Annotated in this window: 422 protein-coding genes, 1 tRNA gene, 1 other RNA gene, 3 pseudogenes and 6 riboswitches (2 of these 433 only partly in view); of the genes and pseudogenes, 103 read left to right on the top strand and 324 right to left on the bottom strand. The window is 37.9% G+C overall.

Annotated elements, in window-relative coordinates; all coding sequences use genetic code 11:
* From NSQ77_RS18070 to NSQ77_RS18055, 4 genes are all read left to right on the top strand, one after another.
* On the top strand, positions 1-192 hold the 3' portion of the coding sequence (locus NSQ77_RS18070) for an ABC transporter ATP-binding protein (RefSeq protein ID WP_339227459.1). The gene continues 729 nt to the left of window position 1, outside the view; only the last 192 of its 921 coding nucleotides appear in the window; its start codon lies off the left edge, out of view; the stop codon is at positions 190-192.
* Positions 185-1,138 carry an ABC transporter permease gene (locus NSQ77_RS18065; RefSeq protein WP_339227458.1) on the top strand — a complete coding sequence of 318 codons (954 nt, stop codon included), beginning with the start codon at positions 185-187 and terminating at the stop codon, positions 1,136-1,138. The genes NSQ77_RS18070 and NSQ77_RS18065 overlap by 8 nt, the downstream gene beginning before the upstream one ends.
* Before the next feature lie 362 nt (positions 1,139-1,500).
* Positions 1,501-2,046, top strand: a complete 546-nt coding sequence (locus NSQ77_RS18060; RefSeq protein ID WP_339227457.1) for a hypothetical protein — start codon at positions 1,501-1,503, stop codon at positions 2,044-2,046.
* Positions 2,047-2,190: 144 nt separating this feature from the next.
* Positions 2,191-3,753, top strand: a complete 1,563-nt coding sequence (locus NSQ77_RS18055) for a flotillin family protein (RefSeq protein ID WP_339227456.1) — start codon at positions 2,191-2,193, stop codon at positions 3,751-3,753.
* A gap of 40 nt (positions 3,754-3,793) precedes the next feature.
* On the opposite strand, the gene NSQ77_RS18050 is transcribed toward NSQ77_RS18055, so the two are convergent.
* The 8 genes from NSQ77_RS18050 to NSQ77_RS18015 form a co-directional block, all read right to left on the bottom strand.
* Positions 3,794-4,207 (bottom strand): OsmC family protein, encoded by a 414-nt coding sequence (locus NSQ77_RS18050; RefSeq protein WP_339227455.1) that lies wholly within the window; start codon positions 4,205-4,207, stop codon positions 3,794-3,796.
* A gap of 18 nt (positions 4,208-4,225) precedes the next feature.
* Positions 4,226-5,764: an AbgT family transporter gene (locus tag NSQ77_RS18045; protein ID WP_339227454.1), complete on the bottom strand. Its 1,539-nt coding sequence runs from the start codon at positions 5,762-5,764 to the stop codon at positions 4,226-4,228.
* Positions 5,765-5,908: 144 nt separating this feature from the next.
* Positions 5,909-6,331 (bottom strand): VOC family protein, encoded by a 423-nt coding sequence (locus NSQ77_RS18040; protein ID WP_339227453.1) that lies wholly within the window; start codon positions 6,329-6,331, stop codon positions 5,909-5,911.
* Between the two features lie 313 nt (positions 6,332-6,644).
* Positions 6,645-7,325: a DUF3889 domain-containing protein gene (locus tag NSQ77_RS18035; protein WP_339227451.1), complete on the bottom strand. Its 681-nt coding sequence runs from the start codon at positions 7,323-7,325 to the stop codon at positions 6,645-6,647.
* A gap of 176 nt (positions 7,326-7,501) precedes the next feature.
* Positions 7,502-8,707 (bottom strand): D-alanyl-D-alanine carboxypeptidase family protein, encoded by a 1,206-nt coding sequence (locus NSQ77_RS18030; protein ID WP_339227450.1) that lies wholly within the window; start codon positions 8,705-8,707, stop codon positions 7,502-7,504.
* A 246-nt stretch (positions 8,708-8,953) separates the two neighbouring features.
* Entirely contained in the window at positions 8,954-9,532 is a 579-nt protein-coding gene (locus tag NSQ77_RS18025; RefSeq protein ID WP_339227449.1) for an XRE family transcriptional regulator, read from the bottom strand.
* 113 nt (positions 9,533-9,645) lie between these two features.
* Complete coding sequence (locus tag NSQ77_RS18020) at positions 9,646-10,551, bottom strand: hydroxymethylglutaryl-CoA lyase (RefSeq protein ID WP_339227448.1); 906 nt, start codon at positions 10,549-10,551, stop codon at positions 9,646-9,648.
* Between the two features lie 304 nt (positions 10,552-10,855).
* On the bottom strand, positions 10,856-12,106 hold the full coding sequence (locus NSQ77_RS18015; RefSeq protein WP_339227447.1) for a serpin family protein: 1,251 nt from the start codon (positions 12,104-12,106) through the stop codon (positions 10,856-10,858).
* Between the two features lie 233 nt (positions 12,107-12,339).
* Here NSQ77_RS18015 and NSQ77_RS18010 point away from each other — a divergent pair, with 233 nt between their 5' ends.
* Complete coding sequence (locus NSQ77_RS18010; RefSeq protein ID WP_339227446.1) at positions 12,340-14,577, top strand: YhgE/Pip domain-containing protein; 2,238 nt, start codon at positions 12,340-12,342, stop codon at positions 14,575-14,577.
* A 338-nt stretch (positions 14,578-14,915) separates the two neighbouring features.
* Here NSQ77_RS18010 and NSQ77_RS18005 read toward each other — a convergent pair whose 3' ends face one another.
* From NSQ77_RS18005 to NSQ77_RS17990, 4 genes are all read right to left on the bottom strand, one after another.
* Positions 14,916-15,368, bottom strand: a complete 453-nt coding sequence (locus tag NSQ77_RS18005) for a GNAT family N-acetyltransferase (protein ID WP_339227445.1) — start codon at positions 15,366-15,368, stop codon at positions 14,916-14,918.
* A 1-nt stretch (position 15,369) separates the two neighbouring features.
* Positions 15,370-15,942, bottom strand: a complete 573-nt coding sequence (locus NSQ77_RS18000; protein WP_339227444.1) for a GNAT family N-acetyltransferase — start codon at positions 15,940-15,942, stop codon at positions 15,370-15,372.
* A 75-nt stretch (positions 15,943-16,017) separates the two neighbouring features.
* Positions 16,018-16,578 (bottom strand): GNAT family N-acetyltransferase, encoded by a 561-nt coding sequence (locus tag NSQ77_RS17995; RefSeq protein WP_339227443.1) that lies wholly within the window; start codon positions 16,576-16,578, stop codon positions 16,018-16,020.
* Between the two features lie 144 nt (positions 16,579-16,722).
* Positions 16,723-18,234 (bottom strand): BCCT family transporter, encoded by a 1,512-nt coding sequence (locus tag NSQ77_RS17990; protein ID WP_339227442.1) that lies wholly within the window; start codon positions 18,232-18,234, stop codon positions 16,723-16,725.
* A 526-nt stretch (positions 18,235-18,760) separates the two neighbouring features.
* Here NSQ77_RS17990 and NSQ77_RS17985 point away from each other — a divergent pair.
* Positions 18,761-19,807: an enoyl-CoA hydratase/isomerase family protein gene (locus tag NSQ77_RS17985; protein ID WP_339227441.1), complete on the top strand. Its 1,047-nt coding sequence runs from the start codon at positions 18,761-18,763 to the stop codon at positions 19,805-19,807.
* Between the two features lie 155 nt (positions 19,808-19,962).
* Here the strand turns inward: NSQ77_RS17985 and NSQ77_RS17980 are convergent, their stop codons facing one another.
* From NSQ77_RS17980 to NSQ77_RS17970, 3 genes are read right to left on the bottom strand one after another with little or no spacing between them, the layout of a single operon-like run.
* Entirely contained in the window at positions 19,963-21,423 is a 1,461-nt protein-coding gene (locus NSQ77_RS17980; RefSeq protein ID WP_339227440.1) for a CoA-acylating methylmalonate-semialdehyde dehydrogenase, read from the bottom strand.
* A gap of 26 nt (positions 21,424-21,449) precedes the next feature.
* The gene (locus NSQ77_RS17975) at positions 21,450-22,316 is read right to left on the bottom strand and encodes an NAD(P)-dependent oxidoreductase (RefSeq protein ID WP_339227439.1); all 867 of its coding nucleotides are present in this window, start codon (positions 22,314-22,316) and stop codon (positions 21,450-21,452) included.
* 8 nt (positions 22,317-22,324) lie between these two features.
* Positions 22,325-24,007 carry an acyl-CoA dehydrogenase family protein gene (locus NSQ77_RS17970; protein ID WP_339227438.1) on the bottom strand — a complete coding sequence of 561 codons (1,683 nt, stop codon included), beginning with the start codon at positions 24,005-24,007 and terminating at the stop codon, positions 22,325-22,327.
* 210 nt (positions 24,008-24,217) lie between these two features.
* Positions 24,218-24,412: riboswitch (cobalamin riboswitch) on the bottom strand.
* A gap of 206 nt (positions 24,413-24,618) precedes the next feature.
* Between NSQ77_RS17970 and NSQ77_RS17965 the strand changes: the two genes are divergently transcribed.
* On the top strand, positions 24,619-25,083 hold the full coding sequence (locus tag NSQ77_RS17965; RefSeq protein WP_339227437.1) for a hypothetical protein: 465 nt from the start codon (positions 24,619-24,621) through the stop codon (positions 25,081-25,083).
* 73 nt (positions 25,084-25,156) lie between these two features.
* Here the strand turns inward: NSQ77_RS17965 and NSQ77_RS17960 are convergent, their stop codons facing one another.
* The 9 genes and pseudogenes from NSQ77_RS17960 to NSQ77_RS17920 all read right to left on the bottom strand — a co-directional run bounded on the left by NSQ77_RS17960 (position 25,157) and on the right by NSQ77_RS17920 (position 35,243).
* On the bottom strand, positions 25,157-26,095 hold the full coding sequence (locus NSQ77_RS17960) for a hypothetical protein (protein WP_339227436.1): 939 nt from the start codon (positions 26,093-26,095) through the stop codon (positions 25,157-25,159).
* Between the two features lie 257 nt (positions 26,096-26,352).
* On the bottom strand, positions 26,353-27,645 hold the full coding sequence (locus NSQ77_RS17955) for a 3D domain-containing protein (RefSeq protein ID WP_339227435.1): 1,293 nt from the start codon (positions 27,643-27,645) through the stop codon (positions 26,353-26,355).
* A 411-nt stretch (positions 27,646-28,056) separates the two neighbouring features.
* Positions 28,057-29,280: a dicarboxylate/amino acid:cation symporter gene (locus tag NSQ77_RS17950; RefSeq protein WP_339227434.1), complete on the bottom strand. Its 1,224-nt coding sequence runs from the start codon at positions 29,278-29,280 to the stop codon at positions 28,057-28,059.
* Positions 29,281-29,768: 488 nt separating this feature from the next.
* Positions 29,769-30,188 carry an arsenate reductase (thioredoxin) gene (gene arsC, locus NSQ77_RS17945; protein ID WP_339227433.1) on the bottom strand — a complete coding sequence of 140 codons (420 nt, stop codon included), beginning with the start codon at positions 30,186-30,188 and terminating at the stop codon, positions 29,769-29,771.
* 37 nt (positions 30,189-30,225) lie between these two features.
* On the bottom strand, positions 30,226-31,515 hold the full coding sequence (locus tag NSQ77_RS17940; protein ID WP_339231080.1) for an arsenic transporter: 1,290 nt from the start codon (positions 31,513-31,515) through the stop codon (positions 30,226-30,228).
* A gap of 24 nt (positions 31,516-31,539) precedes the next feature.
* Positions 31,540-31,884, bottom strand: coding sequence for a metalloregulator ArsR/SmtB family transcription factor (locus tag NSQ77_RS17935; RefSeq protein WP_339227432.1), 345 nt, complete (start codon positions 31,882-31,884; stop codon positions 31,540-31,542).
* Between the two features lie 189 nt (positions 31,885-32,073).
* The gene (locus NSQ77_RS17930; protein ID WP_339227431.1) at positions 32,074-33,342 is read right to left on the bottom strand and encodes a cytochrome P450; all 1,269 of its coding nucleotides are present in this window, start codon (positions 33,340-33,342) and stop codon (positions 32,074-32,076) included.
* Positions 33,343-33,710: 368 nt separating this feature from the next.
* Positions 33,711-34,337 carry a DUF998 domain-containing protein gene (locus tag NSQ77_RS17925; protein WP_339227430.1) on the bottom strand — a complete coding sequence of 209 codons (627 nt, stop codon included), beginning with the start codon at positions 34,335-34,337 and terminating at the stop codon, positions 33,711-33,713.
* Positions 34,338-34,601: 264 nt separating this feature from the next.
* Positions 34,602-35,243, bottom strand: a pseudogene (locus tag NSQ77_RS17920) (hypothetical protein).
* A 647-nt stretch (positions 35,244-35,890) separates the two neighbouring features.
* Between NSQ77_RS17920 and NSQ77_RS17915 the strand changes: the two are divergent.
* Positions 35,891-36,826: a patatin-like phospholipase family protein gene (locus NSQ77_RS17915; protein WP_339231078.1), complete on the top strand. Its 936-nt coding sequence runs from the start codon at positions 35,891-35,893 to the stop codon at positions 36,824-36,826.
* Positions 36,827-37,059: 233 nt separating this feature from the next.
* Here NSQ77_RS17915 and copZ (NSQ77_RS17910) read toward each other — a convergent pair whose 3' ends face one another.
* From copZ (NSQ77_RS17910) to NSQ77_RS17880, 7 genes are all read right to left on the bottom strand, one after another.
* Positions 37,060-37,266, bottom strand: coding sequence for a copper chaperone CopZ (copZ, locus tag NSQ77_RS17910; protein WP_339227429.1), 207 nt, complete (start codon positions 37,264-37,266; stop codon positions 37,060-37,062).
* Between the two features lie 27 nt (positions 37,267-37,293).
* On the bottom strand, positions 37,294-39,678 hold the full coding sequence (locus NSQ77_RS17905; protein WP_339227428.1) for a heavy metal translocating P-type ATPase: 2,385 nt from the start codon (positions 39,676-39,678) through the stop codon (positions 37,294-37,296).
* Between the two features lie 12 nt (positions 39,679-39,690).
* On the bottom strand, positions 39,691-39,993 hold the full coding sequence (locus NSQ77_RS17900) for a metal-sensing transcriptional repressor (RefSeq protein WP_339227427.1): 303 nt from the start codon (positions 39,991-39,993) through the stop codon (positions 39,691-39,693).
* Between the two features lie 356 nt (positions 39,994-40,349).
* Positions 40,350-40,976, bottom strand: coding sequence for a nitrite reductase (locus tag NSQ77_RS17895; protein WP_339227426.1), 627 nt, complete (start codon positions 40,974-40,976; stop codon positions 40,350-40,352).
* Between the two features lie 109 nt (positions 40,977-41,085).
* Positions 41,086-41,364 carry a glutaredoxin family protein gene (locus NSQ77_RS17890; protein ID WP_339227424.1) on the bottom strand — a complete coding sequence of 93 codons (279 nt, stop codon included), beginning with the start codon at positions 41,362-41,364 and terminating at the stop codon, positions 41,086-41,088.
* A gap of 430 nt (positions 41,365-41,794) precedes the next feature.
* Complete coding sequence (gene copZ / locus NSQ77_RS17885; RefSeq protein ID WP_339227422.1) at positions 41,795-42,001, bottom strand: copper chaperone CopZ; 207 nt, start codon at positions 41,999-42,001, stop codon at positions 41,795-41,797.
* A gap of 359 nt (positions 42,002-42,360) precedes the next feature.
* Positions 42,361-42,489: a hypothetical protein gene (locus NSQ77_RS17880; RefSeq protein WP_339227421.1), complete on the bottom strand. Its 129-nt coding sequence runs from the start codon at positions 42,487-42,489 to the stop codon at positions 42,361-42,363.
* 223 nt (positions 42,490-42,712) lie between these two features.
* Here NSQ77_RS17880 and NSQ77_RS17875 point away from each other — a divergent pair, with 223 nt between their 5' ends.
* Positions 42,713-43,039: a four-helix bundle copper-binding protein gene (locus tag NSQ77_RS17875; protein WP_339227420.1), complete on the top strand. Its 327-nt coding sequence runs from the start codon at positions 42,713-42,715 to the stop codon at positions 43,037-43,039.
* Positions 43,040-43,185: 146 nt separating this feature from the next.
* Here NSQ77_RS17875 and NSQ77_RS17870 read toward each other — a convergent pair.
* The 3 genes and pseudogenes from NSQ77_RS17870 to NSQ77_RS17860 form a co-directional block, all read right to left on the bottom strand.
* A pseudogene (locus NSQ77_RS17870) lies at positions 43,186-43,320 on the bottom strand (Lrp/AsnC family transcriptional regulator); the annotation flags it as partial.
* A gap of 522 nt (positions 43,321-43,842) precedes the next feature.
* The gene (locus NSQ77_RS17865) at positions 43,843-44,277 is read right to left on the bottom strand and encodes an OsmC family protein (protein ID WP_339227419.1); all 435 of its coding nucleotides are present in this window, start codon (positions 44,275-44,277) and stop codon (positions 43,843-43,845) included.
* A gap of 353 nt (positions 44,278-44,630) precedes the next feature.
* Positions 44,631-44,891, bottom strand: a complete 261-nt coding sequence (locus tag NSQ77_RS17860) for a metal-sensitive transcriptional regulator (RefSeq protein ID WP_339227418.1) — start codon at positions 44,889-44,891, stop codon at positions 44,631-44,633.
* Between the two features lie 271 nt (positions 44,892-45,162).
* Positions 45,163-45,264: riboswitch (purine riboswitch) on the top strand.
* Between the two features lie 129 nt (positions 45,265-45,393).
* Here NSQ77_RS17860 and NSQ77_RS17855 point away from each other — a divergent pair.
* Positions 45,394-46,587 carry a nucleoside transporter C-terminal domain-containing protein gene (locus NSQ77_RS17855; protein WP_339227417.1) on the top strand — a complete coding sequence of 398 codons (1,194 nt, stop codon included), beginning with the start codon at positions 45,394-45,396 and terminating at the stop codon, positions 46,585-46,587.
* 428 nt (positions 46,588-47,015) lie between these two features.
* On the opposite strand, the gene NSQ77_RS17850 is transcribed toward NSQ77_RS17855, so the two are convergent.
* From NSQ77_RS17850 to NSQ77_RS17810, 9 genes are all read right to left on the bottom strand, one after another.
* Positions 47,016-47,261 (bottom strand): glutaredoxin domain-containing protein, encoded by a 246-nt coding sequence (locus NSQ77_RS17850; RefSeq protein WP_339227416.1) that lies wholly within the window; start codon positions 47,259-47,261, stop codon positions 47,016-47,018.
* 210 nt (positions 47,262-47,471) lie between these two features.
* Positions 47,472-47,768, bottom strand: coding sequence for a rhodanese-like domain-containing protein (locus tag NSQ77_RS17845; protein ID WP_339227415.1), 297 nt, complete (start codon positions 47,766-47,768; stop codon positions 47,472-47,474).
* Positions 47,769-47,847: 79 nt separating this feature from the next.
* Positions 47,848-47,997 (bottom strand): hypothetical protein, encoded by a 150-nt coding sequence (locus NSQ77_RS17840; protein ID WP_339227414.1) that lies wholly within the window; start codon positions 47,995-47,997, stop codon positions 47,848-47,850.
* 369 nt (positions 47,998-48,366) lie between these two features.
* On the bottom strand, positions 48,367-48,966 hold the full coding sequence (locus NSQ77_RS17835; RefSeq protein ID WP_339227413.1) for a class I SAM-dependent methyltransferase: 600 nt from the start codon (positions 48,964-48,966) through the stop codon (positions 48,367-48,369).
* A gap of 331 nt (positions 48,967-49,297) precedes the next feature.
* A complete protein-coding gene (locus NSQ77_RS17830; RefSeq protein ID WP_339231076.1) occupies positions 49,298-49,519 on the bottom strand; it encodes a glutaredoxin domain-containing protein in 222 nt (73 codons plus the stop codon).
* 142 nt (positions 49,520-49,661) lie between these two features.
* Positions 49,662-50,972 carry an MFS transporter gene (locus tag NSQ77_RS17825; protein ID WP_339227412.1) on the bottom strand — a complete coding sequence of 437 codons (1,311 nt, stop codon included), beginning with the start codon at positions 50,970-50,972 and terminating at the stop codon, positions 49,662-49,664.
* 86 nt (positions 50,973-51,058) lie between these two features.
* Positions 51,059-51,715, bottom strand: coding sequence for a metalloregulator ArsR/SmtB family transcription factor (locus NSQ77_RS17820; RefSeq protein ID WP_339231073.1), 657 nt, complete (start codon positions 51,713-51,715; stop codon positions 51,059-51,061).
* A 378-nt stretch (positions 51,716-52,093) separates the two neighbouring features.
* Positions 52,094-54,262: a heavy metal translocating P-type ATPase gene (locus tag NSQ77_RS17815; protein ID WP_339227411.1), complete on the bottom strand. Its 2,169-nt coding sequence runs from the start codon at positions 54,260-54,262 to the stop codon at positions 52,094-52,096.
* Positions 54,255-54,620, bottom strand: coding sequence for a metalloregulator ArsR/SmtB family transcription factor (locus NSQ77_RS17810; protein WP_339227410.1), 366 nt, complete (start codon positions 54,618-54,620; stop codon positions 54,255-54,257). The genes NSQ77_RS17815 and NSQ77_RS17810 overlap by 8 nt, the downstream gene beginning before the upstream one ends.
* 736 nt (positions 54,621-55,356) lie before the next feature.
* On the opposite strand from NSQ77_RS17810, the gene NSQ77_RS17805 reads away from it, so the two are divergent.
* Positions 55,357-55,602 (top strand): hypothetical protein, encoded by a 246-nt coding sequence (locus NSQ77_RS17805; protein WP_339227409.1) that lies wholly within the window; start codon positions 55,357-55,359, stop codon positions 55,600-55,602.
* 420 nt (positions 55,603-56,022) lie between these two features.
* On the opposite strand, the gene ssrA is transcribed toward NSQ77_RS17805, so the two are convergent.
* The 6 genes from ssrA to secG all read right to left on the bottom strand — a co-directional run bounded on the left by ssrA (position 56,023) and on the right by secG (position 61,599).
* Positions 56,023-56,363: a transfer-messenger RNA gene (gene ssrA, locus NSQ77_RS17800) on the bottom strand.
* Between the two features lie 125 nt (positions 56,364-56,488).
* Positions 56,489-56,953, bottom strand: coding sequence for an SsrA-binding protein SmpB (gene smpB, locus NSQ77_RS17795; protein ID WP_339227408.1), 465 nt, complete (start codon positions 56,951-56,953; stop codon positions 56,489-56,491).
* 99 nt (positions 56,954-57,052) lie between these two features.
* Positions 57,053-57,859, bottom strand: a complete 807-nt coding sequence (gene zupT / locus NSQ77_RS17790) for a zinc transporter ZupT (RefSeq protein WP_095311325.1) — start codon at positions 57,857-57,859, stop codon at positions 57,053-57,055.
* Positions 57,860-58,239: 380 nt separating this feature from the next.
* Positions 58,240-60,456 carry a ribonuclease R gene (rnr, locus tag NSQ77_RS17785; RefSeq protein WP_339227407.1) on the bottom strand — a complete coding sequence of 739 codons (2,217 nt, stop codon included), beginning with the start codon at positions 60,454-60,456 and terminating at the stop codon, positions 58,240-58,242.
* 48 nt (positions 60,457-60,504) lie between these two features.
* The gene (locus NSQ77_RS17780) at positions 60,505-61,251 is read right to left on the bottom strand and encodes an alpha/beta fold hydrolase (protein WP_339227406.1); all 747 of its coding nucleotides are present in this window, start codon (positions 61,249-61,251) and stop codon (positions 60,505-60,507) included.
* Between the two features lie 114 nt (positions 61,252-61,365).
* Positions 61,366-61,599 carry a preprotein translocase subunit SecG gene (secG, locus tag NSQ77_RS17775; RefSeq protein WP_339227405.1) on the bottom strand — a complete coding sequence of 78 codons (234 nt, stop codon included), beginning with the start codon at positions 61,597-61,599 and terminating at the stop codon, positions 61,366-61,368.
* A 163-nt stretch (positions 61,600-61,762) separates the two neighbouring features.
* Here secG and NSQ77_RS17770 point away from each other — a divergent pair, with 163 nt between their 5' ends.
* Both NSQ77_RS17770 and ptsP read left to right on the top strand, forming a co-directional pair.
* The gene (locus tag NSQ77_RS17770) at positions 61,763-62,674 is read left to right on the top strand and encodes an alpha/beta hydrolase (protein ID WP_339227404.1); all 912 of its coding nucleotides are present in this window, start codon (positions 61,763-61,765) and stop codon (positions 62,672-62,674) included.
* Between the two features lie 175 nt (positions 62,675-62,849).
* Positions 62,850-64,562, top strand: coding sequence for a phosphoenolpyruvate--protein phosphotransferase (gene ptsP, locus NSQ77_RS17765; RefSeq protein ID WP_339227403.1), 1,713 nt, complete (start codon positions 62,850-62,852; stop codon positions 64,560-64,562).
* A 228-nt stretch (positions 64,563-64,790) separates the two neighbouring features.
* Here ptsP and NSQ77_RS17760 read toward each other — a convergent pair whose 3' ends face one another.
* The 10 genes from NSQ77_RS17760 to rpoN all read right to left on the bottom strand — a co-directional run bounded on the left by NSQ77_RS17760 (position 64,791) and on the right by rpoN (position 75,459).
* Complete coding sequence (locus NSQ77_RS17760) at positions 64,791-65,351, bottom strand: nitroreductase (protein WP_339231070.1); 561 nt, start codon at positions 65,349-65,351, stop codon at positions 64,791-64,793.
* A 102-nt stretch (positions 65,352-65,453) separates the two neighbouring features.
* The gene (locus NSQ77_RS17755; RefSeq protein WP_339227402.1) at positions 65,454-66,428 is read right to left on the bottom strand and encodes a nucleoside hydrolase; all 975 of its coding nucleotides are present in this window, start codon (positions 66,426-66,428) and stop codon (positions 65,454-65,456) included.
* A 122-nt stretch (positions 66,429-66,550) separates the two neighbouring features.
* The gene (gene eno, locus NSQ77_RS17750) at positions 66,551-67,837 is read right to left on the bottom strand and encodes a phosphopyruvate hydratase (protein ID WP_339227401.1); all 1,287 of its coding nucleotides are present in this window, start codon (positions 67,835-67,837) and stop codon (positions 66,551-66,553) included.
* A 50-nt stretch (positions 67,838-67,887) separates the two neighbouring features.
* Entirely contained in the window at positions 67,888-69,426 is a 1,539-nt protein-coding gene (gpmI, locus tag NSQ77_RS17745) for a 2,3-bisphosphoglycerate-independent phosphoglycerate mutase (protein ID WP_339227400.1), read from the bottom strand.
* Positions 69,423-70,181, bottom strand: a complete 759-nt coding sequence (tpiA, locus tag NSQ77_RS17740) for a triose-phosphate isomerase (RefSeq protein WP_339227399.1) — start codon at positions 70,179-70,181, stop codon at positions 69,423-69,425. Before tpiA ends, gpmI begins: the two co-directional genes overlap by 4 nt.
* A gap of 24 nt (positions 70,182-70,205) precedes the next feature.
* Positions 70,206-71,390, bottom strand: a complete 1,185-nt coding sequence (locus tag NSQ77_RS17735) for a phosphoglycerate kinase (protein ID WP_339227398.1) — start codon at positions 71,388-71,390, stop codon at positions 70,206-70,208.
* Positions 71,391-71,588: 198 nt separating this feature from the next.
* Positions 71,589-72,596, bottom strand: a complete 1,008-nt coding sequence (gene gap / locus NSQ77_RS17730; RefSeq protein ID WP_339227397.1) for a type I glyceraldehyde-3-phosphate dehydrogenase — start codon at positions 72,594-72,596, stop codon at positions 71,589-71,591.
* Positions 72,597-72,634: 38 nt separating this feature from the next.
* Positions 72,635-73,663, bottom strand: a complete 1,029-nt coding sequence (locus tag NSQ77_RS17725) for a sugar-binding domain-containing protein (RefSeq protein ID WP_339227396.1) — start codon at positions 73,661-73,663, stop codon at positions 72,635-72,637.
* 261 nt (positions 73,664-73,924) lie between these two features.
* Positions 73,925-74,164: a glutaredoxin family protein gene (locus tag NSQ77_RS17720; RefSeq protein ID WP_339227395.1), complete on the bottom strand. Its 240-nt coding sequence runs from the start codon at positions 74,162-74,164 to the stop codon at positions 73,925-73,927.
* A gap of 2 nt (positions 74,165-74,166) precedes the next feature.
* Positions 74,167-75,459, bottom strand: coding sequence for an RNA polymerase factor sigma-54 (gene rpoN / locus NSQ77_RS17715; RefSeq protein ID WP_339227394.1), 1,293 nt, complete (start codon positions 75,457-75,459; stop codon positions 74,167-74,169).
* A 175-nt stretch (positions 75,460-75,634) separates the two neighbouring features.
* On the opposite strand from rpoN, the gene NSQ77_RS17710 reads away from it, so the two are divergent.
* Both NSQ77_RS17710 and NSQ77_RS17705 read left to right on the top strand, forming a co-directional pair.
* The gene (locus NSQ77_RS17710; protein ID WP_339227392.1) at positions 75,635-76,501 is read left to right on the top strand and encodes a YitT family protein; all 867 of its coding nucleotides are present in this window, start codon (positions 75,635-75,637) and stop codon (positions 76,499-76,501) included.
* A 146-nt stretch (positions 76,502-76,647) separates the two neighbouring features.
* Complete coding sequence (locus NSQ77_RS17705; protein ID WP_339231067.1) at positions 76,648-77,448, top strand: alpha/beta hydrolase; 801 nt, start codon at positions 76,648-76,650, stop codon at positions 77,446-77,448.
* Between the two features lie 113 nt (positions 77,449-77,561).
* On the opposite strand, the gene NSQ77_RS17700 is transcribed toward NSQ77_RS17705, so the two are convergent.
* The 9 genes from NSQ77_RS17700 to NSQ77_RS17660 form a co-directional block, all read right to left on the bottom strand.
* Positions 77,562-77,897 carry a n-acetylglutamate synthase gene (locus NSQ77_RS17700; RefSeq protein WP_339227391.1) on the bottom strand — a complete coding sequence of 112 codons (336 nt, stop codon included), beginning with the start codon at positions 77,895-77,897 and terminating at the stop codon, positions 77,562-77,564.
* A 108-nt stretch (positions 77,898-78,005) separates the two neighbouring features.
* The gene (locus NSQ77_RS17695; RefSeq protein WP_339227390.1) at positions 78,006-78,917 is read right to left on the bottom strand and encodes a chemotaxis protein; all 912 of its coding nucleotides are present in this window, start codon (positions 78,915-78,917) and stop codon (positions 78,006-78,008) included.
* A gap of 215 nt (positions 78,918-79,132) precedes the next feature.
* Complete coding sequence (locus NSQ77_RS17690) at positions 79,133-80,065, bottom strand: fumarylacetoacetate hydrolase family protein (protein WP_339227389.1); 933 nt, start codon at positions 80,063-80,065, stop codon at positions 79,133-79,135.
* Positions 80,066-80,216: 151 nt separating this feature from the next.
* Entirely contained in the window at positions 80,217-82,091 is a 1,875-nt protein-coding gene (locus NSQ77_RS17685) for a DUF2207 domain-containing protein (protein WP_339227388.1), read from the bottom strand.
* A gap of 82 nt (positions 82,092-82,173) precedes the next feature.
* Complete coding sequence (gene nikC / locus NSQ77_RS17680) at positions 82,174-83,100, bottom strand: nickel transporter permease (RefSeq protein ID WP_339231064.1); 927 nt, start codon at positions 83,098-83,100, stop codon at positions 82,174-82,176.
* An 18-nt stretch (positions 83,101-83,118) separates the two neighbouring features.
* A complete protein-coding gene (locus NSQ77_RS17675) occupies positions 83,119-84,120 on the bottom strand; it encodes an ABC transporter permease (RefSeq protein ID WP_339227387.1) in 1,002 nt (333 codons plus the stop codon).
* Between the two features lie 178 nt (positions 84,121-84,298).
* Positions 84,299-85,987 (bottom strand): ABC transporter substrate-binding protein, encoded by a 1,689-nt coding sequence (locus NSQ77_RS17670; RefSeq protein WP_339227386.1) that lies wholly within the window; start codon positions 85,985-85,987, stop codon positions 84,299-84,301.
* A 159-nt stretch (positions 85,988-86,146) separates the two neighbouring features.
* A complete protein-coding gene (locus NSQ77_RS17665; protein WP_339227385.1) occupies positions 86,147-87,163 on the bottom strand; it encodes a dipeptide ABC transporter ATP-binding protein in 1,017 nt (338 codons plus the stop codon).
* Entirely contained in the window at positions 87,126-88,154 is a 1,029-nt protein-coding gene (locus NSQ77_RS17660; RefSeq protein ID WP_339227384.1) for an ABC transporter ATP-binding protein, read from the bottom strand. Before NSQ77_RS17660 ends, NSQ77_RS17665 begins: the two co-directional genes overlap by 38 nt.
* A gap of 209 nt (positions 88,155-88,363) precedes the next feature.
* Between NSQ77_RS17660 and NSQ77_RS17655 the strand changes: the two genes are divergently transcribed.
* Together NSQ77_RS17655 and NSQ77_RS17650 are read left to right on the top strand one after the other, a co-directional pair.
* The gene (locus tag NSQ77_RS17655; protein ID WP_339227383.1) at positions 88,364-88,762 is read left to right on the top strand and encodes a reverse transcriptase-like protein; all 399 of its coding nucleotides are present in this window, start codon (positions 88,364-88,366) and stop codon (positions 88,760-88,762) included.
* Positions 88,763-88,834: 72 nt separating this feature from the next.
* The gene (locus tag NSQ77_RS17650) at positions 88,835-89,383 is read left to right on the top strand and encodes a shikimate kinase (RefSeq protein ID WP_339227382.1); all 549 of its coding nucleotides are present in this window, start codon (positions 88,835-88,837) and stop codon (positions 89,381-89,383) included.
* 58 nt (positions 89,384-89,441) lie between these two features.
* On the opposite strand, the gene NSQ77_RS17645 is transcribed toward NSQ77_RS17650, so the two are convergent.
* From NSQ77_RS17645 to NSQ77_RS17625, 5 genes are all read right to left on the bottom strand, one after another.
* On the bottom strand, positions 89,442-90,725 hold the full coding sequence (locus NSQ77_RS17645) for a GntP family permease (RefSeq protein WP_339227381.1): 1,284 nt from the start codon (positions 90,723-90,725) through the stop codon (positions 89,442-89,444).
* 353 nt (positions 90,726-91,078) lie between these two features.
* Positions 91,079-91,855: a 3-hydroxybutyrate dehydrogenase gene (locus NSQ77_RS17640; RefSeq protein ID WP_339227379.1), complete on the bottom strand. Its 777-nt coding sequence runs from the start codon at positions 91,853-91,855 to the stop codon at positions 91,079-91,081.
* A gap of 18 nt (positions 91,856-91,873) precedes the next feature.
* A complete protein-coding gene (locus tag NSQ77_RS17635) occupies positions 91,874-92,548 on the bottom strand; it encodes a 3-oxoacid CoA-transferase subunit B (protein WP_339227377.1) in 675 nt (224 codons plus the stop codon).
* A 24-nt stretch (positions 92,549-92,572) separates the two neighbouring features.
* Positions 92,573-93,268 (bottom strand): CoA transferase subunit A, encoded by a 696-nt coding sequence (locus NSQ77_RS17630; RefSeq protein WP_339227376.1) that lies wholly within the window; start codon positions 93,266-93,268, stop codon positions 92,573-92,575.
* A gap of 191 nt (positions 93,269-93,459) precedes the next feature.
* Positions 93,460-94,854: a sigma 54-interacting transcriptional regulator gene (locus NSQ77_RS17625; protein WP_339227375.1), complete on the bottom strand. Its 1,395-nt coding sequence runs from the start codon at positions 94,852-94,854 to the stop codon at positions 93,460-93,462.
* Positions 94,855-95,175: 321 nt separating this feature from the next.
* On the opposite strand from NSQ77_RS17625, the gene NSQ77_RS17620 reads away from it, so the two are divergent.
* Positions 95,176-95,433, top strand: a complete 258-nt coding sequence (locus NSQ77_RS17620) for a hypothetical protein (protein ID WP_339227374.1) — start codon at positions 95,176-95,178, stop codon at positions 95,431-95,433.
* Positions 95,434-95,550: 117 nt separating this feature from the next.
* Here NSQ77_RS17620 and NSQ77_RS17615 read toward each other — a convergent pair.
* The 4 genes from NSQ77_RS17615 to NSQ77_RS17600 form a co-directional block, all read right to left on the bottom strand.
* A tRNA-Arg gene (locus NSQ77_RS17615) sits at positions 95,551-95,626 on the bottom strand.
* Between the two features lie 130 nt (positions 95,627-95,756).
* Positions 95,757-96,644: a glycine betaine ABC transporter substrate-binding protein gene (locus tag NSQ77_RS17610; RefSeq protein WP_339227373.1), complete on the bottom strand. Its 888-nt coding sequence runs from the start codon at positions 96,642-96,644 to the stop codon at positions 95,757-95,759.
* A 65-nt stretch (positions 96,645-96,709) separates the two neighbouring features.
* Positions 96,710-97,567: a proline/glycine betaine ABC transporter permease gene (locus NSQ77_RS17605; RefSeq protein ID WP_339227372.1), complete on the bottom strand. Its 858-nt coding sequence runs from the start codon at positions 97,565-97,567 to the stop codon at positions 96,710-96,712.
* Positions 97,560-98,756, bottom strand: a complete 1,197-nt coding sequence (locus NSQ77_RS17600; RefSeq protein WP_339227371.1) for a glycine betaine/L-proline ABC transporter ATP-binding protein — start codon at positions 98,754-98,756, stop codon at positions 97,560-97,562. Before NSQ77_RS17600 ends, NSQ77_RS17605 begins: the two co-directional genes overlap by 8 nt.
* Positions 98,757-99,190: 434 nt before the next feature.
* Between NSQ77_RS17600 and NSQ77_RS17595 the strand changes: the two genes are divergently transcribed.
* Together NSQ77_RS17595 and clpP are read left to right on the top strand one after the other, a co-directional pair.
* Entirely contained in the window at positions 99,191-99,682 is a 492-nt protein-coding gene (locus NSQ77_RS17595; protein WP_339227370.1) for a MarR family transcriptional regulator, read from the top strand.
* A gap of 285 nt (positions 99,683-99,967) precedes the next feature.
* Positions 99,968-100,558 carry an ATP-dependent Clp endopeptidase proteolytic subunit ClpP gene (gene clpP / locus NSQ77_RS17590; protein ID WP_095311210.1) on the top strand — a complete coding sequence of 197 codons (591 nt, stop codon included), beginning with the start codon at positions 99,968-99,970 and terminating at the stop codon, positions 100,556-100,558.
* A gap of 82 nt (positions 100,559-100,640) precedes the next feature.
* Here clpP and NSQ77_RS17585 read toward each other — a convergent pair whose 3' ends face one another.
* From NSQ77_RS17585 to NSQ77_RS17335, 51 genes are all read right to left on the bottom strand, one after another.
* On the bottom strand, positions 100,641-100,895 hold the full coding sequence (locus NSQ77_RS17585; protein ID WP_339227368.1) for an HPr family phosphocarrier protein: 255 nt from the start codon (positions 100,893-100,895) through the stop codon (positions 100,641-100,643).
* A 201-nt stretch (positions 100,896-101,096) separates the two neighbouring features.
* Positions 101,097-102,047, bottom strand: coding sequence for a DNA-binding protein WhiA (whiA, locus tag NSQ77_RS17580; protein ID WP_339227367.1), 951 nt, complete (start codon positions 102,045-102,047; stop codon positions 101,097-101,099).
* Positions 102,048-102,133: 86 nt separating this feature from the next.
* The gene (locus tag NSQ77_RS17575) at positions 102,134-103,087 is read right to left on the bottom strand and encodes a YvcK family protein (RefSeq protein WP_339227366.1); all 954 of its coding nucleotides are present in this window, start codon (positions 103,085-103,087) and stop codon (positions 102,134-102,136) included.
* A gap of 2 nt (positions 103,088-103,089) precedes the next feature.
* Complete coding sequence (rapZ, locus tag NSQ77_RS17570) at positions 103,090-103,971, bottom strand: RNase adapter RapZ (protein WP_339227365.1); 882 nt, start codon at positions 103,969-103,971, stop codon at positions 103,090-103,092.
* A gap of 470 nt (positions 103,972-104,441) precedes the next feature.
* Positions 104,442-105,392, bottom strand: coding sequence for a thioredoxin-disulfide reductase (trxB, locus tag NSQ77_RS17565; RefSeq protein ID WP_339227364.1), 951 nt, complete (start codon positions 105,390-105,392; stop codon positions 104,442-104,444).
* 95 nt (positions 105,393-105,487) lie between these two features.
* Positions 105,488-106,477, bottom strand: a complete 990-nt coding sequence (locus NSQ77_RS17560) for a hypothetical protein (RefSeq protein ID WP_339227363.1) — start codon at positions 106,475-106,477, stop codon at positions 105,488-105,490.
* A 234-nt stretch (positions 106,478-106,711) separates the two neighbouring features.
* Positions 106,712-108,373: a glycerol-3-phosphate dehydrogenase/oxidase gene (locus NSQ77_RS17555; RefSeq protein WP_339227361.1), complete on the bottom strand. Its 1,662-nt coding sequence runs from the start codon at positions 108,371-108,373 to the stop codon at positions 106,712-106,714.
* 388 nt (positions 108,374-108,761) lie between these two features.
* Entirely contained in the window at positions 108,762-109,133 is a 372-nt protein-coding gene (gene dhaM, locus NSQ77_RS17550) for a dihydroxyacetone kinase phosphoryl donor subunit DhaM (RefSeq protein WP_339227360.1), read from the bottom strand.
* 1 nt (position 109,134) lies between these two features.
* A complete protein-coding gene (gene dhaL / locus NSQ77_RS17545) occupies positions 109,135-109,755 on the bottom strand; it encodes a dihydroxyacetone kinase subunit DhaL (RefSeq protein WP_339227359.1) in 621 nt (206 codons plus the stop codon).
* A gap of 11 nt (positions 109,756-109,766) precedes the next feature.
* A complete protein-coding gene (gene dhaK, locus NSQ77_RS17540; RefSeq protein ID WP_339227358.1) occupies positions 109,767-110,762 on the bottom strand; it encodes a dihydroxyacetone kinase subunit DhaK in 996 nt (331 codons plus the stop codon).
* 85 nt (positions 110,763-110,847) lie between these two features.
* Positions 110,848-112,341: a glycerol kinase GlpK gene (gene glpK / locus NSQ77_RS17535; protein WP_339227357.1), complete on the bottom strand. Its 1,494-nt coding sequence runs from the start codon at positions 112,339-112,341 to the stop codon at positions 110,848-110,850.
* Positions 112,342-112,352: 11 nt separating this feature from the next.
* Entirely contained in the window at positions 112,353-113,183 is an 831-nt protein-coding gene (locus tag NSQ77_RS17530; RefSeq protein WP_339227356.1) for an MIP/aquaporin family protein, read from the bottom strand.
* Between the two features lie 445 nt (positions 113,184-113,628).
* Positions 113,629-114,174, bottom strand: coding sequence for a glycerol-3-phosphate responsive antiterminator (locus NSQ77_RS17525; RefSeq protein ID WP_339227355.1), 546 nt, complete (start codon positions 114,172-114,174; stop codon positions 113,629-113,631).
* A gap of 14 nt (positions 114,175-114,188) precedes the next feature.
* Positions 114,189-114,704: an acyltransferase gene (locus tag NSQ77_RS17520; protein WP_339227354.1), complete on the bottom strand. Its 516-nt coding sequence runs from the start codon at positions 114,702-114,704 to the stop codon at positions 114,189-114,191.
* 3 nt (positions 114,705-114,707) lie between these two features.
* A complete protein-coding gene (gene ppaX / locus NSQ77_RS17515) occupies positions 114,708-115,343 on the bottom strand; it encodes a pyrophosphatase PpaX (RefSeq protein ID WP_339227353.1) in 636 nt (211 codons plus the stop codon).
* Positions 115,318-116,277 (bottom strand): nucleoside recognition domain-containing protein, encoded by a 960-nt coding sequence (locus NSQ77_RS17510; protein WP_339227352.1) that lies wholly within the window; start codon positions 116,275-116,277, stop codon positions 115,318-115,320. The genes ppaX and NSQ77_RS17510 overlap by 26 nt, the downstream gene beginning before the upstream one ends.
* 32 nt (positions 116,278-116,309) lie before the next feature.
* Positions 116,310-117,188 (bottom strand): prolipoprotein diacylglyceryl transferase, encoded by an 879-nt coding sequence (lgt, locus tag NSQ77_RS17505; RefSeq protein WP_339227351.1) that lies wholly within the window; start codon positions 117,186-117,188, stop codon positions 116,310-116,312.
* Between the two features lie 12 nt (positions 117,189-117,200).
* Positions 117,201-118,139, bottom strand: coding sequence for an HPr(Ser) kinase/phosphatase (gene hprK, locus NSQ77_RS17500; RefSeq protein WP_339227350.1), 939 nt, complete (start codon positions 118,137-118,139; stop codon positions 117,201-117,203).
* An 88-nt stretch (positions 118,140-118,227) separates the two neighbouring features.
* Complete coding sequence (locus tag NSQ77_RS17495; RefSeq protein WP_339227349.1) at positions 118,228-118,587, bottom strand: phage holin family protein; 360 nt, start codon at positions 118,585-118,587, stop codon at positions 118,228-118,230.
* Positions 118,587-118,781, bottom strand: a complete 195-nt coding sequence (locus NSQ77_RS17490) for a PspC domain-containing protein (protein WP_339227348.1) — start codon at positions 118,779-118,781, stop codon at positions 118,587-118,589. The genes NSQ77_RS17495 and NSQ77_RS17490 overlap by 1 nt, the downstream gene beginning before the upstream one ends.
* 221 nt (positions 118,782-119,002) lie before the next feature.
* Entirely contained in the window at positions 119,003-119,674 is a 672-nt protein-coding gene (gene bshB2 / locus NSQ77_RS17485) for a bacillithiol biosynthesis deacetylase BshB2 (protein WP_339227347.1), read from the bottom strand.
* A 493-nt stretch (positions 119,675-120,167) separates the two neighbouring features.
* Entirely contained in the window at positions 120,168-120,521 is a 354-nt protein-coding gene (locus NSQ77_RS17480) for a YojF family protein (protein WP_339227346.1), read from the bottom strand.
* 246 nt (positions 120,522-120,767) lie between these two features.
* The gene (uvrA, locus tag NSQ77_RS17475; protein ID WP_339227345.1) at positions 120,768-123,650 is read right to left on the bottom strand and encodes an excinuclease ABC subunit UvrA; all 2,883 of its coding nucleotides are present in this window, start codon (positions 123,648-123,650) and stop codon (positions 120,768-120,770) included.
* Positions 123,651-123,657: 7 nt separating this feature from the next.
* On the bottom strand, positions 123,658-125,640 hold the full coding sequence (gene uvrB / locus NSQ77_RS17470) for an excinuclease ABC subunit UvrB (protein ID WP_339227344.1): 1,983 nt from the start codon (positions 125,638-125,640) through the stop codon (positions 123,658-123,660).
* 235 nt (positions 125,641-125,875) lie between these two features.
* Positions 125,876-127,072 (bottom strand): PDZ domain-containing protein, encoded by a 1,197-nt coding sequence (locus tag NSQ77_RS17465; protein WP_339227342.1) that lies wholly within the window; start codon positions 127,070-127,072, stop codon positions 125,876-125,878.
* Positions 127,073-127,264: 192 nt separating this feature from the next.
* Positions 127,265-128,737, bottom strand: coding sequence for a S41 family peptidase (locus NSQ77_RS17460; RefSeq protein ID WP_339227341.1), 1,473 nt, complete (start codon positions 128,735-128,737; stop codon positions 127,265-127,267).
* 181 nt (positions 128,738-128,918) lie between these two features.
* Complete coding sequence (locus NSQ77_RS17455) at positions 128,919-130,355, bottom strand: peptidoglycan DD-metalloendopeptidase family protein (protein WP_339227340.1); 1,437 nt, start codon at positions 130,353-130,355, stop codon at positions 128,919-128,921.
* A 245-nt stretch (positions 130,356-130,600) separates the two neighbouring features.
* Complete coding sequence (gene ftsX, locus NSQ77_RS17450) at positions 130,601-131,494, bottom strand: permease-like cell division protein FtsX (protein ID WP_339227339.1); 894 nt, start codon at positions 131,492-131,494, stop codon at positions 130,601-130,603.
* Complete coding sequence (ftsE, locus tag NSQ77_RS17445; RefSeq protein WP_339227338.1) at positions 131,484-132,170, bottom strand: cell division ATP-binding protein FtsE; 687 nt, start codon at positions 132,168-132,170, stop codon at positions 131,484-131,486. Before ftsE ends, ftsX begins: the two co-directional genes overlap by 11 nt.
* 247 nt (positions 132,171-132,417) lie before the next feature.
* Positions 132,418-132,756: a cytochrome c551 gene (cccB, locus tag NSQ77_RS17440; RefSeq protein WP_339227337.1), complete on the bottom strand. Its 339-nt coding sequence runs from the start codon at positions 132,754-132,756 to the stop codon at positions 132,418-132,420.
* Positions 132,757-132,976: 220 nt separating this feature from the next.
* A protein-coding gene (gene prfB, locus NSQ77_RS17435) for a peptide chain release factor 2 (protein WP_339227336.1) occupies positions 132,977-134,078 on the bottom strand; the annotation gives its coding sequence in 2 pieces (ribosomal slippage) (positions 132,977-134,005 and positions 134,007-134,078; 1,101 coding nt in all).
* A gap of 299 nt (positions 134,079-134,377) precedes the next feature.
* Positions 134,378-136,891: a preprotein translocase subunit SecA gene (gene secA, locus NSQ77_RS17430; protein WP_339227335.1), complete on the bottom strand. Its 2,514-nt coding sequence runs from the start codon at positions 136,889-136,891 to the stop codon at positions 134,378-134,380.
* A 330-nt stretch (positions 136,892-137,221) separates the two neighbouring features.
* Positions 137,222-137,362 (bottom strand): hypothetical protein, encoded by a 141-nt coding sequence (locus tag NSQ77_RS17425; protein WP_339227334.1) that lies wholly within the window; start codon positions 137,360-137,362, stop codon positions 137,222-137,224.
* A gap of 282 nt (positions 137,363-137,644) precedes the next feature.
* Positions 137,645-138,199 (bottom strand): ribosome-associated translation inhibitor RaiA, encoded by a 555-nt coding sequence (raiA, locus tag NSQ77_RS17420; RefSeq protein ID WP_339227333.1) that lies wholly within the window; start codon positions 138,197-138,199, stop codon positions 137,645-137,647.
* Between the two features lie 222 nt (positions 138,200-138,421).
* The gene (locus tag NSQ77_RS17415) at positions 138,422-138,775 is read right to left on the bottom strand and encodes a flagellar protein FliT (RefSeq protein ID WP_339227332.1); all 354 of its coding nucleotides are present in this window, start codon (positions 138,773-138,775) and stop codon (positions 138,422-138,424) included.
* Positions 138,775-139,176 carry a flagellar export chaperone FliS gene (gene fliS, locus NSQ77_RS17410; RefSeq protein ID WP_339227331.1) on the bottom strand — a complete coding sequence of 134 codons (402 nt, stop codon included), beginning with the start codon at positions 139,174-139,176 and terminating at the stop codon, positions 138,775-138,777. The genes NSQ77_RS17415 and fliS overlap by 1 nt, the downstream gene beginning before the upstream one ends.
* A gap of 27 nt (positions 139,177-139,203) precedes the next feature.
* The gene (locus NSQ77_RS17405) at positions 139,204-140,763 is read right to left on the bottom strand and encodes a flagellar hook-associated protein 2 (RefSeq protein ID WP_339231061.1); all 1,560 of its coding nucleotides are present in this window, start codon (positions 140,761-140,763) and stop codon (positions 139,204-139,206) included.
* Positions 140,764-140,783: 20 nt separating this feature from the next.
* Positions 140,784-141,137 (bottom strand): flagellar protein FlaG, encoded by a 354-nt coding sequence (gene flaG / locus NSQ77_RS17400; RefSeq protein ID WP_339227330.1) that lies wholly within the window; start codon positions 141,135-141,137, stop codon positions 140,784-140,786.
* A gap of 79 nt (positions 141,138-141,216) precedes the next feature.
* Positions 141,217-141,441: a carbon storage regulator CsrA gene (gene csrA / locus NSQ77_RS17395; RefSeq protein WP_339227329.1), complete on the bottom strand. Its 225-nt coding sequence runs from the start codon at positions 141,439-141,441 to the stop codon at positions 141,217-141,219.
* A 4-nt stretch (positions 141,442-141,445) separates the two neighbouring features.
* On the bottom strand, positions 141,446-141,889 hold the full coding sequence (fliW, locus tag NSQ77_RS17390; RefSeq protein ID WP_339227328.1) for a flagellar assembly protein FliW: 444 nt from the start codon (positions 141,887-141,889) through the stop codon (positions 141,446-141,448).
* 15 nt (positions 141,890-141,904) lie between these two features.
* Entirely contained in the window at positions 141,905-142,468 is a 564-nt protein-coding gene (locus NSQ77_RS17385) for a DUF6470 family protein (RefSeq protein ID WP_339227327.1), read from the bottom strand.
* 179 nt (positions 142,469-142,647) lie between these two features.
* Positions 142,648-143,538 (bottom strand): flagellar hook-associated protein FlgL, encoded by an 891-nt coding sequence (gene flgL, locus NSQ77_RS17380; RefSeq protein ID WP_339227326.1) that lies wholly within the window; start codon positions 143,536-143,538, stop codon positions 142,648-142,650.
* A 9-nt stretch (positions 143,539-143,547) separates the two neighbouring features.
* Complete coding sequence (gene flgK / locus NSQ77_RS17375; protein ID WP_339227325.1) at positions 143,548-145,059, bottom strand: flagellar hook-associated protein FlgK; 1,512 nt, start codon at positions 145,057-145,059, stop codon at positions 143,548-143,550.
* A gap of 13 nt (positions 145,060-145,072) precedes the next feature.
* Positions 145,073-145,561, bottom strand: a complete 489-nt coding sequence (locus NSQ77_RS17370) for a flagellar protein FlgN (RefSeq protein ID WP_339227324.1) — start codon at positions 145,559-145,561, stop codon at positions 145,073-145,075.
* A 21-nt stretch (positions 145,562-145,582) separates the two neighbouring features.
* The gene (gene flgM, locus NSQ77_RS17365) at positions 145,583-145,843 is read right to left on the bottom strand and encodes a flagellar biosynthesis anti-sigma factor FlgM (RefSeq protein WP_339227323.1); all 261 of its coding nucleotides are present in this window, start codon (positions 145,841-145,843) and stop codon (positions 145,583-145,585) included.
* Positions 145,844-145,983: 140 nt separating this feature from the next.
* Positions 145,984-146,409 (bottom strand): TIGR03826 family flagellar region protein, encoded by a 426-nt coding sequence (locus tag NSQ77_RS17360; RefSeq protein ID WP_339227322.1) that lies wholly within the window; start codon positions 146,407-146,409, stop codon positions 145,984-145,986.
* Between the two features lie 39 nt (positions 146,410-146,448).
* Positions 146,449-147,129, bottom strand: a complete 681-nt coding sequence (locus NSQ77_RS17355; protein WP_339227320.1) for a ComF family protein — start codon at positions 147,127-147,129, stop codon at positions 146,449-146,451.
* 2 nt (positions 147,130-147,131) lie between these two features.
* Positions 147,132-148,538 (bottom strand): DEAD/DEAH box helicase, encoded by a 1,407-nt coding sequence (locus NSQ77_RS17350; RefSeq protein ID WP_339227319.1) that lies wholly within the window; start codon positions 148,536-148,538, stop codon positions 147,132-147,134.
* 80 nt (positions 148,539-148,618) lie between these two features.
* The gene (locus NSQ77_RS17345; RefSeq protein ID WP_339227318.1) at positions 148,619-149,461 is read right to left on the bottom strand and encodes a DegV family protein; all 843 of its coding nucleotides are present in this window, start codon (positions 149,459-149,461) and stop codon (positions 148,619-148,621) included.
* A gap of 271 nt (positions 149,462-149,732) precedes the next feature.
* Positions 149,733-150,425: a response regulator transcription factor gene (locus NSQ77_RS17340; protein WP_095311127.1), complete on the bottom strand. Its 693-nt coding sequence runs from the start codon at positions 150,423-150,425 to the stop codon at positions 149,733-149,735.
* 168 nt (positions 150,426-150,593) lie between these two features.
* Positions 150,594-151,724, bottom strand: coding sequence for a histidine kinase (locus NSQ77_RS17335; protein WP_339227317.1), 1,131 nt, complete (start codon positions 151,722-151,724; stop codon positions 150,594-150,596).
* A 169-nt stretch (positions 151,725-151,893) separates the two neighbouring features.
* Between NSQ77_RS17335 and NSQ77_RS17330 the strand changes: the two genes are divergently transcribed.
* On the top strand, positions 151,894-152,550 hold the full coding sequence (locus tag NSQ77_RS17330; protein ID WP_339227316.1) for a YigZ family protein: 657 nt from the start codon (positions 151,894-151,896) through the stop codon (positions 152,548-152,550).
* Between the two features lie 39 nt (positions 152,551-152,589).
* Here NSQ77_RS17330 and NSQ77_RS17325 read toward each other — a convergent pair whose 3' ends face one another.
* Together NSQ77_RS17325 and NSQ77_RS17320 are read right to left on the bottom strand one after the other, a co-directional pair.
* Entirely contained in the window at positions 152,590-152,754 is a 165-nt protein-coding gene (locus NSQ77_RS17325) for a hypothetical protein (protein WP_339227314.1), read from the bottom strand.
* 142 nt (positions 152,755-152,896) lie between these two features.
* A complete protein-coding gene (locus tag NSQ77_RS17320; RefSeq protein WP_339227313.1) occupies positions 152,897-153,400 on the bottom strand; it encodes a VanZ family protein in 504 nt (167 codons plus the stop codon).
* A gap of 304 nt (positions 153,401-153,704) precedes the next feature.
* Between NSQ77_RS17320 and NSQ77_RS17315 the strand changes: the two genes are divergently transcribed.
* Positions 153,705-153,947 (top strand): hypothetical protein, encoded by a 243-nt coding sequence (locus NSQ77_RS17315; protein WP_339227312.1) that lies wholly within the window; start codon positions 153,705-153,707, stop codon positions 153,945-153,947.
* 94 nt (positions 153,948-154,041) lie between these two features.
* On the opposite strand, the gene motS is transcribed toward NSQ77_RS17315, so the two are convergent.
* From motS to NSQ77_RS17275, 8 genes are all read right to left on the bottom strand, one after another.
* Positions 154,042-154,803 carry a flagellar motor protein MotS gene (gene motS / locus NSQ77_RS17310; protein WP_339227311.1) on the bottom strand — a complete coding sequence of 254 codons (762 nt, stop codon included), beginning with the start codon at positions 154,801-154,803 and terminating at the stop codon, positions 154,042-154,044.
* 258 nt (positions 154,804-155,061) lie between these two features.
* The gene (locus tag NSQ77_RS17305; protein WP_339231060.1) at positions 155,062-155,391 is read right to left on the bottom strand and encodes a helix-turn-helix domain-containing protein; all 330 of its coding nucleotides are present in this window, start codon (positions 155,389-155,391) and stop codon (positions 155,062-155,064) included.
* A gap of 78 nt (positions 155,392-155,469) precedes the next feature.
* On the bottom strand, positions 155,470-155,598 hold the full coding sequence (locus NSQ77_RS17300) for an anti-repressor SinI family protein (RefSeq protein WP_339227310.1): 129 nt from the start codon (positions 155,596-155,598) through the stop codon (positions 155,470-155,472).
* Between the two features lie 249 nt (positions 155,599-155,847).
* Positions 155,848-156,486: a TasA family protein gene (locus NSQ77_RS17295; protein WP_339227309.1), complete on the bottom strand. Its 639-nt coding sequence runs from the start codon at positions 156,484-156,486 to the stop codon at positions 155,848-155,850.
* Between the two features lie 32 nt (positions 156,487-156,518).
* Positions 156,519-157,091, bottom strand: coding sequence for a signal peptidase I (locus tag NSQ77_RS17290; RefSeq protein ID WP_339227308.1), 573 nt, complete (start codon positions 157,089-157,091; stop codon positions 156,519-156,521).
* Entirely contained in the window at positions 157,088-157,948 is an 861-nt protein-coding gene (gene tapA / locus NSQ77_RS17285; RefSeq protein ID WP_339227307.1) for an amyloid fiber anchoring/assembly protein TapA, read from the bottom strand. Before tapA ends, NSQ77_RS17290 begins: the two co-directional genes overlap by 4 nt.
* A gap of 144 nt (positions 157,949-158,092) precedes the next feature.
* Entirely contained in the window at positions 158,093-158,659 is a 567-nt protein-coding gene (locus NSQ77_RS17280; RefSeq protein WP_339227306.1) for a TasA family protein, read from the bottom strand.
* Positions 158,660-158,756: 97 nt separating this feature from the next.
* Positions 158,757-159,389 carry a TasA family protein gene (locus NSQ77_RS17275; protein WP_339227305.1) on the bottom strand — a complete coding sequence of 211 codons (633 nt, stop codon included), beginning with the start codon at positions 159,387-159,389 and terminating at the stop codon, positions 158,757-158,759.
* Positions 159,390-159,960: 571 nt separating this feature from the next.
* On the opposite strand from NSQ77_RS17275, the gene NSQ77_RS17270 reads away from it, so the two are divergent.
* The 3 genes from NSQ77_RS17270 to NSQ77_RS17260 all read left to right on the top strand — a co-directional run bounded on the left by NSQ77_RS17270 (position 159,961) and on the right by NSQ77_RS17260 (position 163,790).
* Positions 159,961-160,557: a class D sortase gene (locus NSQ77_RS17270; RefSeq protein ID WP_339227304.1), complete on the top strand. Its 597-nt coding sequence runs from the start codon at positions 159,961-159,963 to the stop codon at positions 160,555-160,557.
* Positions 160,558-160,689: 132 nt separating this feature from the next.
* The gene (locus tag NSQ77_RS17265) at positions 160,690-161,634 is read left to right on the top strand and encodes an LCP family protein (RefSeq protein WP_339227303.1); all 945 of its coding nucleotides are present in this window, start codon (positions 160,690-160,692) and stop codon (positions 161,632-161,634) included.
* A 137-nt stretch (positions 161,635-161,771) separates the two neighbouring features.
* Positions 161,772-163,790, top strand: a complete 2,019-nt coding sequence (locus NSQ77_RS17260) for a penicillin-binding transpeptidase domain-containing protein (RefSeq protein WP_339227302.1) — start codon at positions 161,772-161,774, stop codon at positions 163,788-163,790.
* A gap of 105 nt (positions 163,791-163,895) precedes the next feature.
* Here NSQ77_RS17260 and NSQ77_RS17255 read toward each other — a convergent pair whose 3' ends face one another.
* From NSQ77_RS17255 to NSQ77_RS17245, 3 genes are all read right to left on the bottom strand, one after another.
* Positions 163,896-164,342, bottom strand: a complete 447-nt coding sequence (locus tag NSQ77_RS17255; RefSeq protein ID WP_339227301.1) for an IDEAL domain-containing protein — start codon at positions 164,340-164,342, stop codon at positions 163,896-163,898.
* Between the two features lie 214 nt (positions 164,343-164,556).
* Positions 164,557-164,739, bottom strand: coding sequence for a cold-shock protein (locus tag NSQ77_RS17250; protein ID WP_339227300.1), 183 nt, complete (start codon positions 164,737-164,739; stop codon positions 164,557-164,559).
* 79 nt (positions 164,740-164,818) lie between these two features.
* On the bottom strand, positions 164,819-165,703 hold the full coding sequence (locus tag NSQ77_RS17245) for a LysR family transcriptional regulator (RefSeq protein ID WP_339227299.1): 885 nt from the start codon (positions 165,701-165,703) through the stop codon (positions 164,819-164,821).
* A 561-nt stretch (positions 165,704-166,264) separates the two neighbouring features.
* Here NSQ77_RS17245 and NSQ77_RS17240 point away from each other — a divergent pair.
* Positions 166,265-167,284 carry a putative sulfate exporter family transporter gene (locus NSQ77_RS17240; RefSeq protein ID WP_339227298.1) on the top strand — a complete coding sequence of 340 codons (1,020 nt, stop codon included), beginning with the start codon at positions 166,265-166,267 and terminating at the stop codon, positions 167,282-167,284.
* A 64-nt stretch (positions 167,285-167,348) separates the two neighbouring features.
* Here the strand turns inward: NSQ77_RS17240 and NSQ77_RS17235 are convergent, their stop codons facing one another.
* The 4 genes from NSQ77_RS17235 to NSQ77_RS17220 all read right to left on the bottom strand — a co-directional run bounded on the left by NSQ77_RS17235 (position 167,349) and on the right by NSQ77_RS17220 (position 171,525).
* Positions 167,349-168,098, bottom strand: a complete 750-nt coding sequence (locus NSQ77_RS17235) for a Cof-type HAD-IIB family hydrolase (protein ID WP_339227297.1) — start codon at positions 168,096-168,098, stop codon at positions 167,349-167,351.
* 17 nt (positions 168,099-168,115) lie between these two features.
* A complete protein-coding gene (locus tag NSQ77_RS17230) occupies positions 168,116-169,294 on the bottom strand; it encodes an MFS transporter (RefSeq protein WP_339227296.1) in 1,179 nt (392 codons plus the stop codon).
* 193 nt (positions 169,295-169,487) lie between these two features.
* Positions 169,488-170,081, bottom strand: coding sequence for a pyroglutamyl-peptidase I (locus NSQ77_RS17225; protein ID WP_339227295.1), 594 nt, complete (start codon positions 170,079-170,081; stop codon positions 169,488-169,490).
* Positions 170,082-170,304: 223 nt separating this feature from the next.
* Positions 170,305-171,525, bottom strand: a complete 1,221-nt coding sequence (locus NSQ77_RS17220; RefSeq protein ID WP_339227294.1) for an MFS transporter — start codon at positions 171,523-171,525, stop codon at positions 170,305-170,307.
* Between the two features lie 236 nt (positions 171,526-171,761).
* Here NSQ77_RS17220 and NSQ77_RS17215 point away from each other — a divergent pair, with 236 nt between their 5' ends.
* The 3 genes from NSQ77_RS17215 to NSQ77_RS17205 all read left to right on the top strand — a co-directional run bounded on the left by NSQ77_RS17215 (position 171,762) and on the right by NSQ77_RS17205 (position 174,115).
* The gene (locus NSQ77_RS17215; protein WP_339227293.1) at positions 171,762-172,181 is read left to right on the top strand and encodes an SRPBCC domain-containing protein; all 420 of its coding nucleotides are present in this window, start codon (positions 171,762-171,764) and stop codon (positions 172,179-172,181) included.
* On the top strand, positions 172,182-172,514 hold the full coding sequence (locus NSQ77_RS17210; protein WP_339227292.1) for a metalloregulator ArsR/SmtB family transcription factor: 333 nt from the start codon (positions 172,182-172,184) through the stop codon (positions 172,512-172,514).
* Positions 172,515-172,774: 260 nt separating this feature from the next.
* Positions 172,775-174,115: a gluconate:H+ symporter gene (locus NSQ77_RS17205; protein ID WP_339227291.1), complete on the top strand. Its 1,341-nt coding sequence runs from the start codon at positions 172,775-172,777 to the stop codon at positions 174,113-174,115.
* Between the two features lie 48 nt (positions 174,116-174,163).
* Here NSQ77_RS17205 and NSQ77_RS17200 read toward each other — a convergent pair whose 3' ends face one another.
* The 10 genes from NSQ77_RS17200 to NSQ77_RS17155 all read right to left on the bottom strand — a co-directional run bounded on the left by NSQ77_RS17200 (position 174,164) and on the right by NSQ77_RS17155 (position 185,966).
* On the bottom strand, positions 174,164-174,631 hold the full coding sequence (locus tag NSQ77_RS17200) for a chemotaxis protein CheW (protein WP_339227290.1): 468 nt from the start codon (positions 174,629-174,631) through the stop codon (positions 174,164-174,166).
* Between the two features lie 15 nt (positions 174,632-174,646).
* Complete coding sequence (locus NSQ77_RS17195) at positions 174,647-176,665, bottom strand: chemotaxis protein CheA (protein ID WP_339227288.1); 2,019 nt, start codon at positions 176,663-176,665, stop codon at positions 174,647-174,649.
* A 217-nt stretch (positions 176,666-176,882) separates the two neighbouring features.
* Positions 176,883-177,344 (bottom strand): chemotaxis protein CheX, encoded by a 462-nt coding sequence (locus NSQ77_RS17190; protein WP_339227287.1) that lies wholly within the window; start codon positions 177,342-177,344, stop codon positions 176,883-176,885.
* 214 nt (positions 177,345-177,558) lie between these two features.
* Positions 177,559-178,344: a flagellar motor protein MotB gene (gene motB, locus NSQ77_RS17185; RefSeq protein ID WP_339227286.1), complete on the bottom strand. Its 786-nt coding sequence runs from the start codon at positions 178,342-178,344 to the stop codon at positions 177,559-177,561.
* Positions 178,337-179,122 carry a flagellar motor stator protein MotA gene (gene motA / locus NSQ77_RS17180; RefSeq protein WP_339227285.1) on the bottom strand — a complete coding sequence of 262 codons (786 nt, stop codon included), beginning with the start codon at positions 179,120-179,122 and terminating at the stop codon, positions 178,337-178,339. The genes motB and motA overlap by 8 nt, the downstream gene beginning before the upstream one ends.
* Positions 179,123-179,337: 215 nt before the next feature.
* The gene (locus NSQ77_RS17175; protein ID WP_339227284.1) at positions 179,338-180,585 is read right to left on the bottom strand and encodes an amidohydrolase family protein; all 1,248 of its coding nucleotides are present in this window, start codon (positions 180,583-180,585) and stop codon (positions 179,338-179,340) included.
* Positions 180,586-180,606: 21 nt separating this feature from the next.
* A complete protein-coding gene (locus NSQ77_RS17170; RefSeq protein ID WP_339227283.1) occupies positions 180,607-181,770 on the bottom strand; it encodes a hypothetical protein in 1,164 nt (387 codons plus the stop codon).
* A gap of 280 nt (positions 181,771-182,050) precedes the next feature.
* Positions 182,051-184,009 (bottom strand): TRAP transporter permease, encoded by a 1,959-nt coding sequence (locus NSQ77_RS17165; RefSeq protein ID WP_339227282.1) that lies wholly within the window; start codon positions 184,007-184,009, stop codon positions 182,051-182,053.
* 113 nt (positions 184,010-184,122) lie between these two features.
* Positions 184,123-185,115, bottom strand: a complete 993-nt coding sequence (locus NSQ77_RS17160; protein ID WP_339227281.1) for a TAXI family TRAP transporter solute-binding subunit — start codon at positions 185,113-185,115, stop codon at positions 184,123-184,125.
* Positions 185,116-185,339: 224 nt separating this feature from the next.
* The gene (locus NSQ77_RS17155; protein ID WP_339227280.1) at positions 185,340-185,966 is read right to left on the bottom strand and encodes a metal-dependent hydrolase; all 627 of its coding nucleotides are present in this window, start codon (positions 185,964-185,966) and stop codon (positions 185,340-185,342) included.
* A gap of 346 nt (positions 185,967-186,312) precedes the next feature.
* On the opposite strand from NSQ77_RS17155, the gene NSQ77_RS17150 reads away from it, so the two are divergent.
* The gene (locus NSQ77_RS17150; RefSeq protein ID WP_339227279.1) at positions 186,313-187,650 is read left to right on the top strand and encodes a short-chain fatty acid transporter; all 1,338 of its coding nucleotides are present in this window, start codon (positions 186,313-186,315) and stop codon (positions 187,648-187,650) included.
* A gap of 109 nt (positions 187,651-187,759) precedes the next feature.
* A pseudogene (locus NSQ77_RS17145) lies at positions 187,760-188,921 on the top strand (IS3 family transposase).
* Between the two features lie 37 nt (positions 188,922-188,958).
* Here NSQ77_RS17145 and NSQ77_RS17140 read toward each other — a convergent pair.
* The 15 genes from NSQ77_RS17140 to NSQ77_RS17070 all read right to left on the bottom strand — a co-directional run bounded on the left by NSQ77_RS17140 (position 188,959) and on the right by NSQ77_RS17070 (position 204,488).
* Positions 188,959-189,867 (bottom strand): DMT family transporter, encoded by a 909-nt coding sequence (locus tag NSQ77_RS17140; RefSeq protein WP_339227278.1) that lies wholly within the window; start codon positions 189,865-189,867, stop codon positions 188,959-188,961.
* 117 nt (positions 189,868-189,984) lie between these two features.
* Complete coding sequence (locus tag NSQ77_RS17135) at positions 189,985-190,236, bottom strand: hypothetical protein (RefSeq protein WP_339227277.1); 252 nt, start codon at positions 190,234-190,236, stop codon at positions 189,985-189,987.
* 180 nt (positions 190,237-190,416) lie between these two features.
* A complete protein-coding gene (locus NSQ77_RS17130) occupies positions 190,417-191,718 on the bottom strand; it encodes a globin-coupled sensor protein (protein ID WP_339227276.1) in 1,302 nt (433 codons plus the stop codon).
* Between the two features lie 132 nt (positions 191,719-191,850).
* A complete protein-coding gene (locus NSQ77_RS17125; RefSeq protein WP_339227275.1) occupies positions 191,851-192,810 on the bottom strand; it encodes an agmatinase family protein in 960 nt (319 codons plus the stop codon).
* Positions 192,811-193,119: 309 nt separating this feature from the next.
* Positions 193,120-193,578, bottom strand: a complete 459-nt coding sequence (locus NSQ77_RS17120; protein WP_339227274.1) for a flavodoxin domain-containing protein — start codon at positions 193,576-193,578, stop codon at positions 193,120-193,122.
* Between the two features lie 191 nt (positions 193,579-193,769).
* On the bottom strand, positions 193,770-194,786 hold the full coding sequence (locus tag NSQ77_RS17115) for a LacI family DNA-binding transcriptional regulator (RefSeq protein ID WP_339227273.1): 1,017 nt from the start codon (positions 194,784-194,786) through the stop codon (positions 193,770-193,772).
* Between the two features lie 40 nt (positions 194,787-194,826).
* Positions 194,827-195,669 (bottom strand): sugar ABC transporter permease, encoded by an 843-nt coding sequence (locus NSQ77_RS17110; protein WP_339231057.1) that lies wholly within the window; start codon positions 195,667-195,669, stop codon positions 194,827-194,829.
* A 5-nt stretch (positions 195,670-195,674) separates the two neighbouring features.
* Positions 195,675-196,958 (bottom strand): ABC transporter permease subunit, encoded by a 1,284-nt coding sequence (locus NSQ77_RS17105; RefSeq protein ID WP_339227272.1) that lies wholly within the window; start codon positions 196,956-196,958, stop codon positions 195,675-195,677.
* Between the two features lie 72 nt (positions 196,959-197,030).
* The gene (locus NSQ77_RS17100; protein ID WP_339227271.1) at positions 197,031-198,317 is read right to left on the bottom strand and encodes an extracellular solute-binding protein; all 1,287 of its coding nucleotides are present in this window, start codon (positions 198,315-198,317) and stop codon (positions 197,031-197,033) included.
* 273 nt (positions 198,318-198,590) lie between these two features.
* Positions 198,591-200,243: an alpha-glucosidase gene (locus NSQ77_RS17095; protein WP_339227270.1), complete on the bottom strand. Its 1,653-nt coding sequence runs from the start codon at positions 200,241-200,243 to the stop codon at positions 198,591-198,593.
* 540 nt (positions 200,244-200,783) lie between these two features.
* Positions 200,784-201,803 (bottom strand): ThiF family adenylyltransferase, encoded by a 1,020-nt coding sequence (locus tag NSQ77_RS17090; protein ID WP_339227269.1) that lies wholly within the window; start codon positions 201,801-201,803, stop codon positions 200,784-200,786.
* Complete coding sequence (locus NSQ77_RS17085) at positions 201,800-202,573, bottom strand: thiazole synthase (protein ID WP_339227268.1); 774 nt, start codon at positions 202,571-202,573, stop codon at positions 201,800-201,802. The genes NSQ77_RS17090 and NSQ77_RS17085 overlap by 4 nt, the downstream gene beginning before the upstream one ends.
* Positions 202,570-202,773: a sulfur carrier protein ThiS gene (gene thiS / locus NSQ77_RS17080; RefSeq protein ID WP_339227267.1), complete on the bottom strand. Its 204-nt coding sequence runs from the start codon at positions 202,771-202,773 to the stop codon at positions 202,570-202,572. The genes NSQ77_RS17085 and thiS overlap by 4 nt, the downstream gene beginning before the upstream one ends.
* Before the next feature lie 12 nt (positions 202,774-202,785).
* Positions 202,786-203,895, bottom strand: a complete 1,110-nt coding sequence (gene thiO, locus NSQ77_RS17075; protein WP_339227265.1) for a glycine oxidase ThiO — start codon at positions 203,893-203,895, stop codon at positions 202,786-202,788.
* Complete coding sequence (locus NSQ77_RS17070; RefSeq protein ID WP_339227264.1) at positions 203,892-204,488, bottom strand: thiamine phosphate synthase; 597 nt, start codon at positions 204,486-204,488, stop codon at positions 203,892-203,894. Before NSQ77_RS17070 ends, thiO begins: the two co-directional genes overlap by 4 nt.
* Positions 204,489-204,622: 134 nt before the next feature.
* A riboswitch (TPP riboswitch) is annotated at positions 204,623-204,732 on the bottom strand.
* Positions 204,733-204,927: 195 nt separating this feature from the next.
* Here NSQ77_RS17070 and NSQ77_RS17065 point away from each other — a divergent pair.
* The gene (locus tag NSQ77_RS17065; protein ID WP_339227263.1) at positions 204,928-205,071 is read left to right on the top strand and encodes a hypothetical protein; all 144 of its coding nucleotides are present in this window, start codon (positions 204,928-204,930) and stop codon (positions 205,069-205,071) included.
* Positions 205,072-205,108: 37 nt separating this feature from the next.
* Entirely contained in the window at positions 205,109-205,372 is a 264-nt protein-coding gene (locus NSQ77_RS17060; protein WP_339227262.1) for a hypothetical protein, read from the top strand.
* Between the two features lie 205 nt (positions 205,373-205,577).
* Here the strand turns inward: NSQ77_RS17060 and NSQ77_RS17055 are convergent, their stop codons facing one another.
* The 5 genes from NSQ77_RS17055 to NSQ77_RS17035 all read right to left on the bottom strand — a co-directional run bounded on the left by NSQ77_RS17055 (position 205,578) and on the right by NSQ77_RS17035 (position 209,923).
* The gene (locus tag NSQ77_RS17055) at positions 205,578-205,817 is read right to left on the bottom strand and encodes a 4Fe-4S binding protein (protein ID WP_095310664.1); all 240 of its coding nucleotides are present in this window, start codon (positions 205,815-205,817) and stop codon (positions 205,578-205,580) included.
* A gap of 162 nt (positions 205,818-205,979) precedes the next feature.
* Positions 205,980-206,711: a GntR family transcriptional regulator gene (locus tag NSQ77_RS17050; protein ID WP_339227259.1), complete on the bottom strand. Its 732-nt coding sequence runs from the start codon at positions 206,709-206,711 to the stop codon at positions 205,980-205,982.
* Positions 206,712-206,895: 184 nt separating this feature from the next.
* Positions 206,896-207,333 (bottom strand): RidA family protein, encoded by a 438-nt coding sequence (locus NSQ77_RS17045; RefSeq protein WP_339227258.1) that lies wholly within the window; start codon positions 207,331-207,333, stop codon positions 206,896-206,898.
* Positions 207,330-208,544 carry a pyridoxal phosphate-dependent aminotransferase gene (locus NSQ77_RS17040; RefSeq protein ID WP_339227256.1) on the bottom strand — a complete coding sequence of 405 codons (1,215 nt, stop codon included), beginning with the start codon at positions 208,542-208,544 and terminating at the stop codon, positions 207,330-207,332. Before NSQ77_RS17040 ends, NSQ77_RS17045 begins: the two co-directional genes overlap by 4 nt.
* A 74-nt stretch (positions 208,545-208,618) precedes the next feature.
* Positions 208,619-209,923 (bottom strand): aminotransferase class V-fold PLP-dependent enzyme, encoded by a 1,305-nt coding sequence (locus NSQ77_RS17035; protein WP_339227254.1) that lies wholly within the window; start codon positions 209,921-209,923, stop codon positions 208,619-208,621.
* Positions 209,924-210,329: 406 nt separating this feature from the next.
* On the opposite strand from NSQ77_RS17035, the gene NSQ77_RS17030 reads away from it, so the two are divergent.
* The gene (locus NSQ77_RS17030; protein ID WP_339227252.1) at positions 210,330-210,527 is read left to right on the top strand and encodes a DUF2188 domain-containing protein; all 198 of its coding nucleotides are present in this window, start codon (positions 210,330-210,332) and stop codon (positions 210,525-210,527) included.
* A 53-nt stretch (positions 210,528-210,580) separates the two neighbouring features.
* Here NSQ77_RS17030 and NSQ77_RS17025 read toward each other — a convergent pair whose 3' ends face one another.
* Positions 210,581-212,752, bottom strand: coding sequence for a DNA topoisomerase III (locus NSQ77_RS17025; protein ID WP_339227250.1), 2,172 nt, complete (start codon positions 212,750-212,752; stop codon positions 210,581-210,583).
* A 184-nt stretch (positions 212,753-212,936) separates the two neighbouring features.
* On the opposite strand from NSQ77_RS17025, the gene ytaF reads away from it, so the two are divergent.
* The gene (gene ytaF, locus NSQ77_RS17020) at positions 212,937-213,560 is read left to right on the top strand and encodes a sporulation membrane protein YtaF (protein ID WP_339227248.1); all 624 of its coding nucleotides are present in this window, start codon (positions 212,937-212,939) and stop codon (positions 213,558-213,560) included.
* A gap of 79 nt (positions 213,561-213,639) precedes the next feature.
* Here the strand turns inward: ytaF and NSQ77_RS17015 are convergent, their stop codons facing one another.
* Both NSQ77_RS17015 and NSQ77_RS17010 read right to left on the bottom strand, forming a co-directional pair.
* The gene (locus NSQ77_RS17015) at positions 213,640-214,431 is read right to left on the bottom strand and encodes an SDR family oxidoreductase (protein WP_339227246.1); all 792 of its coding nucleotides are present in this window, start codon (positions 214,429-214,431) and stop codon (positions 213,640-213,642) included.
* A gap of 281 nt (positions 214,432-214,712) precedes the next feature.
* On the bottom strand, positions 214,713-215,609 hold the full coding sequence (locus tag NSQ77_RS17010) for an AEC family transporter (RefSeq protein ID WP_339227244.1): 897 nt from the start codon (positions 215,607-215,609) through the stop codon (positions 214,713-214,715).
* A gap of 665 nt (positions 215,610-216,274) precedes the next feature.
* On the opposite strand from NSQ77_RS17010, the gene NSQ77_RS17005 reads away from it, so the two are divergent.
* Complete coding sequence (locus NSQ77_RS17005) at positions 216,275-217,129, top strand: S1-like domain-containing RNA-binding protein (RefSeq protein WP_339231054.1); 855 nt, start codon at positions 216,275-216,277, stop codon at positions 217,127-217,129.
* A gap of 33 nt (positions 217,130-217,162) precedes the next feature.
* On the opposite strand, the gene NSQ77_RS17000 is transcribed toward NSQ77_RS17005, so the two are convergent.
* Positions 217,163-217,447 (bottom strand): hypothetical protein, encoded by a 285-nt coding sequence (locus tag NSQ77_RS17000; RefSeq protein WP_339227242.1) that lies wholly within the window; start codon positions 217,445-217,447, stop codon positions 217,163-217,165.
* 124 nt (positions 217,448-217,571) lie between these two features.
* Complete coding sequence (locus tag NSQ77_RS16995) at positions 217,572-217,766, bottom strand: YwbE family protein (protein WP_339227241.1); 195 nt, start codon at positions 217,764-217,766, stop codon at positions 217,572-217,574.
* A 205-nt stretch (positions 217,767-217,971) separates the two neighbouring features.
* On the opposite strand from NSQ77_RS16995, the gene NSQ77_RS16990 reads away from it, so the two are divergent.
* Positions 217,972-218,841, top strand: coding sequence for a LysR family transcriptional regulator (locus NSQ77_RS16990; RefSeq protein WP_339227240.1), 870 nt, complete (start codon positions 217,972-217,974; stop codon positions 218,839-218,841).
* Between the two features lie 120 nt (positions 218,842-218,961).
* Here the strand turns inward: NSQ77_RS16990 and NSQ77_RS16985 are convergent, their stop codons facing one another.
* Complete coding sequence (locus tag NSQ77_RS16985) at positions 218,962-219,528, bottom strand: TetR-like C-terminal domain-containing protein (protein ID WP_339227239.1); 567 nt, start codon at positions 219,526-219,528, stop codon at positions 218,962-218,964.
* Positions 219,529-219,678: 150 nt separating this feature from the next.
* On the opposite strand from NSQ77_RS16985, the gene NSQ77_RS16980 reads away from it, so the two are divergent.
* Positions 219,679-220,440 (top strand): SDR family oxidoreductase, encoded by a 762-nt coding sequence (locus tag NSQ77_RS16980; protein WP_339227238.1) that lies wholly within the window; start codon positions 219,679-219,681, stop codon positions 220,438-220,440.
* Positions 220,441-220,572: 132 nt separating this feature from the next.
* Here NSQ77_RS16980 and NSQ77_RS16975 read toward each other — a convergent pair whose 3' ends face one another.
* Positions 220,573-222,291, bottom strand: a complete 1,719-nt coding sequence (locus tag NSQ77_RS16975; protein WP_339227237.1) for a GMC family oxidoreductase — start codon at positions 222,289-222,291, stop codon at positions 220,573-220,575.
* Positions 222,292-222,325: 34 nt separating this feature from the next.
* Positions 222,326-223,093: a gluconate 2-dehydrogenase subunit 3 family protein gene (locus tag NSQ77_RS16970; RefSeq protein ID WP_339227236.1), complete on the bottom strand. Its 768-nt coding sequence runs from the start codon at positions 223,091-223,093 to the stop codon at positions 222,326-222,328.
* 364 nt (positions 223,094-223,457) lie between these two features.
* On the opposite strand from NSQ77_RS16970, the gene NSQ77_RS16965 reads away from it, so the two are divergent.
* Both NSQ77_RS16965 and NSQ77_RS16960 read left to right on the top strand, forming a co-directional pair.
* A complete protein-coding gene (locus NSQ77_RS16965; protein WP_339227235.1) occupies positions 223,458-225,155 on the top strand; it encodes a M3 family oligoendopeptidase in 1,698 nt (565 codons plus the stop codon).
* A 141-nt stretch (positions 225,156-225,296) separates the two neighbouring features.
* Positions 225,297-226,109 carry an HAD family hydrolase gene (locus NSQ77_RS16960; RefSeq protein ID WP_339227234.1) on the top strand — a complete coding sequence of 271 codons (813 nt, stop codon included), beginning with the start codon at positions 225,297-225,299 and terminating at the stop codon, positions 226,107-226,109.
* Positions 226,110-226,155: 46 nt separating this feature from the next.
* Here NSQ77_RS16960 and NSQ77_RS16955 read toward each other — a convergent pair whose 3' ends face one another.
* Together NSQ77_RS16955 and NSQ77_RS16950 are read right to left on the bottom strand one after the other, a co-directional pair.
* Positions 226,156-226,683, bottom strand: coding sequence for a chromate transporter (locus NSQ77_RS16955; RefSeq protein WP_339227233.1), 528 nt, complete (start codon positions 226,681-226,683; stop codon positions 226,156-226,158).
* Positions 226,680-227,252 carry a chromate transporter gene (locus NSQ77_RS16950; RefSeq protein ID WP_339227231.1) on the bottom strand — a complete coding sequence of 191 codons (573 nt, stop codon included), beginning with the start codon at positions 227,250-227,252 and terminating at the stop codon, positions 226,680-226,682. Before NSQ77_RS16950 ends, NSQ77_RS16955 begins: the two co-directional genes overlap by 4 nt.
* A gap of 495 nt (positions 227,253-227,747) precedes the next feature.
* Between NSQ77_RS16950 and pflB the strand changes: the two genes are divergently transcribed.
* Both pflB and pflA read left to right on the top strand, forming a co-directional pair.
* On the top strand, positions 227,748-229,991 hold the full coding sequence (gene pflB / locus NSQ77_RS16945; protein WP_339227229.1) for a formate C-acetyltransferase: 2,244 nt from the start codon (positions 227,748-227,750) through the stop codon (positions 229,989-229,991).
* A 105-nt stretch (positions 229,992-230,096) separates the two neighbouring features.
* A complete protein-coding gene (gene pflA / locus NSQ77_RS16940) occupies positions 230,097-230,822 on the top strand; it encodes a pyruvate formate-lyase-activating protein (protein WP_339227227.1) in 726 nt (241 codons plus the stop codon).
* A gap of 53 nt (positions 230,823-230,875) precedes the next feature.
* On the opposite strand, the gene NSQ77_RS16935 is transcribed toward pflA, so the two are convergent.
* The 17 genes from NSQ77_RS16935 to ilvD form a co-directional block, all read right to left on the bottom strand.
* Entirely contained in the window at positions 230,876-231,157 is a 282-nt protein-coding gene (locus NSQ77_RS16935) for a YciI family protein (protein ID WP_339227225.1), read from the bottom strand.
* Positions 231,158-231,270: 113 nt separating this feature from the next.
* Positions 231,271-233,115 (bottom strand): asparagine synthase (glutamine-hydrolyzing), encoded by a 1,845-nt coding sequence (asnB, locus tag NSQ77_RS16930; protein ID WP_339227223.1) that lies wholly within the window; start codon positions 233,113-233,115, stop codon positions 231,271-231,273.
* Positions 233,116-233,297: 182 nt separating this feature from the next.
* Positions 233,298-233,978, bottom strand: coding sequence for a ribose-5-phosphate isomerase RpiA (gene rpiA / locus NSQ77_RS16925; RefSeq protein ID WP_339227222.1), 681 nt, complete (start codon positions 233,976-233,978; stop codon positions 233,298-233,300).
* 196 nt (positions 233,979-234,174) lie between these two features.
* Positions 234,175-236,022, bottom strand: a complete 1,848-nt coding sequence (gene opp4A, locus NSQ77_RS16920) for an oligopeptide ABC transporter substrate-binding protein (RefSeq protein WP_339227221.1) — start codon at positions 236,020-236,022, stop codon at positions 234,175-234,177.
* Positions 236,023-236,142: 120 nt separating this feature from the next.
* The gene (locus NSQ77_RS16915) at positions 236,143-237,045 is read right to left on the bottom strand and encodes an ABC transporter permease (protein WP_339231052.1); all 903 of its coding nucleotides are present in this window, start codon (positions 237,043-237,045) and stop codon (positions 236,143-236,145) included.
* Between the two features lie 34 nt (positions 237,046-237,079).
* Entirely contained in the window at positions 237,080-238,042 is a 963-nt protein-coding gene (gene opp4B / locus NSQ77_RS16910) for an oligopeptide ABC transporter permease (protein WP_339227219.1), read from the bottom strand.
* 4 nt (positions 238,043-238,046) lie between these two features.
* Complete coding sequence (locus NSQ77_RS16905) at positions 238,047-238,979, bottom strand: ATP-binding cassette domain-containing protein (protein ID WP_339227218.1); 933 nt, start codon at positions 238,977-238,979, stop codon at positions 238,047-238,049.
* Entirely contained in the window at positions 238,966-239,976 is a 1,011-nt protein-coding gene (locus tag NSQ77_RS16900) for an ABC transporter ATP-binding protein (protein ID WP_339227217.1), read from the bottom strand. The genes NSQ77_RS16905 and NSQ77_RS16900 overlap by 14 nt, the downstream gene beginning before the upstream one ends.
* A 665-nt stretch (positions 239,977-240,641) precedes the next feature.
* Entirely contained in the window at positions 240,642-241,658 is a 1,017-nt protein-coding gene (ilvA, locus tag NSQ77_RS16895; protein ID WP_339227216.1) for a threonine ammonia-lyase, read from the bottom strand.
* Between the two features lie 23 nt (positions 241,659-241,681).
* Positions 241,682-242,266, bottom strand: coding sequence for a 3-isopropylmalate dehydratase small subunit (leuD, locus tag NSQ77_RS16890; RefSeq protein ID WP_339227215.1), 585 nt, complete (start codon positions 242,264-242,266; stop codon positions 241,682-241,684).
* Between the two features lie 13 nt (positions 242,267-242,279).
* Complete coding sequence (gene leuC / locus NSQ77_RS16885; RefSeq protein WP_339227214.1) at positions 242,280-243,686, bottom strand: 3-isopropylmalate dehydratase large subunit; 1,407 nt, start codon at positions 243,684-243,686, stop codon at positions 242,280-242,282.
* Positions 243,687-243,722: 36 nt separating this feature from the next.
* Positions 243,723-244,829, bottom strand: coding sequence for a 3-isopropylmalate dehydrogenase (gene leuB / locus NSQ77_RS16880; protein ID WP_339227213.1), 1,107 nt, complete (start codon positions 244,827-244,829; stop codon positions 243,723-243,725).
* An 89-nt stretch (positions 244,830-244,918) separates the two neighbouring features.
* Complete coding sequence (locus NSQ77_RS16875; RefSeq protein ID WP_339227212.1) at positions 244,919-246,463, bottom strand: 2-isopropylmalate synthase; 1,545 nt, start codon at positions 246,461-246,463, stop codon at positions 244,919-244,921.
* Complete coding sequence (ilvC, locus tag NSQ77_RS16870) at positions 246,450-247,484, bottom strand: ketol-acid reductoisomerase (protein ID WP_339227211.1); 1,035 nt, start codon at positions 247,482-247,484, stop codon at positions 246,450-246,452. The genes NSQ77_RS16875 and ilvC overlap by 14 nt, the downstream gene beginning before the upstream one ends.
* Positions 247,485-247,599: 115 nt before the next feature.
* Positions 247,600-248,118, bottom strand: a complete 519-nt coding sequence (ilvN, locus tag NSQ77_RS16865) for an acetolactate synthase small subunit (RefSeq protein ID WP_339227210.1) — start codon at positions 248,116-248,118, stop codon at positions 247,600-247,602.
* Complete coding sequence (gene ilvB, locus NSQ77_RS16860; protein ID WP_339227209.1) at positions 248,115-249,836, bottom strand: biosynthetic-type acetolactate synthase large subunit; 1,722 nt, start codon at positions 249,834-249,836, stop codon at positions 248,115-248,117. Before ilvB ends, ilvN begins: the two co-directional genes overlap by 4 nt.
* Before the next feature lie 770 nt (positions 249,837-250,606).
* Entirely contained in the window at positions 250,607-252,289 is a 1,683-nt protein-coding gene (gene ilvD, locus NSQ77_RS16855) for a dihydroxy-acid dehydratase (protein ID WP_339227208.1), read from the bottom strand.
* 339 nt (positions 252,290-252,628) lie between these two features.
* Here ilvD and NSQ77_RS16850 point away from each other — a divergent pair, with 339 nt between their 5' ends.
* Positions 252,629-253,789 carry an alanine--glyoxylate aminotransferase family protein gene (locus NSQ77_RS16850; RefSeq protein ID WP_339227207.1) on the top strand — a complete coding sequence of 387 codons (1,161 nt, stop codon included), beginning with the start codon at positions 252,629-252,631 and terminating at the stop codon, positions 253,787-253,789.
* On the top strand, positions 253,789-255,372 hold the full coding sequence (serA, locus tag NSQ77_RS16845; protein WP_339227206.1) for a phosphoglycerate dehydrogenase: 1,584 nt from the start codon (positions 253,789-253,791) through the stop codon (positions 255,370-255,372). The genes NSQ77_RS16850 and serA overlap by 1 nt, the downstream gene beginning before the upstream one ends.
* 51 nt (positions 255,373-255,423) lie before the next feature.
* Here serA and NSQ77_RS16840 read toward each other — a convergent pair whose 3' ends face one another.
* Positions 255,424-256,203 carry an HAD family hydrolase gene (locus NSQ77_RS16840; protein WP_339227205.1) on the bottom strand — a complete coding sequence of 260 codons (780 nt, stop codon included), beginning with the start codon at positions 256,201-256,203 and terminating at the stop codon, positions 255,424-255,426.
* 145 nt (positions 256,204-256,348) lie between these two features.
* On the opposite strand from NSQ77_RS16840, the gene NSQ77_RS16835 reads away from it, so the two are divergent.
* Positions 256,349-257,443 carry a branched-chain amino acid aminotransferase gene (locus tag NSQ77_RS16835; protein ID WP_339227204.1) on the top strand — a complete coding sequence of 365 codons (1,095 nt, stop codon included), beginning with the start codon at positions 256,349-256,351 and terminating at the stop codon, positions 257,441-257,443.
* 323 nt (positions 257,444-257,766) lie between these two features.
* Here the strand turns inward: NSQ77_RS16835 and NSQ77_RS16830 are convergent, their stop codons facing one another.
* Positions 257,767-257,967, bottom strand: a complete 201-nt coding sequence (locus tag NSQ77_RS16830; protein WP_339227203.1) for an alpha/beta-type small acid-soluble spore protein — start codon at positions 257,965-257,967, stop codon at positions 257,767-257,769.
* 157 nt (positions 257,968-258,124) lie between these two features.
* Between NSQ77_RS16830 and NSQ77_RS16825 the strand changes: the two genes are divergently transcribed.
* From NSQ77_RS16825 to fetB, 4 genes are all read left to right on the top strand, one after another.
* A complete protein-coding gene (locus NSQ77_RS16825) occupies positions 258,125-258,586 on the top strand; it encodes an SRPBCC family protein (RefSeq protein WP_339227202.1) in 462 nt (153 codons plus the stop codon).
* A 145-nt stretch (positions 258,587-258,731) separates the two neighbouring features.
* Positions 258,732-259,598: a YitT family protein gene (locus NSQ77_RS16820; protein WP_339227201.1), complete on the top strand. Its 867-nt coding sequence runs from the start codon at positions 258,732-258,734 to the stop codon at positions 259,596-259,598.
* A gap of 160 nt (positions 259,599-259,758) precedes the next feature.
* A complete protein-coding gene (locus tag NSQ77_RS16815; RefSeq protein WP_339227200.1) occupies positions 259,759-260,490 on the top strand; it encodes a phosphate ABC transporter ATP-binding protein in 732 nt (243 codons plus the stop codon).
* Entirely contained in the window at positions 260,487-261,248 is a 762-nt protein-coding gene (fetB, locus tag NSQ77_RS16810) for an iron export ABC transporter permease subunit FetB (RefSeq protein ID WP_339227199.1), read from the top strand. The genes NSQ77_RS16815 and fetB overlap by 4 nt, the downstream gene beginning before the upstream one ends.
* Positions 261,249-261,579: 331 nt before the next feature.
* Here fetB and NSQ77_RS16805 read toward each other — a convergent pair whose 3' ends face one another.
* The 3 genes from NSQ77_RS16805 to NSQ77_RS16795 form a co-directional block, all read right to left on the bottom strand.
* Entirely contained in the window at positions 261,580-262,896 is a 1,317-nt protein-coding gene (locus tag NSQ77_RS16805; protein ID WP_339227198.1) for an O-acetylhomoserine aminocarboxypropyltransferase/cysteine synthase family protein, read from the bottom strand.
* A gap of 284 nt (positions 262,897-263,180) precedes the next feature.
* On the bottom strand, positions 263,181-264,134 hold the full coding sequence (locus tag NSQ77_RS16800; RefSeq protein ID WP_339227197.1) for an alpha-L-glutamate ligase: 954 nt from the start codon (positions 264,132-264,134) through the stop codon (positions 263,181-263,183).
* 17 nt (positions 264,135-264,151) lie between these two features.
* Positions 264,152-265,207, bottom strand: a complete 1,056-nt coding sequence (locus NSQ77_RS16795) for an LLM class flavin-dependent oxidoreductase (RefSeq protein ID WP_339227195.1) — start codon at positions 265,205-265,207, stop codon at positions 264,152-264,154.
* Positions 265,208-265,296: 89 nt separating this feature from the next.
* Positions 265,297-265,403, bottom strand: a riboswitch (SAM riboswitch).
* 127 nt (positions 265,404-265,530) lie between these two features.
* Positions 265,531-265,638: riboswitch (SAM riboswitch) on the top strand.
* A gap of 241 nt (positions 265,639-265,879) precedes the next feature.
* On the opposite strand from NSQ77_RS16795, the gene ssuE reads away from it, so the two are divergent.
* Positions 265,880-266,431, top strand: coding sequence for an NADPH-dependent FMN reductase (gene ssuE / locus NSQ77_RS16790; RefSeq protein WP_339227194.1), 552 nt, complete (start codon positions 265,880-265,882; stop codon positions 266,429-266,431).
* Between the two features lie 32 nt (positions 266,432-266,463).
* On the top strand, positions 266,464-267,840 hold the full coding sequence (locus NSQ77_RS16785) for an LLM class flavin-dependent oxidoreductase (protein WP_339227193.1): 1,377 nt from the start codon (positions 266,464-266,466) through the stop codon (positions 267,838-267,840).
* A 60-nt stretch (positions 267,841-267,900) separates the two neighbouring features.
* On the opposite strand, the gene NSQ77_RS16780 is transcribed toward NSQ77_RS16785, so the two are convergent.
* From NSQ77_RS16780 to larE, 8 genes are all read right to left on the bottom strand, one after another.
* Positions 267,901-268,224, bottom strand: coding sequence for a hypothetical protein (locus NSQ77_RS16780; protein WP_339227192.1), 324 nt, complete (start codon positions 268,222-268,224; stop codon positions 267,901-267,903).
* Between the two features lie 201 nt (positions 268,225-268,425).
* Positions 268,426-270,099, bottom strand: a complete 1,674-nt coding sequence (locus NSQ77_RS16775) for an SLC13 family permease (protein WP_339227191.1) — start codon at positions 270,097-270,099, stop codon at positions 268,426-268,428.
* A 79-nt stretch (positions 270,100-270,178) separates the two neighbouring features.
* Complete coding sequence (locus NSQ77_RS16770; protein WP_339227190.1) at positions 270,179-270,886, bottom strand: response regulator; 708 nt, start codon at positions 270,884-270,886, stop codon at positions 270,179-270,181.
* Entirely contained in the window at positions 270,870-272,477 is a 1,608-nt protein-coding gene (locus NSQ77_RS16765; protein WP_339227189.1) for an ATP-binding protein, read from the bottom strand. Before NSQ77_RS16765 ends, NSQ77_RS16770 begins: the two co-directional genes overlap by 17 nt.
* Before the next feature lie 216 nt (positions 272,478-272,693).
* Positions 272,694-274,295 (bottom strand): glutathione ABC transporter substrate-binding protein, encoded by a 1,602-nt coding sequence (locus NSQ77_RS16760; RefSeq protein ID WP_339227188.1) that lies wholly within the window; start codon positions 274,293-274,295, stop codon positions 272,694-272,696.
* Positions 274,296-274,379: 84 nt separating this feature from the next.
* Entirely contained in the window at positions 274,380-275,342 is a 963-nt protein-coding gene (locus NSQ77_RS16755; protein WP_339227187.1) for a dipeptidase, read from the bottom strand.
* A gap of 89 nt (positions 275,343-275,431) precedes the next feature.
* A complete protein-coding gene (locus NSQ77_RS16750; RefSeq protein ID WP_339227186.1) occupies positions 275,432-277,009 on the bottom strand; it encodes an AMP-binding protein in 1,578 nt (525 codons plus the stop codon).
* Between the two features lie 158 nt (positions 277,010-277,167).
* Positions 277,168-278,001, bottom strand: coding sequence for an ATP-dependent sacrificial sulfur transferase LarE (gene larE / locus NSQ77_RS16745; protein WP_339227185.1), 834 nt, complete (start codon positions 277,999-278,001; stop codon positions 277,168-277,170).
* A 391-nt stretch (positions 278,002-278,392) separates the two neighbouring features.
* On the opposite strand from larE, the gene NSQ77_RS16740 reads away from it, so the two are divergent.
* From NSQ77_RS16740 to NSQ77_RS16720, 5 genes are all read left to right on the top strand, one after another.
* Positions 278,393-279,235 (top strand): ABC transporter ATP-binding protein, encoded by an 843-nt coding sequence (locus tag NSQ77_RS16740; protein WP_339227184.1) that lies wholly within the window; start codon positions 278,393-278,395, stop codon positions 279,233-279,235.
* Positions 279,168-279,923, top strand: a complete 756-nt coding sequence (locus NSQ77_RS16735) for an ABC transporter permease (RefSeq protein WP_339227183.1) — start codon at positions 279,168-279,170, stop codon at positions 279,921-279,923. Before NSQ77_RS16740 ends, NSQ77_RS16735 begins: the two co-directional genes overlap by 68 nt.
* 47 nt (positions 279,924-279,970) lie before the next feature.
* Positions 279,971-280,966 (top strand): ABC transporter substrate-binding protein, encoded by a 996-nt coding sequence (locus NSQ77_RS16730; protein WP_339227182.1) that lies wholly within the window; start codon positions 279,971-279,973, stop codon positions 280,964-280,966.
* Between the two features lie 594 nt (positions 280,967-281,560).
* On the top strand, positions 281,561-282,559 hold the full coding sequence (locus NSQ77_RS16725) for a GTPase (RefSeq protein ID WP_339227181.1): 999 nt from the start codon (positions 281,561-281,563) through the stop codon (positions 282,557-282,559).
* A 342-nt stretch (positions 282,560-282,901) separates the two neighbouring features.
* Entirely contained in the window at positions 282,902-283,540 is a 639-nt protein-coding gene (locus tag NSQ77_RS16720) for a 2OG-Fe(II) oxygenase (protein ID WP_339227180.1), read from the top strand.
* A 104-nt stretch (positions 283,541-283,644) separates the two neighbouring features.
* On the opposite strand, the gene NSQ77_RS16715 is transcribed toward NSQ77_RS16720, so the two are convergent.
* The 18 genes from NSQ77_RS16715 to NSQ77_RS16630 all read right to left on the bottom strand — a co-directional run bounded on the left by NSQ77_RS16715 (position 283,645) and on the right by NSQ77_RS16630 (position 302,876).
* Positions 283,645-285,048 carry a SpoVR family protein gene (locus tag NSQ77_RS16715; protein WP_339231050.1) on the bottom strand — a complete coding sequence of 468 codons (1,404 nt, stop codon included), beginning with the start codon at positions 285,046-285,048 and terminating at the stop codon, positions 283,645-283,647.
* 221 nt (positions 285,049-285,269) lie between these two features.
* On the bottom strand, positions 285,270-286,442 hold the full coding sequence (yhbH, locus tag NSQ77_RS16710) for a sporulation protein YhbH (RefSeq protein WP_339227179.1): 1,173 nt from the start codon (positions 286,440-286,442) through the stop codon (positions 285,270-285,272).
* A gap of 212 nt (positions 286,443-286,654) precedes the next feature.
* Positions 286,655-288,550, bottom strand: coding sequence for a PrkA family serine protein kinase (locus tag NSQ77_RS16705; RefSeq protein WP_339227178.1), 1,896 nt, complete (start codon positions 288,548-288,550; stop codon positions 286,655-286,657).
* A gap of 167 nt (positions 288,551-288,717) precedes the next feature.
* Positions 288,718-289,758 carry an AAA family ATPase gene (locus NSQ77_RS16700; protein ID WP_339227177.1) on the bottom strand — a complete coding sequence of 347 codons (1,041 nt, stop codon included), beginning with the start codon at positions 289,756-289,758 and terminating at the stop codon, positions 288,718-288,720.
* A 150-nt stretch (positions 289,759-289,908) separates the two neighbouring features.
* Positions 289,909-290,268: a DUF779 domain-containing protein gene (locus NSQ77_RS16695; protein WP_339227176.1), complete on the bottom strand. Its 360-nt coding sequence runs from the start codon at positions 290,266-290,268 to the stop codon at positions 289,909-289,911.
* A gap of 113 nt (positions 290,269-290,381) precedes the next feature.
* Positions 290,382-291,902, bottom strand: a complete 1,521-nt coding sequence (locus NSQ77_RS16690) for an aldehyde dehydrogenase family protein (protein WP_339227175.1) — start codon at positions 291,900-291,902, stop codon at positions 290,382-290,384.
* Positions 291,903-292,270: 368 nt separating this feature from the next.
* Positions 292,271-292,573, bottom strand: coding sequence for an iron-sulfur cluster assembly accessory protein (locus NSQ77_RS16685; RefSeq protein ID WP_339227174.1), 303 nt, complete (start codon positions 292,571-292,573; stop codon positions 292,271-292,273).
* A gap of 94 nt (positions 292,574-292,667) precedes the next feature.
* Positions 292,668-293,111: a hypothetical protein gene (locus tag NSQ77_RS16680; RefSeq protein ID WP_339227173.1), complete on the bottom strand. Its 444-nt coding sequence runs from the start codon at positions 293,109-293,111 to the stop codon at positions 292,668-292,670.
* 133 nt (positions 293,112-293,244) lie between these two features.
* Complete coding sequence (locus tag NSQ77_RS16675; RefSeq protein WP_339227172.1) at positions 293,245-293,397, bottom strand: hypothetical protein; 153 nt, start codon at positions 293,395-293,397, stop codon at positions 293,245-293,247.
* Positions 293,398-293,533: 136 nt separating this feature from the next.
* A complete protein-coding gene (locus NSQ77_RS16670) occupies positions 293,534-294,364 on the bottom strand; it encodes an aldo/keto reductase (RefSeq protein ID WP_339227171.1) in 831 nt (276 codons plus the stop codon).
* 221 nt (positions 294,365-294,585) lie between these two features.
* On the bottom strand, positions 294,586-295,524 hold the full coding sequence (locus tag NSQ77_RS16665) for an MBL fold metallo-hydrolase (RefSeq protein WP_339227170.1): 939 nt from the start codon (positions 295,522-295,524) through the stop codon (positions 294,586-294,588).
* 180 nt (positions 295,525-295,704) lie between these two features.
* Positions 295,705-296,481: an enoyl-CoA hydratase/isomerase family protein gene (locus NSQ77_RS16660; protein ID WP_339227169.1), complete on the bottom strand. Its 777-nt coding sequence runs from the start codon at positions 296,479-296,481 to the stop codon at positions 295,705-295,707.
* Positions 296,482-296,492: 11 nt separating this feature from the next.
* Complete coding sequence (locus NSQ77_RS16655; protein WP_339227168.1) at positions 296,493-297,470, bottom strand: nitronate monooxygenase; 978 nt, start codon at positions 297,468-297,470, stop codon at positions 296,493-296,495.
* Positions 297,471-297,517: 47 nt separating this feature from the next.
* Positions 297,518-299,134, bottom strand: coding sequence for a long-chain fatty acid--CoA ligase (locus NSQ77_RS16650; RefSeq protein ID WP_339227167.1), 1,617 nt, complete (start codon positions 299,132-299,134; stop codon positions 297,518-297,520).
* A gap of 39 nt (positions 299,135-299,173) precedes the next feature.
* Complete coding sequence (locus tag NSQ77_RS16645) at positions 299,174-300,307, bottom strand: CoA transferase (RefSeq protein ID WP_339227166.1); 1,134 nt, start codon at positions 300,305-300,307, stop codon at positions 299,174-299,176.
* Positions 300,308-300,327: 20 nt separating this feature from the next.
* Complete coding sequence (locus NSQ77_RS16640; protein WP_339227165.1) at positions 300,328-301,479, bottom strand: thiolase family protein; 1,152 nt, start codon at positions 301,477-301,479, stop codon at positions 300,328-300,330.
* 18 nt (positions 301,480-301,497) lie between these two features.
* The gene (locus NSQ77_RS16635) at positions 301,498-302,265 is read right to left on the bottom strand and encodes a 3-hydroxyacyl-CoA dehydrogenase (protein ID WP_339227164.1); all 768 of its coding nucleotides are present in this window, start codon (positions 302,263-302,265) and stop codon (positions 301,498-301,500) included.
* A gap of 17 nt (positions 302,266-302,282) precedes the next feature.
* Positions 302,283-302,876: a TetR/AcrR family transcriptional regulator gene (locus NSQ77_RS16630; protein ID WP_339227162.1), complete on the bottom strand. Its 594-nt coding sequence runs from the start codon at positions 302,874-302,876 to the stop codon at positions 302,283-302,285.
* Positions 302,877-303,162: 286 nt separating this feature from the next.
* On the opposite strand from NSQ77_RS16630, the gene NSQ77_RS16625 reads away from it, so the two are divergent.
* Positions 303,163-304,104, top strand: a complete 942-nt coding sequence (locus NSQ77_RS16625; RefSeq protein WP_339227161.1) for a 2-dehydropantoate 2-reductase — start codon at positions 303,163-303,165, stop codon at positions 304,102-304,104.
* Positions 304,105-304,143: 39 nt separating this feature from the next.
* On the opposite strand, the gene panD is transcribed toward NSQ77_RS16625, so the two are convergent.
* The 9 genes from panD to NSQ77_RS16580 all read right to left on the bottom strand — a co-directional run bounded on the left by panD (position 304,144) and on the right by NSQ77_RS16580 (position 312,718).
* A complete protein-coding gene (gene panD, locus NSQ77_RS16620; protein ID WP_339227160.1) occupies positions 304,144-304,533 on the bottom strand; it encodes an aspartate 1-decarboxylase in 390 nt (129 codons plus the stop codon).
* Positions 304,534-304,544: 11 nt separating this feature from the next.
* On the bottom strand, positions 304,545-305,414 hold the full coding sequence (gene panC / locus NSQ77_RS16615; RefSeq protein ID WP_339227159.1) for a pantoate--beta-alanine ligase: 870 nt from the start codon (positions 305,412-305,414) through the stop codon (positions 304,545-304,547).
* Positions 305,415-305,426: 12 nt separating this feature from the next.
* Entirely contained in the window at positions 305,427-306,257 is an 831-nt protein-coding gene (gene panB, locus NSQ77_RS16610) for a 3-methyl-2-oxobutanoate hydroxymethyltransferase (protein WP_339227157.1), read from the bottom strand.
* A 137-nt stretch (positions 306,258-306,394) separates the two neighbouring features.
* Positions 306,395-307,813, bottom strand: coding sequence for a hypothetical protein (locus NSQ77_RS16605; RefSeq protein WP_339227156.1), 1,419 nt, complete (start codon positions 307,811-307,813; stop codon positions 306,395-306,397).
* Positions 307,814-307,988: 175 nt separating this feature from the next.
* The gene (locus NSQ77_RS16600) at positions 307,989-308,780 is read right to left on the bottom strand and encodes a putative hydro-lyase (protein ID WP_339227155.1); all 792 of its coding nucleotides are present in this window, start codon (positions 308,778-308,780) and stop codon (positions 307,989-307,991) included.
* 167 nt (positions 308,781-308,947) lie between these two features.
* Positions 308,948-309,913, bottom strand: coding sequence for a biotin-dependent carboxyltransferase family protein (locus NSQ77_RS16595; RefSeq protein ID WP_339227154.1), 966 nt, complete (start codon positions 309,911-309,913; stop codon positions 308,948-308,950).
* Positions 309,914-310,678 (bottom strand): 5-oxoprolinase subunit PxpA, encoded by a 765-nt coding sequence (locus NSQ77_RS16590; protein WP_339227153.1) that lies wholly within the window; start codon positions 310,676-310,678, stop codon positions 309,914-309,916. It abuts the gene before it with no gap.
* 14 nt (positions 310,679-310,692) lie between these two features.
* Positions 310,693-311,415, bottom strand: coding sequence for a 5-oxoprolinase subunit PxpB (pxpB, locus tag NSQ77_RS16585; RefSeq protein ID WP_339227152.1), 723 nt, complete (start codon positions 311,413-311,415; stop codon positions 310,693-310,695).
* Between the two features lie 76 nt (positions 311,416-311,491).
* Positions 311,492-312,718, bottom strand: a complete 1,227-nt coding sequence (locus NSQ77_RS16580) for an NRAMP family divalent metal transporter (protein ID WP_339227151.1) — start codon at positions 312,716-312,718, stop codon at positions 311,492-311,494.
* A 439-nt stretch (positions 312,719-313,157) separates the two neighbouring features.
* Here NSQ77_RS16580 and NSQ77_RS16575 point away from each other — a divergent pair, with 439 nt between their 5' ends.
* Positions 313,158-313,670, top strand: coding sequence for a GbsR/MarR family transcriptional regulator (locus tag NSQ77_RS16575; protein ID WP_339231049.1), 513 nt, complete (start codon positions 313,158-313,160; stop codon positions 313,668-313,670).
* Between the two features lie 106 nt (positions 313,671-313,776).
* On the opposite strand, the gene NSQ77_RS16570 is transcribed toward NSQ77_RS16575, so the two are convergent.
* Entirely contained in the window at positions 313,777-314,943 is a 1,167-nt protein-coding gene (locus NSQ77_RS16570) for a toxic anion resistance protein (protein WP_339227150.1), read from the bottom strand.
* On the bottom strand, positions 314,940-315,584 hold the full coding sequence (locus tag NSQ77_RS16565; RefSeq protein WP_339227149.1) for a 5-bromo-4-chloroindolyl phosphate hydrolysis family protein: 645 nt from the start codon (positions 315,582-315,584) through the stop codon (positions 314,940-314,942). The genes NSQ77_RS16570 and NSQ77_RS16565 overlap by 4 nt, the downstream gene beginning before the upstream one ends.
* Positions 315,585-316,099: 515 nt before the next feature.
* Between NSQ77_RS16565 and coaW the strand changes: the two genes are divergently transcribed.
* Positions 316,100-316,900 carry a type II pantothenate kinase gene (gene coaW, locus NSQ77_RS16560; protein ID WP_339227148.1) on the top strand — a complete coding sequence of 267 codons (801 nt, stop codon included), beginning with the start codon at positions 316,100-316,102 and terminating at the stop codon, positions 316,898-316,900.
* Positions 316,901-316,920: 20 nt separating this feature from the next.
* Here coaW and NSQ77_RS16555 read toward each other — a convergent pair whose 3' ends face one another.
* A complete protein-coding gene (locus NSQ77_RS16555) occupies positions 316,921-317,193 on the bottom strand; it encodes a DUF3006 domain-containing protein (RefSeq protein WP_339227147.1) in 273 nt (90 codons plus the stop codon).
* A 133-nt stretch (positions 317,194-317,326) separates the two neighbouring features.
* Here NSQ77_RS16555 and NSQ77_RS16550 point away from each other — a divergent pair, with 133 nt between their 5' ends.
* The 3 genes from NSQ77_RS16550 to NSQ77_RS16540 all read left to right on the top strand — a co-directional run bounded on the left by NSQ77_RS16550 (position 317,327) and on the right by NSQ77_RS16540 (position 320,616).
* The gene (locus NSQ77_RS16550) at positions 317,327-318,535 is read left to right on the top strand and encodes an MBL fold metallo-hydrolase (RefSeq protein ID WP_339227146.1); all 1,209 of its coding nucleotides are present in this window, start codon (positions 317,327-317,329) and stop codon (positions 318,533-318,535) included.
* A 15-nt stretch (positions 318,536-318,550) separates the two neighbouring features.
* Positions 318,551-318,808 carry a DUF3006 domain-containing protein gene (locus NSQ77_RS16545; protein WP_339227145.1) on the top strand — a complete coding sequence of 86 codons (258 nt, stop codon included), beginning with the start codon at positions 318,551-318,553 and terminating at the stop codon, positions 318,806-318,808.
* 371 nt (positions 318,809-319,179) lie between these two features.
* On the top strand, positions 319,180-320,616 hold the full coding sequence (locus tag NSQ77_RS16540; protein WP_339227144.1) for a dipeptidase: 1,437 nt from the start codon (positions 319,180-319,182) through the stop codon (positions 320,614-320,616).
* 71 nt (positions 320,617-320,687) lie between these two features.
* Here the strand turns inward: NSQ77_RS16540 and NSQ77_RS16535 are convergent, their stop codons facing one another.
* From NSQ77_RS16535 to mmgD, 11 genes are all read right to left on the bottom strand, one after another.
* Positions 320,688-321,563: a superoxide dismutase gene (locus NSQ77_RS16535; protein ID WP_339227143.1), complete on the bottom strand. Its 876-nt coding sequence runs from the start codon at positions 321,561-321,563 to the stop codon at positions 320,688-320,690.
* An 81-nt stretch (positions 321,564-321,644) separates the two neighbouring features.
* Positions 321,645-322,760 (bottom strand): M20 family metallopeptidase, encoded by a 1,116-nt coding sequence (locus NSQ77_RS16530; protein ID WP_339227142.1) that lies wholly within the window; start codon positions 322,758-322,760, stop codon positions 321,645-321,647.
* A complete protein-coding gene (locus NSQ77_RS16525; RefSeq protein WP_339227141.1) occupies positions 322,726-323,799 on the bottom strand; it encodes a dipeptide ABC transporter ATP-binding protein in 1,074 nt (357 codons plus the stop codon). The genes NSQ77_RS16530 and NSQ77_RS16525 overlap by 35 nt, the downstream gene beginning before the upstream one ends.
* Complete coding sequence (locus tag NSQ77_RS16520) at positions 323,796-324,779, bottom strand: ABC transporter ATP-binding protein (protein WP_339227140.1); 984 nt, start codon at positions 324,777-324,779, stop codon at positions 323,796-323,798. Before NSQ77_RS16520 ends, NSQ77_RS16525 begins: the two co-directional genes overlap by 4 nt.
* A 22-nt stretch (positions 324,780-324,801) precedes the next feature.
* Positions 324,802-325,668, bottom strand: a complete 867-nt coding sequence (locus NSQ77_RS16515) for an ABC transporter permease (protein WP_339231047.1) — start codon at positions 325,666-325,668, stop codon at positions 324,802-324,804.
* A gap of 59 nt (positions 325,669-325,727) precedes the next feature.
* The gene (gene nikB / locus NSQ77_RS16510; RefSeq protein WP_339227139.1) at positions 325,728-326,642 is read right to left on the bottom strand and encodes a nickel ABC transporter permease; all 915 of its coding nucleotides are present in this window, start codon (positions 326,640-326,642) and stop codon (positions 325,728-325,730) included.
* Positions 326,643-326,710: 68 nt separating this feature from the next.
* Positions 326,711-328,261, bottom strand: a complete 1,551-nt coding sequence (locus NSQ77_RS16505) for an ABC transporter substrate-binding protein (RefSeq protein WP_339227138.1) — start codon at positions 328,259-328,261, stop codon at positions 326,711-326,713.
* 340 nt (positions 328,262-328,601) lie between these two features.
* Positions 328,602-330,062 carry a CoA-acylating methylmalonate-semialdehyde dehydrogenase gene (locus NSQ77_RS16500; protein WP_339227136.1) on the bottom strand — a complete coding sequence of 487 codons (1,461 nt, stop codon included), beginning with the start codon at positions 330,060-330,062 and terminating at the stop codon, positions 328,602-328,604.
* Positions 330,063-330,592: 530 nt separating this feature from the next.
* Positions 330,593-331,495, bottom strand: coding sequence for a methylisocitrate lyase (prpB, locus tag NSQ77_RS16495; RefSeq protein WP_339227135.1), 903 nt, complete (start codon positions 331,493-331,495; stop codon positions 330,593-330,595).
* 106 nt (positions 331,496-331,601) lie between these two features.
* Entirely contained in the window at positions 331,602-333,041 is a 1,440-nt protein-coding gene (locus NSQ77_RS16490; RefSeq protein WP_339227134.1) for a bifunctional 2-methylcitrate dehydratase/aconitate hydratase, read from the bottom strand.
* 41 nt (positions 333,042-333,082) lie between these two features.
* Positions 333,083-334,192, bottom strand: a complete 1,110-nt coding sequence (mmgD, locus tag NSQ77_RS16485) for a citrate synthase (RefSeq protein WP_339227133.1) — start codon at positions 334,190-334,192, stop codon at positions 333,083-333,085.
* Between the two features lie 191 nt (positions 334,193-334,383).
* Between mmgD and NSQ77_RS16480 the strand changes: the two genes are divergently transcribed.
* From NSQ77_RS16480 to NSQ77_RS16470, 3 genes are all read left to right on the top strand, one after another.
* Positions 334,384-335,253, top strand: a complete 870-nt coding sequence (locus tag NSQ77_RS16480) for a LysR family transcriptional regulator (protein WP_339227132.1) — start codon at positions 334,384-334,386, stop codon at positions 335,251-335,253.
* A 111-nt stretch (positions 335,254-335,364) separates the two neighbouring features.
* Positions 335,365-336,369, top strand: coding sequence for a DUF3231 family protein (locus NSQ77_RS16475; RefSeq protein ID WP_339227131.1), 1,005 nt, complete (start codon positions 335,365-335,367; stop codon positions 336,367-336,369).
* Between the two features lie 7 nt (positions 336,370-336,376).
* A complete protein-coding gene (locus NSQ77_RS16470) occupies positions 336,377-336,865 on the top strand; it encodes a hypothetical protein (RefSeq protein ID WP_339227130.1) in 489 nt (162 codons plus the stop codon).
* 104 nt (positions 336,866-336,969) lie between these two features.
* Here the strand turns inward: NSQ77_RS16470 and NSQ77_RS16465 are convergent, their stop codons facing one another.
* Positions 336,970-338,061: a sugar diacid recognition domain-containing protein gene (locus NSQ77_RS16465; RefSeq protein ID WP_339227129.1), complete on the bottom strand. Its 1,092-nt coding sequence runs from the start codon at positions 338,059-338,061 to the stop codon at positions 336,970-336,972.
* 148 nt (positions 338,062-338,209) lie between these two features.
* Between NSQ77_RS16465 and NSQ77_RS16460 the strand changes: the two genes are divergently transcribed.
* From NSQ77_RS16460 to NSQ77_RS16440, 5 genes are all read left to right on the top strand, one after another.
* A complete protein-coding gene (locus tag NSQ77_RS16460; RefSeq protein WP_339227128.1) occupies positions 338,210-339,397 on the top strand; it encodes a glycerate kinase in 1,188 nt (395 codons plus the stop codon).
* An 89-nt stretch (positions 339,398-339,486) separates the two neighbouring features.
* Positions 339,487-340,623 (top strand): 2-keto-3-deoxygluconate permease, encoded by a 1,137-nt coding sequence (locus NSQ77_RS16455; RefSeq protein ID WP_339227127.1) that lies wholly within the window; start codon positions 339,487-339,489, stop codon positions 340,621-340,623.
* Between the two features lie 122 nt (positions 340,624-340,745).
* The gene (larA, locus tag NSQ77_RS16450; RefSeq protein WP_339227126.1) at positions 340,746-342,023 is read left to right on the top strand and encodes a nickel-dependent lactate racemase; all 1,278 of its coding nucleotides are present in this window, start codon (positions 340,746-340,748) and stop codon (positions 342,021-342,023) included.
* Positions 342,024-342,352: 329 nt separating this feature from the next.
* Entirely contained in the window at positions 342,353-342,985 is a 633-nt protein-coding gene (locus NSQ77_RS16445) for a transposase (RefSeq protein ID WP_339227125.1), read from the top strand.
* A 179-nt stretch (positions 342,986-343,164) separates the two neighbouring features.
* Positions 343,165-344,544 carry an OmpA family protein gene (locus tag NSQ77_RS16440; protein WP_339227123.1) on the top strand — a complete coding sequence of 460 codons (1,380 nt, stop codon included), beginning with the start codon at positions 343,165-343,167 and terminating at the stop codon, positions 344,542-344,544.
* Between the two features lie 136 nt (positions 344,545-344,680).
* On the opposite strand, the gene NSQ77_RS16435 is transcribed toward NSQ77_RS16440, so the two are convergent.
* Positions 344,681-345,733 carry a C45 family autoproteolytic acyltransferase/hydolase gene (locus tag NSQ77_RS16435; protein WP_339227122.1) on the bottom strand — a complete coding sequence of 351 codons (1,053 nt, stop codon included), beginning with the start codon at positions 345,731-345,733 and terminating at the stop codon, positions 344,681-344,683.
* A 362-nt stretch (positions 345,734-346,095) separates the two neighbouring features.
* On the opposite strand from NSQ77_RS16435, the gene NSQ77_RS16430 reads away from it, so the two are divergent.
* On the top strand, positions 346,096-347,586 hold the full coding sequence (locus tag NSQ77_RS16430; RefSeq protein ID WP_339227121.1) for an APC family permease: 1,491 nt from the start codon (positions 346,096-346,098) through the stop codon (positions 347,584-347,586).
* A 139-nt stretch (positions 347,587-347,725) separates the two neighbouring features.
* Here the strand turns inward: NSQ77_RS16430 and NSQ77_RS16425 are convergent, their stop codons facing one another.
* Entirely contained in the window at positions 347,726-349,387 is a 1,662-nt protein-coding gene (locus NSQ77_RS16425; RefSeq protein ID WP_339227120.1) for an amidohydrolase, read from the bottom strand.
* A gap of 33 nt (positions 349,388-349,420) precedes the next feature.
* Complete coding sequence (locus NSQ77_RS16420) at positions 349,421-350,878, bottom strand: sodium:solute symporter family protein (RefSeq protein WP_339227119.1); 1,458 nt, start codon at positions 350,876-350,878, stop codon at positions 349,421-349,423.
* Positions 350,879-351,194: 316 nt separating this feature from the next.
* Between NSQ77_RS16420 and NSQ77_RS16415 the strand changes: the two genes are divergently transcribed.
* Complete coding sequence (locus NSQ77_RS16415; RefSeq protein WP_339227118.1) at positions 351,195-352,181, top strand: D-glycerate dehydrogenase; 987 nt, start codon at positions 351,195-351,197, stop codon at positions 352,179-352,181.
* 74 nt (positions 352,182-352,255) lie between these two features.
* On the opposite strand, the gene xsc is transcribed toward NSQ77_RS16415, so the two are convergent.
* The 4 genes from xsc to NSQ77_RS16395 all read right to left on the bottom strand — a co-directional run bounded on the left by xsc (position 352,256) and on the right by NSQ77_RS16395 (position 357,606).
* Complete coding sequence (gene xsc, locus NSQ77_RS16410; RefSeq protein ID WP_339227117.1) at positions 352,256-354,040, bottom strand: sulfoacetaldehyde acetyltransferase; 1,785 nt, start codon at positions 354,038-354,040, stop codon at positions 352,256-352,258.
* A 16-nt stretch (positions 354,041-354,056) separates the two neighbouring features.
* Positions 354,057-354,986, bottom strand: a complete 930-nt coding sequence (locus tag NSQ77_RS16405) for a selenium metabolism-associated LysR family transcriptional regulator (protein ID WP_339227116.1) — start codon at positions 354,984-354,986, stop codon at positions 354,057-354,059.
* Positions 354,987-355,036: 50 nt separating this feature from the next.
* Positions 355,037-356,392: an aminotransferase gene (locus NSQ77_RS16400; protein WP_339227115.1), complete on the bottom strand. Its 1,356-nt coding sequence runs from the start codon at positions 356,390-356,392 to the stop codon at positions 355,037-355,039.
* Positions 356,393-356,886: 494 nt separating this feature from the next.
* Positions 356,887-357,606 carry a GntR family transcriptional regulator gene (locus tag NSQ77_RS16395; protein WP_339227114.1) on the bottom strand — a complete coding sequence of 240 codons (720 nt, stop codon included), beginning with the start codon at positions 357,604-357,606 and terminating at the stop codon, positions 356,887-356,889.
* A gap of 514 nt (positions 357,607-358,120) precedes the next feature.
* Here NSQ77_RS16395 and NSQ77_RS16390 point away from each other — a divergent pair.
* From NSQ77_RS16390 to NSQ77_RS16380, 3 genes are all read left to right on the top strand, one after another.
* Complete coding sequence (locus tag NSQ77_RS16390) at positions 358,121-359,293, top strand: MFS transporter (RefSeq protein WP_339227113.1); 1,173 nt, start codon at positions 358,121-358,123, stop codon at positions 359,291-359,293.
* Between the two features lie 16 nt (positions 359,294-359,309).
* Positions 359,310-359,645 carry a hypothetical protein gene (locus tag NSQ77_RS16385; protein WP_339227112.1) on the top strand — a complete coding sequence of 112 codons (336 nt, stop codon included), beginning with the start codon at positions 359,310-359,312 and terminating at the stop codon, positions 359,643-359,645.
* Positions 359,646-360,075: 430 nt separating this feature from the next.
* The gene (locus NSQ77_RS16380; RefSeq protein ID WP_339227111.1) at positions 360,076-360,981 is read left to right on the top strand and encodes an endonuclease; all 906 of its coding nucleotides are present in this window, start codon (positions 360,076-360,078) and stop codon (positions 360,979-360,981) included.
* Between the two features lie 111 nt (positions 360,982-361,092).
* On the opposite strand, the gene NSQ77_RS16375 is transcribed toward NSQ77_RS16380, so the two are convergent.
* The 13 genes from NSQ77_RS16375 to NSQ77_RS16315 all read right to left on the bottom strand — a co-directional run bounded on the left by NSQ77_RS16375 (position 361,093) and on the right by NSQ77_RS16315 (position 374,135).
* On the bottom strand, positions 361,093-362,325 hold the full coding sequence (locus NSQ77_RS16375) for a M20 family metallopeptidase (RefSeq protein WP_339227110.1): 1,233 nt from the start codon (positions 362,323-362,325) through the stop codon (positions 361,093-361,095).
* 20 nt (positions 362,326-362,345) lie between these two features.
* Positions 362,346-363,941, bottom strand: a complete 1,596-nt coding sequence (locus NSQ77_RS16370) for a glutathione ABC transporter substrate-binding protein (RefSeq protein ID WP_339227109.1) — start codon at positions 363,939-363,941, stop codon at positions 362,346-362,348.
* A gap of 587 nt (positions 363,942-364,528) precedes the next feature.
* A complete protein-coding gene (locus NSQ77_RS16365) occupies positions 364,529-365,266 on the bottom strand; it encodes an energy-coupling factor transporter transmembrane component T (RefSeq protein ID WP_339227107.1) in 738 nt (245 codons plus the stop codon).
* Entirely contained in the window at positions 365,247-366,917 is a 1,671-nt protein-coding gene (locus tag NSQ77_RS16360; RefSeq protein ID WP_339227106.1) for an ABC transporter ATP-binding protein, read from the bottom strand. Before NSQ77_RS16360 ends, NSQ77_RS16365 begins: the two co-directional genes overlap by 20 nt.
* The gene (locus tag NSQ77_RS16355; protein WP_339227105.1) at positions 366,914-367,492 is read right to left on the bottom strand and encodes an ECF transporter S component; all 579 of its coding nucleotides are present in this window, start codon (positions 367,490-367,492) and stop codon (positions 366,914-366,916) included. Before NSQ77_RS16355 ends, NSQ77_RS16360 begins: the two co-directional genes overlap by 4 nt.
* Entirely contained in the window at positions 367,485-368,090 is a 606-nt protein-coding gene (locus NSQ77_RS16350) for a YkoF family thiamine/hydroxymethylpyrimidine-binding protein (protein ID WP_339227104.1), read from the bottom strand. The genes NSQ77_RS16355 and NSQ77_RS16350 overlap by 8 nt, the downstream gene beginning before the upstream one ends.
* 177 nt (positions 368,091-368,267) lie before the next feature.
* Positions 368,268-368,374: riboswitch (TPP riboswitch) on the bottom strand.
* Between the two features lie 444 nt (positions 368,375-368,818).
* Positions 368,819-369,718: a formyltetrahydrofolate deformylase gene (gene purU / locus NSQ77_RS16345; RefSeq protein ID WP_339227103.1), complete on the bottom strand. Its 900-nt coding sequence runs from the start codon at positions 369,716-369,718 to the stop codon at positions 368,819-368,821.
* A 105-nt stretch (positions 369,719-369,823) separates the two neighbouring features.
* Positions 369,824-370,807: a Gfo/Idh/MocA family oxidoreductase gene (locus NSQ77_RS16340; protein ID WP_339227102.1), complete on the bottom strand. Its 984-nt coding sequence runs from the start codon at positions 370,805-370,807 to the stop codon at positions 369,824-369,826.
* A gap of 159 nt (positions 370,808-370,966) precedes the next feature.
* Positions 370,967-371,092 carry a hypothetical protein gene (locus NSQ77_RS16335; RefSeq protein WP_339227101.1) on the bottom strand — a complete coding sequence of 42 codons (126 nt, stop codon included), beginning with the start codon at positions 371,090-371,092 and terminating at the stop codon, positions 370,967-370,969.
* Positions 371,093-371,120: 28 nt separating this feature from the next.
* Positions 371,121-371,438, bottom strand: coding sequence for a hypothetical protein (locus NSQ77_RS16330; protein ID WP_339227100.1), 318 nt, complete (start codon positions 371,436-371,438; stop codon positions 371,121-371,123).
* A 134-nt stretch (positions 371,439-371,572) separates the two neighbouring features.
* On the bottom strand, positions 371,573-372,061 hold the full coding sequence (locus NSQ77_RS16325) for a hypothetical protein (RefSeq protein ID WP_339227099.1): 489 nt from the start codon (positions 372,059-372,061) through the stop codon (positions 371,573-371,575).
* A complete protein-coding gene (locus tag NSQ77_RS16320) occupies positions 372,061-372,852 on the bottom strand; it encodes a DUF3100 domain-containing protein (RefSeq protein ID WP_339227098.1) in 792 nt (263 codons plus the stop codon). Before NSQ77_RS16320 ends, NSQ77_RS16325 begins: the two co-directional genes overlap by 1 nt.
* A 23-nt stretch (positions 372,853-372,875) precedes the next feature.
* A complete protein-coding gene (locus NSQ77_RS16315) occupies positions 372,876-374,135 on the bottom strand; it encodes a M20/M25/M40 family metallo-hydrolase (RefSeq protein ID WP_339227097.1) in 1,260 nt (419 codons plus the stop codon).
* A gap of 270 nt (positions 374,136-374,405) precedes the next feature.
* Here NSQ77_RS16315 and NSQ77_RS16310 point away from each other — a divergent pair, with 270 nt between their 5' ends.
* Positions 374,406-375,101: a processed acidic surface protein gene (locus tag NSQ77_RS16310; RefSeq protein ID WP_339227096.1), complete on the top strand. Its 696-nt coding sequence runs from the start codon at positions 374,406-374,408 to the stop codon at positions 375,099-375,101.
* Positions 375,102-375,246: 145 nt separating this feature from the next.
* Here NSQ77_RS16310 and NSQ77_RS16305 read toward each other — a convergent pair whose 3' ends face one another.
* The gene (locus NSQ77_RS16305; RefSeq protein ID WP_339227095.1) at positions 375,247-376,029 is read right to left on the bottom strand and encodes an ABC transporter ATP-binding protein; all 783 of its coding nucleotides are present in this window, start codon (positions 376,027-376,029) and stop codon (positions 375,247-375,249) included.
* 197 nt (positions 376,030-376,226) lie between these two features.
* Positions 376,227-376,805, bottom strand: a complete 579-nt coding sequence (locus tag NSQ77_RS16300; protein WP_339227094.1) for a hypothetical protein — start codon at positions 376,803-376,805, stop codon at positions 376,227-376,229.
* 209 nt (positions 376,806-377,014) lie between these two features.
* On the opposite strand from NSQ77_RS16300, the gene NSQ77_RS16295 reads away from it, so the two are divergent.
* Complete coding sequence (locus NSQ77_RS16295; protein ID WP_339227092.1) at positions 377,015-378,367, top strand: D-serine ammonia-lyase; 1,353 nt, start codon at positions 377,015-377,017, stop codon at positions 378,365-378,367.
* A gap of 98 nt (positions 378,368-378,465) precedes the next feature.
* Here the strand turns inward: NSQ77_RS16295 and NSQ77_RS16290 are convergent, their stop codons facing one another.
* From NSQ77_RS16290 to NSQ77_RS16280, 3 genes are all read right to left on the bottom strand, one after another.
* The gene (locus tag NSQ77_RS16290; protein WP_339227090.1) at positions 378,466-379,860 is read right to left on the bottom strand and encodes an NCS1 family transporter; all 1,395 of its coding nucleotides are present in this window, start codon (positions 379,858-379,860) and stop codon (positions 378,466-378,468) included.
* A gap of 397 nt (positions 379,861-380,257) precedes the next feature.
* Positions 380,258-381,559: a uracil/xanthine transporter gene (locus NSQ77_RS16285; protein WP_339227089.1), complete on the bottom strand. Its 1,302-nt coding sequence runs from the start codon at positions 381,557-381,559 to the stop codon at positions 380,258-380,260.
* A gap of 114 nt (positions 381,560-381,673) precedes the next feature.
* On the bottom strand, positions 381,674-382,624 hold the full coding sequence (locus NSQ77_RS16280) for a DUF2877 domain-containing protein (RefSeq protein WP_339227088.1): 951 nt from the start codon (positions 382,622-382,624) through the stop codon (positions 381,674-381,676).
* Positions 382,625-383,159: 535 nt separating this feature from the next.
* Here NSQ77_RS16280 and NSQ77_RS16275 point away from each other — a divergent pair.
* The gene (locus NSQ77_RS16275) at positions 383,160-384,806 is read left to right on the top strand and encodes a PucR family transcriptional regulator ligand-binding domain-containing protein (RefSeq protein ID WP_339227087.1); all 1,647 of its coding nucleotides are present in this window, start codon (positions 383,160-383,162) and stop codon (positions 384,804-384,806) included.
* 118 nt (positions 384,807-384,924) lie between these two features.
* Here the strand turns inward: NSQ77_RS16275 and allC are convergent, their stop codons facing one another.
* The 11 genes from allC to fdrA all read right to left on the bottom strand — a co-directional run bounded on the left by allC (position 384,925) and on the right by fdrA (position 400,733).
* On the bottom strand, positions 384,925-386,157 hold the full coding sequence (gene allC / locus NSQ77_RS16270) for an allantoate deiminase (RefSeq protein ID WP_339227086.1): 1,233 nt from the start codon (positions 386,155-386,157) through the stop codon (positions 384,925-384,927).
* Positions 386,158-386,521: 364 nt separating this feature from the next.
* Positions 386,522-387,931, bottom strand: coding sequence for a YfcC family protein (locus tag NSQ77_RS16265; protein ID WP_339227085.1), 1,410 nt, complete (start codon positions 387,929-387,931; stop codon positions 386,522-386,524).
* Between the two features lie 550 nt (positions 387,932-388,481).
* The gene (gene allB / locus NSQ77_RS16260) at positions 388,482-389,840 is read right to left on the bottom strand and encodes an allantoinase AllB (protein WP_339227084.1); all 1,359 of its coding nucleotides are present in this window, start codon (positions 389,838-389,840) and stop codon (positions 388,482-388,484) included.
* 163 nt (positions 389,841-390,003) lie between these two features.
* Positions 390,004-391,335 (bottom strand): allantoinase, encoded by a 1,332-nt coding sequence (locus tag NSQ77_RS16255; protein ID WP_339227083.1) that lies wholly within the window; start codon positions 391,333-391,335, stop codon positions 390,004-390,006.
* A gap of 173 nt (positions 391,336-391,508) precedes the next feature.
* Entirely contained in the window at positions 391,509-392,951 is a 1,443-nt protein-coding gene (gene ncs1 / locus NSQ77_RS16250) for an NCS1 family nucleobase:cation symporter (RefSeq protein ID WP_339227082.1), read from the bottom strand.
* Between the two features lie 466 nt (positions 392,952-393,417).
* Positions 393,418-394,464 carry an ureidoglycolate dehydrogenase gene (allD, locus tag NSQ77_RS16245; protein WP_339227081.1) on the bottom strand — a complete coding sequence of 349 codons (1,047 nt, stop codon included), beginning with the start codon at positions 394,462-394,464 and terminating at the stop codon, positions 393,418-393,420.
* A 168-nt stretch (positions 394,465-394,632) separates the two neighbouring features.
* Positions 394,633-395,682, bottom strand: coding sequence for an ureidoglycolate dehydrogenase (gene allD, locus NSQ77_RS16240; protein ID WP_339227080.1), 1,050 nt, complete (start codon positions 395,680-395,682; stop codon positions 394,633-394,635).
* A 130-nt stretch (positions 395,683-395,812) separates the two neighbouring features.
* Entirely contained in the window at positions 395,813-396,577 is a 765-nt protein-coding gene (gene allE / locus NSQ77_RS16235) for a (S)-ureidoglycine aminohydrolase (RefSeq protein ID WP_339227079.1), read from the bottom strand.
* Between the two features lie 72 nt (positions 396,578-396,649).
* Positions 396,650-397,588: a carbamate kinase gene (gene arcC, locus NSQ77_RS16230; protein ID WP_339227078.1), complete on the bottom strand. Its 939-nt coding sequence runs from the start codon at positions 397,586-397,588 to the stop codon at positions 396,650-396,652.
* 132 nt (positions 397,589-397,720) lie between these two features.
* Positions 397,721-398,983 (bottom strand): DUF1116 domain-containing protein, encoded by a 1,263-nt coding sequence (locus NSQ77_RS16225; protein WP_339227077.1) that lies wholly within the window; start codon positions 398,981-398,983, stop codon positions 397,721-397,723.
* Positions 398,984-398,999: 16 nt separating this feature from the next.
* Positions 399,000-400,733, bottom strand: a complete 1,734-nt coding sequence (gene fdrA / locus NSQ77_RS16220; RefSeq protein WP_339227076.1) for an acyl-CoA synthetase FdrA — start codon at positions 400,731-400,733, stop codon at positions 399,000-399,002.
* Between the two features lie 783 nt (positions 400,734-401,516).
* On the opposite strand from fdrA, the gene NSQ77_RS16215 reads away from it, so the two are divergent.
* Positions 401,517-402,386, top strand: a complete 870-nt coding sequence (locus NSQ77_RS16215; RefSeq protein WP_339227075.1) for an alpha/beta hydrolase — start codon at positions 401,517-401,519, stop codon at positions 402,384-402,386.
* A gap of 495 nt (positions 402,387-402,881) precedes the next feature.
* Here the strand turns inward: NSQ77_RS16215 and NSQ77_RS16210 are convergent, their stop codons facing one another.
* The 7 genes from NSQ77_RS16210 to NSQ77_RS16180 all read right to left on the bottom strand — a co-directional run bounded on the left by NSQ77_RS16210 (position 402,882) and on the right by NSQ77_RS16180 (position 409,135).
* A complete protein-coding gene (locus NSQ77_RS16210; RefSeq protein WP_339227074.1) occupies positions 402,882-403,268 on the bottom strand; it encodes a Rid family detoxifying hydrolase in 387 nt (128 codons plus the stop codon).
* A gap of 64 nt (positions 403,269-403,332) precedes the next feature.
* Positions 403,333-404,688, bottom strand: coding sequence for a tripartite tricarboxylate transporter permease (locus NSQ77_RS16205; protein ID WP_339227073.1), 1,356 nt, complete (start codon positions 404,686-404,688; stop codon positions 403,333-403,335).
* Positions 404,685-405,116, bottom strand: a complete 432-nt coding sequence (locus NSQ77_RS16200) for a hypothetical protein (RefSeq protein WP_339227072.1) — start codon at positions 405,114-405,116, stop codon at positions 404,685-404,687. The genes NSQ77_RS16205 and NSQ77_RS16200 overlap by 4 nt, the downstream gene beginning before the upstream one ends.
* Positions 405,117-405,292: 176 nt before the next feature.
* Complete coding sequence (locus NSQ77_RS16195) at positions 405,293-406,066, bottom strand: TatD family hydrolase (RefSeq protein WP_339227071.1); 774 nt, start codon at positions 406,064-406,066, stop codon at positions 405,293-405,295.
* 269 nt (positions 406,067-406,335) lie between these two features.
* Positions 406,336-407,112 (bottom strand): acetoin reductase, encoded by a 777-nt coding sequence (locus tag NSQ77_RS16190; protein WP_339227070.1) that lies wholly within the window; start codon positions 407,110-407,112, stop codon positions 406,336-406,338.
* Between the two features lie 316 nt (positions 407,113-407,428).
* A complete protein-coding gene (locus NSQ77_RS16185; protein WP_339227069.1) occupies positions 407,429-407,557 on the bottom strand; it encodes a hypothetical protein in 129 nt (42 codons plus the stop codon).
* A gap of 105 nt (positions 407,558-407,662) precedes the next feature.
* Positions 407,663-409,135 carry a YdiU family protein gene (locus NSQ77_RS16180; protein WP_339227068.1) on the bottom strand — a complete coding sequence of 491 codons (1,473 nt, stop codon included), beginning with the start codon at positions 409,133-409,135 and terminating at the stop codon, positions 407,663-407,665.
* A 326-nt stretch (positions 409,136-409,461) separates the two neighbouring features.
* Here NSQ77_RS16180 and NSQ77_RS16175 point away from each other — a divergent pair, with 326 nt between their 5' ends.
* Together NSQ77_RS16175 and NSQ77_RS16170 are read left to right on the top strand one after the other, a co-directional pair.
* The gene (locus tag NSQ77_RS16175; protein WP_339227067.1) at positions 409,462-410,034 is read left to right on the top strand and encodes a MerR family transcriptional regulator; all 573 of its coding nucleotides are present in this window, start codon (positions 409,462-409,464) and stop codon (positions 410,032-410,034) included.
* A 362-nt stretch (positions 410,035-410,396) separates the two neighbouring features.
* Entirely contained in the window at positions 410,397-411,620 is a 1,224-nt protein-coding gene (locus NSQ77_RS16170; protein WP_339227066.1) for an alanine--glyoxylate aminotransferase family protein, read from the top strand.
* A 130-nt stretch (positions 411,621-411,750) separates the two neighbouring features.
* Here NSQ77_RS16170 and NSQ77_RS16165 read toward each other — a convergent pair whose 3' ends face one another.
* The 4 genes from NSQ77_RS16165 to NSQ77_RS16150 form a co-directional block, all read right to left on the bottom strand.
* On the bottom strand, positions 411,751-413,283 hold the full coding sequence (locus NSQ77_RS16165; protein ID WP_339227065.1) for an AbgT family transporter: 1,533 nt from the start codon (positions 413,281-413,283) through the stop codon (positions 411,751-411,753).
* A 420-nt stretch (positions 413,284-413,703) separates the two neighbouring features.
* The gene (gene fdhD, locus NSQ77_RS16160) at positions 413,704-414,507 is read right to left on the bottom strand and encodes a formate dehydrogenase accessory sulfurtransferase FdhD (RefSeq protein ID WP_339227064.1); all 804 of its coding nucleotides are present in this window, start codon (positions 414,505-414,507) and stop codon (positions 413,704-413,706) included.
* A gap of 10 nt (positions 414,508-414,517) precedes the next feature.
* Positions 414,518-416,869 (bottom strand): FdhF/YdeP family oxidoreductase, encoded by a 2,352-nt coding sequence (locus tag NSQ77_RS16155; RefSeq protein ID WP_339227063.1) that lies wholly within the window; start codon positions 416,867-416,869, stop codon positions 414,518-414,520.
* A 53-nt stretch (positions 416,870-416,922) separates the two neighbouring features.
* A complete protein-coding gene (locus NSQ77_RS16150; RefSeq protein ID WP_339227062.1) occupies positions 416,923-418,200 on the bottom strand; it encodes an OFA family MFS transporter in 1,278 nt (425 codons plus the stop codon).
* Positions 418,201-418,788: 588 nt separating this feature from the next.
* Between NSQ77_RS16150 and fdhA the strand changes: the two genes are divergently transcribed.
* Positions 418,789-420,039 (top strand): formaldehyde dehydrogenase, glutathione-independent, encoded by a 1,251-nt coding sequence (gene fdhA, locus NSQ77_RS16145; protein ID WP_339227061.1) that lies wholly within the window; start codon positions 418,789-418,791, stop codon positions 420,037-420,039.
* Between the two features lie 306 nt (positions 420,040-420,345).
* Here the strand turns inward: fdhA and sulP are convergent, their stop codons facing one another.
* Positions 420,346-422,061: a sulfate permease gene (gene sulP, locus NSQ77_RS16140; RefSeq protein WP_339227060.1), complete on the bottom strand. Its 1,716-nt coding sequence runs from the start codon at positions 422,059-422,061 to the stop codon at positions 420,346-420,348.
* Positions 422,062-422,619: 558 nt separating this feature from the next.
* Between sulP and NSQ77_RS16135 the strand changes: the two genes are divergently transcribed.
* Positions 422,620-423,399, top strand: a complete 780-nt coding sequence (locus tag NSQ77_RS16135) for a hypothetical protein (RefSeq protein WP_339227059.1) — start codon at positions 422,620-422,622, stop codon at positions 423,397-423,399.
* A gap of 109 nt (positions 423,400-423,508) precedes the next feature.
* Here NSQ77_RS16135 and NSQ77_RS16130 read toward each other — a convergent pair whose 3' ends face one another.
* A complete protein-coding gene (locus NSQ77_RS16130) occupies positions 423,509-424,942 on the bottom strand; it encodes a YfcC family protein (RefSeq protein WP_339227058.1) in 1,434 nt (477 codons plus the stop codon).
* Positions 424,943-425,061: 119 nt separating this feature from the next.
* Complete coding sequence (locus tag NSQ77_RS16125) at positions 425,062-426,213, bottom strand: M20 family metallopeptidase (RefSeq protein ID WP_339227057.1); 1,152 nt, start codon at positions 426,211-426,213, stop codon at positions 425,062-425,064.
* A 207-nt stretch (positions 426,214-426,420) separates the two neighbouring features.
* Between NSQ77_RS16125 and solA the strand changes: the two genes are divergently transcribed.
* Positions 426,421-427,545 (top strand): N-methyl-L-tryptophan oxidase, encoded by a 1,125-nt coding sequence (solA, locus tag NSQ77_RS16120; RefSeq protein WP_339227056.1) that lies wholly within the window; start codon positions 426,421-426,423, stop codon positions 427,543-427,545.
* 103 nt (positions 427,546-427,648) lie between these two features.
* Here the strand turns inward: solA and tcuA are convergent, their stop codons facing one another.
* The 3 genes from tcuA to NSQ77_RS16105 form a co-directional block, all read right to left on the bottom strand.
* On the bottom strand, positions 427,649-429,163 hold the full coding sequence (gene tcuA / locus NSQ77_RS16115; RefSeq protein WP_339227055.1) for an FAD-dependent tricarballylate dehydrogenase TcuA: 1,515 nt from the start codon (positions 429,161-429,163) through the stop codon (positions 427,649-427,651).
* Between the two features lie 106 nt (positions 429,164-429,269).
* A complete protein-coding gene (locus NSQ77_RS16110; RefSeq protein WP_339227054.1) occupies positions 429,270-430,334 on the bottom strand; it encodes an isocitrate/isopropylmalate dehydrogenase family protein in 1,065 nt (354 codons plus the stop codon).
* 99 nt (positions 430,335-430,433) lie between these two features.
* Positions 430,434-431,300 (bottom strand): LysR family transcriptional regulator, encoded by an 867-nt coding sequence (locus NSQ77_RS16105; protein WP_339227053.1) that lies wholly within the window; start codon positions 431,298-431,300, stop codon positions 430,434-430,436.
* Positions 431,301-431,458: 158 nt separating this feature from the next.
* Between NSQ77_RS16105 and NSQ77_RS16100 the strand changes: the two genes are divergently transcribed.
* Genes NSQ77_RS16100 through NSQ77_RS16085 form a run of 4 tightly spaced genes read left to right on the top strand, consistent with a single transcriptional unit; the run spans position 431,459 to position 435,699 of the window.
* The gene (locus NSQ77_RS16100; RefSeq protein WP_339227052.1) at positions 431,459-432,574 is read left to right on the top strand and encodes a hypothetical protein; all 1,116 of its coding nucleotides are present in this window, start codon (positions 431,459-431,461) and stop codon (positions 432,572-432,574) included.
* 11 nt (positions 432,575-432,585) lie between these two features.
* The gene (locus NSQ77_RS16095; protein ID WP_339227051.1) at positions 432,586-434,070 is read left to right on the top strand and encodes a tripartite tricarboxylate transporter permease; all 1,485 of its coding nucleotides are present in this window, start codon (positions 432,586-432,588) and stop codon (positions 434,068-434,070) included.
* Between the two features lies 1 nt (position 434,071).
* Positions 434,072-434,515 carry a hypothetical protein gene (locus NSQ77_RS16090; RefSeq protein WP_339227050.1) on the top strand — a complete coding sequence of 148 codons (444 nt, stop codon included), beginning with the start codon at positions 434,072-434,074 and terminating at the stop codon, positions 434,513-434,515.
* Positions 434,516-434,532: 17 nt separating this feature from the next.
* On the top strand, positions 434,533-435,699 hold the full coding sequence (locus tag NSQ77_RS16085; RefSeq protein WP_339227049.1) for a PrpF domain-containing protein: 1,167 nt from the start codon (positions 434,533-434,535) through the stop codon (positions 435,697-435,699).
* Between the two features lie 347 nt (positions 435,700-436,046).
* Here NSQ77_RS16085 and NSQ77_RS16080 read toward each other — a convergent pair whose 3' ends face one another.
* The 3 genes from NSQ77_RS16080 to NSQ77_RS16070 all read right to left on the bottom strand — a co-directional run bounded on the left by NSQ77_RS16080 (position 436,047) and on the right by NSQ77_RS16070 (position 437,617).
* The gene (locus NSQ77_RS16080) at positions 436,047-436,466 is read right to left on the bottom strand and encodes a DUF3139 domain-containing protein (protein WP_339227048.1); all 420 of its coding nucleotides are present in this window, start codon (positions 436,464-436,466) and stop codon (positions 436,047-436,049) included.
* A 618-nt stretch (positions 436,467-437,084) separates the two neighbouring features.
* Complete coding sequence (locus NSQ77_RS16075) at positions 437,085-437,405, bottom strand: YolD-like family protein (protein WP_339227047.1); 321 nt, start codon at positions 437,403-437,405, stop codon at positions 437,085-437,087.
* Positions 437,402-437,617 carry a hypothetical protein gene (locus NSQ77_RS16070; RefSeq protein WP_339227046.1) on the bottom strand — a complete coding sequence of 72 codons (216 nt, stop codon included), beginning with the start codon at positions 437,615-437,617 and terminating at the stop codon, positions 437,402-437,404. Before NSQ77_RS16070 ends, NSQ77_RS16075 begins: the two co-directional genes overlap by 4 nt.
* Before the next feature lie 137 nt (positions 437,618-437,754).
* Between NSQ77_RS16070 and NSQ77_RS16065 the strand changes: the two genes are divergently transcribed.
* The 3 genes from NSQ77_RS16065 (at position 437,755) to NSQ77_RS16055 (ending at position 439,724) form a co-directional block, all read left to right on the top strand.
* Entirely contained in the window at positions 437,755-439,005 is a 1,251-nt protein-coding gene (locus NSQ77_RS16065) for a DNA polymerase IV (RefSeq protein ID WP_339227045.1), read from the top strand.
* Between the two features lie 265 nt (positions 439,006-439,270).
* Positions 439,271-439,456 (top strand): hypothetical protein, encoded by a 186-nt coding sequence (locus NSQ77_RS16060; protein ID WP_339227044.1) that lies wholly within the window; start codon positions 439,271-439,273, stop codon positions 439,454-439,456.
* Positions 439,457-439,472: 16 nt separating this feature from the next.
* On the top strand, positions 439,473-439,724 hold the full coding sequence (locus NSQ77_RS16055) for a spore coat protein (RefSeq protein WP_339231044.1): 252 nt from the start codon (positions 439,473-439,475) through the stop codon (positions 439,722-439,724).
* Positions 439,725-439,870: 146 nt separating this feature from the next.
* Here NSQ77_RS16055 and NSQ77_RS16050 read toward each other — a convergent pair whose 3' ends face one another.
* From NSQ77_RS16050 to aldA, 4 genes are all read right to left on the bottom strand, one after another.
* On the bottom strand, positions 439,871-440,515 hold the full coding sequence (locus NSQ77_RS16050; protein WP_339227043.1) for an SDR family oxidoreductase: 645 nt from the start codon (positions 440,513-440,515) through the stop codon (positions 439,871-439,873).
* Positions 440,516-440,743: 228 nt separating this feature from the next.
* Positions 440,744-442,171, bottom strand: a complete 1,428-nt coding sequence (locus NSQ77_RS16045; protein WP_339227042.1) for an MDR family MFS transporter — start codon at positions 442,169-442,171, stop codon at positions 440,744-440,746.
* 216 nt (positions 442,172-442,387) lie between these two features.
* Positions 442,388-443,272: a TetR/AcrR family transcriptional regulator gene (locus tag NSQ77_RS16040; RefSeq protein WP_339227041.1), complete on the bottom strand. Its 885-nt coding sequence runs from the start codon at positions 443,270-443,272 to the stop codon at positions 442,388-442,390.
* A 442-nt stretch (positions 443,273-443,714) separates the two neighbouring features.
* Positions 443,715-445,166, bottom strand: coding sequence for an aldehyde dehydrogenase (gene aldA / locus NSQ77_RS16035; RefSeq protein ID WP_339227040.1), 1,452 nt, complete (start codon positions 445,164-445,166; stop codon positions 443,715-443,717).
* Positions 445,167-445,495: 329 nt separating this feature from the next.
* On the opposite strand from aldA, the gene NSQ77_RS16030 reads away from it, so the two are divergent.
* Positions 445,496-446,575, top strand: a complete 1,080-nt coding sequence (locus NSQ77_RS16030) for a dicarboxylate/amino acid:cation symporter (protein ID WP_339227039.1) — start codon at positions 445,496-445,498, stop codon at positions 446,573-446,575.
* Entirely contained in the window at positions 446,535-446,714 is a 180-nt protein-coding gene (locus NSQ77_RS16025) for a cation:dicarboxylase symporter family transporter (RefSeq protein ID WP_339227038.1), read from the top strand. Before NSQ77_RS16030 ends, NSQ77_RS16025 begins: the two co-directional genes overlap by 41 nt.
* A 96-nt stretch (positions 446,715-446,810) precedes the next feature.
* Here NSQ77_RS16025 and NSQ77_RS16020 read toward each other — a convergent pair whose 3' ends face one another.
* The 3 genes from NSQ77_RS16020 to NSQ77_RS16010 form a co-directional block, all read right to left on the bottom strand.
* Complete coding sequence (locus NSQ77_RS16020; protein ID WP_339227037.1) at positions 446,811-447,074, bottom strand: hypothetical protein; 264 nt, start codon at positions 447,072-447,074, stop codon at positions 446,811-446,813.
* 243 nt (positions 447,075-447,317) lie between these two features.
* Positions 447,318-449,033 carry a GMC family oxidoreductase gene (locus NSQ77_RS16015; protein WP_339227036.1) on the bottom strand — a complete coding sequence of 572 codons (1,716 nt, stop codon included), beginning with the start codon at positions 449,031-449,033 and terminating at the stop codon, positions 447,318-447,320.
* Positions 449,034-449,069: 36 nt separating this feature from the next.
* Positions 449,070-449,837: a gluconate 2-dehydrogenase subunit 3 family protein gene (locus NSQ77_RS16010; protein ID WP_339227035.1), complete on the bottom strand. Its 768-nt coding sequence runs from the start codon at positions 449,835-449,837 to the stop codon at positions 449,070-449,072.
* A 327-nt stretch (positions 449,838-450,164) separates the two neighbouring features.
* On the opposite strand from NSQ77_RS16010, the gene NSQ77_RS16005 reads away from it, so the two are divergent.
* Entirely contained in the window at positions 450,165-450,908 is a 744-nt protein-coding gene (locus NSQ77_RS16005; protein ID WP_339227034.1) for a GntR family transcriptional regulator, read from the top strand.
* 42 nt (positions 450,909-450,950) lie between these two features.
* Here the strand turns inward: NSQ77_RS16005 and NSQ77_RS16000 are convergent, their stop codons facing one another.
* Positions 450,951-452,591: an SLC13 family permease gene (locus NSQ77_RS16000; RefSeq protein WP_339227033.1), complete on the bottom strand. Its 1,641-nt coding sequence runs from the start codon at positions 452,589-452,591 to the stop codon at positions 450,951-450,953.
* Positions 452,592-452,840: 249 nt separating this feature from the next.
* On the opposite strand from NSQ77_RS16000, the gene NSQ77_RS15995 reads away from it, so the two are divergent.
* Positions 452,841-453,938 (top strand): tartrate dehydrogenase, encoded by a 1,098-nt coding sequence (locus tag NSQ77_RS15995; RefSeq protein WP_339227032.1) that lies wholly within the window; start codon positions 452,841-452,843, stop codon positions 453,936-453,938.
* 93 nt (positions 453,939-454,031) lie between these two features.
* Here the strand turns inward: NSQ77_RS15995 and NSQ77_RS15990 are convergent, their stop codons facing one another.
* From NSQ77_RS15990 to NSQ77_RS15980, 3 genes are all read right to left on the bottom strand, one after another.
* Positions 454,032-454,721 carry an RluA family pseudouridine synthase gene (locus tag NSQ77_RS15990; RefSeq protein ID WP_339227031.1) on the bottom strand — a complete coding sequence of 230 codons (690 nt, stop codon included), beginning with the start codon at positions 454,719-454,721 and terminating at the stop codon, positions 454,032-454,034.
* A gap of 246 nt (positions 454,722-454,967) precedes the next feature.
* Positions 454,968-456,110: a glycosyltransferase family 1 protein gene (locus tag NSQ77_RS15985; protein ID WP_339227030.1), complete on the bottom strand. Its 1,143-nt coding sequence runs from the start codon at positions 456,108-456,110 to the stop codon at positions 454,968-454,970.
* A gap of 60 nt (positions 456,111-456,170) precedes the next feature.
* Positions 456,171-456,713, bottom strand: coding sequence for a phosphatase PAP2 family protein (locus NSQ77_RS15980; protein ID WP_339227029.1), 543 nt, complete (start codon positions 456,711-456,713; stop codon positions 456,171-456,173).
* A 316-nt stretch (positions 456,714-457,029) separates the two neighbouring features.
* Here NSQ77_RS15980 and gvpQ point away from each other — a divergent pair, with 316 nt between their 5' ends.
* The 8 genes from gvpQ to NSQ77_RS15940 all read left to right on the top strand — a co-directional run.
* Positions 457,030-457,596: a gas vesicle protein GvpQ gene (gvpQ, locus tag NSQ77_RS15975; protein ID WP_339227027.1), complete on the top strand. Its 567-nt coding sequence runs from the start codon at positions 457,030-457,032 to the stop codon at positions 457,594-457,596.
* A gap of 104 nt (positions 457,597-457,700) precedes the next feature.
* Positions 457,701-457,976 (top strand): gas vesicle structural protein GvpA, encoded by a 276-nt coding sequence (gene gvpA, locus NSQ77_RS15970; protein ID WP_339227026.1) that lies wholly within the window; start codon positions 457,701-457,703, stop codon positions 457,974-457,976.
* Positions 457,977-458,115: 139 nt separating this feature from the next.
* A complete protein-coding gene (gene gvpO / locus NSQ77_RS15965; protein ID WP_339227025.1) occupies positions 458,116-458,391 on the top strand; it encodes a gas vesicle protein GvpO in 276 nt (91 codons plus the stop codon).
* 18 nt (positions 458,392-458,409) lie between these two features.
* Positions 458,410-459,324, top strand: coding sequence for a gas vesicle protein GvpN (gene gvpN / locus NSQ77_RS15960; RefSeq protein ID WP_339227024.1), 915 nt, complete (start codon positions 458,410-458,412; stop codon positions 459,322-459,324).
* 5 nt (positions 459,325-459,329) lie between these two features.
* Complete coding sequence (locus NSQ77_RS15955) at positions 459,330-460,097, top strand: GvpL/GvpF family gas vesicle protein (RefSeq protein ID WP_339227023.1); 768 nt, start codon at positions 459,330-459,332, stop codon at positions 460,095-460,097.
* Positions 460,094-460,351 carry a gas vesicle protein GvpG gene (locus tag NSQ77_RS15950; RefSeq protein ID WP_339227022.1) on the top strand — a complete coding sequence of 86 codons (258 nt, stop codon included), beginning with the start codon at positions 460,094-460,096 and terminating at the stop codon, positions 460,349-460,351. The genes NSQ77_RS15955 and NSQ77_RS15950 overlap by 4 nt, the downstream gene beginning before the upstream one ends.
* 9 nt (positions 460,352-460,360) lie before the next feature.
* On the top strand, positions 460,361-461,164 hold the full coding sequence (locus tag NSQ77_RS15945) for a GvpL/GvpF family gas vesicle protein (RefSeq protein ID WP_339227021.1): 804 nt from the start codon (positions 460,361-460,363) through the stop codon (positions 461,162-461,164).
* Between the two features lie 14 nt (positions 461,165-461,178).
* Positions 461,179-461,373: the 5' portion of a gas vesicle protein gene (locus NSQ77_RS15940; protein ID WP_339227020.1), read on the top strand. 54 nt of this gene lie beyond the right edge of the window; only the first 195 of its 249 coding nucleotides appear in the window; it begins with the start codon at positions 461,179-461,181; the stop codon falls past the right edge of the window.

Below are 461,373 nucleotides of genomic sequence, written 5' to 3'. Positions count from 1 at the left end.
TTAAAAACAGAGATTGAAATTCAAGCAGTCCTGGAAGGCAAAAATATTCACTTCCAACTTGAAAAGGAGAAAATTCCGGAAGCTATTAAAATGTTTGTAAAGCATGATATATCTGTGTATCAAGTAAGCATTACAAAAGCATCGCTAGAGGATAAATTCTTTGATTTGATTGGAGAGAATACAATTGAGTAACTTTTTTAACCTTATTTCTAATGAACTAAAAAAAATCTACGTTGTTAAATCAACATGGATTATGTATATACTGTTAGCTGTGATTATAGTCGGCACTGGAATTTTAAATAATACTGTTGGGGATATCCAAAAAAGCTATGAATCAGATTCATGGCGAACACAACTAGAAGAAGAAAACGCAAGCTTAACGCAAGAAATGGAAGATGAATCTTATTTAGAAACCTATAACTCTATATTGATCGAGCAAAATAATTACTACTTAGAAAATGATATTCAGCCTTCAGGATATGGTGCGTGGCATTTTATTATGGAAAACAAAATGCTATTGTCCTTAGTAAGTTTATTAACGATTATAGTTGCAGCAGGAATTATTGCGAATGAATTTAGATGGGGAACAATTAAACTTCTTCTTATTCGTCCTATTTCCCGCACCAAAATATTAATTTCCAAATACGTATCTGTACTTTTATTCGCTTTATTTACCCTATTATTTGTCTTAATTTTCTCTGGGATTGCAGGTGCTATTCTCTTTGGTATCGAGGGTATGAATCCATATACTCTGTTGGAAAAGAACGGCAGCTTGGAGTACGTGTCTGTTATTGGCGAGATTATTTCAGGATATGGTTACCAGCTCATTATTTTACTCATGATGGCAACCTTCGCATTTATGATTTCAAGTGTATTCCGTAATAGTGCACTTGCAATCGGACTGGCGATCTTTCTCATGTTTGTCGGAAACCAAATTGTCTTCTTTTTTGCAGAACGCTCATGGGCCAAATATATCCTGTTTGCGAACACAGACTTAAGTCAGTATGCGGATGGAAATACGCCATTCATCGAGGGCATGACATTAGGTTTTTCGATTATAATGCTTTTAATCTATTATATTGTGTTTATGCTGCTTGCATGGATTTTCTTTACGAAGCGAGATGTAGCAGGAAACTAATTTTTTCATCATTTAAATCGTAAATTGAAGTTTATACATGGGACGATGATCAAATCCTCATTGGGTCATCTTCCTCTCTCCTTTTCTTTTAAATGCTTTCTAGGTTCACATTTATGAATATCAACTGCATTCTCCTTTGCAATTTACCCAAATACCAATTGTAACCTAATTTCACAAAATCATTGATAATAAGCATTGTTTCGAATATATTTAATATGTATGATTTTTCCTGTTCATTTAATTTCATTACATACATAACGAATTTTTCATGATTTTTATTACTTTTTTCTAATTTTACGAAACCTTTATTATCGTTAATTTGTATATAAAGTAAAGCAACTACAATTAAGGGATGGATGCATATGATGCTATTTGATACACCGATTGAAACGATTTACTTAATAACACTAATTACAGCAGGAATATTAACCATTCTTTACCTCTTATTTGGTGATATTTTAGAAGTCATCACAGAGGCAATCAGCTTTATTCATCCTGTTCTTATTTTATCCTTTATAACTTTTTTCTCTGCTTCAGGATATATATTTGAAGTTCTCACATCCATTAACAGCCTTCTCATTATCGGTATCTCAATTGTCTTTTCTTTCTTATTAAGTACATTGCTTAATGTATTTGTTTTGATTCCAATTTCCTCAGCAGAAGAATCACTAAGCTATACGGAGGATTCGTTAAAAGGAAGAGTTGGCAAAATTATCATTCCAATTCCGGAGAATGGCTATGGCGAAATTATTATCGATAGTAAAAGCGGGATGATTTCAAAACCTGCCGCGGCTTATGAACATAAACCGATCGAATCTGGGAAGCAAGTACTTGTTATTGAAGTAACAAATGGCGTTCTTTATGTAGTTCCTTATGAAACGGATTTAGATGCTAATTTTTCTGTTTAATCTACTCATCCATCTGGATTAGTATTTTAATAAATTTCTTTTGCAAACTTGGCATTTACCAAACTTTAGGTGATTGTCTAACTTGCAATTATGCAGATAGAAAGTTATATACATATCTGCCAACTACAAAAAGGAGGATAAATTATGTTAGAAAGTATTTCAGTAGGTATTTGGGTCGTAATTGCTATTGTTGTATTTTTATTAATTGCACTTATCGCTGTATTTATGACAAAGTACCGCACAGCAGGCCCTGATGAAGCACTTATTGTAACTGGTAGTTACTTAGGTGGAAAGAATGTACATACAGATGAATCTGGGAATAAAATTAAAATTATTCGCGGTGGAGGTACATTTGTATTACCTGTTTTCCAACAAGCAGAGCCACTCAGCTTACTATCTAGTAAACTGGAAGTATCAACTCCAGAGGTCTATACGGAGCAAGGTGTGCCTGTAATGGCCGATGGAACTGCAATAATTAAAATTGGCGGCTCGATTAATGAAATTGCTACAGCTGCTGAACAATTTTTAGGTAAGTCAAGATCGGACCGCGAGAATGAAGCAAAAGAAGTTCTTGAAGGACATCTACGTTCCATTCTAGGTTCTATGACTGTCGAAGAAATATATAAAAACCGGGATAAATTTTCCCAGGAAGTGCAGCGTGTTGCTTCACAGGATTTAGCAAAAATGGGATTAGTCATCGTATCTTTTACTATTAAAGATGTAAAAGATAAAAATGGTTATCTTGACTCATTAGGTAAACCTCGGATTGCCCAAGTGAAGCGTGATGCAGATATTGCTACTGCTGAGGCGGATAAAGAAACACGGATCAAACGTGCTGAAGCTGCTAAGGACGCACAAAAAGCAGAATTAGAACGCTCAACAGAAATTGCTGAAGCTGAGAAAGAAAATCAATTGAAGACAGCAGAATACCGCCGTGAACAGGATATTGCAAAAGCTCGTGCTGACCAAGCCTATGACTATGAAACTGCACGTGCGAAACAGCAGGTTACAGAGCAAGAGATGCAAATTAAAATTATTGAACGACAAAAACAAATTGAGTTGGAAGAAAAAGAAATTCTGCGTCGTGAACGACAATACGACTCTGAAGTTAAGAAGAAAGCAGATGCTGACCGCTATGCGGTTGAGCAATCAGCTGTTGCTGAAAAAGCTAGACAAATTGCTGAAGCAGATGCGAATCAATACCGTATTGAATCACAAGCAAAAGCAGAAGCAGAACAAGTCCGCGTAGATGGTCTTGCTAAAGCTGACTCACAACGGGCACAAGGGGAAGCAGAAGCAGAGATTATCCGTCTAAAAGGTATTGCGGAAGCGGAAGCAAAAGAAAAGATCGCCGAAGCATTCGAACAGTTCGGTCAAGCAGCTGTACTCGATATGGTTATGAAAATGCTTCCTGAATATGCGAAAGAAATTGCCAGTCCACTTGCGAACATCGATAAAATTACAGTTGTTGATACAGGAAGCAGTGGTGCAGATGGCGGAGCAAATAAGGTTACCGGCTATGCAACAAATCTCATGTCAACTCTACAAGAGTCCCTCAAGGCCTCTTCTGGTATTGATGTGAAAGATTTACTGGAGAATATTACAGGAAAAAACAATTTACCTGACGATATTGACTTTGACCAAATTCGCTATGCCAAGAACAAAGAGAATGAATTAGCTGCAAGTGAAGCTGATCATTCGAATTAAATTGAAAGGAACGGTCTGATTGCAGACCGTTCCTTCTTTATTAGCTCTCTTCTCCATTCAAAATTAGATTGAAATCAATCTTCGCTTTTAAAGAATCCGATACAGAGCAATATTTTTCTTCACCAAGGTTAATTGCACGCCAAACTTTCTTGCTATCAATATCTCCATCAACAATAAATGTTACTTGAATTGCTGTGAAACCCTTTGGCGCCTCCTCTTTACGCGTTCCATCTGTAATAATTTCAATTTTAGTTATTTTTTCTAAATGTGGTCTTAAAATCATCGTTACATCAATTCCAATACATCCAGCTAAAGAACCAAGCAGCATTTCAGTTGGCGTGGCCCCTTTACCTAAACCGCCATAGGCTTCTGTTGCATCCATATAGGTGGCGTATCCTGAATCACCAACTGATTCAAATGCTCGTCCACCTGTCCATGTTGTAGTTACTTTCATAATTAAAAACTTCCTTTCTTAATAAGTTAAACTAGTACCTGGACCAACCGGTATACCCAATACATACCAAATCACAAAGAATAAGCTCCAGCAAATAAGAATCGTTATGGAATAAGGCAGCATTAACGAAATAACAGTTCCTACTCCATTTTGTTTGCCGTATCGCTGTGCAAATGCCACAACTAACGGGAAAAATGGCATGAGTGGGGAAATGATATTTGTTGATGAGTCCCCAACCCTATATGCTACTTGTGTTACTTCAGGAGAAATCCCCATCTGCATAAACATCGGGACAAACACTGGAGCCATAATTGCCCATTTCGCCGAATCTGCAGCAATAAACAAATTAATAATCGCAGTAATAAAAATCAATGCAGCAAGCAATGGCACCCCATCAAAATTTATCGCCTGTAAAAACGCAGCGCCCTTTACTGCAATAATGGTTCCTAAATTCGTATAATTAAATAATGCGACAAACTGAGCAGCAAAGAAAATCAGGACAATAAATCCCGCCATCGTTTCTAAGGACCCTGTCATTAAATGCGCAACATCCTTATCATTTCTTACTGATTTTGTTACAATTCCATAAATGACACCAGGTACTAAAAAAATGACCATCATCAGAAAGATAATACTGCTCATAAACGGGGAAACAATAATGCTCCCCTCATCACCGCGTAATGGAGCATTTTCCGGAATGACGAGTGCAGCAATCACAGCTACTGTAACAAGAATAGAAATATTTGCCCATAATAATCCCCTTTTCTCGATACTTGTTACTTCATTTTTATTTTCAAGGGGTTCACTAGGTATATATTTTCCTAATTTCGGCTCAATAATCTTATCTGTAATAATCGTCCCGATAATTACAATTAAAAATGTAGAAGCAATCATAAAGAACCAGTTATCTGTTGCATTTACAACGTAATTTGCATCTAATATTCGTGCACCTTCTGTGGAAATGCCACTCAGCAGCGGATCATTCGTTCCTAACAATAAATTGGCAGAATAGCCGCCAGAAACACCTGCAAATGCTGCAGAAAGCCCCGCTAACGGATGACGTTTGAATCCTAAGAAGATAATCGCCCCTAATGGAACAAGCACGACATATCCAACAGACGCTGCTACATTGGACATAACGCCCATCAAGACCACGATTGGAGTGACAAGCTTCCTTGGAGCTTTGGTCACCGTATTTGTCATAATCGCACTGATATAACCGCTCTTCTCAGCTACACCCACACCAAGCATGGCAACAAGTACAGGACCCAATGCCACAAAGGATGTGAAATTCGTTACTACACTAGAGAACATATATGCAATGCCTTCAGGTACAAGCAAGCTAATAGCATCTACATTGAGTGTTTCAATTTGTCCTGTTTCATTATTCATGCCTTCAAAGCTGACACTTACTCCAAATATAGAGAGAACATGCGATAGTGCGATAACAATTAGCGTAAAAAGAATAAAGATGGTTATCGGATGCGGCAGCTTGTTCCCTTTTTCCTCAATAAAATTTAATAATCGAATTGATTTCGATGTCTTTTGTTGACTCATGTTGTAACCCCTTCTTAATTTCTTTCATACCTAGTATACAGATGTGACAATTAATTTCTAGAATTATGCTTCAACATACCTAACATAAATAAAAAATCACGTCATCGATCTTTTTTGAAAATAGAACGATGACGTATTCATCATTTACTTCATTTCAGCAGAAACTTGCCATGTAATTCCAAATTTATCTTTTACTTGTCCATAAGCTGGACTCCAATCCGTTTCTTGCAGCGGCATTATTACCTCTCCATCGTCTTGTAATTTTGCAAACAATTCATTCGCTTCAGCTGCAGTATCTGGTAATATAGCAATACATAACTGCGAACCTAACTGGTAAGGCTGTCCAGGAAAAGTATCTGTAATCATAAGTTCTGAATTACCTATCTTTAAACTAGCATGCATTACTCGATTCTTTGCTTCAGCAGACGGCTTAAATTCCGGATTATCAGGCATATCACCATACGTTTGAATCCCCAACACCTTTGCTCCTAATGTATCTTTATAAAAATCAACAGCTTCTATTCCCGTGCCATCCAAAATAATATATGGATTAATCCGTAATCCCATTTTATACACCTCATTTAACTTATTGGATATTAGTTTTATTATTCCCCGATAACTATTTCTAAATCCAATGGTGATTATGAAGAATTAGGTAATCACTATAATTGCCAAAGTGCTTTAATAATAAGGAAAGCAGTCTATCCATTTTCGAAAATTTATGGCTGTATACAATGCTTGAATCCATGCCATTCTAGTTAACTTTAAAGCTAGCATTCTAACTCAACGAATGCTAGCTTTACCAGGTCGGATACGTCCTTTATTAAGGTATTATTTATTCTCTTATAACTTTTCATTTACTCTGTTGCAAACCAAATTCTTACTGAACTTCCTGTAAATTAAATGAAACAATTCGATCTGTGTTCGGATTATAAACAACAATTCCTTGTACTCTCAACGTTTCTTGAGGTGACTGTAAAACAAATTCAAATGTTTCTCTAACTAAGGAATGGGAGAGCATTGTTTTTCCAATTGCATTATAGTCGGTAACATTAAAGTTTGGATACGCCGCTTCGGTAACTTCCAATAAATATTTCCCCCATTTTTCTTGCTCCAATTCAGGTGAAGGAATGATTTCAATATTAATGACTCCCACACTTGTGTTAACGCCCAATGCTTCAAATGCCCTTCGATGTAAATTGATCCGATTCGCCGGATAGCCCGAAACTTGATCGACGACTTTTACAATAATTTCTCTCCCATATGGAGCAGAAATATTTCTGATTTTAAGCATTTGTCCACATTCATAGGGGGAATTTTCTCCAACAGCTGCTGTCATATACTCATTTTCTGACCAAGCTATACCGCATTTTGTTACTTGTCCCCCATCTGTCCATGTAGCTTGACCTCTAACCGTTTGCTGACGATCAAAATAATCAGTATTGATTGGATAAGCATGCTGATTATCATAAGCAGCAGGCTGCTGTCCATATGGCATGTATTGATGAGGATCATGTACATTATAACTTCTATTCGGCCAGTAAGGATAATAAGGATTCATCTGGTTTTCCTCCCGTCATTATAGAAAACTTAGCATTGCAAAATATTCGATTGACTGACATTGTTGTGTAAAGTTAAACTTTCCAACCTAAAAAACCTTCCTGATAATATATGTATCAGGAAGGTTGACCTGTGACAGGCGTCTTGTATGAATCATTTTTTTCTAAGCTAACAGCGTTAAAAATAAAATTTGTCTCGATTTCTTCTAGTAATTCTTAACTTACGAACCTGGAAATAAAAGATGGTTATTACACCGATAAAAAACACAATTGAAAGATAGGTGCTAGAAAAAAATCTTTCCATAACAATAGATGCAGCACTTGGTTGATTTTCGGATGATCTTGCAGCTACTGCCGGCTTGTCCTTTTTAATTTCATCAAGTTGAAACGTATCAACTGCTTCGCCATCCTGGTTCATCATTTTTAAGACTCCATTTACTTCCACTTTTTCTACAAGTTTATCGTTCTGTGCATGTGTATAAACAATCTTTTCAGGTGTAGCATATTGCTGATCCTCAAACGTGAAAGTTGTTCCCTTTGGTATACTTGATGTCGTAAAGTTTTCAAATCCATAATCTAATAGTTTGATTGTATCATTATAGGCATCTTCTACAACATTACTTTTTAGCGTGACTGTGATTAATTTTAAATCATCTCTTTCCGCAGTAGTTGCTAATGTATAACCTGATTGAGAAACAAAACCATTTTTCCCGCCAGTAACTCCCTTATATGGAATTTCCTCTTTAACTAATTTATGATGTGTTTGAATCGTTGTATCCCATGTTTTTCCGTGCCAATCCATTTCCTTCGTGCTAAAGATATCCATAAATACATCATTTTTCATTGCGTATTGGGTTATTTTTGCTAAATCTTCTGCTGTTGTAACATGATTTTCATCAAATAAACCGTGTGGATTTTCAAAGTTTGTTTGTTCAGTTCCGATTACTTCTTTCAGATATATATTCAGATCTTTTGCGAACGACTTTACATCACCACTCAAATGCTCTGCAATTGCAATTCCAGCATCATTTCCAGAATTAATCAGCAATCCTTGAATAAGTTTTTTTAAACGTACTTTTTCTCCCTTTTCCAGGAAGACAGTTGTTCCATCTACCTTTCTAGCATTGCCGCTTACTGTTACAATATCATCAAGCTTTCCATTTTCAATTGCATAAATCGCAGTTGCAATTTTTGTTAAACTGGCAGGATACATCGGTTCTTTTGCATGCTTTTCATATAAAACTTTCCCTGTCGAAGCTTCCATTACGATTGCAGAATCACTCTTTATCTGCAGTGATTCTTCTCTCGAATCAGCCTGTGCTGTGGAAACGAGTACTGCATTCATGGTGACAATTAATGTCATCATCCAAGCTATTTTTCTCATACGAACACTTCCCCATTATTTGTTTTTCTATTTGTTGGTTTATCACAATGCGGAAAGATGCACTTAGAAAAACAAATCACGTCTTATACTAACCTAAACGTATGGTACAAATGTGTAAATACCTTTCTGGATTTGTAATTAACACGTAATGTTAAGTAATTAGGCTGTTATAATTCTCAAACTTCCGAAAAAAGAAAACAGTATACATTTCAGAATGTATACTGTTAAACACTAAGTGTTTGATTGTTATATGCGGTCAATAAAGCATGTCAGAACTTGTGCTTCTTCATCATTTACTGGTACAAACAGATGTGGCTTAGATCCTTGGAAATATGCACTATCTCCTTTTTCCATATAATGCTTTTCACCATCATAAAGCAAATAAATAGTTCCCTCTAAAATATAAATAAATTCATCCTGGGAATGTGTGTAGGTTTTTTCCTGTCGCAAGTTAATATTCTTTGGGGTGACATGTACAATTGTAGGTTCGATTCCACTGTATTTAGATCTGTTTGCTAAAAGCTCATATGAATACCCCATGCTCTCGTCACCTACTGTAGATTGCCGATTAGACTTCTGCTGGAGTACAAGATCCTGTTCCGTCTCATCATCCAAAACCCAGGAAAGCTGCACTCCCAATGCATCACTGATTTTAGATAGGGTTGCAATTGCAGATGCTGTTTGTCCATTTTCAATTTTCGATAAAAGACTTTTTGAAATACCGCATTCATCAGCTATTTGTTGCTGGGTCTTTTTATTTCGTAATCGTATTTGTTTTACTTTTTTTCCTATGCTCTGAAGATCGATCGAACTCAGTCCTTCCACCTAAAATCATATGTATATATTTTTTAATCATAGAATAGCCCCCCCAACTAGTCAAGACAAGAAAAACCATCACCGTAGCAAAATCATTTGCTAGAGTGATGGTATTACCAGGTTTACTGTGCATTAGCAAAGTATGCTAAAGACCGGCTCGGTAAGGTTTTACCAAGTTTGTTTTGAATAAATATACCAGCATTCTGTATTTTCATCTCATCGATTCCTGTTTTAATTCCTAATCCGTGCAAAAGGTAAAGTACATCATTTGTAGCAACATTTCCTGCCGCACCTGGCGCATATGGACAACCACCTAATCCGCCAACAGTGCTATCAAATCGGTGGATACCAAGATGCATCGCTGTCATAATATTTGCAATCGCCATTCCTCTTGTATCATGAAAATGAAGTATAAGCTTATCTTTTGGATAATGTTTCATCAGTACATCAAGCAGCTGCTCTACCTGGGTAGGAACCGCTGTACCAATCGTATCACCAAGTGAGAGATCATCTGCACCAGAAGCAAATAAATTCTCACAGACCCGCAATACTTGATCAGGAGTTATTTTCCCTTCATACGGGCAATCAAAAACAGTAGAAACATAACCTGTTATGCGCTTGCCAGCCTGTTTTGCTTCACGAATGACTTCGTCTAACACCGGATACGTTGCATCGATTGTTTTATTAATGTTCTTTTGATTATGTGATTCACTGGCCGACATGAATACAGAAGCAGCATCAATCCCTGCGTCCAGTGCAAATTCTAAACCCTTCATATTCGGAACAAGTGCTGAGTACACTACTTTCGGATTCCGTTTAATTTGTCTTCCTACTTCACGTGCATCGGATAAAGCCGGTATCATTTTCGGATTAACAAAAGAAGTGTATTCAATTTCTTCCACGCCTGAATCTGACAGCATATTAATCCATGCGATCTTGTCAGCTGTCGAAATCCATTTCTTCTCATTTTGTAATCCGTCACGTGGTCCTACTTCCTTTAATTGAACAAATTTAGGTAAGTGATTCATTCAACCCCTCCTCCATTCTGTGATAGGAAAAATTCATAAAAGAAATATTTATTTACAGTAAAAAAATGAATGAATACGCTTACAAATCGTATACCCCGAATTACCGCCACCAACATATACTAATGTAAAAAAGTCTTATACTCATTATATTCAACTGTGTTTATTTTGATTCAACATTGTTGAATATAGTATATAATAAATATTCTAACAAAGTCAATTTAAATAAACTTTTTAAAAACCAAAAAGCTGCATTCCTATTTGGACCACAGCTTTTTGGTTAGGTTCATTTAATAGCATTGATTAATTACTTTCCTTCTTGCGGATTAGCAATTAGCCCCATAAATAAAATTGTACCTGTCTCATCATCTGTAATAGCGATGAAAAATGGCCGGTTCACTTCCATATGAAATGGCTCATTTACCGGTGCCGATGTTGTTTCCATCTCAACCGAAGTCGCAGCAGCTGCTTCTGTTCCTTTTTCATTCACATCGATAAATGTTTTTTGCTTTATCTGGCTAATCCAGAGCGGATCATCTGTCTCTATCATTTTTGAGAAATTTGCCTTCTCTTCATTAAATGCATCAGCCATGCCAAGCTGATTTAATGTGTCATTTAATACTGCTTCATATTCGAGTTGAAATGTAGGAAGCAGAATCGTTCCTTCCTTTTTCTGAAATTCCGATTTCCATACGTTCCAGTTTTTATTTGTTAATTGACTCTGAAAATCTGCCAGACTCGTGTTTTCTTTTGGAAGAAACACATTCATACTCATTGATTCATCTTCCCCATATGGGAGAGAGACTGCTTGAAATTCTTCATTTTCCAGGTAAGCTAAATTTTCCTTTAATGACATAAGGGGAACATCTTTTTTTGTACCATCCGGAAGATTAAACGGTCGATTTTCAGTTTGCTGTTCATCAAATTCATATGTCCAATTTCCATCGAAATAAATGGCATTAATAAGCACCGCAACTAAATTCGGATCTAATGGAGCTTCGATGATATCCTCAATTTTATCATTTGTTGCTTGTTTTACCCAATTATTAATTTTCGCGGGACTTTTTGCATCAGTAATATCCATTTCTTCTAGTTCAGCATTAAAATAATCCTTATTATTTTCAGCAAATGCACCTTGAAATTGGTAATCATTATTTAACCAAATAGAATTTGCAATGTTTAACTCAATCTGCTCTGAATGCTTATGGAGTAAAGATATGTGTGAAGCATTCGCTTGATTTAGTTCTTGTTCATCTATCCCTTCTGCCTGCAAAACTTTTGCAATTTCTTCTTTCGTCTGACCTTCTGCACCATTGTAAATCATGGATAATGCCATGAATAGGCTTGTTGGTGATATGAAAAGATTGCCATCTTCATCAGAATCAACTTCTCCCAACAGATTAAATGCTAATTCATTATTAGGAGTAATAATTTGTTCGTAATCACTTTCTCCATACTCAACATCACTTGAGATATCCAATCCATTTGTTGTGCCACAGCTGCTCGCTGCAGCTACAAAACCCAGCAATAACATGGGATATCCAATTATTTTTTTCATTCCGCTCACCACCCTTTATTCATTAGTCTGTAAAAGTCAGAAAACGTTACAAAATATAAGAAATTAATAAAAGTATTGTATTAAATAAAGAGTAGCCTTAGGTGAGATTTTAAATCAATTAACTAATAAATTTCTAAATACTCGATCAACGCTTCCAATATGGCATTCTTGTTTAGTCATTGTTATAATTTGTAATATTATCGAAACAAAATTTAAGGTAAGGAAGCGAAACAATGAAGAATAGTTGGAAAATATTTTCAACCGATATGAAAAAAACGGGAACAAACTGGATTGCATTAGTGATTATTGGAGGGCTTATTCTTCTTCCATCCCTTTATGCCTGGTTTAATATAAAGGCTTCGTGGGATCCATATGGTCAGCTTGACCGAATGCCAATTGGTATTGTAAATGAAGATTCAGGAGCAACCATCCGTGATGAAGCTATAGATGTTGGAGACGAATTAATTGAGACCCTGAAAGAAGACGACTCGATGGACTGGAATTTCACAGACCGTCAGACTGCGATGGATCGCGTTGAATACGGCGATTATTTTGCCGTTATTATTATCCCAGAGGATTTTTCAGAAAAACTTGCCACTGTAATCAGTGACGAGCCGCAGAAAGCAAACGTTGAATATTATGTAAACGAAAAAATAAATGCTATTAGTCCGAAGATGACAGACAAAGGTGCAAGTGTCATCGTAGAAAATGTAAGCAGCCAATTCATTTCTACTGTTAACGGGGTTATTTTTGACTTATTTAACACGATTGGAATTGAATTAGAAAGTGACTTACCGGATATGGAACGTTTTAAAAATTATGTTTTTGAAATGGAAGAAAGATTGCCAGAAATCCATGAAGTGTTGACTAGTTCTTTGAAAGATGCTGATCATGCTACAGAAATCATTCACAATGCACAAGATTTAATGCCGTATGCAAAGCAAATTACAGCAAATGGACTTCAAACAATTGATGATACAGTGGCATTTCTAAATGAAGCTGAAAATCGTCTAAATGAATTGGCTCCCGAAGTAGAGGAAAAATTAGAGCACGCACAAGAAATCTCAGCAAACATTAATACATTCCTGCAAGATATTCAAACAGCTGATATTGATTTTAACAACAGCGAACAGTTGTCTGAACAAATCAATGCGCAAACTTCTCAAGCCATTGAGCAAATTAAAGCTATCGAGACAATTTTACAGCAGGTAGAAGCACAATCAAATGCTGAGAATGGAAATGAGGATGGAGTCGAGAATGGCAATGAGAGTGAAAATGAAAATGAGAATAAGAATGAAAGTGAAAGTAAGCCAAGCCAGCAAGAAATTGATTCAGCATTGGAACAGCTTGCTACATTAAGAACAGAGCTAGAAGATATTCAAGATCAAAGTTCAGACCTTCTGACATTTATTGGCGAATCAAGTGGAGAAGTGAACCAGATTCTCGATGAATTGAAAGAACGGGCAGCCACTACAAATGAATCTGTAGATGCCTTTGTAAAAGAATATAAAGAAAACATTGAACCTACTGTATTGGAGAATATAAATAATGCTCAATCAACCTTGAACGATGCTCGAGGAATATTGCTTGAAATACAAGAAACTATTCCAGAGATCGAAAACATTTTAGCCAACACCGATACCAATCTCGCTGAGGGAAAAGAATTATTGGAAAATATCCTTGGTGAGTATCCATATGTGAACGATAAAATTAATGAAATAGCGGATCGAATTCGACAAATCGAAGGAGAAACTGACCTAGAAGAAATAATACAGCTGCTGCAAAACGATCCAGATGCAGAAAAAAGCTTCTTCTCAGAGCCAATTGTATTGGATGCGAATAAAATTTTCCCAATTGCCAACTATGGTACAGGCATGACACCATTTTACACAGTGTTAGCGATATGGGTTGGCGGTTTACTGCTTATTTCGCTATTATCAACGGACGTTCACAATCCTGAAGGCTTTACAATACGAGAGCAGTATTTCGGAAAGCTGTTCACATTCATGACAATCGGCATCTTGCAGACATTGATTATCACTTCAGGTGATCTCTTGTTATTAAGGGTTGGAGCAGCTCATCCCGTCTGGTTAATTGTGTTTGGCCTGTTCATCAGTATCATATTCATGGTTATCATTTATACACTTGTTTCCGTATTTGGTGATGTCGGCAAAGCAACCGTAATTGTTCTATTAGTTCTGCAAATAGCAGGGTCTGGCGGAACTTATCCAGTTGTCTTGCTGCCAGATTTCTTTCAAATGATTAACCCATTCCTTCCGTTCACCTATGCGATTGACTTGATGCGCGAAGCGGTTGGTGGAATTGTTTGGAGCCGTGTATTACGTGATGTGACAGCCTTATTCTTATTCGGACTTGCTGCATTCCTGCTTGGAGTCTTTTTGAAACAACCGATTAATAAACAGACACGTAAATTAATCACTAAATCCAGGGAGTCTGGCATGTTTCATTGATTTAAATTAATACTTAACTTTATACGGTATAAACAATAACCCCCATTAAAAGCATGTTTAAATGCTTTAATGGGGTTTTTGTGAAATTTATATTTATCATATGCCTTTGTCAGCCAGCACACGTTAGCCTCTGCAATATAATGCGACCGGGACATGTGATACTTGGTGAGAAGCTAGAAATAGGAATACTTGCTCTAACCAAATCGTCTTCTCTGATCTCCTCGTCTGGTGCCTCTGTCCCCACTGTCGCTATAGTTTTGCTTAATAGAAGCTTTGAACTGTTCTTCTCCCCTATTATATACTACCAATGATAACTTTTGTTTATTGGCATTTCAGCTTTATAATTCTTGCGACAAACGAATCATATCTCGACACCATATTCCATTTTCATAAATAGGTGTATCATAATGCCTTATAAAAAAATTCCTATCAACATGTGTTATTCGAAATCCGCATTTTTGATAAAGGGCCAGCTGTCCAATACTCGAATTTCCTGTTCCTATCTCCATCATTTTATAGCCAACCATTTTAGCTCGCTCAATTGAATTTAATACTAACATTTTACCTATTCCATTTCCTTGCAGAGCTTTTTCCACAGCGAGGTTTGCCAATTCAATTTTATCTGTACTTGTCGGTACAAGAATATAAACACCGATTATTTGGTTATTATTCTCCATCACGTAGCATTCTCCACGCTCTAAATACTTGCTAACAAGCATTTGAGAAGGATCAGCCAGCAGCATTAAGCCCATTGGCGGAATTTCGTGTTGATCCAATTTTCTAATTTTCATTTCATTGATACTCCTCACGAAATTTATGCTGCTTATACCATGCCAAGAACCGCTTGTTTTCTATTACATTCAATGTACACGGAGCCTCAGCCTGTTCTTCCAGCTTTCGATGCTCCTCGGGAAATTCATTTTCAACATCTGTCCTTATGTATGGGAGCTTTTCCTGAGCTTTTTGTGAACGGATATTGACTCGCTTAGCACCTGCAAACACATAGTTTAGTTGAAACTTTGTAAAAGCAATATGCAGAATTTCTGCTTTTGCCAATGCATTATAGCCTTGTCCCCAAAAGGGGTAACCAATCCAAGTACCAATGTGACACGTATTATTTATACGATCAATATCCTTCAATGTAATCACGCCAATTGGTTCTCCAGTATCATTTAGTATAACTCTAGAGAACTGTTTTCCCAACTTTTCCTGTTCGAGAATATAAGTGATAAAATTTCTAGTCCCTTTAACAGAGGTTTGCTCATCATCTAAACCTAACGCGTCTTTAACTTGAGGTACTGAGGATAGACGAGATATTTTTTCTGCGTACTTTTTTTGGTGTGGGACTAAAAATAAAACCGTCATTTGTTATGCTCCCCCCTATAATGCTGTTTTTCATAAGCCGAACCTTTTTTCCTTATTATTATAACCAAAATTTGCTTATACAAGCTTTGCATAGACACATGTATCTCGCAGTTCATTCGTATCTGGAGAAAGATCATCATTTTTTAAAATACCTTCTAACACAAAACCTAACTTCTCCGGAATTGCCCGGCTCTTTTGGTTCCTTGTATCACAGCGAATTTCTAACCGCTTGGCATCTAATTCGGTAAATGCGAAATTGACAATTCCTCGTACCGCTTCTGACATATATCCTTTTCCACTAAAGCGAGTATCAATCCAATAACCAATCTCAAATTTAGGAATAGCCCAATTAACCCGATGCAGGCCTGAAGAAGCAATAAATGCACCAGTCTCTTTATGAAAAACGAGCAATCTAAGATCTTCTCTTTTCAAAAATGAAATATAAGCTGAGCGAATATTCAACTCGACATCTTGTGCCGTTTGCTCCTGCCGGGCAAAGGGCATCCAAGGTTTCAATTCATTTATTGATGCTTGAATAGCTTCATAAACAGCTTTTCCATCACCTGGTCTTGGTATGCGAATTATGAGTCTTTCTGTTAGGAATTCCTCTGGAAACACTTTCAAAATCGGATTCATCTTTGTCACCATCCAAATTTAAAATCATGTCTGAACAATAATTGTTAGAGTAATTATAACAAGGAAATTAATTCATGAATATTTTCATCCAATAAAAAATACCAATAGATAAAATCCATTGGCATTTTTTGAACAAATGATTCCTTATTCTTTATTTCTCAACTTAGCTTTTTGCTTTAACTTTTCCAGTCTTAGTGACTTCATAAGCGCAAACACCATCAACAGCAAAATAATTGAAAATGGAAAAGCGGCAATAATCATCATGTTTTGTACTCCTTGAAGCCCACCACTGTATAACAACGTGATCGCTGTTAAGGAAAGAACAATACCCCAAATAAACTTAATCCAATTTGGTGGATTTAATGATCCATTTGTAGAATGCATGCTCAAAACAAACGTCGCTGTATCAGCAGAGGTAATAAAAAATACAGCAATTAAAATGATCGTTAAAACTGATGCAATTGTGCTAAATGGCATTGTGCTTAACATACCAAATAACATCTCTTCCTCTGCAAGAGCCGAAATATTCATAATGCCTTCTGCTTCAAGATAGATTCCTGTCCCTCCAAGTAATGAGAACCATATAAACCCAACTATAGAAGGTACAATTAAAACCGCAATTGAAAATTCCCGAATTGTACGACCTCTTGATACTCTTGCGATAAAAGTACCTACAAATGGAGACCAAGCGATCCACCAAGCCCAATAAAACATTGTCCAATCACTAATCCACTGGCGATCTTCAGGACTGCCAGGTGCAGTACGTAAACTTATTTCAGGCAGGGTCTGAATATAGGAACCAAGAGTATTCGTGAAAAGATCCAACGAATATAGAGTAGCTCCACCAAATATCCCTATGAATAAAAGCAAGATAAAAGCTAACACCATGTTCAAATTACTGAGTAAACGAATCCCTTTATCTAAACCTGTCATAGCAGATGTTAAAAATATCATACTTACCACGATAATGATAATTACTTGAATAAAGAATGAAATTGGTAAGTCAATTAAATATGAAAGTCCCCCATTCATTTGTACTGCACCAAGACCAAGACTGGTTACAATACCTGTAACCGTTGCAACCAAAGCAAAGATATCGATTACTTTACCCGATAGACCTTCTGTATTCATAATCGGTGAAAGTGTAGCACTAATTAAACCAGACTTTCCTTTTCTAAAATTAAAGTACGCAATACAAAGGGCAATAAAGGCGTAAACTCCCCATGCATGTATTCCATAATGAAAAAAGACAAATCGCATGGCTTCTCTCGCTGCTTCATTTGTCCCTTCAGTAACGGTAGGAGACTGAATGGCAAAATGTGATAGCGGCTCTGCAACACCAAAAAAGACCAGACTAATTCCCATGCCAGCACTAAATAGCATCGCGAACCAAGTTAAATAGCCATATTCTGGCTTATCATCAGTTTTTCCAAGCTTAATATTTCCATAAGAACTTACAATAAAAAACAAGGATACAACCACAAAAAATGAAACGACTATTAAATAATACCATCCAAATGTTGTAGAAATAAAACGTTCAATACTTCCGGTTATGCTCTCAAGGGTGTTGGGAAATATGACACCAGAAAAAATAATTATGGCCAGTATCCCGATGGCCCAATAAAAAACAGGTTGTACTTTGTTTGTTGACTTCATTCTAAAACTCCTTTTAATATGCTTTACATCATTTAAGTTTCGCTACAATTTGTTCGATTTTGTTTAAATCGAGAGCTGATACTTTTCTGGATAAAGTTAAAGTATAACTAGAAAAAACGTTGATTACAATAGATAACTATTCTTAAATGATAAAGAAGCTGTATGGGTATTTAACTATTGTATTGATAATGGGCGAGCGATAACACGATCATTGATATATTTGCATCTAACAGGATGGTCCTGAATTTTATTATTTCTAAAAAGCTCCGTTTCATACTGTTTTATAAAAAGTTCTAGCTAACTAAAACCAGATGTGCAGAAGTGTGTATTCTTTCAATTTCATAACGTACAAATCATATTGATAGTAAAAACAGGATAATAATTGATATGATAGCAACATACATTTGCTTATCTTAAGAAGATAAAGGATGATAAGATTTTCCTTTTTATAAACAGCAGTTAAGCACTAAGCGAATGCACAAAGGACAACGCTCTCAAAATCAGCATGGATAAGGGGGAGAAACGAATGAATGAAGTTTTATTTTCAACCGCTAAAAATGGTGTTGCAACGATTACATTAAATCGTCCAAAGGCTATTAATTCATTAAACCATGAAATGATTACCTCGATTAAGAACATGCTTTTCCAGTGGGAAAGAGACCCAGCTGTACAGCTTATTATTCTTCAAGGTGCAGGCGAAAAAGGTTTTTGTGCTGGTGGAGATATTAAGAAGCTCTATCAATCCAAGGAGAATGAAACAGCATTTGAGGGGTCGATGCAATTCTTTCAAGATGAGTATGAAACAGATCAGCTCGTTGCCGACTTTTCAAAACCAATTCTTGCCTGCCTTGATGGAATTGTAATGGGCGGTGGAATCGGACTTTCTCAAGGGGCCAGCCACCGAATTGCTACAGAACGGACAAAGTGGTCCATGCCGGAAATGAATATTGGCTTCTTTCCGGATGTTGGCGCAGCTTACTTTTTAAATAAGGCTCCAGGTCATCTTGGGCGTTACTTAGCCCTGACTGCAAATGTGCTGAAAGCTTCCGATGTTCTTTATGCTAATGGAGCTGATGCTTTTATTCCAAGTGAGCATTTAACCCCATTGCTTGAGCAAATTAATACAATTGATTGGCATAAGGAACAGAACCAACCCGCTGCACTTGATGACGTTGTCCAAAAATTTAAATCAGATCCAGAAGAAGGAAAACTTGCTACTTTACAGAGAGATATTGATAAACATTTCGCTTATCCTACTATAGAAGAAATTATTAATTCATTAGAAGCGGATAATGATGATTTTTCCATACAGACAAGAGAAACATTATTATCTAAATCAGTCGTATCATTAAAGGTTACCTTGAGGCAACTAATCGAAGGAGAAACGAAATCACTAAGGGAATGCTTAGACACGGATTTAATCGTTGCTGCCAATTTCCTAAGATCAGAAGATTTTTATGAAGGTGTTCGGTCGGTAGTAATTGACAAAGACCATAACCCAAAATACATTTACAAACAACTATCCGAAGTGTCTTCATCAATGGTTGATTCTTTTTTCCAAAGCTCATACTGATTATAGCACTCATTAAAAACCCGAATCCCTTAGCTAGGGGGAATCGGGTTTTCTGCTTTCTTGTGGTTTTCAAATTGCCTGAATTTCCTCAGGTGTATTTTTAATGCTGAAGGTGCAGGAAGTCCTCCTTCAACTAACAGAATCATCACTTTTCACTAAAACCATCGCTCTGTTACTACTTTTTTCCGCGTGTAAAATTGAACGCCATCTTTTCCATTCGTACCTAAGTCTCCGTAGAAGGAAGCTTTATTTCCAGCAAATGCGAAAAATGCCATTGGTGCAGGAACATTGACATTGATGCCAACCATTCCAGCATCAATTTTTTCACGAAATTGCTGTGCACTCTTTCCGCTATCCGTATAAATGACAGCCCCATTAGCAAATTTCGATTGATTTGTTACCTTAATCCCTTCTTCTAAGTCTTTTACACGTAGCACACTCAGCACAGGTGCAAAAATTTCGTCTTGCCAAATTTTCATATCGGTTGTAACATGGTCAAAAATCGTAGCACCAACGTAATAACCTTCTGCTGTTTCCTCTTTAATATGTCTGCCATCAACTAATAAATCGGCGCCATCTGCAACACCAGAATCAATATAGCCAATGACTCTTTCTTTATGTGCTTCACGAATAAGTGGACCAACAAAGGTGTCCTCATTCATGCCATCTCCTACTTTAAGCCTTTTTGTTTCTGCCACAAGCTTCTCTAAGAATTCATCTGCAATATCATCTACAACTGCAACAACGGAACATGCCATACAGCGTTCTCCACTGCTGCCAAATGCAGCACCAATTACACCTTGAATTGTTTTTTCTAAATTACAATCCGGCATAACGATTGCATGGTTTTTAGCACCAGCAAGCGCCTGTACACGCTTTCCATTAGCTGTACCAGTTTGGTAGACATGTTTTGCAACTGGCTCTGAACCGACAAAGGAGATTGCTTCAATATCTGGATGCTCCAGGAACCGATTTACTACCTCTTTGCCTCCATTTACTAAATTTAATACACCTTTCGGAAATCCTGATTCATAAAACAGGTCAACCAATCGTTCTGCAAGTATTGGTGTTCGCTCCGATGTTTTTAACACAAATGTATTACCACAAGCGATGGCTAATGGGAACATCCAGAGCGGAACCATCATTGGAAAATTAAATGGTGTAATCCCTGCAACGACACCGATTGGATATCGCCAAATAGAACCATCAATTCCCTGTGCGATGCCTGACAATGCGTCACCCATCATCAGATTTGGCGTTGATGTTGCTAGTTCAACAACTTCAATTCCACGCTGCACCTCCCCTTGTGCATCCTTATAGGACTTTCCATTTTCCATTGTAATAATTTTTGCTAACGCTTCTTTTTGCTCTTTTAGTAAATGAAGATAGTTAAATAATAATCGCGTTCGGTTAGGAACAGGCACAGCTTCCCAATCGTCATAAGCCAATTTTGCTGCAGCTACTGCCTCGTCAACTTCTGCTTTACCTGAAATCGTAACCTGTGCGATTGTCTCTCCTGTAGCTGGATTTGGCACTGTCATCGTTTCTCCACTTCCAGCTTCCACCCAGCTGTCATCTATAAAATTTTTCATAACCTTTACATCTGAAGAAATCATTGTTTTGCCTCCTTTTTATTGGATTGTTATTTTACTTGTTCATAGAGCACTGCCATGTCCTGATCGCCGTAACCTTCTTGTTCAACTGACCGATATAAATGGAGTAACGATTTACTGATTGGTAAAGCAAGGTGACTTTCGTCTGCAAGCTCCATTGCAAATTCGAGATCCTTTCTCAGCAGTTTAAGAGAAAATCCCGGATTATAATCGTTCTCCGCAATAAAACTCTTATAGTTTCGTTCGTATATCCGACTCTGTCCATAGCTCACATTCAACATGGAAAACAATTCATCTAAATCAATATTCTTTTTGCTTGCTAGTTGTAATGCTTCACTGACTCCAGCAGTGTAAAAACCAATCAATAGATTATTAATCAACTTTACCGTCGTTCCACTATCGATTTGCTCATTAACATGGAATATATTCTCTCCAAGCACTTGAAAAACTGGAAGCACTTCATCATAGACATGCTGTGATCCTCCAACCATTACAGTTAATGTTTGGTTTACAGCGCCTATGACTCCCCCACTCACAGGGGATGCCAAAAAATCAAGGTTATGCTCTTTACAAACCTCTGAAATTTTTACATTTAACGCAGGAAAAACTGTACTTGTATCTACTAACGGCTGTCCTGGCTTGGCATTCGTAATTAATCCTTCTTTCCCTAAGTAGACCTCTTCCACTGCTTTTACCGACGGAAGACTCGTCAGGATGAGTTCACTTTTTTCTACGACCTGTGCCACAGATGAAGCAATTTCCCCACCTGCTTTTTTCAAAGAGAGTGACGCTTCTTCATTTAAATCGTAGCCCATAACATGATACCCTGAGTTAACCAACCCAGCTGACATTGGCAGCCCCATATTCCCTAAACCAATAAAACCGATATTCTTCATATACTCCCTCATTTCTTATATCCATTATTTGAAATTACTTCCATTGCTATCTTACGCTTCTTGTCAATCAAGTTGGAATACATCGGCAATGCAAAATTGTTTATTTCATCTAAGAACTCTCGCTTTTTAGCATCATCTGAAACAACCGAGGATATAATCGCAATGGTATTCCTTTCAACCTCGAAATACCCCTCTTCACAAATTACTTCTGCCATCGTTTCTTTTAAATCTTGATTTGATTTTGTTGTTCGAGCAGTTAACTGTACAGATTCCATTACGTAAATTTTTTTGATGATATCCGCAAGCATTCGTTGAATTTCTTGATCATCTTTAATGATATCACCTTCTTTGGTAACCGCTTTCAAAATCATGTTTAATAGCTTGCTGGAATAGCGGATAAATAAGTTTTGAGAATGGTTTTGTGTTTCTTCCAGTTCAATTATCGATTTATCATTACGATACAATTTCAAGAAAGATCTTACAATTGTAAGGCGATTAATCTCACTTGTTCCTTCAAATAATCGATTAATTCTTGCATCCCGGTATAAACGCTCTACTTCATATTCTTGCATATATCCGTAACCACCGTGAATTTGTAAGGCTTCGTCTACAACATAGTGCAAAGCTTCCGATGCATAGACTTTATTAATCGAACAATCAACTGCATAATTAGAAAGACGAGCAACAATGTCTTCTTGATTTGATAAGTTGGTTTGCAGATTATCTAACCTATTCGCTGTTACATACGCTGTACATTCAGCTGCAAAAGTTGCTAAAGTCATATTTGCCAGCTTCTCTTGAATCATTGTAAAATAGACAAGCTCCTGATTAAATTGCTTTCGTTCCTTTCCATAATTTACTGCAAACGACAGCGCTTGTTTTGCAGTGCCTACATTAGCAAAGGCAAGCTTTAGACGAGCAAGATTTAATATATTAAGTGCAATGAGATGTCCTTTCCCAACTTGACCAAGCACTTGATCAGCTGACAGCATAACATTATCCATAATCAAGGTTGCAGTTGATGAGCCTTTAATGCCCATCTTCTTTTCTTCTACCCCGATTGAAACACCGGACATTGATCGTTCTACAATAAATGCTGTAATACCATTTTTCGTTTTTGCGAACACCACGAAAACGCTGGCAATATGGGCATTTGTTATCCATTGCTTTTCACCATTTAATACCCATTCATCACTGTTTTCAGTTAAAACTGCAGTTGTTTCTGAAGCCAGTGCATCTGATCCAGCATTTGATTCTGTTAATGCATACGCACCAACCCATTCGCCAGATACAAGCTTCGGCAGATATTGTTTTTTCTGCGCCTGTGTACCAAAATATACATATGGAAGTGTTCCTACACCTGTATGAATATTGAAGGACACACTAAATGATGCACCATAACCTATTCGTTCAGCAATTAAACCTGCAGCTTTTTTGCCCAGATTCATACCCCCATATATTTGGGGAACTTCTGCACCTAATAATCCAAGATCTCCTGCGTTGCGAAATAGTTTTTTAGCAAGTTCATAATCATACGATTCAAGCTTTGTCATATTTGGTGTTACTTGTTTTTGAATAAATTTATCAATGGTTTTAGCAATTAGATTTTCTTCCTCATCGAGGTCGACAGACGTGACTGATTGCTCGCTCGGAAATAGCGTATGCTTTTTAGTTGTCTCAACCTTCTTCACATGCCCGCCTCCTTATTAAAAGAACATAGTCTTACTTTTAAATGTACTTGTTTTTCAGTCAACCCACTTCAATCCCTTGCAAAATCACATAAAAAATGCACACTAACATTCCATATGGAAGTTGTTAGTGCGCATGATAAAAAACAAGCAAACTTGTTTTAAAATTACAAGGCTTCATAATACACGTAACACCTCCTATCCTCGTAGGAATAAATGCCGCTAGATATAGGCAGGTCTCCTGGCTTTAGATCATCGCAATTCGAACCTTCCCATTTTACAACAATAAACAGTGGTATCCATCGAATTGCTCCCTATTACAGTTGCGGGACAGCGTCGGGTTTTCACCGAACTTCCCTTTTAAGCAATAAAATTAAATTTCATTGCACCTACATCTTCAAAACTATTCAGTTATTTTTAAATTATAGCACTCTTCTTTTAAATTAACAACATAATCACGCTTTGAATTAAAGAGCTCTCATCAACATCATTTACAATTTTCAAACCAGCCGCTGATTTTCTTATTGATTCACTACGATAAATTCTTTAATCTATGCATAGGAACTACTAATTATTTCCACACTACATTATGACACAAATAAAGGAGGGAACGCATGAAAAAAATAGGGTTTTTGTTTATACTATTTCTCGTATTTAATCTCCTAACGGGCTTTGAAAATCAAAACAAGCTTGAAATTACAGATACAGAAATAACGGTTATTCAATCGGAAGGTATATTACGTTACGATTTCAAAATCAAAAATAATGGCGAAATACCAATTGAAAGTGATTTTGATTATCCTGGACAGCATCCGTTCGGAATTGAATTCGTCATACAACCAAATCAGAAATTATCTGAAGTGATGGTGATGGAGAAGCATACAAATTATAATAAGATGTTATCTTTAGGCAGCGGATATTCCGAGTATTTCGAACCAAATACAGAAATGTCTGTTCACTTAGAATATAAAATAAAAGACGATGTGGAGCCTGAAAAAGTACAAGAATTTGCATATGATGCGACATTACTTATTCTAGACGGTGTTGATATTGCAGCAGAATTTTCATTGGAAAAATAGAATAAAAGCTATATTATTATTAAATACCTGACACCTTCCTTTTCTACATCTGGCAGTTAAGGAAGGTATCCATTTATAGTTGCTCTATTAGCGCTATTTTATCTGTTTGGATGGCAGACAGCTCTATTTCTTTTTCTGTCAAGGACGTTTCTAATTTCCGTATAATCGATACAACGCCAGCATGCTGGTCCCTTGCTTGTTGTAAAGAGTCCTGAATTCTCCCCTGAACCATCCAATCAACAATTAAACCATCAAAGAAAAAGTCAGCAAATTTCAGCATTCCTGAAATATCGATTTGCAAGTCTGTTACTTCATCGACATCTAATAATTCTTTTTGAAAGCTACGCATCCTCGTTTGTGCATGATGGATATGATCTGTCGCTTTATCAATATGGTCATGCTTAACCATACTCGAAGTCATCCCACCACCAAACATATCAAATGTCCCCCAACCTTCTGCACTTTCAAGGGAACCCATTGCATTATTCAGTGCATGTTCTACATCATAGCCTGCTTCAATCGCTTCATTTAACTCTGTGATGTATGCTCCTATATCGCCTTCATGATCATTTAATTCAAATAAACGATTTCCGAATGCAGCATCTTTTTCCTTAATAATTTGTTCCTTCGCAGACAAAAGAAACTCATAGTCCTTATCTGCAGCCACGACTCCTTGCAATTTATGATGCAATTCATTTATGGAATAGCTAATCTCATCTTTGGTTTTTTCTGCTTCTTCAAGCTGCAGCTGTACCGCAATAGCTTCCTGCTTTTCTTGTCTTAGCTTTTCATGCTTCGATCCAAAAAGTGTTTGTATTAAATTTGTTATTCCAATCCGTTCCAGCTTCTGAACGTCTTTTTTCTCTGCAATAAGCTGCTCTTCTAACCTGCTAATCTCATTTTCAACCACTACTAATTCTGTCTCATAATCTGCAAGCTGCTTCTCCCACTTTCGTTTTTTGCTCATTGCACTTCTTACTTGGATGAGCTGCTCATTTATCTCTTCATACATATAAATCGCCCCCTAGAATGGTATGTCCTAATTCTATCTACGTAAAAGCAGGGTGCTAAGTTTCATTATTAGCTGTGCTTAACTCCTTTTCAAGCATTCATTTACAATACAGTTATCCTCTGGGCTTTCTTAGAAGTCTTTAGCATAAACTTTAGATAGCTGACCTTTTGCAGTAATGTATGCAAAAATAAACTTATTCTTATTTGCAAAAAAAGAAAGCATCCGATTTAACGGATACTTTCCTTTAGTAAAATCGTTTATTTTACAATGGTAACTTTTACTGTACGAACTCCCCATTTATAAGCATCAGCTTGAGTTGGTACAAACACATCGATTTTTTTCCCTTTTATTGCACTGCCGATATCACCGGCAATAGCGTGACCATAGCCTTCTACATCAACAATACTGCCCAATGGAATAACACTTGGATCAACGGCAATTACTTTTGCATTTGGATTTTTACTAAGATTAATTCCAGTTGATGTAACACCGGAACCTCCAGCACTCTTAACCGTATATGCAGTCGATGTCACCGTAAAAGTTTTGCCATTAGAAGCGGATTCCTTCTTTTTAGATTCTTTTTTCGGTTCCTTTTCCGGCTCTTTCTTCTCTTCAACTTTCTTTTCTTCTTTCTTCTCTTCCTTAGCCAGCTGCACTATTTTACCCTCATCTGCAGGCTTATCTTGAGCAGAGGCAACTTGCGTTTTAGCAGGTTTTTCGGATTCTTTCTCCTTCGCTTTTGCTGCTTCTTTTTCTTGTTCAGCTTGTGCTAATTCAATTTCACGCTGTTCTTTTTCTTTTGCAATTTGCTGTTTCACTTCACCTTCCAATGAAGCAAGTGTACTATCTTCTATCTGTAATTCATCTGCCATCGCGGCTAATTGGTGTTGCTTTTGTTCCAATGATGATTTTTGTTCTTTATTTTGCTCTAATTGCTGAGCAATCATGGATTGTGTTTCTTCTTGTTCTGCTTTTAGCTCATTTAATTGATCTAGTTTATCGAATACAGCTGCTTGTTTTTCTGCTACTAATTGGATATCTGCCTCTTGCTGCTCAATTAATGCTGCATCCGAATTCGCAATTGTGTTCACTGCTGTCACTCTTGAAATAAAGTCACCAAAGCTTTGTGAACCGAAGATTACTTCTAAGTAACTGATTTTACCGCCTGATTGCTGTGTAGAAACGATTCGATTCTTCAAGATTTCATATCTTTCTTCAATCTTCTTCTCCAATTCTTTCATCTCTTCTTCTAGAATCGAGATTTCTTCTAATGTATCGTCAACCTTATTTTCTGTTTCACTCAACAATTTCTTATTTTCTTGTAAAGCTGTATCAACCCGCGCTATTTCATTTGTTAATGTCTCTAACTCTATGATAACATCTGCAATTTCACTTTCAGCTTCTGTCAAATTTTCATTAATAATTGAGCGTTGCTCACGAATTGTTTCTAATTCGCTTGTACTATCTGCAAAGGCCGGGATACTAAAAAACGAACAACTTAAACCAACAATCATCATAACTGCGATTAGTTTTGCTAAGGTTCTATTCAAATTGACTCCCCCGTTTTCTAATTCACGACTACGTCTCTCTATATAGACAAGAAGATAGAATCGGCTTGTCTGCAGTTATGTGAATTATGTATTTTATACTATTTTTTTCCTAATCTAGGCTTGTTGTAGTATAACATTATCAAATGTCATAGATATTATAGTTATATTACAATTATATTTCACAGGGGCTTATGATTGTTTTGTTACATTAGCAGATTTGCAGAACAAACAGAGGGTGAGAGCTGATTAACAGAATAACTGAGGGTTTCATTGATTTCATGAATAAACGAATATAATATCAGCTTATTTATTGCGATATTATGAAAAAAAATTGTAAACAAAAAAGCAACCTCCATGACAAACATCTGGAGATTGCTTTATTTCTTAATTAGCTACTATTTTTTTCAGTGCTTATTTTGCTTTTAAGCTGGATCGCTTTTCATTTTCCGAGATGATATAAGCACAAGTTGCATCCCCTGTAATATTAAGGGACGTTCGAAGCATATCCAGTAATCGATCGATACCAATTATAAGAGCAATTCCTTCAACAGGGAGACCAACCTGCTGTAATACCATGGCAAGCATGATTAAACCAACTCCTGGAACCCCTGCAGTCCCCACACTGGCCAAGGTGGCAGTTAAAATAATCATGATGATAGCAGTAAAATCTAAATGGATTGCATATACCTGGGCAATAAAAACTACAGCTACAGCTTGCATTATCGCAGTTCCATCCATATTAATGGTTGCACCTAATGGCTGTACAAAGCTGCTGATTTCTTTACTGACGCCTAAATTTTCTTGTGCCGCTTTCATGGAAACCGGAAGTGTTGCATTCGAGCTCGACGTACTAAAGGCAACAGACATTGCTGGAAAAAATCCTTTATAAAATGCAAATGGATTTCCTTTTCCAAGGAACCAGATGGCTATGCTGTAAATGACTAGCGCATGAATAAACAAGCCTAATATAACTGTTCCCATATATGCTCCCATTGAACCAATAGCATCTAAACCAGCACCTCCAATTGCAGAGGCTATTAAAGCAAAAGCACCATATGGAGCAGCTTTCATAATTAGGTTTACTAGAAACATTAGTATTTCGTTTGTTTGTTCAAACAAACGATTGATGCCTTGTGTTTTCTCACCTAAGAAGGCAAGAGCAACCCCAATAAAAATTGCAAATGCGATAATTTGCAGCATATCTCCTGCCGCCATTGAACTAATCGGATTATCCGGAATGATATTAATAATTGTATCCATTACAGGAGGTGCTTCGCTTGCTTCATAGCTTGCATTTCCTATATCAAATACACCTTCTGCACCTGGTTTTATAAAAAATGCCAATGCAAGACCGATACAAATAGCAATTGCAGTAGTAACAAGGAAAAATGAAATCGTCTGCAAACCTATTTTCCCTAATTTAGCAGGCTCTCCCAAACCCGCAGTTCCAAGTACAATCGATACAAATACAATTGGTACAACAATCATCATAATTAAGTTTATAAAAATCTGCCCTACTGGTGTCAGCACATAAATATCGATATTCGAAAACATGCTTTCTGGTACAAAGGTGAGTCCCATCCCTACTATGATACCAAGTATAAGAGCTATTAATATTTTTTTCGTTAAGCTCATATAGCTGTACCACCCTTCTTAATTTAAGTTAAGAATCAAATGGTTCCTTTGAATCTACTGTATGGCTAACGAATAACTATTATCTGATTAGATATACTCCTAAATAATTTTATCCCCTCCCAGCTTTTGTTTTTTGAGGTAAACGCTTACAATGATGTTGATTAATTTTGTTCTCTATTGCTTATCATCCAAGGATTTAGAGTTTTACAACTTATAAATTAATTTGCTTTTATCCAGCCATACAGTTTCTAATTTCTATGACCTTTTTTAAGATTTAAGAACCAAATCATTTCGAAAAATTTTATAATTCATGAAATTATTATTATCCCAATAACATAGCTAATATGAAAATTGAATAGTAGATTATTTCCTCATCTTGATTTGTTCAAATGCTTATTTAGAGAAATTTCAACTGTTTACTTCCGTATAGTAGTGATAACAAAAATTAACTTAAAAAGGCCCTGTTAATACTCAAGGCCTTTCACATTTTATTCACCTGCAGCTGCAAATCGTTTAATTCGCTCTCCTATCTCATCGCGAACACGCTGGAATACTTTCCATATTTCCTCCCCGCTGCCTTCTGCTTTTACAGGATCATCGAATCCCCAATGCGCACGCTTCACATGTGGTGGTGTCATTGGGCACTTATCAGCAGCATCCCCGCAGAGCGTAATTGCCAGTGTAGCATCGTTCAGGAATTCTGTATCAATAATCTCTGATTTTTGATTTGAAATATCAATATCAACTTCATTCATTGCTTTTATTGCGTTGGGATTTAATCCGTGTGATTCAATCCCAGCACTTCTGACTTCCCAATCATCTCCAAGATATTTCTTTGCCCAGCCTTCAGCCATTTGACTTCGGCAGGAATTTCCAGTGCATAAAAAGTAGATTGATTTTTTGGTCATTATGATGCTCCTTTTCTTTCCCAATTTTATTTTTAAGTTAAAAAATTAATAGTGTAACATATAAGCCGAATAATGTTATGAAGAGTATTGGCAACGTTAAGAAAATGCCTGTTTTAAAATAAGTTCCCCATGTTATTTTGATGCCTTTCTTTGATAACACATGAATCCATAATAACGTAGCAAGTGAACCAATCGGTGTAATTTTTGGACCTAGGTCCGATCCAATCACATTTGCATAAACTAATGCTTCTCGGATAACTCCACTCGTATTTGTATTCGCAATCGCAATAGCATCAATCATAACGGTTGGCATATTATTCATAACAGAAGATAGGACTGCTGCAATGAATCCCATTCCTATTGTTGCAATAAATAATCCCTGTTCTGCAGAATTCTGAATAAGATCAGCCAACAGATTTGTCAGTCCTGCATTGCGCAGACCAAAAACGACGACATACATGCCAATTGAAAAAAATACAATATTCCATGGTGCATCTTTGATGATTGCTGTTGTATTGACAATTTTACTTTTTCTTGCCATTTGCATAAAGAAAATAGCGATGACACCTGCAGCTAACGATACAGGGATTTTAATAAATTCACTCGTTAAGTAACCAATAAGCAGGATTCCAAGTATATACCAGGATAATTTAAACATTTTGGGATCTCGAATTGCTTCTTTCGGCTCCTTTAATTTAGATATATCATAGGTTTCAGGGATGCTTTTTCTAAAGTAGATTAATAACACAACAATCGTCGCAGCCAAAGAGAACAGATTTGGAATAATCATTCGTGATGCATACTCCGTAAACCCAATATTGAAAAAGTCTGCAGATACGATATTTACCAGGTTACTTACAATAAAAGGTAATGAAGTTGTATCGGCAATAAAGCCACTAGCCATAATAAAGGGAAAAACCATTTTCTCTGTGAAATTTAAATTTCGTACCATTGCAAGCACAATTGGAGTTAAAATTAATGCTGCTCCATCATTTGCAAAGAAAGCTGCAACGACAGCACCAAGCAGACTGATATAAACAAACATCTTTATGCCATGTCCCTTTGCAATTCGTGCCATGTGAAGGGAAGCCCATTCAAAGAATCCAATTTCATCTAGTATTAAAGAAATAAGTATAATTGCTACAAATGTTAAGGTTGCATTCCAGACAATACTGGTCACTTCAATAACATCGTCAAAATTGACTACACCCACTGCCAGTGCAAGTACTGCACCTCCGATTGCTGACCAACCAATGGATAATCCTTTTGGCTGCCAAATAACTAAAATCAGGGTGCCTAAGAAAATTAAAATTGCTAAAATAACCATAAACGACAAAACTTTTACCTCCAGTTAGCGACACATAATCCGCACACCTTTTTCTTTTAGTTCTATTAACTTCTCATCTTGATTTGGCAATTGTTTTAAAATCATTTTGACAAAAGAATAATATTCATTATTTTTATCTGTCGAATAAAAAATCCACTGACCACGACGTTCTTCCTTTACCAATCCAATATCCTTTAATTTACGTAAATGTTGACTAATTGCTGGCTGACTCATTTTAAAAATCTCCACAAATTCACAAACACAGCAATCATGAGTATCGAGTATTTTAACCATAATTAAACGAGTTTTATCACCTAATAATTTTAAAATCATTGCTGCTTTATCTATTTCAACAACAGTGTTTAACATGGATCTTCCCTCCCTCATAAGAGATTATTATATAATTATTTGCTTATATAGACAACATATTTTTTTAACTGTGCTGGATAGTATTAATATAGAACCATCCTTATATAGATAGAATGATTGTCAGGCTTTAATTGCAGTATTTATTAGCAAAGCCCGTTTTACTCCTTATTTGAGAAAACGAGCTTTGCTTTATTCATTGTTCATTATTTGTTTCACATGCTTTAATACTATTTCGCTATGAGGGATACTTGGAACGTTCACCATGCTGTAACTTAAATCTTGGTCCGGGATATCGTATTCCATCTGGTTAGCCAAATGAGCAAGGCTTACTTTCATTACTTCAATGGTGACCCACTCTCCAGCACAGCGATGACCCATAAAGTGGTCACCGCCTCCTTGCGGTATAAAGCTAAACGGACTTCCTCTCCAGTCGTCAAACCGTTCAGGATTAAAAATATCAGGATTCTCCCAAATTTCAGGGGCATGATTTGTGCCATAAAGATCCAGCAATGTCAGTGTACCTTCTTCAAATTTATAGTTGTTCCAGATGAAATCTTTTTTTACTAATGCTGCTGCAAATGGAAAAAACGGATAAAATCGGCGTACTTCCTGTACAAACATCAGAGCATATTTTTCATCGCACGTTTTTAGTTTCTCCATTTCCTCAGGATAATGATGCAATGCAAGTACCGTAAAATTAATGAATATAGAAATTGCCACTATAGGCCTCAAGATATTAATTACTTCCACAGAAGCCGTATTCGTATTCAAAAGGTTTCCTTCCAAGTCACGATGCCAGCTAAATTTATGTAAAGCTGTATCTGCTGGTGGATTTATTTCCCCATTGCGGACCCTTTCAATTAACTCACCCATCCATTTTTCGACTCTATTCCGCGCATGTCTTCCTGACCAATGGGCTGGACCAATAGCAGCTGGTGATTCGAACATCGCTGCCAAATCTTTTGTCACTTTCTTCACATCATCATCTTCCAGTGGAACACCTGCCCACTGGCAAGCTGTTCTGCAAAGAATTTCTTTCACTTCTTCATACAGAACAACCTCATTCATCTGTTGCCACTTACTTATTGCTAACTTCCACTGCTTATTCGTAATGTCTTTTAAGCTTTGAAGTCCCTCTGTGGACATAATGGACATAAACATTTCTTTTCGATGTTTGTGATTTTGGCCATCCAAAGCTTGAACACCATTCTTACCAAACAATGTTTGAATAACGCGATTTGGCGCAGCATCTTTTCGCTTGAATTTTTCCGTGTCATAAAAAATCTCAGCAGCTGCCTCACCTCCCATGCAGATAGCCTTCTTACCAAGTAATCTCGTTTCGAAAATCTCAGAATTAAAACTATGACGTCGGTTCAAAATGTACATATACCCCTCTCTCATAAGGCTTATGCTGTGATCTATACCTTCTTCACGAGGCATTTGATTTGTATCTGACATCGTACCCATCTCCATTCTGTGAATTCTCCTTTTATAACATTTCCCTATTTATGCTTTAAAAAACTTGAATCATTAAATGGGTTCACATGGAAGATTTGGGGCAATATTAGGAGAGGCGGCTGGGACATAACTAAAGTGTTTAATGTTAAACGTGAATGATGTACAAACTTAGTGTTGGAAACATACGTAGACTCCTGCGGAAGAGGTTAGACATCGTAGTCCGATACACAAGAGGGCTCACCAGCCGCCACTGGATGCGCGGAGAATATTTCCGGAGCCGATTATTTGCAACAATCATGTGCGATTTCTACTTCATAAAAATACTTTTGATCTAGTCTCATTTGTTCACAATTAGCTTGAGTTAAGCTTCAATCCGTAAGAATAAAAGTCAGCACTGTACCCCATAAGAAAATGACAGCGTAAAATAGTCTTTGCAATAATCCTGCCGGAAGTGGTATAAAAAGCAGAAGGATAATTAGGATAAATATTATAATCAGGACAAAAAAGCATAAACACGTCCACCGTTTACCACTATCTAATACCTTTGCATAAATCCATAGTCCAGGCAAAACAGTAATCATACCAATTTGTGCTACGATTGAATGCCAAAACAAATCAACATCAGCTGGTATAAATCCGGAGACAATATTTCCTAAAGCAAGGATAATTATAAAGATGGTTGCCAATTTAGTTATGAATTTTTTTTGTAAATATTGTGCCAGGTACAAAACACCAACTGTCATTGTGATTCCATTTATGATAAATAACACATTCATCCATAAATGATACGGCGAACAAATTTCATGTAGCGCGATTGCATATGTATAATTCCCACAAGATGTAACACCTAGATCGCTCATCGCGTGCTGCATCAGACTATATGGAGCCGTTGAAGTCATCATAAATAATGGCTCTATAACAAAATAAAAACACGTAGCTATCCAACTAATTATTCCGACTCTTTTAGGTATAGTTAACACCCCCCCTTTTTTCATCTATCCAGGATAATAGTAATCTTATTCCCTAATTTATAGGTGGAGCACAAGAACGTTATTTACTATTTTATGATAATACCACGTACCTCTTATTACAAAGTTCAATGACATTTTGTAAAAAATTCAGGTATGCCATAATAAGATTAAAATCCCTTGCTTTAATACAAGAGAGTTTTTTACCCTTTCATATTCTACGATGCGTATTCTTATGTAATACCTTCTAATTATTGACATTTCATCATTCATTAACTGCCCATCGCAAATTTACTTCCAGCCTCGTTCATATTGCTTTGGAGGTTTCAAATCATAACCAAGCTCATCGGCTGCTTCTTTAGCCCAATATGGATTTCTGAGTAAGGTCCTGCCAATAAACACAAGATCTGCATGCCCATTTTGTACAATTTCTTCAGCTTGAATGCCACTAGTAATTAAACCAACTGCTCCAGCAGCTATTTCTGAATTACTTCGAATTACAAATGCCCAATTGTCGCTTTCATACCTTCCACTGTCATTTCAATAGGTTTTATTGACTTCTCTCAAATGGCAAGGCAGTAGGTGCATAGATCGGGTGCTCCAATTCAGCTTTTCTTCCGGCATGTGCCAATTGAATCGCAGATTTCGCACCATAGCTATGAATTTCTTTGTTCAAATTTTTTAACTCAAGAATATGCTTATCATCCCATATTCCTAAATCCTGATCCGAGATTCGCCCTTCAGGTTGAACAGCTGTTGCTTCCAACATGATTAACCCTACTTGACCAACAGCACGAGAAATATAGTGTGATACATGAAAAGGTGTAATCATTCCGTTCTTATCCACTGCTGAATACATGCACATCGGAGACATAACAATTCGATTCTTCAATGTGACCCCTTAATATCAATCGGTGAAAAAAGTTTTGCCATGCATATCCATCCTCTCATTTCCAAAATACTCTTATAGGGCTATCTCTATTGTATAAAAAAACAATATTAAATCTAAACATGTGCATTTATGTTTTTTACGCTTACTATGAATACATGAACTACTGGTAAACTAGTTAACTGCCCCCAATCATATCTCTGCACTGTTACAATGAAAAAACAACAGTGAAGGGAAGTAAAGCCTTTGAAAAACAATCATATGCAAGTATGTTACAGTATACATATGTACAAAGGATACAAATCACAGTGTTTGATGGTTTCTTCCCATGCCAATCACATTTTTTCATAGTTCTACTAGCCTTACTAGATTGCCGTTATCATCTTGGACAGGAAATTTTTATTTTATATCAATATAACTGTTACATGTTTCTGTGGTTATTTTCAATTCCAATTTTCACATAACGATAAGATAAACAAACAATAAAACAATCATGTGCACAAACAACTTTTTATGCTAAAATCTCAATAAAGAAAATCATGTATCTGACTTTCTATCAATAAAGACAAAATCTTAATTTGGTTTTGGGCATCACAATTTTTATGAGCTCCTTTTTTTCGCTGTTTTTTTCTACTATCAAAATTATAACTCTAGTTAAAAATTAATTAACATTTCTTGTGGGGTGATGGAAATAAAAGCAGATGCTGTTTTTGAGGGTGGCGGGTCCAGAGGAGTTGCTTTTATTGGCGCAATTAAAGCAATGGAAGAAGCAAATGTAGAATGGATACGAATTGCTGGAACATCTGCAGGAGCTATTGTTGCAACCCTTCTTGCTAGCGGTTATAAAAGTGATGAAATTAAAGAACAAATGAGTGTACTAGACTTTTCAAAACTTCGAGGTAGGACAATTCTGAATAGAATCCCTCTTTTTGGTAACATTTTAGAATTACTCGTGCATCAAGGAATTTATAAAAATGATTATGTGGAGAAATGGATGGATTCCCTCCTTTTCAAACAAGGTATAAGGACTTTTGCGGATCTTCCAGATGGAAAATTAAAGATTATCGCCTCCGATGTCTCGAATGGTCAAATTCTTATTTTACCAGACGACTTAGAACGCTATATGTTGACACCTGCGGATTTAAAAATATCAACTGCCGTAATGATGAGTACTTGTCTACCATTTTTCTTTCGTCCGGTTATCTGGAAAACAAATAAGCGAAAAAAATCCTATATTTTAGATGGCGGACTTCTAAGTAATTTTCCGATATGGATTTTCGATACAGAAAACCCCCGTTTTCCGACTTTTGGTTTTCATTTTGTAAAAGATGAAATTAACATAGACCCAATCATACCAACACCAATCCATCTTTTCAGAAATATATTCACAACAATGCTTCAAGCGCATGATTTACGTCATTTGAATGACATGACGATAGATCGTACGATTCAAATTCCAACTGGAGATATTAGCACAACCAACTTTGATTTGACTGAGCAGCAAACCAGTTTACTCCTTCAGGCAGGTTATGATTCTGCAAAGGCTTTTTTGTCAACTTGGGATTTTAAGCAACATAAAGATAAACGCAGGCAAAATGATAAGAAACGCTATAATACCCGTACTTAATGTGACGATTTGTTTTAAATCAATAATTGCCTTAAGAGCGATTGATCTTGAAATCAAATAAATTACTTGCTAAAAAGTACCTATCCTAAACTTTGATTGAGCGAAGAACAGTTACTTTTTCTAGTTTCTTTGTCGATCTGCATGACAAGTGCTAATACATTTTAGTAGCAATGGTAATTGTTGTTGCAAAAAAGCTGGTTCCCTATTCAGGAAACCAGCTTCACCAAGTAATTTTAAGCTACATCGTAACCTTGGTCTTCAACAGTTTCTTTCATATTTTCCAAAGAAACTTTTGCTTCGTCATAAGTAACTTCAACTTTACCAGAGTCTAAATCAACTTCTGTGTCAGTTACACCATCTAATTTATTTAGTGCCCCTTCCACTGACATTTTGCAGTGGCCGCATGACATTCCTTTAACATCTAATATTCTTGTTTGCATCATATCACCTCCTCAAAAGCTGTCTTTTTATAATTTCACTCGTTTTAAGCGAAGTGCGTTCGAAACAACACTTACTGAACTTAATGCCATTGCCGCACCAGCAACCCATGGTGCAAGCAATCCAACTGCTGCGACTGGGATTCCCGCTGTATTATATCCGAAAGCCCAGAATAGGTTTTGACGAATATTTTTAATTGTCTCATGGCTAATTTTGATTGCTTTTGGAATAAGCAGTAATTCACCACCAAGAATCGTTACGTCGGCAGCTTCAATTGCTACCTCTGTTCCCGTACCAATTGCAATTCCAATATCAGCGATTGCGAGTGCCGGAGCATCATTTACACCATCTCCAACCATTGCAACCTTTTTACCATTATCTTGAATTTCTTTCACTTTATCCGCCTTTTCTTCAGGTAACACTTGGGCAATTACTTTATCAATGCCAACCTGTTTCGCAATGGCTTGTGCTGTTCGCTCGTTGTCACCTGTTAACATGATAACTTCCAAGCCTTGCGCTTTTAATTCTTGAATAGCTTGTGGTGCTGTTTCTTTAATGGTATCTGCAACAGCAACAATTCCCCGATACTGTCCATCAATAGCAATTAGCATTGCAGTTTTTCCATCAATCTCATAATCAACTAATTCTTGTTCCACGTCGCTAACATCAATTTGATGGTCTTGCATGAGTTTTCGATTTCCTACAAGGATATGATTATTTGAAATTCTGACTTCGATGCCATGGCCAGGTATTGCAGAGAAATCATCAACTTCCATTAAATTAATATTTCTTTCTGTTGCATAGGCGACAATTGCTTCTGCAAGTGGATGCTCTGAACCTTTTTCTGCACTTGCTAGCAGCTGTAACGTTTCTTCATCACCTGAGAAGTTTGTTACTTCAGGTTTTCCTTTTGTGATGGTTCCTGTTTTATCAAGAACGATTGCCTCTAATTGATGGGTTCTTTCTAAATGTTCCCCACCTTTAAAAAGGATTCCATTCTCTGCTGCTTTACCTGTTCCAACCATAATAGAAGTTGGTGTTGCAAGTCCTAACGCACAAGGACATGCGATAACAAGTACAGCAATTGCTGCAACTAAAGCTGGTTCAAACTGGCCAGGCTCAACAAGTATAATCCAGGCAGTAAATGTTAAAATAGCTATGACAACAACAATTGGTACGAAATAACCTGAAATAACATCGGCCAATCGTTGAATTGGCGCTTTTGATCCTTGTGCATCCTCGACTATTTTTACAATTGATGCAAGAGCGGTATCTTTTCCTACCTTTGTCGCTTCCATTTCGATGGAGCCATTCTTATTTATTGTTGATCCAATGATAGGAGCATCAACTTCCTTTTCAATAGGAATGGATTCCCCGGTAATCATCGATTCATCTACTGAAGTTCTTCCCTTAACAACGATACCATCAACAGGTATTTTCTCACCGGGTTTTACAACTAGCCGATCACCAACAACAACTTCGCTGGCAGGAATCATGATTTCCTCGTTATCCCTGATTACGCGAGCTTCTTTTGCCTGTAAATTGAGTAATGAGGATAGTGCATTCGTTGTCTGGCTTTTTGCCCGTGCTTCCAGATACTTTCCAAATAAAATCAATGTGATTAATACAGCACTCGTTTCAAAATATAGATGTGGCATATATGCAGGATTGCCAATAGTCTTAAATGCTTCATATAAACTATAAAAATAGGCAGCACTTGTACCTAATGCAACAAGCACATCCATGTTCGCTCCACCATTTCGAAGGTTTTTATACGCACCAACATAAAACTGCCATCCTATAATAAATTGAACTGGTGTCGCAAGAGCAAATTGGAACCATGGATTCATAAATATATCTGGTATCGCCATATTAAATAAATGAACCAACATGGTTACTAATAACGGTGCAGCTAACACAGCTGAAATGATTAATTTCGTCTGCATATTTTTAATTTCTTTTTCTTTATGCGTTTGTTTTTCTTCTGCTTCCGCCTTCGGTTTCGCATCGTAACCCACATTTTTGATTTTTTCAATTATTGCTTTTATATCAACTAAACCAGGATTATATTCTATGGACGCAGTTTCTGTTGTTAAGTTTACTGTTGCAAAATTAACCCCTTCCTGCTTATTCAATACCTTTTCAATACGTGTCGAACAAGCGGCACAGGTCATGCCAAAAACATCTAATTCTGCTTTTTCCATTAAAACTCCGTAGCCCACATTTTCAATTTTTTTCGTTATTTCTTCTATAGTTGTTTTTTCTGAATCGTAGTCTACGGTTGCCTTTTCCGTTGTTAAATTGACTTGGGCGTCGACACCGTCCATCTTATTTAACACTTTTTCAACCCGAGTGGAACAGGCGGCACAAGTCATTCCAGTTATTCCTAGTGTTGCATGATTTGTTTCGCTCACAATAATCCCCCCCTATTTTGAAAACTGTTTCAATACACTCATTAATTCCTCAATGGATTCTTTACCTTCGCCTTGTTTAATCGCATCACTGACACAATGGTTAATATGGCGTTCTGTGACAGAGAATCCTACTTGCTTTAACGCCGATTGTATTGCACTTATTTGCACTAATATATCAACGCAATAGCGATCTTCTTCCACCATTTTCTGTATTCCTCGAACTTGACCTTCTATACGTTTTAAACGATTAATGACTTTTTGCATTTCATCTTGTGTTCTAGGTTTACTTGGGTGATCATGTAAGAATTTATCCAAATGATTCACTTCCTTTTCTGTTATAACTATACTATACCCCCATATAGTATTTTTGTCAACAAAGAACACTTAAACCTGCACTTTTCATTTCAATACTCATCTATATCATGCTGCTGTCCGGATTATATCGCCGATACTTTCCTATTTCCATCAATATATATTCTCAAACTTTGACGAGATTTCCTTATAATATACAAAATAACTTAAGTCTCTTTTAACACTTGGAATTATTCTATTTTGCCATCTTTTGTTTATAGGTAAAGAAAAGTGCCAATAGAGCATTTGCTTCAGGTATTATGGAGAAGGGTAATTATTTTCTTTCACCTATTTATAAATCCACAACGGAATAATAAATTTTATATAACTTCTAAATTATCCTTACCCACCCTCTTCCAGAATTTAAAGAATGTCTCCCGCTTTTTGCCTTTCTGTGAATAGGTGTCAATGATCTGGTCTACGGTATCGTACAATTCCTCTGGTGTTAAATTTTCCTTCAGCAAGATGCCAACCTCTGCATCCTTTCCCTTTGCTTTTCCTCCGACATATAAATTATAATGATCTTTATATTTCATAACTCCGATGTCGCTTAACATTGGTTCACCGCAGCCAATAATACAGCCTGTATAAGCTACTTTTAAAGTGAAAGGCACTGGTTTTCCTGCAATACGCCGATTTAATTCTTTTGCTACTGGCATGCCTTCTCTTTCTTCCCCCTTACAAAAATTACATGTTCTTAAGCTCTTTACGTAATTTCCTACTGGATAACACGCCAGCCCTGTACGTTCAAATTCAGCTATAATTTCTTCTTTTCTATTCTCTGGAATCTCTATATACAATTGCTGGAAGGTTGTTAATTCTAACTCATCATCTTCATTCATATACTTTGAAAGTGTCATCAGTTGTTTAGAGTTTAGTTTTGCTCCAAACGCTATTCCACCATTTACTGCAATTTTTATTTTTTTACCATCGGTGTCCGGATTCATTGATCATTCCCCCTTTTTTAAACTAATTGCAATTACCGTACCCAAGGAGGGTATAGTCTGTTTACAAAAAGTCTATTAAACTAAATATCAGATTATCTAATCCAGACTACTAGCCTATCTTTAATAGCTTCTTTATTTCATCCTTGTTTCTCTCAAACCCTATCAAACTTTTCGGTTTTCTCATCAGCCCAAAAAAGGATGGTTTTGTAAAAACAAGTGTTGGCACGATTCTATTTCCAGTGATCTTTATAAGATCTTTTTCTTTCGATGGCTGTTTTGCTAAATTATATTCTTTAAAAGGAATATAATTACTTTGCAAGAATTTTTTCAAGTCTTGGCAATCCGAGCATGTAGGCCTTGTGTAGATTTCAAGATGGCTGACTTTCATCTTTTCTCTTACCCCCTTCTGCTAAATCAATAACTTTACTCACTCTTTTACTTCTATAAAAAACGGAAGACATTTTGTTCTTACCAAACCCTATATTCGGGCCAGGTTTTGTACATGACTAGTTTAGAAAATGTGTATAAATGCTTGTTGCATCGTCTGTTTCTGAATGTGTATGAGTATATTGTTCCTTCATCCTCATTTACAACTACAACATGGTTTTAGGCGGCACCAAACCGCCCTAACAGCTCCATCCGTGGCTTTTAAAGTGACTTTCTTTCCTTTAATAACTTTAGTCCAAATATTTTTTCTTTTAAGCAGGACGTAAATTTTTTTGAAGCGATGAATTCGCTTCTCGCTGAAAATTTATACTTTTCTAACGTCCAAAATGCTGTTAAAACATACTCTTGTTACACAAGAACGATTACTTTCACTAGGCAACATCGTAACCCTGTTCTTCAATGACTTCTGTAATATCTTTCAACTCCACTTTTTCCGGATCAAAGGTTACATCGACTTTTTCATCTTGCAAATAAACCTTTACCATTTCAACACCGTTTAATTTTCCAACACTTCCCTCTATAGAATTCACACAATGTCCGCAAGACATGCCCTGTACGTTAAGTGATTTATTTTCCATTTAAAATACCTCCTATTATTTTCTTCCTTTTCAATTTACCATACCCCTGTTAGGTATTGTCAAGTAAAAAATATTTTATTTCTTGGTCATCTAAATCTTCAGCACGATTTTCGATATGATTTGCCACTCTTTTACGCAACATTTAATTACGACTTCGCGTTATACCCTTTATCTTCATAGCAGTATTCTGCTACTACCGCTATGATCTTCCTAGTAATTGGATGATTAAATAGGAAATTGGAATAGTTAAGACTAAAAGAAATTCAAAAAGCTTCCCACATACCTCAGTCATGTATTCATGATGGAAATGTTCATGTGGAAGATCCATTTCACCGCGTTGTTTGCTGCCACTATGATGTTTATATTTTGCTATGTTTGTACAGTTTATGACTTCCAAGACTGCTGCGATGACCATGTGCATTAACTTTAACCATAAGTCCCTCATGTCCATTATAATAATTGTTCTTTTCTTTAACCTGCTTTCCCATAATTTTTCCTTCTTACTCCATCTAGTTTAGGAAAATTATATATATTTTATTCCGTAACCTTAACTTAACTAAATTATATGATACCCTCCCGCTGTATTTTATGAACTTTATAAAATTCCAGATTTCTGTACATTTATTTATCGATTTTTCGAAAATCAGTTTATTTAAAGTAACAAAGGGAAAAAGTATAACGAATCGATTTTCAATTAGGAGGTTTTACAAGATGTCACATGAACAACACCGTGAATTAATTAAGACGTTACACGAATGTGCGGCAGCATGTAATCATTGTTTTGATGCATGCTTGAAAGAAGATGATATTAAAATGATGGCTGAGTGTATACGTTTGGATAGAGAGTGTGCTGATATCTGTTCTTACTTAGAGCATGCTCTAGCAAGAAACACTCCATTTGTCTCTGAATTAGCTTCAGTTTGTGCTAAAATTTGTGAAGCATGTGGAAACGAATGTAAGAAACATGATCATGAGCATTGTCAAAAATGTGCAGATGCTTGTTTTAGATGTGCTGAAGCGTGTAAAAATGCTGCTTAAAACAATTGAAAATTAATTATAGAGGAAAAAAATGTCCTTGTTAAAAAAGTCGTTTTGACCTTATACGGTCAACGACTTTTTTAATAGCCAATTAAATTGAAAAGTTATTATTTACACATTGCTCTTATAGGCGTAATTACAAAATACTATTTATCAATTACAATCGATAATTTGTAATTTGCATCCTTGTTCAGACCATTCAAAAAATCATCTAATATAGCATTAGATGGAAATTTACATTCAAGGATGCAGCAACCTTCTCCGCTTATTTTATAGTTATTGTGTATAAACGACAGGTAAGGCTGCTGGTTCGTACCATGTGTATGTATCGTAATTCATCTATGATTTGCATATCTGTACTATCCAACATCAATCCTAGTCCTTTCAAAATTCAAGTCAGTCTGCTTAAATACTTAAAGACTTGATTTAATCTATGTATTAACTAACAGGTAACAGTATAAAATTTTTGCGTAAAATGGCGCGAATGCGTCAGAAATTCGAAGAGCTGGTTATCAAAATGCAGAGGTATTGCAAGAAGATACAGCTTTTGAAAGAAATCAATTAATTAAAATAAGTTATATAACTTTACTGCCTTGCTTGCTGTTATATTCCCTTAGTCGAACATTCAGAAGCCCTAAAACCCAATGCCATTTTTTCTCCTTTTGAAAAGGGAACCTGCAAGTGGTTCCCTTTTTACTCCCTTTAATTTAACTCCATTATTACATTGCGTCTATTGCAAATTCTATAAATGATTCAGCTAAAAGAAAGATTTATTTTGAGAAATTTTTACCTGTGCTGCTTTATTATTTCAAAGACACTTTTCCTTTTGCTTCAATAACAATACCTGCTTTTTTTAATAAGTTCCCTACTTCGCAAGCTCTGTCTGCGCCCTCTATTGCTCTTTCTGCAGATTTGACATCAGCTTCTGTTGCATCTGCAGATAAAACAATAACTGGATAGTGAGTAATCGAAAACTCTTGATCGGATTTTATTGCTTCCGAAGTTATAGTATGTTCCACGACAGGTAATTTTCTGTTTTCAAGTATAGAGGTAAGTGTTGCGATATAACAAGTTGTTGCCGATGATACTAATAGCTCTTTCGGGCCAGCCCCGTTTCCACTACCATTTAAAAATTTTGGGATAGCAATTTTTGTATCCAAATTCCCAGCTTTAAGCGTCCCATCTCCTGCTGTGCCACCATTCCAAACCGCTTTCACATTTGTTTTTAATTCTGCCATCGTCATCATTCCCCCATTTCAATTAATAACATGCAATTTATTGAATCCATTCTAAAGATAATCCAAATACGTATATAGGTATTTTGCGAATTATAAATCAGTCTTTTTTAACCGAAATTTTAACAATCATTTCTCTGTAAAATGAAGCCTATACTGGAAAACATTTTAGTCCTATTATATATTGCAGGAATCTCACCTGCTTGACCTGGTGCAAATTTGTAGTGTTTTTGTACAATTAGCATTAACCTTTTTGCATCTACATTCTCTAATCATTTTTATTCCTCTATTCAGCCATTCAATTTACCCATATGGGTATATTACAAACTAAAAAAAGAATGTCAACCGCAGATTATTTATCTGCTTTTTACAAGCAAGTTGACAGCCTCTTTAATTACTTCATCCTTATTTTCTCCGTTTTTTTCGGCTTCTAGAACACATTCAACTAAGTTTGAACTTACAATTACACCTACTGTTCGATCTACTGCTGAGCGGACAGCTGACAACTGCGTAATGACCTCTTTACAATCTTTGTTTTCTTCCATCATTTTTAAAATCCCGCGAAGTTGTCCTTCCATCCGTTTTACTCTATTTTTCATTTGATCATTATATTCCACAGGTATTCTCCTCATTATATTAATCACAAAATCATATACAAGCATTATAATATGCCCTTCTAGGTATATTGTCAACCATGACAACTTTACCTTGCCAACCATGAAAAATTAATGAACATATTATACTCCTCTGCTTTTTCGCTGTCTCATCTTAAAATCCAATTCAAATAGTCGACCTAATCAATATTTTTTATAAAACAATTAAAGATTTAGTATTTTATTATTTTTTATTCGCCTCTTGTATAATTGGAAAACCTCTGTTAAAATTCTAAAATCAACTACATATAATCCTTATATATATATGGAAATATGGTCCATAAGTTTCTACCTGGCAGCCGTAAAATGCCGGACTATAAGGAAGGGTAGAACGCCACATGTGACCTTGGTGCATTCTCTTCTTTCTTTATAGATGAAGAGAATGCATTTTTATTTCCGTTTGCAAGCTCAGACTTCTGACAACAATAAGGATATATGAAACTGAAACGATTATCAGGAGGTTATTATGGATATTATATTTGGTTTATTCTCCCTTATGGGATTACTGTTTATAGCTTGGCTCTTAAGCAAAAATAAAAAAGCAATCAAATGGCGTACGATTACAGTAGGTGTGGTATTGGAAGGTATTTTTGTTTACTTTATGCTTAATGTACCTCTTGGTCGCTGGATACTTCATCATGCTGCCCAAGGTGTTCAAAACGTTCTTGATTATAGTCAAGCAGGTATTGAATTTTTATTTGGAGGATTTTTTGCAGAAGGAACGAATGTAGGATTTGTTTTCGCGATTCAAGTTTTATCCGTTATTATATTTATTTCAGCATTAGTATCAGCTTTATATTATTTACGTATCATTCCTTTTGTTGTACGTGTGCTCGGATGGATTGTTGGTAAAGTATTTGGTACGACACGGGTAGAATCCTTTAATACAGTTGGCAATACAATGCTGGGTATTGTTGAATCTCCATTGCTGATTAAGCCCTACCTGGCAAAGCTTACACGTTCAGAATTGTTTACAGTAATGGTTGGAGGGACAGCTTCAGCCAGTGGCGCAATCCTTCTGTCTTATGCCCAAATGGGGATAGATATTAAGTATTTAATCATTTCTGTTTTCTCTGTACCTTTTGTTGCTATTGTAATGTCGAAAATCATGGAACCTGAAACGGAGGAGTCTGTGACAAATGAAGCTATCGAAATGGAAGAAGCAGGATATACAAACATTTTTGAAGCTATTTCCGAAGGGGCTGTGAGTGGAGTAAAGCTTGCCGCTAATATTGGTGGATTACTTATTGCATTCATCAGTCTATTAGCTCTTGTAAACGGCATGCTAGGACTCTTTGGCACAGATTTAGCTACCATTTTTGGTTATGTATTCTTTCCTTTCGCATTGCTAGTTGGGATTCCTTTTGAAGATGCTTTCCGTGCTGCATCCATAATCGGGACAAAGCTTACTGCAAATGAACTGATTGCATACCAGCAAGTGCTTAATATACAGGAAAATTTAAAACCACAAACGATTGCAATCTTAACTGTTGCATTGTGTAACTTTGCAAACCTTTCTTCTATTGGTCAATTAATTGTAGGACTTGGTTCCTTAGCGCCTTCTAAGAAAAAACAGATTGCATCGCTGAGCTTTAAAGCAATTATAGCTGGTACGTTAGCAAGCTTTATTACAGCTATATTTGTCAGTATGTTTGTGTAGATAAATGCAAATTGCAGTCTTATTAATCTTTATGGATTAAATAGTAAATATAAAACAAACTCAATAAAACTATCCTTCTTCCAAATTGTGAGATAATGGAGGATAGTTTTATCTAACGTATAAGTTATGGAGTTCTCCGTTATGCACTATCGGACCACGGTTCTTATAAGGGATTTGATATGAAAATAATCCCAGTCATCGAATGGTCAAAGACAGTAACTGATTTGCTCCCTCTGATTTCGTTTGGTCTACTAATTTTGTCTGGTTTCCTGCGACATATTCTTTTTTCTACAAGTTTCTTGTTTTCGCAGGGTCTCATCCTGCATCATCCTGCTGTAATTTTCTCATCTATCATAAAACTCCATTATATTTTTTGTTTCTTATTTAACTTCGCAGGTAATCTAAAGATTAATTTTTACTGTTTTAAGCTATTTTTCCTTAGCATTAAGCAGCTCCAGCATACGAACTGGGTCAAATCCCAAAACCCAATCACCATTAATATTAGTTTGAGGAACTGAAAATTTTCGCGTATTCTTAATAAGTTTTATCATTTCTATTGGCTTAATGTCTACATTAATTTCTTTATATTCTATATTCATATTAGTTAAAAAGTCTCTTACCATACTACATACCGGACACATCATGGTGCTATAAAGTGTTACATTTTGTTTCATACCAGAATGCCTCTATTTCTTATATTTTCTAGAATAAGCAGTCCAAAGTTAACGGAATTTTATTCATTATGTTGTTAAGCTAAAATTGAATTTTTACTCTTCTCGATATCGGCAGCAATTTATTGTAATACCACATCCTCAAATAAAGTCCATTCCACAATACCTTTTTTACACCTGTACCGTCATATTTTTTCATCAGAAAAGGATAAGTTAATCTATTTCTCCTTTCCAATCAAGCATGCCGCCTGCCATGTTTGTTACATTATAGCCATGTTGGATCAAGAACTGACATGCGTTTCCACTTCTGCCTCCTGATCGGCATACCATGTAATAATGTTCATTTTTATCTAATTCTGCTAAACGTTCTGGAATTTGTCCTAGCGGCAGATGTTTTGCACCTGGAATTTTTCCATTAACAACTTCTTCATCTTCTCTGACATCGACAATATTTATTTTCTCACCACTAACTAGTTTTTGTTGTAATTCTTTTGCAGTAATTTCTTTCATTATCTATACCTCCAATTCCCTCTTTATACCCCGATTGGTATATGTTTGTCAAAAAAGAAAGTTCATCAACTCTTATTTACTAACGAATTGTTGAACTTATATGCTTTTTGCTAATAAATCCACTGTTTCTTTCATTACTTTTTATTGTACTTTCATCCCCAGACACTACTGCTACCCAGCTTGCAACAATCATAATAGATGGTGCCATTGTTAACTCAAAAACACGCATAAATATACCTATGTTGGTATGTTTACAGACAATAAAATAGTCGTTTGTTTAACGACTTTTACGAATATCTTAGCTTAGTTTTTATTGATTTTGCCACATGGAACCTCAGCACATGTTTCATAATATACCTACAGGGGTAAAAAGTCAATTTCTATATCTATTCTTTTATTAACTTTTCTTTGCTTTTTTCAACAGGGACTTTTATCTTGAAACCATTATAAGCCTCCGAAAATTCAATAAAGGATCATCTCTCCTGCTTTTTCATCATATACATGCAGGGACTCATCCCTTTAATTGAGATATCCCATCAATCAAATCGAATATTATCCTTTAACGCTTGATACAGAGCAGCCCTTCTAAGCATTCTATTTATTTTTTTATTGCAACTTGGATGACATGTCCTAAGCCCACATGCCTTTTTCCTTCATGACGCATTGCTTCACCATAATAAAAATGAATACATTTGTAATTTTTAATCCAATCCAGAATTTCTACTGGATTATATAACATATCAAGAGATCGTGGACCACCTGTTTGATATTTAAGTTGAGCTTCTGAGTAGACTTCAAAAATAATATGGCCACCGGATTTCACTGAATCTATCATGTTTTTTATCAGGAACTTCTGATTTTCTTTTGGAACGTGACCAAATACCATAATGGCTGCATCAAATTGATTTGTTTTCACTTTTTCACTCGTCAAATCAATCGCAACAGTTTCTACGTCAACATTATTTTTGTTTGCCAATATTTTCGTTTTTTCAAGACCTATTGTCGATTGATCATATGTCGTCACATCATGACCAAGTCTAGCTAAGTAAACCGCATTGCGACCTTCACCTTCAGCAAAACAGCCAACTTTTGATTGATCTCGTATAATTTTGCTCATGTCGTGTATAAATGCATTTTCCCGCTCACCATAAACAAAATCCTCATCTGAAAAACTCTTATCCCAATGTTCTTTTGACATTATAATTTACCTCCTTAACCGGCTATCATCTCGATTAATTACAACCCTACTATAAACCCATATGGGTATACTGTAAAGTGGTTTGTTTATGTATGCTCCCAAAGAAAATAGGAAATTGCAATAAAGACTCCGCTGCTTAGATATAGAAAGCGAGCCATTCACTACATTACTATTGTCCTTGAGATAAGAGTAAGAGTATTTTAGATTATGACAATGATAATATTTCCATATACTCTAATTACCTTTTACTCCATTACCATGCTTCTGTCGCACATTTTTTCTATCTTTTTGTGCAATCCCATAATGTTTATAATATAATCGATGTAATTTTTCACTTAACTAATTGCATTACTTTTTCCGGATCAAATCCTAATACCCATTGACCATTTATTTCAGTTTGTGGAACACCCATTTCGCCTGTTGTTTTTACTAAACGGTCTGCAGCAATTGGATCATGTTGGACGTTTATTTCTTCAAAAGGAAGTCCCTTGTCCTTTAAGAAGTTTTTCATCACTACACAGTATGTACAAGTATTAGTTGTATAGACTTTAATTTAATTTATAAAAAATCCTCCTCTTTTATATGAATTTGTTTATGAACTAAAAATCAGATAAATACTTTAATTTATTAAAAAAATTAAAGTATTCTCTAACTTCCTTGCTAATTAGTACAATAATGGCATATTCGCAAATTCTTCATTTCTTTATTTTTACTATTTCATTCTCTAAAAATTGCTTCTGATTATTTCTACTGCCAACAAACAATATTACTACTGGAATAAGTATTAAAGATAAAATCCCTCCAGCAAGTGATAACATTTCGTAGCTTGTACCAGCTACAACCATTCCTGACATAGCACCTCCGGTCGATCCAGCTAGAGCAATAAAAACATCCACTGTACCTTGGGTTTTGGCGCGTGTTGAAGGCTCCGTTGAGTCAACGATTAAAGCTGTACCACTGATCAAGCCAAAATTCCATCCTATACCAAGTAAGGTGAGCGCAAGAATCATTAAAAATAAAGAATCACCTGGGGCTGTCGCTGCTACAATACCTGAGATGAGCAATGTAACTCCAGAAGCAATTGCCATGACAGGGCGCCCAACCTTATCAACCAGAATTCCTGTAAAGAGCGAAGGAAAGTACATGGCGCCAATATGAAAGCCGATAACAAGTCCGATAGCTCCTAAGCTGTGACCATGATGCCCCATATGAATTGGTGTCATCGTCATAATCGCTATCATCACAATTTGGCTTAATACCATAATGGTGGCTCCAACTGTTATTCCTTTTTTATTCACATGATTCTCTTCTCGAATCATGTTTGACTCTGTATTTTTTTTATTTGTATTTATTTTTAAAGCAATAATAAATGGATCAGGACGTAAAAAGGCAAATAACACAAGCCCCGCCAATATAAACGCTGCTGCGGATAATATAAATGGTCCTGCGAGTTCTGGAACACCTATAGAACGAGCTATATTTCCCATCACACCTACTAGGTTGGGACCCGCAACCGCCCCAAGTGTTGTGGAGACCATTGCTATACTTACAGCAGTACCTCGCTGTTTGTTCGTTGCTAAGTCTGTCCCTGCATATCTAGCTTGTAAATTAGTCGCAGTACCCGCACCATATACGAGCAGGGATATAAATAATAAAAACACACTATTTAAGACAGCGGCAAACACAACACCTACTGCTCCAAGTCCACCTGCTATAAACCCTGTTGCTAACCCCATACGTCTTCCATAACTATTCGAAAGCCTTCCAACTGCTAATGCAGCTCCTGCCGAGCCTAACGTAAATAAGGCCGCAGGAATACCCGCAAATGCATTCGTGCCAAGCATTTGCCCTGCAAGCAATGCTCCAACTGTTATTCCGGCGGCTAAACCTGCTCCACCAAACATTTGTGAGATAACGATAATGATTAATGTACGTTTATACAATTGTTTTTGTTTTTCTGGATTATCTATATAATCTTGTACTGAATCGTTTGTTTGCCTAACCATAGCCAATACCTTCTTTCTCTAATTTCCCCTTTAGCAAATAATAATAACTTTATCAGCCAAGGTTTTTATAAGCAAATAACTTCAAATTAATTTAAATGTTCTTGAAATTCACTCCAATCTTGAACGCTTTTTTCCAAACGGTAAGCATTAATACCTTGACTCCTTAAAAGTTCTACTGCTTCTGCTGACCATAAACAATATATTCCTCTACAATAAGCAACAACATCACGGTTAGCCGGTAAAGAGTCAAGCTTCTCTTTTAATTCTTCCATTGGTATCGAAACAGCTCCGGGTATATGTGCATTTTCATATTCCTCTTTTGGTCTGACATCCAACAGTAATACTTCTCCCTTTTCCATCCTTTCGTTAAGTTCTTCGAGCGAAACCTCTTCCAGTTCTTTATTAGCATTTAAAAATTTCTGTTTTATTTGTTGGACCTGCAGAAACTGTTTTTCTGATAATTTATGTAGAGAATTGATAAAGTCAGCAATGACCTTATCTGCCAGTTCATAAATCACATAGTTTCCTGCCTTGTTAAATTTAACCATTCTAGCATTATTAAGTGTTTGTAAATGCTGTGATACATTTGCTACAGACATACCGGTTGATTTCGATAATGTTTCGACCGATTTAGGACCTTGCGACAAAAGATCCAGAATTTCCAATCGTTTCGGACTGGAAAGACTTTTACCTATTCTTGCATACTCTTGATATAATAAATCCTTTAAATATCTTGCATCTATCATTTTAAGCCACCCTCTACTCAATAACATTATTGAATAGTTGAATTGTAACCATAGCTAACCGCCATTGTCAACAACTTCTTTTCAAAACCACATTACGTATAAAGAAGCACTATACTCTCCATGGCTCTATGTTAGGCTCCAAAAGGGAATCTACTTTTAGAATGTTACTTGGAACTTATCTGATATAACTTCTAAACCAAATAAAAATTAATTGTAAAGAAATTTAGTGAAATATAATTTGATACAAACAGAATCTCTTATTTTGAAGAATGCACATGCATTTAGTCTTTAATATACAAAATATTTCTTTGACTACTACTGAAAAGTTGTCTATTAAAAATAGAAAGCTCTCCAAAACCGGAGGGCTTCCTTTATTCATTCCTTAACTCGTATAAGTCGTAAACTATTTAACGCTACTAGAACGGTTGCTCCCATATCTGAAAGGATGGCAATCCAAAGCGTCAACCAGCCTGGGATAACCAGTAATAAGGCAATAAATTTAATCGCAATCGCAAAAGTAATATTAGCTTTAATTATATTTAGCGCTTTCCGGCTAAGTTTTACAGTGAATGGAAGCTTCCTTAAATCATCTGCCATTAAAGCGATGTCTGCCGTTTCCAGAGCTGTGTCTGTACCAGCTCCGCCCATTGCAATACCAACGGTTGAGGCCGCCAATGCAGGTGCGTCATTGACACCATCACCTACCATCGCTACATTGCCAAACTCTGATCTCAGTTGTTTCATATAATCCAATTTATCTTGCGGCAACAATTCTGATTGAATATCAGATACACCTACGGATGCACCAATTGCATCCGCAGTACCTTTATTATCACCGGTCAACATAATTGTCTTTTTGATGCCTAATTGATTTAATTTTTGAATCACTTCTTTACTTGTTTCACGTACTTCATCAGCAACTGCAATAATGCCAAGGATATGTTGTTCGGCTCCAATAATCATGACCGTTTTCCCTTGATTCTGAAGGTACTTAACCTTGTCTTCGAATGCTTGAGTGAAATCAGGAACAAATAATTCGCTGAAGAGTTGTGGACTTCCTATATAGTAAGTTGTTCCATTTACAGTACCTTCAATACCTCGACCGGTAATTGATGAAAAGTCTTCCACCCTTATATGTGCGTAAGCGATATTTTCTTCCTCTGCTTTTTTCATGATTGCTGAAGCAAGCGGATGTTGTGAACGGTATTCTAGAGCTGCAATTACAGAAAGTAGTTCCTTTCCTTCAATTTGTTGGTTCAGCAATTCAAAATTTGTTACAATTGGAACTCCTTTTGTTAACGTACCCGTCTTATCAAATGCAATCGCCTTTATGGAACCCATTTCTTCTAAATAGATTCCACCTTTGATGAGGACACCTTTTTTGGCAGCATTCCCAATCGCTGAAACAATAGAAATCGGAGTTGATATGACTAGAGCACAAGGACAACCAACAACAAGAACGGCTAAGCCTTGATATACCCATGTTTCCCAACTACCACCAAAGAGTAAAGGTGGAATGATCGCAACGAGTGCTGCGACGATCATGATGATTGGGGTGTAATATTTCGCAAATTTATCGATAAAAGCTTGTGCGGGAGCTCGTTCCCCTTGTGCTTCTTCTACAAGATGAATAATTTTAGAAATCGTTGTATCTTCTACAAGCTTTGTTATTTCAACTTCGAGTATTCCTTCTTCATTTAACGTACCTGCATATACATTATCATCAATTGATTTTTCAACAGGTACTGATTCACCTGTAATAGCTGCTTGATTGACAGCAGAATAGCCATTTACGACTAAACCGTCCATTGCAATTTTTTGACCAGGCTTTACAAGCATGATATCCCCAACAACAATATCATTTACATGAACTTTTAATTCTTGCCCATTCCGCCTAACGAGAGCCTCTTTAGGAGCGATATCCATTAAGGAACGAATCGATTGTCTTGCCCTATCCATTGAAAATCGCTCCAGTGCCTCACTGATTGCGAAAAGAATAACTACAACAGCAACCTCTGCCCATTCTCCAATAATGGCACCACCTATCACAGCAACTGTCATCAGCGTCTTCATGTCGAATTCCAGGCGAATTAAGTTTTGTAAACCGACTCTAAAAAGGGATAGACCTCCGATTAGCATCGATGCTAAAAATAATAATGTAGTAATAAGGTTTCCTTCACCGTTTACAAATAAAGAAAGGTAACCAAAAAATAGAAACATTATCGAAGTAAGTAAAGTACTATGTTTTTTATAAAAAGGGATTTTCTCTTCTATATAATCCTTTTGAACCGTTTGTGAAGTATGTTGTATAGGTTTTTCAGGAACTACTTTAAGATTTTCAAAAGCACCTGCTTTTTCCAGCTCTTCAATAGTTGTGTTTCCGAAAACATTAATTTTGGAAGCTCCAAAATTGACTTTCGCATCCTCTACGCCTGGAATTTGTTTTACATTTTTTTCGAACTTTCCTGCACAATTTGCACAGGAAAACCCTTCAACGCGATAGACATGTTTATGTTCTGTTACGGATTTTACTGTATCATTCAACCTTAATAGCCTCCTTCTGGTGCTGAAAGGCTATTTCGACAAGCTGTTTAACATGCTCGTCATCTAATGAATAAAAAACTAACTTCCCTTTTTTTCGGTATGTTGCTAACCCTAAGTTTTTCAATAATCTCAAATGATGGGATGCTGTAGCCATTGAAGAGTCTATAATATTTGCTACATCACAAACGCATAATTCGCCTTCTGATGATAAAGCATAAGCAATCTTGATCCTTGTATCATCAGACAATGCCTTGAATATTTTAGCTACTTCCATAGGGTTTTGTTCAGTAAGATGCTGTTTAGCTCTTGTCACTTTCTCTTCATTAATACAAGTAACTTCACAAATATCTTTCGCCATCATATCTCCCCCATTCAAATGTATATTTGAGTATATATTTACTTTTAATATATGCAACTTTATTCAAATAGTCAAATGATTATTTGAATAATAAACATATTTTTTAGCTCTTTACTTTTCATTGGAACCAATACAATAAAGTGAAACTTCATTGCGTAGCATCCACACTGAATGATATATAAAGCACATGAATCGGATTTCTGCACTTATTTTCGGGGATTGGCTGTTTATTTGGGAGCAAAGTTATTATAGCTGGAGAATAATTAGGTAGATACTAGTAATTAAAATTAAATTCCCGATAGCAGCCTTGCCAATTGAGGTAATTTCATTAATTAGGTAGAGTTTTAAGTAGACTTTTTTCAACCATCCCTTCCTATATTTTAATGTTAGTTTTTCAATTCAATATCCATATCTATGGAACGAACCATCTGATTCAAAACAGAAGCGTCAGAAGTAATTATACCAAGAACCATCATACCTTCAGGGTTATCAAGATATAATATACAGCAATCAAATCTTCAGGGGTCCAAAAAACTAAATGCCCTTTCTTACATGAAAAAATTGTTGACACAGGGGCGATATCAAATTTCTTATAAAGCCTATACTTATGATATAATGAATACAGAACAAACGTTCCAAATCAAATAATTATACGAGGAGCAACTCATATGGAAAATGGGAAGCAGCTTATATAGCGGGCATAATAGACGGGGAAGGTTCTATTACTCTCACAAGGATGCATCATCGTGAAAATCGAAGACCTTGTATTTCGATATCTTCGACTGATAAAGAACTACTACTCTATATTCAAGAAGTAGTCGGTGGTGGAGCGCTTAATGATAAAAAGAATTATAAACCCGATAAACATAAAGACTCCTATACTTTATATTTCAAAAAAAAGAAAGATGTATTTTCAATATTAGAAGAAATATATCCATTTCTAAGAGTTCAGCAGAAAAAAATCGAGCTTACTGGATATTAGATAAATATGACTCAGTAACTCCAAGAAACGGTAAATATAATGAATCTCTCTTAAAAAACAAATTAATATTTGAGGAACAATTTTTTAAACTATAGAATAACCAAACGCAAAAAAACCACCAACATTATGTATTGGTGGAGACGGTGGGACATGCTCTTCCATGCTTTCGTCATGGCACTGACTATATCTTAGACCTCAAATTATAAGGTCTCCCGGCGTATTATACGAAATGTAAATTTACCAAGTTTGGCAGGATTTCGTATCCTAGTACTACCATATTGGCAGCCTATAAGTCGATAGATGGCTGTTGGATCGCTCCACATACCACTCGGTATTGCCTTATTGCAATAAATGCAACTTAGGTTTCACCGATAAAGCCGAGTTATCACTTTTGCGTTACCACAAAAGGCGACTAATTACTAATCGAACCCACGTCCAGAGATATCGGCACTCAGGCTTCTACACGCGTAGTTGATATATTATCATTCGCTAATCCTGCAGCCTATCAACAGGCTTTCGGATAGCTAGTCTGATTCAGTTCACCTGGAGATCCTCAGACGGAGGATACCAGCATAGCCCGCTTAAGTTGAGACCCTTCAATCTGCACCACGGGCGAGTGACAGGAAGGATCCTTTAGTGCTACTTACGCAGCTGCTAAAGAGTAATTGTTTTCTTTGCCAGTTATATTTAGGCGAGTAACGGTTTACGAGTCGTAACCTCGACGTGCAACCTGAGCTCAAACTACCCCTGTCGAATCCGTAACGTCCCCGTAAAGAGAAACGCTCTATAGGATAATTGAGCATTATTAAATTGTGTTACATACTCTATTATAGCAGAATCTCAGCTAATTTCAAGGGCTGGCAGAATTTACAGGCTCTACTACGATTTATCTCATATGATCTTTTATTGCACGGTCTACATCCCGCTTCATTTGCTTCTGCTTCAAATCTTCACGCTTGTCGTATTTCTTTTTCCCTTTTCCTAATCCAATTAAAACCTTGGCATAGCCATTTTTAATATAAATTTTTAAAGGGACAAGCGCATAGCCCTGTTGCTGTGTTAGGCCGATTAATTTATCGATTTCCTTCCGATGCAGAAGTAATTTACGTGTTCGGGTTGGATCGTGGTTGAATCGATTTCCCTGCTCATATTCTGCAATATGCAAATTAATCAATTTAACTTCACCACGATCAATTCTTGCGTGGGAATCCTTTATATTTACTCGGCCATTACGAAGTGATTTGATTTCCGTTCCTTGTAATACAATCCCTGCTTCATACGTATCTTCAATAAAATAATCATGGGATGCTTTTCTATTTTGCGCGATTGTTTTTCCTTGTCCTTTTGGCATACGAGTGTTCCTCCTACTACTTGCATAGAACCTTATTTTATCAGAAATCTGCTGTGATTCCAATTAGAACACCTAACTATAATGAAACAAGCCCAAACATTAAGCCATCAAAACTAAACTCACCGCCATAATCGCCATTCCAGTCATCACACCGTAAATGGAAAGATGTGCCTCATCATACCGTTTTGCTGCAGGTAACAATTCATCTAAGGAAATAAACACCATAATACCTGCTACCATAGAAAAAATAATTCCAAATAGAATATCACTTAAGAACGGCATTAAAATCAAGATTGCGACAAGAGCTCCAATCGGTTCTGCAAGTCCTGATAAAAAGGAAAGCTTAAAAGCCTTTTTCCGATCACCGGTTGCGTAATAAATTGGTACGGATACAGCAATTCCCTCTGGTATATTGTGAATAGCAACAGCTACTGCAATAGCAATCCCAATCGTTGGATCTTGCAGTGTAGAAACAAATGTTGCAATTCCCTCAGGAAAGTTGTGAATAGCTAAAGCCAACGCTGTAAACATTCCCATCTTCATTAAAGCAGGATCATTAAGAGCTGCGCCTGGCTTTTCCATGTCTTCTACTTTTTTCACTTCATGGGGGTTGCTATGGTTAGGTATAAATTTATCAATAAGACCGATGAAAAGCATCCCAGCGAAAAATCCAATAATCGTAAACCAATATCCTTCTGTTTCGCCCAAAGATGCAGTTAAAGCGTCTTTTGCCTTAAAAAATATCTCAACCATCGATACATAAATCATAACCCCGGCTGATAATCCTAAAGCAAAAGATAGAAATTTAGTATTTGTTGTTTTAGCAAAGAAAGCAAGTACACTTCCTACTCCAGTTGCAAGTCCTGCAAATAATGTTAACAGGAAAGCAAGAAGTACATCATTCATCCAAAATCCTCCAAACTTCAATTATAAAGTGAGATATTACCCATGAGGTGCTTGTTTCTCTTGGGAACATTACTTCAAAAGGTTTAAGCAGAACACTCCATAAATAATGCTTTAAAACCATTTTTTATCCTGTAATCAAGATGTTTCACTTCGTTAACACATAAAATGCCTTCATAGCAAAGATGCAGTTGGTTACATTTCTGAATTTCCAGACTGTTGAGTCTAGATTATGCTGCACCTGTACGATTTGTGACAGTTTTATAAGTAGTTTATAAGACACCATGTAAGGTGTCAATAAAATATTTTAGGATTACTATACCGATTTGCAACTGACTCAAAGTTCAAATCTGCAGAAAAAATGAGCCAACCTAACGTTTAGCTCATTTTTTCTTTTTGTTTTTTTTCTGTGGCTTTGTCTTATTTGATTGGAGAGCTTTTTTTGGTGGTCTTGGTTTTCTGTTTTGCTTTTTACGCGCTCCCGTTCCTGCCAGTTCAAAATCGACAGTATGTTCATCTGTATTGACGCTAACTACTTTTACTTCAACCTCATCACCAATCCGGTAGATATTTGCAGTTCGTTCTCCAATTAAAGCGTGAGCCCGCTCATCAAAGTGGTAATAATCGTCGGTTAAATAGCTGACATGTACAAGACCTTCAATGGTATTTTCAAGCTCTACAAACATTCCAAAATTCATAACAGAACTAATGACACCCGTGAACTCTTCACCGATTTTGTCTTTCATGAATTCTGCCTTTTTCAAATCATCCGTATCACGTTCCGCATCCACAGCTCTTCGTTCTCGTTCAGATGTATGCCTTGCAATTTCCGGCAATTTTTCTTTCCAATGCTTTTGCGTACCCTTGTCCATCTGCTGATTAATCAAATAGGTACGAATTAAGCGATGAACAATCAAATCTGGGTACCTGCGAATCGGTGATGTGAAATGTGTGTAGAATTCAGTTGCCAACCCAAAGTGTCCAATTCCCTGTGGATCGTATTTTGCTTGTTTCATGGAACGAAGCATTAATTTAGAAACAATCATTTCCTCTGGCTCACCTTCCAATGATTCGAGCACCTTTTGTAATGCCTGTGGATGCACTTCATTGGCAGTCCCCTTAACGGAAACACCTAGACCTGCAAGAAAGTCAAAAAACTTTTCCAATTTCCCTTCGTCCGGATCCTCATGGATTCGGTGAATAAATGGAACATCCAGCCAATGGAAATGTTCCGCGACCGTTTCATTCGCCGCCAGCATAAATTCTTCAATGAGACGTTCTCCTACAGAACGCTCACGAATAACCACATCTGTCGGTCTTCCACTCTCGTCAACAAGCACCTTTGCTTCTTTAAAATCGAAGTCAATTGCACCACGTCCCATACGCTTCGAACGTAAAATTTTAGCAAGCTCTTCCATTTGCTCAAACATCGGTACAAGTGGTTCATATTTTGCACGAAGTTCAGGATCTTTATCTGCTAAAATCCGATTCACATCATGATACGTCATACGCTCTGTTGTGTTAATTACACTTTGGAAAATTTCATGGCTCACTACTTGTCCACTAGTGTTAATCTCCATCTCACACCCAAGCGTCAATCTGTCCACTTGCGGATTCAACGAACAAATCCCATTTGATAGGCGATGGGGAATCATTGGAATTACGCGATCAACTAAATAGACGCTAGTTCCGCGTTCATAGGCTTCTGCATCCATTGCTGAACCTTCTTTTATATAATAGCTTACATCCGCAATATAAACACCAAGCTTGTAGTTGCCATTCTCTAATTGCTTAACCGTTACCGCGTCATCCAAGTCCTTCGCATCAGCACCATCAATTGTAACAATCATTTCATCACGCAAATCACGTCTGCCTTCTAATTCCTCAGGCGCAATGGCGTCTGGCGTATTCGTTGCTTGCTCCAATACTTCTTCTGGAAAATCAATTGCAATCCCATGCTTATATATAATTGAAATGATATCAATTCCCGGATCGTTCTTGTGCCCTAGAATATGAATAATTTCTCCCTCAGCACTCATTCTTCCTTCTGGATATTTTGTAATTCGCGCAATAACTTTATGCCCGCTTACTGCTCCATGTGAACTGCCTTTTGGGATAAAAATATCGTTAGGAATCCGCTTATCATCGGCAATAACGAAACCAAATGCTCGATTGTCTTCAAATGTTCCAACAACTTGTATAACGGAACGCTCCAATATACGGATAACCTTTCCTTCTGGACGATTTCCCTCAGTACCTGTTTTTTCCAAACGAACGAGCACTTTATCATTATTCATTGCCGAGCCTAAATCATTTGCATGAATATAAACATCCTTAGATTCCTCATCTTCTGGGATTAAAAAAGCAAATCCCTTAGCATGCATTTGGATTTTCCCTTTAACGAGATTCATTTTGTCTGGTAGACCAAAGCGATTTTTGCGTGTTCGAACAAGGTCACCGTTTTCTTCCAGCACATTCAATGCTTTTACAAGCTCCTTAAAATCGACCGAATCATCAATCTCAAGCTCTCGTTCTATTTCATCTACCGCCAAAGGCTTCATATTATTTTCTTTAAAAAACTCAAGTATTCTTTCTTTCATCTGCTCACCCTCTTTCATTTTATTCTTCCTCTTTTTTCACTTATTTAATCATTGTTTCCAATCCAAGCTCTCTAAAAATTGATAAATATCCTCATGTAATTGATCCTTTTCTTTATCCAATGTAATTACATGACCAGAATCTTCATACCACGTTAGCTCTTTAACATCCGATTCAACATTTTCGTAAATGTAGGTCGCACTTTCCGTGTTAATCATTCTGTCCTGTCTCGCTTGTACGACAAATACCGGTGTATAGATGGTGTCAATATTATTTTTCACTTCAGTAATGGTTTTACCCAATCCAGCAAAAAGCTCCTTCGAATTTTCAACAAGTGAAGCTACTTCTTGTTCAATTGTTGCTTCATCTTTTCCTTCTAATTGCTTAAATTCCTTAGAAAAAGCCTTAAAACCCTGATTCAGCTGGGTTTCATTATCGAAGAACATTGGAGCGCACATCGGGATCATTGCTTTAATATTTGTTGAATAAGCAAGCTTCAGCCCTAAAACACCGCCAAGCGAAAGTCCGGCAACAGCAATCTCTTCATAGCCAAGATTCTTTAAATGCTGCAATGCTTGATTAACATCTTCCCACCATTCATTTGGATTAGATTTAATCAATTCTTCCGGCGGCAATCCGTGCCCCCTGTAAATAGGTGCATGACTTGTATAGCCTTTCTTTTCTAAGAATCTGCCGAGCATTCTTACATCTGCGGTATGTCCTGTAAATCCATGCAATAATAAAACAGCACGCGGTCCTGCTTCAAACGTAAAAGGTTGTGGTAGTTTGATTTTCATTATTCTGTGACAACTCCTTGCATATTCCTCTTATTACTCTATCCTTTATGGATAACTATACATCATTTAACATTAAAAAACCCTTATCACATATTCGTGACAAGGGATTATTATCTATTGTAATACATATGCACTTAAAAAAGCTAATATAAAGAACAATACGCCAGTAATCACCGTTCCACGATGGAGAATTAAATCAATCCCACGTGCCTTTTGCTTACCGAATAATTGCTCTGCACCACCTGAGATAGCTCCGGAAAGCCCAGCGCTTTTTCCAGATTGTAATAGTACTAAAGCTATCATCACAATTGCATCAATTACTAATAATATATTCACAACACTTGCCATGTTTCATGACCTCCTCCTGCACCGACAATACCTACATGTTACTTTATCATATTTCAATTAAAACTAGCAAGATAAATCATATTTAATTTACATTAAACTTAGACGAAATAATACTTTCCTTTTAATATAAATATAAAGAGCGATATATTGGGGAGGATTATATATGGAACATACCTTTTGGCTTACGATGAACGATGAAACTGCTGTTTATGTAAAGAAATGGTATACCGAGAATCAAACACCCAAAGCCATTATCCAGCTGGCACATGGGATGGTCGAACATATTGAACGATATAATGAATTTGCCACGTTTTTAGTTGAAAAGGGTTTTGCCGTGTATGGGAATGACCATAGGGGGCATGGTAAAACAGGTGAAAGACAAGGTTTGCAAGGTTATTTTGCAGATCATGATGGATTTCTAAAGACAGCAGATGACTTGTACGCGATAACACAGCATATTAGGCTCCAGTATCCTCACACTCCGATTTTTCTCTTCGGTCATAGTATGGGGTCCTTTCTAGCAAGAAACTATCTACAAAACTATAGTCATCTAATTGATGGAGTCATTCTATCAGGCACTGGTTATTTCTCAACTGGTGTATCTGCACTTGGCAAAATACTTGCGAAAGTATTGCCACCCAAAAAGCAATCTAATCTTATGAACCACCTGTCTTTTAGCAGGAATAACCAAAAAATAAACGATAAAAAGCATGGATACGAGTGGTTATCAAGGGATGAAGCAATTATTCAGGAATACGTTAAAGATCCTTTTTCCGGTTTTGTTCCCACAGGCAGATTTTTCTATGATTTGCTATCCGGTATTCTTTCTATGCAAAATAAAAAACGGAATCAATCGATACGTAAAGATCTTCCAATGCTAATCATTAGTGGTGATGCTGATCCAGTAGGAGATTATGGAAAAGGTGTTTGGAAAACCGCTGGCATATATGAAAAAACTGGACTAGAAAGCATAACGGTCATGCTCTATCCTGACGGTCGACATGAAATATTGAACGAAATCAATAGAATGGAAATATTTACTGATATTAATAGATGGATTGTGCTTCATTTGTAACAATCATTTGCTTGCAAGTGTATTTGCATGACGGTAAAATGAATATGGATTGTTTTTTGCTAAATGAGAAAGTATTAAACTTCCTATTTTCAAAGTGAAAGGCAACTGCTCAGGGACCTGGCAAGTGCCAAATTTTTCTAAACTCTTTTATATTGAAAGGATGGACTCTAGCATCATGAAGAAAGTAATGGGAATAGCTGCATCATCCGGCATTGCAATTGCAAAAGCTTATGAATTGAAAGCGCCGGATTTATCGTTTGAAAAGGTTATAATTGAAGATACAGATAAAGAGGTCGAACGCCTGGACCAAGCTTTAGCAATCTCAAAGCAAGAGCTAGAAAGAATTAAAGAGCATACAAGAAAAGAAATCGATGAAGAACACGCAGAAATTTTCTCTGCACATCTATTAGTGCTTAGTGACCCTGAGCTTGTCAATCCGATGAAAGACAAGATTACCACTGAAAAGGTAAATGCTGAGGCTGCACTGGATGAAGTTGCAACAATGTTTATTGATATGTTTAAAGCTATGGATAATGAATATATGCGGGAACGTGCTGCTGATATTCAAGATGTTACAAAACGCGTACTTGCACATTTGTTAGGAGCAAGCTTCCCTGATCCCGCTTTAATAAACGAACAAGTAATTGTGATTGCGAATGACCTTACCCCTTCAGATACTGCACAACTAAATCGCGAATTCGTGAAAGGGTTTGCTACTGATATAGGCGGTCGAACTTCTCATTCCGCTATTATGGCAAGATCACTTGAAATCCCTGCAGTAGTAGGAACAAAGAACATTACCTCTACTGTGGCAAAAGACGATTTAATAATCGTTGATGGACTTGAGGGTAATATTATTATCAACCCTACTGAGGAAGAACTGGAAACTTATCGCAATAAACAGGAAGCTTATGCGCAACAACAAGAGGAATGGGCAAAACTGAAGGACGAGCCTACATTCTCCAACGATGGTGAGCAAGTAGAATTAGCAGGTAATATTGGTACACCAGATGACGTAGCAGGTGTGTTAAACAATGGTGGAGAGGGTGTCGGTCTTTACCGCACAGAATTCCTGTACATGGGCAAATCAGAGCTCCCTTCTGAGGACGAGCAGTATGAAGCATATAAATCCGTCTTAGAGCAAATGGGTGATAAGCCTGTTGTAGTAAGAACATTGGATGTTGGCGGAGACAAAGAGCTTAGCTATTTAGATCTGCCAAAGGAAATGAACCCATTTTTAGGTTACCGTGCAATTCGTTTCTGTTTAGATAACGAGCATGTTTTCCGTCCACAGCTACGTGCACTGCTGCGTGCGAGTGCATATGGCAACTTAAAAATTATGTTCCCGATGATTGCAACATTAGAAGAATTCCGTCAAGCCAAAGCAATCCTGCTTGATGAAAAAGAATCTTTAAAAGCAGATGGCGTGAAAGTATCCGATGATATCGAAGTTGGAATCATGGTAGAAATTCCTTCAACTGCTGTAATTGCTAAACAATTTGCGAAGGAAGTAGATTTCTTCAGTATTGGAACGAACGATTTAATTCAATATACAATGGCAGCAGACCGAATGAATGAACAGGTTTCTTATCTGTATCAACCATACCATCCTGCAATCCTTAACCTCGTAAACACGGTTATCGAAGCAGCACATCAAGAAGGTAAATGGGTTGGTATGTGCGGAGAAATGGCTGGGGATTCTATTGCAATTCCGATTTTATTAGGTCTTGGATTAGACGAGTTTAGTATGAGTGCAACATCAATATTACCTGCTCGTACGCAAATCCGTAGCCTTTCCAAAGAGAAAATGGTTTCCTATAAAGAAGATATACTAGCTATGGGAACTGCTGAAGAAGTTGTAGAATTCATTAAAGAAAAAACAGAATAAGTTTTTGATATAGCGCTTGGACTTTTTTTGGTTCAAGCGCTTTTTTTAGCGATTTTATAAAATGGGATAAACAAGCATTTTTGAGTCTTTTGCAATAAACCAATTTGATTAAGCGTGCACGCTCCCAAGTTAAGATAATTATTTTGTTCGGCGGGTCGTACCTTTGCTCCTTAAGTAATTGATTTTCTTGGGTTGAGGATAGAGAATCAATTCTTACCCAATTGAGCGCTATGTCTCAATAAAAGTCAATTTTTCCTCAATCGGACTTCTTCCTTTATTGTGCGGAATTTTTTCTGGATAGCCAATTTGCATAACAGCTGCAATCTTTGTTTTGCTTTCCTTTAAACCTATGGCTTTCATAAATTCTTTATCGTGCATATAGGGTGTTATCGTCCAGAGCATGCCTACACCATATCCCCATGCTGCTAGCTGTACATTTTGAATAAATGCACACACTGCTGCAAAGTCTTCTTCATAGCGAATGGAGTCATCTTCAATTTCAAAATAAATCAGTGCATGATGAGGAATATCCAGAAGGAATTTTGTCATTGAAGCAATCATTTTCACTGTTTTTGGATCATTGCCCTGTTTGATCATTCCAATCCGTTGATAGCTTTGTATAATGGACCCAACAAAGTCCTGTTTTCCTTTTCCCTGGTATACTTTAATTTTCCATGGTTCCTTCATATAATGCGTCGGTGCCCAGGTTCCATATGTAAATATTTTTTTCAATAATGCTTTGTCCACTTCTTGCTGTTTAAAGGAATGAATGGTTCTGCGTTCTTGAATTGCTTTTAAAATATCAATTTTTCATCACCTCCTATTCCAATAGACTAGCATAAAAAAACATAAAAGCGATAGTTAAAGTCATATCACTTTTATGCTTAACATTTACTCGAAACGCTGGCCTGACATAACAGTCATAAAACGCGTATAAAACCTTGGATAATCAAGTCCGAAGGCAATACGATGTGTTCTTCGGGTCTCTTCTTCAGCATCCTCTTCAAGATTCGCATATGGACGAATGTCAGCGATGCTTTGTCCTCGCTCTGTACCCTCTCGAGCCTGAACAATTTGCACCGGTAAATCCTGGAAGGTGAACATGTCTTCGTTATTAATCGCCATTAATGTAAGAACATCGTGAAGCGGACTTCCTTGGATGTTCGGGTCCCTCTCCTTATAATATTCGTAGTAATAATCCAATAACGTTTTCACAATAGGAAGTCCGCCCACTTGATCAATATAATCTACCATTTCTGGTGTAGCGATCGCTTGCTGCGTTACATTCAATGGAATAATTGTAACGTTATCAGTATTCGCTAACACTAGCTGAGCAGCAACTGGATCACCATGAAAATTCGCTTCAGAGACGGCAGTTACATTTCCAGGTACCCAAAATGCGCCACCCATTACATAGTAGCTTCCTACCTTTTTCATTAGATCCTGATACAATAAGAACATCGTAGCAAGTGATGTTAAACGACCAATGTTCACAATGACTAATTCCTGTTGATATTGTTCAATTATTTCTACAATATCATGGAAGTTTTCACTGATTAAATTTTGTCCATCTGTCTCAGGTATAATTGGACCAAGTCCATATTCCCCATGGATTTCCGGTACATATACAGGAGGTTCCCCAGTCATTGGTATTTCAGCACCTGCAATGATTTTGACATCTTCAATTTCTTCCGTATCAAATAGACTTTTTACATATTGAATGTTTGCTAAAGCATTTTCCCTTGATATATTTCCATAATCCGCAACCAGCCCAACAATATCAATTTCATCATTCATATATGCGTAGAGAATAGCAATTGTATCATCAATACCGATATCGCCAAAAAGCAATACTTTTTTAGCCACGTAAGTCCCTCTCCCTGTAAGATAATTACATTTAGTTAACTGTATTACAGAAAGAGACTTTCTATACCTTTTTTCATCCAAAAGAAAAGAGGCGGATTTTCACCGCCTCTTATCCAAATTTATTATTTTTTCAAGTTATAGAATGCACTTAGACCTGCATATTCACCCATACCAGCTAATTCATCTTCAATGCGAAGTAATTGGTTGTATTTCGCTACACGGTCTGTACGTGACGGCGCACCTGTTTTGATTTGCCCTGCATTTGTTGCAACAGCGATATCAGCGATTGTAGCATCTTCTGTTTCACCAGAACGGTGAGAAATAACTGCTGTATATCCAGCACGTTTAGCCATTTCAATTGCTTCAAAAGTTTCTGTAAGTGTTCCAATTTGGTTCACTTTAATAAGGATTGAGTTTCCAATTCCTTGTTCAATTCCTTGAGAAAGCTTCGCAGTGTTTGTAACAAATAGGTCATCTCCTACTAACTGTACGCGATCACCAATACGCTCTGTCAATAATTTAAAGCCTTCCCAGTCATTTTCATCAAGACCATCTTCAATAGAAACGATTGGGTATTTATTGATCATTTCCTCATACCAGTCAACCATTTCTGCTGAAGTACGTACGACACCTTCACCTTTTAGGTTATATTTTCCATCCTCATAGATTTCAGATGCTGCAACATCCATTGCAAGCTTGATTTCTTCACCTGGTTTATAACCAGCTGCTTCAATTGCTTCCATGATTGTTTGTAATGCTTCTTCGTTAGAGCCCAAGTTTGGTGCGAAACCACCTTCATCACCTACTGCAGTGTTCAAGCCTTTATCGCTTAGCACTTTTTTCAATGCGTGGAAAATTTCTGCACCAGTACGCAATGCTTCTTTAAACGTAGGAGCTCCTACTGGCATAATCATAAATTCTTGAATATCAACATTATTATCTGCATGCTCTCCACCATTAACAATGTTCATCATTGGTGTAGGTAACACTTTGGCATTGAATCCACCTAGGTAGTTATATAATGGAACTTCAAGGAAGCTTGCTGCTGCATGAGCTGCTGCCATGGATACACCTAAGATAGCGTTAGCACCCAATTTACCTTTGTTTTCTGTACCGTCAAGGTCTATTAATAAAGCATCGATAATGTTTTGACGGGTAACATCAAGTCCAATTAACTCTGGTGCAATAATTTCATTTACATTTTCAACTGCTTTTAAGACACCTTTTCCTAAGTAACGGTCTTTGTCACCATCACGTAATTCAACTGCTTCATACTCACCAGTTGAAGCGCCACTTGGAACAAGCGCAGAACCAAATGCTCCGGATTCTGTAAAAATTTCTACCTCAACTGTTGGGTTCCCACGTGAGTCTAGTACTTCTCTAGCGTAAACGTCTGTAATGTATGGCATGAAAATCTCTCCTTTTTTTACCTATTGTTTGTAATTTTTATTTGTAGTTATCATTTAATAATTAGCGACTCTCCGGTCATTTCTTCTGGTTTTACAACATCTAATAAATCCAATAATGTTGGTGATAGATCTGCAAGGATACCACCATCGCGTAATTGAATATTATCTTTTGTTACAATTACTGGTACTGGATTGGTAGTGTGCGCAGTCATTGGATCTCCATCTAGCGTAACAACCTCATCAGAGTTACCATGGTCCGCAGTAATGATTGCATGTCCACCTAGTTCTATAATTTTGTCAACGATTTTACCTAAGCATTGATCAACCGCTTGAATCGCATCAATAGTTGGCTGCAGTTTACCTGAATGTCCGACCATATCAGGATTCGCAAAGTTTAGGATGATTGCATTCTGTTCGCCTTTATCAAGCTCAGTAAGCAGTGCATCAGTCACTTCATACGCACTCATTTCTGGTTTTAAATCATACGTTGCAACCTTAGGTGAATCAATCAAAATTCGTTTTTCACCTGGGAATTCCGCTTCACGTCCACCACTCATGAAAAAGGTTACGTGTGGGTATTTCTCCGTTTCGGCAATACGCAGCTGTTTCAGATTATTCTGGGCCAGCACTTCACCTACCGTATTATCCAGATTGATTGGTTCATAAGCAACAAAACCATCAACCGTTTCACTGAAATTCGTCAGCATCACAAAGTCCAAGTCTTTTGGCACATTTTCGCCGCGGTCAAAATCACGGAAATCTGCATTTGCAAATGTACGTGAAATTTGAATCGCTCTATCCGGGCGGAAATTATAGAAAATAATGGAATCATTATCTTGGATTTGTCCTACAGGCTTATCATTTTCATCAACGATAACGGACGGAATAACAAACTCGTCATAAATTCCATTTTCATAATTATCGTTAACAACATCCATTGCGTGTTTATACTTCGGCCCTTTCCCTTGAACCATTGCTTCATACGCCTTCTGAACACGATCCCAGCGTTTATCCCGGTCCATAGAATAATAACGTCCAGAAACGGTTGCAATTTCACCTATTCCAAGCTCACGGATCTTTTCTTCGGTCTCAGCAATATATTTACCTGCAGTTTGTGGGCCGACGTCTCGACCATCTAGAAATGCATGTATATATACTTTTTCCAGACCACTATCCTTCGCTAGTTTCAGCAATGCGAATAAATGACTGATGTGGCTATGCACACCACCATCAGATAATAATCCAAACAAGTGCAATGCCTTATCATTCGTTTTCGCATGGTGAATCGATCTGAGAAAAGCCTCGACCTTGAAAAAGTCTCCTTCCTCAATGGACATATTCACACGTGTCAAACTTTGATAAACAACGCGACCAGCACCAATATTCAAATGACCTACTTCCGAATTCCCCATTTGACCTTCAGGCAATCCTACGGCGTTTCCACTTGCGATCAATTGATTATGGGCATATTCCTCCCAATATCGATCAAAGTTAGGTGTACTTGCTTGTTTGACTGCATTTCCCATCACTTCATCACGAATCGCATATCCATCCAAAATGATTAATGCAGCTAATTTATTTTGAGTCATTTCGTACCTGCCTCCACAAGATGTAGAAAGGAATCTGCTTCTAGACTTGCCCCACCGACTAAGGCACCATCAATATCTGACTCCCCAAGAAGTTCCTCTATATTGGATGGTTTTACACTGCCACCATATTGAATGACAACCTTCTCCGCCGTATCTTCTGATGTCACTTCTTTAATTACCTGTCGGATATGGGCACAAACTTCATTTGCATCGGCACTAGATGCTGTCTTACCTGTTCCAATTGCCCAGATTGGCTCATATGCAATAATCGTGTTAGCTATTTGGTCATTCGAAAGACCTTCCAGCGCTTTTTTCACTTGTGATGCAACAAGATCCATCGTCTGGTTCGCTTCGCGCTGTTCCAATGTTTCACCAACACAAACAATTGGGGTTAACTCATGATTAAATGCTGCATGTGTTTTCTTATTTACTGTTTCATCTGTTTCTGCAAAATATTCACGGCGTTCAGAGTGACCTAGCACAACATGTGTTACACCAAGATCTTTAAGCATAACCGGACTTACTTCCCCAGTAAATGCACCACTTTCTTCAAAATGCATATTTTGTGCAGCGACACGCAATTTCGTTCCATTTGTTTTTTCAACTAATGCAGACAGATACGGAAATGGTGCACATACAATCGCTTCTACTTGATCATTATCTGGAACACTACCAACAACATCTTCTACAAAGGCGTTCGCTTCCGATAAATCTTTATTCATTTTCCAATTTCCAGCAATCACTTTTTTACGCATTTTATCACCTCTCCGAGTTAGTTCCTATTCCTTATCATTTAAAGCAGCAACACCTGGTAATACTTTACCTTCCATAAATTCCAAGGAAGCTCCTCCACCAGTAGATACATGATCCATTTTATCTGCAAGGCTGAATTTCTCAACAGCTGCTGCAGAATCTCCACCGCCAATAATAGAGTAACCATTAGTTTCGGCTAACGCTTCTGCTACTGCTTTCGTTCCACCTGCAAATGGGTTCAATTCAAATACACCCATTGGCCCATTCCAAAGAATAAGTTTTGATTCAGCTACAAGCTGACTATACAATTCTCTTGTCTTCGGACCAATATCTAATGCTTCCCAATCAGCAGGAATTTCATCGATAGCAACTACATTCGTATTTGCCGATTCAGAAAAATCATCCGCTACAACAACATCAACTGGGAGAACAAAATTAACGCCTTTCCCTTCGGCTTTCTTAATAAATTCCAGTGCAAGGTCAATTTTATCCGCTTCTAAAAGGGATTTCCCTATTTCATGGCCTTGTGCCTTGATAAATGTGTAGGCCAGTCCTCCGCCAATGATCAGATTATCTACTTTCTCTAATAGATTATCGATTACATTGATTTTGTCTTTTACCTTTGCCCCGCCAATAATAGCAGTAAACGGTCGCTCTGGAGTTTCAAGTGCATTTCCCAGCACTTTTATTTCCTTTTCCATCAGGTATCCTGCAGCTGCTGGAAGCTTTTCTGCAACACCAGTTGTTGAAGCATGTGCGCGGTGCGCTGCACCAAATGCATCGTTTACGTAAAGATCTGCCATATCAGCAAATGCTTGTACTAGTTCAGCATCATTTTTTTCCTCGCCAGCTTCAAATCGAACATTTTCAATTAATAGTACATCACCAGCTTGTAATCCAGCAATCGCTTCGTTTACTTCTTCACCGTATACGGAATCTGTTTTTACTACTTGTTTTTCAATTAAATTACTTAAATGCTTGGCAACAGGGTCCAAACGTAAATCTTCCACTACTTTGCCTTTTGGTCGTCCAAGATGACTTGCCAAAATAACAATAGCACCTTGCTCGGTTAAATAATTAATAGTCGGCAATGCCGCTCTAATCCTTGTATCATCCGTAATCTCCCCGTCTTTTAACGGAACATTAAAATCTACACGGCAAAATACTTTTTTCCCTTTTACGTCAAGGTCTTGAAGTGTCTTTTTATTCATGATTAAACCCTCCTTATTTTTGCCTATGTACCCATTCTTTAACATAGGTTCGCTTCATTACATGTTTCGTAATAATTATATACTAACAAGCCGATTAACGCTTGTTAAAGTATTTATAACTTGGCATTTGCACCTATGCAGATTGTTATCTGCGAAAAAACGGAGGAGGAATGGCATCCTCCTCCGTTACAATCTTTCTTATAGTCCTTGTTTTTTCATAAATGCAGCTAAGTCTACACAGCGTGAAGAATAACCCATTTCGTTATCGTACCAAGATACAACTTTAACGAAGTTATCTTCCATAACCATTGTAGAAAGCCCGTCAATAACTGAAGAATGCGGGTTGCCAATAATATCAGTCGATACTAATGGAGCCTCACTGTATTCTAGAACACCTTTCAATGGACCTTCTGCTGCTTCTCTTAATGCATTATTAATGTCTTCAGCAGTTACTGTTTTATCTAATTCTGCAACTAAGTCAACTAATGAACCGTCTGGAGTTGGTACACGAACAGCCATACCATTTAGTTTTCCACTGATTTCTGGTAATACTAGGCCAACAGCTTTTGCAGCACCAGTTGTTGTAGGGATAATGTTTTCAGCTGCAGCACGCGCGCGACGGTAATCTTTATGTGGCAAATCAAGAATTTGCTGATCGTTTGTATATGAATGAATTGTTGTCATTAATCCGCGCTTAATTCCAAATGTGTCATTCAATACTTTAGCGAATGGTGCTAAGCAGTTTGTTGTACAAGATGCATTTGAAACAATGTGGTGTTTCTCTGCATCATATTGATCATCGTTAACACCCATTACAATTGTTAAGTCCTCATTGTTTGCAGGTGCAGAAATAATAACTTTTTTCGCTCCAGCATCAATATGCTTATGTGCGTCTTCTGCATTTGTGAAACGTCCTGTAGACTCAATAACAACTTCTACTCCTAAATCGCCCCAGCCTAATTGTGCAGGATCACGTTCAGACAAAACTTTAATTTCTTTACCGTCCACAACAATATTGGAACCATTAACAGAAATCTCTTCTTTTAGTGAACCATGTACAGAGTCATATTTTAATAGATGTGCAAGCATGTTTGCATCTGTTAAGTCATTAACAGCAACTACCTCTACCTCATCATTTAGTAATGATTGACGAAATACGTTACGTCCAATTCTTCCAAACCCATTAATTCCTACTTTTACTGTCATGTATTTTTCCTCCTAGAATTCATTTTTGCTTGATATATTTAAAGAGGAGAACCTCTCAATATCTGTTCTGCTGCACCTTGATCTGTTATTAGCAATTCACCTCTACCTCGTTTGAAATAGGATGCAATTGCTACTCCCTTTGATTTACCTCCGGCCACAGTAATGACATTATCTACGTTGTCCAAATCTTCCAGCTGTATTCCTACTGTTTTTACTTTATGGACAACATTACCTGTTTGGTCAAAGTAATAACCGAATGCTTCACTTGCGGCACCCTTTTCCTTTAATAAGGTGATGATTTGGTCTGGCGTTCTCCTTTGTTCAGCCATTTTCAACGCATCCCCAACACCATGAATAACAATATCAGCACCTTTGATGCGCTGCACCACTTCCATAATAGTGGGTTCATTGATGATGGTTTCATACGTCGTATCACTGATCGGATCCGGAACATATAATTGCCGGTAATCTCCGCCGACCTTTTTGGCCATTTCTTCCACAATTCTGCTTGCTTGATTTTCAGCCTTTTCACCAATACCGCCACGGGCTGGGACAAACAGATATTCGCTTTCCTTATTCAAGGATGTCATTGCATCAGCAACAGCGGCCATAGTAGTTCCGCCAGTTACAGCAATTGTATTTTGTTTTCCAACAAGTTTCTTGAGCGAAGCGATACAGGCCTTTCCCATTTCTTTTTTAACCCATGCATCGTCATCACTGTCACCAGGTACAACAACTACACGGTCTACTTGTAATATTTCCTTGATTTGTTCTTCTAAAACATGTAACCCCGTTAGATCGCCTATAAACTTCGCAAGCTGCTCCAATATTACTTTTCCCTCATTTGTAATATACATTCCTCTAGCAGTTACTTCAATTAACCCTTGTTCATGAAGGAAATCGACTTCACCACGTACATGTCTTTCTGTGAGATTCGTGTTTTCTGCCAAACCTCTCCTGCCAATAGGCTGAAACAAATCCACACTATGCAATAATGCATATCGTTGCTGCATGATTTCTAATACATCAGGAACAAGCTTTTGCTGCAGACTAATCAATGCTTTCATTTTAAAGGCTCTCCTTTTTCGGGTCATATATCGTCCCGACAGGATATATTATGTCCCAGTTACAATTCATATTATATCATAATCAGAAAGTTATACAAATGAAAACACTAAAATCTTTACATATATTTTAAAAAGACTACATAGTTTACAATTCCCAAAGGTTAAAAACATAAACGAAAAACGTGATTTCTTTACTAAATGACGTTTTTAAGATACAAAAAAACACCATCCCATTAAACTGCTAATGAGATGGTGTTACTTTTAATCCCCTGCGAGTAATCTCTCTATCGCTTCAAAATTTATTCCTTCCCCATATAACCGCCTGCCATTTATTTCAATTACCGGGATTTCCAAATGATATTTTTCAAGCCACTCATCATTTGTATAAATATCTCTTCTTTCCAGCTCGAATGGATGCGCTTCCATAAACAATGATAATAATAGCTCTGCTTCATCACATAAAGTACAAGTTTCCTTTGTGTATAAAATAACATGCTGCATTATTAGTTCCTCCTGTTTTCTCTACGCTTAATCGATGAGGGAATACGTAGCTGATCCCGGTATTTCATTACAGTTCTTCTTGCTAGTTCAATTTGAAATTCATTCTTTAGTTTGCGTTTTATTGCTTCATCTGACAGTGGATTTTGTTTATCTTCATGGATAATCAGTTCTTTCATTAGCTGTTTTACAGCAAAGGAAGCAGTAGTCCCACTCTCGTTTTTAATTCCACGTTGCAGAAAAAATTTGAGTGGAATGACGCCATGTGTTGTTTGTACGTATTTCTGACTGATTGCCCTGCTTATTGTGGAGATATGAAGTTCCAGTTCTCCCGCAATCTCTCTTAATGTTAGTGGCTGAATCATATATGTCCCATGTTCAAAAAAAAGATACTGTTTCTCCATAATTTTTCGAATAACACGTTCGATTGTATTCCCTCGATAGCCAATTGCCTGTTTTAATTGTTCAATTTCTTTATGCTTCTCTTTTAAGTAATCAGTTGCTTCATGCATAGGATCATTTAAATGCTGGTATGTTGGGTTAATTGTTATTTTGGGTGTTGACCATCGATAAAAAGAAAGCCTCCATTCACCATCCTCTTTATAGATAGAAGCTTCCGGAATAATATAGTCAGGTTCAGGCGGTTCCAATAGTTTACCTGGCTTTGGATGACACAGCTTTATACTTTCAATAATTGATTCTGCTTCTTCTGCAGCTTTTCCATATAGTTCACTTATCGCCTCCACATCTGCATTCGCAATTAATTCTAAATGATTTTCAAGCAAATCTTCTATAAATGGCTGGAAGTTATCTGTTTGCTTTAGTTGTAATAAAATACATTCCTTTAGGTTTCTCGCACCAATTCCTGCTGGCTCCAAGGATTGGATTTTCTCCAATGCGTATTCGGCATTTTCAATTGTCGTTCCACATTTAGCTGCCCACTCATCCATAGCAATTTCAAGATACCCGTCTTCATTAAGTGAATCTATACCAAATTCAATAATTGGTTTTAAGGGTTCTGGGTAAGAAATGGTAAATAATTGCGATTTCAATTGATCGTACAATGACATTTCCGCCGTATTTATTTCCCCAATAGAAAGTGTATCTGGAGATGCTGGTCGATATTGAATCCAATCCATATCAGAATTAACTTCTTCAATTAATGGATTTTCTTTTGCCACCTCTTTTATATACTCCATCAGCTCTCCACTTGAAAATTGCAGGATATTAATCGACTGGACAAGCGACTGATTCATTTTCCATTGTAAAGACTGATTTAAGCTAAGTTTTTGTTTCATGCATAAACTCCCCTTTGTTGATGCACTCTCTTTCTATTTTGCCACGAAAAGCAAGTAAAGTCATCTCCATACATAAAATCATGCTATCCTGGTAAAAATAGCCATATTGCCAGATACATTTATGGGAAATCTAAAAACGTTAATTTGATTTGATTTCAAAAGGGTGTTTTTTATAATGACTCGAACGAAAAAAAAGGAAAGTCTAGCCCACCTTCTTCGCCGTTATTTTATGCTGGTTGCAGGTGCCTCTATTGCAGCAGTAGCTCTGGACCTCTTTCTTGTACCAAACGCTATCATTGATGGTGGGGTTATTGGTATTTCATTGCTGCTGAATTACCTCACTGGTATCAGCTTCGGAATACTGGTATTGATAATCAATATTCCCTTCCTGCTTTCCGGCTATCAGAGACTTGGCAAGGGCTTTTTAATTGCTTCCCTATTTAGTATTCTTACATTGGCAATCGCGGAGAAACTATTGCATCATATTGAGCCAATTACGGATGAACCGCTATTAGCAACCGTATTTGGCGGTTTGATTTTGGGTGCCGGGGTAGGGATTGTTATCCGGAATGCTGGTGCATTAGATGGGACAGAAATACTCGGAATAATCATCAGCAAAAGTTTTCCTTTTTCCGTTGGCGAGTTTGTCATGTTCATTAATATTTTTATATTTGTATGGGCTGGATTTATTCTCGGATGGGAGCAAGCAATGCTATCCATTCTTACCTATTACATCGCCTCGAAAACCATTGATATTGTAGGACAAGGTATTCTCAACGAAACAAAAGCAGCACTGATTGTCTCCGATGTATCAGGTGAAATTGCCAATCAAATTGAGGAGTCTCTAAAGCGCAAGGTAACGAAATTATATGGTCAGCATAATCATCAGGAAACAGATACCCAGGTTCTTTACGTTATTATTACTCGGCTTGAAGTTGCTAAGCTAAAACAAATTGTGTTTGATTCCGATCCAAGAGCCTTCACTACCATTATGGATACACAGGAGGTTCATGGAGGACGCTTTAAGATAACGGTACATTGACAACTAAAAATGGGAGGTTGACAACAGGTTAAATTACAGGACCTTCCATTATTTTATATTTACAACACTGACATTTGCCGAGATAAATGAACATACCTTTTAGATGAACAATCAAGTATTGATAAAAATTCGCAGGAGGGATTAATATTTCATTTGTAAAAATTGATTCCAAGACAAGATTATTCTATGAGGTTCAGGGCGAAGGACAAACCATTATTTTTATTCACGGGGTAATGATGAGCAGTAAATTTTTTCGGAAGCAGCTCGAACATTTCAGTAAAAATTACCGTACAATCGCTTTAGACCTTCGTGGTCACGGTCAATCATCTAAGGTAGACCATGGTCACACGGTCGCACAATATGCAAAGGACTTAAACGTTTTCATGGAGAAACTGGCATTAAAAAATGTAATTCTTGTTGGCTGGTCAATGGGAGCTTTTGTGATATGGGATTATATCAATCAATTTGGAACAGACAATGTTAAAGGAGTAGCGATTATTGATCAGTCGGCTTCCGATTACATCTGGCCAGACTGGGAGTTCGGCGCTTTTGATTTTCAGGCAATTGCCAATATCATCCAAACAATCCAAGAAGACCAAGAGGCGTTTAACAGTAATTTTATCTATGGAATGTATAAAGAAAAACCTGCCCAAGAAGAATTTACGTGGATTCTACAGGAAATGAACAAGCTTCCCGCTTCCATTGCAAGTACAATCGTCTTTAACCAAACCGCGGTCGACTATCGAAAGACGCTCTCCAATGTAACAGTTCCTGCTTTAATTTGCTTCGGTACCATTGGTTTCTTTCCGATTGAAGCTGGACAATTTATTAAGGATAGAACTCCACATGCTAAACTTGTTCCTTTTGAAAACAGCAGCCATCTGTTATTCCTCGAAGAAACGGAGAAGTTTAACCATGAACTCGAGGAATTTATTCGCAATCTATAATCTGTGGATTAGCATCGAGGGAACAGCATCACCACGATGGGCTCCCTCCCCTTTTTTCAATATTATTGCTGCATTGTTTGTACGTTATCCGGATTATCTCCTATCGATTGGTGTCATTCCATCTCCACTACAATAGATTTTCCTTCACTTTCGTCCGACCATTTCCAGCTTTCATGCAGCCTGATTCGTCCATCAGTTAAAATTTCAGGTGTGGAGTAACATTCACCACCTCTTATCAAGCCTTTTGTGTTTACATGATTATATTTAAAATGCAGGCAACCATCTTCTTTTACGATTCCGATCAATATACCTTTTATAATTTCTCCTCCGCGATAGGTTGCTGAAAGTATATTATCTTCTTGTTTATATTCAAAAATAGTTTTGGTGGATACTTCTCCGTTTACTGTGTTTTCGATTGATACAAATTGACGGCCATCATAATTTATCACCCATAACACTCCCAGTTTTCCAAATTCAAATAATATTGCTTTTCAATTCATACGTAAAATAGTTAAATTAATTATTATAACGTAATTTCAACTAGTTTTTATTGAAAATTACGATTTGTTATTGCTTGTTATCATTGCTTCATTTTTAATTTCATTATGCCTTTTATCCAAATTAATCGCTTTCCACGTTCTCACTAAACCATCAACGATTGGCTCAATTACGTCAGCTTCGCGATCATAATATAGATGTGACAATGGATTCCAGCTTGTTAACACGCCTCCAGCATTCACTGCAACATCTTCCGTTACCGCGTGTTGGTATGCTTCATTTACTTCTTTTAATGGAAAAGCTAATACATCATCTTTATCATAAAAGTTCAACCACTCACCAGGCATATTTGGATAAAATTTCGATATCAATGGGGACGGAACCGTAATTGGAGAACCAAAGTCAATATAGCGCAAAGACCATAAAGCCATAGGACTCCCCATTGTATAGAAGAGTGTTAGCGTTTCACACTGCTCGATTGGAGTGTTGCTTGTGCACTTTACTGTTTCGCACCCCATATTTTCCGGTTTAAATTGTAAATCATAAAAGTAATTGCTTGCTATAATCGAACCCAAACTATGACTGATAATACATAGGGGCGCATTTGCTCCTGCCTTTTCTTTAAGTTTATTAATAGATGTCGCAACAAGCGCATGAACTTTATCGTAATTCTGATTTCCTAATGCTGTTGGTTGATAGGCTATTGCATCTGCTAAAAACTCAATCACAAACTGTCTCAATCTTGAATAATTTAAGTCGCTGTTTTCCTGTAATCTTTTCCACAATTCCGTTTGCTCTGATTCGAAAATGGATGACCAGAATACCGGCTCAAACACTAATTCCTGTTCCGCATTGTTAATGGAAAGGTTTTTTGCAAAGACGTCAGTGATATGTTTAATCATTTCATCCGCAAAATTTTCTTTAGGAGTACCTGCACCATGAATAATTGCAATAGCAATTTTTTGTGTCATCGGAAAACCTCCTCTTAAATCATTATACTTATCGTACTTGAAACAAATCATAACGTTAAGATGAAAATTACCTATTTTACTTCTCATAGACAGGAAAGCATACACAAGACTAAAGCAAAGCAGAAAAGACCTTTCGATAGTTTCGTGAACGAATGAAAGGTCATCTTGAAAAAATCCTTAGATATACTTAGAGATTTTTTACTAATTATTTACAATCAATCTACCGCAACAACTTTATTTTCCATTCGACCAATTTTTTCGATTTCCAGCGTAACTACATCCCCATCGTTTAAAAATTGTGGGGGTTCCATCGCAAAGCCAACTCCATCAGGTGTGCCAGTCATGATGATATCGCCTGGTTTTAATGTAACTAAATTGGAAATAAATTCAATAAGAAACGGAATGGTAAAAATCAGGTTGCTTGTATTTGAAGACTGTCTCTCTTCACCGTTTACATAGGACTTAATCGTTAAGTTTGACGGATCGCTGATTTCTTCTGCTGGAACTACCCAAGGTCCGATTGGAGTCGTGCGATCCAGTGATTTCCCTTGCAGCCATTGTGGAGTTCTTTTCTGCAAATCTCGAGCACTGGTATCGTTTCCAATTGTATAGCCAGCAATATAATCCAGTGCATCCGCCTGACTTACTTTAGAAGCTTCTTTTCCGATAACAATCGTAAGCTCTACCTCATAATCAAGCTTTTCGGTTGCGTCTGATTTCTCAATCGCATCTTCGGGCCCAATTAACGCATTTGTAAACTTCGCAAATAGTACTGGATTCACTGGTAAATCGCCTTTCATTTCAGCAACATGCTCTGCATAGTTTCTGCCTACACAGATAATCTTGGATGGATTAGGTACGGGAGGGCCTAGAATAACTTCATCTCGTTGAAGTACTGTTTTGCCATTTTTATGTGACAATGCGAAATCAAAAGCGTCCTTCGCTTGTTTTATGATTCCGTTGCCAATTGAGTAAAATTGATTGGGGTCCGATGGAAAAATAGACTCCATTGCTACGTTTTCTTTTTCACCTCTAGCAATAAGTAGATTACGATATGCTTCTTGCAAGTCGATTACAGTATTTCCATCTAAGCTGCCAATTCTCCATCCATTATCTGAGTCTTTACGTTTATAACTAATTAATTTCATTTATCAGCACCTCTTTCAATTGCGTCATTATTTAGATAATACCATTTCCAGCCTAAACTCTCAAAAGCGAACTCCATAGATACGTTGAAACTAGTAATCAAATATAAATAAAGCTAGAAAGAACCTCTGCTCTTTCTAGCTTACTTAGCTGCTAAAATGCTCCTGCACCGCCGCCGCCAGTTGAAGATGGTGATGATGTGCTGTTCATGCTCGATGTACTAGAAAGAGCAGCAGTATACAGGATGAGATTGCTTGGGCTGAATGAAGTTGTTGCATGAACTGGATTATGAAGCAATGGATACGTATTATTCCATTTCATAGCTTGTTCAGCATTTCCGCACTGCTCACCATATTTTTCACCCGCACCTAAAACAATTGCATATTCTAATCTTCTTTCTAGTGTACTTGGATCAGGTCCAGTCGGGTAACGTTTTCGTATAAATAACCAATACCCTTTAAAAGTCGCATAATTAATTTCTTTTACTCCATTTTTCCAATAATAATCTGGAATAATCAGTAAGGACGCAAAAGTAATGAAATAGAAAACACTAGCTAAAATTACAGCTGATGTAAAACTAAATCCAATTAATGTCATCATTAAAATAATAAAATAATAGATAACATTTACCCACTTATTACGATTAAATATCAACGCAACCACTGTTAATAACCCTGCAATTAATGGCAGTACCCACTGTGCTGTTTGACTAACTGTATCAATCGTAACGAAATAATTATAAAGGATAAACGAAATAATCAACAGTGGTATCGATAGCAAGGAATACCCTTTCCATTTACGGTGCAATCCTTGATAATCTTCTCTTCCTTCCACCAAAACAGCCCACCTATTAAAATTCGCTTCAAACTGTTCTGCCTTTTCCTTTATAACTTTATCTGCCTCGTCTTTATTATCTAGCAAATCCTCCAGTAAAAAGTAATCCCCAGATGAATCACTTTTTGTAAATAGCCAGGATTGCAAAAATGCATCAGCCATGTCAACCGTCTTATTTTCTTTTATCCACGTAAAACGAAATGTCCGATCACCTTCTTTTACGGCTGAAGGCACCTCTGTCAGATTGACAATTCCACGCTGCTTTAATGAAAACAGTCCTGCAATGAAGCTGTCATGCGGCAAATGCAAACTATTTTGCAAATACTTTATAAACAAGGGATCTGTTTGTTCAAGAATTCGCATCAATGCATCTTCACTTTTATTCCCTCGATAGCGATATGGATGAATAAAAAATACAAGAAGTGTTGTTAAAATAAGCACTCCAATTAATCCCCAAATGATTGGTACAGCTTTCCCCATATTAGCATCGAGATTTTCCAACCGTTCGGTATAGTCTTTTTCTTCTGCTAAAATCTTATCTAGCATCGGTGAATCTTTTGTGAGCTCCATACCAGCTAACTGGCCAGCTGGAAAGATAAACCGAAGCATGGACGCTTCACCAGCTTCCAGCAGCGAATTTGTATACACTAAGCCATTGTCGGAATTGCTTAAATTTCCTGATTCATCCTCATGTAAAAATAAGTGCGTATCTTCCATCTTTTGATTTGGCGGGTGAATAACAATTTGTACATTGTTTAAATCTGTTTCATTGGAATTATCAAAAAAGGCATATTTAAACTCTGCAATGTCTGGATACTTGTTGACAGACCCTTTTATCGTATAGGTATACAGCACATGCTTTGTTTCATTCGATGATTCCGTAAAAATACGGTACGTGCTATCCTCTTCTTCTACTTTTAACGATTCTAAATTACTTGTCTTCTCCGGTAAAACGCCATCTTCAAATAAAAATGCTTGAAAATTCTGGTCACCAGAGTGAATCGACCGCGTAACCCCCTCAAAGGAACCATTAAATGTGTACGAAAATTGTTCCTGAACATCAATTGTTCCATCTTCATTGATTTGGGCATCTATATTTACTTCATCAATAGTAAAAGAGCGCTCTCCATCCTCCCAACCTGCTAAAACAAAAATAGAGAGCATTATAATTCCGATATAGGTTAATCGCTTCATTTCACACCCTCCTCGTTCTTATCTTACTAATACGATGGAGGACATGCAAAAGTTTCAAAAATTGATACTTCTGTGCAATGTATCAGTTCTTCATTTTCGGATCCAGCGCATCTCGTAATCCGTCTCCGATTAAGTTAAATCCAAGCACAACTAACATGATGGAAATACCGGGTGCTAGGAGTGTCCAAGGTGCGAGCTGAATGAAGTCTCGGGCGTCTGCCAGCATCTGGCCCCATTCGGGTGTTGGCGGCTGAACTCCAAGACCGAGAAATCCAAGTGCAGCGGCCTCAAGTATTGCGGTTCCGAATCCCAATGTCGCTTGAACAATAATAGGGGCGACACTGTTAGGCAAAATATGATGCATAATAATTCTGCCGTTTTTCATCCCCTGTGCTTTGGCAGCCATAATATATTCTTCTTCTCGCAAACTAATAACACGAGAACGAACAAGCCTGCCAAAAATCGGAATATTAATAACAGCTATTGCTATTAATGCGTTTTGTAAGGAAGCACCAAGAATAGCAACAATCGCAATCGCTAATAAGATACTTGGAAAGGCTAGTAAAATATCAAAAATCCGTGAAATAATCATATCAACCCACCGACCGAAATAACCAGCAATTATACCGAGGAGAGTTCCAAATATCAAAGCGCCTGTTACCGCGAAAAAGCCAACTTGCAGTGACACCCTGGCCCCATATGCGATACGGGTGAAAATATCTCTTCCTAAATGATCTGTGCCAAGCCAGTGTTCCCCTGATGGAGGTTGTAATCGATTGACCAGCTGCTGTTCCTCCACTGAATAGGAAGTTAATAACGGGGCGGCCAAACCAAGTACAATAAAAAATAAAATAACCACAAATCCGATAATCGCAAACCGATTTTTCTGTAATCGCTTAATTGTATCCTTCCATGGTGATATCGCTTCAATCTCTTCTGAGTCAATATGCTGCCCTGATTTAGCTGGATTAGGAATTTGCTGCTCTGAATAGTTCTTTTTTTCTTCCATGTTCATCTGCAGCCTCCTCTAATATTTAATCCGCGGATCAATTTTTTTATATAAAATGTCTACCGCTAAATTGATTAAGACGAATATAAATGCGATGACAAGTATTCCCGACTGAATAACTGGGTAATCCCGATAACTTATCGCCTCATATACATACCTGCCAATACCTGGCCAGCTAAAAATTGTCTCTGTTAAAATTGCACCCCCAAGCAATACACCAGTTTGTAAACCAATAACCGTTAAGACAGGAATAATTGCATTTTTTAATGCATGCTTATAAATCACTAAAAATTGCCCTGACCCTTTAGCGCGAACTGTCCGAATATAATCGGACTTCATCACCTCCAGCATGCTGGATCGTGTCATTCTTGCAATAATCGCCATTGGTATTGTGCCAAGCGCAATACTTGGCAAAATCAGATGCTTTAATATTGTTAATGCACGACTAAAATCTAAATGAATCAAGGAATCCAGCACATAAAAATGTGTTATCGCTGCGATTGGATCTCTGCTATTCTGCCTTCCATATGCAGGCAGCCAGCCTAGTTCTTGGGCAAATATCCACTGCTCCATTAATGCAAGCCAAAAAATCGGCATCGATACGCCAATTAATGCTACCATCATGGCCAGTAGATCAAACCAAGAGTTTTGTTTCCAGGCACTAATAATTCCTGCATTCACACCTACAACAACAGCAAAAATCATTGCAAAGATGGTCAGCTCGAAGGTAGCTGCTATGTATGGCCATATTTCCTTGGATATTTCTGCTTTTGATCGTAAAGAAGTTCCCAAATCCCCTTGTACGAGATCCATTAAGTAATGGCCATATTGAACAAAATAAGGCTCATTTAAGCCCATGCTTTTTTCTAATTCTGCAATTGCATTTGCAGTAGCAGTTTCCCCTAAAATAACCTGTGCAGGGTTTCCTGGAATGAGATGAACAATCGAAAAAGTAATCAATGTCATACCAATCAATACGGGAATAAGCATTAATAGACGTCGTAGAATATAGGAAAACATTTTTTCACTCCTATTCTAATCTCTTCAGTTCCATATTGCTAAAAAGAGGCCACAGCGTGATGCTGCTGCCTCTTTTTATTGGTGGTAAGTTATAAAGGTCCAAACCTGAATAGCTCTATCCTGGCGATAATTTCCTCAGCCCCGCAATTCGTTATCCAGGATATTCCACTTGTAATCTTTAGTTACTTAATTCAACTTCTTTCAGCGATTCACTTGTCGATGGATGCGGCACATAATTTACTACATTTTTTGTTGTTGCCATTACAGGTGTGGAGTGAACTAATGTTACCATTGGCGAATCTTCTGAAATCAATGCTTGCGCCTGTGCATATAGGTCTGCACGCTCATCCTGATCGATAGCACGTTTTGCACGATCCAGCAACTCATCTACTTCATCATTCTGATAGAAGTTTCGATTACTGCTTCCAACATTGGAACCGTGCAATAGACTACTTAAGAAGTAATCCGGGTCACCGTTTGTACCAGACCATCCAAGGATAAACAACTCATGTTCTCCCTGCAAAGTCTTCTCTAAATAGGGCGCCCATTCTTCACGCACAATGTTTGCCTTGATGCCAACATCGGCTAAATTATTTTGCACTATTTGTGATACCGTTTCTGGATCTGGCATATATGGTCTTGCTACCGGCATCGTCCAAAGTTCAATATCCAATCCATCTTCAAAACCTGCTTCTGCTAATAACTCTTTCGCCTTATCTGGATCATACGCATATGCTTCAACCTCATCGTTATACCCTAGATATCCTGGTGGCAAAGGATTCTTCGCAGTTGTTGCATAGCCTGCATATAAAGCATCAGCAATTGCCTGCTTATCAATTGCATAATTGATTGCCTGACGCACCTCCACTTGATCAAAAGGTTCCTTTTGTGTGTTGAATCCTACATATCCAAAGTTATTTTCAGAGCGTGTCAGCAGTTCTAATCCCTCATCAGCCTCTACACTAGCAGCATCATCTGGATTTAACCCATCCATAATGTCTATCTCACCAGACCGCAATGCAATTAATCGGGCTGCATTATCTGGAATAACTTCGAAAATAACACGATCAAGCTTTGGTAATCCATCAATTCGATAATCTTCAAATTTATCCAGAACGATAGAATCATCCTTGCTCCAGTTCACAAACTTAAACGGACCTGTTCCTACCGGATTTTCATTAATTGCTGCACCATGTTCCTCCAAAGCTGCAGGAGAAGTAATTGCAAAATAGCTCATCCCAAGATTCTGTAAGAAAAATCCTAATGGCTGATTTAAAATAAATTCAATTTCGTGATCATTTATAACATTTATCTCTTCAATTACATGACCTTCATCACCAGCAAATCCGCCAAACATCGTTCCATACATGGAATAGACATAGCCTTCATCTGCAAAAGCATATTCATGTTCCGGATTAGCCCAGCGCTCAAAGTTTATTTTTACAGCTTCAGCATTAAATTCCGAACCATCGTGGAAAGTAACCCCTTCTTCCAGATAAAATGTGTAGATCAGTCCATCATCAGAAACTTCCCAATCATGTGCTAAGCCTGGCGTAAGCTCAAAGGAATCTTTATCAAACTCTAATAACCCTTCTAACACTTGCTGTGTCACACGAGAAGATTCACCATCCGTGGTGCTGCCTGGATCAAGGCTTTCCGAATCTCCACCTCGAGCAAAAACTAATACCTGATCTCCTGCTGCTTCTGCGTCAGCCGCTGGATCCCCACCATCATTTGCTGCTTCATTTCCCGCATCACCTTCACCATCTGATGTATCGGTATTTGCACCGCCATCACCACTGCATGCTGCAATGACCAATAGAAATACCAGCAGCAGAAACAAAAGAACTCTGTTTTTCAACTTCATACATGTTCCCCCTCTTTATTTCGTTGATAATGTAATAAAGAAATACTTCATTCAGCGGGGTTCGCTTCGAACCACATCGAATATTAGATGAACAGAAACAGGATTTTCACTCCCCGCCCTTCACGTTTTTATATTTTCTTACGCTTAGAAGCGGTGATATTACAGCCCGTTAATGCGTGATAAATTTTGCTGCTGTCCATCATAAAGATGGCAAGCAACAAAATGATTATCCTCTACAGGTAAAAATGCTGGTCGTACAGATTTGCAAACATCCATTGCCATTGGGCATCTCGTATGAAATGCACATCCTGCTGGTGGATCAGCTGGACTTGGCACATCTCCCTTTAAAATCACCCGCTCTTTTTTTATATCGGGATCTGGATCAGGTACCGCAGATAAAAGAGCTTGTGTATACGGATGTTTTGCTTCATCATACAATTTATCTTTACTTGTCAGCTCTACCATTCTCCCTAAATACATCACGCCAACACGATCACTAATATGCTTAACAACGCTTAAATCATGAGCAATAAAAATATATGTGAGATTAAATTCTTCCCGTAAGGCTTCCATCAAGTTCAAAATCTGAGCTTGTACCGAAACATCTAAAGCTGATACTGGTTCATCACAAATGATTAATTTCGGATTATTTGCCAGTGCTCTAGCGATTCCAATCCGCTGTCTTTGTCCGCCACTAAATTGATGTGGGTATCTCGATGCATGATAAGCACTTAAACCAACAACCTCCAAAAGCTCCTTTACACGGCTTGTTCGCTCTTTGACATTTTTCATCCCATGAATTAATAAAGGTTCACCAATTATTTTTTCTACGGTATGTCTTGGATTCAGTGAGGCATACGGGTCCTGGAAAATAATTTGCATATCTCGCCGCAGCTTGCGCATTTCCTCGGCATGGATATGAGTAATGTCATGATCATCAAATTTTACTTCTCCAGCAGTCGGTTCGATTAAACGAAGGATCGCCTTACCCGTTGTTGACTTCCCACAGCCTGATTCTCCTACAATTCCTAATATCTCACCTTCAAATACGGTAAAGCTTACATCGTCTACTGCTTTTACCTCACCAACTGTTCGCCCGAGCGGACCTCCTTTAATTGGGAAATACTTCTTCAAACCATCAATCTCCAATAATGGCTTCCGTAATTGTTGAGACATCGTTTGCCATTCCTCCTTTTTGTTCGTCATAAAGGAAACAGCGGCTCTGTCTGCCCTCACCTACAATGTACAGATCAGGATTTTCATGAAAACAGCGATCAAATGCAAATTCACACCTTGGAGCAAAACGGCAGCCAGCCCGATCTAGCTTCGGCTTTGGTACAGTCCCAGGAATGGAATATAATTTTTGTTCCCGTTCATGTATTCTTGGCAAGGAACGAATCAGTCCTTGTGAATAAGGATGTTTTGGGTCTTTTAAAATCTCACGCTTTGATCCTTCTTCAACAACTTGTCCAGCGTACATTACGACGACCCGGTCACAAATATCTGCTACAACACCTAAGTCATGTGTAATCAATAGAATAGCAGTATCTTTTTCTTCATTTAATTTCCGCATTAAATCTAAAATTTGTGCTTGAATCGTTACATCGAGAGCTGTCGTTGGCTCATCTGCAATTAGAAGCTCCGGATTGCATGACATCGCCATGGCAATCATAACTCGTTGTCGCATTCCACCTGAAAGATGATGCGGATAATCATTAATAATTGATTCCGCTCGTGGAATACCAACTTGCTTTAACATAGAAATCGATTTTCCTCTTGCTTCTTTTTTACCTATTCTCTGATGAAATCGAAAGACTTCCCTCATTTGATTTCCAATGGTAAAGAGTGGATTTAATGAAGTCATTGGTTCTTGAAATATCATGGATATTTCATTGCCACGCAATTTCTTCATTCGTTTTTCGGAGGCAAACGTAAGGTTTTCACCTTTAAAATTAATTTCTCCGTTGACTATTTTCCCAGGAGGATTGGGAACGAGCTGCATGATGGATAAGGAGGTGACACTTTTTCCACAGCCTGACTCGCCTACAATTCCAACGACTTCTCCTTTATGTACATGCAAACTTACTTGATCAACTGCTGGTATTTCACCACTGTCTGTGAAAAAGTGGGTGCTTAAGTTCTTTATCTCCAATACAATTTCTGACAAACGGCATCCCCCTTCAGCTATCAGTTAAACGGACTCTATTATGTTCTTATAATATACTGAATATTTATTAATATTGCAAGAGATAAATAATAATAAATTTTTATATTTTTCGGAACAAAACAAATTAAGAAAAACAATTCACATAAATTATGAGATGTTTTATACTTAATGAAATAGATTGCAGCATTTAAAATAGGAGTGTTACATAGGTGATAGAAGTATATACAGATGGTGCAGCAAGTGGAAATCCTGGATTAAGTGGTGCTGGGATTTATATAAAATACGGCAGCAACGCTTATGAATATACATTTCCATTAGGGTATTTATCCAATCACGAGGCTGAATTCCACGCGATTATTAAAGCGCTAGAAATATGCCAGCAATCCTTTCCAAATGAAATTGTTTCCTTTCGATCTGATTCGAAAGTAGTTGTCGATGTAATTGAGAAGGACTTTACCAAAAATAAAACCTTTCTACCTCTGCTTGATAGAATAAGAGAGGCGTCACAAGGATTTCCTTACTTTTTTATCAAATGGATTCCAGAAAAACAGAACGGTCATGCAGATCGTTTAGCAAGAAAAGCAATTCGGTTGAACGAGCAAGCTTAAGCATCATTTTGAATTCTAATTTCCAAATGTTTATGTTACGAAGACTATATAGCTTATAATAGGGGGATACAAATGAAGGATGTGCCGCTGCGGGAACAGAGCATTGTGCTTATTGGTTTTATGGGAGTAGGAAAAACAACGATTGGCAAAGCTGTTGCAAAGAAATTATATCGTGATTTTATCGATATTGATGAAGAAATTGAAAAGAAATTTAATATGCCACCTTCTGATATTTTTAAAGAATATGGAGAGAGCATTTTTCGACAAACAGAAAAAGAATTAATTATCGATTCCTGTAAACAAAAGTTAAAAATCATCTCTGTCGGGGGCGGAGCTTTTTTACAAGATGAAGTACGAAAAGCGTGCTTATCCGAGTGTATTATCTTTTTCCTTGATTTATCATGGGAGTCATGGAAAGAGCGCATAAGTCTGCTGATTGATAGTAGACCTGTTCTACAAGGGAAAAACATCGAGCAAATCAAAGAATTATTTGAAAACAGACAACCGATTTATAAAGAACACCATTCAAGAGTTGTGACAGACGATTTACCGGTAGAGGAAGTTGCAGACTATATTACTGCGTCATTGAAAACTGCTTGGGATATTTATGAACCGAATTAATAATTAAAAGACAAGGAGCAAGAATTGCTTGCCTTGTCTTTTTTTCATTTTATTTTATTTAGTAGATACCAACTGATGCTAATAAAATCGCTACAACAATTGCTAGAATTGGAATAACGACAGCAACAATAAATATATCCTTATAACTATCTTTATGCGTCATCCCTGTAATCGTAAGCAATGTTAACACAGCACCATTATGTGGCATTGCATCAAGTCCACCAGATGATAGGGAAGCAATTCGATGAAATGCCTCTGGGTCAATTCCCGAATTGATTGCAATATCATAATATCTCGATCCTAATGCTTCTAAGGCAATTCCCATCCCCCCTGATGCCGATCCGGTGGCACCAGCAAGGATATTTACAGCAACCGCTTCTGAAATAAGTGGATTTCCCTTAATTCCCATCAATAGTGATGTAAGGCGTTCAAACCCCGGAACAGCCTGAACAACTGTACCGAATCCAACAGCAGCACTCGTGTTAATAATCGCAGTGACAGAACCTACCGCACCATTATTAATTGCTTTCACGAAGCCTTTGAATTTCGTGATATTTAAAATCAGTAGCAAAATAATTCCAGACAATAAGGCAACTACTATATCCCATTCCAAAATATTCAATGTAACAACTACGGTTATTAATGGCAAAATGGATAAAATAAAATGTGGTGTATCTCCCTCTACATTCACAATCTTATTATCTTTTGGTTCTGTATAAAATTCCCCTTTTGCATAAAGCTGTCTCTCTCTCCAACGCATATAGAAATAGCCGCCAACAGCCATAATAATCGCTGCAGTAATTCCCATGATTGGTGCTGCCATTGCATTCGTTTCAAAATATGGAGTTGGAATTAAGTTTTGAATTTGCGGAGTACCAGGGATTGCTGTCATCGTAAACGTAAAGGATCCTAAAGCAACTGTTCCCGGAATAAGCCGTCTGCTAATATTTGCTTCTTTGAACAATGTTAGTGCTAACGGGTAGACTGCAAACACAACAACAAATAAACTTACCCCTCCATAAGTTAAGACCGCGCAGGAGACGAGCACGCCTAATATAGCTCGTTTTGTACCAATTACTTTTGTTAATGCAATTGCCACAGACTTTGCCATTCCAGTATCTTCCATCAACTTCCCAAAAATCGCACCGAGCATGAATACAGGGAACCAGAGCTTTGCAAAGTTTACAAACCCACTCATATATGTGTTCGTGTATGCATCTAATAAATCCAATCCCCCTGTAATTGCAACTACCCCTGCTGCGATCGGTGCAATCCAAATAATTGACCAGCCCATGTATGCAAGCACCATTAAAACAACAAGCCCTAAAAGTATACCTAACATCATACCCCTCCTTTTATTTAATACATCTTTTACTGCATAGCTTCAATAATCAAGGTATTACCTTGACTCCCGCCAATACAAAGTGAATCAATTTCATGTTTTTCCTATTAAATTCTTTTGCAAGGGAGTGCGCCCCCGCCGTGCCGCTTGGCCCAATGCAATTGCTCCCCATTTTTATTTCCTTTAACACGAATTAATACCAACGTCTTTTTTACCGCTAATTATTGTGGTGCAAAAGCATCCTTTACTTCAATTAATTCTATTTCATCTAATGTTAAATCAGGTTTCTTAAACGCTTGCTGAATCGCTGGATCCTGTCCGATCCCATCCTTTTCTCTTCACCCTCTTTTTTATTACTGCGCTGTATAGCCTCCATCCAATACAATCGCTTGACCCGTAACTCCTTTTGCTTTATCACTAGCTAAAAATAATACATAATCTGCAATTTCCTGAACAGCTAAAAGGCGCTTCTGTGGTACCAATGGGTATAAAACCTCTTCCAATACTTTTTCAACCGGGATATTCCGATTTTTTGCTAAGTCCTCAAATTGCCCTCGAACAAGCGGGGTATCCACATAGCCAGGGCACATGGCGTTTACGGTAATCCCACTTGCTGCTCCTTCTAATGCCGCCACTTTTGTTAAACCAATAAGCCCATGCTTTGCACTGTTATATGCTGCCTTACCTGCAAAACCAATTACCCCATTAATTGAAGCCATATTAATGATCCGTCCGAATCCTTGCATTTTCATTAACGGAAAAATATGTTTTGTTGCCATAAATGGAGCAACAAGCATCACCTTTGTCATAAACTCAAACTTTTCAGTGGGAAAATCTTCAATGGATGCTACATACTGCAAACCAGCATTATTAATGAGCACATCTAGTCTGCCGTATTTTTCAACTGTTTGGTTCAGTGCTTGCTGCAGTTCTTCCTCATTGGTAACATCACATTTCAGTCCAATACAATCGTAGCCTTCCTTATTTAAGCTTTCCGAAACCTCTTCTACTTTTTCAGCATTTATATCCGATAAAGCAACTTTTGCACCATTCTTTGCAAACTCCACACCAATTTCATATCCAATTCCGCTTGCTGCCCCAGTTATAAAAACCACTTTGTTTTCAACCATGAAAAAAATCTCCCTTCATTAATACGTTCCTATTTGTAAAAACTTACTAATTCTAAGCTCTGCCTCTGTACATGCTGCGACTTCTTCAACTGTCCATCCTTCTGCTACCTCTAACAGTACAAGACCTGTTTCCTCCACTTCGATAACCGCACGATCTGTAATAATTCGATTTACAACTCGTTCTCCGGTTAAAGGCAGGCTGCATTTTTTTAAAATTTTCGATTCACCATGCTTATTCACATGATCCATAATTATAACGATTTTCTTGGCCCCGTGCACGATATCCATCGCCCCACCCATACCTTTAATCATCTTCCCTGGAATCATCCAATTTGCTAAATCACCAGTTTCAGATACTTCCATTCCACCAAGAATAGCCAGATCCAAATGTTCTCCTCGAATCATTGCAAAAGATTCCGCATTACTGAAATACGATGCACCTTCTTGAGCTGTTATGGTTTCTTTACCTGCATTAATTAAATCAGGATCAACCTCTTCTTTTAATGGTGATTTTCCAATTCCGAGCAATCCATTTTCTGACTGCAGAACAACCTGCTTTCCGTCTTGAATATAATTTGCGACCATTGTTGGCATCCCAATTCCTAAATTAACATAGGAACCGCTTACAATTTCTTTCTCAGCTCTTTTTGCTATTCGTTCTCGCACTAATGCCTTATTCAATTGGTTTAACATCTATTATTACCTCCTACTATTCCTTTAAGCTTCTTGCCGTGTAGTTAAACGCTCAATTCGTTTCTCTTGTGCTCCTTCAATTAGACCTTGCACATAGATTCCTGGAGTGTGAACATGATCTGGTTCAATTGCTCCTGTTTCCAGTAAATGCTCTACCTCTGCAATCGTTACATTCCCTGCAGCGGCCATCATTGGATTAAAGTTACGTGCTGTCTTATTGTAAATAAGATTGCCATAACGGTCCCCAACAGCTGCACGAACTAAACTGAAATCTGCCTTTAATGCCGTTTGCAGTAAATATTCTTTGTTATTAAATATGCGAACTTCTCCACCTTCTGCAATCGGAGTTCCAACCCCAGCTGGTGTGTAAAACGCTGGAATTCCTGCACCGCCTGCACGAATTCGCTCAGCGAGTGTACCTTGAGGTGTTAATTCCAACTCCAGAGAACCTTCTAGAACCTGCCTCTCAAATTCTTTGTTTTCACCTACATATGAACCTATCATCTTATCGATTTGCTTATTTTTTAACAGCAGTCCAAGTCCCCAATCATCAACACCACAGTTATTTGATATTACGGTCAAATGCTTCACCCCTGAATCTACTAACGCAAGAAGCAGATTCTCAGGTATTCCTGCCAACCCAAAGCCACCAACCATAATTGTTGATCCGTCTTTAATGGATTCTACTGCTGCTGCAAAAGATGTGTAAATGGTTTTCATCATGCTTACTCCCCTTTCCACAATCTCCTTGCAAATTTAGTGCCAACAATTAAAATAGATAAAAACGCGAGGTGTCGCCAAATCAAACAGACATCAAAAAACCTTGTTCCAGACTTTCGGAAAACAAGGTTTAAAACAGGTGGCCTTTTCAAGATAAGCCCTTTCTTTTGATTGTTTTAGATATCTTTCCATCATTTTGGATTATATTCCAGATTTCCGGAATGTTTATAATTGTATTTTTTTAGCTTTTCATAAAAACTAGATTTACCAATTCTTAATAATGCTGCAGCCTTAACTTTATCGCCGTTTGCTTTGTCTAAGGCTTGATCGATTGCTTGCTTTTCTGCTGCAGCCACAATCTCTTTTAAGCCGGTACCTTTCCCTGTTAAAAATATATCGGATTTTAATTGATCTGGTAAATCATCTAGTTTAATCATATCTGTATTTGTTAAATATACAGTAGATTCAATAACATTTTCTAACTGCCTAACATTTCCGGGCCAATCATACGCTTGAAAAAAGTCCATCACTTCCGTTTGAATTCCGTGTACCCTTTTACCTATGCGCTTTGTAATTTTATCAAGCATAAATTTAGCAAGAACGCGGATATCCTCCGGTCTTTCCCGCAATGGAGGTATTTCAATTGGAACGACATTGATACGGTAAAATAAATCCGCTCGAAAGCGATTTTCTTCAATTAACTGCTCTAAATTTTGATTTGTTGCTGCGATAATTCGCACATCCACTTTTTGTGTCGTTTCTGAACCAAGCACCTCCACTTCTCCTTCCTGCAGAACACGAAGAATTTTAACTTGTGCATTTAACGACATATCACCAATTTCATCCAAAAACAATGTCCCACCATCAGCCAATTGAAACTTGCCTAGTTTCCCATCTTTTTTTGCCCCTGTAAACGCACCACCAGCATAACCAAATAATTCGGATTCAAGCAATTCCTCGGGTATTGCTGCACAGTTTATTTTTATAAACGGTTTTGTACTACGCTCACTTAAATGATGGACACTATGCGCAAACATTTCCTTGCCCGTTCCGCTTTCTCCCTTTAATAGAACAGAAACATCCCTCGAAGAAACCTTTTTAATTTTTTCTTTAATTTTTTCCATTTTAATCGAACTGGCAACAATATCGTGCAATGCGTAAGCAGCACCATTTTGATTGCTTAATTTTTTCCGGTAGTTTTCAATCTGCAGCAGCAAATCTTTAATATGCGCATTCATTTTCATCCATTCCTTCGTATCTCTGTAAAGCACGGTTCCAACTGCGCCAACGATACGTCCTTCAGAGAAGATTGGTATCCGATTGGCAATCATATGATTTCCTTTAATATACTGCAGATCTGCAATTTCTTCCTTGCCTGTTTGCGCAACAATATGCATTCTTGTATTTTCAATTACCTCTGTAACATGCTTGCCAAGTACATCTTTTAATTGAACCTCGATAAATCTGCAATAGTTTTCATTAAGATAAGTTACTAATCCATGTTCGTCAACTACAACAAAGCAAAAATTCGTTTTCTCAAAAACAGCTTCGATGATTTCCTCTCTATATGCATTATGTAACAGCATCTGCTCTCCCCTATCCTATGACTCTTGCTGAATCTCATTTAGTGCAACGCTTTCATAAAGCTGGACTATCCATTTAAGCTTAACAATTGTTAAGGCTTAAAGGTTGTTACTCTCTTATCATACCAAATTCCACGCTGGATGTATCTGCCATGAATATAACCTTTAGTTTCATGTGGGCACGTTCCTTTAAAATTATACCCACGTCCAACGTTTGCTTTCGTTATATTGCTTCAGTAATTTAAACGCTTTTTGACCTCATTAAATTTTAAAAAATAACATATAGTTTATAGTACTCGGTTGATTATAATAGGAGGGGGTTAGATGAAAAATGACTCTAATACCGATAACCAGGACACATCCATAGATTCCAGTCTTCAACTGGCTTTAATTGCAGCAGCACTAACAACGTTAGCCGATTTAATTGGTACTTTTGCGGCTTTAGAAGCTATTGATGAAGCAAGAATTCAAGCAGAAGAAGAAAAGCAAGCTCAAGAAGAATTAGAAGCGAGGTTTAAAACAATAGAGACGGAAATTCAAAAGCTGCAAGACGAGCTGCAAGATTTAAAATCAGACGGCTAACTATATCACATATAATCAACAAAAGGCAAATTAATCTAATCCATCATCCTATAATCCTACGAAAAAAGGCAATGGATTAAGTGATTCTAAATCCATTGCCTTTGTTTATTCTCTTAGCGCGCCCAGAGGGATTCGAACCCCCGGCAAACCTGGTACCGGAAACCAGTGCTCTATCCAGCTGAGCTATGGGCGCATATACATTATAAATTTGACACATATTCTATTATAACGCCGCTTCGTCAGAGAAACAAGTCTTTTTTATTAAAAGATGATAATTTGGTAAAAACAGACTATCGAAAGTCGATAGTCTGTCAATACCAAACTTATTTTAAGCCTTCAGTCCATTCAGCTACTTTATCCGGATTTGCTTCCACCCAATCAGCCGCTGCGTCTTCAGGACTCGTACCTTCCTGAATTGCCAGCATAACTTCTTCCATGTCATCTAAATCCCAGTAGAAATTATCGAGAACTTGGTATGCTTCCGGAAGATCTTCTTCTAATCCCTCACGTACCATTGTTTTCAATACTTCAGCTTCCCCAAATGTACCTTCAGGGTCTTCTAAATATTTTAAATCATATGTTTGGAATTTCCAGTGTGGTGACCATCCAGTAACAATAATATCTTCTTCATTATTGTATGCCTCGCCTAAAGCTGTTGCCATTGCACCACTGGAAGAGGTTTGAACTTGCCAACCATCAAGATTATCATAATCTTCTAAAGCCTCTTCTGCATTTTGCACAACACCTGCACCAGCATCAATACCAGTGATTGTCTTTCCTGCTTCATCTGTTAAATCTGCGATTGAATCGACATCCATATAACTAGGAACTACTAAACCAATTGCCGCTCCTTCAAGATTCTCACCAAGATCAACAACTTGGTCGCCATATTCTTCATATTGAGCAGCCTGTGTTCCCGGCAACCATGCCGAAACCATTCCATCTGCTTCACCACTCGCAACTGCTTCCCACATTACTGCATTATCAAGCGGGGTTAAGCTAACGTCATATCCTAAATCCTCTAACACTTTACCAACAACATGAGTAGAGGCTACTTCTGAATCCCATTCCACATACGCTATTTCAATTTCATCACCATCTACAACTGCATCCTCTGAACCACTGCCTGATTCTGAATTACCGCAAGCAGCAAGTAATGCTAATAAAAGTACAGCAATGAGACTTAATATTTTTTTGTTAAGTTTTAACATCACTATTGACTCCCCTTCTTTTTAATATATATGGAAACTTTTCAATGAAAAGATGCCAACTTGTTTTAGTCTTTTTTCTTATTCATATTTTGTGTAATGCGATCAATAATAATTGCCAAAATTACAATGCCGATTCCAGCAACAAAACCTGGTCCTACTTGTGCACGTTGTAAGGAGGAAAGAACCTCTCGTCCTAATCCTGGTGCACCAATCATGGATGCAATAACAACCATTGATAAAGCAAGCATAACGGTCTGGTTAATTCCAGCCATAATGGTTGGTTTTGCCATAGGCAGCTCTACTTTAAACAATTTTTGTGCTCCAGTACTACCAAATGCATCTGCAGCCTCTACTAAGTCTTTTGAAACCTGACGAATACCTAGGTTCGTAAATCTCACCGTAGGAGGAGTAGCAAATATTAAAGATGCAAACACTCCCGGTACCATTCCAATACCAAAAAATGCAACAGCTGGAATTAAATAAACAAATGCAGGCATTGTCTGCATGAAATCCAGTATCGGCGTAATAATTGCATTTGCCGTTTTGCTTTTTGACATCAAAATGCCAATAGGTACTCCGATAATAACAGATAAGATACTTGCCAGTAACACAAGTGTTACTGTGTTCATCAGGTTATCCCAGTGTCCTTGATTATAAATTAGCCAAAGACCGACAATTGAGAAGACAGCTAAACCAAACTTTTTACCTGAAATAAAGAATGCCAGAATAGCAATAACGAGAATAAAAATTACTGGAGGAATATTCATTAGCACGTCTTCTGACATGAATTCCATGAAACTTCCAAAATGCTCTTTAACTGGATTAAATAAAAATGAAAATTTATCGGTTATAAAATCAGTTACATTTTTTGCTGCATCTGATAACGGTATTTCTGGTATAAAATCTAATGCATTATTAAGCATCTAAGTTCACCTCACTATCACTTGCCAGTGCGGCTATTACAGCCCCGCGCACAATGATTCCTTCTAACTTCTCATCTTTCACAACTGCTACAGGAGTTGGAGAATCATAAATAATATTGAAAATATCGTGCATCGCTGTATCACGATTTACTTTCGGAATATCCGTTCGAATAATCTCTGTTAAATCTTTAATGTCTTTCTTACGGGCTTCTGAGGCATCTTCTGCTGTAACGTACCCTTTTAAATTCCGTTTGCTGTCGATGACTAAAATACTAGATATTCCCTCTTCTCGCATGCGCTCTAAAGCAACTCTTGGACCATGCTTTTCAATATTTACTGTTTCAGGACGTTTCATAATATGCTGTGCTGTTAAGATTTTAGAGATATCTACATCTTCAACGAATTTTTCAACATAATCGTTAGCAGGACTAACTAATATTTCCTCTGGTGTACCTATTTGAACAATGACACCATCCTTCATTAATGCTATCCGGTCCCCAAGACGAAGCGCTTCATCTAAATCATGGGTAATAAATATAATAGTCTTTTTCATCGTAGACTGTAAATCTATCAATTCATCCTGCATTTCTTTACGAATAAGTGGATCCAATGCAGAGAATGCTTCATCCATTAACAGAACCTTCGGATCGTTCGCAAGTGCTCTTGCAAGACCAACCCGCTGCTGCATTCCTCCTGAAAGCTGGCCAGGCTTTTGATTGATATAGTCTCCCAATCCAACTAATTCTAAAGCTTTCTTTGCTCTCTCTTCTCTTTCTTCTTTAGGCACATTTTGAATTTCAAGTCCATATTCTGCATTTTTCAATATGGTTCGATGCGGAAACAGTGCAAATTGCTGGAAAACCATGCTTAATTTCTCTCTCCGCACCTGACGAAGTGAATTCTTATCCATTTTCGATAAATCTTCGCCATCAATTAAAATATTTCCTTCCGTTGGTTCAATTAATCGATTAAGCAAGCGGACTAATGTTGATTTACCACTCCCGGAAAGTCCCATAATGACAAAGATTTCACCGGCTTCAACCGAAAAAGATGCACGGTTTACACCAACCGTACTACCAGTTTCTTTTAAAATCTGTTCTTTTGTTAAACCTTTATCCAATAATTTTAATGCTTGTTTTTTATTTTTACCAAAAACCTTCGATAGATTTTTCGCCTCAATTATTGGCATGCTTTCTCACCTCTTTTTTAGTTTTGCATTTGCACTTAATGACGTACGTTAATAGTCTTAATACTTTTCTACCAGTCAGAAGCCATTAGAAAATTGGCTTTTCGCCAAAGCTTTCACTCCGTAAAGTGCGCAGTATTTTATTGATACCTATAACATTATTTGTAATTTAAAAGAAATATTTCTCAATAAAAGAAAAGCCACTTATACCCGAACAGCAATTAGTCACTTTATAACTATAAACCTTTCAATTTTTAACCACAAACTTTAAATTCGGTTGTTTTTGTATGTTTTATACGTACAATTTAAATTGCATGAACTTCACCTTGATTATTCGTTTATTTCCGCTTATTTGCTCCAAAATACTACCTAACAGCATATTTTTAATACTTGCTATTTTCATGTATGCTTTTATTGGGGATGTATAGGAGGATGCTATGGAGAAGCTTCACACGAACGATAATATAATAGTAAATATCATGATCGAATTCTCAAAGACAATTGAATTGTTTGGATTAACAACCTTAGAGGCAAGATTGTTTGCATATCTTTATTTATCAGAAGAGACCCTGACATTAGATGAGATGGCAGAAGCATTAGGAAAAAGCAAAGCATCTATTAGCACGAACATCCGAAGTCTGGCCGAATTAAACCTTGTTACACGTGTATGGAAAAAGGGTGTACGAAAAGACTTATACCAAGCTGATTCCCAACTATTTAAAACATTTATGACTTCCTTTCAGAGGAAATGGATCGACATAGCCCGCCGTCAAAAAAGTTCCCTGGAAGAAATAAACAACTACTATATAAAACAAAGCAGCCGTGAATTAACACTAGATGAGCAAACAAACCTAACAGAACGATTAAATGAAATCATCACCTTTCATGCTCAAATAGAAACGCTTTTTAAGAACATGAAATCAGATTAAGCAACATACTATTCTATATAGTTAGCTAATAATTAGCAGTGATATAATAAAAGCCGAGTAAGAAATGAAAATGCAAATTTCTTACTCGGCTTTTATTTATCAAACTCCCTATATTGATGCTTAACTTAATAAAAAGGTTTATAATGCAAAAATAAGGGTATCATGGAGTATAGATTTTTAAGAAATACATTTCTTTTTGTTTGACCTTTATTGACCATTCAGCTATTATGAAATTATATCCATAAAAGTGGGTGTACGATGTTACAGACTAAAGGAGGATTTACAATGAATTTAGTACCTACAGTTATTGAACAAACCAACCGTGGAGAGCGCGCATATGATATTTACTCACGTTTACTGAAAGACCGCATTATTTTACTAGGAAGTGGAATTGACGACAATGTGGCTAACTCGATTGTAGCCCAATTGCTTTTCCTTGAAGCAGAAGATCCAGACAAAGATATTTCATTATACATTAACTCACCGGGTGGATCCATTACAGCTGGTATGGCAATTTACGATACGATGAATTTCATCAAGCCAGATGTATCTACAATTTGTATCGGCATGGCAGCATCAATGGGTGCGTTCTTACTTACTGCTGGTGAAAAAGGAAAACGCTATGCATTGCCTAATAGTGAAATTATGATTCACCAGCCTTTAGGTGGAACTCAAGGACAGGCAACAGATATTGAAATTCATGCGAAGCGTATTATTGAAATTAAGCGCAGAATGAATGAAATTATGGCCGAAAAAACAGGTCAACCATTAGAAGTAATTGAGCGTGATACAGAGCGGGATAACTTTATGACTGCACAAGCATCTGTAGAATATGGTTTGATTGACAAAATTTTAGAGCGTAAAGAAGAAAAATAAGCAACAATAAACTTTTGAGCCTGCGAGAACATTATTTTGTTCCCGCAGGCTCTTTATATAGCATTTATCTCCAATCCTGCCTCTAAGGTTTTGCAACAAACGAAATGAGATGATCTACAGCGATCTGTTCATCAGCGCCATCACCAATTAATACAATATCTTCGCCCTTTGTAATTGCAAGACTCATTAGGCCCATTATACTTTTTGCATTTACTTTTTTTCCATCTTTCTCTAGAAATATATTTGCAGAATAGCGATTCGCTTCCTGTACAAATTGTGCTGCTGGTCTAGCCTGCAAACCTGTCTCCAATTCCACCTTAACCGACCTTTCAATCAAATCGTCCATCCTCCTCATTTTAGAAAACGCTATCATATAAAAACATGACAGAAATTTTCTTTCACTTTTTTATGCAGATAGAAAAGTAATATACTTTCCTATCTGCTTATAAAATTTCTGCCTTTATTTCAATTAAACGGTAATCCTTTGAATTATCAGTATTATAACACGAATAGCAAAACGAATGTACTAATTTACTTACTAATTCTTTAAGATTGTTTCCCCGCGTCGTATTTTATCTGCAAAGTCATCAATTTTTTTCAATCGATGATTCACTCCTGATTTGGAAATCTTGCCACTTGCTACTAATTCTCCTAACTCCTTTAAGGAGACATCCTCATGCTGGACACGAAGCTTGGCAATTTCCTGTAATTTCTCAGGCAGTTGATCTAAACCAACTGTTTTATCTATCAGCTTAATATTTTCAATTTGTCTGAATGCCGCTCCTATTGTTTTATTTAAATTGGCTGTTTCGCAATTAACTAATCGGTTGACAGAGTTCCGCATATCTCTTACGATTCGGACATCCTCAAATTTAAACAGTGCATTATGCGCACCAATAATGCTTAAAAACTCCGTGATTTTCTCAGCTTCCTTAATATAAACAATATATCCGTTCTTTCTTTCCAATGTACGGGCACGTAAGTCAAACGCATTCAATAATTCACATAATGCATCATTATGATCCTGATAGAAGTTAGATATTTCAAGATGGTAGGATGAGGTTTCTGGATTGTTAATTGAACCTCCTGCAAGAAACGCACCGCGTAAATAGGACCTTCGGCAGCATCCGCTTTCCAAATATTTTTTGGAAATTGTACGAACAACCTTATAGGGCTCATGGATAATATCCAAGTCCTCCAAAAAGGGCTCCACATCATCTTTCATCCGTACAATATATACATTATTCTTCTTCAATTTCATTTTTTTACGGACGAGCAGCTCTACTGGGAGCGAATAATTCGCTTTAATTAATGTATATATTCTTCTTGCGATTGCAGCATTTTCTGTTTGTACATCAAGTGAATAGCCATATCTTGATAATGAAACAGCACCATTCATTCTTATTAATGCTGCCAGTTCTGCAACTTGGCAGCATTCGTCAACTTCAATTGTTGTCAATTCCTTTTTAATTTCTGAAGCAAAGGACATGAGATCCCCCCTTTACCATTGCTCATAAATCTGAGTTATTCTTTTTGTAATGATTGTTCAAAAAGTCTGGTCCTTCTATTCAGCGTCTATAATATTGAATATAATAACTTTGCAATTTTAGTATTATCATGTCTGACAGTCGCTTGGGAATGATCGATAATATCCCCTTCAATAATTTCCAGTCCCATATCGATTAACCGTTCCGTATCATAGATAACTGGGGCTGCGTTTTCTTCTGCATAAACTGCTTGAATAGACTTTTCAATTGGTTCATTATGTACGACAATCGCGTCAATACAACCTTTACCAATATGATCCGTAATTGCCTGAACATGATCAGAAGCTGTATACCCTGTGGTCTCTCCAAATTGAGTCATGACATTACAAACATAAACAACCTTTGCTTTCGTAGTCTTGAGTGATTCTTTTACCTGGGGGATGATCAAGTTAGGCATAATACTTGTATATAAGCTCCCTGGTGAGATAACGACTAAATCAGCCGCCTCAATCGCCCTAACTGCATTTGGAAGTGGCTTAATTGGCTGCGGACTTAAAAAAACACGTTTGATGCGTTTATTCATAAGTGGAATTTTTGATTCCCCAGAGACAATTGTCCCATCCGTCATTTCAGCATGTAAAGACATGTTTTCATTTGATATTGGGTAGATCTTTCCTTTTACATTTAGAACACGTGATATTTCTTTAATGCCTGTATTAAAATTACCTGTAACAGACGTCATTGCCGCAAGCAGAAGATTGCCTAAAGAGTGACCAGAAAGGCCATTCCCCTCTGCAAATCGATGCTGGAATAATTCAAGAAGCATTGGCTCAGCATCTGAAAGGGCTGCAATTACATTTCGAATATCACCTGGTGCTGGTATTGCCATTTCATCTCGCAGCCTGCCGCTGCTGCCTCCATCATCAGCAACCGTTACTAATGCTGTAAGCTCGATTGGCAAATCTTTTAGTCCTCTTAATAATACCGGCATGCCGGTACCGCCACCGATGGCAACTACTCTTGGGAATTTTTGATTATTCATTTTTAATGTCCCTTTCTTTTATCAATATCCCGATGGCTGACATGCGTAATATAGCCTGCAGAGAGCTCTTTGGCAAAAAATTCAGCTAACGCTACAGAACGGTGCTGTCCGCCAGTACAACCAATTGCTACAACAAGCTGGGATTTCCCCTCTTTTTTATATTGTGGAAGCATAAATTTTAATAGGTCGAGTACTTTATCGTTAAATTTCTGTGTGTCCGACCATTTGAAAACATAGGAAGCCACATCCTGGTTCAATCCGGTTAACGGCTGCAGGTTAGCAACATAATGGGGATTCGGCAAAAATCGCACATCAAATACCAAGTCCGCATCGATTGGCAGACCATACTTAAAGCCAAAGGATAGAAAATGCACAGAAAAAATTTCCTGTTTTTCTTCCGAATAGATTTTCAGGATTTTTTCACGAAGGTCTCTTGGTTTCAAGCTCGTTGTATCAATAATCCGCTGTGCCCGCCCTCGAAGTTCATCCAAAATTTCGCGTTCCTTTGTGATTCCATTTAAAGGAAGTCCACCTGTTGCAAGCGGATGTGAACGTCTAGTTTCTTTATAGCGTGAAACAAGTGCTTCATCCTTTGCATCTAAAAATAGAATATGCTCGTTTAGCCAGTCCTCATGACCAAGAACGTCTAAAGCTTCAAATAAAGAATCAAAAAACTCACGACCTCTTAAATCCATTACTAATGCTACTTTGTGAATATTGTTTGTGGAATCCTTCATCAAATCTAAAAACTTAGGCAACAATGCAGGAGGAAGATTATCTACACAATAGTAACCTAAGTCTTCGAAGCTCTGTATTGCAACTGTTTTTCCAGCTCCAGACATACCAGTTATAATAACCAAGTTTGTTTCTTGTTCGATACCCATTAACAATCTCTCCTTCTTATACATAAAAGGATGTTTGGATCTGCTAGTACAATTCCTTTTGTATTCCATCTATACTAAGATATGCTCAGGCAAACATCTTCCATTCATGATTACTAATTTTTCTAGCTCTTAAAAAAGATTATACATTGGCTGAGCCGGATAATATATGATACCGAAGCAGTCTCATCCGTTCTCCATACATTTCCTCTTTTGTTTTTCAAGCCACTGCTTTCATTATACTATGAACGAAACATTTCCAACAAGGAAATGAAAAAAGAGTATTTTTGACAAATATGGACAAACTTACACTCAAAAAAAAACACAGGTGATATACACCTGTGCAATAAACTAATTTATCTATTAAAAGGGGGTCAATTAGTTATTTATAGTGTACCCCATTTATGTTGCGAACGTATTACAACACCATTAAGAAGCAATTACTATTAGTAAATTTTTTTACACATTTATTATTAATTTGTTGTTTTTAACTTTTCTGCAAGGTCTTCAACATACTTAATTGCGGCTTCTGCTGCAATGCTTCCATCACCAGTAGCTGTCACAATTTGTCGAAGTGTTTTTTCACGAATATCCCCTGCTGCAAAAATACCAGGGAGATTCGTCTCCATATTTTCATTCGTTGGAATGTAACCATCACTATTTGTAATACCAAGTGATTTAAATGGCTCACTAAGCGGGACCATGCCAATATATACAAACACACCATCAGCCGCAAATTCTGATACTTCACCAGTCTTTTTGTTTTCCAAGGTTACACTGCTTACTTTTCCTTCAGGACCATTGATTGTATTAACAACAGTATCCCAGATGAAATCAATTTTGTCATTGTCAAATGCACGTTCTTGGATGATTCTTTGTGCACGAAGCTCATCACGACGATGAATGATGGTTACTTTATCTGCAAATCGAGTCAAGTAAATTCCTTCTTCAACTGCTGAGTCTCCGCCACCAATCACGACTAGATTTTTCTGTTTAAAGAAAGCTCCGTCACATACAGCACAATAGGAGACACCGCGTCCCCCAAGTTCTTCTTCCCCTTGAATACCTAACTTCTTGTATTGTGCTCCTGTTGCAATAATTATTGATCGTGTTTGAAACTCCTTGCTACTTGTGACAATTGTTTTATAATCTCCATGATCAATAACTTCTTTAATATCGCCATAAGCATATTCAGCACCGAATTTTTTTGCGTGCTCAAACATTTTATTCGATAAATCCGGCCCTAAAATGTGATCGTAACCCGGATAGTTTTCTACATCTTCTGTGTTCGCCATTTGTCCACCCGGAATCCCACGCTCTAGCATTAACGTATCTAAGTTTGCACGAGAAGCATAAACCGCAGCAGTCATTCCAGCTGGTCCAGCTCCTGCGATAATCACATCATACATTCTTTCTTCGGACATTGAAATCGCCCCTTCAAATTATATATATTTTAATCATATTCAGTGTATAAAATCCCGCAGCATCCGTCTATCTTTCTGCTCAGCGAACCCCTTTTTCAGCTCCATGGCCCATCTTCTTGAGAAAGTGTGGGATGCTTCTTGCAGCCCTCTTCCCATAGTGCTAAAGCTTTACTTGGATCGCCGGTTTGATATGCTGATACACTGTACCATTTATAATAGGAAAGATGGTTTTTCACTTTTTCTTTCATTAACGTGCGAAAACGAGTGAAAGCTTCTTCGTGATTTCCTGTTCTTGAAAACGTCACTGCGATTCTCAGCTTCTGCTGTTCATGAATTGGATATATATTTTTTAACACATGTATATGTTTTTCATATTTTTGTTTCTCATTCATTTCATAATAAAATAAGGCAAGATTAATATGACTGTACAGTGCATTCGGATCTTCCTTTAACATGTCCATCTCCAGCTGTACGGCTTCCTGCTGTTTTCCAGTGAAAAACAATGCATGGGTATAATCATGCTGTGCCATTGTATATTCGGGAAAAAGGATTTTCATCTCTTCAAGGAGAGGCATTGCTTTATCCCACTCTTTATTTTCCATATGATAAAACACTGTTTCCTGTAAAATTAGCAGCTCATCTTCATCCTCAAAAAACCAATCTTCTTCATCATCTTCGTCGTCAATATCAAGAACTTCGATTAAGCTTTTTGCTTCTTCGCTGAATTCTCCATCCGGTTCTTTTTCCAGATAAGAATTAGCATATTTTTTGGCATCATTTAAGAGTCCAAGATGTGCATAATTATTTGCTATTAAATAATAGCAATCAATATAATCACTGGATTGCAATACATTTGTCAGCAGCTGATTCGCCGCGTGATATGCACCAGTTTCTGTATATATAATCGACATTTGACATTTATATAATGGTTCATTAGGATTCTGCTCGATTGCTTTTTTCAGCCATTTTATCGCTATATCGAACTTTCTTTTTTGAAAAGCCTCTACACCTTTCGTAAAGTAAAATTCACCTTCAGGAATAAAAGGGATGATCTTATTTGATTTCAATTCGTTATTCTTCTTCACTTGCATAGTATCCCCCTAAAATCGCAACATCCGACAAAATTATACCATAGATTTTGGGCTATTCCTATAAGATTGGAAGAAAACTGGAACTAACCTGTACAATTTAAGAAAAATGTCGAATCATGAGGCTGTTTTATATATTGCTAATGCGCCAGATAATAAAAAAACACTGCACTTCCAATTGTTGTAGTGTGTCTACAATTGGGGTGCAGTACAAGGTTAACCTTTTAAATGCTATTCCACTGCCGTTACAGCCTCATGAATTGCTACATCCAATTCTTCCGTGCAGGCCGCTTTTTGCTCTTTATTCCACGTAAAAACTTTTGCCATATAATCAATCACTGACTGTTTGTGTAATTGAACCCAGTCAATATTAAAAAATAAAGCTCCAGTTCTTCTTATAAAAAAGTCTATCGGTTTACATGCCATCTCATAATCAATCGCATAGCTCAATTCGGCAAACACAATTGGATCGATCTCCTCTTCCGCTGCTTGCTCCTTATTATTTTGATAAGCTTCAAACAGAATATCTACATTAGAGCCGTACCTTGCTATCAGTATTTTAGCTGCCTCTTCCTTTATCCCCAATTGTAATCCTTCTTTAAGCTTATCCTGTTTGAATTGCTGAAAACCACTTGAACCGCCTACATCTCCTCCAGAAATCGGAAGATGCTTTGTCTCACAAGCCGAGTAAAGCAATCCATCTTCATTTTTAAATTGTTCTGCAATTAGGTCAACAGCTTCTTTTGCCATTTTTCGATACCCTGTCAGCTTACCGCCTGCCATTGAAATTAATCCTGTTTCAGATATAAATATTTCATCTTTACGCGATATTTCACTTGGACTGCTCGCTCCTTCTTCAGCAATCAGTGGCCGGAGTCCTGCCCAGCTTGATTCAATATGTTCAGTCTTTAACTCCATAGATGGAAACATATATGCAATAGCTTTTAGCAAATAATCCCGATCTTCTGCTGTAATGAGCGGATGAGCAATGTTACCACTATATGTCGTATCTGTTGTACCAACATATGTCTTTTCGCCACGCGGGATTGCAAATATCATCCGGCCATCTGGCGTATCGAAATAAATAGCGTTTTGCAGTGGGAAGTCCTTCTGTGAAAATACAAGATGCACCCCTTTGGTTAAATGCAATGACTTCCCTTGCTTGGACCCATCCATTTCCCTGACTTCATCAACCCATGGACCAGCAGCGCTAATGATTTTTTTAGCGAATATCTTAAATGTCTTTCCATTTAACTGATCTTCAACAACAACCCCAACTACTTTTGATTGCTCATAAACAAAGTCAATGACTTTTGTATAATTTATTGCCTGCACGCCATGTTCGACAGCTTTTTTCATTACTTCCATTGTCAGTCTGGCATCATCTGTTTTATACTCCACATAATAGCCTGCCCCTTTTAATCCTTCCCTTTTTAAAAGCGGCTCCTTCTGTAATGCCTGCTCACGGCTTAGCATTTTCCGTCGCTCCGTTTTTTTAACACTTGCGAGAAAATCGTATACTCTCAATCCAATGTTACTAGTGAGCGGACCGAGCGTACTCCCTTTATGGAATGGGAGAAGCATCCACTCTGGGGTTGTCACATGCGGTCCATTTTCATACACTACTGCACGCTCTTTGCCTACGTCAGCAACCATTTTTATTTCAAACTGCTGTAAATAACGCAATCCACCATGGACAAGCTTTGTTGAACGGCTTGAAGTTCCAGCAGCAAAATCCTGCATTTCCACTAAACCTGTTTTCATTCCCCTTGTCACTGCATCCAGAGCAATTCCAGCTCCTGTAATTCCACCACCAATTACAAGTACATCTAACGCTTCATGTTCTAAGCTATTCATCGTAGTATCTCTTTTAAAACTTGAAAATAAAGTCATTTTTACACGCTCCTTTAAAACTCTGTTATTTAGCTAGCTATACCCTTTTATTACCTCATTCATGTGATAAAGTGAAATTTATTAAGTGGGGTTCCTTCCATCGCCACTTAATGTTAGTACCACAAGAGAGACACACAGGTCCTTGAACGGAATCAGAAATTTACAGGCTGTATATACCATAAGGGTACGAACAGGACTCTCTCCGCCTTTTACTAGATGAGGCTTGAGCGGTAATGCGATGAGAAAATAAAAAGAACCGCAAACATACTAATGCCTCTATGCACTAGTAGTCTGCGGTTCTCCATTTCTCCGTCCAATACGTATTAACTTAATTACATCATAGCATATTCAAACTGCTATGTACAGTAATTAGATGTGATTCTATAAATTAAAATGCTTTCTCAACAGCATTATTAACCTCTTGCAAACTCTTTGCCATCCCTGATTCTACCGCTCCCACGTAAGCTCCTTCCACTAATGGCGCTTCTGATATCATTACTTCAATTGATTCTGCCATTTCAATCGCTATTTCGGCATTCATTTTCGCACTTCCAATATCATAAAAAAGCATTACACCCTTTCCACAATCAGCACGATGTATGGACTCCAAAATCTTTTCAATGCTTGTTCCAATCTCATTTTCCTCCGTACCACCTGCAGCTTCAACTGGTACCTCCGTGATTACTTGTGAAATAAGTTCCTTCAAGCCTTCAGCAATTTTGGAACTATGGGAAATTAACACGATACCGACACGTTCCATCTTACTCTTCCTCCTTGATTACTTCCGACAATGCTTCAAAAACATAAAATGATGATGCGGCACCAGGATCAATATGTCCAATCGATTTCTCTTTGAAGTAAGAGGCTCTTCCTTTCGTAGCCATTATTTCTTTTGTTTGTTCCATTGCATTTTTTGCGGTATAAACAACATCTTCTGCCTGCACTTTTGCTGTTTCCTTAAAATAATCTGCAACCGGAGACCATACATCAACCATTGTTTTTTCTCCTATCGTTGCCTTGCCTCGCTGCATAATGCCAGCAACAGCATCTTCCAGTCCCTTTGCAAATGCCTCCTGATTAACTGCATCCATTCCTTTTATCCCCATTGAAAATCGCAGAAAAGCAGTGCCAAATAATGGCCCGGAAGCTCCTCCGACCTTTGACATTAAAGTCATGGCTGTATCCTTTAATACATCGGAGACCGTATTGTAATCCTTCGAGTTAACCTGTTTTACAACTTCTTGAAAACCACGTGACATATTAATGCCGTGATCACTATCTCCGATTGCTTGGTCTAAATCGGTTAAATAATCTTTGTTTTGCTGTATTTTCTCATTTATTTTTTCGAGCCACTGAATTGTATCTTTTACTTGAAGTTCCACCAAATACCTCCTCAATTACGAAATGCTGGTGCTTCAGATTTTGCATCTAGCAGCTCTTTTACTTTATCGTCCAATTTCAATAACGTAACAGAGCATCCTGTCATTTCCAATGCAGTCATATATTCCCCAACAAATGTTTTATAAACCTGTATACCCTTTTCAGCCAAAAGCTGGTGAACTTTTTTATTAACAATGTACAGTTCCATTTCAGGAGTAGCTCCCAATCCATTAATCATGACAGCTACTTCTTCATTGCCAATTAGATCCATATCCATTAGAACTTTTTCCGTTAATTCCGTGGCGATATCATCTGCTGTTGCTACTGGTTTTCTTTCAATTCCCGCTTCGCCATGGATGCCGATCCCGATTTCCATTTCATTTTCCGCAAGATGGAAGCTTGGTTTACCAGCAGCAGGCACGGTACAAGGACTTAAAGCCATCCCCATTGAACGAGTTTGGTTTACGACTTTTTCAGCCGTTGTTTTTACTTCTTCCAGTGAAGCCCCCTGTTCTGCAATAGCACCTGCAATTTTATGAACAAAAACCGTTCCTGCTATTCCTCTTCTGCCTGTCGTAAAGGAACTATCCTCCACAGCCACATCATCGTTGACAATTACCTTTTCCACTTGAATCCCGTCTGCTTCAGCTAATTCCATTGCCATTTCAAAATTAAGCACATCGCCTGTATAGTTCTTAATGATTAAAAATACACCTTTCCCACCATCGACAGCTTTAATTGCTTCATATATTTGATCAGGTGTAGGCGATGTAAATACTTCGCCAGCTACAGCGGCATCCAGCATTCCTTTACCTACATACCCAGCATGTGCTGGTTCATGCCCGCTTCCTCCACCACTCACTAAACCTACTTTGCCTGATACAGGTGCTTCACTTCTTGTAATCACGGTAGTTTCTGGAATTTGCTTTAAAGCATTCGGATATGCGGCAATCATTCCCGCAATCATGTCTTGAACAACCTGGTTTGGATCATTAATAATCTTTTTCATCTTAGCCTCGCCTCCTGTGTCAATTTATAGGTTTTATGAAAAGAGATCAAATAAAATACAGCTTATTGATCTCTTTTCAGCACTGTTATTTAAATGATCTCGTTGCTTCTACCGCCTTTTTCCAGCCAGTGTACAGCTCATTTCTATTTTCTTCAACCATGTTGTTTTCAAATGTTTTTTCATTTAACCATTGTTCTTTAATTTCATCCTTGTCTTTCCAGTACCCAACAGCCAAACCAGCAAGATAGGCTGCTCCTAAAGCAGTTGTTTCTTGAACAACCGGACGCTCTACAGAAACACCAAGCATATCACTCTGGAATTGCATTAAGAAATCATTTTTGACTGCACCGCCATCAACCCGTAATGTTTTTAAATCAATATCTGAATCTGCAATCATCGCATCGAGCACATCTTTAGTTTGATATGCAAGTGATTCCAATGTTGCTCGAATAAAATGCTCTTTTGTTGTACCACGTGTAAGACCGAAAACGGCACCTCTTGCATCACTATCCCAGTAAGGTGTACCTAGTCCTACAAATGCTGGAACCATATAAACACCATCTGTTGAGTCAACTCTTGTTGCGAATGCTTCACTATCCGGAGTTGATTCAATTAATTTCAAGCCATCTCGAAGCCATTGAATAGCAGAACCAGCAACAAAAATACTTCCTTCTAGCGCATACTCTACTTTTCCATCAACACCCCATGCTAAGGTTGTCAGTAACCCATGCTCAGACTTTACCGCTTTTTCTCCAGTATTCATTAGCATGAAACAACCAGTACCATACGTATTTTTCGCCATTCCTTTTTCAAAGCATGCCTGGCCAAACAATGCTGCTTGCTGATCGCCTGCAATTCCTGCAATCGGAACCTCTTCACCAAAGAAATGGTAGCCAACCGTTGTAGCATAGATTTCTGATGACTCGCGTACTTCAGGAAGCATTGACTTTGGTACTGTCAAAATACCAAGTAATTCATCATCCCATTTAAGATCATAAATATTGAATAATAAGGTTCTGGATGCATTGGAATAATCAGTAATATGTGCTTTCCCGCCTGAAAGCTTATACACTAGCCAACTGTCAATTGTTCCAAATAATAGATTGCCAGCCTCTGCTTGTTCTCTTGCACCTTCAACATTATCTAGAATCCATTTCACCTTTGTTCCAGAAAAATAAGGATCGATTAGCAAGCCTGTTTTTTCCCTTATTAAATCCTCATGTCCTTGTTCTTTAAGTTCTCTGCAAATGGCTTCCGTTTGACGTGATTGCCAGACAATCGCCTTATAGATAGGCTTGCCTGTCGTTTTATCCCATACAACCGCAGTCTCACGCTGGTTCGTAATCCCAATGCCCGCAACTTGGTCTGGGTTGATATCGGCTTTTCGCAACACATCAGCTATACACGCAAGCACTGACGTCCAGATCTCATTTGCATCATGCTCAACCCAGCCCGGCTTCGGAAAGAATTGCTCAAATTCCCGTTGGGCAGTTTCTACAATTTCGCCCTTTTGATTAAATAAAATTGCCCGTGAACTTGTTGTACCTTGATCTAATGATAAAATAAATTCTCCTGTCATGCTATATCCCCCTATACTATTTTATTATTTAATTCATCTTGATTTGAGTCATTTTTCTTCAATTCTATATTAGTTGCCCCAATTACAAGTATGACAATAAAACCACTCAATATCCAGAATAGTGCCGAAAAATTACCAAGAAATATCGCTTGATAAAATACTGCACCATATACACCGCCAATAATTGGTCCTGCAACAGGAATCCATGCGTAACTCCAGTCTGAGCCACCTTTTCCAGGTATCGGAAGAAGGGCATGTGCAATTCTCGGTCCCAGGTCACGAGCTGGATTAATCGCATAACCTGTTGTTCCGCCTAAAGACATTCCAATTGCGGCAATCAGTGCACCAACAATTAATGGATTTAACCCTTCCGTAAATTCATTTGCACCAATAAACATAAGACCAAGTAATAAAACAAATGTACCAATCATCTCACTAAGTAAATTAGAAAAAGGACTTCTGACTGCTGGATCTGTTGCAAATACAGCTAGCTTTGCACCTTGGTCTTTCGTTTCTCTCCAGTGTGGCAAGTAATTTAGAAACACGATTACTCCACCAATGAAGGCACCAATCATTTGAGCGCTTACATACATTGGTACCTTCGCCCAAGGGAATTCTCCAGCAGCAGCGAAACCGATTGTCACTGCAGGATTTATATGCGCTCCTGTAAAGTTTCCAACTGCATATACCCCCATTGCTACAGCTAACCCCCAACCAAGAGTGATCAGCACCCATCCAGTTCCTTCAGCTTTCGATTTTTTTAATACAACTCCGCCTACAACACCGCCACCAAAAATAATCAGGATCATGGTACCAATCAGTTCAGCGACAAACTCAGACATACAAACACCCCTTTTAACGTTATTAACCTTATAGACAAGTTAATTCAGCGCATTAAAAAGACCCACACTTCAATAAACATACTTTTCTTTTAGAAAGGTACGATTGAAATGCAGGTCTCCTAGTCTCCACCACATCATTAACTTGTCTTTTTATATTAACTGATGCTGAAAGCGTTGTCAACAGGGTTAACTTATTTTCATAAATTAATTTTATAACATCCAAGCTCAGCTATTATATAAATTAAATTCTTCAATCATTTGCAGGTTCTGCATAAGATTTACTAGTTTAAAGAAACTGCCGACAAATGTGCGTGCTTCGGAAAATACACTACGCTAATATAGCTCTCTACATGTAATTATCAGGATAAAACAGAACAATGTCATTGCACTAGTCTGGTTGGGCGTATGACGCTGACTTCTTAAAAATGATTTAAGAAGTACAGTTCTAAATATCCCAGAGGCTGGTTTTAGAGGTCGAGACCGCGACTGCTCCTGCGTCGAAAGCCGCTTGGACGTCCTCTTTTGTTGTAATCAAACCTCCAGCGATAACTGGTAGTTTTGTCTGATCATATACTTGTTGGATCACACTTGGCATTAATCCCGGTAATACTTCAATACAATCTGGCTGAAATCGTCCAATAAGCTTCAGGTTTTGATCCAGTGCCAGACTGTCCAATAAAAACATGCGCTGAATAGCTAGAAGCTTGTGTTTTTTTGCAAGCTGAATAATATTTCCCCTCGTTGATAAAATACCATCCGGCTTCACCTCTCGAATTAAAAACTCCATGCCAAATTCATCCTGTTTTAAACCTTGTATCAAATCAAAATGAACTAATACCTGTTTATTTGCACGCTTTGTATATGCAACGAGGCTCTTTAATTGAGCAAGACGTGATTCGAGAATAACGATTGAATCTTGGTTCGTTTCAAGTGCTTTATCAAAATCCTTCATTTTTCGAATTGCCGGTAATATTCCTGTGGGCACATCCAAAACTGTCACCTACTTTACCATTCATCTTGGTTTCGTTTTTCCATTTCTTCTTCTGTATAAATTAACTGCATCGGGTTTCCACCAACAAAAGCCCCTGATGGAACATCCTTATGTACAAGTGTTCCTGCTGAAATGATTGCATGATCACCGATCGTAACCCCAGGAAGAATTGTCGAATTGGCACCGATCATTACTTCATCACCAATCTTCACGTCACCAATTCGATATTCTTTTATTAGATATTCATGTGCTAAAATCGTTGTATTATAACCAATAATACTATTACGACCAACTGAAATTTTCTCAGGAAACATAATATCAGGCATCACCATTAATGCAAAGGAGGTCTGTTTCCCAACTTCCATTTTTAAAAACGTACGATAAAGCCAATTTTTCATGCTTAAAAATGGCGTGTATCTTGCAAGCTGAATAATAATGAAATTTTTAACAACCTTCCAAAATCGAACTGTCTTGTAGATTTGCCATAATGAATTTGAACTTTCTACTTTAAATCGTTCCGTTTTCCGCATCACTTACACTCCTACAATTTTTAGCAAATCGGTCATCTCGTCCAGCATATAGGTTGGTTCATATGTTAAAAGCCTTTCTTTCCCCTTAGCAGACCAAGCCACACCCGCTGTCATAACACCAGCATTTTTTCCTGATTCTATATCATGATGATTATCTCCAACCATCAATGTAGTGGCCGCATTAGCTCCTAAAGCTTCCATCGCTTTAAGCACTGGTTCAGCATGTGGCTTCGGGTTTGTAACATCGTCGAAAGTAATTACCGTTTTTAAAAAACGATCTAACCCCGTCAATTTTAATCCCATCTGCACGCTCTTGGACATTTTCGTCGATACAATACCAAGCTGGAACTTCTGCTTGTGTAATTGCTCTATCGTTTCTATTACCTGCGGAAATGCTGTTACATAATGATCATGTTCAGCCAAATTATGCTTTCTATAGGTTTCCAGCATACTGTTTGCTTTTATTGGATCGATCATTTGGAACGTTTCAATTAAGGGAGGTCCGTTAAATTCCAGTATCTCCTCGTGTGTAAATGTTAAATTATATTGCTCGAATGTATGCAGGAAGGATGCATTAATTAACGCATTCGTATCAATTAATGTACCATCCAAATCAAAGAGTATTGTATGAATGTTCATGTAGTGTTTCCTTTCTTCTCTTACTTTCTTTGCTGTTCCAAATAGAAGCAATAATCATTGTCAGGATAATTGCAGTTGTTAAACGTATGATAAGCAGTGGCCAAACAGGTATGCCAAGCGGGATAAATACAAGCGTATCCTCTACGACTGCATGACATGAAACAAGGAAGATGAGAGCCAAATACATATCTTTTTTCGATACCCCGTCCTCTTTTACAGCTTGGATCATTAATCCAGCACCAAAAGCTAATCCAACTGTTAAACCCGCAACCATTGTCATGGATGTGTTTTTGTCCATTCCGAGCAATTTCATAAATGGTGCAAGTTTGTTGGACATCACTGTAAGCAAGCCTTTCTCACGCATCACTTGAATAATCATCATTAATGGAATCACAATCAATGCTAATTGAACTATTGCTAGAAGTGCTGTTTGTATACCATGCAAGGCAATATCAACCCAACTATTCAATACCACTTCAGATGTTGAGACGAATCCATATTGTGCTAACTCTGATCCGCCATTCCATACAAAATTAATTACGAATGCCGATGCGAGTGCAAGACCTATACGCACACCAATAATGAGCCACCAATTGACACCAACTTTGGTTGCCACAGCAGATTCTACAAATAAGTTATGTGAAAATGAAAGCATCATCGCCATTATAAATACTTCTTTTACTGTAAAATCAAATGATATAATTGCTGCAATCCCTGCATATAAGTTTAATGTATTTCCAAGTACTAAGGGAACTGCAGCTTCCCCTGGAAGGCCGATCAATCCCATTGCCGGGGTCAATAATTGAATAATCCACGGCAATACAGGAGTATACTGCAGTATTGTAACAATCAAGGTAATTGGAAAAATTACCTTCCCCAAGGTCAAGGTTGTTTTCAAGCCCTGTTGTAATCCTCGGTTTAACATTCCGATCATTCCATAAACCTCTCTTTCAAAATGGTGGAACCTTATTGTTTTTTCTTCTTTTTACGCTGCTTTTTCTTATGAGTGCTCTTTTTATCTTTAATTGGAATATCAAGATAACGTGCCGTAGTTGTTTTACGACGATAGATGATTAAAATTATGGATACTGCGATAATGACAATTGATATAGCCTGGGCTGTACGCAGTTCACCGAAAACATATAAACTATCTGTCCGCATTCCTTCAATAAAGAACCTGCCAATCGAATAAAGAATTGCATAACCCAGGAAAATTTCTCCACGCAGCGGATTATATTTTCGCATTAAAATTAAGATCGTAAACACGACAATATTCCAAAAGGATTCGTATAAAAATGTCGGATGATATATTACACCATTAATCGTCATCTGATTCATAATAAAATCAGGTAAGTATTGATGAAAGCTTTCATATGTAGCTTGCGAAATTGGTCCTCCATGTGCTTCCTGATTCATAAAGTTTCCCCAACGACCAATCGCCTGCGCAAGAATTAAGCTTGGTGCAATGATGTCAGCTAACTGCCAGAAAGAAATATTCCTGACTCTTGAGAATACAATTGCTGTTAAAACACCGCCAATAATTGCCCCATGAATGGCGATACCACCTTCCCAGATGGCAAATACACCCCACCACGGTCCATCCGCATAGCGTTCCCATTCAAAAGTAACATAGTAGATTCTTGCAAAAATAATTGCGACTGGTACAGCAAACACGATGAAATCAATTAACAAATCCTTCTCTAATCCTAGACGGTTTGCTTCTTTTGTTGCTAGATAGACACCTAAAATTGCGCCAAAGGCGATAATAATCCCATACCAATATACTGTAAATGGTCCCAATTCCAGAAATACTCTATCCAAAGGAGCTGCTGTTGCTAAAATCATTTTTACCCACTCCTATTCACCCACATTTTTTTCATTTTCAATCATCGTTGTTAACCGCTCGGAAAATTCCTCAGCAGCATTAACCCCCATTCGTTTCAACCGAAAATTCATTGCCGCTACCTCTATGATTACTGCAAGGTTTCGTCCAGGGCGTACTGGTACTGTTGATTTTGGTAAATGAACATCCATAATTTTCATTGTGTCTTCATCGAGTCCGAGACGATCGTATTGTTTCTTTTCATCCCAGCTTTCTAAATTGATTACCATCGAAATTCTTTTTTTGCTTCTGACAGAACCAGCACCAAATAAGGTCATCACATTAATGATTCCTAATCCCCTTATCTCCAGTAAATGCTCAATAAGTGGTGGTGCGTTGCCAATTAAGCTTTCGTAGTCTTCTTGGTGAATCTCTACATTATCATCTGCAACGAGTCGATGTCCACGCTTGACAAGTTCCAATGCTGTTTCACTTTTACCTACTCCACTTTGTCCAATAATAAGAACTCCGACACCATAAATATCGATCAGTACACCATGTACTGCTGTAGAAGGAGCAAATTTTTCTTCTAAATAATTCGTAAGCCTGCTTATAACTCGAGTTGTTTTTCGCGGCGAGTGTAAAATCGGCACGCCTGCTTTATTTGCTTCTTCAATTAATACTTGCGGGACTGTCATCCCTCTTGTAACAACAATTCCAGGAGTAATATCTGTGCATAGATTTTCTGCCCTGTTTCTTTTTTCTTCATCCGTCAATTCAAGAAAATATGTCATCTCTGTTTTTCCAATCAACTGAAGACGTTCCTTTGGATAGTATCTGAAATAACCTGTCATCTCTATACCCGGCCGAGATATATCACTTGTAATAATTTCTCTATTGATTCCATCCTCACCTGCTACAAGTGTTAGGTTAAAGTTGTCTAATAAATCACTTGTACGTACAATTGCTGCCATAATCTTATGCTCCTCCAATCATTTGGACGCTAACTGATATACATTTTAGCATATGGAACGAAAAAAACGTAGGATGAGACCTACGTTTTTAACGATTTAATGAATCTTTTACTAAACTATTTAATAACATATTCAGCAATGAAATAACAATTGCGGCTATCAGTGCTGTCCCAAAGCCATCTATTATAAAGGATGGCCCCATTAATGCTTGCGTGAGCATTAATGTAATAGCATTAATGACAATTAAAAACAATCCAAATGTAAAGATTGTAATCGGCAATGTCAAAATGATTAATAACGGCTTTATGAACACATTTAAAATAGATAGAATAAAACTTGCTAATAAAGCTGTTCCAAATCCATCCAGTTGAAACGTTTGAAATAATTGGGCAACAGCAATTAATGCAATAGCATTAAGCACAAGTGATATAATCCAACGTTTAAACATTAGTGGAACCCTATATCTTTCGGTACAATAATCATAGCAATCAGGTAGACTACCGCAAATGTCATAAAGCTCGGAATTAATAGTAATATAAATGCTAACCGCAGAATTGTTGCATCAACATTAAAATAGTCACCGATGCCTCCAAGCACACCACCAACCATACGATTAGAAGTGGAGCGATATAATTTCTTCATAAACCATCATCCTTCCATATATAATCTTTACCCGTTCCCAATCACCATCTAACTTATATACGATGTTGCAAGGTAAAAGGTTTCTTTTTTCAAGTTTCTAATTGCTTTACATTTTTTACTGTTTCAATTTGAAAACACCCTGCTATATACATATGCAAGGGTGTTTATTTTCACGTTATTATTATTTACTTGTATCATCATTTTACACGTATTGCAATTATTTAGTCATTAAATTTCCAACGATAAAAATGTTCTTTGCTAAATCTTTGTTTAATATCCTCTTGGACATCAGTTTCTAATTTATCAACATCTTTAAACTGTCCAAGAACTCCCGCTGCTTGCGAATTATGGCAGAAAATAGCTTCCATTTTTTTATCAAAGTAATTCGTAATATCATTGATTATATCAGGATTGCCAAGTACGTCCATATAGTTATTCGAGATTGCCTGTGCCCACACCTCTGGTCGTTCAGCCGAATCCATTAACTCTACAGCTTCAATTGCAGCAGCACCCAGTGCGTTATGATCTGGATGTACTGCATAATCCGGATAATGGGTAATCACAAGTGTCGGCTTGAGATCCTCCAGCAGTTGTTTTAAATGTAATGCTACTTCTCTTCTGTCTTCAAATTCCAGAGTTTTATCACGGTATCCAAGCATTTTGACTTCCATATCCAGTACTCGGCAAGCATTTAGCAGCTCCACTTTTCGTATCTCTGGTAATGTTTCACGATTCGCAAATGGCGGATTGCCCATGTTTCTTCCCATTTCTCCTAATGTACCACAGAGATAGGTTACCGGCACTCCCTGTTCACGATATTTTAAAATCGTTCCTGCTGCTCCAAACGATTCATCATCTGGATGTGGATAAATAACAACCACATGCTTTTCCATATTTATTCACCTAATTCCAATTATTATTTTTCATGATTTAATGCAGTTGATTCTTGATCAAAAGATATAAACTGTTAACTAACCTATCTGTATTTTTCTTAAAATGTGTACAATAACCGCCGTCCGGGATCGCTTCGGGCGGATGCTTTCCGTGGGCACGGCTTCAGACACGAGCTGTTCCCACAAGACAAGGAATGCTTCGTCAGCATTTACATCATATTTTCAAGTAATCACCGCGCTACGCTCACCCGGACTTATAGGCGCAACGACATTGTTGTCCAGTGTATACCACTAATATTAGGTAGCAAGCTTATACTAGCGGAGGAAACACACGAAGACTCCTATGGGAAACGTGGTCAGAGTGAGACTTCGCAGAACGATAGTTCAAGAGGGCTCACGGGTCACCCTAAGATCCGCATAGTGTGCTTCCGTAGCGGGTATATTCACAATCCCGTAATTGCACATTCTTTCCGGTTTCCTTCAATCACAAAGATTAGTAGCTAAATGGAGTTTCGCTGATTTGTAAGGAGACCATTAATCTACCTTCCCTATCATGTCCGGCAAGTAGTAGTTTTGAGTTTTCATGGATGGTCCAATCGGTTAAACCTTCTGCATAGATCCAGCCTATTTCCATCTTTAACCCAGCACGGTATACATTACCATTGCCAACAATCTTTGCTTGTTCAAAGGTTACTTGGGCATTCCGCATATATACCCCAACATTATAAGCTGCTTTATTTATATGGTTTGCATACGCCCCATTCGTAGTTTCCAAATGGATATAAACTTTTTTATTTATAAACTGATTCAGAATTTGTTGTACATTATCAATCTCTATCGGCTTCATTTTACTATCCTCCAATTCTCTATTACTACTGTATCGAAACCTCGATATCGCGTCAAATAGGGAGCTTGCATCTCTTCATATTAAGAGGAAAAGAAGGCAATGAACATAATGCTCATTGCCTTCTTTTACATGTGGTTCCGTCTATTCTTTGCCGCAGTTCCGAAAGTCCAGTTCCAAATCTCTTGCAACCGAGGTTGGTAATTTTACCATCGTACATCGGGCATTCATTGCTTTTATTATAAGTGGTTATTTCGTACTTATTTTTTCTTTTTCCGCAAGCATGGATTTCATGCGTTCTCGGTCACGTTCAAGAACTGTCTTTAAATATTTTCCTGTATACGATACGTCTGCTTTTTCGGCAATTTGCTCTGGAGTTCCTGTTGCAATAATCTGTCCTCCACCGGCTCCTCCTTCTGGTCCAAGATCAATAATGTGATCAGCAGTTTTTATGACATCTAAGTTATGCTCGATAATTAAAACCGAATCACCATTTTCGACTAATCTTTGTAAAACAGCCAAAAGTCGCTTAATATCATCAACATGTAAACCTGTTGTTGGTTCATCAAGAATATACAATGATTTACCATTAGATCGTCTATGAAGCTCACTTGCCAACTTAACTCGCTGTGCTTCCCCACCTGATAAAGTTGTTGCAGGCTGTCCTAACGTCACATACCCTAATCCAACATCATAGATGGTTTGCAGCTTCCGTTTAATTTTTGGTATTGGAGCAAAAAATTCTAATGCTTCCTCAATGCGCATATTAAGTACGTCAGCAATACTTTTACCTTTATATTTCACTTCTAAGGTTTCTCGATTATATCGTTGTCCATGACATACCTCACATGGCACATAAACATCCGGCAAGAAATGCATTTCAATCTTAATAATTCCGTCCCCACGGCACGCCTCACAGCGTCCACCTTTTACATTAAAGCTAAAACGGCCTTTCTTATAACCTCGAACCTTTGCTTCATTTGTTTGTGCATAGACGTCCCGAATATCATCGAACACACCCGTATATGTTGCCGGATTTGAACGTGGTGTCCGTCCAATTGGCGATTGATCAATATCGATTACTTTATCGATATGCTCAATTCCTTTTATTTTACGGTGTTTCCCTGGCTTATGCTTTGCTGCTTTATAAAGTGACTTTGATAGTGATTTATAAATAATCTCGTTTACAAGTGTACTTTTCCCCGACCCAGACACCCCTGTTACAACTGTCATTAATCCAATTGGTACACTGGCTGAAACGTTCTTTAGGTTATTTTCGGTTGCTCCAATTACTTCAACCTTCCGTTTATCGGCTTTTCGTCGCTCCATTGGCAGGGGGATGAAGTCTTTTCCAGATAAATACCTGCCAGTTAAAGAATCCGGATTTTTCATAACATTTTCTGGTGTATTACTTGCGACAATCTTACCACCATGTTCCCCAGCTCCTGGTCCAATATCAATCAGCCAATCTGCTGCAAGCATTGTATCCTCATCATGCTCCACGACAATCAAGGTATTATCCATATCACGCATTCTTTGCAATGTTTCAATTAAACGATCATTATCTCGTTGATGCAAACCAATGGATGGTTCGTCCAGGACATAGAGGACCCCAGTTAGTGCTGAGCCAATCTGCGTAGCAAGCCGGATTCGTTGTGCTTCACCACCGGAAAGTGTGCCTGCTGTTCGAGAAAGTGTTAAATAATCTAACCCTACATTATTTAAAAATTCCAGTCTGTTATCAATCTCTTTCAAAATCATTTTAGCAATTTGCTGTTCCTTTTCGGTCAGCTCAAGTTTTTTAAAGAATTTTATCGCTTCTACTATAGAAAATTTAGTAACCTCGCTTACATGTAAACCATTAATCAAAACAGCTAATGCTTCTTGCTTTAATCGGTGTCCCTTACATTTTGGGCAGTTTTTTTGAGCCATGTATTTTTCAAGTGTTTCACGAATAAATTCAGAGGAGGTTTCCTTATAACGGCGTGCTACATTGTTTAAAACCCCTTCAAAAAGAATATCTGTATCTCGAATATTTCCAAACTCATTTTTATAATAAAAATGTATTTTCTCTTTTCCACTGCCATTTAAAATCTTATCCATTTTATCTTCTGGAATATCTTTAACAGGTATATCCATATCAATATCAAAATGGTTACATACACTCCTCAAAAGCTGAGGATAGTACTGGGAACTAATTGGCTCCCATGGTGCAATCGCGGCTTCATTTAAGGTTTTATCCCAATCCGGAATGACTAAATCCAGATCGACCTCTAATTTTGTTCCTAATCCATCACAGCTTGTACATGCACCAAACGGACTGTTAAAAGAGAACAAACGAGGCTCTAACTCCCCAATGGAAAAGCCACAGATCGGGCATGCATGGAGCTCACTGAAAACAAGTTCTTCCCCATCAATAATATCAACAATGATTCTTCCTTCACCTAATCGAAGTGCAGCTTCAATGGAATCACTTAATCGCCCAGTGATGCCTTCTTTTACAACAACACGATCAATGACGACCTCAATCGTATGCTTTTTGTTTTTTTCCAGTTTGATTTCGTCTGTTACTTCCCGCATCTCTTTATCGACGCGAATGCGAACATAACCTTCCTGCTTAAGCTTTTCTAATACTTTTACATGCTCTCCTTTTCGACCGGAAACGACTGGAGCTAAAATCTGCATCTTCGTTCGCTCTGGATATTCTAAAATGCGATCGACCATCTGCTGGACGGTTTGTGAACTAATTTCAATCCCATGCTTTGGACAGGTAGGCCTTCCAATTCTTGCATATAATAAACGCAGATAATCATATATCTCTGTGACTGTCCCTACGGTTGATCTTGGATTGTTGCTCGTTGTCTTCTGATCAATGGAAATTGCCGGTGACAGTCCTTCTATGGAATCCACATCGGGTTTATCCATCTGACCAAGAAACTGTCTGGCATATGCAGAAAGTGATTCAACATACCGCCTCTGACCTTCTGCATAAATCGTATCAAATGCTAAAGATGACTTTCCCGAACCAGATAAGCCCGTTAAGACAACAAGTTTATTTTTCGGAATTTCAATATTAACGTTTTTTAAATTATGTGCACGTGCACCTTGTATTTTAATTGTTTTATTAAGCATGAAATGCTCATCCTTCCGCTTTAAGTTCAAAGATCACATCACGAAGCTCTGCTGCTTTTTCGAAATCGAGTGCTTTGGCAGCTTCTCTCATTTCTTTTTCCATTTGCTCGAGCACCTTCGTTTTTTCTTTCTTCGTTAGTTTCGTTAAGCCTTTTGTCGTTGATTCATATTTCTCCTGATCTTCTGCAGCAATCGTCGCTTTAATAACATCACGAACTTCTTTACGAATCGTTTTAGGTACGATATTATGCTCCTTGTTGTATGCCATTTGAATACTGCGTCTTCGATTCGTTTCGTCAATTGCCACTTGCATCGAATTTGTAATCTTGTCGCCATACATAATAACTTGACCATTTTCATTACGCGCAGCTCTCCCCATCGTTTGGATTAAGGAACGTTCTGATCGCAAGAAGCCTTCTTTGTCAGCATCCAGGATTGCTACAAGTGAAACCTCTGGGATATCCAAACCTTCACGCAATAAATTGATACCAACAAGCACATCATATTTACCTACACGAAGATCACGAATAACCTCAATTCGTTCAAGTGTCTTAATCTCTGAATGTAAGTATGCCACTTTTATTCCAATTTCTTTCAGATAATCGGTAAGATCCTCCGACATTTTCTTAGTCAGTGTCGTAACGAGCACACGTTCATTCCGCTCTGTGCGTTTGTTAATTTCCTCTATTAAATCATCGATCTGACCTTCAATTGGCCGTACTTCAATTTCCGGATCAAGTAATCCAGTCGGTCGAATAATTTGTTCGGTCATCACAGGATTATGCTCCAATTCATATGGACCAGGTGTAGCAGATACATAAACAAGCTGTTTTGTTTTCCCTTCAAATTCTTCAAATTTCAGTGGACGGTTATCCAATGCTGATGGGAGCCTGAATCCATGATCAACAAGTACTTGTTTTCTTGCTTGGTCCCCATTATACATTCCTCGTATTTGGGGTAGCGTTACATGTGACTCATCGATAATAACAAGAAAGTCTTTCGGAAAGAAATCAATCAATGTATATGGTGTTGCACCTGCTTCTCGCAATGTTAAATGCCGGGAGTAATTTTCAATTCCGGAACAGAATCCCATCTCCCGCATCATTTCTAAATCATAATTTGTTCGTTGCTCTAAACGCTGTGCTTCAAGCAGCTTATTATTGTTTCGCAACTCTTTTAGACGGTCTTCTAATTCTTTTTCAATATTTTTAATCGCAACCTTCATTTTTTCCTCACCAGTAACGAAGTGGGAAGCCGGGAAAATTGCTACATGTTCTCGATCACCTATAATTTCACCAGTGAGTGCATCAACCTCACGGATCCGATCAATTTCATCTCCGAAAAATTCTACACGAATACAATGCTCTTCTCTGGAAGCAGGAATGATTTCAACAGAATCCCCTCGCACCCGGAAGGTTCCACGTTGAAAATCAATATCGTTACGCGCATATTGAATATCTACTAAATTGCGGAGCAGCTGGTCACGATCCTTCTCCATTCCCATTCGCAATGAAAGCACCTGGTTACGGTATTCTTCTGGATTACCCAGACCATATATACAAGACACGCTAGCAACAATCAGCACATCATTTCTTTCAAAAAGTGCAGAGGTTGCAGAGTGACGTAATTTATCAATTTCATCATTAATACTTGCATCTTTTTCAATGAATGTATCTGTTGAAGGCACATACGCTTCAGGCTGATAATAGTCATAATAGCTAACAAAATACTCAACCGCATTATTTGGAAAAAACTCTTTAAATTCACTGTACAATTGTCCAGCTAACGTTTTATTATGTGCAATTACAAGAGTCGGTCGATTAATCTCCTTGATAACATTCGACATCGTAAATGTTTTTCCAGTTCCTGTCGCACCTAGCAGTGTTTGATGTCGCTGCCCTGCCAGAACCTTTTCCGTTATCTCTTTAATTGCAGTTGGCTGATCTCCTGCTGGCTTATAGCTCGATACAAGTTCAAATTTTCCATCCACAGCTATTTCCTCCGATCCGTTCTATACCTAACTCTATCATACCTAATTATATATTTTAACACAAAAACGAACAAGTATTCGACTTTTGGTTTTTTTCATATATAGTATACTACCCGTTCATTGACCTAGAAAATCATTTGCACCAAGGGACTCGTATCAGTCCATTAATTTAGTCAGTGAAAAGCTAGAGAAAAAGTGTGAGATGTTTCATTGCGAACATCTCACACTTTTATAATTAAGAGCTCTTTTTAGACTTCTTTTGTCTATATGGAGCTGCAGCAAATAATAAACCAAGTTCATGGTGGTCGCCTTCATAAAATGCACCTTGAACAAAACGATTTTCTCCTTGATCATCAAGTATTTCCAGTTTAAAGAATGCCCCGGTTGATTGTAAAGCTTTATAGAATTGTTCCTCGGTTGCAACCCTCTTACCATTAACTTTTCTAATGGTTTCACCGATGAAAATATCTAATCGAGCTGCAGGAGTTCCTGGTATTATTCCAACAATGGTTAAACCATTTTGCAATTGCCCAAAAAACGGACGTCTTAATCGATCTCCAACACGGTATTTATAGTTCAGAAATTCCTTTCCTATTATCGCCAGAATCACCGCAACAATTGATAGGGGAGGAACAAATATACTTGCTGCAGCAATGAGTAAAATTCCAACTCCTAATAAAGCATTGAACTTCGATATTTTATGGACTGCATGTACTGGAAAGTGGCCCTTTGCCAAGTAATCGAAACCGATAAGAAAAGGAATCAAAATCAAACTATAGGTTTCTTCACCAATCGAAAAGTATGGCCACCATGGCGCAAACGGTGTAATCAATCCATTTGGTATAAACGCAAAAAACGGAATCAGGCTTAATTTCTTAATCCGATGCTGCCCCACCCAAGCTCCACGATCACTTAATGTAATGCTTGGAAATGTTTCATTACGCTGTACATTGCGTATTAATATCGATTCTACTAAAATCATGATTCCCAAAAGCAATGTAATACTTGTAAAGTTGGTACTAGAAAAAAGTCCCCTATTTGAAATAACTGTTTGATTTTCTACTACTAAAGGAAAAATAAACAGGATTAAAAAAGTCAGTCCAATCGTATAGCTGGGTGATAGCAATGAAAAACGCATTGTAATTGATAAAATTATTGTGACAATCGCTAGCAGTATCACTATCTCATTACTAAACACCATACCCGCACCTATTGTAATAACAGATATTGCAAATCCACAGATGAGTGATGTTCGTAATGTATTTCTCCACTCTGCAAACACATCAAATATTTTAACTCCGTAGTTCATTCTTTCTTGTTTAATTCGTGTATGCCCTGCAATAAAGAGCAATAAAATAGTCCAGTATACCACTGGGTTGATAAAAAACTTTCCGATTCCCTTTAATAACTCGATCAGCCATGCTTCTGCCACATCTGTTCACCTTCTTCTATGTATTGCCTTTCTTTACTTATTCGATAAATAACAACCAATCTCCTGCTTTACTTTTTAATTGAAAACGCAGCCTGAGCAGCAAACTACACGCTCAATCTTGCTGCTTATACAATACCCTATCTTTAATAGGAAAGTCCACGAGTGTCACTCGTGGACTTTCCATGCATTGTATTAATATAATGCTTTCAACGCCTCTTCCATTTGGTTATCGTCATCACGGTCTCTAATTTTTTCAATAACCTGTGCTTCAATTAACCCGGCTGTATCTTGATCAACTTCACCAGTTGTCTTTAAATCATTATCAGACTGAAATGAGAATACAGCTTCTTCTGTTTCTTCACTAAAATATCCATCTGTTCGTTCAGTATCATAACCTAATCCAGATAACATCACTTGCAGATTGGCAATTGTTTCATCGGTTTGGTCGAACTTCAAGGCTTTATCTTCTATTTGCACTGGATGTGTATAATAATATTCAGGTTGTTTTACCTCTATTGTTGGCTCAACTCCTTTTTCATTAATCCACTCTCCATTTGGTGATAACCACTTAAATGTCGTTAATTTAATCGAGCTTCCATCTCCTAATGGCACTGCCTGCTGAACAGTTCCTTTTCCATAACTCGTTTCTCCAACGACATCGTAATTTAATTCTTTTAATGCAACAGCTAATATTTCAGAAGCTGACGCACTGCCCTCATTTATCAAAATACTTATTGGATAATCCCTTTTCTCCGTTAATTGGGAATGGTAAGCCTCACGTTCTCCATCACCGTTTTCAATTTGAATATAAGGAATTTCTTTTGGAACAAATAATGAAAGTATATCCTCTGCTACATCGAGAAGCCCGCCTGGATTTCCTCTAACATCTATAACCAGACCTTCTATACCTTCCTTCTCCAAAGCTGTTAATTGTTCTTCAAATTCTTTAGCAGTATTCTCCGAGAAATTCGTTACTTCAATAACCCCAGTTAATTTTCCATCTACCATTTCTGTACTGCTATATACGGTTTCAACTGGTATTTCATCACGAATAATCGTAACCTGGAATGGATCGGAAACACCAGCACGCTGAATTTCCAATACAACCTCAGATCCCTTTTCTCCGCGAATCTTAGCAACTGCTTCATTCAAATTTAAACCTTCTAGACTTTCTCCATCTACTGTTAATACTTGATCATTCGGTCGCAATCCTACCTTTTCAGCAGGTGAATCCTTAATTGGTGCTACAATGGTAACAAGTCCGTTTACCATGCTCACTTCGGCACCAATCCCTTCAAAGGAAGATTCGATTTGATCGGTAAATTGATTTACTGTTTCAACATCCATATAAGACGTATGCGGATCTTCTAAGGTGGAAAGCATTCCTTCAATCGCACCTTCAATTAACTGCGTATCTTCCACTTCTTCCAGGTAGTTTTGTTTGATTAACGAATAGGCCTGGTTAATTTTACTTAAATCAGCCGAAGAATCTGGTGCTTCTTTATCCTTATCTGCAGAATCATTGTTGCTTGTAATTTGATTTGCACCTTGCTCCGTTCCTGAATCGCTTGATTGCGCAAATTCAACACCTGCATATGCACCCGCAAATCCAAGAATTAAGGCAGCGACGAAAATCAATGCAATTTGGGACTTTTTCAATTTCATATTTCCACCTCTAATTTTAAATTGATGCTGTATATTAGTATATGGATGTACCGAAAGATATACGAATAGTATTAGCATAACATTTTATTTTGTGATTGACTATGGATTTAATCTCCTTCCCTGTAGGCAATTAATCTAGTGATAATAAAAAAGTATACCGAATTGGTATACTTTTTTAAAACTAATTAATGTAATTCAATGGGTTAGCTGGATTTTTGTATCCACCTGGGTGTACTTCAAAGTGAAGATGCACGCCAGTAGATGAACCAGTTGTTCCCATCACACCAATCTGTTGTCCTTGGCTTACCGTTTGTCCTGAGGAAACAGAGATGCTGCTTAAGTGTGCATACAATGTTGTATATGTTTGACCATTAATAACATGTGTAATCATAACTGTGTTACCATAACCACCTAATGTGCCAGCAGTTGAAACAACACCATCTGCAGCAGCTACAATCCGACCATCAGCTGCACTTCTTTTCCCAAAGTCAGTACCGTTATGCGGCTTTACAACATTATGAATCGGATGCATTCGATTTGGGTTGAAGTGTGATGTTACCGGACCACTTGTCGGCTTGATGAACGTTCCATTTCCACTAGGTGCTGGCGTGGAAGCAACTGTTCCGGTATCATCTGATGAGCTTGAATTACTTTCGGAACTCTTGTCTTTAGCCGCCTGCTCTTGCGCTGCCTTTTGGCGAGCTGCTTCCTCTTTAGCAAGTTGTTCTAATTTTCCTTTTTCTTGTTCATACTGTTGTTTTGCTAGTGTAATAGCTTTTTGTTGATCGTTTAGCACTCGCTGTTCATCTTCAATGCTCATCTTATATTCTTCCAAATCCTGATGCTCTTCTTCGAGCTGTGCCATCAATGTTTCTTTTTCTTGCATTTGATCTTTTAATTGATTTTCTAAAGCTAGAAGCTCGTCTTTTTGACTTTCAAGTGAGTTTTTCTTTTCTTCAACTGCTACTTTCTTTACTTCTACTTCTTCTTTATTTGCTTCTACTTCTTTTTTATTTGCCTGAAGTTCTTTCTTGTCAGCTGCCTGTGCTTCCATAATCGTTTTATCAGAATCCATGATTGTGTTTACTGCTGATGATCTACTAATAAAATCTCCGAAACTACTTGCACCAAAAATAACCTCTATATATTTCATATCGCCACCATTTTGCTGAATGGTACGAAGACGCTGCTTTAATAATGCATCCCTTTTTTCAATTCGATCTTCTAATATTTCAATTTCTTCTTTTAAAGCTGCAATTCGATCAGTCAGCTCATTAATTTTATTTGACAAGGTTTCAATTTCATTATTGGTTTCCGTTATCTCATTTTCTTTTTGATTAATATCATTTTGTGTAGTAGATAACTCCTCATCGATTGAATTAATTTCTTGCTCGACATTGTTTTGATCTGATTTGTTCTTATTTAGTTTTTCTTCCGTATCTTTTCTGTTGCCTTCCAGATTGCTTTTTTCCTCATTCAATCCAGACTGTTCTTCTTCCAAATCATTAATCTTCTTCTCTATATCACCAATCGATTCTGCAGAGACATGCAACCCACTAATTGGTATTGCCATAAATGCTAAAGCTGTGATAAGTATACTAGATACTGCTTTTTTCACTCTATTTCCCCTCTTCACCTAATATATTGCAAGTGCCTTCTTGCTTTTCTGTTCACTCTAGTTGTCTAGGTATCCTATGACTTCCCAGGTAACAATTAAAATAGTTTAAGCTTCCAAACAAACTTTATGCTCTAAGAAAGCTTGTCCAAGAAGCTTATATGCTGTATGACCTGTTATGTAAAAACTCAGACCAGCTTTAGAAAATTGTTTTTCTTAAGCTGGTTCGAGCATATCTGCATTATCTGTTAGACCTTAAGGAATTTACGTACACTCATAACGCTTCCCCATATACCAATTACTGCACCTATAGCAAGTATCATTAGTGATAACTGCCATGCAAATGGGCTAAATGGCAACATTTCAACGAAGCTAAATGTAATTCGGTCATTAAAGTTTGTGTATAAGTAATAGTAGCCACCTAAAATTACTGCAATCGGTACGATAGATCCTAATATTCCAAGCAGCAGTCCTTCAATAAAGAATGGCCAGCGAATAAAACCATTAGTTGCTCCTACAAGCTTCTGAATGCTAATTTCTGTACTTCGTGCCATAATTGTAATTTTTATCGTGTTCGAAATTAAGAAAATTGCCGTGAATACAAGCGCAACCACTAAAACAAGTCCAATCGTTCTTGCATAGTTATTAAACTCAAATAATTGATCTACAACATCTCGTCCATAATTTACTTGATCAACGTGATCGAACGCAGCAATTTCTGAAGCAATGCGTTCTGTATCCTCCGGAACTAGCGCTCTTACGATATAAACATGGTTCAGCGGGTTATCCTGTTCAAATAAATGCCAAGCTTCCCCTTCTTCTCCCATACTTTGAATCAGTTTTTCCAGTTCATCATCGTTGGAAGAAAATGATACAGAATCAATTCCTTCAATCTGTTCAATTGCTTCACCAAGTTCAACAATGTCATCCTCTGTCGCTGTAAGGTCTATCATCGTATTAATCTGTACATCGTCTTCAATACTCTTCGCCATCTCATTCAAATTAAGTACTAATGCTAAGAAAACTGCCACTAAAATTAATGTTGTTGTAACGGCGCCAACAGAAGCAATTGTCATCCAGCCATTACGAAAAATATTTTTAAATCCTTCACGCACATGTCGCATTAAAGTTCTAAATCTCATAGCCGTATTCTCCTCTTTGCTCATCTCTAACGATCATACCGCCTTCAATGGCAATTACTCGTTTTTTAATTGTGTTAACAATTTCCTTGCTGTGAGTGGCCATGATAATTGTAGTACCTCTAGCATTAATTTCTTCAAAAGTTTTCATTATTTCCCATGATGTATCGGGATCCAGATTTCCAGTTGGCTCATCCGCAATCACAATCTGAGGATGGTTGACAATCGCACGTGCAATAGAAACACGCTGCTGCTCTCCACCCGATAATTCACTTGGAAGGGAACGTACTTTATTTTTTAATCCTACTACTTCTAATACATCCATTACTTGCTTGCGAATACTTTTTGGTGATTCTTCGATTACTTCAAGCGCAAATGCAACATTTTCATATACTGACATTTTGGGAAGCAGCTTAAAATCTTGGAATACGACACCAATATTTCGTCGTAAAAAAGGAACTTTTCGCTCTTTAATATCACCTAAATCTGTATCTGCGATAATAATTGAACCACTGGTTGGTCTTTCTTCTCTGTATATTAATTTAATAAATGTCGATTTTCCTGCACCACTGGGACCAACAATATATACAAATTCACCTTGCTCTATATCAACGTTGATACCATTTAATGCGGTGACACCATTGTCATAAGTCTTATATACATCTTTCATTAATATCATCTAAATATCACCTTTTTGTTTTTAGTTGTTGTTCCTGGCTGTCAAATCTTGTAATCAAATATAAGAATCTAGCACTCTTCCGAACAAGTCTCAAATATTTCCTACTCATTATAACATCTTTCTACAGCATTTTTAGACATAAAATTATTACAATTATATTTCAACATGTAAAGAATGAAATATATCTGCGAAGAAATATAAAAAGCCCTTGCAGCATTTGCCTGCAAGGGCTTTTTCCGTTTTGAGGTTATTTTTTTTCTGCTAACCAGCTTGTTAAAGCATCAAGGTCTTCACCAGCTACATTAACCGCTGGCATGCTGCCTTTTCCGTTTTTAACAATCTCAGCAATTTCTTCTTGCGAGTATTTAGATCCTACTTGCGCTAACGATGGTCCCGCGCCGCCTGAAAGATCAGCTCCATGGCATGAAGCACAATTAGCTTTGAATACTTCTTCACCATCAGTGGTTTCTACTGTACCATTGGAATCGTCCGTTCCCGCATCATCTGATGCATTGTCCTCGCCTGCACCACAAGCACCTAGAACAAGTAATGCACCAAACAAAACAGCTACTAACCATTTTTTCATTTCAATAGTCCCCTTTACACTTATATAAACCTTACATACCTATTATAACCCTTTTCATTTAGATTAAAACCATTGATATAACCGTTTACATTGCTGAAATCACCGTGTACTATTGCTAAATCAATGAATGCAGGGGATTATGGCAAATTTATGAAACAATAGCAAGTTATTCTATAAGACAAAATAAGTCTCATTCTGTTGGAATGAGACTTATTTTGTCTTATTTTATTTGTGATCTTAAGTAAGCATCGATGAAAACACTAAGATCCCCATCCATGACAGCTTGCGTGTTTCCGGTTTCCACATTTGTACGATGGTCTTTTACCATCGAATAAGGGTGGAATACATAGGAGCGGATTTGACTTCCCCAGCCAATTTCTTTCTGTTCGCCGCGAATGTCATCCAGTTCTTGCTGTTGTCGTTCAATTTCTAATTGGTAAAGCTTTGATTTTAACATTTTCATTGCTGCCTCACGATTTTTAATTTGAGAACGTTCATTTTGACATGTAACTATTGTATTTGTTGGTAAATGAGTTATCCGAACCGCTGAATCAGTTGTATTTACATGCTGACCTCCAGCACCACTTGCTCGGTACGTATCTACCTTAATGTCCTCTGATCGAATTTCGATATCTACATCATCTGTCATCTCTGGTGTGACATCGCAAGAAACAAATGAAGTATGCCGGCGGCCTGATGAATCAAATGGGGATATACGAACAAGACGGTGTACACCTTTTTCAGCTTTCAAGTAACCATAGGCATTATGTCCTTTTATCAGCAGGGTAACACTTTTTACACCTGCCTCATCACCAGGCTGATAATCCAATGTCTCTACCTTAAATTCTTTATCCTCGGCAAAGCGCTGATACATTCGCAATAGCATGCTGGCCCAGTCCTGTGATTCTGTTCCCCCAGCACCTGGATGCAGCTCAAGAATTGCGTTATTTGCATCATAGGATTCACTTAATAGCATTTGCAGTTCAAAATCATTAACATCTGAGATGAATCCAGCTAAATCTTCCTGTAACTCTTCAAATAACTCCTGATCATTTTCTTCTTTTACAAGCTCATAGGAAACCTCCATATTTTCCCATCGCTCTTCTATTTCTTCGAAGCTATTTACATAGCTCTTGAGACCATTTGCTTCATTAATCGTTTTTTGGGCACTGTCTTGATCATTCCAGAAATTAGGGTCAGCCATTTGCATCTCTAATTCTGCAATTCGAGCTTTCTTTGCCTCTAAGTCAAAGAGACCCCCTAAAGTCTTCGATTCGTTTAGCAATTTTGTCTAATTCATGCTTTATTTCTATTAATTCCATACTTCCACCTCATAAATAAAATTGACGTAAAGAGACCGAGAAAAGTGTATTCATCAATTAGCCAAACATAATTGGCGAAACTAATCCGCTCCGAATATACTTCGCAAATCCTATGGTTCTGGTGGACCACTTTGTGCTACGCATTTCGTTGCCTCACCTGTGTCTTTCCCCTCAAAGAAGACTGCGTATATTTTCTCCGCTTAAATTGCGCATCGTTCGTCTTTCAGTTGAATACTTTAGTTATGTTACAGCCTCTACATATAACAAATTAAATTCTATCTGTCAAGAGTATCTGGATATTAATTCCCATGACAGTTTTTATATTTCTTTCCACTTCCGCACGGGCATGGATCATTTCGACCAACGGATTGTTTTTTTACGTATGGTTTACGGACCTTCTTCTTTGCTTCCTGGCCCCCCGCTACTGCCTGTGTATTTTTCACCACTTCTTGACGTTGCAGGTTCTCACGAATTTGAGCCTTCATAATATATTTAGAAACCTCTTCTTCAATGCTTGCCACCATTGCTTCGAACATTGCGAAGCCTTCCATTTGGTATTCTCTTAATGGATCGTTTTGTCCATATGCACGTAAATGGATACCTTGACGTAGCTGATCCATTTGATCAATATGATCCATCCATTTAGAATCCACTGCTCGTAAAACGATAACCTTCTCAAATTCGCGGAATTGCTCAGGAGTAAGCTCCTCTTCTTTCTGATCATAGCGTTTACGCACTTTTTCCATAATCAATGCAGAAATTTCTTCAGCTTCTTTTTCTCTTAAATCTCCTTCAGAAAGATCTTCCGGATCCAGTAAATTACCGTGCACATACTCTACAATTGCTTTTAAATCCCAATTTTCTTCATCATCGTCCTGTGTATGTGTCCCTACAACTCGATCAATGGATGATTGCAGCATATTTTCAATAATTTCTCGAATATTTTCATCTGCATCAATCACTTCAAAACGTTGTTTATAAATAATTTCACGCTGTTCGCGGAGTACATCATCATAGGATAAGACCGTTTTACGAGCATCAAAGTTGTTTCCTTCCACTCGTTTTTGAGCCGATTCAACAGCTTTGGATACCATTTTACTTTCAATTGGCTGCGTATCATCCATACCCAGTTTTTCCATCATGTTTCTTAGGTTATCCGAACCAAAGCGACGCATTAGTTCATCTTCCATTGATAAGTAAAATTGCGTTACACCAGGGTCTCCTTGACGACCAGAACGACCTCGAAGCTGGTTGTCGATTCGTCGTGACTCATGACGCTCTGTACCTACAACAGCGAGTCCACCAAGTTCCTTCACACCTTCGCCAAGCTTAATATCAGTTCCACGTCCAGCCATATTTGTCGCAATTGTAACGGACCCTTTTTGTCCAGCAGTCTCAATGATTTCCGCTTCTCGATAATGGTTTTTCGCGTTTAATACTTCATGCTTTACGCCGGCTTTCTTCAATAGCTTGGAAATCAGCTCTGAAGTTTCCACGGCAACTGTACCAACCAATACAGGCTGACCTAATGTATGTCTTTCCTTAATATTTTCAACTACTGCACGAAACTTGCCTTCCATTGACTTATAAATCAAATCAGCACGATCTTCGCGGGCAATTGGCTTATTCGTAGGAATCGCAATTACATCCATATTATAAATATTTCTAAATTCTTCCTCTTCTGTTTTTGCTGTACCTGTCATACCTGATAGTTTATTGTACATTCGGAAGAAATTCTGGAATGTAATAGAAGCAAGTGTCATGCTTTCATTTTGAATTTGCAGGCCTTCTTTCGCTTCAATTGCCTGATGAAGTCCATCACTATAACGACGACCTTTCATTTTACGCCCAGTGAACTGGTCTATAATAACAACTTCTCCATCTTCCACCATATAATCATCGTCTCGATGCATGGATGCATGAGCCTTCAATGCTTGGTTAATGTGATGGGTCAGAGATACGTTATTCAGATCAAATAAATTTTCAATGGAAAAATATTTCTCTGCTTTATTAATTCCTTCTTCTGTTAATTGAACACCCTTTGTTTTTTCATCATAGGTATAGTCTGTCTCTTTCGATAAGGTTGATACAAATCCATCTGCTTGCTGATAAAGCGCAGCTGACTTCTTAGCCGACCCCGAGATAATAAGCGGTGTTCTTGCTTCATCAATTAAAATTGAGTCAACCTCATCAATAATAGCAAAATTCAAAGGACGCTGTACCATTTGGTTTTTATATAAAACCATATTATCCCGGAGATAGTCGAAACCAAATTCATTATTTGTTCCGTACGTAATATCACTTGCATAAGCTTCTCTTTTTTCTTCCTTTGACAGGCCGTTGCCGTTTAACCCCACGGTTAATCCAAGGAAGTTATACAGCTTGCCCATCTCAGTAGCATCACGTTCCGCCAAATATTCATTGACAGTAATTATATGAACACCTTTGTCGGACAATGCATTTAAGTATGCTGGCATTGTAGAAGCAAGTGTTTTACCTTCCCCCGTTTTCATTTCTGCAATATTGCCTTCATGCAAGGCAACTGCACCTATAAGCTGTGATGTAAATGGCCGCATTCCAAGAACACGTCGAGATGCCTCACGGACAACCGCATATGCTTCAGCAAGTAAATCATCAAGTGTTTCACCGTTTGCAATACGTTCTTTAAATACATTCGTTTTACCTTGTAATTCTGCATCGGAAAGTTTTTCTATCTCCGCTTCCAATGCTTCTATCTGATCTACCTTTTTTTGTATTCGATTCAATTGCTTTTGGTTACCATCACCAAAAATTTTTGTTAAAAATCCAGCCATATGTTAAACGCTCCTTTAGAAAACTCGACATTCATTAAAGGGATACTTACGAAAGTGTTCTGCTTTCTTAGAAGCCCTTATACTTTGGAGTGCAAGCCTCCTGAGAGAATGCTCTTCATTGCACTATATAAATAGGAAAGTTCTATACTTTCTATTTGCCAAAGAAATCAATACTATAATCCACTACTTATCATAACACTTTACAATAATGTATGACAACTGACTAGGCATTATATAGGCCTATATTATAAAAAAGAAAGCAGACTGGGGGTAGTCTGCTTTCTTTAAGGAAGGGGAAAATCGGGGAGAGTATTACTTAGGACTTTACACTTATTTATCTTGTCCTGAGAAAAACTCTGTAACTTTTCGGTTGGTAGCTGCAAGAATTTCAAGCAGCTGAGTAATCGCAGTTTCATGCTGTTGTACTTGTGCCACTAATGCCAAAAACCTTTGTTCATCTTCTTCATTCACACATAGATACCTCCTGGTTCATTTGACTCATTTATATCACATAATTAGACCTAAAGACTAATAGCCATTTTTAAATTTCTGACTTGTATTCGACAATTTTCTCTGGCAAAAACTGATTTATAACAAAAAAACGAGGTGAATTGCTGCATTTTTATATAAAAAGTAACAATGAAATACAAAAACAGCTTTTCGTTCTACATTTTTCGACACTAGTTCCAGTCATTTAAAAACATTATGTTTATAAAAAGGCGACCTCATAAGAGGACGCCTTTTAGGTAATATTTAAAATACATTCGGTTCAATTAATCCATATTTGCCGTCTCTTCGGCGATACACAACATTTGTATCACCAGATTGGTCATTTGTAAAAACAAAGAACTCATGACCAAGCATATCCATTTGCAGAATTGCTTCTTCTGAATCCATTGGTTTTAAATTAAATCGTTTAGTTCTTACAATTTCTATTTCATCGCTTTCTTCTTCAGCACTATTTGCGCTTTTTTCCATTTCAGCAAACGCATATTTAGGTGCGCCTTTTTGTCTGAACTTACGGTTTATTTTAGTTTTATGTTTACGAATCTGTCTTTCTAGTTTATCTACAACAAGATCCACAGCTGCATATAAATCAATATGTTGAACTTCACCACGTAATAATAGCTCTGTCATCGGAATAGTTACTTCTATTCGTTGTTCATCATTATAGACACTTAAATTCACATGTACATCTGACGTTGGAGCTTCATCAAAATATCTTTCTAACTTGCTGATTTTTTTTTCGACGTATTCCTTAATTGCCCCAGTCACCTCGAGATTTTCACCACGAATGTTAAACTTCATAAAAGTGTCCTCCTTTATTCTTTATAGTTTCATTATACTACGTTACCACAAACTTTTCCTGCTTAAACCTTCCGAAAAATTTGTTGTTTTTTGTAAAAACATCTACAAAGTGCTTGATACCAATAGTTTAAGGGTTTACATTTTATTAATATAATTTACAAAAATGTATCAATAGAAACAAAGAAGTACATTTATAATAAAATGATGTGTACAGCGTACACATCATTTTTTACTATCCATAAACATTCCGTCTATTGTTTGGACATTTTTATATGGATTGGTATAGGATTGGTTTGATTTTTTTTGCATTTTAACCTGCTTCATCTCTTTTTTTAAATCCGTGAACAGCGACTGCATTTTCAGTTGTATTTCATCGTTAACTTGCACGAGCACTTTTCCAAGTTGTTTTTCAGCCTCTGTATAGGGTGGATTTAATGCTTCCATGGAAATTCCGCGCTGTGTAATCAACGTTGTCAATTGTTCAATGATCGACTCTCTTGTTTTACTTGTAATCTCTCGATTTAGAAGCTGCTTCATTTGCATCGTCAACTCATAAACTGACTCTACTCTGTTCATTATACAGAGGCGCCTTTTGCAAATTGCTGTTGACGATTTTTCAGTATCACTTGTTTCCATGTATCGCGGAACTCTGTTACAAATTCCAATACCTCTTCCAGCTTTTTAACATCATTTTTAATGTTTGCTTCTTTTAACTGGAATTGCATAAATTCATATAATGGCAGGATTTGCTTTGAGATTTCAATTTTCCGATCTAATGTGATCATAAGTTCCTGAATAATATTTTGCGCTTTTTGGATATTTATATTTTTCGCTTCAAAGTTATTATCATTCATATCTTTTATTGCCTGCTTGATAAATTTCATGCACCCATTATATAGCATTAACGTTAACTCTCCACCAGAAGCCGTGTTTACAGCATTATTTTGGTATGCTTGATATGCTTTATTCACTCCCATTAACCTTTCTCTCCTTCCTAATCTGAGCTACATCATTCCTCCGCCAAAAGCATTCATTAACATGGCAGATTGATTATTCATTCTGGAAATTGCCTGTTCCATCGCACTAAATTGTCTCCAATACCGGTCTTCAATATTTTTCAGCTTGTCTTCAAATGCGTCGATTCGGTCATCTAAATCCTTCATTCGTTTGCCTATTGTGTAATTTTCTAATGTATCCGTTCCTTTACCTGCGCTTTGGTTAATACGGTTCATCGTGCTGTCAACAGCATCTTCCAAACGATTAACAAGACCACGATTTGCGCCTTCTTCACTATTAGAAAACAATTTCTGGACACCAGCAGGATCTTCCTGGAGAGCCGCTCTTAAATCCTCTTCATTTACAATAAGTTTTCCACCATCTAAATAATCTTTGGATGTAGTGATACCAATTTGGGTTAATGTTGTAAATTGACCATCTGTTTTTACAGAAGAATACCAGCTTTGCCTCATCGAAAACAGACCACTAGAAATAACGCCCTCGCCTTTCAGAAGACCGCTTTTCGCTTTTTCCTCCCAAAGCTCAATTTCCTTATCAGACATTTCTGCCCGCTGCTCATCTGTAAGTGGAGGGAAATCCCGATAACGTGTTTCCTGTTGCGAACCATTAAATAACTCTACAACCTCATTGTACTTATCTACAAATGCCATAATGTTATCGAAAGCTGCATCGGCATCATTATTGACGGTTAAATTAGCATTTGTGCCATTTGTAGTATCATTAAACTGAAAAGTGATGCCATTTAGTGTGTAGTTGTTATCTTTCGATTCAACTGTATAAGCATCATTATAGGTGAATTTGGCATTTCCTCCTCCCGTTTCTCCGCTTTGAGCCATTCCAAGAAAGCTTGTGAAGAAAGAATCAGAATTTTGATTAATACCAGTAGGTTCCTGCGTTTCTTCGTCGATTTCTACCTTGCCAAAAATAATCTCGCTGCCACCAGCAAAATCGGTATCATTATAGTTTCCTGTTCTAGTCGTTTCAAAAATTACTTTATTCGCTTTTTCATCATAAGTCATCCGCACATTATTTTCTGGATCATCATTAATTTTCTTTATTACGTCTTTTAATGTATCATTTTCACCTATTTCATAGGAATGTTGGTTCAACTCCCCATTATGATTATAAGTAGCAAATTCTATTGTACCTTCAATATTTTGAGCCTTTAATGACGTATTTAAATCAAATGGGGTCCCTGCTTCATCTATTGCCAACTCATTTTGACTGATATTAATCGCGGCAGAAGCTAACTTCTCGACATTAATTTTATATGTCCCGTTTGATGCACCTGAAGTAGCTGTGGCTGTTACAGCACCTTCCATCGTAGAAACTATAGTCTTTGAGTTATAGGTTTTGCTCAGTTTCATATCAAGCATCATGTTATCTAATTCCAATAGCTTCTTATTCAAATCACGAAATGCATCACGCTGCCATTCAAGTTTTGTTTTATCCTGTTCCATTTTATCCAGAGGCATTCGTTCAGCTTTCATCAGATCTTTAATAATCGAGTCTGTATCAATTCCACTGGCTAAGCCGCCAATTCGCATACTCAAGTTGATCCTCTCCCTTAAATCTTCCTATCTATCAAAATTCCCATGAAGTCTGCCATTTCTGCATACATATCAAGCATTTTTTTCGGTGGGATTTCTTTTATCACTTCATTTATATTCGAGTCAACTACTGTAACATAGTATTTATTCAGTTTGTCATGCAGTTCGAATTTAAGGTTTCTTCTAATTGGTTCCATAAATTCATTTAGCTTTTGAACAACCTTGTCGACTTCATTTTTATCTATCTTTTCCACATTCTCATAATTTGTGTCTGCCCCTGTTCCCTTACTCCCAGTAATTGTTGTTATATTCATGTTGAATTCTTTATTTAGCAGAGATTGAGGTGCTGACATTACTTTATCGACCGCCATGTCAATGCACTCCTAAACCTTTTTCTTTTATATCGGATATACTGCTTGTTTTCTAAAGCTTTTCAAGAAAATATCCCAATTATTCTTTCGTACCTTTTAACATTTCCAATAAATTCAGTGGTACGTTTGCAGCTTCGTTATTTTGCTGTTTTATATCAACATAAATTTCTTTCCGATAGATATCAATAGATTGGGGTGCAGTAATACCGAGCTTAATTTGATCTCCTTCAATTGCTAGTATTTTAATTTCGATATCTTCGCCTATTTGGATTGCTTCATTGCGTTTCCTCGTTAAAACTAACATTTATTTACCCCTTTCTCTCAACTGGCTGAGGTGTAATGGGTGCTTGTGATGAATAAGTCTCCATACTTAAAATATATTGTTTTCCATATTTATGATTTGTGTTGATAACAATCGGCGCCTTTAAGTTTAACGTGCTTTTTTGAAAAGGCTGCTTCAGCGTTACGATAGATAATACAGCGACTTCTTCTTCATTTTTTATTTGCAAGCTCTCAATAAGATTATTATCTAGTTCGATGGAATAATCTGGATATATCTGATGCGGATTTGAAACAATAAATGCTACTGTTGATGTTTGAACAGATTGTAAAACCTGAAAAATTGGTGTTTCAGGCAAGTCCATTAATACAAAATCCCTTTCGGTTGGAAACCCTGGAATACCAGCTGGAAAATGGATGATTTTACGTTCATCTATTGGAACTTCTCCTAAATATTTTGTTTGTATGTTCATTCGAAACGTCCTTTCCTATATATATAAATTAATAAAACTGATTTCTAATTGCTGCCTTTGTTTCAGACTTGTTGTGACATTACCAGGTTCATAGGTAAATTCAGGGCTTCGCGGAGTTGCCTTGATGACCGGTTTCTTTGATTGAACATCAATATGAAGTTCGGATGGCTGATAGCTCGTTACCACCGAGAATTGTGAAGGTATAAATTTAATTCCAAGTGACTTCATTGGTTCAAAGCTATTTTGAACTGCTTGACTCATTAATGGATTACCGTTATTTTCAATTTGCATTAATTCATCACCCTGTTTTGCTCGTCTTGCTATCCCTTGCATCAGTGCATTTTTCCCTTCACTTGCAAAAACTTTGTTTCGCTTTGTAATATGCATTAAATTTAAGTCTGCCCATGCCTCAGATTGATCAATACGAAGTTTGCCCGGGATGGTATGCATTGTTAATTCTGCTTGTGGTTGCTTGATGCTTAGTTCTGCTTGCGGTTGAGAAATCCCTAGTTTTGCATCTGTTTTTTGAATTTCAATTTGTGCTGGTTGTGAGTGCACCCTAATTTGCGGAATTTGCATCTATGACTCACTCCTTCTTAATGTGAAAAATATTAAGTGAAAATAACTTAAACATATAATAAACCCTGAACCCTTATAGGGGCTCAGGGTTTATTTTTGGCATCCACAAAACGCTAAAGCAATAATGAGATTTTACCAATCTTCCTACGATATTATTTAGGATGTTTGCGATTTAGCGATCATCTTAAGAAATCTACTAAAGATGGCTGAATAATTCGTGATCCTGCTGATAACGCCGCACGGTGCAGGCTTTCTTGGGTAATTAATTCTGTAATTGCTTTTGCATAATCAATGTCTTCATTTTGTGACATGGTCCGCGTTGCAATAACTTCCTGTTCGCTTAAACGATTTTCGACCAGCTCTAAGCGATTCATCCGTGCTCCAAGCTCAGCACGAGCATTGACAATATTATTAATGCCAATATCTAAATCAGCAATACTTGCATCAATAGCCTCATTATCTAAACCGTTATTTTCAGTGGCTTCAAGCTTGTTAATAAAATTATCAATCGTATCAAAGATACTTGGTTCACCGCCAAAGACATCATTTCCCTCAACATTTGCCTGTAAAGTTGTTCCGCTGGATACTTCAATTAATACAGCCGAACCATCAAAGTCAATTGCGCCATCCGGATTTACCGGAGCTGTATTTGTTTTTGTACCATTAAAAATATATTTATCATTCACATTCGTATTTGCAATCTCAACCATATGTTCTTTTAATTGTTTTACTTCTTCACTGATGTTTTTAAGCTCTTCCTTATCGTACGTTCCGTTACTCGCTTGAACAGCAAGATCCCGTATGCGCTGCATTGCAGAAGTAGCTTTATCAAGTGCTGCATCCGTATTATCCATCCAATTATGCACTTCATTTGTATTACGAATATATTGTTCCACTCTTACAAGCTCTGTGCGATACCCCATCCCTTTCATTGCAATAACTGGGTCATCGGAAGGGCGGTTAATCTTTTTGCCTGTGCTTAACTGATGTAAATATGTATCCATTTTTCCATAGCTGTTCGTTAAGTTACGGAGCATATTATTTGAAATCATTCCTTGTGTCACACGCATTTAAATCGCCTACCTCCCTACTAATCCCATACTATTTATAATTCGATCCAGCATTTCATCCATTGCTGTCATGCTCCTTGCAGCAGCACTGTATGCATGCTGAAATTTAATCATATTCGACATTTCTTCATCTAATGAGACAGAACTTACAGCAAGACGCTGGTTCTGCACTTGTCCTAACAGTGTGTTTGTATTCTCTGTCATTCGGTTTGCATGCTCGGCTGTTACACCCAAGTCGCCAATTACTGACTCATAGAATTTTTTAATACTGGAACCATCTAATGCAGAGTTACTTGTATTAAAAACTTCCGCTAACATCAATGCGTTATCCCCATTACCAGAATCGCCCGTTGTACTTGTCGCTATTTGACTTCCGTCTTCAAGCAATACTGATATTGCTCCAGCTGCACCAATATAAGCATTTTCTCCCGTACCAAACTCCGTAAAAAATGCAGCGCCATTTTCGTCGCCAATTTTACCTGCTTGATGCTGTGCATTAAATGCAGTGGCAAATGCGTACGCCATTTGATCCAGTTTACGCAGCATATCAGGATAGTCCCCAACAACTTCATCAGTTTCATCAACATAGCCAAAAGTATCTATTAGCCCTTTGAGTGAACCTTCTGTTGCTAATATGTCCACTTCTGTACCATTAATTGCAAGATTAGTAACAGCAATTAATCCTTCCGCTGTATCATAGTCAGGTTCGTCAAAAGCTTGAGAAATTCCAGATACTCCATCAATTAAAGGCTTCTGCATAATTGACGTTCCTGCTTCATTTACAATATTAATCGTTGCAACACCATCACCTTGTTTATTCGGCGGAAGATGACTTTTATCATAAGAAACATCGATGCTGACAATTTCAGAAAGGTTGTCTATTAGCGTATCTCTTCGGTCATATAAATCATTTGCACTATAGCCATGTGTTTCTAAATGTTTTATCTGCTTATTTAACTCATTAATTCCATCAATCAAAGTGTTCGCATCTTTAACCGTTACATCAATCTGCTTTTGCAAGTCTGTACGTATATTGGTCAGCGACTCAGACATATAGTTGAATGTATCTGTTAATGCATGAGCACGTTGAAGAACAACAGATCTTGCACCTGAATTTTCTGGATTAACCGCAAGATCTTGTAAAGATTGCCAAAACTGATCCATTGTTTTAGATAAACCTGCATCAGATGGCTCATTTAACAGAGACTCCATGCGGCTTAACGCATCAGCTCTCGTTGACCAGTATCCTGCAGTACTATTATCACCACGGAATTGGTTATCTAAAAACTGGTTGCGAATACGCTGAACCGATCCGGCTTCAACCCCTGTTCCCATTTGTCCTGGAATTTGCGGGCGATTCCGTGATGCAGCAGGAAAAGCAGATAGTGTTTCAAAATTCACACGCTGTCTTGAATATCCCTCTGTATTTGCATTTGCGATATTATGACCGGTTGTATATAGTGCTGCTTGCTGTGTGGCCAAGGCTTGCCTTGCCATCTCCAAGCCATGAAATGTACTCATAAGCTTTACTCCTTTATGCCTTCGAATCAAAAACGGATCGATTCATTACCTCGGTTTCATTTTTTACTCCGTAATTCATGCTCGTTAATGTTGGACTCATCAAATCCAATGACAATTGAACAAACTGCATCGATTGACTGATTAAAACTTGGTTTAATTGTTCTTGCTGCTTCAGATTTGTAATCATTTCTGTAAGCTTTGTTGCCGCAACTTCAAGTTGAACTCGTTCTGTTTCAAGCGTAATATGCTTTAACATATTTGTTATCGTAGCAGCTTCTTCCTGGATACGATTCATCTCACACCAGTCATGGACAGCTTGCTGTCTCTTCTTCTCAGCCTGTTCCAATAGCCGTAATAGTTTCCGCTCCTTCACTAATAGCTTCTGCAGATTTTCAATGGATCCTTCCTTTACGATATGGGTCTTGTCTTTAGAAATTGCTAATAAATCCATATGAATTTGAACCAGCTCTTCCAACGACTCTCTTATTGTGTCTGCGGACAACTTAAAGTCCTCCTTAAAAAATTATTTCGACCAGAATTGCATCATCTTTTGTGCTGCTTTTTCCGGATCCACTTTATATTCTCCAGAATCAACTGCCTGTTTAATCTCTTGGACATAGGCTGCACGTTTTTCATTTGTTTTTCCACTTTCCTGCAGCTGCTTTGCTTCATTTGAAATTTCGATGCAATCCTTTTGCTTTGTCTCTTTTGTTAGTTCAGATTGTTTCTGTATCTGCTGCTTATATGGATTAAAATTTGTTTGATTTGGACCATTAATTTTCATCCTGAACTTCACCCCGTTTTGTTCTAAATATTTATATCAGCGATCAACTTTTCTCTCTATGTTATTTATCGGCAGTCAAGTCAAATTATTGAATAACTTTTCGTATGATTCATAGCCTATGATGAATAAGTAAAACATCGTTACTTTTTATGCTTATCAATTGCATAATACGTACCAGCGTTTGATCGATTCTTTTTGCGTGCATCTTCCATAACCTTTTCCGCTTCTTCATATGCAGTTAAATCATTTTTTAATTCTTCCGTGCATGAAATGCATAGCTTCCCTGAAGTAATTTCATTTCCGCATTTTTCACATGGGTAAGCAAGCTTTGGAAATTCAGATGGAAGAAGACGTTTCTCTTTTATAAATTTGATAATCAACGATTCCCCCACTCCAGTAGCTTCGATGATTTCAATTAAGGTTGCTTCTCTATTTTTTCTTTCCCTTAAAAAACGATAGACTGTTTGAAATGCGTCCTCTTCTTCCTGATAACAGTTTCGGCAAATATCACACAACCCTTTTACAAAAACTGCATTGCATCGGACACAATTAGCTAATTCAGCCATGTTTATTCCCTCTTTCCATAATTATAGCACATCCAAAAGCTATCCTCGAATAAGTGTAAAAGCATACACATTCGGACATCCATGCTGCTTTAATAATTGTGCAGCATGACGTAACGTTGTACCTGTTGTATATATATCATCGACAAGTACGACGGCTTTATTAATAGATTTTCGTATAAAAAATGGGTTTTCTGTAGCAATTCGTTCCATGCGTGATTTCTTTGACTGCTTTTCTCCATGTTTACGGGAGAGCACATTACTAGAAGCTATCGGTAAAAAATCCGCCAACTGATAAGCTTGATTAAACCCGCGTTCCATGGCTCGTTCTGTGCTTAGTGGAATTGGAACAGCAAGTGATTCTTTATTTAAAAATGAGAACCTTTTCCGAAAAGCCCTGCTAACATAATCCCGAAATACTTCCCCCAATGCATAATCCCCTCGATACTTCCACTTTGCAACAATATCCTGTATTTTTTCATTGTAGACAAAAACAGAGTAATTAAATTCTATGGTGTTCATTTCTGCTTGCCGCTCCCAAAAAAGACAATCCGAGCAAATTACTTCTTCTGTGGTACGACTGCATTTTTTACACCGCCCTCCTTCCAGCAGTTTTAATCCAGCAGCACATTCTTCACAAATAGCAGTAGGCTGTGATAACTGAAATAGGTTTGCCCACGTTATCTGAATAATAATCTCATCTTGACAAGCTAGACAATACATTCTTAAAAGCCCCCTCTTTTATTCATATCTTTTATGGAAGTGATGGCATCGCTCATAGCCTCCGTCTTACCTTGATGGAAAAAGATGACTTCCCCGGTAGGATCATCTGGACTCCTGCCTGCTCTCCCGGCAATTTGTACAAGTGCAGCTTCATCAAAGACATCATGACCCGCATCCAATATTAAAACGTCGACAGAAGGAAATGTTACCCCACGTTCTAAAATAGTTGTCGTAATCAAAGCTAATATTTCCTTATCTCTGAAAGCTTGAACTTTTAGTCCTCTATCGGGATCTTGTGCATGGACAGATTGCAGCTGCTTATCTGAAGCTAGTAATCCAATTTGCTGCAGGATAAGTTCAAAGGGTTTTTGCAATTTTTCAGCAAGCATAATTGTCGGTGTGAATATCAGCAGTTGTCTGCCAGGATTTTTTCGGCTTCTCAGCCAGCTTATAATTGGTTTTGGAATCGTTAAATTTTGAAGGTCGCGTTTTAAACTAAAACACATTTTAGCTTTTGGAACAGGTAGGGGTTTGCCATGAAAGCGAAGCGGAACAAATACGTGTGGTAATTGTTTACGTTGAATTTGTTTACGTTGTTTGCTGCGCGGGGTTGCCGTTAAATATATCGTTGCGCTTTCGGGCTTTCTGGCACGATTTGCAGCATATAGCAAAGATGGATCTGCATGAAATGGGAACGCATCGATTTCATCAATAATCATGACATCAAATGCCTCCTGATAACGGAGCAATTGGTGTGTCGTGGTGATAATCAGCTGAGCTGTGCCAGCTTTGTCTGTACTCCCGCCGTATAATGCCTGAATTGTTGCTCTATGAAACGCCTGTTGCAGTCTGGGATATAATTCTTTCACCACATCAGCTCTCGGCGTAGCTAAGCAAACGCGTTTTCCACATATTAAAGCTTCTGTAATGCCAGGAAATAGCATTTCTGTTTTACCAGCGCCACATACAGCCCAAATTAGTGTTTCCTTATCGTTAAATCGGACAGCATGTACGATTCGATCCGCAGCTTTTTGCTGGGCTGCTGTAAGGGTTCCCTCCCATGTACATGGATTTTTATGCTGAGGCCAAAGCGGTTTTTCTCCTGTCCATTGATACAGTGCTTCACATTCACTGACTCTCCCCATTTCAATACAACTGCGACAGTATAAATGAGTAGATTTACATTGGTTACACGGAATTTTTCCGAAAAGAGAGGATTTTTCATTGCCACATCGTTTACAGTGCAGATAGAAGTTTTTTTGTATGATGGGTTTTAATGGAGTAAATTGCTTTGTTGCAAGTAGCTGCTGGAATACTGCATCATCCAGGGGAATTTCTTTTCTTAATAAAAGTTTCCCTGCAAAAAACATAGGATATTCATCCTGTAGTATCGTTATTTCGTTTGCCATGGATTCACTCTCCTTCTCATTATCTCGCCATTCCCAGGTTTACGGCTAGGAATGACGATTATTTTTATTTTGTCAGCTTACTATTTTACATACCAACCGACACCGATTGCCCCCTCACCCAGGTGGGTACCGATAACAGGTCCAAAATAGCCAATTGTTGCTTCCATCGTTGGATACTTCTGTAAAAATGCATCACGCAGTTCCACCGCAGACGCTTCATTATTTCCATGGATGAAAACAACAGAAAGGTCCTTCCCTTTATTGGCATCCTCCTCAAGCATACCGATAATTCGACTGATTGCCTTTTTACGAGTACGGATTTTTTCAAATGGTACAATAAGTTTTTCAAAGAAATGGAGGATTGGTTTTACTTGCAAGAGACTTCCTACCAATGCCTGAGCACCTGAAAGACGGCCGCCACGTTGAAGATTAGTAAGATCATCTACCATAAAATAGGCAGTCATAGTTTCTTTCATCTGATCCAGCCGCCGAACGATTTCCTCGGCTGTTTTCCCTTGCTCAGCCATTTTTGCTGCTTCCAATGCATAGAAACCTTGTACCATACAGCTCATCTCAGAATCATATGCATAAACATCAATCCCATCTACCATTTCTCCAGCACTGATAACCGTTTGATATGTTCCGCTAATGCCACTGGACAGGTGGACAGATATAACTGCATCATAATTCTCTGCAAGCTCTTCTAATTTGGTCGTTACATATCCGATGGAAGGCTGTGAGGTTTTAGGTAATTGCTTTGTTTCTCTTACTTTTTGATAGAATTCTTCTGTAGTAATATCTATTTCTTCCTCATAGGATTTATCTCCGAAGACAACGCTAAGCGGAACCATATGAATCTTGGCCTTTTTCCTTACTTCAGCAGGTATATATGCTGTGCTGTCTGTCATTACAGCAACTTTCATAACCTATCTTCTCCTCTACTACGTTTTATGACATTTTTTATTTTACATCAACTAATGCTAAAAAGCACTTGTTATATAGGGGAATGCTTGCGTATGTGACAGCATTGCTGTGAACTCTATCCGGGAGCTTAAATTTTGTAATTCTTGCGAAAAGAGGCATTGACTTTGAACGGAAGTTTGTGGATTGGCAGTCCATTAAATTATTGCTGTAGGCACGCACGAAAAAATACCCTGATGACTCCGAGTCATCAGGGTATTTTTAATGCTGCGGTTAGATGACCTCAACCCAACCTTTGCGGATAGCTGAGACTACTGCCTGTGTACGGTCATTTACGTTCATTTTTTGCAAAATATTACTTACATGGTTTTTTACTGTTTTTTCGCTGATATATAAGGTTTCAGCTACTGCGCGGTTACTTTTCCCATCAGCCAGCAATTGCAATACCTGACATTCACGCTTTGTAAGCAGATGCAGTGGCTTGCGGTATTCAATACCTTTATCTGCGATACTTGAACTATTTTCTCTAGCTAGACGACGATATTCTTTCACTAGATTATGTGTAATTTTTGGATGCAGGTAAGAACCACCATCACTGACAACTTTAATCGCTTCAATTAATGAATCAGAATCCATTTCTTTCAATAAATAGCCTTGTGCTCCAGTTTTCAATGCATGTGTCACATAGCTTTCATCATCATGAATAGATAGGATAATTACTTTCGTATTTGGAAAGTATCTTACTAAATCAGCAGTTGCCTGCACTCCATTTATTTCCGGCATATTTATATCCATTAAGACAACATCCGGATTGTTCTCTTTAACCAGTTTAGATGCTACTGCACCATTATCACCTTCAGCTACTACTTCAAAAGATGGCTCAAAATCTAGTATTCTTTTTACACCTTCACGAAATAATTTGTGATCATCTATTAATACAATGCTAATTTTTTTCTCTGTATTCATTGCCTTTATTCCTCCCACATACTAAATACTAGTTCTTTTACGCCCTATTATGATTATGACAGATCATTTTTCTTTTTCTATATATGAATTCTCTATTATGAGATTAACGATGCAATCTTTATTCTATGCATCCTTAAATCTATATAACCTATTATATACGTAACCTGATTAATAGGGAACCTTTATGATAATTGCTGTCCCCATACCTTGGGAGGACTGAATATGTAATTCCCCTTCCAGCATTTCCACCCTTTCTCTCATCCCGATTAAACCGAAAGATTTATCCTTTTTCTTGCTGACATCAAAGCCTTTTCCATTATCTTTAATCACCATCGTTAAGCTGTTTCTGCGTATTTCTAACTTCACATGAATGTGGCTCGCTTCGCTATGCTTAATCGCATTTTGTATAGATTCTTGCATTAATCGAAAAAACGCAACCTCATATTTTGAGTTAAGCCGCTTCTCTTCACCAAGGACTGAAAATTCTATCGGTATTTTACTATAGTCTGAAATACTATCAACATATTTTTTCATGGTAGGTACAAGTCCAAGATCATCTAATGCCATTGGTCTTAGGTCATAAATGATTCTTCTTACCTCATATAATGAGGAACGCACCATTTTTCGAACGTTTTTAATCTCTTCTATTGCATCATCCATCGAACCATTGCGAATTGTTCGTTCTACAATCTCAGAGCGAAGTAAAATGTTCGCAAGCATTTGTGCTGGCCCATCATGAATTTCTCTTGATATTTTTCGTCTCTCATCTTCCTGAGCTTCAATAATCTTAAGACCAAATTCCTGTTTTTCCTTTGCGTTTTCAATCATTTCATTTACTTGTCTAAAGTCATCCTGCAAATAATTAAGTATTACAGAAATCTTTCCAGCCAAACCCTCAGCTCTATTGATTGTATGTGATAACGTAATTAATCTTCTCTCTAGTTCATCTCGTTTATCTCGTAATGCTTTTTCTTCCTGACGTAAAATAGCCAGATTGGTTTGCATGAGATGGGTATTTTCATACACTTCACGAATATCTTCTTCAGAATAGCGTTCGAAGTATTTACTTACCTCGGCTAATCGTTTTCTTGAAAAACGCACTCGTTCTTCAAGCTTATCTCCATTTTCAATATGCTGAAGCACTTTTTCCTTCGTTTCTTTCAGTTCCAGAATAAGGTTATCATGCTCCCTGCGTGCTTCCTCACTAATATTAAAAATCTCATCTTTACTATTTTCGACAACATCGACCATATCATCAATCACATGATCTAATGCCTTCTCACTTATTTTAACACTCATCATTCCCCACCAACCTGTGTTATAATTATACGTACATCGTTTTATTTTTTAAAGGGTCTTTTCCCTTTTAACCGTAATTTTCATCCAGAAATTGATAATTTTTTTATTTTTTATTGTATACAAAGGCTATACATCTACTATCATGTTCGTTTGAGGTGAGAAAATCAAGATGCTAAAAAGCTATTTAACAGTTAAAAAGAATGGAAATGATGAAATCATCATTCAAAAGTCACGGTTTATCGGTTATATTCGCAGAGTAGAAACAGAAGAAGCCGCCCAAGAATTTATACAGGAAATTAAGAAAAGACATGCAGATGCTCCACATAATTGTTCAGCATACATTATTGGCGAGCATGATCAGATTCAAAAGGCAAATGATGACGGCGAACCGAGCGGGACAGCTGGCGTACCGATGCTGGAGGTTCTGAAAAAACAACATCTTAAAGATACTGCTGTTGTCGTTACAAGATACTTTGGGGGTATTAAGTTAGGTGCAGGAGGGTTAATCCGTGCTTATGGGGGTACAACCTCTCAAGCTATTAAAGCAACCGGAGTTGTTAGAAGAGAATTGATGCAAGGCTTTTCGATTATGGTCGACTACACCTTGCTTGGCAAAGTAGAAAATGAACTTCGAAATTCTCCACACCAGCTTGAAAATATAAATTATATGGAAAATGTTGAATTCATCGTGTTCGTAAAAAAAGATGAGGCAGAAGCATTCCAAAAATGGATCATTGATTTGACAAATGACCAAGCAAAAATAAAAACAGTTGATCAAAAATACATCGAAATCGATGTTACATCAGCTGAAACAGAAAATGGATGAAAAAAACTGCGTTCTCAAACATGAGGATGCAGTTTTTTATTATTTGGCAATTACTTGTGAATGGGTATATTTAGCTAAACGTTCACTATTCGATAGCTCACTTATTAGTTTTTTAATCAGATCTTCTGAACTATGAATTTTTTTCTTTTCTGTTTCAGCAATCATTTTGCTAAGCATTTCTTTATATTGTTCCTGCTCTTTCATCAAATTCCCGCCTTTTGCCTATTTTCTAAATTATATTTTACATTTAATGAAAATTTTAGCATAATTTCTCAAAGAATGGTGACGAATTATGTCGAAATCAAAAATAAAATAAGTATACTTTTGATTTTCATTATATCGTTCGTCATATATTAACATTTTTGTCGGTTCTTTTATTCTTTTGCCAAGTGATAACGATAACGAGTACTGCAAGCAATGCACCGAGACTGTCTAAACCAACATCTCCTATATAAGGAGTTCGGTTAGGCGTCATACCTTGATGCTTCTCATCTGCCATCGCATATAAAACCGTCAGCAGGAAGGCGTAAACAAGACAATGATACTGCTTCATATTTGTTGTTTTTCGAAAAGCAAGATAAAAAAACAGCGCTAATAGAAAGAATACTGTAATATGGGTAGCCTTACGTATGAAAAACTCAACAAAGCCGTTGACACCAAGTGTATTCACACTTATAACTGATTGATTATAGGTAAAAGAAATGGGCCGGGAAATACTTTCTAAAAAACTCAAATCTACCATGGTGCCTAGCAATGGTTTAATGTCTTGATTCTCATACGGTGTTGCCGAAGAATAAAATATAACACTCATCCAACTAATAGGGATTAACCAATATAAATACTTCATCATCAATCTACCAAACCTTCTAAAAAATACAATTCTCGTCAAATACTTTTAAGAAAATTATAACGCAAAATATATCCGAAATATACTAGTTACACTTATGCTGCGTATATTTGCAGAAAACATGGGGATAATAATAAAATTCGCAAATATACTACAATTGCACCGGCAGCTATATGAAAGATAGAGCTGGAGTTTTCAACTATCTCTATCACATTATTTAATCAGTAAAAATGAAAGTACTTTGTTAAACCGCATTTTAAACATTAATCAGCTTCTCATCATTATTAATTAAAGGAGGAAAAAAATTTTGCTGAAACTAACCCAAAACGAAATGTTTGAAGCTTTCATTCGAAATTCTTTTATCAATGGCAGGTACCTTAGAGAGCTAAGATTAGCTGCAAGTGAAGTTGAATATGTAAGAAAGATTTTTCCTAATGCTTACATTAAAGCCATATCTGAAACGGATTTATCGGACAAGACATGGTATGAAGTTAATCTGAAGAACGTCCATATTAATTCTTCTTCAAAATCACCTGCCATCCAGAAATAAAGGCTATGGTAATTATTATCATAGCTTACTCCATTTATATAATCCGTCTATTTAATTTGCAAAAATGTTTCATAGCCCAATTGACTGAAGACTATTAATCTTTATTCATAATAATTATTTCTACCCTTCTATTTTCCCGCATATTCGATTCTGTATCATTAGGCATTATCGGTCTTGTGTCACCATATCCTGCTATTGAAAAACGAGATTCATCAATATTAAATTGCTTAATCAGGTAACGAACAACACTGCTTGCCCGTCCACCAGATAGCTCCCAGTTTGATGGATAACGAAAACTGCTCACCGGTCTGCTGTCAGTATGTCCTTCAACCTTTACTTCATTGGGGATTTCCATAAGTAAATAACCAATTTCTTGCAGAAAAGGTTCTCCCTCTTCTAAAATATCCGCTTCACCAGTTTCGAAAAAAATGCTGTCCTGCAATACTAAAACAACGCCTCGTTCTGTTCGATTAGCTGTAATTACCTCATTCAGATCATTTTCATTCAAATAGGCTTCTACATCTTCTAACAAGCTATTTAATGGATCTTCTTCATATCCCTGTTCCAAAGCGTCATCCGTAATTGAAGGTAATTCATGTTCAGTTAGCTGCTCCCCAATTTCTTCGTGATTAATTTGCTCCGCTGGATTATCCATCGGTATAGCCGATGAAGAGAAGTCAAGTATCATCCTATTTTGAAAGGATTCTGAGATTGCTTTAAATTTATTTAAATCAATTTGTGACATGGAGAATAATAAAATAAAGAAAACAAGAATAAGGGTAACCATATCTGAGTATGTAACCATCCATTTTGGTGTACCTCTACTATCTCGTTTCCTGGTTTCTCTACGTTTCATTAAAGCTTTCCTCCATAAAAAGTCTAGATTATTTGTTTATCCGGCGGTTAAAAATTTAAATTCTATACCTGCCGTACACTTTTTCTATATAATTTATATCGGCATGAATCTTGGGATGTTAAAATGAATAATCAATTCATTATTCTTCTATCTCCATTTTGTTTAATTCGTCGTGAACATTTCCTTTTCTATAGTAGAAAGCAAATTTAATTGCACAGCAAAAAACCGCAAAGCACATTTGCTTAACGGTTAGGTTTTTTATTTATCCTGTTCTTGACGCCATTTATTAAATTCAAGATATTCCTTAAATTGTTCTTTTGAAACTCCAGACTCCATTGCTTCTTTTACAATTTTCATCCATTCGCTATCTAACTCTGTTTCAACTATGGAATTATTATCATTTATTAAATCGTTCACAGAAACTCCTAACACTTGGCTGATTTTCTCGATAAACTGGATCGATGGATTTGACTGAAGGTTTCGCTCAATCGAGCTTAAATAAGACTTCGCTACTCCCACCTTTTCAGCAAGCTCTGAAATCGACATTCGTTTTTCTTTTCTTAATTGTTTGATTTTTTCACCGATCAAGTTCTTCACCTACTTTCTCTGCGAATTATATCATAATTTTGGTGAAGAGTTCTATTATTAGTAAAAATTAAATCAAACTTATGTCTTTGTACTTGCGCTATTTAGAAAATGCCGAATTTCTTCCAACGATATGCCTAGCTTTTTTGCGCTTTTAATTAATGAAATCCATTCTTGATCAAATGCAACAATTTCAATTACCTTCTCCACGACTCCGCCTCCATCAAAATCCAGATAATTTTGCTGTTCCCAGCAGGGCATTTAATTAATTTTCCATTCCTTCTTAACCTACTGGATTATCCTATAACTATAATTGCATAAGCATATTTTACTATATATTTAGCAACTATTGGGTGACTTGTTTTGTCGTATGAACACTAGTTTTGTAGTATAAGCCATCAAAATTGTTACTTATTTCGCAGGTTAATCTATTTATGTTTATCCCCTGGTGAAGAAGTACTACATCGCTCTTTTTCTATTGTAAACATAGATTATTGCACCTGCTATCAAAAGAATAAGTCCTATAAGAAGCAAGTTAAACATGTCGGTTGCTGTAGTTGGAAGTGGAGAACCGTCGGAAGTTGAGCTCCCCCCACTGCTAACAGCGCCGGCAACAGATTGTTCATCTCGGTCATCGCCTTTCCCCTCCGCTGTAAACAACAAGGTGAAATTGGCATTCAACCCTTGAAACTCGTTACCCAAATGTTCTGGAAAGCGTACCGTGAATTCCAATGTCTCTTCACTGGAGCTTACTAAATTACGGGCAGGCAGCTCTTTAAAATCCTGCAATCTTCCGTTATATAGAAATCCTTTTGTATCACTGACTTCCAGGAGTAATTCATTATAAAGTTTCATCGACTCACTATTAGATCTAACGGAAACATGATATTCAAAATCCATTGTACCGTTATTTTGAATAACAACAGACCGTGGTGCCCAATCCCCTGGCTTCATATTATCAATGTTAAACAGCACTTCTTCAGGCAATAGATCAATAGTTATTTCATTATCAGCAGAAACTGACGATGGGTTGGTTATATTCATAGAGAAAGCACTTAGCACAATTAATAGTAAGGGAATGATTTTTTCGTGTTTCATAAGCACCTTCCTCGTATCATTGAAATGTATGACTATTTTGCATCTGCAATATTCTCTTTTTCATCGATTTGTCTTAATGCTCTCCATATCGTGAACCCAGAGTAACCCAGCATTAATATACCTGGTAAAATCATAAATACAATACTTCCATTAGGTGATTGCGCAAAACTTCCAATGTATCCAATGTAAGGGATCGTGAATCCCTCATATGCGCCTACAACATTGTCTGCCAGAACTGGATTTCTGTCTGCTGCATTGTTATTATCACCTTTTGTTGTATAGAGAACACCGCTTCCTGTTTCTTTTACATCTGTAATTCTATGTGTAATCAGCTTGCTGTCTTCTTCCATAAATGTAATGACATCGCCTTTTACAAAACCACCTTTTTCTTCTTCTGTAATCGAACGTACGGCAATTATGGACCCTGTTTGAATACCCGGTTCCATTGACCCGGAAAGCACTGTCTTTAATTGATATCCAAACACTTCCGGTTCTCCGCCAGCCAATTTAGTTGATAATACAAGAGCTGCTACACTAATCAACAAAAGCACAAGAACATTTGTAACAATTCGATTTGCCCATTTTAAAACCTTCCTTGCTTTCATTCCTTTTCACCTTCCTGTTCGTTTACTATTTCTTCCTCTTGACTCTCTGTTTCTTCAAGATTTTGTTCCTTGCTTTTCACTGAAGCCTTTGGTTCTTCTTTAACTTCTTCAACTTCTGTTTTGACTTCTTCAGTTACTTTTTCTTCTTTAGATTTTTCTTCCTTTTTTTCCTCTGTATTTTCAGTTTCCTCTACAGTTGATTTGGATTCAGCTTGCTTCTCACCATTTTCTTTCGTTTCATTCGTTTGTGGTGTTGCCTTTTCTTCTTCCTTGCTTTCAGAATTTTTTTCTTGTGTGTTTTCCTCCATATCAGCCGGTTTTGAGGAAGGACAATTTACTTTTATCCATTTACTCCAAATCGTTTTACTGCTGCTATCTCCTGCTATCTCCTTTGTCGTAAACACATAAACTCCAGGAGAACTTGCTTTAAAAGTGAGTTTGGTTGATTCCTCTATATCTAGTTGAGGAATAACTCCTTCACCTTTACTCAAATCCAGTTTCTTTCCATGTTTTTCCGGATTTCCATTCTCAATAAAATATACTTCATAAGAACTGCTTTCTTTCATATCAGCAGGCCCATCGTTTTTTAATTTTGTATAAATTTTTACATCCTTACAAGCTTTGATGTTGTCATTTCCTTTAGAGGTAAAACGCAAAAAACTATCGATTTCCGGTTCTTCCCACGTACCAATAGTTACATCACCTGATGCCCCATTGGCATTTGTAAAATATGCAGCTGTATCTGATGTTAAGTAATTAACAGAAAAAATTAAAACATACCAAATGAACGATGCTTTTAATAGTAGAAGTAACAATCGATTTTTTTGTTTGAATTTGCTTAAACGGCTCCTTCGCAAACCTATCTCCGCCTTTCAATACATCTGTGTTTTATACCTATTCATTAGCATCAAACGTAAAATTCCATGCTAATGAATAGGTATAAGTCAGAAGGAGAATGTGATTACAGACTCCTTCTGATACTTTCATTATTTCGTTATTATTTATTGAAAATTAGGTTTCCCATCTCTTTGAATCGCCTCAAACTCCCATTTCAATTTTAGGGAATCTTGCTGGAAGTGGTTCTGATTTTTATCATTATCTACAAAACTAAAACGCACAGTGAATTTCTGAGGATTACTATCAACCTTAAAATCTTCTAAGATTTTTGTGGGATTATTTGTTAAATTCGATAGTTTTTCTTTAAACAACACATTTTCTTTTCCGTTCACATCATGCAAATATTCAACAACTATGTGATCCCCCAGATCGTCTTTTTCATTATTCTTACCTTGATCGATAACCTCGTAGGAAGAGTTAAAGATAACTTCCTTCATGTCTACTGTCCCATTATTTGAAAGCTCGAAATTTCCGTTGATTGTATCTCCAGGGACAATATCCTCTATCGTTATGATTGATTCTTTATTTATCCCTAAGTCCAATAATCCTGCTGCAAACGTATTTCCACTGTCTTCTGTATCTTTAAAGTACGCAAAGGTCCCACCAGTAACTAAACCAATTCCTAGTGCAGCAGTAATGAAGCTAACGGTTAAACTTTTTTTCAGATTCAAATCAATTCTCCCCCTTCAAATGTTTTAAAAATTTCTTTGATTATGGTATTTTTTATGGAGCTTATGTAGGAGGAGATATGCTCTCCTCCGTTTATTGTTATCTAAGTTCGCCTTCTGTTTGGTGAGCAGTGAATGTCCATTCTAGTTTTAATGCATCCCCTTGGAATTCGTTTTGATCTGCATCATTATCAACAAATTCGAATGCTACGTACATTTGATCTGAAGTTCCTGCCTCTAAACCATCACCTTCTCCATTTAATCCAAATAAATGTGTGAAGAAACCTTGTACGTTTTCAACTGCGTCTGGATTTTGAGATTGAAGGTCAAATAATGTGGTTTCATAAACTACATCATTATAATCCCCAATTACCCAACCATCACCAGTTTTATCTGCATTTTCTAGAAAGAGTACTTTAATATGTTTTGCAAACTCATCAGTATTGTCACCTTTTGCATCAATAACGTTAGTTACTGTAGATAGATCAACTGAAGAAATATCTAATGATCCATTGTTTTCTAATAAAAATTCACGAACCATTATATCTCCAGGTTTAATGTTCTCTACATCAATAATAGTAGTAGGGTTAGCAGCTAAATCCAACGTACCAGCTGCAAATGTATTATTCGTAGTTTCGGTATCACTAAAATAAGCAAATACGCCTCCACCGATTAAACCTAATCCTAAAACTGCTGTTGCTACACCTGCACCTAACTTTTTCTTTAAACTCATCTTAAAATTCCTCCTTCAATTTTATAAAATGATTTCCAGAAACTTGGCATGCATAAAATTTCTTGGGCAGTTACTCCGCTGCATGCATTTGGGAAGTATTGTTATACTCCCATGTGCTAACAAAAATTGTCGCTGTTCGCTGAATGGCTGCTACTTCTTCTGTAAAAAAATATTAGTGCTATTTAACGAACGGAGCTAGATACAGCAACAACCCTCCTTTCATATGTAACCCGACAGGTCATAATCGTTCTTTTTACCATTAAGTTTCTTAATAACGAACGATTTAATTGGAGTATAATTTATTTTCTTCAAATAGGAAACACTCAAATTCAGCTATTTATACGTTATAAAGAACGATTATCTTTTAAATCCTTAAATTTACTTTATTTTACTTCTATTTTAAATATTTTAATTACCTATTTATTTTATAAAGAACAAAGGGTATCTTCTATTTAGAATAAGATCTGCATGACAATAGTTTGCTATTAATTTTATTTTAAATATTTAATCTTTAAAGTATCCTTTAAATTAGCTATACTGAGTGTAAGCATAATCATAAGGGGTATGTTGCATGAAAAAAATTTCATTGTTCATAATTGTTACCGGGTTAGCCTTCCTTGCTTATGGTGGATTTCAGTGGTATCAAACAGAAATGGCGCAAAAAGAAAGCATGGCTGAAGCTCAGGCATTGCTTGGTGAAAAAGAGTCTATTGACCCATCAAAAAGTCAAACCGAACTTGTTAAGGAATTCTCACCAGATACTGGAGAGACAGTAGGTATGTTACATATTCCAAGGCTTGAGGCTGATTTGCCTATTGTTGAAGGGACTCATGAAGATGAGCTCGCTAAAGGTGTCGGACATTATCGCGGGACTGCTTACCCACTTCAAAATGATCAAATTGTTTTATCTGGTCACCGCGACACAGTATTCCGTCGTATGGGGGAACTGGAGATTGGAGATATATTGACAATTGAACTGCCTCACGGTGAATTTTCCTATAAAATTATAGAAACTAAAATAGTCGATGCAGATGATCGTACAATTATAGTTCCACATGATGAAGAGGTTTTGACATTAACAACCTGTTATCCTTTTTCATTTGTTGGCAGTGCTCCGGATCGTTATATTATTACTGCATTGCCGATTTCTGACGATGCAAGCGAATAAAATCTTTATACATTTTTCATAGACTATATTCACTATTTCGTATATAATTTATCCAAGATTTGATAATTTTTTACATCGTTTGTCGTTAAGAAGTCCTATATTTTTAACATTTTAATACAGAGGAGAATACACGTGGTATCAAGATCTGACAAAAAACATAATAAGAAAAAACGGAAATGGGTTCGATGGGTCGTAGGAATCGTACTTGGATTATTTTTGCTAATTGGGGGTTATGTATTTTATTTATGGAACGAAGTGGGTGCAACAATTGAAACAATGCACAATCCATTAGCAAGAGATGATGATCCGGATCGTCAAAAACAAATTCAATCGATTTTTTCAGATAATGACTCGCTAAATGCTTTACTTCTGGGGGTAGATGAACGCTCAGGAGATAAAGGGCGTTCTGATACAATGATTCTAATGTCTATTAACCCAAAAACAAATGAAATTATTATGCTGAGCATTCCAAGGGATACATATGTAAATATCCCAGGACGTGGTATGGACAAAATTAACCATGCATATGCTTTTGGCGGGGTTGATTTATCTGTTCAGACAGTAGAAGAAACGTTTAATTTGCCTGTACATGTTTATGCCAGAGTGAATATGGAAGGTTTTAAGCAAGGAATTGACGCTTTAGGCGGTGTTACAATTAACAACAGCATGGCTTTTTCAAGTGGTGGAAATACGTTTCCTGAAGGTCAAATCAGTTTGAATGGTGATCAGGCACTCGACTATATTCGAATGCGCTATGAAGACCCCCGTGGAGATATGGGAAGAAACGAACGCCAACGTAATGTCATCGCCGCAGCGATGAATGAAGCAGCAAGTTTTTCAAGCATTACAAAAGTCGGAGAGATTCTTACTATTTTAGGGGATAATGTACAAACAGATTTAGATATGAAAAAAATCCAAACATTATTTACAGACTACGCTGGTGCTCGAAGAAACATCACTACAATGGAAATTAACGGATCTGGTGAGACTATTGGCGGTGTTTGGTATTATATCGTTCCTGACGAAGAGTTCAGCAGAATAACATCAGATATAACAGCACATATGGAAGCAAAATAACGTTCTCCGTAATCATTAGAAAAGTCACCTGTACATCGAAATTAACAGCGTGGCTTTTCTTCTCTGTACAGATTTAAAATACAATTTTAATAAAATAGATCTTTTTATTGGTAAAAATAAAGTTTGGAGGAATTAGTATGAAACGAATTATCATGTTATTTGTTTTTTTACTCATTCTTGGTGCATGCTCAGAAAAAGATCAGGCTACACCGAATGATCGTTTTCAGGACTATGTAGATCATTGGAATGAACTTGAGTTTGACCAAATGTATGAAATGTTTTCTAAAAATGCAGCAAACACGTATTCTGAAGATCAATCTGTTTTACGCACACAATCTATTTATAATGACATAGGTGTTTCTGACTTGCAAGTAAGCTTTGAAGAATTAAATGAAGAACAACTGGATATAGCAATGAAAGAAGGTACTGCAACTATTCCATTTAATGTTCAATTAGAAACAACTGCAGGGCCAATTAGTTTTGAACACGAAGCAACCCTTATCCAACAAGAAGAGAAAGATGAAGATGAAGATTCAAAAAATTGGTATATTGAATGGGAATCCGGATTTATATTCCCTGCTTTAAAAGAAAATGGCCAAATACAGATAAAAACAACTGCTCCAAAACGCGGGGAAATTCTGGACCGCAATCAAATGCCACTGGCTATTAATGATACGATTTATGAAATTGGTATTGTACCAGGCAATCTCGGTGAAAATCCTGAACAATCGAAGCAGAAGGTTGCAGACTTACTTGGAATGAGCGAAGATGCAATTGATACAGCTTTGAATGCAGCATGGGTAGAAGATAATCTATTCGTGCCACTAAAAAGCGTGCAGCCTAAGGAAGCACTTCTTTCTGAATTGTTAGCGATTGATGGCGTCCAATCAAGGGAAATGACTGGTCGTGTTTATCCTGCCGGTGAAGCAGCAGCACATCTTGTCGGTTATATTCGCAATGTAACCGCCGACGACTTGGAAAAGCTTGATTCTAGTCAGTACAGTGCAAACGATAAAATCGGGTCACGTGGGTTGGAACAATTATATGAAGAGCAGCTTAAAGGGAAGAAAGGTATACGTATCGTGATTGCAAATGAGGGTGAAGAGGATATTGTACTCGCGGAAACTCCTGTTGAAGACGGGGAGACGATTACAACTACCATTGATATTAATATACAAGAAAAGATATTTAATACATTCAAGGATGATGCTGGTACAGCAGCTGCAGTTGATCCAAAAACAGGCGAAGCGTTAGCACTAGTCAGCAGTCCTTCCTTTGATCCAAACGAAGTGTTATATGGTACATCAGGAAACTTCTGGGAAAAATTAGAGGAAGACGAGCGTAACCCTGTACTAAACAGATTTTCTGCTACCTTTGCACCTGGTTCTGTCATTAAACCAATCACAGGCGCAATCGGGTTAACAAATGGTTCCATTAAACTTGGTGATGGTATCGAGATTAACGGTCTGACATGGAGTAATGGTGAAGGCTGGGGAGATTATGAGGTTCGTCGCGTTTCAACCTCTAATGGCCCTGTAGATTTAGCTGATGCATTAATTCGCTCGGATAATATTTTCTTTGCTAGGAAAGCTGTTGAAATGGGAGCTAAAAGTTATACAGATGGCTTAAAAGAGTTTGGTTTTGAAGAAGAATTTCCTTTTGAATATCCGGTGACATCATCCACGATTTCATCCAGCGGCAAGTTAGATGATGAGGTCCTGCTAGCAAACTCCAGCTATGGACAAGGTGAACTCGAAATGAATGTACTTCACCTCGCATTGACTTATGCTCCTTTCTTAAATGATGGAAATATGGTGAAGCCAACCTTGCTTACAAGTGAAGAGACTGGCCAAGTATGGAAGGAAGGCCTGGTTACTGCTGAACAAGCCAACGCCATAAAGGATGCTTTACGAAAGGTTGTTACAGATGGTACTGGCCGACATGCACAGGCTTCTGATTTTCCGATTTCGGGAAAAACCGGTACTGCTGAGCTAAAATTAAGCAACGATTCGTCTGGTGACGAAAATGGCTGGTTTGTTGGCTATCCTACAGACGGTCAGGATATAATCATTGCGATGATGGTGGAAAAAGTGCAAGATAAAGAAAGTGGACTTGCAACGAAAAAAGTTACAGATGCGTTTAATAAAATCAAATAAACCAATAATAAAAAATCTACTTCTCACATAATGGAGGAGTAGATTTTTTTGCAGGATGCTTTATAAAATCAAGCTGTTTAGAAAGCGCTTACTTTTTTATTTGTTTTATAATAACTTTGCTAGTTTATAAAATGCAGCTTTATCCTGCTTATCCAAGGAAATATCAATTAGCCTTTTAATATTTTCCCTTTCCATTTCACGTATAAAAAGGTGTGCTTCTTTTTCTTGTTCCGTTTTACTTACGTGAGATTCATCATTATGATAATATGATTCTGCGATTGAGTGTAGCTGCTGAAGGAAATCAGGGATGGAGATGAGCTTGGACATTGTAACATTTACAACGTTTTTTCCGTTTTGAAAAGCAAAGACCGCATCCAGATTCTCCACCTCTTTAGTTTTTCGGTTAATTCGAATCTCATTAGCTTCTACGGGAATAAATTGATAAACCTTTTTATTAATTACTACAGAAAAATATTGATATGCAAGTATAACTCGGACATATTCTTCTTCCGTTTTAATGTAATACGGCTTTAGCATTTTAACAGTGACCATTGTTTCCACCTCCTAATTTAATAAACACACTCCCAATCTAAATTTTCAGTTAATTTATTTTACACGAAATCTTTTAAAAATACAAGGAAAATATTTTGAATGGGAAAGCTTTCGGACACTTATCTCATCTAAACATTATTTTTAAAAGAAAAATCCAATCAATGTGACTGGATTTTTCTATACTGAAACTTATAACTACCTGAGATACTATTCCTTATTTCATTTCCGGTATTACTCGAACTTCCCGATTCATTTTCGAGTTACATAATGGACATGTTGGTTCTTCAGCAAAGCTAAATGACTCTCTCATCCAACCCTGACAGTCGTCACTAGTACATGACCATACGTTCGTTTCCACCTCTGGAACCGGTTCTCTTGGTCCACGAGAAAATGACATGATAGCATCCCCTTTCCTTCTACAATACTTATTATACTCCTTTTTCAGTCTCAATGTAAGGGTATCTAGAACAAATCGACTATGTTGACTGCTTTACGAGCTTTTCAAATGCCTGTAAAGCTTTCGGCTGAAACTCATGGTAATTTTTAATGATTGAAAACTTTCGCTTTATCGGTGTACCTTCAATAAATATTTTTTGGATTTTATTTAGCTGCTGTTCTTTCGAAAATGTGAGGTTGGAAAGTAAGCTTATACCAAGACCAGCCTCCACACCCTCCTTAATCGTTTGAGTGCTTCCGAAGGTCAATATTCTCTTTGGCTCTAAGTTACCTCGTTGAAAAAAATCTTCTAGCATCTTTCTCGTGCCGGAACCCTCCTCACGAATAATCCAAGTTTCATTTTCTAAATCTTTTATAGAAATACACGCTTCCTTTTTAAAGGATTGGTCTGATCCAGTAATTATATACATTTCGTCTGTGGCAAATTGTTCGATGGAAATCTGGTTATGTGTAAAATTTCCTTCAATTAGTCCAATATCAATTTCATGCTGTACAAGTTTTGCTCCAACTTCTTCTGTATTTCCTATTGTCACAGCTGGAAGAATATTCGGGAATTCCTCTTGTAATTCAGCCAAAAGTTTCGGAAGGACATATTCGCCAATAGTGTAACTAGCTCCTATTTTCAATTCACCACTTGGTTCATTTTTTAAATCAGAAACGAGCATTCGCATTTGTTCGTAATTACGTAATATTTCCTGGGCGTATTTATAAACCATCTTGCCTGCTTTATTCAGTTCTACAAATTTATTGCTCCTCTCAAGCAATCGTACACCAAGGTCTTTTTCTAATGCTGCAATATATTGACTAACTGCAGGTTGTGACATGTGTAATTCTTTAGCCGCCCGTGAAAAATTTTTCCTCTCAACTACTTCTTTAAAAACAATCAAATGCTGATCCACTATCATGTCCTCCTTTTTATTGTATGAATAAACACTAGATTAAAGAACAATTACTCTAATTTCTTATACATTAGCAACCTATTTCGGCTTCAAGTTTATTTTTATTATCATAGAAGAACTGTGCGACTTAGTGTGCAATTAAGGGTGGAAGCACTGCCAATTGAAATCCCATAGATAGAGTTATCAACTTAATTTCCACCTCTGTCAAAATTATTTTCTCGGTTGACTTTTCACCTTTTTGTTTCTAATCAGCCTTGATAGCTTTTCTCTCGGTCGGTTCTTCTTATTCTTTTTCTATTTGCCAGAAGGAAAAACCAAAGAACGGAATTCAAAGTAACTCACTGGTCGCGGAAACCATCTGAACGTTGCAATCCCTGAGGTAATAATTACTCATTCCATTGCAGGTAATTCGGATTTTAAATGTTATAAATCGCGAGAGGTATTCTATCTAACTCTATTCGGTTTTGATAATAAGGATAACTTATTATCATCATTGTAATAATTTATTTCCCTTATTATATAACTGAATCTATAATGTTGTATAGAATAATGAAAAGAGGAATAATAATGAGCACATTAACGAATAATTCCAATCATTGGAAAAAGCTTCTGTCAGGTATCGGATTTACATTTATTTTTGCTTTGTTTGGCTATTTATTATCTTTAATTCCTGGATTAAACCGGGTCGGCCCATTGGCTTGTGCAATTCTTTTAGCAATTATCTATCGCCAGGTTTTTGGTTATCCTGAATTTTTCAGAAAAGGGATTGAGTTTTCTTCCAAGTATTTATTACGTTTAGCAATTATTTTGTATGGTTTAAAATTAAATATCGATGTTATTTTTCAAGACGGGATTGGGCTTCTAGTGAAGGGAGCAATAACCATCGCGTTCGCTATTTTAATCACTGTATATTTAGCAAAGCTTTTTAAAGGTAACACTCAAATTGCATTGCTGCTCGGTGTTGGAACTGGAATTTGTGGTGCTGCCGCAATTGCGGCAGTCGCGCCTATTGTGAAGGCAAAGTCAGAGGATACTGCAATCAGTATTGGAATTATCGCATTAGTTGGGACTGTTTTTTCGATTATATACGCATTATTATTACCGATTCTTCCAATCAGTGAGGTGCAATACGGCATTTGGTCAGGTCTTAGCTTACATGAGCTTGCACATGTTGCATTGGCTGCAGATCCTGCTGGTGAAGAAGCACTCGCTTTTGGCTTATTAGCAAAGCTTGGACGTGTATTCTTATTAGTTCCTTTATGCTTTATCATGATTCTTTGGATAAGAAGCCGTAAGTCTGGAGACGGGACTGACCATACAAATGTTAAATTTCCTATGTTTTTATTAGGCTTTATCGCAATGAGCATAATCGGAAGCTATGTTCTTGGAAATGCGATTCCAGTAACAGATGGTTTCATGAGTGGTATTAGTATTGCTACTACCTTCATCTTAACCTCCGCAATGGTTGGACTGGGGCTAAACGTCAGCTTAAAAGATGTAAAAAGTAAAGCACTCCGCCCGTTCTATGCGATGCTGATTACTTCTGTGCTTGTATCGGTATTGATGTATTGGATTGCAGGTATATAAGATAACTTACTATGATAGAGCCAGAAAAAATGAGCTGCATAAAACGCAGCTCATTTTGACTAGCTTATTTCGATAACACAAATTTCTCAATCGCTTTAGCAACACCGTCATTATCATTCGTATCTGTCTCGTGATTTGCTACTTTTTTAATCGCCTCTTGTGCATTTCCCATTGCTACACCAATACCAGCTTCCTGTATCATTTTAATATCATTCAGGCTGTCCCCTACAGCCATTACTTCATCCATTGTTATGCCTATCTTATTACAAAGAAATTGTAATGCTTTCGCTTTACTTACACCTTTTGGATTTACTTCCACATTAATTGGCAGTGAGTTCGTTAACTCAAGTTCTTCATACTTAGAAAGCTCTGAAATCATAATATCTAATTTTTGCTTTTCTTTAGATTGACAGCCAAATTTTAACCATTCATACTCATCGAGGTTATCTGGCACTTCTCCTCGAAACACACCATTTGTGGAAATCATCCACATCTCTACCCCAACTTGTGTACCAAGATTATACATTTTCTCAATTAACGCTGTATCCAGGAGATGCTGATCCAATAGTTCCTTTTCCACTGTCCATATTTGTCCACCATTGGCAGTTACTAAATAGGATTGCAGCTGCAACTGTTCCGCATATGGGTAGCACGTTTGAAACCCGCGACCTGTGCTCAAGACTACATGAATTCCTTGCTCTAAAGCCTGCTTTATCGCCTTCTGTGTCCGGGAGGATACTTCGAGATCACTTGTTAATAACGTTCCATCCATATCCAGTGCAATTAACTGAATAGCTTTCTTTTCTACTGTCATTTAAATGCCCCTTTTCTTTACATGGTTTGTCTTTTCTCCTGATTATCCCTTTCAAAAAACTTCGTTGTAATAAAAGGAATAAACAGTAATACCATTACAATGATAAATAGTAATTGTATATTGTAGAAATCAACTATAAATCCACCAAGCACAGGTCCAATCATTCTTCCTAATGCCGCAATACTATTAACGATTCCTTGATAAAATCCACTTCGTCCTTTTGGTGCAAGTTTATTTGCAAGTGTTGGAATTGCTGGCCACACAAGAACTTCACCTACTGTTAAGATAACCATTGCAACTGCGAACATTGTAAAGTTCTCAGCAAACATAGCAATAGTAAAGGATATTATCAAGATAGAAGTACCAATATGAATATGCTGCTTTGGTGAAGTTATTCTATCTGTAAACCATTTTACCAGAGGTTGCGCCAGAACGATAAGGAAACCATTTATTGCCCAGAGGGAACTGTATTGTTCAAGCGGGATACCTATCGTTTGTGTATGGGAGGCAATTGTTGACTGCCATTGACTGTACGCAATCCATACAACCAAAAATCCACTGCATAAAATTAGTAATGAGATAAAAGCTGATTTATTTTGAATTTTAGCCCGTTGCTCAATAATAGATGTATGCATTTGACGATCTTTTGACTGATCCATTCCTTTGAACGTGAAAAGTACTATCAGGAAAAAGAGAATGAACACCAGTGCATTAGCAATAAAAATATAATCAAATGAAAAGCTTGCCACATAACCACCCAATGTCGCCCCCAATGCTACCCCAAGGTTTTGTGCTACATACACAGCGTTAAAAGCCCTACGACCACCGTCTGGCCATAGGGATCCAGCCATGGCAAACATAATTGGCCAAGTAATACCATTTCCAAATCCAATAATAATTAATAAAATGGAATAAGCCACAATACCGTGATTAAACGCTAAAATAACGGAAGCAATCATTGCTAGAAATGTTCCTGCAAGGATTGACTTATATGCACTATATTTATCATATAGTGCTCCGCCAAGCAGGTTTCCCACAATGGATGCCCCTTGATTGAACATTAAAATGAACCCAGCAAAAGCAAGACTTTTACCAAGCTCATTATGCATATATATCGTATTTAAAGGCCATAGAAAAGAGCCACCAGTTACGTTGATTACTGTTGCAATCACTAGCAGCCAAATATACCTAGGCATATTTATCATCTTCCTTCATTCTTGATTAACTAGACCAGTTTAATCCATTTCCGGACGCAAATCAATACTTCCAAGAAGTTTATTTCATCCGAAACAAGTTAAACAAATTAATTATCAAAAAGGCAGATCATAAATTGAATAATTCCCAGGAAAACTCAGCTGTTTATAATATATGGACCCACATAAATTCCTATCATAAACAAGCAATTGCGATTTGGATTCCTTTTATTAAATCAGCATCAGACCAGCTTGGTATATCTCTTTCCACCGCTAACTGATGAGATGCTGGTATATGAATAAAGCCAGAAGGCACTTTTCGTCCATTCTCCTCAAAATAATGTAAACCATGATACATGATATTATTACAAAGATAAGCACCTGCTGTATTTGATATTTTTGCTGGTAATCCATGTTTTTTTAATGATTCTACTATTTCATAGATTGGCAGCTTACTAAAATAACCATCTGGACCATGCTCAAAGATTCTTTCTCCATTCGGCTTATATCCAAGATTATCAACAGGGCCATCATTACAATTAATTGCAATCCGCTCTGGAGTAATTCGATCGCGTCCGGCTGCCAATCCAAGTGAAATAATTGCATCTGGCTCATGCTTTTTTAACAGCTTAATGAATTGTTTTCCAGATATATTAAATTCAACTCGTAAAATTTCTCCAATAATTTGGTAATCATTGATGAATTGACCATGTAATTCATTTACGATCATTTCTGTAGGGTTGGTTTTGTTATTTAAAAAAGGTTCAAATCCTGTCAATAATAATTTCATCCTATAACTGCAACTCCTTCATAACATCTAAATCTTATTATATGATAACTATCAAAAACATTTGATAAACTAGCTTTTTATTTTATTTTAAAAATATATTCTCGATTTCTATGTGTTTACTTCTTGTTCATTCATTTTATAATTTATGGAATATATTTCGGAAATATTTTTTCATAACCATGTTCTTACTTTATATGATTAAAATACTTTTGCTTCAGCCTTTTTAAGTTTCATTCCGCTTTATATGCAACTCTGTTTTTCTTACTTTTTTCTGTATGAGAGTTATTAAAATTAAATAGGCAACTGGCAGCATTCCAGCTATCCATACAATTGCATTCCATCCTGCTATATTCCAAAGTGGTCCGACTGCAGAACTTCCAAACGTAACACCAACATAATATGCCACTAAATACAGGCTCGATGCACCACCTTTATGATGTGCAGCCTCTTCCGCGACAAAGGTAGCTGTTAACGAATGCGCAGTAAAAAAACCCAGACAGGATACGCATAAGCCAATTACGATCATTGGCAAGGATAAACTGAATGTCATTAAAATACCAGCGGACAGGACAAGAATTCCTGTGATACGAACGATATTAAACCCCATCCCTCCCGCCAGCCAGCCCGCAATCGGTGCTCCTACTACTCCAAATCCATAGGCAAAAAAGGTGTAAGAAATTGCTTTTGTTGAAAGCGAGAAAGGTTCTGATTCCAGATGAAACGGCAAATACGTCCATATAGATGTAAATGAAAGCTGAAGTATAACCCCCATACCTATAATCATAATAATTGTTGGATTTTTCAAATGAAAAATCATTCCTTCAATGTCTTTTCGAAATGATAGATTGCTCGGTTTAAAGAATCGTGACTTTGGCAAAAAAATAAAAACGAGTGCTACTATCAATAACCCCCCGCCTGCAAATATATAAAATACAGTTTCCCAAGCATATTTATCTGTTAAATAACCAGCCAAAACCCTTCCAGCCATCCCGCCAAGCGCATTGCTGGCTATGTACAATGCCGTTGCAATTCCGACACTGGAACGCTCTATTTCCTCGTTTAAATAAGCAAGTGATGCTGCAGGTAATCCAGCTAGTGCAAAGCCTTGAATAAATCGTAATAGCACAAAAAGATAAAATGAATCCAACATGGGAATTAAAAGGAAAGGAAAAACTGATCCGATTAATGAATACTTAATAATAGCCACTCTTCCAATTCGGTCGGAGAAAAAACCAAGGATGATTAAACCAATTATCAAACCAACAATCGTCATTGATAAGGTTAGCGTCACTTCTGATACGGATACATTGAACTCCCTGACATACAACGGTAAAAGCGGCTGTACAATATAAATGCTGGCAAAAACAAAAAAAGATGCAAACGCTAAGCTTAAAGATATTTTCCAAAAATAGTAATCTTTCATATGGTATTTTTGTGTATTCATTACACTACACTTCCTATGTATTTAATTATGCTAGCAGTTTTAACTATTACTATAGCACAATTTATGCAAAAATTAAAAAATATATTTCGATTATCATGTATGCCATACACAGTATTTCCTAGGAAATAACAGTTTTGATAGTGCAAAAGATTTATATATAATGACTTGACATGAAAACTATTGGTGCTATATAGTTCAAATGAAACCAAAAGGTGTTATTTGAAGGAGCAATTAAAATGGAAAACTTACAAGATATTAAACAAACCGTCATTATAAATGCTTCGATACAAAAAGTATGGGATACTGTATCAACATCAGAAAGTATTGCGTCATGGTTTATGCCGAATGATTTTGAACCTGTTGCCGGTCATGAATTTCACTTACAATCTCCATTTGGTCCATCCCCATGTAAAGTTCTGGAAGTGGATAAGCCAAACAAAATAATTTTTTCATGGGACACAGAAGGCTGGACTATTTCCTTTTTATTAAAAGACTTAGGCGGAAAAACGGAATTTATACTTATACATAGTGGTTGGAAAACGGAAGATACCATTATTTCTAAAGCAAACGAGAAAAGCTCTATCATTCGTGAAAGGATGAATAATGGCTGGTCGAATATTATTCATAACAAGCTTCGAAAGGTTACTGAAGCATAAGTGGCAACACTAAAATATGATGTATTTCAAGCCATTTCCGACCCAACAAGAAGAGAAATTCTTCGTTTGCTCTCAACCAAAAAGCTAGCAATCTCAGAAATAGCATCACAATTTCCCGTTAGTCGCACGGCTATTGCCAAACACCTTCACGTACTCTCTGAGGCCCGTTTAGTAACTGGTGAAAAGATAGGCAGAGAAAAGATTTATCAATTGCGGTCAGAACCGCTTACAGAAGTAAAACAATGGTTAGCATATTATGAACAATTTTGGACAAACAAATTATCAATTCTTAAGCATGTAGTTGAAAATGATGATGAAAGCAGCAAAAAATAAGGTCTTATTACCCGTATATGTAATAAGCCTTTCATCATCGGCTTCAAAAAGGTCTAGTAATTGTTCATCCTCTTATTCTATGAATTCTGAACTATACTTCTTCTTCATATTACATTGACTATTAGCAGAAAGTTTTATACTATAACATCATTAGTTGGTTTAGTAAACAAATTAATGAGAGCGTTATTATTTTGAAAAATAGCATATCTATATCTAATCTGCTAATTGTAAGCGGATTAATAAACTTAGGAGGAAATAGCATGGATTGGATAATGAATAACTTGCCGATTATCTCACTTGTGCTCGGCGTTGCTTTACTATTATTTTTAAATATGAAAGTAAAGCTAAATAGTGTACTAGCTTTAATTATTTCAGCAATATTAGTTGGACTTTTAAATGGCATGCAGCTTACTTCGATTATCGATACCATCAAAGCTGGTTTAGGAAGTACGCTTGGAAGCTTGGCATTAATCATTGGGTTCGGTGCTGTTCTCGGTAAGCTAATGGTTGATTCTGGTGCAGCACAACGTATTGCATCTACTCTATTAAATAAATTTGGCGTAAAAAATGTTCAATGGGCTCTTATTATTGTTGGTGCTATCTTTGGTATATCTGTATTCTATGAGGTTGCATTTATTATACTTGCCCCTCTCGTAATCAGCATCGCAATCGAAGCTAAGGTGCCATATATGAAACTTGGTATTACAATGGTAGCGGCTACAACGTTATCTCATAGTCTATTTCCTCCACAGCCAGGGCCAACAGCATTGGTTGAAGCTTATGGTGCTGATATGGGAATGGTCTATATGCTTGGAATTGTCGTGTTTATTCCAGCAGTTATTGCAGCCGGGATTATTCTGCCAAGACTCATGAAAAATTTGGATCGTCCTGTTCCACCACTATTAGAAAAACCTAAGGAATTTACTGACGATGAAATGCCAGGATTTGCAACAAGTGTCATCATCCCATTAATTCCAGCGATTATGATTTCTGCTGCCACCATTATTAATATGTTTATTAATGAAGGTACATTTTTTCATGATCTAATTAACTTCCTGGGCAGCGCGGAAACAAGTCTGCTGCTTGCCGTATTAATTGCGATTTATGTTTTTGGTCTGCGCAGAGGACGTACAATGAATGAAGTAATGGATTCCTTCTCCGGTGCTATTAAAGGGATTGCTATGATTATCTTTATTGTTGGGGCTGGTGGGGCATTTAAAGAGATTATACTTGACTCAGGTGTAGGCGATTACATTGCTGGGATGATGGAAAACACGGTTGTGTCTCCATTAATTATGGCATGGTTTATCACAGCATTAATTCGTATTGCAACAGGTACTGGTGTTGTGTCGGCAATCACGGCTGCTGGAATTGTAGGACCTTTGATTACAACCTTTGATGTAAACCCTGTCTTAATGGTATTAGCAACTGCAGCCGGCAGTAATACGATTACACATGTGAATGATGCATCCTTCTGGTTATTTAAAGAGTACTTTAACTTATCTATTAAAGATACATTCAAAACATGGGGTTTATTACTTTTCACAACATCCATTGTTGGGTTAGCTGTCGTATTACTATTAGACCTATTATTCTTCTAAAGTAATAGAGGACTGCATTCAAATCAAGCGCAGTCCTCTTAATTATGTTTAGTTTTCTTCCTTTATCGCTTCTTCTAGCTCATTGGTTTCATTGAGATCAACAATACGGTCGAGATCCAGTAAAATAAGCAGATGCTTATCAACCTTTGCAACACCCTTTAAAAACGTTTCCTGAATTCCAGCTATCAGTTTTGGTGCTGCTTGAATCTGATTCTCGTCAATGTCCACTACTTCTGTTGCAGCATCAACAATTAATCCGATTTGCATTCCTTGAATCGAAACAACTAAAATACGGGTATCATTTGTGGTATCAGACTCTGCAAGCATTAATCGTTCCTTTAAATCAATGATCGGAGTTGTTTCACCACGCAATTCGGTAACTCCTTTAATAAATTCCGAGGTTCGCGGAATCGCTGTTATTTCCTGTAGTCTTTCAATAGAAATAATCTGCTGCACTGCAACACCAAAGGATTGATCGTTTAGTTTAAATACAATATACTTAGTTACTTCAGCCATTTAATTTCCTCCACTCTACTTAGGCATCAATTCATTCGGATCAATAATTAGAGCAACTTCACCGTTTCCTAGAATTGTTGCACCAGATATAGCGAATACATCTCTTAAATAATTACCTAGAGATTTTAATACAACCTCTTGTTGACCAATAAAGGAATCAACAATAAGCCCGGTTAGCTTTTCTCCTTTTTTCACAATAACAACCGAGTGCTCCTTCGTTTCTGCCTGCTCTTGTTGTGGAACATCAAAAACGGTCGCTAATGAAACAAGTGGAACTACTTTTCCACGGAAATCCATAACCTTTTTTCCGTGTGCAAACATCATTTGATCTTTTTCCAAGATAACTGTTTCTATGATCGAAGAAAGCGGAATTGCATAGATTTCCTTTTGGACATCTACAAGCAGCGTTGAAATAATTGATAGTGTAAGCGGTAATTGAATTGAAAATATACTTCCTTTACCAGGCTGTGATTCAATTGCAATTTGACCACCTAATGATTCAATTTTATTTTTCACTACATCTAAACCAACACCACGACCAGAAATATCAGATACTTTATCAGCTGTGCTAAAACCAGATGAAAGAATCAAATTAGCAACTTCATCTTTTGTCAGCATATCTGCTTCAGCCCGTGTAATAATCCCATTTTCAATTGCCTTATTCTTAACTTTTTCATGATTAATACCAGCACCATCATCTTCAATTTCAATGAAAACATGGTTGCCACTATGGAAAGCTCTGAGTGTCAGCTTCCCTTCTTCTGATTTTCCTGCTTGCTTTCGCACTTCCGGCAGTTCAATACCATGATCGACTGAATTACGGATTAAATGAACTAAGGGATCACCAATCTCATCTATTACCGTACGATCAAGCTCTGTATCGGCTCCAATAATCTCCAAATCAATATGCTTCCCTAAATCCTTTGCAAGCCCGCGAATCATTCGAGGGAAACGATTAAATACTTGGTCAATCGGCACCATTCGCATCGCTAGAATAAGGCTTTGCATATCACTTGATACCCGACTAATATGCTCAACTGTGTCCGTTAGCTGCTGGTTATTCATATCTTCAGCAATTACCTCTAATCTGCTTCGATCGATGACAACCTCTTCAAATAAATTCAATAGATTATCTATTTTTTCCAAGTTTACACGAATCGTTTTAGAAGCATGGTTCGCTGCAGCTGGAGCACTCTTCTCAGCAGTTGCCGCCTCTTGTTTCGCTTCGGGAGCTTGTCCTTCTGGAACTGATTCTTCCCGATGCTCTTCAGAAACAGTTGTAATCAAGCTCTCCATTTCTACGTGCTTCACTTCTGATACGTCGCTAATAATTTCTTTTACCATTTCTGGATCCACGGTTGATAAAAATATCATCGAAAAGCTTTGTCCAAAATTTCCTTCCTCAATCTCTTCAACAGTTGGATCGGTATGAATAATTTCACCATGGTCTTCTAATGATTCAAAAACCATATAGGCACGTGCGCCTTTTAAAATACACTCATTTGTTAATTCAACTGTTATCTGATATGGAGAAAACCCTTGGTCTTTTGCTTGTTCAACAATTGTAACTTGGAATTCATCAAGTCCAACCATGTCTGTTTGAACTGTGTTTACTTCTACTGCTGTTGCATATTGCTCTGTTTGCATAGCTTGTTTGCCGTTCTCTATTTGATCCAAACGCTGAACTAATTCGGAAACATCTTTCTTTCCATCGTTCCCCTCTTGGATGGAACCAACCATATCCTCGAGAGCATCAATTGCTAAAAAGATGACATCAATTATATCCGTCGTCACATTCAATTCATGGTTGCGAATCATATCTAATACATTTTCCATTTTATGGGTAAGCGATGCAATATCTTCATATCCCATTGTTGCAGCCATACCTTTTAATGTATGTGCAGATCGGAAAATTTCATTTACCAGATTCAAATCATCAGGTTGCTTTTCTAATTGAAGAATACTATCATTCACAGCCTGTAAATGCTCTCGGCTTTCTTCCAAAAATACTTCTAAATATTGATCCGTATCCATAAAGCATTTCCTTTCCATTTGCATTTTGTCCATTTAATGTTGTCAATCCTAACATAATTATAAGAATCATTAATTGCTGTACATTTATCATTTCTATGTAGGTTAAAGTTCCTATCTTTTATATCGACAAAAATCACGATTTATAAAGAAGTATTTTTGGAATCTCGCAATTTACCAAGGAATGGTCTTTTATTAAGAAAGATTGAAGCTAAAAACCTCAATCCAGTAACAAGTAAATATCTAATTTCCCTGTTTTTCCAAAGTCTGCAGATAGCTGCAATGCTTTTTCATAGCCTGATAAAGTAGTGGATCCCTGCATAATAGTTGGTGCAGTAATATCTGTTTTGATTCCATCCTGAACAATCGTTGTAGATAGATTACCAGCTAACATATTTCCCAGCTCGCCACTAAAAGAAGCTAGCATTTCTCCCTCAACAGCCATTCCAAACATTGTCTCACCTATTGCTGCAAAAACAGATGGGTCACCTGAAAGAATTAACTTTCCTTTTGCATCCCCTGTAAATCCAATCAGAACACCAAATTGAAGAGATAAACTTGCTCCTGCCAAAGTTGGCTTTGCTATTTCACTTGGAATAGGAATAATTGATTTCAGGGATGAATTCATTCCATTTAATAAAAATACGACTGAACGATTGCGTTCTTCTTTTGTTGTTACCATTGTGAACCCCCTGTTATTTCATTTTTAACAAGTTATTTAAACTAGTCAAAAAGAACTATTTAAGATTAATACCTTATCTATATCGGATAATACGAAAGAAATTGTAGGTTATTTACAATATTTTTTAATCAATATGAAAAAGGAGCCGAATAAAATTCTGCTCCTACGATAGCCATTTAATCATTCTTGGCATACCATATAATCCTATTAGCACTTAGTTATCCACATTGATCTCATAGTTAGGTAATATCAAAACTTCGACCCTTCTGTTTTTGGCTCTATTTTCTTTGCTTGTATTCGGAACAATTGGTTTATACTCCCCAAAACCTTTTGCACTGAAAAGTGTTGGATCCAGTGCTTCATTTTCCAGCACTAAGCGCATGAAGTTGAGTGCACGAGTAACACTTAACTCCCAATTCGATTCGAATAAGGAATCTCCAATTGGTACATCGTCTGCATGTCCACTAATAACAATTTGATGTGGGGGTTCTGTGTGAAGCAAATCAGAAACCTCTCGCGCTACAGTTACTCCTCCATCTTTTACCACAGCACTGCCTGAATCAAAAAATACATCATTAACGATTGTTACTAATAGCCCCTCATCTGTCAGCTCTGTTCCAAACGCATCAGTTAAGTCATTTTCATATATATAATTTTGTATCGCAGAATTTAGCTCCTCAAGGTGCAGAAGTTCTCCTTCCCCCTCTGAAACACTTTCATCAATCTCTTCTTCACTCGCATTTTCTTGATTTTCTTTTTCGATCTCGCCCGAATCTACTGGTGTTTTAACCGGTGTTTCTTGATTCTCAAGAATACCATTGCCCCCACCAGAAAACTGATCACGAAATACACCTGAAAGCTGTTCATATTTTTGCACATTTATATCACTCATCGCAAATAACACGATAAATAGAGCAACTAGAAGTGTTAATAAATCAGAATAAGGTAAAAGCCATGATTCATCTATATGTGATTGCTTGCGTTTCTTTCTTCTACTCATTTACATCCACCTGCTTCATAGCAGTTAATTCTTTTGTTGAAAGCAAGGAACCCAGCTTTTCACGTACAATCAATTGTGAATCACCAGTAGTTATAGAGAGAATGCCTTCCACCATAATTTCCTTTTGCACTACTTCTTTTTTGGATTTTTCCCTTAGCTTATTTGCAAACGGATGCCATAATACATAGCCAGTAAAAATTCCTAATAATGTCGCAATAAAAGCGGCAGAAATTGCGGCGCCTAATGCTTCAATATTTGACATATCACCTAGTGCTGCGATCAATCCTATAACTGCACCAAGCACACCAAGTGTTGGTGCATAGGTTCCAGCTTGTGAAAATACAGCTGCCCCCTCCTCATGCCGTTGCTCCATCGCATTAATTTTTTCCAGCATAATATCTTTAATAAAATCCGGTGATTGCCCATCAATCGCTAGCTGTAATCCAGATGCCAGGAATGGGTCTTCTACTTCATTTACCTGCTGTTCCAATGATAAGATACCTTCCTTGCGTGTCTGATCTGCCCAGTTACTGAACATCTCAACTATTTCCTTTGTATCTGTTTTATTGGTTTCTGTAAATAAAATTCTAATTAAAGCAGGTATCTTTTTAAGTGTACTCGCTGGAAATGCAATTGTTACAGCAGCAACTGTCCCTAATAAAATGATTAATATTGCAGCAGGATTTATTAGTGCTGCAACACTTACTCCTTTAAGGACCATCCCAACTCCTACTGCAATTAATCCTAACATAATCCCAATAATTGATGTTTTATCCATAGTTGACCTCCTGAAAAACCTAATGACTCTATTTTAATATCGTAAGGTTCGTATAAGTTTCTTTCTTTATTTATCGGCAAATTTATAGAGTATTGAAGGAGTTAATTGAATGTAAAATATTAAATTTATTGTGAAGGGTTAAAATGAAATTCCCTTTTGAAGAGATATAAAATAAAAAATAGCTTTCCTTAAAATTTTAAGGAAAGCTATTTTTATTAGTAGTTGAGTAAGTTCTTCTCTACTTTTCCATCTTTCATTACAATCTGAATCGCATCATTGTCAGCAAGCGAGTAAATATCCTCCAGCGGGTTACCTTTCACGATAATAATATCTGCGAGTTTTCCAGCTTCAATTGTTCCAACTTTGTCTTCCCATCCGAGACATTCTGCAGCTGTTTTCGTAGATGCCACGATGGATTCCATTGGGGACATCCCGATTTCTGTCATTAGACCAAGCTCACGCAGGTTGATTCCATGTTTCACAACACCTGCATCAGTTCCCATAGCAATTTTCACACCAGCTTGATAAGCTTTTGCAATACTTGCTTTATGAATTTCAATAACTTCCTTTGATTTTTCTACAGCAGTATCAGGCATACCTGCCTCCTCTGCTGTTTCTAAAACACCAACAGGAGCAAGTAATGTTGGTACGAGATATGTACCTTTTTCGAGCATCAACTCAATTGCCTCATCATCCAGAAAGATTCCATGCTCAATCGAATGTACTCCAGCCCTTACTGCATTTTTAATACCTTCTGCACCTTGTGCATGTGCCATTACCTTAACACCTTTTCTAAATTTACCTTCCTCAACAATTGCTTCTAATTCTGCTTGAGAAAATTGCGTGAATTCCGGGTGGTCTGTTGCACTTGTTACACCACCAGTTGCGTGCACCTTTATAACTTCTGCACCTGCACGCAGCATTTCACGTGCCTTTTTGCGAACCTCTTCTACCCCATCACATTTTCCACTTGGCATTCCTGGGTAACCCGATGGTAAAAGATCCATTTCTATACCCGAGACTGTATAACCATCTCCATGCCCGCCAGTGATCGTCAGTGCGTTAATACTTAATTGCATTCTTGGTCCTGTAATAAGTCCCTCTTCAATTGCTTTTTTCACACCTAGATCTGCTCCAAGTGCATCACGAACAGAAGTAATGCCTGCGTGTAATGTTGCTTCCAGGTATTTTGCAGCTTGGTAATACATAAAAGAAAATGGAGTTGTCAGCCTTTTTGCAACCGGTGAAAACTCGAGCATCATATGAACATGTGTATCTATTAAACCTGGCATAATCGTTCCACCCTGCGCATCCAAAACTGCTTCATTACCGTCTGCAGTATACTCACTTTCGGGACCAACGTATTGAATACAATTATTTTCTACAACAACAATTGCACCTTGTTGGATTTCTCCACCATTTCCATCTATCAACAATCCATTTTTAATTATTGTTTTTCCCATTTTATTTCCCTCCAACGATTCCTATAATGTTTGAACTAATATTCCCGCGATGACTACTGATGCAATGGTAACGGTCGTAAACCCGCCAATTAGCATCGGTGTCAGCATTTCATTAAAAATGGTTTCCTCTTCCTCTTTATTCCTTGCAATACTTCTGCTTACTTCTTCACAAAGAATATAGTCAGCCGGAAACCCAAATAATGCTGTTAAAGCAACAGGCATTCCCTTATATGGGTGCCACTTCAGCAGCTTCGAAACGATAAATCCACCTAATGAAATACCGAGTGTACCAAGCAAAAGCAAAACAATGATACTAGGCAGGTTGTTTAATACATCCTGTGGACTAACATCAGCCATTGTTCCAATAACAACAAATATAATTGCAATCATCGTTAAGTTAAATGAATTCGCTTTTTCCAGTGATTTATGTTCAAAGATACCTAGCTTCAATCCTGTTACACCAAATGCAAGACACCAAAGACTGTAATGGATTGGTGTTACCTCACCTAGTGCCGTACCAATTGCTGCACCTACAAATACAAAGAATAATTTTAATGTCATACTCGATTTAATTGGACTCTTCACAGCTGTTTCCTTTGTAGCTGTATGCTTATTATCTTCCATCGGCTTAAATGTTCCATTATCTATCTGCTCTTGAATCGTAAACGCATATTTTCTTAGAAAATATTGCGCGAGCGGCATTCCCAATAATCCTTGAAACGCAACAATTAACGCTGGAATAACGATTAAGCTTGTCAGCCCAATCTCTGTTAACTTTTCAGAGGTGATAATTAGTGCTACAACTCCTCCACTGAGCGGACCAATTCCTGCTACCGCAGTTGGATAGTCAAAGAGAAATGTGACAATAATCAAAATGAGCACACCAGAAACTGTAATCCCTCCTAACGAAATTAATACAGCTTTATACTGCGTTTTCAAGAGTGAAAAAGGAATCATTGTGCCCATGTGTAAAATAGCAGGTCCAACTAACATCGCCCCTAATGCAGCGAATTGTGATGTTGCAAGAATATCTTTAGGGAATATTCCCGTCCAAATACAGATCAAATAACCTACCATCGCGGTAAGAAGCATTGGAATTCTTGCTTTGGAGATGATCGAAAGCCACTCTCCAAGTGCAATCAATGCAAAAATAAGCGTTGTAGCTATAAGTGGATTGCTTAGCATAAAAAGACCTCCGTGTCTAAGATGTAAAGTTTTATTATTATGAAAATTCACTCCATGCAAGCAGGTCCTTTATATAACAACCAATGTTTAGAGCAATTTTAGATATTATAAACCCATTTCCTCTAAAAAATCAATACAATATCTGAAATTTTTGTCGAATTTCGTCATGTGTGCGCTATCATTATTTGAAGTCGATTAACTAAATAGCAGCGCAACATAAAAATGGAGAGTTACATTCACGCTCAACTCTCCATTTTCATAGCTTATAAGGCTTCATATTTCATATAGATATACGTGCTTTCATTTCCCCAGAATCATCCTTGCGTTGTTTTTGAATATACCAAATCCCCATTAAAAGTGCCAGACCAATTATGCTGATTAAAATATCAGGTACAATCAGCATTATGCCTGAAAAAAAGAGAATCAGTCGTTCCCAGGAATAGGAGTTGCGTATAAAGAATCCTACTACAGCACTGCTGACTGCGGTCATCCCTATTATCGCTGTCAATATAGAGATAATGATACTTACTGGTGTTATATCCTGCATCAATAGGATTGGATTATAAATAAAAACATACGGAATAATAAAAGCCGCTATCGCTAGCTTTACAGCTGTCACCCCTGATTTAAATGGGTTTGCCCGAGCGATTCCAGCACCAGCATATGCCGCTAAGCAAACTGGTGGCGTAATATCTGCAACAATTCCAAAGTAAAAAACAAACATATGGGCAGCAATTGGTAAAACGCCAAAATCATTAATTAATACAGGTGCTGCAATGGTTGCTGTAACAACATAATTAGCAGTAGTCGGAAGTCCCATTCCTAAAATAATACAAGCAACCATCGTAAAAATTAAAGAGAAGAACAGTATACCACCTGATAACGCAATGATACTTGCGGCAAATTTAGCTCCTAATCCTGTAATACTGACAACTCCAGCAATAATTCCTGCCGTTCCAACTGCTGCAATTACCGGCAGTGCTACCCGGGCACCTTCCTCCAGAACAAGAAATACTTTTTTAAAGCTCATTCGTGTGTCTTTTCGAATTAAACTAACAATAAAAGCAGTGAAAATCCCCATTAATGCTGCTCGTTGTGGCGTAAACCCAACCATAATCGTTCCAATAATAATGAATAGTGGCAAAAGCATGTATCCATCTTTTAGCATTAACTGCTTGAAAACTGGCAGCTGAGCCTTCGGTAATCCGATAACACCGATTTTCTTTGCTTCAAAATGAGTTCCAATAAAAATACCTGTAAAATATAATGCAGCAGGAACAATTGCTGCTAACATAATTGTTCCATAGGATACACCTAAATATTCCATCATAATAAATGCCGCTGCCCCCATAATTGGTGGCATAATTTGTCCACCTGTAGACGTCGAAGCCTCTGTCGCTGCCGCAAATTCTGGCTTAAAGCCTGACTTTTTCATCATCGGAATTGTAAACGATCCAGAGGCAACTGTATTTCCAACTGAACTTCCGGATACCATTCCTTGCAGTGCACTTGCAACTACAGCAGTTTTAGCGGTACCACCAGTAAATCTTCCTGTTAAAGCAAGTGCAATATCATTAAAAAACTGACCAATTTTTGTGTGTACTAAAATAACCCCAAAGAAAAGAAACAAAAAAATAAATTTGGCCGATATTTGAATCGGTGTGCCAAACACACCATTTTCTTTATACCATAAATCAGTTGCAATTCGATCAACTGCAAATCCTGGATGTGATAGCAGCTGTGTTGGCATATGGTTGCCAAAAACAGCATAAAGAATCGCAACACTAGCTACAATAACAATAGGTATTCCTACTGTTCGACGGGTTGCTTCCAATAACAATAAAATTCCACAAATTGAGATAGCGGTATCGACCATGCCATACCCTGAAATACGGCTTTGGAGAATTGAATCGAAGAAAATAATCTTATGATACGTTACGTAAATAGCAGTAAATGCTAGTACCGCATCATACCAAGGAACCGATTTTTGTTTCTTTTGTAATCCTTTTTTTGCAGGAAAAAGCAAAAACATAATTCCAAGGGCGGTTCCTAAGTGGATCGCTCCTTGCTGCTGTGATGGAAGGGTGCCAAAATAACCTGTATATAAATGGAATAGCGTGAGTGCCACACCTAGGAACGAGACAACCCAAGCCCATTTGCCAATATTGATACGATAATTACTCTCTCGGTCATATTTTTCCAAAATTTGTTTAACATCAAGCTGGGAGTTTTCTTTCATTTAACCACACCCTTTATAAGGTAGTAAGAAAAGGATCTTTAGTTACGTTCAAGATCCTTTTCTCTTTTACATATAGTGCGTATGAAAAGCTAAGACAACGTTCTATTAGCAAGTTACTTCAACTCATCTAAGCTAGTAATTCCTGTATTTTCTCGTGTAACAATTTGAACGACTTCCGGATAAATATGTCCGATAAATGCTGCATTTGTAACTTCATTTCCTTCAAAATCACCTTCACCATGTACAGCATCAAGAGCAGGTACGTGAACGGTCATGCCTAGATCCATGTTGCCATCACGGATACTGGCTAGGTTTTCTATAGATGCTCCGGTCTCTGTATTCGTAACATTTAATCCTTCAATATTTTTATTCCAAATCGTGGCAATTTCTCCTCCTAATGGATAATAAGTTCCTCCTTGACTTCCCGTTCCCAAAACTAAATCATTCTTTCGTTCTGTTGAGCCAAGTTCAGCAACTTCATTTTCTACTGTCAACCCCTGTTCCTCGTAATAACGCTTGGCACCAGGATGAATTGGTAAGCCTTCTGCTCCTTGCAGTGCATTTTCCAGGGTCATATGAACAGATTGAGAATGTGTATTTTCACTAGCATTCTCTACCATACTTTTCGCTAGCTCATACCCTAGCTCCTCATCAATTGTATCTGTATTCGCTACTAATACAGCAAATGCTGTAACCGTTTCAATATCTTCATCCATAAACTCATACGTATCCTTTGGAATGGTGTAACGCATATATCCGCTGTTATCTTCCATATGTGCAATAGCTTCTTCTGTCAGGCCGATCATTTTCACATCACCAACAGATGCTTGTAAACTTTCAATATTACCAGCAGGCAACCCTAAAATACCAATGGAAACATCAATGTTTCCATCTTGAACCGCATCTGCTGCATCTCCAAAGCCTTCTTGATAAGCACTATAATCACTTTCTTCAATTCCATAGGCTTCTAAAATTAATTTAGATACTGCATTTGTTTCGCTCGCCGGCGGGCCAATTGCAATATTTGTACCCCCACCACCACACGACGCAAGAAAAAATACACTCACCCCTAATGTAAACGCTGTCAAAATTACTCTTTTTAACATCCTCTCAACCCCTTTTTTTTCTTTACTAGAACACTATGCTGTTTTTTTGATTTCCAATGTTAGCCAAATACTTAAACCAATTATATATTATTTCAGAAAAATTTCAATATTTATTCAATAGTCTGATTCGTAAAAAATTGTACAAGCAGCCAAATACATAGATTCGACTGCTCGTCAAAAAATGATTTACATCCATAAATGGATATCAAAATGCTATTTTGCCTTTAAAAATCCTTTGAGGAAAGCGGGAGAAACAATTTAATTCCCCGCTTGTTAAAAGGCAGGATTTTGCTGTCGGCAATTAAATGACTGATATAACCAGCCAGACAAGCGTAGAAAACACCTTCAATCGCAAGTGATTCCTGCAAGTTAGATGCAATAAACCCAAAAAATATTGCTCCTATAATGGAATGTGTATAGCTCCGGTGGGATACAAACGATGCTATTATGATGTAAATCCCAAGTAGCATCAGCCACTTTTCTTGCAATGCGATACTGCCAGCAAGTATGCCTGCTCCAGTAATAATCAGCATATGTCTTTGTTTAATTAAAGCCGATAATGTCATCATTGCTATACCGATACCGATACCAAAATAGCGATCTGCTGCTGTTCCCTCGTATAGACTATACAGAATCATCAATGCACCAATTAACTGAGCAGCAGATTGAATTACTTGATGGGAAAACGTGATTTTGCTCCGAAGCTTTCCATCAATATCCAAATCAGGCATTAATCCTGAGACACCCCCTAGTCCTACTAAAAGTAGTGTTGTAGCAGGAGTTGATGCAAATTGATTGGCAACGACAAAACCAGCTGCCGCTCCAATCGCTACATGTGCTGTACCATTCATATAATCTACCATCTCTTTCTATATTTATATAGTATTTCTTAGAAAACCAGACATTCTTCAGGGCTTTAGAAGAATGCTGTAGTTGACTTATGCAGCTAGTAAAGCTGTTATGCTTTCCTAACTGTCAAAACACCAAGCTCTATTTTACACAAAAATAACATGATGTGTGTGTTATACAAATAAAATCGACAAATTTAACTACATTGTTAATTATGCTTCATTCTACTTTTCTATCTTTCTGTTACTGCATCATACTATTTCCCTAAAAACTGCATATAATTTACCATGCTGCAGTTTTGATTTATGATACTATTATAAAAAAACGCTTGCAAAGGGAGGATTTCTATTGAAAGCTTTAACGTCGTTTTTTGACAGATTAGTACAGCGCTATTTACCAGATGCCTTTTTGTTTGCAATCATGTTAACTTTCATTGTGTATTTATTAGGAGTTTTCTTTACGGACAGTGGTCCAATGGAAATGGTTACCCATTGGGGGGATGGTTTTTGGGAACTCCTAGCTTTTGGCATGCAGATGTCCCTTGTAGTCGTAACTGGATATATTTTAGCAAACACACCGGTTGTGAAACGCTTTTTAGCTAAGCTGAGCAGTCTTGCAAATACCCCAGGTCAAGCGGTTATGCTTGTTACCTTTGTTGCTCTAGCTGCTTGTTTAATAAACTATGGTTTCGGACTCGTTGTTGGGGCTCTATTTGCTGTTCACGTTGCAAAGCGAGTTCCCGGAGTTGATTATCGAATCCTAATCGCAAGCGCCTACAGTGGAATGCTTATCTGGCATGGCGGTTTTTCCGGATCAGTACCACTTCTCATTGCTACCCCAGGACACTTTTTAGAAGAAACAATGGGATTGATTCCTGTCGCAGATACATTGTTCAGCCCATTTAATATCTTTATTGTTATGACACTATTGATAACACTGCCAATTTTTAACCGACACTTATTAAAAGGTGCTGATCCATTAAGTACAATAAATACATCACTATGGAAAGATGATTCAGAGGAAACAGAGAACAAAAATACCCCGGCTATACAGACACAGCCAGCAACACCGGCCGAACGATTGGAAAACAGCCAAGTACTTTCACTATCAATCGGGTTGATGGGACTGATATTTGTCGGCTATCATTTTATTACTAATGGATTTGACTTAAACATAAATATTGTCAATTTTATTTTCTTGTTTTTAGGAATTATTCTGCACAGAACACCACGGCGTTTTCTTGATACAGTAAGTGAGGCCGTTAAGAACGCCGGAGGCATTATTGTACAATTTCCATTCTATGCCGGAATCATGGGAATGATGGTTTCTTCCGGATTATCTGAACAAATTTCATTATGGTTTGTCAGCTTTTCAACAGAATATACTTTACCAATCTTCACATTTATTAGCGCAGGGGTTGTAAATGTTTTTGTACCATCTGGTGGAGGACAATGGGCAGTACAAGGTCCGATTATGATCCAGGCAGCACTTGAAATCGGTGCTGATACAGCAAAGACTGCTATGGCCGTTGCTTGGGGCGATGCATGGACAAATATGATCCAACCCTTCTGGGCTCTTCCAGTACTTGCTATCGCTGGACTAAAAATCCGCGATATTATGGGATTTTGTGTGATGATATTAATGTTCAGCTTTATTCCGATCGCGATTGGCTTATTGCTGTTTTAAATGAAGAAACCCCTATGTGCTGTTATAGAGTGACCCAATAATATGAGACAGGAAAAAACACCCCGAGAGTCGTATAAATTATTTATCGACATTTGGAGGTGTTTTTGTTATGGGGAAGAAGATGGTTTATCCTGAAGAAATCAAAAGAGAAGTGATACGCTTAAAACTTGCTGGGAAACTAACTAACAAAGAGATAATGGAGAAGTTTGGTATTAAAAATAAGACACAAATCAAAACATGGATGAGATGGTATAGGAACGGTGAAGAGCACAGGTTAGCTCAACCAATTATTGGAAAACAATATGCTTTCGGTAAAGGACCTGATGATGATAGTGAAATAAATCAGTTACGAAAAAAAGTGAAGTATTATGAAATGCGAGATGAATTGTTGGGAAAGTACCAAGAAATCGAAAGGAAGTGGTTCCAGAAGTATTCGTCGAAGTCGTAGAATCTTATAAAGAAAAATACACAATCACTACTATTTGTGAATGTTTCGAGATTCCAAAATCAACATATTATCGTTGGAAAAAGAGACTATCAGCTGAGCTGCCTTTTTTACATCAGTTGGTTATAAATATTTGTCAAAGCCTTTTATTTAGAGTAGGACATCGAAACGTAAGAGGTATTCTCAAAAATGACCATAAAATAAAGGTAAATCGAAAGACAGTACAAAAGATCATGCAAAAATATAACCTTCAGTGTCAAGTTAAAATGAAAAGAAAGGTTTATATTGCTGGGGAAAGCAAGTTCGTCGTCCCAAATCTTTTAAAACAGGATTTCAAGGCTGATCGTCCTAATCAATAGTGGGTTACTGATATTACTTACCTTATGGGGAGAAAATGCTTTATTTATCAACCATTATGGACTTATATAATAACGAAATCATAGCCTATAAAGTTAGTGAGACACAGGAGGTTAAGCTTGTTTTAGATACACTAGAGGCTGCATGTAAAGGCAGAGAGACACATGAAGTAATCTTACACAGTGATCAAGGAGCACAATATACCTCCTACTCCTTTCAAGAGTTAGCTAAAGAAAAAGGCATTACCACAAGCATGTCCCGAAAAGGAAATTGCTTTGATAATGCCGTAATCGAATCCTTCCACTCCTCGCTAAAGTCGGAAGAATTCAACACTCAAAATAGAGTGCACCTTACAAACACTATTGTACTAGAAAAAGTAGAATCTTACATGTATTATTACAACTATATACGACCGTTTAAAAAATTAAACTGCCACAGTCCTGTTGAATTTAGGACTATGGCAGCGTAGGTGTTTTTTCTTATCCCGTTTTACTGGGCCAGTTCAGTTATGCACGCAAGGGTTTCTTCATTTGTGCTACAGTAATTCCTGTAATAATTAAGAGAAATCCGATTATCATATTTACGCTCATCGTTTCATTTAATATAACACTGCTGAATAATAGTCCAAATAATGGGACAAGCAGAGTTGATAGTGTTGCAGTTACCATATCTACAATACTAATAATAAGAAACCATACTGAGAAACATAGTGCAGATGCCAGTATCCCAGTGAACAGGATATAATAAGCACTTGCAGCGTTTAAGTGAATAGGCTGTCCCCACTCCATGAAAAGCGTCACAAAGAAAATGACAATTACTCCAAATAGCATCTGAAATGCTGTCGCTTGTATTTTCGACAGGTGCTGTAGATGAAGACGATAATACACATTCGATATTCCCCAGGAGATAGCAGCGATAACGATTAATAATTCTCCAAATATAACACCTAGTTTCTGCCCCGTCCAAATATCTCCACTAAGAATAGCTAACAGCCCCAGCATCCCAATGAGCAACCCGGATAGCTTTACTGTTGTAATTTTTTCATATAAAAATTTAGCTGCAAGAATGCTGCTCCAAATTGGCATGGAATAAAGCAATACAGACGATTTTCCAGCATCAACAAATTTTAAGGCGAACATAACCAGCAAAAACACAATTGCCGTCTGTAACAAGCCTACCACAAGGAGATGCTTCCATGATTCTCTTGGAGGCAAGCCTATTTTTAGAAATACTATCATTAATATAAGGGTCACAGCTCCTATACCAAATCGAAAAGAAGAGAATGCAAATGGTCCCATAAAGTTAAGTGATTCCTTCATGAGTACCCATGTATATCCCCAGATAAGTGTTATTAGTAGTATCAAAATCCACAAAACGAATTTATTTTCCTGTATGATTTTAAATAACTTATCCATTATTTTTCCTCATTTCGAATAATTCTTACAGTTAATGCTAGCAGAAACAATTAAAAAGAACCAACTATTAGTCCCAAATTTTTATCAAAAAAAATAAGCCTGCCATCGCACGCTTTTTTAACTAATTGCTTTATAATTTGTGTTGTCTCTAGCTTTACTCATCATACATTGAAGTACTTGAGCAAGTCTTTCATCCAGATTCTGCGCATTTTGTTCCAAGCCAAGGATTGTTATCTCAACATCATTTATATCAGATTCTAATTGATTAAATAATTGATCCATATGATAGCTATTTTCTTGTATATCTTTCAAATCCTCTAATAATAATGTGATGGCCGCTAACAACTCATTAATCAATTCCTGGGTCAACACATCCCCTCCTATAATGCCATTTTAAGCTATTCGTGCATCATTTCACAAGTGTAATTAGTATGAATTTAAGATATTTATATAGGTATTATTATCTGTACAACTTTGAGACACTTAAGCTAAAATTTATACATTCTAAATATAAAAAGGATCCCTAAAAATATAGGATCCCAACACCTTCTAAACCAGCAACTCTTCCATCATTTTATTTAAGCTTTCTGCAGATCCCGAAATGGTAACTGCTGATTGCTCAATTCCTTCAATCCCTTGTTCAAATACTTCCAGATCAGTTTGAATTGTTTTATTACTTGTTTTCGTTTTATCCATCGTTCCATCAATTTTTTGAAATGCGGCTTCTGTACTTGCCATCTGCTCTTTTACGTTTGTTAAAAATTGCTGTACTTCCTGTAAAGAAGAAGCACTATTAAAAATTTGTTCATTTGTGACTGTAACAAGTTCCGTTACATTCGTTACAGATTTCCCAGTTTGCTCTGCAAGCTTTCTCACTTCTTCAGCAACAACAGCAAAGCCACGGCCATGCTCCCCAGCTCTCGCTGCTTCTATAGATGCATTTAATGCCAAAAGATTTGTTTGGTCTGCGATCGACTTTACAATTTCAATAATATCCTTAATCTGCGTGGATGTAATTTCTAAATTTGCCATGTCCTCATTGACCTTTGTTGTACTTTGCTGCATATTTTCCAAAGACTGATTCATAACAGTCAAACGAGATTTCCCTTTTGCCGCAGCTTCCTTAGCTTCCTCTGCATATGCTGTGCCCATTTTTGAATTTCCTGTAATAACATTTACCTGTGCAATCATTTCTTCAATTGATGCCATCGTCTCTTCGGCCAATGTTGCAAGCTCCGTTGAGTTTTCCTCTAACGTTTGAACGATGTTCATTTTTGTTTGTACATCTTGATCTTTGATCCGCATTACTTCCTCATCGTACGCCTCTAACACAATCTGCTGTTCCAAATTCAGCAATTTATTAATGACCTTAATTGCAAGGATTTGGTCTGACGCATTTTCAAAGTTATTCTGCACAATATCTGCAAGCCCTTCAAAGAGCTTTTGAAAGGATGCGATATACCATTTCTGTGTAAGCCCAATTTTTACATGAATATGTGCGATTATTTTTCTTCTCTCGATGAAGGAATCATTCATCACACCAGAAAACATTTCAACGATGTGGGTACGTAATGTTTTCTTTAGTCTTTCAATTGAGCTGTTCTTTTCAATAATTTCGATCAAACCTTGGTTGTATTCTAAATTTTTATAGAATTGATCAATAATCAATTGATTTTCTGCCTCTACATAAGGCTTCAGCACTTGTGCAATTGCGAAATCTTCCATTGAAAAATCAAGCATTTTAAGCTGTTTTTCTAGATCAGATCCTGTTTCTATTTCTAGCTTAGGATCCATTTGTTTACTCCATTCAGCTAAAACAGCATTATTTTTTTGCTTCCTTCTTACAAACATATTGGCCCCCTACTTTCTTCCCACACTTTTAAACTTAATCTTTATATCGGCCATTCAGTTCCTTATGTTTAGGCTAATAATTGGAAATAAAAATCGCTTCTCACATAGTAAGAAGCGATTTATCCTATCTATTTACTTTTTATTCTTTTCACCTAAAATTTTCCCTGCCAATGCATAAAGAACAGCATATGTTACAAAGTGGGAGGAATTATCGTTTGGATCTTGCTGGGGATAGACCTCTACGTAATCCATCCCTCTAATTCCAAGTCTTGCAAATTCATGAACGAGCTCCAGCAGTTCATAGGAGGTAAGGCCATTTCCATCAACTGGACCACCAGGGTTAAAGGCAAAGTCAAGTACATCACTGCAAATACTTAAATAAACTGCATCCGTTTCTTTACTTGCAATCGCATATGCTTGTTTTGCTAGATCGGATAAATGATTTCCTGCCTGCCGAATTTCTCTGACAGAAATTGTTGTTGCACCGACTTCTTTAGCATATTTCCCTGTCTCAGGCTGATTTCGCGGACCATGGATGCCCATATGAACAATACTTTCGTTTCGTACACTGTCACTCTCGTAAATACGATGAAATGGTGTGCTGCGAGCATATAAATCTCCATAATAATCCGGATAATTATCATAATGCGCATCCAAATGGATGATGCCAACCTTACCATCTGCTTCTTCACCAAGTGCTTTTACAATCGGATACGTAATTCCATGATCCCCACCAAATGCAACTGGAAATTTCCCAGATTTCCATACCTGTTTCGCAAAGCTTTCAATTCTGTCCATCGTTTCTGCTGTGTCTGCAGGCACAACATCTACATCGCCTAAATCACCAATTTTATAATGACTGAATACATCAATATGATTCAATTCAGGTAAGTAGCCAGAATAGCGGGCTGAATTTAATCGTATTGCCTTTGGTCCAAGCTCACATCCTGTATAATCTCCCCAAGTTACAGCACCTTCCCATGGCACTCCATAAATAAGAACATCTCTGTCTTTAAAACTATTATCCTTTAAATTGACTTTTTTTCCCCCTAAATAACAAGGAGTATTCCCATAGATCTTATCGGTTTCCACTCTATCTCTCCTAACCTATTCATATTGGTCATAGACCTTTACCATAACTTTTACCTAAAACTCTTCATATGAAACATAAATTTTCTTATCATGATAGGGTTATGTGTAAAAACAAATAATTATGAAGTTTATTTGCATCCTTTGATTAGCAGGAGGTCTTGACCGAACTTGTTACAGATTAATAAAGCAGATATGAAGAAAGAGATTATCTATTCAAAAAGGATATAACGGTTCACAATGGATATATTTTCAAGCGCGACCGTTATATAATTCATATTTGATAAATTGCTCTATAAGTTTAAATATAGATTACAGTACCTTATGAATCATAGCACATGCTTTTTCAGCAAATACTTCACAGCGAATTATATCCTCATTGTCTGGCTCCAGCTCAACTTTCAATCGTTCAGGAACAAGCTTTGCTCCTAGATGTTCCAGCTGATCTCCCATTATTTCAATCGATTCACAAAAGACATCATAAAAAGATTCTCCCGAACCAAATACACCCATTAAACGACCTTCCAAATCTACTTCACTCAATTCATCATAGAAATCCTCTGCTTCATATGGAATCTGACCGTCATCTGCAGAATGAGTTCCAATCAGAACCAAATCATAATCAAGCAGTTCCTCCACTTCAATCACATCAAATTCAAATGATTTGTATACAACGTGATGCTTTTGTTTCTGTATATAATAAACAATAGCTTTTGCCATCATTTCTGTATTACCGGTACAACTAGAACAAAGCACAAGAATTTTTCTCACATTACTCCCTCCAAGTAATTTCTTATTTCTACCTTATTATAATCTATAATGATAATGATAATCAATATCAATTGTGGTTAAGAAATATTATTCAATGTTCATATGTACTACATTTAAGCATCTTTTTCAATTAAATAGAGATAATCAGTCTATGCAGACTAATTATCTCTTTACTATATTGCTGGCCTATTTCATTTTTTACTTACTGAATCGCGATAAACAATCTGATGCTGAATACTGATTCGTTTCACTGGTTCTGACTTGTTAACGGTTTTTTCAATTAATGCCTTTGCCGATTGGACCCCGAGCTCATGTATTTGTATATCAACAGTTGTAAGCGCAGGGCGAATAATTTCAGATAAGTAAACATTATTAAAACTAACTAGTGAAATATCCTGAGGCACACGGACCCCTGATTCCTCTAATAAACTAAGTACACCAAGACTCATTAAATCATCTGTTACAACAATCCCTGTTGGTGGTACATCAAGTGATAGTAAAGTCTCTACGGCTTCTCGTCCCCCTGATTTGAGAAATTCAGTATGGATTTTATAATGATCACTAACTTCTAAACCCGCCTCCTGCAATGCCGCTTCATAACCTTCTTCTCGATCGATGGTAACGAATAATTCCCTTGAACCTCCAATAAATGCAATTTTCTTATGACCGTTTTCAATTAAATGCTGTGTTATTTCCTTTCCAGCAACAAAATTATCATTATCTACATGGGTAATTTCATTCATATTCTCATATGGCTTTCCCACAACGACAAATGGAAATTTCATTTCTTTTAGGAAGCTTGTTACACGATCTTCTAATCGGGAATAAAGTAAAATCAAACCGTCTACATAGCTGCCGTGTACCAATCGTTGTACTTCCTCAAAAATTTCTTCTTCTGTTTGTCCACTGGAAAGTGTCATGGAGTATTGCATACGATGGGTAACAGAACCAATCCCCCGTAAAATTTCGGGGAAAAACGGATTTTGCAATGCTTTGTCGGCAGAGGATGGCATGATTACCCCAATTGCTTTTGTCGATTTCGCCACTAAGTTCCGCGCATTTATATTCGGATGATATCCTAAATTTTTCATCGCTTTACGAACCTTTTTCTTTGTTTCTGCACTTATCCTCGGATTATCAGCAATTACTCTTGAGACAGTAGAGGGTGCTACACCAGTTGCCTTTGCTACATCTTTGATCGTTACCATTAATTCTCACACTCTCTTGTTGAATGAATTTATCTCATTATTAGCCTTTTGTAGCCCCTGATGTCAAGCCTGATATTAAATAACGCTGCAATAGTAAAAATACAAGCGCAATTGGAACTGCAATTAAAATGGAACCAGCCGCAAATCGAGTGAAGTTTGTTGAAAATTGATCATTAATAAAGTTGTACAATCCAAGTGCCAATGTAAAATTACTTGGACTTGTCAAAACAATTCGCGGCAGCAGAAAGTCCATAAATGGTGCCATAAAATTAAACAATGCGACAACTGCCAGTATTGGCTTAGCCAGCGGGAGCATAATTGTCCAGAAAATTTTCAAGTGCCCTGCACCATCCATCTTTGCTGCTTCATCCAGTTCTTTCGGAATAGTGTCAAAATACCCTTTTACCAGCCAAGCATTAAATGGAATCTGTCCTCCTAGATAAATCAGCATTAATCCATATAGTGAATCTGTTAAACCAATTGTATTTAATAGAATGTAGAGAGCTACCATTCCCATCAATGCCGGGAACATCTGCAGCAGCAAGAACATATATAATCCATATTTGCGACCAATAAATTTATAGCGCGAAAATGCATATGCAATTAACGATGTTATAATTACCGAACCGACAGAATTTACAACTGCTATATACAAACTATTTTTATACCAAAGTAAGTAGTTACTATTTGGGCTTGTAAATAACCATTTATAATGTTCCAATGTTGGATTACTTGGGAATAACTCTGTTACAAGCATATTCGACCCAGGGTTCACACTCATCATAAGTGCCCAGAATAATGGATAGCCAATAATAATAAACATTATTAGAATAAATAGATAGATGAACGCTACCTCAATTTTTGATTTTTTCTTGCTAGACATAGCCATTAGTAACGTCCCTCCTCTTTAAAGGATGCTGTTTTTCTAAATTGGAAAAAGGCAAATACCGATATAACTAACCCCATGATGATCGTTATCGCAGCAGCCATATTATAATTGTTCGTTACAAATGTAAGCTTATAAACCCATGAAATTAAAATATCCGTACCACCAGCATTTTGTCCACGAACTGCTGGATCTCCTTCATTAAACAAGTAAATAATATTGAAATTATTAAAGTTGCCCGCATATTGCATGATAAGAAGTGGTGCTGTTGCAAATAATAGATGTGGCCATGTAATATGTCGAAACTTTTGCATCCTCGTTCCCCCATCTACATCAGCGGCTTCATACATATCCTGTGGTACACTTTGTAAAACCCCAGTGAACAAGGCAAATACAAACGGAAACCCAAGCCACGTTTGAATCATAATTAACGCAACCTTTGCCCAAAATGGGTCAGACAGCCAGGGAATCATGATTTCAAATTGACTTAACAGATCCCGGTTAATCGCTCCAAATGTCGGATTAAATAAAGCAGAAAAAATTAAGATTGAGACAAATGCAGGTACTGCCCATGGCAAAATGAGCACCGTACGAATGGTACGTTTAAATTTAATCCGTTTATCATTAACTAACAGCGCTAAAAATAAGCCAAGAACAATTTGTAATGTCGTAGCAACAACAGTCCAAACAATTGTCCAAGTGAACACGCTTAAAAATGTGTCCTTCCATATATTCACACTTGCTAATGCAGCAAAATTATCAAACCCTACCCAATTTAGTAGATTTCGAGGTGGAGAATTGTATTGATTATAATCTGTAAATGCCAAACCAACCATAAATAATAATGGTAAAACAACAACAAATAAGAGCATCAATAATCCTGGTAAAATCATAAAGTATGGAAATCCATTATTATAAAAGCTGGAAATCCCTTTTAACAGGGTGGGATTGGGATTTCCATTATCACGGGCAATGGCATCTTTTCTTGCATCCATAATGTTATAGGCATAAATTCCAATGCCGAATAAAAGTACGATTAAAGCTATCAACCCTTGGATTAATAACTGGATGGAGTGATGCTCCCGTGGTACGGTCCCTAATGTAAACAAACCCCAGATTCCAATATCAATATAGTCCCATGTTGTGATTAAAAACGAGATTGTTACAATTAATAATAGTATCCCTTTTAGAAAGCGGCGATTATAGACTTGACCTAACCCTGGGATAACAACCGATAACAATGTAGCTATATTTCTACTTGTTTTTTTTGATCGATGATTTGCCATTTGGCTTCCCCCTCATGCAAATGCGCAAATAAATATATGGGAAGTAAATCTCCCCATATATTTATTTCAATATTAGTTGGCTCCAGAAACTGCAATTTGATCCTGAATCGTTTGTACCGCTTCTTCTAACACTTCATCAACAGGCTCACCTTTAGAAATAAAATTAAGCGCATTGTTAATTGGATCCCATACTTGTTGCATTGCTGGCACACTTGGCATCGGTTCTCCATATGTTGTTTGCTCAGCAAATGCGGAGAAAATTGGATCGTCTGCAATAATCGGGGCTTCCATCGCGTCGTCACGAGCAGGGATTTCCCCAGCAACATCATAATACGTCATAGAGTTTTCAAAGTTTGTAATATACGCCATCAAATCCTCAGCCCACTCTTTGTTCTCCGAGTAGTAGGATAGCATATAAGATTTCACACCAACAAATGACTTCGGATTCTCTCCATTATCCAGTATTGGTAGCGGCGCTGCTGCTAAGTCATCACCTAAAGCCTCTGTATAGTCACGAACCATCCATGGTCCATTAATAACAGCGGATACTTTTCCTTCTTGGAATAGTCCATTCATAATATCAGGTGTTAAATCTTGTGGAATATAGCTATTATCAAACCAAGATTGCACTAAGTTACCGCCTTCTATTGATCCTTCATTAGCTAGTCCGATATCAGTGATATCATAATTCCCCTCATCGTTTGCAAATACATATGCACCATTACCAGAGAAGAATGGATATATAAAATAGAAGTTTGCTGCTTCCATTAAGAAACCAAATTCATCATTACTTGCGTTTGTGTCGCGCTCAGCTATTGCCATCAGATCTTCCATCGTTTCAATTTCTTCATCAACCAATGATTTATTATAATACATTGCATACGTCTCAATTACTGCCGGATATCCCCAATATTCTCCATCATATTGAACAGCATCCAATGCTGTTTGTGTATACTCCGCTTCCTTATCACCCAGATTTATTGGGTCAACTAATCCTCTTAAAACGAGATCTCCAATCCTGTCATGTGGTTGAAAAATAATATCTGGTCCGTTCCCAGCAGGGCCTTCCACATCCAGTTTTTCTACTTGTTCGAGCATATCGACAGGAACCATATTAACTGCAATGCCTGTCTCCTCTGTATATTTATCTGTTATTTCTTTTACAGCTTCCTCTTGTTTTTCCTCTGCATTCACCCACAGCGTAAGCGCTTCCGGTTTTTCCGGCATTTCACCTTCAGCAGTCGCATTGGTATTCGTACCCTCATCTGTATTTGATGGTTCCGCATCATCTGGACCACAAGCTGCTAAAATCCCCATAGCAAGTAAAAATATAATACAAAAGCTCAACCACTTTTTCATCTAATTGTCCTCCCCGGATTAAATTTTGCAATGTTTCCCTATTAAAATAGGAAAACGTTTGCACAACTCTATGATATTTATTATACATTGTTCTCTTAGAATATCAATATCTAAATATAAATAATTATCGCACTTGATAGCGATTACAAATTTATTATCTATCCATCTTCATTACTAAATCATTTTCTATTTTTTATTAATTTGCGCAAACGTTATTCATTAAGTCTTATTAAAAGAGGACAAAACTATATATTCGCCCTCTTCTGGAACAAGCTAGCCCAATCGATAAACTCTAGCCTCATATGGTCTCATTACATTTGCTTTTGACTCATTATAATTACACAGCAATAATTTTTTCTTCTTAGACTTCAACTCTGCAGGAAGCTCTATCTCCACCTGTTTCGCAAACAAGTTGGTCATAATGATAACAGCCTCATCATTCAATGTTCTCGTATATGCATATACATAGTCATGCTTATCTAAAATTAAATCGTAGTTGCCATAAATAAAAACGCTATTCTCTTTTCTCAACTTAATTAGTTTTTTATAATAATGATAGATTGAATTCGGATTTTGCATATCTCTTTTTACATTTATTTCCGTATAGTTCGGATTCACTTTCATCCATGGTGTCCCATCCGTAAAACCGGCATGCTTTTCATTCGTCCATTGCATGGGTGTCCTTGAATTATCACGACCAGTTTTCCAAATCACCTCCATGATTTTTTCGACTGGCGTTCCTTTACTTAACTCTTCGTAATAATAATTTCTCATTCCAACGTCATCATAATCATCAATGGATGAAAACTGAACATTCGTCATCCCAATTTCCTGTCCCTGATAAATAAAGGGCGTTCCTTGCATAAGAAAAAACATTGTAGCTAAGCTTTTAGCTGATACCACACGATATTCCTCACTATTACCCCATGTTGAAAGGGAGCGGGGCTGGTCATGGTTTTCTAAAAATAACGCATTCCAGCCAGTTCCTTCTAAACCTTTTTGCCATTTGGTCAATGTCTTCTTTAAAGCATGTATATCCAAACCTGTACTGGTATGCTTCCCCCAAAGGTCTAAATGCTCAAATTGGAAAATCATATCGAATTTCCCTTTCTCTTCACCGACCCACTCTTCTGCTTCATCCAAAGCTACGCCATTGGCTTCCCCAACAGTCATAATGTCATAATTAGCAAAGGTTTTCTCTTTTAATTCCGCTAAAAACACTTGAATACCTTGACGATTCATATGACCCTTATAGGAAGGAACGTATTTCTTTTTTTCTGGGTTTGGCAAATCTGGGAATCCTGCAATCTTTTTAATATGGGAAATCGCATCCACTCGAAACCCATCAATACCTTTATCAAGCCACCAATTTACCATTGTATACAGCTCATTTCGAACAATTGGATTCTCCCAATTTAAATCTGGCTGTTTTTTGGAGAACACATGCAGATAATAATCCTTTGTTTCTTCATTGTATTCCCATGCCGATCCACCAAAGATTGACTCCCAGTTATTTGGCTCCTGCCCTTTTTTACCTGGATGCCAAATATAATAATCTCGATACGGATTATCTTTCGATGCACGTGACTCAATAAACCATGGATGCTCATCAGATGTATGGTTTATAACCAAATCCATAATTAGTTTCATTCCACGATGATGGGCAGCATCAAGTAGTTGGTCAAAGTCTGCCATCGTACCGAATTCACCCATGATTGCTTGATAATCACTAATATCATAGCCATTATCATCATTTGGAGATTGATAAATTGGACTTATCCAAATCACATCAATGCCAAGTTCCCTCAGGTAATCAAGCTTTGAAATAACTCCTTGGATATCTCCAATACCATCTCCGTTTGAGTCCATAAAGCTTCGCGGGTATACTTGATAAGCGGTTGCTTCTTTCCACCATATTTTTTTCATCATTATCCCCCTGTTTTTTGTTGCTAATTGGAATGAATTTTTAAGTTTACAGAATGCAAAAGGTGATAAACTTCTATTATATCCATAGATTATGCCTTCATTCCTTTAACAACCTTTACTTTTTTCATGATCCTGATCAATCTAGCCCGGCCCTTAACTTTTCATTTTATTTTCTGAACAGCACCCATGAATTTAGGCGATTTCCCATTCAATATTAAAGATTAAGTTTATCGTTATTTTTGCATAACACTTACGAAAACGTTTGCACTAATTGATTATTATAGTAGCATGGCAAATAAAAAAGAGCAATTATTTATTATTTGGAATCTAGATTTACTATTGGTGTATAACACAAATTGTTTATTAAATAAGGAATCATCGCGAGGAAAACGATTGCACATTGGTAATTTATATATTTTTGATTTATTTTAAAGGCAATAGTACGTGAATATTGAAGATCAGCGATGGATTTATGAACATACATTGAATAGCCTTGGTCTTTAACAACGTTAAAGTCCAGGGCTATAAGAAACGCTTATTTTACTCTGAATAATACTGCAAAAGGCGAGAATAAACGGAACGGGCTATTCTTTTATCATGTGTTCCATGTACAATTGCACGCCCGTCCCGAAAGAAAACAATCCGAAATTCCCCAAAACTACAGGAAAGTAAGAAAGGATTGATTATCAGGTTTGTGGCATTTCCTTTTAACCTATCCATGAAGACTTTTAATTCAAACACTCTTGCAGCAGGAGGTCGAATTTGGACCGCATCTCTTCCACATAACACATCAGATTTCATTTGATTCTCAAATTTCAAGTAAGGGTATGTTGGTTGCTCCCCACATGTTGGACAATGGCTATTTTTAAGACGTGTCACATCTATTTCTGCCTTTTCATCCTTCCAAATATCAAGCGACCTGAGCATTGGCGATATCTGGGCTCCAGTTAAAATCTTTAAAGCATAGGTTACTTGTGTTGCAGTAACCATTTGAACAATTGGACTGATTACGCCTACCGTCTCACACGTCATGCCATCCACCGGTAAATGATTTAGCAAACAATGCAAACAAGGTGTCACATTTGGAATAACCGGAAAAGTGGAACCGTAACTTGAAACACATGCCCCCATGATAAATGGAATACCATGTTTAACGGCTGCATCATTTACGATTAACCGTGTTTCAAAATTATCCGTAGCATCGAGAATAATATCATGATTCTTTATCATTTCTTCAATATTTAAACCATGGACATCCTCAATAAGGCTATTAATCTCTATCCCACTATTGATTTGCTCAAGTCTCTTCTTGGCCGCGAATGCTTTAGGCAGCTTATTCCGGACATCCGCTTCTCCATATAATTGCTGTCGTTGTAAATTACTCCATTCAACATAATCCCTATCAACAATTGTAAGTTTACCAACACCTGCTCGTACAAGCATTTCTGCACTGCTGGAGCCCAATGCACCTGCTCCGATGATAATAACACTTCCAGCTTCTACTTTCTTTTGTGATTCCTTTCCTAAAAATAATTCTTGGCGGGAGTAGCGGGTTTTCACGTTCCTACCATCCCTGTTGTCGGACTGCTTGCCACTGCATAGTCTTTTTCTTCTATTCTTCCCGCTTCATAACCCAGCCTGCCAGCTTCCAACGCATATTTTACAGCTTTCGCCATCTTGATTGGATTTTTTGCTCCAGAAACCGCAGTATTTAAAAGCACTCCATCTGCTCCAAGCTCCATTGCATATGCTACATCCTTAGGAGAACCAATTCCCGCATCAACAATTACGGGTACATTGGATTGTTCAATAATAAATGCTAGATTTAAAGGATTAATGATTCCCTTTCCCGAACCAATGGGACTTGCACCTGGCATAACAGCATGCACTCCCAAATCCTCCAGACGCTTCGCCAAGACAACATCATCTGACGTATATGGCAGAACGATAAAGCCTTCCTCAAGGAGCATTTCGGATGCTTTTAAGGTTTCTACTGGATCTGGCAAAAGCGTGCGCTGATCCCCAATTATCTCTACCTTAATCATGTCACATAAACCAGAGGCTTTTGCTAGTTTCGCTATACGGACAGCCTCCTCGGCCGTACTTGCTCCAGCTGTGTTCGGAAGTAATGTATACTTAGTTAAGTCCAATTGTTCCAGGAAATTAGGCTGACTTGCTTCAAAAATATTCATTCTTCTAACAGCAAACGTTAAAATTTCTGTTTCCGATACTGCTACTGCTTCTTTTTGAACCTCAAATGATGGGTACTTCCCTGTGCCTAATAATAGACGAGATTGGAATGTACGATTAGCAATGGTTAACATAATCATCCTCCTCCTACAAAATGAATAATTTCTACAACATCCCCATTGAAAAGCATTTTGGTTTCGTATTCTTCCTTCATAACAATTTCCTTATTTACCTCTACAACAGCAATTCTTGATTGCAGCTGATAGTGTGTCAAAAGTTTCCCCACTGAATCCACTAATTCTGGAAGCTCCACCTGTTTCCCATTCAGCTGAAATTTCATTTTTATCACCTCCTAAACTACTATGCTTTGACGACGATCTACACGAAATGTCTGCATCCATTCGTTATTTATGTCTTTTCCAATAATAAAATTACGAATCATTTCTCCTGTTGCTGGGGCAAGTAAAATTCCATTTCGGTAATGACCACATGCAATAAGTATCCTTTCTTCCTTTGGATGACTTCCGATAAATGGGTAACCATCAAACGTTCCTGGTCGTAAGCCTGCCTGAACGTGATCGATATTCCATTCGATTGCAGATGGAAGCATGGCTTTTGCCTTTTCAATTAAAAACTTGATTCCTTCAAGGCTTACAGTATCACTCCAATCCTTCCCGGTCATTGTTGCACCAATAACGAGCTTTCCATTATTTCTAGGAACGATATAACAGCTTTCATGAAACAGGGTGTGCTTTAATACATGCTGTTCACTGTGAACGATTAAACTTTCACCTTTAATTGGTATAAGCTCTTCATCTAATCCAATTTGCTTAAATAGCCCATTACCATATACACCTGTAGCAAAGACAACATAATTTGCTTCGACATCACCTTGCATTGTTCGGACAAGATAGTTGCCATCTTTCTTTTCCACTTGATAAACATCATTGCTTTCAATAATGGATGCACCAAGGGCTCGAGCACTTTTAGCAAAGCTTTCACAGGTTTTATCCGGCATTATACTCACATCATCCTTTATATATGCTGCTCCTAATATATTTGGAGCAATCATTGGCTCCCTTTTCTTTACTTCTTCCTCATTCAACCATTCTGCAGTTGGCTGCTTCAGAAGCGAAGTAAGCTGATGCTTATCTGTATCTGAAAATACAAGCTTTAATATTCCACCTTCTTTGTACCCAATATCAATGCCGCTTAATCGATAAAGCTCATCCTTCAACCTAAAGTATGCTTGTTGACTCGATCTGGCAAACGAAAACATCGCATCCTCGCCATTGCTTTCAGAATGAGCCCCGAGCATACCAGCCGCAGCGCTTGTAGTCATCGAACCAATTCTTCCTTTTTCAAATAACGCAACATCGACCTTTTCTTTTGCTAAATAGTAGGCTATTGAACACCCAATAATACCACCGCCTATTACAACTGCTTCATAATGCTGTTTCATTTTGAAATTGCCTCCCTATATTTTTTTGCCATCACGCTTGGTGCATCCGCATGGAAAATGCCGGACATAATTGCAATCCCATCTGCTTTTGACTGTTTCATTAATGACACCTCATTTAATGAAATTCCTCCAATGCCATAAACAGGGATGTGGAGTTTTCTTTTCATTTGTTCAATTGGCAAAATCCCATTCGGAGGTATTCCGCTTTTACTGCTTGTCTCAAAACAATGACCATATATTACATAATCCGCCCCATCCGCTTCAGCTTCTTTCGCTTTTTCGAATGAATGAACACTGCAGCCAACCCTTAGATGCGGATATTGTTCCTTGACTATTTTTACTGGTAATCCATGCTCTGGCAGATGAAGATTCGGAATATCTCTAAGGAGTGCAATATCAAGCCGATCATTTAGGATTATTTTTTCTTTATTGACACCATTCATTCGCAAATAGTCCAGCAGCTGAAAAATTTCACGAGCTGTTTTTGATTTTTCACGAATTTGAAGGAAATCGATCTTGTCCTTGATGGCTGCAATAGTATCGGCTAGCTTATCAACAGTCATGCTGTCTCCGGTTACAGCAATTAACTTCATCCAAATCACCCTTTCTTTCAGACATAGTACAGAAATCATTAACCGACCATGCAATTACAATTTTTATGTACACAAAAAAACCACTTTTCTGCATAGAAAGTGGTATCGTATTTGTATAATGAAATTAACAATACAATTCGCCCTTGCCACATTCCTACGCAGGTGCTAGCCTGTTCAGGTTTTGAGGGTTTCAAAGTAACTACTTTTTTCTCAGCCCTTATCAAGGGTTCCCCTAGTGAATAACGCTACGTATTTACTTATCATTACTTTACCACAAATAAAAAAATTTGCAAAGGGTGGATTTTTCAAATAATAAAGGTTAAAGTCGAATTGCAGGCTAGCTTTGACACAGCAATCTAACTTTTTTTATTTTTAAACCAAAAAAACACCATTTTCATGTATACTAAAACTAGAAAAAAATAGAAAGAGGTCCTAAATAATGAAGGTAAAAATGAATGTACAGACAGCCTATCATGGTGAATTGCTGCGAGCAGGCAAAGTATATGAAATTGATGAAACAACAGCAAAGCGTTGGATTGCCAGTAATTTAGCAGAAGAAGTTAAAAATGAAGATAAAATATAAATGTAAGTTATAATCTCGTCACAACGACGAGAATTAAATGGGTCAAGAACAGACAGATAAGTTAAGACTATTGGATCAGTCATTGGAAAAACACAATGAAATGATGGGCATATCGCTTCTGTCAAGTAAGATATCACTTCAATCGAAGAAAAGGAATGACACCCGGCAACATGAAGTTATGGATGCAATAAACTTAATTAGAGCAGATAATGGTCTTCTTTGCGATAGAAGCAGTGAACATGAAGTTGGTATGCTTCAAAAGCTGAATGAGAATCAATCTTTTAATGAAATGCATCTCTAACATTGTACATTACTTAACATATTGCTACATAATTTTCTCACTAAATACAAATAACATCCCCACTGGAACACTTCGCAATCTTGCTGCTGTAACTAGCGGGGATGATTAATTTAATACATCATATTTAGCTTTACCAATTTAACAGCACTGCTGGTCGGACAGATAGACAATTGTTCTGGAACTTTTCGTCTTCTGTCCAATAAATCTATCTATTTGCGAAAAATTCCTCCGCCTTTTCTAAAAATACTTCTTGATCAGGAGTCAAATCGTATTCTTCCTCGATCGCTGAAACTGGACAAACTGCTTTACATGCACCACAGTCAATGCAAATATCAGGGTCAATATAGAACTGATCTGGTCCTTCTTCTATACAATCAACCGGGCAGACACTTACGCATTCTGCTGCCTTTTCCGGTCCACATGGATCCAGTATTACAAAAGCCATTAATAGTTTACCTCCTTACTTTGCATACATCACTTTCTCTCTACTAAATGATAATGCTTAAACGGCTTGAAGTAAACCATTTGACTCGAAGTTTCGACAAATGATCTCAAGATATATTTTTTTCCTCATTTTAGTATTTAAATCTTGCTAGGTAGACCGTTATCACTGTATCCTTCGGTTAAATTCTATTGCATATTTCCATTTTTCTGATCTAAGATAAATAATTGTTACGTCTAAGGGAACAGATCTATTATCATAAGAAACCCTTGTACTTTTTAGAATAGACTGCCCTTTATCGACTTGCAGATGTTCTGCTAATTGAGAATCTGCTGAAATAGCCTCTATATACTCATTTATAGTTGTAAATATAATACCCTTTTCATCTTTTAATAGCTGATCAATCGAAATAAAAGAAGGGTCTTTTTGAAACATCTCAATTGATAAATCAGGATGCGAAAAGTGCTCCAAATAAATTACAGGTTCACCTTCATCTGTACGAATCCGTTTCAGGTGAATCATTTCTTCATTACTGTTAATCTCAAGTAAACTTGCATAATAAGGAGACATTTTTTTTGTAACCTCTATTGTTCGGGCTGATATCTTTTTCCAATCTTTCAGATAAATATGATTAAACCCTGTCATCGTTGTCCAATGGCCGATAGGCTTTCTATTTGCTACAAAGGAGCCCTTTCCCTGAGAACGATAAATTAATCCATCAGATTCCAGTTTATTTAATGCTTGCCTGACAGGGGTGCGACTGGCTTGAAACATTTTTTCCATTTCACTTTCTGATGGTAAGGCATCCCCTACTTTATAGGTGGAACTGTCAATCTTCTCTGCTATCGTGTCATAGATAACTCTGTATATGGGTTTTTTATTAAATGAGCTGTTCATTGTACTTTCACTTCCTCAGTGCATGAACCATCTTGATAAGGTGGATCGTTTATGATTGAAATAAGTGCTTAATAATTCTATTTTATTTTATAGGATAGTTAAGGTTTCATCAATCAAATCCGTTATAAACATATGCCCTGGTTTATGCGTAATCATATCAATTGGCTTTACTTGCACTGTTGCTTCATTTTGAAACACCAGCCATGATTTGAATTTCAACAGGCGCATTACCGGGCAAGGAAGCAACTCCAACCGCCGCTCGGCTGCCGATCCCTGTCTCACCCAATTTTTCGTGCAGGTATTCCGAAGCAAAATCTGCTAGACTTGAATGGGCTTGGTATGTGTCCTCCGCATTAATATAAATCGTAAGCCCAAGAATTTTCTCCAGCCGTTCACCTTTAGCAAGCATATTCGCAGCTGCCGTTAATGCATTTTCAACGGCTTGCCTTACTGCCTCTTTATACGTATCTATTGATAGCTCAGCACAGACTTTTCCGGTTTGTATCAAAACGCCGTTTTTTCTTGGGGTCATTCCGGCTGTATAAATAATATTTTCGAATCGGGATGCCGGAACGTAATTCCCCTGTGGAATAGGATTTCTTTTATTCTCAAAAATACTCATTTGCGATATACCTCCACAATTCTAATCAGTCGTTCAATGGCAGTAACAGCCGCTTGATGGTCCTGGGAAAAGTTGATGCGGAAACTATCCGTGAATTGTGGACCAAATTCTGAACCTGGTGTTACAGTAACATTTGCCTGTACGCGAAGTATTTTCACAAATTCTCCAATGGTAACATCCAATTTTGGAAGCTTCGGAAAGAGATAGCTGCCTGCTTCAGTAACTCTAACCTGAAAACCTTCTGAACCACGGAACTTCGCAATCAGATCATCGCGTATTGCTTGATGGTCGGAAATTCGTTTCTCCATCCATCCTGCTGGTTCATCAAACCAAGACTTCAACACCGCTTGACTATAACCAGCTGCCCGAAGAGATACGATAGCCTGAAGCTTTTCCATACGCTCAATAATTTGCGATGAACCGAATGCCACGCCTAATCTGTAACCACTTAGTGACTCTGTTTTTGATGGCCCCATGATTGTGATTACGTTTTCAGGATCCATTAAATTCTGTGCGGAAAGGTGTGTATAAGTTCTTCCTTCAAACAGCTGCCGTGAATATAGTTGATCCACGATAACAGTTGCTTCATACTGCTGTGCCAGCTCGGCAATGCTGCCAATTTCTTCAGGTGAATAAATCACCCCAGTTGGATTGTTAGGATTTGAGAATAAAAAGAGTTTTACTCCAGCTTTAAAAGCGGATTCTAATTGATTTAAATTTAAACCTGCATTAGTATTTGCAGTTAGGTAGTCCATCTCTATAGGAATAACTTCACCATCAAAAAACTCAACCAGTTTTCTATTAGCAAAATAATCTGGAACCACAATAGCGACTTTGTCACCTCTGGAAATTACAGACCCCATTGCCAGGAAAAGTGCTCCTTGTGTACCTGGAGTTATGATAAAATTTCGTTCCGCATTAATAGTTGTACCCGTAAATTTAGAAAGCTTTTCGGCTACATTTTCTCGGATCAATTTACTCCCCCGATACTCTGTATAAGCCTGCTTACCTCCAACATGTACTCCATCTATGAATCTATCAAGGGAACCAGGAATTGGTTCAAATGCGTCTACATCACCATGTGAGAAGTCAACCGGTGTACCCGGGATTTTTTCACCTCGCAATTTTATTTCACTCGTATCTTGTCGCACCTCTTGCCCAGGTGCAAATTCTGCACCCAGCTTTAAGAACTTTTCTTTTATCAAACTCATTCAAATTCTCCTCTCTAATTCTCTTATTTAAATTAAAATCTATTTAATTTCTATTGAAGAATCATCTTTTAAAATCATTCAGAACGAGAAACTGCAACACTTCTCTCAGCAATTTTTTGTGTTACCTCCAACAATTCTTCTACCTCTTCCACACTGTTGCAGTGTAAAGGAGAAATCCTTATTGAACCAGTCATTCCGAATGACTCTAACATCCTTTTCGAATAAATACTGGATGCTACTCGCTCATATACAATCACGTTTTCTTTTTCATATTGTCTAACAGCTTCTTTAAAATCTAAATTATCGATAGTTATAGCAACAATCAAATCTCTTTTGGATAAATCTTCATAGTCAAGATGGACAGTAACTCCCATAATATTCCTTAATCCTTTCACTCTTTCTGTTCCATTAAGCAATACTTCCAGAAGTGTTCTCTCATGGAGAGCAATCCGTCTCATTCCTTCCACATATAAAATTCTCTTATCTTTTTCATTGGAAAATTGACTTCCGATCCAGCAGACATAATTAACAATTTCACTTATTGCAGCAAAATGGGCTGGTGCAGGGCTGCCAAGCTGCCAATCACCTTCACTTTTCCCATTTAAACTGTGATGAGGAAGTTTCGCAGCTCTTTCGGAAAGATAGGCAATTCCGCAGCCCCTTATTCCAAAAAATTTATATGGTGCAAAATTCATAGCATCCACAGGAGTTTTTTCCATATCAATAATTCCGTGTGGGGCATGCTGTACAGAATCGACAATAATATACAGATTTGGTTTAATCTTTCTTGCCTCTCTCACAATCGTCTCAATGTCTAAAATAGCACCTGAAATGTTCGATGCATAAATTACAGTCAATAGACAAGTATTATCGTCAATGAGTTTTGTTATTTCTTCCACATCAACTCCACCTGTAATAGGGTTTGTCTTAGCTGTGCGTAATTCCTTTCCAAGCTTATTTGCATAAAACTTTGCCGAATCAAATGCAGAAGGATGTTCTAATTCAGTAGTCACAATATTTGTTCCATCAATATTTTCAGTAATGACACCAGTTATATCAAAAATGGCTTGGGAAGCAGTAAGATAAGGTGAAATACTTCCAGTTTTTCCATTAAAGATTATTCGTATGTCCTCGATTCCCCTTTCTTCAATTTCCGCCAGGTATCTAGCTGCTTCATGTTCACGCTGTGGATGATCAGGAAACATATCGAACTCCGAGAACTTTTCCACTGCACTTTTTAATCTGAAAGATCCTCCAGCATTGTCAAAAAATAAACGTTTTTTCTTGGTGATCGGATCCGAATCAATAAAAGCAAACTTCTCTCTGATTTCCTCCATTAATTTATTGCTGAATAGTCCTTCCTTTGTTAAATTAACCATTTTCAATAACCCTCCATTCTTTATTCAAAAGTTAAAATTTCAGTCCTGATGATATGCTCTTTATCAGCTAAATTGAATATACTTAGTATTATAAGTTAGTTGGTAGATCGTTTATTGATATACATTCAATGTTTACACATTACTTGCTTTGCATATTTGCAATTTTGTTATGCCGGCTCACTGGAATATTCTTTTTATAATTCCATTCAGCATACTTAGTATTACAAGTTATTATATATAGCTTACAACTGCACAATAAAGAATGTCAATAGTGAATTTTCAATATATTAAACCTTCCAATAAATAAGTCAGCCAAATGCTAGTTCTACTTTATTGCTGCAATGTTTTAGAAAGGATAGATATGGGAAAATAAATAACAACTTATGAAATAAAGGAGTTTTTTTAATTGAAAACGTACAGTGTCACACCGAATGTTGATGCAAGTGCTTGGTTTGTTAAATTGGAGGACGTTGCACCAGAGGAAGTCTACGACACAAAGTCAGAAGCTATTGAGGTAGCAGAACAGCTGGCACATGAAAATACACCAAGCATTGTCGAAATACAAGATGAGTATCATAATGTTTTGGAGGAAAAGAAGTATTAATAAGAACAACACAGAAAAAGGGATAGCTTAACATTATAAGCTATCCCTGACTTCTATTTCTTCATCTTCGCTAATGCATCAGCGAGTGCATTGTTCTTAAAGCCATCATCCTGTTTTTTCAAATACTTATTTACATCCTTTTTCGATACTTTATGCTTTTTCTCTTCTTGTTTACGCGCATTAAATGTGGATAGCTTTTCTCTGTGACCACATTTGCACATAAACATTTGCCCATCTCCTTCACCTCGAAGCTCCATGCGCTTATGGCAGTTTGGACAGCGTGCGTTTGTTTGTTTGGCAATATTTTTCTTATGACCACAAGAACGATCCTGGCAAACAAGCTTGCGACCTTGTTTATTCTTAATTTCCAGCATAAGTTTTCCACAACTTGGACATTTCGTTCCTGTCATATTATCGTGCTTAAACGTATCTCCACTGTTTTTGATCTCCTGAACAGCTTCTTTTGTATAGGTTTTAATCTCAGAAATAAACTTTTCCTTTGCAAGCTTACCCTCTGCAATTAAGGCAAGCTTCTGTTCCCATTCAGCTGTCAAGGCCGGAGAACGCAAATCCTCTGGTACAAGATCAAGCAGCTGACGACCAGTTGGAGTTAAATGAATATATTTTCCTTTCAGTTCCATGTACATATTATTAAATAATTTTTCAATAATATCTGCCCTTGTCGCCACCGTTCCAATGCCACCTGTTTGATTGATTGTTTTTGCCAAATGCTTTTCATCCGAGCTCATGTAACGCACCGGATTTTCCATCGCCTGCAACAAGGAACCTTCCGTAAATCGTTCGGGCGGCTTCGTTTCTCCTTCGGTCCGGGAAATACGAATATTCGTTAGTTCATTACCTTTATGCACAGCCGGCAAACGCTGGTCATCTTGATGATCATCGTCATCTTTGCGATTGCTGTATATTTCTTTCCAGCCTAATTTTTTAATCACTTTTCCTTTTGCAATAAATCGTTCTGAATCAATTTCAGCTGTAATGGTTGTTTGCTCAAATTCATAGGCATCTGAAAGCACGGCAAGAAAACGTTTCACAACAAGATCATAAATTTTAACTTCCCTATCATCCAGGTCTGCTAATAAGACCGGCTGTTCCGTTGGGATAATCGCGTGGTGATCCGATACCTTCGCATTATCGACGACAGCCTTGGAGAGCTTCAAATCCTTCTTTAGAATTTTCGCAGCTGATTTTGCGTATTCATCTACGCCACAAGCTTTTACACGAACCTTTAATGTAGGAACAATATCAGATGAAATCACTCGTGAATCGGTCCGTGGATATGTCAGAACCTTATGCTGTTCATAAAGCTTTTGCATAATCGACAACGTTTGTTTCCCGGAAAAATTAAAGATTCGGTTTGCGTCTCGCTGTAATTCCGTCAAGTCATAAAGCTGTGGCGCAAACTTCTTCTTATGCTGTTTATCAACTTGGACAACAGTTGCGGGCTTATTTTTCAACTGAATTTGTAGACGTTCTGCTTTATCTTCGGAAAAAATACGTGAATTATTTTTTTCATCCAGCCAAGTTAATTTAAATACTTTGTCTGTTCTGGCTTCAATACCGTAATATTTCCTTGGCTTAAACTCTTTGATTTCCTGCTCTCTTGCAGCAATCATCGCAAGTGTTGGCGTTTGAACTCGGCCACTGGACAATTGAGCATTATGCTTTGTCGTTAATGCACGTGTTGCATTCAGGCCAACATACCAATCAGCTTCAGACCTTGCTACTGCCGATTCATACAAATGCACATACTTTGCACCAGGCTTGAGATTTTTAAAACCATCACGTATCGCTTTATCGGTAACCGAAGAAATCCATAAACGTTTAATCGGCTTCTTAATTCGGGCCTTTTCCAAGATCCAGCGGGCAACCAGCTCCCCTTCACGTCCGGCATCGGTAGCAATAACGACTTCACTGACGTCCTTGCGTGTTAACTGGGATTTGACAACCTGAAATTGTTTGCCTGTCTTCTTAATAACGACTGGCTTTAATTTCGGCGGGAGCATCGGCAAATCTTCCATACGCCATGTTTTATATTTATCATCGTAGACTTCCGGATCTGCTAATGTAACCAGATGACCAAGTGCCCACGTTACAATATATTTCGAACCTTCAAGATAACCATTCCCCTTTTTCGTACATCCAAGCACCCTTGCAATGTCACGACCCACAGATGGTTTCTCTGCTAATACAACTATTTTACTCATCAAAAAATCCTCTCTATATGAACAATCCAATCGGGAGATCACTTTCTTCTTTTCTTTAAAAACCAAAAAACATCTACAGCTACTTTATCACAAATTAAGTGTTTCGTGCAGACTGATTACTGCAAGCACAACGTAACCATCCTTTCCATACTATAATCTAGAATCTTGTAAAGGATATGGTTAGATGCTTTATTATACTGGATTACTCTTATTAGTTACAGCAGTTAGTTTAGATGGTTTCGGCGTTGGAATCACTTATGGACTGCGAAAAATCAAAGTACCTGCTATTGCATTAGGCATCATTATGCTTTGTTCAGGTATTATCGTTTATACATCCATGCTGGTTGGCGATTTGCTTAGCTTTTTCATCTCAAAAGAAGTGGCAAAAATACTTGGAGGTATTATTTTAATTGCGATCGGTTTATTTTCATTTATAAATGTTATCCGGGCGAAATTAGTAAACGCGAATGCTACTAAGAAGGTTCACACAACAAGAATAGAAGATATTAAAACTGTAATGACAACTCCTGATAAAGCAGATTTAGATCAATCTGGTTCCATTTCAGCTGGTGAAGCATTTCTGCTTGGGTTAGCCCTCGCGCTGGATGCATTTGGTGCTGGAATAGGTGCATCAATGCTTGGGTATTCTCCTGCACTTACTGCCGTCCTTACAGCGTGTATGAGTGGTTTCTTTTTATTTTTCGGTATGAAGCTAGGAATTTTTTTATCACAGCAAGAAAAACTGCAGCGCCTAACCTTTCTGCCACCCGTTATTTTAATTGCAATCGGGATTTTTAATATTTTTTAAGGGTTATACCAAATATTCGATAAATGTGCACGTACAAAAATGGATCAGGCTTAATTGCCTGATCCGTTTTGCTGATCGGTTACAATGCTTTCACTTGTCCACCATCAATAATTAATGACTGTCCTGTAATGTATGTATTTGCTCCAGACGCTAAGAAGACAACTGCCTTCGCAAACTCCTCTGGCTGGCCAAATCGTTTCATCGGAATCTGATTCTCGGATTCTTCTATGATTGATTCAACACTTGCATGACGCTTTTCCGCTCTTACCTTATACAGCTCAAGTATCCGATCTGTTTCAACGGTTCCTGGACCAACTGTATTGACTAAAATATTATCAGCACTTAATTCCTGTGCCAATGTTTTAGCAAGTCCAACGATACCTGGACGCATCGTATTCGATAGTACCAATTGGTCGAGACTTTGTTTTATCGATGATGATGCAAGGTTTACAATATGACCACGGTTTTGTTTTTGCATGAATGGAACGACCGCTCTTATTGTCCGGACAAAGCTGAGCAGATTTAATTCAAATGCGTGATACCAATCTTCATCCGTCATTTCCATAAATGACCCAGCCGGTGGTCCTCCTGCATTATTAATGAGCACATCGATTGTGCCATTCCATGATAATGCTTTTTCAACAAGTCGATCAATCGCCTCTGAATCCTTCATATCGCAAACAGCATAATCAATCTGTTCATTTCCTGTTTCTTGTTTAATTTCCTTGACTGCAAGCTCTAATGAACCTTCATTCCTGCTGCTTAATAAAACATGAGCACCTTCCTTTGCAAATTCTTTTGCAATTGCCTTTCCAAGCCCTTTACTTGCTGCTGTTACTATCACTGACTTTCCTTTTAGCTCTAAATTCATCCCGAATACCCTCCTTATTTATCTTTTTTTCAATTATAGCAAAAATCACAATGAATACACGCATAAACCTAGTCATATTCACTTACAAGTACAAAAAAGCCCGAGACGGATTGTCTGTGGGCTTGTTACGAGTTCATTATTTAAAGCAATGAGATAATGAACCCAATTACTACGATTGCTCCAATTATCATTAGTATTGTTCGAATCATATTAATCTCCCTTTTTGGAATGTTTGAGTTTAATAACAAGTTTCCCCATATAACTCCAGATAAAACATTGGGTTAGATAATAATATTTAATAGAATACTAAGCGTGACAATACTAACTAGTGTTGCTATAAATGTAATACTCGAAACCAGGTCTGGCTCTGTATCAAATTCAATGGCATACATAGTTGTTGTAGCAGCTGTTGGCATTGCTGAAATAATAACAATAACAGCAGAAATTACCGGATCTACATTAAAAACAGAAACAAAAATTAGTCCAATAATGGGTGCAGCAATCATTTTTAAGGTTACAGCAGATATAACAACCTGCCAATTGAGTTTCAGTGCTGTTAGGGAAGCAAGCTGCATCCCAAGCATAATCATCATTACTGGAATAGCCGCACTTCCAACCATATCCAATGTTGAATGAACGGAATCGGGAATTTCAATCGAAAAAAACTGAAAAATAAATGCCAAAATCGCTGCATAAGTGGTAGGCATTTTCAATACATTTTCAAAAGCACGCCGAAAACCACTTTTACTTCTTGAAGCATAGTAAACACCAAAAAAGTTATTTTGCAATGCTTGAACCACCATGATGAAAATAGCATATGGCAATGCAGCATTACCTACCGTATACAATACAACAGGCAAGCCATAATTACCTGAATTCATAAAACCTGAAGCCAGAATTGATGCACTTTCTGTATTCGGCTCCCATTTAAAAACTTTGGCCAGTATCTTATTGATGCCTACCATTATGTAGAATAGTACAAGCATATAAATAACAATCACCATATAGCCACTATTAAACTCTGTATCATATAATGTTACAAATATAAGAGCTGGCGACAGTATGTAAAGTGATATAGCTGATATTGACTTTACATCCAGAATACGAATTCTTTGTAATATAAAGCCTGAAGCAAAAACTGCCATAATCGGTACAATAATATTCAGAAATAAACTCATCCATGACATCTCCATTTTATAAGAACTATTCACTAGTTTATCACAATTTCTGCCGCTTCTTGAAAGAAAGACTATTTTTCTCCTTTTCTTGTAATCATGGTTTCATAGACAACCTGCCACTATATTTTTACACAAAAAAACATTTGACATATACAAGTATATATGATATGTTAGTTAATCTAGTAACAAATAAGTATTTCTGGCATTCTACAATGTTTTTGAAGATGCTTATTCACACTGGCGCGACTTAGGGGTCGCAAGGACGTAAGAGCAGGTAGGGCTTACGTTGCTTAAGTTAGAGAACACCAGTGGAACATGTACCGCGGTTAAGCGAAATTCTTGGCAGATAGCTTATAAAAGATTTTATCTGCATAGATGTAACAAATTGAATGCTCGATAGAAGGCTTTGACTATAAAAGCTTTCTGATCATAACGTTATTGACTAAAAATAAGTGTTATTCCATGAAACACTTTCCTAACTATCAGCCAGATAGTTCTTGAACAAGAATTTCCCACCCGAAACAATCGGGATAATAAAATAAAAATGAAACTTATGTGTTACTTTTAAATCAAAGGGGTACTCTTAATGATGAGGGTACTCCTTTTCCAATACATATCAAGTGAACACCAAAAACATGAAAAGAACGAAAGTAGGTTTAAAATACATGCATACATTATCCATAGGGAAAGTACAAACAATGACCGTTTCGCGAAAAATTGATACAGGCTATGTTTTAGAAAAAAATGGACTAGAAGCGCTTTTACATCATAACGAAACCGAACAAGACTACGATGAAGGCAAAGAAATTGATGTTTTTCTTTATAATGATAAAAAAGGAAACATTGCAGCAACAGCGATATTGCCAACTGTTCAAACGGATGTTTACGATTGGGCTGAAGTTGTCGAGGTTATCCCTAAATTAGGAGCTTTTATAAATATCGGCATAGCAAAAGAGATGCTTGTATCGGTTGACGACCTTCCTCTATACACAGCTGTGTGGCCAAAGCCCGGTGATAAGCTGTTCGTTACTTTAGGCAAGGACCAAAAAGGAAGATTGCTCGCAATACCCGCTACAGAAGGAGTTATTGCCAGAGAATTCGAGTTAGCTCCTGAGGAGTTATATAATCAGCCAATATCCGGTACAGTTTACCATACAAGCAAAGAAGGTTCGGCTATTCTGACTGAAGAGGATTACCGTGGGTTCATCCATCATACTGAACGCAAAGAGGAGCCCCGACTTGGAGAATTCATCCATGGCCGAGTGATTGATGTAAAGGAAGATGGCACATTAAACATCTCCTTGCGACCACTTAAGCAAGATAGCATTGCAGAAGATGCGGAAAGTATTTTATTACATCTAGAAACAAATGGCGGCGTGATACCATTTAACGATAAAAGTGATCCAGAAGACATTCGTGGAACATTCCATATCAGCAAGGCTGCATTTAAACGTGCTTTAGGAAGACTCTTAAAAGAAGGTAAAGTGGAACAACGTGAAGGAATGACATACCTAAAATAAAAAACACAGCATCTTTTTATAGATGCTGTGTTTTTATGCAGTTACATTTTGATAAGCGTCAATAATTGATGTAATAATAAATCCGATTGCCGCTGAGAACAACGCTGCAATACCCCAGCCACCAAAGCCTGCTCCTAATAAGTCTACTTTTGGTGCGATTGATGCTACTCCTAATAACAATAATCCAACAAGGACTAAGAAGATATTTGGATAATAGCAAGACCTTGATTCTTTTGCGGTCATTTTAACAAGTAGAACGTTTGCAAGAAGTGTTGCTATTGTTAAAATTCCCCCGATTGTAAAAACTGCCAAAATCATAACTTTCACCCCATAAATATTAAATGACATTACCTATAGTCTACAATTGAAAGAAATCAAAGTCAATTAGAATAATGATTTTGAAGGAATGTTTCAACAGGCAATACTTCTAGTTAACCTCTTCCTATTTAGTTTGAATCCTCCCTACTTGACCATCCTCCAGCCTGACTTTGATTCCATGTGGATGAAATTCTGATTTTGTCAAAAGATCTTTCACAATTCCTGCCGTTGTTTTTCCTGTGCGTTGATCTTGCTTCAATACAATTTCTACTTTTTGCCCAGAATAAATATTTTTTCGATATCTTCCATCAACTATCATTTTGCTATTTCCTCCCCTAACTTCTTTTCTTTAATAAAACCTGATTTAAAGCATCTCATTTACTTCTATCGTTAGCCATAATATACTAAAATTAAGTAAAATGCACGGTAATCATTCATAGCGTGCACGACTATTTTTGTGAAACTTTCTGTTTTAGTATACGATATAATGCACTAGAAATTGATGAAGGGAATAAACATAAAGTATGGCAACTATTACACAGCTTCATATCTTTTCAAAAGTTATTGAAATCGGCAATTTTACGAAGGCTGGACAAGCCTTAAAAATGACACAGCCTGCTGTCAGTCAGGCTGTATCTAGTCTTGAAGCAGAACTCGGTGTTACACTATTAATCCGCGATAAATCCAAGGGACTCATGTTAACAGATATCGGCGAAAAGATTCTTCTGCAAATCCGCACGATTGAAAACAGCCTTAAAATAATTGATCAGGAAGTTGCCGCAGAAAAAGGCCTTGAAACTGGCACCATCAAAGTCGCTGGTTTTCCCGATGTATCCGCACGTTTTCTGCCTAAGATTATTCAGGCAGTCCAGCAAAAATATCCGAATATAGCCATCGAATTATTTGAAGGGTCTGTCGAAGAAGTTTTTAACTGGATCACATCACGTATGGTGGATATTGGATTTATTTACTCTCCACATAGTAGCCTGGATATTATTCCACTGGTGGAAGATAAATATATGGCAGTATTTCCTCCTGAACATCATTTACTTAAAAAGTCATTAATTACGTTGTCGGATCTATCAAATGAATCATTGATCGTTGGTAAGTGGGGAGATCCAAAAGCGATTGAACAATTATTTATTGATAAAGGACTTCCCTATCATCAAAAATATACTGTTTCAAACCTAAACACAATGCTCGGAATGATTCAGGAAAGGCTTGGTTTATCAATACTCCCGGAACTTGCTATAAAAGATACGGAAATGTGGAAATACGCTCGGCCAATCTTGACCGATTATCGGCGAAATATCGCATTAGCTGCTATTTCATTGCAGCAAGTTTCCAGAGCAACCAAGCTATTTATTGACATTGTGAAAGAACAGGTCAACTAAGAACAAATGCACGGTACTGAAAGAACAAGCTGTCCCCCTCTGGGGTCTTTTTTTATACCAGTACAATACGTTTATACTTTTTCTTGCCTCCTCAAAGCTATTAAAGGTTCAAGCTGCCCTTTATGACCTAGTGTTTGTGATGAGCTTGATCAGCTGCTCGTTCAGTATTTCTATTGACGTTGTATAGTTTTGTTTATGCCATTCGATGATAATTCCGATTATAGCATTGGCATGGTAGCTTATGAGGTAATCAAAGTCGACATCCATATACACTGCATTATTATCTATGCTCAAGGATTCCTCCATGAATTTACGTATTGTATCCAAGACGAGATAATAATAGGTCATTGGAGATTTTCCATCAAATATAATCTGATAAAATGATTGATATTTTTTTACATGATTAAAAATATCAATCATTTCCGGAGTCATATTATGAATCTTAAATTTTGTATTCAAATATGGTTTCTCATATGCCTCTCTAAAATCTTCTACAATCACTTCAAAGTAATGTCGAAACACATCATGAACATCACGATAATGCAGATAAAAGGTCCCACGGTTAATTTGTGCGATTCTGCATAGCTCTGAGATAGTTATGGATTCTAATGTCTTTGTATTTAATAATGTGAGCAGTGCCTTGCGTAAGCTTTCTTCAGTCTTTATAATCCGTAAATCTTTTTTCATCTTTTACCACCTTTAATCAACATATTTTCTGATAAACGTTTATTAATCACCATTTTCCGATTTTCTTTTGATTGCGCTTCCTTTAAAGTCCATATATAATTTTATTGTACAGATGTTCATTATCTTCATCAATATGAAGGAGGAAATTAAATGAAATTACAAGAAAAAGTTGCGATTGTAACTGGTGCTGCTTCAGGTATGGGAAAAGCAATTGCGAAGTTGTATGCTATGGAAGGTGCTAAAGTAGTTGTAGCTGACCTTAATTTTGAAGGTGCTGCAGAAGTTGTAAAAGAAATTATTGCAGATAATGGGGTTGCTGTGGCCGTTCAGGTAAATGTGGCAAACCAAGAAGATATTGATCACATGATTGATACGGCTGTTAATGAATACGGTAAATTAGATATTTTAGTAAATAATGCAGGAATTATGGATGGGTTTGAGCCAGTTGCTGACATTACGGACGAACGCTGGGATTTAATATTTGATGTAAATACGAAAGGTGTTATGCGTTCGATGCGTAAAGCAATTCCGTTATTTCTAAAGCAAGGCGCTGGTGTCATTGTGAATATCGCATCAACAGGTGGGTTAAATGGGGCACATGCGGGAGCAACCTATGGTGCTTCCAAGCATGCAGTTGTTGGTTTAACGAAGAACACAGGTTATATGTACGCACAAAAGGGTATCCGTTGCAATGCAATCGCTCCTGGTGCAGTAAATACAAATATTTCTGCTTCCATGAAAAATATTAATCCGTTTGGGATGGAGCGAACCAAAACAGTTCAAGGTGTTATTCCGAAAGTTGGGGAACCAGAAGAGATTGCAAATGCTGCACTTTTCCTTGCTACAGATGAAGCGAGCTTTGTAAATGGAACAGTTCTTACAGTTGATGGCGGATGGACTGCTGCATTCTAATATGGATAAGGCAAAAGCACTTTCTCTTTTCACAAAAAAGGGAAAGTGCTTTTGATTCCTAATATATTAATACTTGCACTTCAACAGCTGTCACACAGTGAAATATTTTTGGGAATATATTCCAATCAACAATTAAACGAGTGATCCGCCACCATCTTTAAGATATTTTATAATGCCTTCAGAAGCTCGGTAAGATAGCGCACCAATCGTCCCAGTCGGGTTAAATGAACTATTATGGGGGAATGCAGAAGCACCAATAACGAATACATTCTCAGCTTCCCACATTTGTAAATAGGAGTTTACTGCCGATGTTTTCGGATCAACCCCCATAATAACGCCGCCAGTGTTATGTGTATTTGTATCCACATTCACATTAAAGGCTGCTTGTTCTTCAGTAGTTTCATAATGATCTGCGCCAATTTCCTCCGCAATTTTACGGGTTACTTTTGACATATATTTTACTAATTCTTTATCTTGTTCGGTATAGTCATACGTCATGCGTAATAATGGCATGCCATATGCATCTTTATATTCGGGATCAAGATCAAGATAATTGTCTTTATGTGGCATGCTTGCACCTTGTGATTTCACCTGTAACGTACTATTTGCATATTTAATAGATTGCTTTTTAAACTCTGATCCCCATGACGATGTTCCGCTTGGTACTTGATTAATGGCAATTGGTCGGTTGCCATATTGTGTCATGCGAATCCCTGAACCATGAATAAAGTTTACATCTGAATGGTCAAAGTTATCTCCAGCGAAATCTGGAATTTCAATTCCTAATGCACCAGCCCCAGCATAGTTATTAAACTCCTTATCCTCATAGAATAACGTGGTAGCACCTGCACTTACTTGGTAACAATAATTTTTACCAATTGATCCTTCCCCAGTTTCTGGGTTATACGGTGTACCTAAGTTAGAGTTTAATAGTAAACGAACATTATTAAATACATAGCTTGTTACAATAACAACATCAGCTGGTTGTTCGAATTCTTCACCAGTAATTGTGTTAACATAAACTACTCCTGTTGCTTTTGTTCCATCATTTAAAATGCGCGTTACATTGGAATGTGTTCGAAGATCGAGGTTACCTGTTTCCTTAGCAACCGGGATAACCGTTACCACTGGATCTGCCTTCGCTCCGTACTCACATCCAAAGTTTTCACAGAATGCACAGTATTGACATGCTGATCGTGAGATTCCATCTGGATTCGTATAATTTTCCGAAAGGTTAGCTGACGGCAGCATATACGGATGATAGCCTAATTTTTTCGTTGCTTCCTCAAAAAGTTCAAATGTAGGTGTTTTAACCATCGGTCCCGTTGGATATGGGTTTGAACGGTGTCCATACATTTCTACCGTTTCACCAGAAATCCCCGCCATTTTTTCAAATGTATCATAATACGGTTCAATTTCATCATATGTAATTCCCCAGTCCTGTAATGTATACTCTGAACCTAGTTTATTTGCCCCATATTTCTCTTCTGTCAAAGATTTAATTTCAAAATCGTATGGAAGAAAACGATAGGTTTGTCCATTCCAATGACTTCCTGCACCACCAACTCCATCCCCAACAATAAATGTTCCGTAGCTGCGCATTGGAAGTGCACGCATGTTTGGATGATTACGATGTGTAATGGTTTCTTTCGATAAGTCTTGCATTAATTCTGTTCGATGTTGAAAGCGAAGCTCATCATGTCCCATTAAATAGTCATTTGTAGTTCGCTCTTTCCCACGCTCAATACCTACAACTTTAATTCCTGCTTTTGTCAGTTCAGAAGCAATAATACCTCCTGCCCATCCCATTCCAACAATAACTGCAGGCACCTTAGGTAGTTTTGTGCTCATGATTGTCAATTCCTTTCTTCAAGTCCCTCTTCAATTAGTGCCCCATATGGCTTTGTAAACTTTCAGGTTCCAATTCAATAAATTCTTTACTCACCACTTCATTGTTATAGTTCATTCGAGAACCTGGGAATTTACGCATTGCCCAGCCTTCCATGTTTTTATTTCCACCATACATTGGATCCGCGTATGCACCCTCGATTGTTAACATACGAAGCAATTCAAAGAAAATACTGCTTGATAGACCTGAAAGCTTGTAATCACCACTTTCAAAATCAGTTAAAACTTCATCCTGCTGCTCGGCATTTAATGAAGTAAATTTGCTGTCAAATTTTTTCGTACTGTAGTCATCTAATCCTTTTAATCCCAACAAAAATAAATCCTTCCGTAAAATACGTATTTGTTCCTGCTGAGTGGCTTCAGCTTTATAAAAAGCACCTAACATATAATCTTTTGCATTAATCCCCCAAGGACTAGCCAATTGATGATCAATATAAATAGCTACATTTAAATCAGCTGCACCTGGTCCGTTTTCATCTGCAGGGAATATCCGCTCTGTTGCAGCAACTGTAGTTTGGTACTGATCAGGTGTGAAGAACATTAGTGCTGCATTAGGATTTGCTGCAGGAGCGACATGTTCGGGTTCTGTAGCTGGTTCATGCTGCTGTTTTTCTCCGCCAAAGCCAATTAGACCTCCTAGCACACTACCTACTACAACTCCCCCAGCTGCCACTCCAGAATTTCTTAGGAACTTACGTCTTGATGACCCCTTTTCATCAAGTTGATATTTCTCTGATTCTTCCATCAAAAAACCCCCAGTAATAGAATAATATATTTGTCTTGACTGCTTATGAATGGAAATAGCTGTTTTCATTCATAAGCAATACAAAGAAACTCTCACCCACTTCGGATGAGAGAGCTTCCATTTTACTATGTAGTGGAAAGCCTTTTTCAAACTCAATTTAAAATAATTATAGCATAGGAATCCTTCTAAATAACAATGCTAATTTAGTTATATATCATAACTAATAGGTTATGAAAACGTTATATATCATAATTTTTTGGTTTTTATGAAATAATAATTTACAAAGAGTCTTAGCTAAAATAGAGGTTTTTTACACAGGAGGTCGAATTATTAAAAATGATATATATATTCGAGGGGGTTCACCATGCTAAAATTTGAAGACTATGCTTATGAAAGGCCGATACTTCATGAGGAACAGGAAACATTTAAAGAGCTAATAGTTAATTTCAAAAATGCACAGTCAGCAGAGCAAGCTATTAGTGCCGCAGAAAGCATCAATGCTTTTCGTAATAGATTATCAACTTTATATAACTTGGTCTATATACGTGCATCGATTGATACAAAAGATACATTTTATCAAAAAGAACGTGATTATTTTGATGAGATTCAGCCAAATCTCAAAGAAATGTACACTGAATTTTATAAAGAACTAGTTAACTCAACCTATCGCAAGAAATTAGAAAAGCAATTCGGTTCTCAGCTCTTTCAGCTTGTCGACAACGAAATTAAAACCTTTTCGCCAGAAATCATTGGCCTATTACAAAAGGAAAATAAGCTTGCTTCTGAATATTCAAAGCTTGTAGCCTCTGCAGAAGTAGCCTTTCAAGGTGAAACATATACATTGGCACAGCTTGCCCCGTTTGCCCAAAGTGAAGATAGAGAAGTTCGCAAGCAAGCTATCACTGCAAATGCTGGATTTTTCGAAAGCCATGCAAAACAATTTGACTCTATTTATGATCAGCTTGTAAAAGTTCGACACGAAATCGCTTTGAAGCTTGGTTTTAAAAACTTTGTGGAAGTTGGTTACTTGCGAATGCAGCGCATTGATTACAATGCCGAAATGGTTGCTGCATTTCGGAAGCAAGTTCGTGATTATATCGTGCCACTAGCTACGAAATTATATGAAAAACAAGCTGCACGCATTGATGTCGACTCCTTGAAGTTTTATGATGAAAGCTTTCAATTTAAAAGTGGAAACGCTAAACCAAAAGGTTCTCCGGAATGGATTATTGAAAACGGCCGAAAAATGTACAAGGAATTATCGAATGAAACAAATGAATTTTTTCAATTTATGCTTGATCGCAATCTGATGGATCTCGAAGCAAAAAAAGGAAAAGAAGCTGGTGGATACTGTACATTCATTGAGGATTACGAAGCTCCATTTATCTTCGCCAATTTTAATGGAACTTCTGGTGATATTGATGTGTTAACACATGAGGCAGGACATGCATTTCAAGTCTATAGTAGTCGGAATCTGAAAGTCCCTGAGTACATCTTCCCTACAAGTGAAGCTGCAGAAATACATTCCATGAGCATGGAATTTTTGACGTGGCCATGGATGGAGCTCTTCTTCAAGGAAGATACCGATAAATATAAGTACTCCCATTTAGCTGATGGCCTGCAATTTCTTCCTTACGGTGTTGCTGTAGATGAATTCCAGCACCTTGTATATGAAAATCCAGACTGGACACCAGATCAGCGTAAAGATGCATGGAAAAAACTCGAAGAAATCTATTTGCCGCATCGTGATTATGATGGCAATGCATACTTAGCTTCTGGTGGTTATTGGCAGCGACAAGGACATATTTATGATATACCTTTTTATTATATTGATTACACGCTTGCCCAAATTTGCGCATTCCAATTTTGGAAGAAATCGCGTGAAAGCCATGAAGCGGCATGGAAGGATTATTTAGATCTTTGTAAGCAAGGTGGGTCAAAACCCTTCTTAAGTCTTGTGAAAACAGCCAAACTAAATTCTCCATTTGAGGAGGGAACGTTCAAGGAAGTCATTCAGACCATTGAAGAATGGCTTGATTCAGTGGATGATCAAGCATTATAACGCTATTTAAAAGCAGTATCCTTAATTGGATATTGCTTTTTTGTATAAGTTTAATATTATGTAAACGTAATTGGTATTAGTACAATCCATAATTCCTTTATGCTAGAATAGACTACAAATGCGCACATAAAGGAGAACATTATGAGTTATAAAGTACTTTTTCTAGATATTGACGGAACCATCCTGAAACCAGATCATACATATACAGAATCAACAAAAACTGCAATTGAACTGGCAAAGCAGAATGGATTAGAGGTTTTTATTGCGACTGGCAGACCATATATCGAAATCCAGGATCTGGCTGAAGAATTAGCCATTGATTCATTTATTGCTTATAATGGCGGCTATGCAATCTATCAAGAACAAGAAGTGGTCAATGAACCAATGGACCGAGCGATTGTAAAAGAATTCATCGATATTGCAAAAGAACATAATCATGAAATTGTTCTTTATACAAAAGAAAAGAACTACTTCACCGCTATGGATCATCCATTTGTTAAGAAATTCAATGAAATTTTCCAATTGAGACAAAATGCGTTATTTACTGACGAAGTTGCTGATCAAATTATAGGGGCAACGGTATTAAATATTAAGCCAGAAGATGCATCACTTTATGAAGTAGAAGAAAATATACGTATGTCACAAGTGAATGTGGAAGGCGCAACAAAAGCTTTTGATATTATCCGAAAAAACGTCAATAAAGGAGAAGCCGTATCAAAAATACTTCACCGCATCGGTATCCCAAAAGAGCAGGCTATCGCTTTTGGAGATGGAATGAATGATTGTGAAATGCTGCAGGCTGTAGGTGAAGGATTTGCTATGGATAATGCACATCCAGAACTGTTCACTTACGCAAAACATCGTACAACATCCGTTAGTGATTCTGGAATCTATAACGGTTTAAAAAAACTTGGAGTCATCAATAAGCAGGAAAAAGCAAAACCCAACAGTTAATGGGTTTTGCTTTTTTCATTTGTTGAAGGAGAAGTATGACTAGTTCCTATAATAGGAATCCGCCATAAATTAGAGCTCCAGCAATAATAAGTGCTGGATGGATTTTAAATCGCTCAATTAAAAGAAAACTGACTCCAACGAGTAAAGCTGTCTGCCAAATACCAATTCCTTCATATGACTCGCTGAAAAAACGCCATGCCATAACACCAAGCAAAATAGCAATGACTGGCTGAACAAATAGTGTCAGCCGCTTCACTTTAGGAGAATCTTTATATTTTAATAACATTCCACCAAGGAATATTAATAAAATCAGAGATGGTGCAACAGTAGCAAAGACACCTACAACTGCCCCAGGAATCCCTCCTACTTCATAGCCGATATATCCTGCCATTTTCGTTGCTATGGGACCTGGCAAGGAGTTCCCAAGTGCCAGAATTTCACTGAATTCCTGGACGGACATCCAGCCGTATCGTATTACCACTTCATTTTCAATAAGTGGTATGGAAGCAGGTCCTCCCCCATATCCTAAAATCCCAGGAATAAAAAAGGCGATAAAAATATCAATATAAATCATATGTCTTCACCTTCTTTATTCTTTCTTTGCCGTTTACGTGCAGGCAGAGAGAGAGCAAGAATAAGCAGGACAGCAATTAAAATGCCTGGATGCACATTAAGTATTTGCAAAATAATAAAGAAAAGGACAAGAAAAATGCATGTTTTTACCCACCCCAAACCGATAGAGGCTTTTCGAGCAAACTGCCATGTCAGGACTGCCATCATCATTCCGACTACTGGAACAACTGCTGCCGTCATACCTTGAACCCAATTAAATTCTCGAAATTGTGAAAGTGTAGTAAGTAAAACAATCATTAACAGAATCGTCGGTACAATCGTAGCAAGAACTGCATTTATCATTCCCAGTGTCTGGCCAACCCGATAACCGATATAGCCTGGTAACTTCGTTGCAATTGGACCGGGCAATGTGTTTGCTAAAGCAAGAATATCACCAAATTCCTCATTATCCATCCATTTATAATGATCAACTACTTCCTTTTGAATAAGGGGAATCGAAGCAGGTCCTCCCCCGAACCCAAGTATACCAACCCGAAAAAAAGCAATAAACAAATTCCAGTGTGTTCTCATATGTCACAAACCTTTTTCTATTTTTAGTATGCTGCCAGCCTATGCAGCGATGAACTTTCAAGCAGGCCCGTGAATGAAAAAATAGGTACCAAATGGCGATGCTCTTTTAATGCTGAACTTCCTTTCGCTTACTTAGGTAATCAAAATCACTCATTGCGCCAAGAAGCTCATAGCCTTCATAACTTACTGCATGAACTTATCTTTCCTTTGATTGGTAGCTCATCTCCTCTATGTCTTACCAAATCAACAATCTTTCTTCCCATTATGGCATTCTTCCTTTTATGATTTCCTTTAATATGACGTTCAAATCATTTATACCATTATACGTGAATTGAACATATTTTTAAATATTTCATTCCTTCTTCATCGACATGATATAGTTACAATTCTGACACACTTCTTTAACATTTTAAATAACTTCATCTAAAAATATGTGATATGATAAACATATAAAGAATGCTCAATATTTCACAATTCTTTTTTAGGAGGGTTATTATGGTTGTAACTGCTCAAAACAAAATGGATTTTAAAAGTGGAAAATGGCAAGAAGAAATTAATGTTCGCGACTTTATTATGCAAAACATTACTGTCTATACTGGTGATGAAGGCTTTTTAGCAGAACCGACGAAGAACACGACAGTTTTATGGGAACAAGTGATGGATTTAACAAAGCAAGAACGAGAAAATGGTGGCGTTTTGGATATGGATACTTCAATTGTATCAACCATTACCTCACATGGAGCTGGCTATTTAAATAAAGGCATTGAAAAAATTGTTGGTGTCCAGACAGACCAACCGTTTAAGCGCTCTCTTCAACCATTTGGTGGTATCAGAATGGCTGAAGATGCTCTGGAATCATATGGATATGAGTTGGATGAAGAAGTTAAACATATATTCACCAACTACCGCAAAACACATAACCAGGGTGTTTTTGATGCGTACACACCAGAAATGCGGGCAGCAAGAAAAGCTGGAATTATTACAGGTCTGCCTGATGCATATGGACGTGGTCGGATCATTGGTGATTATCGACGAGTTGCTTTATATGGTGTTGACAAGTTAATCGCTGATAAGCAAGAGGAACATGCAGCAACGGGAGCAAATGGTATTATGTCCGAGAAAATCATTCGTGACCGCGAAGAGCTTACTGAACAAATTCGTGCCTTACAAGAGTTAAAACAGCTTGGTTCAGATTATGGATTTGATATTTCAAATCCCGCTACAAATGCAATGGAAGCATTTCAATGGTTATATTTTGGTTATCTAGCAGCCATTAAAGAACAAAACGGTGCTGCGATGAGTCTCGGCAGAGTTTCTACCTTCTTAGATATTTATATTGAACGTGATCTGCAAAATGGAGTCATTACAGAAGAAGCTGCCCAGGAGCTAGTCGACCATTTTGTAATGAAACTAAGGCTTGTAAAATTTGCAAGAACTCCAGATTACAATGAATTATTCAGCGGGGATCCAACTTGGGTAACAGAATCAATTGGTGGTATCGCCAAAGATGGTACACCGCTTGTGACAAAAAACTCATTCCGATTTTTACACTCATTAGACAATCTGGGACCTGCACCAGAACCAAACTTAACGGTTTTATGGTCTGATCAATTACCGCGGCCGTTTAAGGAATACTGTGCACATATGTCTATTAAAACAAGTTCAATTCAATATGAAAATGACGATTTAATGCGGGAGCAATTTGGAGATGATTACGGGATCGCTTGCTGTGTTTCTGCAATGGAAATTGGAAAGCAAATGCAGTTTTTCGGTGCACGGGCTAATCTGGCCAAAGCTTTGCTATATGCCATTAATGGAGGAGTAGATGAACAATCCTTCGCACAAGTAGGACCGAAATACGAACCAATTACTTCTGAATATCTCCACTACGAGGAAGTAATGGAAAAATACGACCAGATGCTGGAATGGCTTGCCGGACTATATATAAATACACTCAATGTAATTCATTACATGCATGATAAATATAGCTATGAACGAATTGAAATGGCATTGCATGATAGAAACATTCTCCGGACAATGGCAACGGGGATTGCAGGCTTATCGGTTGCAGCAGATTCATTAAGTGCCATTAAGCATGCAAATGTAAAAGTTATCCGTAATGAAGCCGGCTATGCTGTCGATTACAAAATTGAAGGGAATTTCCCGAAATACGGGAACAATGATGACCGCGTTGATGCCATCGCAGTCGAACTTGTCACAGCCTTCATGAATAAGATTAAAAAACACCAAACCTATCGAAATTCAGTTCCAACACTTTCTGTTTTAACGATTACCTCTAATGTTGTTTATGGGAAGAAAACTGGAAATACACCAGATGGCCGAAAAGCTGGGGAACCATTTGCGCCTGGCGCGAACCCATTGCATGGCCGCGATGAAAAAGGGGCATTAGCATCTCTTAGCTCGGTTGCAAAATTACCGTACAAGCACGCATTAGACGGAATAAGCAACACCTTTTCTATCGTACCAAAAGCACTCGGAAAAGAAGCTATGACACGAATCAAAAATCTGTCAGGAATGCTTGACGGCTATACAATAAAAGGCGGGCATCATTTAAACGTCAATGTGTTTGATCGTGAAACATTGCTTGATGCAATGGAGCATCCAGAACAATATCCACAGCTAACAATTCGTGTATCTGGATATGCAGTAAACTTTATTAAACTAACTCGGGAACAACAATTGGATGTTATCAATCGAACATTCCATCAAGGAATGTAAGCCAACCATGAGCGAAGTTAAAATTATTCAATAACTGGGTAGTCGCTCCTCCTCCAAGGGGGAGCACCCTATTATATATAATTTATTTATGGGGAGGTTTTTCAGGTGAAAGGTCGAATTCATTCTATCGAAACATGCGGAACCGTTGATGGTCCAGGTCTGCGTTATATCATTTTTATGCAAGGCTGCCCGCTCCGTTGCCAGTTTTGTCATAATCCAGATACATGGAAAATGGGTGATGGCAAGGAGATGACGGTGAATGAGCTCGTCACTGATATCAAAGACTATCTCCCCTTTTTTCAAGCATCCGGCGGGGGAGTTACCGTAAGTGGCGGCGAACCACTGCTGCACGTTAAGTTTCTAATAGCACTTTTTCGAGAACTAAGAGCTTTAGGCATCCATACTGCGATTGATACAGCTGGTGGCTGCTTTTCAAAATCCCCTGTCTTTTTGAAACAGCTTGATGAGCTGTTAGAACTAACTGAACTTATGCTTATGGACATAAAGCAAATCGATCCAATTAAACACAGGATTCTGACTGGTATGTCAAATGACCATATTCTCACACTTGCTCGCTATTTAGATAAAAAAGAAATTCCTGTCTGGATCCGCCATGTACTTGTTCCAGGGCATAGCGATAATGACGAGGACTTAAAGCAATTATCTGATTTCATTCATACATTAAATAATGTCGAGAAAATCGAGGTGCTGCCATATCATAAAATGGGCGTGTATAAGTGGGATGCACTCGGATTAGAATACCCGCTTGAGGGTATCGAACCGCCAACAGAAGCACGTGTTCAAAATGCGGTAGAAATTTTAAATATATAATAGAAAAAAGTCAGGTCCCTCCTTAGTAAAGAGCCCTGACTTTAACAACTAATCTATTTTTCAGGTAATACAGCATCCGTTGTCATCGTCCATTCATGTATCTCATATCCTCTTGCTCCTTGCACAACATATGGATCATTTTTTACAATTTCTTCAACTTCCTCGAAGCCCTCAGCAATGTAAATGACTAATCCGCCGGTTCCATCTGTAAAACGGCCTTTCGCAAAAACTTTCCCCTGTTCAGCTAACTTGCCTAGATAATCTAAATGATCTTGACGGTATTGCTGACTTTTCTCAGCATCCTTCATTGGTGATAATGCAGCATAATAGTTCATATGTATTCCCCTCCTCCTTTTTGGACTAGCATTATTATATCGTAATTTTCAAAGAGTTACATCATAAAAGGTTCTCTTAAAAGGGAGCCAATCCTTTTAAGAGAACCTTTCTATCATACTTTTATTTTGATATCGTATTTTCTCAGCCAATAATCAATTTGGCAAAGGTGTGCAATTAGCTGTGGGCCTCGCATCAGCTGACCATACCATGGATCCTTGAATTCCTTTCCTTCACTTTTGACAATTGCCTCCACCTTTTCACGTTTCATAAACTCAAATAATCGAGCATTTCGATCTGCTAAAATTGTCTCCATCCATGTCACAACTTGCTTTGTATATTCTGGCTGAAAGGTTCTTGGATATGGACTCTTTTTCCGATATAACACATCATCCGGGACAATGCCTTCTAGCGCCTTACGTAAAATTCCTTTTTCACGTCCGTCGAGATTTTTCATTTTCCACGGTATATTCCAGACATATTCCACAATCCGATGATCTGCATAAGGTACACGCACTTCCAAGCTGGCTCCCATACTCATGCGGTCCTTCCGATCCAGCAGCTGCGCCATAAACCACTGCATATTCAAATAAAAAAGTGCCCTGCGCATTGCATCCTCAGGTGCTTCACCATCCAATACTGGCGTTTCCAAAATGGTTTCCTGATAGCGAGACTGGACATAGCTTTTTAAGTCTAATTTTTTTTGCCATTCCGGATGGAGCAAATCGATTCGTGCATCTAAGGAACGCATCCAAGGAAAGCCATTTTCAGCGGTTGACAGATCATGGAACCACGGATAGCCGCCAAAGATTTCATCTGCACATTCACCCGATAACGCTACAGTTGTTTTTTCTTTGATCCGGCGACAAAACCAGAGTAAGGAAGAATCAATATCTGCTTGCCCTGGTTGATCTCGAACGTCTACCGCTTCCTTCAGTAAAGCTGCAAGCTCACGTCCAGAGATAATTTCATCGTGGTGATCTGTCGAGAATTCATTAACCATTCGATCTATCCATGGCTTATCACTCGAGGGCTGGAAGGAACTCGATTGGAAATGCTTATCATTTCCTTCATAATCTACTGAAAAAGTTGTTAATGTTCCCTTTCCTGTTTCTTTAAAATAATCTGCAGCAATTGCTGTAATTGCACTGGAGTCTAATCCACCAGATAAGAAGGTGGATACAGGAACATCTGCAACAAGCTGTCGCTGCACTGCATCAACAACTAACTCCCTTACTTTTTCTGCTGTAATTTCAAGTGAATCAATATGTGGTTTGCTAACCATGTTCCAATAACGCCATATCTTCAACCCATTTTTTGAAAAAATCAGCGAATGCGCCGCACGAAGTTCATGTATTCCTTTAAATAATCCGTGACCCGGCGTTCTTGATGGACCAAGTCCAAATATTTCCGAAATTCCTTCGCGATCAATTACTGATTCAACAGCATCATGAGCCAGAATTGCTTTCAATTCAGAACCAAAAATGAATTGTTCCTGCTTTTCACAAAAAAACAATGGTTTTACGCCCAAACGGTCCCTGGACATAAAAAGCTGTTCCTTTTTTTCATCCCATACACCGAATGCATAGATGCCATTGAGATAATGGACACAGTCTTCCTTCCATTCCAAGTAAGCCGTCAGCAATACCTCCGTATCGGATGCTGTCTGGAATACATAGCCTTTTTTAAGAAGTGTCTGACGTAATTCCTCCGTATTATACAGCTCTCCATTATAAACAATCGTATAAACAAAACCATTCTTTATTTTACTCATTGGCTGTTTCCCGCCTTCTAAATCAACAACCGACAGCCGCTTATGTCCAAAACCAGTATGTTTAAAGGTCCAATAATTTGTTTCATCGGGGCCTCGCAATGATAATGCAGCTGTCATTTTTTCCAAAACTGCCTGCCGTGTGTGCGCATGCCTCTTCCAGTCAACAAAGCCGGTTATTCCACACAAATGATGCCACCCTTTCCATTTACTTTTTTAAGTTTACTTCTCATCGTATGCGAAAAAGTTATTTATAATGATAATGAAGCTTCAAATAGTCCCTATCATGGATTAAGTTAAACTTAATGCCGAGTTAATGCATAATAAAAAACACCCAAAGAATTTAATCCTCGGGTGTTTCTTCACATGCATTATTCTACAACAGTAACGGTTTCTTTATTCCCTATAATTACTTTAGTCGTCATATCGATAAATAAGCCAGTTTCTATTACGCCTACAATTTGCTTCAATTGATTATTTAATTGGTCTGGATCCTGTATCTTTTTAAACGGACAATCCAATATGTAATTTCCGTTATCAGTAACTAATATTTCATCTTCAGCCATACGAAGCTTAGGTACACAGCCAAGTTTTGAAATTTCATTTGCTGTTCGTTCCCATGCAAATGGGAGCACTTCGATTGGCAATGGGTATTCTCCCAAATGTGCAACCATCTTTGATTCATCAACAATAATAATTAATTCCTTAGCAGCCTGCGCTATTATTTTTTCCCGAAATAATGCAGCACCGCCACCTTTGATAAGTTGATGATTTTCGTCTACTTCATCCGCACCATCAATCGTCAAATCCAGCTCCCTCACTTCTCGAAAGTCTGTGAGTGGAACGCCGAATTCATTTGCCCATGTTGCAGTCTGTTTGGAAGACGGAATTCCTTCAATAGATAAACCGGATTTCACCAGTTCTCCAAGCTTTCGTACCATCCAATACACAGTCGAACCAGAACCAAGACCTACATTCATGCCATCTTTTACAAATTCTGCTGCCTTTTCCCCTACTGCTTTTTTCATTTGCTCTTGTTCCGTTAGCCTCATTTAAACCCCTCCTTGATTATTTCTCTATTCATCATTATAGCTTATTCGACTTGTCAGGCAAAATTAGGAGAACACTTTTATAAATATTCAATTTGCAAACTTTTGTAGCCAGATTAATAGATTTATGCATGCTTTAGCCATCCAGATTACGACCGAGAAAAGAAGACTCACCACAAGATGAGTCTTCTTAAAATTCTTATTCAGCTACAATTGGTTTTTCTTGCGTAACTGCAATATCATAACGATACATGTTTGTTCCATCACCGATATAGTAATTATGAACTCGATTATTTACAGGTACAAGTGCTGAACGGTAAACAGTCGGGAACACAGGAACTTCATCAATCATGAATTGCTGCCACTCATTATATACTTTTTGACGATTCTCTAGTTCAAATGCATCCTCCGAAACACCAGCAGACATTAATTCATCATTTTTATCACTTGAATAACGTGAGAAGTTGAAGATCGCATCTCGACCATATAATCCCCTAGGATCTACATCGATTCCAACGCCCCAAGCTGCTGCATAAACGTCAACCTCTGGATCATCATCTCCATTTTGACCGATACGGTCATAAAATGAATTAAATTCTTGTAAACGACCATCTAAAAGCTGTACTTTTAATCCAACTTGTTCCCAAGCCTGAATGTAATATTGTGCTAATGGTTCTGCAACTTCATCACCTGACATCGATGCAAAATTAATAACAAGCTCTTCCCCATCAGGTGTCTCACGCAAGTTATCACCGTTTACGTCTACATAACCAGCCTCATCCAAAAGTTGTTTTGCTTTTTCTGGATCATATGGTACACCTGGGTTTGATTCATCATGGAATTCTGGATGTGACGGCGGAATAAGTGTTGTTGCATTCCAACGCAGACCATTATAGAATCGTTCGCCTACAGTAGTGTTATCTACTGCATGCCACATCGCTTTACGTAAATTAACATCAGCCATTTTGGCATCAGGATCTGTTACAACTTGACCTTTTTCTTTATCCCACGTACCTAATTTAAATCCGATATACGAATACGAACGGTCAATCATCCCTAAATATTCCACATTAGACATTTCTGCATTGTCTGGGAATTGATCCACCGGGAATGAGCTAACTGTATCAACACCGCCAGATTCAAGCTCCTGAACAATTACATTTGGATTAATTACTTTTACCGTAACACCATCCAGATTTGGCTCACCTCTCCAGTAATCTTCATTCTTAACCATCGTTACGGATTCACCAGGTACAATGCTTTCTACTTTAAATGGTCCAAATCCTATTGGATTTTCACGTACTTCTTTAGATGCAGACATTTCCGCAACTTCCATATCACCGAAAATATGCTTCGCTAACGGATATGTCCAGATGCTGCCAGTTACTAATGAAGGTGTTGCTTGGATATAGGTGATCTCCAATGTTTTATCGTCAATGACTTTAATACCTGAAATCGTATCTGCTTCACCAGCATGGTACTCTTCCATTCCCTCAATATTAGTAAAATCTGAACCATATCGTGGACCATCATAATCTGGATGTCCTATTACTTCATGTGCAAACAACCAATCCTCAGCAGTGACAGGCTCGCCATCATGCCAGTTTACATTATCACCTATCGTGAATGTGAAAACATGCCCATCCTCACTGATTTCATACGTTGCCGCACCATCATTTGTATATACATAGTTTTCATCCCAAGTTAATAAAGCCTCATCAAACCATTCTAAGATTTGAGCATCAGGATCTCCCGAGTAAAAATTCCAATTTAGTGTACCTTCAAAAGCAGTGTCAGTAACTAAACCGAAATTAAGTGTCCCTCCTTCAATTGCTTCCCCTTCATTTGTCTTAATTTTGCTGAAGTCTTCAATTGAGTAGAGTTCACCTTCTCCTCCCCCTTCAGTCTCTGCTGAACCTTCTGAATCAGAGCCACTATCAGTTCCCTCACTTTGTCCATCATCAGAGTCCCCGCTACAAGCAGCTAACGCAACTAAAAGAACCAGCATCAGCGCTAATAACGCCTTCATAAGATTTGACCTACCCATAACTCTAACCTCCCCTTTTTTAAAAAGCTTTTTTCTTTATTTCAGTAAAAAACTGAAATTATATATCTAACATTAATACGAATAAAACGCATTAATGTAGGTATCCAAATACAATTATTATTAGCCTCTTCGCTGTCTAGCGTCAGTAGCACGCTTTAATGCCTGACCGACATTATTTATAGCAAGCATCAATATCAAAATAAGTATTGCAGCTGGCAGCCAAATCCACCATCTGAATTCAAGTGTTTGAGGGTTTCTGGCATAACTAATAAGTGTGCCTAGACTGGGTGTGCTTTCGGGAAAACCAAATCCTAAGAATGAAAGCCCAGACTCAATTCCAATATTTGCTGCTAAATTTAATGTCATTGTAACGATAATGATGGAACTTAAGTTTGGCAAGACTTGTGTAAACATAATTTTAAAATTAGAAGATCCTAATGTTTTAGAAGCGTGAACATAATCCAGTTCTCTTTCCTGCAGTGCTTTCGACCGGATAAGTCTAGCGATTCCCATCCACAAAAAGGACGACATGATGAGTGAAAAAGACCAAATACTATAATCAGACACAATGGTTACAAAAACAATAACAATCATTAATGTAGGCAAAACCATAAAAAAGTCTACTAACCGCATTGCCGCATTATCAATATGACCACCAAAGTAACCTGAAACCAATCCTAGTAAAATCCCAATTGTTCCTGATATTAAGGTAACTAATATACCGATAGATAATGAGTTTCTCGTTCCAATAAGTAATTGACCAAAGACATCACGCCCGCCATAATCTGTACCTAATAAAAATTGCTCATTTGGAGGTTCATGTATTGCAAATAAATCAACCTTTACAATTTCTGACTGATTCAAAAACAATGAAATACCATAGACAAATATACAGGTAAGCACCAACAGGATTAATGATATTAACGCAACTTTATCTTTAACAATTTCCCTCCATAATATTGAAAAGCCAGAGGGACTTCTAACCTGATCAGACGCCTGAACGTCTGCGTTAACCTTATTCATTTCCATTTTAAATCACCTCAGTGTCTCTCGGATTCTACTTAATACGTATCCTCGGATCAACGATACTTAGAATAATATCAGAAAGTAAAGCACCTAATATGGCGGCAATACCAAAAATTAATACAACTGAAGTTACGACACTGTAATCTCGTAAAAGTACCGAATCAAGGAATAATTTCCCCATTCCTGGAAAAGAAAATATACTTTCAACAAATACAGATCCTCCGATTAACCCTGAAATTTCATACCCAAAAAATGCAGCAATCGGCAATAACGAATTCCTGAAAATATGGCGATTATATACCCTTGATTCAGGAGCACCCTTAGCTCTCGCAGTTACAATAAAGTCTTTCTGTTTCGTATCAATTATTTCACTTCGTAAATATTGAACAGTGGAAACTGTCGTAATGACCGCCATTGAAAATGCAGGCAGCAATAAATGTTGTAACTTACTTAAAAAATACTCAAATGTACCTGGAGTTAATCCAGGTGCAACACTTCCGCCTGTCGGAAACCAGCCAAAATGAAAACCGAACACCCAAACCATCAATAAGGCAGTAATAAAGAGCGGAGCTGCAAATCCGATATAGGTATAGCCTGTAATCGCACGATCCAGCCAGGTATCGTTCCAGCGTCCACTTATAATACCCAACGGAATCGCCATTGCATATGTAAAAATCAATGTAAGTAGAGACAGCCAGAATGTGTTGATCATCCGTTGTTCAATCAGTTCAGATACAGGCATCTTATATCGGAATGATTGTCCAAAGTCCCCTTGTACGACTCCTTTAACCCAGTCGGTGTACTGAACATACCATGGATCGTTAAGCCCTAATCGCTCGCGCTGCTCTTCTATTGCTACTGGATCGATATTTGGATCTATCAAGCCAGTAAGAGCGTCACCAGGCATCATTTGTGCTAAAATAAAAATAATGACACTTAAAATAACAATTTGAGGGAATGTTACAAATAGTCGTCTAACAATAAACTTCCACATAGAATCAACCTCTCTTTGGCAAAGCAACTTTATGGGTGTCAGATATCGATTGCAAGCTGTATGCTAGCCCTTCTTGATCAAAATAATCATTATAGGATTGGTTATATTCTTTTTGTACTTCCTGACGATATTGATATTGCTTTTCCCGCATTCTCGGATTTATATCTGGAATTGCAGCAACGAGACGTTTTGAATAAATATGATGAGGGTTGGTAAAGATTTCATCGTTTGTCCCTTCTTCCACATACCGTCCTTTATACATAATGCCAATATGATCACACATATGTTTAATGATTCCTAAATCATGACTAATCAGCAAATATGTCAAGTTAAGCTGGTCTTGAATTTCCCGCATAAAATTGAGTACCTGGGCTTGAACAGAAACATCCAATGCTGATACAGGCTCATCAGCAATGATCAATTTTGGTTTTAAAGCTAATGCCCTTGCAACTCCAATCCGTTGTCTTTGGCCACCAGAGAATTGATGCGGATATTTCAATATACTCTCTGGACTTAATCCAACAAGCTCAAGCAAGTCCTGTACTTGCTTTTTCTCTTCCTGTTTAGATAGGTTTTCGAAATTACGCAAAGGCTCTGCAATAATATCAAGGACACGCTTTTTGGGATTCAAAGACGAATAAGGATCTTGGAAAATCATTTGAATATCTCTTCGCAAATCCTTTGTTTTGCTTTTCATGGATGTAATATCTTTGCCTTCAAATAATATTTGACCAGAAGTTACATGTTCTAACCCGATGATCGCTCGTCCAGTTGTTGATTTTCCTGAACCCGATTCCCCTACAAGACCATATGTTTTACCTTGCTCCAGCGAAAATGAAACGCCATCAACCGCTTTTATATGGCCAATGGTACGATTGAAAATTCCACCTTTAATAGGAAAATATACCTTTAAATCGTTAACCTCAAGAAACCCCATTCTTCTCATCCTCCTTACTTTCATCAGAGAAGTAAAAATGCGCATGACATGTGCACCTTACAAAATGTCCTGGTTCAACCTCATGCAGTACAGGTTTTTCTTCATGGGCAGAGGCATCAATCCAAGGTATTCTTGCTGCAAAACGGCACCCTTCACGCGGTAAATTTTTTAACGACGGGACAATCCCTTGAATCACATGAAGCTTGTCTTGTCCTTCCGTTGGTACTGAATTCAGTAATGATTTTGTATAAGGATGTAATGGATTTTCAAACAATGTATGTACTTCAGCAATTTCAACAATTTGTCCTGCATACATAACAGCCACCCGATCGGCCATTTCTGCAACAACACCGAGATCATGTGTAATTAAAATAATCCCAGCATGCATTTCTTCTTTTAATTTGCGAATTAAATCCAGAATTTGGGCTTGAATCGTTACATCAAGTGCTGTAGTCGGCTCATCGGCAATTAGTAATTCTGGTTTATTCGAAATGGCAATCGCTATAACAACCCGCTGCCGCATTCCTCCGGATAATTCATGGGGGAATTGCTCATATACATATTCCGAACGTGGAATTCCTACTAAATTTAATAATTCTATAACTCTTATTTTACGTTGTTTCTGTGACATTCTTGGATTATGCAAAAGCAATGCTTCTCCAATCTGTTCGCCAATTTCCATTAGCGGATTTAATGCTGTCAGTGGGTCTTGGAAAATCATTGCCATGTCATCTCCGCGCAATTTATTTAAATTAGCGGTTGGCATATTTACAATGTCCTGGTCATTGAGCATAATACTTCCTTCTATTTTTGCACGATTGTGGAGTCTCATTATCGAGAATGCAAGTGCGCTCTTTCCTGATCCTGATTCTCCAACAATGCCTAATACTTCGTTTTTATTTAATGTTAATGTCACATCATCCACTGCAGCATAATAATCATCACCGATGCGGAATGAGGTTGATAGGTTTTTAATTTCCAATAATTTATTACTCAAATTAATCCCCCTAATGCATTAATTTACCTCAACTATGAAGTACGATCGTTATAAAGAAGCTACATGGTACGTAAAGAATTAATTAGTCTACCAACTTCTAAACTGAAGGTTCTGATAATTATTCACAAAATAAACAGTCCTCTTACACTGATACAGACTGTCTAACTATTTTGTAATTATTTTCAGCTTATTGTCTTCTATGATTTTTCTATTCTTAATAAATGGCTGGACAATTCATCTAAATTAGGAAAACTCAGAATTGGTTTTTCGGAAATTTTGTATTCTCCGAAATCAAATCGTAAATAATTCTTAATATATTAGAAAATTATAAGTGAATATTTTTATAAAAGCAATATCTTTTGATAAAAATTAACAGTTAAATTTTCTGATTATTTCCGTTATTAAAAATATAACTATAGTTAAAGCCTTTAGTAGCAAGAGTTTGTCAGTTATGAAATAAATTATTTTTCCTATTAATATTTTTCACGTTATATGAAAAATTATAGTATTTATAGCTAATTTTGACGATAAACCAAATTGACTAAATCGTTTATTTTTCCATATAATCTGACAAACTTCTGTAAATCAATAATTGTACTCGCTTACTATTTTTCACGGAAACGGAAAAAAAGCCTCTTGAAAAAATTATTCAAGAAGCTTTTTTCTTATAATGCCATGTAAGCTTTTTCTTTTTTTGGGGTTTTTTGTTCGGCAAGCTGCTGTATGTTGGACATTGCACCAATATCCAAATTCCCTCCACTTACAATCACACCGCAGTGCCTTGATTTTATTTTATCATTATGGGCGAATAAGGCTGCCAAAGCAGCTGCTCCCGCTCCTTCCATTAGTGTTTTATTTCGTTCGAGCATATACACAATGGCTGAAGCAATTTGCTCATCCGTTACTGTAACAATATCGTCTACATACTCCCTGATAATTGGCAAGGTTAAGCTCCCTGGCTCTTTGACAGCAATTCCCTCTGCAATTGTGGAAACCCTGCTCGACTTCTTCAGTTCATTAGAATGAAAGCTTTCATAAATTGCTGGCGCCCCTTCTGCTTGAACACCAATTATTCTCATATTCCGGTTCACATGTTTGGCTGCGACAGCAATACCGCTAATTAATCCTCCCCCACCAATAGGGACGAGGATCGTATCCATTCTATCTTCTTGTCTGAGCATTTCCATGGCAATGGTTCCCTGACCCGCCATAATATCGTAATCATCAAACGGATGGATATAAACAGCACCAGATACCGATTGATGTTCAATGGAAGCTTGATATGCTTCTTGGAAGCTCTCACCTATTAATACTACTTCAGCACCATAATTTCTAGTTGCATTCACTTTTGCCAATGGTGTTCCTTCTGCCATAAAAATGGTTGCCTTCACACCGAGTTTCGCCGCGGCATGTGCTACACCTTGGGCGTGATTTCCCGCAGATGCAGTGATTACACCTTTAGCAAGCTGTTCTTTTGACAGCTGCATCAGCTTAAAGCTTGCTCCACGAAATTTAAATGCCCCTGTTTTTTGCTGATTTTCCATTTTGCAATAGACGTGTTTTCCTACTATATTATCTGTCGTATGTGATGTTAATAATGGTGTACGATGAACAATGGGGGTCAGCCGCTTCATTGCATGGTAGACCTTATCACCGTTTAAGAAATCCCCAAGACCATTCACTCCTTCTTCTCATTCAAATTCAATTAATTTCTGCTAGCTTCATATTCTGCAATTTTATCTTCTTGAAGCAAGGTTAAGGCAATATCATCCCAGCCATTCAACAGCTTTTCCTTATGATATTCAGGGATATCAAAAGTTATGACATTCCCTTTATCATCTGAAATCTGTTGATTTCGTAAATCAACATGCAAAACAAATTGAGAATCTGCTGCTTCCTGCATCCATTCATGAAGTTGCTCTTCTTCCATTTTAATCGGAATAATTCCATTTTTCAATGCATTATTATAGAAGATATCAGCAAAACTTGGGGCAAGAATCACCTTGAAACCAAAGTCTGTCAGTGCCCATGGTGCGTGTTCTCTTGAAGACCCACAGCCAAAATTCTCACCCGCCAGCAAAATAGATGCGTTTTTGTATTGCTGCTGATTTAATGTAAAGTCTTCTCTTGGATTACCGTCATCATCAAATCGCCAGTTATAAAATAAAAACTTTCCAAAACCTGTACGCTCAATTCGTTTTAAAAATTGTTTTGGTATGATTTGGTCAGTATCCACATTTGATCTGTCTAACGGATATACTAATCCTTTATGCTCTTGAATTGCTTCCATTGTGCATCATCTCCTAGCTTGGTACTCCTGCAAAATTACGTACATCTACAAATCGTCCTTCAATTGCTGCGGCGGCTGCCATCTCAGGACTAACAAGATGTGTACGTGCGCCATTACCTTGTCTTCCTTCAAAATTACGGTTGGAAGTAGAAGCACAGCGCCCTCCAGCTGGAACAATATCATCATTCATTCCAAGACACATACTGCAACCGGAATCTCTCCATTCGAATCCTGCTTCTGTAAATACTTTGTCCAAGCCAGCTTTTTCAGCTTGTAATTTTACACTAAAGGAACCAGGAACGACGATCGCTTTAATATGATCCTTAACTTTTCTGCCTTTCACAATAGCTGCTGCTTTCTCTAAGTCACTTAATCTTGAATTTGTACATGATCCGATAAACACATGATCGATTTCAATAGTAGTAATTGGTTGATTTTCTTCCAGCCCCATATATTCAAGAGCTCGTTTCACATCTTCTTGATGATCCGATTCGGCAACAACCGGTGTACTCCCACCAACAGGTACACACATTCCTGGATTTGTCCCCCATGTAACCTGTGGTTCAATTTCATCAGCATGAATGGTTACTGTGTGATCATAAGCAGCACCTTCATCTGTTGCTAAAGCAAGCCATTCTTCTGCTGCTTTATCGAATGCATCTCCTTTAGGAACATATTCCCGCCCCTCTAGATAATCAATCGTTTTCTGGTCCGGGCTGATTAATCCAGCCCTTGCACCTGCTTCAATGGACATATTACAAATAGTCATTCTGCCTTCCATCGGCAAATTACGAATTGCCTCACCTGTATATTCCATGATATATCCTGTACCAAAGCGAACGCCGAATTTTCCGATAATAGCGAGAATTAAATCCTTTGCGGTTACACCTGGACCGAGATCACCAATTACTTTAACATTCAATGATTTTGGGCGCTCTTGCCAAATCGTCTGAGTTGCAAGTACATGCTCAACCTCACTCGTACCAATTCCAAAAGCTAATGCACCAAATGCACCGTGTGTAGAAGTATGACTATCCCCACATACGATTGTTTTCCCCGGCTGTGTCAACCCCAGCTGTGGCCCGATTACATGAACAATCCCTTGGTCTGGATGAAACATATCTGCAAGCTTGATTCCAAAATCGGCACAATTCTGCTTTAATGTCTCCATTTGCTTCTTTGAAATCTTATCTTTGACAACTTGTCGATTTATAGTTGGCACATTGTGGTCCATTGTCGCAAATGTCAAATCCGGTCGACGAACCTTTCGATTATTCATTCTTAAACCTTCAAAGGCCTGTGGTGAAGTTACTTCATGAACAAGGTGCTGGTCGATATATAGAAGGTCAGGCTTTCCTTCTTCATGGTGTACCACATGTTTCTTCCATATTTTGTCAATGATTGTTTCCGGTTTTCCCATTTCCTAACACCTCACCCTTTAATTGCATCCACTTCTTCAAACATACATATTGCAAATTGAATCTGAAATACTTTTCGTTGTTAAATTTTCTAGTACAATTTCAGTTATTTTCTTAGTTCCTACCTGTTTCCCGTTTTGAATCTGTAAATCTGCCGTATGGTATCCTTGTTCGAGACATTCATTTACCGCTCTTTCAATTTCTGCCGCTTCCTCTTCCAATCCAAAAGAGAAACGCAGCATTAATGCCGCAGATAAGATCATACCAAGTGGATTTGCAATTCCTTTTCCTGCAATATCAGGAGCAGATCCGTGAACTGGCTCATACATCCCAACACCATCTGTCCGAAGACTGGCGGATGGCAGCATGCCAAGTGATCCAGTTAATACAGAAGCCTCGTCACTTAAAATATCTCCAAATAGATTTTCTGTTACAATGACATCAAATTGATTTGGTTGTGTGATCAATTTCATTGCAGCTGCATCTACAAGTAAGTGCTCAACCGTAACATCTGGGTATTCCTGCTTTTTTTCCTCAACAATTTCGCGCCACATGCGACTGGATTCTAACACATTTGCTTTATCAACAGAAGTTAAGTGCCCCTTTCTGATTCTTGCACTTTGGAAGCCTTTTTCAATAATTCGTTCCATTTCTGTTCGCTTGTAATAGAGTGTATCGACGACCGCAGTGCCATTTTCACGTCGTTCGCTCGGTTCACCAAAGTATAGCCCGCCAGTTAATTCGCGAATAATTAATATATCACTATCTTTTATAATCTTTTCTTTTAATGGAGAAGCATGCAGCAAAGGTGAAAATCCTTTAACAGGACGAATATTTGCGAATAATCCAAGTGCTTTACGAATACCTAATAAACCTTTTTCTGGTCTTAGATGAACCGGGTTAGAATCCCATTTTGGACCTCCAACTGCACCAAGCAAAACCGCATCAGCGTTTTTACAAGCTTGTATTGTATTGTCTGGTAATGGCGTATTATGCGTATCAATCGCACTTCCGCCAATTGCATGTTCTTTAAACGTAAATTGATGGCTATATTCCGCAGCAATTGCCTGTAATACAGCTTTAGCAGAATCCATAATTTCTTTCCCAATACCATCACCAGGAAGTAAAATGATTTGCTTATTCATACACGAGGTCCTCCTTTTTCGAAGTATTTTCAATAAAGCTCACGCCCGATTTACTTTACCGAAGTAGCACCGGGCGCTTGCGCTTTTGGTTATTTTACAAGTTCTTTCTTTTCTATTGTTTTCACTTTAATAATATAACGGTTTACTGCGTTCAAGAATGCTGATGCAGATGCTTGCAGTACGTCCTGGGCTGAACCTCTTCCATTTACGGTTTCACCATTTACTATTAATTGAACATGTGATTCTGCTAATGCATCCTTCCCTCCACCAACTGAGTTCAATTGATAGTCAACTAGTTTTACATCCTCTGCAACTAAACTATCAATGGTTTGATACAACGCTTCAACACTGCCCGGGGCAGAGCAAGAATTCTCGATAGTCTCACCAGCCGGGGTTTGCAAAACGACAGTTGCTGTCGGTACATTCTCTGTTCCGTACTGTACTTGGAAGTTTTGTAACTGATACTTGCTCACTGCTGAAGAATCTGTTTTGACTTCCATTGCAATTGTGTATAGGTCATCATCTGTAACTTCTTTCTTATGATCTGTAAGCTTTTTAAATTGATCAAAGGCTTGCTTTAATTCATCCTCTGTAAATTCAATTCCAAAGTCTTTAACGCGATCTTTAAACGCATGGCGTCCAGAATGTTTACCTAAAAATAGATTGTTCGAGCTGACTCCAACCATTTCCGGGGTAATAATTTCATAAGTTTCCGCATTTTTCAGAACGCCATCCTGATGAATTCCAGATTCATGTGCAAATGCATTTCTTCCTACAATTGCTTTATTTGCCTGCACATACATACCAGTAAGCTTGGAAACAAGGTCACTCGTACGCTTAATTTCATTTAACTTCAACCCAGTTTCATACGGATAAAAGTCTGAACGAATTTTTAAAGCAACTGCAAGCTCCTCCAAGGAAACATTTCCAGCACGCTCACCAATTCCATTAATTGTACCCTCTACTTGGGTCGCGCCATTTTCCACAGCCGCTATGGAGTTTGCCACTGCCAATCCAAGATCATTATGACAATGACAGGATAATGCAACTTGATCAATGTTCGGCACTGTTTCGCGGATAAAACGGAATAATTCACCATATTCTTTAGGTGTTGTATAACCAACTGTATCTGGCAGATTGATGACCGTCGCACCCGCTTCAATAACCTTTTCAATGATTTGAGCAAGAAAGTTCCAGTCTGAACGCGTTGCATCTTCAGCAGACCATTCAACATCTGTAAATTTTTCCTTTGCATATCTGACCATCTCAACTGCTTTTTCCACAACTTCATCCGGAGACATTTTCAGTTTATAATTCATATGAATCGGTGATGTAGCAATGAAGACATGAATTGCAGGCTTCTCTGCATTCTTCAATGCGTCCCAGGCAATGTCAATATCGGATTTCACCGCTCTCGCCAGCGCAATAACCGATGTATTCTTAATTGTATCCGCGATTGCTTTTACAGCCTCAAAATCACCCTTGGAGGAAGCAGGGAATCCTGCTTCCATCCGGTCAACACCAAAGCGTTCAAGCTGTCTTGCGATTTCCATTTTTTCCTGTTTATTCAAGTTAACCCCTGGAGATTGCTCACCGTCTCTTAGTGTCGTGTCAAAAATCTTAATTTGTGACATGAACTTTCACGTCCTTCTGTTTTGATTTAACGGATTGTTTAACAAAAGGCATTAAGTCACGGAGCTCCCTTCCAACAGTCTCAATTTGATGTTTATTTTCTTGATTATTAATCGCATTAAATTGTGGGCGTCCAGCCTGGTTCTCAAGAATCCAGCCTTTAGCGAATTTACCATCTTGAATGTCTGTCAGAACGTCTTTCATACGTGCTTTTGTTTCTTCATTTACAACACGCGGTCCTGATACAAAGTCGCCCCATTGTGCTGTATCAGAGATAGAATAGCGCATGTTTTCCAATCCGCCTTCATATAGAAGATCAACAATCAGTTTCATTTCATGCATACATTCAAAATAAGCAACTTCCGGCTGATAACCAGCTTCTACCAATGTTTCGAAACCAGATTTAATCAGGCTTGTAACCCCACCGCAAAGTACTGCTTGCTCACCGAACAAATCTGTTTCAGTTTCTTCTTGGAAACTCGTTTCCAAAACTCCTGCTCTCGCTGCTCCAATTCCTTGTGCGTATGCTAATGCAAGATTTTTTGCATTACCTGTTACATCTTGATACACACCATATAGAGCTGGTACTCCTGCACCTTCTTCATATGTTCTTCTTACAAGGTGTCCAGGTCCTTTCGGAGCTACTAGAAATACATCTACATCAGATGGAGGTACAATTTGTGAAAAATGAATATTGAATCCATGTGCAAATACAAGCGCATTACCGGCCTTTAGATTCGGTTTAATGCTTTCTTCGTAAACCTTTTGCTGCATTTCATCTGGAAGTAGGATCATTACAACGTCCGCTTGTTCAACAGCTTCCGCTACTGAATATACATTAAAACCATCTTCTTCTGCTTTAGCTTGAGATTTTCCTGGTCTTAAACCAATAACAACATCATAACCACTTTCACGAAGATTCAATGCATGTGCATGCCCTTGTGAACCATATCCTACAACTGCAATTTTCTTTCCTTGTAATACCTCTTTTTGAATGTCTTTTTCATAAAGTACTTTAGCCATTAATATCTTCCTCTCATTATTAGAATTTTTATTAGTAAAGTATAAATACTTACCACACATTTTAATTATAGACTCCATTTTTTAAAGAATCAGTCTATTGTAGTTTGTTTTTAATTTAGATGGATAACGAATTAAGTTCTGTTACCTGTTCTGGCTGCTGCCCTCTTAAAAATGCAGTAACACCTGTTTTCGTTAATTCCTTTATGCCATATGGTCTGAGCAAGGCAATCAGTGCATCTACCTTATCTGGACGCCCCGTAACCTGTATGATTAAGCTATCCTTGCTTACATCAATGACAGATGCTCTAAACGGAGTGATAATTCCTTGAATTTCGGCACGTGTCTGCCCGCTGCTAACTACCTTTATGAGTGCTAACTCTCTGGCAACCATTGCTTTATCCGTTATGTCGGATACTTTTAATACATCGATTTGTTTGTTTAATTGCTTTGTCAGCTGTTCTAATTTTTGATCATCACTGACTTCCACCACAAATGTCATCTTTGAGATACCTTCCATTTCAGAAGCTCCAACAGATATACTTTCAATGTTAAATTGACGTTTGTTCAACATTCCGGTAATCCGGTTCAGAACCCCTCCACGGTCCTGAACCGTAGCAGTTATAATACGTTTCATTTTGTCACCCCAACCATCTCATGAATTCCTTTTCCTGGTGCAATCATCGGATAAACACAAGTTTGGCGAACAACACGGAAGTCTGCAACAACTGGACCATCATATTCGAAGATGTCTTGTAATGCCTGAATTACATCTGCTTCTCTATCAATTTTCATACCGCGGACTCCATAGCTTTCTGCCAATTTAACGAAGTCCGGGTTTTCTGAAAACAATGATTCTGAATAGCGTTCTTCGTAAAAGCTTTCTTGCCATTGTCGCACCATACCTAATGCCTCGTTATTAACGATGATAACCTTCACCGGAAGTTTTCTTTCTTTGATAACAGATAATTCCTGCAGCGTCATTTGGAATCCGCCGTCACCAACAATTGAAACTACTAAATCATCTGGTCTTCCCAACTGTGCGCCAACTGCTGCCGGAAAGCCGAAGCCCATCGTGCCGAGCCCACCTGATGTTACCCAATTATTTGGCTTATCGAATTTATAGAATTGCGCTGCCCACATTTGATGCTGACCTACATCGGTAGTAACAATCGCCTCACCATTGGACAGGTTGTAAATTTGTTCAATCAGCCATTGTGGTGAGATTAGTGCATCCTGACGTTCATACCACAGTGGATAATCGTGTTTATTTTGGGATAGTTTCTCAAACCACTCGAAGTTATTTTGCATTTCAATTTTGCTGTTTAGTAACGCAATCAAAGTTTTCTTCGCATCAGCTACTACTGGAATATCTGTTTTAATATTTTTTCCAATCTCTGCTGGATCAATATCAATATGTGCTACTTTTGCGTTTGGAGCAAAGTCAGCTATTTTTCCGGTTAATCGATCATCGAACCTTGCGCCGATATTAATCAATAAATCACATTCGTAAATTGCCATGTTCGCTGTATATGTTCCGTGCATCCCTGCCATGCCCAGTGAAAGTTCATTCGTACCAGGGAAAGTCCCTAAACCTAGCAATGTGGTTGTAACAGGAAGCTTATATTTTTCAGCAAATTGCTTTAGTTCTTCTGAAGCATCTGCAAACAATGTACCTGCACCTGCTAGCAGCAGTGGACGCTTTGCACGACTTAAGGCTTCTGCGAGTTTAACAATCTGTAATGGATTTGGGTTAATTGTCGGCTGATAACCTGGTAAATAAAAATCATCTTCAAAATCATTTATCGTTATATTGGCTGAAATATTCTTCGGTATATCGATTACGACTGGTCCCGGCCTTCCAGTTGTTGCGATATGAAATGCCTCTTTAACAATTCTTGGCAAATCTGAAACATCGTTAACCTGATAGTTATATTTGGTAATCGGAGTTGTTATCCCCATTACGTCTGCTTCCTGGAAAGCATCTGTCCCAATTACATTTTTAGCTACCTGACCAGTAAAGATTACGAGCGGTAGTGAATCCATCATCGCATCCGTAATACCAGTTATTAGATTTGTTGCACCTGGACCTGAAGTTGCTAACACAACACCAGGTTTGCCAGTAACCCGTGCATAGCCTTCAGCCGCATGAATTGAACCTTGCTCATGGCGGGACAATACATGTTTAAAAGGCGTGTCATTGCGATACAATGCATCATAAATCGGTAATACAGCCCCACCCGGATAACCAAAGATGGTGTCCACATTGGCATCAACTAACGTTTTAATTAATAAATCAGCACCTGTTATCAACTTTCCCTTCATTTCCACTTCTTGACTAGCCTCAACTTTCACTACTGCTACCTCCTCAATTTACCTTATTTTTTAGAAAACTCAGCCTTTGTTGCACTTATGCAGGAAGTGAATTTCCCTTCAAGTAAAAAAGACCCTTCTCTCCCCTATAATCTGCATAATATCAGAATTATTGGGGAGAAAAGAGTCCTCTTTTCACGGTACCACCCATGTTCATAGCATCCTCACGAATACTACCTCGGCAGGCTGATAATCAGCCCACTTGGATAACAGGTACAAGAAATTGCACCTGACCGAATCTAATAGAAGCATCGTTCTTACACTCCGTTCAAAACGGCACTCAGAGAAGATGTCAGAACAATATGTACTTCTGGGCTTCCAGCAACCCCAGCTCTCTGTGAATACATGTGGCATGTTCCTTTTTTCTCGTCATCGAGTTATTGTATTTAGTTTTAAATCAACAGTTATAAGATTAAGAAAATTCATAGTAACAACCAAAATGCGTTATTCAGAAAAATAGGTTTGTTAATTGAATTCTTGATATTGCGGTCAATCATATAATGTTTTTCGAGAAGAGTCAAGGGGTTTTAAAAAGTTTTTAGATAATTTCATTTAATCTATTTCCTTGTATCCGTTTACAAAGTTGAAGCCCCATAGTCTAATAGATTTTAAATTTTTTCTTAGAAAATTTGTCATTTCAATGCCTTTTAGGCAAATGATTTTCTTTCACTTATGCAGATAGATATAATTTCTCTTTTTTCTGCCTGCTAAAAAAACGAGCATCTGTTATCTAAACAGACGCCCGCAATGAATTATCTATTCAAGTAATCTGTTACAGCACCTTTGGAAGAACAGGAAACATTATGTGCATATTTGCCGAGTATCCCTTTACTGTATAACGGTGGAGCTACCCAGTCTATACGACGTTTTTCCAGTTCTGTTTCAGAAAGATCGACGGAAATCAATTTTTCACTCGAATCAATTGTTACCATGTCACCTTCTTGCAAGAGCGCAATTGGACCGCCTGCTTGTGCTTCTGGCGATATATGTCCGACTACCAGACCATGGGTGCCGCCTGAGAATCTGCCATCGGTTAGCAAAGCAACAGACTCTCCCATTCCTTTACCAACGAGAATACTAGATATGGAAAGCATTTCAGGCATACCTGGTCCGCCTTTTGGACCCACATATCGAATTACAAGAACGTCGCCATCATTGATTTCGTTCGCCATAACGGCTGCAGTCGCTTCTTTTTCGGTATCGAATACACGTGCCGGTCCTGTATGCCGTGTGACTTTCACCCCTGATACTTTTGCAACCGCTCCTGTTGGCGATAAGTTCCCTTTTAAAACAATTAATGGTCCATCTTTACGTTTTGGATTTTCAAAAGGCATAATGATTTCCTGACCATCTGCAAGTGATGGTGCATCGGCAAGATTTTCAGCAATCGTTTTTCCTGTTACTGTTAAACAGTCTTCATGCAGATAACCGTTTTCAAGAAGCAGCTTCATAACTGCTTGCACCCCACCTGCTCGATGCAAGTCTTGCATCACAAAGCGCCCACTAGGTTTCAAATCTGCAAGATGCGGCACTTTTTCCTGCATTCGATTAAAGTCATCAATTGTTAAATCTACTTCCGCTGCATGAGCAATTGCAAGCAAGTGAAGAATTGCATTGGTCGATCCACCAAGTGCCATTACAACTGTAATCGCATTTTCAAATGCTTCTTTTGTCATAATATCTTTTGGAAAAATATTATTTTCCAACATGGAATAAACAGCTTGTCCAGCAGCTTTTACATCTTCTTCTTTCTCTTTCGACTCTGCTGGATTGGAAGAACTTCCTGGAAGACTCATTCCCATTGCCTCTACGGCCGAAGCCATTGTATTAGCGGTGTACATCCCTCCACATGCACCAGCACCAGGGCATGCACTGCATTCAATTGCTTTTAGTTCGTTATCATCAATATCACCATTGTTATGCTTACCAACGCCTTCAAACACTGAGACGATGTCAATGTCTTTTCCCCGATGTGTTCCAGGTGCGATTGTTCCGCCATAAACAAAAACAGACGGTACATTTGAATTGGCGATTGCAATCATGCATCCCGGGATATTTTTGTCACAAGCACCAATTGCCACAAGACCATCTAAGTTCTCCGCTCCGACAACCGTTTCAATCGAATCAGCTATCACATCACGGCTTGGCAAAGAATATCGCATTCCTTGTGTCCCCATTGAAATTCCATCGGATACTGTTATCGTATTAAAAATCAATGGAACACCACCAGCTTCTCGCACTCCTTTCTTAGCACGGACAGCCAGATCATCAATATGAATATTGCATGGTGTTACTTCTGCCCAAGTACTTGCTACACCAACCATTGGTTTTTTAAAATCTTCATCCGAAACACCAACAGCCCGTAACATCGCACGATTTGGGGCCCGCATTGTTCCGTCAAAAGCATTACTGTTTATACGCAAATCCTTACTCATTTGAAAATACCACCTTTCTTTCGGACTATTATATGATTAATCAATCTATACTTCAATGAAATTGTTAAAATAAACAGAATGTTCATCACACCGGAGTTCTAAGTTAGAAAATGATAAATTAATCACAGATCCAACTACATAAATACATAAAGCGATTACATTTATTCCGGTTATTTTTACTGAAAAATATTACTTCGCAAAATTTGTTGACAACAGTTGTATACTTGTTATATTGAATAACTAATATGGGTTGCTATTTGAATGATTTCATTTCTCAAAAAATGACATCCGTACAAGTGTAAATGAATCATATAAACTCAAAAAAAGGAGCAGTGCAACATGCTAGCAGATCAGCATTTATTAAGAATACCCGGTCCAAGCCCAATACCACCAAGTGTGCAGCGAGCTATGAACCAAACGATGATTGGGCATCGTGGAAAAGAAACAAAAGAATTAATCGAGCGAATCAAGCCAAGACTGAAACCAATTTTTGGAACAGAACAAGACGTATTAATTGTTACTGGCAGTGGTACAGCAGGACTCGAAACTGCTGTTGTTAATACAGTTAAACCAGGTGATGAGGTTCTTGTTATTGTTACTGGTGCTTTCGGCGATCGGTTTGTGAAGATTTGTCAGGCATATGATGTTGCCGTCCAGCGCTACGATGTAGAGTGGGGTGCAGCATTTGATCCAGCATACATAAAAACATACTTAAAGGATCACCCGAATATCAAAGCCGTTTTTGCAACTTATTGTGAAACATCCACTGGTATACTGAATCCAATTCAAGAATTGTGCACAGTTGTTCACGAAAATTCCAATGCACTTGTGATCGTCGATGGCGTCTCTTGTGTTGGTGGAGTTGATACAGAAGTTGATGAGTGGGGCATCGATATACTCGTTACAGGTTCACAAAAAGCAATGATGCTTCCAGCAGGATTAACCTTTATCGCAGTTAGTGAAAGAGCATGGAAGATCATTGAACATAACGAACAAGCTCGTTTTTACCTTGATTTGCGAAAATATCGTAAAAGTCTTGCCGATGCTTCCACCCCATTCACACCAGCTTTATCCTTACTGTTTGGATTAGATCAAGTGCTGAATCTTGTGGAAGAAGAAGGTCTGCAAAATGTCTATGCAAGGCACGAACTAATGAAAAACATGACGCGTTCAGCATTTAAGGCAATGGAAATTCCTTTGCTGACAGCGGATGATGCAGCTTCACCAACAGTAACTGCAATCAGACCGGATGATTTTGCTGCAGAAGATTTAAGAAAAGTAATGAAACAAGAATTTAATTTATCAGTTGCTGGCGGGCAGCAGCATCTGCAAGGTGAAATTTTCCGAATTGGTCACATGGGCTATTGTTCCCCAGCAGATGTACTGCAGATTATCAGTATCGTAGAAATCAGCTTAAGAAAAGTTGGCAAGCAGATTGAGTTGGGACAAGGAATACGTGCAGCTCAGGAAATTTATTTACAACAGGGGGTACTAGCCTAATGTTTAACATTTTAATTAGTGATCCGCTTAGCGAGGATGGGATTCAGCCATTGCGTGAAGCGCCAAATATGAATCTTGTCATCGAAACAAATTTAAGCAAAGAAGAGCTAGATGATCGAATCGGCGAATTTGATGCTTTGCTCGTTCGAAGTCAAACACAAGTAACTCGTGAATTAATTAATAAAGCTACAAAGTTAAAAATTATTGGCCGTGCTGGTGTTGGTGTTGATAACATAGACCTTGATGCTGCAACTGAAAATGGCATTATCGTTGTCAATGCACCAAATGGAAATACCAATTCTGCAGCAGAGCATACAATTGCGATGCTTATGTCATTATCACGGAATATTCCACAAGCCTACCATGCATTAAAACATAAAAAATGGGACCGTAAAAAATATGTCGGTGTAGAACTAAAAAATAAGACACTCGGTGTTGTTGGGTTAGGCAGAATTGGAGCAGAAGTTGCATTTCGTGCAAAAGGGCAGCGCATGAATGTCATTGCCTATGATCCATTTTTAACAAAAGAAAGAGCAGATAAAATGGGGATCGGCTACGGATCACTTGAAGAGGTTATTGAGCAAGCCGACTTTATTACAGTTCATACTCCATTGATGAAAGAAACAAGGCATCTTATTAACGCTGAAGCTTTTGAACGCATGAAGTCAGGTGTTCACATTATAAACTGTGCCCGTGGCGGAATTATTGATGAGGACGCATTATTTGATGCGATTGTTTCAAAAAAAGTTGCTGGAGCAGCACTTGATGTATTTGAGGAAGAACCTTTTATCGATCATAAGTTATTGGAATTGCCAGAAGTTGTAGCAACGCCGCATTTAGGTGCAAGTACTATTGAAGCGCAGGAAATTGTAGCTGTTGATGTCAGTCACGACGTGCTCAGCTTTTTGAATGGAGATGTCGTGAAAAACCCAGTCAACCTTCCATCCGTTCCAAGTGAGCTGATGCATAAAATCGAACCTTATTTCCATTTGGCAGAGAAATTAGGAGGTTTCTTAATTGATTTGACGAAGGAAGTGGCAGAAGAAATTAATATCTCTTACTCTGGTGACCTATCAGATATGGAAGTAGCGCCATTAACGCGCAACACAATTAAAGGGATCTTAAAACGTCACTTAGGAGATCACGTAAATGACGTCAATGCTTTATATCTTGCAAATAAAAAAGGAATTATCGTGAATGAAAACAAAACCTCTACTACAAAAGGATTTACGAACTTAATCACAGTAGAAGTAAAAAGCAAATCAGGGACACGCAAAGTTGCCGGTACATTGCTAAACGGATTCGGACCACGCATCGTGAAAGTGGATGAATACAGTGTTGACGTTACTCCAGAAGGCCATCTGGTTGTTATCCAGCATGTTGACCAGCCTGGTGTTATCGGTCGAATGGGAAGCACCATTGCAAAGCATCAGATAAATATTGCTACGATGCAAGTAGACCGTTCAGATATTGGCGGGAATGCTATCATGGTGCTGACCATTGATAAACATTTAGAAAAAGAAGCACTGGATGATTTAAAAAATCTTGAGGAAATTAAAGAAGTAACATCTATTGATTTATAAAGTATTAAAAGCACACCATCATATTCAAGATGGTGTGCTTTTATGTGTTACCTACGCTTCAAGAATTGGCAATAACTCCAGCAGGTTTGTAATTTCATACGTTGGTTTAATTTCACCCGCTTTTCTATTATGCCGATTTAACCATACAGATGTTACCCCTGCCCTTTTTGCTCCAAGTATATCAGTATTCAAGTTATCTCCTACCATGACCACTTCGTCCTTATCAAGCGAAAGCAGCTTTAATGCATGTTCAAAAATCGTTGCATCCGGCTTTCCTTTTCCGAAATCACCAGAGATTACAATTTGATCAAAATAAGCGACTAATTCCGGCGTTATCGTAAGTTTTGTATTCTGCAAATCTGGAGAGCCATTCGTTAACAACAGCAGCTGATAATGTCCTTTCAGTTTATCCAATACTTGAATTGAATCATCGAATAAAAGTGCTGTCTTCTTTCGTTCAATTGGAAAAGCTTCTGCTAGCTCCAATCCAAATTCAGGGTCATCAATACCTAATGCTTTTAGTCCTGCTGTCCATGCACCTCTGCGGTATAAAGGAGCAATTTCCTTTAATTTAGCAAACTCTTCACCTTCATCCAGGAAATTTGCCCAAAGTCCCTCAAAAGGATTGATTCCAATCATTTGTGTAAATTCATATGTATCATACGAAGCATAAAGCTTTCTGGCTTGCTCTCTTACAGCCGCCTCCATTTCATTTCGATCGACACCATACTTTCTTACTGCCAGCTCACACGTCCTTTCGAAAGCAATTTTCACACTTTTTTCGTCCCATAATAATGTATCATCTAAGTCAAAAAATACTGCTTTAAACATTTTTCATCTCCTTTATGCCCTTTTTTCTATTTTAACATATCGTAATAATACTAACTTAACTAAATTAATTAAAAATTAAGTCTTGCACAAATTCTAAATATCTATTATGATATATAGAAACTTTTAGAACAAGGAGATAATTGATATGGAAGACAAAACAATTCGCGTACAACTAAGTGAGACAAAAAAAGAGAAGCCCAATTCTGATCAGCTTATTTTCGGCAGAGCTTTTACAGATCATATGTTTGTTATGGATTATTCTGATCCTCTAGGGTGGCATAATGCGAGCATTGTACCATATCAACCTCTAATGATTGATCCTTCCTGCATGATATTTCATTACGGGCAATCCGTTTTCGAAGGATTAAAAGCATTTCGTACAGAAGACGGAGAAGTACAACTGTTCAGGCCAGAAAAGAACCTGGAACGGTTAAACCTTTCCAGTGATCGGCTTTGCATCCCGCCGATTGATGAGGAATTCGGATTAAAGGCAATTAAACAGCTTGTATCTGTAGATAAAGACTGGGTTCCTGATGCTGGAGGAACTTCGCTTTATATTCGCCCGTTTATTATTTCAACAGAACCTTATCTTGGTGTTGCGCCATCTCGCCATTATAAATTTATTGTTATCCTGTCACCTGTTGGCGCATACTACAAAGAAGGAATTAACCCTGTTAAGATTGCTGTTGAAAACAAGTATGTTCGTGCTGTTAAAGGCGGTACTGGAGAAGCAAAAACTGGCGGAAACTATGCTGCTAGCTTAAAAGCGCAAGAGGATGTTGCCAAAAGTGGATTCGCACAGGTTCTTTGGCTAGATGGTGTCGAACAAAAGTATATCGAGGAAGTTGGAAGCATGAACGTATTCTTCAAAATCAATGGAGAAGTAGTGACACCAAAGCTTAACGGAAGTATTCTTGCCGGAATAACAAGAAATTCTGTAATTGAGCTGCTCAAACATTGGGATATACCAGTATCCGAGCGACGAATCTCTATGGATGAATTATATCAGGCACACCAAGACGGTTTATTGGAAGAAGCATTTGGTTCCGGAACTGCCGCTGTTATCTCCCCTATCGCACAATTATCATGGGAGGGTAAGGACATGGTAATCAATGGAGGTAAAACCGGAGATATTTCCCAAAAGGTTTATGATACAATAACCGGCATCCAATATGGAAAATTAGATGATCCGTTTAACTGGATTCAGAAGCTTGAAGCAAAGAACCCTGTAAAACAATAATTTATAAAGAGAAATTGGCATTTTGCCGGTTTCTTTTTTTGTTGCTTAAAGAAACGATAGGAAGCTTTTGATAACTTTGGTACTTAAACAAACCTGTCAATCAAGTGCTGAAGGGGCGCAAAACTTTTCGGATCTTATGACACACTATAGAAGACTTGCCAATTGGCATTAGGTAAATATCCTAAGCAAGAATGTTCGGCAATCTGAACAATTACAGGATACAGTGCATAGTCGCTAGCCGCCCCACTCCCGTTTTTATTCCTATCCTCATCTTTAAAAAAGGATACTCCTTACATAACAGAAGTATCCTAAACTGCTGCTAATTAATTATTTTTATTTACCATGCTTTCTTCAGCGATTTTGATCATTCGTTTGACCATTTCGCCACCCACCGAACCGTTTTCACGTGCAGTTGTATCAGCTCCAAGTTCTACATTGAGCTCATTTGCAATTTCTTCCTTCATGTTGTCCACTGCATTATCCGCACCAGGCACTAACAATTGATTTCTGTTGTTACGAGCCATCATCAATCACCCCTCGGTGTAGTTGAACAGTATTAGTCTGTTCCCTTTTATTATGAAGAATTAAGCTTATTTCTATACTACTTATTCTAAAAAGCAGAACTGCATCATATATTAAATTTGCATGTATTCATTACATAAATAAAGGAGGTTAGCATGCATGGCGCAAAGCATCCATCATGTCGAACTTGATATGCCGATTAAAAGAATATGGGATTTTGTCAGCGATATGAATAACTGGGCACCACTTGTTCCAGGATACACGGGACATGAAATTATTAATGACCGCCATTCAACCTGGAAATTACACGGCGATATTGGAGTGATGCAAAGAGATGTAAATGTAAAGGTCCATATAACCGAATGGACAGAACCATCCCATATTACTTTTCAATTAAGTGGTTCAAGTGAAAGCTGGGCAGGTAGTGGATATTTTAAAGCGATCCCATTATCACATACCAAAACACAAATAACCGGGAGCTTAAATATAACGGTTAAAGGCATGATGGGAACAATGGTTAATCCCGTTTTAAAAACTGTCGTACCGAAAATAGGCAAGGAATTTACAGAGAAGGTTGCGGCAAAAATTACTGAAAAAGAAAAAGTAACTGCAACTGTATAGCATGTTTATTTACACGGATTCAAGCTGAATCCGTGTTTTATATTTATCCTTCCTTTTTGACCAACGCCCAGTTATGCTATTTACTCAAATGCTCCCAAATGATAAAGTGAATAAGGTTAGGTTGAAATGGAAAGGAAATAAACAAATGAAAAGATTAACACAGAATAAATCAGTTATGGAATATATCTATATTATCTTTGGCGCCACACTTGTGGGACTTTCTTACAACATATTTTTTCTTCCAGCAAAGCTTGCGGCAGGCGGCATATCAGGGGTTAGCACCATTCTATTTGAAATATATGCAATCAGTCCAGCACTTGTACAACTAGTTATTAACATACCAATTTTCTTTATTGGCTGGTTTGCCTTAGGTAAAGACTTTAGCTTCAAAACACTGCTAGGGACATTTTGGGTTCCATTGATTATTTATCTCTCAGCGGATATTCCGATTGAAATTACAAATCCACTGCTAGGGGCTCTTTATGGTGGCATCTTACTTGGAGTTGGTTTAGGAATTGTTTATAAAGGAAATGGCTCAACTGGCGGAACAGCTGCAATCGCCCAAATCGTTAAGAAATTCACCGGGATATCGAGCGGCTATTCACAATTTATCGTGGACGGGCTTGTGGTAACTGCTTCCATTATTGTTTTCAGCTTAGAGCTTACATTATTTGCTCTTTTAGCAATCTACATTAGCGGAAAAGCAATTGATTTTGTCCAATTGCGAACATCAGCTACAAAATTACTTTTAATAATCACCGATGAAGAGGAAAAAATTCAAACCCTTATCCACGAGGGTATAGACCGCGGTCTAACAAAAGTTCGGTCTGTCGGCGGTTATTCTAATCTTGATAAGACAATGATTCTCTGTGTAACTGAACAACAAGAGGCCGTACAGTTAAAAAAATTGCTGCAAAAAGAAGCACCTACAACCTTTGTTATTTTTATAAATGCATCAGAAATATTAGGACGCGGGTTTTCATTAGATCGTTACTATGGTCAAAAATTATAAGATTGCAAAAGGCATGCACTGGAGCATGCCTTTTTTAGTTAGCTTATTCAGCTGGTGCATATTTTTAGCATCCTTATTAAAAATAAACGATAATAAGGATAGTCACAATAGTATCGTTATCTTTAACAAATGACATATAATAAGTAAAAGGTGGAGCACAATGACAGTAGGCAATAATGCAGTGATTCAGTTAAACCAAGTGAATTATTCTGATAGAGACGTACATATCTTAAAGGATATTACCGGCTCCTTTCCTGAAGGGAAAATAACAACATTGGTTGGACCCTCCGGTGCTGGAAAGACAACATTATTTAGATTATGCAATGGTCTTATTTCTCCTCAATCCGGAGAAATTTATATTAAGAATAAACTGATTACAGATTATGAACCAACCACATTACGTCGCAATATCGGATTAGCATTACAAAGTGCCACCATGATAAATGGGACAGTTTTTTCAAACCTATCCTTACCCTTAACATTACAAGATAAACAATTAAACGAGGAAACAGCAAAGGAATTATTGCGTGATGTTCAATTAAGCGAGGAATTTTTGCATCGAAATGTCAAAGATTTATCTGGTGGACAGCGGCAAAAAGTTTCCATAGCCAGGACACTTGTCAATCGACCAAAGGTTTTATTGCTTGATGAAATTACTTCTTCACTAGACCGTGTCTCCCAACAGGATATCGAGGAACTGATTGTAAAAATAAACAAAAAATATCATACAACAATTATATGGATTACACATAATTTACAGCAGGCTTTATCAGTTGGAGAATATACCTGGGTGATGATGAATGGAGAAGTTATTGAAACTGGAGAAAGCAGCTTTTTGTATAACCCTAATGATGAAAGAGTAAAACAATTTGTAAAGGGGATTACTGAATGAGCTATTTGACATTATCACTGGCCCTTATTTTCGTCTTCATACCTATTTTATTATCAAAAACGCTTAAGCTAGGATTAGAAAAGGATACCGTTATTGCAGTTATTCGCTCAACGATTCAATTGTTGGCAGTGGGATATGTTTTGCAATTCGTATTTAACTCAAAAAGTATGATTTTCATTATACTTATGATTATGTTAATGGTTTTTGCTGCTACACATAATGCAAGAAAAAAAGGTGTAACAATAAAAGGAATTACATGGAAGCTCGTTGCAACATATGTTTTTATCGAAATATTAATATTAAGTATTTTACTTGGCTTTCATATTATACCTCCAACAGCTCAATATATTATCCCTGTTAGTGGCATGATGATTGGAAATTCAATGGTGCTTTCCATTTTGTTTCTTAATCGATTTACGAATGAAATTGAAACACATCAAGATAAAGCAGAGTTAATACTATCCCTTGGCGGAACACCGAAACAAGCCATTCATAAACAACTCATTACTTCCATTCAAGCTAGTACCATACCGACCATTGAAAGCCAGAAAACAATTGGACTTGTTCAGCTCCCTGGAATGATGAGTGGACAAATTATTGCTGGCGCAGATCCTGTACAAGCAGTGCAATTTCAATTGCTTATTCTTTTTCTGCTTTTAACTACAGCCATTGTAACAAGTGCTATGCTTGGATTTTTATCCTACCCAAGTTTGTTTAACAATCGGATGCAGTTGTTAAAGATTGATAAGAAGAATTAATACAATTTCAGTTTTTAGAAGCTAATCAGACAACTAGTTACTTATTTTTCAGACATAGAGATTTGAACATACGACAATTTATACACAAGGCTCCTCGTAAATTAAAAAAATTTCATGGAGCCCTTTTTGTATCCAAATTAATTCATGAGTACCACGAATAATACGTTATCTACTCAAAGTTTCCCTTGGCATTCTATGTTTTTGTAAACGCAGTTGACTTGTTCAAATCAATACTTTCTAAAACCTCTGTTTTGATTGCTGCCAAATGCTTGCTTCCTCTCCTTTTCTAATCATTTACTTTCTTCCCTTTGCACTTTTAAACAAGATTAAATTAGCTTTGCTCTGTTAATTTAGCCTCTCTACTAGCAACCAAAGCCTGATGAATATCAGCTTTGATATCCTGAACGTCTTCCAATCCTACAGAGATTCGAATTTGCTCTGGCGTAACCCCAGTAATACGTTGTTCATCTGAAGATAATCTAGAATGAGTCGTACTTGCAGGATGGATAACAAGCGATTTAGAATCCCCAACATTTGCAACATGAGATAGAAGCTTAACCGATTGAATAAATGTTTTTGCCGCTTCCAGTCCACCTTTCACCCCAAACGTAAAGATTGATCCTGCTCCCCTTGGCAGATAAGTATTAGCCAGTTCATACTGCTCATTCCCTACTAAACCTGGATAGTTTACCCATGTTACTAATTCATGCTCATCTAAGAAACCAGCAATCTGCTTTGCATTTTCGACATGCTGTTTCATTCGGAGTGGTAGTGATTCAAGTCCTTGAATAAATAGCCAACCATTAAATGGCGATAAACTCATACCTAAATTTTGCCCAAGATCAAATCTTGCTTTCGCAATAAATGCACTTTCAGTATTTAATTCAAGGTAAGACCGATGATTTAGAGCTGGTACAGGTATTGTGAATTCTGGAAAACGTCCATTAGCCCAGTCAAACTTTCCAGCGTCTACAATAATTCCACCAATCGATGTCCCATGACCACCAATAAATTTCGTTGTTGAATGAACAACAATATCTGCACCAAATGCTATTGGTTGTTGAAGATATGGAGTCGTAAAGGTAGAATCAACTATTAATGGTAATCCATGGTCATGAGCCACTTTGCTTACAGCTTTAATATCAGCAATTTGTAATCCAGGATTTCCGATTGTTTCTGTGTAAATCGCCTTCGTTTTTTCATTAATTGCCTTGGTTACTTCTGATAAATTTCTTCCATCTACGAATCGAACAGTTACACCAAAGCGCTTAAATGTCTCGGCAAATAGTGTATACGTTCCGCCGTACAACGCATTTGTCGTAATGATTTCATCACCTATCTTTGCCAGAGTCAATAACGCGATCGTTATAGCAGATTGCCCAGATGAAACGGCGAATGCATCTGCACCTCCCTCTAGCTCTGCCATCCGCTTTTCTAAAACACGATTTGTTGGATTGGCGTTACGCGAGTAGATATATCCTTCCTCTTGCATTTGAAAAAGAGATGCAGCATGATCTATATTTTCAAACCCATAGGATGTTGTTTGGTAAATTGGTACTGCTCTTGCTTTTGAATGTGTATCAATCGACTGTCCTCCATGCTGGGCAATTGTATTAAATTTAAGATGATCATATGACTCATTTGACATTATCCCTAACTCCTTTTATTAAAAATCCACTGTTATGCAAATGTTTAACCAATAACATATAAATCATATGTAAAAACTCGGTTTAAATGATAAGACTCCCCTAAGTTTTCGTCTCAACAACAGACCCACTTCCATTAAGAAGGGGTCTATTAAATTACTAATTCCTTCACTAGACTATTATCCAAGCATTTAGCTTACTGGGTTTTGCACATTAATAAGCCATGGTTGATATAAAATTTTCGCTTGAATCTCAATCCTAATACTCAACCTAATTTCTTCTACGGTTAACTACGGACAGGTTCTCCCAATTTCTCCAATTCTTCACCTAAAAACTTCGCTACTTCCAGCATGCCGTATTTGCCGCTTTTCGCTTCAGCATCACTATTGTAGTTCGTATTCGTGTTAATATCGTACGTATAAATATTTCCATCCTTATCCTCAATAAATTCGATTCCTGCAACACGAATATTATTTGCTGCCAGTACACGTTCATATTTTTTTAGTACCGGATGATCAAAGCCTTCGCGAACTTGAAATTTAGCCGGCTGTTCACTTTCCTCACCAACCGGACAAAAAAGATCGTCGATTGCACACGCATCTGCAGGACATAATTCAAAGCCCTCCGATGTATCCACACGCACAGCATAAAGGAATTTCCCATTAACAAACTCACATCGTGTAATATAGGACTCAGGAGATTCGATATACTCCTGAAGTAATGTAACACCATCAACAGGCTCTTCAAACGTATCTCCATCCACATATTTTTCCAGTGCGCTTATAGAATTAAATAATTGAACACCCAGTCCTTTTCCAGCACGATTATGCTTCGTTATAAATTTCTTCCCTTCAAATGCCTGTGCTGCTTGTAAAATATTCTCTCTTCCAACAGCAGCAATTGTTTTCGGTGTCTTAACTCCATACTTTTCAAGCTCAAGGTATTGCAAAACCTTGCTTACTTCAAGCTGCAATGCACGGCTTCCATTGATTACTGTTCTTCCATGATGCTCTAACCATGCAAGAACAGCATTCGTTAATTCTGGTGCAAACCGATTTCCACGTGTGTGTGACGAAGCACTCATTCGATTGTAAAAAATCCCTTCTGGAGGTGCTGTGCTCAAATCAATCTTACCGCTATCAAGCAACCAATCTTCAAAAGGCAAATTAAGCTCTTCTAATCGTTTCAGCAGATGTTCAGTCCACTCATTATTTTCATGGATGACATATATTTTACTCATTTTTATTCTCCCCTAACTTAAATACTCGTTAATGATTTTCGTATTTCCTCAACCTTTGGCATCACTTGATTTGCAAAGCGCTCCAGCTCTTCAAGCTGTGGCGAGCATTGTAATAATAGTTGATCTACTCCAGCCTCTTCATAAGCTAAAATTCGCTTGGCAATTTGTTCCGGTGTTCCAACAAGGTTTGGTCGCAAGCCTCGGTTTGACACTGAATAATCTTGCAATTTCAGCTGTTGTTCAAGCTCTGACTTCGCAGTAAAATCCTTCATTCCTGCATAACCAGCTGCATCTTTAACTGTCGTAATGCGTTTTAATTCTTCCTGTGCCTCTTCCTCCGTATCTCTGCAAATGACATAGGCAGCCATACTAAATGATTGCAATGCTTCTTTTTCAGCCTTCTTTCTGCGTTCCTTCATATCTTCAATTTTAGTCTTAACTTCTTCCACTGTACCGCCATGCATCACATATGCATCACAATAGGAAGTAATAACCTGCTTTCCTTTTTCACTCTCACCACCAGCATATAAAATAGGATTCGGCCGCTGAATTGGCTTTGGTGATAAATTCGTATTTGCAATGTTATAAAACTTTCCATCATAAGAAAATGTGTCTTCTGTTGTCCATAGTCCTTTTAAAACCTCTAAAAACTCACTTGTACGATTATAGCGATCATTATGTTCTGTAAATTCTCCGCCATATTGCTTTGCCTCTTCCTCCCACCAGCCAGAGACAACATTTAAAGTGAAACGGCCATTGCTGATACGGTCAATGTTTGCAGCCATTTTTGCCGTTACTGCCGGGTTATGAAATACTGGACGGACCGCGGTCATAATTTCAATTTTATCGGTAACTGCTGCTAGTGCGGCCGCTGTCGTCCATGCTTCAATTGAATCAGCTTCAATCCCTTTAATATCATTCAAATATAGTTCAGCAATTAATGTTGTATCATAGCCTAACTTTTCAGCATGCTGAATGACTTCCTTGGCATAACCATATGTCGGTGGCATGTTTTCATCTTCTACATTTCTTAGCCATCCGCCAAAAATCGGTAACCAAAATCCATATTTCATTTTTCCATCTCCCCCTTATCTCTGTTCAGCAAAAAAACCTCTATTCTAAGATAAGAATAGAGGTTTTACATGTTATCTATGTATGCTCTTTCTTATCTTTCAAGCAGTCTGCTTGATGGAATTAGCACAGTATTCTTATAAGAACCTGTTGCCGAGGCTTCCTTGGGCCATGTCCCTCCACCTCTCGTGATAAGATAAATCAAATAATAAAGTTGTTGGTTGAATAATAATATAAAACTTACGAAATGTCAATCAATTAATTCTTATAATTCTTAGTTGACTTATATGATTTGATATATTAGAATATATCCAACAATTAAAAATTCTTATCAAGAGAAGCTGAGGGAACTGGCCCTATGATGCTTCAGCAACCCCTAATTATTATTAGAAAGGTGCTAATTCCAGCGAGATTTTTTCTTGAGAGATAAGAGCTGATAAATGATGTAGTATACCCTCTTTTCTCTTTTTAGAAGAAAAGGGGGTTTTTTGGCCGTATTAAAAATTTGGTATGTACTAATTAAATATTAACTGCAAACTAATGTGCAATCCTTGACAGCAATTATTGCACATACTTGAAGAAAACGATCGAGAAGATAATCCGCAGTTTCTTTTAAGTACGATATTACAGGTGTTTCGCATAGTTCAAATAAAAAGCAAAAGGAGAATGTTTACATGAGTGAAATTATTGTCCTGTCTGGTAGTCCATCTGAATTTTCGAGGTCTGAACAGGTGCTCAAATATTTAGGTGCTTTATTAGAAAGCGAGCAATTTTCAGTAACCCACATTTCCGTAAAAGACGTACCATATGAAGATTTATTTCAAGGGAATTTCAATAGTTCATCTGTTAAAGAAATTGCAGCCAAAATCCAGAATGCCAAAGGACTTATCGTTGGATCTCCAGTGTATAAAGGTGCGTATTCCGGTGTGCTGAAAGCGTTAATTGACATACTGCCGCAGGACATTCTGAAGCATAAGCCAGTACTTCCGCTTATGACAGGCGGAAGTCCTTCCCATTTACTCGCTGTAGAATATACCTTAAAGCCAGTTCTCGCTACACTAAAAGCGCATAATTTAAAAGGTCTTTACCTGCTGGACAGACAAATTGATAAGCAGAAATCTCTTCCAATAATTGATGATGATATTTTGCAACGAACAAAGAAGCAGCTTTATTACTTTATCCAGCTTATAAATAATTCAGCTGCAAGAGAAGCTGTCACGTACTAGGGTTGTTAAAAAATTATAAAAGGAGAACTAATATGACTGCTAAACGTATTTTTTTAAACGCCTTTGATATGAATACTCCTGGACATCAATCACCAGGATTATGGGCACACCCTGATGATCAATCCCATCGTTACAAGGATAGTGAGTATTGGACTAATCTTGCAAAAACATTAGAAAAAGGACGATTCGACGCGGTATTTATCGCAGACGTCCTAGGAACGTATGATGTATATGGCAATTCCCGTGATGCTGCAGTAAAAAATGGGGTCCAATCTCCAGTTAATGATCCATTTTTAATCGTTCCTTATATGGCAGCAGTTACAAAGCATCTTGGTTTTGGAATAACTGCCTCTGTTACACATGAGCACCCATATACGTTTGCACGTAAAATCAGTACATTGGACCATCTAACAAATGGACGTATCGGCTGGAATATTGTTACCTCTTACCTAAAAAGCGCTGCCATTAATATGGGATTGGAAGATCAGATTAATCATGATGAACGCTATAACATTGCTGATGAATATTTGGAAGTGTGTTATAAGCTTTGGGAAGAAAGCTGGGAAGATGATGCGGTAAAACTTGATAAAGAAAACCGTATTTATACAGACCCAAATAAAGTTCATAATATTAATCATACTGGGAAATATTTCAAAGTCCCTGGTGCACACCTATGTGAGCCTTCCCCACAGCGCACCCCTGTTCTTTACCAAGCTGGTGCATCCAAAAAAGGGAGCGCATTTGCTGCAAACAATGCAGAGCTTGTTTTCATTGGTGCTCCAACGATTGAAACAGCAAAAGCAACCGTAGATAAATTGCGCAAAGATATCGAGCAGGCAGGAAGGTCAAAAGATGAAGTTAAAATTCTGACAATGTTTGTACCAATTGTTGGAAAAACGGAGGCAGAGGCTAAAGAAAAATACAATGACTATCAACAATATATAAGTGCAGAAGGTGCATTAGCGCTATTCGGCGGGTGGACTGGTGTCGATTTATCCACATATGAAAAAGACCAGAAAATCAGTTATATTGAAAATGATTCGATTCGCTCGGCTCTGGAAAATTTCACAAGAATTCATCCTGATCGACCTTCCACAGTAGAAGATGTTATCCAGAGCATCGGCATCGGTGGGATGGGTGCAACTGCAATCGGCACCCCTGAACAGGTTGCTGATGAGATGGAGCGCTGGATAAACGAAGCCGGTGTAGACGGATTTAACATTGCTTATGCACTTACTCCAGGGTCATTTATAGATTTTGTCGATCTTGTTGTACCAGTTTTACAGGAAAGAGGGCTCGTCCAAACTAAATATAAAGGAACTACCTTAAGAGATAATTTATTTCGAAAAGGCGACAGGCTGCTGAACTCACATCGAGGAAGACAAAACCATTTGCTTACAAACCAGTAATCACTAGAAAAAGCATGCCATTTTAATATAGGCATGCTTTTTTAGTGGCGAGTATACCGTTCAATGTCTATGCCCCTCACTATGTATTACTTCTTCCAAAAATGTTTCGGATTTCGTATGATCATGCTCATCACAGTAATAAACAACTGTTTTTATTTTATGGGAAATATCACACACATATGAATATCTAAGTAGGTTTTTCATATATGAACCCTCATGGGAATCTACTTTAAGTACTGTTGTGTCTGTACTATACTCTACCCAATTATGATATGATTCCTGATTATGATTCTCACGCTCTATTTCTTCCGCAGTGATTGCATGAATATTTGCTGTTGAAGCAATTACATGGAGAAGCACGACAGCCAAAATAAACTTTTTCATCTAGGCACCCACTCATTTAAAATTACGCAGTTATAATTTCAGCTATTTTGAGTGAAAATATACATAGAATCAATTATAAAAAGTGCATAGCCAGTATTTATATAGTTCTAAAACTGATTTAAATACATAAAGAAATCCTTCTAAGATTTTACTGTCTTAGAAGGATTTTTACCCATTTCAAAATTAACCAGTATCATTACTTTATTTTAATAATCCTTCTGGGAAGGATGTCAAATCAATGCCAAACACAAGTGGTAACATGTAATATGCAAATAAAACGATGAGCAACGTTGAAAACACATTTAAGGAGAATCCGGTTTTTACCATTTCAATGATTTTCAATTTCCCTGTACCAAATATAATCGCATTTGGAGGCGTTCCAACAGGCAGCATAAATGCACAGTTCGCCGCAATCGCACAAGGTGCCATTAAAGCAATCGGGTGAACATCAATTGCCACAGCTAAAGCACCTAAAATTGGCATGATCATAGTGGCTGTTGCAGTATTAGATGTAATTTCGGTTAACATCATAATTAAGATAGTTGCACCAGCAATAATGAAAAAGATATGGAGACCATCAAGTATTGTAAGCTGTTCCCCTAACCAGCCGGATAAGCCACTTGATTGGAAACCTGCTGCAATTGCAAGCCCCCCACCAAATAATAGCAACACACCCCAAGGAATGTCTTTCGAATCAGCCCACTCGAGTACACGCGGACTCGCTTTCGCAGGGATTAAGAATAATAGAATAGTTGCCATCATAGCAATCATCCCATCTGAAATTCCTGGCAATTGGTAAATCAGTGCACCTTCTCCACTCCAGAAAAAATCTTTTGAAATCCACATAAAAGCGGCAAAAACAAAGACAGCTGAAACAACGCCTTCTTCATAGGAAATTTGTCCAAGCTTCTTTCTCTCATCTTGGATTAGTTCTTTTCCGCCCGGTATGTGTTTAAGATTAATCTTAAAAGCAATTTTCGCTAAATAATACCAAGTACTAAGCAGGACTATAATCATGAGTGGTGCTGCAAACAACATCCATGATGCAAAGGAAATTTCGATACCAAAGAGTTCTCTCACCTGTCCGGCAAGTATTATAGTTGGAGGTGTCCCGATTAAGGTCGCAAAGCCGCCAATCGTCCCAGCATAACCAACTCCAAAGAGCATTGACTTTTCAAATTTCGGCAAATCTGATCCATCTTTTTGACCTTTGAGTGTAGCAGCTACTTGTGCAGTTATTGCAAGAGCCATTGGAATCATCATCATTACCGCCGCTGTATTAGAAACCCACATCGATAAAAAGGCAGTAGCAGACATGAATCCGAGTAAAATCCGTTGTGTACTCGTTCCGATAACAGCAATGATAAACAGGGCGATTCTTCTATGTAAATCCCATTTTTCCATGGCTGTTGCAATAAAGAAACCACCTAAAAATAAGAAAATAATGTCATTTCCGTAAGCAGAAGCAACCTCAGAACCTTCCATACTACCTGTCAGTGGCAATAAAATAAGGGGCATTAAGGACGTCACCGGAATCGGAATTGCTTCAGTAATCCACCAAGTAGCAATCCATAAAGTAGAAGCTAATACAAACCTTCCTTCTGTTGATAGACCTTCTGGATAGAAGAAAATTAGTGTTAGCACAAACAACATTGGTCCTAATATTAATCCGACCTGTTGACCTTTTGAGTAAGGTTTTTTCTCATTTGCTTTATGCGGTTTAGCCTCTTTTTGATTCAGTTGTTTATAATCACCTGACTCCTTTTTTAAGGCTTGGCTGTCTTTTTTAGTATAAGCAAACACATTAAGCGCATCTTTTGTTTTCTTATGCTGCTGCCACATTCTGTTCCAAACAAGGACAAAGTCTTGCTTCATCATATCCACCTCTTTTTCTTTTTTTGAAAGCGTTTACTACATTATTCATTAAACTAGAGGTTACGTCTAGTTTATTTAATTAAATGAAACCAGCTTCTAAAAAAAGAGGCGCATCCATTGTAGCTTTATATTTTTGTAAAGGTCGACCTAAAACTTGGTAAATTAATTGTGTTTCGATTAATTTTTCTTCCTCAAAAAAACGCAGGTATTTACGTAAAGAAACGTGTGATATAGAACATTTTTCAGCAAGCTCAGTTGCGGTAAGCCAGTCATCTATTTCTATCAACCATTGCATGACACGAAAGGCAGTTTCTTTCGTAATACCTTTAGGCAGCGTATAGACTATATTTTGCCCTCCTTTATGGAATAGTCGGTCAACTTCTTGCTGTGAAAAAACTTCACTTTTATCTAGCTTGTTTAAACGGTATCGATTTAAAGCTTTTTGAAAACGTTTAAAAGAGAATGGTTTGATCAAATAATCGACAACACCAAAACGGTGGCCGGTTTGAACAGTTTTTGCATCGTTGGCTGAAGTAATTAGGATTACATCCAAATCTATTCCCTCTGCTCGAATTTCTTTCAGTAGGTCGAGACCATTCGTCGTGCCGATATAAACATCAAGAAGGAGTAAATCAGGTTGATGTTTCTTCAGCTTTTTCAATCCATCTTCGAGCGTATGTGCATCAAATATAAGCTCAAACCCGTCTATTTTATTTAAAAATAGACGGTGAAATCGACTAACATCTATATCATCTTCAATCATTGCAACTTTAATCAACTCTCTCACGCCTTTCTGTATACGGAATGTGAATCGTAATAATAGTTCCTTTATCTTTTTCTGATAAGATGTCCAGTGTTCCATTAAGTACTTGAAGCTTCCTTTTGATATTGGCTATTCCATAACCATGATCGCCTTTTTTCGAGCTTGCTAAAGACTTTTGCTCACTTGCAGAAAAACCAATACCATTGTCTTCAATCACGTAACGGAGTACGCCTCCGACTTGCTTTAAGGTGAGTGTCAGATTTTTATGCTCTTTATGCCGCATTGCTTCCCATGCATTATCAAAGGTATTCCCGATCACCGTAACCCACGCATCAATGAAATCCGTATTCATGCTTGGCCAAGGTATTCCACTTTGGATATGAACGTTAACCCCCATTTGTTCCATCCAACCAATTCTTTTAGATAAGTAGTGAGCAATACTCACATCCTCCACAAGCTGTCCAACTTGACTTACAGCACTTGCTGTTTTCATATGGTAACGCTCAGAAATATCTTCAATATAATCTTTTAACTCATTATAGGATTCTGTTTCCACCATTGCTTGAATAATATGGAGTTTATTCATAAATTCATGTGTTTCACTCCTTAAGCTATGTGCATATACTTCTGCACCGATAAGGTCCCTCATTATATCATGAAGCTGGCTTCTTTCATTAAAGGTTGCCAGTGCACCGACACATTGATTGTTGACATACATGGGCACTCTGGTAACAATTGTTTCGACATCCCCTTTTTTGATTAATTCATGCTTAACAGGAGATTTTGCCGTTATCGCTTCTTGAAGTTTTAATTCAGGCCAAATGAGATCAATCGGTGTATTTTCGAATTGACCATGGTAACCAGTACGCCTTAAAAATTGCCTGGCTGTATCGTTGGCTAGGAGAATCTCTCCTGTATTATTGATCGCTAGTATGCCATCATTAACAGCCTCCAGCATAGAATTCCTTTCTTGGATAGCTAAACCAATTTCTTTTGGCTCCATTCCATTTAACGTTCTCTTTAATCGGTTTGCTAGTAACCAGGCGCCAATAAGACCAATTATCAAGCTTATCGCAGTAATTATCATCAAAATAATCTGGTTTTCGTAGACAGCCTCTTTAATCGACTTCGTTGCAATCCCTACAGCTACAGCTCCAATTTGATTCCCTTCCTGATCCCAAACTGGATGAAAAGCCCTCATGGACGGACCTAGAGTGCCAATATCTTCTGATGTATATTTTTCACCATTAAAGACTTCTTCAGCATCTGACCCAACAAAGGTTTGTCCAATTTTTTCCCGGTCAGGATGGGTGAAACGAATTTTTTGATTATCCATTACAACAATGTATAAAAAGTTATTTTCCTCTCGAACAAGCTCAACATAATCAACTAATTCCTGATTCGATTTTCCATTTAGAAGCGCATCTTGAATCAGTGCATGATAAGCAATATGGCTAGCGCTGATTTGAACCTTTTCGGCTAGATACTCCTTTGTGTTTTTGGCTTGGTTATGCGCGACAAACACACTCAGCAAAAGGAGCGGTAACAAGACAATAAGACTAGTAAATAGCATCACTTGGCCTTTTAATGAGACTTTCTCCCATAGTTGCTTCATCGTCATTTAACTCCTTTTAAATATGTAAACAGCTCCATATTTATTCTTCTGCATTATGAAATCAATAAAATATTTATTCTGAATAAAGAGCACATGTAATAGTATTATATTTTTCGGTACTTGTGTCAACGTTAAGAAGTTTTTAATAAAAGACATCATTTTTCTGTCAAAACAATAAATCCCTCCTAAGATAGATAATTTAGAAGGGATTACTCATTATTTTACATATACGTCTTTCAAGTTTAAAAGCTGGGTCGGCATTTGTGACAGGCCTTTCACGTTTTCATTTACACCGAGTAAATATTCCTGATGATGGATGTAAACCATTGGTGCTATTTCAACTAATAGTTCCTGCACTTGACGGTAGAGCTCTAATCGCTTCTTAGAATCTACAGTTTGGCGGGCCTGATCTAATAATTCATCAAGCTCTGCATCCTCGGTAAATGTGCGATTGCCGGCATTTCCCAGGTTTTCTGAATGGAATAGTGGATATAATCCATTATCTGCATCACCAGTTACTGTAGTCCAGCCGAAGACAAACATATCATGCTCGCCATTAGCAGTTTGCTCAAGCATTGCTCCCCATTCCAGGATTTCTACCTCAGCATCAATTCCAATTTCACTGAGCTGTGCCTGAATATTTGTAGCAGTATCAATCCGCTCGCGATCATCATTTGTCCAGATGGTTGTTGAAAAACCATCCTCAAAACCAGCTTCAGCCAGCAATTCTTTCGCTGCCTCCACATTAAAATCGAGACCAGCAACCTCTTCATTATAACCAAATACATTCGGAGCGATTGGACCTTTAGCAGGTATACCTATCCCATCATAAATTCCTTCAATAATTTGCTCTTTATCAATAGCCATTGAGATTGCTTGTCTTACACGCACATCATTAAATGGTTCTTTTGCCATATTAAATCCTAAATAGGATAATGCAGAGCTTTCCTGACGTTGAACAGATAAGCCATCTGTTGCTTCGATTTGGCTGACATCTGATGGACTCAGTGGATTTGTAATATCCGTATCACCAGTTTCAAGTTCTGCGATACGAGTTAAATCTTCCGCAACAACTTTAAATGTTACCGAATCCAGTTTTGCAGGCTCACCCCAATAATCTTCATTTTTTAACAAGCGTACAAATTGACCTGGCTGCCAATCATCATATACAAATGGTCCTGTTCCTTGTGGGTTTGCACTAATCACTGTTCCAGGATTCTCTCCATTTTTCATCGCAGCATAGTCTTCTTCAATTTGTTCCTTGGAAATCATCACCCCACCTGGATGGGCAAGATGCGCTGGAAGTGGCGCGAATGGGTACGCTGTTTTAAACTGTACGATATAATCATCGATTATCTCTACTTCGGTAATCATATTGTACATAATCGCTCTTGGTGATCCAACTTCCGGGTCAAGTGTACGATCGATATTCGCTTTCACAGCCTCTGCGTTAAATTCAGAACCGTCATGGAATTTGATACCCTCGCGAAGCTTAAACACCCATGTTGTATCATCAATTTGCTCCCAGCTTTCAGCAAGCAATGGTTTGATCTTCATATTTTCGTCTTGCGTTACCAGTGTTTCAAAAATATTGCGCTGTACATCACTGGATGGCGTATCATTAGATGCAGCTGGATCAAGTGACACCACATCAGATTGCTTAGCAACTACTAATTCGCCGCCTTGTGAATTACGGTCATCCTTGTTTCCTTTGCCTGATTCATCTGTATCATTAGGCTCGCTAGCACAAGCAATGAGTAACGTGCTTATTAAGCCAACTAACAAAAATAAAATATATGATTTCTTCTGAATTCTCATACTGCTTTCTCCTTATTTGATTATGTAGTTTAACTCATTTACTATAACGAAATTAATCTTTTATTTCAAAACTTTTGACTCACCTTAATGTGAACCTTTAACGAGATGGTGATTTATGAAGTTTTGATAACTGAAACCCTTAACCTCATCCTCTGAATAATAATGCAAAAGTTTTTCAATAAGAGCCGGATATAAGGCAGCATCCTCTAATCCTGCAACAAAGTTTGATATCCCATCAAAGTCCGATCCAAACCCAATATGCTGTACGCCACCAAGTGCGCAAATATGATCAATATGTTTCAGTAAATCATCTATTTGAGCTTCTTCTTTATCTTTACGAATAAAGGGAGGATAAAAGACAACATGTATAAGACCGTTGCTAGTAATCATTGCTTTGATTTGGTCATCATCCAAATTCCTAGGATGATCACAAATTGCCCTTGCATTGCAATGACTGGCAATTGGATATTCAGCATGCTCGATAATATCCCAAAAACCGTTCACCGTTGCATGTGCAACGTCTGTAAACACGCTATGATTATTATTTAATTGAACGACTTCTTTACCGAGCAAGGTTAACCCGCCACCACGCGGCTCCTCTGCTCCATCTGCGCAAAGATTAGCATTATTCCACGTTAGCCCGACAGATAGAACACCAAAGCGGTATAGCTGCCGAAGCTTCATTAAATCATTGCCAAATACGTCTGCTCCTTCTAATGTTAAGACTGCACCAATTTCTCCCGATTTCAGAGAAGTGAGTTCATTCCATTTTTTAATATGCTTCATTTGTGGATTTTTATTGATAATCTCCGTATGAAATAAATCAATTTGCTCCAATGCATGCTGCCACTTTTCATCTGATGGAACATGTGGTGGAACAAAGATAGCAAAAAATTGGAGCATGACATTTCCTTTAGTTAAACGCACTAAATTCGTTTGTAATTCAGAAGCAGTACGAAAGTCCAAAGATAACTGATTTTCAAATTGTCCTCTTTTCGAAAGCTGCAGCTTTAATAGCGCGTCACAATGTGTATCAACTATTTTCACTTTTCCACACCCCTTTTTCTATATTATCATGATAAATTCATTTAAATGAACAAAACGAAGAGATTGATCATCTCTCCGTCTTATCTTTTTTATGCATTGTCTTTTTCAATTTGTCTCAATTCTACCCGGCGAATTTTTCCGGAAGAAGTTTTGGGAAGTTCCTCAATAAACTCGATTTTCCTTGGGTATTTATATGGTGCAGTGGACTGCTTCACATGATTTTGTAATTCTTTTACCAAATCTGGGTTTTTCGCACTTTCGCGATCTTGCAGAACAATAAATGCTTTTACTACATTACCTCGTATTTCATCCGGACTTGCGACTACTGCACATTCTTTTACCGCCGGATGTTTGGTCAATGCATCCTCTACCTCGAATGGTCCGATTGTATAACCGGAGCTTACGATAATATCATCGTTTCTGCCCTCAAACCAAAAATAACCTTCCTCATCCATTTTCGCTTGGTCTCCTGTAATATAAAAATTGCCTCGTTGTGATTTTTTGGTGCGCTCGGGATCTTTATAATACGCTTTAAATAGTGATGGAGTATCAAGCGGAATGGCAATATCTCCAACTTTTCCAACAGAAACTGGATTACAATCCTCATCGATTAATTGAACATTATTTCCTGGTGTAGGTTTACCCATCGATCCCGGTTTTACCTTCATTCCTTTTAAAAATCCAAGAAGCAGCGTGTTTTCTGTTTGTCCGTATCCATCACGTACAGTTACGCCAAAATACTTATCAAATTTGTCAATCACTTCACGGTTCAATGGTTCTCCAGCAGATACCGCACTATGCAATGCTGAAAGATTATATTCCGATAAGTTATCCAATTTGGCCATAAGCCGGTATTCTGTGGGCGTGCAGCAGAATACATTAATTTTATTGCTTTCTAATAAGCTTAGGTATTTTTTAGGATTAAATTTCCCATTATAGATAAAGCCTGTAGCGCCAGAACCGAGTACAGATAAAAACGGACTCCAAACCCATTTCTGCCAGCCAGGAGCTGCAGTCGCCCAAACCGTATCACCATCTTGTATACTCAACCAGTTTGCCGGAGCTGTTTGCATGTGCGCATATCCCCAACCATGTGAATGCATAACTGCCTTCGGGTTACCTGTTGTTCCAGAAGTGTAAGGTAAAAACGCAATGTCATCCCTTGCAGTTTCTGCCATCTCCAGTTTACCCGATGCCTTTTCCTTCATTTCATCAAGCAGTTTCCAATCTTCTGCTTTATCTCCAACAGAATATTTTATAAGTTCGCGATATTCTTTTATATCCTTGAACTGACCGACATAATCAGCATAACTTACAATAGCCCTTACTTCCCCGTGTGTAATCCGGTATTGTAAATCCTTCGTGCGAAGCATTTCTGAAGAAGGGATAATAATAATTCCTATTTTTAATGCAGCAAGGTACACTTCATAGGTCTCAATTATTCGAGGCATCATAACTAATAATTTATCGCCTTTCTTAAGCCCTTGTTCAAGAAAAACATTTCCAATTCTATTTGCATTTTGCATTAGTGCTTGATATGTAATTTCTTTTCTGTTTCCCTGTTCATCTTCCCATACTATCGCCTTTCGATCTGCTTCGTCAGCGTATTTTTCTATTTCCATCACAATATTATACATATCTGGTGCAATTAAATGTTCTTTGTTCATTTTATAACCTCCATTTAGAACCTGATACTAACTCCTAATCATTATATCAGAACATAAAAAAATTAGAAATATCTAAATTCGTTGAAATCGCTTCCGTTAATTAAATCGATTAAAAAGCCGTCCATACCTGTTAAGGTACGAACGGCTTATTACTTTTTTTAACCTACTTCAGTTTCCAATTGTTCTTTTGGTAATACTTCATTCATGCTTCCTGTACGATAGCCTTTTAAATCAACAGAAACATAATCAAAACCTAATGATTTAAGTTTTAATTGTATTTGTTCCCGCTGGCTTAGCAAATCTGCTATTTTATCTTCTGTCACTTCAATTCTAGCAACATTTTCATGAAAACGTACACGTACCATATTAAATCCAAGTTTAATTAAGAAAAGCTCTGCTTCATTTACTTGGCTGATTTTTTGACGATTAATTTCTGTTCCGTACGGGAATCGGGATGCTAAACTGCAAGACGCTGGCTTATTCCATACAGGTACTTCCAATTGCTTGGATAGTTCCCGAATTTCATTTTTATAAAGACCAGCTTCCTGTAAGACACTACGTGCGCCTTCCTCTGTTCTCGCTTTCAAGCCTGGTCGAAAATCATCCATATCATCCATAATCATGCCATCCAATACATATGGATAACCTAGTTCTTCAGCTAAATCGTTTAGCTTCATGTAAAGCATTTTTTTACTTTGGTACCAGCTGTCTGGCGTATTTGCCACAATTGCTGGATTATCTAATTCTTTCATTTCTGTTTTTAGAACACGTACACCCATTTTTTCAGCAAGTTCTACTGCTCCATCGAATTCCTCTTGACGGAAAAGCTCAGATGCAACTACTACCGCAAGCACATTGTCACCTAATTCCTGTTGGGCACGCTTTAATAGAAATGAACTGTCCACCCCACCCGAAAACGCAACCATTACACGGCCCATTTCAGTAAGAATTTGACCAAGCTGACTGTTTTTCTGATCCATTGAATTACTCATTTTGCTTCGCCTCACTTTGTATATAGTTAAAATAATTATAACATAAGTCCTTCTTATTCTAAGAGGTTGCTGAAAAAAGCCCAGTAAAAATAACACATTTAGAGCATTATATCTTCTACACTAACTGCTGGCAAGTTCTGTCTCAAACATCGATATCACCAAATCGTGCGGAAGCTCGTTGGCTTGCTTTTCAATACTCAAAGCTGCGCCGTCTAGAACTGTTTGGTCCCTTTCATCCCCTATTTGAAGACATACTATAAGTTTACCGTCCAAACAAAATGCTGTCAATGAAATCGCTTTAATAAAATTTAGTTGACAAATTTATTTGTTGGCTACATATTATAATAAAACCTATAATTTTACTATGGATTATATAGAGGCGGTGAAAATAATGTACCTTACACTAGAGGGTGTTGAAAAGAGTTTTCGCAATAATAAAAACAGTGAATTGAAGGTTTTGGAGAATATAAGCTTTGACATTGAGAAAGGCCAGTTTGTTTCGATTGTTGGCCCTTCTGGTTGCGGAAAGTCTACATTGCTTTATTTAATTTCCGGACTGGAAAAAGCGACAAGGGGAAAAATCAAAGTGGCTGGAGAATCTGTAAATAAGCCAGGTCCAGACCGTGTCGTCGTGTTTCAAGAAGATGGACTTTTTCCTTGGGCTACTGTTCTAGACAATGTAATGTATGGATTATTGTTGAAAAAAATGCCAAAAAAAGAGGCGGAAATGAAAGCGAGAGAAATGCTGAAGCTTGTTCATTTGAGTAATTATGTTGATGCCTATCCACATCAACTATCTGGTGGAATGAAGCATCGCGTATCGATTGCTCGAGCACTTGTGATGGACCCAGATATATTATTAATGGATGAGCCATTTGCTGCATTGGATGAACAGACAAGAATGACGCTCCATCACGAATTGCTGGAGATATGGAGAAGAACAAAAGTGACTGTATTATTTGTTACGCATAATATACGTGAAGCAGTGCTTCTATCCCAAAAAATAATTGTGATGGGAACACGGCCCGGAAATATTAAGACTACTTTTACTGTAAAAACAACGCAAGATGGAATAACACCAGACAGTATTACCCTTAATTTGGAACAAAAGATTCTTGCTGCATTAGAAGAAGAGATGGAAAAAGTGCTAAAGGAGGAGCTTGGAGATGATTACAGCTTTAAGACGGGTTCTGTTCATCGGGATTCTAGCGGTGATATGGGAAGTGGCATCTAGACTTTCACCTGTTCCTGACTTCATGTTCCCAGGAGTACTCCAGGTGGTTGAAACACTTTTCACAGGAATAACTGGCGGGCAGATAACTGAAGCCATGTTGCGAAGTATCGGGCGACTGCTTTTTGGATTCATTATCGCATCAACACTCGGACTATTTCTTGGTTACTTAATTTGGCGTTTTAAAATTGTTGACGATACACTTGGATTTCTTGTTGTTGCATTGCAATCTATTCCAAGTATTGTCTGGCTGCCACTAGCAATCGTCTGGTTTGGCCTTGGAGAAACTGCAATCTTGTTTGTTGTTACGATTGGAGCAACCTGGACGATGACAATGAATACGACAAGTGGATTTAAGAATGTGCCTACCCTCTATCAACGGGTTGCAAAAACATTTGGATCCAGTGGATTTCATCTTTTACGGACAGTTATTATTCCTGCATCCATCCCACAAATTATTTCTGGTATGCGTTTAGCCTGGGCATTTTCCTGGCGCGCTTTAATGGCTGGTGAATTACTAGGTGCCGGTGGTGGACTTGGGCATTTGCTTGAAACAGGACGTTCGCTTGGTCAAATGGATTTAGTAATATCTGTAATGATTATTATCGCAATTATCGGAACGATTATTGACAATATTGTTTTCACAAAGCTTGATCGTAGCGTTCAGAAAAAATGGGGATTGTCTTCTTAAAACTTCTGAATCTATGAAAATTTGTAATACACTTGGAGGGATGAAGAATGAGCAGAAATTCGATTTTAAGCATTGTATTTACAGCAATGCTAGTATTCTTAGCAGCATGCGGCGAGTCTGCGGGAGACAGTGAAAAAAATGAAGTAACCATTGGCTACTTTCCAAATCTGACACATATTGCAACAATTGTTGGTCTAGAGAAAGGTTATTTTGAAGAAGAATTTGGTGAGGATATTACGCTAAATACGAAGACAGTAACAAATGGCGGGTTATTTATGGAAGCAATGGCTACAGAAGCTATCGATGTTGGTACTGTTGGACCTGGTCCGCTGTTAAACATTTATGTAAAGGATCCGAGCTACCATATTATATCTGGTGCGGTTAATGGGGGCGCCGTCTTAGTTTCTGATAGTGACAGCGGTGTTACTGAACTTGCCGATTTAGATGGTAAGCGTGTTGCTATTCCTGTAATTGGAAGCACACAAGATGTCATGCTTCGAAAAGCACTGCAAGAGGTTAATTTGTCACCGACTACAAGTGGTGGAACTGTTGAGTTATACGCAGCTGCTCCCGCAGACACAACTACCCTATTCTCACAGGATTCCGTACACGCTGCAGCAACTCAGGAACCATGGGGCTATGTGCTGGAAACACAATCAAATGGACAAAAGCTGCTTGACTGGGATGAATTTGCATGGGGGAAAGAATCTACCAATACAGTAGTTGCTGCTTCGGAGAATTTTATGGAAAATGAAGCATTGGCAGAGTCGTACCTAAAAGCTCACCTTCGAGCAGTGGAATTCATACAGGAAAATCCTAATGAAAGCCAAGCATTAGTTATTGAGCACTTAAAAGAACTTACAGGTCAAGAGCTTAATGCCGACGAAGTAGAAGCAGCATTTAATAACTTGGAGGTTACAACTTCTGTTAATAAGCAAGTGATTCAAGAAATGGCAGACATCAGCTTAGAAGCGGATTATGTATCAAGCAATGACATCGATGGGATGATTAACCTTACAATTTTAGAAGGACTTCAAAAATAACTCTTACCAATGAAGCTGTCGTACAGTCTTAGCTTACGACAGTTTTTTGGTGTATAGTTGAAAGAAACTGCGAACTAACTTCTCGGCTGTTTTCTTCAAGTATGTGCAATAATCGCCGTCCGGGATCGCTTCGGGCGGATGCTTTCCGCGGGCACGGCTTCAGCCTCTCCGGAAGAAACCCACTTCCTACGAGTCTTCAGACACGTGCTGTTCCCGCAGGAGTCACCGCCCTTCACTCACCCGAACTGGTTAGAGCAACGACCTTGTTCACTGTATTCTTCTAATAATAGGTGGTGAGCCAGTTTTAGCGGAGGGAACACACGGAGACTTCTGCGGGATACGTGGCCAGAGTGAGACTCTGAAGAACGGAGTTCGAAGAGGCTCACGGGTCTCCCGCGAAAAGCGTAGTGTGTTTCCGAAGCGGGTAAACGCACGATCCCTCATTGCGCATTAGTTCGAAGTTTATATATTTTCTGCAGCAAAAAGTAAATTAAATCATACATACAAGAACTGTTTGTGCTTATATCAGCAAATTTAATTTTAGGTGTCACCACTCCGCTAATCTGGTAAAATAATGTTCAAGGATGTGATATCTTGACACAATTTAACGAACAAGAATTTGAGAATGCATATAATCAAGAAACAGATCGAATCAATGCACAGCTGGATAAAGAGATATTATTTGCTATGATTGGCGATGTAAACACTGGAAAGTCTTCAACGATTAATCAAATAATCGGTGACGAGGTTGCCCTAGTTGGCGCGAAGCCTGGTGAAACAACAGGAATCGACCGCTATGTATATCGTGATAAAATCATTTTTGCAGATACACCTGGTCTTGATGATATTAATCATCAAAACTCTGAAGAAACAATGAAATTTTATAAAAATGCAGATGTCATCCTATTTTTCTTAAATGCAGCTGGAACTGTTTTTTCAGAGGGGGAAAAGAAATCATTTGAGATGATTTCCAAAGAAAATAAAAATATCCTCTTTGTATTAAACAAAATCGATGCAGCAGATGACATTCCAAGTCTTATCCAATATGTAAAACAACATACGAAAAATAAATATAACGTTGTTCCAATTTCTTCTCGAACAGGAGAGAACATCGATAAGCTTCGAAACGAAATAATGGATATTCTGAAAAAAAAACATAAAGAAATTCAATTTGCCAGGCTCGTAAAAGAAAAATCTTCAACAGCCAATAAGTGGATCCTTGCTGCTTCAGGTTCTGCAACTGCTGTCGGAGCAGCTCCGATACCAGGTTCAGATTTCATACCATTAACTGGTATTCAAGTTGGACTATTGGTTAAGCTTGCAACGCTTTATGAAAAACCGTTATCTAAAGAACGTGCTAAAGAGCTTACAATAGCAACGATCACGGGTAATATCGGCAAAACTCTATTTCGACAAGTTATTAAATTTGTTCCTGGAGCTGGCTCAGTTGCTGGTGGCAGTATCGCCGGAGGAATGACACTAGCCTTAGGATATGCTGTTAAATATGCATACGAGAATGATATTGAATTGGATGCGAATAGCTTAAAATCGTTGTATGACTATTTTAGAAAAAAAGACAAGGTTAATTCATAATAAAGGGCAGCATTCTTAGCTGCTCTTTGTTATGAATTCTTTTATACAATCTGCCAATTCTATATCCTTCGTATTAATACATCCTTTCCAGCATCGGAACACAGCTACACTTTTGACTTTGGAAGTTATCCTTCGTGGTTTGCATCTACCTTATATTTTAAGCACATTTAAAAATCTGTACTCTTTATAACCTAACGCAACAGCATCCTTTTTCTGAAATATTCTCTATAAATAAGGGTCTAAATTTAATAAAGAAACAGATGTTTATAGTATAATAATAATGGAACAGTACTCTAGAAAGCTTGGTTTCGCAAATAAACTCATCTAAGGAGTCGATGTACATTGACAAAGGTACACGAACAAACTATTTTTCATCATATTGGAAATCGGTTTCAAACAGAAGATCGAGAGATTCATATCGTTGCTCGTCTAGAAGAACCGCTCGTGGTAGTACTAGGGAATGTTTTAAGCGATGAAGAGTGCGACGTACTCATTCGATTATCAAAAGATAACATGCATCGTTCAAAAATCGGGTATTCACGGGAAGTAAATGACATTCGGACAAGCAGCGGTATGTTTTTTGAAGGCAATGAACACAGCATTTTGTCTACTATTGAAAAGAGAGTATCCAATATTATGAATGTCTCCGTCGAACATGCAGAAGGGCTGCAAATTTTAAAATATACGCCTGGACAAGAGTATAAAGCTCATTTTGATTATTTTTCACCTACGAGCAAAGCATCTGAAAACAATCGAATCAGCACGCTCGTTATGTACTTAAATGAGATCGAACAAGGGGGAGAAACCTACTTTCCAGAGCTGAATTTTTCTGTTTTCCCAAAAAAAGGAATGGCAGTGTACTTTGAATATTTTTATTCCGACGGCAACTTAAATAAACAAACTCTGCACGGCGGAGCGCCCGTAATCGCAGGAGAAAAATGGATAGCTACACAATGGATGAGAAAACAAAGAGTTAGATAATTAAGAATGAAATAAATAGAGAAAGAGACTTGATTAGTCAAGTCTCTCTTATCGAATGCACAAGCATAATCCTGGCTTTTATTTTGTTAAACAATCTAGCAATTCTACTTCCCTCGTTTTGTGACTTCTTTACCATCATAAGTAAAAACTGTGTCTCTTCCTTCAATAACCGTTTCCATATGAACTGGACGTCCCCACAGCTGATAGATATATGGTAGAACATGTTCCAAATAGCGGATATCCAATTCAGTTCCTTCATACCCATGAACAAGATATAATTCACCATTACGCAAATAATCACCGTTTTCAACAACAATGTAAGGAAACCCACCATTTACCCGAATCGATATAAGCTGATCCCTCACCTGTTCATAATCCTTCTGTGTAATGCGGTAATCTCTGCCCTTTTTCTCAAATAAATACATATCTTCACGTTCAACAAGTTCCTTCGTTAAGTAATTGCGGATAAAGGAAATATCCGATTCAATCTCCCGAACTTCAAAAATTTTCTCCCTTCCTGCGTTTGGCTTATAGCCTTGACGTTGCATTTCCTCTGTCGGATTATTATAACGTTCTTCAATATCTTCGAAAATCTTTATTCCTAGATAATAAGGATTAATGGAAGTACGTGATGGCTGAACAACCCCAGCGTTTAGCTTGGAAAACTCAATTGTCTCATCGCTTGTTAAATCCATTTCCCGTAAAATGCGCTGATGCCAATACGAAGCCCATCCTTCGTTCATAATTTTGGTTTCTAACTGCGGCCAGAAATAGAGCATTTCTTCACGCATCATCGTTAAAATATCCCGCTGCCAATGCTCCAGTTCACGACTATGCTCTTCAATAAATAATAATAAGTCCTTTTCAGGCTTTGGCGGCAGCTTTTTAATCCGTTTTCTAGCTTTCGGTTTTGAATCAGCTCGTTTCTCATCTAAACCCCATAGATCATCATATGGACCTCTTATCGATTGCTCTTCTTCCACATTGTCATCTTCTGCTGCTGGTAGTTTGGATCGAATAATCGATGGATCGATATGTTCTTGAATCGAAAGGATGGCGTCTAAGAAACTCTCGACCTCATCTTTTCCATACTGCATCTCGTAATCAGCAATCCGTTCAGCTGTCGCTGTCATGCTCTCAACCATATCTCTTCTCGTGTTGGAAAAACGCACATTATTTTTGAAAAAATCACAATGAGCAAGTACATGAGCGATAATCAGTTTATTTTGGATCAGAGTATTTGTATCAAGCAAAAAGGCATAGCATGGATTAGAGTTAATGACAAGCTCATAAATTTGACTTAGACCAAGGTCATATTGCAGCTTCATTTTGTGAAATTGCTTTCCAAAGCTCCAATGCGTAAATCGGGTTGGCATCCCATATGCTCCAAATGTATAAATAATATCAGCTGGGCAAATCTCATAACGCATTGGGTAAAAATCAAGCCCAAAACCAGATGCAATTTCTGTGATTTCTTCAATTGCAATGCTAAGCTCTTTTGATTGTATCAAATTCATCCCCCCACAAATGCTTTATACAGTTTATGATATGTTCGATTAGACTTGGCGTTCGTTAAGGGATTTTGACGTAAACATTCTTTGCTTTTCTACAATCCCTTATATTTTGGAGTGCAAGTATTTAGGCAAATGCATTCGTTGCACATATGCAGCATAAGAAAGTATAAACTTTCTTATGCTGCCAAAAAATGTCCGACAACCCGGACACATGTTTATACAGTGGCTGCTCCTTTTTGAAAAAAGCTTTTCATCGCATGATAAACATCGCCTTTTTCCTTTAACACGTAATAACGGAATTTTGGATCATCAATATTTTTATATGCATTCATTAATGTCGAATAACGATTATATCCATTTACTTCACCATAGCCAAACATATTGGAAACATCCATGATTTCTTTTACAAGCTTGATACATGACGCATTGTCAGAGCTAATATTTTCTCCATCTGAAAAATGAAATGGATAGATATTATAACGGGATGGACTAAATTTGTCTTCTATTAGCTCTAACGCTTTTTTATAGGCAGACGAGCAGATTGTTCCACCGCTCTCTCCCTTGGAGAAGAATGCTTCCTCAGAAACTACTTTTGCTTCTGTATGGTGTGCAATAAATGCAAATTCCACTGTTTCATATTTTGTACGCAAGAAACGGTTCATCCAGAAGAAAAAGCTCCGAGCCATGTACTTTTCAAAATTTCCCATCGATGCACTCGTGTCCATCATTGCGATGACAACTGCTTTGGATTCTCGTTTAATCACTTCATTCCAAGTTTTAAAACGTAAATCTTCATTATAAATTGGAGTAATTTTCGCTTCTCCTTCTCTTGCATTGCGTTTTAAAGCTGTTAAAATCGTTCGCTTTTTATCCACATTTCCCATTAACCCTTTTTTGCGGACATCATTAAATTCAATTTTTTCTGTTGTTATTTCTGCTGGTTCTTTCTGTTTTAGGTTTGGAAGCTCTAAATCTGGAAATAGTGCATTTTCTATTTCTTCAATTGATACTTCTGTTTCATAATAGTCTGTTCCAGGACTCTCTCCTGCCTTCTTGCCACTTCCTTGACCTTTTTGCCCGTTACCGTCAGCATTCGGATCACGAGCAATCACATCCCCTACTTCGGAATCGCCATTTCCTTGCCCTACATGTTTTGATTTATCATAGTTATAGCGTATTTTATATTCATCTAATGATCGGATCGGAATTTTAATGACGTCCTTCCCATTGGACATGATAATATTCTCTTCACTGATAAGATCTGGTAAGTTATTTTTTATTGCATCTTTCACTTTATCAATATGACGCTGCTGATCTTGATAACCTTTCCGATGGAGAGACCAGTTTTCCTGGGAGACAACAAAGTTATGCTCATTTTCTTCAGTCATTTGAATCCTCTCCTATTTGAATTTTCAATCTCTTATTATTAAATTATACTTTCTTTTATACTATGCAAAGAGAAACAAGTTATTGCCACAAAATAAAGAAATCTAGTATAAAATCAGAAAGAACAAGCGTATATCTACATTAAAAAGCGCCTTTTTTAAAAGAGAAAAACAGGACTAACATTAAGTCAGCCCTGTACGCATTTTTTTACACATTATCGATTTAGCAAACTACCAACATAGCGCAGTAATTCGTTTGCAGACACAGAATTATAACCATGTTCATCGATGAGACGTGCAATGACTTCATTGATTTTTTTCAGTTGTGATTCATCTGGAGTTTTCGAGGATGTTGTAATTTTTACGACATCCTTTAGATCTGCAAATAGTTTCTTTTGGATAGCTTCACGTAAGCGTTCATGTGAATTATAATCAAATCGCTTTCCTTTTCTCGCATATGCAGAAAGTCTAATAAGAATTTCCTCTCGAAATGCTTTTTTCGCATTCTCCGAGATTCCAATTTGTTCCTCAATCGAACGCATCAGCTTTTCGTCTGGACTCATTTCCTCTCCAGTAAGCGGATCGCGCAATTTATTCTTATTGCAGTATGCTTCCACGTTATCCAAATAGTTATCCATCAACGTTTTAGCTGATTCTTCATATGAATAAACAAAGGCTTTTTGTACTTCTTTCTTCGCAATCTCATCGTATTCTCTTCTTGCAACGGCAATGTAATTCATATATTTCTCCAAGTCATCCTTTGAGATAGATGGATGCTGATCAAGTCCATCCTTTAGTGATCGCAGTACATCCAGCGCATTAATGGATGGCACTTCTTTGCGAATAATCGTTGAGGATATCCGGTTAATGACATAGCGCGGGTCAATTCCAGACATTCCTTCATCCTGAAATTCCTTCTTTAACTCCTCTGTATCCACTTGATTAAATCCTTCTACACTTTCGCCATCATAAAGCCGCATCTTCTTAACCAAATCAATTCCTTGTTTCTTCGATTCTTTCAATCTTGTCAGGATTGAAAATATCGCTGCAGCTCGAAGTGCATGTGGTGCAACATGGACATCCGCAATATCACTTTCTTTAATCATTTTTTCGTAGATTCGTTCTTCCTGGCTAACTCTTAAATTATACGGGATTGGCATAACAATAATTCGAGAATGCAAGGCTTCATTTTTCTTATTTGCTATAAAGGAACGATATTCCGACTCGTTCGTGTGTGCCACGATAAGCTCATCGGCGGAAATAAGCGCGAACCTTCCTGCTTTAAAATTTCCTTCCTGCGTCAATGATAATAAATGCCATAGGAACTTCTCATCACTTTTTAAAATTTCCTGGAACTCCATCATCCCGCGGTTTGCTTTGTTCAATTCCCCATCAAAACGGTATGCTCTTGGATCGGATTCTGACCCATATTCAGCAATTGTAGAAAAGTCAATACTACCAGTTAAATCAGCAATATCCTGTGACTTCGGATCAGATGGACTAAAGGTTCCAATCCCAACACGCTTATCCTCTGAGAAGAATATCCGTTCTACCTTCACATCTTCAATACGGCCTCCGTATTCCTGTTCAAGTCGCATCGTATTTAATGGTGATAAGCTGCCTTCAATTCGAATACCATACTCTTCATAAAAATCCTCCCGCAAATGCTGGGGAATTAAATGAAGCGGATCTTCATGCATTGGACAGCCTTTTATTGCATACACCGCCCCTTCTTCAGTACGTGAATATTGCTCAAGACCACGTTTTAACATACTGACGATGGTCGATTTCCCTCCACTTACTGGTCCCATCAATAATAATATCCGCTTTCTTACATCTAATCTTTTAGCTGCGGGATGAAAATATTCTTCCACCAATCTTTCAATTGCCGTCTCTAATCCAAAGATTCCTTCACCGAAGAAGTGGAACATTTTTTTATCGTCTTTTTCAGTAACCCCAGAGCTTTTAATCATATGATATACACGAGAATGCGCTGTCTGTGCGACTTCTGGTCTCTCTTTCACAATCTCTAAATATTCTTCAAATGTACCTTCCCATTTTAAACGGTTTTCCTCTTCCCTATAGTCTCTCGCCTTATTTAATATATTCATCAGCTACTCCCTCCATCTGTGCAGCGGTTTATATATCCTATGCACGGACACATCTTTTCATGCTTTGAGTATTGATAAGCGTATTTCCCCAAAAAAGGATTGGTAAATACTTCTTTAAAACGGGATTAATCGATAAGAGTTCATAAAATTTCGGGTTTTTTCAGTTACTAATTAATTTTATCTTGTATATATTCAACAGCCTTTTCGATATCTTGCTCCTTAATGATAAATTTTTGTTCCAATGCTTCGAAAGCTTTCCCTGCCTGCTGTAAATCCTGAATCCCTTTTTTCATATAGGATTTGTAATTGCGGTTCACCGCATCAATTTTCTTTGCGAATTTCTCATCAGTTCCTGGTGTTACAGTTTCCAAATACAAATCAACTACTTGCTCACTATCACGGCTTGGAAAAAATTCATGGGGATCTGTACTATCAAATATGCAGAAATCAAGCTCACGGACGAGAACCATATCTAAGCTTTTCGGGTCAAAGCTGCAATGATACAGCTCCACATCATACCCATGCTGTTCGCAAGCTTTTGCAATTTTTTTCATAAAGGTTGATTTACCAGTACCTGCCCTCCCTTTTATATAGTAAACATTCGATAGATGTTCGATTAAATGCGGAACCTCGTTAACAACCCCGTCTGGTGTATTCGTTCCAAATAAACGGTGATATACACGGGCATGTCTATTCACAGTTGCTACCTGTGGCAATAAATCTTTAATAAAATTGTCAGCCAGCTCATCTGCACGTTTAAAATTCATTTCATGAATATAAATAGCTTCTAAATCATCATGAATTTTTAGCCCTGTTGCAAAGTTTTCACAAGCTTGCTTCGTAAATTGATTCACCTTTTTCTGGATTTCTTCATTTCCTGCTGTTTCAAGAGATTCTCCAGTCAATTGCTGTAAATCAAGTTCTATTGTCCGTGAATCTTCTAATGCAATCCGGTCAGTGAGGATTGCTGCAGATTTTTCAAGGATGATTACACCATCTAAATAGTTTGTGCCCAAAGGACTTTTTAACACTTCTACCTTTTTCACTGGACTATAGATGGCAGCAAGCTGCTTTAAGATATTTGTTTTATACATTTCAGAGGGATGCTTTAAATATATGATTTTCTCCAATTGTACTATGTTTGTTTGTAAATAATTTACGATCCCCTCTGCAGTGTTCCCGCTCACATAATAGTTAAGAATAGACAAGTTAACACACCCTTTTTGGTCGTTTTTCCTAGTTTATGTATTGCCCAAAATGATGTGAATCATGTTCTAAGAATAATTGTTTGCAAGCAAATAATTATTGGCAAATAAAAAACGCCACCCTAAAGTTTAAGATGGCGATTCCATTTCTTTTTAACTGTTTGCTAACTCATGTTTTTCCTCTTCTGTAAACACACGAGATCTTGTAATAAATCGTTTCCCTTCTGGGCCTTCTAATGAAAACATACCGCCACGACCGTCGATTGAATCAATAATGAGCTGCGTATGCTTCCAATATTCATATTGATCCTTTGATATATAGAAAGGTGTATCACCAATCTCTCCTAGCAGGACGTCCGATTCTCCGGTCCGAAATTCTCCGCGTTGATAACACATTGGTGAACTGCCGTCACAGCATCCTCCTGATTGATGAAACATTAATGGCCCGTGAATGTTAACCAATGTATTAATCAGACGTAATGCTTCCTCTGTTGCCTTTACTCGTTCGACCATGCATAGCCTCCCCTTACCAGATTATTTTTAGAAAACTTGGCGCTCGTCAAGCCTTTAGGCGGATGCCTTCGTTGCACTTATGCAGCATAAGAAAGTTTATATTCTCTTATCTGCTAAAATAATCCTGCTGGACCTTCGCTATAGCTAATTAATAAGTTCTTCGTTTGCTGATAGTGGCCAAGCATCATTAAATGATTTTCCCGTCCGATCCCTGACTTTTTATAGCCGCCAAATGCTGCATGTGCTGGGTATTGATGATAACAGTTTGTCCATACCCTCCCTGCCTGAATGCCGCGTCCAAATCGGTAAGCAGTATTAATATTACGTGTCCAAACGCCTGCACCTAATCCATACAAGGTGTCATTGGCTATTTTCATGGCTTCCTCTTTATCTTTAAAAGTGGTTACGGAAAGGACAGGTCCAAAGATTTCTTCTTGGAAAATACGCATTTTATTATTGCCTTTAAAAATCGTTGGCTCGACATAATAACCATTTTCAAGCTCACCTTCAAGCTTGTTTACATTTCCGCCAATAAGCACCTCTGCACCTTCCTGTTTTCCGATATCCAGATAGGATGATATTTTTTCCAATTGCTCATGGGAGGCCTGTGCACCCATCATCGTCTCTGTATCAAGCGGATGGCCAATTTTGATTTGTTTCACACGCTCGATAACACGTTCCATAAACGTATCATAGATTGACTCATGTACCAGGGCTCGTGATGGACATGTACAGACCTCACCTTGGTTGAGTGCGAACATAACAAAGCCCTCCACTGCTTTATCCAAGAAGCCATCATCGGCATCCAGCACATCCTCAAAAAATATGTTTGGTGACTTTCCGCCAAGCTCCAGTGTAACAGGGATAATATTTTCAGAAGCATATTGCATAATCATTCTTCCAGTAGTTGTTTCACCTGTAAATGCTACTTTGGAAATTCCAGGGTTCGTAGCAAGTGGTTTTCCTGCTTCAACACCAAATCCATTTACAATATTAAGAACTCCCGGTGGTAATAAATCTTGAATAATCTCTATAAACACATGGATGGAAGCTGGAGTTTGTTCAGCTGGTTTTAATACAACACAGTTCCCAGCTGCAAGTGCCGGTGCCAGCTTCCAAGTTGCCATCAGTAATGGGAAGTTCCAAGGAATAATTTGACCTACAACACCAAGCGGCTCATGAAAATGGTATGCTACAGTATCATCATCAATCTGGCTGATACCACCCTCTTGAGCACGAATAACACCAGCAAAATATCGAAAATGATCTATCGCGAGTGGTATGTCTGCGGCCAATGGCTCCCGGACTGCTTTCCCATTATCCCAAGTTTCAGCGACTGCCAGTTTCTCCAAATTTTCTTCCATGCGATTGGCAATTTGATTTAATATATTCGAGCGTTCTGTAACTGAGGTCTTTCCCCAAGAGTCTTTTGCAGCGTTTGCCGCATCAACGGCCACCTGAACATCTTCCTTTGTAGAACGTGCGATTTCGCAGAATACCTTGCCCGTTACCGGACTGACGTTTTCAAAATACTTTCCATTCACAGGCGGTTGGTATTCACCACCAATAAAATTATCATATCGTTCCTTAAATGTTACAATTGCGCCTCCTGTATTTGGGTTCGCATATCTCATACATACATTCCTCCTCTTATATTGCTGTAATTTCTCACAAATATATGTTGAAGATTCATGTTGTATTCCCTCTTTTCAATTATATCGGTATTATCTGAATCATTCAAATGAATAGGATTGTTTCCTCTAAAAACTTCCAAGAACAAAAGCGCAAGCGCCCGGTTTGCGACATATGGACTGCACCCCGACCTTTGGGGTGGTTCGACGGCTCGATTCCTACGCAGGAGATAAAGGAAACACGACAACTGCAGGGAGGCGAGAGAAGGCTCGCTAGTAGCTGGGCGTGGCTGTACCAGTATCTAAGTTATTCACAGCATTGACAAAACAAAAAAAGCTGTGACCATTCTGCCGTCACAGCTCTATCTATTTTAATGATGGTGGTTATGACCTTTTGAAGGGTTTGTAATCACGAAACCTTCATCATCTACATAGAAATATTGAATCCAAATACCATCCAGAAATGCCTCACGCGTATCTAATAGTATATCGACATCTTTATCGGTTTTCACAATTTCATCATGCTCGGTTGGTGTATCTAAAGAAATACCATAATGGGCATGATCCCCGTGCATATGAGAAATGTATACTCGGATCATTTTGCCTTCAGCTTCTTCTTTGGCGAGCATTTCTTTTAATACTTTTGCTGCATTGCGATTTACTTTACACTTCATATTCTAGTCTCCATTCTTTTATGCATCTGTTGTGTATACCATTATTATTTCATGAAATTGAATGAAATCCTATTATTTTGCACTGAGCAAATTACTATTGTAATACTTCACGATTATACGTCTCCACATCCATCACTTGTCCATCTACAATATAATATTGTGTTTCACCTCTTAAAACAATCCATGTTTTAATCGTATCATCATCTGTTTGAACCACAATAAACCGCCAATCTTCATCATACGCATCATTCAGTTTCTTTGAAATATCTGTCTGCAGATTTCTTTCCTGCAGTTCCTTCATGTTTAATAAATTCACCCCACCACGATTACGAACATCTTCCGCAAGTTCATCTGATAATTCCTCTAATGGATGCTCCTCCATATAATCCTCAGAAAAGTATGTACCTACTAATTCATTATCTTCCAACAGCGCTGCTTCATACATATCTGATACTACAGATACAGCTGTCGAATTAAAACATCCGCTTAATAACACTATAGAAATGCCTATTATTCCAGCAGCAATCACTCGTTTCATAAAATAACCTCTCTTAGCAGTTTCATCAATTAAATTCTAAACTTTAACTGGAAAAAATTAAACTGAAAACAAAAATGATGCAGATTCATCTGAACCTCTGCATCATGATATGATAGAAATGAGATTTCCCTTTTTAGTAATGGATGTTTTCATGCATAAGTGAATGATTTCTCCACTGATCATCCAGCGAATTTTCTGTGCTATTTAACGCTGAAACAATTATTAAAACAGTAATAGTGAGAAGTGATAGTACGGTGACGATCCAAACCAGTTTGCGACCGGTCATACGTACACCCCCTGTTTGAATTGGTAAGATTGTGAGCTGTTTCCACTCAGTTTCTGACCTAATTCATTTTATGTATACTGTTTCAAAGTTAGAAGAAAAACCTTCCATTCAAACCTTGCATATTGTATTTTAACTGTTAACGATCATAGCTATCTGGATTTGTCCCTGCCCGATCATTGATATTCATCCCGTTGATTTTTTCCATATCCGATTCGCTTAGTGAAAAATCAAAAATATCAGCATTCGATTTGATTCTTTCTTCTGTAATCGACTTTGGAATTGTAATAACATTGTGTTGAATATCCCAGCGCAAAATGATCTGTGCTGTCGTTTTCCCATGTTTTTTTGCAATTTCTTTAAGTGCAGGTTCTTCAAGCAATTGCCCCCGCTTTAATGGTGACCATGCCTCAAGCTGAATATTTTCCTTCGCACAGAACTCCCGCAGCTCTGCCTGACTTAAATGGGGGTGAAATTCTACCTGATTAATGACAGGCTGCACATAACTGTCCATTAATAAGTCTTGTAAATGATGCACATGAAAATTACAAACTCCAATTGCCCGAACCTTTTTATCATTATACAATTTTTCCATTGCACGCCACGTTTCCTTATACTTTCCTTTTACTGGCCAATGGATGAGATAAAGATCCAAATAGTCCAGCCCTAATTTATTTAAGCTTCTTTCACAGGCTTCCAATGTACTCTCATAACCTTGTTCATCATTCCAAACCTTCGATGTAATAAAAAGCTCCTCTCGAGGTATATCAGCCTCTCTGATTGCCTGTCCAACCCCGAGTTCATTATTGTAAAAAGAGGCTGTATCAATACTGCGATACCCATAGTTTAATGCAGCTTTAACAGCATTGACTGTCGTTTTTCCATCTTCAACCTTATAAACACCGAGCCCAAATCCTGGAATTTCCACACCATTATTTAATGTTACTGTATCCTGCAAATGTTTAATCATCTCGACCCCCCTATTCGATTCTCCTTCTATCTTAGCTTTTTTTATGGACAATGTTAACCTATATGTTTGATTGTATAAACATATCACTTTATAATGGCTAAAATGCTAAATAAACGATCTACCATCTTAGTGCGGGAAATATAGGCAAGCTCCGATGAAAGCATAGGCATAGACCAGACACTGAAGTGTGAAAGTACATACCGAGCTCATCAGCTGCCTATTTATAGTGTATACCAATACTTCCCATCTCTTTTTTCCCGCTGACACTCCCCGTTGTATCGTAAATATTCCAAATGTGCGAGTGTTTCTCCGACCGCAAATCTTGTTTCATGAATGGTCAGCTGTCTATTGAAAAGTTTTTCGGTAGCCTCATAGATCGTACATCCATTTTTTAAGATATTGGCAAGTACACCTAATCGTTCATCATGATGGGCTCGAATTTCATCAATGCGTTTACTTGCATCATTAAATGGTTTTCCATGTGATGGCACGACCAAATCTGCATCTAATTTTTTTATTTTAGTTAATGAGTTAAAATAAGTTCCTAATGGATTCGGATCCCCATGAAACCAGTAGGAAATATTCGGTGTGATTCTTGGCAATATATGATCGGTAGAAAGCAATATATTTTTTTCTTTGTTATAAAAGCTGACAAGCCCATCCGAATGGCCCGGAGTAAAAATCACCTCATATTCATATTTTCCGATCGGAATCAGTTCACCTTCTGCTAGATAATGATTAATGATTGGATATGGTGTTACCAGCGGTACAAATTCCCTCGTATTCGAGCTCATTTCGGCTGCAACTTCTTCAGGAATTCCCGACAACTGATAGTTTTTACGCAGACCAGTTAACAAATGTTCCTGCCATGCTCCCAGCCCTGCCTCAGCATCTATTCGTGACATCGAAACTTTTGCAGCTGTCTTTTTCTGCATCCCTCCAGCATAACCAAAATGATCTGGATGGTAATGAGTAATAATTATGTCTGTTACTGTCTTACCCTCCAGCTCTTCATTCCATCGCTCTGCCGTTTGTTTATTATGAAGCCCAGTATCAATTACTTGAAAACCATTTTCACCCTCTGCCAGAAAGCAGTTTACATGGTTTAAGCGAAAGGGCAGGTCGATTTTCACTAATTGGATTCCGTATTCCTCCAGCACTATAATTCACTTCCTTTTTTTCATATAGCCTATATTAATTGTCTTCTCTCGCTCCCTTCCAAAGTATTTCACATAATAGATAATTTTGCAGCTTTATTTCCTTTTAAACAGGGGTATTTTTCAATTACGCAGATGTGTGAAGCATTTTCTCTCCTCTTTTTTATTGCCTTATGATAATTACTACTTCCCTTTAAAGTTGGGCTTCCTTTTTTCAAAAAAAGCACGAATTCCTTCTTCATTATCCTCCGTCTGAAGAAGCAGAGTTTGTACTGTTGTTTCTTGCATATCATTCGTATCGTAAGTCAACTCCTGTGAGTGGTTAACCAATTGTTTGACAAATTGATTTGCTAGTGGAGGACCATCAACGATAAACTGTGCAAATTCTGTTGCTCCGTCTAATAAATCACCTTCTATAACCCGATTAATAACACCATTTTCATATGCTATAGTTGCTGAAATCGGACGAGACGAGGAAATCCATTCCTTTGCAAGATTGGATGGGACTTTTTCTGATAATGCCTTAATAAGCCCAAGATCTGGAATAATCCCGACATTCGCAAAACTGCAAACAAATTTAGCATCTTTTTGTGCAACAACAAAGTCTGCTGCAACCGCGATACTAAATCCTGCCCCGGCAGCAAATCCATGAACCGCACTAACAACATATTTATCCAATTCCCTGATTGATTGAATGACTGCTAAAGCACGCTTCATATACTTCATAATCTCTGCTGAGTTATTTAATCTGTTTAATGTTTCAAGGTCACCACCAGCAGAAAATGCTTTTCCTTCTCCATATAAAATAATCGCTCTTACTTCATCATCTTGATTTGCATCCTCCAAAGCAGCTAATAGCTCATCAGCCATTTCAATTGATAAGGCATTTCGCTTGTCCGGCCGATTCATCGCAATGTAAGCAATTTTATTTTCTATTTTCACACGTACTACTTCAGACATTATTGACCCCCCTATTGTTTTACAACCGCATTGTAGTCTCGAATCACTTTCTCTTGCGCAATTCGATATTGCTCCAGTAGCCCCTCGGTAATTTCTGCAATGGACTGTACCTTCTCGACTCCACCCACACCTTGTCCAGCTCCCCAAATATTTTTCCATGCACGGATATTCGGATCCCCCAGCTCTGAAAAATCCATCTTTTTATTCGCAGGCAGATGATTTGGATTGAGACCAGCATTCACAATACTGGGGATCATGTAATTCGCAGGTATCCCGCTGAAAGCTGGCGTATAAACTATGTCATCAATCATTGAATCGACCGCCATCTGTTTGTAATCCTCGCCGGCACCACTTTCTTTTGCGGCTATAAACTGTGTACCCATATATGCGAAGTCTGCCCCCAAAACCTTTGCTGCTAAAATGTCCTCTCCCCTGGACATCGCTCCAGCAAGAATCACCGGCCCGTCAAAAAAACTCCTAATTTCATGAACAAAAGCAATTGGATTTAGTGTTCCTGCATGGCCGCCGGCACCGTTTGAAACTAGAATAAGACCATCACTTCCCTTTTCAAGTGCCTTTTTGGCGAATTTCACGGTAGTCACATCAGATAATACGATCCCATCATAGGAATGAACTACTTTTACAACAGGGCTTGGATCGCCAAGCGATGTGATTACAATTGGCGGCTGGTGCTTTTCGATTAACTGCAAATCTTCGGTAAAACGTTTATTTGTCCGATGACTAATAAAGTTGATTGCCCACGGTGCAATTTTGCGGCCTGGATTTTGCTCTTTCCGTTGTTCCAGTTCCGACTTTATTTCTCCCATCCACTCATCTAGCTTTTCCGTAGTTCTGACATTCAAGGCTGGAAAGGAACCAATAATACCAGCATTGCAAGCTTCGATGACCATGCGTGGATTAGAAATTAAAAACATGGGAGCCATAATGACCGGCAGTGTCATTTGCTGCTTTAACTCGTTTAATTGCATCTTATTTAATCTCCTTTGCTTTTTTGTTTCCGTAAAATAATCATGTATCACTCTTTTGATATTGCTAATTGTTTTTTTACTTGATCACGCAATGCCATTTTCAAAAATTTACCGACAGATGTCTTAGGAATTTCTTCTAAAAATAATATCTCATTCGGAAGCCACCATTTTGCAAACTGTGGCTTTAAAAAGCCAAGAATTTCCTCTTTCGTGACATTCGCATTTTCTTTAAGTACAACACAGGCAACTGGACGTTCTTGCCATTTTGGATCTGGAATTGCAACAACAGCCGCTTCATAAATTGCTTCATGTGCCATTAATGCATTTTCTAAATCCACAGAGGAAATCCATTCGCCACCACTCTTAATAAGATCTTTTGTGCGATCAACAATTTTTACTGCACCTTCCTCATCCATGGTGACAACATCTCCAGTGTGCAACCAACCGTCACGGAAAGCCTCTTCTGTCCGATCATCCTTATAATATTGATCCGCTATCCACGGACCGCGAATCAACATCTCCCCCATTTCCACTCCATCTGCAGCAACCTCTCCCTTTTCATTTACAATCTTAAGCTCAAGCCCTGGAACAATCATCCCTTGTCTTGATCGGAATTCTAATCGATCAGCTTCTGATAAGTCTGATTGATAACTTTTTAATCTGGACACCGTAGCAAGTGGTGACGTTTCTGTCATACCATATGCATGGATAAAAGGAATGCCATACGTTGATTCAAACGCCTGTATCATTCCTTTTGGCGCTGCCGATCCGCCACATAACACAGCACGCAAGCTCTTCATGTCGTAGTTTCCCTGCTCAAGTGCTTTTAATAAACCGAGCCAAATCGTAGGAACTCCGGCCGTTATTGACACTTGGTTTTCTTCGATTAGAGACGCTAATATTTGCGGTGTAGGCGAAGGTCCGGGCAACACTTGATCTGCGCCAAGCCAAGTTGCTGCAAAAGGTATCCCCCAAGCATTCACATGAAACATAGGAACAACTGGCATAGCTATGTCAGCTTCTGACAAACCCACTGTATTCGCCATTCCAAGTGCCATACTATGCAAGTAGATTCCCCGGTGCGTGTATAGCACACCCTTTGGCTTTCCAGTTGTGGCAGATGTATAACACAATCCTGCTGGATCATCCTCATCTAAATCTTCCCGAAATTCATATGTTGGATTAGCATCTTGTACGAGTTGTTCATATGAATAGAAAGGTTTTAGCTTGGACTCTATTAAAGATGCTTCATCCGTCATTACGATAAAAGCCTCTACTGTTTGGAGCTTGTCCTGTATTCTTTCAATTAGTGGCAGTAAATCTGGGTCAATTAATAGAATCTTATCCTCTGCATGATTAATAATGTAAACGAGATGCTCTTCTGAAAGCCGGATATTAATTGTATGCAAGACCGCTCCCATACTTGGTACAGCAAAATATGCTTCCAGGTGACGATGGTGGTTCCAGGCGAACGTTCCAACTCGATCTCCCTTTTCTATCCCAAGGGATTCAAGCGCACTAGCAAGTGATCGCATTCTTTTTACAATTTCCTTATACGTAAACGAATGCGTCCCAGATAATGTTCGTGAAATAACCTTTTTCTTTGCATAATACTTTTCCGTATGTTTAATCATAAAAGGCAGTGTTAATTGCGTGCTCATCATTAGGCATTTCCCCTTCTCTATAATTAAAAATATAGATAGCTAATTTAATACGCCTATTTCCCGTAGTATTAATTCTGTATGTTCTCCACATTTTGGAGCTGGAAGGATTGTTTTACCCGGACATTCCGACAATTTAATTGGGATGCCAATTTGCTTCATGTTACCTAATCCTGGATGAGATATTGTTTGTATCATTTCCCTTGCCGCCAGCTGCGGATCTTCCATTGCTTCTTCCAGTGTCTTCACTGGTGTGACACATGCTTCTTTTTCTGAAAAGATATCCACCCATTCATCCAGCGTTTTTGCAGCAATAATTGCTTGTATTTCTTGTTTCATTTGCTCCTGCTTCTCCATTGGGGCATCCAAACAGTCAATTAAATCCTGCCGTTCTATTGCTTTGCAAAAAACCTTCCAAAATTTCCGCTCAATGCCGCCCATCGTTAGAAACCGATTATCTTTCGTTTCATATACTTGGTAACAAGCAAACCCTCCGTTCAAAAGCTCTTCCCCCCGAGTTACTTCCCGTTCAGCAAAAACACTTGGCAACAGCATATGCATCCAAGATACGACCCCATCCAGCATCGATACATCGACAAGCTGGCCTTTCCCTGTTTTCTCTCGTTCCAATAACGCTAATAAAATCCCTGCAATTGCCGGATATGCTCCACCACCAATATCAGCAATTTGTGCAGCTGGGATAACAGGTTTACGGTTCTTTTCACCCATCACATGTAATAAGCCCGCATAGCTAAGATAGTTTATATCATGTCCAGGTTTGTCTTTATATGGTCCGGTTTGTCCATAGCCAGTAATGGCACAATAAATTAGTCTTGGATTTATTTGTTTCAATGTTTCATAATCAAGTCCGAGCCTCTTCATTACTCCTGGACGGAAAGATTCGATAACAACATCCGCAGTTTCTGCTAGCTTTAAAAAGTAGCCCCGTTCTTTTTCTGTTTTTAAATCGAGACAGATACTTTTTTTATTTCGGTTTAGCGAGTGAAAGACTGCGCTATCGGCATCAAGCTTTGGTTCAAAACCTCTTAAATAATCTCCAGTCACTGAATCCTCCACTTTAATTACCTCTGCACCAAAATCAGCAAGCATTAATGTACAATAAGGACCTGGCAGAAGCCTTGTCAGATCAAGTACACGTATTGATTGCAAAACCATGCTTTCCATCCTTTCAAAGCTTAATCGAGTCTTGCAATAATGGTCGCATTTGCCATTCCATGTCCTTCACACATCGTCTGTAACCCGTAACGCCCTCCAGTACGTTCCAGCTCGTGTATCATCGTCGTCATCAACCTTGCACCACTTGCACCTAGCGGATGACCAAGTGCGATAGCACCACCATTTGGATTTAACTTCTCAGCGTTTGCTCCAGTTTCCTTCAGCCATGCAATTGGAACAGAAGCAAATGCTTCATTCACTTCAAAAATATCAATTTCTTCAATTGTCAGTCCTGCTTTTTTCAATACTTTCTCTGTTGCAGGTATTGGGCCAGTTAACATCAAAGTCGGATCTGAACCAACTACTGTTCTTGCTAAAACTCGGAATCTTGGCTTTAGCCCAAGCTCTTCTGCTTTCTCTCGCGACATTAACAGGATTGCTGCTGCACCATCACTAATTTGGCTCGCATTTCCTGCCGTTATCGTTCCGTCCTCTTTAAAAGCCGGAGCCAGACTTGCTAGCTTCTCGATAGATGAGTTCTCACGTGGACCTTCATCTTCCTTTAATATTGTTTTTGTTCCATCCGAATGTGTAACCTCAAGTGGCATGATCTCTTTTTCAAAATGACCTTTCTTTCTAGCTGCCACCGCTTTTTCATGACTGTTTAATGAAAATTCATCCATCTCTCGTCTTGTGATTCCCCATTTTTCTGCGATACGTCCTGCTGATAAACCTTGATTAATAATTTCATAGTTGCTCGTTAATTCATTACTCAGTTTAACCCCTTGCATATTCGAACCCATCTGTACCCGTGACATATTTTCAATCCCCGCCGCAACAACTACATCCATATCTCCACTAATAATTGCTTGCGCTGCAAAGTGAACTGCCTGCTGACTCGACCCACACTGTCTATCAATGGTCGTACCCGGTACTTCGATTGGATAACCAGAAATTAAAGCTGCTTGCCTTGCAATATCAAAAGCCTGTTCCCCTACTTGTGTGACACAGCCCATGATGACATCCTCAACTAAGCCCGGTGAAATTCCTGCTCGCTTCACTACTTCGGCCAGTGGTTTTGCGGCTAACTCTTCGGCTCGAATACTACTCAATGATCCGTTCCGCTTTCCTACTGGAGTTCTGACGGCCTCGACGATTACTGCTTCTCTCATAGTTAACTTCTCTCCTTTTTATTTCGGTTGCATCCGGATCGCACCATCAAGCCGAATTGTCTCTCCATTTAACATTGGATTTTCGATAATACTCTGCACTAATTGCGCATACTCACTAGGTTTACCTAAGCGTGATGGGAATGGCGTCATCTTACCAAGTTCCACTCTTGCTTTTTCGGGTAAAGTTTCAAACATTGGTGTTAGAAAAAGACCTGGAGCGAGTGACATCACTCGAATTCCATGTTGTGCAAGGTCCCTTGCAATCGGTAGTGTCATGCCTGCAACACCAGCTTTAGAGGCGCTATATGCAGCCTGTCCAATCTGCCCTTCAAACGCAGCAACTGAAGCTGTATTGATGATTACGCCACGTTCATCATGCTCATTCGGTTCATTGGAACCCATCCGCTCTGCAGCTAAGCGAATAACATTAAACGTTCCAATCAAATTGATCTGAATAACTTTAGTAAATGCAGCTAAATCATGTACGCCTCTTCCTCCATAGGTTTTTTCAGCGATTGCAATTCCAGCACAATTGACAGCAACATTCACTTTTCCAAACCGATTCGACACTTCATTTAATGCACTCTCTACACTTTTTTCATCTGTAACATCTGTCCGAACAAATATGCAACTGGCACCTAGCTCTTCTGCAAGACTCTTTCCTCTCTCTTCGTTTAAATCAAGAATGGCTGCTTTTCCACCATTTTCAATTATTTTTCTAGTTGTCGCCTCGCCTAGTCCCGATGCTCCTCCTGTAATCACGGTTACAGTACTTACTAGTTTCATAGATTTCACCCTTACTTTTAATTATTTTTTAGCAGCATAAGCATTAAGTAATCTGCAATAACTGCAGCAATTTCTCTTTTTTCTTTTTTTCCATCAGTGGCATACCATTGTGTCACCCAATTCATCGCGCCAAAAAGAATATTTCGAGCAATCTTCTTGTCTAAGGTCCGAAATACTTGCATCTGAATCCCTTCTTGAATTAATTCGTCAAAACAATGGGTATACTTTGCCTGAAGTTCGCGCATTTTTTTCTGCCGTTCTTCTGAGAAAAATTGTTCTGGCTTCAACATAAGTTCAAATCCCGACTGTTCATGAATAACATGCTCAATGTGAACAACCATGGATTGTTTCAACTTCTCTTCTATAGATATGTCTTGTTGCTGGATATATTTCACATTTTCAATACTGCGATTAAGCAGCATTTGGTGACTTTGATAGAGCAGGTCCTGCTTATCTCTAAAATAATAATAAACAGCACCCTTCGTCATGAGGAGGTTTGCGGCGATATCTTCCATTGTCGTTCCCTGGTAGCCTTTTTCTGCTAAAATACGAACCGCAGAACGTAAAATCTCTTCTTTTTTCTTTGCTATCTTTCTCTCACGTAAAGACATTCATTACACACCTTTGCAAAACTCATTGTGATTGTAAACGTTTTCAATATTATTCTAGTTAGTTAATTTTTGAATGTCAAGTATGTAGTCAGAAAATTTTTATTAAATTGACATAGACTGAAAGTATATTGCTCCACAAATATTTCACAATTAAACATATAGAAAACCATCCACTTCTTTTCATATTTATTTGTAATATAAATCCTCGAGAAAAGATTTGCAGCAAATCATGATAAAATAATGCTAAAATTGGATAATACTTGCGCTATAAAGGAGCTTATTCAAAATGAGAATATTAATTATTGGATCGGGTGCCATGGGGAGTTTATTTGCGGGAAAGCTCAAGCAAAACGGAGTAGATGTAACAATATTTAATCGGCTTAATAATCATGTAAAAGCAATACAGAAAGATGGATTAACAATTGTTGATGCTAAGGGGAATACTTCTGCCATCAAGCTTCCCATTGTTACCAATCCTGATGATTTATCAGGGAAGTATGATCTCATCCTTGTTTTAATTAAAACCTTTGCAACTGAAATTGTATTAGAGAGTCTGCTGCTGTCCATTCATAGTAATGCACCGATTCTTACGTTACAAAATGGGATTGGAAATAAAGAAACAATCCATAAACTCACAACTGAAAATGAAGTCTTTACAGGTGGTACATGGGCGGGTGCGAGTATAGATAAACCTGGGGTAATCTTGCATCGCGCTGTGGGAACAACGTTTATTGGTTCCGATCAACCGGATAAACACAAAGATTTGCTTCATGAGATTGCAGCGATTTTTACTAGGAGCGGTTTAAAAACAGAGGTATCTATAAATGTTCAGTCCATTATATGGAGCAAATTACTTGTAAATATAGCGTACAACGGTTTAACTGCAATTACTAGACTCAGAAATGGCGATACAATCCTTCCCCATGAAGGGAGAAGCATTGTAGAAAAGTTAGTTGATGAAGCAATTCAAATTACAAAAGTAAAGGGAATCCCCTTACTTTATTCGGATCCCGCTGCAGAATGTGTTCGAATTGGACATGAAGAAATTGGTATGAATATCTCATCTATGTTATCGGATATCCTTAATCAAAGGAAAACAGAAATAGAGGCAATTAATGGAGCGGTTGTAAAAGAAGGGGAGCGCTACGGAATCTCAACTCCCTATAATGACATGATCTTGAATCTAGTAAAAGTCATTGAAAATAGTTATTCTAGAATTGTTCGTTAAGCAATAAAAAACAGTCTAATTGGATTAGACTGTTTTTTATTAGATTTCTAACTTCGTCAATGGTGGTTCCTGCTCTAGTAACTCTATTATTTCATTATTTTCATTCATAACAGCAACGATTGGTTGATGGGATTTCAGCTCATCTTCAGACACAAGTGCATACGAAACAATAATAACGATATCATCTTTTTGAACAAGCCTGGCTGCAGCTCCATTCAAACAAATAACACCTGATCCTCGCTCACCAGAAATTACGTAAGTTTCAAGACGTGCTCCATTATTGTTGTTGACTATCTGTACTTTTTCATGAGGCAGAATACTTACTTGATCTAATATATCCTGATCAATCGTAACACTGCCTATATAATTCAAATCGGCTTCTGTCACACGTGCACGGTGAATTTTACTTTTCATCATCGTACGAAACATCCTAATCACTCCTAGTTAATATAGCGATCAATTCGTTCTCCATTTTCGTTTAAGATTAGATTATCGATTAGTCTCGCCTGTTCATAATAAACAGCAGTAGCAAGAATCACGGGTTGGTTAATGGTTGAAACCTTTTCTAATGAAGGGTAACTTAACAATTCTGCATAGTCAATTTTCCCAGAGACATTACTTTCCAACGTCTTTATAACTTCATCGATTACTTTTTTTGGATCTTTTTCTCCATTTTGAATTAATTGGTGCCCTTTTTGTAAGGACTTGTAAATCCAAACGGCTTCTTTTCTTTCATCTTCCTTTAAGTTAACATTACGGCTGCTTTTTGCTAGTCCATCAGCTTCCCTGACTGTTGGCATACCAATCAACTCAGTTGAAAAATTTAAATCTTCTATGAGCGCGTCAACTACTGCTACTTGTTGTGCATCTTTCAAGCCAAAATATACTTTATCGGGAAAAATAATATGGAATAATTTTGTTAAGACTGTAAGAACTCCATTAAAATGCCCTGGACGAGAGCGGCCACATAGCACATTTGTCCGTTTTTCAATTCCCATTTTTATCATCATTGGGGTAGGGTACATTTCACTAGGTGCAGGGATAAACAAAATGTCGACTCCTGCTTGTTCAGCAAGAAGTGTATCTCTGTCTTCATCTCTAGGATAAGTTTCATAATCGTCATTAGGTCCAAATTGCAATGGATTAACAAAGATACTAGAAACTACGAGATCATTTTCTTGGGTCGCTTCTCTCATTAAACTAAGATGTCCATCATGAAGAAAACCCATTGTGGGAACAAAACCAATCTGCTTCTCTTTATACTGTTTACATAATTGTTTCATCTCTTTTATAGTACGAATTACTTTCATTGACTTCTCACCTTATTCTATTTCAGGTAGTATATGTGGATCTTTTATAAAGAAAGAATGTTCATCTGCAGGAAAATTTCCCTGCTTTACGTCCGATATATAGGCTGTTAATGCTTCTTTTCCACTTGTATTAAAATCACTATAAGGGTTAACAAATTTAGGTAACCGGTCGACACCATATTCCATAACGTCATGATAGACAAGAACTTGGCCGTCACAATTCACACCTGCCCCAATACCAATAGTTGGAATTTCGATGGAATCTGTAATTATTCCAGCTAGTTCTTTAGGAATACACTCTAGCACAAGAGCAACTGCTCCGTGCTCAGTCACTTTTTTTGCATCATTTAATAATTGTTTCGCTTGAGCTTTTTCCTTCCCTTGAACTTTGAATCCTCCAAGTACGTTGACAGACTGTGGAGTCAAACCTAAATGAGCTACAACTGGTATTCCAGCTTCCGATAATCGTTTGATTAAGATGAGAATTTCATCTGTTGCCCCTTCGACTTTTATTGCTTGAGCATTGGTTTCTTGGAAAATTCTAGCACCGTTGCGCATGGACTCTTCCAATGAGAGATGATAGGACATAAAAGGCATATCAACTACAGTGAAAGTATTTGGTGAACCACGTCTCACTGCTTTCCCATGATGGATCATATCATCTACTTTAACCTGAACAGTAGAATCATAACCAAGTACCACCATCCCTAAAGAATCCCCAACAAGAATCATATCTATTCCAGATTGTTCTGCATGTTTAGCAGAAGGATAATCATAAGCTGTAATCATTGTAATTTTGTCCTTATTCGCTTTCATCTTTCTAAGATCTATAACATTTAGCACAATAAAAGCCCCCCGTTGCAATAAAAGTAATTATATTTGTATAATTGTAAAACATTATACAATAAAGATAGGAAAGATAGTAGAGAGATTGATTATTTTCAACTTCATTGCCAATTTTATAGATTCAAAGAAACAAACTAAAAGCTCCCCAAATAAACCCTTACCTGTACATATCCCATAACCAACACATACATCACAACAGCAAATTTCCAATTAAATTGAATCCCATTTTTAAAACCGCTTAGTCCATTTTGTCCACTCAGCATAATAATTGGCATAATCACTGGTGAAAGCAAAATGGAAATAGAGCTGCCTAACGTAATTGCCAATACAATTAACTCTGGAGGATACGGAAGATGGATACTTTGCAATATACCAGCTACCAGCACCATTACTGTGAGCGGCCCAAGTGCTACAAATCCCAATAGAATCACCATAAACGGAAGAAAATACAATAAATTCAAAAATGGCAGCATCTCCTGTAAAGAGTAAATCCCATTCACAACAAAGCTTGCAAATTCAGTTTGATTAAGTGCAAAAATGAGAAACCCTGCTCCAAGCATGACACAAAGCTGATAGGATTGCTTTGCCATATCTGTTCTCACATAGCTTTTAGCTAAATCAAATAATTTGTTCATTCGTCCTTTAATCATATAGTAAACGACAATCCAGACCATAACGACCAATGGGATTAAAACAAGCAGCTCAATTGCTACTATAAAATTCAAGATGAATATTGAACCAAATAACGAAACAAACAGAACAATGAATTCCTTCACATTCCGATGCATCTCTTTTTTATTTAAAGTGTGACTTAGAAGCTCTGCGATTTCAGTTTTTAATCCAGCTGTCAAATTTACCCCATACTTTTTTTCTTCCGATTTTGAAAATAAAAGTGCGACAAAAATTCCACAAATTGAGACGATTAATCCCTGAATAATAGAAATGCTTAATGATGCATTCATCGTTTCTACAACGTAGGCAAAACTGGGAATACTAATAACCCATAACACCGAAAGTGAGAAGCCCCGTAAAAGAGCAGTCCCTTTAAAATGTTCCCACACTTCTCCTTTTTCATCTTTTAAAATCATATTTATAAACTGATACATCATTGCAATCGAGCCAAACAGCAAAAAATAAGCAATAATTTGAGTAAACGAGATTATACCAAAGTAGAACTTACGGCTAGTATTCAAGAAGCGATGCGCAAAGCCCATTATCGCTTCCAGAAAAGGTTCTTCACGAAGCACCCAGCTAATCATCGGCACAATGACAAGCAGACCAATGATATTTCTCATTTGTAATAAACCATTCCAAAGTCCTTCTATTAAAGAAGTCTCAGAGAAAAATAAAATCATAAATCCAATAACAAACAATGAAGAAGGCATTTTTATATTGGGTGGTGTATACCTGACAACAGTTCCTATAAAAATCCCAATTCCACTGATGGAAAGTATTTTTAACAGCCATTCATTTTCATAAAAATATGTAAAGAAATGCAAAACCGTAAACGTTATAATCGAAACCGTTAAACACCAGTTAATCACATTTTTCATCGTAATAGCTCCTACATAATATGTTAATGTTTATTCTTTCATAATTTTGTCAATTCGTCTATAGGCTCCATATGGACAGGCTTCCATATTATTTTTAGCCATAATAAAACTGCTTATCTTTAGATAATTAATCAAGATAAGCAGTTCAAAAACACATATTTATACCCTTGCAAGCCTAGATCACTGCATGTTCGTCATCTTTGACATCTGTGATAAACATATGTCCAGGTGCATGGGTAATTACTAATTCGGGCTTACTTGCCATAACAGCTGCCTGAGGGGTTACACCACAGCCCCAAAATACAGGCACTTCACCTTCATGAATGGTTACAGCATCCCCAAAATCTGGTTTATCTATTGCGTCGATGCCAATTAAGCTTGGGTCACCAATGTGTATTGGTGCTCCATGCACAGAAGGAAAACGAGATGTAATTTGTGTCGCCCGAATTGCTTCTGCAGGCTTCATCGGACGCATGCTAACAACTACTGGTCCCTGAAAAATACCAGCTGATTCACAGGCTATATTTGTTTTATACATGGATACATTTCGTCCTTCCTCAATATAGCGAATTGGAATACCATTTTCAAGCAGCGGTTTTTCAAATGTAAAACTGCAGCCGATAAGAAAGGAAACAAAATCATCCTGCCAGTAAGATGTTATATCTGTAACTTCCTCAACAAATTCTCCGTCACGATAAATGCGGTATTTTGGAAGGTCGGTTTTAATATCTCCATCTGGCGCAGTCTTTTGAGGTATAGACGAACCAACATCCGTAACCTCAATCAGCGGACAAGTTTTCGGGTTTCGCATACAGAACAATAAAAAGTCATATGCGTATTTTTTCGGTAAAATAACAAGATTGGCCTGTGTATAACCGGGTGCAAGACCTGTCGTCGGCTTTGTCCATTCTCCTTTTCGAATTAACTCTCGAATTTCATTTATCTTTTCATTACGATCATTAACCACTGAATCACTTCCTTTTATTCAGTTTACAAAAAACTCTACATCTATTAAATCTCATTCCATTACTAGATGCCTCTTCCCCTGTTCTCATAATGAGGAATAAGAGAGTGCTAAGTTAGGCATCTAATTCTGTTCAGCTCCATTACATTCTTGACAATCATATTCATTTCCTATCCTGCAACACCTGTCTCGAAACTCAAACATCGCAACAAACGCTCACGCTTAACATAAAGCATTTGTGCTTCTTCCACACCGATTGCCTCAAATTGCAGCTCACTTCCTGTATACTTCTGAGCTACAAGCGGCAGATCAACAGAAATAACTGTCCCAATCCTTGTATATCCACCAGTTGTTTGGCGATCAGCAAGCAGAACAATAGGCTGACCATTTGCAGGCACTTGAATCGTACCAGCCATCACTGCATCTGATAAAATATCTGCACCATGCTGATGAGTAAGTTCTGCTCCTTCTAAACGATACCCCATTCGATCCGATTTCGCGGATACTTTGTAACTTGCTGAAAGAAATTGCTTGATAGAATTGTCTGGAAAGGCAGCTTGATCTGGACCTAGAACTACACGAATTTTTTCCGCATTTTTATAATTAGGTATAAATTTGGAAGATAGTCCTTTACCAGAAACACTTCCCAATGGAAGATGAGATGGACCATTAGCTAGACGATCTCCTTTTTGCAAATATCGTCCTTTAAAACCACCTATCGCAGCTTTGGTATAGGTAGACCTGCTCCCCATAACAAATGGTGTCTCTATACCACCTGCAACAGCAATATAAGCATAGGCACCGTCTTTAGGTTGTCCAAAGGTAATAACTTGGCCTTTTTTGACGGCAACAGATTTCCAACCTGGGAACTGTTCTCCATCTAGCTTAGGCGATAAATCTGCTCCACAAATAGCTAGTACAGTATCTTCAAGGATGCGGAGCTCAGGGCCCATGATCACAATCTCCAATCCCGCTGCATTTCGCCGATTTCCTACTAACATATTTCCAACCTGTAATGCGAAGCTATCCATTGCTCCTGAGACAACAACACCAAACGCCTGAAATCCAGTTCTTCCAAGATCTTGCACAGATGTTGCTAAACCTGGCTTTACAACTTCAATAATTGTATTACTCATTTACTTCCCTACTCTTTTTATAATAATTCCATTCTCTGTTAACACTGTACATAAACGTTTTGCAAACTCCAAGGACTTTGGCTCGTCTCCATGAATGCAGATGGTATCTGCATTGATTGTAATGTCTGAGCCATCAACCGCCTCTACTTTTCCATCCTTTATCATTCGAATAACACGGCTTACTGCCTCAGTCGCATCTTCAACCATTGCATTTGCAAGCGTTCGTGGGGTTAGTGAACCATCCGGCTGATATGTGCGATCAGCGAATACCTCTTCAGCAACAGGTATACCTGTTTTTTTCCCGGCTTTCACTAACTCACTTCCTGCAAGTCCAAACAAAATAAGATTTGGGTCAATTGCATAAACTGCTTCAGCAATAGCTTGAGCAATTTCTGGATCTTTTACAGCCATATTGTATAATGCACCGTGTGGTTTCACATGATTCAATTCATTGTGATTAGAGCGGGCAAAAGCCTGGAGTGCCCCAACCTGATAAATAATGAGATTATAGATCTCTTGCGGGGCTATTTTCATAGGACGGCGCCCAAATCCAATTAAATCCGGAAGTCCTGGATGGGCACCAATTCCCACCTTCTTTTCTGCTGCCATTTTTACCGAATGCTGCATTACATTATAATCTCCCGCATGGAACCCACACGCAATATTGGCAGAAGAAATATAGTTCATCACTAAATCGTCCGAGCCAATTTTATAAGCTCCAAAGCTTTCTCCTAAATCACTGTTTACATCAACAAAATAAGTCACGCCCTAAAACCTCCTTACTCCATAAATGTTTCCACATAAGGAATAAACGTTCCTGCATTCACTTCTTTCTCAATCACTTTATACTCTTCCTTACCAATTGGTATAAAACGAATATAATTACCTGCTCGTAAAAGAATTGGAGACGAGTCGTTTGGATCATATAATTTCACAGGTGTTCTTCCAATAATCTGCCAGCCACCAGGAGATTCAAGTGGATAAATTCCAGTCTGTTCTCCTGCAATCCCTACAGATCCAGCTGGAATTGCTGCACGAGGACTTTCTAATCTTGGTACTGCAATTTCATTTGACATTCCCCCAAGATAAGCAAACCCTGGGATAAAGCCCATCATATAAATTAAATAGTCTGCACCTGAATGGACGGAAATCACTTTTGATTCATCGAGGTTATGGAAACGGGCGACTGCCGCTAAATCCGGTCCCTTATCCCCTCCATAACAAACTGGAATATGCATGATTTCTGCAGGTGGAAGTTCCGTATCAGAAAGTCTGTTCTGCAGCTTCTCTATTTGATCCACCAATACCTTATATAAAATCGTATATGGATTATATACGATAGTAACCGCTGTGTACGTTGGAATCCACTCTATTACACCTGGTATTTTTTCCTTCTCCAATAACATACAGAAGCTACGAATTTGTTGGTTTATTTCTTTTGATATATGTTCACCAAATTGAACCCGTAAACCTGTATCCCCAAAAGCACTTATTTGAAACATACGTATCCCACCATTAAAATTAATCATTACTATAATATATTAAACGAAGTTATATCATAAGAATACTATTACGCTATTAGAACAGTTGCGGTATTGTTTGAAACAGCGTTCTAACCCCAAGAAATGTTGTCAATACAACTATAATTATACCAAAAACCGTCAACCATACAGGATGTTTATAATCTCCGACAATTCTTGTATTATGTGCAGCAAGCAGGATAGACCCTAAGGTCAATGGCAAAATTAAACCATTTACAGCACCAGCAAATACAAGTAATGTAGCAGCTTGACCAATAAATATAAAAATAATAGTTGATACTAATATAAACCCAATGATCCAATAGCGATAATATTGGTCAATTTTTTCGTGGAATGTCCGCAAAAATGACACGGAAGTATATGCCGCACCGATAACGGAAGTAATCGCTGCAACCCAAAGCACAAGCCCGAACATACGATAGCCGAATTCACCTGCAGCATGTAAAAATACAGTTGCAGCCGGATTATCCGGATCCAGGGATATACCAGCTGAAACAACGCCAAGCACTGCTAAAAATAACAAAATCCGAACAGCAGAAGCAATTATAATTCCCATGATGGATGTTCGATTTACTTCAGGAATACTTTCCTTACCTGAAATTCCCGCATCCAATAAACGATGCCCACCAGAAAATGTTATGTATCCTCCAACTGTACCACCGACAATTGTGATAATCGCGTAAAAATCAAGCTCCAACGGTACAAAGGATCGATAAATTGCTTCCCCAACCGGTGGCTGACTCACAAACATTACATAAGCAATTAATAGAATAAGCAGTGCCCCAAGCCATTTCACAACTTGGTCCATTGCAGCTCCTGCTTCCTTTGATAAAAATATAAAAATAGCAATCCCTGCTGTAATTACAGCACCAATTTTAGGATCGATTCCAAGCATAGCATTGCTTCCAAGTCCTGCACCACCGACATTTCCTATATTAAACGCTATCCCGCCAATTACAACAAATAACGCTACAGCAAATCCTAACCCCGGCAAAACTGCATTGGCAATCTCCTGACCACGCATTTTTGAAACGGCAATAATTCTCCATACATTAAGCTGTGCACCGATATCTAATATAATCGAAACTAAAATAACAAAACCGAAACTTGCCAATAGCGCTTCTGTAAAATACGCTGTTTGAGTTAGAAAGCCTGGTCCAACCGCAGAAGTCGCCATTAGAAAAGCAGCACCAATTAACGAGTTTCTCCTGCTTTTCCTGTCTTTCTCTGTCATCACTTGATGACCTGTATTTTTATCTGTCATGATGTCACTCTCCTTGTTGAAATACCACAGGTTGATTGTCAATTATTGAATGAAATGAATGAAAGATTTTATTATTATAGCACAAAACATATTTTTGATAACTTCTGAACTAATTATTCGTTAAAGGAAATTTAAAACTGGTGCTTCCAACTGAAATAACATGTATACATCCGATAAGTATTGAAAATTATATAAATAAAATTAAACTTCTATCATTTCTTGCAATTTAAATTTTATATACTGAATAAAGTTTATAATTTTTATAAATAATAATGATTAGAATTAATACAAGCTATAGTTTTCGATTAAATTCTTACATTTACTCTTATTTACGCTATAATATAAGAGTTTAACTTTTTTACATTCTGTGGTAAAGTGACTTCATAAAGTTGAAATTTGGTAGGTGAGGCCATTGCAAGAGCAAGCATCTTTAAAATTGATGCAAATTGAAGATAAATTTATTGAAAACATTGCGGATAATATGCGGATGTATGGTATTTCTGCAACTGTCGGCAGGGTGCTGGGCATTATTTATATTAATCGAAATCCAATGACATTGGACGAGCTATCAGAAGCTACCGGAATGAGCAAAACAAGAATGAGCCAGGTTGTTCGTGAAATGGTAGATCATAATATTGCTGAGAAGGTATTTGAAAAAGGTGTTCGAAAAGACATTTATAATGTGGAGCAGGATTATTACCAAACCTTTATTTCTTTATTCACATCCGGCTGGCAGCGTGTAATTAAACGCAATAAGTTAGTAGGTAAAAAGTTATCAGCCGAATTAGCAAATCTTCTTGAAAATGAAACAATAGATGAAGAAACAGAAGCTAAAATTAACGACCTGCTGAATGAAACGAAAGAATGGCTAAACTATTTTGACTGGCTTAATCGTTTAGTTGAGTTCTTTGATAGTGGTGAAGTTTTTAATCATGTCCCTAAAGAGAAATAATCAGCAACTAAAACGGTTTTCTAAAGAAACATCCTATTTTTAACAAGCCAAAGCTGTTGATTTTAATTAAAACCAACAGCTTTATTTTAAGAAATTATAATTGTGCTTATCGTAATTCTAACAACTTCTGCTTTAATTCTTCCTCCATGCCAATCAGCTCTTGCTCTGCTTGATTACGTTTCGTACGTCCCTCAGTTTGAATTTGAATTGTTTCCTCGATTGTAGAAACTAAATGCTCCTGTGTCTGCTTTAATGTATCAATATCAACAAGCCCGCGTTCATTCTCTTTTGCCGTTTCAATTGTATTTGTTTTTAACATTTCCGCGTTTTTAAGCAATAATTCATTTGTTGTTTTCGATACTTGCTTTTGCGCTTCTACCGCATTGCGCTGACGTAAAAGCGTTAATGCAATCGCAACTTGATTTTTCCATAACGGAATAGCTGTTAAAATAGACGATTGAATTTTTTCAACAAGTGCTTGATTTATATTTTGAATCAATCGGATTTGTGGAGCAGTTTGCATCGTAATTTGTCTGCTTAATTTCAAATCATGCGTCCGTTTCGCCAAACGATCAGCAAATTGCATAAGATCGTTCACCTTTTGAAAATCCATTTGACTTTGACTAATCTCTGCTTTTCGCTTTACTTCAGGAATTAATTTCGTTTCCATTTCTTCAAGCTTCACTTCACCAGCAGCAATATAAATATTCAATGCATCATAATAATCTCTATTTTGATCAAATAGCTGTTCCAGCATGCCGTTATCTGTAATCAATGCATCTTTGCTGCGGTCCAGCTTCACTCGGATCCGATCGATTTGTGCACCTGTCTTCTGATACTTTGAAAGTATCTCATTAACCGTACCAGATATTTTGCCAAACATACGAGAAAGCAAACCACGTTTTTCCGGACGCAGCTCGTCCGGGTTAACTTGCTCAAGTTTCTTCATTAAATCACTTAAAATGGAACCAATTTCGCCAATATCCTGTTTTTGCACATGTTCCAGCATGCCGTGCGAAAAATTTAATAGTTTTGATTGTGCTTCTGTTCCATATTGTGCAATCGAACCGTTATTATTCGGATCAATCTGTTCTGCCAATTGGATTGCCCGTTCTTGATTTTCTTTCGATAATGTATGGATCAATTTCTCAGGTTTATCTGTATCTTGAAATGATAATGAATCTGATGATGGATGTGTTGGCTCACTCCCAAATGGATTTGCTAATATATCATCGATTGCTTGTGAAGGCTTTTGTTGATTATGTTCACTCATTTCATCATCCCCTTGCTGTTCTTATTCATTCGATGAATGGACTGCTTTGCAACATCAAGTTCGAAATGTAACGTATCCATATCATCATTTAGCATAACATGCAAATCTTTTTTTATCGTTTCGCCGAGCGTCGAAATTGTTTGGCGTGTTTCTCTCAGCGAGGTTTCCATCTCTCGTGTTTTGGCTGGCTGTGCTGCCAAAAAAGCATACTTTTCTGCGAGTTCAACAAGAGAGTCCAAATGATTATAAAAGAATCCTTCCGCTTGATAGAAACGGTTTGGATCCCGCTTTGCATTTACATATATTTTTTGTGCTGTACGTGCAATTTCCAAATTCCGTTTAGCATCCTGCAGTGTTCGAACACGAAATAATGCTTTTTGCAAACGGGAGACCTTTTGCTTTGCTTCTTTTAAATTTGATTCAATGAATTTATATTCTCTTCTTGTTAACCCATTCTTTTTCACATACCGATAATCTAAGATTTGCTTGGTAGTAATGAAACATACAATACCTCCCCCTGCTGCAATCAGACTTGATATCAATAATGTTTGACTAAACGCAAAAAAGCTAACAAGCCAAGCCAATACAATACCAGTAAAACCAAGCATGGATTGGATTATAAACTGTAAAAACGCCCTCAAATCCATCAACTCCTATATAAAGTGAAACTTCATTCAATTCGGGGCTCTTCCCCCTGCCTGATTCTTAGTAAAACAGATTCAGGAATTTACGGTATTCTCCCTGCTATCCATTTTTTTCACCGTTAATGCATAGTAAAATCCCGAAAGGAAATCATTTAATAGATGTTCTCTCCTACTATTATACTATTACGTTAAACAGTCGCAATAGGTTTCAATTTTTTATTCATACCATTATGCTACAAGTTTTAGCGAAAGTCCCGCCAAATAAAACAATCAAAGTAAATTTCATACAAAATGTTTATGCATGAATTGTCTAATGGAGAAATTGTAATTCTTAAAAAGCAGAAGCCTCTGGTTAGTAACGTGCAGGGGTGAAAGAAGTTTCGCTGGAGCAATACCTGATTGATTAGGTAATCCAGTTTTGTTGTTTTCATACGAAACGCTCATTTTTCAAAAATAATCGTTTAAGGTATGCTAGTAGAAAGTAAATAAAGGACAAAGTGAGGGATTATACGATGGAAAAAATCGGAATTGATGCTGGAGGAACGTTAATAAAAATAGCCTATGAAGAACATGGCAAGCTTCATGTTAAGACATATTCTATTCAGGAAAAAAATGAGCTGCTGCAATGGTTAAAGTTTATTTCTCCTGGTGCTGTATTACATGTAACTGGAGGAAAAAATAATTTAATTCCGAACCTGCCAAGCCAAAAAGCCCATTTTATAGATGAATTCCAATCCCTTCTTGAGGGTACACGTTATTTAATGAACATAGAAAAGCAACCAAGTAAAAAAGATTATCTTGTTGTGAATATCGGTACGGGCACATCGATTTTTCATGTAGCCCATCATAAAATTGAGCGACTATCTGGAAGTGGTGTTAGTGGGGGTACATTGATGGGGCTAGGTTCAATAATTACAGGAAAAAGTACATTTCAAGAACTGATTGCTTTAGCTGAAAAAGGGAACCATGAAAACAGTGATTTATTAGTGAGGGATATTTATGAACCAAATGAGCCGCCTATTTTTTGGGATCTTACTGCAGCTAATTTTGGTAAAGTCAATCACCATAAAACATCAGAAAAAGCAGATCATATGGCTGCACTTATTCAATTAGTAGGAGAAATTACAATATCACTCGCTGGTCAACTTGCATTACACAAAAATATCCATAAGATTGTCTTTATTGGCAGTGCGCTGAATGGCAACAGACCATTAAAAAATGTATTAAGCAGTTTTCAGGACAAGCTATCCTATAAGGCAATCTTTCTTGATAAAGGAGCCTATGCTGGAGCTATAGGTGCTTTACTTGCTTGATTTCCATATATTCATCGACATCATTTCTTAATATCAGAATAAATTTCAAATCGGAGCCACATGTTGGCTTCGATTTCAGATGGCAAAAGCTTTCTGTTGACAATTATTTCTTCTCCTAATTCCTCAATTAATATGACAGCTTGATTATTTTCAAATCGATCGATTACTCCGATAAACTTCCTCCCTTTTTCCTCATAATAATGATTGCTTGCCACTACATATACAATAAATCCACATATGAATAGCAAGGCAACAATGCAATGCATCTTTTTACGATTAAGATTAAGTGTCATTTTTAGCCACACCGCCTATAGTATTTTTTCACGTCCAAATAACACATGCCAACTATTTTGGATAAAGTTTCATAGATTTCCTTGCTTCTATTTGATACCCTTACTTGAGAAAATACTTTTTGGGGGTTAACAATTGAATAGAAGATTTTTACTAACTTTGATTTTCATCATCTTTTTAACTGCTTGTGGGCAGACTAGTAATCAGACAGATCCATCATCCATTGCAGATCGTGCACATGATGATCAATCTACTTCGATTGCAGATAATAGCGATGTTTCAGAACCAGATAAACCCTCTCCCCACTCCGATTTAGAAGTTCATTACATGGATGTAGGCCAAGCAGATGCCACACTTTTCCGCTATTCGGATGCGGAAAAGTCGTATACCATCCTTTTTGATACAGGTGATTGGAAAGGTGATGAGGTCGTAAATTATCTAATGGCACAGGATGTCTCTGCAATTGCCCTTATCGTTGTCAGTCATCCGGATGCTGATCACATCGGTCAATTAGCTGATGTTGTTCAAAGTTTTGATGTTGGTGAGGTTTGGATGTCTGGAAATGAAAGTTCATCTGAAACCTTCAGGAGTGGTGTCGAAGCTGTTATTAATAGTGATGCCGATTACCATGAGCCTAGAACAGGGGAAGAATATGAAATTGGCCCTCTTGATATTACCGTTCTTTACCCAGATACAATTACTGGAAAGTCAAATGAAGAATCCATTTCATTACTGCTCACATATGGCAGCACGAAGTTTTTATTTACAGGTGATGCAGGAAGAAGTGACGAACATAACATCATAAACAGCGGAATCGATATAGGGGCGGATATTCTTCACCTCGGTCATCACGGTTCAAATACATCGAGTGACCCTGCTTTTATAAATGCAGTTGATCCAGAAATTGCAATCTATAGTGCAGGTGTTAACAATAGCTATGGACATCCGAGTGAGGACGTAGTCTCATACATCAAGAATGCAGGAATAAAACTGTATGGAACCGATAAAGACGGAACAATCATTGTCAGTTCGGATGGAGAAAACTATCGTATCGAAACAAACAAAGAGAAGCCGGCATCTAATTCCGATATACCAAATAATTCAAATCATAACGCGGATAAAAATGACGATGGAGAAGACCGAATAGCTGACAATTCCTGTGTCAATATTAATACTGCAAATGCCGTAGATATTCAAGCAATTATTCACATTGGCCCTGAGCGAGCTGCTGAATTAATCGATTTAAGACCATATGATACATTAAACGACTTAACGCGTATTCAAGGAATAGGGCCAGCTAGAATGACAGATATACAGGATCAAAGTTTAGCTTGCTTAGATTAACAAGGAGGCTTTCACATGAAAGGAATACTAGATCGATTTGAAGGAGACAAGGCAGTTATTTTAATTGAAGAAATGAAGGAAGAATATATTGTAAACCGAAGTGCGCTTCCGAAAGGCAGTAAAATCGAAACCGTATTTACTGTTGAAAAAAATCAAACTACATACAACATAAAAGGAATTGATACATCTAACACAGAAGCTTTAGCACAACAATCGTCTGATTTAATGGCAAAGCTTAGGGCAAAAAGCAGGGGGAGCAAATTCAAAAAGTAAAGCTATGATGGATAAAAGGTTAGCTTGATTATGTTAAGAACTTAGCTAACCCTTTAACCAAGCCTCTATGGCTAGTAAGGTGAACTGCACCACTGGCAGAGTTCTATTAAATTTCTACATTTTTCTCAACCAATACCTATTATAGGTAAAAGGTAATAATAGTTCAATACGAAAAGCTAAACGTTACTAAATCTTGGTTATCTGCACTTTTCTTTTTATAAATCAAATATGTGTATAAATTACCATGGCTCATTCAATATGGATTTTCTCGGAAATGACAGTCCTGTAATCTTTCTGTACAATGAGATTAATTCTATATACATCTTAAAATTTGATAGATTTTGTCTCATTCTCTGAAAGGAGTTTCAGCAATGCCCACTACTTTATTCTGGCTGCTCATTACAATGCTATTAACCTTCCCTGCTGCATGGGGCACGCTGGATAACTTTTCTATCCAATTAAAGCACGAACCTACTGAAAATACGGATAGTATACATAATAAAGCGATAATTGTTGATAGTCATATCGATACAATGATGAATGTATTGGACGAAAACATTTGGCTGCCAAATGTCGATATCGGAAAGGATACTCCCCTTCATGCTGATATACCAAAGCTTAAAAAAGGTGGAATAAATGTAGGTTTTTTCGCAGCGTTTACAGAAGGTTATTATGACAATAATCCCCGTAGTATCAGCCGCACACTCGCATTAATCCATGCACTCTATTGGATGGAGGAACATAATCGGGACCATTTTCAAATTGCAAAGACAGCATTTGAAATTTGGGATACGGTACAAGCAGGGAAAATTGCAGCAGTTCCTACAATAGAAGGCGCCTATTCTTTAGAAGAACATAATGCTATTGAATTGCTTCATCAATATTACGACCTCGGTATTAAAGCCATTGGTTTTAATTGGAACTATTCTAACGCACTAGGTGAAGGTGCGAATAAAATATATGGAGATCCAGCCAGAACCCCATCAAGTGGCGGACTAACTGATCTCGGTGTGCAGGTTGCAGAGGAAATGAATAAACTAGGCATGATTATTGACGTGTCACACATGTCAGAGAACACGTTTTGGGATGTGTTAGAGGTCACCGATGCGCCTGTCATGGCAACACATTCCGGTGTAAAGGCACTAAAAAACCATCAGCGCAACCTGACAGATGAGCAGCTGCTCGCTCTTGCTGAAAATGGCGGTGTTATAGGAATCGTGTTTTATCCGGCATTTTTAACGGATAATCCATCCGCCTATGTTACCAATATCGCTGATCATATTGATTATGCTGTCGATTTAATTGGGATTGATCATGTTGCACTTGGTTCTGACTTTGACGGTTCGGATATGCCCTCAGATTTACAAAATGCAAGCGAACTCTATAAAATTACGGATGAGTTAAAAAACAGAGGGTACTCTGATGAGGATATCGAAAAAATCCTTGGAAAAAATACGCTTCGATTATTACAGGAAGTTGAAAATGCCGCAACTATAAACGCATATGCAAAAGAGTTAGATATCAAAATGACTCCGGAATTTAAAATGGGCGAAATAGTTGAAGAAACAATGCCGACTTTAAAAGCGAATATCGATGCACCTGCGGATACAATTGAAAATTTGGATTTCCAGATTATTGTGGATGGTGTTGCCTACGAAGCGGATTACAATGGAAATACCTCCATATTATCATTTAAACTAACAGAACCTTTAGTTGAGCATTTTCATGTTGTAACATTTGAAGCCTCAGACAAAAATGGAAATGTTCAACGAGCTACGCGTATTTTTTACTTGAACAAGGATACATAAACAACATAAAGTTAAAAAGAAAATATCAACAGCGATTAGAATCCTGTTGATATTTTTAAGCGTTTATTCTGCTAAGCAAGTTTCCAGCGTAGCGTTTTTGCCTTTTGATACCGGTCTGCAACTGCTGGCCAATTGACGACATTCCACCATGCTTCAACATAATCCTTTTTCTCATTTAAATACTGCAAATAATAAGCATGCTCCCATACATCAAGGACTAATAATGGAACAATATCTTGCTGGGAAAGGTTTTGGTGCTTTTCGGCTTGTAAAATTTCCATTCTCCCAGACCTTGGTGCCCAAACAAGCATTGTCCAGCCTCCGCCCTCCACTTGGTTGGCCGCTTGTGTAAAGTGCTCCTTGAATTGTTCAAAACTTCCAAAGTCACGCTCAATTGCTTGAAGCAATTCTCCTTGTGGTCTGCCGCCTGCATTAGGCGCCATAATCTCCCAAAATATCGTATGCAAATAATGACCAGCGCCATTAAATGCAGCCTCTCGCTCCCAATGTTTAATGATGTCAAAATCACCTGTCTGTCTCGCTTCTTCCATTTTTAGTTCTGCTTTGTTCAGACCATCGACATAGCTTTGATGATGCTTGTCATGGTGCAAATACATAATTTCCTTTGCGATATATGGCTCTAATGCATCATAAGAATATGGCAGAGGCGGCAAACGATGCCCTCCTATCGGAACAAATGGCTGTCTTCCCTCAGAACGTTCAAACACTGCATTTTGCTCATACAATGCATAAACTTCTTCTACTAATCCTGAGATGTGCTCCTCGTCAATATACTCCCTTGCTGCGTTTGCAAACGTGTTTTCAAATTGGGCTATTATCCGAGAAAACGCTTCTTTTGCATGTCCTTCAAAATGCTGTAAATCATGCTCGAATTTCCCCTTGTTTTCCTGATACCATTTCTGCACTTCCAATAAGTATGAATTCATAATTCCCTCCTGATTCCCATGATGATACTATCGTATGTGTAAATTGCCTATACGTTCCTGCTGACTCTGCCCCCTTATTTATTAGGAAAGTCTTGATATTGTCTCAGCCAACAGAAAACATCTTTCCGTTAATGAATGAATCTCCAAATACTCGTCCTCGTTATGAAGACCACCACCTATTGGGCCAAGCCCATCAATGGTTGCCACTCCTAAATTAGCTGGAAATGATGCATCAGAACCACCTCCAGTATGAACAGCTTTTAATTCTATACCTATTGAGTCTGCAACATCTTGAACCACAAGCAAAAGTTTCTTGTTTGCTTGGTTTAATTCGAGAGGCAGGCGATTTATTCCGCCCTTTAATGTAATATTTGTACCTTTTATATCAGGTGTAGCGCATATCTTTTCAATTTGTTTTCTTACATATCTTGCTTGCTCTCGACTTGTAATCCGGACATCTATCATCCCTTTGGCCTCAGAAGGGACAACGTTAACTGCTTCCCCGCCTTCAATCATACCGACATTGATTGAAATACCTTTTTGGGCATTATTCAGCTGCTGCAGCTTAATAATCTTATGTGCAAGCTCTTCGATTGCACTTTTTCCATCTTCAGGTGAGACACCAGAATGTGCTGCTTTGCCTTTCACAGATAAAATATACTTGCCACCCCCACGCCTTGCTGAAACAATCGAGCCATCTTGCCGTGCTGGTTCCATAATTAATGCATACTTCTTCGTTCTGGAAATTTTCTCAATCAGCTTTTTGGATGTCGGTGATCCGATCTCTTCATCACTGTTTAAAATAATCGTTATATTTTTATATGCATTGTTAGGCTGCTGATAGAGTGCTTTTATTGCATATAACAGTGTTACTAGACTTGACTTCATATCAATAACACCTGGTCCATATGCGCGGCTTCCCTTAATAGTAAAGGGGCGTTCACGTACTGTTCCCTCTGGAAAAACAGTATCCATATGTGCAACAATTAAAATATCTGTTTTTTTATTTTCATCGTATTGTATGACTACATTGTTTCCATATAATTTATTCTTCTTAATCGTAATCTGAAAACCCATCTCTCTAAATTGATTTATCAATATTTCCGCTACTTTATCAACACCTTTTTTATAATAGGAACCACTATCAATGTTAACTAATTGCTCAATTAAACCGAGCATCTCCTTTTTTTGATTCAAAATGTACGTCTCCATGATGATTTCCTTCCCTTGGATGGACAATCCCTTTCCCCTCCCTTAAGGGATAGTGACACGCTGCAAAGTGCCCGGATTCTTTCTCCTCAAAAATTGGTTCCATTTGGGTACATAGCTCTCTAGCATATGGACAGCGCGGATGAAAAACACAGCCTGAAGGTGGATGGACTGGATTTGGGATATCTCCTTTTATTAATACTCTATGTTCTTTCAAATCCCGTTGTGTGGGGTCTAGTACTGGAATTGCTGATAATAGTCCCTCCGTATACGGGTGCATCGGCTTTATAAATAGCTGTTCTTTTGTTGTCAGCTCAACAATTTTCCCCAAATACATAACAGCAATACGATCGCTTATATGTTTTACAACAGGCAGTCCATGGGCAATAAAAAGATAAGTTATTTGAAACTCCTTTTGAAGCTTTACAAGCAGATTTAAAATTTGCGATTGGATAGATACATCAAGAGCAGATACAGGTTCATCACATACAATTAGCTTGGGATTCAAGCCGATAGCGCGGGCAATTCCGATACGTTGACGCTGTCCACCACTGAATTCATGTGGAAAGCGATTTGCATAGGTTCGTTTAAGTCCAACAGTTTCCATCAGCTCAAGCACGCGGTTTTCAAGTTCTTTTTTGGTTAATGACTCATGAGTACGAAGTGGTTCTGCAATTAAATCAAATACACGCATTCGTGGGTTAAGGGAGGAATAAGGATCCTGAAAGATAATCTGAATGTCTGATCGTTTCTTTCGCAATGCTTCCCCTTTTAATTTCGTAATATCCTCACCTTCAAAATAGATCTCTCCTGCGGTTGGTTTTAATAGCTGAACAATCATATTGCCTATTGTGGATTTGCCGCACCCTGATTCTCCAACAATCCCGAGTGTTTCTCCAGCCTCAACAAAGAAACTAATATCATTTACTGCTTTTAAATCATTTTTACTTCTTTTTAAAAAGCCACTTTTAACTTCAAAATATTTCTTTAATCCCTTCACCTCAAGTAAATGCTCTTTCCTTATCAAGTTCCTTCCCCCTTTCCTTCATGCAGCCAGCATCGAACCATATGTCCCGGTTTAATCTCGATTAATTTCGGGTGAACAGTTCTGCAGGTTTCCATAACCCACGCACAACGGTCTGCGAATCGGCAGCCGATTGGATAATCAATTGGATTTGGTACAGAGCCAGGAATAGATACCAGTTCCTCTTTTAATTCATGCACTTTTGGAGTACTGGCGAGAAGTCCCTTTGTATATGGATGTTTCGGATGCTTAAATAACGTAAAGACATCTGTTTCTTCAACGATTTGACCACCATACATAACGATAACTCGGTCCGCCATCTCAGCAACAATACCTAAATCATGCGTAATCAGCAGGATTGATGTTTCGAATTCAATAATTAATTCTTTCATTAAATTTAATATCTGAGCTTGTATGGTGACATCAAGTGCTGTTGTTGGTTCATCCGCGATTAATAATTCTGGGTTGCAAGATAATGCCATCGCAATCATCACCCGTTGTCGCATTCCTCCGCTTAAAGCATGCGGATAGGAATGAAACACCTTTTCAGGTCTTGGGATGCCAACCTTTGTCAGCATCTCAATCGCCAGCTTCTTTGCTTCTTTCTTACTTTTATGTTGGTGCTCGATAATAGATTCCGAAACCTGATTCCCCACGGTAAATACTGGATTTAAAGAGGTAAGTGGCTCTTGGAAGATCATTGCGATTTTATTGCCACGTATTCCTCGCATTTTTTTCATGGAATAGTCTGCTAGATTATGTCCTTCAAATAAAATCTCCCCGGATTCAATTCGGCCTGGCGGAGCAATTAAACGCAATAGCGATAATGAAGTAACACTTTTGCCTGAACCAGATTCACCTACAATCGCTAGTATTTCCCCTTTGTTAATCGATAAGGATACATCATCAACCGCGGGCACAGTTCCATCTTCTGTATGAAAATAGGTCTTCAGATTTTTAATGTGAATGAAAGGTTCTCTCATTTATATTCCTCCCTATCGGTGTCTATTTTGTTCGGGGATCTAGAACATCACGGAGCCAGTCACCTAAAAAGATGATGCCGAGTACTGTTATGGTAATCGCGATACCTGGAAAAGTCGCCAACCACCAGCTTGTAGCTAAGTAGTCCCTACCATCACTTAAAACCGTTCCCCATGATACAGTTGGAGGCTGTATGCCCAACCCTAGAAAACTTAAAGACGATTCTAAGATAATCGTTGACGCTACACTTAATGTCGAAATAACAATAAATGTTGAAATAACATTAGGCAGCAGATGTCTTATTATGATTTTATTATTTTTCACACCAATGGACCTGGCCGCTTTTACAAAATCTCTTTCCTTTATCGATAAAACATCACCGCGCACCAGTCTTGCATACGATGTCCAATTTGTTAAACCAAGCACAATTATCAGCGTCATTATACTCGGACCAAAAACGGCTAAAAAGACGAGCGAAAATAGAATCGTTGGTATGGCAAGAAATGAATCTACAAAGCGCATTAGAATATTATCTAAGAAACCACCGTAAAACCCGGCAATTAACCCGATACTAACACCAATTATGCCAGATAAGAGAACTGCCACAATCCCGACAAGCAGTGATACTTGAGAGCCGTAAATAATTCGGCTTAAAATGTCCCTCCCAAGATTATCTGTTCCAAGTAAATGCTCTGCGCTTCCCCCTTCCATCCATGAAGGCGGCATATGCAAGCTGCCTGGATTAATAGCATTTGGATCATGTGATGCAAGGATTGGAGCACAAGTAGCTACGAAAACGATAAAAAGTACAATTAGCAACCCTGCTGTTCCTGTCTTACTTTTGAGAAGCAGCTTACTCCATCTTTTGAAGGTGCCGTTTCGCTTTCTCATATATGCTGTAGAATCAGCATATATTCTTTTTTTGGATTGTTCTTCCAATCTTACACCTCCTATTTCAATTTAATTCGAGGATCTAGGATGCGGTAAATGATGTCAGCTAATAAATTCATCAGTATGACAATCACAGCTATAACCATGACACATGCCTGAACAATTGCCATGTCACGCGTATTAACAGCCTGTATGAGCAATTGGCCAATTCCCGGCCACGCGAATACTGTTTCGGTAATTAAAGCTCCGCCAATCAGTGTTGATGTTTGTAAAGCGGTTATTGTTACAAAAGGAATAAGCGCGTTACGAAAAGCATGTTTATAAATTACCTGCAGTGACTTAATTCCTTTGCTTTTTGCTGTCCGTATATAATCCTGATTTAATATTTCAAGCATGCTGGAACGTATCAGCCTTGTCATCTCAGCAGCAATCCCTGTTCCTAATGTGACAGCTGGAAGGATAAGGTGAGCAAAACTCCCTCTTCCCGATACCGGTAGTACACCTAACATTACGGAGAAAAATAAAATCAGCATAATACCGAGCCAGAAATTCGGCATTGCTTTTCCAACAACTGCAGCACCAGTAGCGATTAAATCAATACTGGAATTTTGTTTTGTCGCTGACCAGACTCCAAATGGTATAGCGATCATAATCGCAATCACAATCGCGGCAATCGCTAACTCAAACGTAGCCGGCAGCCGTTCTAAAACGACAGATAATGCGTCTTGTCCATAGCGAAAGGATTCCCCAAAATCTCCCTGAACCGTACTAAAAACATAGTTGCCATACTGTGCATAAAAGGGTTCATTCAGTCCGAGAGACTCCCGCAGTTGTTCAATCTCTTCCTGGGTAGCATCATCTGGAAGCATGAGGGCAACAGGGTCACCAGCAATGAAAACGAGAATAAAAACAATAAATGAAATGATAAATAAGACCGGAATAATTTGCAGTATTCTTCTTACAATATAATTCACCGGCAGTCGTCACCTCCGAAGTTGCTTTGAAAGAAAGAGTGGAGCTATCCCCCCACTCTTCCTAATCATTATTTTTTAGTTATCGAATCAATATAAATCATCTCATCCATCGTTGGTGTATAATCAATTCGATCAACAACCCCTATATTTATTGACTCTTGATGCAGAACAAGATGAGCAACATCCTCAGCAAGCAGTTCTTGAATTTTTATATATTGTTCATTTCTTTCCTCAGCATCCATATTTTGCTCAGCAGCAACCAGCAATTCTTCTACTTCATCATTTCGGTAATCAAGCTGTCCGATAAAACGGTCAGCTCGGTAATAATCCAGGGCATTGGCGGCATCAAACATCGAATTGCCCAGTCCTAATAAATACGCATCTTTATTCTCTCCCGCGTTTCTTAGTTCAAGATAATTACTCCACTCCATAAACTCGATGTTCAAGGTGACCCCAATCTCAGCAAACATTCCAGCTACCATTTCCGCAATTTCCGCATCCTGCAAGTAACGCCCTCTTGGTGAATGAAGTGTCATTTCAAATCCATCCTTAAACCCGGCTTCGGCTAATAATTCCTTTGCTCTTTCCGGATTATAATTGTACGTATCATATAAATGTGCTGCATGGCCAACATCTCCCGGTCCTACACGTGTTACCGTTGGTGTACCAGCACCACCTAAAATATTGTCAACAATTGCCTGATTATCAATCGCTAAATCCAGTGCTTCCCGTACTTTTTTATCTCTTGTTGGATACCCTTCCGTCGATCTTAAAAAAATCATTAACGTTCGGTTAGAAATTCCTTGTGCCAAATAGGTCCCTTCATTTTCATTTACTCGCACCCAATCACTCGGCGGAATGTTAACAGCCATATCCACTCCACCTGTTAACAATTCTGAAACCCGTGTTGAATTCTCTGGAATAATCCGAAATACAATTTCATCCCATTCTTCATTTTTCCCATCAAAATAATCTGCATATGCTTGTAGTACAATCCGATCATCACGGGCCCACTCGACAAACTCAAAAGCTCCCGTGCCTATTGGATTTGCAAGAAAATGATCAAACCCATTTTCTTCAATATAAGTTGCAGGTAGAATACTTGAGCCAATTCTAGAAATACGATTTAACAGTGCTGGATCCGGTTCATGGGTATGAATACGGAAAGTCGTATCATCGATAACTTCAACCTCTTTAATTGTTTTATAGTTCGCATGATCGAGTAGCGTCGTATCAGTTGCTACACGTTCCAGCGAATACTTAACATCTGCGGAAGTTAAGGCGTCACCATTATGAAACGTAACCCCATCCTTTAATTTAAACTCCCATGTTAAATCATCGACATTTTCATAATTTTCCGCTAGGTCAGGCTCAATTTCTCCTGTGTCGTTATTTCGTTTAACCAAGTAATTAAACATGTTAATATGAATCGCTTCTGTTGATGTATTATTGTGATTATGAACATCAAACGATACCATGTCTGTTCCAAGTGCAATCGTTAACGTACGATTATCTTCGTTAACCTCATTTGTTCCATTGCTTTCTTCATCCTTACATCCACCTAAAAGCACAATAGCGATTAATAAAACATTAATGACCCAAAAGCGTTTTCGCTTCATTTTATTGCCCCCTTTGTCTTAAATAGCTTCTTTTTCTTTTGAAAATCTGAAAGCAGTATTGTACTGGCTGGTATCAAAGCGATTAGCAGAAATGTAGTTATATGGAGCTTGTGCAGTTGTGCAGAATAAACGTGGTTAAGGGAAAGGAGAAATTCTTAATCAGATTAAAATATCGAATATTTTCATTTGATTATATGTTGCCGGGTAAAAGTTGATGAGTAATTTTATGAAGCAGGTAATTTGAAATCTTAAATTTGTTTCGACACAGCAAAAAGATGAGTAAGATAGAATCATCCTACTCATCTTTATTGAATTAATAATACGCAAGATTACACGATACTTAAACCCATTTCGTCGTAATAACCTTCTTCCTCGTATAAAAATGCAATCCATCTTTTCCATTTGCATGAAGATCACCGTAGAAGGAATCTTTCCAGCCGGAGAATGGGAAGAATGCCATTGGTGCAGGTACTCCGATATTGACACCAAGCATTCCTGCATCAATTGTTTCTCGGAACCTGCGAACACTTCCTCCATCCTTTGTGAAAATACAAGCGCCATTCGCAAAACGCGATTGATTGGATAAATCAATTGCATCGTCTAAATTTTTCACACGGGCGATCGATAACACTGGTGCAAAGATTTCATCCTGCCAGATTTTCATTTCGGATGTTACGTTATCAAATATCGTCGGTCCAACAAAGTAGCCTTTTTGCTGAACTGCTTCATCATTTCGGCCATCACGAACGAGCTTTGCTCCCTCTTGTTCTCCAGTTTCAATATAGCTTAGTGTTCGCTCTTTATGTTGCTCTCGAATAACAGGTCCTAGGAAAATTCCATCATCTAACCCATTGCCAATTTCGATTTCATTAGCTTTTTGCGTTAACAGAGAAATAAATTCATCCGCAACAGAATCCTCTACCGCAACAACCGATGCTGCCATACAACGTTCACCAGCGGAACCAAATGCTGCATTCATGATTTGTGTTGTTGCATTATCCAAGTTAGCATCTGCTAGAACGATTGAATGGTTTTTCGCACCAGCTAAAGCTTGCACGCGCTTCAAATTATCCGTTCCGCGTTTGTATACATATTCCGCAACAGGCTGCGACCCAACAAAGGAGATTGCTGCTACTTTATTATGATCTAGCAAACCATTAACGACGTCATGTGCCCCATGCACAATATTAAACACACCCTCTGGTAAACCTGCTTCCTCTAGTAACTCCGCTAAACGGTTTGCTAAAAGCGGTGTACGTTCAGATGGCTTTAGAACAAACGTATTTCCAGTCGCGATTGCCATTGGGAACATCCAGCAAGGCACCATCATTGGAAAGTTAAATGGCGTAATCCCCCCAATGACACCAATTGGATATCGATACACACCAGACTCAAGCTCTGTTGCAATCGATGGCAGCTGTTCTCCCATCATTAAGGACGGAGCACCTGCAGCAAACTCCACATTTTCAATTCCGCGTTGCACTTCACCATAAGCTTCTGCATAACTTTTTCCATTTTCAATCGTAATGATTTTCGCGAGCTCTTCCCAATTGTCTACTAGTAACTGCTGATATTTAAATAGAATACGAGCACGTCTTGGTACCGCTACTTCTTTCCATGATTGGAATGCCTCAGCGGCTACCTGTACTGCATGATCAACATCCTCAAGTGTTGAAACAGGTACGTTTGCAATAACCTCACCTGTTGCAGGATTGTACACTGCCTCTGTTTTATCTGTATTCGCTTCAATCCATTTTCCACCTACATAGTTTTTTACTTCTTTTACTGCAGTTTGTGTCAATTGAAATCCTCCTATGCTTTTATATTTTTGAAATATAGATTTCTTTTAGTCTATCATTTTTTATCCCAATAGGTTGACTAATCTGCACCTACTGATTTCTTAGAATAATACGCTCCCTTTTCTTTGGGCCAAGGACTTTTTAGATTGCGCCATACTAGTTAAAAAGATTTCGTAAAACTGAAACAATTAACTCGATATCTTCAGCTAGAGGAGATAATGCTAATGGTTAAGATATAGTAATCGTATCTGCATTTTTATCAATAACAACGCGTTCTACTAAGTCTGGTTCTTTGGTTAGCTTATCTCCAACAAATGTCATTTTTAACCGTTGCTACAGATAATGGTAAATAAACACTCATTAAAGCGATATAACGCGGACAGCAGGACGCTGACCATCATTCTGTTTCCGTCCAACACTCGTCCATTCAGGGCTCCCAGTTGCAAAACAATCCATCATTTCCTAATAATTCACAAACAGACAAAAAAGACGAGGAATCTCAAATAAATTTCTCGTCTTCCATTCTATTGTATTAATCCTCTAATACCGTCTTCGCAATCGTATTATCCAATTCCTCAAAATCATCGTAGGAAATTGTTTTATAGAGCTCTTTTCTCGTTTGCATATTAAACACACCATCCGCTTGGGAGCCTTGCTCTTTAATCAAGTTAAAGATTCGCTCATATGCTTTCGCTGCTACTCTTAAAGATGTAACTGGATAGATTACCATCCGAAAGCCCATATTTTGAAACTCATCCGCGGTTATAAATGGTGTTTTGCCAAATTCGGTCATGTTTGCAAGCAATGGAACTTCTAGCTTTTTCGCAAAAAGGCGAAATTCCTCATCCGTTTGCAATGCTTCCGGGAATATTGCATCTGCTCCTGCTTGTATATAGCTCTGGGAACGCTCTATAGCAGCATCTATTCCCTCTACTGCTCTTGCATCCGTTCTTGCAATAACAATTAACGAAGGAGCTACCTCTTTAATCGCTTTGATTTTTTGCACCATTTCTTCCGTCGTTACAAGTTGCTTGCCATTTAAATGACCACATTTCTTCGGCAGCTGCTGGTCTTCAATTTGCACTGCTGCTACATTCGCTTCCAGCATTTCACGAGCAGTACGAGCCACATTTAACACACCGCCAAAGCCTGTATCGATATCAACTAATACGGGTAAATTTGTTGCCCTCACAAGGTCTCTTGCACGTTCTGCTACTTCCGTTGATGTAACAATTCCGAGATCAGGCAATCCTCTGCTTGCTGTGTAAGCTCCACCTGATAAATATAAAACGGAAAATCCTGCATCCTTTGCGATTAATGCTGCCATTGCATCATGCGCACCAGGTATTTGTAAAATGTTATCGGTAAGCATCTGTTCTTTAAACCGATCAGCTAATTCCTTCTGAGTCGATAGTTGGTCTACAATCCATGCCATAAACGTTCCTCCCTCTCGTTGAATATAAACAGAAATTCACAGGATGTTTATCCCATCTTGCCTTATTCTTTTCCTTACGCATATTGTTTTAGGAGATTACAGCCCTTTATTGCGCAATAAATAACTCTACAAATTCATTGACATTCATTTTTGCTAGCTTGTTGTAGTCATAGCTAACTTCTTCAATTTTCTTACGCTGTTTTTCCGTGTAATGTGTAGCAAGGTTTGCTGCATACTTCTCAATGATTTTAGGTATTGCTTCATCTCTGCGGAACCGATGTCCTAAAGGATATTCTCGCTCTACATTTTCCGTCACTGTGCCATCCGTAAAATGTACCTGCACCGCATTTGCTATCGACCGCTTACTCGGATCAAGATAATCCTCTGTGTAGGCTTTATTTTCTACAACAACCATTTTATCGCGCAACTGATCAATGACAGGATTTGCCGCAAAATCATCCTCATAGTGCTCGGCGCGAATATCTCCTTCTAAAAGCCCAATTGCTGTAATGTACTGCAAACAGTGATCACGATCGGCCGGGTTATTAAGTGGACCCTTTTTATCAATAATCCGAATCGCTGATTCATGTGTTGTAATCGTAATTTTATCAATCTCAGCTATACGATTGACTACTTCCGGATGAAGCTTTACTGCTGCTTCGGCTGCTGTTTGCGCATGGAATTCGGCTGGGAAAGAAACTTTAAACAACACATTTTCCATTACATAACTGCCGAGCGGCTGACTCAAGTTTAATTCTTGCTTATTAAATAATACATCCTGAAATCCCCAGCCTGGGGCAGTTAATGCTGTCGGGTAGCCCATTTCGCCTTTCATTGCCATCAATGCTAAACGCACTGCCCTGCTTGTTGCATCACCAGCAGCCCAGGATTTCCTTGATCCTGTATTTGGTGCGTGACGGTAGGTACGTAGACTGGAATTATCAATCCAGGCATTTGTCAGAGCATTTGTAATTTCTTCGTGACCGCCGCCAAGCATTTTTGTTACAACTGCTGTAGTCGCGATTTTTACATATAAGACATGATCAAGTCCGACACGATTCAAGCTATTTTCTAATGCAAGCACACCTTGAATTTCGTGTGCTTTAATCATCATTTCCAGTACCTCTTCCACCTTTAACGGCTCTTTCCCCTTCTGAATTCCAACTTGACTGAGATAATCGGCAACTGCTAAAATTCCACCTAAGTTGTCCGAGGGGTGTCCCCACTCTGCGGCAAGCCACGTATCGTTATAGTCAAGCCAGCGAATCATGGTTCCAATATTAAATGCTCCCTGAATTGGATCAAGTACATATGATGTTCCCGGCACACGAACACCATTTGGAACAACTGTACCAGGAACGACTGGTCCGAGCAGCTTCGTACACTCTGGATAATCAAGCGCAAGAATTCCGCATCCTAATGTATCGATTAACACATGGTGTGCTGTTGAATAAGCTTCTTCACTCGTTATTTCTTTATTCAATACGTAATCCGCAATTTCCTCTATTAACACATCTGCCTTTTTATAAGTATCCGTTTGCAACATCCTAAGCACCCTTCCCATTCCATTAATTTTTCTCTGCTTTATCAAACATGCCGTTCGCCAGTGTAATTAACCCGTGGCCGGAACAATCGATTATTTTCATGCTGTTCAATGACATGTGCTGCAAGCCCTGCTGTTCTCGCACTAAAAAAGATTGGCGTATACAGTGGAATTGGAATTCCCAGCTTCCAATAAACAGGTGCAGCATAGTAATCAAGATTTGGATAAAGTCCTTTTTCTTTCTCCATAACCTTTTCGCCAGCCTCACACATTTCAAGCAACAGATAATCCCCGTCTTTTTCACATAGCTGCCTTAATGCTTCTTTCGTAATCAATGCTCTTGGATCCATTTTTTTCATATATACACGATGACCGAACCCCATAATCTTTTCTTTCTTTTGTAGTTTCTTCAGTAGCAGTTCTTCAAATTCTGATACGGTTTTTACTTCATTTAACATATACATCACAGCTTCGTTTGCCCCGCCATGTAAATTTCCTTTTAAAGAAGCAATTGCCCCGGTTAACGCTCCATAGATATCCGAGTTCGTGGACGCAATCACACGTGCAGCAAATGTAGAATTCGGCATTTCGTGCTCACTGTACAATAGAAGCAAACGGTCAAAAATTTCTGCTTCCAGCTCAGAAGGCTTTTCACCAGTAATCATATATAAAAAGTTTGCGCTGTAGGATAAATCCTGAAGTGGATAAACCGGCTCTTGCCCATTAATAATCCGGTGACTATTTACTGTTATTGTCGGAAGCTGTCCCAGTAATTGATAGGCCCGTTTTTTATTAGCTGACAATGTTCGATCTTCAATTGCCTCATCGAATCCTGCCAGAACGGATAGACCAGTACGCATCCCATCCATTGGATGTGTTTGCTTCGGCAATAATCGAAGTACATCCATCACATTTGAAGGCACATCATAATAATCCTTCAATACCTCTTCTACCTTCGCTTTCTCAGCTGCTGTTGGCAGTTCCCCTTCTAATAAGAGATGTACGATTTCAGCATAATCTTTCTGTTTCGATAGCTCAATCAGATCATAGCCTTGAATAATGATTTGTTCCTTCTCCACATCAAGAAACGAAATGGACGTCTCTGCTGCAATTACCCCTTCCAGACCTGGCACATACTTTGCTTTTGTTTCCATGAATATCCCCCTAGCTTTTTTTAAAAATCCCAGAAAATACTATGACGAACAATCAGGTTCCCTACCTCCACCAAACAGATAGCGCTTTCAATAATTTTATTATAATATTGAATTGAAAATTATAAAAATATATAATATTAATAATTAGCCATTGATTTTTTCTATAGCTTATAAAAGTGAGGCGATTAAGGGTGAACTATCAGGATTGGGAAATGCTGGCCGCACTATATTCCACTGAAAATATTACAAAAGCAGCAGAGCATCTATTTTTATCACAGCCCACCTTAACATCAAGGATTCAAAAATTAGAAGAGCACTACGGTGTACAGCTCATTCTCCGAAAGCGCAGAGGTGTTACATTTACACCTGAAGGAGAGCATTTAGCACAGCATGCACAAAATATGCTTCGTGAGCAACGGAAGATTGAAGAGAAAATTAATAACATGAAAAATCAAGTAACAGGTACGTTACGAGTTGGTGTTTCGAATTTTTTTGCATTGAATAAGATGCCTAAATTGTTGCGGCTTTTTAAAAAAGAATATCCAAATGTTGAGTGTCAAATGGTAACCGGGTGGAGCAGTGAAATGCATCGGTTAATTTTAAATCATGAAGTACATATTAGCTTTATTAAAGGGGATTACCCATGGAAGGAAAAAAAAGAACTACTATACGAAGAAGAAGTATGTATTGCATCTCCATGGGATTTCAAGTGGGAGGATCTGCCGCGCATGCCACGGATTGATTATCGCACTGACGAGCATATGAAAAGCATGGTGGATGAATGGTGGTTCCATAACTATTCACAAAGGGCTAATATTACCATTCAAGTTAATCAAGTAGAAACCTGTAAAGAAATGATTGTAAACGGACTAGGCTACGCGATTATCGCAAATTTAGTTGTTCGTCCTTATACAGAACTTTTTATAAAACCAATTATGCTACCATCTGGAGAGCCAATGATAAGAAAAACATGGATGTATTATCATGAAGATGCATTACAAATGAACATTGTACGAGCTTTTATTCGATTTATTCAAACATTGGATGTGAAATCTTTATAACTCTCTGAAAGCCGAAACAAGAAATAGCTTATATCCGTGCATAAATAATATTATTAGTCAGAAACTAACGGAAGAAAATGAGCGAACACTTTATGAGAGGAATATATACGTATGGGAAATCATGATAACATTAAATTAACGGCTCCAGAAATTTCAACTTTATGGGCTGGCTATCAAAGTAATTCAATGGCCATATGTGGTTTAAAGTATTTTTTAATGCATGTCGACAATGAAGATATCCGCAGCATAATTGAAAATGCACTCACATTATCAGAACAGCAGCTTGAAAAAACAACCGACTTTTTCAGGAAAGAGGATTATCCAGTTCCACAGGGATTTACAGAGAAAGACGTAAATTTAAATGCACCCCGTCTATTCTCGGATAAGCTTTATCTTGCTTTTGTATTCAATATGACCATTGTTAATTTAGCCAGTCATGTTACATCTCTGACGACTGCTGTCAGAAGTGATTTACTGCAATTCTACGCTGATTGTTTATCAGACTCTGAAGAACTGCACATGAAGACTAAAGAATTTTCAAAAGAGATAGGTATCCATATCCGAGCCCCGCACTTGCCGGTTCCCAGCCAAATTGACTTTGTTAAGAAGGAAAGCTTTACTGCAGGATGGCTGACAGACAGACGCCCATTATTAGGGTCCGAAATAACAAATCTGGTGTTCAATGCACGAAGAAATTCACTGGGGCAAGCTGTTATGACCGGTTTTAGTCAAGTTGCCCAGTCAAAGGATGTACGAAAATATTTTGAAAGAGGCCGCGAAATATCCAAAAAACATATAGAAGTTTTTAACTCTATTTTAAGCAATAGTTATTTATCAGACGGTACAATCTTGCTGACTCCAGAAGTAACTGAATCTACTGAGCCCCCTTTTTCAGATAAGTTCATGATGGTTTTAACATCGTCATTAATTGCATCTGGTATTGGACAGTATGGTATGTCTATGTCCTTAAGTCCCAGACATGATATAGCTGTCCAATACAGCCGTTTAATGGTGGAAATAGCTAATTATGCAAATGACGGTGCTTCTATTATGATTGAAAATGGCTGGCTGGAACAACCACCAATGGCAGCTGATCGAAAAGGACTAGCTAAGTAGGTTAAAAATGGAAAAAAGGGCAGATTTAAAAAGTAAAAAACTTGAAGTACTTCTTTGGAGTATTGCTTTACCAGGATTCGGTCAACTTTTAAATCGTAAATATATGAAAGGTTTCGTACTAATTGGATTAGAGTTTTTAGTTAATGTAATGGGAAATTTTAACACCATTATTGTACTTAGCTTTAATATGAAAATCGAAGAGGCCATAGCACAGACAAATTATTTATGGCTCATGTTTTACCCATGTTTATATTTTTTTGCTATATGGGATGCTTATAAAGATGCCGGAGGTGGTGAGAAACCCTTTGCTTACCTCCCCCTTGTATTTTCAGCCTATTTTGTAACAGTAGGCTTAATTTTTTCTCCTACATTTACAATATTTGGTGTGTACATTGGTCCAATGTGGCTGCCTATTTTATTTCTGCCAATTGGATTAAGTGTTGGGGCTCTGATTCGAAAAGTTTTGGTTAAAATATATGAAAAAAGCTCAGGATAAACTTCTCTGCTGCCGGTTTTAAGTATTTTATACGAAACCGGCTAATGCAAAGAACTATCCATATTTTTCTTCCGTAGCCGTGCTTTACAGCTGTTAAGCTCATTTTACTCCTGTTCATAAATCCACAAAGCGACCTGCAAAATTAACGCATCATTAAATCTTCTCGGATCGTAGCCTGTCTCATTGGCAATCTTATTTATCCGATAAATTAGCGTATTACGATGCAAAAATAACGCATCAGCTGTTTTTTGGATATTCAAATCATTTGCGAAAAATGCCTTTAACGTTTCTGCTTTTATTTTGTCCACACATTGCAATATTCTGTTAGAGAACCTTTTTCCAACAGACTTATCAATTTGATGCAATAATGCCCTTACTTCTAATTGAGCAAATGAAATAATCTCTGTTTTCGGATCTCCTATTCTTAAGGCAAGCTTACAATCAGAGTATGCCTTATTTAATTGTTCCAATTCATGAAACATTAAGCTATAAGCCAATCTGAATTTCATCTTTAGCTTCTTTAAAAGCCTTGCAAGTGATTGGATATTAGTCAGCAGCTCCCTCTCTTCTAGTCCCGTTGCCGCAATAAAGATTTGATTAAGACTGATAAATCCAGTTATTACATAGGTTTCACCAAATATTTTTTCCACTCTCTGAATAAAATCCTGTTTCGGAATCGTCAGTTCATCTATTTGCATAACAATAGCTGAGAAAGGTGGGATAAGCTTTGCACGCAGCATACTTAGACCCCGGTTTATTACATCATAAGAAGGAGTACGCCTTAAGAGTTGTTCAATTATCATCTCTTTCGTTCGTTGCTTCCATTCAAGCTGTGAAGCGATAAATTCTTGTTTAATCATAAGCTCTGTCGCCATTCTTACTAATTCCGCAATGTCCCCCATTTCATTAGGATTTCCCGTAATCCCGATGACTCCAATTATTTTTTCCTGAAAAACAATTGGCAGATTAATTCCAGGCTGTGCCCCTTCCCATGCTTGATTTTGATGTGAATGAATTGTGAGTTCCTTTCCGCTCTTTAGTACTTCAACTGCTCCTTCATGAACCTTATGTAATCTATTTTCATCCTTTGAAGCAATAATAATTCCTTCCGTATTCATAATATTAACGTTGCGATTTAAGCGCAATGATGTTTCTTTTACGATTGCATCCGCAATTTCCTTTGTTATCATTTCCATAACCCTTTATCCCCCTTTGGTTAATCCATACAAAAATATTTAAATTCAGTTCTGTTTTTTCATATGGTATAACCATATACATTTTTAGTCAAGATTCGTATAATTTAATCTACAGATAATGAAAACGCTTGCTGAAGGACGTGTTGACGTGAAGATTATAATTGCACCAGACTCCTTTAAAGGAAGTTTAAATGCGGTTGATGCTGCTAATTCAATTGAAAAGGGAATCCGAAACACATTTCCAAAAGCTGAAACAGTTTTACTACCTGTGGCTGATGGTGGTGAAGGGACGTTAGAAACACTTGTCACAGCAACCAAAGGTGAGATAAGAGACGTCACAGTTATCGGACCATTGGGGACTGAAGTGAGAGCTGCTTATGGTGTTTTAGGCGATAAGAAAACCTGTGTCATAGAAATGGCATTAGCATCAGGACTGACACTGCTGAAAGATGAAGAGCTCTCCCCTTTAAAAGCAACAACATATGGAACTGGCCAGTTGATAAAACAAGCATTAGATGATGGATTTACTTCGTTTATCATTGCCATCGGTGGATCAGCAACCAATGATGGCGGGGCTGGAATGCTCCAAGCACTTGGACTAAAAATTTTCAATAAAGATGGTAATGAAATCGGATATGGTGGTGGTGAATTAAATAAAATCGCTTTAATAGAGGATGATTCTTTCGATTCGCGCATTAAAGCTTGTAACTTTTTAATTGCTTCTGATGTAGAAAACCCACTTATCGGTCCAAACGGTGCCTCCTTTATTTTTGGTCCACAAAAAGGGGCAACTCCAGAAATGGTTGAAACCCTTGACCAACATCTTGCCCATTGGGCCGATCATGTTGCCAAGCTTACAGGAATCCACTTACACAACCTGCCTGGTGCAGGGGCAGCAGGAGGAATTGGAGGAGCCTTTCAAGCTTTCTTCCCATGTAATGTTAAACGAGGAATCGATGTTGTATTAGAGTACAGTAAATTCAGCGAATTCTTGCCAAATACAGATTTAGTTATTACTGGAGAAGGTAAAGTAGATGGACAAACCGCGTCAGGCAAAACTCCGCTCGGCGTTGCGCAAGCCGCAAAAAGCCAGGATGTTCCGACCATTATTATAGCTGGTTCAATCGGAAATGGCATTGAAGCACTGCATGAATTTGGTATTGTGAGCATTCATAGCATAATCAATCAGCCAATGACCCTAAAGGAGTCAATTGCAAATGCAGCTGGATTATTAGAACAAAGTGCTGAACAGATTGTTCGAGCTTACTTTTATTCTAACTCCCATAACAATAAAGCAACTAGCGAAATTAGTACGAATGGACTCTCTGAAACATAGCTAGCTATAATAGTCCAGTCTGTTAATTGATTCATGGAAGCTAATTTTTTAAATCCTATTCTTTTTAAATTTCTAAAGGAGGAGCTTTTATGAACATAAAAGATACGATAGAAAAAGTACCTGGGGGACTTATGGTCGTTCCGCTTTTATTAGGAGCTTCTTTAAATACAATTGATCAGATGCATATACCTGCAGTGATGAATGCCCTGAAGTTTCTCGGCGCCCCACAAACAGAGGGAGGTTATTACGAGTTCTTAAGAATTGGTGGTTTCTCTCAGGAGTTATTTAAAGATAGTGCACTTGTTTTAATCGCTTTATTTCTATTTTGTGTTGGAAGTCAAATGAACCTGAAGGTCGGCGGAAAGGCATTAAAAAAAGGTGTCCTTCTCACTGGTTCGAAATATTTCGCTGGTGTGGCTGTCGGTATGACTTTAGGTTATTTTTTTGACCCGATGAGTGGTTTGTTCGGACTTTCGACTCTTGCAATAATTGCCGGGATGACAAATAGTAATAGTGGAATGTATGCAGCTTTAACAGGTAAATTTGGAAACCGGTCTGATGTGGGTGGGCTTTCTATCCTTGCAATCAATGATGGACCGTTCTTCACGTTAGTTGCACTTGGTGTATTAGGTACTGCTTTTCCAATGATATCTTTTATAGCTGTTTTATTACCTATTGGAATTGGTATGCTTTTAGGAAACTTGGATCCGAAAATACGAGAATTTTTAAAACCTGGAGAAGCGATTACAATCCCATTTTTTGCATTTGCACTAGGAGCAGGTATGGATTTGGCAAACTTCTTTAATCCAGCAGTTCTTGCAGGCGGTTTGACACTTGCGATACTTACTTTCGTTTGCTCAGCTGGGATGGGAATTCTTATGTTTAAATTATTTAAAGAAAAAAGCTTTATTGCACCCATTTCAGAAGCTTCCACGGCAGGAAATGCGGCTGCAACACCGGCCGCTGTCGCAGCCGCAGCAGCTGTTGCTGTAGGATCGGGTGCAATGACGCAAGCAGAGCTTGACGCAATCCAAAACATTGTACCTATTGCCACTGCCCAGATTTCAATATCAACAATCACCACTTCCCTGCTTTGTCCATTAGGTGTGATTTTAATGGATAAATATCAACGAAAAAGAGGTATTGATGGTACACGAGAAGACCTTGGCATAAAGAATACTAAAATCACTTCACACACTAAAGAGAGGCATGCTGTCAATGATTAACATTAAAGAAAGCGCTGTCTATCATTGTGTTTTATTGTATACTACTTAATAAGAAAAGCTCCTGCTTTCCGACAGCCTATTTAAATACGTGTCGAAATTATTAATGAAATGAGGAATCCACCATGAAGACAGAACTATTATATGGAAAGAACGGCATTTCACTAGACTTACCAGACAATGCTTTCCTTATTGAGCCGACAAATTTGTCAAAGCTGGAGGATGAAGAAGAAGCAATCCGACAAGCATTAAGAAATCCAATTGGTGCTGCACCCCTGAAAGAATCCGTTAAATCAACAGATACAGTATCCATTGTAATAAGTGATATTACAAGACCAACACCAAATCACATACTTGTACCACTGCTGATTGAGGAATTAAACCATGTTCCATTGGAAAACTTCGTCATTATTAATGGAACTGGAACACATCGTGACCAAACGAGGGAAGAATTTGTCCAGATGCTGGGGGAATGGGTAGTAGACAATATTCGAATTATAAATAATCAATGTCATGATAAGGATAAACTTGTTAACCTTGGAAGAAGCAAATTTGGTTGTGATGTCTACCTCAATAAAGAATATGTTGAATCAGATTTTCGAATTGTAACAGGGTTTATTGAACCACATTTCTTCGCTGGATTTTCTGGAGGTCCAAAAGGTATCATGCCTGGAATCGCAGGAATTGAAACAATTTTAACTTTCCATAATGCACGCATGATTGGTGACCCCCTTTCTACATGGGGCAACATGGAATATAATCCAGTCCAGGATATGACTCGTGAAATTAACGGCTTGTGCAAACCAGATTTCATGTTAAACGTTACATTGAACCGAGATAAAGAGATTACAAATGTATTTGCGGGGGAATTGTACGAGGCCCATGATATCGGATGTGCATTTGCAAAGGAGCATGCCATGTTCCGTTGTGAAGAACGCTTTGATGTTGTCATTACATCCAATTCAGGCTATCCACTAGATCAAAATTTATATCAGGCAGTAAAAGGTATGAGTGCCGCACATAAAATCGTCAAAGAAGGCGGGTCTATTATTGTCGCTTCCGAATGTTCGGATGGTTTGCCTGATCATGGCAATTATGCAAAAATATTTGAAATGGCTGAAAGCCCGCAAGAATTGCTGGATATGATAAATAATCCGGATTTTGAAATGTTTGATCAGTGGCAAGTTCAGAAGCAGGCTGTTATCCAAGTTTGGGCTGATGTTTACGTTTATTCCAAGCTAACGGACAAGCAAGTTAAAAACACCATGCTAAAGCCTGCCAATAACATCGAACAAATAATAGAAGATTTAAAGAAGAAGTATGGTGACACCATGACAATTGCTGTTCTTCCACTTGGCCCGTTAACAATTCCATATGTTGAAGAAAAAGTAAGTATAAAATAAGAAGGCCATCATTTCTGGTCTTCTTATTTAGTATGTCATCAATTATTGTAAAGTAATTATACCCCCTCCCCTTACTACAAATGCCTCTTTTATTCCATATCTGAATATGGTAATCTATAATGAGGCAATTCTATAATTTAGTCGAAAATACTCACGACTTCAATCGTGTAGATGATTCGATTTCGGTTGACCCATGGCTTTATCTATGTTAATTAACCCAAGCCTATTAAAATTAAATAATGGTTAATTCCTTTTCTTTTTGTATTTTTGCCAGTCATGTGTGTTAAGATAGCGGAGAAGTGTTCTCAGGTTGAAAGAAGTCGATAGTATTGCCCTTCAATCCTCATTGGAAAATCTTACGGATTCTTTTTCACGATTTTTTAAAAAAGCAAAACAAAAGGCCTCAGTTCAAAAGTAAAACGCACCCTGTTCAAAGTTACACCACCAAAGAAACAAACAACAACATTGAAATAAAAGACAACTACTTAAAATTACCCAAATTAGGTCTCGTTAAGTTTGCTAAAATCAAAGAACCGAAAGGACGTATCCTTAGCGCTATGATTCGCAAAAGTCCGAGTGGTAAATTTTTCGTATCGATTCTTTGTGAAGAAGAAATTGGCAAGCTTGATAAAACAGATGAAGCGATTGGTATTGATTTAGGTATTACGGATTTTGCCATTCTTTCAGATGGACACAAAATCGATAATAATCGATTTACTTCTAAAATGGACAAGAAGCTTAAACGTGAACAACGCAAATTGTCCAAGCGTGCGTTAGTTGCTAAAAAGAGTGGAATCCACCTGTCTGGAGCGAAAAACTATCAAAAACAAATACGGAAAGTTGCTCGATTACACGAAAAAGTGGTGAACCAACGTAATGATTTCCTGAATAAGTTGAGTACAGTGATTGTCAAAAACCTCCTCGCTGAAGGTTTAAGATTACATGATTTAACATCGTTATAGCTACAAAAAAACCGTAGGTACTCCGGGGTTAGCTTGGTAAATAAGAGAAACCGCTGATGATGGTGTATGCCACTATGAATCAAGTATGCTCTCTTCCCAAGAATCTCGTGACTTCAGTCATGAGAGGTTCAAAATTTTCCTACAATATGCTAAATGAATATGGAGAAGGTGAGCTGAATTTGAAAAGGTCTTTCATTTACATAACGTTTTTCGTATTATTGATCTTTCTTGCAGGCTGCAAAGATACTACAAATGAGGAAGCAAATGCATCCAATGCGAAAGAAAATCGTTCAGGTGAAGAACAAAGCAAATCCAAAGAAACTGAAGAGCAGGAAACACCTGCAGAAAGTCCAGTAGATTATAAAGAAGATATTGGCAACCTGAAGGTTTGGATTGGAGGCGAAATGATTGTTAAAGACGATCAAATCATTGTAGAAGGCCAAAGTAACCTATTGCCAGGCTCGATTATTAGCTCTTCTGGAAATAGCACATTACCAATCGCAGCTTTTATGAAGAATGCTGAGGTACAAGAGGATGGTTCATTCCGATTTGAATATCCTGGATACGAGGGAAATGCGTTAATCGATTTCCGGTTATCTTCTTTAGGTGAAGATACTACAAAACATTATGGTGTATACTTCAATCAAGTTACAGGTCCTCAACGATACAAGACCTCACAAAGCGATCAATATGAGGTCAGAGCCAGCGCTTTATTAGATGTAAATAAAGAATCATCTTACACTCTGAAAATCGAAACGCCAGAATGGGATGAACTGCCTGATGATTATGGAGAAACGAATGCTTGGATGGATGTCGAAGTAACAACGGATCATAAATTCATCTATATACATGGAAAAAGTAATCTGATTGAGGGAACATGGTTAGGTGGCGATTTAATGAACGCTACGGATGTTATTGTTCCATTTTCTTATGATTATACGAATGTAAATCCAGATGGTTCTTTTGAACTGAAGATACCGTATTTGTCTTTGCGACCAGGCATGTATATTCCAATTCAAGCTCATGCAAATCAGAATACTTGGGAAGATGTTCAAGAAGCTTATGGAAAAGACTTTGAAAAACTGGAAGGAGATCTTTTACAGACTTCTGATGATGGAAGCATTTATCTTGAAAAGGTTGTCGAGTTAGATATTCCAGACATGGAACCGCCGGAAAAAGTGGATCTGACAATAGCAGATGAAGAGGTAAAAATGCAAGTTCCTGATGATCTGTTGTTTGATTTTGATGAAAGTACATTAAAAGATAATTCTCAAGAGACATTAGATGGGATTCTTGCTGAATTAGAAGAATTAGAGCCTGACACAACAATTCATATCAATGGCCATACAGATAATCAAGGTGATGCATCGTATAACTTGAATTTATCTATAGAACGAGCTGAATCCGTCTTTCATTATTTAGAGGAGCATGGGGATATTAGCCATTTAACAATTCAAACAGAAGGATATGGCGAAACTGCTCCAATTGAATCAAATGAAGATGAAGATGGCAGAAGCAAAAATCGCCGCGTTGAGATTGTTGTTAATCCGGAAGGTTAAGTATAAAGGGATTTTCCACTAAAAATACCTCGTGGAAAATCTCTTTATACTATCCAATTAAACATAGTAGATAAGCTTCAAACTATCCCAACTATCCGTAATATTTGCGATTAAATGAAGAGATTTATTTATTCTATTAACGTGGATTTTCATCCATATGAGCAAATCCAGAGCTAGTATCTATCTTCCCAAAGATTTTACTCCGTTCTAAATCTTTGCCACTCAACCAAGATTCAAAATCAATTTTTACCGGCTCCCGATCTCCTCCAAGTGCAATCCATGCCTGTTTTTCTTTTGGAAAATATGCCGACGTATGTAACGTTCCTGACCAGCTTTTATAGTTGTTTACAAATACCCCTTTATCCGTATCATTCAGCAGTCGAAATGCTTTATATGCATCTGTTGCTTGTGCTTTCTGGTTGTTGATGGCATGCAATCGTTCTTGGGACTCTGCAATAAAACGGCGATTTTCATGCTGGAGCACCTCAAAATGATTCGTACAGACATTCGATTGATGTACTTGAACAGACCTTGGTGTGGCTTCAATTATATAGGTTTCTTCTTTTTCATCTAACACTATGTAACTAAACGAGGTCCGATGTGGAATCTCCTTCACAAGTTCAATTGCCTCTTCGACAGTAGCACACATTTCCAAAACAATTCGTCCAATCATATGACAAATAAATCCGTCACCTGGATTTTTGCGGTGCATAAAGTTATATCCCATTACAAGTCCTTTTTCATTCATGCCATCCATTCGCCCAGTCACACGTTGAGAAGGCCCAATAACCGCATATCCGCCATCGGTCGGCTGGAATAGGTTGTAGCGCCCTTCATAGGTTTTCGGATGATAATCATAGTTTCGAATCATATAGTCCTTCCCTGTCAAAATCGAACAGCCACTATAAACCGGTTGCACACGATAATTGCCGAAATCGCGAAGAATCATCGACATTGGCTGTTGAAGTGCATCTCTTAGTCCAAGCAGTTCTTCCCATATACCCGGCGCAAACCGCATAAATGCTTGTTTTGTCTCAGCCTCATCAATTGTAAATCGCGGTCTTCTCAATTTCCAATCGCGATGTCTATTTTTAATAATTAAAGAATCCTTTAGATTCTTACCTTGCATATAGCCATAATCGTAATGGTTTCCACGGAATTGAATAATATCACTGTATACTTCTCTCATCTGTAACCACCCTTTGTTTTACAATTCAAAATCATGCTCTTCATCACTAATAGCGTTTACACTGTATAGTTTATCATCTTTCAATGAATAAAAGTGTGTTTATTCATTTAGCTTTACAATTATCCCGTTACGAACTTCATATTACAAGTAAAGCCATATTAAAGTATGTATTTTTGCATATGAATTTTCTTCTCTCCCGCTTCACCATTTTCGCAGGTAAATACGCGATAGAATTACCGAATAACTTCTATTACACATTCAAATAATTAAAATTTCCGAAAATTATTGATTAATAAAACGCTACATGCTTTAATTTATATAACTTAATTGACAACGCTTACATTTTGAAGGGAGAATAAAATATGGAAGAACGTCAGCAATTAAACAAGACATTGAAGCCACATTGGGTTTGGGCAATTGCATTTGGATCTGCCATTGGCTGGGGAGCTTTCGTGCTTCCAGTAGACTGGCTGTCTATGGCTGGGCCACTTGGGGTAATTATCGGATTTTCAATTGGTGCAGTTCTTATGATTATCATTGGAGTTAGCTTCAGCTCTCTTATCGAAAAACTGCCAGTAACTGGAGGAGGGTTCGCATACGCTTATTATGGTTTAGGCAGATATCATGCTTTTATTTGTGGGTGGTTCTTGACATTAGGATATGTTGCAATTGTTGCGCTTAATGCTTCTGCTCTAGCACTTCTCGGAAAATTCGTCTTTCCAAGGGTTGTAGAACAAGGTTACATGTATACAATTGCAGGCTGGGAGGTTTACACTGGAGAAGTTATTGTAGCCTGTGCTGCATTAACTATTTTCTCCCTTGTCAATATCCGTGGTGCAAGTTCTTCAGCATTTAGTCAATTTGTGTTTTGCGTCTGCTTATTTGGTGGGGTTCTATTATTAACCATTGCTATGATTATTCACCCCACAAGTTCCTTTTCCAATTTACAACCTCTCTTTCAGCCTGGAGTCGGATCTATTGCATCGATAGCAGCAATAATTGCAATTGCGCCATGGGCTTATATTGGTTTTGATAATATCCCTCAGGCTGCTGAGGAATTTAACTTTTCACCCAAAAAAGCTTTTCGTATTATCGTTATTGCCTTAGTTTTTGCAGCTCTTACTTACTCAATGACTGTTATTGCAACTGGAATTGGTCAGCCATGGATGGAAGCTGTTCAAGCCGGTTCAGTTTGGGGAACAGCTATGCTTGTTGAAAACGCCTATGGAACAATTGGTGTTATTTTATTATCGTTTGCCTTGATTATGGGTATTCTGACAGGATTGAATGGATTCTACATGTCTGCCAGTCGTTTATTGTTTGCCATGGGAAGAGCAAAAGTTATTCCAGCGGTTTTTGGAAAATTACACCGATCCCATAAAACGCCTTATGCTGGTATTTTATTCACGTTAGCATTTACACTTTTTGCACCTTTTTTTGGGCGAGAAGCATTATTATGGGTTGTTGATATGTCCGCACTTGGAGTCACCATTGCATACTTCTATACTTGCTTTATAGCATACCGATTATTTAAGTGGTCAGACAGCAATAATAAAAGGGACAATAAACGTGCTACAGTCTCCCCTGGAAGAAAGTTTCTATGTCTATTAGGCATCCTAAGCAGTGCCGGCTTCCTTCTATTATTAATCGTACCAGGGTCACCAGGATTTTTAAGCACCCCTTCATGGATAGCTTTACTCGTTTGGTTAGGACTGGGAGCTCTCTTCTTCCTCATTAAATTTAAACATATTCGCGCACTTCCAAAAGCAGAGCTGGATCATTTAATTTTAGGTGACTTTAAGGATAAAGAAGAATCCGAGTTTGAGGATGATTTGGAGAATGTATCATCGTAGGTTTACGATTTCATCTTCTTTCAGGTCCAATAGTTTCAACACTTAGAATTTGATTATCACCACATATAATAACCACCGTATCAAGGAAATCTAGTACGGTGGTTTTACAATTCTAAGATATTAAGTTCGCTAATACATTTTAACCTAAAAGTGCGCCTTGTTTTTCGTATACTATTTTTCCATTAATCAGTGTTGCTTCCACTGTGATGTCTTTGATTTCATATGGGTTCACTTTCGTTGGGTCTTTATCTAAAACAGCAAAGTCTGCCCGTTTTCCTATTTCAATACTTCCCACAGTATCTTCACTAAAATTCATTTTTGCTCCATAGATGGTCATCGATTTTAGTGCAGTTATAACATCGATTCTTTGTTCTGGTCCCAGTATTTCCCCTTCATTCGTCAGGCGATTAACAGCTGCCCAAACAGAAAATAGTGGTGAAATCGGAGTGACTGGACAATCGGAATGTAATGCAAATAGAATATCCCGTTTTACAATATCCCCTAACGGACTTATTCTTCTGGAACGCTCCGGACCAAGGAAAATTCGCTTATGGCGGTCACCCCAAAAATAAACATGATTAATAAAGACCGAGCCAGCTACGTTAAGCTGCTGCATTTTATCAAGATCGTTAGTTGTTGCCGTTTGTACATGCTCTATCCGGTGACGATGGTCATCTCTTGGATACTTTTCTTGAGCATAGGCATACCCTTCCAGGATGGAGCCTATTGCCCGATCGCCATTGCCATGAATGGTCACTCGAAATCCTCGCTTGTGTAAGTTTAGAATTTCCTCGTTAAAATCATCTTGAAAATGAAATAATTCTCCAACAACATCTGAATTAATATAATAAGGTTCCCTTAGTGCACCAGTCAGGCCTTGGATGGATCCATCCTGAAACATTTTTGCACTGTCCAGGCAAGCTTTACCATTAGATTCATTCATTATTTCTTCATTTAGTTGTTCCGCTGTGTAATTACCAAACTTCTCTCCCTCTCGCAGAAGTGTATGTATAATCATTAATTGCGAATACATTGGATTAATACCTTGTTGTGCTGCTGTCAGATGCGCTTCTAATTCTGATTCCCCCAAAAACAAACCTACTCCTGCATCCGCATTTGTTGTAATCCCTTGGGCTAAATAATCCTTTGACCCCTCTCCCAGTGCTGTTACCATTTCATCTACTGTCGGTACGGGAATTACTTTTTGCACAAATTCCATTGCAGGTATTTCATGAAGCACACCATCTAAACGTCCATTCTTATCACGTCCAAAAAAACCTCCCTTGGAGTTCTTTATTTGTTCGTCAACTCCAGCCAGTTCCAATGCCTTTGAATTGACAGCAGCAAAATGACTGGAAATATGCGTAATACATACAGGGTGCTCAGGTGCAATCTTGTCCAGCTCTTCCCTTGTTGGATGTCTCTGTTCTTTTAAAAGTGTATCGTCATAACCGTATCCCTCCACCCATTGTCCTTTTGGAGTTGAATTTGCTTTCCCTTTAATTCGTTGTAATATGTCATCAATACTTTCATTCGGTGGTGTACTGCAATTAACCTTATTTTTATTCAGGGAGTACATTAAAATGTGATTATGTGTGTCGATAAAACCGGGAATTAATGTTTTTCCTTTTAAATCAATAACCTCTGTATCCGGTTCTACAGAAAAGGTGCTTGGTGGTTCTGGTTCTACCCATATTTTATTAATTCGACCATTTGAAATAGCTAAAGAACGAGCAATTGTATTTTGCTCATCAAGTGTTAATATATTGGCATTTGTGATTAAAACATTTATTTTATCCATTGTTTATCTCCTTTTTGTCAGGGTAGCTAAAATTTATGAACCTGTTATTTTTTCAACTGAATCTTGCTCTGCAGGATCTCCCACTGCTCTCAATGAGAAGAAGTAAGCTGTGACCTCTTCGTCAGCTGAATGTTTTGTATTAAGACTAACAATAATTAATAATAGAAAAGATATGATTAATCCTGGTAAAATTTCATGGACTCCATAAGGTGTTCCAGCAAGCTTCCATAAAGAACAAACAATAATACTACCAACCATACTTACAATTACTCCTGTTTTTGTAGCACGCTTCCAGAACAGCGCAGCCATTACAGGAGCAACGAGTGTTACAGCTGTATAGGAAAGAGCAAATTGATAGATAGCTATAATATCTGTAATATATAGTGCAATCCCTAATCCGAGGATAGCCATGCCCAATACGGAAATGCGGGATGTTTTTAACAACTGGGCATCTTCTGCATCAGGTGCAATCCATTCCTGGTAAATATCTTTTGCAATATTAATTGCCCCACTAAGCAAGAATGACGTTGCCCCGGTTAACAGTGCCGCTAATAGTGACACCATGAATAATCCACCTAATGGAGCTGGAAATATGTCTACAAGAAATTGAGTGTAAACCTGATCAGGAAGTGTACTTGTATTTAATGTTTGGACAGCCATAATTCCAATTAATATTGCTAGTAAACCAATTAAACCGGAAATAATAAAGCCGGTAGTAACTGACCATTTTGCAATTTTAGTAGACTTTGCTGCTGATAGGCGCTGCCATGTTGTTTGCCATACCATATAGAATGGTCCGAATACAAGGAACCAGTTTAATAATTCCTTACTACCAATACTGAAAAAATTAAACAGATGCTTTGGAGTTTCATTTACCAGCACCGCTGCTCCCCCAATATGGTTAAGCCCGAGGAAAAACAATAAAATAACCCCTGCCAGAATTACAATGGTTTGTACCGTATCTGTCCAAGCAACACTAAACATCCCTCCCATAAGTGTAAATATGAGACTGATTATAAAACCGATAACAATTCCCCATGTTACAGAAATAATGGTGATAGATGCCAGAATAGAGCCCATCCCTACTAGTTGCATCGCAAATGTAGGTGTCATATAAAGCAATCCAATGATTAAAGCCGGAAGCAAGGCAGATGCCTTTCCAAACCGTTTTATAAATAGATCTGGTATTGTATATAATTTCAGTTTACGTATGGTTGGAGTTAGAATAGCAACAAATAGAATAGTAAAAGAAACGAAACTAATAGAAGTAATAAAATAAGAGATGCCGATTTCAAAGCCTTTTCCAGCTCCACCGATAAGTGCAGCGGAACCAGTAACGGTAGCTATAACTGTTCCTGTGATAGGAAAGAATCCAAGGCTGAAGTTTGCCATTAAAAAGTCATCTGAGGTTTCAATTTTTCGAGAGGATATAATGCTTATACCAAAAATTACAATTAAAAATACTACAATCCAAATTAACCACCAATTCATCCAATCTCCCCTTTGTCATTCACTTGGTTGCTGTTTTTTCAATATGTAAAATGAATCTAATCATTCATGCAAATACTATACAATTCGGTAGTACGTTACTATAAAAATAGATTATTTATACTTTATCATTAGGTATAAACGGAGTCAATGTATTCGAAAGAGGGTAAATTATCAGAATCACTGATTGATTAGAAGATAAACTTTATAATTTTAATTAAATTCGAACATTGACAATCTCAACAATCAAAGTTACGTTTAAATTGCCAGAAAAACAACCATCAACAAACCGAGAGATTACTTGAAGGAGCTTATGAAGATGAAGAAAAAAATAATTGTTTATGAGCGGCTTGAAAAACCAGTACTTGAAAGTCTGCAAAAAAAGTACGATGTGAAATTTTTTAAAAATATTGATACGAGAACTAACGAAGAATTCCTGGAGCATCTGAAAGAGGCAGAAGGTATTATTGGATTAGCCTTAGAGGTGAATAAAGGATTGTTAGACAATGCCCCTGAATTAAAAATCGTGAGTAATGTTTCTGTTGGTTATAATAATTTGGATATCGATGAAATATCAAAGCGAAATATTATGGCGACAAATACACCGGATGTATTAACAGATACTGTTGCTGATACCGTGTTTGGTATTTTACTTGCAGCTGCAAGACGCATTCCAGAACTAGACAATTTGGTTAAATCTAAACAATGGGTAGAAGCATTAGGTGCAGACTATTATGGTGTCGATGTACATCACAAAACAATAGGTGTTATTGGAATGGGGAGAATTGGACAGGCAATTGCACAACGCGCTAAGTTTGGATTTGATATGAACGTTTTGTATCATAGCCGTACAAGAAAGCAGGATATCGAAGAAAAATTTGATGCGACATATTGCAGTTTAGATGAATTGTTGTCCAAATCTGATTTTCCTGTTTTAATTACCCCGCTTACCCCGGAAACAAAAGGGCTTATTAGTAAAAGAGAATTTCAGCTTATGAAGAATTCAGCAATTTTTATTAATGCTTCACGTGGAAAAACAGTCGTAGAAAAGGATTTAATCGAAGCATTGCAAACTGGGGAAATTGCTGCTGCAGGTCTAGATGTATTTGAACAAGAACCTGTTGAACCTAACAATCCATTATTAGGGATGAAAAATGTTGTTACGCTGCCACATGTTGGATCTTCCACATATGAAACCGAATTAAAAATGTCGGAGTTAGCAGCTAAAAACCTTGAAGCTGGTCTTAATGGGGAAAAACCACCTACCTTAATCAATCCGAAGATTTGGGAGCTTTTAACTAAATAGCAGGGCATGCAAGTATATAAATAAAAACCTCTATACGACATATCGCGCAGTATAGAGGTTTCCCAATAATAAATCTAGTTTTTATCAGCACCCCATGTCTCATAATCCAAATGCTTATATTTATCTAGCAATCTTGTCGGTAACTGCAATGCATCTCTTCTAAATGGTGGCGCAAGTTGTGTCCCGTCAACATAAATGTTTAAAACTGCTGGCTTACGCTTCTCTAATACTTCTTTCACAACAGGTCCAATATCTTCTGGCTTTTCAATCGTATAACCTAAGGCACCCATTGATTTAGCTACCTCGGCAAACTCTGGTGCTTGGATGTTTGACCCGATAAAGCGATTATTATAATAATCTACTTGATTTTTCTTTTCAGCAGCCCATGATTTGTTATTGAACACACAGGCAATAACTGGGATATTTTGCTCAACAGCAGTACTTACCTCGTGTAAGCTCATTCCCCAAGCCCCATCCCCAATAATTGCAACGACTGGTGAATCTGGCTCTGCAAGCTGAGCTCCGAGTGCTGCTGGATATGCAAAACCAGTATTTCCAAAAGTTAATGCAGCTATATGACGTCTCGTTTGATTAAATCTTAAATAAGCATTTGCAGTCGATGAGACGTTTCCAATATCGGTAGAAATAATCGTATTATCTGGTAACACTTTTGTCAGCTCTAAGAGCGCACGTCTTGGATTAATTGGTGAACCATCTTCCATAGCGAGGTCTACCAACTCTTTTTCCCATGCTGTTTTTTCTTTGCTTACTTCCTCTAATCGATATTGTTTTTTGTCTGGACTAGGAACTGCCTCTTTCAGTAATCTATAAATTTCGTCACTTGTTGCTTTGGCATCCCCAATAATTCCTACTTCAACTGGGTGTGTTCGAGCGATATTTCTTGGATTAATATCCACTTGAATGATTTTTGCAGCTTTCGGGAAATAATCGATATCGTAACAAGGCAATGTGCCAAAGACGGATAGCCTCGTTCCAATCGCTAGTACTACGTCAGCATTCTTTAACGTATTCATTGCAGATTTAGCTCCCATATAACCAATCGGGCCGACTGCTAGTGGGTGATCAGCTGGAAATGCGTCATTATGCATATAAGACACTGCTGCTGGAATTGTCAGGTGTTCTGCAATTTTAACAACGGTGTCCACCCCATCAGCATCAACTGCACCGCGTCCTGAAATAATTACTGGATTTTTTGCGTGCTTTAAAAGCTCTACTGCTTGTTTTGTTAAGGCAGGATCTCCACTTCCTCTAGAATCTGCACGATATTGATGTGGCTGAAGGATTTGATCCTCGAGCTCCCCATAAAATAAGTCTCTCGGGATATCGTAAAGGACTGGACCACGCTCTGCATAAGCGATCCGGAAAGCCGTTCTTAAACAATCGGCTACACGACTTTTATGCGTGACACGTACCGTTTCTTTTGTAATTGCACTAAAAATGGAAACCTGATCCGCTTCCTGGAAACCATCCCATCCGATGGTCGGAGTTCCTGCTGAAGGTGATATGACTACCATTGGCGTATGTGCTTGGTTTGCAGCTGCTACCGATGTAACCATATTTGTAATACCAGGACCGTTTTGACCAATAACTACCCCTGCAACTCCCGACACTCGTGTATACGCGTCAGCCATATGTGCTGCGCTTTGTTCATGTCTTACCGGCAAAAACCGGATCCCAGCAGTTGGAAATAAATCCAGCATATCCATAAAAGCTGAACCCACGATTCCGTATACTTCTTTTATCCCTTCAGCTACAAGTGTTTCAACAATTGCTTCACTTGGCGTCATTTTTACCTTTTCAAGGACACCTTTTTCCATTTCTGCCTGCTGCTTTACCATTAGCAATTCCTCCCTTTTATTGAGCAAGTGGATTAAATGACTTGTATGGATTGTCATTTGCGCTTTTTTTCAATTCATTCAAAAATAAATCTGCAGTTGACTTCAAAACCTGATCTTTACGCATTACAATATAAAAGTAACGATAGAATGCTATATTTTTAATTGGATATGTTGTTAAAAGACTTAGCTTTTTTTCTTTTAAAATCGTTGCTTTTGATATAATAGACACACCTAACCCAGCTTCAACTGCAGCTTTTACAGATTCTGTACTTCCTAGTTCCATTACGATGTTAAGTTCGCTTTCGAGTATGCCCGCCATCTGCAAATAGTGATTAACTACTGCCCTTGTACCAGATCCCTTCTCTCTCATAATAAGCGGGATCTTTTTCAAGTGCTCTGCGGAAACCTTACCATCATTTTCTTTTAAAAAATCAGGAGCTGCTATTAATAATAGTTCATCTGTTAAAAACGGTTCCAAAGTAATTTGTGGGTCATCAATTGGAGTTTCAATTAATCCAACATCCACGGAATGATTCTTTATACAGGAAATAATTGTATCGGAATTAGAAATATCAGCTCGAATCTGCACCATTGGAAAATTGTCTTTGAATCGCTTTAAAAATGTAGGCAAAATGTATTCTCCAATGGTAAAACTGCATCCTATTTCTAAATCTCCATGGATGTTGCTGCCAATCTCCTGTATTTTCTCCTGCGCAGCATCACTCAGTCGGATAATCTCCCTAGCATATTTTATTAAAATCAACGCAGCTTCTGTCATCTCAACTCTTTTTGTTGTTCGTTCAAATAGTTTGGTATGAAGCTCCTCTTCCAGCGCTTTAATCTGCGAGGTAATGGTTGGCTGGGAAACAAATAATACTTTAGCTGCCTCGGAAAAGCTCTTCTTTTCGGCAACAGCTACAAATGTTTTCAATCTTTCATAATTCACGTAATTTCCATCCCCTCAGATTCCCTGTCTTCCTTATATGAATAGACATGTTAAAGACTGCGAATGGCTGACGTTAATGTATCAATTAAAAACTCTAAATCTTCTGCAGTACTTGTTAATGGAGGCGCGACAATAATAACATTGTTTTGTCCTGGAACGGTATCTCCATTTTTTCCAATGATTAATCCTTTTTCTTTACACAACCCTATTATCTTTGCCATTTTTTCATCGGCTAGCGGGAGCTTTGACTGTTTATTTTCTACCATCTCAATACCTAGCAGAAAACCAATTTGCCTAACCTCTCCTACGTTTTTATGATCTATTAAATGATGCAATTCCGATAATGTAGACTCTGCAAGTTTACGTACACGCCCAACAATATTTTCACGCTCAATAATTTCAATATTTTTCAGTGCAACTGCACATGCTGCCGGATGTCCTCCATAAGTGGATACATGACGGAAATGCGAATCCTTTCCTGCTTCTCGAAACACATCATATATTTCAGATTTAACAGCAGTAGCACCTAGTGGTAAGTACCCGCTTGTCAGCCCTTTAGCCATTGTCACAATATCAGGCTGTACCCCCGCTGCATGCTTAAATCCAAACATTTTTCCGGTACGTCCATAACCAGATACTACTTCATCCATAATAAAAAGCACATTGTATTTCTTACAAATTTCCGCTACTCGCTGAATATATTTCATCGATGGAACAATAACACCGCCGCCAGAAATAAATGGCTCCATGATAAATGCTGCAACGGTTTCTTCCCCTTCCCAGTTAATCATTTCTTCCAACAGCTGTGCTGCCTTCAGGTCAGACTCTTCTGGACTTCCATCAAAAATGGAACGGTAGCTGTATGGCGGGTAAACATGTAGAAAGCCTGGCACCCCTGGGTCATATTTAAATCGTCTATTAGCTTGTGCTGTTGCACTTAATGCACCTAATGTTGAACCATGGTAACCACGATAACGGGAAATAACCTTGTATTTCTGCGGATTCCCAGTTTGATTATGGTATTGTCTCGCAATTTTAAATGCTGTTTCATTTGCTTCAGAACCACTATTAGAAAAAAATGTCTGGTATTTCCCACCGAGCAAATCACTAATCTTTGCTGCAAGTTTAATTGCAGGCTGATGGTTCATTGTTAATGGAAAATAGGAAAGGTTTTTCATTTGCTCAGCAGCGGCTTCGACTATTTCTTCACGGCCATGGCCTAGATTTAAGCACCATAACCCAGAAACCCCATCTAAATAACGTTTGCCAGATTCATCCGTAAACCAGGCTCCCTCCCCTTTAACAGCTACAACTTGTTCCGCTTCTGGATTGTAACGATGCATGGCATTCCATAATAACGATGCTTCTTTCTCAGCCACATGATTCATTTCACTTTCCGTCTTCATTCAACCTACCTCCATTCATTTAGTCAGATTATCTATGAAGCAAAACAATAATCAATTCGAAATTTGATTTTGAAAAATGGATCTGGATGGTAATTGATGTACATTAAGTGGTATTCTAATTATTTCGTTTCAAATGCTTACTAATTCCCATATCGGAAAACGCTTACATTTATCCAGAAGTATTCTTTCAAAACTGATTCCTTCCTTGGACGAGTATATATTGTTACACAAAGCCCATTTGTTTTAGCTCTTTTGAAATTTCAACAATCGACTTTCATTCCTTCCTGCTATGAATTTGCAAATAGAAATGGACCTGCCTTGATGATACTGACGTCCGAACCAGTTATGATGTAATAATCTGTTAACAGTATAAAACAGTTCTAACCCAATTTCAATATATTTCGCAAATTCAGTTATTTGAAATGACAATAGGTCTTATTATATCCGGTAATAATTTTATTTCTAATACGTAATTCAGCTGTAAATGTACACTTTTAGCCAAACTTACGTGACAAATTTATTTTAATTGTATATAGATCATTCCGATAAAAGGCCTTTTCGAATTCAATAATTTCACCATTGTGATCTCTAATAATACGTTCAGCAATTAACGCATTTGTTCCATCCGGCATTTTCATAAATTCCCTATCTTCTTCTAAAAAAATACCACTGCTAATTGTCTGCTCAGCTTCCGCTAGTCTAATTCCTAAATTGTTTTCCAGCAAATCATATAATGTAGCATCATTGAGATCGTATTTGATTAATTTTACCCCTATTTCAATCGGATAATAATGTCGTTCGACACCAATTGGCATGTCGTCTGCAAAACGAACCCGTTTTATAAAATAAGCATCTTTAAGACCAATTTTTTCTTGAATATATGGTGTTGTTTCTGTTAAATAATGTGTAACTAATTGTGCTCCTGGCTTCTTCCCCATTTGCAAAATCGTATCTGTTGTACTGCTTAGATTACCGAGCCAATCTTGAATTGGCTTTAAGGAAACGAATGTACCTTTTCCATGCCTTTTCTCTAATACCCCTTCACGAACTAAAAGATTAATAGCTTCTCTAACCGTACTGCGACTAACATGATAATCCTCCATAAACTGCCTTTCGCTTGGTATTTGTTCAGTAAATATTCCTTCCTCAATTTTCTTTTCTATAATATTTTTCAATTGAATATGCAATGCTATCGAATTATTATAATCAAGCATGTTAAAGGCTCCTTTTCGTTTTTATATAAATCATAGCAGAGATTAGATTAATCGAAAAGATGTAGATTAAGAATATGACTCAGCAGTACTTTGATAACCATTTGCCAAGTTTATAAACTTATCAAATATACACTCTAATGGTGTGTTTTACTATACAGGGGGACTGGTACCTTATTTCAAAAATGCTCTTTGAAGAATGTATTAATGAGTCTTTGTTTAACTGGCTATGTCCAGTGTAGATAGATTTTGAGGAATCTTCTTTAAATAGTAGCGGCATGGTTGCCATGTTATCACGTTCTAGGAGTTTTGAGATGTTATTTTTAAGCTGAAAAATCTGATTATAGAATAGCATGATTACATTTGGTGAGACAAAAATTTAAATATTATATAGAGTTAAAGGGTTAAACTAGGCTTCTGTCCCCCATTACGTTAGTACTTTAGCGTAGTGCGGGGCTGACGTTTTTTTCCGTCTATTTTTTCATTTGGAGCATACAATGTTTTCGAGGTGGAAAAATTGAGAGAAGCAACCGCAGACAAATTACACATTTTTGTTATCATGTTTTTAATCAGCCTGATCATGAGTATTCAAGCACCGATTTTCACTCCTTATGCTGCAATGATTGGAGCATCGAGTATATTGATTGGAATTATGCTTAGTGCTGCTCAGCTCGCCAATTTAATTGGAAATCTAATTGCAGGTCCACTTGTTGACAGGTTTGGGAAGCGATTATTTATTACGCTTCCACTGCTTGTATCGGGTAGTTTGTTTATTTTTCATGGTTTAGTGGCTAACACTGCAGAATTATTACTGCTGCGGGCATTAAATGGATTTTCATTAGCCTTTTTGATTCCAGCAGCAATGGCGCTGCTTTCAGGTTATGCAGAAAATAGCCGGCAGCAGGGGAAAAACATGGCTGTGAATGGGATTCTCGGTACAGTCGCAAGTATTATTGCCCCACTGATTGGTGGAAATCTTGGAGATATGGTCGGATACGCCAATTCTTATTTTGTTATTGGGGCAGCACTGATTATAACGTCTATTTATACGATGGCTTTTCTAAAAGATAGACAAGCAGTCACAATAACTAGAAGAAATCAGTCATTGGGACTTATTCAGGTTTTTGCAAATCCGGGTTTGCATATTGTTTTTCTGACAGCCTTTGCCGTAATGTACATTCATGGTGTGATCATCTATGAAATTCCATATTTATCAGTGGAAAAGGGACTATCTACAGTCACAACAGGAAAAATGTTCAGTTTTATGGCTATTGGAACATTCTTTTCCTTATCCCTGTTTTTTATTAATCACTTTGCTCCAGTGAAAAGGCTGATTTTTGGTTTATTTGGGATGTGTATGACTCTGTTTGTACTTATAAATGAGTGGACTGCAGCATTATCGCTTTTGTTATTTTTAATGGGGTTCTTTTTTGGAGTGATAATGCCGGCAATGGCCACAGCAGTAACAGATGCTGTCACAAGGGAAGGACATGGCCGTGCATTTGGAGTGATGTCGGCGGTCTATTCATTGGGAATGATATTCAGTTCATTTGTAACCGGGCTTATTCGTGAGGTGATTTCTCCATATTTTATTGCCTTTTTAATAGGTATGCTGGTTTTGTCATTTATCGGCTATATGAAATTACGGCTACCGCGATCTGCACATACAAAAGCTACTACTTTGCGGTAAGAAGGAAGGGATGACGATGAAGAAGATACTTTGTTTCATTGGAATTATTGCCGTATTGGGATTTACGGCATATTTAGAATTTCCTGAAGACAGCTATCTTGGATTTAGATCAAGCTTTACCAATGAAACGAATGAAGAGTCAGAGGAAGTAAGTGCTGAAGTGGAAGAAGTCGATCAATTTGAAAGCTATTCATCCATAGAATATGAAAAAGAGGGAACTAAAATTGCAGATGGGTATAGAGTCGAGTCATACCGTCAATATAATATTACTGAAGATGACGAAGGGAATATTGTAAAAAAAGTACCAACAGATATTTACAATTATTTAAGATATAAAATAGAAGAGGAATAAGCAATGGCTGAAACTTTCTAAAGGGTTCAGCCATTTTTTCCTTTTGTTTTTTCCAATTTATACTTGATTTTCAAAAATACTTATTATGACTTCTCACACGAATCTCGCCTTCCAAAAGCCGTTTAACTTAAACTAATCCCAAATTAATTAACCCCGATATTGATCTGATTGCCTGTTCGATGATAACGCTTTTGAAGGAAACTAAACGGATAAAATTCTTGTTGATTTGTTCCACTTGCTTCTACTAGAAATTCGGTTTTTAATCGATTTGCGGATTACTGAATCAAGAGAAGATCATTGTCAGGACCTTTCGTTCACAATACTCCCAATTCAAGACTATCCTCCCATCTTTTTAAATTAAGAAGGAATTCTGCCTCTCAACCTTGAAATAACCTTGTGTAACACATTATCTAAGGAGGTGACAGATGATATGATTTTATCAGCCGAACAAACAGAGAAGCTGTTTCCCGTATCAATGGAACCTGAGCGCATTCAACAAATCCTTACAGAAACAGCGAATGCAAAAGCCCTTATCCAGCAGGATCAAAAAGCATATTATGATGAAGAAAAGGACGCACAGATTATCTCTAAGTACTACCATAACATTAATTTTGAGCAGTCAGACATCCTGGACTCTATTCGTCAGCTGCTGGAAGCAAGCCATACCAATCCTGTCCGCTACGATCCATCTGAGTATGTGTATCCTTGGGTCGACCTCCAGCCAGATGGCAGCTTAAAAAGCATTTACTCTGGAAAGATTAGACAACCCGAAAATGTCATTAATGAAGATGCGGATACTACAAAGAAACGAAGGAAAGCAGCAGAAGAATTCCATACTTTCGGGCAAACCGATGAACAACGTCTCGCACAAATTGAATCGAACTTTAAATATAATTGTGAGCATGTGGTACCTCAGTCCTGGTTCAATGAGAGGGAGCCAATGCGCGGGGATATTCACCATTTATTCACATGTGATCCAGCCTGCAACTCGATGCGGAGCAACTTTCCATACCATGATTTCAGCGACTACAATCCAGAACTGATTTCCGCCCAGGGTGTAAAGGAATCCTGTGGAATGTCATTGGATGAACGGTTTGAGCCGGAATACGGAAAAGGTGCAGTTGCCCGAGCCATGCTCTATTTTTTACTAAGATATCCTGATGAAATTGAAGCTTCGCATAAAAAGGAATTAGATGTATCACTGCTCCTAAAATGGCATGAAGATTTTCCACCCGACATTTATGAAAGGCATCGCAACCTTGCTATCTATGAAATTCAGGGCAATCGCAATCCATGGATCGATTATCCAGTTAATCTGATGTGTATTTTTCAATAAAATGAAGATGTGGCAGGGATAAAAGTGTCTAAGAAAAATCCGAACATAATTCAAAAATTCTTCTATTAGACTTTGAATTCGTTCGGATTTTTCTTTTTATAATCTTTCTAATCATTCGTCGGTTCGCTCGAAATAACTACTAGCCAATTGAAATAGTGCTGCAATTCCATAAACAAATGCCTGTTCATCCACATCGAAGCGGGTATTATGATTGGAATATGCTGTTTCAGGATTACCGCCATTTGTTCCTAAGTTAAAGAAAACAGCTGGAACCTCATGTGAATAATAAGCGAAATCTTCTCCACCCATAGACGGATTTTTGTATACAATAGCATCGCTTGTAAATAGCTCCGTAATCGTTTCTTCAAATAATCCACGTAAAGACTTATCTATTTTAATCGATGGTGTTACAAAACGGTAATTCACATCACATTCTCCGCCAAGCCCCTCCGCAATACCCGTTGCAATGGAACGGACTTGCTTCGCAACCGCTTCTCTTGTTGCAGGATTCAATGTCCGAACAGTTCCACTAAGGCTAACTGAATCTGGTATGATGGTTGATTTCGTCCCACCATGGATTTGACCAATACTAACAACCACTGAATCAAGTGGATCCGTATATCGGCTAACAATTTGCTGAAGTGCTGTAATAACTTGGGCCGCAATTGCAACAGGATCGATTGTGCGATGCGGATGTGCTGCATGACCGCCCTTACCCTTTATTTCCAATTCAAATAGATCCATTGCTGCACAGCTGAATTCCGTTTCTGTGATTCCAAATTGTCCTGTTTCTACGGTTGGATGTACATGCAGACCAGCCATCATATCCACTTTTGGATTTTCCAGTACACCATCTGCAATCATTGCAGCTGCACCTTCACCGATTTCTTCAGCTGGTTGAAAAACTAATTTTAACGTCCCTTTTTTCAAGCCTCGTTTCGCAAAAATCTTTGCAGCTCCTAATAGAATCGACGTATGAGCATCATGCCCACATGTATGTGCAACATGATCTGTTATACTTCGATAATCAGCTGTAATTTCATCCATCATTGGAAGTGCATCCATATCAGCACGGAGCCCTACAACAGGACCTTCGTTTTCTCCTTTCAGGATACCAACCACACCTGTCTTTCCAACACCTTCCGTTACCTGATAACCCCAGTCACGCAGTTTTGCTGCCACAATCTGTGCTGTACGGGTTTCTTCGAAGGCAAGCTCCGGATGCTTTCGAAAATCTCTTCTTAATGCAACAACTTCATTAAAAATAGATTTAATCTGGTTGTATAAATCTGAATGAGATGTTTTTAAATTCTCAAATGATGACAATGCTTCATATGTTTCCATGCTGAATGCTCCCTCCTAACTTATTCTTCAATATAAACATCTTTAAGCAGCAAGGTTTTACCTGGTGTCATCGATAAACCTTTAACCTCTTCACGTACACCCAATAAATATTCTGGGTGCACTAAGTAAACCATTGGTGCCTTTTCAGCTAAGAATTCCTGTGCTTCTTTATAAAGGGAAAGGCGTTCATCATCAACTACCGTTTGTCTTGCTTTTTCTAAGAGTTCATCCAATTCATCATATCGAGTAAACATCTTGTTTCCACCTGTTCCCGCATTACTGGAATGGAATAATGGGAATAGGCCGTTGTCCGCGTCTGCTGTTCCATTATTCCATGACATGACATACATTTCATGTCCACCATCGCTCGTTTCAGCTAAAAATGCACCCCATTCAAATATCTCTATTTCTAAATCAATGCCAATTTCAGCGAGCTGCGATTGAATATTCGTCACAATATCGATCCGTTCGCGGCTATCATTTGTCCATACAGTTGCCGATAATCCGTCTTTAAATCCGGCATCTGCCAACAATTCTTTTGCACCTTCAGGATCATAATCAATAGTTGATATGGATTCATTATAGCCAAATACATTTGGTGATAATGGACTAATTGCGGGCGTCCCAATATTATCATAGATTCCTTCTAAGATTTGTTTCTTATCAATCCCCATTGCAATCGCATGCCGAACACGTTCATCATCGAACGGTGCCTGCTCAACATTGAATCCTAAAAACTCAATTCCTAAGCTATTTTGCCGAACGACAGCTAATTCATCATTCCCCTCTACTTGGGCAATATCAGAAGGACTAAGCGGATTTGTGACATGTGAATCCCCTGTCTCTAACTCTGCAAGTCTCGTTAAATCCTCTGGTACCACTTTAAATGTGACGGAATCAAGCTTAGCCGCTTCCTCTCCCCAATAATCTTCATTATTAACAAGTACAACATGCTGACCTGGTGCCCATTCATCAAATTTAAAATATCCCGTTCCTATTGGATGCTGATTCACAACACTTCCAGGCTCTTCTCCTGCTTCCATTGCTTCATAGTCTTCTTTAATTTGTTCTAACGATACAAGACCTGCACTACCATGTGCTAAATTCGATGGCAATGGCGAAAACGGATATTCCGTTATAATTCGAACGGTGTAATCATCGACTACCTTGACCTCGGATATCATTTCAAATCTACTGTAAGAAGATGAGCCAACTTCCGGATCGAGTAAACGATCAATATTTGCTTTTACCACTTCTGCATTAAATGGGGAACCATCATGGAATGTGACATCTTCCCGTAATTGAAACTCCCATGTTGTCTCATCAATCGCTTCCCAGCTTACTGCTAGACCTGGCTCCAATTCCATTTGTTCATTCTGGTTAATCAGCCGCTCAAAAATATTAAATTGTATATCACGAGATGGAACATCATTTGAACCTGCTGGATCCAGTGTCACTGCATCAGATACAGTGGCAATTACAAGATTCCCCCCAGTATCTGCTTGCTCATCTCCTGTTGTCCCATCTGCTTCACCTGGTTCGTCCGCACACGCAGCTAGCACGCTTACCATGTAAAGCAAGATGAAAAGTAAAAATCCTTTTTGATAATTTCTCATTTCTAACTCCCCCCGTTACAAGTCGACAGTTTTTATACTATTTCAAAGAAATGCTAATTTTAAATATAACTGATTTACATTTCAATCACAAGTATTTTGGTTGGAATTATATATTTAATTTTGAGCTTTTTTATAGAACAAAAGCGGAAGCGCCTGGTTTGCGACGTACGGACTGCGCCCCGTACTGTAGGGTGGTTCGGCTTGTCGAACATTCTTACGAAGGAGATTCACTCCAGAGTATAAGATGAACTATGACTTTCGCCTTTATGGGCGAAAAGTCAAGTTCATCTAAAAGGAAACATGCCCTTTAGGGTATGCCGATGTTAGGCGCAGCCTGATTTTAATCGGCCATCCTTTTCCCCAGAGTCGATGCCCGATTTCACCACAAGGGTATAAGTGCGACTAAGCCTCATATCTTGACAATCGGCAAGTCTTCTTTATCGTACGGAGGTGAGTGAAGTCTCGCTGGGCGCTGGAGCTGGACGTGGCTCCTCCGGTATCTAAGTTATCCACAGCATTCAAATTTTATAGTTTCCTATACTATTAAAAAGAACCCATAATCGGCTAGACTGATTACGGGTTTATATTTATAAAAACCATGCTCCCCAAAATCCGAAAAGCAGAATTCCAGGGAGTATAAAATCTCGTTTAGTTATAAAAAAGCGACGATAAAAGGTTCTATTTCGATCACCTGTAAATCCTTTTGATTCCATAGCAACAGCAGTTCTTTCTGCTCTTCGAATCGCACTTGCCAGCAACGGAATTGCAAAGCGTTTATATTGGGAAAGTTTATCTTTTAATGATTTTCCTTGGCTAACACCACGAACTTGATGTGCAGCATGGATTATTTTAATTTCATCCTTCATCATCGGTAAAAATCGGTATCCCGCCAAAACCCCATAAGCGATTTTAGGTGGAAGTTTTAATTGCTGAATCAGGCTTAAAATAAAATCAACCGTATTGGTTGTAAAAATAAACATTAAGGATAATGCCGCAACATTTAATATTCGCAGTGAAAGAGCCAAAGCAACAAGAAATGAATCAAGTGGCAGAGTTAGTCCAAGCACGGTGATAACCTCATTTGTATGCTCCGATGGATCTGCAAACGCAATTGTTGTCCAGAGCATTCCGATAGCAAATATGAAAAAAGGAAGAAAATAGAGAACATATTTTTTCCAATTCACCCTACCGAAGATAAAGGTTGCCGCAATTGTCCAAATCAAAAATAAAAGTACGGTCATCGGCTCAAACACAAATGCCAAATGTACAATTAATATACAGACTGTTAATGCTTTTATGCTTGGATTAAGATGATTGAGCAGCATAATCACCTTCCTTTTTTAAACAGTTCTGAACCTGAACTTGAATTGGTAATGCAAGCTGCCATTTATGCAATTTTTCTATTGGCAGCTGCCACAGTTCCGTCGGTGCGAGATCTGCAACAAGTCTGCCTTTGTGAAGAACAATAACCCTTGTCGCAAAATCATGAATCAATTCCATATCATGTGTAATCATCGCAATTGTTGCTCCCGATTCATACCTTCCTTGCAGCAGTCCCATCAGCTCAGCATTGGAAGAGGCATCTTGCCCGAAAGTTGGTTCATCCAGCAACAGAAATGGCTGATCATCAACAATCATTGCCGCAACACTCAAACGCCGCTTTTGCCCTTGGCTCAGAGCATATGGATGCTCATGCTGTAGTTGTAATAATCCACATGTTTCCAATACTGCCTGGACTTTCTCTTTAACTACTGCTTCGTTTTCCATTTTTAACCGCAGACTAAATGCAATTTCATCAAAAACCGTGTTTGCAATAAACTGATGCTCTGGATTCTGAAAAACATAGCCGACCTCTTCCCGTAATTGCGACTCCTTCCAACTTCCAAGCTTTCTATCCTTTATAGAAACGCTTCCCTTTGTTGGCCGTTGAATCCCCGCTAGTATTCTGGAAAAGGAGGTTTTCCCACTGCCATTCGCACCCACAATCGCAATAAATTCACCATTGTAAAGTGTTAGCGATATATCTTGAATAATTGGCTGCTGTCCTACCTTCCATGATATATGAGAAGCTTTAATATAAGGCAAACCTGCTTCAGGCAGATTATTTCCTTCATTCACTTCCTCATTCCCGAATAAAGAAAAAGGTTTTTCCTCAAATTCCTTTACAGTCAGCGGTAACTTCTGCTCTGTTTTCAGTCTTTTTTTCAATAAATACTGTGTTATTTTTGGCAGCCAAATACCTTGTTCTTGTAATTCATCTAACTTAAAGGCAATGGCATCTCTTATATCGCCATCATAAAATATTATCCCCTTTCGATTCAGCAAAAGACAACGCTCTGTAAGTTCTGTCCAGCCGTCCAGCTGGTGCTCAATTATAATAAGGGAACAATTCGTTTTTTCCTGTATCGATTGGATGGTATGAATAACATCTTTCTTTGCAATTGGGTCAAGGTTGGCTGTTGGTTCATCTAAAATTAATAATGAAGGCTCTAACGCAAGAATACATGCAAGTGCTAATCTTTGCTTCTGCCCTCCTGAAAGCGAGCTTATTGCAGATTTTTTAAATGCAAGCAACTGTACCATTTCAAGAACATGGTTAATTTTCCCTTCCATTATTTCATGTGGAACGCCAATATTCTCTAACCCAAAGGCTACTTCATCTTCAACAGTAAGCATACAAAATTGTGTCTCTGGATCCTGGAAAACAACTCCGACCTGTTGACTAATTTCCCCTGGTCGGTATTCTGTCGCTGGTTTTCCATTAATAACAATTTCTCCACGCATCTCTCCATCTAGTTCGCGTGGGTACAGCCCGTTCAGACAATATGTTAATGTGCTTTTTCCGCAGCCACTGGGTCCGAGAAGCAATAAGCTTTCACCATGATTCAAGCAGAAATTCAAATCAGATAAAGTATATCTGTCTGGATTCGCTTCAAATTTTAAATAGAATTGGTTTACTTCTACCATCCTGCTCATGCCACATTTTTCCTCCGATATTCTTTGCCTAAAGCAAAACTTGATAACACCCCTGTTTTAGCTAGACCATCACTTAATGCCTTTCCTAATAATCCAGCAATTAATGCTCCACTGATCAGCCGGACAATGAGCATCGCTACAACGTATTCTGTAGCTAAAGCGGCATAACCGCTCATAAAATAACCATAGATAAAGCTTGTAATGGCTGATCCCATTCCCGCTGCCATCAGTATCCAAACCGAGTAATTCTTCCATCTTGCTGCAGCAAATACAGCTTCAGCACCAATACCTTGAACCATTCCAGTGACAATAAGCATTGGACCAACAGCATTTCCGATTAACACTTCGACCATAGCTGCAATCGTTTCAGATAAAAATGCAGCTCCAGGCTTTCGAATAATGTATGCAGCAATGATTGAAACAATAAACCAAATACCAAAAATAAAATCATAGCCAATAGGGCCAAGGAAACCAACTAAGACGGCTCCAAGCGGCAAAAAGGCTAAATATACAACACCAAAAACAACAGACAGTGCGGATAAAACAACAATTTCTTTAAAACGCCAATTATTCATCGCGATCAATTCCTGAATGTGAAGGACTGTTTGCTGACATTGATACGGTCATTACAGTATGACTGGATCCACCTTCAACCGTGGCTTTAAAAACCTGTCCCAGGCCATTAAAGATTGCAATCGCTTCACCGTCTAATCGTGTCGCATAATGAGCATGACTAACATCTACATATTGCTTCATTGCCTCAATTTGACTGTAAATTACATCCATATAATTACCGCCCCCTAATGGATACAAGGAAAATTTCGCCGCAACGCGCTGCTTTATATTGACAAGCTCTGCATTCAGCGGAATCTCATCTTCTGCCATATAAGCCTCCCCTTTTGAATCCCCAGGGCATCCTAATGAATACGTAGCTTCAAATGCAACATGCTTCCCACTCTTTGCTGCATGAACAAATATTGCCTTTGTCACATCAAAAACATGTGTGAGCTTGCCTCTTACGGTTGTTGTTACATCATCTGTATCCATATGAACTTTCGTCGTATCTGCCTCTTCAAGAGCACCTTTAATGATTTCTACAAACTGGTCACTCATCGGATGAATTGAAAAACTTGCCCCCGCAATATCATTTTTTATACACGCATGCTTAACCATGTAAAACTCCTCCTCATTTCCACTTTAAGTTTTGTTAGAAAACTTTGGATCCATTATTCTTTTGATCGTTTCCTCGTTAAACAAATAGAGAGCTCTATAATCCCTATTTGCAACACAAAAAACTACATTCCCAGGGAATGCAGTCTACATGTATGTATTAATTATCTATAAAAGATATACAGATTGACTACACTTCCCCACGCTAGTATTATCTAGTTCGGGTTCAAAGGGTCAGAACAAACCAGTTCTTCTCAGCCGCTTTCACAGCTCCCCTAGCGTAAAAATAATGATGAAGTTTTCTGTCTTCAAGATACCATAAGCTTAATTTCTTGTAAAGCACTTACTATTTTCAAAATTTAGTAATCCAAGACTTTACCCTCTTCATTATATAACCGTTTACTAATCTCTAACCACTCCACAACATTTTAACTTCTCCCCAGCCTCTTTCCCCAGCTTTTTACGCCCTCAATCGAAAATTCCTTATCTCAATCCGCGCTAGTCTTCTCTTGGTTCATTCTTCCTGTTGTTTCATCCAAAACAACCGTCACTTTCCAACACACGTCTGCTGAGCAGCTTTCTAGAGGGGGCTGAGAATGTATTCGCCGGCAGCAATTCGTGGCGGTTGAGTTTGCTCATACTACGGCACTTAGTACGGATTTATAAATATCTACAATCCGAAATTAAGCTATAAAAAAAGGCCGGCTCTTTTACCAGAGCTGGTCCTTTGATTAAAATACAATCGTTTTATTTTTATAGACAATAATGCGGTCTTCGAGATGCCATTTTACTGCTCGAGCTAGTACACTTCGCTCAATGGATTGACCAATTTTTTTCATATCTTCTCCGTTATCACGATGATCGACTCTGCCTATATTCTGTTCAATGATTGGGCCTTCATCCAAATCATTCGTTACATAGTGGGATGTGGCACCAATCATTTTCACACCACGCTGATAGGCGCGCTCATATGGTTTCGCCCCAATAAATGCTGGTAGAAACGAATGATGGATATTGATAATACGATTTTCAAAATGCCCCACAAATTCTGGAGTCAAAATCTGCATATAACGTGCAAGCACAATTAAATCGACTTCATATTGTTCAAGCAGCTGCTTCTGTTTTTCTTCCACCTGATGACGGATGTCCTTATTCGCTGGTATATAATAAAATGGAATTCCAAGCGACTCTACCATCTCACGTGCGGTCTCATGATTACTAATCACAAGCGCAATGTTTGCCATTAGATCGCCACTTTGCCATTCCCATAGGAGCTCTAATAAACAATGCGGTTCATTGGAGACAAATATGGCCATGTTTTTAATATCACGTACATACATAATCTCCCATTCCATATTAAATTCCTCTGCAATTGGAAGAAACGTTGTCTCCAGTTTACCTGCCTGCTCTTTTAAATTCGGACATTCAAATTCAATCCGAATAAAAAATTCCCCTCCTTCAGGGTTCATCGTAAACTGATCTGATGCGACAATATTGGCATTGTGTTCATAGAGAAACTTTGAAACTGCCGCTACAATCCCTGGTTGATCTGGACATTTAATTAAAAATCGAGCACGATTTTCATTTTGTTTCTGAAACGCTTGTATCTTACCTTCCGAATAACTGTTCATTCCTATTCCCCTTATTATTTGAATATCATTTTACTTTAGGTAATTGATTAGAAACAGTCAAGTATTATCTATATGAAGCAATTCTGGAAAATCATCTCTTGCTATTTAAAGCGAATCTGCTTCAAAGGCAATACTTGCATCTTTTCTGGCTGCCTCTAATACTTCAACTACTGACTTTGTATAATCAAGCAACTCATAGCATTGTTCAAAATCTTTTTCTGCAAAAATCTTCTGCATTTCAGCTACCTCATAATAAAGACGGTTTTCATTTGTTTGGGTATTGAGCTTAATTTCCCGATTTTCCTTCTTAATTATAACCTCTTGACAACCATTCGCACCGTTCACTACGTTCAAATAGCCTTTTTCGCCTTGAATCATTGCAAAGTTCATACTCTGTGTATCTTTAGCACCGACACACTCAGCGATATAATTCGGATAGGACAGTACCGCAACACCAGATGTATCAATTCCGTTTTCGTGTTTATTTGCTGTATAGCTAACTTTTTCCGGTTTTCCAAACAGATTCATTACAAAGTGCAGATTATAAACATTAATATCTACCAAAGCACCTCCAGAAAATTTCGGATTAAAAATGTTCGGTGTTTCCCCACTTAATAATACTTCATACCTGCTTGAAAATTGACTGTAGTTACATTGAATGAACTTAATTGGACCAAGACTGGCAATATGCTCTTTCACTAATTTATAGTTTGGCATATGAATTGTTGAAATTGCTTCAAAAAGCATCAGTTGTTTTTGTTTTGCCAGCTCTATTAACTGTTCGGTTTCACGTACAGTTGATGTAAATGGTTTTTCGCAAATTACGTGCTTACCATGCTGTAATGCAAGATATGCTTGTTCAAAATGCAGACTGTTTGGTGATGCAATATAAACGAAATCAATAGCAGAATCGCTCATCAGTTCATTTAAATCGGTATAAATTGCTGAAACGTCAAATTTATCTGCTAAAGTTTTCGCTGTTTCTTCCTTCCGTGAATACACAGCAACACACCGGGCCCCATCAACCTCACGCACAGCTGATAAAAATAATTCCACAATACTTCCCGTTCCAATTGTAGCAATATTCATATGTAACACTCCCCCAAAATTATATAGTCCCTATCTATTTTAGCACGAAACCTTTGATACTTGCATTTTCTCACTGCCCACATAGTTTTATCATCAAAATCCACTAAGATGACATACTAAAAAAACTGCTCCCGATTAAATCAGGAGCAGTTTTTATGATTATAAATATTTATTTAGACTGAAATACTCTTTTAACGCATGAACCGTTTCTATACCCTGATAGAAAAATACTGACAAGGCTGTTAAAGAAAAGAATCCCAATATAATAAATCGAATCCACATCATGGACATGGCCTCCTTTTAATTAAATTTTTTATTTAATTAAAAGAGTTCTGATCACATAATTGGATTGGTAAAATACTGGTGTTAGCACCATGAGTCTTCTAATGAGCTTAATGAAAAAATGAGATAAGTATGGCAGGCATAAGAATAGAAATAATAAATACTCAGATTTATTAATTGCAATCTTCTGCTTCCCGTCATCTGCAGGATGAAATCCAGTTGAAGTATTATTACTTAAGTTCTCACCTTGCTCCATAACAAAATGTGTATGAAGCTGCCCATCAATGACAAAGTAGGAATAACCCAGTATCGCCGTTAGATAGATGAAAAGGACGACGTATTTTTTCATAAATACACATCCTTTCGAATTGTTTATACAATTATACACTATTATTGATCATGTTAAAAGTAAAAGTTGCAATTTAATATTTTATCATATTATCTGATACCAGTAAACCTGGCGTCACGCTTGCAGCGATAAATTCATTTTCCAGCCAGAAAAAGTCCTAAACTAGCTATCAACGTGCTTCCTAAATATGTTCCAGTAAAAACGAACATTCCCACAAGCGCAATTTTCCAGGATGTTTTTCTCAAATCAACAAGTCGATTTGCTACAGAAATTCCTGCAAATGTTAAAATTGGCGTAGTTATTGAAAGAAAATCAACTGCTTGAATCGCTGTAATAAAAAAGTCAGTTACAAGACAAAGCACCAAGGAAGTAATCGAAACCCAGCCCAATACAGGAAATTCTCTTATAAATCTGAATGGTGACTTTTGCAATAAATCAGAAATGCCAATTCCAATCATCGAAAAGAGCCATAACGTACTTAAACCAATAAAGGTCATGGATGTGACTTGCATGGAATCTGGATTTTTCAGATGTTTAATTTCTTGTGTAAAGGCAATCAGGCTAACACTAAGAAGCAATATCAATCCATACTTTATATATTTATTCGTTAACATATTAGCCATTATTTGTCACCTCTAACCAAAAGTTTGTACATAAATTTCTGTAATGGTGCCGCTAGAAATACCATTGTAAATGTCCCAAGAAAGCTTGTTAATAATTGACTTGCTGAAGCATAGGCTAATATCGTGCTCTCCATATCAGGGACTTGTGCAACTAAACTTGCAGAAGATGCACTCATCATACTTCCAGACCCCACTCCTGAAGCCATCGCCAGTGCTTCAACAGGAAAACCAAAACCAAGCAATACTGGTGCTAGTATACTGAAGAAAATCGTTCCGAATAGTGTACCAATGATATACAAGGAAAGAACCCCTCTACCCTCACTGGAATTCAGCGTATATTTTTCTGATATATACGCAAGCTCACCTTCACGGCCAATACCTAATGTTGCGCCAATTGCTTCACGTCTTAATCCAAGCAAGATTGCAATTGGCAGTCCAAATACAACTGTCCCCAGGTTTCCAATTTCCTGGAATAGAAACACCCAGCCGACCTGAAGTATTTCTTTTATTTGTGGGGCAACATCTGCACCATATCGGGCCATTAATGGCAACATGATAAAGATTAAATATTTACCTGCGAAATCAATATTAGCTTTACTATATACCTTCTTCCAGAAACCTCTGCGAAACAGCTGTAATCCTAAAATCATCGTAATTACAATGGCAAATACTAAAGGTAATAATCCAATTGAGATGCTTCCTATTGGTACGCTTTGAAAACCGATCATTTCAGCTATTGTAATAATAGAAAGCACAAAGATAATAAGAAAAATAAAGTTTTTGTTCTTCATATGATGTCCTCTTCCCCGGTTAGTTACTTAACAATTCCTTCAATTAGTTCTTTATACGATTCATAACTTCTGCGATATAACTTAGACTTATCAATCCGTCCATTCATTTTCTGTAATACGCCAGCTATAAACCGTGGAAAAATTTCATAGATATATTCTGGATCAATATCGATAAAGTCGTCTCCATGAATTGTGCCAGTAAAACCACTGTAACCAATTTGTATACATGGCATCATATAGGATAAATCCCCAATGTCTCCTGCTGCGCTAATAAAATTATTGTTCTCTATCGCTTCAATTTCCTCATTTTCCTCGAATGCTTCCATTACAAATTCAGACAGATAACGATCCTGAACAAAAGGAAGGTACCCCATTTGTGTAATCTCCTCAACCTCTCCTTGCAGAGCATGAGCACTGCCTTTTGCCGCATCATCTAATTTCATTGCCACTTCTTTCATATAATCTATCGTTTTTGTGCGCAAATCAGTTCCCACCGTTATATGGTTTGGAACAACATTAGTGGACATATCAGAATCCATTACAATCGGATTTATTCTAACCTGCTCTGAATCTTTTAATTGCTGACGACTTAAGCCAACAGCAACATTAAATAACGTCGACATATTGTACGCATTTTTTGACGAAAACGGATCGAATCCAGCATGTGTTGCTTTTCCTTTAAATGTATATTTTTTATACAGAAAACCTGCTAAATCACCATTTATTTCTGTTGATCGCTTATCAAATTTCCCTCCCATTGCGTGAACACATATGGCAAGGTCAATATCATCGAATACACCTAATCGCATTGCCTCTGGCTTACCACCATAATGTTTAATTGTTTCTTCCTTCATTAGATTTTCACGATAGGCTAAATCCAAGTACTCTTCAGCAGGAACAAAAACAAATGTAATTTGGTAATCAAAGTCTTTATAAGCTTCTGTCTTCAACAAATATTGATATAAGCTAAGAGCAATTGCCACCTGTGTATAATGTCCACAGTTATGGGCGGCGCCCGTCGCTTTATTTGCGTGCATATGGGTAGGCGCATAGACAGCATCTAATTCCGCGATAAAAGCAAGGTGCAGGTCTCTCTTTTCTTCTCCAAGTGTAACGCGAAAGCCTGTCGTACTAAATTCCTCAATTTGAATGATTGGATTAACCTTTTTTAAAAAATCAATAATTGTTTGCTTAGTCTCATGCTCTTTATATCCTAATTCCGGATGATAATATATTTGTTCAGCAATTTTTTTGATCTCTTCATATTGTTCTTTGAAATGCACAGCTAGATCTCCTTTTGCTTAAAATATGATAATTAATTAAAAACAGTACTGAATAATCCTACCACGATTAAAATACATCGTCAATACCATACTTTAATAATAAAAAATATAATAATGTACGGATTTAAGGTTTTTATAGAAATATAAATACTAATATTTCCTATGAAGGCGCAATCATTACTGTTATCACAAAATTCTATAGCTTTTTGCGTGATTGAAAATTATACTATTCTAGAACAAACTAGATAAATATTTTTTAGGGGGTACAAAATGAAACAGTTATTGGCATCATTATTATTAGCAATTATTATTGGTTTTAGCGTTTCACCTCACACTGCTTTAGCTATTGAAGCTGATGAGCCCGAGTTTGAAGCATTTTTAAAAGACATCGACTGGGAAGAAAAAGATTATATTGACTACCTGGAAAGCAAGGATTGGTATTTAGAAGATTTCTGGTCTGTCGATGAATTAGGTACACCACTGTCAGAGGAGTCGATTCAGCCAGTTCTTGCAGATTTCGATTTAAGCCGTGAAGAATTGAATGAACTCCTTATTGAAAATGGGGATATTGCAGAAGGACAGGACGTTCTGGATGTGGAATGGATTCTTTTTTCTGAGGAGCTTTATGATACTGTTGATATTTATCTAAATGGATGGGAAGGTACTCCAATTGATGATGATAATCTTCAAGAACTGCTTGATCTCTATGAATTTGAATCAAAAGAGGCATTAGAAGCTCATCTAAATGAGTACGGCGAATCCATTGATGACTATGAATATATCGAAGATCTTGATTTCAGTATTGAATTTTATTCTATGGAGGATGGGGACTATTACGAAGAGGACATGGACTTTTATGGGGATGACTTCTCGGAACTTTATAGTTTATCAACCGGGTCAGCATTCGCTGATTCTCTTATCGTTTTATCCCCGCTTATTTTAGAAATGCTATTTTTCCAGCAATGATTTTCCAATAGTCAAACGTAGGTATCGTAAAACATAAACCCACCTGCAGAGATGTGTTTTCTGCAGGTGGGTTTATTTACCTTTCTTACAAAAATCCAAATTTGATAGCAACCAGTAAATATTTCCTGGGAAATATTTATCGAAATTAATGTGCTGTTGTCATCCAGGCTCGATTTTTCTGCCATTCAACATTAACAGAAGTATTAAAGAAAAGTGAAAGATTTTTATCTGTTAATACATCGGCACTTCTGCCTTTATCAAAAATTATTCCTTGACGAAGCAAAAGGGTATTCGAAAAAATTGGTAATATTTCTTCGATATGATGTGTCACAAAAATAATGGTTGGCGCATTTTCTTGCAGTGCTAATTGATTGATCGCAGCTAATAGTCCTTCTCTTGAAATAAAATCAAGTCCATTTGTTGGCTCGTCTAAAATAAGCAACTCTGGTGAAGCCATTAATCCCCTTGCAATCAATATTTTTTGCTTTTCCCCTTGTGAACAGGTTTGATAGGTACGACCATTTAAATAATCGCATCCTAGTTGTTCCATGATTCGATTTGCTTTCTCATAATCCTCTGCTGTCGGATTATCGTACAGTCCAATCGAAGCAAAGCTGCCGCTTACAACGATATCTTCTGTATAATGGTTTCCTTTAATTTTTTCTTGAAGGGATGAGCTAACCCAGCCAATTGACTTCCGCAATTCTCTAATATCCGTTTTGCCAAAGATTTGATTCAATACACTGATTTGTCCAGTGGTCGGCCAAATATAGCCATTAATCATGTTTAGTAGTGTCGTTTTCCCTGAACCATTCAACCCTAAAATTGCCCAGTGCTCTCCCTTTGAAACGTGCCAATTAATATTAGAGAGTATATACTCGCCTTCTCTTTTCCATGCTACACCCTGCATATCAATTACATTTCCCAACAATACCCACCTCTTTGCATTCTATTAGTTCTCTTTAGCATTTAATAGTTAGATTAATTCGATTATTACTATATTCTAACAGTTTTTAATAAATTAAGGAATGCTCACAAAAAATAATGCTGGAGTTTGATAATGCAGCTGTAACGATTAAACTGTCCAACGATCCACAGTAACACCAACCAAGTACAAATCACCGTTCACTTCCTCAAAGGCAAGGATAAGATTTGCCGAATCCATTTCCCCTTTTGTTCCAGGTACATAATAGCTGACAAAACTCGCTTCTGGATAACTTCTTCCACATTCATCCTTCTATTACCCCCTGCCTCCATATCATTTACATGAATCTTGTCAGATTCCTTGAAATCACGAATATAGAGATAGTCATGATAATATTCAGAAGGAGTTAATCGAATTGTATTTCCTGTCCTATCGTCTGTACCCCAATCATATAATTCATCATTATAAGAGAATGCACACATTTGTTCAGCCCCAAAAATCTGCTGCTCTTTTTCCTCTATAATTACATATGGAGAGAAACGAACCCCTTTTCCCGGATGAACAAAAGTGGATAATTGTTCAAAATCTTTATTATCTGAAGCGCCAACAATCAAATCTGCGTATGCACGTAATTGTTCTTCATCTGCAGCTGTTTCTTGTACTTCTTCATTAGTCTTCTGTGCATTAATCTCGTCAGTCACTTCATTCGTTTCTGGACTGCTGCATGAGATTAGAAACATAACACAAGCAGCACTTAAAATTAAGCCGATATGCTTCAATGTTATAACCACCTTGTTACATCATCTACACCCTGTTTCCCGTTGCAAAGCTGGTTAAACTTCTATATAATGATTTGTTCTTGTAAAACTAGCAAATTCATTCGATTTATTAAGTGATTAAATGATAGACTGTACAGTAGTACCAGTTTTCGAAAATTATGTCAAGGTCTCTGGACCATAATAACATTACACGAAAGGATTGAATGATGATGGAAGGCAAACAAATTGCTGATAAAACAATCGAACAATGGATAAAGCAACATCCCGTCCTGGAAGAAATAATGAATACAAATGAAGTCTTCTGGGTAAATCCCGCCTATGGAAACCCGAATCCCAAAAATAAACTGACAAAAACGGATATAGATGATGCAGCAAAACGACTAAAGCGCTTTGCTCCTTATATAGCCAAAGTTTTCCCAGAAACCTTGGAGACAGATGGTATCATTGAATCTCCTATAAAACAAATACATAGCATGCAAAAGACAATGGAGCAACAATACGATGTTGTATTCCAACAAAACCTTCTATTAAAGTGTGATAGTCACTTACCAATATCCGGTTCTATCAAAGCAAGAGGCGGTATCTACGAAGTACTGAAGCATGCTGAAGAGCTTGCATGTAAGCACGGTATTATCTCTGATGATCAAGATTATACTCAATTTGACAGCAAAGCCTTTAAAGCACTGTTTTCTAACTATGAAATATCAGTAGGATCTACTGGAAACCTTGGTTTGAGTATTGGCATTATGAGTGCTCAGCTTGGATTTAAAGTAACTGTACATATGTCAGCAGATGCTAAACAATGGAAAAAAGATCTGCTGCACAGTAAAGGTGTTCAAGTTATAGAATATCAATCGGATTACAGCAAAGCTGTGATTGAAGGGAGAAAACAAGCGGAGAAAAATTCTCGATGTTATTTTATTGATGATGAAAACTCAAAAACACTTTTCTTAGGCTATGCAGTTGCAGCCTCCAGATTAAAAGAGCAGCTGCAAACAATGGATATTAAGGTCGATGCGGAACACCCCTTATTTGTTTATCTTCCTTGTGGAGTTGGCGGCGGGCCAGGTGGGGTTACGTTTGGTCTTCATGCTGAATTCGGTGATCATGTGCATTGTTTTTTTGCAGAACCGACAAATTCCCCATGCTTTTTACTTGGTCAGATGACAGGACTTCAAGACAAGGTTTCTGTTCAGGATTTTGGACTGAGCAACAAGACAGATGCAGATGGACTTGCAGTTGGGAGAACCTCCAGCTTTGTAGGTGAAACGGTTGAGAACATGCTAAGCGGCTGCTATACGATTCAAGATGCTAGACTGTATGCTTTTCTTCGGGATCTAGCTGATACAGAATCAATTCTTCTGGAACCATCGGCACTAGCGGGATTTTATGGACCTGTACAGCTTATGACGCAGCAAAGCGGGCAAAATTATATCAAAAAACATAATCTGCAAGGCAAGATGAACGAGGCCCTTCATCTCATATGGGCAACTGGCGGAAACATGGTCCCCCATGACGTGATGCAAGGCTATTATGAAACAGGTAAAAATGTAGATCTTTGATTTTTAGGATAGTTTAATCCCCATCATTTCATAAATTTGAATTAAAGAGCAGACGCCTGCGGATAACTTCTTGTATCCGCAGGCGTCTGTATTACTTTTTATTTATTTTCAAAAATAGTATCCTTTTTAAATCTTGAGCCTTTAAATGCATATTTCGAAAGTAAAATGTAAGAAATATCTGCAACAATAAAGCCGATAATCCATGCTAGATCAACAAATGAGAAGGCTGCTGCTGCACCGATCAGCATCGCAGTAAATGCTGCTGGATTCGAACCTGCAAATTGTCCGTCTTTTTCATACAGCTTGTCCACATTTACTTTTTGTTTTCTTAGTAAATAATATTCAACTAACAAAATAGCAACTAAAGGTCCTAAAAACGCTGAATAAATTAATACAAACATATCGAGACCTTTTGCTGAAGAATCTTGTACCAGCAACCAAGGGAATGAAACCATTCCTAAGATTCCGGTGATAATAACAGCAATTTTATAATCCAATTTTGTAAACAACTGAATGACATAGGTTGGCGAAACAATATTCGCAACCATATTTACGGCAATTGAACCAAATACGATGAATGCAGAGATAAAGATTGTAATAAACGTGTTATCGATTAATGCCGGTAATGCTCTTGCAGGATTTGTAAATCCTGTTGCAGTAGCAAGCATTGCACCAACAACGATTACCGAACCATATGCAATCGTAATCGGCAAGAAGTATAACAACCCGCGCTTTTTATCACTTATTCCTGATTTAAGTTCTCTTGAGTAATCAGCTGCACTTAAGAAAATTGCTGCATAATTCCCCATAAATACCATAATAAATCCAAAGAACGGAAGTCCCCATGATCCTTCAGCACGTACCCAGCTATCTGCAATAACAGTGCTATGGTCTTTAAGAAGTACCACAGCCACAAAACCTATAATTAGCATAAGTACGACTGATGCAACTGTTTCTACCCATTTAATTGCATGGAATCCGAACATAGAAAGCACAATTTGCAATGATTGCAAGATGATAAAGCAAATTGCTACATTATCGATTGAACCACCTGAAGCAATTTTAACTATTTCATTTAATGCTGTTGCTCCAATCCAACTTTGAATACCGTACCAGATAACGGCCGGCACACCTCTTAATAGTGAAGATATAATTGTTCCTTTCTCACCAAAAGACATTCTAAGCTGAACAACATACGGTACTCCTGTACGATACCCAAGCCTATCATTTAAAGCAAATATTGCTGATATAATACCGATCGCTATTAAAGCTGCAGCGAAAGTCTGAACAGCATTTAATGTTGCTACTCCAAGTACGATAATACTGGCTCCAAGTGTCATATTTCCCATATTGACACCATCGCCAATCCACATTGACATATAGCCAAAAGGTCCTAACGTTCTATCTTTTTCAGTATTTGCCTTTAATGAGTCACTTTCATGACTTTGTTGATTGGGCGTTTCATCAACCAATGCCCCTGTATTTGTAGACATACACTTATAACCCCTCTTCATGATCCTATCTATTTTATAGCATTCCAGTCATCAATTAGTTTATGATAACTCTTAAATCATTTTGATTATATGCGCTTACAAGTATGATGTCATTAGCCAGAACGTACAAACTAAATCGCTTTTTATTATGTAAAACGGCTATAAATTATTGTCATAATGATACTTTTGCTAATTTCCTTCTATTTATTATCACATTTGAACAAAATGTGATAAAATGAGCAATTCAATTCTCGGCAAATTTAATAGAATATTCTTTGTTCGCGCTTTCAGGTCCAGTAAAATACTAAACATTATCACTGTTAACTCAGTTTAAATAAAAAACGGAATCAGAAGAATAATCTCTGATTCCGTAATATATTTTCGATTGTGCCCAATGCTAGTCAATTTTATCCCAGGATATTAGATTTTCCAGAATTAACGCAAGCGTAATACCGACAATTAAGCCATTGCTTAATAATGGACGAATGATTTCTGGTAATGAATTAAAATAATATGCTGGCATTGTCATGATAATAATACCTACAAATAATGGGATTGCCGAACGGTATACATTTCTTGTATTCCATTTTACAAGGCTAAAGAAGTTCCTCGATGAAATCACAATCTGCAAGTAAGAAACAAATAATACAGCACTACCAATACTTAATGGAAGCGTTGAGAAGAATGCCCCAACAGGCGGAATTACTCCCATCATAAAGAACATAAACCCACCAAGTAAAAATGGCATCCTATTATAAATACCCGTTTGATTTAGAAAACCAATTGATGATACATATGGTGAATAAGGCACAAGACCAAACATACCGGCAAACCCTGTCACCAAACCAGTTAAAGTAAACGAATTACGGTACTGTTTATTCGTTGCAGCAGTTCCATACATACTATCCGTTCCTTTTAGTGCACCAAACGTATTAGCTGTATTTAATAAACCAGTAAGAACTACAGTTAAAATAATTCCAATATCCCATGCTGGACTTCCAAGCGGGAATAATTCAAAACTGAATCCACTTGCTTGGCCGCCTGCCACTGACTCTGTTTCGAAAATGATTGCATATGCAATCCAGCCAATAATAATTCCAATCAGCAGTGCATATTTTCGAACGTTTGCTGAACCTTTAATACTAATAATAATTACGAGAAGTGCAATGACAATCGAAAGTAATGAAACCGCTGGGTCAATATTTACCTCTCCCGGAATATTTCCAAAAGGAATACCTAGCATTCCTTTCAAAAAGATACCAACCAACTGAGCTGCAAATAAAAACATAAATACACCCATAACACCTGAGTTAAAAAGCTTTGCAATCAGTGGGCCAATCCCAGTGATGCCAATCAATATTGTCAGAACACCAGAAATAATAACACCAACCGTTAAACTGCCGCCAAGTACATCTAAAGGCATCCCTTGAGCTACAGCTGTATTAACAAGTGTAAGGATAACACCCCACCATAATCCCGACTGTCCTTCCATAATTGCACGATGGTGACCAAATAATGCCTGAATAATACAAGCAAGACCAGTCACAATGAATGATAACTGAAGCATTGAAACAATTGTTTCTTGTGATAATTCAAACGCAGCTCCTACTGTTATCGGTATAACAACGATATTTGTAAAAATAAAAAAGAGCCATTGTAAGCCCGATATCCAGTTACTAGATTTTAGTAACTCCTTCATACTAACACCAACCTATAATAATATATTAACGTAATATTTACATATGGCTACCCATATGCTTTTCCAATCATGTTCTTCCCATCGAACAGAAACTAAAATCGAAAAGGCATGCGGTCAACGAATAGCAATACTCATGCCCAGTAAAACACCAATTATTGTATCTGTTCCCGATGTATGTCCAATCGCTCTCATTTCTTCTAGTACAGTTGATAATTCAGACTCCTGCTGTGTAAGCAGAGCTGAGCATAATTGGACTAAGTGGGAATGATATTCATGCTGTGCTGCATAAAAGAGGTATTCATAGCCTACTTGCGTTGTACGTTGCAACCCATATTGCTTCACATAATCTCTAAGCAGTAAATGGAAGTGATTTGATGTTCCATGCAAAATCGAAAGACTTGCACATATTCCTGTCAGAAGATCATCACCACTCGGTGTAAGGCCCAGCCCTCTGCCAATCCAATAATCAAAGACTTTTTTCACATCATCTAAACCTTGGCCATTTACCATAGCAAATACTACTTCATCAAACTTATTAAACAGCGACTGATTAGCATCTGTCATTTTCTTTGATAAGAGATAATCAATAATGAATTCCTTTTCTTCGGCTGTCTGAGCTAACCCAGTTTGCCATGACTGATGGCGTAATGCAGAAGATATCCATTCTAAATTACGCTGAATGCTTGCAGTATTAAACGCTTGTTCAGAAAGCTTATGATTTGTTCGTAATGCTTGTTTTAAAGAGAGTGAATGTTTGTTCGCAATAATTAACAGCTGATTATATGAATCCCACTGGACCGGAAGATTTGCACTGGTTTGCTTCGTGAACAATTGTGCATTCATATGCTCCATTCCAATACCGAACGGGGCCACACCATTTCCAACGGAACCAATGTGAATCATTCTATCACCAAAAATCAAATTAAAGCTATTATTGAAAACGCTATGAACGATACCATTTGACTGGTTTTGAAGAATCTGGAGGACAATTTCACTTACGGTATTTGCTTCCCATCTAATCAATGAACTACCATTGCGCTTGATTTTCTTATTAAAATCGTTCATAAATTAGTACCTCAATCCTTCACTTAATTATCCGTATTTTACTCCTACCTATCTATTTTACACAAATCATTAAAAAATATCATTGTTTAAAATGACTAAAAGGCCGTTGCTTTTTTATTTACTTTAACCCTAAATCATTATATAATTACAATGTATTTCCCTTCATGGAAACAGCACGAAATAGACACAAAAGCGAAAGCTTCCTGTTAGCGACTTACGGACTGAGCCGCAGGCAATTCACTCCAGAGTATAAGATGAACGATAACTCTTGCCATTATATGCAAAAGACAAGTTCATCTAAAAGGAAACATGTTCCCTTTAGGGGGATGTCGATGTTAAGTGCAGGTTGAATTCAATCGGCTTTCCTTTTTCCTTGAGTCAATGCCCGATTTCACCACATGGGCATGAGCGCGACAAAGCCTCATGTCATAACAGTCGGCAAGTCTTCTATAGATTGTCATGAGGTGTGGGAAGTCTCGCTGCGGTTTTAGCGCTGGAGCTGGCCGAGAACAAATGCACAAGGGATGGTAATAAAGTGAAGACATTAAACAACTTATTTATTTTAGAAGCAATGAAAGATTGTACAGTTATAGCTGGCCACCGAGGATTAACAAGAAACGTACAATTTGTAAATATTTCAGATACCCCTGACGTTATTCAGTTTTTAAATAATAATCATTTATTGCTTACTTCAGGATATGCCTTTAAAGACGATGCACAAGAACTCTGTAATCTGATTAGACAAATGCATGATTTAAATTGCACAGGTATCGTAATCAAAATTAATCGTTTTTTAAAAGAACTGCCGGAAGAGGTTAAACTCCTAGCTAATGAATTAGCATTTCCTATCATCGACCTTCCAACAGACCTTACTTTAGGTGAATTGTCCCGTCACATATTGAATTACTTAAATGATGATAAAGCAGAACAGCTCTATTATGCATTACATGTCCAAAAACAGTTTTCCGATATGATGATCAAGGAATATAGTTTAAATTCCCTTGTCGAACAACTAGGTCATTTTCTAAGCCGTCCTGTTATGCTTTTAAATCATAGAGGAGAAAAAATTGCCCAGAGCCATGATTTCCGAAAAGAATCCATGCAGACAATCGAACAGGAAATCATTCATGCGATAAGAAGCGATTTATCACGCGGTCGCATGGGAGGCACCTTTAAAATCCCATCAAAGGAAGGACTATCAATTGCTACTTTTCCAGTGCAGACAAAAAGGCAGCATAACAGTATGCTCGTCATGCTGGATGCATCTACATTGCCATATCCTTCATCACAAATGGCAATTGAACAGGCTGGTAACGTGATTTCGTTTACCATTATCAAAGAACAAGCAATTGAAGAGAATACACGTTTGCTGAAAAATAATTTCTTTGCAGATTTAATTGAAAGACGAATACATTCTAATGAAGAAATTTTAAGCCGCACACATTACTATGGTCTCGATGATAAGCTGGATACAATCAGTATTATTTGTACAATTGATCCTGATGGTGATAACTATGAAGCATTGCAATTATATGAAAAAAGAATTGGAGAACTTCATAACAGCATTTATGATCAATTGGAAGATGAAATTGTAAATAATAATATGGATGCCATTTTATTTACAAAGGAAAAATACTTTGTCATGCTATTACAGTTCGCTAATTATAATGAAACAGAAATCAAACGTGTAACCGAATTTGTTGAAAATACGCAAAGGAATTTACAGAATGGAGATCTCACCGTTTCATTCGGCATTAGTAATTTAGTTCAATCGCCTATCGATATTCCAAATGCTTACTATGAAGCAGTGGATGCGATTATGAACGGATATGATTTAAATAAGCAAGGATTTATTAATTTTTACCGGACAAGAGAGATTGATGAATTGTTAACAACCTTGCCACGAAAAGATTTGAAGGCCTTATATGAAAACACATTGAAGACACTCGCATATCCAAATACAAGAGAAGAAATTGACTTAGTTAAAACAATGGAGACTTATTTGGATTGCCAATGTGAAATATCTGAAACCTCAAGAAGATTATACGTCCATCGAAATACAGTGAAGTACAGAATCGAAAAAATGGAAGAATTGCTTAGCTGTTCATTCCGCGATCCTACAGATTCACTTCGGATTCGAGTCGCTTTATTAATTGGTGAGATTTTGGAAAGTGAAGAATAAGTTAGAAAATCAGGCAATCACTAAGCTATTCTTATTCTGTATATAAATTGGTAAGTTCTTACTTGCTTATTTTATAAAAGCAAGAGGGGAAAAAATCCCTTCTTGCTTTTTTGTTCTTTTATTCTTTATAAGCCAATTCGTATAGTGCACCCATTAATGCTTTTACACCCTCAGCCAAGTCTGCTGGTTCTGTATATTCAGCAGGGTTGTGACTGATTCCATCACGACTTGGAACAAAAATCATTGCAGTCGGAATCTTAGGAGCAAAGATTTGGGAATCATGACCAGCACCACTGTGCATTAATTTATAATTTAAGCCATTTTCTTCACATTGCTTAATCATTAGATCAACGATATTCTTATCCATTGGCACTGGATCTTCATCCATCCACATATCAATATTTAAGCCTACCTGATGCTCTTTTGCTAAACGATTCAGGATTTCATTTACCTCTTCTGTAAATTGAAGTAAGGCATCCTTCTCAGTGTGTCGGATATCTAATGTAAATAATGTATTTCCTGGAACAACATTAACAACGTTTGGTGTTACTTCAATTTTTCCAACAGTTGCAACTAATGGGTCTCCATGTTTTCTAGCAGCCGAAATAATTTCGGATATCATTTGGCTTGCAGCGAAAACAGAATCTTTGCGGTAGCCCATTGGCGTTGTACCAGCATGGTTTGCTTGACCGCTTAGCTCAATATTGAATCGACGCTGACCTACAATACTGTGAACGACACCAACTGATTTTTGTTCCGCTTCTAAAACATTTCCTTGCTCATTATGGATTTCAACAAATGCTTTAAAATCTTCACGCATACCTTTTGTATCATCTCTGAAATCAAATCCAGCTTTATTCATTGCTTCTACAAATGGCACACCATCAAAATCGGTAATGTCTCTTACATCGTCGTTTTTTGCGATTCCGACAATATTTTTTGATCCCCAGAAGGAGTAAGGAAAACGGCTTCCTTCTTCTTCAGCCATTGAGACAACTTCAATATTTCGTAAAGGCTGTCCATATTTTGCTTTCAAATGTTTAATTGCAATGAAAGCAGCTACGATACCAAATTGTCCATCATAATATCCGCCATTTCCTACAGTATCCACGTGGGAACCTGATAGAATTGTTTCATTAGGATACTTAGACCCTTTTAATGTACCGAATAAATTTCCGATTTCATCAAAATGCACATCTAAGCCTTCATCCAGCATTTCTTTCTCTAAATACTTTTGTGCAGCAACCCATTCTTTTGTGTAAAGAAAGCGTGATACTCCGCCTGCAGGATCCTTACCATGTGATCCTAGCGTTTCTAGCATATCTGTTAACTCTTTACTTAACTCAGTCATATTACATTTCCTTTCTATCACACACTACCCTTTGTAAAAGACAGCGTAAAAATATAAATTCTAATTAGCTCTATTACTTATTATACCTATCTGCAGCTACTGTTTCTATGCCATTTATGATAAAAAAATAAATCATTTTTATCCATATTAAACAATAACAAATTGGAAAACATCAAAAAGAAAGAGACTGGGACGGAGTGTTTTTATCAACTAAATGCAAGCATGCCTGGTGCAAATACCCCGCTTCGAAAAAATACGTTGCCCATTGAGTGGCGGAGTGTACGTACACTAAGTTTATGCATTGTTCACAAATTAAACACCCTGGTTATGTTCCAACCTCTTTCCTTTATATGTTAAAACTAGCTCAGCCTGTGTACTGAATCGATTGGGCAATGATTAATGCAACAATTGCGATTCCTGAAAGAATGAAAAACAGCGGCAAGAAGAACTTTACCCATTTTTGCCAGGCAACACCTGCAATTGCTAAAGCAGCCATAAAGTATCCTGATGTCGGATAAAGAATATGTGCAAATCCATCTCCAAGTTGGAATGCAAGTACTGCCGTTTGTCTTGTAACACCGATAAGATCAGCTAAAGGTCCCATAATCGGCATTGTTACTAGTGCTTGTCCACTTCCGGATGGAATAATAAAGTTTATTGTTAATTGGACAAGATACATTCCAACTGCACCGAAAACAGCAGGGAAGTCACCAACTACCGATCCTAAACTATAGACGATTGTATCCATAATATGACCATCTTCTAGCGCGACCGAAACCCCACGAGCTAAGCCCATGATAATAGCTCCCATTAACACATCCCGAAAACCTTCTGTAAATCCTTCTGATATTTCCGTTGAGTTCAGGCCTGAAATTAAACCTACAACAATACCCATGAATACAAATAGTCCAGCCATCTCGACCATGAACCAGCCATGATTAAGGACTCCGTAGACTAAGATTCCCATAAATAGGAGCGCTGCAAGAGAAGCGTACTTTTGTCTAGCTGTCATTGTCCTAACTTCTAGTTTATCCTGGTGCTGATATTGCTTCCTTTTCTCTGTATCATCTTCATAGACAAAACTATTTAATGGATTGTTTTTAACTTTTTTTGCGTAGCGCATAATGAAAAGCGAGGCAACTGCTACTGTTAATACAAAAATAACGATGCGAAAGCCTATCCCTGAAAACAGTGGGACACCTACAATTTGCTGTGATAATCCTACATTCACTGGATTGAGTACTCCCGCAGTAAAACCGACTACTGACCCAATTAAAGCAATAGCTGCCGCAACAATAGAATCATACCCTAGGGCAATCATCAATGGCAAGATGACGGGAATATATACAAGCGTTAATTCTGGTGTACCAATTAATGTAGCAACGACTGCAAAAACAGTTGTAAGCACAGGTATAATCAAAATACTTTTTTTAGCAAAGCGGTTTGCTAGCCGATCGACTATTATTTCAATGATGCCTGTTTTTTTCAGCACCATGAACATTCCACCAATCATAAATGTGAAAAATATAATTTCCCCTGCTTCAATTAAACCTCTTGGAATGATTGTCAAGAAGTCAACAATCCCTACAGGTGAAGATTCAATTTGTGTAAAAGACTCTGGATTCACCGTTTCCCTTCCATCCGGTCCTGGTACCCGCTCAAATTCACCTGCAGGTACAAAATAAGTAGCGATTGCAGCAAGTGCACTAAAAATAAATAAGATTACATAGATATGAGGCAATTGAAATTTTTTCTTTTTCTCTGTTGTCTCCATTCTTGTCCCATCCTTTATTATTAACTTGTACAGAAAACCGGTGAAACTACTGACATGCATTTATGTAAAATACCCCTTATTACTCACCCTGCCATGTGAACAATCTAGAAATCCTCTAACTATATGCTATGTTGTATCCGCTCACAACTCTGTACTGCATTTTATTGTAAAATTAATTGAATTCCATGTAAATGTCGATTACAACTAAATTTATTATGTATATTGTTCATACTAACCAACTTATATTCATCTTTTATATACTCTAAATAGCTAATTGTTCAATTTGTACTGCAGATGAGGAGGATTTGATCGTGTAACTTACGATTTGTCAAATAAGTCAAGGGATCAAGCTCTTATAAAACTCAGCCGTTTTCTATGCAAATATAACAAGAGCCTTTTTTAATCTACATATATTAGTGTGATTTATTCCTCATTATTTTAAACATAATGTGCTGCCACGGAGAAATACCTTTGGAAAATATGCAATTTATACAAAAACGGTGTCCCCTCCTAAGAAGGAACACCTTTTTCATTTTCAATTTAAATCATATTATTTATTCACAGTCATCAGCTTACCAATCGGTTCGCCTACAATGCCTTGTTCTAAATCATAAACAACATTTCCGCGTACAATCGTTTTTGTTACACGACAGTCAATGTTTCTTCCTTCATAAGCACTATGCTTATTTTTATAATAAAGGTCTTCTCTGTTTAGCGTATAAGAACTGTTCGGATCAACTAGAATGATATCCGCATCCTTGGAAACCGCAATTTCACCTTTATTTGGCAAGTTGAAACGCTCCGCTGGAGTTGTTGCGATTAAATCTACAAATTTTTGCACGGGTAATCCGCGTTTTTTAACAGCTAGATCAAACATAATATCCACATTATTTTGTGCACCACTGATTCCGCCCCATGCATCAAAGATATTTCCTTGTTTAAGGTCTTCTGTACATGGAGAATGATCGGAGGTTAACCAATCGATATTACCTGCCATCAGCTCATCCCATAATCTTGCTTGGTCTTTTGCTTTTCTCAATGGCGGTTGACATTTAGCTCTTGGTCCAATTTCTTCTACATCTTCTGCAGTAAGTGCAAAATAATGTGTACAAGATTCAACCGTTACATCTACACCATCTCTGCGTGCTTCAAGGATTTTCTGAATTGCTTCAGAAGTACTAATGTGCACGAAATGCAGTTTACATCCAGTTTCTTTTGCAAACAATAATGCACGTTGTACTGCTTCAACCTCCGTAAAAATTGGACGTGAATCAACATAGTCCATTGCTGTTGTTCTGCCTTCACGCACCATTTCATCTGCCAGTTTCGCAGTAATCGTTGGGTTTTCAGCATGAATACATAAAATCTGATCCAATTCAGCCAATTTTTGCATGCCTTTATACAATGCATAGTCATCAACATTAACAAAGTCGCCCGGTACTTCTGCAGTTATTGCTGACATAAAGCATTTGAATGCTGGAACACCCGCATCTACTAATTCTTCAAGCTGATCGATGTTTTCTGGAACAAGCCCACCATAGAATGCATAGTCGACATAGTTCTGACTTTTAGCAGCCTCTAGTTTCAAGTCTAATGTTTCTTTATTGATGGTTGCAGGAATAGCGTTAAGCGGCATTTCCACATAGCTTGTTGTTCCACCAGCAGCAAGTGCTTTAGAACCTGTTTCAAAGCCTTCCCACTCTGTACGGCCAGGTTCACTGATATGCACATGTGTATCAATCATTCCCGGCATAACATATTGACCTTTTGCATTAATTACTTCATTTGCTTGTTCTGTAATTTCTTCCGCAATGCTTGCAATTTTTCCGTCTTTAATTCCGATATCCACGTTATAGACACCATCGCGAAGTACAACATTTCCGTTTTTAATTACTGCATCAAATCCCATTTGAATACCCCTTTTCTAACTGAATGTTTATAAAGTGAATCGTCATTAAGTGGGGTTTCCTTTCCTCCCCACTTAATGTTAGTTGAACAGAATCAGGAATTTACGGGCTGTCCCTCGCACTCAAGAGGTGAACGATTACAGCCAGTTAATGCTTGATAAAGATTTACTTCTCTACAATTTCTCCATTTTCAAACACAACTTCTCCATTTACGATTGTAGTTTTTACATTTCCTTTAAATGTTTTACCAACATATGGAGAATGCTTATGACGGTATTTTAAATCTTCAGCTTTCAGTACAAATTCTTCATTAAGATTAACAAGTGTTATATCTGCATCAAAACCAGCAGCAATCGTACCTTTCGATTCTAATCCAAAAAGTTTCGCTGGGTTTGTTGAAGTTAAGGCAACAATTTTTTCTAATGGAAGATTACGTTTGAAATAACCTTCTGTTAGCATAATATTCAACGTTGATTGAGCTCCAGAAATTCCGCCCCATCCTTCAAAATAGTTATCTGTAATAGTTTTCATTGATGCCGGTGCTGGAGAATGGTCAGATGCAATGACATTGATCTCTCCTGCAGCAACTGCAGCCCAAAGGTCTTCCACTTCATCCTCATCTCGGAGTGGTGGAGCACATTTTGCTATTGCACCTTTTTCTTCTAGGTCTTTTACTGTTAAGGATAAATAATGCGGACATGTTTCAACTGTTATATCAACGCCTCTTTGTTTAGCATCATTAATTACTTCAACAACTTTACGGCTGCTGGCATGAACAATATGAAGTTTACAACCAGTTGCTTCTGCATAAGAAATAATTCTGCGTACTGCTTCAATTTCTGAAATAATCGGTCTGGATTCAACAAAATCTCTAGCAGTTGTTTTTCCTTGCTCTTGTTTTTCCGCTGCTAATTGATCACAAATAACGGTACTCTCAGCATGAACAGCTAGCAGAGATCCTAGAGAAGCGATTTCTTTCATACCTTTAAAAATAGATTCATCATCTACATTGTTGAAATCTGCAATCCCACTTGGTGACATAAACGCTTTAAATCCAATAACCCCATTCTCATGAAGATCTTTTAGGTCAGCAATATTTTCTGGAACTAATCCGCCCCAGTAGTATGGATTTACAATTGCTTTCTCTTCACCTAGTTCTTTTTTCAAATCTAGGTTTTCTTTGTTAATAGTAGGAGGGGTACTGTTTAATGGCATATCAAAGAATGATGTCGCGCCTCCTGCAGCCAGACTTCGGCTTCCGGTTTCCAGTCCTTCCCATTCCGTTCTTCCTGGTTCATTAAAATGTACATGTGTGTCAATTAACCCAGGCAAGATATGTAATCCTTCTGCATTAATTTCTTTCACAGCAGTTCCTTCGATAGCCTTATCAGCGGAAACCTCTACTATTTTTCCATCTTTAACTGCAATATCTCCTGAAACAATTGAATCTGCTGTTACAATATTTCCATCTCTTAAGATAAGATCAAATGTTGTCATCCGATAATTCCCCTCTCCTGTTTTACTTGCTTCATGAAGTTAAACCTTTATCTTATACCAAATTAATTGGTTAGATATACAAAATTTGATTGGCAGTAAAGAAATGGTGGCTTATCTTCTTTACTGCTCTAACCCGGAAGGTCTTGGTTATGCGCCTTTTCCGGTTGCTTTATTTAACTCTTGTTGTGAATTGATCTTTTTTTTTTAGACATTTCCAGTATTGTATAAATCACAATAGCGGAAACAATTCCCACAAACCATGAAATGTCATAAAGTGGTTTAAAGAATGGTACAAACTGACCAATCAAACTAAGTACCGCACCAATGATTGTAGCTACAATCGCATTCACATTATACCCATTTTTATAATTATACTTACCATTTTTAGAGTATAGCTCGTTTATATCAATCTTCTTCTTCGAAACAATGAAGTAGTGTGCAAGCATAACACCAGTAATTGGTGCTAATAAACCAGCAACAATGTTTAAAAATGTAAAGATACTTGTAGAATTTTCCATTAGCTTCCACGGCATAATAAGTATCCCGAGGATAGCAGCCAATGTTGCAGCTGATTTAAAGGTAAAGAGCTTCGGAAATAGTGATGCAATCTGGTAGCCTGCAGGAACAATATTTCCGGTTACGTTAACAGATAAAGTGGTTAAACATAATGTTAATACAGAAATAGCAATAGCGAATGTTCCATCAAAACGAGCAACCACATCAAGCACATTCCAAATTGGTGTTCCAAAAGCAATCTCTGACCCAACAATAATCGAAATACTTGCAACTGCAAAAAGCAGGTATGTTACAATTAAGCCCAATGTTTGACCAACTGCTTGATGTTTAGGGGTTTTTGCTAATCTTGTAAAGTCAGATACACTGACCATCGGTGCGGCCCACGCTGCAATTATTGCAGTGACAGCAGCTAAAAAGACAATAATACTATTTCCTTCAAAGCCAGGGCTGGAGTAAGAAAGAATTGGTCCAATTCCACCAGCAAGGTTAATTGCCCAAATCGCCATACCACCAAATACAATATAAATTAATGGGGAAAGAATATTCGTAAACTTACCTAAGATATCCATTCCTCCATAAATTAACGCTACATTAAACAGCCAAAAAATCAGGAATGAAATAAGGGCTGGCAATGTCAATCCAAAGAAATTCCAATCGCCGCCAAGTGTTAAATAACCTGGCCACAGTTTGCCAATTAAGATTGACAGTGCCTGGCTTCCAGCGAATGTTTGGAAACCAAACCACATTATTGCTGCGATAACTCCCCTGATTACTCCAGGAAATAGGGCTCCTTTATTTCCATATGATGAACGAATCAGCATGGCAAATGGTAAACCATATTTTGAACCTGCATGGCCATTAAATACCATCACTGCCGCTAAAATTAGAGCTGCCATTACAATTGCTGAAAAAACTTGTCCAACAGATAGTCCAATCGCAAAAAGACCACCAATGGCAATATAGTTTGGAATGTTATGTACACTCCCCATCCAAACAGTAAAGAAATTTCCTGTATTCCATGTTCTATCCTTATCTTGTGATGGTAGAACATCATCACTAAAACCAGCTGCTTTAAGCTGGTCTCGTTTCAAGCTTTCCAAAAATAATTCTCCTCTCACGATCAACAACGAATTTACACTACTTGTCCGACCATAATTCTTATTGTAATCATTTTGCTCGAAAATAATTACGCCCTTGTGAAAAAGGGTTAAATAGCGCAAATTTATAGCATGTTTCACAAATAAAGCTCAAGGTATTTATTATGTAAACCTCATTTTCCGTATCTGATCATGCAGCACTACCAGGTGAAAAATATCCACCTTTTTTCCTTGAATTAAGTATATAACAGATCACTATTCAGGTCTTTATATTGAGTAAACAAAATAGTTAACTATTGTTGTATAACTTGGTTCCTTTATTGTTCAAAGTTAACAATGGTTTGTACTTTATTAACATAAATAAGTTTAAATATTCTTAATACTGTTAGGGTAAAACCCTTATAAAACAAAGAAAAAGCCACGTATTTTCTATCATTCCGATAGATGCCGTGACTTTTTTTAATCTCTTTTATTTCGCAAAGGGATCCTTGTCGCCGTACGCATTATTATGCACAACGTCTGATACGAGATATTCATAAATATCATCAACAATTTCAATACCATTTTCCATGTATGCAGCCTCTCTTTGTGCACTTCGCTGACCCGGATATGAAACCTGATCAAAGCCTGGAGCTGGTTTAATATTGTTTAGATCGTTCATTGTTGTCGAAATATTTTGCTTGAATACTTCTAGATTTGTAAAGTATTCCGGGTTAATTACGATGTGTAATTGCCCTAAATTTCTTCCTTCACTTAAGTCATGGTACATGGATGATACTTTGCTGCCAAAAGGAAGACCTAATAAAATCCCTGAGAGCACATCAACCATCATCATCAAGCCATAGCCTTTTGGTCCTGCAATTGGCAACAATGCATTAACACTAAATGGATCTGTTGTTGATTCTCCATTTTTATCAACTGCCCATGTATCTGGGATGCTTTCGTTTTTGGAACGAGCATGTAAGATTTTGCCCCAGGCTTGTACAGTTGTTGCCATATCAAATGTGATGATATCATCTTTCCCTGGTGCAGCAAAAGCTATCGGATTTGTGCCATAGTATGGTTCTGCTCCACCAAACGGCACTACCATTGGATCCGACTGACATACAGAGATTCCGATTAGGTTTTCTTTGGCTGCTTGCTGTACAAAGTAAGATAATGCGCCACTATGGCTGATTTTTCTCACTCCTACAACAGCTACACCATTTTCTTTGGCCATTTCAATTGCTTCATCCATTGCCAATTTTGCAGCAACATGACCTGCCCCATTGTCGCCATCAAAAATTGCTGTAGTCGGTCCTGTTTTTTCAAACTTGAAATCGGGATTTGTGTTTATACCGCCCTTGGCAATTCGCTCCGCGTAATATTCAACGCGCATTGCCCCATGGGAATGAACTCCTCTTGCATCAGCATGGACTAAAACATCAGCAACACCATCAGCATGCTCTTCCGTTAAACCTGCTTTGTTCAGCTTGTTTTTCATTAGATTTTTTAAATCATCTTTCGTTACTCTCAAAATATCACCCCTTATAGTTATCGTATAAATAGAACAACTTTCAAAACCTATAATTGAACTACATATGCAAGGAAGTTGATGATTACTTGATTACTTTGTAATCGGGTTGAGTAAGCTTTTCCTTCTAAGAAAAACTAACCCAATAGCTGCATATAATCCAGCTGCTAATTACTCCGCAAAAGGATCTTGATTGTCGTATGCATTGTTATGAACGACATCTGATACTAAATATTCATAAATATCATCGACAATTTCAATACCTTTTTCTTCGTATTCTTTTTGAATGAATTCAAGATTTTGACCTGGATAGAATACTTGATCGAATCCTGGAGCAGGTTTAATTGCATTTAAATCGTTCATTGTTTGTGCAATATTCTCTTTAAATGAGTCTAAACCAGTAAATACCTCTGGATTAATTACGAGATGTAACTGTCCTAGATCTCTTCCTTCGCTTAAATCATGGTACATGGATGATACTTTATTACCAAATGGCAGTCCTAATAACACACCTGAAAGTACGTCTACCATCATCATGAGACCATAGCCTTTAGGCCCTGCAACTGGCAGTAACGCTTTAACCTTATGCGGATCTGTAGTTGGTTCACCATTTTCATCTACTGCCCATGTATCTGGAATCGTTTCATTTTTAGATCTTGCATGCAGAATTTTACCCCATGCTTGTACAGTCGTAGCCATATCAAAGCTAATTAATTTACCGTCTTTCCCAGGAACGGCGAATGCGATTGGATTTGTACCATAATAAGCTTCAGCACCACCAAATGGAACAACCATTGGGTCAGACTGACAAACAGAAAGTGCTATTAAATCTTGCTTTGCAGCATACTCTGTAAAGTAAGATAATGCACCACTATGACCCATTTTCTTAACGCCTACAACAGCTACACCGCTCTCTTTTGCAATCTTGATTGCTTCATCCATTGCACGTTTTGCTGCAACATGTCCAGCTCCATTGTCTCCATGAAAGATTGCAGAGCTTGGGCCTGTTTTTTCGACTTTAAAGTCTGGGTCAGCAGTAATTCCGCCCTTAGCAATACGTTCAGCATAATATTCTACACGCATTGCCCCATGAGAATGGATACCTTTTGCATCTGCAAATACAAGTACATCAGCTACCTGTTCCGCGTGCTCTTCTGACAATCCTGCTTTATGAATTTTATTTTTGATTAAATTAGTTAATTCCTGCTTTGTTACTCTCACTTAACACACCTCTTGGCTCTTCTATGGAATTTCTGCAAAAATATTTATTTACATACAGACAAAGGTAAACGGCAAAATGCCCTTTACCTTTTCTGCAATCATTTAATTAAGACGTCGGACGCTTAACCTCTTATAGTTCTTCGTCGCGATTACAATCTTTAGAATACAAGTAAACAAGTGGTTCTCTGCCTACTGCATATGTTGCTTGCAGGCAGTATGGAGCCATGTAAATGTAATCTTCTTTTTTAACTGTTTGCCATTTATTATCCAGGTTGTATACACCCTCACCAGATAATAAATATGCACCATGCTGCTGTACATGTGTTTCAATAAATGGATGGCTGCCAGCTGGATCAAATGTTAGAATATGGAAGTTCATATCAAATGCAATATCCGTTGGAAGTAAATCTTTAAGACGCATATTGTGCATGCCTTCATAATCCACTTCTTCTAAATCATTTGTGTTGCCAGAAACAACCCAAGGTTTTTTGCCTTCTAAAGGCTTATGTTTTTGTTTGTAAAGGAATAATCTAGAATCTCCTTCTTCTAGGTTCTCCAAATACATCGTTACAGATGGTGGACAATATAAATATCCGCCTGACTCAAGAATAAATTCTTCGTCATCTGCTTTTGCCTTTACTTTCCCTTCAAGCACACATACAAATGTTTCGATATTATCTTGTCCACCGAAACCATCTGTATTTTTACCACCTTCATGGAAAGTTAAGATATAATCAACGAAAGTCGCACCTAATTTAGGTGACCCTAAAATAGTCATTGTGCAATTTTCAAAACCAGGAACAACATTGTTTACTCTTCCTTCTGGAGGAATAACCGCATATTTACCTGGTTCAATAACTGCTCTGCTTGATAAAAGATCTGTTGGATATCCCATTAAAAATCGCTCCTTTAATGAATTGATTCTTTAAGGTTGACATTTCATTAATATGAAATGCCTATTCCCTAATTATTTAGAAATAATCGTTCCACTCTCACCACGGATTGCTTTATCAACTTGTTCTAATGAACAGATGATAGCTGTGCCAGTAGTTTTAGCAAATTGTAATGCAGATTCAACTTTAGGTCCCATGCTTCCTGCACTAAATTGACCTTCAGCAACATAGCTATCCATCTCGTCTACTTTGATTTGACCTAATGCTTTTTGTTCTGGTGTTCCATAATTAACGTAAACATTTTCAACATCTGTTAAAATCATGAAAACATCTGCTTCCATTTCTTGAGCAAGTTTAAAGCCGCTGCGATCTTTATCGATTACTGCTTCAACACCCTCAACCGTTCCGCTTTCTGCTGTTACAACCGGAATTCCACCGCCGCCACAAGCTACAACTACATTACCCGCTTCTGCAAGTGTTTTAATTGTTTGTGCTTCATGGATTTTAAGTGGTTCTGGAGAAGGTACAACACGGCGATAGCCACGGCCTGAATCTTCTACCATTTTCCAGCCTTTTTCAGCTGCAAGCTGTTTTGATTCTTCTTCTGAATAGAAGGCACCAATTGGTTTAGAAGGATTTTGGAAATCCGTATCATCACGTGAAACTTCAACACGTGTTAACAAGTTAGTTACTGGTGCATCAATGCCTAGTGCTTGGAATTCATTTACTAAACATTGAACCATCATATAACCGATAAAACCTTGGGATTGACCACTTAATGCGTCTAATGGAAGTTGAGGAACAACATCTGCAGCTACTTCATTTTGACGAAGGATATTTCCAACTTGTGGACCATTACCATGTGTAATAACTAGCTTATAGCCATCTTTAATTAATTTCGCTAAAAATTTAGCACTTGTACGAACATTGTTCATCTGGTTCTCAAACGTACCTTCTTGACCAGCTTGTAAAATTGCATTCCCACCTATTGCAGCAACTATTGTTTTACTCATCTATAAACCCTCCAACTAAAAATCATAACGGCATCGTTCATTAATGGCAGGATAGGATGGTATGCCTGCATACAGTACATACCATCCATCCACACATCTATCCTGTTGCCATTTTATATTATTTATAAGAAATTAAACTTCTACGCCGTATTTTTCAGCAAGTGCTTCTAAAGCTTTTTCGAAACATCCAAGTGGTACACGTACAGTACCAGCACCAATTTGTCCTGTTCCTGCTACTTTATGAGCAATACCAGTGTTGATTACTGGAGTAATTCCAGTTTCAACTACTTTACGGATATCGATACCTAAACAAGCACCTTGGAAATCCCAAGTAGGAATTTGCAAGTTATTGTTGTTAGCAATACAGATTTCACGCATTTCATCACTTGTGTTAACAGCGTCATTGAATCCGCCAGTACCTACGAAGCGAACAACACCTGGTGCAGCAACCATTGCCATACCACCAACACCGTAAGCTTCAGTGATTGCACTATCTCCCATGTCTGGAGTTGCATCTTCAGAGCTGTAGCCACTGAAATACAAACCATCTGGAGTATTAACTGGGGCAGTAAACCATTGATCACCTAGTCCACTAACTTTGATTCCGAACTGGTCACCATTACGAGCAAGCGCAGTAACGATACTTCCTTCTGTTTCAGTAGCAGCAGTATCCATTACAGATTTAGCTGTTGCCATCATAATGTTCAAGAAGAACTGGTCATTATCTGCTAGGAATTTTGTAACTTCCTGTAATTCTTTTTCTGAGATACCAGAAGTGATTAAGTATGGAACGATTTGTCTTAAGAATAATGCAGATGCCGCAATATTTCTTTGGTGGAATTCGTCACCCATTGTAATTGCTTTTGCAACAAGTACGTTGACGTTCATTCCGCCATCGATTTGTTTTAATGATTTAGAAAGAGCAGGTCCTAATACATCTTTCATCCAGTTTAAGCGATTGATTACTTCTTCGTTGTACGCACCGAAACGCAGTACCGCACCAATACCTTCGTTTAGGTTACAGTAAGCACGTTTTTCACTTGCTTTGTTTTCTACAACAACAACTGGCATGTTTGCAGAAGTGATTCCGCCCATTGGTCCTACAGCACTTACAGAGTGAGCAGAAATGAATGTAACTTCTCCGTTTTCAAGCATTTTTTGAGCTTCTTCTTCTGTTGCAGCCCATCCTTCAAATAATGCTGCACCGATACAAGAACCTTGCATTGGGTGAGGCATTTTTTCCCAAACTGTTGGAGGTCCTGAGTGTAAAAGAGCCTTTCCGTTTAATTCAGAGATAACACTTTTTGCCGGAACAACATCAAGTAAGAATGGTTCTGATGCTGTAATATGTTGAATAACCGCCTGATTTGCTTCATCAATTGTTTTATATTGCATGATAATCCTCCTAATCTTATAACTTGCTTAGTTTTTCCAAAATTGCAGCTAAACGCTTATCTCCACCTGCGATAGGTGCCCATTGGTATTGAACCACTTGACCGCCATTCTCTTGAACGGTATCAGCGAATCCAGTTAGACCAACGTTGATTACTCTTGGTTTATCTGAAATCAGTTCAGAAGCTTTTGTAAGATCTGCAGCTTCTGCTTTTTCTGCTTTTGTTTCTGCTGCCTCTTCTCCTTCAAGAGAATCAATAATTGCAGCAGCAAGTTTTGTTGCTTGTGCATTGCTTTCGGTAACAATAACACCTGCAGCTTCTAATTTATCTACTTGATCCTGGTATACTTGAGGATCTTGTGCTGTACCTGTTACAGATGCAATTGCGATAAATGCTCTTCCTTGTTCAGCTGCTTCTTTTTTACCCTTTTCGATAACTGGTGCGAATACGCCAGCCATATCATCATGAGCTCCATATCCAATAACGTTATCTAATAGAAGTACTGCTGTTTTAGGGTTTGCAATAGCTTCTTTCACTTTTTCCACACGGAAAGTAGGGTCAATCATTGGATGCGCGCGACCTTGTGTATAAGCGTCATCACCTAGGTCGATTACTTCGTGTTCACCGTGTTGTAGCATCATCCCTTCAGGATGTGCTGCATCTGGATCAAGATTGAATGCATCTTCCAGAATCATTGCTGCTTCAAGTGCTAATGTACCACCACAATAATAACCTTTAATGAAGCGCTGATCTTTGTTTTCTTTGATTTTCTTCAAATCTTCGTTATCTGCTAGGATACTATCAGCAGAAGTGTTGCTTGTTTGAGCTAATTCTAAAGCTTTTAGCGCTGTATCTTCTAAAGTCCATGCATAATGTACATTATCGTGTTGCTCTTTTGGCTTATCACCCATAAAGATGGAAACAACTGGCTTAGATAATGTCTTGAATACTTCAACAACCTTTTCACGCACTTCTGGTGCAGGTGGCTTAGAAATATAAACAATTACATCTGTTTCAGGATCTGCATCCAATACACGCAATCCTTGAATTGTTGTTAACGCACCGATTTCTAATGCTAAGTCACGTCCACCAGTACCGATAGCATGTGACACACCGCCGCCGTTTCTTCCGATGATTGTGGTTACTTCCTGAATACCAGTACCTGAAGCACCTACAACACCAATATTTCCTTTTTCAATTACGTTTGCAAAAGCAATTGGCACTCCACTTAGGATACCAGTACCACAGTCAGGTCCCATTACCATTAGTCCTTTTTCCGCAGCTCTTTGCTTTAATTGTAATTCATCTTCGATACTTACATTATCACTGAACAGGAATACGTTCAGGTCACGGTCAAGGGCTTTATTCGCTTCAGCTGCAGCGTGTTCACCTGCAATTGAAATAAGAGCTAAATCAGCACTTGGCAATTTGTTTTCTGCCATTTCCCATGTACGAACTGTAGAATATGCAGTTGCTTCAGATGCTGCAGATTGGTTGTTTAAGAAATCCTCTAATTCCTCAATAACACGATCAACATCTTCTGTTTCAGCAACAACACAAAGATCGTTCGGGCTTGCAGCTTCTAGCTCATCAGTATATAAACCTGACCCCTTCATAATATCTTTGTTAGATGGTGTTCCCATCATAACTGAAATTCGCTCAACACCATCCATAGCGGATAAGTGATTCGTTAATAACATCAGGCTAACTGAGTCCTGATATAAATTCTTCTTAATCACAGTATGAAGCATGTTTCTCACTCCCAGACCAATATTTATTGTAAAACTTCGAAGCATGTTTCACTCCTTTTATCCCAGAAATGAAAAGTCTTCTTTATATCAATTTCATACAGAGTATGTAAAGGCTTGTGCGCGCTTTCACGAGCCAACGCATCCTAAAAGCCTTTGATTTATATCAGGTACCTTTCCAACCTCATATTGGTTCTAATCAAAAATCAAATTGTTTATATTAAAGCACGCGTTCAAAAAAGGGGGAAATCGATGTGTCATTTTCACCGGACTTTTGAACAAGCTCTTAAAGACATAAACAGCTTTGTCTTTTAAATCAATTATATAAAACCATCTCAGTTGAAATGATTCTCTGTATGTCCTTGCGTTAACGCGTAAGTGGATTATTATTATTGGCAAACTTATTAAATCCCATGTTCCTTTATTAAAAAAACTGAAAACTTATCCTTGTTCACACCAAATTACCAATTACGCATTTGTTTTGTCTTCCCTAACAGCGCAATTAGTAAATACCTCATGGTACCTATCAGATATACCACTTACCAACAATCATTATATCCGAGTACCCTTGAAAAGTAATTAGTTACTTTTGATAAAATACGCTTCGGTTTTTGTATATAGTAAACAAGATTAATAACATGAGGTTTTCCGTTGTTATTTTGTACCAAAACAGCAGTATCATACATTGCTTCTCACTAGACGAAAAGTAAAATTATCGATAAACTAATGAAGGCTTTTGCTAAACCGCAGAAGCTGCAACTTCAAAAAAAGTGAGTGATTCATAAGATGACTTCAACATTTGTGTACAAAAATGTCGGAAACTGTGAAATCAAAGGTGACTTTTATCCAACAGAAGCAGCAAACGCACCACTGCTTGTTTATATCCATGGTGGCGGGCTGATTTGGGGAAGCCGTGATGAACTTTCCGAAGAACAAATTAACCTTTATACCAATGCTGGTTTTAATATTTGTTCCATTGATTACCGTTTAGCTCCGGAATCAAAATTGCCAGATATCACAAGCGATATTCAGGATGCACTCAAGTGGCTAAAAAACGAAGGTGTAAGCACGTATAACTTCGATCCAGAAAAAATCGGCGTAATCGGCAGCTCTGGCGGTGGATACCTTGCATTACTTACAGGTATATTCGGCGTAAAACCAAAAGCGATTGTGTCCTTCTATGGTTACGGAAATATTTTAGGTGACTGGTATACGAAACCAAGTCCTTATTTTACAAAAATGGCTAAAGTGCCAGAAGCTTTGCCAAAAATGCTTATTCAGCCAAACATTTTGTCAGAGGCACCAATTGAAAAACGTTATGGCATCTACTTGTATTGCAGACAGCAAGGTGTATGGAATGATTATGTGATTGGAAAAAATCAACCCAAAGCTGAATTGATCAAATACTGCCCTATTGAGAATATCCAATCCGATTACCCGGCAACATTGTTATTGCACGGCGATAAAGATGATGATGTTCCACATGAAGAATCCGTTAATATGAGCAGAGCTTTGGAAGAAGCCGGAATCACTAATAAACTTATTACCATCCCTAACGGAAAACATCAGTTTGACAAAGAAATGCATGATCCAAATGTCAAGGACGCATTTAATCAAGTCATTCAATTTTTGAAAGAAAACTTAGATGTAAAGTAAGCCTGGACAGTCATTTAGATGTTTGCACAAAACAAGAAAAAGCATGTGAAATCATAAAGATTTTCACATGCTTTTTTATGGTATAGGAAACTATAAAATTTGAATGCTGAGGGTAACTTAGATACCGGAGGAGCCACGTCCAGCTCCAGCGCTAAAGCCGCAGCGAGACTTCCCTCACCTCCGTAGGATAAAGAAGACTTGCCGATTGTCAAGACATGAGGCTTAGTCGCACTTATACCCTTGTGGTGAAATCGGGCATCGACTCTGGGGAAAAGGATGGCCGATTAAAATCAGGCTGCGCCTAACATCGGCATACCCCTAAAGGGGCATGTTTCCTTTTAGATGAACTTGACTTTTCGCCCATAAAGGCGAAAGTCATAGTTCATCTTATACTCTGGAGTGAATCTCCTTCGTAAGAATGTTCGACGAGCCGAACCACCCCACAGTACGGGGCGCAGTCCATACGTCGCAAACCGGGCGCTTCCGCTTTTGTTATTAACTCGCGGATCGCTTTGCAACCATTTCAATTTCTACTTCTGCTCCGAGTGGAAGTGCGAGTACCGCAACACAGGTTCTTGCCGGATACGGGGCTGCAAATTGCTTTTCATACACAGCATTCATTTCCGCAAAGTTATTCATATCTGTCAAATAGACATTCACTTTCACGACATCATCTGAAGTAAGATTTGCTTCTTTCATTACTTCAAATAAGTTATCAAAGCATTGTTGCGTTTGTGCAGCAATATCTCCTGTCATATCCTTAGCCGTTGGTGAATTTTTTGCAGTCTGTCCAGAGAAATAAATATATTCTCCCGCATCAACCGCATGTGAATAAGGCCCTGAAGGCTCTGTGCCATTTGCATCATATACTTTTCTTGTCATATGGATTCTCCTTTTTCAAAATCTACTATCCAATATAGCATCTTTTTGAAAAATTACTATGAATCTACATTCCAAGCACCGTGGAAATGATCCAGGCTGATCCGTAGAATACCATAAACTGGACACCAACCCCGACACCAAGAAAACGATTCAGCATGCCGCCAACCATTGCCATCGCGAACGTAACAACGATTCCAACTAACCCACCTTCATAAAATGCCAGCAAACAAACAATTCCAATAAACATCCCGATGATCGCTTCCTGATTAATTCGTTTTAAAACAAATACAGTAGCTTTACGAGCAAAGTTCATGGAAAACGGATAGGCAATCACAGCTGCAATCACTAACCCAATCAATCCATAGATCAGAAAATCAATTGGATCCATCATCGAATGTAAATTATTTACCGGATCCGCTGTGAAAACGGGCGGTGCATTAAATAAGGCTTGTGCAGGACCGATTGCTACAGGACTTAATGGAATTCCAAATGCTACTAAAGGAATGATTGTCTCTGCAACATAGGTAGATTCTGTTACCCCATTCATTGTAGATAAGCTAGTAGTTGCCTTTTTATATTGTCCTTTAATGCGGGAACCGACTAGTTCCCCCATCAATGACGTCATTCCAACAGGACTGAGCGCAAAGGTTAACGAGGAAAGAAAAGAAGTCCCTCCTACTGCCGCTGATTGCTTTTTCGTTAACACCTTAAATGGATTCGGAAAATACCCAGACCATGATTTCTGCTCAGGTGCAAGCTTATATTCATTTGGTTTGGTGCGTTTAATCATCGAGCGGGCACTATCTGACGTGGCAAGCAGAATATCCGTTAACATCGGTCCAATTGCTATACCAAGAAAGAAGCTAATGGAAAGACCGTTCCCCAATATCGTTGTACTCACTAAATTTAACCCTTGGATTACTAAGGCCAAAGGGAGAATAAGCAAAATACTCACCCATCGTCCTTTGGAAAAGTAACCTATTAATACAGCGGCACCTGTAAAAATAATTCCTGCATTTTCCTGGAAGAAGGTTCCAAACTGACTTAAAAACATCGCAAACAAAAGGGATACAGGAAGTGCAATGAAAGCACCAATAATTCCCCCGGAAATCATTTTTCTTAGTGCAATGTGCGGCAACCCAATTCTGCGCATAAAGTTCGCATGCTCAAGCATCGGAGCTGCAGTTGTATCACCAGGAACTCCCATTAAAGCTGTTGGAATAGCGTGTGTTAAATGCTTGGCCAAAACAGCCGACATAAAGAACGCGAAAACTGCTTCAGGTGGTGCTCCTAACAAGACAACAATTAAAGTAGTTGGGACTAAAATTGCTGTTTCATCTGAACCAGAAATCAAACCAATTAATGTAAATATTACTCCAGCCAAGATTGCCAAGAGAATGGCGATTACCAATACACTCATTTCCGCCTATCCTCCTCATCCTGAATAAACATGTCATAGATTCCCTGTTCCTTCATTTCCTTTTTCAAAACAGGGTCATTCATTATAGATTCCCGTTCCTCTTCTATATCGAATTGCATTTTTTTATAAACTTCTGTTAACTCATCATTTGTACTCGGAATTTCGTTCAATGTTCGTTTCGGCTTAAATAGTAATGTATTTATTACTAAAGCAAACAAACTTCCTGCAATTCCAAGCAGCAAGGAATATGATTGCACCATTTCTTCTGGGGCAATCTTCGGAAAGATACCTTTTCCAATAAAAAAACCTGCTAAACTTAACGTAATACTCATTCCAATGGTACTTATTAAATGTTTTCCATAAACAGTATCCCCAATAATTTCCACATAGGAAATTATTCTTTCATCCTTTTCTTTACCTGCGGACATTTTAACACTTACCTCCTCATGATTTCACTAAACAAAACAGCCTTCTATCTATACGAAAAACAAGGGCTTGTAAATTTCAGTAATCATTATACTATAACAAACGCAAGGAGGCTTCTTTTTTTCCTTCATTCAACAAAGTTTCTTTTGTGTAAACTTTGTTGAATCTTCTTCTAGAGTTACAAACCGTAAAAGCGACATGTATTTTCATAAATTTTCTGATAGACTTGATCCAGCGGTATGTGCTTTAATGCTGCAATAACCGCAATCGACTGATGCAGCATTTTGGGATGTGTTCGGTGACCTTCGAATTCCTTTTCAAATGACCACGGTCCGTCCGTTTCTACCATTAATTGTCCGATTGGGTATATCTTTACTAGCTGTTGAATCTTCTTTTTATATACAACATCCGGAGTGACGGAAATGTAGCAGTTATTCTGTTTCATCCGTTCAATCGTGCGCTGATCTCCTTTAAACCAATGAAAGTGCGCTTGTTTAACATTGTATTTTTCCAGCAAGCTGCATACTATTGGTGCATCTTCATAAACTGCATGGAGTACAATTGGCTTGTTTAAAATTACCGCTTGCTGAATAAATTGCTCCAGTACTTCAATGTAGCCTTGAAGATTAATCTCCGGATGTTTCTTTCTTAAATAATATGGCAGGCCTACTTCACCAACCGCAATCATGTACTGCTGATTCTTTTCAATAAAATCCAGCAGATCTCTCACTTCATTATCCGTTGGAAGCCTTTGTTCCGGATGATAGCCAAAGGCCGCTCGGATCCTTGGATCTTCTTTAACTAACATTAAGTTTCGTTTTGCTGATTGAAGATGATTGGATACCGAGATAATAGCTTCTATGTTATGTACATGAAAATCCAGCAGCATCTCTATTTGCTCTGTTTTACCGTACATATCAAAGTGGATATGAGAGTCAATAAGCTTTCGCATTAATATCGCTCCATTTTTAGTTTTATATTTTGCATTTATACTGTTCTAACAAATTATTACATAGTCAATAATTATAAGTCTCTTGTGATTACATATATTAAATATGCCATATGCTGAATCGCCCTTCAAGATAGTATGATAGTCACACCAGCTTCAAATCTAAAGGCAGATGTATAAGTTGGGGATAAAATCAGTGGTACACATAAGCAACTTTATACTGTATTTAAAATGGGTGCCTTAAAAGCAAGGCACCCATTTTTATCCCACTATTAATTAAATACCATTCCACCATCTGTAAGAATACTTTGTCCTGTAATATAATCAGAGTCAGATGATGCCAGGAACGATACTAAATTTGCTACATCCTCTGGTGTTTGAGTACGTCCAAGGGCGATCCCCTCAGCGAATTTTTCAAATGCTTCTCCTTTTTTGGTACCCATATATTGCATCATCTCGACATCTATTCGTTCCCACATCGTAGTACCTACAATTCCTGGGCAATAAGCATTAACTGTAATTTTATCTGGCGCCAATTCTTTTGCAGCTGCCTGTGTCAAGCCCTTAACAGCAAACTTTGATGCCGAATATACACCTAGCATTTCAAAGCCCTGATGACCTGCGATGCTGCAAGCGTTAATAATCTTCCCACCAGTGCCTTGCTTTTTCATTTGATTTGCTGCTGCTTGGATACCATAAATAACACCTTTCACATTAATATCAAACACAGGGTCTACATCATTTGGTTCTACAGCTGTTAAAGGTGCTACTTGTTCTATACCTGCATTATTAATGAAAACATCGATACTTCCAAAAGTATCTACCGCTTTTTGGACGAGTTTAACTTGATCATCCAATTTTGTTACATTTCCTACATAAGACGCTATTTCTACGTTTTTTTCCTCGAACTCTTTCACTGTTTCATTCAAAACCTCTTCATTAATATCGCTTAAAACAATAGCAAAACCATCCTTTGCTAATCGTTCCGCTAACCCTTTGCCAATACCTTGTCCAGACCCTGTAATTACCGCTACCTTTTGATTGCTCATGTCATTTCCTCCTAATTATAAAAATGTGTCAACACAAGTTAATGCTTCTGTTGACGTAGTTTACACACCATATTTATTTTGCGGAATCTAACGGCAATTATCCTTTTTAGCATTAGTAATTATTAGTAAACTTGGCATTCAGCAAAGGGATTTTTAGAAGCCCTTATACTTAAAAGTACAAGCCTTTAGCCGAATATCTTTGTTGCCTTTATACAAAACAGAAAAATTTTATGCTTTTCAATCTGCCAAAAAATAAAAACCATCTCATATATGTAAGCGTACAAATGAGATGGTTTTCCAATTCAAGCCTCTTCTATTATTTTTTTACTGGCGTACAAACAGCGTACAAGCCTTCAGTTGAGTCAGACAAATTTACTTCAATAACTTTGTAACCACTATCAACTGACTCCTTGCTGTTTAACTGGATGTTTAAGCTTTTTTCCATCATTCTTCTTCCTTTCCTGCAAATTCTCACACCGAGATTAATATATGCAGGGGGTTCAAATGCGTGCATACTTTACTGGAATAAATTCTGCTCATCCTTTTGCATTTATGTGCCACAATAGGTTCGATAAGGAATCGATGTTTTCACAGGTGGCGCAGCAAATTTAGATTGCTCGTCCGTATGGGCATAAGGATCGGAAAGTATATGCAGCAATCGCTCCATCACATGATAATCTCCATCCTCAACTGCGGCAGACAATGCAGCCTCCACTTGATGATTCCGGGGAATTACAGCAGGGTTACTATCTCGCATTAATTGACGGGACGAAGCTTCTGCCTCTTCCTGTCTAGCCAGCCTTTCCTGCCACAACTGATACCATTCCTTAAATTCTGGAGAGCTGCCCAGTTCAAAATTCTCCTGCCAATTAAAGGTTAACGCCAAAAATGTATTCGTATAGTCTGCTTGGTGCTTCTGCATCATACGGAGAAGAGTTTCAACAAGTGCAATGTCCTTTTTCTCCTCATTAAAAATACCCAGTTTGGCTCGCATTCCTTTCATCCAATGAAAACGAAACATTTCAGAGAATGCCGATATTGCTTCCTGAGCAAGTTCCAAGGCCTGCTCCTCATTTTCGTGCAGCAATGGCAATAAACTTTCAGCAAAACGTGCGAGATTCCAGCCAGCTATATGCGGCTGATTCCCATAAGCATAGCGCCCATCAATGTCGATAGAGCTGAATACGGTGTTCTGATGATACGTGTCCATAAATGCACATGGGCCGTAATCAATCGTCTCGCCACTGATCGTCATATTGTCCGTGTTCATTACACCATGGATAAAGCCAGCTTGCTGCCATTTAGCTACAAGTGCTGCTTGACGCTCCATTACCTTTTGGAGCAGATATAGATAGCGATTCTCTCCATAATCGCCGTCAGAAAAATGTCTTTCTAAAGTATAATCAGCTAATGCGCGAAGATCTTCAGTAGAGCCCCAATTCGCAGCATACTGAAATGTGCCAACACGAAGATGACTATCGGCAGCACGGGTTAAAATTGCGCCAGGCAGCTCATTTTCACGAATAATAGATTCCCCGGTTGTTACAACCGCCAGGCTGCGGGAAGTGGGAATACCCAGTCCGTGCATCGCTTCACTAATGATATACTCTCTTAACATTGGACCAAGCGCGGCACGTCCGTCTCCTCCCCGAGAGTATGGTGTCCTTCCCGCCCCTTTCAGCTGGATATCAAAACGTTCATTCTCTGGAGTTATTTGTTCTCCCAATAATACCGCTCTGCCATCGCCAAGCATCGTAAAATGTCCAAATTGATGTCCAGCATAGCTTTGCGCAATCGGAATAGATCCCTCAGGAATTCGATTGCCCGCCAACAGTTCAACACCAGTTTCATTTATTAAATCCTCAGCATGCAATCCAAGTGAGACCCCTAACTTTTTATTAAAAATAACTAATCCTGGCGACTGTACTGGAGTTGGATTCGTTTTTTTATAAAGGAAATCCGGTAAGCGCATATAGCTATTTTCTAAATTCCACCCAGCATCATTTCCACTCTTTTTTCCCATGGTAGATCCCTTCCCTTCGTACAAAATTTCCCTTTTTAGCGTTTACGTTCTGCCATTTAATTATCCGTTCACCGGGAATTCTTAATCTATCAAAATTAGTGTTCATTCGCTAAAACTTCTAACTGTTTGCACTGAGAATACGACAGTCATCTAAACAACAATACGATAGTATAGAATATACGAATCTACTATTTTACAAAATTAATAGTAGGATTACATTTATTCTAAATGATGTCATTCAATCGTTGCAAATAAACAGAAGATCAATTCCGTCCAATAACAAACTGAATACAGCTTATCGGCAAAGATGAAAAGGAGAGAGTAATATGACAACTGATAACTTCCAGCAAAGCTACAGTTTAACTGAGATAGCAAAACAGCTCGGCAGGCCGCGTACAACCGTTCAAGAATGGCGCAATCAGTTTAAAAAATACCTTCCGACAGTTCAAGGTACCAAAGGACGAACGACGAGATATGAAGCCAGTGCCCTCAAGCTTTTCCAAATAATTGCCCGTTTGAAAGAAGCAAACGAACCAGTCAGCATAATCGAACAAACTTTAAAGAAAAAAAACAATGCGCCCCATACAGATAATGAAGGTACAAATGCAGCATTGCCTGCTGTTCAGCCACAAGTTTATGAAGGGTTAAAACAATTAGCGGTTGCATTAGATGAACAACGGCAGATTAACAAAACAATTATGAAGGAATTGCAGGAATTGCGGCAGCAGCATACCACATACCATCTTGAGCTGATGGAGCTATTAGATCGACAAAACAATGTAGAGGAAAACATCCGCACCCGAGACTTTCGGCTGCTGGAAACGATGCGAGATATGCAGGATAAGAAACAAAAGGAGAAACAGCGTGGAGGGATATTTTCTCTTGTGTTTAATCGGTAACTACAAAAGCATTCACCGAATTTCACACCCTCATCATATCGCTCGTCAGCCTTTACCTCTTACAGCCATCCAGGGGAACAGTCCCCCTCGGGTGGCTTATTTCTGCTTCTATTTAGGGGCTTCATGTGTAAATCCATTATTTCCCTTTAGCAATTTTGCACAAAATCCAGCACTTCAAATAGTGCAGTATGATTAATGATATATAATCTAATTTTTAGTACAATATTAGAATCGTTAATTAATTTAAACAATAACTTAACATTTTATGCAACCTCTCACTAGCTAGTCTAGTTAACATATCCAGCAAATTTATAAAAACTGAATTTTTTATAAATTAATCGCTAAAAAGGAGAAATTCAACTATGTACACAGAACTAAACACACCAGCTAGAACGATTATGACTCCAGGGCCAGTAGAAGCTGAGCCGCGTGTGCTTCGTGCGATGGCTACACCAATTCTTGGCCAGTTTGATCCAGCATTTACCGAAATTATGGATCGCGTAATGAAAATGCTGCGAGAGCTTTTTCAGACAGAAAACAAATGGGCTTTCCCGATTGATGGTACTTCAAGATCAGGTGCCGAAGCATTACTTTGCAGTATTATTGAACCGGGAGATAAAGTCTTTATTCCGATATATGGAAGATTTGGATATTTATTAAATGAGATTTGTGAACGATACGGTGCAGAGGTTTACACAATGGAATGTGAATGGGGGGAAGTTTTTGACCCAGAGGAAGTAATTACGGAAATGAAAAGAATAAACCCGAAAGTTACAGCAATTGTCCATGGTGAAACATCAACTGGTCAAATGCAGCCCTTAGAGGAAATCGGAAAAGCTTGCAGAGAACAAGATATCTTATTTGTAGTGGATGCTGTAGCTTCCATCGGCGGCACTCCTGTAAAAGTGGATGAATGGTATATTGATGGCATTGTTGGCGGTACACAAAAATGCTTGTCTGTTCCATCTGGAATGGCACCAATTACGTATAATGATAGAATTGAAAAAGTAATTCAAGCAAGAAAGAAAGTAGAAAAAGGGATTGAAACAGAAAATGACCGCCAAAATCTCGGTAACAATCCATTTATTAAAAGTAATTATTTTGATGTGAGTATGCTGCAGGATTATTGGGGTCCAAGACGCTTAAATCATCATACAGAAGCAACTTCCATGATTTACGCACTTCATGAAGGTCTTCGTATTGTGCTTGAAGAAGGTTTGGATGAACGGTTTGCTCGTCATAAACATCACGAAGAGGCTTTAGTAGCTGGTATCGAAGCAATGGGGCTAGAGTTGTTTGGTAATCAAGACTCTAAACTGCCAGTAGTTACCTGTATAACAATACCAGACGGAATTGATGGAGAATCCGTTCGAAAAATGCTGCTCGATGAATTTACAATCGAAATCGCAAGTTCCTTTGGTCCTCTGCAAGGGAAAATCTGGCGAATTGGTACAATGGGCTATAGCTGTCGTAAAGAAAATGTGTTGTTTGCACTAGCTGGTTTAGAAGCAGTACTCATTCGACATGGTGCCCCTATTCAGGTTGGTAAAGCGTTGCAGGCAGCAATGGATGTTTATACTAAATAGTGATTGAAATATAGAATAAAGGCGAAACGCTGTGACGTTTCGTCTTTATTTATTCCCAGGCATTCAAATAGTCTCAGTTTCTATACACAAAACAAAAGCATCGCACAAAGGCGATGCTTTTCAATATTCATTAATAGTGAAGTGGTCCCCCAGGGCCAAGTGGGAGTCCAAACAAGAACCATATAATTAGCATGATTGTCCAGCCAATTAAGAAGAACATAGAGTATGGTACCATAACCGATACTAATGTCCCAATTCCCATTTTCTTATCATATTTCTGAGCAAATGCAATAATTATTGCAAAGTACGTCATTAACGGTGAAATAATGTTTGTAGACGAATCTGCAATCCGGTATGCCATTTGTGTCAGTTCTGGGGAATAGCCCATCTGCATCATAATTGGAACAAAGATTGGAGCCATCATTGCCCATTTTGCAGTGGCACTTCCAATAAATATGTTTATGACCGCTGTGATGAGAATAAATATAACAATTAATGGTATTCCAGTTAGGTTAACACTATCCAAAAATTCTGCGCCGTATACTCCGAGAACTAGTCCCATATTTGACTCATTAAAGAATGCAACAAATTGACCAGCAGTAAATGCCAGCACAATAAACATTCCCATCGATGCCATCGTGTCAGACATTTGTGCTGCAACATCTTTATCGTTTCGGATTGATTTCGTAATAACGCCATAAACAAGTCCAGGGACAAAAAATAAAATTGCGATAATTGGAACTAATGAACTCATGAATGGAGATTGTATAATTTGTGCCATCCAATCCCCTTCTGTGCCACGCATTGGGGCATTTTGCGGCAATACGAGCAGTGATGCCAGCACTAAAGCAACTACAACTGCAACACCTGACCAGATTAGTCCTTTTTTCTCAATGGACTGAAGCCCGTCCAATTTCTCCTTCTGATCTCCATTATATGCTCCAAGTCGAGGCTCAACAACTCGCTCTGTTACCCAAGCTCCGATAAACGTCAACACAAATACAGATGCTGCAATGAAAAACCAATTCATTGCAATATTCATCGTTTCTGCATACGCCGGGTCAATTATTGCTGCTCCTGCAATCGTCAACTCACCAAGCAGTACGTCCGTACCTGATAATAATAAATTCGCACTAAATCCACCTGAAACACCAGCAAATGCTGCTGCAAGTCCAGCCAGCGGGTGTCTGCCAAGTGCCGCAAAAATCATAGCACCAAGCGGCGGCAGTACCACATATCCAGCATCAGATGCTACACTTGACATAATACCAGCAAAAACTAGCCCAAGCGTAATAAACCGCTTTGGTACGGATAATACAAATCCCCGTAATAGCGCACTTATCAAGCCTGTCCGTTCTGCAACACCAATGCCAAGCATCGTTACGAGCACAACACCAAGTGGAGCAAAACCAATAAAGTTATCTGTCATACTCGAAAATATATATTGGATACCTTCCGCATTTAGTAAATTCTTGATTTCAACTGTTGTCCCTTCCTCCCCAGGATGCTCTACACTAATTCCTAATGGTTGGAAGACTGCTGATAATAGTAATACAATCAGAGCTAAGATAGCAAATAATGTTACTGGGTGCGGAAGTTTGTTCCCAGTTGCTTCCACCCGGTCCAAGAAACGCTGAAATAACCCCTTCTTTCCTTTTGCCATATAATAATCCTCCTATTAAATTAAATGAATAATTTTCTGAAAAATGTAACCAAATTTAGTCACGACATCCATTATACATACTTATAGACTTAATTTAAACAGCCCCAAAAATAGTAGTAATAATTGCTTTTTTCCCAATTGGTCAATTTTATAAGGTAATTGAATATTACTTTACTCCAAATAATCTAAAAAGACATGAATCCGATACAATATCGGATTCATGTCCTTAAAGCTTCCTGGAAAAATATATATCACCTTTTTATTAACATTTCATTTTTATATCTCGCTTTTTTTTGCAGCGTTATTATCCAAATACACTATCCAGTTTGTTTGAATTCCAAAACTTGAATTAAACATCTATAATCGCTCTATCCTCAAAAGCCCGAGCATCTAGTATTTTTTTTAATGAATAGAATAAGATTATATTTTCGCTTTTACATCAATTATTCGATCTGCATGTGTATAGACATTCATTTTATTTCCCCTTGCAAAGCCAATGACCGTAATTCCCAGATCATCTGCCAGCTGTAATCCTAAATCTGTCGGTGCTGATTTCGAAAGGAGGATGCCAACACCGATTTTGGAAATTTTCAGCAGTACTTCCGATGAAATCCGGCCACTAAAGACGATCAGTTTGTCTGCCACTCTTATTTTTTCATCGATGATATGTCCGTATATTTTATCCAATGCATTATGCCGTCCGATATCTGTTCTTATCGTAAGGATGTCATCGCAAGTAGCAAGTGCCGCATTATGAACCCCGCCTGTACGAATAAATTGCTCTGAATTTGTTTGCAGTTCTTTCATTAAATGAAAACATTGATCCACCGTTATCGAAAGCTTGCTTGTTACCGTTTTAGCAGTTTTTACATCACTTTTAAAATAAAACTGACGGCTTTTCCCGCAGCAAGAACCGATAAAACGTTTCGAGTGGTCAATTTGAGAAGGATCTATCTGTTTATACAGATCCACATAAGCAAATCCGAGTTTCTCGTCTATTGAAATTCGTTTTATTTCATCCTTAAATCGAATGACCCCTTCTGAGGCAAGAAAGCCGATGACCAGATCCTTATGATTAGACGGTGAACATACAATTGTTGCAAATTCACTTCCATTTATCATAATCGTAAGCGGTGCTTCGACTGCAACCTCTTCATGTAAAATGGACTGGGAATGTCCATTAAATCGGATTATTTCCCAGCCATCCTCTTTCACATCTTTCATCTTAGTCCCCCTAGCTAATGTCTACTTCAAGCTCTTCCACTCGTCTTTCCACATATTTCGTATCTTTTTGTGCAAAATAGGTTTCCGACTTTTCAACAATTACGGCAGCATTATATTCAGGGATACCTGCAAATTCTTCATAAACTCCCTTTGGAATAAGCATATTTCCTTCCGGCCAGTGCGCTTCGATATTTCCTCGTTTTACTGCTACAAATTTTGCACGGCCATGGAATGTTCCATACTGATTGTAAACAACAATTGGCTCTCCCTCTTTAATTCCAAGTTCTGTCCCATCTGATTCATTCATTAATACATCGTATCGGTCTGCATCATTAAATGGATCCTTTTCACTATAAATCATAGAATTAAATTGCTTCCCACGGCGTGTCGTAACATAAAAGTGTCCTTCAGGCTTGCGCAGCTCTGGCAGTTCTACCGTAATCAGATTTCCTTTTCCATCTGGTGTCGGGCATATCCCACCTTCACAAAGCCATGCTCCACCCCACTGGAATACATCTCCCCGATTTTCCAAATGCTGAATCCCATCATAATTTGGTGCAGCCTTGGCTATTTCTGTCCGTATTTCATCAGCCGCTTTAAAATCAATTAAATGCTGTTGATCCGACTTTACCCTTTTAGCAAGGTCAACATATATTTCCCATTCCATCCGAGCTTCTTCAATACGAGGACCTTTGATTTCTGGTGAAAAATATACCATTCGTTCTGTGGAAGTCGAGGTTCCGCCACCAGGCTGCTCATACCTTGTCATTGCAGGCAGAACAATCACTGCTTCCTTTGCATCAACAAATGTGGATGTATTAAAAATAATATCCTGATGCACACGAATATCGATACTTTCCAAACATTTCTTGACAAAGTCTGGATCTGGCATCGTTTCTAAGAAATTCCCCCCTGATAAATAGTAAAGATCCAGCTTGCGCTCATGATCCTCTGGTAAAAGGGCATTTTCAAGTGATACTCCTACAATATCCCCTTGCCATTCCGGAATATCGAATCCCCAAATACTTTCTACGCGCTCTCTATTTTCCTCATCCATCCCTCCGCCGGGCAATACGAATGGATCTGCTCCCATTTCTCCGGACCCCTGCACCCCGGAGTGACCACGGATTGGCATAAGTCCACAATGCTCTCTCCCTAAAAACCCTCTAAGCAGTGCCAGATTTGCAACTTGGGAAATATTATCTGTTCCGAATCGATGCTGCGTCAGTCCCATTGACCAGACAAAAACAGCTGATTTGGATTTCGCAAGCAGTTCCGCTAATTCAATCATGCGATGTTTTTCAATACCTGATGATTTAACGAGTTGATCCCATTCATAAGCAGTGGCTTTTTCTCGTAATTCCTCAAGACCATTTACATGTTTTGATACAAACTCATGATCGATCGCTGAGCCAAATTCCAGCTCTTCCATTTCAAACCAGTGCTTCATAATGCCATGCATAAAGGCGATGTCACCACCAATATTCACTTGGTAAACATCATCCGCTATTTTTGTTCCGAATAGTGCCGACTCAGCAATGGAAGGCACCCAATAATTATCCATTGCCGGCTCATGGTATGGATTAATAATAATGATTTTTGTCCCTTTCCGTTTTGCCGCATACATATATTTCGTCGATACAGGTTGATTATTAGCCGCAACAGATCCCCAGAATATCAGGACGTCTGTTCCAATCCAATCCTTATAATTACAAGTAGATGCGCCAACACCAATCGAACGATTGAGTGCTGTTTTCGATGGTGAATGACAGATTCTCGATGCATTGTCTATATTATTCGTACCTAAAAAACGTGCAACCTTGCCAACAGTATAATATACCTCATTCGTAATCCCTCTTGATGTTGTGTAAAATGCATAGCGTTTTGGGTCGAGCTCTCTCATCTTAGCTGCAATTTTATTAAGCACATCATCCCATGAAATACGAGTAAACTTATTCTCACCCGCTTTACGAATAAGCGGATATGGGATACGTCCAAGCTTTCGTAATTCCGTACTGCTCATTTTTCGCAAATCTTCTATATCCATATTTAATACTTGCTCTTCAATCGCAGGCATCGTATTTAAGCGAAGTACATTTAAACGTGTTGTACATACATGCGGACCTGTTAATGTTTGGTCATAAAGCCCGGATACCCCTAGCGCACACCCATCACATACACCTTGGGTAAGAATTCTTGTTGCATATGGCAAATTATCTTTATTTTCCCACACAACCTTCATCGTATCACGGATATGATGTGGTTTTATTTTTCCTAAACCGAATGGGACCTTGCTTGCCCATAAGGCTGGATCAGGCTTTTTTGGTAATCTAATTGGACCTGTGTGCTTTGTTTCTCCCAACATTTATCCCTCCAGTTTTTTACTAATAAATGCAGAATGCTCTATTCAACAGCTTACTTCGTTACAGCTGCACCAAGCTTTTGAGTTGCTGATTGCTGGGCATTTCTTAAACGATTAATATCTGCTCGAATCCAGATAGAAATAGCAAATGCGATAATAAAAAAGATACCAAAAATCATCATTGTTAAATTATAACTATTCGTAGAGTCGTAGATTAAGGACAGCAGAATTGGACCAACCACCCCTGCAACCGCCCATGCAGTTAAAATATATCCATGAATCGCCCCGAGCTGTTTGGTGCCAAAGAGATCACCAATATAAGCTGGGATTGATGCAAATCCACCGCCATAGCAAGTTAATATCGTAAAAATAAGCAGTTGAAATAGAATTCCATTGGCAGCAAAAGGCAGCATGAAAAACGAAATAATTTGGAGAACAAAAAATGTCGTATATACATTAGGACGGCCAATATAATCTGATAGCGCTGCCCAGCCAAGCCTTCCGCCGCCATTAAACAGACCCATGATTCCAACCATTGCAGCTGCAGCAATTGGTGTCATACCTGCTATATCCTGTGCCATTGGTGAAGCTACTGCGATAACAGCAATGCCACAAGTAACATTTAAGAAAAGCATGCACCAAAGCATCCAGAAACGACGTGTTTTAATTGCCTCATTTGCTGTCAGCTGTGATAGATCTACTTTAATTTTACGCGTACCATTTTGCTCGCTTTCTTTAAACCCTTTTGGTGCCCATCCCTCTGGTGGTGGAGATAAATATTGTGCTGCAAGTGTCATCACGATAAAATAAACTGCACCAAGCACATAAAACGTACTGGAAATACCAACCATATTAATCAAAGCTGCAGCTGCCGGTCCACTTAAAAGTGCTGCAAAACCAAATCCCATAATTGCTAGCCCTGTAGCGAGCCCACGACGATCAGGAAACCATTTTACCAGTGTTGATACTGGAGCAATATAACCAATCCCTAAACCAATTCCACCAATTACACCATAAAATAGATACAATAAAAATAAGGACTCAAAAGCTGTAGCTAATCCAGAACCAGCAACACCAATACTAAAAAATATCGCAGCAAGCATTGCAGACCTTCTCGGTCCCTGCTTTTCCACAAACCTCCCCATAAAGGCAGCCGAAAAGCCAAGCATAAAAATAGCAATACTAAAAGCAAGTGATATTTCCGTTGTTTCCCATCCATATTGGGCCACCATAGGATTTGTAAAAACACTCCAAGCATAGGCAGAGCCAATTGAAATGTGAACCCCTACTGCAGAAGCAGCAATTAGCCAGCGATTTTTAACCTTCCCCATACGCACCCTTCTAATTTATTATTATTTAAGCATAACCACCCTAGAGCTGCCCACGTTTTTCAGTAATAGCGGCACTCAATCTCTAAAACAGCTCCATTCCTTCTAAAAATAGCACCATACAAACTCCAAACAGCACCATCTTTTACAAAAACGGCACCATTCTCACAAATAATAGCACCATCAATGGAAGGGGTTACATTACATGATTTATGAAGCTATTTGAAAATTAGTAAGTAATTATCAATTTTTAATATATTATAATTTTTAAAAATTTCAATCCAAATTTATCATGTAAGTAAATTTTAGTCAATTACTAGCAACTATAACTTTTTTTATAATGGATGTATCCGGTCTAGCTAGCGATTTCACAACAAGAATAACCGCCCTGCAATAACATTTTTTATAAACCTTTTGTTCTAGAAGTATTTGTCTAAACAAGTGTATAAAATGATAGTTTAAGACTGTGTAAAATACTTGAAATATTTTAATTATTATTGAAACCAGTACAATTTGATGATATATTGAACAATAGAATCAAACGCTTTCATAGACGGACATCTCAAATATCATTTTATAAGGAGTGGTAGTATGAGTAACAAAGCGGTTGTATATGTTAAAGCTGGAGAGGTAGAGGTGCGGGATATCGGGTATCCTGATCTAATACTTCGGGATGGTCCAGGGGTTAATCCTTTAAACGTAGGAAGAAAATGTAACCACGGGGTCATTTTAAAGGTAATTTCTACGAATATCTGTGGTAGTGATCAGCATATGGTAAGAGGTCGTACTACTGCTCCAAGCGGCTTAGTTCTTGGACATGAAATTACAGGTGAAGTTATTGAAATCGGCAGCGATGTAGAGTTTATTCAAAAAGGGGACATTGTGTCTGTTCCGTTTAATATTGCATGTGGACGTTGTGAAAATTGTAAACAGCAAGATACACATATTTGTACAAATGTTAACCCTGATCGTCCTGGCTCCGCGTACGGCTATGTTGATATGGGCGGCTGGGTCGGCGGTCAATCAGAATATGTCATGGTTCCTTATGCAGATTTCCAATTATTAAAGTTTCCTGACCGTGATCAGGCATTAGAGAAAATCCTAGACTTAACAATGCTTTCCGATATTTTTCCAACTGGATATCATGGCGCCGTAAGTGCAGGTGTCAAAACTGGATCAACTGTATATGTTGCAGGTGCAGGTCCTGTCGGCTTGGCTGCTGCACACTCCGCTCAATTATTAGGAGCGTCTGCTGTTATCGTTGGGGACTTAAATGAAGAGCGTCTCGAACAAGCAAGAAGCTTTGGCTGTGAAACAGTAAACTTACGTGAACATGATAATCTAGGAGAGCAAATCGAACAAATTCTTGGAACACCTGAAGTGGACTGTGCCATTGATGCAGTTGGCTTTGAAGCAAGTGGACACGGAAAAGATGCAGGTGAAGCACCTGCTACTGTGCTAAATTCGATTATGGGTGTAACCAGGGCAGGTGGTCGCTTAGGTATTCCAGGGCTATACGTAACTGGAGATCCAGGTGCAGTTGATACAGATGCAAAAGAAGGAACTTTAAAAATCCGCTTCGGTCTGGGATTTGCAAAGGCACATACATTTGTAACTGGCCAAACGCCAGTTATGAGATATAATCGTGATTTAATGAAAGCTATTTTAAGTGGCAGAGCACAAATTGCCAAAGCGGTTAATGCAACGGTTATTCCCATCGGTGAAGCTCCGGACGGCTATAAAGCTTTTGACGGTGGCGTATCTCGTAAATTTGTTATTGATCCACATGGTATGATTAAGCAGAAATCTTATGGAGCTGCTGAGCAACGGGTTAATGGTTAAGAGGTTGAGAGGAAAATGATAAATATTGTGCACCCAAAAGTTGGATTAAACAATCCAACTTTTGGGTGTTTTTATATTTACGTATTTCAAAGTACGATGCTTGCTCGCTTTTATGCCGTTTATTGGCTAATTAAACCACGCATTCATACTGTGTGTAGTTTAAAATGACGAATAGATTGGAAAATGGAATTCTATCGTAAATTCGGTCGGAGTTCTTGTAGTCCAGATCTATGAATAGCCTTGATAATATTGATTTTAGAAACCTTGACATTAAAAATTGATTGGAACCTATTTTTTTTGCAGTCTTTATCCAGACTGAATTTTCCCTTTATATTTGAACACTTGACAAGCCGACTTTCCACTTCTACTACATTTTGAACACTTTTTTACATTAATGATTTGTAATCCGTAATCAACTGCATCTGATGAATCATTAAAAAAATGTTCCACACCGATTTTTTCATATAGTCCACTTATTTCTAATGTTTTACGGACCTCTTTATTTGTATTAGAGATTAATACAGTACCGCCTATTTTATGAAAGTCTTTAACAAGTGATGCTAAATTCGCTTCAGCTGTAGCATCAATAATGGGCACATCTTTCATTTTTAATATAAGAACAGTCGGACGCTTATTAATCGATCGCGTAATAATCGATTCGAATTTATCAGCGGCACCAAAAAACAAAGGACCTGAGATTGTAAAAAATGAGAGTTCCGGACATATAGTTACAGTTCCCTCATTTCTAGATTTAGAATCTTTAAGAGCTGGTATTACCTTTTCCACTTCAAAAATTTTACTCATGCGCTTTATAAAGGACACCATTGCTAATAAAAGCCCTATTTGTACCGCAATTGTAAGGGTAACAAATACAGTTAATAAAAACGTTGTAAGCAAAACCAGGGAGTCACTCGACTTTAATTTTAAAATATGGGCAAATGATTTATATTCACTCATATTAATAGCAACAATCATCAGGATTGGCGCCATACTTGCTAATGGGATATGGGATGCATAGGGAGCAAATAATAGCAATGTCACTAAAACAAATATCCCTTGAAAAATCCCTGAAAACGGACTAACAGCACCACTTTTTATATTTGTAGCTGTTCGGGCTATAGCACCAGTAGCTGGAATCCCACCGAAAATCGGGGTAACAATATTAGCTAACCCCTGTCCGACAAGCTCTCTATTTGAATGATGGCGTTTCCCCGTCATTCCATCTGAAACAACTGCAGAAAGTAACGATTCAATCCCACCAAGCATCGCAATAACGAACGCGGGTTGCCAAAGCATTAATATTTTTTCCCAAGTGACAGCTGGTATTTGAAAATTTGGTAATGATTGAGCAATCCCCCCAAACGCATTCCCAATTGTTGAAACCTTACCTGGATAGAAAACTATTGCTATAATCGTTGGTATGATAAGCGCAATTAGAAGTATTGGTACTCTAGGGAAAAGTTTAGGTAAGAAAATAATAATGAATAATCCGATTAATGCGGTTAGCACACTTAGCAAATTAATTGTTGTGATATTCTGAACAAGTTGAATTATGTTTTCATGAAAATATTGTTTTTTTTCAAGACCTTCCAGACCAAGGAAATCTCCAATCTGTCCACTAAAAATAATGACGGCAATACCAGAAGTAAAGCCGATTGTTAGGGAACGTGGAATATAAGTGATTAAGTTTCCTAGTTTTAACATACCCATAAAGACGAGCATAATTCCAGCCAGAAATCCAGCTATTAATAGATTTTCATAGCCATATTGTAAAACAATAGCAAGCAGTATAGGAATAAACGCTCCAGTAGGTCCAGCAATTTGGAATCTTGAACCACCAAATAATGCGACCATAATTCCCGCGACTACCGTAGTATATAGCCCATACTCTGGTTTTACCCCTGAAGCAATAGCGAAGGCCATACCAAGTGGTATTGCAACAATACCTACAGTAATGCCTGCGAATAAATCACGCTTTAAATCAGTCAAAAATAACCCTTTAAAACGATCATCTTTAAACAATGCAACTATCTCTCCTATTCTAATTTATAAACTAACTACAAAAAAGTGAATTTGTTGAAAATTACACTTATTATTATTGTACCATAGTTTTAGCGTTAAAGTGAGGGAGATACTTGTCCTGGGATTGTCAGTACAACTAACACGCTTGGAAATCAGGTTAATCTAGCCAATTCAATGTATTCGAAAAGCGAAGCCACTTAGATGAACCAACTTGTTCATTGGGTCCTACAATCAGCGGCAGATCAATTAACATACCTTCACCTAGGGTTTACTTCACATTTAAAAAGCAATATTTTACGACATTTTACCAGTTTTACTTAATTATTCCTTTTTTTATAAAAACAGCTATACTGAAGTTAAGAAATAAAATTTTCCAGTCTTTCGTTTCTCAATATTTCATTTTTTTAGCAACCTAATTTAGCAAAAACTAATTTCATATGTGGATGCTTTAGTTATACATTAAATTTTGATAGAACAAAGATTACATATAAAGCGCTATATGTAATTTTTTTAAAGAATATATAGTTCTATATATCTATTAAAAAAGGAGGGTTTCGATTGATAGAAGCATTGATTGCACTTCTATTTTTAGCAGTGATAGGATATCTATGGTTTCGATCAAAAGATAAAAAAGGCTGGAGGAAAATAGTTTACTCCATTCTAGCTGTATTTGCATTTTTACTATTTATAGGTATTGCCTTAGGTGATTCTCCAATGGTCGTCACGCAGCAAAATCTAAATGAAGAATTACAGAAAAACGAGGAATTAACAGCAACTATTTCCGAATTAGAAAAAAGTAATTCTAATTTACAGGGAGAATTTGATGACCTTGAAAATACAATAATGGAACTAAACGAGGAAATCACCACTAAAGAAAATGAACATGAAAAGTTACAAAAGGATTATGAATCACTTCAAAAGAAAAACAAAGAGCTAAAGGAAGATTATGAATCTACTGAGGAAGAAAACAAATCACTTTCTGAGAACATTGAACAACTGAAGGATGAAAAAGCTTCATTACAGAAAAAGTTAGAGGAGAAAGAAACAACTACTACGAGCAGCGCTAATACCCAAGATAAAAATACTAGTGAATCTAAATCAAGCGGGAATAATAATAGTACTAGTTCTAATTCAAGTACAAAAACTCATGCATCAAGCAGCTCTACGAGTGACTCCTCAGAGGAAGCAGAAACAGGCAGCTGCGATATTAAAGGTAGTAACAGTGGAATTTATCATGTCCCTGGAAGTACATACTACAATCAAACAAAAAATGTAGCGCAATGGTTTTGCTCAACTGCTGAAGCCGAAAATGCTGGTTATAGAGCCCCTAAGCGTTAATGAATTCTTATTATAAAATAAGACAAAGCAGAGAAAAATTTTTTCTGCTTTGTCTTACTAAAACCACTTTCACTTAGATAAAAATGGATCTTACTAAACATTTCAAACCCTATACCGTCCAAACAAACAAATGCACAATCGTAACAATAATCGCCCCAACAATATAAGATAGTGCAATAACAGGCCACACCCATTTAATCCACTTTATCCATGGTATCTTTGCTAATGCCAGTGATGCCATTAAAACACCAGATGTAGGGGTAATTGCATTTGAAATCCCGTCACCTAATTGAAATGCCAGTACAGCAGTTTGCCTGCTTACACCAGTCAAATCAGATAGCGGGGTCATAATAGGCATTGTCAATGCAGCTTGTCCACTTCCAGATGGAACGAGAAAATTCAAGAGACTTTGTGTAATATACATTCCCATCGCAGAAAATGTAGTTGGTAATTGACCGATTGCGCCCGATAAACTATACAAAATCGTATCAATTGTATTACTTTCCTCTAATACGACCAAAATTCCGTAAGCCAATCCGACTACCAATCCACCTACAACAAGATCTCTACAGCCGTCTACAAAGGATTCAGCAATCTGGTTCACCTTTAGCTTAGCAACAAAACCTGCGATAACGCCCATCAGCAAGAACAGTGATGCTATTTCCATGATGTACCAGTCAAAATAAGTTACCCCAATTGCAAGTCCAATAATCGTTAAAAATAACAGACCAATAATAATCGCATGTCTAGGAGTTAACTGCATTGTTATAGGGTCATGTTCAGCATCATCCATAGTTCTGCGTTTGTCAATCTCATACATCAAACTGGTTTCCGGATTTTTCTTAACTTTTTTGGCATAAATCATGACAAATGCAATACTAAATGCGACAAAGATAAGCCAGATAATAAAACGAATTCCCATCCCGGAAAACAGTGGTAACTCTGCAATTCCCTGAGCTACACCAATTGTAAAAGGATTCATGAATGATGCTGTAAAGCCCGCACACGATCCCACTATAACCATTCCTGCACCAACTAATGAGTCGAATCCCATCTTGATTGCTAATGGAACTAATATTAAGATAAATGGAATTGTTTCTTCTGACATCCCAAATGTTCCACCGCCAAGGGCGAATAATAACATAACAACCGGTATGAGATAAATTTCTTTTCCGGCCATCTTTGTTGAAACACTCGCAAGCCCAGTTTCTATCGCTTTTGTAGCATTCAAAATCCCAAAAGCTCCACCAACAATAAAAATGAAAAAGATGATTTCAGCTCCATTAACCATTCCTTTATGCACAGCTTCTAAAATCCCAAAAGGGCTAGTCGGATTTGATTCGACCTGCTGATACGTTCCATCCACTACAACTGTTCTCCCTGCATCATTTACCTCTCGTTCGTATTCACCAGCTGGAACGATATATGTAAATAAAGCGGTTATAATGATTAAGCCAAATAACAATGCGAATACATGGGGAAATTCAAATTTCCTTTTCTTTCTTTTCTGATTTCCTTCATTAGAAATCGTATCGTCATGCATTAAAAATCTCTCCTTCTGTATATTCTCACGTGTTGTATATAAAAAAATAACAGGTAGTGAACCGCTACAAACAGCTAAGAAGCGGTAATTCACTACCTGTAACCATGTAAAAACTGAACTTATCGTTTTTCAAATTCGGTTTTTATGGCGGATAGTAAATCTTGATCCGTCATAATGTCATAACCAGTTTGTGCTAAAGAAAGCACTGCATCAGCAATTGCTGTCTCGCCATCTTTCGTAATCGTTTGATCTGCAAACTCTTTCGTATGGAATACAAGCCCAGGCCTATTCATTCCAACAAATGGGTGGATTGCTGGTACCACTTGACTGACATTTCCCATATCGGCCGAACCAGTTGCAGCTACAGCTGGATAGACAGGGTGCGGACTGTGCGCTTTTAGATTTTTAGTAAATACGTCCGATAGTACATTATTTGTGACCATATTGTCATAGCTCAATTCATAATTTGATATTGCAACAGATGCACCTGTCATTAATGCTGCACCATCTGCAATATTTCTTACCTTTTGCACTACCTCATCTACAACCTTGCGCTCATTTGCGCGAATATAAAATTGAGCGACAGCTTTCTCCGGCACTACGTTCGCAGCCTGGCCCCCTTCCGTAATGATGCCATGCATTCGTACATCTGACGAAACATGCTCTCGTAATGCGTTGATTCCATTAAATAATTGAATAACAGCATCCAGCGCATTAATCCCTTCTTCAGGTGAAGCAGCTGCATGGGATGCTTTTCCAGTATAATCAAATTGCAGAGCATCCATTGCCAGCATCGGTCCACTTTCAGAAGAAACGTCAGCTGGATGCACCATCATCGCCACATCAATATCATCAAAAGTTCCTTGCTCAGCCATTGGTACTTTCGCTCCATTTGTTTCCTCGGCAGGAGTTCCAAGAACAACGACCTTCCCGCCTATTTCTTGTACATGCTTACTAAGAACAACTCCAGCACCAACTGCCATCGTTGCGATTAAATTATGACCACAGCCATGGCCAATTCCAGGCAGCGCGTCATATTCTGCTAGAAACGCAACTGTTGGTCCTGGCTTTTCGCTGGAAAACTCTGCCCGAAAAGCTGTCGGACGATCTACAATGCCTGTTTCCACTTCGAAATTGTGGGAACGTAAATATTCAACCAGTAGCTTCATAGATTCAAATTCTTGATCTCCAAGCTCTGGATTTTCATACAATTGATTACTAATTTTAATAAGTTTATCTTTTATATTTTCAAAATCTTTCACGAGTGACACACTATTGCCTCCAATTCAAAATACTTCCGTTTATGGATTATACCATAATATCTTAAAAAATGTTGCATAGCAAATGAATAATTATACTCATTTCTATTTATATAAGATGTTACTCCTTAACAATCAAACTAATTTTAGTAGATTTGGATTGAGCTACTTTGTATATTCGATTAAAATAATTGTATAAAAATTAAAGGAGCGCAAATCATGATCTACGATGTTGCAATAATCGGTGCTGGTTCTATGGGGATGGCAGCCGGATATTATCTTGCCAAGAATGGCAAAACAGTAGCTTTAATTGATTCCAATAATCCGCCTCATTCTAATGGGTCTCACCATGGCGAAACTCGAATTATTCGGCATGCTTATGGGGAAGGTGATAGCTATGTTCCTTTGGCATTACGTTCACAAGAATTATGGTATGAGCTTGAACAAGCTTCAAATCGAAAGCTTTTTCATCAAACAGGGGTATTAAATATTGGTCCTAAGGAATCTACTTTTCTACAAAATGTCATTCATTCTGTTGAAAAATATAAGTTATCTGCTGAGGTCTTAACAGCACAGGAAATAAACAGAAGATGGCCAGGTTATCAACTGCCAGATCATCTAATTGGTTGCTTCGAAACGAATTCAGGCGTTTTAATGAGTGAAGAAGCTATTACTGCCTACCGTGAGCTTGCAATAAAACACGGTGCGAAGCTTTATACAAATACTCAGGTAGACCAATTGCATGTAACGAACGATCTTACAACAATTGAGCTAGCTGATCAGCATATTGAAGCAAAACAGCTCATTATAACAGCTGGAAAGGGAACAAACCAGATTTTATCCTTACTCGGCTACGAGTTGCCATTGCAACCGGTGCGTAAAACATTCTCCTGGTTTGAGGCAAAGGAAGAAATATACCATTCGCATACATTCCCAGCTTGGTCCTATGATAATGCAAATGAAATCTACTACGGCTTTCCAAGTATTGACGGGGCTGGCATTAAAATTGGAAGACATGATGGAGGATACCCTCTTCAAGCAAAAGAGACATTAAAAGCATTTGGTACATATCCTGAAGACGAGCAAGATGTCACACAATTTATCCACCAATATATGTCTGCTGACTTAAAGCACAAACAAGGAAAAGTATGCACCTATACAAACACACCAGATGGAAACTTCATAATCGATCGACTTCCAAACTATCAAAATGTCATAACTGCTTGCGGATTTTCAGGACATGGATTTAAGTTTAGCAGTGGTGTGGGAGAGCTGTTAAGCCAGATGGTTATTCATGGGAAGGGCTCATTGGATATAGGTTGTTTTTCATTGGATAGGTTTTAAATACTTCCATTCAATAATTGGATTCCAGTTGATTATTAGTTAAACAAGGATTCCCAGCAATAGAATGCAGGGATCCTTGTCTCTTTAAAGTGCCTCATGTCTATTAATTTTCTTTATGAGTCGCACCCACCGGCTCAAGCACATAACTCGCCGCAGACTCTCCCGCTAACTTGCCAAATACAGCACCGGACATTAATCCAGATCCTCCTGGATAGTTATGATAAAATAAGCCACCTACCATCTCACCTGCTGCAAATAACCCTGGAATTGGTGATTGATTTTCATCTAGTGCTTCCCCATTTTCGTTGACATGAATTCCTCCGAATGTGAAGGTAATTCCACATGTAACCGGGTAGGCGTAATATGGCGCCTTATTAAATGGGAGTGCCCAATTACTCTTTGCGGGCGTGATGCCCTTTGTTCCTTTTCCATCTTTGATGGCTGGGTTATACTCCCCTTCTTGTACCGCTTGATTATATCCTTCTACCGTTTCTATAAATCTAGCTTTATCAATATTCATTTTATCTGCAAGTTCTTCAATTGTATCTGCTTTGATACACGTTGCTTCTTCTAAATTGTATTCTACCCGCAGCAAAGGACGAACCTGCTCATCAAACAATTGGAATGCTTTTTGTTCTGGCTGGCGCAGCGTTTCTTTTCCATACTTTGCGTACGTATAATTCCGAAAATCCGCTCCCTCATCCACAAATCGTTCTCCTTTAATATTGACAATTAGTCCAAGCGGATAAGAAGATTTTTTATAAATATCTCCTGGTTTGCCATAATCCCCAACCCGTGGTGCTTGGAAATCGGTCGTATGCGCATGGCAGCCGGACCAGTCTCCATATGGCTGTGCTCCTGCTTCTATTGCCATATCTAAACCATCACCTGTGTTATATTCGCTCCCTCTTACTAATGCCTTTTCCCATTCTTGTCCTAAATATTTGGCTCGTTTTTCTTTATTTGCTTCAAAGCCTCCGCATGCCAGCACTACCGAATTTGCAGGAATTTGCTTTTCCTCACCATTTTCCATCACGCTGATACCGCTTACCTTTTTGTTAGCTATCTGTAACCCGATTGCTCTCGTATTATAGCGAATTTCTATACCTAATGCCCCTGCCTTATTAATTAGTGCTTCAATAAGACCGATACCTTTACGATGTGTTTTTACCGGGAGTCCTCCCCAAAATTGCTGTATTCCATTATTGTTAAAGGATTGATTCTCGTTTAATTCAAATTGCACTCCCTGGCGCTTCATCCACTGGATCGTATCGTACGACTTGTCAACAAGCTGCTGAGCTAATTTAGGGGTACTCTTTTCTTCCGTCACCTTCATAATGTCATTATAATAATCTTCCGTATCATAATCTGGCAGATCCATATTTTGGAAGTCTTCGGCGGATAGTTGATCTAATATGGGTTCCAGTGCATCTTTATTTTGATAGGCAAAACGAATTGCTCCATCTGTAAAAAAGGAATTTCCACCACGTTTTTCTTTTGGTCCACGCTCTAAAACAAGTACATCAGCACCATTCTCTTTTGCCGCGATTGCCGAGCAAAGTGCTGCATTTCCGGTTCCAACAACAATCACATCGTAAGCTTTGTTTTGGTTACTCATTTTTAATCCTCCCTAGTAAAATTTATCTTCTACGCTCAGTATAGGGCTGATTTTAATATAAATAAAATACTGTTTTTTTAGCGTATTCAATAAATTTATTTTATAACTAGAGAACTCTATTTAAAACTTCAGCAGTAAATGCTTGTGTACCTCTGTCTCCACCTAAATCTTTCGTTTTTATTCCGTCCAATAGTGTTCGGTGCACGCTTTCTTCAATTTTTTTACCTACTATCTCTAATTTGCTATCACCGAACTTCTCACTCATCCATTCGAATAACAGAGCAGTAGATAGCATCATCCCAATTGGATTAGCAAGGTCCTTTCCCGCAATATCTGGTGCTGATCCGTGGGCTGCTTGTGCCATAGCGATCTCTTGATTTGCATTTATCGAAGGAGCGAGTCCCAAACTGCCAATCAACTCTCCAGTTAAATCGGACAGTATGTCTCCGAACATATTCTCTGTAACGATAACGTCAAAATCCTGAATTCGCCGAACAACATGTGCACACATTGCATCTACATGGTAGTCGTCAACCTCAACCTCTGGGTACTCCCTGGAGATTTCTTTACAAATATCTAAAAACATGCCAGACCCGATCCGAATGACATTCGCTTTATGCACAATTGTGACTTTCTTCTTACGCTGCATAGCTTTTTGAAAGGCTGCATGGGCTATCCGTTCAATGGCCTGTCTTGTGAAAACACCTGTTGTAATTGCAACGTCCTTTGTAACCTGAAATTCTCCGACACCACGGTACATATTGCGATCAACATAGAAGCCCTCTGTATTTTCCCGATAGATTATCAGATCTGCCCCTTCTACAACACCCTTGATACTTGGAATGCTTTTAGCAGGACGAATATTTGCATATAAATCAAAGTGATGGCGCAATTCTCCGCTTGGATTGCGAATATTTTTGAATTCCTCTGGGTATGAAGCTGAATCATGCGGTCCAAGCAGCCAAGCATGACAACCCTGCAACGCTTTTTTAGTCTCCTCTGGCAATGGGTGGTTCGCCTCTGCAATGCCTTTCCAGCCAACTAAAAGCGGAACCCACTCCATTTTTACATCATGCTTTTCGGTAATTGCTTCGACAAGCTGAATTGTTGCTTGGACAATCTCCGGTCCAATACCATCTCCTTCTAAAACTCCTAGCTTGTATAATGTCATACATTCTCCTCCCCTTCTATATCAACATTTGTTTAAAACACTAATCGATAATTCTATTCATGTCTAATACTTTTTTTCTCATCATTCCGATAAGAAAAACTAATCTTTCCCATCCCATTCTCTCAAATGACTGACAAACCGATCCACTACGGTTAAATTTTCAAACGATTGATTATACATGAGCCACGTTTCTCTTGTCACAGGTGTGCCATCTTTGAAACATATTTCCTGCTGGTACAAATTATCATCCTTTTTCAGGCAAATTGCAGGCACAATTGCAAATCCGAAGTCATTTTTAACCATTTCCTTACACGTCTCTAGCCGATCAACCTCCATTTCTATATTTGCTGGTTCCGAAAATTGATCTGCCCACCAAGCTGTTATGCTATCCTTCAATGAACTGTCCGTACTGTAATTAATCAATCGATACTCTGGCAACAGGTCCATATTCAATTTCTTTTTGGATATGAGATAGAGCGGTTCTTTTCTTAACAACATCTTTTCCCCTTGCCAGCCGCGATCGCTTCTTAAAATCCCTACATGCACACTTGAATTATTCAGAAGATCAATCACCTGTGTACTCCATCCGGTTTTTACATTGAATCGTACATTCGGATAATTTTTAGAGAAATTTTTTAGAACTTTCGGAAGTAAGTATTGTGCAAAATTACTGGATACTCCTATGCGTAAGATACCTGATACCTCTTCCTCCATATTGCTCATTGTATCCTTCATCAATTGAAGCTGTTTTAACATTTCTTTGGAATACTGGACTAAATATTCACCTTCTGAAGTAAAGCCTATTCCTTGTTTCGTTTTAAAAAATAACGGTACACCAAATTCCTCTTCTAAGTTTTTCAACCGATAGCTTAGAGAAGGCTGAGATACATATAGCTTTGCAGCGGTACGTGTCATATTTCTCTGTTCGTAAAGCGTTTTCATTAAAATCCAATCCTTTTGATCCATATTTGCTCCTCCTTATATTTTCTCCTATCCCCATTATGGAAGAAATCCTCTTGCGTTATCAAGTTTTTTTATGAAGATAAATAAAATATCATTATTTTACTTATACACTGAAAGCGTTTACTATATTCAATAAGATAATTCGGAAGGAGATGAATATTTTGAAGATACGTCCTATTTTCGTACTAACACTTATCATATGCTGTTTTCTTATGGGCTGCAATACACTGCAGGCAACTGGCAGTAACCAGGACAATGGGGGTAACGCTTCCTATGATGGACAGACAATTTCATTTGTTGTACCTTTCCAAGCTGGTGGCGGTACCGATGTTTTTGCCAGGTTTATGACACCTTATTTTGCAAAGCATATTGATGGTAAACCTAGAGTTCAAGTTGAAAATATCCCTGGAGGAGCAAGCATTACCGGAACAAATGAATATGCCAATTCCCGCCTGCCAAACGGCTTAAACATTCTTACTTCAAGCGCTTCTTCTCACGTTCCATTTATGCTGGAGCAGTCTTCTGTAGATTATGATTTAAATAATTTCACACCGTTAATCGGTGCTCCCTCTGGTGGTGTTGTTTATACAAAACCCGAACTGGCCAAGGGCGGAATGGAAGATTTAATCGCATTAGAAGACGAATTGTTTTATGCCGGTATTTCCCCAACAGGCTTAGATTTAGTAACACTGCTATCATTCGAAGTCCTAAAAATGGATGTAAAAGCTGTGCTTGGATATGAAGGGCGCGGTCCTTCCCGTGTTGCTTTTGAGCAAGGAGAAAGCAACATTGATTACCAAACGACATCTGCTTATAAGAACAGTGTTGAAGCACTCGTAGAAGAAGGCAGTGCAGTACCTTTGTACAGCTTAGGGCAGATTGATGCAAATGGAGATCTTATCCGGGATCCACAATTTCCCGATCTTCCAACCATTGAAGAAATCTATGTAGATATCTACGGTGAAAAGCCAAGCGGAGAAGCATGGGATGCGTACAAACAAACGGTAGGTGCTTCTTATACGCTGAATAAAGTAATTTGGGTGCACAAAGATGCCCCTGGGAACTACCAGGAATCACTTAAAAAAGGGATGGACGCTTTAATTAATGATAAAGAATTCGCTACCCATTCTGAAGAAATCCTGGAGGGATATGACACATATGTGGGAGAGGAATTGAATTCGCAAATTGAACAATCCTTCTCTATCTCTGAGGAAACGAAGCAATGGATTATCCAGTATTTACGAACTAATTTTGACATTGATATTAAAAAGCTTTAGGGGGTAGTTTCATGATCGAAAGTGCAATTGAAGCGCTATTTATTGTATTAGATCCCTCAAGACTTGTCTATATGTTTATAGGTATCGGTATTGGGGTTGTTGTTGGATTGCTGCCTGGTTTAAGCGGCACAGTAGGCATGTCTTTAATGCTTCCATTTGTTTTTGGTCTTGATCCATATGTAGGAATGGCTCTTTTAATCGGAATGATTGCTGTTATTCATACCGGAGACACCTTTCCATCGATTCTTTTAGGGATACCTGGAACTTCCGGCTCGCAGGCAACCATCATGGATGGGTTTCCCTTAGCCAAAAGAGGAGAAGCCTCCAGGGCAATGGGTGCTGCCTTCTTTTGTTCCATGATAGGTGGAATCATTGGCGGAATTGCGCTTTATTTAACAATTCCCTTTGCCAGACCATTAATTACATCTTTTAGTTCACCTGAATTATTTATGCTGACTATGCTTGGGCTTAGTATGGCGGGCTTACTAGCTGGTAAATCGCCTCTGAAGGGAATCATTTCTGGAATTCTTGGATTACTAATCGGCTCTGTCGGCAGTGCTCCAGCTGTTCCGGAATATCGTTACACATTCGACACGCTCTATTTGACACAAGGGGTTTCCTTACCAGTTGTAGCTCTGGCTATATTTGCCTTTCCTATTATCATAACCATGCTGACAAATAAAGGCAGTGTAGCAAATCACGCAACACTGCAAAGCGGCATTTTAAAAGGCGTTATGGATGCATTAAAAAATAAATTCCTCGTTTTCCGCAGTGCTGTAATCGGAGTTTTAATTGGTTTCATCCCCGGACTAGGGGGTAGTGTTGTTGATTGGATTGCCTATGGAGCTGGTCAGAAAACGGTTAAAAACAATCACTTTGGAAAAGGAGATATTCGTGGAGTTATCGCTCCAGAAAGTGCTAACAATGCAAAAGAAGGAGGTTCCTTAGTACCGACATTGCTTTTCGGGATACCTGGCAGCGGTACAACGGCGATTTTACTGGGCGGGTTAACGCTCATGGGATTAGAAGCTGGACCGAAAATGCTTACCAGTGATTTGTCCGTAACCTTATCGATTGTGTGGACACTGGTTTTTGCAAATGTTTTCGGAGCACTGTTATGTATGATTTTAGTTCGTCCGATTTCTAAGATCAGCTTTGTACCAGGGGAAAAAATCGTTCCATTCCTCCTTATTTTACTCGTAATTGGTGCCTATCAAAGTACGATGTCTTGGGGAGACTTGATTATCTTTATCATTATTGGTTTGCTTGGCTACGTTATGACAATCCTGGACTGGCCGCGGCCTCCATTGCTGATCGGTTTTGTACTTGCTCTGCCTGCTGAACGCTATTATTGGATTTCCATTGAAAGATATGGCTGGGAATGGATTACGAATCCAATCGTTATTTTCCTTGCTGTTATTATCGTCGTGCTTCTTTCAGGCGGGGCTATCATGAAACGGTTCAGTAAGAACTACGAACAAGGAGGTATAAATTAAGATGAACAAAGATCACCTTAACCTTATATTCAGCGGCTTTCTTTTTATCCTATTTACGCTAGCAATTATAGAAGCGCTGACGTTTAGTAAATTAGCGCAGTTTTTCCCTTTATATATATCCATTGCAGGTTCTGGATTGACATTAATTTATTTAATTACTGAGGCTTACAGGCTTTATAAACACAAGGTTAAAGAAGGAGAACAAGTTAAAATCCCTTTACTTGCTCCACTTCGATATATCGGCTGGGTTCTCGGCTATCTAGCACTCATTTACATTGGAGGCTTAATGCTTGCGACAGCAATCTTCTTAATTCTGTTTTTAATCGTTGAATCCAGGATGAGTTTTATACACACTGGCATATCGATTATTGCTGTACTTATTGGTATTTCATTATTGAGCTCAGCACTCGATATATATTGGCCAACAAATTTGCTTGGTCTTTAGGACAAGGAGGATGAAACATGCGAGATTATGAAAAAATCCGCTCTGCCATCATACGTGGCGGAACGAGCAAAGGAGTTTTCATACTGGAAAATGAATTGCCGTCAGATCCTGTGATCAGAGACAGGGTAATTTTATCGATCTATGGCGGGACAGATGAAAGACAGATTGACGGTCTCGGTGGAGCCGATTCCCTTACGAGCAAATTAGCGATTGTCAGCGTTTCATCCCGACCTGACGCTGATATCGATTATACGTTTGGGCAGGTTGGAATAGGCACCGGAAAGGTAGATTATAATTCAAACTGCGGAAATATTTTAAGCGGTGTGGGTCCTTTTGCAATCGATGAAGGCCTGGTTGCTGTTCAGGAACCGTACACTACCGTTAGGATTTTTAATACGAACACAAATGGTATTATTGAAGCCAAAGTTCCTGTTGAGTCCGGCAAATCTCGTTCAACCGGTGATTATACGATTGACGGTGTACCAGGAGAAGGGGCAAAAATTGTGTTAAACTTTCTAGATGCATCTGGCGCTAAAACGGGCGAGCTTTTTCCTACTGGAAAGCGAAAAGAAAAACTTCTGACAGAAGCAGGAGAATTTGAAGTCAGCATTGTTGACGTGACAGCACCTGTTGCATTCGTCCATGCAAATGAGCTAGGTTTAACTGGTACAGAACAGTCGACAGACCTTACGAAAGAACATTTACGCATGCTGGAAAAAATCCGCTCAGCAGCTGCTGAAAAACTTGGATTTGTAAGCAATGCGCATGATGCAACAAAAGAAACGCCATCCAGTCCTAAAGTAATTATGGTTTCTCCTAGCCAGACCTATTCAACGGTACACGGCGAGTTTATTAAACAAGAGCATATTCATTTAACCGCTCGAGCAATGTCCATGCAAAAAATGCACAAAACCTTTCCCGTTACTGGCGGACTATGTACTGCGGCAGCTGCTAAACTAAAGGGAACCATCGTTTATGAATGCTGTAATAATCCAGATGTTGATGAGATTATCGTCGGTCACCCATCTGGTTCCATGGATTTCCTTATTACATGTACAGATAATGGTCAATATGTTCAATTCGAAAAAACTGCTGTTGCAAGAACCTCCCGGCGTTTAATGGAAGGATACGCTTATGTACCTGAGGAATTGTTTTGGAGTGGAACAGAATCAACTCGTAAATAAGATACTCTGCATGATAAAGAAACTGAGACAAAAGTGTCTATCCACATAAAATCCGAACATGATTGGCGAAAATAAACCGCTCCGAAAATATACTCCGCTTTCCATGAGCGGCTGGTGAGCCCCTTGTGCTATAGCACTTCGGGGTCTCACCTATGCCTTTCCTCCCGCAGGAGTATGCGTATATTTCCTGCGCTAATTTAGTGCATTATTCGTTTTTGACGTTTAACACTTTTGTTATGTATCAGCCACTCCATGCTGGAAATATTTTAGTATTACTTGGGCAAAAATGGAACAACCGTCCTCCTTAGCGAAAATAAAATTGAACCCTTTCCCCCAATTTACTCTGTCTAATCCCTATTATCCAAGGAATGCTGGCATTCTTTTTCACTATACTTCGTTTCTCCCTCAAAACTTTCGGTCACTCCTTCTGCTGAGAGAGTTTCCTTATCACAAAATTGCTGAACCTGTTTTCCTTTTTTCTTTACTCCATAATAATACGTTATATCCGGTTCATCTTTAAAAACAACCATATAATGACCTTGATAGAAACCCGTATTTGTTAAGTGCTTTGGCTCTACATAATGTGCTTCCTCCATTTGATCCTCTGTATACCCCATCTCTTCCAGATGTGCTGGAATATGCTTATTCACAAGATATTTCGTATATGGATTTCCATTATTCAGCACATAAATAAAACCCGCTGGAACAGCAATGAAAAGTACAATAAAGAAGATGCCAACTATAATCAACAGCTTTTTGGTACTCATCCGAATCACTCCGATTCATTATAATGCAGACCTGCTCAAGACATTTACCATATTTCTTCTGCCTTGATTATAGCTTTATTAGAGGTTAGCAGCAATTAATCATTCCGTATTTTCCTAAAATTGCAATTCAAAAGACATTCATTGATAAATTAATTTTAATCGTAAAAAAGCTTCTATTATTATCCTCTGATTTTTCATTTTCCTCAATATCGGTTATAATAAAGTAAGTAATTCCATAAAATATAAAAAGATCGTTAGTGCTGCTACACTAACGACCATACAATAGCCCTTCAAGGGGGCGACTCACATTAGAGTTATACCAATAACCACCCTAATTGCTCGTCAGGCTTGCAGGGTGGCTATTTTTTTTGATCTGACAGCACAGCCACAATTAAAGCTCCAAACGAAATCATTAGAACCAACGACTCATATACCGTCATCATGCATCACCCCCTTTCAGATTAAAAGGGGTGAGCCACCACCCATGAAAGCCTTCTTGTACAAGTTCTATTGTAGCAAAAATACATCATTTTTAACAGAACATATTTTCCCATTTTTCAATTTTCATTATAATGCTGCTATCGATTTCAAGACTTCTCCTAGTCATAAACAAGAAAACTAAACGACCAGAACCTCTATAATATCACTAAACTTCACCTGCGTTCGATCCTCCTTATCAAATACAATACAATCGTTCGAAACAACGCTCAGCAATTTTCCCTTTACTTTATGAAAATCATGTTTTTTATAATATTTAACCTCTACCGTGAGGTTATCATGGATTGCCAGCTGTAATTTTATTGCATTTTCTTCAATCTGCTGTTCATCTAAAACCGGCTTTTCTTTATAACTATATTCAACCTGTAAAGCTTTTAACATTTCGATATGCTCTGGCAGCATAAGTGCTGTCCATTTCTTCGCTCCGCGATCATGTATCATGCGATTCTTGCCCTCCTGCTTGCTTTTTCCACCGACAAAATATTTTCTATTTTAAATGTACGGATCTGTTTGCGATAAAAACAATAGGCTAAAATATGATCGTCACACACCTCCAGCACGCGCACAAATCGCTGCGAAACATTGCCATCACGTGCCATATAAATCATTTCCAGCTTTATCTTTTCATGAACAGCATGATTTAATAAATTCATCTTATCGCACTCCTTAAATAGAAACGTTTGTTCTATTATATCACAAAAACAGAACATATATACTGTTATTTATTGACATTGATAATTTACATTTTCTTGCATACAATAGGAACAAACGTTCTAAAGAGGTGAGTCAATTGGACTATTCTCCTTACCCGCGTCATGATGTGCTTTGTATTGATATGCGTTCTTTTTACGCAAGCGTCGAAGCGATGAAACTAAATGAGGATCCGATGAAGGTTATGCTTGCTGTCGTTGGAGATCCAAACAGGTCCGGAAGTATTGTACTAGCAGCATCCCCTGCCTTAAAGCAAAGATATGGGGTGAGTAATGTAAGTCGTTATTTCGAATTACCAGACGACCCAAACATTATCGTTGTGCCAGCCCATATGGCTGATTATTTAAACGTATCCGTTGAAATAACAAAATTACTGCATGATTACGCACCACCAGAAGCAATCCATCAATATTCGGTTGACGAAGTTTGGATTACCGTAAATGGCCTGCAAAAGCTTTTCGGAAGTCGTCAGGAGATTGCACACAAGATACAGCGTGACATATTGGATCGATTTGGAATTACTTCCTCTATTGGGATTGGGGATAATAAATTTCTCGCAAAGGTCGTCATGGATTTACACGCTAAAAAAACAGGGATTGCGGAATGCAAATACGAGGATGTACCAGAAAAGCTTTGGCCAACTCCTGTTCAAAACATTTGGGGAATTGGACATCGGATGATGAAGAACTTGCACCGCATGGGAATTGTTACACTTGGGCAAATCGCCAATTATAAACTGGAACTCTTACAAAAACGCTTTGGAGTCATGGGAGAACAGCTCTATTGGCATGCATGGGGAATTGATTTAAGCCCTGTTTTTGGTGACTTTACAAAACAGGAGCAAAAAGGCTTCGGACATGGCATATCTTTGCTCCGGGATTATACGAGAGATGAAGTTTCTTACTGCATTCTTGATCTTTGCGAGGAGGTGTGCCGCAGAGCTCGTACAGCAGGTAAAGCAGGCAGAACCATTCAGCTTAGCATTTCCTATTCAAAAGAAGAAGCTGGTGGATTTTCACATTCCCGATCAATTGATATCCCTACTAACGTGACCATGGATATGTATAGAATTTGCATGCAGTTATTTCAGGAATTTTATGATGGAAAAAGCATGATTAGGCATGTATATGTCACCTTAACAAAGCTATTCGATCAGACTGATGTCCAGCTCGATCTATTTGAGGATCGCGCAAAGAAAAATGATATCGGCTATGTAATGGATGCGATTCGTGATAAATATGGGCCTACCGCTATTCTCCGTGCCTCAAGCTATACAGATGCCGGGATTACGCTGGAGCGCAGCAAGAAGATTGGCGGACATTATGCTTAATGTTATGACGGGACAGCTATGCTTGTCCCTTTCACCTTTAAAAAGTCATCGTTTATTGAAACTTCTCCCCAGCAAAAAATAACCGAATTGCATTTATATAACCACGGTATTGATTGAGAAAACAGGAATGCCAATACCGCTTTTTCTTCATCATTCCCCAAAACAGCTTACCAATCTTTAAACGAAGGTGATTCTTCTAAATACAAGAATATCCAAATTATTACTGGTTAAACTAACGGTGAATTCACTTGAAAGGAGCTTCTGCATGGATCAGCTAACACAAACTGAACTGGAAAATCTGCGAAAAATGATTGGTGAACATGGGATGATTGCAAACAAATTAGAATCGTATGCAGCATCTGCAACAGATTCGGAACTTAAAACAATTTTACAACGGGACGCACAAGCTGCAAGACAGGCACAGCAACAGCTATTACCATTTTTACAATAGGAGGAACTTAAGTATGCTGCAAGATAAAGATATTGTGAATGATTATTTAAACGGATTAAATGCAAGTTTAAAAAGCTATGCAGGCTATATAAGTGAAGCAAACAATTCCCAACTCAGACAAACACTTGTAAGTTTACGTAATGGAGACGAATCACGTCAGCGAACTGTCTATAGCTATGCATTGCAGAATGGGCATTATAAACCAGCACAACCTGCTACCCCCGAAGAAATTCAGCAAGTAAAAACAGAACTGAACTCAGGACAATAATTATTTATACATGAAAATATAAAATCGGCAAATTATTTATTTGCCGATTTTTATTAACGCTGTATCATTCCTGCCAGTTTTGTAGTGATCCATCGTTATCAAAACTGGCAGCTTTATATAATTCCAGTATTAATAGAACGGAGAACTTATACAGTCTCTAATACTTTACCAGTTTCTTTTTCACCTTCTATTACCTCAAATGTTTTCCTGTGCGTATTGCTGCGTTCAAGCACATCGACAAGAATATGTGCCACATCCGATCTTGGAATAGAGCCATCACCGATGTCGAAGAATTCTGGTGAAATCTTAATTTCTCCTTTCGCTTCATCATTCGATAGTGGTCCAGGGCGAACAATTGTATAATCAAGATCTGTTTGCTGCAGATGGCGATCTGCAACGCCCTTGGCAACCATATAATGTTTGATTTTCTCATTCTGTTCGTCTGGGTTGCTGGAGCCAACTGAACTTAATTGAACAAAGCGCTTAACTCCTTTTTCCTTAGCATAATCTACCGCTTTTATAGAACCATATAAATCAACGGTCATTGTTTTATCTGCTCCAGTGGAACCGCCGGATCCTGCTGCAAAAATAACTGCATCCACACCATCAAGTGCAGAACTAAAGTCTTCTTCAAGATTGGCAAGCACAACGTTTTCTGCACCGAGTTCTTTTAATTTATCCATTTGTTTTTCTTTGCGCACCATTGCCGTCGCCTTATGATTCGAATCAGCCAGCTCTTTCACAACCTTTCTGCCAACTTGCCCATTCGCTCCAATAACGAGTACGTTCATATTATAGCCTCTCCTTTATAATGATATCTGTTTAAAATGTTCCCGCTCACCAGTTTGCAAAACATAGCGAGGAAAGTTTCCCCTATTTGTTCTGCTTTTAAAATAAATAAGACGCATGAAATCTGATTTAAAATCCTGATTTCATGCGTCTTTTATTTTCATGGCTGAATCGAAAACCAGTTATTTTTTCTTACATCTCAGTGTTTTTGAATGGCAATAGATTATTTCCTATCTCGGCCTAATATCATCAGGATTCTCTGGACGTGAGTTTTTAATAAAGAACGCCATAATTAATGCAATAACAGCAAAGATTGCTGCAACAATAAAGGAGATATTAACACCATGCAACATTCCAGTAACCCCCTGATTTGGAATGGTATTACTTGTCATTACCGTCACAAGAAGGGCGGTACCTACAGAGCCCGCAACCTGCCGCATTGTATTGTTCATTGCTGTTCCATGCGGAATTAACTTGGTTGGAAGCTGGTTCAATCCAGCCGTCGTCACTGGCATCATAACCATGGAAATACCAAACATCCTGATTGCGTTAACAGCTGCGATATACGTGAATGTCGTATCTTCGTTAAAAATCGCAAACATAAATGTTGTAATGACGAGAATGGTCACCCCTATAATGGATAGCCATCTTGCTCCAAATTTATCAAATAAACGTCCCGTAATAGGACTCATAATCCCCATTAACAGAGCTCCCGGCAACAATGCTAATCCAGACTCTAACGCAGAAAATCCGAGCATATTTTGCATCATTAACGGCAATATAACAGCAGCACCGATCATGGCAATAAATAGCACCATACCAAGGACTGTCGTTATTGTAAATACACTATACTTAAATACCCGGAATTCCAGAATTGGTTGTTCTAACCTCAACTGTCTGAAAATAAACCATACGAGAGCAAGTGCACCAATGAGAAGCGATAAGACTACCTGCATACTTGTCCACCCACTATTACCAGCGGCACTAAATCCATATAGCAAACCACCAAACCCTAAAGTTGATAAAATAATGGATAAGATATCAAGCTTAGGGAATGTTCTATTGGTAACATTTTTAAGCAAAAGATAAGCAAAAATGATATCTAAAATGACAATCGGGAGAATTATATAGAATAAACTTCTCCACGGGAAATGATCGACAATCAAACCGGATAGAGTCGGGCCAATCGCTGGGGCAAATGCAATAACCAGGCCGAACATGCCCATTGCTGAACCACGTTTTTCAATTGGAAAAATCATAAACATGATTGTTTGCATTAATGGCATTATAATCCCTGCCCCAGCAGCCTGCAGAACGCGCCCGGCCATTAAAATGGAGAAAACCGGAGCAATAGCACACATTAATGTACCTAAACCAAAGATAGTCATTGCTGTGAGAAATAATGCTCGGGTTGTAAAACGCTCAATTAAAAACGCTGTAATTGGTATCATAATTCCGTTTACAAGCATAAAAACAGATTGCAGCCACTGAGCGGTATTCGCATCCAGCTGTAAATCCGCCATAATATGGGGTAAAGCTGTAGCTAAAAGTGTCTGATTCAAAATCGCAACAAAAGCACCAGAAAGCAATACAGCAATAAGTGGAGCTTTATTGAATGCAGGTTCATTCGGTTGTCCGGCGGACTGATTTTTAACCATATAATTAAAACCTTCTTTCTTGTCTTACAGGAATATTAATTTACAAAAACGGGGCTGGATACAAATTTTAAAGAACAACCGCACTAACATTAACGGCAAACAGGAACTAACGTATAGTTTATGAATATCACTCAATTTTAAGCACCGTTAATTTATAAAGATAAAAGGTCGGATTCTTTAAATCATAGAATCCAACCATTTTTGTTATTACCTCGTTCATTCTATAAATTGTTCCAGCACTTGCCATGCCATTTTAACGACTTGACTTATTTCAAGCTCATAACTTGAGCCCTCAAAAACATGTTTCAGTGACAATAATACACTTTCCAGCAAAAAGAGACGCGGATTTTCTGACTGGAATTCCTCAAGCAAAAACTGAACATACTCATTGTTTTTCTTTTTTTCTTCCTTTTCCAGCTTTTCAGTAAGGTTATTTAATCTAGTAATTAATTGTTGCTTCATCTCCATATGGTCCGTTGATAAACTTTCAATCGTTAAACCCAGCCAATTTTCCGGAAAAAAAGCTTTTTTATTTTTCTCACGAATAACAGGTTTCAATTGATCAAGCGCAAACTGAATAACCGTCTCTGTGGCCATTTCTCTATTCGCACCCAAATTCCAAACACGTATGATCTGATGAATGCAGCCAGTTAACATTACAGCATGATCGACCGCGTGGTGCGCCTCTTCTTCACCAAAAACATCAACCAGTCTTTTAGCAATCCAGTTCAATTCCTTTGTTTGGCTCTTTTTAAAGAATGCTTTTAAATCATTATCATCTGACCAGGCAACTGAGCCAAAAATAGCCAGCAAATTGTGGTAACGATTCATATCTAACCGGACAGCAATTTGTGATACGAGAACATTTTCGTCTGCCTTATTTTCGCCTTGCGCAAGTTCAATCCGTCTTCGCTCTGCTTTTTCGTTAACAGTTTCTAATATGGCAATCAGACATTCATTTTTTGAAGCAAAGTAATTGTAAAACGTCCCTTTCGCAATTTGCGCTTCATCCAGAATGTCCTGGATTGATGTTTGGGCAAACCCATTTTCGGAAAATAATCGATGTGCTGCATCGGTTATTTGTTTTTTTCGCGGATTCATTATATCACCTTATGTACCATTAGTCTATTTTTATTTTACAACTAAAACCCTTTAATATCAAACATTTTCAATGAAAACGTTTGATATTCGGTATTTTTTAGACTTTAAGTATAAAAAGAGAAGCAAGGAAATTGAAGTGACATGGCAATAGAATGATATTCTAGTATGTCGCCGGCATATCTATTTTTGATAGCAAAACAACCTCGTTAACTGCTGTATTAGGAGAGATTTAACAATGCTTTTAACACCTCAATTGATAGAGATTTTATTGAACAATAACAATTATCGCAGGTAAAACCTTTTAAAAATTTCGGTGTCAAGGCAGCCCTGAAAGCAATTTAACATTGTTATACAACGAAAATGGCATACGTCATTTCGTATGCCATTGCCATTTAATCGTTGTCCACCCTCAAAACAGAATCCAACTGTCCCAAGTGTATTTTTATTGTTTATCCTCAGTATATTGCATGTAAACTACATGGGTAACGAGGAAATCTTCAATACCATGTTTTCCGTCTGTTCCGCCCAGCCCGGATTTTCTCATTCCTGCATGATACCCCTGTACCGCCTCAAAGTTTTCACGATTGACATATGTTTCACCGAATTTCAGCTCATTAATCACACGCATGGCTTCATTCATATCTTCTGTATAGACAGAAGAAGAAAGGCCATAAACCGTATCATTACCTTTTTCGATTGCTTCATCAAGTGTTTGAAAGGTATCAATTGGGATAACAGGACCAAAAATTTCCTCCTGCATAATATCGGATTCATGTGTCACATTCGTTAAGATTGTCGGCTTATAAAAATAGCCATTGTCCTGATTTGCACGCTCACCGCCAATAACTACTTTAGCACCGTTTTCTTTTGCTTTTTGCACCATATCATCCACTGTTTTAAGCCGATCACCGCTAATTAGCGGACCAATATCAGCTTCCTTGTTTTGCCGCGGATTATCAATTGTCTGACTTTCAAACCTTTCCTTCAATTTATTTATAAAGGAGTCTGCAATATCTTCCTGAACATAGATGCGTTCTGCGTTTGTACAGGCTTGGCCATTGTTGGCAAGCCGGGATGTCGTAATATTTTCAGCAGCTAAGTCCAGATCTGCATGTTTCGTGACAATAGCAGGTGCTTTGCCACCTAATTCCAGATTCACTTTCGTAATATTGGATGCAGCTGCTTCCATTACCTTTGTCCCCGCTGCAATGCTGCCGGTCATGGATACCATCGCAACTTTTTCATGGCTTGCCAATGCATTCCCAACCTCTGAACCAGTACCAGTCACAACATTGTACACACCTTTAGGAATTTCCTTCATTTTATCAACTATCTTTGTAAATTCCATTGTTGTATTTGGTGTTTTCTGACTCGGCTTCAGAACAAGCGTACAGCCAGTGACAAGCGCTGAAGCAACTTTTCTGGCAAGAATGAATACCGGGAAATTCCATGGTACAATACCAGCTACAACACCGATCGGCTTCTTATAAATATAGATATTTTCATTTGGACGGTCGCTCGGAACAATGTCGCCCTCTATCCGACGCGCCCATTCCGACATATAATGAAAATAGTCAATCGCCAGGTCGACTTCGCCTTGTGCAAGTTCGTAATTTTTACCTTGTTCCTCCTGAAGCAGATCAATAAAGGTATTGCGTTTCTCCTGAATCGCGTCTCCTAATTTACGAACGATTTTCCCGCGCTCAATGTTTGGTTTTAATTCCCAGGATTTTTGGGCATCAAAAGCTGCTTGGACAGCTCTATCCACATCTTTATCTGTACCTCTAGGAGCTTGAGAGATCACCTCTTCTGTAGCCGGATTGATAATATCCAGCCAGTCATTTCCTGTAGAGTCTGTATACTCACCTTGAATATAGAGTTGATGTTTCTTCATCATAACGAGCCTCCTTGCAATTTTAATGGTGACTACCTATTTATGGATATTCCACTTACCCAACAAATTAAACGCTATTCCCCACTCAGACTGTCTTCAAATAAATAAAGCAGTTGATAAAATTGATAGCAGCTATTCATGATGCCTTTTTAATAAAGTTTTCCTAACAGTGAAGATAATAAAATTAAGAAGCAACTGTTTTAGACAGATTTTTTCGAATCACCCCGCAAATTACAAAGTGGATAGATTATTAAATATTTTGACAAACATCTGTAATTAAATTACTATATATTCTATTAATTTATTTTGAATGAAGGAGGGAATTCTCAATGAAATTATCAACAAAAATAACCATCAGCTTGGTTCTTGGAATTTTGTTCGGGGTGTTTTTAAATATATTTTTTCCAGCAATTATCCCTAATTTAGAACAATATGTGTTAACACCTATCGGACAAGTATTCTTAAGGGGTATTCAGTTTGTAGTTGTGCCACTTGTCTTCACATCCCTTATTATTGGTTTTTCAAGTCTAAAGAACACAGAAAAAGTCGGCCGACTCACCCTGAAGATTTTAACGCTCTATATTGTTACGAATGTAATTGCACTTGCTATTGGACTAGCAACAGCTCAAGCATTAAAACCAGGAAAAACGGTAGATACAATCAATAATGCAGGCACGCAAGAAATTCCTGAAGGACAGCATATTATTGAGTGGCTCGTTTCCATTATACCGACCAATCCGTTTGAAGCATTTGCTACCGGGAATATGCTGCAAGTTATTTTTACAGCCATTCTGATCGTTATTGGAATTCGCTTTGTCGGTGACCATGCAGCACCTTTTGTTTCATTCATAGAAAGTTTCCATAAAATTATCGAAAAGGTCACTTTAATTGTACTTAAAATTTCTCCGATTGGAGTATTCGCTTTAATAAGTTCTGTAATAGCTGCTCAAGGATTCGGCATCGTTCAAAAATTAATTATGTATATAATTGGACTAATTTTAGCAATAGGCATAATGATTGTTGTTTATGCACTCATATTAGCTGCATTAAAAATCTCTCGCTTTTGGAAAAGCTTTCTGCCTACATTCGGAATTTCCTTTGGCACTGCCAGCTCTAACGCCGCATTGCCAGTAGCAATGGAAAATGCAAAAACGAGTTATAAAATGAGAGCGGATATCGCGAGCTTCGCAATCCCTCTTGGTACTGCATTAAAAAGGGATGGCGCATGTATTTTACAATCGTTTAACGTTCTGTTTGTAGCGCAATTATTTGATGTAAGCCTAACAGCTTCTATGATTATTGCCATCATCATTAGCGCATTAGTCGTCTCTTTTCAGCACTGCAGGAGTTCCTGGAGCGGGTATCATTATGATGTCTACCGTTCTCACCGCTGCTGGTTTGCCGCTTGAAGGTATTGCACTTGTGGCAGGAATTGACCGTTTAACAGATGGATTCAGAACGTTGTTAAACGTTGTTGGAAATGTGGCTAATGCAACGATTTTAGATAAATGGGAATCGAGGGACGCTAAAAATTCAACAGTTGGTTGAGGTATCTAATTTAAAAAGAAGCTGATTGTTATCTATATCAGCTTCTCTTTCCGATTTAACTAGTTTTCCCTATTCCATGGTTTTGCTCCAAAAGCTTTACTCTGCACCTCTGTCACTGTCGAATTCCAGATCATCTCCCTTTTGTAACTCTTGATCTGTTTGATCAGGATCTTCATCATATATAGATTTGTTTTCTTGATTCTCTTCACCTTCCAAGTTCGCATCATTTTCATAATCGGCTGGGCTATTGTTTACATCACCCTGCTGCTCATTCGAATCATTATTATTAACGTTACATGCTGCTAATAAACTTAACGAAAACAAGCTGGAAAAGAATAGAACTTTCCAATTGATTCTCATCTTATGTACCACCTTACTTTTCATTTTTTAGTTAACATTAATATGTCCCTAAAATAATAATCATAGTCTTGAATAATCATACATTTTTTAGTGAAGTCATCGTTCAAAAAGGAAACCCGCTCCACAATAGAAAGCAGGTATGTTAATCTTTTTATATAACTGGCAGGGATATCCTGCCTAAAGAGAGATTTTTAATACAATAACTTAAGTGCGGTTAAGAAGGAAATCACGGATTAAAAACAATTAAACAAGAGAGCCGCCTTGCTTAAGATACGTTTCAATTCCTTCTGCAGCTCTATAAGATAAAGCACCTAATGTACCAGTCGGATTGAAACAGCTGTTATGAGGAAATGCGGAAGCCCCGACTACAAATACATTTTCAGCATCCCACATCTGTTGATAAGAGTTAATTGCTGACGTTTCAGGTTCAGCCCCCATAATGACGCCTCCAGTATTATGTGTGTTCGTATCGACATTTACGTTGAAGGGTGCTTGCTCACCAACTGTATCTATATGATCTGGCCCCATTTCTTCAGCGATCGATTTTGTAACTTTCGCCATGTACTTCACTAACTCTTTGTCTTGTTCCGTATAATCATACGTTATGCGCAATAACGGCATGCCGTATGCATCTTTATAAGCAGGATCCAAATCAATATAATTTTGCCGATGAGGCATACTGGCACCTTGTGATTTGACCTGGAGGATGCTATTTGTGTATTTAATCGATTGTTCCTTAAATTCTTTTCCCCACGAAGGCGTTCCAATTGGTACGTTATTATTGGCAATTGGCCGGTTCCCGTATTGTGTAGAACGGATTCCTGCCCCATGAATAAAGTTCTCATTCGTATGGTCGAAATTATCACCTGTGAATTCGGGAATTTCAATTCCCAATGCACCTGCCCCAGCATATAGATTAAATTCTCTATCATTATAAAATAAAGTAGAGTACCCGGAACTTACTTGATAACAATAATTTTTGCCAATAACGCCTGTCCCGTCTGCTGGATTATACGGTTTACCTAGTCCAGAATTAAGCAGAAGTCTTGCATTATTGAATACATAGCTTGCGACAACCACTACTTCTGCAGGCTGTTCAAACTCCTCCCCAGTAAGTGTATCCACATAAATAACACCTGTAGCTTTCGTCCCGTCATTTAAAATTTGCGTTACATTAGCATGTGTACGCAGGTCAAGGTTACCCGTTTCTTGTGCAACAGGCAGAACAGTTACAACCGGGTCCGCTTTTGCGCCATACTCACAACCAAAGTTTTCGCAGTACGCACAGTATTGACATGCTGCACGTGCAATTCCATCTGGGTTTTCGTAGTTCTCGGATAAATTCGCAGAAGGCATCATATAAGGTTTGTAACCAAGTTTTTTGGCCGCCTTTTCAAATTCCTCTAATACGGGTGTTTTTAACATTGGTTTAGTTGGATAAGGATTTGAACGGCGACCATATAATTCAACTGTCTCACCTGAAATACCGGACATTTTCTCAAAGGTATCGTAATAGGGTTCTAACTCGTCATATGTAATACCCCAATTCTGAAGTGGGTAATCGGCTTTGATTTTATTTTTTCCGTATCTTTCTTCCGTCATCGTTTTAATTTCAAAATCATACGGAAGAAAACGATATGTTTGACCATTCCAATGACTACCTGCACCTCCAAGCCCATCACCAACAATAAAGGTCCCATATTGGCGCATCGGGAGCGCTCTCATCTTGCTGTTATTACGATGTGTAACGGTTTCTTTGGATAAATCTTGCATTAATTCTTCTCGATGCTGGAAGCGGAGTTCATCATGGACCATAAGATAATCACTCATCTTCCTTTCTTTCCCTCGCTCAAGTCCGACGACTTTGATTCCAGCCTTTGTTAGTTCAGAGGCAATAATCCCCCCTGCCCAACCCATTCCAATAACAACAACAGGTTCTTTTGGTAATTTTGTAGCCATGTTTCTCAACCCTTTCTATTTTTGAACAATCTATTCTTAAGAATGCCCCATATGACTTTGGAGGCTGTTTGGCTCCAGTTCAACAAAATCCTTTTTTTGGATTTCATTGATATATCCCATTCTCGTACCAGGATACTTTCGCATTTCCCACCCCAGCATCTCTTTATTGCCACCATACATCGGATCTGCATAAACACCCTCCAGCGTTAACTGTCTGAGCAATTTGAAAAACTCCGTTGTAGAAACACCCGAAATCGAACCTGCTTTACCTTCCTCAAAAGCAGCTAACACGCCGTCTTGCTCTTCTGCTTCTAAATCAAGAAACTGCTTTTCATAATTTTCGCTGCTGTAATTATCCAGTCTTTTTAAACCTAAGCGGAATAAATCTTGGCGTAATAGTTTGATTTGTTCACCTTGTGTTGGTTCAGGCTTATAAAATGGACCCAGCCGATAATCCTTTGCATTTACTCCCCATTGACTAGCAAGTTGATGATCTATATATATCGCAGCATTCAATTCCATAGCTCCAGGACCATTCTCATCCTCCGGAAAAATACGTTCCACCGCTGCATTTGTTGTTTGATATTCATCTGGGGTAAAAAACATCAAGGCAACATTTGGGTTAGCAACTTCAGCGACCGGGGCTGGTGCAGGCTGTTCTGTTGGCTCCTCCTTTACATTTCCAAGCAAGCCACCAATTGTCCCGCCAATTACAATCCCGCCAAAAGTTATTCCTGAATTCTTTAAAAAAGCACGTCTTGTACTGGTTGTATTTGCTTGTTGATTGTTCTCGTTGTCCGTCATTCTAATCCCTCCAAATATATTAAAGAATAAGTAAATCCAACATTTAGGCAAACCATATCCTTCTATAAGATTGATACTCTTTATTGCAAATGCCCTTGATAATACAGAATAAGAAAGTTTCTTTTTATTTGTATACAATGTCAGCGCGAGTGTGGTTTGTACTTTTTCATAATTATGTCCAAAACACGATATTAATAAACTCAGATTCCAACCAGCAAATTTCCAAATTCGTTTACATTAGAACATTCAAAAAAGATGGTATACAATAATGTAAGAAGCAACCCATCACGGATAGGATAAAATTTCACTAGACTAGGGGACAGAAAAATGAAAAACGGAGATACGAATACAACACATGCTACACAAAACAGTATCCAAGAATTACGTCGTCTTATAGAGGGATTGAAGTCTTTACATGAGTATCGATTACCTCAGCGGGCATACCATATTATACGATTAGCTATTCGCGACTTGATTTTGCCACCCGGAAAAACCATATTAGAGCGGGAAATGAGCGAAGTATTAGAAATGAGCAGGACTCCTGTACGCGAGGCTTTAGTACGTTTGGAAACGGAGGGAGTTGTCCGGTTGATTCCTCGGCGCGGTTTTATTGTGGAACCAATTGTCCAAGAAGACCTGAAGGAAATTTACCAAATCGTCGAAAATTTAGATGGACTTGCTATTGAAATAGCTACCAAGAAAGCCGAAGATGAGAAAATCAATCAACTTGAAGCAATTATTGAACAGCAGGAAGCTGCATTAGAAAATAAAAATCTGAAAGAATGGGCTGTTTTGGATGACCGGTTTCATTCGATGATTATTGAACTTGCAGGAAATAAACGTCTCAGCTCCGTAATTGAAATTCATTCCGATCAAACTTATCGCGCTCGCTTATTCACGATTAATAACCGTCCATTACCACTCCGTTCCATAAAAGAGCATAAAGCAATCACTGCTTGCATGCGGGCAAAAGATGAAAATGCCGCTCGCATCATGATGCAATCCCACCGAAAACGGGCACAGCAAGAAATTTTAGCAGGAATAGAAAAGATAAATAGCATGCAAAAATAAGACTAGTATCCTGTAAACCTTTTGGATACTAGTCTATTTCCATTACATTAAATGTCCAAAAATGTATGGAACATAGTAATAAACAATAATAACCGTGAACGTAATTGAGAATAAATTCAGCCAGACACCTGTTTTTGCCATATCCGCCATTCTTACATAACCCGTACCGAATACAATTGCATTTGGCGGGGCTGCGACCGGAAACATGTAAGCAAAGGTCGCCCCCATGTTAGCAGCTACCATTAATACAATCGGATCTGTACCAAGCGATGCAGCGGCAACCGCAACAATAGGATACACCATTGTAGCTGTTGCAGTGTTTGATGTAAACTCTGTCAAGATTGTAATCAGGGTTACAATCAATGCAATTGTAATGAATAGCGGAATATTTTCAAAGCTAGTCAATTGCCCACCAATCCACTGATCTAAACCCGAATTCATAATTCCAGCAGCTAATGCCAGTCCCCCTCCGAATAGCCATAAAATCCCCCAAGGAAGTTTAAGTGCTGTATTCCAATCCATAATATTCCCATCTTTGTTTTTAGCTGGGATTAAGAATAAGATAATTCCTGCAAGTAAAGCAATTAACGTGTCATCTAAACCAGGTATAAATTTATTCAGAAAGAAGCTTCGTGTAATCCACGCTGCAGCAGTTAAGGTAAAAATGGTGAAAACAACTTTTTCTTCATAACTCATTTTCCCTAGTTCCTGTAGATCCTTTTTGATGATTTCTCTTCCTCCAGGTATTTCTTTTACTTTTAATGGATAAGCAATCTTTGTTAAATATAACCAGACAAGCGGTACAAAAAGGATGACCAGCGGCACTCCAAATAATAACCAGCGAGCAAAGGTAATTTCAACACCATACAAACTAGACACAGTACCTGCCAGAATAATATTCGCTGGCGCACCGATTATCGACCCAAATCCGCCAATCGTTGCTGAATAAGCCGTCCCAAGCATCAAAGCTGTCCCGAATGGGAACTTCCCTGGCGACGTATCCATAGTCGTATGATGCTTCAAGGAGTCCGAGACATGCTTCGTTACTGCAAGGCAGATCGGTACCATCATAAGTGTGGTTGCAGTATTGGAAATCCACATGGACAGGAATCCAGTTGCAATCATAAAACCTAGAATAATGGTGCTTGGATTTGTTCCAACATACGAAATAATGGATAGCGCGACACGCCGATGCAAATTCCATTTTTCCATGGACAATGCTATCATAAAACTTCCTGCGAAAAGAAATATGAGCGAGTCTCCATAAGATGCAGATACCTCTCCTGTCTCCATTACACCTGTCATTGGAAACAAAAGTAATGGAAGCAATGAAGTAACTGGGATTGGGATAGCTTCTGTTACCCACCATGTCGCAATCCAAGCGATCGAAGCAAGTACTGTAATTGCTTCATCAGGCATTTCGGCAGGAGAAACAAAAAGTTTAATCACAATGAATAATGATGGACCAATAAACAGACCAATTAATTGAGGCCTCGAATATTTGGACGGTCTTTTCTGATTTTTTACCTTCTTATTTACTACTTCCTTTTCCACTGGTTCTGCAGCACTTTGCATCTTCAGCAATGCTGCAGGCGAAAATACATGCATTACCGAAGCCAGCACCGCCTTGATTTGATCATTCCACACCCACATCAATGCCCAAAACTCTTTTACAATTATCATATTTAGCCACCTACCTCTTTTGTTATCGCTTACATTAATTCCGTTGTTTTATTCAGAAAATTCTATAGTAGGATTTTACAACAACGTATACATTAAAGTCAATATTATTTATTAAACATTTTATAAAAACTTGTAATAATTGATTTTTTCTAACCTTTACAAAAAACCACCTTGACATTAATGCATACATTAATTTAATATTTGTATTAACCATAATTTAAATTGGATTTTTATAAGGAGGAATTTGATATGAGTGAACGTAAAAATTATCGAATCGCGGTCATCCCTGGTGATGGGATTGGGAAAGAAGTCATTGACGCAGGTCTGCGTGTACTGGATTACCTAGCTAAAGAGTCAAATGGCGCTTTCACTTTTGAAAACGATTTCTTCCCTTGGGGCTGTGAATATTATTTAGAGAATGGAAAAATGATGGATGAAGATGGTGTTGAAAAATTACGAGATTACGATGCCATTTATTTTGGTGCTGTTGGATTCCCTGGGGTTCCTGATCATGTAAGTCTATGGGGCTTGCGTTTAGCGATTTGCCAAGGTTTAGACCAGTGGGCTAATATACGTCCAGTTGAATTCTTGCCTGGAGTTCCAAGAAGACTCAACCATCCTGATATTGATAATCTAAATTGGATTTTAGTACGGGAAAATTCGGAAGGAGAGTATTCGGGTGTTGGTGGCAGAAACTTCGCAGGCAGAGAAGGAAGTAATGAAGTCGCAGTTCAATCCGCACTCTTTACTGAAACAGGATGCGAGCGAATCATTCGATTTGCATTTGATCTTGCTAGGACTCGTAAACGAAAAAAGGTGACAAGTGTAACGAAAAGTAATGCGCAGCAATATGGGATGGTGCTATGGGACGAAGTATTTGCCCGTGTAAGCAAAGATTATCCTGATGTTGAGACAGACCAATGGCTTGTAGATGCTATGGCAGCCCAATTTGTCTTGCACCCCGAAGATTTAGAGGTCGTTGTGGCATCAAATTTATTCGCTGATATACTATCAGACTTAGGAAGTGCACTTGCAGGAAGTCTGGGAATCGCCGCAAGCGCTAATCTAAATCCAGAAAAACGTACACCAAGTATGTTTGAATCCGTTCACGGTTCCGCTCCTGATATTGCTGGGAAAGGAATCGCAAACCCCATCGGAACAATCGGCAGTGCTGCTTTAATGCTGGATTACCTGGGACTTTCAGAAGAAGCAACCCGTATTAATCAGGCGATTGAAGCAACAACCCGTCAAGGGATTTTAACAAAAGATTTAGGTGGAACACATAATACAGCTGAAATTACAGATGCGATTATTAAAAACTTGAGTAAGCGTAAGGTTGAGGTGTGAATCCTGCTGAATAAGTGTTTTATCATGCGCTGGAATCTATTCATTCGTTTATTCCAGCGCGTTTTTCTGTTTTAGTAGATTGCTAAATTCAAATTACCTTTTGTATATCTTATTCCAAACATTCCACGGATAACGCTCTTCTGGTGGAGGGCACTGCACCTCTATCATTTCTTTTTTCACCGGATGCTCGAACCGCAATAGATTTGCCCAGAGTGCAATTTGCTGTCCGGGTCGATTAGTCTTTTGCCCATATTTCTGATCCCCATAGATCGGTGTTTTATTTGCGGAGAGCTGAACACGTATTTGATGTGGCCTTCCTGTATGAAGCTTTACAGACAATAAACTTAAACCTTCTCTGTTGGCAATCATTTTATAATCAAGTACTGCCTTCTTCGCCTTTTGATGATTGGCCGCTACCGTATATACCTTGTTTTCACGGGTGTTTTTATAGAGATAATGCTCAAGCTTTGCCTCATTCTTTGTTGGCAAACCTCTTACAACAGCCAAATATTTTCGTTCGATTGCTTGTCTGCGAACTAAATCTGACATTCGAGATGCAGCTTTCGATGTTTTAGCGAAAACCATTGCTCCACCAACAGGGCGGTCCAAGCGATGCACCAATCCAAGATAAACATTTCCTGGTTTTCCATAACGAATTTTCAGGTGCTGCTTCAGCATCGACAAAAAGTCATGGTCCCCTGTCCGATCTGCTTGCACTGGGATATTAACTGGCTTTTCCACAAGCAGCAGATGATTATCCTCATATAAAACTGAAATTTCCACGCATACCAATACTCCTTAAACCATAAAATATCTATTTTTGCTTTTAAAATGAACGTTGGAAAGCTCACCTAAATGATAGCAATTAACCTATAACTCTAGTATGGATAGTATCGAATGTCAAGGTTATGCGCTTTACAAAAAATTCCTCTCATTAAATCTTGGAAACGGAAAGAAAAAAAGCTGAACTCATTATTTATGAATTCAGCTTCTAATCTATCATTTGTCTTTTTCACAGACCACATACACTTAAGCAAGCACTTTGTCTCCTGCCTCTTGCGTCACTTGTTCATATTCTGCTAAAAGTCCATCAAAAATCGTATCCCAAGCCTGTGTTTTCGCATATTTCTTTGCTTCTAATCGCATTGTTTCTCTCTCCACCCGATTGGAAAGCATACGAATAATTGATTCTGTAAATCCATCCTCATCCTTCTCTTTACATAAAATCCCTGTTAAACCATTCTTAATAATGGTTCGAACACCACCAGCATTAACACCGATCACTGGTGTTCCACATGCCATCGCTTCTAATACAACATTTCCGAAGGTTTCTGTAGCAGAAGGAAAAACAAATAAATTTGCTGCTGCATACATTTCTGCTAAATCTTTTCCATTTATATAGCCTGCAAACGTCATGTTTGACGGTGCGATTTGTTCTAATTCATCTTTTAATGGGCCATCCCCCACGATAAGCCAATGAACATCATCGATTCCTTTTTGGAGCAGCTTTTCATTAATGGCTGGCAGCAAGCCAACATCTTTTTCCGGAGAAATTCTCCCCACATACAGCAGAATATATTTTTCTTTAATCTGATATTTTTCTCTAACCAGCTCTTCACTATATCTACTATGATACATGGATATGTCTACGCCGCGGGACCATATCGACAGGTTCGTAAATCCGCGCTTTTGCAATTGTTCCATTGTATCTGTTGATGGTACAAAAATCTTCTTTAATGGGCGATGAAACCAGTGCATATATTTCCAAAGCACTCTTGATAAAAATTGCATATCATAATAGGCCAAGTATTTATCAAAGTCTGTATGATAAGAGCCGACAATCGGTATATGAAGTTTTTTCGCGTAATGCAGTCCGCAAAGCCCCATATTAAACGGTGTCGCCACATGAATAATATCCGGCTGAAATTGCTGTAGTTCATCTCTGACATTTGACATTCTCGGCAATGCTAATCGACATTCCTGATATAGAAAGAATGGCAAGCTAAGAAAACGATGCACATTGCTTGAATATAGGTCTTCATTTGAACTTTTAGGTGCAAAAACACGGTATTCTATTCCCTGTTCGTCTAGATATTCCGTAAATCGTTTTAATGTTTTGGCAACCCCATTCACTTCCGGTGCAAAGGTATCTGTAAAAATAGCAATTTTCAAGACCATCCACCCCACATCAAATATTTGATAAATGTACATGCAAACAGGTATAAACGACTATTAAAACAAGACGAGCATACGAATAAATGAAAGTGTTAGAGTGCCTATCGCTGTCCCAAATAAGCATCCTGCAAGCACATCTGTAGGATAATGAAGTCCCAAATAAATTCGAGATAGTCCAACAGCAATGCCCAAGGGAAGTAAAATGGCGGTCAAGATAGGATAAAAAAGTATAAATGGAATTATGATTGCAAATATTGCTGTTGTATGACCAGAAGGAAAAGAATGATCCTGCAATGGATTTTCCATCACATTTATTTCTTCTAATCTTACATAAGGTCTTTTGCGAGGAAACAGCTTTTTAAGAAGTGCAACCGGAAGATGACTCATTGTTAAAGCTGCTGCACTAGCAATCGCAAGCAATTGAATCGTTCCAGATGTAAATAATATCAGAAGTAATACGGCGGCTATCGTAAACCTTGCTCCGCCAAAGTGTGTGACCGTCAGAAAAAAGCTGTTTACATACTTCCTGTCGAAGTATTGGTTTATCAAACGAAAGAGATGAACTTCCGTTGTATAAAACCAATGAAAGAACTTAACCATACCGTTTATCCCCCCATCAATTTATTCGTGTCCTCATATCCATTTTAATGAATGAATATTTAGTAAATAATAAATCCATGTAAATTTTTTTATATATAAGAGACAAACAGACAGGCATTTCTAATTTTAATACAATTGTAATTTTTGTAATTCCTGCCTCTAATTAACCTCTATGCTTCCGTTTTTTTGTACCTTTATTGTTACAACATGCCATGTTTCTTTAATCTAGTTAAAATTATCTAGTTTCTTAAACGTATGGAAGGGTAATTAATTGCTAAGCTGATATTCAATCAGGCCCCTGCTAAGGAGGTTATCTATGGGAACAACGAAGAAGATAATCGAAAAACCTGGCGTGCAAGCCTCGTTTATTGCTGGTGGGATTACTTTTTTAGCTACTACTGCACCGTTTTTATTTCCTAAGCTATCAAAAGGGATTCGAAATGCTGCTCCCAAAGTAAAAAATATTATCAAACGAGCAGACAGCCCAACGGAAATCAAACAAGCAGCAAAATCAGAAATAAAAGAGGAAATGGCAGAGCAATTCCGTAATAAGCTGACTGAAGGTATTCAATCCAAAGTAAATGAAGCTGCAGAAAAGCTGAAGAAAAAGAAATATGAAAATGTAGCAAAGGTTCATGCAAATGCAGAAAAAGTGGAAGACAAAATGCAGCATGCCCTCTTGCAGGTAAAGGAAAAAGTAGCAGGTGCAAAGGAAACTGGAGAGGAATTTCAAAGCAAATTAAGAAGAAGGACAAAATCGGAAACAGGGATTCGTGGTGTAAATCACATCAAAGGTGTAAGTCAGTTGAAAAGTGCAGCCTCTATTAAAAGTTCTGCAAAAATGAAAGGTCCAAGGAGTATTAAGCATTATGCAGATCTTTAAGCACAAAAGCGGAAACGCCTGTTCAGTGACGAGTTTTAGTTTTCTAATCAACACAAAACCTAATTCTTAGTAAGTTCAACGATCCAGAAAGGAGCATGATTTAAATGGCTATACAAAAGTCAACCGATAGTTCAAGTTTAGCAGAGGTAATTGACCGAATTTTGGATAAGGGAATTGTCATCGATGCGTTTGCAAGAGTTTCCGTAGTAGGTATTGAATTAATTACCGTGGAGGCACGTGTAGTAATTGCAAGTGTCGATACATGGCTGCGCTATGCTGAGGCCGTTGGTTTATTACAGGATGATTTTGAAGAGGATGGCCTATCTGATCGCTTATCTGCACGGGGTAATAGCTTGGAATATGAAGAGGAAGAAGCATAGATTTTAACTCACCAACTGGAATCAGGATATACTCCGATTCCGGTTATACTTACTGGAACACTTGGCATGTTAAAGAGATTCTAGGATTTAGTTAATAAAAATTTTTATCCTAGCTCATTTGCCGAAAAAATACAAGGAAGTGAGACATATGAAAGTGATGGAGGAAGTAAAGCAGTTTTTTAACGAAAATATCGCTCCTCCCCATAAAATTATTTCGGTTAAAAAACAGGAGGAAGATGGCGAGACTGGCTGGCGGGCACTTGTAGAAGTGATTGAGGAAAAAGAATATATGAAAAAATACGCGAATGATCAAATGATTGGATTATACGAGGTTTTCCTCGATACAGATTCCGAGGTTACCGGCTTTTCAAGAATAAGTCTTAGATTCCGAAGTGATCTGGAGGAACAAGCTTAGATGGCAGGAGGCTCAAACGTGACCGATTCTACGGAGACAAACCAAAAAAGTTTATATGAACAGTCTGCTTACTACAAAGGAATTATTAAACGGTCATTACGCTACCTGAATACCGGCTACCCCCTTCATCTTACAGGTCCTTCAGGAATTGGGAAAACAACACTCGCTCTTCATATAGCGAAGCAAAGAAAGCGACCCGTCATACTGATAAATGGAAATAAAGAGCTTTCTACAGAGGATTTTATTGGTGCATTTACTGGCTATAAACGCAGAAAACTGAAAGATAATTATATAAGAAGCGTTCAAAAAATTGAAGAAAGCGTTACGGAATCCTGGTCAGACGGACGATTACTCGAAGCGGTAAAAAAAGGCTATACACTCGTATATGACGAGTTTACACGTTCCCAGCCTGAGATAAATAACATCTTTTTGCCTATTTTAGAAGAGAGGATCTTACCCCTGTATGGAACCAAACAAAAGGAGCCATTTATAAAAGTCCATCAAAATTTCTCTGCTATTTTCACTAGTAATCCTGTCGAATATGCAGGTGTCTATGCATCACAGGATGCCCTTTTAGACCGAATGGTGACACTGACGCTTGGATCCCTGGATCAGGAAGCGGAAGTTACAGCAGTTGTCCATAAAACAGCGATCGAGCGAGAAAAGGCAGAAGCAATCGTTGAATTTATGATGAAAATCAGAAAGCTATGTGATACAGGCCAGAATTATCAAGGACCTTCATTAAGAGCGTCCATTATGATAGCTGAATTCGTGAAACAGTATGATATACCAGTTGACGGCAAGAATGAGGAGTTTAATCAACTATGCTTTGACATGACATGGTTCCCCCTTCAGGCATGCATAGAAGATAAACAGAAACAGCGCATAAAAAGACAGCTTGTACAAGAATGCAAAAAAATTACGTTAGGGTGAAGAAGATGAGTGAGAAACAAGGAATTTATGTATTTTGCGGCATTCAGACAGATAAAAAGGCTGGATTCGGCAATGTCCATTTTGATAGCGAAGACAGAGAGATTTACACGGTCCATTATAAAGATGCAGCAATGGTCGTTACTCGTGTTCCTATGAAAATCTATCATCCGAGTAAAGAAAATCTAATGATGCATCAGAAAGTGCTTTCCCGAGTAATGGAAACGATGGATACAGTCGTGCCAATCAGTTTCGGGAACCTATTCCAAAGTGAAGAGGATGTGCTCGCCTTAGCAGAAAGCCTCTATCCTCAGTTAGTGGAAATTTTCCCTCAAATTAAAGGAAAAATCGAGGTTGGTTTAAAGGTTGTTGGTAAAAAAGATTGGCTGGAAAAGAGTATCAAGCAAAATGAAAATGTCATGAAGAAAAAACAGATCGTACACTCCAAATCAGAGGCTGCCGGATATTTTGACCGGATTCAGTTAGGCGAGATGGCGAAAGACTTCTTCCATTCACTACAGAATGATATCAAGTCAGAAATACATGATTCATTAAGTACTCTCGCAGAGGCCAATCAAATCAATGATCCAATCGGCGAAAAAATGCTTCTCAATGCCGCGTACCTGATAGATAGCGACAAGGAGTCCCAATTCGATAAAAAAGTAAATGAACTTCATGACAGCTGGCAGGATAAAGTGGACTTTAAATACACAGGACCATGGCCAGCCTATAACTTTATCAATATTAAATTAAAGATAGAAGAACCTTCCACATGATCCAAAAAATCTTCACTTCGCCGATAAACTTAATTGTAAAAATTGGGGAAAAGGTTCAAGAAGAAGTGGAAAAAGAGCTATATGATCTGGAGCACATCCAAAAGAAATTAATTCACCTGCAGATGATGTATGAACTGGAAGAAATTGATGAGGCATCCTACAAGCAATCTGAAACGGAACTGTTAGTTCGTTATGAAATTGCTAAAAAACGAGAAATGGAACAAATAAATGAGTTAACAAAACGAAAAGAGTGAGGATGAAATATGGAGAAATTAATCTATTTATATGGAATTATACCGGCAAGCGGAAAAGACGCAGCTCCCCTCCCCTCTCTTAAAGGGCTGGATGAGGAGTCACAGATTTACAGCCTTCCATTTGAAAATGTCGATGCCATTGTCTGTGAGCTGGACCCAGTGGAATACAGTGAAAAGGAACTCGAAAAAAAATCAAATGATGTTAATTGGCTCCACCAGAAAGCATTTCACCATCACGAAGCATTGATGGAATTTTATGAGAGATATCCTATCATCCCAATGAAGTTTTGCACGATCTATTCTGGTCTGGAAAGTTTAAAAAACACAATCAGCACCCACGAGACACGTATGCTCCATTTACTTGATAACATCGCAGATAAAGATGAGTGGATATTAAAACTCTATTGCGAGCGGGATAAGCTAAAAGAAATGGTGGCAAGTAATAATGAAACGATAGAAGCCAAAAAGAAAGAAATTGCTGCCATGTCACCTGGCCGTCAGTACTTGGAAAATAGAAGGCTTCATCAACTTATTGATCAAGAGACAGAGAAAGAAACACATGCCTTTTCAAAATCGATTCATAAGAAACTAGCAGCATTAAGTGTCGACCACGAAGTGAAAAGAAATTGGAATAAGGATGTTACGGGACGCCAAGAAGAAATGTGCTGGAACAGTGTCTATATGGTGGATAAATCTCGAATTAATGATTTTAAATCTATCATTAAAAAGCTGCAGGATAAATGGGCGGGATCAGGCTGGCACTTCGAGGTTACAGGACCATGGCCATCCTATCATTTTGCCAAGATTAGCTAGTTTGGAGGATACACATGGAATTTGAAAATAAAGAGGTTGGCCTCATTGATGTTCTCGATGTAGTTCTGGATAAAGGTGTAGCAATTAAAGGAGATATCATCCTCTCTATCGCTGGAATCGACTTAGTCTATCTCGATTTACGCGTATTGATCTCCTCAGTTGAAACACTTATTGAATCGAATCAGCAAACAGCTGAGAAATTTTCATCG

It is taken from the genome of Oceanobacillus sp. FSL K6-2867, assembly GCF_037963145.1.
GTDB lineage: Bacteria > Bacillota > Bacilli > Bacillales > Amphibacillaceae > Oceanobacillus.
Note: the sequence above shows the minus strand (reverse complement) of the source record. Positions and strands in the feature narration are given on the sequence as shown.

Bases quoted from the DNA above. Each gene is read 5' to 3' on its own strand.
- NSQ77_RS17965 (WP_339227437.1), top strand. From the start codon at position 24,619: ATGAAAAAAATAGGGTTTTTGTTTATACTATTTCTCGTATTTAATCTC.
- NSQ77_RS17225 (WP_339227295.1), bottom strand. From the start codon at position 170,081: ATGAAATTATTATTGACAGGATTTGAACCTTTTTTAAATAACAAAACC.
- NSQ77_RS17260 (WP_339227302.1), top strand. From the start codon at position 161,772: ATGAAACGAATTATCATGTTATTTGTTTTTTTACTCATTCTTGGTGCA.
- NSQ77_RS17460 (WP_339227341.1), bottom strand. From the start codon at position 128,737: ATGAAATTGAAAAAGTCCCAAATTGCATTGATTTTCGTCGCTGCCTTA.
- NSQ77_RS17215 (WP_339227293.1), top strand. From the start codon at position 171,762: ATGGAAAACTTACAAGATATTAAACAAACCGTCATTATAAATGCTTCG.
- NSQ77_RS16540 (WP_339227144.1), top strand. From the start codon at position 319,180: ATGCCCACTACTTTATTCTGGCTGCTCATTACAATGCTATTAACCTTC.
- NSQ77_RS17575 (WP_339227366.1), bottom strand. From the start codon at position 103,087: ATGAATAATCAAAAATTCCCAAGAGTAGTTGCCATCGGTGGCGGTACC.
- NSQ77_RS17865 (WP_339227419.1), bottom strand. From the start codon at position 44,277: ATGGCAGAATTAAAAACAAATGTGAAAGCGGTTTGGAATGGTGGCACA.
- NSQ77_RS16340 (WP_339227102.1), bottom strand. From the start codon at position 370,807: ATGAATATTGCTACAATTGGAACGGGAAGTATTGTGGAATTATTTTTA.
- NSQ77_RS16835 (WP_339227204.1), top strand. From the start codon at position 256,349: ATGGAAGACAAAACAATTCGCGTACAACTAAGTGAGACAAAAAAAGAG.
- fliW (WP_339227328.1), bottom strand. From the start codon at position 141,889: ATGAACATACAAACAAAATATTTAGGAGAAGTTCCAATAGATGAACGT.
- NSQ77_RS17190 (WP_339227287.1), bottom strand. From the start codon at position 177,344: ATGGTAACAACAAAAGAAGAACGCAATCGTTCAGTCGTATTTTTATTA.
- NSQ77_RS17355 (WP_339227320.1), bottom strand. From the start codon at position 147,129: ATGTATTGTCTAGCTTGTCAAGATGAGATTATTATTCAGATAACGTGG.
- tpiA (WP_339227399.1), bottom strand. From the start codon at position 70,181: ATGCGTAAAAAAGTGATTGCTGGAAATTGGAAAATGAATAAAGATTTA.
- NSQ77_RS16075 (WP_339227047.1), bottom strand. From the start codon at position 437,405: ATGATACATGATCGCGGAGCGAAGAAATGGACAGCACTTATGCTGCCA.
- NSQ77_RS17845 (WP_339227415.1), bottom strand. From the start codon at position 47,768: ATGAAAGAAATTACTGCAAAAGAATTACAACAAAAACTAGTTAGTGGT.
- NSQ77_RS16535 (WP_339227143.1), bottom strand. From the start codon at position 321,563: ATGAATTCATACTTATTGGAAGTGCAGAAATGGTATCAGGAAAACAAG.
- NSQ77_RS16025 (WP_339227038.1), top strand. From the start codon at position 446,535: ATGATGTCTACCGTTCTCACCGCTGCTGGTTTGCCGCTTGAAGGTATT.
- NSQ77_RS16580 (WP_339227151.1), bottom strand. From the start codon at position 312,718: ATGACAGATAAAAATACAGGTCATCAAGTGATGACAGAGAAAGACAGG.
- NSQ77_RS17835 (WP_339227413.1), bottom strand. From the start codon at position 48,966: ATGTCAAAAGAACATTGGGATAAGAGTTTTTCAGATGAGGATTTTGTT.
- NSQ77_RS16775 (WP_339227191.1), bottom strand. From the start codon at position 270,099: ATGAAGCAAGACTTTGTCCTTGTTTGGAACAGAATGTGGCAGCAGCAT.
- NSQ77_RS17340 (WP_095311127.1), bottom strand. From the start codon at position 150,425: ATGAATACAGAGAAAAAAATTAGCATTGTATTAATAGATGATCACAAA.
- NSQ77_RS17990 (WP_339227442.1), bottom strand. From the start codon at position 18,234: ATGAAGTCAACAAACAAAGTACAACCTGTTTTTTATTGGGCCATCGGG.
- NSQ77_RS17480 (WP_339227346.1), bottom strand. From the start codon at position 120,521: ATGAAGCCGATAGAGATTGATAATGTACAACAAATTCTGAATCAGTTT.
- NSQ77_RS16815 (WP_339227200.1), top strand. From the start codon at position 259,759: ATGACAGTAGGCAATAATGCAGTGATTCAGTTAAACCAAGTGAATTAT.
- fetB (WP_339227199.1), top strand. From the start codon at position 260,487: ATGAGCTATTTGACATTATCACTGGCCCTTATTTTCGTCTTCATACCT.
- NSQ77_RS16640 (WP_339227165.1), bottom strand. From the start codon at position 301,479: ATGAGAGAAGCAGTAATCGTCGAGGCCGTCAGAACTCCAGTAGGAAAG.
- NSQ77_RS16430 (WP_339227121.1), top strand. From the start codon at position 346,096: ATGGAAGAACGTCAGCAATTAAACAAGACATTGAAGCCACATTGGGTT.
- NSQ77_RS17850 (WP_339227416.1), bottom strand. From the start codon at position 47,261: ATGAAACAAAATGTAACACTTTATAGCACCATGATGTGTCCGGTATGT.
- NSQ77_RS16690 (WP_339227175.1), bottom strand. From the start codon at position 291,902: ATGAGATATGCGAACCCAAATACAGGAGGCGCAATTGTAACATTTAAG.
- NSQ77_RS16320 (WP_339227098.1), bottom strand. From the start codon at position 372,852: ATGAAGAACAAAAACTTTATTTTTCTTATTATCTTTGTGCTTTCTATT.
- NSQ77_RS16555 (WP_339227147.1), bottom strand. From the start codon at position 317,193: ATGACACTTAATCTTAATCGTAAAAAGATGCATTGCATTGTTGCCTTG.
- ftsE (WP_339227338.1), bottom strand. From the start codon at position 132,170: ATGATATTAATGAAAGATGTATATAAGACTTATGACAATGGTGTCACC.
- NSQ77_RS17290 (WP_339227308.1), bottom strand. From the start codon at position 157,091: ATGAAAGCAAGGAAGGTTTTAAAATGGGCAAATCGAATTGTTACAAAT.
- NSQ77_RS16195 (WP_339227071.1), bottom strand. From the start codon at position 406,066: ATGCGAAAGCTTATTGACTCTCATATCCACTTTGATATGTACGGTAAA.
- NSQ77_RS16400 (WP_339227115.1), bottom strand. From the start codon at position 356,392: ATGAAGACGGAAAGTGAAATGAATCATGTGGCTGAGAAAGAAGCATCG.
- flgM (WP_339227323.1), bottom strand. From the start codon at position 145,843: ATGAAAATTAATGGTCCAAATCAAACAAATTTTAATCCATATAAGCAG.
- NSQ77_RS18040 (WP_339227453.1), bottom strand. From the start codon at position 6,331: ATGGGATTACGGATTAATCCATATATTATTTTGGATGGCACGGGAATA.
- NSQ77_RS17495 (WP_339227349.1), bottom strand. From the start codon at position 118,587: ATGTTTAAACGTTGGATTATATCACTTGTGCTTAATGCTATTGCATTA.
- NSQ77_RS16465 (WP_339227129.1), bottom strand. From the start codon at position 338,061: ATGGAAATGATAACAAAGGAAATTGCGGATGCAATCGTAAAAGAAACA.
- NSQ77_RS17230 (WP_339227296.1), bottom strand. From the start codon at position 169,294: ATGCCTAGGTATATTTGGCTGCTAGTGATTGCAACAGTAATCAACGTA.
- NSQ77_RS16165 (WP_339227065.1), bottom strand. From the start codon at position 413,283: ATGGCAAAAGGAAAGAAGGGGTTATTTCAGCGTTTCTTGGACCGGGTG.
- NSQ77_RS17630 (WP_339227376.1), bottom strand. From the start codon at position 93,268: ATGAAAACCATTTACACATCTTTTGCAGCAGCAGTAGAATCCATTAAA.
- ilvD (WP_339227208.1), bottom strand. From the start codon at position 252,289: ATGAGTAAGGATTTGCGTATAAACAGTAATGCTTTTGACGGAACAATG.
- motA (WP_339227285.1), bottom strand. From the start codon at position 179,122: ATGGATAAAACATCAATTATTGGGATTATGTTAGGATTAATTGCAGTA.
- NSQ77_RS16650 (WP_339227167.1), bottom strand. From the start codon at position 299,134: ATGATGAGCACGCAATTAACACTGCCTTTTATGATTAAACATACGGAA.
- NSQ77_RS17335 (WP_339227317.1), bottom strand. From the start codon at position 151,724: ATGAGTGTTAAAATAAGTGAGAAGGCATTAGATCATGTGATTGATGAT.
- NSQ77_RS16200 (WP_339227072.1), bottom strand. From the start codon at position 405,116: ATGTCCGCAGGTAAAGAAAAGGATGAAAGAATAATTTCCTATGTGGAA.
- NSQ77_RS17050 (WP_339227259.1), bottom strand. From the start codon at position 206,711: ATGAACAGCTCATTTAATAAAAAACCCATATACAGAGTTATCTATGAC.
- aldA (WP_339227040.1), bottom strand. From the start codon at position 445,166: ATGAAGAAACATCAACTCTATATTCAAGGTGAGTATACAGACTCTACA.
- fdrA (WP_339227076.1), bottom strand. From the start codon at position 400,733: ATGCTTCATACTGTGATTAAGAAGAATTTATATCAGGACTCAGTTAGC.
- solA (WP_339227056.1), top strand. From the start codon at position 426,421: ATGATCTACGATGTTGCAATAATCGGTGCTGGTTCTATGGGGATGGCA.
- cccB (WP_339227337.1), bottom strand. From the start codon at position 132,756: ATGAAAAAATGGTTAGTAGCTGTTTTGTTTGGTGCATTACTTGTTCTA.
- NSQ77_RS16760 (WP_339227188.1), bottom strand. From the start codon at position 274,295: ATGAGAATTCAGAAGAAATCATATATTTTATTTTTGTTAGTTGGCTTA.
- pxpB (WP_339227152.1), bottom strand. From the start codon at position 311,415: ATGTTTCAAATAAGTGCTTTTGGGGATACAGGTTTACGGGTTCAATTT.
- NSQ77_RS16995 (WP_339227241.1), bottom strand. From the start codon at position 217,766: ATGATAGTTGATGGAAGATATCGAAAAAATATTTATTCTGGGCAAAAA.
- NSQ77_RS16955 (WP_339227233.1), bottom strand. From the start codon at position 226,683: ATGATTTATATTGATATTTTTATCGCCTTTTTTATTCCTGGGATTTTA.
- purU (WP_339227103.1), bottom strand. From the start codon at position 369,718: ATGAACAGTTATTCGGAAGGTAAGATACAAGCGTTTCAGAAACAAAAT.
- NSQ77_RS16645 (WP_339227166.1), bottom strand. From the start codon at position 300,307: ATGGTTTTGCAATCAATACGTGTACTTGATCTGACAAGGCTTCTGCCA.
- uvrA (WP_339227345.1), bottom strand. From the start codon at position 123,650: ATGCTTAATAAAACAATTAAAATACAAGGTGCACGTGCACATAATTTA.
- NSQ77_RS16350 (WP_339227104.1), bottom strand. From the start codon at position 368,090: ATGGTTAAGCATGCGTGTATAAAAAATGATATTGCGGGGGCAAGTTTT.
- eno (WP_339227401.1), bottom strand. From the start codon at position 67,837: ATGCCATACATTACAGACGTTTACGCTAGAGAAGTACTAGACTCACGT.
- NSQ77_RS17015 (WP_339227246.1), bottom strand. From the start codon at position 214,431: ATGAATTTAGAGCTAAAAGGAAAGTCAGTGATAGTAACAGCAGCAAGT.
- NSQ77_RS16575 (WP_339231049.1), top strand. From the start codon at position 313,158: ATGCAAATTGAAGATAAATTTATTGAAAACATTGCGGATAATATGCGG.
- NSQ77_RS16735 (WP_339227183.1), top strand. From the start codon at position 279,168: ATGATTACAGCTTTAAGACGGGTTCTGTTCATCGGGATTCTAGCGGTG.
- larA (WP_339227126.1), top strand. From the start codon at position 340,746: ATGAAGACAGAACTATTATATGGAAAGAACGGCATTTCACTAGACTTA.
- ppaX (WP_339227353.1), bottom strand. From the start codon at position 115,343: ATGAACATTCATACAATACTCTTTGATTTGGATGGTACATTAATTGAT.
- ilvC (WP_339227211.1), bottom strand. From the start codon at position 247,484: ATGGCTAAAGTACTTTATGAAAAAGACATTCAAAAAGAGGTATTACAA.
- allB (WP_339227084.1), bottom strand. From the start codon at position 389,840: ATGGGATTTGATGCAGTAATTAAAAACGGAAATGTTGTACTTCGCGAT.
- NSQ77_RS17610 (WP_339227373.1), bottom strand. From the start codon at position 96,644: ATGTTAAAACTTAACAAAAAAATATTAAGTCTCATTGCTGTACTTTTA.
- NSQ77_RS16070 (WP_339227046.1), bottom strand. From the start codon at position 437,617: ATGAATTTATTAAATCATGCTGTTCATGAAAAGATAAAGCTGGAAATG.
- NSQ77_RS17100 (WP_339227271.1), bottom strand. From the start codon at position 198,317: ATGAAAAAGTGGTTGAGCTTTTGTATTATATTTTTACTTGCTATGGGG.
- NSQ77_RS17060 (WP_339227262.1), top strand. From the start codon at position 205,109: ATGGGTCAAGAACAGACAGATAAGTTAAGACTATTGGATCAGTCATTG.
- NSQ77_RS16210 (WP_339227074.1), bottom strand. From the start codon at position 403,268: ATGACAAGAAAAGTATATGATGCAAATGGCACAGAGCCTTCAGGGCCT.
- NSQ77_RS16175 (WP_339227067.1), top strand. From the start codon at position 409,462: ATGACAACTGATAACTTCCAGCAAAGCTACAGTTTAACTGAGATAGCA.
- NSQ77_RS16150 (WP_339227062.1), bottom strand. From the start codon at position 418,200: ATGGGGAAGGTTAAAAATCGCTGGCTAATTGCTGCTTCTGCAGTAGGG.
- rpiA (WP_339227222.1), bottom strand. From the start codon at position 233,978: ATGAGGCTAACGGAACAAGAGCAAATGAAAAAAGCAGTAGGGGAAAAG.
- mmgD (WP_339227133.1), bottom strand. From the start codon at position 334,192: ATGGAAACAAAAGCAAAGTATGTGCCAGGTCTGGAAGGGGTAATTGCA.
- NSQ77_RS17645 (WP_339227381.1), bottom strand. From the start codon at position 90,725: ATGTTAGGTATACTTTTAGGGCTTGTTGTTTTAATGGTGCTTGCATAC.
- NSQ77_RS17490 (WP_339227348.1), bottom strand. From the start codon at position 118,781: ATGAAGAAATTATATCGCTCCACTTCTAATCGTATGGTTGGTGGTGTG.
- NSQ77_RS16215 (WP_339227075.1), top strand. From the start codon at position 401,517: ATGACTTCAACATTTGTGTACAAAAATGTCGGAAACTGTGAAATCAAA.
- allC (WP_339227086.1), bottom strand. From the start codon at position 386,157: ATGACTGAGTTAAGTAAAGAGTTAACAGATATGCTAGAAACGCTAGGA.
- NSQ77_RS16850 (WP_339227207.1), top strand. From the start codon at position 252,629: ATGCTAGCAGATCAGCATTTATTAAGAATACCCGGTCCAAGCCCAATA.
- NSQ77_RS16990 (WP_339227240.1), top strand. From the start codon at position 217,972: ATGGCAACTATTACACAGCTTCATATCTTTTCAAAAGTTATTGAAATC.
- NSQ77_RS16085 (WP_339227049.1), top strand. From the start codon at position 434,533: ATGCGAGATTATGAAAAAATCCGCTCTGCCATCATACGTGGCGGAACG.
- NSQ77_RS17600 (WP_339227371.1), bottom strand. From the start codon at position 98,756: ATGCCAATAATTGAGGCGAAAAATCTATCGAAGGTTTTTGGTAAAAAT.
- NSQ77_RS18015 (WP_339227447.1), bottom strand. From the start codon at position 12,106: ATGAAAAAAATAATTGGATATCCCATGTTATTGCTGGGTTTTGTAGCT.
- NSQ77_RS17240 (WP_339227298.1), top strand. From the start codon at position 166,265: ATGAGCACATTAACGAATAATTCCAATCATTGGAAAAAGCTTCTGTCA.
- NSQ77_RS16980 (WP_339227238.1), top strand. From the start codon at position 219,679: ATGAAATTACAAGAAAAAGTTGCGATTGTAACTGGTGCTGCTTCAGGT.
- NSQ77_RS17810 (WP_339227410.1), bottom strand. From the start codon at position 54,620: ATGGCGAAAGATATTTGTGAAGTTACTTGTATTAATGAAGAGAAAGTG.
- NSQ77_RS16635 (WP_339227164.1), bottom strand. From the start codon at position 302,265: ATGAAACTAGTAAGTACTGTAACCGTGATTACAGGAGGAGCATCGGGA.
- NSQ77_RS17085 (WP_339227268.1), bottom strand. From the start codon at position 202,573: ATGATTATGTTAACCATTGCTAATCGTACATTCCAATCTCGTCTATTA.
- NSQ77_RS17650 (WP_339227382.1), top strand. From the start codon at position 88,835: ATGAAGGATGTGCCGCTGCGGGAACAGAGCATTGTGCTTATTGGTTTT.
- NSQ77_RS17045 (WP_339227258.1), bottom strand. From the start codon at position 207,333: ATGAGTATTTTTGAGAATAAAAGAAATCCTATTCCACAGGGGAATTAC.
- NSQ77_RS17065 (WP_339227263.1), top strand. From the start codon at position 204,928: ATGAAGGTAAAAATGAATGTACAGACAGCCTATCATGGTGAATTGCTG.
- NSQ77_RS17780 (WP_339227406.1), bottom strand. From the start codon at position 61,251: ATGAAAATCAAACTACCACAACCTTTTACGTTTGAAGCAGGACCGCGT.
- NSQ77_RS17330 (WP_339227316.1), top strand. From the start codon at position 151,894: ATGCTAAAAAGCTATTTAACAGTTAAAAAGAATGGAAATGATGAAATC.
- hprK (WP_339227350.1), bottom strand. From the start codon at position 118,139: ATGGCAGCAATTGTACGTACAAGTGATTTATTAGACAACTTTAACCTA.
- NSQ77_RS16795 (WP_339227195.1), bottom strand. From the start codon at position 265,207: ATGAAATATGGATTTTGGTTACCGATTTTTGGCGGATGGCTAAGAAAT.
- larE (WP_339227185.1), bottom strand. From the start codon at position 278,001: ATGAGTAATTCAATGGATCAGAAAAACAGTCAGCTTGGTCAAATTCTT.
- NSQ77_RS17105 (WP_339227272.1), bottom strand. From the start codon at position 196,958: ATGGCAAATCATCGATCAAAAAAAACAAGTAGAAATATAGCTACATTG.
- motS (WP_339227311.1), bottom strand. From the start codon at position 154,803: ATGAAACGTAGAGAAACCAGGAAACGAGATAGTAGAGGTACACCAAAA.
- NSQ77_RS16595 (WP_339227154.1), bottom strand. From the start codon at position 309,913: ATGAGTAATACAATTATTGAAGTTGTAAAGCCAGGTTTAGCAACATCT.
- NSQ77_RS16825 (WP_339227202.1), top strand. From the start codon at position 258,125: ATGGCGCAAAGCATCCATCATGTCGAACTTGATATGCCGATTAAAAGA.
- NSQ77_RS18005 (WP_339227445.1), bottom strand. From the start codon at position 15,368: ATGAAAATTAGAAAATTGGATCAACACGAAATTCCGCCAATGGGCTTA.
- fdhA (WP_339227061.1), top strand. From the start codon at position 418,789: ATGAGTAACAAAGCGGTTGTATATGTTAAAGCTGGAGAGGTAGAGGTG.
- NSQ77_RS16780 (WP_339227192.1), bottom strand. From the start codon at position 268,224: ATGAAAAAGTTTATTTTGGCTGTCGTGCTTCTCCATGTAATTGCTTCA.
- thiS (WP_339227267.1), bottom strand. From the start codon at position 202,773: ATGAAATTTCAGCTGAATGGGAAACAGGTGGAGCTTCCAGAATTAGTG.
- NSQ77_RS17670 (WP_339227386.1), bottom strand. From the start codon at position 85,987: ATGAAGTTGAAAAACAGAGTTCTTTTGTTTCTGCTGCTGGTATTTCTA.
- NSQ77_RS17770 (WP_339227404.1), top strand. From the start codon at position 61,763: ATGGAACATACCTTTTGGCTTACGATGAACGATGAAACTGCTGTTTAT.
- rapZ (WP_339227365.1), bottom strand. From the start codon at position 103,971: ATGGGTATCGAACAAGAAACAAACTTGGTTATTATAACTGGTATGTCT.
- NSQ77_RS17960 (WP_339227436.1), bottom strand. From the start codon at position 26,095: ATGTATGAAGAGATAAATGAGCAGCTCATCCAAGTAAGAAGTGCAATG.
- arcC (WP_339227078.1), bottom strand. From the start codon at position 397,588: ATGAGTAAAACAATAGTTGCTGCAATAGGTGGGAATGCAATTTTACAA.
- NSQ77_RS17725 (WP_339227396.1), bottom strand. From the start codon at position 73,663: ATGAAAGCATTGATTAGTCTGCAGCAAAAGCTTGTTCCTGATGTATTA.
- NSQ77_RS17625 (WP_339227375.1), bottom strand. From the start codon at position 94,854: ATGCTGTTACATAATGCATATAGAGAGGAAATCATCGAAGCTGTTTTT.
- panD (WP_339227160.1), bottom strand. From the start codon at position 304,533: ATGTTTCGTACGATGATGAAAAGTAAAATTCACCGTGCACGTGTGACA.
- glpK (WP_339227357.1), bottom strand. From the start codon at position 112,341: ATGACAGGAGAATTTATTTTATCATTAGATCAAGGTACAACAAGTTCA.
- NSQ77_RS16915 (WP_339231052.1), bottom strand. From the start codon at position 237,045: ATGAATAAGGTTAACGCAGACGTTCAGGCGTCTGATCAGGTTAGAAGT.
- NSQ77_RS17940 (WP_339231080.1), bottom strand. From the start codon at position 31,515: ATGGTTATTTTAGCAATTTTAATTTTCTTAGGCACCCTGATTTTAGTT.
- NSQ77_RS17250 (WP_339227300.1), bottom strand. From the start codon at position 164,739: ATGTCATTTTCTCGTGGACCAAGAGAACCGGTTCCAGAGGTGGAAACG.
- NSQ77_RS17595 (WP_339227370.1), top strand. From the start codon at position 99,191: ATGGAGAAGCTTCACACGAACGATAATATAATAGTAAATATCATGATC.
- gvpA (WP_339227026.1), top strand. From the start codon at position 457,701: ATGGCTATACAAAAGTCAACCGATAGTTCAAGTTTAGCAGAGGTAATT.
- secA (WP_339227335.1), bottom strand. From the start codon at position 136,891: ATGGCTGGATTTTTAACAAAAATTTTTGGTGATGGTAACCAAAAGCAA.
- opp4A (WP_339227221.1), bottom strand. From the start codon at position 236,022: ATGGGTAGGTCAAATCTTATGAAGGCGTTATTAGCGCTGATGCTGGTT.
- NSQ77_RS17385 (WP_339227327.1), bottom strand. From the start codon at position 142,468: ATGCAAATTCCGCAAATTAGGGTGCACTCACAACCAGCACAAATTGAA.
- NSQ77_RS17930 (WP_339227431.1), bottom strand. From the start codon at position 33,342: ATGTCAGATACAAATCAAATGCCTCGTGAAGAAGGTATAGATCACAGC.
- NSQ77_RS16020 (WP_339227037.1), bottom strand. From the start codon at position 447,074: ATGAGAATCAATTGGAAAGTTCTATTCTTTTCCAGCTTGTTTTCGTTA.
- pflB (WP_339227229.1), top strand. From the start codon at position 227,748: ATGGTTGTAACTGCTCAAAACAAAATGGATTTTAAAAGTGGAAAATGG.
- NSQ77_RS17200 (WP_339227290.1), bottom strand. From the start codon at position 174,631: ATGGCTGAAGTAACTAAGTATATTGTATTTAAACTAAACGATCAATCC.
- NSQ77_RS15980 (WP_339227029.1), bottom strand. From the start codon at position 456,713: ATGGTTAAGTTCTTTCATTGGTTTTATACAACGGAAGTTCATCTCTTT.
- ilvN (WP_339227210.1), bottom strand. From the start codon at position 248,118: ATGAAACGTATTATAACTGCTACGGTTCAGGACCGTGGAGGGGTTCTG.
- NSQ77_RS16295 (WP_339227092.1), top strand. From the start codon at position 377,015: ATGGAAGGCAAACAAATTGCTGATAAAACAATCGAACAATGGATAAAG.
- leuC (WP_339227214.1), bottom strand. From the start codon at position 243,686: ATGGGAAAACCGGAAACAATCATTGACAAAATATGGAAGAAACATGTG.
- NSQ77_RS17095 (WP_339227270.1), bottom strand. From the start codon at position 200,243: ATGAAAAAAATATGGTGGAAAGAAGCAACCGCTTATCAAGTATACCCG.
- NSQ77_RS16830 (WP_339227203.1), bottom strand. From the start codon at position 257,967: ATGGCTCGTAACAACAGAAATCAATTGTTAGTGCCTGGTGCGGATAAT.
- NSQ77_RS16425 (WP_339227120.1), bottom strand. From the start codon at position 349,387: ATGGATAAAATAAATGTTTTAATCACAAATGCCAATATATTAACACTT.
- NSQ77_RS16630 (WP_339227162.1), bottom strand. From the start codon at position 302,876: ATGTCTTTACGTGAGAGAAAGATAGCAAAGAAAAAAGAAGAGATTTTA.
- dhaM (WP_339227360.1), bottom strand. From the start codon at position 109,133: ATGGAACGTGTCGGTATCGTGTTAATTTCCCATAGTTCCAAAATTGCT.
- NSQ77_RS16750 (WP_339227186.1), bottom strand. From the start codon at position 277,009: ATGAACAAAGAACATTTAATTGCACCAGATATGTATAATATTGTGATG.
- NSQ77_RS17110 (WP_339231057.1), bottom strand. From the start codon at position 195,669: ATGTCTAGCAAGAAAAAATCAAAAATTGAGGTAGCGTTCATCTATCTA.
- leuD (WP_339227215.1), bottom strand. From the start codon at position 242,266: ATGGAAGCAATTCAAGAGCATAAAGGATTAGTATATCCGTTAGACAGA.
- NSQ77_RS18050 (WP_339227455.1), bottom strand. From the start codon at position 4,207: ATGAAAGTAACTACAACATGGACAGGTGGACGAGCATTTGAATCAGTT.
- motB (WP_339227286.1), bottom strand. From the start codon at position 178,344: ATGAGTAGAAGAAAGAAACGCAAGCAATCACATATAGATGAATCATGG.
- NSQ77_RS16455 (WP_339227127.1), top strand. From the start codon at position 339,487: ATGAACATAAAAGATACGATAGAAAAAGTACCTGGGGGACTTATGGTC.
- NSQ77_RS17345 (WP_339227318.1), bottom strand. From the start codon at position 149,461: ATGAAAGTTGCTGTAATGACAGACAGCACAGCATATATACCTGCTGAA.
- NSQ77_RS16660 (WP_339227169.1), bottom strand. From the start codon at position 296,481: ATGTCTGAAGTAGTACGTGTGAAAATAGAAAATAAAATTGCTTACATT.
- flgL (WP_339227326.1), bottom strand. From the start codon at position 143,538: ATGCGTGTGACACAAGGAATGATTTCAAATAATATGCTCCGTAACTTA.
- NSQ77_RS18045 (WP_339227454.1), bottom strand. From the start codon at position 5,764: ATGAGTCAACAAAAGACATCGAAATCAATTCGATTATTAAATTTTATT.
- NSQ77_RS15955 (WP_339227023.1), top strand. From the start codon at position 459,330: ATGAGTGAGAAACAAGGAATTTATGTATTTTGCGGCATTCAGACAGAT.
- NSQ77_RS16110 (WP_339227054.1), bottom strand. From the start codon at position 430,334: ATGACATTATACAAGCTAGGAGTTTTAGAAGGAGATGGTATTGGACCG.
- NSQ77_RS16395 (WP_339227114.1), bottom strand. From the start codon at position 357,606: ATGCTTGATTATAATAATTCGATAGCATTGCATATTCAATTGAAAAAT.
- NSQ77_RS17175 (WP_339227284.1), bottom strand. From the start codon at position 180,585: ATGGGAAAAACAATAATTAAAAATGGATTGTTGATAGATGGAAATGGT.
- NSQ77_RS16050 (WP_339227043.1), bottom strand. From the start codon at position 440,515: ATGAACGTACTCGTTATTGGAGCGAATGGGCAAGTTGGCAGAAAGGTT.
- secG (WP_339227405.1), bottom strand. From the start codon at position 61,599: ATGGCAAGTGTTGTGAATATATTATTAGTAATTGATGCAATTGTGATG.
- NSQ77_RS16675 (WP_339227172.1), bottom strand. From the start codon at position 293,397: ATGACCGGTCGCAAACTGGTTTGGATCGTCACCGTACTATCACTTCTC.
- NSQ77_RS16285 (WP_339227089.1), bottom strand. From the start codon at position 381,559: ATGAAGGAGTTACTAAAATCTAGTAACTGGATATCGGGCTTACAATGG.
- NSQ77_RS17245 (WP_339227299.1), bottom strand. From the start codon at position 165,703: ATGATAGTGGATCAGCATTTGATTGTTTTTAAAGAAGTAGTTGAGAGG.
- NSQ77_RS17220 (WP_339227294.1), bottom strand. From the start codon at position 171,525: ATGAATACACAAAAATACCATATGAAAGATTACTATTTTTGGAAAATA.
- copZ (WP_339227422.1), bottom strand. From the start codon at position 42,001: ATGGAAAATAAATCACTTAACGTACAGGGCATGTCTTGCGGACATTGT.
- NSQ77_RS16420 (WP_339227119.1), bottom strand. From the start codon at position 350,878: ATGAATTGGTGGTTAATTTGGATTGTAGTATTTTTAATTGTAATTTTT.
- NSQ77_RS16185 (WP_339227069.1), bottom strand. From the start codon at position 407,557: ATGGAAAAAAGCTTAAACATCCAGTTAAACAGCAAGGAGTCAGTTGAT.
- NSQ77_RS16000 (WP_339227033.1), bottom strand. From the start codon at position 452,591: ATGATAATTGTAAAAGAGTTTTGGGCATTGATGTGGGTGTGGAATGAT.
- serA (WP_339227206.1), top strand. From the start codon at position 253,789: ATGTTTAACATTTTAATTAGTGATCCGCTTAGCGAGGATGGGATTCAG.
- NSQ77_RS17275 (WP_339227305.1), bottom strand. From the start codon at position 159,389: ATGAGTTTAAAGAAAAAGTTAGGTGCAGGTGTAGCAACAGCAGTTTTA.
- NSQ77_RS16670 (WP_339227171.1), bottom strand. From the start codon at position 294,364: ATGATTAAACATTTGCAGGATACAGTAACATTAAATAATGGTGTGGAA.
- NSQ77_RS16680 (WP_339227173.1), bottom strand. From the start codon at position 293,111: ATGAAACGAGTGATTGCTGCTGGAATAATAGGCATTTCTATAGTGTTA.
- NSQ77_RS17890 (WP_339227424.1), bottom strand. From the start codon at position 41,364: ATGAAAGTCAGCCATCTTGAAATCTACACAAGGCCTACATGCTCGGAT.
- NSQ77_RS16190 (WP_339227070.1), bottom strand. From the start codon at position 407,112: ATGAGCAATCAAAAGGTAGCGGTAATTACAGGGTCTGGACAAGGTATT.
- NSQ77_RS16685 (WP_339227174.1), bottom strand. From the start codon at position 292,573: ATGAAGTGTAAAGTAAATCGCAATGCAGCAAAAGTATTAAAAGAAATG.
- leuB (WP_339227213.1), bottom strand. From the start codon at position 244,829: ATGAATAAGCAAATCATTTTACTTCCTGGTGATGGTATTGGGAAAGAA.
- NSQ77_RS16060 (WP_339227044.1), top strand. From the start codon at position 439,271: ATGGATCAGCTAACACAAACTGAACTGGAAAATCTGCGAAAAATGATT.
- NSQ77_RS17070 (WP_339227264.1), bottom strand. From the start codon at position 204,488: ATGAAGTTAATTGCTGTAACCGGAGACAGCATGACTGTTGATAAGCTA.
- flgK (WP_339227325.1), bottom strand. From the start codon at position 145,059: ATGAGTACATTTCATGGCTTGGAGATGGCAAGGCAAGCCTTGGCCACA.
- NSQ77_RS18010 (WP_339227446.1), top strand. From the start codon at position 12,340: ATGAAGAATAGTTGGAAAATATTTTCAACCGATATGAAAAAAACGGGA.
- NSQ77_RS17555 (WP_339227361.1), bottom strand. From the start codon at position 108,373: ATGACTTTATTTTCAAGTTTTAAAAGAGATACTACGATGAATAGCTTA.
- NSQ77_RS17855 (WP_339227417.1), top strand. From the start codon at position 45,394: ATGGATATTATATTTGGTTTATTCTCCCTTATGGGATTACTGTTTATA.
- raiA (WP_339227333.1), bottom strand. From the start codon at position 138,199: ATGAAGTTTAACATTCGTGGTGAAAATCTCGAGGTGACTGGGGCAATT.
- NSQ77_RS16785 (WP_339227193.1), top strand. From the start codon at position 266,464: ATGACTGCTAAACGTATTTTTTTAAACGCCTTTGATATGAATACTCCT.
- NSQ77_RS17685 (WP_339227388.1), bottom strand. From the start codon at position 82,091: ATGAAGCGATTAACCTATATCGGAATTATAATGCTCTCTATTTTTGTT.
- NSQ77_RS16040 (WP_339227041.1), bottom strand. From the start codon at position 443,272: ATGAATCCGCGAAAAAAACAAATAACCGATGCAGCACATCGATTATTT.
- NSQ77_RS17710 (WP_339227392.1), top strand. From the start codon at position 75,635: ATGACTCGAACGAAAAAAAAGGAAAGTCTAGCCCACCTTCTTCGCCGT.
- NSQ77_RS17415 (WP_339227332.1), bottom strand. From the start codon at position 138,775: ATGAACAGAGTAGAGTCAGTTTATGAGTTGACGATGCAAATGAAGCAG.
- ptsP (WP_339227403.1), top strand. From the start codon at position 62,850: ATGAAGAAAGTAATGGGAATAGCTGCATCATCCGGCATTGCAATTGCA.
- csrA (WP_339227329.1), bottom strand. From the start codon at position 141,441: ATGTTAGTTTTAACGAGGAAACGCAATGAAGCAATCCAAATAGGCGAA.
- NSQ77_RS17255 (WP_339227301.1), bottom strand. From the start codon at position 164,342: ATGGTCACTGTTAAAATGCTAAAGCCGTATTACATTAAAACGGAAGAA.
- NSQ77_RS16570 (WP_339227150.1), bottom strand. From the start codon at position 314,943: ATGAGTGAACATAATCAACAAAAGCCTTCACAAGCAATCGATGATATA.
- NSQ77_RS18020 (WP_339227448.1), bottom strand. From the start codon at position 10,551: ATGAATCACTTACCTAAATTTGTTCAATTAAAGGAAGTAGGACCACGT.
- opp4B (WP_339227219.1), bottom strand. From the start codon at position 238,042: ATGTGGAAGTTTATTGTTAGACGACTATTTGTAACATTCCCTCAAATT.
- NSQ77_RS17025 (WP_339227250.1), bottom strand. From the start codon at position 212,752: ATGAGTAAAATAGTTGTATTAGCAGAGAAACCATCTGTGGGTCGTGAC.
- NSQ77_RS16470 (WP_339227130.1), top strand. From the start codon at position 336,377: ATGGAAAAAAGGGCAGATTTAAAAAGTAAAAAACTTGAAGTACTTCTT.
- NSQ77_RS17000 (WP_339227242.1), bottom strand. From the start codon at position 217,447: ATGATTTTGGCAGTTTTTACAATCGGGGGAATTTTAACAATAGCAACA.
- NSQ77_RS16490 (WP_339227134.1), bottom strand. From the start codon at position 333,041: ATGTTGCAAACGGATACTTATAAAAAGGCAGATGTGTTAATAGAGGAA.
- NSQ77_RS16355 (WP_339227105.1), bottom strand. From the start codon at position 367,492: ATGAATAATTGGCGTTTTAAAGAAATTGTTGTTTTATCCGCACTGTCT.
- NSQ77_RS15950 (WP_339227022.1), top strand. From the start codon at position 460,094: ATGATCCAAAAAATCTTCACTTCGCCGATAAACTTAATTGTAAAAATT.
- NSQ77_RS16960 (WP_339227234.1), top strand. From the start codon at position 225,297: ATGAGTTATAAAGTACTTTTTCTAGATATTGACGGAACCATCCTGAAA.
- NSQ77_RS16365 (WP_339227107.1), bottom strand. From the start codon at position 365,266: ATGCTGCTCAATCATCTTAATCCAAGCATAAAAGCATTAACAGTCTGT.
- NSQ77_RS17995 (WP_339227443.1), bottom strand. From the start codon at position 16,578: ATGAATCCGATTTTGAAAGTGTTTCCAGAGGAATTCCTAACAGAAAGA.
- bshB2 (WP_339227347.1), bottom strand. From the start codon at position 119,674: ATGGAAAAGCATGTGGTTGTTATTTATCCACATCCAGATGATGAATCG.
- xsc (WP_339227117.1), bottom strand. From the start codon at position 354,040: ATGGTAAAGCAGCAGGCAGAAATGGAAAAAGGTGTCCTTGAAAAGGTA.
- NSQ77_RS16505 (WP_339227138.1), bottom strand. From the start codon at position 328,261: ATGAAGCGAAAACGCTTTTGGGTCATTAATGTTTTATTAATCGCTATT.
- fdhD (WP_339227064.1), bottom strand. From the start codon at position 414,507: ATGAAAGATGTGAAAGAGGATGGCTGGGAAATAATCCGATTTAATGGA.
- NSQ77_RS16180 (WP_339227068.1), bottom strand. From the start codon at position 409,135: ATGGGAAAAAAGAGTGGAAATGATGCTGGGTGGAATTTAGAAAATAGC.
- NSQ77_RS16800 (WP_339227197.1), bottom strand. From the start codon at position 264,134: ATGAGTAAAATATATGTCATCCATGAAAATAATGAGTGGACTGAACAT.
- tcuA (WP_339227055.1), bottom strand. From the start codon at position 429,163: ATGAGTAACCAAAACAAAGCTTACGATGTGATTGTTGTTGGAACCGGA.
- NSQ77_RS17165 (WP_339227282.1), bottom strand. From the start codon at position 184,009: ATGAAAGAAAACTCCCAGCTTGATGTTAAACAAATTTTGGAAAAATAT.
- NSQ77_RS17155 (WP_339227280.1), bottom strand. From the start codon at position 185,966: ATGAATGGTACAGCACATGTAGCGATTGGAGCGGCAGCTGGTTTTGTC.
- NSQ77_RS17295 (WP_339227309.1), bottom strand. From the start codon at position 156,486: ATGAAACACGAAAAAATCATTCCCTTACTATTAATTGTGCTAAGTGCT.
- ssuE (WP_339227194.1), top strand. From the start codon at position 265,880: ATGAGTGAAATTATTGTCCTGTCTGGTAGTCCATCTGAATTTTCGAGG.
- NSQ77_RS17320 (WP_339227313.1), bottom strand. From the start codon at position 153,400: ATGATGAAGTATTTATATTGGTTAATCCCTATTAGTTGGATGAGTGTT.
- NSQ77_RS16015 (WP_339227036.1), bottom strand. From the start codon at position 449,033: ATGGCTACAAAATTACCAAAAGAACCTGTTGTTGTTATTGGAATGGGT.
- NSQ77_RS17040 (WP_339227256.1), bottom strand. From the start codon at position 208,544: ATGAGTTTGATAAAAGAAAAGTTCTTAAAGCTGGGTGCAGAATTTGCA.
- NSQ77_RS16625 (WP_339227161.1), top strand. From the start codon at position 303,163: ATGAGAATATTAATTATTGGATCGGGTGCCATGGGGAGTTTATTTGCG.
- NSQ77_RS17140 (WP_339227278.1), bottom strand. From the start codon at position 189,867: ATGGATAAGTTATTTAAAATCATACAGGAAAATAAATTCGTTTTGTGG.
- NSQ77_RS17010 (WP_339227244.1), bottom strand. From the start codon at position 215,609: ATGAGTTTATTTCTGAATATTATTGTACCGATTATGGCAGTTTTTGCT.
- NSQ77_RS16840 (WP_339227205.1), bottom strand. From the start codon at position 256,203: ATGTTTAAAGCAGTATTTTTTGACTTAGATGATACATTATTATGGGAC.
- NSQ77_RS16875 (WP_339227212.1), bottom strand. From the start codon at position 246,463: ATGTCACAAATTAAGATTTTTGACACGACACTAAGAGACGGTGAGCAA.
- gap (WP_339227397.1), bottom strand. From the start codon at position 72,596: ATGACAGTAAAAGTAGGAATTAATGGGTTTGGAAGAATTGGACGTAAC.
- NSQ77_RS17665 (WP_339227385.1), bottom strand. From the start codon at position 87,163: ATGTCTCAACAATTACGGAAGCCATTATTGGAGATTGATGGTTTGAAG.
- smpB (WP_339227408.1), bottom strand. From the start codon at position 56,953: ATGCCAAAAGGACAAGGAAAAACAATCGCGCAAAATAGAAAAGCATCC.
- clpP (WP_095311210.1), top strand. From the start codon at position 99,968: ATGAATTTAGTACCTACAGTTATTGAACAAACCAACCGTGGAGAGCGC.
- NSQ77_RS17405 (WP_339231061.1), bottom strand. From the start codon at position 140,763: ATGCGAATTGGCGGCTTAGCCAGTGGAATTGATACAGACTCGATTATT.
- NSQ77_RS16030 (WP_339227039.1), top strand. From the start codon at position 445,496: ATGAAATTATCAACAAAAATAACCATCAGCTTGGTTCTTGGAATTTTG.
- NSQ77_RS16655 (WP_339227168.1), bottom strand. From the start codon at position 297,470: ATGCAATTAAACGAGTTAAAGCAGCAAATGACACTGCCGGTCATTATG.
- NSQ77_RS16005 (WP_339227034.1), top strand. From the start codon at position 450,165: ATGAAAAACGGAGATACGAATACAACACATGCTACACAAAACAGTATC.
- lgt (WP_339227351.1), bottom strand. From the start codon at position 117,188: ATGATTTTAGCAACAGCAGCTCCTTTGGATAGAGTATTTCTGGAATTG.
- NSQ77_RS17925 (WP_339227430.1), bottom strand. From the start codon at position 34,337: ATGAAAAAAGGGGGGGTGTTAACTATACCTAAAAGAGTCGGAATAATT.
- NSQ77_RS16225 (WP_339227077.1), bottom strand. From the start codon at position 398,983: ATGCAATATAAAACAATTGATGAAGCAAATCAGGCGGTTATTCAACAT.
- NSQ77_RS16385 (WP_339227112.1), top strand. From the start codon at position 359,310: ATGAAGAAGATACTTTGTTTCATTGGAATTATTGCCGTATTGGGATTT.
- NSQ77_RS16970 (WP_339227236.1), bottom strand. From the start codon at position 223,093: ATGGAAGAATCAGAGAAATATCAACTTGATGAAAAGGGGTCATCAAGA.
- NSQ77_RS17695 (WP_339227390.1), bottom strand. From the start codon at position 78,917: ATGACACAAAAAATTGCTATTGCAATTATTCATGGTGCAGGTACTCCT.
- NSQ77_RS16370 (WP_339227109.1), bottom strand. From the start codon at position 363,941: ATGAGAAATTATCAAAAAGGATTTTTACTTTTCATCTTGCTTTACATG.
- NSQ77_RS18055 (WP_339227456.1), top strand. From the start codon at position 2,191: ATGTTAGAAAGTATTTCAGTAGGTATTTGGGTCGTAATTGCTATTGTT.
- NSQ77_RS16280 (WP_339227088.1), bottom strand. From the start codon at position 382,624: ATGAACGATTTTAATAAGAAAATCAAGCGCAATGGTAGTTCATTGATT.
- NSQ77_RS16095 (WP_339227051.1), top strand. From the start codon at position 432,586: ATGATCGAAAGTGCAATTGAAGCGCTATTTATTGTATTAGATCCCTCA.
- NSQ77_RS18060 (WP_339227457.1), top strand. From the start codon at position 1,501: ATGATGCTATTTGATACACCGATTGAAACGATTTACTTAATAACACTA.
- NSQ77_RS16330 (WP_339227100.1), bottom strand. From the start codon at position 371,438: ATGAAAAAATACGTCGTCCTTTTCATCTATCTAACGGCGATACTGGGT.
- NSQ77_RS16545 (WP_339227145.1), top strand. From the start codon at position 318,551: ATGAAAGGAATACTAGATCGATTTGAAGGAGACAAGGCAGTTATTTTA.
- NSQ77_RS16170 (WP_339227066.1), top strand. From the start codon at position 410,397: ATGTACACAGAACTAAACACACCAGCTAGAACGATTATGACTCCAGGG.
- NSQ77_RS17005 (WP_339231054.1), top strand. From the start codon at position 216,275: ATGCATACATTATCCATAGGGAAAGTACAAACAATGACCGTTTCGCGA.
- NSQ77_RS16905 (WP_339227218.1), bottom strand. From the start codon at position 238,979: ATGGGGTTTCTTGAGGTTAACGATTTAAAGGTATATTTTCCTATTAAA.
- NSQ77_RS17675 (WP_339227387.1), bottom strand. From the start codon at position 84,120: ATGTTTTCCTATATTCTACGACGTCTATTAATGCTTATTCCCGTATTG.
- NSQ77_RS16045 (WP_339227042.1), bottom strand. From the start codon at position 442,171: ATGGTTAAAAATCAGTCCGCCGGACAACCGAATGAACCTGCATTCAAT.
- gpmI (WP_339227400.1), bottom strand. From the start codon at position 69,426: ATGACTCAAAATAAATTAGCTGCATTAATCATTTTGGATGGATATGCG.
- NSQ77_RS16605 (WP_339227156.1), bottom strand. From the start codon at position 307,813: ATGAAAAATGTGATTAACTGGTGTTTAACGGTTTCGATTATAACGTTT.
- NSQ77_RS16090 (WP_339227050.1), top strand. From the start codon at position 434,072: ATGAACAAAGATCACCTTAACCTTATATTCAGCGGCTTTCTTTTTATC.
- fliS (WP_339227331.1), bottom strand. From the start codon at position 139,176: ATGGGAGTGAATAAAGCATATCAAGCATACCAAAATAATGCTGTAAAC.
- copZ (WP_339227429.1), bottom strand. From the start codon at position 37,266: ATGCAAACAAGAATATTAGATGTTAAAGGAATGTCATGCGGCCACTGC.
- NSQ77_RS16765 (WP_339227189.1), bottom strand. From the start codon at position 272,477: ATGAAGCAACTATGGGAGAAAGTCTCATTAAAAGGCCAAGTGATGCTA.
- NSQ77_RS17975 (WP_339227439.1), bottom strand. From the start codon at position 22,316: ATGAAGAATATCGGTTTTATTGGTTTAGGGAATATGGGGCTGCCAATG.
- NSQ77_RS17635 (WP_339227377.1), bottom strand. From the start codon at position 92,548: ATGTTAAACCAATTGAATAAGGCATTAGTGCGAGAACGAATAGCAAAA.
- NSQ77_RS17825 (WP_339227412.1), bottom strand. From the start codon at position 50,972: ATGGTTAGGCAAACAAACGATTCAGTACAAGATTATATAGATAATCCA.
- NSQ77_RS17520 (WP_339227354.1), bottom strand. From the start codon at position 114,704: ATGCGGAAAACGGAACGATTTAAAGTAGAAAGTTCAAATTCATTATGG.
- NSQ77_RS17735 (WP_339227398.1), bottom strand. From the start codon at position 71,390: ATGAATAAAAAGACACTTCAAGACCTTGACGTAAAAGGGAAAAAAGTA.
- NSQ77_RS17620 (WP_339227374.1), top strand. From the start codon at position 95,176: ATGAAAAATGACTCTAATACCGATAACCAGGACACATCCATAGATTCC.
- NSQ77_RS17350 (WP_339227319.1), bottom strand. From the start codon at position 148,538: ATGGCAAACGAAATAACGATACTACAGGATGAATATCCTATGTTTTTT.
- NSQ77_RS17530 (WP_339227356.1), bottom strand. From the start codon at position 113,183: ATGTCTGAGTTTGTCGCTGAACTGATTGGTACCATGATCCTGATTATT.
- NSQ77_RS18000 (WP_339227444.1), bottom strand. From the start codon at position 15,942: ATGACGGTTTTATTTTTAGTCCCACACCAAAAAAAGTACGCAGAAAAA.
- NSQ77_RS16805 (WP_339227198.1), bottom strand. From the start codon at position 262,896: ATGTCAAATGAGTCATATGATCATCTTAAATTTAATACAATTGCCCAG.
- thiO (WP_339227265.1), bottom strand. From the start codon at position 203,895: ATGAAACAGCATTATGAAGCAGTTGTAATAGGCGGTGGTATTATTGGG.
- allE (WP_339227079.1), bottom strand. From the start codon at position 396,577: ATGGGATATCCAACAGATCTTTTATCAAGCAGAGCAGTTATTGAACCA.
- NSQ77_RS16695 (WP_339227176.1), bottom strand. From the start codon at position 290,268: ATGGTCGAACGAGTAAAGGCAACAGAGGAAGCATTACGTCTGATTAAT.
- panC (WP_339227159.1), bottom strand. From the start codon at position 305,414: ATGAAAGTAATTCGTACTATAAAAGAGATGAAACAATTATGTAAACAG.
- ytaF (WP_339227248.1), top strand. From the start codon at position 212,937: ATGCTTTATTATACTGGATTACTCTTATTAGTTACAGCAGTTAGTTTA.
- ftsX (WP_339227339.1), bottom strand. From the start codon at position 131,494: ATGAGATTTAGAACTTTAATGCGACATGTGCGTGAAGGATTTAAAAAT.
- rnr (WP_339227407.1), bottom strand. From the start codon at position 60,456: ATGAAAGAAAGAATACTTGAGTTTTTTAAAGAAAATAATATGAAGCCT.
- flaG (WP_339227330.1), bottom strand. From the start codon at position 141,137: ATGGCGGTCGATAAAGTAATGTCAGCACCTCAATCTCTGCTAAATAAA.
- NSQ77_RS17840 (WP_339227414.1), bottom strand. From the start codon at position 47,997: ATGCGTGTTTTTGAGTTAACAATGGCACCATCTATTATGATTGTTGCA.
- NSQ77_RS16985 (WP_339227239.1), bottom strand. From the start codon at position 219,528: ATGAAAAAAGATTTACGGATTATAAAGACTGAAGAAAGCTTACGCAAG.
- NSQ77_RS17325 (WP_339227314.1), bottom strand. From the start codon at position 152,754: ATGAAAGAGCAGGAACAATATAAAGAAATGCTTAGCAAAATGATTGCT.
- NSQ77_RS16820 (WP_339227201.1), top strand. From the start codon at position 258,732: ATGAAAAGATTAACACAGAATAAATCAGTTATGGAATATATCTATATT.
- NSQ77_RS16950 (WP_339227231.1), bottom strand. From the start codon at position 227,252: ATGAGAACACACTGGAATTTGTTTATTGCTTTTTTTCGGGTTGGTATA.
- NSQ77_RS16740 (WP_339227184.1), top strand. From the start codon at position 278,393: ATGTACCTTACACTAGAGGGTGTTGAAAAGAGTTTTCGCAATAATAAA.
- NSQ77_RS17605 (WP_339227372.1), bottom strand. From the start codon at position 97,567: ATGCTTAATAATGCATTAGATTTTATACCAGAAATACCGTTATCAGAT.
- NSQ77_RS16415 (WP_339227118.1), top strand. From the start codon at position 351,195: ATGAAGAAAAAAATAATTGTTTATGAGCGGCTTGAAAAACCAGTACTT.
- NSQ77_RS16435 (WP_339227122.1), bottom strand. From the start codon at position 345,733: ATGAGAGAAGTATACAGTGATATTATTCAATTCCGTGGAAACCATTAC.
- NSQ77_RS16310 (WP_339227096.1), top strand. From the start codon at position 374,406: ATGAAACAGTTATTGGCATCATTATTATTAGCAATTATTATTGGTTTT.
- NSQ77_RS18035 (WP_339227451.1), bottom strand. From the start codon at position 7,325: ATGAATCCTTATTATCCTTACTGGCCGAATAGAAGTTATAATGTACAT.
- NSQ77_RS16975 (WP_339227237.1), bottom strand. From the start codon at position 222,291: ATGAGCACAAAACTACCTAAGGTGCCTGCAGTTATTGTTGGAATGGGA.
- NSQ77_RS16705 (WP_339227178.1), bottom strand. From the start codon at position 288,550: ATGAATATATTAAATAAGGCGAGAGACTATAGGGAAGAGGAAAACCGT.
- NSQ77_RS16255 (WP_339227083.1), bottom strand. From the start codon at position 391,335: ATGACAACATTTGATCTTATCTTAAGAGATGGAAATATTGTAACAGCA.
- NSQ77_RS17950 (WP_339227434.1), bottom strand. From the start codon at position 29,280: ATGAGCTTAACGAAAAAAATATTAATAGCTCTTATACTTGGTATCATA.
- NSQ77_RS17195 (WP_339227288.1), bottom strand. From the start codon at position 176,665: ATGGATACGGATCAATATTTAGAAGTATTTTTGGAAGAAAGCCGAGAG.
- NSQ77_RS17115 (WP_339227273.1), bottom strand. From the start codon at position 194,786: ATGGTAACGATCAAAGATGTAGCAAAGGCAACTGGTGTAGCACCCTCT.
- NSQ77_RS17035 (WP_339227254.1), bottom strand. From the start codon at position 209,923: ATGGTTAATTTAACAAAGGAAGGACTATTCAGCAATAAATTAATGGAG.
- NSQ77_RS16730 (WP_339227182.1), top strand. From the start codon at position 279,971: ATGAGCAGAAATTCGATTTTAAGCATTGTATTTACAGCAATGCTAGTA.
- NSQ77_RS18030 (WP_339227450.1), bottom strand. From the start codon at position 8,707: ATGAGAAAAATAGCTTGGATGATGACATTAATTGTCACCATGAATGCA.
- NSQ77_RS16290 (WP_339227090.1), bottom strand. From the start codon at position 379,860: ATGTCTACAAATACAGGGGCATTGGTTGATGAAACGCCCAATCAACAA.
- NSQ77_RS17640 (WP_339227379.1), bottom strand. From the start codon at position 91,855: ATGGTTGAAAACAAAGTGGTTTTTATAACTGGGGCAGCAAGCGGAATT.
- NSQ77_RS17130 (WP_339227276.1), bottom strand. From the start codon at position 191,718: ATGTTTGTAAGAAGGAAGCAAAAAAATAATGCTGTTTTAGCTGAATGG.
- NSQ77_RS17270 (WP_339227304.1), top strand. From the start codon at position 159,961: ATGAAAAAAATTTCATTGTTCATAATTGTTACCGGGTTAGCCTTCCTT.
- NSQ77_RS15995 (WP_339227032.1), top strand. From the start codon at position 452,841: ATGAGTGAACGTAAAAATTATCGAATCGCGGTCATCCCTGGTGATGGG.
- NSQ77_RS17720 (WP_339227395.1), bottom strand. From the start codon at position 74,164: ATGCAGCATGTTATTTTATACACAAAGGAAACTTGTACTTTATGTGAT.
- NSQ77_RS16265 (WP_339227085.1), bottom strand. From the start codon at position 387,931: ATGGAGACAACAGAGAAAAAGAAAAAATTTCAATTGCCTCATATCTAT.
- NSQ77_RS16475 (WP_339227131.1), top strand. From the start codon at position 335,365: ATGGGAAATCATGATAACATTAAATTAACGGCTCCAGAAATTTCAACT.
- NSQ77_RS16965 (WP_339227235.1), top strand. From the start codon at position 223,458: ATGCTAAAATTTGAAGACTATGCTTATGAAAGGCCGATACTTCATGAG.
- NSQ77_RS17690 (WP_339227389.1), bottom strand. From the start codon at position 80,065: ATGAAATTAATTAGTTATAAACGTAAAGACTCAGATAATGGATGGAGA.
- rpoN (WP_339227394.1), bottom strand. From the start codon at position 75,459: ATGAAACAAAAACTTAGCTTAAATCAGTCTTTACAATGGAAAATGAAT.
- yhbH (WP_339227179.1), bottom strand. From the start codon at position 286,442: ATGACTGAAGAAAATGAGCATAACTTTGTTGTCTCCCAGGAAAACTGG.
- NSQ77_RS16375 (WP_339227110.1), bottom strand. From the start codon at position 362,325: ATGGAAACATATGAAGCATTGTCATCATTTGAGAATTTAAAAACATCT.
- coaW (WP_339227148.1), top strand. From the start codon at position 316,100: ATGGAAAAAATCGGAATTGATGCTGGAGGAACGTTAATAAAAATAGCC.
- NSQ77_RS17980 (WP_339227440.1), bottom strand. From the start codon at position 21,423: ATGATTTCTTCAGATGTAAAGGTTATGAAAAATTTTATAGATGACAGC.
- NSQ77_RS17895 (WP_339227426.1), bottom strand. From the start codon at position 40,976: ATGAATCCGGACACCGATGGTAAAAAAATAAAAATTGCAGTAAATGGT.
- prpB (WP_339227135.1), bottom strand. From the start codon at position 331,495: ATGGCATGGATTGTAGACCAACTATCGACTCAGAAGGAATTAGCTGAT.
- NSQ77_RS17880 (WP_339227421.1), bottom strand. From the start codon at position 42,489: ATGGGAAAGCAGGTTAAAGAAAAGAACAATTATTATAATGGACATGAG.
- dhaK (WP_339227358.1), bottom strand. From the start codon at position 110,762: ATGAAAAAGATTATTAATGATCCAAACCAGGTTGTTCAAGACATGATT.
- NSQ77_RS17170 (WP_339227283.1), bottom strand. From the start codon at position 181,770: ATGCTAAGCAATCCACTTATAGCTACAACGCTTATTTTTGCATTGATT.
- NSQ77_RS16335 (WP_339227101.1), bottom strand. From the start codon at position 371,092: ATGATGTGGATTCGATTTATTATATTGGGATTCTTTTCTTTAACAGCC.
- NSQ77_RS17985 (WP_339227441.1), top strand. From the start codon at position 18,761: ATGAATGAAGTTTTATTTTCAACCGCTAAAAATGGTGTTGCAACGATT.
- NSQ77_RS16205 (WP_339227073.1), bottom strand. From the start codon at position 404,688: ATGAGTGTATTGGTAATCGCCATTCTCTTGGCAATCTTGGCTGGAGTA.
- NSQ77_RS16360 (WP_339227106.1), bottom strand. From the start codon at position 366,917: ATGAGCAGGATGGTAGAAGTAAACCAATTCTATTTAAAATTTGAAGCG.
- NSQ77_RS17935 (WP_339227432.1), bottom strand. From the start codon at position 31,884: ATGTTAAACACTGTTGTTGAAATAGATAAAGCAGCAATGATTTTAAAA.
- NSQ77_RS16380 (WP_339227111.1), top strand. From the start codon at position 360,076: ATGATTTTATCAGCCGAACAAACAGAGAAGCTGTTTCCCGTATCAATG.
- NSQ77_RS17875 (WP_339227420.1), top strand. From the start codon at position 42,713: ATGTCACATGAACAACACCGTGAATTAATTAAGACGTTACACGAATGT.
- NSQ77_RS16935 (WP_339227225.1), bottom strand. From the start codon at position 231,157: ATGAACTATTATGCTGCATTATCACCAATGAAGGATGCTGAGAAAAGT.
- NSQ77_RS16080 (WP_339227048.1), bottom strand. From the start codon at position 436,466: ATGAGTACCAAAAAGCTGTTGATTATAGTTGGCATCTTCTTTATTGTA.
- NSQ77_RS17160 (WP_339227281.1), bottom strand. From the start codon at position 185,115: ATGTTAAAAAGAGTAATTTTGACAGCGTTTACATTAGGGGTGAGTGTA.
- NSQ77_RS17055 (WP_095310664.1), bottom strand. From the start codon at position 205,817: ATGGCTTTTGTAATACTGGATCCATGTGGACCGGAAAAGGCAGCAGAA.
- nikC (WP_339231064.1), bottom strand. From the start codon at position 83,100: ATGGAAGAAAAAAAGAACTATTCAGAGCAGCAAATTCCTAATCCAGCT.
- NSQ77_RS17510 (WP_339227352.1), bottom strand. From the start codon at position 116,277: ATGATCGGAATGTTAAACCGAGGATTACAACAGGGCTTGAAAACAACC.
- trxB (WP_339227364.1), bottom strand. From the start codon at position 105,392: ATGTCCGAAGAAAGAATGTATGATGTGATTATCGCAGGAGCTGGACCA.
- NSQ77_RS17360 (WP_339227322.1), bottom strand. From the start codon at position 146,409: ATGGCTGAATTAGCTAATTGTGTCCGATGCAATGCAGTTTTTGTAAAA.
- gvpQ (WP_339227027.1), top strand. From the start codon at position 457,030: ATGGGAACAACGAAGAAGATAATCGAAAAACCTGGCGTGCAAGCCTCG.
- NSQ77_RS16130 (WP_339227058.1), bottom strand. From the start codon at position 424,942: ATGCATGACGATACGATTTCTAATGAAGGAAATCAGAAAAGAAAGAAA.
- whiA (WP_339227367.1), bottom strand. From the start codon at position 102,047: ATGTCCTTTGCTTCAGAAATTAAAAAGGAATTGACAACAATTGAAGTT.
- NSQ77_RS16520 (WP_339227140.1), bottom strand. From the start codon at position 324,779: ATGAGAGAACCTTTCATTCACATTAAAAATCTGAAGACCTATTTTCAT.
- NSQ77_RS16325 (WP_339227099.1), bottom strand. From the start codon at position 372,061: ATGGCTAATATGTTAACGAATAAATATATAAAGTATGGATTGATATTG.
- NSQ77_RS17205 (WP_339227291.1), top strand. From the start codon at position 172,775: ATGGATTGGATAATGAATAACTTGCCGATTATCTCACTTGTGCTCGGC.
- NSQ77_RS15945 (WP_339227021.1), top strand. From the start codon at position 460,361: ATGGAGAAATTAATCTATTTATATGGAATTATACCGGCAAGCGGAAAA.
- NSQ77_RS16105 (WP_339227053.1), bottom strand. From the start codon at position 431,300: ATGGATCAAAAGGATTGGATTTTAATGAAAACGCTTTACGAACAGAGA.
- arsC (WP_339227433.1), bottom strand. From the start codon at position 30,188: ATGACCAAAAAATCAATCTACTTTTTATGCACTGGAAATTCCTGCCGA.
- NSQ77_RS17805 (WP_339227409.1), top strand. From the start codon at position 55,357: ATGCATCATCGTGAAAATCGAAGACCTTGTATTTCGATATCTTCGACT.
- NSQ77_RS16010 (WP_339227035.1), bottom strand. From the start codon at position 449,837: ATGACGGACAACGAGAACAATCAACAAGCAAATACAACCAGTACAAGA.
- NSQ77_RS16515 (WP_339231047.1), bottom strand. From the start codon at position 325,668: ATGAGAAAGCGAAACGGCACCTTCAAAAGATGGAGTAAGCTGCTTCTC.
- NSQ77_RS17235 (WP_339227297.1), bottom strand. From the start codon at position 168,098: ATGACAGTAGAAAAGAAAGCTATTCAGTTAATTGCACTGGATATGGAT.
- zupT (WP_095311325.1), bottom strand. From the start codon at position 57,859: ATGAATGATGTACTTCTTGCTTTCCTGTTAACATTATTTGCAGGACTT.